This is a genomic window from Paenibacillus sp. JJ1722 (assembly GCF_048282685.1).
Classification (GTDB): domain Bacteria; phylum Bacillota; class Bacilli; order Paenibacillales; family Paenibacillaceae; genus Paenibacillus; species Paenibacillus polymyxa_B.
In genome coordinates this window covers 3,319,730-3,781,102 of sequence record NZ_CP182500.1, presented here as the reverse complement: position 1 = coordinate 3,781,102, position 461,373 = coordinate 3,319,730, and the positions used below count along the sequence as shown (strand labels likewise).

The 461,373-nt window shown below is 45.5% G+C and carries 467 protein-coding genes, 7 pseudogenes, 2 riboswitches and 1 other annotated feature (2 of these 477 only partly in view); of the genes and pseudogenes, 395 read left to right on the top strand and 79 right to left on the bottom strand.

The window, feature by feature from the left end:
* On the bottom strand, positions 1–644 hold the 5' portion of the coding sequence (ftsW, locus tag ACM1ND_RS16915) for a putative lipid II flippase FtsW (protein WP_023989322.1). Its footprint begins 616 nt before the window's first position; the window shows 644 of its 1,260 coding nt (coding positions 1–644); it begins with the start codon at positions 642–644; the stop codon falls past the left edge of the window.
* A 251-nt stretch (positions 645–895) separates the two neighbouring features.
* Here ftsW and ACM1ND_RS16910 point away from each other — a divergent pair, with 251 nt between their 5' ends.
* The 9 genes from ACM1ND_RS16910 (at position 896) to ACM1ND_RS16870 (ending at position 10,197) form a co-directional block, all read left to right on the top strand.
* Entirely contained in the window at positions 896–2,101 is a 1,206-nt protein-coding gene (locus ACM1ND_RS16910) for a M20 metallopeptidase family protein (protein ID WP_028540552.1), read from the top strand.
* 84 nt (positions 2,102–2,185) lie between these two features.
* Entirely contained in the window at positions 2,186–2,614 is a 429-nt protein-coding gene (locus ACM1ND_RS16905) for a CBS domain-containing protein (protein WP_023989320.1), read from the top strand.
* 176 nt (positions 2,615–2,790) lie between these two features.
* On the top strand, positions 2,791–4,614 hold the full coding sequence (locus ACM1ND_RS16900; protein WP_418026364.1) for a DNA repair helicase XPB: 1,824 nt from the start codon (positions 2,791–2,793) through the stop codon (positions 4,612–4,614).
* 6 nt (positions 4,615–4,620) lie between these two features.
* A complete protein-coding gene (locus tag ACM1ND_RS16895) occupies positions 4,621–6,645 on the top strand; it encodes a helicase-associated domain-containing protein (RefSeq protein WP_076264814.1) in 2,025 nt (674 codons plus the stop codon).
* A 108-nt stretch (positions 6,646–6,753) separates the two neighbouring features.
* Positions 6,754–7,194 carry a YlbF family regulator gene (locus ACM1ND_RS16890; RefSeq protein ID WP_013310906.1) on the top strand — a complete coding sequence of 147 codons (441 nt, stop codon included), beginning with the start codon at positions 6,754–6,756 and terminating at the stop codon, positions 7,192–7,194.
* 39 nt (positions 7,195–7,233) lie between these two features.
* On the top strand, positions 7,234–7,494 hold the full coding sequence (locus ACM1ND_RS16885; protein WP_023989316.1) for a YlbG family protein: 261 nt from the start codon (positions 7,234–7,236) through the stop codon (positions 7,492–7,494).
* A 230-nt stretch (positions 7,495–7,724) separates the two neighbouring features.
* Positions 7,725–8,162 (top strand): hypothetical protein, encoded by a 438-nt coding sequence (locus ACM1ND_RS16880; RefSeq protein WP_023989315.1) that lies wholly within the window; start codon positions 7,725–7,727, stop codon positions 8,160–8,162.
* A gap of 209 nt (positions 8,163–8,371) precedes the next feature.
* Positions 8,372–9,328, top strand: coding sequence for a selenium metabolism-associated LysR family transcriptional regulator (locus ACM1ND_RS16875; RefSeq protein WP_049828338.1), 957 nt, complete (start codon positions 8,372–8,374; stop codon positions 9,326–9,328).
* A complete protein-coding gene (locus ACM1ND_RS16870; protein WP_023989314.1) occupies positions 9,328–10,197 on the top strand; it encodes a PHP domain-containing protein in 870 nt (289 codons plus the stop codon). Before ACM1ND_RS16875 ends, ACM1ND_RS16870 begins: the two co-directional genes overlap by 1 nt.
* Positions 10,198–10,290: 93 nt before the next feature.
* Here the strand turns inward: ACM1ND_RS16870 and ACM1ND_RS16865 are convergent, their stop codons facing one another.
* Positions 10,291–12,036 carry an Rqc2 family fibronectin-binding protein gene (locus tag ACM1ND_RS16865; protein WP_418026363.1) on the bottom strand — a complete coding sequence of 582 codons (1,746 nt, stop codon included), beginning with the start codon at positions 12,034–12,036 and terminating at the stop codon, positions 10,291–10,293.
* Positions 12,037–12,265: 229 nt separating this feature from the next.
* Here ACM1ND_RS16865 and ACM1ND_RS16860 point away from each other — a divergent pair, with 229 nt between their 5' ends.
* The 19 genes from ACM1ND_RS16860 to spoVM all read left to right on the top strand — a co-directional run bounded on the left by ACM1ND_RS16860 (position 12,266) and on the right by spoVM (position 34,828).
* The gene (locus ACM1ND_RS16860) at positions 12,266–15,064 is read left to right on the top strand and encodes a calcium-translocating P-type ATPase, SERCA-type (RefSeq protein WP_418026362.1); all 2,799 of its coding nucleotides are present in this window, start codon (positions 12,266–12,268) and stop codon (positions 15,062–15,064) included.
* Positions 15,065–15,173: 109 nt separating this feature from the next.
* Positions 15,174–16,007 (top strand): diaminopimelate epimerase, encoded by an 834-nt coding sequence (gene dapF, locus ACM1ND_RS16855; RefSeq protein ID WP_028540558.1) that lies wholly within the window; start codon positions 15,174–15,176, stop codon positions 16,005–16,007.
* Between the two features lie 207 nt (positions 16,008–16,214).
* Positions 16,215–17,240 carry a hypothetical protein gene (locus ACM1ND_RS16850; RefSeq protein ID WP_023989310.1) on the top strand — a complete coding sequence of 342 codons (1,026 nt, stop codon included), beginning with the start codon at positions 16,215–16,217 and terminating at the stop codon, positions 17,238–17,240.
* A gap of 155 nt (positions 17,241–17,395) precedes the next feature.
* Entirely contained in the window at positions 17,396–19,282 is a 1,887-nt protein-coding gene (locus ACM1ND_RS16845) for a bifunctional homocysteine S-methyltransferase/methylenetetrahydrofolate reductase (protein ID WP_023989309.1), read from the top strand.
* A gap of 35 nt (positions 19,283–19,317) precedes the next feature.
* The gene (locus ACM1ND_RS16840) at positions 19,318–20,205 is read left to right on the top strand and encodes a YicC/YloC family endoribonuclease (protein ID WP_028540560.1); all 888 of its coding nucleotides are present in this window, start codon (positions 19,318–19,320) and stop codon (positions 20,203–20,205) included.
* A gap of 56 nt (positions 20,206–20,261) precedes the next feature.
* Complete coding sequence (gene remA / locus ACM1ND_RS16835) at positions 20,262–20,522, top strand: extracellular matrix/biofilm regulator RemA (protein WP_005548256.1); 261 nt, start codon at positions 20,262–20,264, stop codon at positions 20,520–20,522.
* Between the two features lie 14 nt (positions 20,523–20,536).
* Positions 20,537–21,109, top strand: coding sequence for a guanylate kinase (gmk, locus tag ACM1ND_RS16830; protein ID WP_013310894.1), 573 nt, complete (start codon positions 20,537–20,539; stop codon positions 21,107–21,109).
* 122 nt (positions 21,110–21,231) lie between these two features.
* The gene (rpoZ, locus tag ACM1ND_RS16825) at positions 21,232–21,435 is read left to right on the top strand and encodes a DNA-directed RNA polymerase subunit omega (protein WP_013310893.1); all 204 of its coding nucleotides are present in this window, start codon (positions 21,232–21,234) and stop codon (positions 21,433–21,435) included.
* 90 nt (positions 21,436–21,525) lie between these two features.
* Entirely contained in the window at positions 21,526–22,830 is a 1,305-nt protein-coding gene (gene coaBC, locus ACM1ND_RS16820; RefSeq protein ID WP_023989307.1) for a bifunctional phosphopantothenoylcysteine decarboxylase/phosphopantothenate--cysteine ligase CoaBC, read from the top strand.
* The gene (gene priA, locus ACM1ND_RS16815; RefSeq protein WP_028540561.1) at positions 22,830–25,406 is read left to right on the top strand and encodes a primosomal protein N'; all 2,577 of its coding nucleotides are present in this window, start codon (positions 22,830–22,832) and stop codon (positions 25,404–25,406) included. Before coaBC ends, priA begins: the two co-directional genes overlap by 1 nt.
* Positions 25,407–25,538: 132 nt before the next feature.
* Positions 25,539–26,036, top strand: coding sequence for a peptide deformylase (def, locus tag ACM1ND_RS16810; protein ID WP_013310890.1), 498 nt, complete (start codon positions 25,539–25,541; stop codon positions 26,034–26,036).
* A 6-nt stretch (positions 26,037–26,042) separates the two neighbouring features.
* A complete protein-coding gene (gene fmt / locus ACM1ND_RS16805; RefSeq protein ID WP_028540562.1) occupies positions 26,043–27,002 on the top strand; it encodes a methionyl-tRNA formyltransferase in 960 nt (319 codons plus the stop codon).
* Positions 26,999–28,414 carry a 16S rRNA (cytosine(967)-C(5))-methyltransferase RsmB gene (gene rsmB, locus ACM1ND_RS16800; protein WP_071558516.1) on the top strand — a complete coding sequence of 472 codons (1,416 nt, stop codon included), beginning with the start codon at positions 26,999–27,001 and terminating at the stop codon, positions 28,412–28,414. Before fmt ends, rsmB begins: the two co-directional genes overlap by 4 nt.
* 187 nt (positions 28,415–28,601) lie before the next feature.
* Positions 28,602–29,642, top strand: coding sequence for a 23S rRNA (adenine(2503)-C(2))-methyltransferase RlmN (gene rlmN / locus ACM1ND_RS16795; protein ID WP_013310887.1), 1,041 nt, complete (start codon positions 28,602–28,604; stop codon positions 29,640–29,642).
* 6 nt (positions 29,643–29,648) lie between these two features.
* Positions 29,649–30,425 (top strand): Stp1/IreP family PP2C-type Ser/Thr phosphatase, encoded by a 777-nt coding sequence (locus tag ACM1ND_RS16790; protein ID WP_025723490.1) that lies wholly within the window; start codon positions 29,649–29,651, stop codon positions 30,423–30,425.
* Positions 30,422–32,692, top strand: a complete 2,271-nt coding sequence (gene pknB / locus ACM1ND_RS16785; protein ID WP_418026359.1) for a Stk1 family PASTA domain-containing Ser/Thr kinase — start codon at positions 30,422–30,424, stop codon at positions 32,690–32,692. The genes ACM1ND_RS16790 and pknB overlap by 4 nt, the downstream gene beginning before the upstream one ends.
* A 73-nt stretch (positions 32,693–32,765) precedes the next feature.
* Positions 32,766–33,683 (top strand): ribosome small subunit-dependent GTPase A, encoded by a 918-nt coding sequence (gene rsgA / locus ACM1ND_RS16780; RefSeq protein WP_418026358.1) that lies wholly within the window; start codon positions 32,766–32,768, stop codon positions 33,681–33,683.
* Between the two features lie 4 nt (positions 33,684–33,687).
* The gene (gene rpe, locus ACM1ND_RS16775) at positions 33,688–34,356 is read left to right on the top strand and encodes a ribulose-phosphate 3-epimerase (RefSeq protein WP_028540565.1); all 669 of its coding nucleotides are present in this window, start codon (positions 33,688–33,690) and stop codon (positions 34,354–34,356) included.
* Positions 34,357–34,747: 391 nt separating this feature from the next.
* Positions 34,748–34,828, top strand: coding sequence for a stage V sporulation protein SpoVM (gene spoVM, locus ACM1ND_RS16770; RefSeq protein WP_010345573.1), 81 nt, complete (start codon positions 34,748–34,750; stop codon positions 34,826–34,828).
* A gap of 223 nt (positions 34,829–35,051) precedes the next feature.
* Here spoVM and rpmB read toward each other — a convergent pair whose 3' ends face one another.
* Positions 35,052–35,240, bottom strand: coding sequence for a 50S ribosomal protein L28 (gene rpmB / locus ACM1ND_RS16765; protein WP_013310881.1), 189 nt, complete (start codon positions 35,238–35,240; stop codon positions 35,052–35,054).
* A 509-nt stretch (positions 35,241–35,749) separates the two neighbouring features.
* On the opposite strand from rpmB, the gene ACM1ND_RS16760 reads away from it, so the two are divergent.
* From ACM1ND_RS16760 to ACM1ND_RS16745, 4 genes are all read left to right on the top strand, one after another.
* Positions 35,750–37,534 carry a DAK2 domain-containing protein gene (locus ACM1ND_RS16760; protein ID WP_418026356.1) on the top strand — a complete coding sequence of 595 codons (1,785 nt, stop codon included), beginning with the start codon at positions 35,750–35,752 and terminating at the stop codon, positions 37,532–37,534.
* Between the two features lie 49 nt (positions 37,535–37,583).
* Positions 37,584–38,453 (top strand): DegV family protein, encoded by an 870-nt coding sequence (locus ACM1ND_RS16755; RefSeq protein WP_023989297.1) that lies wholly within the window; start codon positions 37,584–37,586, stop codon positions 38,451–38,453.
* 1 nt (position 38,454) lies between these two features.
* On the top strand, positions 38,455–40,503 hold the full coding sequence (gene recG / locus ACM1ND_RS16750; protein ID WP_068941514.1) for an ATP-dependent DNA helicase RecG: 2,049 nt from the start codon (positions 38,455–38,457) through the stop codon (positions 40,501–40,503).
* A gap of 111 nt (positions 40,504–40,614) precedes the next feature.
* Complete coding sequence (locus tag ACM1ND_RS16745) at positions 40,615–40,902, top strand: stage VI sporulation protein F (protein WP_013310877.1); 288 nt, start codon at positions 40,615–40,617, stop codon at positions 40,900–40,902.
* A 148-nt stretch (positions 40,903–41,050) separates the two neighbouring features.
* Here the strand turns inward: ACM1ND_RS16745 and ACM1ND_RS16740 are convergent, their stop codons facing one another.
* Positions 41,051–42,319: a DNA polymerase IV gene (locus ACM1ND_RS16740; protein ID WP_068941516.1), complete on the bottom strand. Its 1,269-nt coding sequence runs from the start codon at positions 42,317–42,319 to the stop codon at positions 41,051–41,053.
* A 216-nt stretch (positions 42,320–42,535) separates the two neighbouring features.
* Here ACM1ND_RS16740 and ACM1ND_RS16735 point away from each other — a divergent pair, with 216 nt between their 5' ends.
* On the top strand, positions 42,536–45,061 hold the full coding sequence (locus tag ACM1ND_RS16735) for a transglycosylase domain-containing protein (RefSeq protein ID WP_418026354.1): 2,526 nt from the start codon (positions 42,536–42,538) through the stop codon (positions 45,059–45,061).
* 14 nt (positions 45,062–45,075) lie between these two features.
* On the opposite strand, the gene ACM1ND_RS16730 is transcribed toward ACM1ND_RS16735, so the two are convergent.
* From ACM1ND_RS16730 to ACM1ND_RS16710, 5 genes are all read right to left on the bottom strand, one after another.
* Positions 45,076–45,666 (bottom strand): Ger(x)C family spore germination C-terminal domain-containing protein, encoded by a 591-nt coding sequence (locus tag ACM1ND_RS16730; protein WP_256026456.1) that lies wholly within the window; start codon positions 45,664–45,666, stop codon positions 45,076–45,078.
* Complete coding sequence (locus ACM1ND_RS16725) at positions 45,659–46,198, bottom strand: Ger(x)C family spore germination protein (RefSeq protein ID WP_245240357.1); 540 nt, start codon at positions 46,196–46,198, stop codon at positions 45,659–45,661. Before ACM1ND_RS16725 ends, ACM1ND_RS16730 begins: the two co-directional genes overlap by 8 nt.
* The gene (locus ACM1ND_RS16720; protein WP_028540571.1) at positions 46,195–47,286 is read right to left on the bottom strand and encodes a GerAB/ArcD/ProY family transporter; all 1,092 of its coding nucleotides are present in this window, start codon (positions 47,284–47,286) and stop codon (positions 46,195–46,197) included. The genes ACM1ND_RS16725 and ACM1ND_RS16720 overlap by 4 nt, the downstream gene beginning before the upstream one ends.
* On the bottom strand, positions 47,279–48,742 hold the full coding sequence (locus ACM1ND_RS16715) for a spore germination protein (protein WP_069080000.1): 1,464 nt from the start codon (positions 48,740–48,742) through the stop codon (positions 47,279–47,281). The genes ACM1ND_RS16720 and ACM1ND_RS16715 overlap by 8 nt, the downstream gene beginning before the upstream one ends.
* Positions 48,743–48,965: 223 nt before the next feature.
* Entirely contained in the window at positions 48,966–49,367 is a 402-nt protein-coding gene (locus ACM1ND_RS16710) for a hypothetical protein (protein WP_028540573.1), read from the bottom strand.
* Between the two features lie 307 nt (positions 49,368–49,674).
* Between ACM1ND_RS16710 and ACM1ND_RS16705 the strand changes: the two genes are divergently transcribed.
* Together ACM1ND_RS16705 and ACM1ND_RS16700 are read left to right on the top strand one after the other, a co-directional pair.
* Positions 49,675–50,565, top strand: a complete 891-nt coding sequence (locus ACM1ND_RS16705) for a DMT family transporter (RefSeq protein WP_069079999.1) — start codon at positions 49,675–49,677, stop codon at positions 50,563–50,565.
* Positions 50,566–51,027: 462 nt separating this feature from the next.
* A complete protein-coding gene (locus ACM1ND_RS16700; RefSeq protein WP_013310869.1) occupies positions 51,028–51,732 on the top strand; it encodes a YitT family protein in 705 nt (234 codons plus the stop codon).
* Between the two features lie 66 nt (positions 51,733–51,798).
* Here the strand turns inward: ACM1ND_RS16700 and ACM1ND_RS16695 are convergent, their stop codons facing one another.
* Entirely contained in the window at positions 51,799–52,248 is a 450-nt protein-coding gene (locus ACM1ND_RS16695) for a DUF2188 domain-containing protein (protein ID WP_418026353.1), read from the bottom strand.
* A 151-nt stretch (positions 52,249–52,399) separates the two neighbouring features.
* On the opposite strand from ACM1ND_RS16695, the gene ACM1ND_RS16690 reads away from it, so the two are divergent.
* Positions 52,400–53,203, top strand: coding sequence for a lipid II flippase Amj family protein (locus ACM1ND_RS16690; RefSeq protein WP_076159483.1), 804 nt, complete (start codon positions 52,400–52,402; stop codon positions 53,201–53,203).
* Positions 53,204–53,308: 105 nt separating this feature from the next.
* On the opposite strand, the gene msrA is transcribed toward ACM1ND_RS16690, so the two are convergent.
* A complete protein-coding gene (gene msrA, locus ACM1ND_RS16685; RefSeq protein WP_028540577.1) occupies positions 53,309–54,280 on the bottom strand; it encodes a peptide-methionine (S)-S-oxide reductase MsrA in 972 nt (323 codons plus the stop codon).
* 170 nt (positions 54,281–54,450) lie between these two features.
* A complete protein-coding gene (locus ACM1ND_RS16680) occupies positions 54,451–55,068 on the bottom strand; it encodes a TVP38/TMEM64 family protein (RefSeq protein WP_023989286.1) in 618 nt (205 codons plus the stop codon).
* 351 nt (positions 55,069–55,419) lie between these two features.
* Between ACM1ND_RS16680 and ACM1ND_RS16675 the strand changes: the two genes are divergently transcribed.
* From ACM1ND_RS16675 to ACM1ND_RS16655, 5 genes are all read left to right on the top strand, one after another.
* The gene (locus ACM1ND_RS16675) at positions 55,420–56,109 is read left to right on the top strand and encodes a TerC family protein (protein ID WP_023989285.1); all 690 of its coding nucleotides are present in this window, start codon (positions 55,420–55,422) and stop codon (positions 56,107–56,109) included.
* A 163-nt stretch (positions 56,110–56,272) separates the two neighbouring features.
* Positions 56,273–57,217: a Gfo/Idh/MocA family protein gene (locus ACM1ND_RS16670; RefSeq protein ID WP_076159489.1), complete on the top strand. Its 945-nt coding sequence runs from the start codon at positions 56,273–56,275 to the stop codon at positions 57,215–57,217.
* Between the two features lie 72 nt (positions 57,218–57,289).
* Complete coding sequence (locus ACM1ND_RS16665; protein WP_023989283.1) at positions 57,290–57,610, top strand: hypothetical protein; 321 nt, start codon at positions 57,290–57,292, stop codon at positions 57,608–57,610.
* Positions 57,611–57,706: 96 nt separating this feature from the next.
* Positions 57,707–57,985 (top strand): hypothetical protein, encoded by a 279-nt coding sequence (locus ACM1ND_RS16660; RefSeq protein WP_023989282.1) that lies wholly within the window; start codon positions 57,707–57,709, stop codon positions 57,983–57,985.
* 320 nt (positions 57,986–58,305) lie between these two features.
* On the top strand, positions 58,306–59,790 hold the full coding sequence (locus ACM1ND_RS16655; protein ID WP_418026351.1) for an alpha-N-arabinofuranosidase: 1,485 nt from the start codon (positions 58,306–58,308) through the stop codon (positions 59,788–59,790).
* 85 nt (positions 59,791–59,875) lie between these two features.
* Here the strand turns inward: ACM1ND_RS16655 and ACM1ND_RS16650 are convergent, their stop codons facing one another.
* Positions 59,876–60,694, bottom strand: coding sequence for an AraC family transcriptional regulator (locus tag ACM1ND_RS16650; protein WP_023989280.1), 819 nt, complete (start codon positions 60,692–60,694; stop codon positions 59,876–59,878).
* 166 nt (positions 60,695–60,860) lie between these two features.
* Between ACM1ND_RS16650 and ACM1ND_RS16645 the strand changes: the two genes are divergently transcribed.
* From ACM1ND_RS16645 to ACM1ND_RS16620, 6 genes are all read left to right on the top strand, one after another.
* Positions 60,861–61,967, top strand: coding sequence for a Gfo/Idh/MocA family protein (locus ACM1ND_RS16645; protein WP_418026348.1), 1,107 nt, complete (start codon positions 60,861–60,863; stop codon positions 61,965–61,967).
* A gap of 18 nt (positions 61,968–61,985) precedes the next feature.
* Positions 61,986–62,753, top strand: a complete 768-nt coding sequence (locus tag ACM1ND_RS16640) for a sugar phosphate isomerase/epimerase family protein (RefSeq protein ID WP_418026346.1) — start codon at positions 61,986–61,988, stop codon at positions 62,751–62,753.
* Entirely contained in the window at positions 62,746–63,828 is a 1,083-nt protein-coding gene (locus ACM1ND_RS16635) for a Gfo/Idh/MocA family protein (protein WP_013310855.1), read from the top strand. Before ACM1ND_RS16640 ends, ACM1ND_RS16635 begins: the two co-directional genes overlap by 8 nt.
* Positions 63,829–63,905: 77 nt before the next feature.
* Positions 63,906–64,874: a sugar phosphate isomerase/epimerase family protein gene (locus ACM1ND_RS16630; protein WP_013310854.1), complete on the top strand. Its 969-nt coding sequence runs from the start codon at positions 63,906–63,908 to the stop codon at positions 64,872–64,874.
* A 20-nt stretch (positions 64,875–64,894) separates the two neighbouring features.
* On the top strand, positions 64,895–65,626 hold the full coding sequence (locus ACM1ND_RS16625) for a ThuA domain-containing protein (RefSeq protein ID WP_418026343.1): 732 nt from the start codon (positions 64,895–64,897) through the stop codon (positions 65,624–65,626).
* A 246-nt stretch (positions 65,627–65,872) separates the two neighbouring features.
* The gene (locus ACM1ND_RS16620; RefSeq protein ID WP_013371810.1) at positions 65,873–66,217 is read left to right on the top strand and encodes a winged helix-turn-helix transcriptional regulator; all 345 of its coding nucleotides are present in this window, start codon (positions 65,873–65,875) and stop codon (positions 66,215–66,217) included.
* Between the two features lie 125 nt (positions 66,218–66,342).
* On the opposite strand, the gene ACM1ND_RS16615 is transcribed toward ACM1ND_RS16620, so the two are convergent.
* On the bottom strand, positions 66,343–66,642 hold the full coding sequence (locus tag ACM1ND_RS16615; RefSeq protein WP_226887755.1) for a hypothetical protein: 300 nt from the start codon (positions 66,640–66,642) through the stop codon (positions 66,343–66,345).
* Positions 66,643–66,959: 317 nt separating this feature from the next.
* On the opposite strand from ACM1ND_RS16615, the gene ACM1ND_RS16610 reads away from it, so the two are divergent.
* Positions 66,960–67,727: a DODA-type extradiol aromatic ring-opening family dioxygenase gene (locus ACM1ND_RS16610; protein WP_418026340.1), complete on the top strand. Its 768-nt coding sequence runs from the start codon at positions 66,960–66,962 to the stop codon at positions 67,725–67,727.
* 139 nt (positions 67,728–67,866) lie between these two features.
* Here the strand turns inward: ACM1ND_RS16610 and ACM1ND_RS16605 are convergent, their stop codons facing one another.
* Positions 67,867–68,583: a Crp/Fnr family transcriptional regulator gene (locus tag ACM1ND_RS16605; RefSeq protein WP_013310849.1), complete on the bottom strand. Its 717-nt coding sequence runs from the start codon at positions 68,581–68,583 to the stop codon at positions 67,867–67,869.
* A 258-nt stretch (positions 68,584–68,841) separates the two neighbouring features.
* Between ACM1ND_RS16605 and adhE the strand changes: the two genes are divergently transcribed.
* From adhE to ACM1ND_RS16565, 8 genes are all read left to right on the top strand, one after another.
* Positions 68,842–71,454 (top strand): bifunctional acetaldehyde-CoA/alcohol dehydrogenase, encoded by a 2,613-nt coding sequence (adhE, locus tag ACM1ND_RS16600; protein WP_023989274.1) that lies wholly within the window; start codon positions 68,842–68,844, stop codon positions 71,452–71,454.
* A gap of 328 nt (positions 71,455–71,782) precedes the next feature.
* Positions 71,783–74,044, top strand: a complete 2,262-nt coding sequence (gene pflB, locus ACM1ND_RS16595; protein ID WP_025722256.1) for a formate C-acetyltransferase — start codon at positions 71,783–71,785, stop codon at positions 74,042–74,044.
* Positions 74,045–74,095: 51 nt separating this feature from the next.
* Entirely contained in the window at positions 74,096–74,854 is a 759-nt protein-coding gene (pflA, locus tag ACM1ND_RS16590) for a pyruvate formate-lyase-activating protein (protein WP_013310845.1), read from the top strand.
* 219 nt (positions 74,855–75,073) lie between these two features.
* Positions 75,074–77,296, top strand: coding sequence for a copper amine oxidase N-terminal domain-containing protein (locus ACM1ND_RS16585; RefSeq protein ID WP_028540587.1), 2,223 nt, complete (start codon positions 75,074–75,076; stop codon positions 77,294–77,296).
* A gap of 253 nt (positions 77,297–77,549) precedes the next feature.
* Positions 77,550–78,041 (top strand): Fur family transcriptional regulator, encoded by a 492-nt coding sequence (locus ACM1ND_RS16580; protein WP_013310843.1) that lies wholly within the window; start codon positions 77,550–77,552, stop codon positions 78,039–78,041.
* A 1-nt stretch (position 78,042) separates the two neighbouring features.
* Positions 78,043–78,333 carry a membrane protein insertion efficiency factor YidD gene (gene yidD / locus ACM1ND_RS16575; protein WP_023989271.1) on the top strand — a complete coding sequence of 97 codons (291 nt, stop codon included), beginning with the start codon at positions 78,043–78,045 and terminating at the stop codon, positions 78,331–78,333.
* Positions 78,334–78,745: 412 nt separating this feature from the next.
* A complete protein-coding gene (metG, locus tag ACM1ND_RS16570; RefSeq protein WP_279832583.1) occupies positions 78,746–80,764 on the top strand; it encodes a methionine--tRNA ligase in 2,019 nt (672 codons plus the stop codon).
* A gap of 166 nt (positions 80,765–80,930) precedes the next feature.
* Complete coding sequence (locus tag ACM1ND_RS16565) at positions 80,931–81,647, top strand: cytochrome c biogenesis CcdA family protein (RefSeq protein ID WP_418028036.1); 717 nt, start codon at positions 80,931–80,933, stop codon at positions 81,645–81,647.
* On the opposite strand, the gene splB is transcribed toward ACM1ND_RS16565, so the two are convergent.
* Positions 81,640–82,704 (bottom strand): spore photoproduct lyase, encoded by a 1,065-nt coding sequence (gene splB, locus ACM1ND_RS16560; RefSeq protein WP_264453621.1) that lies wholly within the window; start codon positions 82,702–82,704, stop codon positions 81,640–81,642. The two genes, ACM1ND_RS16565 and splB, sit on opposite strands and share 8 nt — an antisense overlap.
* Before the next feature lie 252 nt (positions 82,705–82,956).
* Here splB and mntR point away from each other — a divergent pair, with 252 nt between their 5' ends.
* The 3 genes from mntR to ACM1ND_RS16545 all read left to right on the top strand — a co-directional run bounded on the left by mntR (position 82,957) and on the right by ACM1ND_RS16545 (position 86,346).
* Positions 82,957–83,382, top strand: coding sequence for a transcriptional regulator MntR (mntR, locus tag ACM1ND_RS16555; RefSeq protein WP_007430946.1), 426 nt, complete (start codon positions 82,957–82,959; stop codon positions 83,380–83,382).
* Between the two features lie 136 nt (positions 83,383–83,518).
* Positions 83,519–85,261: a family 10 glycosylhydrolase gene (locus ACM1ND_RS16550; protein WP_418026333.1), complete on the top strand. Its 1,743-nt coding sequence runs from the start codon at positions 83,519–83,521 to the stop codon at positions 85,259–85,261.
* A gap of 95 nt (positions 85,262–85,356) precedes the next feature.
* Positions 85,357–86,346: a patatin-like phospholipase family protein gene (locus ACM1ND_RS16545; RefSeq protein ID WP_418026331.1), complete on the top strand. Its 990-nt coding sequence runs from the start codon at positions 85,357–85,359 to the stop codon at positions 86,344–86,346.
* A gap of 117 nt (positions 86,347–86,463) precedes the next feature.
* Here ACM1ND_RS16545 and ACM1ND_RS16540 read toward each other — a convergent pair whose 3' ends face one another.
* The 3 genes from ACM1ND_RS16540 to ACM1ND_RS16530 all read right to left on the bottom strand — a co-directional run bounded on the left by ACM1ND_RS16540 (position 86,464) and on the right by ACM1ND_RS16530 (position 89,036).
* Positions 86,464–86,784, bottom strand: a complete 321-nt coding sequence (locus ACM1ND_RS16540; RefSeq protein ID WP_023989265.1) for a hypothetical protein — start codon at positions 86,782–86,784, stop codon at positions 86,464–86,466.
* A gap of 7 nt (positions 86,785–86,791) precedes the next feature.
* Positions 86,792–87,784, bottom strand: a complete 993-nt coding sequence (locus tag ACM1ND_RS16535) for a DUF1385 domain-containing protein (RefSeq protein ID WP_028540591.1) — start codon at positions 87,782–87,784, stop codon at positions 86,792–86,794.
* 250 nt (positions 87,785–88,034) lie between these two features.
* Entirely contained in the window at positions 88,035–89,036 is a 1,002-nt protein-coding gene (locus tag ACM1ND_RS16530; RefSeq protein WP_264453622.1) for an ABC transporter substrate-binding protein, read from the bottom strand.
* Positions 89,037–89,320: 284 nt separating this feature from the next.
* Between ACM1ND_RS16530 and ACM1ND_RS16525 the strand changes: the two genes are divergently transcribed.
* From ACM1ND_RS16525 to ACM1ND_RS16365, 33 genes are all read left to right on the top strand, one after another.
* Positions 89,321–89,902, top strand: coding sequence for a YqhR family membrane protein (locus ACM1ND_RS16525; protein WP_023989261.1), 582 nt, complete (start codon positions 89,321–89,323; stop codon positions 89,900–89,902).
* 81 nt (positions 89,903–89,983) lie between these two features.
* Positions 89,984–91,057, top strand: a complete 1,074-nt coding sequence (locus ACM1ND_RS16520; protein ID WP_418026327.1) for a M24 family metallopeptidase — start codon at positions 89,984–89,986, stop codon at positions 91,055–91,057.
* Between the two features lie 33 nt (positions 91,058–91,090).
* On the top strand, positions 91,091–91,648 hold the full coding sequence (efp, locus tag ACM1ND_RS16515; protein ID WP_023989259.1) for an elongation factor P: 558 nt from the start codon (positions 91,091–91,093) through the stop codon (positions 91,646–91,648).
* A 197-nt stretch (positions 91,649–91,845) separates the two neighbouring features.
* A complete protein-coding gene (locus ACM1ND_RS16510; protein ID WP_071558530.1) occupies positions 91,846–93,099 on the top strand; it encodes an aspartate kinase in 1,254 nt (417 codons plus the stop codon).
* Between the two features lie 410 nt (positions 93,100–93,509).
* Positions 93,510–94,505 carry a stage III sporulation protein AA gene (spoIIIAA, locus tag ACM1ND_RS16505; RefSeq protein ID WP_023989257.1) on the top strand — a complete coding sequence of 332 codons (996 nt, stop codon included), beginning with the start codon at positions 93,510–93,512 and terminating at the stop codon, positions 94,503–94,505.
* Complete coding sequence (gene spoIIIAB / locus ACM1ND_RS16500; protein WP_023989256.1) at positions 94,498–95,016, top strand: stage III sporulation protein SpoIIIAB; 519 nt, start codon at positions 94,498–94,500, stop codon at positions 95,014–95,016. The genes spoIIIAA and spoIIIAB overlap by 8 nt, the downstream gene beginning before the upstream one ends.
* A gap of 12 nt (positions 95,017–95,028) precedes the next feature.
* The gene (gene spoIIIAC / locus ACM1ND_RS16495) at positions 95,029–95,232 is read left to right on the top strand and encodes a stage III sporulation protein AC (protein WP_010345636.1); all 204 of its coding nucleotides are present in this window, start codon (positions 95,029–95,031) and stop codon (positions 95,230–95,232) included.
* A gap of 8 nt (positions 95,233–95,240) precedes the next feature.
* Positions 95,241–95,630, top strand: a complete 390-nt coding sequence (spoIIIAD, locus tag ACM1ND_RS16490; RefSeq protein WP_013310826.1) for a stage III sporulation protein AD — start codon at positions 95,241–95,243, stop codon at positions 95,628–95,630.
* A gap of 12 nt (positions 95,631–95,642) precedes the next feature.
* The gene (spoIIIAE, locus tag ACM1ND_RS16485) at positions 95,643–96,833 is read left to right on the top strand and encodes a stage III sporulation protein AE (protein WP_023989255.1); all 1,191 of its coding nucleotides are present in this window, start codon (positions 95,643–95,645) and stop codon (positions 96,831–96,833) included.
* Between the two features lie 39 nt (positions 96,834–96,872).
* Positions 96,873–97,643, top strand: a complete 771-nt coding sequence (gene spoIIIAF, locus ACM1ND_RS16480; RefSeq protein ID WP_023989254.1) for a stage III sporulation protein AF — start codon at positions 96,873–96,875, stop codon at positions 97,641–97,643.
* Between the two features lie 16 nt (positions 97,644–97,659).
* Positions 97,660–98,301, top strand: a complete 642-nt coding sequence (gene spoIIIAG, locus ACM1ND_RS16475; protein WP_023989253.1) for a stage III sporulation protein AG — start codon at positions 97,660–97,662, stop codon at positions 98,299–98,301.
* Between the two features lie 62 nt (positions 98,302–98,363).
* A complete protein-coding gene (locus ACM1ND_RS16470) occupies positions 98,364–99,188 on the top strand; it encodes a SpoIIIAH-like family protein (protein WP_053325695.1) in 825 nt (274 codons plus the stop codon).
* Between the two features lie 138 nt (positions 99,189–99,326).
* Positions 99,327–99,812 carry an acetyl-CoA carboxylase biotin carboxyl carrier protein gene (gene accB / locus ACM1ND_RS16465; RefSeq protein ID WP_068941548.1) on the top strand — a complete coding sequence of 162 codons (486 nt, stop codon included), beginning with the start codon at positions 99,327–99,329 and terminating at the stop codon, positions 99,810–99,812.
* Positions 99,813–99,873: 61 nt separating this feature from the next.
* A complete protein-coding gene (accC, locus tag ACM1ND_RS16460; protein ID WP_023989250.1) occupies positions 99,874–101,217 on the top strand; it encodes an acetyl-CoA carboxylase biotin carboxylase subunit in 1,344 nt (447 codons plus the stop codon).
* Between the two features lie 125 nt (positions 101,218–101,342).
* Positions 101,343–101,756, top strand: coding sequence for an Asp23/Gls24 family envelope stress response protein (locus ACM1ND_RS16455; RefSeq protein WP_028540595.1), 414 nt, complete (start codon positions 101,343–101,345; stop codon positions 101,754–101,756).
* Between the two features lie 73 nt (positions 101,757–101,829).
* Positions 101,830–102,369, top strand: coding sequence for an alkaline shock response membrane anchor protein AmaP (gene amaP / locus ACM1ND_RS16450; RefSeq protein WP_013310819.1), 540 nt, complete (start codon positions 101,830–101,832; stop codon positions 102,367–102,369).
* A 15-nt stretch (positions 102,370–102,384) separates the two neighbouring features.
* The gene (locus tag ACM1ND_RS16445; protein WP_023989248.1) at positions 102,385–102,618 is read left to right on the top strand and encodes a DUF2273 domain-containing protein; all 234 of its coding nucleotides are present in this window, start codon (positions 102,385–102,387) and stop codon (positions 102,616–102,618) included.
* A gap of 135 nt (positions 102,619–102,753) precedes the next feature.
* Positions 102,754–103,203 (top strand): transcription antitermination factor NusB, encoded by a 450-nt coding sequence (gene nusB / locus ACM1ND_RS16440; RefSeq protein ID WP_013310817.1) that lies wholly within the window; start codon positions 102,754–102,756, stop codon positions 103,201–103,203.
* Positions 103,204–103,240: 37 nt separating this feature from the next.
* Positions 103,241–104,098, top strand: a complete 858-nt coding sequence (folD, locus tag ACM1ND_RS16435; protein ID WP_418026318.1) for a bifunctional methylenetetrahydrofolate dehydrogenase/methenyltetrahydrofolate cyclohydrolase FolD — start codon at positions 103,241–103,243, stop codon at positions 104,096–104,098.
* Between the two features lie 12 nt (positions 104,099–104,110).
* Positions 104,111–105,475: an exodeoxyribonuclease VII large subunit gene (gene xseA, locus ACM1ND_RS16430; protein WP_071558533.1), complete on the top strand. Its 1,365-nt coding sequence runs from the start codon at positions 104,111–104,113 to the stop codon at positions 105,473–105,475.
* The gene (xseB, locus tag ACM1ND_RS16425; protein ID WP_013310814.1) at positions 105,465–105,725 is read left to right on the top strand and encodes an exodeoxyribonuclease VII small subunit; all 261 of its coding nucleotides are present in this window, start codon (positions 105,465–105,467) and stop codon (positions 105,723–105,725) included. Before xseA ends, xseB begins: the two co-directional genes overlap by 11 nt.
* On the top strand, positions 105,697–106,620 hold the full coding sequence (locus ACM1ND_RS16420; protein ID WP_418028035.1) for a polyprenyl synthetase family protein: 924 nt from the start codon (positions 105,697–105,699) through the stop codon (positions 106,618–106,620). Before xseB ends, ACM1ND_RS16420 begins: the two co-directional genes overlap by 29 nt.
* A gap of 107 nt (positions 106,621–106,727) precedes the next feature.
* Positions 106,728–108,626, top strand: coding sequence for a 1-deoxy-D-xylulose-5-phosphate synthase (dxs, locus tag ACM1ND_RS16415; RefSeq protein WP_418026315.1), 1,899 nt, complete (start codon positions 106,728–106,730; stop codon positions 108,624–108,626).
* Positions 108,627–108,702: 76 nt separating this feature from the next.
* Positions 108,703–109,554, top strand: coding sequence for a TlyA family RNA methyltransferase (locus ACM1ND_RS16410; RefSeq protein ID WP_023989243.1), 852 nt, complete (start codon positions 108,703–108,705; stop codon positions 109,552–109,554).
* Between the two features lie 155 nt (positions 109,555–109,709).
* Positions 109,710–110,186, top strand: coding sequence for a hypothetical protein (locus ACM1ND_RS16405; protein ID WP_028540597.1), 477 nt, complete (start codon positions 109,710–109,712; stop codon positions 110,184–110,186).
* Between the two features lie 16 nt (positions 110,187–110,202).
* Positions 110,203–110,652: a transcriptional regulator AhrC/ArgR gene (gene ahrC, locus ACM1ND_RS16400; RefSeq protein ID WP_013310809.1), complete on the top strand. Its 450-nt coding sequence runs from the start codon at positions 110,203–110,205 to the stop codon at positions 110,650–110,652.
* Between the two features lie 58 nt (positions 110,653–110,710).
* A complete protein-coding gene (gene recN / locus ACM1ND_RS16395; protein ID WP_023989241.1) occupies positions 110,711–112,429 on the top strand; it encodes a DNA repair protein RecN in 1,719 nt (572 codons plus the stop codon).
* A gap of 123 nt (positions 112,430–112,552) precedes the next feature.
* Complete coding sequence (spoIVB, locus tag ACM1ND_RS16390; protein WP_023989240.1) at positions 112,553–113,713, top strand: SpoIVB peptidase; 1,161 nt, start codon at positions 112,553–112,555, stop codon at positions 113,711–113,713.
* Between the two features lie 216 nt (positions 113,714–113,929).
* Positions 113,930–114,733 (top strand): sporulation transcription factor Spo0A, encoded by an 804-nt coding sequence (gene spo0A, locus ACM1ND_RS16385; protein WP_023989239.1) that lies wholly within the window; start codon positions 113,930–113,932, stop codon positions 114,731–114,733.
* A gap of 526 nt (positions 114,734–115,259) precedes the next feature.
* The gene (locus tag ACM1ND_RS16380; protein WP_023989237.1) at positions 115,260–116,009 is read left to right on the top strand and encodes a class I SAM-dependent methyltransferase; all 750 of its coding nucleotides are present in this window, start codon (positions 115,260–115,262) and stop codon (positions 116,007–116,009) included.
* Positions 116,010–116,308: 299 nt separating this feature from the next.
* Entirely contained in the window at positions 116,309–118,009 is a 1,701-nt protein-coding gene (locus ACM1ND_RS16375; protein ID WP_023989236.1) for a methyl-accepting chemotaxis protein, read from the top strand.
* A 113-nt stretch (positions 118,010–118,122) separates the two neighbouring features.
* Positions 118,123–118,677, top strand: coding sequence for a hypothetical protein (locus ACM1ND_RS16370; protein WP_235322285.1), 555 nt, complete (start codon positions 118,123–118,125; stop codon positions 118,675–118,677).
* Positions 118,678–119,040: 363 nt separating this feature from the next.
* Complete coding sequence (locus ACM1ND_RS16365; RefSeq protein WP_418026312.1) at positions 119,041–119,445, top strand: hypothetical protein; 405 nt, start codon at positions 119,041–119,043, stop codon at positions 119,443–119,445.
* Positions 119,446–119,554: 109 nt separating this feature from the next.
* Here ACM1ND_RS16365 and ACM1ND_RS16360 read toward each other — a convergent pair whose 3' ends face one another.
* A complete protein-coding gene (locus ACM1ND_RS16360) occupies positions 119,555–120,331 on the bottom strand; it encodes a sporulation protein (RefSeq protein WP_068941560.1) in 777 nt (258 codons plus the stop codon).
* 171 nt (positions 120,332–120,502) lie between these two features.
* Entirely contained in the window at positions 120,503–121,099 is a 597-nt protein-coding gene (locus tag ACM1ND_RS16355; protein WP_023989232.1) for a thymidine kinase, read from the bottom strand.
* Positions 121,100–121,306: 207 nt separating this feature from the next.
* Here ACM1ND_RS16355 and ACM1ND_RS16350 point away from each other — a divergent pair, with 207 nt between their 5' ends.
* From ACM1ND_RS16350 to lipB, 6 genes are all read left to right on the top strand, one after another.
* Entirely contained in the window at positions 121,307–121,540 is a 234-nt protein-coding gene (locus ACM1ND_RS16350) for a hypothetical protein (RefSeq protein ID WP_418026311.1), read from the top strand.
* 126 nt (positions 121,541–121,666) lie between these two features.
* Positions 121,667–123,088: a dihydrolipoyl dehydrogenase gene (gene lpdA, locus ACM1ND_RS16345; protein WP_023989230.1), complete on the top strand. Its 1,422-nt coding sequence runs from the start codon at positions 121,667–121,669 to the stop codon at positions 123,086–123,088.
* A gap of 140 nt (positions 123,089–123,228) precedes the next feature.
* Positions 123,229–124,257, top strand: coding sequence for a thiamine pyrophosphate-dependent dehydrogenase E1 component subunit alpha (locus tag ACM1ND_RS16340; protein ID WP_418026309.1), 1,029 nt, complete (start codon positions 123,229–123,231; stop codon positions 124,255–124,257).
* 2 nt (positions 124,258–124,259) lie between these two features.
* The gene (locus tag ACM1ND_RS16335) at positions 124,260–125,246 is read left to right on the top strand and encodes an alpha-ketoacid dehydrogenase subunit beta (protein WP_068941564.1); all 987 of its coding nucleotides are present in this window, start codon (positions 124,260–124,262) and stop codon (positions 125,244–125,246) included.
* A gap of 89 nt (positions 125,247–125,335) precedes the next feature.
* Positions 125,336–126,727: a dihydrolipoamide acetyltransferase family protein gene (locus ACM1ND_RS16330; RefSeq protein WP_068941565.1), complete on the top strand. Its 1,392-nt coding sequence runs from the start codon at positions 125,336–125,338 to the stop codon at positions 126,725–126,727.
* A 45-nt stretch (positions 126,728–126,772) separates the two neighbouring features.
* Positions 126,773–127,471 carry a lipoyl(octanoyl) transferase LipB gene (gene lipB, locus ACM1ND_RS16325; RefSeq protein WP_068941567.1) on the top strand — a complete coding sequence of 233 codons (699 nt, stop codon included), beginning with the start codon at positions 126,773–126,775 and terminating at the stop codon, positions 127,469–127,471.
* Positions 127,472–127,592: 121 nt separating this feature from the next.
* On the opposite strand, the gene prli42 is transcribed toward lipB, so the two are convergent.
* Positions 127,593–127,697, bottom strand: a complete 105-nt coding sequence (gene prli42, locus ACM1ND_RS16320; protein ID WP_023989226.1) for a stressosome-associated protein Prli42 — start codon at positions 127,695–127,697, stop codon at positions 127,593–127,595.
* Positions 127,698–127,782: 85 nt separating this feature from the next.
* On the opposite strand from prli42, the gene ACM1ND_RS16315 reads away from it, so the two are divergent.
* Entirely contained in the window at positions 127,783–128,916 is a 1,134-nt protein-coding gene (locus tag ACM1ND_RS16315; RefSeq protein WP_279832650.1) for a tripeptidase T, read from the top strand.
* Between the two features lie 71 nt (positions 128,917–128,987).
* Here ACM1ND_RS16315 and mciZ read toward each other — a convergent pair whose 3' ends face one another.
* The gene (mciZ, locus tag ACM1ND_RS16310; RefSeq protein ID WP_076159536.1) at positions 128,988–129,131 is read right to left on the bottom strand and encodes a Z-ring formation inhibitor MciZ; all 144 of its coding nucleotides are present in this window, start codon (positions 129,129–129,131) and stop codon (positions 128,988–128,990) included.
* A 125-nt stretch (positions 129,132–129,256) separates the two neighbouring features.
* Between mciZ and ACM1ND_RS16305 the strand changes: the two genes are divergently transcribed.
* From ACM1ND_RS16305 to ACM1ND_RS16275, 7 genes are all read left to right on the top strand, one after another.
* Complete coding sequence (locus ACM1ND_RS16305) at positions 129,257–129,868, top strand: NUDIX domain-containing protein (RefSeq protein WP_076264831.1); 612 nt, start codon at positions 129,257–129,259, stop codon at positions 129,866–129,868.
* A 4-nt stretch (positions 129,869–129,872) separates the two neighbouring features.
* A complete protein-coding gene (locus tag ACM1ND_RS16300) occupies positions 129,873–131,069 on the top strand; it encodes an endonuclease Q family protein (RefSeq protein WP_075154400.1) in 1,197 nt (398 codons plus the stop codon).
* 188 nt (positions 131,070–131,257) lie between these two features.
* The gene (gene spoIIM, locus ACM1ND_RS16295; RefSeq protein ID WP_023989222.1) at positions 131,258–131,911 is read left to right on the top strand and encodes a stage II sporulation protein M; all 654 of its coding nucleotides are present in this window, start codon (positions 131,258–131,260) and stop codon (positions 131,909–131,911) included.
* A 99-nt stretch (positions 131,912–132,010) separates the two neighbouring features.
* Entirely contained in the window at positions 132,011–132,508 is a 498-nt protein-coding gene (locus ACM1ND_RS16290; protein WP_023989221.1) for a Fur family transcriptional regulator, read from the top strand.
* Between the two features lie 166 nt (positions 132,509–132,674).
* Complete coding sequence (locus ACM1ND_RS16285) at positions 132,675–132,917, top strand: YqzK family protein (RefSeq protein ID WP_023989220.1); 243 nt, start codon at positions 132,675–132,677, stop codon at positions 132,915–132,917.
* Between the two features lie 102 nt (positions 132,918–133,019).
* Entirely contained in the window at positions 133,020–133,964 is a 945-nt protein-coding gene (gene xerD / locus ACM1ND_RS16280; protein ID WP_418026304.1) for a site-specific tyrosine recombinase XerD, read from the top strand.
* A 72-nt stretch (positions 133,965–134,036) separates the two neighbouring features.
* Positions 134,037–134,861: a purine-nucleoside phosphorylase gene (locus tag ACM1ND_RS16275; protein ID WP_023989218.1), complete on the top strand. Its 825-nt coding sequence runs from the start codon at positions 134,037–134,039 to the stop codon at positions 134,859–134,861.
* A 123-nt stretch (positions 134,862–134,984) separates the two neighbouring features.
* Here ACM1ND_RS16275 and ACM1ND_RS16270 read toward each other — a convergent pair whose 3' ends face one another.
* Positions 134,985–136,196, bottom strand: coding sequence for an O-antigen ligase family protein (locus ACM1ND_RS16270; RefSeq protein WP_028540613.1), 1,212 nt, complete (start codon positions 136,194–136,196; stop codon positions 134,985–134,987).
* Positions 136,197–136,401: 205 nt separating this feature from the next.
* Here ACM1ND_RS16270 and ACM1ND_RS16265 point away from each other — a divergent pair, with 205 nt between their 5' ends.
* The 20 genes from ACM1ND_RS16265 (at position 136,402) to ytfJ (ending at position 155,983) form a co-directional block, all read left to right on the top strand.
* Positions 136,402–138,045, top strand: a complete 1,644-nt coding sequence (locus ACM1ND_RS16265; RefSeq protein ID WP_068941573.1) for a glycosyl hydrolase family 28-related protein — start codon at positions 136,402–136,404, stop codon at positions 138,043–138,045.
* Between the two features lie 213 nt (positions 138,046–138,258).
* Positions 138,259–139,452, top strand: coding sequence for a D-alanyl-D-alanine carboxypeptidase family protein (locus tag ACM1ND_RS16260; RefSeq protein ID WP_068941575.1), 1,194 nt, complete (start codon positions 138,259–138,261; stop codon positions 139,450–139,452).
* A gap of 96 nt (positions 139,453–139,548) precedes the next feature.
* The gene (gene spoIIAA, locus ACM1ND_RS16255; protein ID WP_013310782.1) at positions 139,549–139,902 is read left to right on the top strand and encodes an anti-sigma F factor antagonist; all 354 of its coding nucleotides are present in this window, start codon (positions 139,549–139,551) and stop codon (positions 139,900–139,902) included.
* On the top strand, positions 139,899–140,354 hold the full coding sequence (gene spoIIAB, locus ACM1ND_RS16250) for an anti-sigma F factor (protein ID WP_023989214.1): 456 nt from the start codon (positions 139,899–139,901) through the stop codon (positions 140,352–140,354). The genes spoIIAA and spoIIAB overlap by 4 nt, the downstream gene beginning before the upstream one ends.
* Positions 140,355–140,365: 11 nt before the next feature.
* A complete protein-coding gene (sigF, locus tag ACM1ND_RS16245; RefSeq protein ID WP_023989213.1) occupies positions 140,366–141,121 on the top strand; it encodes an RNA polymerase sporulation sigma factor SigF in 756 nt (251 codons plus the stop codon).
* Positions 141,122–141,297: 176 nt separating this feature from the next.
* The gene (locus ACM1ND_RS16240) at positions 141,298–141,951 is read left to right on the top strand and encodes a stage V sporulation protein AA (protein WP_023989212.1); all 654 of its coding nucleotides are present in this window, start codon (positions 141,298–141,300) and stop codon (positions 141,949–141,951) included.
* On the top strand, positions 141,948–142,370 hold the full coding sequence (locus ACM1ND_RS16235; protein WP_338532525.1) for a stage V sporulation protein AB: 423 nt from the start codon (positions 141,948–141,950) through the stop codon (positions 142,368–142,370). Before ACM1ND_RS16240 ends, ACM1ND_RS16235 begins: the two co-directional genes overlap by 4 nt.
* A 26-nt stretch (positions 142,371–142,396) precedes the next feature.
* Positions 142,397–144,091: a spore germination protein gene (locus ACM1ND_RS16230; protein ID WP_023989210.1), complete on the top strand. Its 1,695-nt coding sequence runs from the start codon at positions 142,397–142,399 to the stop codon at positions 144,089–144,091.
* Between the two features lie 110 nt (positions 144,092–144,201).
* On the top strand, positions 144,202–145,569 hold the full coding sequence (lysA, locus tag ACM1ND_RS16225; RefSeq protein WP_418026301.1) for a diaminopimelate decarboxylase: 1,368 nt from the start codon (positions 144,202–144,204) through the stop codon (positions 145,567–145,569).
* 164 nt (positions 145,570–145,733) lie between these two features.
* Complete coding sequence (locus ACM1ND_RS16220) at positions 145,734–146,168, top strand: peptidylprolyl isomerase (RefSeq protein WP_013310775.1); 435 nt, start codon at positions 145,734–145,736, stop codon at positions 146,166–146,168.
* Positions 146,169–146,419: 251 nt separating this feature from the next.
* Positions 146,420–147,433 (top strand): 2-oxoacid:acceptor oxidoreductase family protein, encoded by a 1,014-nt coding sequence (locus ACM1ND_RS16215; protein WP_338532523.1) that lies wholly within the window; start codon positions 146,420–146,422, stop codon positions 147,431–147,433.
* On the top strand, positions 147,433–149,721 hold the full coding sequence (locus tag ACM1ND_RS16210) for a thiamine pyrophosphate-dependent enzyme (protein WP_028540618.1): 2,289 nt from the start codon (positions 147,433–147,435) through the stop codon (positions 149,719–149,721). The genes ACM1ND_RS16215 and ACM1ND_RS16210 overlap by 1 nt, the downstream gene beginning before the upstream one ends.
* A 219-nt stretch (positions 149,722–149,940) precedes the next feature.
* Positions 149,941–150,408 carry an IDEAL domain-containing protein gene (locus ACM1ND_RS16205; RefSeq protein WP_013310772.1) on the top strand — a complete coding sequence of 156 codons (468 nt, stop codon included), beginning with the start codon at positions 149,941–149,943 and terminating at the stop codon, positions 150,406–150,408.
* 68 nt (positions 150,409–150,476) lie between these two features.
* Positions 150,477–150,650: riboswitch (FMN riboswitch) on the top strand.
* A 331-nt stretch (positions 150,651–150,981) separates the two neighbouring features.
* Entirely contained in the window at positions 150,982–151,647 is a 666-nt protein-coding gene (gene ribE, locus ACM1ND_RS16200; RefSeq protein ID WP_028540619.1) for a riboflavin synthase, read from the top strand.
* 60 nt (positions 151,648–151,707) lie between these two features.
* Positions 151,708–152,391, top strand: a complete 684-nt coding sequence (gene ribB, locus ACM1ND_RS16195; RefSeq protein ID WP_081819194.1) for a 3,4-dihydroxy-2-butanone-4-phosphate synthase — start codon at positions 151,708–151,710, stop codon at positions 152,389–152,391.
* Positions 152,392–152,470: 79 nt separating this feature from the next.
* On the top strand, positions 152,471–152,935 hold the full coding sequence (gene ribE / locus ACM1ND_RS16190) for a 6,7-dimethyl-8-ribityllumazine synthase (protein WP_023989205.1): 465 nt from the start codon (positions 152,471–152,473) through the stop codon (positions 152,933–152,935).
* A gap of 172 nt (positions 152,936–153,107) precedes the next feature.
* Positions 153,108–153,902: a segregation and condensation protein A gene (locus ACM1ND_RS16185; RefSeq protein WP_034095057.1), complete on the top strand. Its 795-nt coding sequence runs from the start codon at positions 153,108–153,110 to the stop codon at positions 153,900–153,902.
* Positions 153,871–154,482 carry an SMC-Scp complex subunit ScpB gene (gene scpB / locus ACM1ND_RS16180; RefSeq protein WP_013310766.1) on the top strand — a complete coding sequence of 204 codons (612 nt, stop codon included), beginning with the start codon at positions 153,871–153,873 and terminating at the stop codon, positions 154,480–154,482. The genes ACM1ND_RS16185 and scpB overlap by 32 nt, the downstream gene beginning before the upstream one ends.
* 166 nt (positions 154,483–154,648) lie before the next feature.
* On the top strand, positions 154,649–155,362 hold the full coding sequence (locus tag ACM1ND_RS16175; RefSeq protein WP_023989203.1) for a DUF2953 domain-containing protein: 714 nt from the start codon (positions 154,649–154,651) through the stop codon (positions 155,360–155,362).
* A 129-nt stretch (positions 155,363–155,491) separates the two neighbouring features.
* On the top strand, positions 155,492–155,983 hold the full coding sequence (gene ytfJ, locus ACM1ND_RS16170) for a GerW family sporulation protein (protein ID WP_023989202.1): 492 nt from the start codon (positions 155,492–155,494) through the stop codon (positions 155,981–155,983).
* A 91-nt stretch (positions 155,984–156,074) separates the two neighbouring features.
* Here the strand turns inward: ytfJ and ACM1ND_RS16165 are convergent, their stop codons facing one another.
* On the bottom strand, positions 156,075–156,797 hold the full coding sequence (locus tag ACM1ND_RS16165) for a protein-glutamine gamma-glutamyltransferase (protein WP_418026300.1): 723 nt from the start codon (positions 156,795–156,797) through the stop codon (positions 156,075–156,077).
* A 208-nt stretch (positions 156,798–157,005) separates the two neighbouring features.
* Between ACM1ND_RS16165 and ACM1ND_RS16160 the strand changes: the two genes are divergently transcribed.
* From ACM1ND_RS16160 to ACM1ND_RS16135, 6 genes are all read left to right on the top strand, one after another.
* Positions 157,006–158,268 (top strand): D-alanyl-D-alanine carboxypeptidase family protein, encoded by a 1,263-nt coding sequence (locus ACM1ND_RS16160; protein WP_418026299.1) that lies wholly within the window; start codon positions 157,006–157,008, stop codon positions 158,266–158,268.
* A 57-nt stretch (positions 158,269–158,325) separates the two neighbouring features.
* Positions 158,326–159,069 (top strand): nucleoside recognition domain-containing protein, encoded by a 744-nt coding sequence (locus tag ACM1ND_RS16155; protein WP_023989199.1) that lies wholly within the window; start codon positions 158,326–158,328, stop codon positions 159,067–159,069.
* Between the two features lie 7 nt (positions 159,070–159,076).
* Positions 159,077–159,607 (top strand): spore maturation protein, encoded by a 531-nt coding sequence (locus tag ACM1ND_RS16150; protein WP_023989198.1) that lies wholly within the window; start codon positions 159,077–159,079, stop codon positions 159,605–159,607.
* Between the two features lie 78 nt (positions 159,608–159,685).
* Complete coding sequence (locus tag ACM1ND_RS16145) at positions 159,686–160,444, top strand: pseudouridine synthase (protein ID WP_023989197.1); 759 nt, start codon at positions 159,686–159,688, stop codon at positions 160,442–160,444.
* Positions 160,445–160,553: 109 nt separating this feature from the next.
* The gene (locus ACM1ND_RS16140) at positions 160,554–161,270 is read left to right on the top strand and encodes a response regulator transcription factor (protein WP_013310758.1); all 717 of its coding nucleotides are present in this window, start codon (positions 160,554–160,556) and stop codon (positions 161,268–161,270) included.
* A gap of 1 nt (position 161,271) precedes the next feature.
* Positions 161,272–162,714, top strand: a complete 1,443-nt coding sequence (locus ACM1ND_RS16135; protein WP_418026298.1) for an ATP-binding protein — start codon at positions 161,272–161,274, stop codon at positions 162,712–162,714.
* A 215-nt stretch (positions 162,715–162,929) separates the two neighbouring features.
* Here the strand turns inward: ACM1ND_RS16135 and serA are convergent, their stop codons facing one another.
* Entirely contained in the window at positions 162,930–164,522 is a 1,593-nt protein-coding gene (gene serA / locus ACM1ND_RS16130; RefSeq protein WP_028540623.1) for a phosphoglycerate dehydrogenase, read from the bottom strand.
* Between the two features lie 261 nt (positions 164,523–164,783).
* Positions 164,784–165,033 (bottom strand) — a binding site (T-box leader).
* Positions 165,034–165,218: 185 nt separating this feature from the next.
* Between serA and ACM1ND_RS16125 the strand changes: the two genes are divergently transcribed.
* Both ACM1ND_RS16125 and ACM1ND_RS16120 read left to right on the top strand, forming a co-directional pair.
* Positions 165,219–165,806: a type II CAAX endopeptidase family protein gene (locus ACM1ND_RS16125; protein ID WP_025723057.1), complete on the top strand. Its 588-nt coding sequence runs from the start codon at positions 165,219–165,221 to the stop codon at positions 165,804–165,806.
* Positions 165,803–166,144 (top strand): hypothetical protein, encoded by a 342-nt coding sequence (locus ACM1ND_RS16120; RefSeq protein ID WP_025723058.1) that lies wholly within the window; start codon positions 165,803–165,805, stop codon positions 166,142–166,144. Before ACM1ND_RS16125 ends, ACM1ND_RS16120 begins: the two co-directional genes overlap by 4 nt.
* Positions 166,145–166,284: 140 nt before the next feature.
* Here ACM1ND_RS16120 and ACM1ND_RS16115 read toward each other — a convergent pair whose 3' ends face one another.
* On the bottom strand, positions 166,285–167,217 hold the full coding sequence (locus ACM1ND_RS16115) for a polysaccharide deacetylase family protein (protein ID WP_053325677.1): 933 nt from the start codon (positions 167,215–167,217) through the stop codon (positions 166,285–166,287).
* A 94-nt stretch (positions 167,218–167,311) separates the two neighbouring features.
* Here ACM1ND_RS16115 and ACM1ND_RS16110 point away from each other — a divergent pair, with 94 nt between their 5' ends.
* The 15 genes from ACM1ND_RS16110 (at position 167,312) to spoIVA (ending at position 181,213) form a co-directional block, all read left to right on the top strand.
* Positions 167,312–167,689 carry a hypothetical protein gene (locus ACM1ND_RS16110; RefSeq protein WP_023989191.1) on the top strand — a complete coding sequence of 126 codons (378 nt, stop codon included), beginning with the start codon at positions 167,312–167,314 and terminating at the stop codon, positions 167,687–167,689.
* Between the two features lie 197 nt (positions 167,690–167,886).
* Positions 167,887–168,501: a genetic competence negative regulator gene (locus ACM1ND_RS16105; protein WP_013310751.1), complete on the top strand. Its 615-nt coding sequence runs from the start codon at positions 167,887–167,889 to the stop codon at positions 168,499–168,501.
* An 86-nt stretch (positions 168,502–168,587) separates the two neighbouring features.
* Positions 168,588–169,283 (top strand): glutamic-type intramembrane protease PrsW, encoded by a 696-nt coding sequence (prsW, locus tag ACM1ND_RS16100; protein ID WP_023989190.1) that lies wholly within the window; start codon positions 168,588–168,590, stop codon positions 169,281–169,283.
* 264 nt (positions 169,284–169,547) lie between these two features.
* On the top strand, positions 169,548–170,933 hold the full coding sequence (ypeB, locus tag ACM1ND_RS16095; RefSeq protein ID WP_023989189.1) for a germination protein YpeB: 1,386 nt from the start codon (positions 169,548–169,550) through the stop codon (positions 170,931–170,933).
* 165 nt (positions 170,934–171,098) lie between these two features.
* Positions 171,099–171,758, top strand: coding sequence for a flagellar brake protein (locus ACM1ND_RS16090; RefSeq protein ID WP_023989188.1), 660 nt, complete (start codon positions 171,099–171,101; stop codon positions 171,756–171,758).
* Between the two features lie 128 nt (positions 171,759–171,886).
* Positions 171,887–172,594, top strand: a complete 708-nt coding sequence (cmk, locus tag ACM1ND_RS16085) for a (d)CMP kinase (RefSeq protein WP_023989187.1) — start codon at positions 171,887–171,889, stop codon at positions 172,592–172,594.
* Entirely contained in the window at positions 172,591–173,184 is a 594-nt protein-coding gene (locus ACM1ND_RS16080; RefSeq protein ID WP_069079974.1) for a lysophospholipid acyltransferase family protein, read from the top strand. The genes cmk and ACM1ND_RS16080 overlap by 4 nt, the downstream gene beginning before the upstream one ends.
* A gap of 120 nt (positions 173,185–173,304) precedes the next feature.
* Positions 173,305–174,531 (top strand): 30S ribosomal protein S1, encoded by a 1,227-nt coding sequence (gene rpsA / locus ACM1ND_RS16075; RefSeq protein ID WP_013371699.1) that lies wholly within the window; start codon positions 173,305–173,307, stop codon positions 174,529–174,531.
* Between the two features lie 147 nt (positions 174,532–174,678).
* On the top strand, positions 174,679–176,001 hold the full coding sequence (der, locus tag ACM1ND_RS16070) for a ribosome biogenesis GTPase Der (protein WP_013310744.1): 1,323 nt from the start codon (positions 174,679–174,681) through the stop codon (positions 175,999–176,001).
* A gap of 11 nt (positions 176,002–176,012) precedes the next feature.
* The gene (gene plsY, locus ACM1ND_RS16065) at positions 176,013–176,621 is read left to right on the top strand and encodes a glycerol-3-phosphate 1-O-acyltransferase PlsY (protein WP_025723065.1); all 609 of its coding nucleotides are present in this window, start codon (positions 176,013–176,015) and stop codon (positions 176,619–176,621) included.
* Complete coding sequence (locus ACM1ND_RS16060) at positions 176,614–177,654, top strand: NAD(P)H-dependent glycerol-3-phosphate dehydrogenase (RefSeq protein WP_023989185.1); 1,041 nt, start codon at positions 176,614–176,616, stop codon at positions 177,652–177,654. The genes plsY and ACM1ND_RS16060 overlap by 8 nt, the downstream gene beginning before the upstream one ends.
* A 165-nt stretch (positions 177,655–177,819) precedes the next feature.
* On the top strand, positions 177,820–178,095 hold the full coding sequence (locus ACM1ND_RS16055) for a stage VI sporulation protein F (RefSeq protein WP_013310741.1): 276 nt from the start codon (positions 177,820–177,822) through the stop codon (positions 178,093–178,095).
* 178 nt (positions 178,096–178,273) lie between these two features.
* Positions 178,274–178,924: a hypothetical protein gene (locus ACM1ND_RS16050; protein ID WP_068941592.1), complete on the top strand. Its 651-nt coding sequence runs from the start codon at positions 178,274–178,276 to the stop codon at positions 178,922–178,924.
* A gap of 39 nt (positions 178,925–178,963) precedes the next feature.
* Positions 178,964–179,314, top strand: coding sequence for a 2Fe-2S iron-sulfur cluster-binding protein (locus tag ACM1ND_RS16045; protein WP_028540631.1), 351 nt, complete (start codon positions 178,964–178,966; stop codon positions 179,312–179,314).
* 420 nt (positions 179,315–179,734) lie between these two features.
* Positions 179,735–181,213: a stage IV sporulation protein A gene (spoIVA, locus tag ACM1ND_RS16040; RefSeq protein WP_023989182.1), complete on the top strand. Its 1,479-nt coding sequence runs from the start codon at positions 179,735–179,737 to the stop codon at positions 181,211–181,213.
* A 331-nt stretch (positions 181,214–181,544) separates the two neighbouring features.
* On the opposite strand, the gene ACM1ND_RS16035 is transcribed toward spoIVA, so the two are convergent.
* Entirely contained in the window at positions 181,545–182,456 is a 912-nt protein-coding gene (locus tag ACM1ND_RS16035; RefSeq protein WP_023989180.1) for a hypothetical protein, read from the bottom strand.
* A 131-nt stretch (positions 182,457–182,587) separates the two neighbouring features.
* Here ACM1ND_RS16035 and ACM1ND_RS16030 point away from each other — a divergent pair, with 131 nt between their 5' ends.
* The 5 genes from ACM1ND_RS16030 to ACM1ND_RS16010 all read left to right on the top strand — a co-directional run bounded on the left by ACM1ND_RS16030 (position 182,588) and on the right by ACM1ND_RS16010 (position 188,056).
* A complete protein-coding gene (locus tag ACM1ND_RS16030; RefSeq protein WP_023989179.1) occupies positions 182,588–183,520 on the top strand; it encodes a zinc-binding dehydrogenase in 933 nt (310 codons plus the stop codon).
* A 333-nt stretch (positions 183,521–183,853) separates the two neighbouring features.
* Positions 183,854–184,969 (top strand): sugar ABC transporter substrate-binding protein, encoded by a 1,116-nt coding sequence (locus ACM1ND_RS16025; protein WP_013310735.1) that lies wholly within the window; start codon positions 183,854–183,856, stop codon positions 184,967–184,969.
* 66 nt (positions 184,970–185,035) lie between these two features.
* Positions 185,036–186,553, top strand: a complete 1,518-nt coding sequence (locus tag ACM1ND_RS16020; protein WP_418026297.1) for a sugar ABC transporter ATP-binding protein — start codon at positions 185,036–185,038, stop codon at positions 186,551–186,553.
* Complete coding sequence (locus tag ACM1ND_RS16015) at positions 186,550–187,536, top strand: ABC transporter permease (protein ID WP_013310733.1); 987 nt, start codon at positions 186,550–186,552, stop codon at positions 187,534–187,536. The genes ACM1ND_RS16020 and ACM1ND_RS16015 overlap by 4 nt, the downstream gene beginning before the upstream one ends.
* A gap of 247 nt (positions 187,537–187,783) precedes the next feature.
* A complete protein-coding gene (locus ACM1ND_RS16010) occupies positions 187,784–188,056 on the top strand; it encodes an HU family DNA-binding protein (protein WP_013310732.1) in 273 nt (90 codons plus the stop codon).
* 71 nt (positions 188,057–188,127) lie between these two features.
* On the opposite strand, the gene ACM1ND_RS16005 is transcribed toward ACM1ND_RS16010, so the two are convergent.
* Positions 188,128–188,421, bottom strand: a complete 294-nt coding sequence (locus ACM1ND_RS16005; protein ID WP_034095056.1) for a hypothetical protein — start codon at positions 188,419–188,421, stop codon at positions 188,128–188,130.
* Between the two features lie 37 nt (positions 188,422–188,458).
* Here ACM1ND_RS16005 and mtrB point away from each other — a divergent pair, with 37 nt between their 5' ends.
* The 30 genes from mtrB (at position 188,459) to ACM1ND_RS15855 (ending at position 214,759) form a co-directional block, all read left to right on the top strand.
* Positions 188,459–188,689 carry a trp RNA-binding attenuation protein MtrB gene (gene mtrB, locus ACM1ND_RS16000; RefSeq protein WP_013310730.1) on the top strand — a complete coding sequence of 77 codons (231 nt, stop codon included), beginning with the start codon at positions 188,459–188,461 and terminating at the stop codon, positions 188,687–188,689.
* A 98-nt stretch (positions 188,690–188,787) separates the two neighbouring features.
* On the top strand, positions 188,788–189,339 hold the full coding sequence (locus tag ACM1ND_RS15995) for a hypothetical protein (protein WP_023989175.1): 552 nt from the start codon (positions 188,788–188,790) through the stop codon (positions 189,337–189,339).
* Positions 189,340–189,455: 116 nt separating this feature from the next.
* Positions 189,456–190,325, top strand: a complete 870-nt coding sequence (locus ACM1ND_RS15990; protein WP_023989174.1) for a heptaprenyl diphosphate synthase component 1 — start codon at positions 189,456–189,458, stop codon at positions 190,323–190,325.
* A 9-nt stretch (positions 190,326–190,334) separates the two neighbouring features.
* Complete coding sequence (locus ACM1ND_RS15985) at positions 190,335–191,063, top strand: demethylmenaquinone methyltransferase (RefSeq protein WP_023989173.1); 729 nt, start codon at positions 190,335–190,337, stop codon at positions 191,061–191,063.
* Entirely contained in the window at positions 191,056–191,928 is an 873-nt protein-coding gene (locus ACM1ND_RS15980) for a UbiA-like polyprenyltransferase (RefSeq protein WP_028540635.1), read from the top strand. The genes ACM1ND_RS15985 and ACM1ND_RS15980 overlap by 8 nt, the downstream gene beginning before the upstream one ends.
* Positions 191,928–192,587 carry a UbiX family flavin prenyltransferase gene (locus ACM1ND_RS15975; RefSeq protein WP_013310725.1) on the top strand — a complete coding sequence of 220 codons (660 nt, stop codon included), beginning with the start codon at positions 191,928–191,930 and terminating at the stop codon, positions 192,585–192,587. Before ACM1ND_RS15980 ends, ACM1ND_RS15975 begins: the two co-directional genes overlap by 1 nt.
* Positions 192,544–193,410, top strand: a complete 867-nt coding sequence (locus tag ACM1ND_RS15970; protein WP_316243896.1) for a menaquinone biosynthesis protein — start codon at positions 192,544–192,546, stop codon at positions 193,408–193,410. Before ACM1ND_RS15975 ends, ACM1ND_RS15970 begins: the two co-directional genes overlap by 44 nt.
* Positions 193,407–194,381 carry a polyprenyl synthetase family protein gene (locus ACM1ND_RS15965; protein WP_013310723.1) on the top strand — a complete coding sequence of 325 codons (975 nt, stop codon included), beginning with the start codon at positions 193,407–193,409 and terminating at the stop codon, positions 194,379–194,381. The genes ACM1ND_RS15970 and ACM1ND_RS15965 overlap by 4 nt, the downstream gene beginning before the upstream one ends.
* A gap of 110 nt (positions 194,382–194,491) precedes the next feature.
* On the top strand, positions 194,492–194,935 hold the full coding sequence (gene ndk / locus ACM1ND_RS15960) for a nucleoside-diphosphate kinase (protein WP_028540637.1): 444 nt from the start codon (positions 194,492–194,494) through the stop codon (positions 194,933–194,935).
* Positions 194,936–194,965: 30 nt separating this feature from the next.
* Complete coding sequence (locus tag ACM1ND_RS15955; protein WP_023989169.1) at positions 194,966–195,766, top strand: CheR family methyltransferase; 801 nt, start codon at positions 194,966–194,968, stop codon at positions 195,764–195,766.
* A gap of 228 nt (positions 195,767–195,994) precedes the next feature.
* Positions 195,995–197,164 carry a chorismate synthase gene (gene aroC / locus ACM1ND_RS15950; protein WP_028540638.1) on the top strand — a complete coding sequence of 390 codons (1,170 nt, stop codon included), beginning with the start codon at positions 195,995–195,997 and terminating at the stop codon, positions 197,162–197,164.
* A 1-nt stretch (position 197,165) separates the two neighbouring features.
* On the top strand, positions 197,166–198,260 hold the full coding sequence (gene aroB / locus ACM1ND_RS15945) for a 3-dehydroquinate synthase (protein WP_023989167.1): 1,095 nt from the start codon (positions 197,166–197,168) through the stop codon (positions 198,258–198,260).
* Positions 198,261–198,262: 2 nt separating this feature from the next.
* The gene (gene aroH, locus ACM1ND_RS15940) at positions 198,263–198,637 is read left to right on the top strand and encodes a chorismate mutase (RefSeq protein ID WP_013310718.1); all 375 of its coding nucleotides are present in this window, start codon (positions 198,263–198,265) and stop codon (positions 198,635–198,637) included.
* A gap of 386 nt (positions 198,638–199,023) precedes the next feature.
* Positions 199,024–200,574 carry an anthranilate synthase component I gene (trpE, locus tag ACM1ND_RS15935; protein ID WP_053325671.1) on the top strand — a complete coding sequence of 517 codons (1,551 nt, stop codon included), beginning with the start codon at positions 199,024–199,026 and terminating at the stop codon, positions 200,572–200,574.
* Positions 200,575–200,608: 34 nt separating this feature from the next.
* Entirely contained in the window at positions 200,609–201,655 is a 1,047-nt protein-coding gene (gene trpD, locus ACM1ND_RS15930) for an anthranilate phosphoribosyltransferase (RefSeq protein ID WP_028540640.1), read from the top strand.
* Positions 201,645–202,439 (top strand): indole-3-glycerol phosphate synthase TrpC, encoded by a 795-nt coding sequence (gene trpC, locus ACM1ND_RS15925; RefSeq protein WP_028540641.1) that lies wholly within the window; start codon positions 201,645–201,647, stop codon positions 202,437–202,439. Before trpD ends, trpC begins: the two co-directional genes overlap by 11 nt.
* Positions 202,436–203,107 carry a phosphoribosylanthranilate isomerase gene (locus ACM1ND_RS15920; RefSeq protein WP_418026296.1) on the top strand — a complete coding sequence of 224 codons (672 nt, stop codon included), beginning with the start codon at positions 202,436–202,438 and terminating at the stop codon, positions 203,105–203,107. The genes trpC and ACM1ND_RS15920 overlap by 4 nt, the downstream gene beginning before the upstream one ends.
* Positions 203,104–204,300, top strand: a complete 1,197-nt coding sequence (gene trpB, locus ACM1ND_RS15915; protein WP_418026295.1) for a tryptophan synthase subunit beta — start codon at positions 203,104–203,106, stop codon at positions 204,298–204,300. The genes ACM1ND_RS15920 and trpB overlap by 4 nt, the downstream gene beginning before the upstream one ends.
* Positions 204,297–205,103: a tryptophan synthase subunit alpha gene (gene trpA / locus ACM1ND_RS15910; protein WP_023989161.1), complete on the top strand. Its 807-nt coding sequence runs from the start codon at positions 204,297–204,299 to the stop codon at positions 205,101–205,103. The genes trpB and trpA overlap by 4 nt, the downstream gene beginning before the upstream one ends.
* 57 nt (positions 205,104–205,160) lie before the next feature.
* Positions 205,161–206,264: a histidinol-phosphate transaminase gene (gene hisC / locus ACM1ND_RS15905; RefSeq protein ID WP_023989160.1), complete on the top strand. Its 1,104-nt coding sequence runs from the start codon at positions 205,161–205,163 to the stop codon at positions 206,262–206,264.
* A gap of 26 nt (positions 206,265–206,290) precedes the next feature.
* On the top strand, positions 206,291–207,379 hold the full coding sequence (locus ACM1ND_RS15900) for a prephenate dehydrogenase (RefSeq protein ID WP_418026294.1): 1,089 nt from the start codon (positions 206,291–206,293) through the stop codon (positions 207,377–207,379).
* An 810-nt stretch (positions 207,380–208,189) separates the two neighbouring features.
* Positions 208,190–208,786, top strand: a complete 597-nt coding sequence (locus ACM1ND_RS15895; RefSeq protein ID WP_179086207.1) for an RNA polymerase sigma factor — start codon at positions 208,190–208,192, stop codon at positions 208,784–208,786.
* Positions 208,783–209,409 (top strand): hypothetical protein, encoded by a 627-nt coding sequence (locus ACM1ND_RS15890; RefSeq protein WP_023989156.1) that lies wholly within the window; start codon positions 208,783–208,785, stop codon positions 209,407–209,409. The genes ACM1ND_RS15895 and ACM1ND_RS15890 overlap by 4 nt, the downstream gene beginning before the upstream one ends.
* Positions 209,410–209,477: 68 nt before the next feature.
* Positions 209,478–210,080, top strand: coding sequence for a histidine phosphatase family protein (locus tag ACM1ND_RS15885; protein WP_068941607.1), 603 nt, complete (start codon positions 209,478–209,480; stop codon positions 210,078–210,080).
* Between the two features lie 165 nt (positions 210,081–210,245).
* Positions 210,246–211,355, top strand: coding sequence for a hypothetical protein (locus tag ACM1ND_RS15880; RefSeq protein ID WP_068941609.1), 1,110 nt, complete (start codon positions 210,246–210,248; stop codon positions 211,353–211,355).
* A gap of 52 nt (positions 211,356–211,407) precedes the next feature.
* The gene (locus ACM1ND_RS15875) at positions 211,408–211,914 is read left to right on the top strand and encodes a gamma carbonic anhydrase family protein (RefSeq protein ID WP_023989153.1); all 507 of its coding nucleotides are present in this window, start codon (positions 211,408–211,410) and stop codon (positions 211,912–211,914) included.
* A gap of 22 nt (positions 211,915–211,936) precedes the next feature.
* Entirely contained in the window at positions 211,937–212,116 is a 180-nt protein-coding gene (locus ACM1ND_RS15870) for an IDEAL domain-containing protein (protein WP_013371655.1), read from the top strand.
* Between the two features lie 173 nt (positions 212,117–212,289).
* Entirely contained in the window at positions 212,290–212,934 is a 645-nt protein-coding gene (locus ACM1ND_RS15865) for a DUF1405 domain-containing protein (RefSeq protein ID WP_028540646.1), read from the top strand.
* 2 nt (positions 212,935–212,936) lie between these two features.
* On the top strand, positions 212,937–213,833 hold the full coding sequence (locus ACM1ND_RS15860) for a GNAT family N-acetyltransferase (protein ID WP_279832760.1): 897 nt from the start codon (positions 212,937–212,939) through the stop codon (positions 213,831–213,833).
* Between the two features lie 80 nt (positions 213,834–213,913).
* Positions 213,914–214,759, top strand: coding sequence for a sporulation protein YpjB (locus ACM1ND_RS15855; protein WP_023989150.1), 846 nt, complete (start codon positions 213,914–213,916; stop codon positions 214,757–214,759).
* Positions 214,760–214,836: 77 nt separating this feature from the next.
* Here the strand turns inward: ACM1ND_RS15855 and ACM1ND_RS15850 are convergent, their stop codons facing one another.
* Positions 214,837–215,706 (bottom strand): YitT family protein, encoded by an 870-nt coding sequence (locus ACM1ND_RS15850; protein ID WP_023989149.1) that lies wholly within the window; start codon positions 215,704–215,706, stop codon positions 214,837–214,839.
* A gap of 214 nt (positions 215,707–215,920) precedes the next feature.
* On the opposite strand from ACM1ND_RS15850, the gene ACM1ND_RS15845 reads away from it, so the two are divergent.
* The 27 genes from ACM1ND_RS15845 (at position 215,921) to ACM1ND_RS15715 (ending at position 242,525) form a co-directional block, all read left to right on the top strand.
* Complete coding sequence (locus tag ACM1ND_RS15845; protein ID WP_418026293.1) at positions 215,921–216,250, top strand: nucleotide pyrophosphohydrolase; 330 nt, start codon at positions 215,921–215,923, stop codon at positions 216,248–216,250.
* 50 nt (positions 216,251–216,300) lie between these two features.
* A complete protein-coding gene (locus ACM1ND_RS15840) occupies positions 216,301–216,819 on the top strand; it encodes a tetratricopeptide repeat protein (protein ID WP_013310696.1) in 519 nt (172 codons plus the stop codon).
* 31 nt (positions 216,820–216,850) lie between these two features.
* Entirely contained in the window at positions 216,851–217,654 is an 804-nt protein-coding gene (dapB, locus tag ACM1ND_RS15835; RefSeq protein ID WP_023989146.1) for a 4-hydroxy-tetrahydrodipicolinate reductase, read from the top strand.
* A 56-nt stretch (positions 217,655–217,710) separates the two neighbouring features.
* On the top strand, positions 217,711–218,148 hold the full coding sequence (gene mgsA / locus ACM1ND_RS15830) for a methylglyoxal synthase (protein ID WP_023989145.1): 438 nt from the start codon (positions 217,711–217,713) through the stop codon (positions 218,146–218,148).
* Positions 218,145–218,837: a bacillithiol biosynthesis deacetylase BshB1 gene (gene bshB1 / locus ACM1ND_RS15825; RefSeq protein WP_418026292.1), complete on the top strand. Its 693-nt coding sequence runs from the start codon at positions 218,145–218,147 to the stop codon at positions 218,835–218,837. The genes mgsA and bshB1 overlap by 4 nt, the downstream gene beginning before the upstream one ends.
* Before the next feature lie 206 nt (positions 218,838–219,043).
* Positions 219,044–220,207, top strand: coding sequence for an N-acetyl-alpha-D-glucosaminyl L-malate synthase BshA (gene bshA, locus ACM1ND_RS15820; protein WP_023989143.1), 1,164 nt, complete (start codon positions 219,044–219,046; stop codon positions 220,205–220,207).
* Positions 220,208–220,262: 55 nt separating this feature from the next.
* Positions 220,263–221,585, top strand: coding sequence for a CCA tRNA nucleotidyltransferase (locus ACM1ND_RS15815; protein ID WP_264453642.1), 1,323 nt, complete (start codon positions 220,263–220,265; stop codon positions 221,583–221,585).
* On the top strand, positions 221,578–222,552 hold the full coding sequence (locus tag ACM1ND_RS15810) for a biotin--[acetyl-CoA-carboxylase] ligase (RefSeq protein ID WP_028540649.1): 975 nt from the start codon (positions 221,578–221,580) through the stop codon (positions 222,550–222,552). Before ACM1ND_RS15815 ends, ACM1ND_RS15810 begins: the two co-directional genes overlap by 8 nt.
* A gap of 345 nt (positions 222,553–222,897) precedes the next feature.
* Complete coding sequence (gene panB, locus ACM1ND_RS15805) at positions 222,898–223,797, top strand: 3-methyl-2-oxobutanoate hydroxymethyltransferase (protein ID WP_023989139.1); 900 nt, start codon at positions 222,898–222,900, stop codon at positions 223,795–223,797.
* Positions 223,794–224,732, top strand: a complete 939-nt coding sequence (panC, locus tag ACM1ND_RS15800) for a pantoate--beta-alanine ligase (RefSeq protein ID WP_023989138.1) — start codon at positions 223,794–223,796, stop codon at positions 224,730–224,732. The genes panB and panC overlap by 4 nt, the downstream gene beginning before the upstream one ends.
* Positions 224,725–225,108, top strand: a complete 384-nt coding sequence (panD, locus tag ACM1ND_RS15795; protein ID WP_013371641.1) for an aspartate 1-decarboxylase — start codon at positions 224,725–224,727, stop codon at positions 225,106–225,108. The genes panC and panD overlap by 8 nt, the downstream gene beginning before the upstream one ends.
* An 82-nt stretch (positions 225,109–225,190) precedes the next feature.
* Entirely contained in the window at positions 225,191–225,823 is a 633-nt protein-coding gene (locus ACM1ND_RS15790; RefSeq protein WP_316243895.1) for a tetratricopeptide repeat protein, read from the top strand.
* Positions 225,824–225,980: 157 nt separating this feature from the next.
* Complete coding sequence (gene dinG / locus ACM1ND_RS15785) at positions 225,981–228,848, top strand: ATP-dependent DNA helicase DinG (protein WP_053325663.1); 2,868 nt, start codon at positions 225,981–225,983, stop codon at positions 228,846–228,848.
* Positions 228,849–228,892: 44 nt separating this feature from the next.
* A complete protein-coding gene (locus ACM1ND_RS15780; RefSeq protein ID WP_013310684.1) occupies positions 228,893–229,546 on the top strand; it encodes a redox-sensing transcriptional repressor Rex in 654 nt (217 codons plus the stop codon).
* Positions 229,533–230,834 (top strand): amidohydrolase, encoded by a 1,302-nt coding sequence (locus ACM1ND_RS15775; RefSeq protein WP_053325662.1) that lies wholly within the window; start codon positions 229,533–229,535, stop codon positions 230,832–230,834. Before ACM1ND_RS15780 ends, ACM1ND_RS15775 begins: the two co-directional genes overlap by 14 nt.
* A gap of 37 nt (positions 230,835–230,871) precedes the next feature.
* Complete coding sequence (locus ACM1ND_RS15770; protein ID WP_076159301.1) at positions 230,872–231,396, top strand: DUF5590 domain-containing protein; 525 nt, start codon at positions 230,872–230,874, stop codon at positions 231,394–231,396.
* A 542-nt stretch (positions 231,397–231,938) separates the two neighbouring features.
* Positions 231,939–232,472 carry a hypothetical protein gene (locus ACM1ND_RS15765; protein ID WP_023989132.1) on the top strand — a complete coding sequence of 178 codons (534 nt, stop codon included), beginning with the start codon at positions 231,939–231,941 and terminating at the stop codon, positions 232,470–232,472.
* The gene (locus ACM1ND_RS15760) at positions 232,465–233,967 is read left to right on the top strand and encodes an AAA family ATPase (protein WP_023989131.1); all 1,503 of its coding nucleotides are present in this window, start codon (positions 232,465–232,467) and stop codon (positions 233,965–233,967) included. The genes ACM1ND_RS15765 and ACM1ND_RS15760 overlap by 8 nt, the downstream gene beginning before the upstream one ends.
* Positions 233,968–234,103: 136 nt before the next feature.
* Positions 234,104–234,976 carry a 3-hydroxyacyl-CoA dehydrogenase family protein gene (locus ACM1ND_RS15755; RefSeq protein WP_023989130.1) on the top strand — a complete coding sequence of 291 codons (873 nt, stop codon included), beginning with the start codon at positions 234,104–234,106 and terminating at the stop codon, positions 234,974–234,976.
* A complete protein-coding gene (locus ACM1ND_RS15750; protein ID WP_023989129.1) occupies positions 234,973–236,169 on the top strand; it encodes an acetate/propionate family kinase in 1,197 nt (398 codons plus the stop codon). The genes ACM1ND_RS15755 and ACM1ND_RS15750 overlap by 4 nt, the downstream gene beginning before the upstream one ends.
* A gap of 132 nt (positions 236,170–236,301) precedes the next feature.
* Positions 236,302–237,597, top strand: a complete 1,296-nt coding sequence (asnS, locus tag ACM1ND_RS15745; RefSeq protein WP_013310674.1) for an asparagine--tRNA ligase — start codon at positions 236,302–236,304, stop codon at positions 237,595–237,597.
* A 3-nt stretch (positions 237,598–237,600) separates the two neighbouring features.
* The gene (locus ACM1ND_RS15740) at positions 237,601–238,329 is read left to right on the top strand and encodes a DnaD domain-containing protein (RefSeq protein WP_069079758.1); all 729 of its coding nucleotides are present in this window, start codon (positions 237,601–237,603) and stop codon (positions 238,327–238,329) included.
* 136 nt (positions 238,330–238,465) lie between these two features.
* Positions 238,466–239,140, top strand: coding sequence for an RNA polymerase sigma factor (locus ACM1ND_RS15735; protein ID WP_305954142.1), 675 nt, complete (start codon positions 238,466–238,468; stop codon positions 239,138–239,140).
* On the top strand, positions 239,137–239,607 hold the full coding sequence (locus ACM1ND_RS15730; protein ID WP_023989126.1) for a hypothetical protein: 471 nt from the start codon (positions 239,137–239,139) through the stop codon (positions 239,605–239,607). The genes ACM1ND_RS15735 and ACM1ND_RS15730 overlap by 4 nt, the downstream gene beginning before the upstream one ends.
* A gap of 92 nt (positions 239,608–239,699) precedes the next feature.
* Positions 239,700–240,965 (top strand): multi-tm2 domain protein, encoded by a 1,266-nt coding sequence (locus ACM1ND_RS15725; protein ID WP_254347444.1) that lies wholly within the window; start codon positions 239,700–239,702, stop codon positions 240,963–240,965.
* A 1-nt stretch (position 240,966) separates the two neighbouring features.
* The gene (locus ACM1ND_RS15720) at positions 240,967–241,749 is read left to right on the top strand and encodes a hypothetical protein (protein ID WP_069079756.1); all 783 of its coding nucleotides are present in this window, start codon (positions 240,967–240,969) and stop codon (positions 241,747–241,749) included.
* A gap of 164 nt (positions 241,750–241,913) precedes the next feature.
* Entirely contained in the window at positions 241,914–242,525 is a 612-nt protein-coding gene (locus tag ACM1ND_RS15715; RefSeq protein WP_028540656.1) for a flavin reductase family protein, read from the top strand.
* Between the two features lie 202 nt (positions 242,526–242,727).
* Here ACM1ND_RS15715 and ACM1ND_RS15710 read toward each other — a convergent pair whose 3' ends face one another.
* The 7 genes from ACM1ND_RS15710 to ACM1ND_RS15680 form a co-directional block, all read right to left on the bottom strand.
* Positions 242,728–243,384 carry a methylthioribulose 1-phosphate dehydratase gene (locus tag ACM1ND_RS15710; protein WP_023989122.1) on the bottom strand — a complete coding sequence of 219 codons (657 nt, stop codon included), beginning with the start codon at positions 243,382–243,384 and terminating at the stop codon, positions 242,728–242,730.
* Positions 243,385–244,062 carry a 2-hydroxy-3-keto-5-methylthiopentenyl-1-phosphate phosphatase gene (locus tag ACM1ND_RS15705; RefSeq protein WP_023989121.1) on the bottom strand — a complete coding sequence of 226 codons (678 nt, stop codon included), beginning with the start codon at positions 244,060–244,062 and terminating at the stop codon, positions 243,385–243,387. It abuts the gene before it with no gap.
* Positions 244,059–245,270: a 2,3-diketo-5-methylthiopentyl-1-phosphate enolase gene (locus ACM1ND_RS15700; RefSeq protein ID WP_023989120.1), complete on the bottom strand. Its 1,212-nt coding sequence runs from the start codon at positions 245,268–245,270 to the stop codon at positions 244,059–244,061. Before ACM1ND_RS15700 ends, ACM1ND_RS15705 begins: the two co-directional genes overlap by 4 nt.
* Positions 245,267–246,133: a pyrroline-5-carboxylate reductase gene (proC, locus tag ACM1ND_RS15695; protein WP_023989119.1), complete on the bottom strand. Its 867-nt coding sequence runs from the start codon at positions 246,131–246,133 to the stop codon at positions 245,267–245,269. Before proC ends, ACM1ND_RS15700 begins: the two co-directional genes overlap by 4 nt.
* A 39-nt stretch (positions 246,134–246,172) precedes the next feature.
* The gene (locus ACM1ND_RS15690; protein WP_418026289.1) at positions 246,173–247,465 is read right to left on the bottom strand and encodes a glutamate-5-semialdehyde dehydrogenase; all 1,293 of its coding nucleotides are present in this window, start codon (positions 247,463–247,465) and stop codon (positions 246,173–246,175) included.
* A gap of 12 nt (positions 247,466–247,477) precedes the next feature.
* Entirely contained in the window at positions 247,478–248,683 is a 1,206-nt protein-coding gene (gene proB, locus ACM1ND_RS15685) for a glutamate 5-kinase (RefSeq protein ID WP_028540662.1), read from the bottom strand.
* A 241-nt stretch (positions 248,684–248,924) separates the two neighbouring features.
* On the bottom strand, positions 248,925–250,106 hold the full coding sequence (locus ACM1ND_RS15680) for a pyridoxal phosphate-dependent aminotransferase (protein WP_264453645.1): 1,182 nt from the start codon (positions 250,104–250,106) through the stop codon (positions 248,925–248,927).
* 176 nt (positions 250,107–250,282) lie between these two features.
* On the opposite strand from ACM1ND_RS15680, the gene ACM1ND_RS15675 reads away from it, so the two are divergent.
* The 5 genes from ACM1ND_RS15675 (at position 250,283) to ACM1ND_RS15655 (ending at position 254,153) form a co-directional block, all read left to right on the top strand.
* On the top strand, positions 250,283–251,101 hold the full coding sequence (locus tag ACM1ND_RS15675; RefSeq protein WP_053325654.1) for a carbon-nitrogen family hydrolase: 819 nt from the start codon (positions 250,283–250,285) through the stop codon (positions 251,099–251,101).
* A 22-nt stretch (positions 251,102–251,123) separates the two neighbouring features.
* The gene (locus tag ACM1ND_RS15670; RefSeq protein ID WP_279832814.1) at positions 251,124–252,404 is read left to right on the top strand and encodes a helix-turn-helix domain-containing protein; all 1,281 of its coding nucleotides are present in this window, start codon (positions 251,124–251,126) and stop codon (positions 252,402–252,404) included.
* A gap of 235 nt (positions 252,405–252,639) precedes the next feature.
* A complete protein-coding gene (locus ACM1ND_RS15665) occupies positions 252,640–253,059 on the top strand; it encodes a hypothetical protein (RefSeq protein ID WP_418026288.1) in 420 nt (139 codons plus the stop codon).
* A 71-nt stretch (positions 253,060–253,130) separates the two neighbouring features.
* Positions 253,131–253,931 carry a hypothetical protein gene (locus ACM1ND_RS15660; protein ID WP_418026287.1) on the top strand — a complete coding sequence of 267 codons (801 nt, stop codon included), beginning with the start codon at positions 253,131–253,133 and terminating at the stop codon, positions 253,929–253,931.
* Positions 253,932–254,012: 81 nt separating this feature from the next.
* Entirely contained in the window at positions 254,013–254,153 is a 141-nt protein-coding gene (locus ACM1ND_RS15655; RefSeq protein ID WP_023989112.1) for a hypothetical protein, read from the top strand.
* A 339-nt stretch (positions 254,154–254,492) separates the two neighbouring features.
* Here the strand turns inward: ACM1ND_RS15655 and ACM1ND_RS15650 are convergent, their stop codons facing one another.
* Positions 254,493–255,410, bottom strand: coding sequence for a LysR family transcriptional regulator (locus ACM1ND_RS15650; RefSeq protein ID WP_025723122.1), 918 nt, complete (start codon positions 255,408–255,410; stop codon positions 254,493–254,495).
* Between the two features lie 274 nt (positions 255,411–255,684).
* Here ACM1ND_RS15650 and ACM1ND_RS15645 point away from each other — a divergent pair, with 274 nt between their 5' ends.
* The 10 genes from ACM1ND_RS15645 to hydG all read left to right on the top strand — a co-directional run bounded on the left by ACM1ND_RS15645 (position 255,685) and on the right by hydG (position 267,380).
* Complete coding sequence (locus ACM1ND_RS15645; RefSeq protein ID WP_418026286.1) at positions 255,685–257,286, top strand: ABC transporter substrate-binding protein; 1,602 nt, start codon at positions 255,685–255,687, stop codon at positions 257,284–257,286.
* 4 nt (positions 257,287–257,290) lie between these two features.
* Positions 257,291–258,289, top strand: coding sequence for an ABC transporter permease (locus tag ACM1ND_RS15640; protein WP_226887757.1), 999 nt, complete (start codon positions 257,291–257,293; stop codon positions 258,287–258,289).
* Entirely contained in the window at positions 258,286–259,152 is an 867-nt protein-coding gene (locus ACM1ND_RS15635) for an ABC transporter permease (protein WP_023989108.1), read from the top strand. Before ACM1ND_RS15640 ends, ACM1ND_RS15635 begins: the two co-directional genes overlap by 4 nt.
* Positions 259,137–259,910, top strand: coding sequence for an ABC transporter ATP-binding protein (locus ACM1ND_RS15630; RefSeq protein ID WP_048481509.1), 774 nt, complete (start codon positions 259,137–259,139; stop codon positions 259,908–259,910). Before ACM1ND_RS15635 ends, ACM1ND_RS15630 begins: the two co-directional genes overlap by 16 nt.
* Positions 259,907–260,689, top strand: coding sequence for an ABC transporter ATP-binding protein (locus tag ACM1ND_RS15625; RefSeq protein WP_418026285.1), 783 nt, complete (start codon positions 259,907–259,909; stop codon positions 260,687–260,689). Before ACM1ND_RS15630 ends, ACM1ND_RS15625 begins: the two co-directional genes overlap by 4 nt.
* Entirely contained in the window at positions 260,676–261,746 is a 1,071-nt protein-coding gene (locus tag ACM1ND_RS15620; protein ID WP_028540671.1) for a pyridoxal-phosphate-dependent aminotransferase family protein, read from the top strand. The genes ACM1ND_RS15625 and ACM1ND_RS15620 overlap by 14 nt, the downstream gene beginning before the upstream one ends.
* Positions 261,736–262,875: an amidohydrolase family protein gene (locus ACM1ND_RS15615; protein WP_418026284.1), complete on the top strand. Its 1,140-nt coding sequence runs from the start codon at positions 261,736–261,738 to the stop codon at positions 262,873–262,875. The genes ACM1ND_RS15620 and ACM1ND_RS15615 overlap by 11 nt, the downstream gene beginning before the upstream one ends.
* A 117-nt stretch (positions 262,876–262,992) precedes the next feature.
* Positions 262,993–264,609: an alkaline phosphatase gene (locus ACM1ND_RS15610; protein ID WP_028540673.1), complete on the top strand. Its 1,617-nt coding sequence runs from the start codon at positions 262,993–262,995 to the stop codon at positions 264,607–264,609.
* Between the two features lie 256 nt (positions 264,610–264,865).
* Positions 264,866–265,918 carry a [FeFe] hydrogenase H-cluster radical SAM maturase HydE gene (gene hydE, locus ACM1ND_RS15605; protein ID WP_226887778.1) on the top strand — a complete coding sequence of 351 codons (1,053 nt, stop codon included), beginning with the start codon at positions 264,866–264,868 and terminating at the stop codon, positions 265,916–265,918.
* A gap of 49 nt (positions 265,919–265,967) precedes the next feature.
* Positions 265,968–267,380 (top strand): [FeFe] hydrogenase H-cluster radical SAM maturase HydG, encoded by a 1,413-nt coding sequence (gene hydG / locus ACM1ND_RS15600; protein WP_013310651.1) that lies wholly within the window; start codon positions 265,968–265,970, stop codon positions 267,378–267,380.
* 147 nt (positions 267,381–267,527) lie between these two features.
* On the opposite strand, the gene hydF is transcribed toward hydG, so the two are convergent.
* The 8 genes from hydF to ACM1ND_RS15560 all read right to left on the bottom strand — a co-directional run bounded on the left by hydF (position 267,528) and on the right by ACM1ND_RS15560 (position 276,831).
* On the bottom strand, positions 267,528–268,781 hold the full coding sequence (gene hydF / locus ACM1ND_RS15595) for a [FeFe] hydrogenase H-cluster maturation GTPase HydF (RefSeq protein ID WP_053325645.1): 1,254 nt from the start codon (positions 268,779–268,781) through the stop codon (positions 267,528–267,530).
* Complete coding sequence (locus ACM1ND_RS15590) at positions 268,768–270,216, bottom strand: aspartate ammonia-lyase (protein ID WP_418026283.1); 1,449 nt, start codon at positions 270,214–270,216, stop codon at positions 268,768–268,770. Before ACM1ND_RS15590 ends, hydF begins: the two co-directional genes overlap by 14 nt.
* On the bottom strand, positions 270,213–270,803 hold the full coding sequence (locus ACM1ND_RS15585) for a 4Fe-4S dicluster domain-containing protein (RefSeq protein WP_028540676.1): 591 nt from the start codon (positions 270,801–270,803) through the stop codon (positions 270,213–270,215). Before ACM1ND_RS15585 ends, ACM1ND_RS15590 begins: the two co-directional genes overlap by 4 nt.
* A gap of 65 nt (positions 270,804–270,868) precedes the next feature.
* Positions 270,869–272,374: a [FeFe] hydrogenase, group A gene (locus ACM1ND_RS15580; RefSeq protein ID WP_226887758.1), complete on the bottom strand. Its 1,506-nt coding sequence runs from the start codon at positions 272,372–272,374 to the stop codon at positions 270,869–270,871.
* A 32-nt stretch (positions 272,375–272,406) separates the two neighbouring features.
* Positions 272,407–273,057, bottom strand: a complete 651-nt coding sequence (locus tag ACM1ND_RS15575) for a 4Fe-4S dicluster domain-containing protein (RefSeq protein WP_418026282.1) — start codon at positions 273,055–273,057, stop codon at positions 272,407–272,409.
* A complete protein-coding gene (gene fdhF, locus ACM1ND_RS15570; RefSeq protein WP_418026281.1) occupies positions 273,054–275,216 on the bottom strand; it encodes a formate dehydrogenase subunit alpha in 2,163 nt (720 codons plus the stop codon). The genes ACM1ND_RS15575 and fdhF overlap by 4 nt, the downstream gene beginning before the upstream one ends.
* 127 nt (positions 275,217–275,343) lie before the next feature.
* Entirely contained in the window at positions 275,344–275,709 is a 366-nt protein-coding gene (locus tag ACM1ND_RS15565; protein ID WP_013310644.1) for a hypothetical protein, read from the bottom strand.
* A gap of 696 nt (positions 275,710–276,405) precedes the next feature.
* A complete protein-coding gene (locus ACM1ND_RS15560; protein WP_028540679.1) occupies positions 276,406–276,831 on the bottom strand; it encodes a MaoC family dehydratase in 426 nt (141 codons plus the stop codon).
* Between the two features lie 345 nt (positions 276,832–277,176).
* On the opposite strand from ACM1ND_RS15560, the gene ACM1ND_RS15555 reads away from it, so the two are divergent.
* Together ACM1ND_RS15555 and ACM1ND_RS15550 are read left to right on the top strand one after the other, a co-directional pair.
* On the top strand, positions 277,177–278,595 hold the full coding sequence (locus ACM1ND_RS15555; protein ID WP_068941642.1) for a helix-turn-helix domain-containing protein: 1,419 nt from the start codon (positions 277,177–277,179) through the stop codon (positions 278,593–278,595).
* A gap of 453 nt (positions 278,596–279,048) precedes the next feature.
* Positions 279,049–279,221: riboswitch (M-box (ykoK) riboswitch) on the top strand.
* 311 nt (positions 279,222–279,532) lie between these two features.
* Entirely contained in the window at positions 279,533–280,087 is a 555-nt protein-coding gene (locus ACM1ND_RS15550; protein WP_049828342.1) for a DUF1003 domain-containing protein, read from the top strand.
* A gap of 153 nt (positions 280,088–280,240) precedes the next feature.
* Here the strand turns inward: ACM1ND_RS15550 and ACM1ND_RS15545 are convergent, their stop codons facing one another.
* Positions 280,241–281,098 carry a hypothetical protein gene (locus tag ACM1ND_RS15545; RefSeq protein ID WP_316243884.1) on the bottom strand — a complete coding sequence of 286 codons (858 nt, stop codon included), beginning with the start codon at positions 281,096–281,098 and terminating at the stop codon, positions 280,241–280,243.
* 234 nt (positions 281,099–281,332) lie between these two features.
* Here ACM1ND_RS15545 and ACM1ND_RS15540 point away from each other — a divergent pair.
* Positions 281,333–281,771: pseudogene (locus ACM1ND_RS15540) on the top strand (sporulation protein).
* A 234-nt stretch (positions 281,772–282,005) separates the two neighbouring features.
* A complete protein-coding gene (locus tag ACM1ND_RS15535; RefSeq protein WP_226887760.1) occupies positions 282,006–282,740 on the top strand; it encodes a fibronectin type III domain-containing protein in 735 nt (244 codons plus the stop codon).
* A 475-nt stretch (positions 282,741–283,215) separates the two neighbouring features.
* On the opposite strand, the gene ACM1ND_RS15530 is transcribed toward ACM1ND_RS15535, so the two are convergent.
* On the bottom strand, positions 283,216–284,694 hold the full coding sequence (locus ACM1ND_RS15530) for an FAD-binding protein (RefSeq protein WP_226887761.1): 1,479 nt from the start codon (positions 284,692–284,694) through the stop codon (positions 283,216–283,218).
* 605 nt (positions 284,695–285,299) lie between these two features.
* On the opposite strand from ACM1ND_RS15530, the gene leuC reads away from it, so the two are divergent.
* The 22 genes from leuC (at position 285,300) to ACM1ND_RS15420 (ending at position 315,247) form a co-directional block, all read left to right on the top strand.
* Positions 285,300–286,724, top strand: coding sequence for a 3-isopropylmalate dehydratase large subunit (gene leuC / locus ACM1ND_RS15525; protein WP_013310634.1), 1,425 nt, complete (start codon positions 285,300–285,302; stop codon positions 286,722–286,724).
* Positions 286,725–286,744: 20 nt separating this feature from the next.
* Positions 286,745–287,347 (top strand): 3-isopropylmalate dehydratase small subunit, encoded by a 603-nt coding sequence (gene leuD / locus ACM1ND_RS15520; RefSeq protein WP_013310633.1) that lies wholly within the window; start codon positions 286,745–286,747, stop codon positions 287,345–287,347.
* A 232-nt stretch (positions 287,348–287,579) separates the two neighbouring features.
* Positions 287,580–289,154 carry an N-acetylmuramoyl-L-alanine amidase family protein gene (locus tag ACM1ND_RS15515; protein WP_068942691.1) on the top strand — a complete coding sequence of 525 codons (1,575 nt, stop codon included), beginning with the start codon at positions 287,580–287,582 and terminating at the stop codon, positions 289,152–289,154.
* Between the two features lie 293 nt (positions 289,155–289,447).
* A complete protein-coding gene (locus ACM1ND_RS15510; RefSeq protein ID WP_023989083.1) occupies positions 289,448–290,947 on the top strand; it encodes an N-acetylmuramoyl-L-alanine amidase family protein in 1,500 nt (499 codons plus the stop codon).
* Between the two features lie 45 nt (positions 290,948–290,992).
* Positions 290,993–291,643: a GerMN domain-containing protein gene (locus tag ACM1ND_RS15505; RefSeq protein WP_023989082.1), complete on the top strand. Its 651-nt coding sequence runs from the start codon at positions 290,993–290,995 to the stop codon at positions 291,641–291,643.
* 213 nt (positions 291,644–291,856) lie between these two features.
* Positions 291,857–292,531, top strand: coding sequence for an endonuclease III (gene nth, locus ACM1ND_RS15500; protein ID WP_023989081.1), 675 nt, complete (start codon positions 291,857–291,859; stop codon positions 292,529–292,531).
* A gap of 56 nt (positions 292,532–292,587) precedes the next feature.
* Positions 292,588–292,860 (top strand): hypothetical protein, encoded by a 273-nt coding sequence (locus tag ACM1ND_RS15495; RefSeq protein ID WP_013310628.1) that lies wholly within the window; start codon positions 292,588–292,590, stop codon positions 292,858–292,860.
* Between the two features lie 481 nt (positions 292,861–293,341).
* Complete coding sequence (locus ACM1ND_RS15490) at positions 293,342–297,004, top strand: dynamin family protein (RefSeq protein WP_418026280.1); 3,663 nt, start codon at positions 293,342–293,344, stop codon at positions 297,002–297,004.
* Between the two features lie 263 nt (positions 297,005–297,267).
* Entirely contained in the window at positions 297,268–299,043 is a 1,776-nt protein-coding gene (locus ACM1ND_RS15485) for an ABC transporter ATP-binding protein (RefSeq protein ID WP_418026279.1), read from the top strand.
* On the top strand, positions 299,040–300,878 hold the full coding sequence (locus ACM1ND_RS15480; RefSeq protein ID WP_340982047.1) for an ABC transporter ATP-binding protein: 1,839 nt from the start codon (positions 299,040–299,042) through the stop codon (positions 300,876–300,878). The genes ACM1ND_RS15485 and ACM1ND_RS15480 overlap by 4 nt, the downstream gene beginning before the upstream one ends.
* Positions 300,879–301,007: 129 nt before the next feature.
* Positions 301,008–302,192, top strand: a complete 1,185-nt coding sequence (purT, locus tag ACM1ND_RS15475; RefSeq protein ID WP_071558575.1) for a formate-dependent phosphoribosylglycinamide formyltransferase — start codon at positions 301,008–301,010, stop codon at positions 302,190–302,192.
* Positions 302,185–302,646: a GNAT family N-acetyltransferase gene (locus ACM1ND_RS15470; protein ID WP_013310623.1), complete on the top strand. Its 462-nt coding sequence runs from the start codon at positions 302,185–302,187 to the stop codon at positions 302,644–302,646. The genes purT and ACM1ND_RS15470 overlap by 8 nt, the downstream gene beginning before the upstream one ends.
* Before the next feature lie 208 nt (positions 302,647–302,854).
* Positions 302,855–303,595 (top strand): CAP domain-containing protein, encoded by a 741-nt coding sequence (locus ACM1ND_RS15465; protein ID WP_418026278.1) that lies wholly within the window; start codon positions 302,855–302,857, stop codon positions 303,593–303,595.
* 227 nt (positions 303,596–303,822) lie between these two features.
* Positions 303,823–304,503: a TIGR00266 family protein gene (locus tag ACM1ND_RS15460; RefSeq protein ID WP_023989075.1), complete on the top strand. Its 681-nt coding sequence runs from the start codon at positions 303,823–303,825 to the stop codon at positions 304,501–304,503.
* A 175-nt stretch (positions 304,504–304,678) separates the two neighbouring features.
* Positions 304,679–305,626, top strand: a complete 948-nt coding sequence (locus ACM1ND_RS15455; RefSeq protein ID WP_053325635.1) for a GDSL-type esterase/lipase family protein — start codon at positions 304,679–304,681, stop codon at positions 305,624–305,626.
* Positions 305,626–306,702, top strand: coding sequence for an ABC transporter ATP-binding protein (locus ACM1ND_RS15450; RefSeq protein WP_028540691.1), 1,077 nt, complete (start codon positions 305,626–305,628; stop codon positions 306,700–306,702). Before ACM1ND_RS15455 ends, ACM1ND_RS15450 begins: the two co-directional genes overlap by 1 nt.
* The gene (locus ACM1ND_RS15445; protein ID WP_023989072.1) at positions 306,695–307,684 is read left to right on the top strand and encodes an ABC transporter permease; all 990 of its coding nucleotides are present in this window, start codon (positions 306,695–306,697) and stop codon (positions 307,682–307,684) included. Before ACM1ND_RS15450 ends, ACM1ND_RS15445 begins: the two co-directional genes overlap by 8 nt.
* A 98-nt stretch (positions 307,685–307,782) precedes the next feature.
* A complete protein-coding gene (gene parE / locus ACM1ND_RS15440; protein WP_028540692.1) occupies positions 307,783–309,762 on the top strand; it encodes a DNA topoisomerase IV subunit B in 1,980 nt (659 codons plus the stop codon).
* A 22-nt stretch (positions 309,763–309,784) separates the two neighbouring features.
* On the top strand, positions 309,785–312,247 hold the full coding sequence (gene gyrA, locus ACM1ND_RS15435; protein ID WP_013310616.1) for a DNA gyrase subunit A: 2,463 nt from the start codon (positions 309,785–309,787) through the stop codon (positions 312,245–312,247).
* A gap of 275 nt (positions 312,248–312,522) precedes the next feature.
* Entirely contained in the window at positions 312,523–312,993 is a 471-nt protein-coding gene (locus ACM1ND_RS15430) for a MarR family winged helix-turn-helix transcriptional regulator (protein WP_013310615.1), read from the top strand.
* 282 nt (positions 312,994–313,275) lie between these two features.
* Positions 313,276–313,761 carry a MarR family winged helix-turn-helix transcriptional regulator gene (locus ACM1ND_RS15425; protein ID WP_023989070.1) on the top strand — a complete coding sequence of 162 codons (486 nt, stop codon included), beginning with the start codon at positions 313,276–313,278 and terminating at the stop codon, positions 313,759–313,761.
* Entirely contained in the window at positions 313,745–315,247 is a 1,503-nt protein-coding gene (locus tag ACM1ND_RS15420) for a DHA2 family efflux MFS transporter permease subunit (protein ID WP_028540693.1), read from the top strand. The genes ACM1ND_RS15425 and ACM1ND_RS15420 overlap by 17 nt, the downstream gene beginning before the upstream one ends.
* Before the next feature lie 137 nt (positions 315,248–315,384).
* Here ACM1ND_RS15420 and ACM1ND_RS15415 read toward each other — a convergent pair whose 3' ends face one another.
* Together ACM1ND_RS15415 and ACM1ND_RS15410 are read right to left on the bottom strand one after the other, a co-directional pair.
* Positions 315,385–316,131, bottom strand: coding sequence for an RluA family pseudouridine synthase (locus ACM1ND_RS15415; protein ID WP_209942627.1), 747 nt, complete (start codon positions 316,129–316,131; stop codon positions 315,385–315,387).
* Positions 316,132–316,140: 9 nt separating this feature from the next.
* Positions 316,141–317,004 carry a class I SAM-dependent methyltransferase gene (locus ACM1ND_RS15410; protein WP_418026276.1) on the bottom strand — a complete coding sequence of 288 codons (864 nt, stop codon included), beginning with the start codon at positions 317,002–317,004 and terminating at the stop codon, positions 316,141–316,143.
* Between the two features lie 363 nt (positions 317,005–317,367).
* On the opposite strand from ACM1ND_RS15410, the pseudogene ACM1ND_RS15405 reads away from it, so the two are divergent.
* From ACM1ND_RS15405 to ACM1ND_RS15355, 11 genes and pseudogenes are all read left to right on the top strand, one after another.
* A pseudogene (locus ACM1ND_RS15405) lies at positions 317,368–317,511 on the top strand (hypothetical protein); the annotation flags it as partial.
* Positions 317,512–317,618: 107 nt separating this feature from the next.
* Positions 317,619–318,077, top strand: a complete 459-nt coding sequence (locus ACM1ND_RS15400; protein WP_034095047.1) for a flavodoxin — start codon at positions 317,619–317,621, stop codon at positions 318,075–318,077.
* A 20-nt stretch (positions 318,078–318,097) separates the two neighbouring features.
* Positions 318,098–318,910, top strand: a complete 813-nt coding sequence (locus ACM1ND_RS15395; protein WP_028540695.1) for a hypothetical protein — start codon at positions 318,098–318,100, stop codon at positions 318,908–318,910.
* 357 nt (positions 318,911–319,267) lie between these two features.
* Positions 319,268–319,921, top strand: coding sequence for an HlyD family secretion protein (locus tag ACM1ND_RS15390; protein ID WP_023989065.1), 654 nt, complete (start codon positions 319,268–319,270; stop codon positions 319,919–319,921).
* 15 nt (positions 319,922–319,936) lie between these two features.
* Positions 319,937–321,454: a DHA2 family efflux MFS transporter permease subunit gene (locus tag ACM1ND_RS15385; protein WP_023989064.1), complete on the top strand. Its 1,518-nt coding sequence runs from the start codon at positions 319,937–319,939 to the stop codon at positions 321,452–321,454.
* Between the two features lie 68 nt (positions 321,455–321,522).
* Complete coding sequence (locus ACM1ND_RS15380) at positions 321,523–322,989, top strand: efflux RND transporter periplasmic adaptor subunit (protein WP_023989063.1); 1,467 nt, start codon at positions 321,523–321,525, stop codon at positions 322,987–322,989.
* Between the two features lie 222 nt (positions 322,990–323,211).
* The gene (locus ACM1ND_RS15375; RefSeq protein WP_023989062.1) at positions 323,212–324,054 is read left to right on the top strand and encodes an STM4015 family protein; all 843 of its coding nucleotides are present in this window, start codon (positions 323,212–323,214) and stop codon (positions 324,052–324,054) included.
* 66 nt (positions 324,055–324,120) lie between these two features.
* On the top strand, positions 324,121–325,461 hold the full coding sequence (locus ACM1ND_RS15370) for an STM4014 family protein (RefSeq protein ID WP_076159241.1): 1,341 nt from the start codon (positions 324,121–324,123) through the stop codon (positions 325,459–325,461).
* Positions 325,454–326,236: an STM4013/SEN3800 family hydrolase gene (locus tag ACM1ND_RS15365; RefSeq protein ID WP_023989060.1), complete on the top strand. Its 783-nt coding sequence runs from the start codon at positions 325,454–325,456 to the stop codon at positions 326,234–326,236. Before ACM1ND_RS15370 ends, ACM1ND_RS15365 begins: the two co-directional genes overlap by 8 nt.
* A 69-nt stretch (positions 326,237–326,305) precedes the next feature.
* The gene (locus ACM1ND_RS15360; RefSeq protein WP_076159238.1) at positions 326,306–327,724 is read left to right on the top strand and encodes an STM4012 family radical SAM protein; all 1,419 of its coding nucleotides are present in this window, start codon (positions 326,306–326,308) and stop codon (positions 327,722–327,724) included.
* Positions 327,721–328,635, top strand: coding sequence for an STM4011 family radical SAM protein (locus ACM1ND_RS15355; RefSeq protein ID WP_418026274.1), 915 nt, complete (start codon positions 327,721–327,723; stop codon positions 328,633–328,635). The genes ACM1ND_RS15360 and ACM1ND_RS15355 overlap by 4 nt, the downstream gene beginning before the upstream one ends.
* Before the next feature lie 149 nt (positions 328,636–328,784).
* Here the strand turns inward: ACM1ND_RS15355 and ACM1ND_RS15350 are convergent, their stop codons facing one another.
* From ACM1ND_RS15350 to ACM1ND_RS15335, 4 genes are all read right to left on the bottom strand, one after another.
* The gene (locus ACM1ND_RS15350) at positions 328,785–329,063 is read right to left on the bottom strand and encodes a YxcD family protein (protein WP_069079734.1); all 279 of its coding nucleotides are present in this window, start codon (positions 329,061–329,063) and stop codon (positions 328,785–328,787) included.
* Between the two features lie 3 nt (positions 329,064–329,066).
* Complete coding sequence (locus ACM1ND_RS15345; RefSeq protein WP_023989057.1) at positions 329,067–329,522, bottom strand: hypothetical protein; 456 nt, start codon at positions 329,520–329,522, stop codon at positions 329,067–329,069.
* A 154-nt stretch (positions 329,523–329,676) separates the two neighbouring features.
* Positions 329,677–330,249, bottom strand: a complete 573-nt coding sequence (locus ACM1ND_RS15340; RefSeq protein WP_028540701.1) for a PadR family transcriptional regulator — start codon at positions 330,247–330,249, stop codon at positions 329,677–329,679.
* A 250-nt stretch (positions 330,250–330,499) separates the two neighbouring features.
* A complete protein-coding gene (locus tag ACM1ND_RS15335; protein ID WP_418026273.1) occupies positions 330,500–331,063 on the bottom strand; it encodes a beta-class carbonic anhydrase in 564 nt (187 codons plus the stop codon).
* A 173-nt stretch (positions 331,064–331,236) separates the two neighbouring features.
* Between ACM1ND_RS15335 and ACM1ND_RS15330 the strand changes: the two genes are divergently transcribed.
* From ACM1ND_RS15330 to ACM1ND_RS15310, 5 genes are all read left to right on the top strand, one after another.
* Positions 331,237–332,754, top strand: coding sequence for a carboxypeptidase M32 (locus tag ACM1ND_RS15330; protein WP_068942662.1), 1,518 nt, complete (start codon positions 331,237–331,239; stop codon positions 332,752–332,754).
* A 146-nt stretch (positions 332,755–332,900) separates the two neighbouring features.
* Positions 332,901–333,992, top strand: a complete 1,092-nt coding sequence (locus tag ACM1ND_RS15325; RefSeq protein WP_418026272.1) for an ABC transporter substrate-binding protein — start codon at positions 332,901–332,903, stop codon at positions 333,990–333,992.
* Positions 333,989–334,801: an ABC transporter ATP-binding protein gene (locus ACM1ND_RS15320; protein ID WP_418026270.1), complete on the top strand. Its 813-nt coding sequence runs from the start codon at positions 333,989–333,991 to the stop codon at positions 334,799–334,801. Before ACM1ND_RS15325 ends, ACM1ND_RS15320 begins: the two co-directional genes overlap by 4 nt.
* A gap of 8 nt (positions 334,802–334,809) precedes the next feature.
* Positions 334,810–335,643 (top strand): ABC transporter permease, encoded by an 834-nt coding sequence (locus tag ACM1ND_RS15315; RefSeq protein ID WP_023989051.1) that lies wholly within the window; start codon positions 334,810–334,812, stop codon positions 335,641–335,643.
* Positions 335,644–335,760: 117 nt separating this feature from the next.
* Complete coding sequence (locus tag ACM1ND_RS15310; RefSeq protein WP_023989050.1) at positions 335,761–336,717, top strand: aromatic acid exporter family protein; 957 nt, start codon at positions 335,761–335,763, stop codon at positions 336,715–336,717.
* Positions 336,718–336,738: 21 nt separating this feature from the next.
* Here the strand turns inward: ACM1ND_RS15310 and ACM1ND_RS15305 are convergent, their stop codons facing one another.
* On the bottom strand, positions 336,739–338,055 hold the full coding sequence (locus ACM1ND_RS15305) for an amino acid permease (RefSeq protein ID WP_418026269.1): 1,317 nt from the start codon (positions 338,053–338,055) through the stop codon (positions 336,739–336,741).
* Positions 338,056–338,170: 115 nt separating this feature from the next.
* On the opposite strand from ACM1ND_RS15305, the gene ACM1ND_RS15300 reads away from it, so the two are divergent.
* The 16 genes from ACM1ND_RS15300 to glnA all read left to right on the top strand — a co-directional run bounded on the left by ACM1ND_RS15300 (position 338,171) and on the right by glnA (position 358,452).
* Positions 338,171–339,067 carry a LysR family transcriptional regulator gene (locus ACM1ND_RS15300; protein ID WP_069080296.1) on the top strand — a complete coding sequence of 299 codons (897 nt, stop codon included), beginning with the start codon at positions 338,171–338,173 and terminating at the stop codon, positions 339,065–339,067.
* A 126-nt stretch (positions 339,068–339,193) separates the two neighbouring features.
* A complete protein-coding gene (locus ACM1ND_RS15295; protein WP_013310588.1) occupies positions 339,194–339,751 on the top strand; it encodes an outer spore coat protein CotE in 558 nt (185 codons plus the stop codon).
* 132 nt (positions 339,752–339,883) lie between these two features.
* Positions 339,884–341,119, top strand: a complete 1,236-nt coding sequence (locus ACM1ND_RS15290) for a putative amidoligase domain-containing protein (RefSeq protein WP_418026267.1) — start codon at positions 339,884–339,886, stop codon at positions 341,117–341,119.
* A gap of 110 nt (positions 341,120–341,229) precedes the next feature.
* Positions 341,230–344,049, top strand: coding sequence for a DNA mismatch repair protein MutS (mutS, locus tag ACM1ND_RS15285; RefSeq protein ID WP_028540707.1), 2,820 nt, complete (start codon positions 341,230–341,232; stop codon positions 344,047–344,049).
* 63 nt (positions 344,050–344,112) lie between these two features.
* Positions 344,113–346,287, top strand: coding sequence for a DNA mismatch repair endonuclease MutL (gene mutL / locus ACM1ND_RS15280; protein ID WP_418026266.1), 2,175 nt, complete (start codon positions 344,113–344,115; stop codon positions 346,285–346,287).
* Positions 346,288–346,299: 12 nt separating this feature from the next.
* Positions 346,300–347,151, top strand: coding sequence for a class I SAM-dependent methyltransferase (locus tag ACM1ND_RS15275; protein WP_028540709.1), 852 nt, complete (start codon positions 346,300–346,302; stop codon positions 347,149–347,151).
* Positions 347,135–348,115, top strand: a complete 981-nt coding sequence (gene miaA, locus ACM1ND_RS15270) for a tRNA (adenosine(37)-N6)-dimethylallyltransferase MiaA (protein ID WP_076264859.1) — start codon at positions 347,135–347,137, stop codon at positions 348,113–348,115. Before ACM1ND_RS15275 ends, miaA begins: the two co-directional genes overlap by 17 nt.
* Before the next feature lie 20 nt (positions 348,116–348,135).
* Positions 348,136–348,381, top strand: coding sequence for an RNA chaperone Hfq (hfq, locus tag ACM1ND_RS15265; protein ID WP_023989043.1), 246 nt, complete (start codon positions 348,136–348,138; stop codon positions 348,379–348,381).
* A gap of 190 nt (positions 348,382–348,571) precedes the next feature.
* The gene (locus ACM1ND_RS15260; RefSeq protein WP_076264860.1) at positions 348,572–351,232 is read left to right on the top strand and encodes a PBP1A family penicillin-binding protein; all 2,661 of its coding nucleotides are present in this window, start codon (positions 348,572–348,574) and stop codon (positions 351,230–351,232) included.
* Positions 351,233–351,395: 163 nt separating this feature from the next.
* Positions 351,396–351,953, top strand: a complete 558-nt coding sequence (locus ACM1ND_RS15255; protein WP_013310580.1) for a DUF402 domain-containing protein — start codon at positions 351,396–351,398, stop codon at positions 351,951–351,953.
* Positions 351,950–352,645, top strand: coding sequence for a YdcF family protein (locus ACM1ND_RS15250; protein WP_023989041.1), 696 nt, complete (start codon positions 351,950–351,952; stop codon positions 352,643–352,645). The genes ACM1ND_RS15255 and ACM1ND_RS15250 overlap by 4 nt, the downstream gene beginning before the upstream one ends.
* A gap of 115 nt (positions 352,646–352,760) precedes the next feature.
* A complete protein-coding gene (locus ACM1ND_RS15245; RefSeq protein WP_418026264.1) occupies positions 352,761–353,744 on the top strand; it encodes an AAA family ATPase in 984 nt (327 codons plus the stop codon).
* Between the two features lie 113 nt (positions 353,745–353,857).
* Positions 353,858–355,144 (top strand): GTPase HflX, encoded by a 1,287-nt coding sequence (hflX, locus tag ACM1ND_RS15240; protein WP_023989039.1) that lies wholly within the window; start codon positions 353,858–353,860, stop codon positions 355,142–355,144.
* 111 nt (positions 355,145–355,255) lie between these two features.
* Complete coding sequence (locus ACM1ND_RS15235) at positions 355,256–356,509, top strand: aminotransferase class I/II-fold pyridoxal phosphate-dependent enzyme (protein ID WP_023989038.1); 1,254 nt, start codon at positions 355,256–355,258, stop codon at positions 356,507–356,509.
* Between the two features lie 83 nt (positions 356,510–356,592).
* Positions 356,593–357,006 carry a MerR family transcriptional regulator gene (locus ACM1ND_RS15230; protein ID WP_007430683.1) on the top strand — a complete coding sequence of 138 codons (414 nt, stop codon included), beginning with the start codon at positions 356,593–356,595 and terminating at the stop codon, positions 357,004–357,006.
* A 117-nt stretch (positions 357,007–357,123) separates the two neighbouring features.
* Positions 357,124–358,452, top strand: a complete 1,329-nt coding sequence (glnA, locus tag ACM1ND_RS15225) for a type I glutamate--ammonia ligase (protein ID WP_013310575.1) — start codon at positions 357,124–357,126, stop codon at positions 358,450–358,452.
* 69 nt (positions 358,453–358,521) lie between these two features.
* Here glnA and ACM1ND_RS15220 read toward each other — a convergent pair whose 3' ends face one another.
* The 3 genes from ACM1ND_RS15220 to ACM1ND_RS15210 all read right to left on the bottom strand — a co-directional run bounded on the left by ACM1ND_RS15220 (position 358,522) and on the right by ACM1ND_RS15210 (position 360,612).
* Positions 358,522–359,709, bottom strand: a complete 1,188-nt coding sequence (locus ACM1ND_RS15220) for a tyrosine-type recombinase/integrase (protein ID WP_418026263.1) — start codon at positions 359,707–359,709, stop codon at positions 358,522–358,524.
* A gap of 72 nt (positions 359,710–359,781) precedes the next feature.
* Positions 359,782–360,192, bottom strand: coding sequence for an ImmA/IrrE family metallo-endopeptidase (locus ACM1ND_RS15215; RefSeq protein WP_418026262.1), 411 nt, complete (start codon positions 360,190–360,192; stop codon positions 359,782–359,784).
* A 3-nt stretch (positions 360,193–360,195) separates the two neighbouring features.
* Positions 360,196–360,612, bottom strand: a complete 417-nt coding sequence (locus ACM1ND_RS15210; protein ID WP_418026261.1) for a helix-turn-helix domain-containing protein — start codon at positions 360,610–360,612, stop codon at positions 360,196–360,198.
* A gap of 230 nt (positions 360,613–360,842) precedes the next feature.
* Between ACM1ND_RS15210 and ACM1ND_RS15205 the strand changes: the two genes are divergently transcribed.
* The 3 genes from ACM1ND_RS15205 (at position 360,843) to ACM1ND_RS15195 (ending at position 361,787) form a co-directional block, all read left to right on the top strand.
* Entirely contained in the window at positions 360,843–361,064 is a 222-nt protein-coding gene (locus ACM1ND_RS15205) for a helix-turn-helix domain-containing protein (protein ID WP_418026260.1), read from the top strand.
* A gap of 131 nt (positions 361,065–361,195) precedes the next feature.
* The gene (locus tag ACM1ND_RS15200; RefSeq protein WP_418026259.1) at positions 361,196–361,462 is read left to right on the top strand and encodes a group-specific protein; all 267 of its coding nucleotides are present in this window, start codon (positions 361,196–361,198) and stop codon (positions 361,460–361,462) included.
* The gene (locus tag ACM1ND_RS15195; protein WP_418026258.1) at positions 361,422–361,787 is read left to right on the top strand and encodes a hypothetical protein; all 366 of its coding nucleotides are present in this window, start codon (positions 361,422–361,424) and stop codon (positions 361,785–361,787) included. The genes ACM1ND_RS15200 and ACM1ND_RS15195 overlap by 41 nt, the downstream gene beginning before the upstream one ends.
* Before the next feature lie 228 nt (positions 361,788–362,015).
* On the opposite strand, the gene ACM1ND_RS15190 is transcribed toward ACM1ND_RS15195, so the two are convergent.
* Positions 362,016–362,402, bottom strand: a complete 387-nt coding sequence (locus ACM1ND_RS15190) for a DUF2513 domain-containing protein (RefSeq protein ID WP_068942303.1) — start codon at positions 362,400–362,402, stop codon at positions 362,016–362,018.
* Between the two features lie 83 nt (positions 362,403–362,485).
* Between ACM1ND_RS15190 and ACM1ND_RS15185 the strand changes: the two genes are divergently transcribed.
* The 12 genes from ACM1ND_RS15185 (at position 362,486) to ACM1ND_RS15130 (ending at position 370,820) form a co-directional block, all read left to right on the top strand.
* Entirely contained in the window at positions 362,486–363,625 is a 1,140-nt protein-coding gene (locus tag ACM1ND_RS15185) for a ParB N-terminal domain-containing protein (RefSeq protein ID WP_418026257.1), read from the top strand.
* The gene (locus ACM1ND_RS15180; protein ID WP_418026256.1) at positions 363,606–364,037 is read left to right on the top strand and encodes an ORF6C domain-containing protein; all 432 of its coding nucleotides are present in this window, start codon (positions 363,606–363,608) and stop codon (positions 364,035–364,037) included. Before ACM1ND_RS15185 ends, ACM1ND_RS15180 begins: the two co-directional genes overlap by 20 nt.
* 105 nt (positions 364,038–364,142) lie before the next feature.
* Complete coding sequence (locus tag ACM1ND_RS15175) at positions 364,143–364,502, top strand: hypothetical protein (protein ID WP_418026255.1); 360 nt, start codon at positions 364,143–364,145, stop codon at positions 364,500–364,502.
* Positions 364,503–364,507: 5 nt separating this feature from the next.
* A complete protein-coding gene (locus tag ACM1ND_RS15170) occupies positions 364,508–364,891 on the top strand; it encodes a hypothetical protein (protein ID WP_418026254.1) in 384 nt (127 codons plus the stop codon).
* A 60-nt stretch (positions 364,892–364,951) separates the two neighbouring features.
* Positions 364,952–366,112: a hypothetical protein gene (locus ACM1ND_RS15165; protein ID WP_418026253.1), complete on the top strand. Its 1,161-nt coding sequence runs from the start codon at positions 364,952–364,954 to the stop codon at positions 366,110–366,112.
* A gap of 8 nt (positions 366,113–366,120) precedes the next feature.
* The gene (locus ACM1ND_RS15160) at positions 366,121–366,528 is read left to right on the top strand and encodes a hypothetical protein (protein WP_310166041.1); all 408 of its coding nucleotides are present in this window, start codon (positions 366,121–366,123) and stop codon (positions 366,526–366,528) included.
* Positions 366,529–366,555: 27 nt separating this feature from the next.
* Positions 366,556–367,611, top strand: a complete 1,056-nt coding sequence (locus ACM1ND_RS15155; RefSeq protein WP_279834926.1) for a replication protein — start codon at positions 366,556–366,558, stop codon at positions 367,609–367,611.
* A 4-nt stretch (positions 367,612–367,615) separates the two neighbouring features.
* Positions 367,616–368,566 (top strand): primosomal protein DnaI, encoded by a 951-nt coding sequence (dnaI, locus tag ACM1ND_RS15150; RefSeq protein ID WP_418026252.1) that lies wholly within the window; start codon positions 367,616–367,618, stop codon positions 368,564–368,566.
* Positions 368,567–368,682: 116 nt separating this feature from the next.
* Complete coding sequence (gene dnaN / locus ACM1ND_RS15145) at positions 368,683–369,813, top strand: DNA polymerase III subunit beta (protein ID WP_418026251.1); 1,131 nt, start codon at positions 368,683–368,685, stop codon at positions 369,811–369,813.
* On the top strand, positions 369,813–370,331 hold the full coding sequence (locus ACM1ND_RS15140) for a DUF1064 domain-containing protein (protein WP_076158471.1): 519 nt from the start codon (positions 369,813–369,815) through the stop codon (positions 370,329–370,331). Before dnaN ends, ACM1ND_RS15140 begins: the two co-directional genes overlap by 1 nt.
* On the top strand, positions 370,282–370,596 hold the full coding sequence (locus ACM1ND_RS15135) for a hypothetical protein (protein ID WP_179085381.1): 315 nt from the start codon (positions 370,282–370,284) through the stop codon (positions 370,594–370,596). The genes ACM1ND_RS15140 and ACM1ND_RS15135 overlap by 50 nt, the downstream gene beginning before the upstream one ends.
* On the top strand, positions 370,593–370,820 hold the full coding sequence (locus ACM1ND_RS15130; protein ID WP_025685301.1) for a hypothetical protein: 228 nt from the start codon (positions 370,593–370,595) through the stop codon (positions 370,818–370,820). Before ACM1ND_RS15135 ends, ACM1ND_RS15130 begins: the two co-directional genes overlap by 4 nt.
* Before the next feature lie 28 nt (positions 370,821–370,848).
* Here ACM1ND_RS15130 and ACM1ND_RS15125 read toward each other — a convergent pair whose 3' ends face one another.
* Positions 370,849–371,058 (bottom strand): helix-turn-helix domain-containing protein, encoded by a 210-nt coding sequence (locus ACM1ND_RS15125; protein WP_061829347.1) that lies wholly within the window; start codon positions 371,056–371,058, stop codon positions 370,849–370,851.
* Between the two features lie 272 nt (positions 371,059–371,330).
* Here ACM1ND_RS15125 and ACM1ND_RS15120 point away from each other — a divergent pair, with 272 nt between their 5' ends.
* The 13 genes from ACM1ND_RS15120 (at position 371,331) to ACM1ND_RS15060 (ending at position 377,661) form a co-directional block, all read left to right on the top strand.
* The gene (locus ACM1ND_RS15120; protein ID WP_418026250.1) at positions 371,331–371,519 is read left to right on the top strand and encodes a hypothetical protein; all 189 of its coding nucleotides are present in this window, start codon (positions 371,331–371,333) and stop codon (positions 371,517–371,519) included.
* A complete protein-coding gene (locus ACM1ND_RS15115; protein WP_264453494.1) occupies positions 371,516–371,698 on the top strand; it encodes a hypothetical protein in 183 nt (60 codons plus the stop codon). Before ACM1ND_RS15120 ends, ACM1ND_RS15115 begins: the two co-directional genes overlap by 4 nt.
* Positions 371,699–371,770: 72 nt before the next feature.
* Positions 371,771–372,442 (top strand): HNH endonuclease, encoded by a 672-nt coding sequence (locus tag ACM1ND_RS15110; RefSeq protein WP_418026249.1) that lies wholly within the window; start codon positions 371,771–371,773, stop codon positions 372,440–372,442.
* A gap of 68 nt (positions 372,443–372,510) precedes the next feature.
* Positions 372,511–373,371, top strand: a complete 861-nt coding sequence (locus ACM1ND_RS15105; RefSeq protein WP_418026248.1) for a DNA cytosine methyltransferase — start codon at positions 372,511–372,513, stop codon at positions 373,369–373,371.
* Positions 373,372–373,408: 37 nt separating this feature from the next.
* On the top strand, positions 373,409–373,723 hold the full coding sequence (locus ACM1ND_RS15100) for a zinc-finger domain-containing protein (RefSeq protein ID WP_418026247.1): 315 nt from the start codon (positions 373,409–373,411) through the stop codon (positions 373,721–373,723).
* Positions 373,605–374,252 carry a hypothetical protein gene (locus tag ACM1ND_RS15095; protein WP_418026246.1) on the top strand — a complete coding sequence of 216 codons (648 nt, stop codon included), beginning with the start codon at positions 373,605–373,607 and terminating at the stop codon, positions 374,250–374,252. The genes ACM1ND_RS15100 and ACM1ND_RS15095 overlap by 119 nt, the downstream gene beginning before the upstream one ends.
* Before the next feature lie 42 nt (positions 374,253–374,294).
* Positions 374,295–374,504 carry a hypothetical protein gene (locus ACM1ND_RS15090; protein ID WP_418026244.1) on the top strand — a complete coding sequence of 70 codons (210 nt, stop codon included), beginning with the start codon at positions 374,295–374,297 and terminating at the stop codon, positions 374,502–374,504.
* Between the two features lie 34 nt (positions 374,505–374,538).
* Positions 374,539–375,216: a hypothetical protein gene (locus ACM1ND_RS15085; protein WP_418026243.1), complete on the top strand. Its 678-nt coding sequence runs from the start codon at positions 374,539–374,541 to the stop codon at positions 375,214–375,216.
* Positions 375,217–375,263: 47 nt separating this feature from the next.
* Positions 375,264–375,707, top strand: a complete 444-nt coding sequence (locus ACM1ND_RS15080) for a YopX family protein (protein ID WP_418026242.1) — start codon at positions 375,264–375,266, stop codon at positions 375,705–375,707.
* Positions 375,704–376,123 carry a hypothetical protein gene (locus ACM1ND_RS15075; RefSeq protein WP_418026241.1) on the top strand — a complete coding sequence of 140 codons (420 nt, stop codon included), beginning with the start codon at positions 375,704–375,706 and terminating at the stop codon, positions 376,121–376,123. The genes ACM1ND_RS15080 and ACM1ND_RS15075 overlap by 4 nt, the downstream gene beginning before the upstream one ends.
* A gap of 112 nt (positions 376,124–376,235) precedes the next feature.
* Positions 376,236–376,712 carry a hypothetical protein gene (locus tag ACM1ND_RS15070; protein WP_418026240.1) on the top strand — a complete coding sequence of 159 codons (477 nt, stop codon included), beginning with the start codon at positions 376,236–376,238 and terminating at the stop codon, positions 376,710–376,712.
* Positions 376,713–376,737: 25 nt separating this feature from the next.
* A complete protein-coding gene (locus ACM1ND_RS15065) occupies positions 376,738–377,124 on the top strand; it encodes a hypothetical protein (protein WP_418026239.1) in 387 nt (128 codons plus the stop codon).
* Positions 377,125–377,334: 210 nt separating this feature from the next.
* The gene (locus ACM1ND_RS15060) at positions 377,335–377,661 is read left to right on the top strand and encodes a Lar family restriction alleviation protein (protein WP_418026238.1); all 327 of its coding nucleotides are present in this window, start codon (positions 377,335–377,337) and stop codon (positions 377,659–377,661) included.
* Between the two features lie 243 nt (positions 377,662–377,904).
* On the opposite strand, the gene ACM1ND_RS15055 is transcribed toward ACM1ND_RS15060, so the two are convergent.
* Positions 377,905–378,249 (bottom strand): hypothetical protein, encoded by a 345-nt coding sequence (locus ACM1ND_RS15055; RefSeq protein ID WP_071558592.1) that lies wholly within the window; start codon positions 378,247–378,249, stop codon positions 377,905–377,907.
* 133 nt (positions 378,250–378,382) lie between these two features.
* On the opposite strand from ACM1ND_RS15055, the gene ACM1ND_RS15050 reads away from it, so the two are divergent.
* From ACM1ND_RS15050 to ACM1ND_RS14900, 31 genes are all read left to right on the top strand, one after another.
* Positions 378,383–379,024, top strand: coding sequence for a hypothetical protein (locus tag ACM1ND_RS15050; RefSeq protein ID WP_418026237.1), 642 nt, complete (start codon positions 378,383–378,385; stop codon positions 379,022–379,024).
* 131 nt (positions 379,025–379,155) lie between these two features.
* On the top strand, positions 379,156–379,410 hold the full coding sequence (locus ACM1ND_RS15045) for a hypothetical protein (RefSeq protein WP_418026236.1): 255 nt from the start codon (positions 379,156–379,158) through the stop codon (positions 379,408–379,410).
* Between the two features lie 355 nt (positions 379,411–379,765).
* Positions 379,766–380,083, top strand: coding sequence for a hypothetical protein (locus ACM1ND_RS15040; RefSeq protein ID WP_264453506.1), 318 nt, complete (start codon positions 379,766–379,768; stop codon positions 380,081–380,083).
* A 349-nt stretch (positions 380,084–380,432) separates the two neighbouring features.
* Positions 380,433–380,987, top strand: a complete 555-nt coding sequence (locus tag ACM1ND_RS15035) for a tyrosine-type recombinase/integrase (protein WP_264454820.1) — start codon at positions 380,433–380,435, stop codon at positions 380,985–380,987.
* 259 nt (positions 380,988–381,246) lie between these two features.
* Positions 381,247–382,086: a phage terminase small subunit gene (gene terS / locus ACM1ND_RS15030; RefSeq protein ID WP_418026235.1), complete on the top strand. Its 840-nt coding sequence runs from the start codon at positions 381,247–381,249 to the stop codon at positions 382,084–382,086.
* Complete coding sequence (locus ACM1ND_RS15025; protein ID WP_418028034.1) at positions 382,007–383,428, top strand: terminase B; 1,422 nt, start codon at positions 382,007–382,009, stop codon at positions 383,426–383,428. Before terS ends, ACM1ND_RS15025 begins: the two co-directional genes overlap by 80 nt.
* Positions 383,429–383,499: 71 nt before the next feature.
* Positions 383,500–384,429 carry an STM4504/CBY_0614 family protein gene (locus tag ACM1ND_RS15020; protein ID WP_418026234.1) on the top strand — a complete coding sequence of 310 codons (930 nt, stop codon included), beginning with the start codon at positions 383,500–383,502 and terminating at the stop codon, positions 384,427–384,429.
* 119 nt (positions 384,430–384,548) lie between these two features.
* Complete coding sequence (locus ACM1ND_RS15015; protein ID WP_418026233.1) at positions 384,549–384,755, top strand: hypothetical protein; 207 nt, start codon at positions 384,549–384,551, stop codon at positions 384,753–384,755.
* A gap of 52 nt (positions 384,756–384,807) precedes the next feature.
* Entirely contained in the window at positions 384,808–386,160 is a 1,353-nt protein-coding gene (locus ACM1ND_RS15010) for a phage portal protein (RefSeq protein ID WP_418026232.1), read from the top strand.
* Positions 386,161–386,313: 153 nt separating this feature from the next.
* Positions 386,314–387,369 carry a 3-oxoacyl-ACP reductase gene (locus tag ACM1ND_RS15005; RefSeq protein ID WP_418026231.1) on the top strand — a complete coding sequence of 352 codons (1,056 nt, stop codon included), beginning with the start codon at positions 386,314–386,316 and terminating at the stop codon, positions 387,367–387,369.
* Between the two features lie 3 nt (positions 387,370–387,372).
* A complete protein-coding gene (locus tag ACM1ND_RS15000) occupies positions 387,373–388,374 on the top strand; it encodes a hypothetical protein (RefSeq protein ID WP_418026230.1) in 1,002 nt (333 codons plus the stop codon).
* Between the two features lie 65 nt (positions 388,375–388,439).
* Positions 388,440–388,838 (top strand): hypothetical protein, encoded by a 399-nt coding sequence (locus tag ACM1ND_RS14995; RefSeq protein ID WP_418026229.1) that lies wholly within the window; start codon positions 388,440–388,442, stop codon positions 388,836–388,838.
* Complete coding sequence (locus ACM1ND_RS14990) at positions 388,835–389,401, top strand: hypothetical protein (protein WP_418026228.1); 567 nt, start codon at positions 388,835–388,837, stop codon at positions 389,399–389,401. The genes ACM1ND_RS14995 and ACM1ND_RS14990 overlap by 4 nt, the downstream gene beginning before the upstream one ends.
* A gap of 10 nt (positions 389,402–389,411) precedes the next feature.
* Complete coding sequence (locus tag ACM1ND_RS14985) at positions 389,412–389,987, top strand: hypothetical protein (RefSeq protein ID WP_418026227.1); 576 nt, start codon at positions 389,412–389,414, stop codon at positions 389,985–389,987.
* Positions 389,984–390,562, top strand: coding sequence for a hypothetical protein (locus ACM1ND_RS14980; protein ID WP_418026226.1), 579 nt, complete (start codon positions 389,984–389,986; stop codon positions 390,560–390,562). Before ACM1ND_RS14985 ends, ACM1ND_RS14980 begins: the two co-directional genes overlap by 4 nt.
* Positions 390,559–390,993, top strand: coding sequence for a hypothetical protein (locus ACM1ND_RS14975; RefSeq protein WP_076294656.1), 435 nt, complete (start codon positions 390,559–390,561; stop codon positions 390,991–390,993). The genes ACM1ND_RS14980 and ACM1ND_RS14975 overlap by 4 nt, the downstream gene beginning before the upstream one ends.
* Before the next feature lie 10 nt (positions 390,994–391,003).
* Positions 391,004–391,450, top strand: coding sequence for a hypothetical protein (locus tag ACM1ND_RS14970; protein WP_341057482.1), 447 nt, complete (start codon positions 391,004–391,006; stop codon positions 391,448–391,450).
* Between the two features lie 45 nt (positions 391,451–391,495).
* Positions 391,496–392,284, top strand: a complete 789-nt coding sequence (locus ACM1ND_RS14965) for a hypothetical protein (RefSeq protein ID WP_341057483.1) — start codon at positions 391,496–391,498, stop codon at positions 392,282–392,284.
* 64 nt (positions 392,285–392,348) lie between these two features.
* A complete protein-coding gene (locus ACM1ND_RS14960) occupies positions 392,349–392,687 on the top strand; it encodes a hypothetical protein (protein WP_071558615.1) in 339 nt (112 codons plus the stop codon).
* Positions 392,688–392,829: 142 nt separating this feature from the next.
* Entirely contained in the window at positions 392,830–392,973 is a 144-nt protein-coding gene (locus ACM1ND_RS14955; RefSeq protein ID WP_167518779.1) for a hypothetical protein, read from the top strand.
* Between the two features lie 89 nt (positions 392,974–393,062).
* Complete coding sequence (locus tag ACM1ND_RS14950) at positions 393,063–396,872, top strand: transglycosylase (protein WP_418026225.1); 3,810 nt, start codon at positions 393,063–393,065, stop codon at positions 396,870–396,872.
* Between the two features lie 21 nt (positions 396,873–396,893).
* Positions 396,894–398,474, top strand: a complete 1,581-nt coding sequence (locus ACM1ND_RS14945; RefSeq protein WP_418026224.1) for a hypothetical protein — start codon at positions 396,894–396,896, stop codon at positions 398,472–398,474.
* Complete coding sequence (locus ACM1ND_RS14940; protein ID WP_076295990.1) at positions 398,474–399,028, top strand: phage tail domain-containing protein; 555 nt, start codon at positions 398,474–398,476, stop codon at positions 399,026–399,028. Before ACM1ND_RS14945 ends, ACM1ND_RS14940 begins: the two co-directional genes overlap by 1 nt.
* Positions 399,029–399,039: 11 nt before the next feature.
* Positions 399,040–399,480: a phage tail fiber protein gene (locus ACM1ND_RS14935; protein ID WP_076295989.1), complete on the top strand. Its 441-nt coding sequence runs from the start codon at positions 399,040–399,042 to the stop codon at positions 399,478–399,480.
* Positions 399,481–399,489: 9 nt separating this feature from the next.
* Positions 399,490–401,742, top strand: coding sequence for a hypothetical protein (locus ACM1ND_RS14930; RefSeq protein ID WP_418026222.1), 2,253 nt, complete (start codon positions 399,490–399,492; stop codon positions 401,740–401,742).
* 11 nt (positions 401,743–401,753) lie between these two features.
* Positions 401,754–402,221 carry a hypothetical protein gene (locus ACM1ND_RS14925; RefSeq protein ID WP_418026221.1) on the top strand — a complete coding sequence of 156 codons (468 nt, stop codon included), beginning with the start codon at positions 401,754–401,756 and terminating at the stop codon, positions 402,219–402,221.
* Positions 402,218–402,358, top strand: coding sequence for an XkdX family protein (locus ACM1ND_RS14920; protein ID WP_418026220.1), 141 nt, complete (start codon positions 402,218–402,220; stop codon positions 402,356–402,358). Before ACM1ND_RS14925 ends, ACM1ND_RS14920 begins: the two co-directional genes overlap by 4 nt.
* 35 nt (positions 402,359–402,393) lie before the next feature.
* On the top strand, positions 402,394–403,023 hold the full coding sequence (locus ACM1ND_RS14915) for a phage distal tail protein (protein ID WP_418026219.1): 630 nt from the start codon (positions 402,394–402,396) through the stop codon (positions 403,021–403,023).
* Between the two features lie 8 nt (positions 403,024–403,031).
* The gene (locus ACM1ND_RS14910; protein ID WP_418026218.1) at positions 403,032–405,182 is read left to right on the top strand and encodes a phage tail spike protein; all 2,151 of its coding nucleotides are present in this window, start codon (positions 403,032–403,034) and stop codon (positions 405,180–405,182) included.
* A gap of 64 nt (positions 405,183–405,246) precedes the next feature.
* Complete coding sequence (locus ACM1ND_RS14905) at positions 405,247–405,834, top strand: 2,' 3'-cyclic nucleotide 2'-phosphodiesterase (protein WP_418026217.1); 588 nt, start codon at positions 405,247–405,249, stop codon at positions 405,832–405,834.
* Between the two features lie 104 nt (positions 405,835–405,938).
* The gene (locus ACM1ND_RS14900) at positions 405,939–406,133 is read left to right on the top strand and encodes a hypothetical protein (RefSeq protein WP_418026216.1); all 195 of its coding nucleotides are present in this window, start codon (positions 405,939–405,941) and stop codon (positions 406,131–406,133) included.
* On the opposite strand, the gene ACM1ND_RS14895 is transcribed toward ACM1ND_RS14900, so the two are convergent.
* Complete coding sequence (locus ACM1ND_RS14895) at positions 406,110–406,697, bottom strand: hypothetical protein (RefSeq protein WP_418026215.1); 588 nt, start codon at positions 406,695–406,697, stop codon at positions 406,110–406,112. The genes ACM1ND_RS14900 and ACM1ND_RS14895 overlap by 24 nt on opposite strands.
* Before the next feature lie 173 nt (positions 406,698–406,870).
* On the bottom strand, positions 406,871–408,379 hold the full coding sequence (locus ACM1ND_RS14890; RefSeq protein WP_418026214.1) for an RES family NAD+ phosphorylase: 1,509 nt from the start codon (positions 408,377–408,379) through the stop codon (positions 406,871–406,873).
* Between the two features lie 379 nt (positions 408,380–408,758).
* On the opposite strand from ACM1ND_RS14890, the gene ACM1ND_RS14885 reads away from it, so the two are divergent.
* From ACM1ND_RS14885 to ACM1ND_RS14870, 4 genes are read left to right on the top strand one after another with little or no spacing between them, the layout of a single operon-like run.
* Entirely contained in the window at positions 408,759–408,980 is a 222-nt protein-coding gene (locus tag ACM1ND_RS14885) for a hypothetical protein (protein ID WP_418026213.1), read from the top strand.
* Positions 408,955–409,458, top strand: coding sequence for a phage holin family protein (locus ACM1ND_RS14880; protein WP_061829384.1), 504 nt, complete (start codon positions 408,955–408,957; stop codon positions 409,456–409,458). Before ACM1ND_RS14885 ends, ACM1ND_RS14880 begins: the two co-directional genes overlap by 26 nt.
* Positions 409,436–410,431: a GH25 family lysozyme gene (locus ACM1ND_RS14875; RefSeq protein ID WP_418026212.1), complete on the top strand. Its 996-nt coding sequence runs from the start codon at positions 409,436–409,438 to the stop codon at positions 410,429–410,431. The genes ACM1ND_RS14880 and ACM1ND_RS14875 overlap by 23 nt, the downstream gene beginning before the upstream one ends.
* A gap of 2 nt (positions 410,432–410,433) precedes the next feature.
* Complete coding sequence (locus ACM1ND_RS14870) at positions 410,434–410,994, top strand: phage holin, LLH family (protein WP_418026211.1); 561 nt, start codon at positions 410,434–410,436, stop codon at positions 410,992–410,994.
* 453 nt (positions 410,995–411,447) lie between these two features.
* On the opposite strand, the gene ACM1ND_RS14865 is transcribed toward ACM1ND_RS14870, so the two are convergent.
* Positions 411,448–411,912 (bottom strand): hypothetical protein, encoded by a 465-nt coding sequence (locus ACM1ND_RS14865; RefSeq protein WP_418026210.1) that lies wholly within the window; start codon positions 411,910–411,912, stop codon positions 411,448–411,450.
* A 408-nt stretch (positions 411,913–412,320) separates the two neighbouring features.
* Here ACM1ND_RS14865 and ACM1ND_RS14860 point away from each other — a divergent pair, with 408 nt between their 5' ends.
* The 3 genes from ACM1ND_RS14860 (at position 412,321) to ACM1ND_RS14850 (ending at position 414,070) form a co-directional block, all read left to right on the top strand.
* A complete protein-coding gene (locus ACM1ND_RS14860; protein ID WP_418026209.1) occupies positions 412,321–412,767 on the top strand; it encodes a nuclease in 447 nt (148 codons plus the stop codon).
* A gap of 59 nt (positions 412,768–412,826) precedes the next feature.
* The gene (locus ACM1ND_RS14855) at positions 412,827–413,027 is read left to right on the top strand and encodes a hypothetical protein (protein ID WP_418026208.1); all 201 of its coding nucleotides are present in this window, start codon (positions 412,827–412,829) and stop codon (positions 413,025–413,027) included.
* A 143-nt stretch (positions 413,028–413,170) separates the two neighbouring features.
* Positions 413,171–414,070, top strand: coding sequence for a hypothetical protein (locus tag ACM1ND_RS14850; RefSeq protein WP_418026207.1), 900 nt, complete (start codon positions 413,171–413,173; stop codon positions 414,068–414,070).
* Positions 414,071–414,175: 105 nt separating this feature from the next.
* Here the strand turns inward: ACM1ND_RS14850 and ACM1ND_RS14845 are convergent, their stop codons facing one another.
* On the bottom strand, positions 414,176–414,523 hold the full coding sequence (locus ACM1ND_RS14845; protein ID WP_152381849.1) for a hypothetical protein: 348 nt from the start codon (positions 414,521–414,523) through the stop codon (positions 414,176–414,178).
* Positions 414,524–414,681: 158 nt separating this feature from the next.
* On the opposite strand from ACM1ND_RS14845, the gene ACM1ND_RS14840 reads away from it, so the two are divergent.
* From ACM1ND_RS14840 to ACM1ND_RS14820, 5 genes are all read left to right on the top strand, one after another.
* The gene (locus ACM1ND_RS14840; protein WP_418026206.1) at positions 414,682–415,014 is read left to right on the top strand and encodes a YolD-like family protein; all 333 of its coding nucleotides are present in this window, start codon (positions 414,682–414,684) and stop codon (positions 415,012–415,014) included.
* 124 nt (positions 415,015–415,138) lie between these two features.
* Positions 415,139–415,771: a hypothetical protein gene (locus tag ACM1ND_RS14835; protein ID WP_418026205.1), complete on the top strand. Its 633-nt coding sequence runs from the start codon at positions 415,139–415,141 to the stop codon at positions 415,769–415,771.
* The gene (locus tag ACM1ND_RS14830) at positions 415,749–416,303 is read left to right on the top strand and encodes an accessory gene regulator ArgB-like protein (protein ID WP_418026204.1); all 555 of its coding nucleotides are present in this window, start codon (positions 415,749–415,751) and stop codon (positions 416,301–416,303) included. Before ACM1ND_RS14835 ends, ACM1ND_RS14830 begins: the two co-directional genes overlap by 23 nt.
* Complete coding sequence (locus tag ACM1ND_RS14825; protein WP_153794850.1) at positions 416,281–416,427, top strand: cyclic lactone autoinducer peptide; 147 nt, start codon at positions 416,281–416,283, stop codon at positions 416,425–416,427. Before ACM1ND_RS14830 ends, ACM1ND_RS14825 begins: the two co-directional genes overlap by 23 nt.
* A gap of 14 nt (positions 416,428–416,441) precedes the next feature.
* On the top strand, positions 416,442–416,837 hold the full coding sequence (locus tag ACM1ND_RS14820; protein ID WP_418026203.1) for a LytTR family transcriptional regulator DNA-binding domain-containing protein: 396 nt from the start codon (positions 416,442–416,444) through the stop codon (positions 416,835–416,837).
* Between the two features lie 319 nt (positions 416,838–417,156).
* Here the strand turns inward: ACM1ND_RS14820 and ACM1ND_RS14815 are convergent, their stop codons facing one another.
* Positions 417,157–417,369 carry a helix-turn-helix domain-containing protein gene (locus ACM1ND_RS14815; RefSeq protein WP_418026202.1) on the bottom strand — a complete coding sequence of 71 codons (213 nt, stop codon included), beginning with the start codon at positions 417,367–417,369 and terminating at the stop codon, positions 417,157–417,159.
* Between the two features lie 722 nt (positions 417,370–418,091).
* Between ACM1ND_RS14815 and ACM1ND_RS14810 the strand changes: the two are divergent.
* Positions 418,092–418,226, top strand: a pseudogene (locus tag ACM1ND_RS14810) (DNA polymerase III subunit beta); the annotation flags it as partial.
* A 229-nt stretch (positions 418,227–418,455) separates the two neighbouring features.
* Here ACM1ND_RS14810 and ACM1ND_RS14805 read toward each other — a convergent pair.
* Both ACM1ND_RS14805 and ACM1ND_RS14800 read right to left on the bottom strand, forming a co-directional pair.
* A complete protein-coding gene (locus ACM1ND_RS14805) occupies positions 418,456–418,812 on the bottom strand; it encodes a DUF6199 family natural product biosynthesis protein (protein ID WP_254664506.1) in 357 nt (118 codons plus the stop codon).
* Positions 418,796–419,230 (bottom strand): hypothetical protein, encoded by a 435-nt coding sequence (locus tag ACM1ND_RS14800; protein WP_023989036.1) that lies wholly within the window; start codon positions 419,228–419,230, stop codon positions 418,796–418,798. The genes ACM1ND_RS14805 and ACM1ND_RS14800 overlap by 17 nt, the downstream gene beginning before the upstream one ends.
* 471 nt (positions 419,231–419,701) lie before the next feature.
* Here ACM1ND_RS14800 and ACM1ND_RS14795 point away from each other — a divergent pair, with 471 nt between their 5' ends.
* The 5 genes from ACM1ND_RS14795 (at position 419,702) to ACM1ND_RS14775 (ending at position 421,183) form a co-directional block, all read left to right on the top strand.
* Positions 419,702–419,899 carry a hypothetical protein gene (locus ACM1ND_RS14795; RefSeq protein ID WP_341057619.1) on the top strand — a complete coding sequence of 66 codons (198 nt, stop codon included), beginning with the start codon at positions 419,702–419,704 and terminating at the stop codon, positions 419,897–419,899.
* 123 nt (positions 419,900–420,022) lie between these two features.
* Entirely contained in the window at positions 420,023–420,298 is a 276-nt protein-coding gene (locus ACM1ND_RS14790; protein WP_341057621.1) for a hypothetical protein, read from the top strand.
* A 54-nt stretch (positions 420,299–420,352) separates the two neighbouring features.
* Complete coding sequence (locus ACM1ND_RS14785; protein ID WP_028540714.1) at positions 420,353–420,565, top strand: hypothetical protein; 213 nt, start codon at positions 420,353–420,355, stop codon at positions 420,563–420,565.
* A gap of 151 nt (positions 420,566–420,716) precedes the next feature.
* A complete protein-coding gene (locus ACM1ND_RS14780) occupies positions 420,717–420,887 on the top strand; it encodes a hypothetical protein (protein WP_155613684.1) in 171 nt (56 codons plus the stop codon).
* Between the two features lie 170 nt (positions 420,888–421,057).
* Positions 421,058–421,183 (top strand): hypothetical protein, encoded by a 126-nt coding sequence (locus tag ACM1ND_RS14775; protein WP_341057622.1) that lies wholly within the window; start codon positions 421,058–421,060, stop codon positions 421,181–421,183.
* A 61-nt stretch (positions 421,184–421,244) separates the two neighbouring features.
* Here the strand turns inward: ACM1ND_RS14775 and ACM1ND_RS14770 are convergent, their stop codons facing one another.
* Positions 421,245–421,571: a hypothetical protein gene (locus tag ACM1ND_RS14770; protein WP_023989029.1), complete on the bottom strand. Its 327-nt coding sequence runs from the start codon at positions 421,569–421,571 to the stop codon at positions 421,245–421,247.
* 135 nt (positions 421,572–421,706) lie between these two features.
* On the opposite strand from ACM1ND_RS14770, the pseudogene ACM1ND_RS14765 reads away from it, so the two are divergent.
* The 4 genes and pseudogenes from ACM1ND_RS14765 (at position 421,707) to ACM1ND_RS14750 (ending at position 424,234) form a co-directional block, all read left to right on the top strand.
* Positions 421,707–422,345 (top strand): annotated as a pseudogene (locus ACM1ND_RS14765) (hypothetical protein).
* A 282-nt stretch (positions 422,346–422,627) separates the two neighbouring features.
* Positions 422,628–422,885 (top strand): YdcF family protein, encoded by a 258-nt coding sequence (locus tag ACM1ND_RS14760; RefSeq protein WP_075154283.1) that lies wholly within the window; start codon positions 422,628–422,630, stop codon positions 422,883–422,885.
* A gap of 56 nt (positions 422,886–422,941) precedes the next feature.
* Positions 422,942–423,397 (top strand): DinB family protein, encoded by a 456-nt coding sequence (locus tag ACM1ND_RS14755; RefSeq protein WP_023989026.1) that lies wholly within the window; start codon positions 422,942–422,944, stop codon positions 423,395–423,397.
* A 666-nt stretch (positions 423,398–424,063) separates the two neighbouring features.
* On the top strand, positions 424,064–424,234 hold the full coding sequence (locus ACM1ND_RS14750) for a DNA methyltransferase (RefSeq protein ID WP_418028033.1): 171 nt from the start codon (positions 424,064–424,066) through the stop codon (positions 424,232–424,234).
* Between the two features lie 116 nt (positions 424,235–424,350).
* On the opposite strand, the pseudogene ACM1ND_RS14745 reads toward ACM1ND_RS14750, so the two are convergent.
* Positions 424,351–424,907, bottom strand: a pseudogene (locus ACM1ND_RS14745) (MepB family protein).
* 482 nt (positions 424,908–425,389) lie between these two features.
* On the opposite strand from ACM1ND_RS14745, the gene ACM1ND_RS14740 reads away from it, so the two are divergent.
* Positions 425,390–426,160 carry a collagen-like protein gene (locus ACM1ND_RS14740; protein WP_418026201.1) on the top strand — a complete coding sequence of 257 codons (771 nt, stop codon included), beginning with the start codon at positions 425,390–425,392 and terminating at the stop codon, positions 426,158–426,160.
* Between the two features lie 561 nt (positions 426,161–426,721).
* Here the strand turns inward: ACM1ND_RS14740 and ACM1ND_RS14735 are convergent.
* Both ACM1ND_RS14735 and ACM1ND_RS14730 read right to left on the bottom strand, forming a co-directional pair.
* Positions 426,722–426,964: an IS3 family transposase gene (locus ACM1ND_RS14735; RefSeq protein ID WP_081391287.1), complete on the bottom strand. Its 243-nt coding sequence runs from the start codon at positions 426,962–426,964 to the stop codon at positions 426,722–426,724.
* 982 nt (positions 426,965–427,946) lie between these two features.
* Complete coding sequence (locus tag ACM1ND_RS14730) at positions 427,947–428,852, bottom strand: DMT family transporter (RefSeq protein WP_340858472.1); 906 nt, start codon at positions 428,850–428,852, stop codon at positions 427,947–427,949.
* A gap of 667 nt (positions 428,853–429,519) precedes the next feature.
* Between ACM1ND_RS14730 and ACM1ND_RS14725 the strand changes: the two genes are divergently transcribed.
* The 6 genes and pseudogenes from ACM1ND_RS14725 (at position 429,520) to ACM1ND_RS14700 (ending at position 433,785) form a co-directional block, all read left to right on the top strand.
* Positions 429,520–429,666 carry a PTS transporter subunit EIIB gene (locus ACM1ND_RS14725; protein ID WP_143109556.1) on the top strand — a complete coding sequence of 49 codons (147 nt, stop codon included), beginning with the start codon at positions 429,520–429,522 and terminating at the stop codon, positions 429,664–429,666.
* A 70-nt stretch (positions 429,667–429,736) separates the two neighbouring features.
* Complete coding sequence (locus ACM1ND_RS14720) at positions 429,737–430,201, top strand: PTS glucose transporter subunit IIA (protein ID WP_341062412.1); 465 nt, start codon at positions 429,737–429,739, stop codon at positions 430,199–430,201.
* Between the two features lie 21 nt (positions 430,202–430,222).
* Positions 430,223–431,327 (top strand): annotated as a pseudogene (locus ACM1ND_RS14715) (family 1 glycosylhydrolase).
* A gap of 404 nt (positions 431,328–431,731) precedes the next feature.
* Positions 431,732–432,214: a hypothetical protein gene (locus ACM1ND_RS14710; protein WP_028541738.1), complete on the top strand. Its 483-nt coding sequence runs from the start codon at positions 431,732–431,734 to the stop codon at positions 432,212–432,214.
* 274 nt (positions 432,215–432,488) lie between these two features.
* Positions 432,489–432,956, top strand: a complete 468-nt coding sequence (locus tag ACM1ND_RS14705; protein WP_028541737.1) for a Kelch repeat-containing protein — start codon at positions 432,489–432,491, stop codon at positions 432,954–432,956.
* Positions 432,862–433,785 carry a Kelch repeat-containing protein gene (locus ACM1ND_RS14700; RefSeq protein WP_081376905.1) on the top strand — a complete coding sequence of 308 codons (924 nt, stop codon included), beginning with the start codon at positions 432,862–432,864 and terminating at the stop codon, positions 433,783–433,785. Before ACM1ND_RS14705 ends, ACM1ND_RS14700 begins: the two co-directional genes overlap by 95 nt.
* A 57-nt stretch (positions 433,786–433,842) precedes the next feature.
* On the opposite strand, the gene ACM1ND_RS14695 is transcribed toward ACM1ND_RS14700, so the two are convergent.
* A complete protein-coding gene (locus ACM1ND_RS14695; protein WP_023989013.1) occupies positions 433,843–434,175 on the bottom strand; it encodes a hypothetical protein in 333 nt (110 codons plus the stop codon).
* 929 nt (positions 434,176–435,104) lie between these two features.
* Here ACM1ND_RS14695 and ACM1ND_RS14690 point away from each other — a divergent pair.
* From ACM1ND_RS14690 to ACM1ND_RS14670, 5 genes and pseudogenes are all read left to right on the top strand, one after another.
* Positions 435,105–435,306 (top strand): annotated as a pseudogene (locus ACM1ND_RS14690) (YolD-like family protein).
* A gap of 154 nt (positions 435,307–435,460) precedes the next feature.
* The gene (locus tag ACM1ND_RS14685) at positions 435,461–436,603 is read left to right on the top strand and encodes a hypothetical protein (protein WP_418026200.1); all 1,143 of its coding nucleotides are present in this window, start codon (positions 435,461–435,463) and stop codon (positions 436,601–436,603) included.
* Positions 436,604–436,615: 12 nt separating this feature from the next.
* Positions 436,616–436,999: a hypothetical protein gene (locus ACM1ND_RS14680; protein WP_181016554.1), complete on the top strand. Its 384-nt coding sequence runs from the start codon at positions 436,616–436,618 to the stop codon at positions 436,997–436,999.
* Between the two features lie 498 nt (positions 437,000–437,497).
* The gene (locus tag ACM1ND_RS14675; RefSeq protein WP_023989009.1) at positions 437,498–437,767 is read left to right on the top strand and encodes a CPCC family cysteine-rich protein; all 270 of its coding nucleotides are present in this window, start codon (positions 437,498–437,500) and stop codon (positions 437,765–437,767) included.
* A gap of 950 nt (positions 437,768–438,717) precedes the next feature.
* The gene (locus tag ACM1ND_RS14670) at positions 438,718–438,825 is read left to right on the top strand and encodes a hypothetical protein (RefSeq protein WP_023989007.1); all 108 of its coding nucleotides are present in this window, start codon (positions 438,718–438,720) and stop codon (positions 438,823–438,825) included.
* Positions 438,826–439,681: 856 nt separating this feature from the next.
* Here the strand turns inward: ACM1ND_RS14670 and ACM1ND_RS14665 are convergent.
* The 5 genes from ACM1ND_RS14665 to lexA all read right to left on the bottom strand — a co-directional run bounded on the left by ACM1ND_RS14665 (position 439,682) and on the right by lexA (position 442,662).
* A complete protein-coding gene (locus ACM1ND_RS14665) occupies positions 439,682–440,173 on the bottom strand; it encodes a PLAT/LH2 domain-containing protein (protein WP_418026199.1) in 492 nt (163 codons plus the stop codon).
* Positions 440,174–440,868: 695 nt separating this feature from the next.
* The gene (locus ACM1ND_RS14660; protein ID WP_167348633.1) at positions 440,869–441,009 is read right to left on the bottom strand and encodes a hypothetical protein; all 141 of its coding nucleotides are present in this window, start codon (positions 441,007–441,009) and stop codon (positions 440,869–440,871) included.
* A 40-nt stretch (positions 441,010–441,049) separates the two neighbouring features.
* A complete protein-coding gene (locus ACM1ND_RS14655; RefSeq protein ID WP_013310546.1) occupies positions 441,050–441,214 on the bottom strand; it encodes a hypothetical protein in 165 nt (54 codons plus the stop codon).
* 236 nt (positions 441,215–441,450) lie between these two features.
* A complete protein-coding gene (locus ACM1ND_RS14650) occupies positions 441,451–441,753 on the bottom strand; it encodes a hypothetical protein (protein WP_028541732.1) in 303 nt (100 codons plus the stop codon).
* Between the two features lie 282 nt (positions 441,754–442,035).
* Positions 442,036–442,662: a transcriptional repressor LexA gene (gene lexA, locus ACM1ND_RS14645; protein ID WP_013310545.1), complete on the bottom strand. Its 627-nt coding sequence runs from the start codon at positions 442,660–442,662 to the stop codon at positions 442,036–442,038.
* A 188-nt stretch (positions 442,663–442,850) separates the two neighbouring features.
* Here lexA and ACM1ND_RS14640 point away from each other — a divergent pair, with 188 nt between their 5' ends.
* The 4 genes from ACM1ND_RS14640 to ACM1ND_RS14625 all read left to right on the top strand — a co-directional run bounded on the left by ACM1ND_RS14640 (position 442,851) and on the right by ACM1ND_RS14625 (position 445,114).
* Positions 442,851–443,219: a LysM peptidoglycan-binding domain-containing protein gene (locus ACM1ND_RS14640; protein ID WP_071559624.1), complete on the top strand. Its 369-nt coding sequence runs from the start codon at positions 442,851–442,853 to the stop codon at positions 443,217–443,219.
* A 108-nt stretch (positions 443,220–443,327) separates the two neighbouring features.
* Complete coding sequence (locus tag ACM1ND_RS14635; protein WP_013310543.1) at positions 443,328–443,534, top strand: DUF896 domain-containing protein; 207 nt, start codon at positions 443,328–443,330, stop codon at positions 443,532–443,534.
* Between the two features lie 120 nt (positions 443,535–443,654).
* Positions 443,655–444,164, top strand: a complete 510-nt coding sequence (locus tag ACM1ND_RS14630; RefSeq protein WP_023989003.1) for a hypothetical protein — start codon at positions 443,655–443,657, stop codon at positions 444,162–444,164.
* A gap of 155 nt (positions 444,165–444,319) precedes the next feature.
* Positions 444,320–445,114 (top strand): HAD family hydrolase, encoded by a 795-nt coding sequence (locus ACM1ND_RS14625; RefSeq protein WP_316244474.1) that lies wholly within the window; start codon positions 444,320–444,322, stop codon positions 445,112–445,114.
* 99 nt (positions 445,115–445,213) lie between these two features.
* On the opposite strand, the gene ACM1ND_RS14620 is transcribed toward ACM1ND_RS14625, so the two are convergent.
* Positions 445,214–445,756 carry a 1,2-dihydroxy-3-keto-5-methylthiopentene dioxygenase gene (locus ACM1ND_RS14620; RefSeq protein WP_264453688.1) on the bottom strand — a complete coding sequence of 181 codons (543 nt, stop codon included), beginning with the start codon at positions 445,754–445,756 and terminating at the stop codon, positions 445,214–445,216.
* A gap of 279 nt (positions 445,757–446,035) precedes the next feature.
* On the opposite strand from ACM1ND_RS14620, the gene metH reads away from it, so the two are divergent.
* From metH to ACM1ND_RS14550, 14 genes are all read left to right on the top strand, one after another.
* Positions 446,036–449,476: a methionine synthase gene (gene metH / locus ACM1ND_RS14615; RefSeq protein WP_028541730.1), complete on the top strand. Its 3,441-nt coding sequence runs from the start codon at positions 446,036–446,038 to the stop codon at positions 449,474–449,476.
* 79 nt (positions 449,477–449,555) lie between these two features.
* Positions 449,556–450,485 carry a ribonuclease Z gene (gene rnz / locus ACM1ND_RS14610; protein ID WP_028541729.1) on the top strand — a complete coding sequence of 310 codons (930 nt, stop codon included), beginning with the start codon at positions 449,556–449,558 and terminating at the stop codon, positions 450,483–450,485.
* Between the two features lie 464 nt (positions 450,486–450,949).
* Positions 450,950–451,798, top strand: a complete 849-nt coding sequence (locus ACM1ND_RS14605) for a TIGR01457 family HAD-type hydrolase (RefSeq protein ID WP_081326439.1) — start codon at positions 450,950–450,952, stop codon at positions 451,796–451,798.
* Between the two features lie 70 nt (positions 451,799–451,868).
* On the top strand, positions 451,869–452,687 hold the full coding sequence (locus ACM1ND_RS14600; protein WP_028541727.1) for an Fpg/Nei family DNA glycosylase: 819 nt from the start codon (positions 451,869–451,871) through the stop codon (positions 452,685–452,687).
* Positions 452,677–453,525: a deoxyribonuclease IV gene (locus ACM1ND_RS14595; RefSeq protein WP_175405310.1), complete on the top strand. Its 849-nt coding sequence runs from the start codon at positions 452,677–452,679 to the stop codon at positions 453,523–453,525. The genes ACM1ND_RS14600 and ACM1ND_RS14595 overlap by 11 nt, the downstream gene beginning before the upstream one ends.
* A gap of 72 nt (positions 453,526–453,597) precedes the next feature.
* Positions 453,598–453,936 (top strand): cyclic-phosphate processing receiver domain-containing protein, encoded by a 339-nt coding sequence (locus tag ACM1ND_RS14590; protein WP_025724126.1) that lies wholly within the window; start codon positions 453,598–453,600, stop codon positions 453,934–453,936.
* Entirely contained in the window at positions 453,933–454,247 is a 315-nt protein-coding gene (locus ACM1ND_RS14585) for a thioredoxin family protein (protein WP_023988994.1), read from the top strand. The genes ACM1ND_RS14590 and ACM1ND_RS14585 overlap by 4 nt, the downstream gene beginning before the upstream one ends.
* Positions 454,244–455,017: an ABC transporter ATP-binding protein gene (locus ACM1ND_RS14580; RefSeq protein WP_023988993.1), complete on the top strand. Its 774-nt coding sequence runs from the start codon at positions 454,244–454,246 to the stop codon at positions 455,015–455,017. The genes ACM1ND_RS14585 and ACM1ND_RS14580 overlap by 4 nt, the downstream gene beginning before the upstream one ends.
* Positions 455,018–455,039: 22 nt before the next feature.
* Positions 455,040–456,098, top strand: coding sequence for an SAM-dependent methyltransferase (locus ACM1ND_RS14575; protein WP_075155058.1), 1,059 nt, complete (start codon positions 455,040–455,042; stop codon positions 456,096–456,098).
* A gap of 181 nt (positions 456,099–456,279) precedes the next feature.
* Positions 456,280–457,773 carry a serine/threonine-protein kinase gene (locus ACM1ND_RS14570; protein ID WP_316244473.1) on the top strand — a complete coding sequence of 498 codons (1,494 nt, stop codon included), beginning with the start codon at positions 456,280–456,282 and terminating at the stop codon, positions 457,771–457,773.
* A gap of 39 nt (positions 457,774–457,812) precedes the next feature.
* The gene (locus tag ACM1ND_RS14565; RefSeq protein WP_023988990.1) at positions 457,813–458,799 is read left to right on the top strand and encodes an SAF domain-containing protein; all 987 of its coding nucleotides are present in this window, start codon (positions 457,813–457,815) and stop codon (positions 458,797–458,799) included.
* A 22-nt stretch (positions 458,800–458,821) separates the two neighbouring features.
* The gene (locus ACM1ND_RS14560) at positions 458,822–459,535 is read left to right on the top strand and encodes a hypothetical protein (RefSeq protein ID WP_418026198.1); all 714 of its coding nucleotides are present in this window, start codon (positions 458,822–458,824) and stop codon (positions 459,533–459,535) included.
* Positions 459,532–460,389, top strand: coding sequence for a hypothetical protein (locus ACM1ND_RS14555; protein ID WP_316243787.1), 858 nt, complete (start codon positions 459,532–459,534; stop codon positions 460,387–460,389). The genes ACM1ND_RS14560 and ACM1ND_RS14555 overlap by 4 nt, the downstream gene beginning before the upstream one ends.
* A protein-coding gene (locus ACM1ND_RS14550) for an ATPase, T2SS/T4P/T4SS family (RefSeq protein ID WP_418026197.1) crosses the window boundary here: on the top strand, positions 460,390–461,373 show its 5' portion. It continues 852 nt past the right edge of the window; the window shows 984 of its 1,836 coding nt (coding positions 1–984); the start codon lies at positions 460,390–460,392; the stop codon falls past the right edge of the window. It begins immediately after the preceding gene.

Below are 461,373 nucleotides of genomic sequence, written 5' to 3'. Positions count from 1 at the left end.
AACAACGACCCAATGCCAAATACGATGGAAGCGCCTAGCACGAGCAGAACAATTGATGCTGTAATATGCTTGACACTGGCTCCACCGGCATAAATAATCAGACCACTGGTAGCAACCAAAATGAAGCAGGAGCCTAAATCAGGTTGAAGCATGATGAGTCCTGCAACACAGCCTACAATGACTGTTACAGGTATGTAGCCAGTCCGCAGATCTCTAAAGCGATCTCCTTTTTTGACGATTAGTGCGGATAAGTAAAGAATGATGGAAATTTTTGCAAGCTCCGTTGGTTGGAAGCCAACACTACCAAACCTGAGCCAGCTTTTTGCGCCGTTAAGTGAGCCTGTAAAAAGAACGATGATTAGCAGTAATATAGTTATGAAAAATAAAGGTACAAAAAGCTTTTTATATTTTTCCATCTTAATATTCATAGCTACCAACATAATAAAAAGTCCAAGTACAGCAAAAGCAGATTGGCGCTTCACAAAATATAAAGAGTCAAAATTGTATTCTTTATTCAGCAGAGCTACGCTGGAGCTGGAGCTAAATACCATAATTACACCGAATCCAACCAATAACAAAGTGAGGATCAGCAATTGAAAATCCGGTGTGCCTCTTCTTCGAGTCTCCGGCTTCGTATTTCTCATATCAGCTTCCCCCGGTATTCGCCACAAGGTATATTCCTCGCAGACGGTTATCATTTTATCGTTTATCCATTTTATCATATTATGTTTGTTGGGCTTCTGCAACCTCCCTGAAGCAACAGATATCGCAACAATTCCATATCTGCTACAATAGGATGAAAATGAAGACTTGAGAGCAGCGGTGCATACGTGGTGACGCTGCATGATTAATTCGGGAACTTGCCCGGTGCTTTAAAAGGAGAGGTGGAGCAGAATTGACACAACATGCGATAGATAAGATCTGGTTTGATCGTTTGCAAGAAAACATGGTGGAGTGGCGTAGACATTTACATAAGAATCCCGAAATTTCCTTTCAAGAAAGCAAAACCGCAGCTTTTGTGGCGGATAAGTTGGAGAGTTGGGGAATCGAGATTCGCCGTCAGGTAGGGGGACACGGTGTTGTAGGCACCATTCGTGGTGCTAAACCTGGGCCTGTCGTCTTGCTGCGCGCCGATATGGATGCTCTTCCTATTCAGGATGAAAAGGAATGTGAATATCGCTCCAGCGTGGACGGAGCCATGCATGCTTGCGGCCATGACGGACATACATCCGCGTTGCTTGGAACGGCTTACTATTTCAGTCTGAATCGGGACGAGCTGCAAGGAGAAATTCGGTTGTTGTTCCAACCTGCGGAGGAATTGCTGCCTGGCGGAGCGGTCAGTGTAATAAAGGATGGTATATTGGAAGGTGTGGATGTCATTTATGGCATCCATTTATGGACACCTTTTCCGGTCGGGACGGCCGCGAGTTGCGCAGGGCCGTTGATGGCGGCGGCAGACGATTTTTATATTGAAATCACAGGTAAGGGTGGGCATGGTGGGATGCCCCAGTCCACTAATGATAGTGTCGTGGCGGGTTCAGCTCTTGTTATGCAACTGCAAAGTGTTGTAAGCCGTTCAGTCGACCCATTACGACCTGCCGTGCTGACGGTGGGAACCATCCAAGGGGGCTCTGCGCAAAATGTGATCGCAGAAACGTGTCGCTTGAGTGGAACGATTCGTACGTTTGATGAGGAGACACGAACGGTAATGAAGGAGCGACTGCATGAGGTGACGGAGCTTACAGCCGCAACATACGGTACAACAGCACAGGTTCGCTATATTATGGGATACCCACCAGTTGTCAATGACACACATGAAGCATCTCGTTTCTTTAATGAAGCAAAATCTGTTTTCGGCGAGGAGAATGTGCAGGAAGCGTCGAAGCTGATGCCTGCTGAAGATTTTGCGTATTATTTGGAACGTGTGCCAGGTTGCTTCATGTTCGTAGGAGCGGGTAACCCAGTTAAAGGAGCAGTTTATCCACACCATCATCCAAAATTTGATTTTGATGAGGATGCTATGATTAACGCGGTTCGTTTGTTTATTGCGATGTCTATGGGATACGCTGCGGAACGAAACGCAGGGGCAATTAAGGGCTAAAATGAGTTGAATTGGGAACGGTTCAATCTGGAGTATGAGGTTAATGAAATGGGGTACCCTACTGTTGAAAAGGAGGGAGTACCCATGAAAAAGGTTCAGGAAGTTATGACTAAAAAATGCGTAACGGTTACCCCGCAGGACAATATTTATGAAATTGCGGTCAAAATGAAGGACAATGATACTGGTTTTATTCCGGTTGTGGAAAGCGAAGGCAGTGATAAGTTGATCGGTGTAGTAACGGACCGTGATCTTGTCGTTCGCGGTTATGCGGCTAAAAATTCGGGTTCGGGTTCGGTCGATACCGTCATGACGACAGGTATTCGTACAGCCAGTGCGGACATGTCGGTGGACCAAGCAGCTGAACTGATGGCAGAACAGCAAATCCGTCGTTTGCCCGTAACGGAAGGAGACCGTCTGATCGGGATTGTCTCGATCGGGGATTTGGCTGTTCGTAATATTTTTGCAGACAACGCTGGAGAGGCGCTTAGTCATATTTCCGAGCAGGTCCACTAGAAGAATAATTAAGGTAGCATTAGTTTGGGGAGATCTTTACCCCGAGCTTCTAATCAGGAGTTCAACCCGAATATGGGTTGGGCTCCTTGCTATTCTGGTTGATATGCCAATAAACGGATAAGCTATTTATTATATAAGTTTAAAATGATGTATTGTTAGATTATCAGGAGGTAGTTATGAATCCAGATCATCCTTGTATTGTACAACGTGATTTTACCGTTCTGCTGGAGATGGGCTTGCCCGGTTCAGAATGGGCTCGTTCACAGTTGCAGATTTATGCGGAGCTGGTTAAAAGCCCGTCCGCTTTTCATACATACCACATCACTCCATTGTCTTTGTGGAACGCAGCTGCCCTCGGATGGAGTGCTGAGGACATTCAAAATAGTTTGCACTCCATGTCCCGTTGGGATATTCCACGTGATTTGTTGAAGGATATTGAACAGCTCGTTTCTCGTTATGGGACGTTGACGCTTTCACGGGAGGGTACGGAAGAAGAGCGAACTTATAGCACAGATATGATTGGCGCATACCGTGCTGAGCATGAGCCAGACGGAGGTATAAAGACAGGGAAAGCCAACAGCTATACAATGGGTGATCGCTTGATCTTGGCAGCAGAGACCCCCGCTTTACTGGGTAAGCTACTGACCAAGCAAGAGCTTAAACAGCTTGGTTTACTTCGACTTGATGAGGTAAGCGCGTCGGTCCCGTCCGAAAATCGGGGCTTGCTCAAGCAGGAATTAACGCGCTTGGGATATCCCGTTGTGGATACGGCAGGCTATCTTGAAGGGAATCAGCTTAGTTTTACCTTGGGAAAGGGAAAAACAAAGTTGCAGCTTCGTGATTATCAAGTAAAGGCCGCTGATGCGTTTGAAGGAGCGGACGGCTTAGGGGGTAGTGGTGTACTGGTGCTTCCATGCGGAGCCGGAAAAACAGTGATTGGTATGGCGGTAATGAATCGGTTTCAGTGCGAGGTGCTTATTCTAACATCTAATACTACTTCTGTACGGCAATGGGTAGAAGAGTTAAAACGAAAAACGGATATTCCTCCCGATTCCATTGGGGAATATAGTGGTCAGAAAAAAGAGGTGCGTCCGATTACGGTGGCGACCTACCAAATATTGACACACCGTCGCACCAAAGATGGGGATTTTGAGCATATGAAACTGCTGAGTGAGCGGAAGTGGGGACTCATTATATATGATGAGGTTCATTTGCTGCCCGCGCCAGTATTCCGGGCGACGGCTGACATTCAGGCTACCCGTCGTTTGGGGTTAACAGCCACGCTGGTTCGAGAGGATGGTTGTGAACGCGATGTGTTCTCTTTAATTGGACCCAAACGGTATGATATGCCGTGGAAGGAACTGGAGCGACAGGGCTGGATCGCTCAGGTCGATTGTGTGGAGCTACGGCTTCCAATGACAGCTGAACTTTTGGAGCGCAGTATGCGTGCCGAGGGTAGACAGCAGTACCGAATTGCAGCCGAAAATCCGGTCAAACTGGAGGCGGTACGTAGCCTGATGCAGCAGCACAGCGGCTTGCCCACGCTTATTATTGGTCAATATTTGGACCAATTGCGTATATTGGCTCAGGAGCTCGGTGTCCCACTGATTACGGGTTCAATGAGCCAGACGGAGCGGGTGCGTTGGTTTGATGCGTTCCGCAAGGGTACAATTCGGACCCTATTGGTATCCAAGGTTGCAAACTTTGCGGTGGATCTGCCGGATGCGGCAGTAGCCATAGAGGTATCGGGTAGCTTTGGCTCTCGTCAGGAAGAAGCGCAGCGACTGGGCCGCATTTTGCGACCAAAGTCGGGCGAGAATAAAGCTTATTTTTATGCGCTAGTGACGGAGAATAGCAAGGAGACGGATTTTGCAGCTCGTCGTCAGCTGTTTCTGATTGAGCAAGGCTATGAATATGCAGTTCGCAGATTTAGTGTGACAGAGGCTATCGTAGGCCGGGATGATAAGCCTGGAGATCGTGGAAAGAAAAAGGAGGCCTAATCAAGAATGGGCGTAACGAACACGCAAGACAGCTGGAATGAGCTTTCATCAGATGAGCTGCTGGTGCTTAGACAATGCTTTATCCGGTACGCGGGACAGCCCATGAAGGAAGAAGAACCTATACAGCTTACCCGGGGAGCGTTAAGCGGAGTCGAAACGAAACTGGCACTGCGTGGATTACGTGCCCGGGGCTGGCTGGAGGCTGTTACCAAATCGTGGGGCGAACGAATTTTATATATTCCGGTTCATCGGCTACCGGATCTGTACGATATGTTGTTAGAGCAAAATCCAATGAACATGATGCATTCGGATCATCCGATAATGGTACATGAATCAATGACAGGCCTGGAGTCGGATTTGCTGCATGCGTTGTCACGTATTGCGGTACAGGGCGTTCCTTTGACGGCCAAAGGAACCATACATAAGCGGTCATTGCAAAAATTGAATGAACTGACCCCCTTTCGCCCAGAGGACCTGATAGGTCTTGGGTTGCATTATGCGCATGCAGAGCTGTATCCAGTGCAAACGGTGGTAATGATGGATTTGCTACTCAGTTTGGGTCTGTTAGTGAAAGAAACTGTGTCTTTTCGCGTTCAGGAAACGGAACTGGAGACTTGGATTCGTTTGTCTGCTTGGCAAATGCGCAAGCATATTTTTGCTACACTCATGGAAAGATACGGCAAGGCCGAAGCGTCTATGCAGCATTTTCGCTATATGCTGTGTGCCGTCTCCCAGTATGTAGGATCAGAAGGGTGGATATCTATCAAGTGTTTGCTGCAATGGATGCTTCAGGTAGGTCTGATCCAGCAGGAGAGTACGAACGGAGCTGATCCCAAGAACGGTGCCCTTTTAGACCTTGTTCCTACAATCTCAAATACGGAAGGGTTTGCGGGAGAAACGGTATCTGATTTTAATTTCAATGGACCTTTCATGGAGGAATTGAAGGGTTGGCTGAAGGCACTGACTGCTTTTGGAATGGGCGATTGGGGCCAGACTGCATCGGGCGAACTGTGTTTTCGCTGGGATGTATCGGTGATAGATATGCTTCGTCCCAATAATTACGAGGATACACATCAAGAACAAGGTACTTTTTATGTACAACCTGATTTTGAAATATTGGTTCCACCAGATGTGGCATATGATGTGCGCTGGCGACTGGAATGCTGCTGTGAACGTGTGACAGGAGATCGGATGGTAGTATACCGGATCACCAGAGAAAGTGTTACAGAGGCAATCGAGTTAGGAATGAAGGCCAAAGCAATTCCTGCTCTTCTGCACAAGTTCAGCCGGACAGGTGTGCCTGATCATGTACGCATGACGGTAGAACAGTGGGCAGGCGATGTCGGACGGACGGCTTTTGCAACGGTAACACTTTTGCGATGTGGCACACAGGAGGATGCAGACATGGTTGCACGCCATCCCGCGCTGGAAGGATTGCTGGAACGGCTCGGTGACAGGGACTTTATTATTCCGGCGAGCTCTGCTGTCAAAATACGAAAAACGCTTGCTGCAATTGGATTAGGTCCACGTCGTGAACTGGAAGGTGTGGACGATCCGACTCATCATTATCCATTGATTTTGGAACCAGAGAACATAAGTTCAGGCAGCCCCAACAGTGAAATGGAGTCCGACCCTACTCAAGCCCGTTCTATATTTTCCCAAGAGGGAAGAGCAGGTTTTGTTTATACTGGGCGCACGCTGCATTTTTACGAACAAGAGCACACGCTGCCTGATCCGTCTGACTATTTTCCAGAAAGATCTACAGTCCCCTCCTCATGGACAAAAGAATGGAGGAGTTACCATACTTCCACTGCCCGGCAGTTGATCGAGCAAGCGATTCGTTGGCAGGCTGCTGTGGGACTGCGAATCGGTGGGAAAGAGGTTAAATGGATACCGGAGGCGGTGGTTCCCGGTGCACCATGGAGTGTCACAGGCTGGTACGCCTCAGGAATGGATGACGAAGCACCTTCTCCTGCGACTTTACAGCCAAGTGAATGGTCAGACATGCGGCTGCTGGTTCCTTTTACATAGTAGAGCCAGGAAGTGCATGAAACTCCTTCTTCTCAAAAGAAGGATGTGGTATGATAAATGAGTCTACTTATACAGGGTAGAACTTTATATAAAGTGAGATGAACATTCATGAGCGTAGCCGAATTGAATACGGTCAATATGGCAGAAGTGCTTATTAACGCCTATGAATTGGGCGATATGGTCAACCGATCCTTTGAGGTATCGGATTATTTATATTGGAAACAGCGTGTGGAATTGAACCCGTCTATTCAGGCGTGTGTACGCAAGCTGGATGCCAAAAAGGAGCTATTCGCGGAAACGGAGCGTTTTGGGCATTTTCATCCGAACTATCATGAAGCGAAGGATGCAGTGCAGGTCGTTGAGCTGGAACTGGAACAATTCGTGGATGTTAAGGAGTTCAAACGAGCCGAAAAGGCGCTGGATGATATGCTTCATGCCATGTCTGAAACGATTGCATATTCCGTGTCCGAGACCATTAAGGTGCCGAGCAATGATCCGAATGTGAAAAAGGGCGGATGTGGCAGCGGAGGGAAATGCTCCTGTGGATAGGTCATAGGAATGATACCGAGTGGAGGGGAGATGAAGCGAATGTTTGCCGAGCGGACAGGGTACATCATTTGGGTAAGCGATATCAAGGCTGCCCGCAATCTGGAGAAATACGGAAATGTCCACTTTATTTCAAAGCGTATGCATTATGTAGTTATATATATGAATGCGGATCGGGCAGAAGACACCGTTAAAAATATTCGCAGACTTTCCTATGTGCGTAAGGTCGAGCGCTCTTTTCGAAATGAGATTAGGACGGAGTACAACGACGATAAGGAAAAGATGAAAGAATATGAAATATAAGCTTCTAATGTATATAAATTGTAAAATATTCTTAAAAGGTCAGCCTACGGGCTGGCTTTTTTTTGTAAAGCCAGGACTTTTGCATAATGGTCTTAATGCTGTTAGACCTAAAAAATCTTTAAAAATCGCCCATAAACTTCAATTTTGTAACTTGTAGTCCCGGGTCTGTTGAGGTAACATATGAATATATTGGTAGATATAAAGACCTATCTGGTGGGGAGAGTGATCCCGTGCGTGACAAAGCAATGCAGCGATGGAGTACATACGAACCGTTCTACGTGGAGATGGGCGATAAAAAAGTCGCCGATATCGTGATTACAAATCATGCGAAAACTCGCTACTTAGATCGGATAGAGCAGAAACAGTCCGAGACGAATCATATCGCCGCCTGGCTTTGGGAATGCCTGAAGCAAAACAGGATGGAGTCCTACTATCATAACGAAGAGGATGTATATTTAATTGATGGTGATCTGGTCGTCGTGGCCGAATTTGGAGAGTTGCCCGGCGAGATGGATATTGCGGGGAATCCGCTGCACAAGATGATTGTCATTACCTTTTTGGGCCGGATGTCGGAGACCATTGAATTAAGGGATTTGAAGTCATACTATTCATGGCTACGCCATTCGCGGCGCATGACACTGATGAAAAGCACTCGTAAGCAAAAATAGACGGTGATTGGGCGGTCGGCCCTAGGCGAAAAAATCTCCGAACTTATGATTACCGTCAACTTTGAGTAGAAAGTATGCAGTTATTAGCTGCATGCTTTTTTTATTTCCGTCAATATAACTCTCCAATTCGGTAAGTTTACTTGGAAATACTTCGACAGATGTTTTTCTTATGTTAAAATAGGGAGATCAGAGGGGAGAGGGCTGTCAGTATGAACTTTCATCAGTTGCACATTTTTTATACCGTAGCGGAGCGCGGAAGCTTCTCGGCGGCGGCACAAGCGCTGCATATGACACAACCTGCGGTGACGATGCAAATTCAGTCTTTAGAAGATTATTTCGGCACGAAGCTGCTGCAACGTTCGACTAAAAAAATCGAGCTTTCAGAGGCGGGAGCGACACTATTGCCTTTTGCGAAAAAAAGCATGCAACTGATCAGGGAAGCTGACGAGGCGATGTCTGCTTTTACTCACATGCTGGAGGGAAGATTGCATATTGGCGCCAGCCTAACGATTGGTGAGTATATTGTACCAAGAATGTTGGGGCCGTTTGGCCAGGAATACCCTCATATACGTATGGCGATGAATGTGATGAATACGACTCAAATTATGGATGATATACTAAAACATCAGTTGAATTTAGGACTGATTGAGGCCCCAGTCCAGCATCCAGATATCGTGGTGGAACCTGTGATGCAGGACGAACTGAAACTGATTGTGCCTTCAGGACATGCGCTGGCCAAGGCTAAAAAAGTGGTTCTGGAAGATGTGTTTAAGCATCCTTTTGTAGCCAGAGAAAAGGGATCTGGTACACGTCAAGTGATAGAAGATGAGCTGAAAAGTCGTGGTGTGGATGCCTCCCGACTTGGTATTGTAATGGAGATGGGGAGCACTGGAGCGGTCAAATCGGCGGTAGAGGCTGGACTGGGTATTACCATGCTATCACCTTCTTCGGTGAAGCATGAAGTTGCGCTCGGATTGTTGAAAATTGTAAACATTTCAGATATCACGTTCAAACGAGAATTTTATGCAATTCATTTGAAGTCGGCGTTGTTGCCGATTCCGGTAGTAACCTTCCTGTCTTACTTGCGTCGTCATGATCAGGGAACGGACGTGCAGAGGGACTCGCAGGACGAGCTTGCAAAGCTGAAAGAGAAGGAGGATGCATAATGAAGGAGCAGATTAGCGTAAAACGATATGATTTACATACACACACCCTAGCATCTGACGGTATGCAGCCACCTGTAGATAATGTGCGCTGGGCCAAGGAAAAAGGACTGGCAGGTGTGGCCATTACAGATCATGATACGGTAGCTGGCTTGGAAGAAGCTCTGGAGGAGGGAAAACGCATAGGAATTACTGTGGTGCCAGGAGTGGAAATTAGTACTCGAGCTGGCGGTAAGGATATTCATATACTGGGTTATTTTATGGATTACCGCAATAAAGTGTTTTTGGAGCGGTTGGAAAAGCTTCGCCAGGCGCGGGATACCCGTAATGATTTGATTTTAAGTCAATTGCGTAGTCTGGGCGTGGAAATCACACTGGATGAAGTGGTGGCTACGATGGGCAGACCGCTGGCACCAGATGAAAGCATTGGACGTCCGCATATGGCGGATACGCTGGTTCAAAAGGGATATGCGAAGGATATGCGAGACGCGTTTGACCGTTACTTGGCGGAAGGAGCGCCCGGATATGTGTCTGTACCCCGTGTAGAGCCTACGGAGGCCATAAACTGGATTCGTGAAGCAGGAGGGGTACCTGTGGTGGCCCACCCTGGCTTGTACGGAAATGATGAGCTGGTTCGCTCAATTATAGAGGAGGCGAAGCCTGTGGGCTTGGAGGTGCGACATTCGGACCATGATGCTGAGGCTGAGAGCCGATATACTGCGATGGCGGCGCAGTATGGGCTTATTGCAACTGGCGGCTCGGATTTTCACGGTGCACGCCAAGGTGTTATTTTCCACGGTGATCTGGGTAGCCGTAGTGTGGAAGGTCAGGTTGTCGAGGAATTGAGGAAGGCTGCTGTTGGACAAAAGTAAATAAAAAGCCCCTTGCCTTATGCATGGAACACAAGAAGTGTACCGTGCAAAGAACAAAGGGCTTTTTTTGTGGATTCAATAGGCTAGTGAGACTTAGCCGTTTTTGATGCGATTCGGCATTTTTTTGATCAGCTCCTCGTCGGGTGTAATGAAGAGCGTACGCTGATGGTCGTAGATGACAAAGCCGGGTTTGGCTCCGCTGGGCTTACGTACATGCCGAATCAGGGTGGCGTCCACAGGTACACTGCTGGATTGCTTGGCCTGGCTAAAATAGGCAGCGAGTTGAGCTGCTTCCTCCAGCGTCGTATCCCCGAATTGCTCAGCACGTATAACGACGTGTGACCCCGGAATATCCTTTGTGTGCAACCATGTGTCATTTGGTCCGGCCAGTCGATTTGTCACATATTCATTTTGCAAGTTGTTTTTGCCGACCAGTAACTCGATACCTTCGGATGATGTATAGACGTGCAGGGTTGGACGGTCGCTTTTCTTCTTTTTCTTTCCTTTTTTGACCCGATCTCTGAGATAGCCCTGCTGAACCAGTTCTTCACGTATTTCCTCAATGTCATTCATAGAGGCATGGGCTAGCTGCTGAAGAAGATTGTCCATATAACGGATTTCTTCGTGAGTTTTCTCCAGTTGTTCATCAATGACAGCCAAGCTGTTTTTATATTTGTTGTATTTTTTAAAATACCGTTGTGCATTATCCGACGGGTTGAGTAGTGGGTCCAGTGGGATGGTCATTGGTCGCTGTTCCTCATCATAAAAGTTAGTGAGCGTCACTTCTTTGTCACCTTTTTTCACCTCATGCAGCGAAGCGAACAGCAACTCTCCATAAATGCGAAATTGATCGGCATCTTCCGCCTCGGCCAAATCCTGATGGAGATAGTCGAGTTTTTTTAGGTTTTTACTCCGCTCGTTTTGCAGAAACCGCAGTAGGTCACTGACCTTTTGCTTAACCGTATCCCTTTCTGCTTTTTCACCGAAGAAGTCCTCCATACACTCACTGATAGTAGCGTACTCCTTACGTCCTTCTTGGATCAACGTCAGTGGAATGGCTGAGAATATCACTTTATCTTGTGCGTTTAGTCCAGATACCGGCTGAAAACGATGATTCCGCACGTCATCCATGATGTGACTGAATGTCCTCCATAGTGAACGATCACTATCACCAGATACTTCATTAGTTACTCGAGCTAGTATCTCTTCAGCAATGAGGGGACTGAGTCCAGTAAAAGTGTTCACGATCCAGCGTTTGGGAGCTTCTTCGGCCTCGATCGCTGTTTGATACGAGGATATGAAGGCTGCCTCTTCCGTTTCTAGTGGATTCAGCTTGTTTTGTTCAGGAGGCTCCGTGTATTGAAAGCCAGGCATAATGACCCGATAGCTGCTGATAGACGGTGTGACATGATGAATGCCATCCAGCATCACGCCTGTTTCCGGGTCAAGCAAAATAATGTTGCTGTGTCTACCCATCAGTTCAATGATAATTCGTTTGAGTGAAATATCTCCCAGTTCATCACGTTGACGTATATCCATGTGAATAATACGCTCCATGCCCACCTGTGTGATTTTCTCAATAACGCCTCCTTCGCAATGCTTGCGAAGGAGCATACAAAACATAGGGGCTTCTGTCGGATTAAGAAAGCTTTGTTCTGTAAAATGTACACGCGGGAAGGTCGGATTAGCCGACAGCAGCAGCTTTACGCTTCCGCCTTGTGCCCGCAGATTCAGCACGATATCGCGATCATTTGGCTGATGTATTTTATTAATGCGCCCGCCCCGGATGCCTTGCAGTTCGTGTACGATAGCGCGGGTTACGATTCCGTCCAATGCCATAATTATGTTCTCCTTTGAAGCAAATGTATTTTCGCCTTCCTTCTATGATACATAACTTTGGGACAAAACTTAAGCGGCTTTGTGATATTTCAGGTTCTGTCCGAATAGATTGAATCTAGAAAGTCTGTCCAGCTTATCAGCAATCGCGGCACAAAAATATAATAACGGGCAGCCATCCTACGCACAACCGACGGAAACGGACTATCTGACCGGGAGGGAATTGGGGAGAATGGAACAAGCACACTGGCACCAATTAAGCAATGAACAGCTTTCAACAAGTCTGGAAGTCGACCCGAAGCAGGGTCTTTCGGAGGAACAGCTTGCGGAACGAAGAGAAAGGTCAGGATGGAATGAGCTGAGCGAGGGGAAGCGAGTTTCGGCAATCTTGCTGTTGCTCAACCAGTTCAAGGATTTTATGATGCTCGTATTGATGGGAGCGACCCTGATATCCGGCCTGCTTGGTGAATATTTGGACGCGATTACCATTATTGCTATTGTTGTACTGAATGGAATTCTCGGCTTTGTACAGGAATTCAGAGCTGAGCGTTCATTGCGAGCTTTGAGACAACTGTCGGCTCCAACCGCCAAAGTGTTGCGGGGCGGCAAACGAATTCAAGTTCAGGCCAGAGAGCTGGTTCCGGGTGATATTGTGCTGCTGGAAAGTGGTGATCGCATTCCTGCAGATGTAAGGTGGTTGAGTACGAACGGCTGTGATGTAGAGGAGTCTGCCCTGACGGGGGAATCAGTTCCGGTGAGTAAGCATTGCCGCCCTATTCATGCCGCCGAAGTACCACTCGGGGATCAAAAAAACATCGGTTTTATGGGCACGATGATGACCAGAGGAACCGCACAAGGAATGGTTATACGTACAGGTATGAGTACCGAAATGGGTAAGATCGCAGACTTGATTGAAAATACGGAGTCGCAGGAGACACCGTTGCAGCACAGATTGGAGCAATTGGGCAAAATTTTGATTATCGTAGCGTTGGCGCTAACGGTGCTCGTTGTCGTAGCAGGCATTTTACATGGACAGCCAGCCATGAGCATGTTTTTGGCCGGAGTGAGCTTGGCTGTGGCGGCCATACCGGAAGGGTTGCCGGCTATTGTGACAATTGCGCTCGCATTGGGTGTGCAGCGTATGATTAAACGAAAGGCGATTGTGCGTAAGCTGCCTTCTGTTGAAACGCTCGGCTGTGCATCTATCATTTGTTCCGATAAAACCGGCACCCTGACCCAAAATAAAATGACAGTCACCAAGCTATGGCTGGACGGTCGCTTCTGGGGAGTTACGGGAGAGGGCTACGACCCACACGGGCATATTATGGATAGAGACCTTCCTGCTGATCTTAAAAACGGACAATCTCTGCGTAGACTGCTACAAGCCAGTGTACTTTGCAACAATGCTGAAATTGTTCAAGCTGATACAGATGAGTTGCGTTCGAAAAAGAAGACCAAAGAGCCGACGCCGTCCGCCGTTTGGGAGCTGAAGGGTGACCCGACGGAAGGAGCACTGGTCACGTTAGCTGCCAAGGGCGGAGTCACGCGACAAGGGCTATATGAGCTGTACACAAGGGAGCGAGAATTCCCTTTTGACTCGGATCGGAAGCGAATGTCGGTACTCGTACGCCACCAGGGAGGACACATCGTCTTTGCCAAAGGTGCGCCGGATGTGCTGCTGGGTCAGTGCTCCTACATTTTATGGGAAGGAAATGTCGTTCCGTTAACGGGCACGCTGCGCCAAAAGGTACTGGCAGCTAACGAAGGAATGGCCTCAGAGGCGCTGCGTGTACTTGGTGTCGCTTACCGTGACATCCGCTCGCATGAGCGTGTCTCCACTGTTGAGGAGGCTGAAGCACAGCTGATCTTTATCGGGCTGACAGGCATGATTGATCCGCCACGTCGCGAGGTTCGCGAAGCCATTGGCAAGTGCCGTCGTGCTGGCATTCGCACTGTGATGATTACTGGAGATCACGGTACAACTGCAGAGGCCATTGCACAGCAGCTGGGCATTCTTCAGCGCGGCTCCCATGTGTTGACAGGACAGGAGTTGTCTGTGATGGATGATGCGGCGCTGGACAAAGCCGTTGATACCGTCTCTGTGTATGCACGGGTTTCGCCGGAGCACAAGCTACGGATCGTCAAGTCACTTCAAAGACGCGGACATGTCGTAGCCATGACCGGTGATGGCGTCAATGACGCTCCGGCGATAAAGGCGTCGGACATCGGTATTGCGATGGGCATTACCGGGACGGACGTGACCAAAGAAGCGGCTGCGCTTGTACTGAGTGATGATAATTTCTCAACGATTGTAGCCGCAATTGAGGAAGGACGGAATATTTACGAGAATATCCGTAAATTTATCCGTTATCTACTCGCCTCCAATGTTGGTGAGATTTTGACGATGTTCTTTGCCATGATGGCCGGGCTGCCATTACCTTTGTTACCGATCCAGATTTTATGGGTGAATCTGGTGACAGATGGCCTACCAGCGATGGCTCTGGGGGTGGACCAGCCAGAAAAGGATCTCATGGAGCACAAACCTCGTGGCGCAAAGGAAAATATTTTTGCTCGTCGACTGGGCTGGAAAATCATTAGTCGTGGCTTGTTGATTGGTTTATGTACGCTAGCGGCCTTCTGGCTGACATTACGTATTGCACCGGATGACGCAGGACAATTGATCAAAGCACAGTCCGTTGCCTTTGCTACGCTAGTTCTGGCACAGTTAATTCATGTATTTGATTGCCGTAGTTCCCGTTCTATTTTCCATCGTAATCCGTTTCAAAATAGTTATCTCGTGCTTGCGGTGCTTTCTTCCGTAGTGTTAATGCTGGTGGTTATGTACGTGCCTATGCTGCAACCTATTTTCAAAACGGTACCGCTCGGTTTGCGTGAGTGGGCGCTATCCATTGTGGCAGCCGGGATTCCCACGTTTCTGATGGGAGCGGGAAGTGTATGGGGCGGTCGACGCAACCGTCGTCGCGGCGGAAATACACACTTTTCAGCGGGACGTACGAAGTTTTCAGCCTAGAAATCAGGTCATGTATACCGCATCGCTTTCCCACTATTGCCCTGTATGATATCATGGGATCAAAGCTTCATGAGGAACATGATATCAGCAGCAACGGCGGAGGTAAGCTATGGAATTCACAAAAATGAACGGTCTAGGTAATGATTTTATCGTTTGGTTTGGGCATCAGGATTTGCCGTCTGACGCCTCGGAATTAGCTGTTCGGCTATGTGATCGACATTTTGGTATTGGTGCCGATGGGTTGGTATATATATTGCCGTCACAAAAAGCGGATTTCTGCATGCGTATCATTAACTCGGACGGCTCGGAGGCCGAGCAATGCGGTAATGCTATCCGTTGTGCTGCTAAATACGTATATGACCGTAAGCACATCAACCGTGAACAGATCACGATCGAGACACTGGGTGCAGGGGTACAGCAGGTCGAACTAACTGTAGAGAACGGACTTGTTCGTATGGTGAAGGTGGATATGGGAGAGCCGATTCTTGAGGGTTTGAAGATTCCAACTACACTGGATCTGTCTAGCGTAATTAATGAGCCCATTGAAGCTGGCGGAAGTGGTTTTCGTTTTACGGCTGTATCTATGGGGAATCCGCACTGTGTCATTTATGTGGAGGATGCGCCAAGCTTTGATCTGGAAGCCTGGGGGTCGAAGCTGGAATGCCATCCGCTGTTCCCTAAAAAGACAAATGTTGAGTTCGCCACGGTACGTAGCCGGAAGCATATAGATATGAGAGTATGGGAGAGGGGAGCCGGACCAACGCTAGCTTGTGGAACCGGAGCCTGTGCTACACTTGTTGCTTCTGTACTAAACGGGTACAGCGACCGCCACGCCATTGTAAGCCTGAAGGGCGGCGACCTGGATATCGAATGGAGCGAGGACGATAATCACATATATATGACGGGCCCGGCTGAGATCGTGTACGAAGGTCGTCTGTTCTAAATCATGTGAACTTTAAAAATAGCGTGCAACTGGCCTATGAATCGTATAGAAGTGAGTGAAAAGAAGACCTTAGTAGGTCTTCTTTTTTTGGACTTACATGCCGCTGTATACAAGGAATACGATGAACAAAGCAACATTCTGTCTTTTTTTGGCGCCTGAACGATGTATAATATAGAAAATGAGAAAACAATAAGGAGGCCGTTCATAGTGCGGAAATTTCGTTGGATTTCAGCAGTTGCAGTCCTCATATTTGTAGCCACCGCGCTTCCGGTTCAGGCGGCGACCATTCCTGCTGGCGCGGAAACGACGGACAAGCAGGTTGGCTCGCTAACTCCGACAGTGGTAAGCCGTTTAGAAAAAGCGGTGCAAGAACTCATCGGTTCAAAGACAGCATTTCAATTTGACGATGTGACAGATATGGGGAAAACTTGGATTGTAGAAGGCGAACTGGAAGATGGAACTGCTACGTTGCAGACAGAATATAATAAAGAAAAAAACAGAGTGGATTCTACAACCATACGATATAAAATAAGCAGCTTAGGAAAGGCGATGAACGCGCCACTCAAGACGAAAGTGCTAAACAGCGCCAAAGCGTTTGACAGCAAGCGTCCTTTGCAATTTGAAGCATTCTGGCGGGTCAAATCCCCTTATCAGTCCAACAAGCCTTCAAATTACTGGGTATTTTGGGGCGCAGGAGAACAAGCTTCCTCGTTGTATGTGGATGTGGATCGAGGTAACGCTATTACCATCAACGCGGACTATGCGCTGAAGCAGGTGGACCCTTTGTTACTGAACCGTGCAATGAACACATTTAAGCGTGTGAGTGGACAGCGAATCAAGGTACAGCACGCTTCACGGTACAAGGACGAGACGAAGGGACTTTCATATTGGTCGTTCGAGGATGCAAACGAGGCGAGTGAGGTCAAAATTAGCGCGGTAACCGGTAAAGTGCTGGCCGTATCCACCTATGGGGTGGACTGGAATGATGACGCAGATTTCAAAAAAACATTTGCAAGCCCGAAATATACTGCCTCAGAAGCTTTGAAGCTAGTCAAGCCCAAGGCTCAAATGTTGTTTAATATCAATTTGTCGGGCTATAAAGTGAAAGTTCAAGGGAATCAATATACGTTCTCGAAGCAGCAAAAGGGAACGGATTCTATTGTGGCTAAAGTGAATAAAAAAGGGACTTTTTACGCTTACTCTCTTCATTCTTCTGATGGGAAAATGCCATGAAAATGTAGTAGGAAATAGAAAAGATAAATCGAGTCGTTTCACTCCTGAGATCATTTTGTCGGGGAGTGGGGCGGCTTTTTTTGTTTTTGGCTTATGTTTATAGTCTCTTTATGTTACATTAGTATGAAAATAAAGAGCGGGGTGGAGCAGAGGACATGAAACCGGATTTGCGTACTGTGCTGAATCGTGAAATTATTGTCGGAGACGGCGCAATGGGGACTTTTTTATATCAGCTAGGATTTCCAGTCAATACGTCTTTCGAAGAACTGAACATCACTTCGCCTGACGTTATATCAGACGTGCATAGTCAATATTTAAGTGCAGGAGCTCGATTGCTGGAGACTAATACATTTTCTGCAAATGATTATAAGTTAGCCCGGTTTGGACTGGAATCTAAGGTAGAAGAGATCAATCGTGCCGGTGTGAGAATTGCCAGAGCTGCGGCCGGACCTGAACATTATGTGGTAGGTGCGGTGGGTTCCATATGTGGGGGCAAACGGCTTAACATATCCAAGCTGGAGCTGGCAAGAAACTATGAGCAGCAAATTGATGCCCTTCTCTCCGAAGGAGTCGACGGCATTCTGTGCGAAACGTTTTATTCACTGGATGAAATACGCATTGCGCTTCACAGTGTACGTAAATACAGTGACATTCCGGTAATTTGTCAGTTTGCAGTTGATCAGGTTGGTCGTACCCAGGATGGTTTTTTAGTTGCGGAAGCTTTTTCGGTGCTGCGTAATGAGGGGGCAGACATCCTTGGATTTAACTGTCACTCGGGTCCGCAGGGAATTATGAGTGTAATGGAGCAGCTGGATGGCCCTTTGTCTGTACCGCTGTCCGTATATCCGAATGCGGGACTAGCAGATTATGTGGACGGTCACTATGTATACGGTGCATCACCTGAGTATTTTGGGGAATGTGCCAAGTCCTTTGTAGACCTGGGGACGAGGCTGCTCGGTGGTTGCTGCGGAACTACACCGGACCATATTGCAGCTATCTCAAAAGCTTTGAACCGTTTGCAACCGCCTCCGCTGGCTTCAAAAGAAGCTCTGTCGAAAGAGTCCTTTCAAGTGGCGGAGCAGATTGCAGATGAAGGGGAACGAGGAAATGGCAGACATACCAGCGAGCCCAACATTGTGGATCTGGTTAAGGAACGACATACGGTCATTGTAGAACTGGATCCTCCGCGCGATCTGGACATTACGAGGTTTATGCAAGGTGCTCATGCGTTGAAGAAAGCCGGGGCCGACGCACTTACACTGGCTGACAACTCGCTTGCAGTTACTCGTATGAGCAACATGGCGCTTGGACATTTGGTCAGTATTGAAACAGGCTTGCGCCCATTAATTCATATAGCTTGTCGTGATCGCAATCTGATTGGTACTCAATCCCACATGATGGGTTTTGACGCGCTCGGTATTGACCATGTACTGGCGGTTACTGGCGATCCGGCGCGGTTTGGTGATTTGCCAGGCGCCAGTTCGGTGTATGATATGACCTCTTTTGAAATCATACGCATGATCAAGCAATTAAATGATGGTGTTGCATTTTCCGGTAAGCCACTGAAGCAGAAGGCTAATTTTGTGGTAGGTGCCGCATTTAATCCTAACGTCAAGCATTTGGGTAAAGCCGTGCAGCGATTAGAGAAGAAAATTGCCTCCGGAGCTGATTATGTTATGACTCAGCCCGTTTACGACCACGAGCTCATTGCAGCCATCGCGGAAGCGACACGACATTTGGAAGTACCGATTTTTATCGGTATTATGCCGCTGGCTAGTGGGCGCAATGCAGAATACTTGCACAATGAAGTGCCAGGCATTCAGTTATCCGATGAGGTACGTGCACGTATGTCTGGTCTTGAGGGTCCGGAAGGACGAGCAATGGGCGTGTCTATTGCCAAGGAGTTACTCGATACGGCAATGGAACATTTTAATGGTATCTATTTTATGACTCCATTTATGTTCTATGAAATGACAGCTGAATTGACTTCCTACGTATGGCAAAAATCAGGCCGCGTACAGGCCCCCTTGTTTCGACTATAATAATCAATTACAATAGTATAATGGATGTGATGCCGATGTCATTGAGTATGACCGGATACGGTCAAGCCATCCTTCATTATGAGGGCTATAAAGTGCGCTTGGAATTGAAATCGGTGAATCACCGCTATTGCGAAGTGATGATGAGAATTCCGCGCGAATGGACTCGTTACGAAGATGGCTTGAGAAGAACGGTTCAACAGCAGATTAAACGCGGTCGTATCGATGTCTTCATCCACAGAGAACGTGATGAAGAACAGATGCCCGCCGCGCGGTTGAATGACACTGTGGTGCAGGCTTACCTGCATGCAGCGGAGCAGCTGGCGGATCGTTATGGAGTGAAAGGAACGTTAGGGATAAGCGATATTCTTACTTTGCCTGACGTTCTGGGTGAGCCTGGAGAGGCTTGCCATGGAGACGAAGAGGACTGGGAAGAGCAACTACAGCGAGCTTTGAATGAAGCTTTGCAAGGTTTACTGGAGATGAGAAGGCGAGAAGGCGGGCATTTGGCGCAAGATGTGGAATCCCGTATTTTACGGCTGGAATCCCTGCATCATGAAATGACGGTGCTGGCTCCTCATGTTGTGAGCGACTACCGTAACAGGCTGAAACACAGGCTTAAAGAGCTTCAGGACGGTTCATTTACGCTTGATGAACATAAGTTCGGAATGGAGATTGCGTTATTCGCGGATCGCAGCAATATTGATGAGGAACTTACCCGGCTTCAAAGTCACTTTGGACAGTGCAAGGGATTGCTGCTGTCAGACGAGCCGGCCGGTCGCAAATTAGATTTTTTAATCCAGGAAATGAACAGGGAAGTCAACACGATCGGCTCCAAGGCTAATCATCTCACATTGGTTAATTTGGTCGTTGAGATGAAAGCAGAGCTCGAGAAAATTCGTGAGCAGGCTGCAAATATTGAGTAGCTACCTGGTAGCGGCACGGCTGCAAGAGTCACATGTATAGGGGGAAAGACCTGAATATGGCAATCAAATTGATCAATATTGGTTTCGGCAATATCGTGTCGGCCAACCGAATTATCTCCATCGTCAGTCCGGAGTCTGCTCCGATCAAGCGGATTATACAGGAAGCCAGGGACCGTCATATGCTAATTGATGCTACCTATGGCCGCCGGACGCGGGCTGTTATTATTACAGACAGTGATCATGTAATCCTGTCTGCGGTGCAGCCGGAGACGGTCGCTCATCGCCTATCCACTAAAGATGATGACAATGACGAATAAAAATGGAGTGTACTATGGCTAAGGGATTATTATTTGTAATATCCGGACCTTCGGGTGTCGGTAAAGGGACGGTAGGCAACGCATTGCGTGATAAGCTACCAGAGATAACATACTCCGTTTCTGCTACAACTCGAACACCTCGTTCAGGCGAACAGGATGGAGTGACCTATTTTTTTAAAACGCGTGAAGAATTTTTGGGTATGATTGAACGAGATGAAATGCTGGAGTATGCTGAGTATGTAGGGAACTATTATGGTACTCCACGTGATTTTGTAGATCAGACGCTTGCGCAGGGAAAAGATATTTTTCTGGAGATTGAAGTTCAGGGAGCGCTAAAGGTTAAAGAAAAATTTCCAGAAGGCATATTCATTTTTCTGCTTCCGCCTTCGCTAGACGAATTAAAGGATAGAATCCGGGGACGGGGCACAGAGACTCAAGCGACCATAGACCACCGTATGTCGGTAGCTGTGGATGAAATGAATTTGTTGCGTCACTATGATTATGCGGTCGTCAATGATGAGATTGATTTCGCTTGTAAACGAATAGAATCCATTATTATCGCCGAACATTGTAAGGTTCATCCTTAAACGAGGGCTTTACATATGCCAAGCGTACCTAAAGAGAAATAATACTGTATAAGCTGAGCTTGAAGGTGTACACTGGAGTTCAGCTTATACAGTCCCAAAACTACATGAAGAGGTGTCTATTCGTGCTGTATCCTTCCATTGATGAAATGATGAAAAAGGCAGATAGTAAGTATTCGTTGGTTGTAGCGGCTTCACGTCGTGCCAGACAGTTGCGCGAGGGTGAAAAGACGACTCTCAAGAATCCTAAATCCCACAAACAGGTTGGAGTGGCGTTGGAAGAGATTTACGCGGATCATCTGCGTCTTGAAAGCGGCGAAGACGAGTAAGAATTATACACAACTATTATAACCGGGCGCAATGCCAATTCCTTTGACAACCGCAAGGTTGTTATTTTTTTAGGTCAGGGGGAGTTAACGATGTTGAAGGGAAAAGTTATTATTCTTGGTATAACTGGCGGAATTGCTGCTTACAAAGGGGCTGCGCTGTGCAGTAGGTTGACGCAAAAGGGAGCCGAGGTTCATGTGATTATGACGGCCTCTGCCAAGGAGTTTATTACCGAACTTACGTTGCAGTCGCTCTCTCGTAATCCGGTGTACAGTGACACATTTGATGAAAGAGAGCCGTCAGTCGTATCCCATATTCATCTGGCGGATGCGGCTGATTTGGTGCTTGTTGCTCCTGCAACTGCGAATATTATCGGGAAAATGGCGCATGGTCTTGCTGATGATATGCTGTCTACAACGCTGCTGGCTACAACAGCGCCTATTATGGTGGCCCCTGCGATGAACGTACATATGTACACTCATCCGGCAGTCATGCAAAATATGGAGACGCTTGTATCACGTGGCGTGAAGATGATTGAGCCTGGTGAAGGATTACTGGCTTGCGGTTACGTTGGCAAAGGACGTTTGGAAGAGCCGGACACAATTGTGCAAACCATAGAGCGCTTTTTTGATCAGCAAGCTCAGGAACAAAAAACCAACATCAAGTCTGAACCACGATGGTTTGGTGGCGAATCTATGGAGGCTCAAGTGCCTGAGTCACTTGTGAATGAGAATGAATCGGTGCTTTCAGGCAAAAAAGTCATTGTAACGGCTGGAGGCACGATAGAGCGAATTGATCCAGTGCGTTATATCACAAATGATTCATCTGGCAAAATGGGCTTTGCCATTGCAAAAGTGGCTCAGGAGATGGGTGCAGAGGTGCACTTGATTGCTGCCAATACCAGCGCGGAACCGCCTGCTGGTATTATGCTTGAAAGAGTCCAGTCAGCTGAAGACATGTACGCCGCTGTATTAAAGCAATGGGAAACGAGCGATATGGTCGTTATGGCTGCTGCAGTTGCAGATTATCGACCACGTGAGATTGCACAGACCAAGATCAAGAAAAAAGATAGTGTATTTACGCTAGAGCTAGTGAAGAACGTCGATATTCTAGAATCACTCGGACAGAGTAAGAAACATCAATTTTTAATTGGCTTTGCAGCTGAAACCGAACATTTGGAGACGTATGCGATAGATAAATTAGAACGTAAAAATTGTGATTTGATCGCGGCAAACGATGTAACTGTGAATGGTGCTGGTTTTGGCGTCGATACGAATGCTGTTCAAATTTATGACCGAAGCGGGATCGTAGAGCGTATTCCTGTACAGTCAAAGGAAGAAGTTGCGCGTAAGTTGCTTACTATAGCCGCGGGACGCATGGGTGGGGTGCTGCATTAATGGAGACGGGCAATTTAGTTGCCAAGGTCATTGTCGATGTACCTGCCAAGGATACGGACCGCACCTTCGATTATCTGATACCAGACTCAATGAGACCTTGGATTGAGCCGGGTAGCCGGGTAGCTGTGCCATTTGGCAAACGGACGGTGCAGGCTTTTGTCATCTCGGTAGTCCCAGCTGATGATCCACCGAAATACAGGATGAGAGCGATCCAGGAGTTACTGGATTTGGTACCACCCTTATCTGCCGACCTAGTCGAACTGGGCAAATGGATGAGCGAACGTTATGCTTGTAATCAAATTATGGCACTGCAAGTGATGATTCCTACCGCGCTCAAGGGCAAAGCAGAACGTTATATCTCAATTGCCGAACAGCATGAGTTAACGCATCCACAGCGTACTATACAACCGAATCAGGGCGATGAACTCGAATGGGCACTTCTGACCGACGATGGTATGAGTGATCCGACGGAGCGTCGGATTGTTAGCTTCATTCAGGAGAAGGAGCAAGTCCCATTGCAGCAACTCAGTCGACGTTTCCCTGAGGAAGCAGAGGTTATTAAATCACTGTTACGCCGGGGTGTGCTTCAGGAAAGTCAAGTTATTAAAGACAAACTCGGCAAAAAGACCATGAAATCCGTTGATCTGGCTATCGGCATAGACGAGGCATCAACGGCGCTGGAGCAATTTTCTGCCAAAGCGCAGCGTCAGCGGGAGGTACTTGCTTTTTTGCTGGAACGTAGCGAGTTTCTGCCTCTGTCGCTGAAGGAGGTCATGACCTCACTGAGTGTATCGGCAGCAACGGTTAAGGCGCTGGAAGATAAGGGCTACGTGTTGCTGGAGGATGTCGAAGTGTTCCGCGACCCATACCGGGGCAGACACTTCAAGCCTACAGAGCCACTCCCTCTCACGGCAGAGCAGCAATCGGTATATGAACGGATTATTCGCCAGCTGGACACGCGTGAGCAGGGAGCTTATTTGTTGCATGGAGTCACAGGGAGCGGTAAGACGGAAATCTATCTACAGACGATTCAGCGTTGTATTGAGCAGAATCGTCAGGCCATTGTACTGGTACCTGAAATATCGTTAACCCCACAAATGGTAGAACGTTTTAAAGGCCGCTTTGGCGATCAGGTAGCAGTGATGCACAGTAGGTTGTCCGGGGGGGAACGGTACGATGAGTGGCGCAAAATACGCGAAGGCCGTGTGAAAGTGGCGATTGGTGCTCGCTCGGCAGTATTTGCGCCTTTTCGTGAGTTAGGTCTTATTATTATGGATGAGGAGCACGAAACGTCCTACAAGCAGGAAGAGACACCTAAATACCATGCGCGTGATGTTGCCATTCGCAGAGCCCATCAGCATGGGGCTGTCGTTATTCTCGGCTCGGCAACACCGTCGCTGGAAAGCTACTATGCGGCTCGCTCACAAAGCAACGACGAGTTTGCGCCGTTGCTGCTTGAAATGCCAACTCGCGCATTGGGGAACACGTTACCCGAAGTACATATCATGGATATGCGTGAGGAACTGCGTGCTGGCAACCGCTCTATGTTCAGCCGTGCGTTGCATAATGGAATTGCAGAGCGGTTAGAGCGTAAGGAGCAGACGGTACTACTGTTGAATCGGCGTGGGCACTCCACGTTCGTCATGTGCCGTAGCTGTGGCTATGTCGCGGGTTGTCCGCATTGTGATATTTCCCTTACGTATCATCAGCGGTCGAACAATTTACGTTGCCATTACTGTGGTTATTCCGAGCCCGTGCCTCAGACTTGCCCTGAGTGCGGTAGTGAGCATATTCGTTATTTCGGTACAGGTACCCAGCGAGTGGAAGAAGAGCTGGCGAAGCTATTCCCCGGTATACGTGTTGTTCGAATGGATGTTGATACAACGACAGAAAAAAATGCCCACGAAAAGCTTCTCAAGCAATTTCGTGATAAAAAAGCGGACGTGCTGCTCGGTACTCAAATGGTTGCCAAAGGCCTGGACTTTCCCGATGTGACACTGGTTGGTGTCATTACTGCGGATTCGGCTCTCAATTTACCGGATTTTCGGGCTGCGGAAAAGACATTTCAGCTGTTAACACAAGTAGCTGGACGGGCTGGGAGACATCAATTGCCGGGGGAAGTATTCGTACAATCCTATACTCCAGAGCATTATTCGGTGATTCACGCAAGTCGCCATGATTATGCTTCTTTTGTGAGGGAAGAATTGAAACACCGCCGCAATTTGCACTATCCACCATATTGTCGTCTTATTTTGGTGACCTTTTCTCATGAACAACTCCCGGTGCTGGTCCGATTGGCTGAGAATTATTCAGCAACACTACAGGGACGGGCCAGACAACGGGGCTGGTTCGGGAATATGGATCGTCTTACATCGGATGTACTCGACATTTTGGGGCCAGTAGCTTCACCCATTTCGAGAATCAAGAATAGATACCGATTTCAATGTATGATAAAATGGCGTGGAAATATCGATGCGATTAGTTTGGCTCAGCAAGTAGCTGATGAAATGGCCGAATCCGCACAGGCACAAAAGTTGCTGATTAGTCTGGATGTTGATCCGCAAATGCTTATGTAGAGTGTTGCCACAAAAGTTATTATCACAATTAATGCGGACAAGCCGTCCGTACATAGGATAATGTAGCAGTCGCGTGTGTGATGAATACAGTTAAGCCTAAATGAAACATAAAGAGGAAGGTGTTCTGTTGTCATGTCAATTAGAATTATAGTGTTGGAGCCGGATGACGTATTGCACAAAGTAGCAAAGGAAGTCACTAAAATTACGCCTAACGTGCAAAAGCTGCTCGACGATATGGCAGATACGATGTATGAAGCGGAGGGAGTAGGTCTTGCTGCTCCGCAAGTAGGTATTTTGAAGCGTCTCATTGTTGTAGATGCTGGAGATGAGCATGGATTGATTAAAATGATCAATCCAGAGATCGTGGCCGAAGAAGGGGAGGAATTGGGTCCTGAAGGCTGCCTGAGTATACCTGGGTTGAACGGGGATGTGCGTCGTGCCGAGAAGGTTACAGTCAAGGGACTGGACCGCGAGGGTAAGGCCATTACCGTTACAGCGACAGGATTGCTTTCTCGTGCTTTTCAGCATGAAATTGACCATTTAAATGGAATTTTATTCACGGATATTGCAGAAAAAGTATATGAGGTTGCGCTGGAACAGCCAGGACCGAACCGTCAGATAGGAGAGTGAGGTTCGATGAGTCAAGACATTCGTATTATCTTTATGGGTACGCCTGAGTTTGCAGTGCCATCGCTGAACATGTTACTGGACAACGGTTATAACGTGGTCGGTGTGATTACACAGCCCGATAAGCCACAGGGACGAAAAAAAATATTGACGCCTACACCAGTCAAGGAAGCGGCAGAAAAACGCGGATTACCTGTACTGCAACCGACCCGCCTGCGCCAGCCAGAAGCGGTGGCCCAGGTGGCAGAGCTGCGTCCTGATCTGATCGTAACCGCAGCCTATGGGCAAATTTTGCCTAAGTCCGTACTAGACTTGCCTCGGTTCGGCTGTCTGAATGTGCATGGTTCGTTACTTCCCCGTTATCGGGGAGGTGCACCGATCCAGCGTGCGATTATTAACGGTGAGACCGTAACGGGTGTGACGCTGATGTATATGGCGGAAGGACTGGATACTGGCGATATGATATCGCGAGTTGAGGTTGCTATAGAGCCGGAGGATACCTCCGGTACGATTTTTGAGAAGTTAAGCGTAGCTGGAGCAAAGCTTTTGCAGGACGAGCTGCCTAAGTTGCTGGCAGGCCAATCAGACCGTACGCCGCAAAATGAGGACGAGGCTACCTATGCCCCTAACCTGAACCGCGACGATGAGCGCATTTCGTGGAGTGACAATGCACAGCAGATATACAACCGGATTCGCGGCCTTGTTCCCTTTTCCGGCGCGTTTACGCTTTGGGAGGGAAATGTTTTTAAAATATGGGCTGCTGAGCAGCCTTTCATAAATAATGAAGTGAGTGTCTCAAATGCTCCAGCACCCGGGACGGTTCTTCAATTGACCGCTCGTGGCATTGAGGTGCAGACAGGCGAAGGAACTCTCTGGCTGACTCAGGTTCAACCGGCTGGCAAAAAAGTTATGGATGCTGGAACCTTTGCACGCGGCGGACAGATGAAGCCAGGCATGGTGCTCGGATGAGCGGGAGTCACTCCCGCCAGGGAGGCCAAGGCAAGGGAGTGGGTGCCAGAACCGGCAAGACTCGCAATCAGACGGCGCGGGAAGTTGCACTTGATGTGTTGACCAGTGTGGAGCAAGAGGGTGCGTATAGCAATCTTGAGCTAAATCGTCGGCTTCAGCAGGCAGGTTTGTCTGCAAGTGATGCTGGTTTGGCGACGGAACTTGTATACGGTACAGTCGCACGCCGAAATACACTAGATTATTTTTTGAATAAATTTGTTCAAAAAGGAACGGCCAAGCTTCAGGCTTGGGTACGTTCGTTGCTGCGGATGAGTGTGTATCAGGTGGTGTATCTGGATCGAGTTCCGGATCATGCAGTCGTTAGTGAAGCGGTGACCATTGCCAAGCGGCGTGGGCATCAGGGTATTTCCGGTATGGTCAACGGCGTGCTCCGCAGCATGCTGCGTGAGCCGGACAAGCTGCGTATTCCTGACGATTTGTCACCGGAGGAACGGATTTCATTAGAACATTCCCATCCACAGTGGCTGGTTAAGCGCTGGATTAAGCAGTACGGTGCAGATACTGCTGAGGCTATCTGTCAGGCTAATAATGAGCCCCCTGCGGTCAGCGTACGGGTGAATACGACAATGATCAGCCGTGATCAGCTGCTGGACGAGATGAACTCAAAAGGGCTTGATGCCGTTCCTTCGGCAGTTAGTCCCTATGGGATTGTTGTTCGTAGCGGTGGAAATATGGCGCTTACCTCGTGGTATACGGACGGCTTGCTGTCCGTACAGGATGAAAGCTCCATGCTCGTTGCCGAAGCAGTCGCTCCTGAGCCTGGCATGCTGGTACTGGATTGCTGTGCCGCTCCAGGTGGCAAAACAGCTCATATGGCTGAGCTGATGAAGGATCACGGACGGATAGTTGCGAATGATCTGCATGCCCATAAGCATCAATTAATTCGTGAACAGGCTAATCGACTTGGTCTGGATGCCGTGGAAACAGTCACTGGTGATGCGCTAGAACTGAAGGAACGATATGCTCCAGCTTCTTTTGACCGTATTTTGCTGGATGCGCCATGCTCTGGCTTTGGAGTGATTCGTCGTAAACCGGACCTGCGTTGGAGCAAAACTGCGCAGGATGTTCGCGACATTACACAGCTTCAGCATGAGCTGCTGGATAGTGTGGCGGGACTGTTGAAGCCAGGTGGTATTCTGGTATACAGCACATGCACGATTGAACCGGACGAAAATGAAGGACAATTGACTCAATTTTTAAGCGAACATCCAGAGTATGAATTGGCAGAGGGTCATTCCTTCCCGGACGTGAGCCGCGAAAAGGATAGTATACAGGGAGGCTCGGTACAGCTGTTACCGCAGCATTTCCACAGCGACGGATTTTATATCGCGCGCCTGCGTCGGGTGAAATAGCGCGGAAGAGAATTCCAGGCAGCTTTCCACCAGTATTTCCACATTCCGCCGGAACATTTCCGGCGGTTTTTTGCATGAAGACGAAAAATTTTTACCCCCTCAGGGATTTGTGCTAAAATAGGAAGAATGAAAAATACTATCTGCGATCAAACAGAACTTAATGAAGAAGGAACGGGTGCAAACATTGATGAAACCTTTTATATATGATTTAACTCTGGAGGAGCTTCAGGACTGGGCCAAGAACAATGGCGAGCCTGCTTTTCGTGGAGGACAAATTTTTGACTGGCTGTATGTGAAGCGAGTCAATGATTTCAGCGAGATGACGAATTTGTCCAAGGCGCTGAGAGAGAAGCTTGAGGAGCAATTTAGTTTTGTGACGCTTAGTGAAATTACAAAGTTGGAATCGAAGGACGGTACAGTAAAATTCCTGTTCGGTTTGCACGATGATCATGCCATTGAAACGGTCATTATGAGACACAATTACGGAAACAGCATTTGTGTAACGACTCAAGTGGGTTGCCGGATTGGTTGTACTTTCTGCGCTTCGACGCTCGGAGGCCTCAAACGGAACCTGACGGCTGGTGAAATTACTGCACAGGTGGTGCAGGCTCAGAAAATTTTGGATAAAACCAATGAACGAGTGAGTAGCATCGTGATTATGGGCTCGGGCGAGCCTTTTGAAAACTATGAAGCGACCATGACGTTTTTACGTACAATGGTTCATGAAAAAGGTCTGAACATTGGTCAACGTCATATCACAGTGTCGACCAGCGGTATTGTACCGAATATTTATAAATTTGCCGACGAGGATACCCAGATTAATCTGGCAATATCCATTCATGCGCCTAATGATGCGCTTCGTTCGAAGCTGATGCCTGTAAATCGGCGTTATCCCTTTAAGGATGTTATGGATTCTCTACGTTACTATCTTGCTAAGACGGGGCGGAGAATTTCGTTTGAATATGCCCTGATTGGTGGGGTAAACGATCAGGCAGAACATGCTGAAGAGCTAGCGGATGTGTTAAAGGACATGCTGTGTCACGTCAATTTGATTCCAGTCAATCATGTGCCTGAGCGCAAGTATGTACGCACATCACGCAGTGATATTTTTAATTTCCAACGTATTCTTGCCGAAAAAGGCGTCAATGTGACGATCCGGCGTGAACAGGGTCACGATATTGCCGCTGCTTGCGGTCAGTTGCGTGCAAAGCATATGGAGTTGGGGTGAAACCATTTGATCAAAACAGTTCATGTCAGCCATGTCGGACGTGTACGTTCGGTGAATGAGGATTCTGCCTGGATCAGGCACTTGGAGCAAGGCTATATCCTTGGGATTGTTGCCGATGGTATGGGGGGGCATTTGGCCGGTGATACGGCCAGCCGCCTTGCGGTAGAGACACTTGCCGCTGATTTGGCGACGCTGGAGAGCGGATTATCCGCACATTCTTTGACGGCGGCGCTCAGCGACGCTATTTTGCATGCCAATGAAGTCATCTTCCAGACGGCTGCACGCGATGAAAAGTATCATAATATGGGAACGACAGTTGTTGCGGTTTTATTAAACGACGCATCCGGAATTATCGGACATATCGGTGACAGTCGTGCCTATGTCATTTCTAAAGGAGCGGTACGTCAGCTTACAGAAGACCATACTTTGGTTAATGAGCTGTTCAAAAACGGTCAGATCAGTAAGGAAGAACGGGAGAACCATCCTCGTCGCAATGTACTGACACGGGCGCTGGGCACTGATTCCGAGGTGAAAGTGGATATTGACTCCATTGCGCTGGAAAAAGGCGATGTACTGTTACTGTGTAGCGACGGATTAAGCAATCTGGTAACGGAAGAACAAATCAGCAAAGTAGTAGGTGCCGCAGAGAATCCTTTGGAGGAGCGCGCGGATCGTCTGCTACATCTGGCGTTGCTTGCCGGAGGAGACGATAACATTACTGTAGCTTTGTTTGAATTGCCCGACGACACGGTTTCATTGAGTGAAAAGGGGTGTGACGCATGATCGGGCACCTGCTAGGGGGAAGATACGAAATTATTGAGCGTATCGGTGGCGGCGGTATGGCGCTGGTGTATAAGGCTCAAGACATTTTGCTGAATCGCAATGTCGCAGTTAAAGTGTTGCGCCAGCAATTTGTTCATGATGAGGAATTTATTCGCCGATTTCGGCGTGAGGCGCAGTCTGCGGCCTCGCTTTCGCATTCGAATGTGGTCAGTATTTATGATGTCGGCCAAGAGGATGAAATCCATTATATTGTAATGGAGTGCATCGAAGGTAAAAATTTGAATGAGATTATTAAAGAACGTGCACCATTGCAAGTGGATGAAGCAGTACGGATTGCTTCCCAGATTTGTGATGCGCTGGAGCATGCCCATCAAAATCAGATCATTCACCGAGACATTAAGCCTCATAATATATTAATTGGACGTAATGGACGGGTTAAGGTAACTGATTTTGGGATTGCTAGAGCTGTTACGTCAACGACCATTACCCAGACGGGTTCTGTTGTGGGTTCTGTTCATTATTTTTCACCTGAGCATGCAAAGGGTGTCGTCACCGGCGAAAAATCGGACTTATATTCTTTAGGTATTGTCTTATATCAAATGCTGACAGCGCAGCTCCCTTTCCTGGGAGAAAGTCCAATTAGTGTAGCGCTCAAGCATTTGCAAGAGGAATTTGAGGAACCACGTAAAATTAATCCGTTGATTCCGCAAAGTGTGGAAAATGTCATTCTAAAATCCATGCGCAAAAATCCAGAAGAGCGTTATCAATCGGCAGACGAAATGCTAAAAGATCTGGAAACCTGTTTGCTGCCGGGACGGCGTAATGAATCCAAGCTGGAGTTTACACATTTGGATGATGAGGATCAAACACGGGTTATTCCGGCTATTAAGCCTCAACAATTAGGGATGTCTTCTAGTGGCGATGATGTACCTGCTCAACCGCGTGAGTCTGAACAGCTTCCGAGCAAGCAATCGTCCAAAAATAATAGAAAAAAAGCGATCTTGTGGGTAACACTAGTGTTGGTGTTACTTCTGTGCATGGGCGGAGTGGTGTACTATGTGCAAAGTGTACTTGTCGTGCCTGAGGTAAAAGTACCAGGTGTATTGACACAAACAGAAGACCAAGCGAAGGTTAATCTCAGTAAAGCGGGATTACTCATTGAGGAGCCAATACAGCATGAATACAAAGAGGGAATCGCGCCAGGAGTTGTATTTTATCAAAGCTATCCTGCAGATTCTTTAGTCAAGGAAGGAACCAAGATTAGTCTGAAAGTCGGGATTGCCAAGCCGCTCACTCCGATGCCGGATGTCAAAGGCCAAAGCTACGAGAATGCTGTTAAGCTGCTGACCGCCCAGCAAATTAAGGAGACGCAGATTCAGCAAAATGAGCAGTTCAGTGATCAGGCCGCGGGGACCGTCCTTAGTCAGACACCCGCTGCAAATGAGCCATTTGATAAGGACTCAGTCCAGGTTGTGCTCACAGTCAGCAAGGGCGCTGATACTGTGAAAATGCCAAGCCTGGTAGGGAAGACGCAGAACCAAGCAGAAAATGAGGTTAAAAAGGCAGGGCTGAAGGTTGGCTCGATTAAAGAAGAATTTAGCTATGAGCAGGAAAAAGGAAGAGTAACCAAACAGTGGCCGTCAGAGGCAGGCAGTGAGTTGCCACCAAATACGGAAATTACGTTTTATGTAAGCACGGGTTACCCGCCAGAAGCTATTACACTACCATTTAATGTGCCTGTTGCGCCGAAGGAAGAGGGCAAAAACAGCAAAATTCGTATCACTTATACGGATGCGCGTGGAGAAAATCAGGAATGGGGAAGCCGTACGATTAATACGACACAGATGTTCACTATCAATCTGCTAATGGCTCCGAACAAAGACAGTGTTGTCTCAGTATTTAGAGATGGTGACTTTATTGATACGTATCCAGTCTCTTATATTGAGGCGAAAAATGGAACGGTGACGATGCCCCAAATTGCTCCGCCTGCTGGAACTTCACCAACGGATACACCTGATGGTACTTCCTCGCAGAATGGAAGTGGAAACGGCGAGGAAGGTGATAGCGGGGGATCTTCTAATGATACTGGCAATAGTGGAGGCGACTCGAACAATCAGGAGGGCACAGGAGGTAATGGTGACCCTTCCGCCTTTGTTCCTGGAACGAATTCCACGGAGAGTACGCGCAGTGAGTTGGCGGTTAGTCATAAAAACAACCCAGGCCACGCAAAGAAGGAAAAAGTGATTGAGGCTGTTCAGCATCAGTAAACTTGCAATAGGAAGATGCTCAACCTGTTATACGCAATGAAACTTGAACATTATGAAGGAGGACATCTTACACATGCCTGAAGGTCTGATCGTCAAGGCGCTTAGCGGATATTATTATGTCTCCAGCCTGGATCAGGATGGGCGTCCGGTATCTGGCGAAGCTACAGTACAATGCAGAGCACGCGGCATTTTTAAGAAAAAAGAGATTACGCCTCTTGTCGGTGATCGGGTCGTTTACGAACTGACTGAGAACGGGGAAGGTATGGTCGAGGAGATTAGAAAGCGTACGACAGAGCTAATTCGTCCTCCAGTAGCTAATACCACGCTAGCCGTGCTACTGTTTTCCTTGCGTGAGCCGGATTTAAACCTGCCTTTACTGGACAAATTTTTAGTCCATATTGAGCACGCCGGACTGGATACGATTATCTGTCTGACTAAGCGCGATTTGTATGAAGGCAGCCCTTCAGAGGATGACACCGTGCTGGCCGTTCAGGAAATGTACCGGAAGATCGGTTATGAGGTGCTGGTGACCAGTGCCCGTACCGGAGAAGGGACGGCTGAGCTTAAGAAGCTGTTGGCTGGTCAAATCAGCGTGTTTTCCGGGCAATCAGGTGTAGGAAAGTCTTCCATGCTTAATGCTCTGGAGCCTGGGTTAACGCTGGAGACGAGCGCCATAAGCAATAAGCTGGGCCGAGGAAAACATACAACTCGTCATGTGGAGCTGATTCCTCTAGACAACGGAGGGTTTGTAGCAGATACACCGGGGTTTAGCCAGCTGGATTTTCTGGAGCTAGGTGTGGATGAGTTATCTCCCTGTTTTCGTGAATTCCAGCAGTATGCGGAAGGATGTAAATTTCGGGGGTGTACCCATATTCACGAGCCTAGCTGTAAAGTAAGAGAGGCCCTGGAAGAAGGCCATATTTCACAGGGACGATATGGTAGCTATTTGCAGTTCTATCAGGAATTAAAAGAAAAAAAGCGGAGGTACTGAGTATATGTTAAAAATAGCACCGTCGATTTTATCCGCTGATTTTGCTCGCTTGGGCAGTGAAGTTGCGGAAGCTGAGGCAGGAGGGGCAGACTGGATTCATGTGGATGTAATGGATGGACATTTTGTATCCAATATTACACTGGGCCCACCTATCGTTCAGGCTATTCGTCCGCATACGACTCTTCCCTTAGATGTTCATCTGATGATTGAGCATCCTGAACGCTATATTGGCGATTTCGTAAAAGCAGGAGCCAACATCATCACTGTTCATGCTGAGGCCTGTGTTCATTTGCATGGTGTCCTTCACTTGATCAAGCAGCAAGGCGCTCTGGCTGGAGTGGCTCTCAATCCGGGTACTTCACCATACGCGATCAAGGAAGTGCTGCCAAATGTGGATATGATTCTGGTGATGACGGTCAATCCTGGCTTTGGAGGTCAGTCCTTCATTCCAGAGACGTTAAATAAAATCAGACAAATCCGTGCTTGGCTGAACGAACTGGGTCGTCCAGACGTACATATCGAGGTAGACGGAGGTATTGCGGAGGAGACGGCACCAGCCGTATTTGAAGCGGGGGCTGACGTGCTGGTGGCTGGGAGTGCGGTATTTGGCAGAACAGACCGCGCTGCGGCTATAGCTGCGATTCGGGACAGTGCAGCACGTTTGTCCAAGTGAAGCTGACCGAAGCATTGTGGATGACTGTAGCGAGCATGGCGACGGGGTTGACCCTTAGCTGTTTCTCGCTAGTGAAGGCTCCTTGGAATGCTGTTCTTTCACTTTTGGCTGTTCTAATTGTACTGTTTTATTTTCGGAAAAATGAACGGCGTGGTTTACGAATAGGTTTTGTAGTGTGCAGCGTACTTTATTATATCCTGTTTATTTTCATACTCTCAGCATATCTCTATATTCGCGGACTTGTCTGATGGTATAGCCTGGGATGGTTGTGCATAAATATGGTTACATGAGCGGGATTCTCATGTAGCCTTTTTTTTGTGGGGCAACAACCCTTGACAGGTTGCATAAACTACAGAGAACGGATGCAGGAGGATGATGGGGAGGGTGAGGCATGAAGTTTTACACAATCAAGCTGCCAAAATTTCTGGGTGGATTCGTTAAAGCCATTTTGAATACATTCCAGAAAAACTGAATTCAACGTAATGTAAACACAGGATGTAGGATGAAAGCTGGAGGTACACAGGGCATGCTTCCCGGGCACAACAGATAGGTAGCTCGGCAGTAAAAGATAGGAACGCACGGGAAGGTGCCTGACATTTTGTTCTCCTGAACCAGATGGATATTACTTTCGAATAACCAAAAAAGCACCCGTTTAAAACGAGGTGCCTTTTGTTTATAACGATATTTTTTTACGACTACACGCGAGTCACTTTACCGGCTTTCAATGCACGAGTGCTGACATAAACGCGTTTCGGTTTACCGTTAACGAGAATGCGAACTTTTTGTACGTTGACGCCCCAAGTACGGCGATTACGGTTGTTAGCGTGAGATACGTGGTTACCGCTGCCAGGCTTTTTGCCTGTTACAGAACATTTACGAGACATGATTCCACCTCCTATTCTGAAAATAACCAAATTCCATATGGAACGGGTCTCTCTTCAGGCCGACTGGGTCAGCCGGACTTTGTAAGTCACTAACCTGAACAAAACAATACTTAAATATAATATCATAGTCAAAAAAGCTCCGTCAACTGATTCAAAAACTTTATTTATTTCTCTTTCGCATTATAGTACAATATGGGATAGTTATTGCTGCGATTATTTTGTATTAAAATGGAATGTGAATTCTTATTCCAGTCATGCCGGCAGTTCAGAGGCGGGACTATAGTCATCATTCCAGCCGATGATTTATTGTTAGGCAGTTGACTGGTTTTTCATTTTATATGACCTGTAGAAGAACGACCAGACGTGAGTACAAAAGCTTACGAAAGTGTGATATTCGTATTCGTCGTCTGGCTTTAGTATAATTCAATTGAACCTGTACGCACAGTTGAATAAGGTGTTGTGAAGGTTGATAGTAAAACAAGTGTATTAAGCTAGGAAGGGGAATTCTCTTGAGTAATCGTTCTTTGAATGGAACAGATTTTACCGCAATGGTTTTAGCCGGGGCGGAACAATTACAGCAGCATGCGGAACATGTCAATTCACTAAATGTATTCCCAGTGCCAGACGGTGATACGGGAACCAACATGAATTTGACGATGAGCGCGGGCGTAACGGAATTAAAGAGGGGGGACTCTTCCTCCATCGGTGTCATGTCCGGCATATTATCCAAAGGTTTGCTGATGGGAGCCCGCGGCAATTCAGGGGTTATCCTGTCTCAGTTGTTTCGTGGCTTCAGCCGTTACGCTGCCCCATACGAGGAATTGAATACCCTTCAGTTCGCATCGGCATTGCAGAGCGGGGTGGATGCGGCCTACAAGGCGGTTGTTAAGCCGGTGGAGGGTACAATTCTTACCGTGGCGAAGGAAGCGGCCAGGCATGCTGTGTTTTTCTCGCGCCGGACGAACGACATCACGGAACTGATGGAAGAAGTGCTTGCCAAAGCGAAGGAAACGCTTGCCATGACGCAGGACATGCTCCCTGTATTGAAGCAAGTAGGAGTTGTAGATTCGGGTGGGCAAGGTCTTGTGTACATTTATGAAGGTTTTATGCAGTATCTTGGAAGCGGCTTGGTGACGTCTTCAACTGCAAAAAGTGATAATGTACGCACGGTTTTTGCTCCTCACGTATCGGAGAGACCTACTGCTACTGCAGTTGTTCCTTCCCCAGATGCGCCGATTTCTGCGCAAGCGAAGCTCGAAACGGATAATATTGAATTTTTGTATGATATGGAGTTTTTTATTAATCGACAATTGGGCGAAGCGCAAGGTACCGATTTTGATGAGGAAGCCTTCCGGAAAGCGTTAGCAGTAGATGGTGATTCTATTATCGTAATTTCAGACGATGATGTCATCAAGGTTCACGTGCATTCTAAGGCTCCTGGTGAAGTGCTGAATTTGGCACTGCGCTACGGAGAAATTACACAGATTCGTATTTTAAATATGCGCGAGCAGCATCGTGATTTGTTGTCTGCGGGTATGGATGTTGCTCCTGAGCCTGAGTGGTTTGCTGAAATACCAACAGAGCCTGCACGTGAGGAAGAGCCGTCTGAGCCCCCCGCTCATGAACTGGCATCCTTTGGTTTTATAGCTGTGGCTTCCGGTGAAGGAATTGCTGATATTTTCAGAAGTTTAGGCGTCGATGTTGTCCTTTCTGGCGGCCAGACAATGAATCCGAGCACAGAGGACTTCGTTAATGCGGCGCGCTCGATTGCGGCTCAACATATTTTTATTCTTCCGAATAATTCCAATATTATTTTGGCGGCAGAACAAGCACGTGAACTGCTAGAGATGGAACGTATGGTGTCGGTTATTCCGAGCAAAACAATTCCTCAGGGCATTGCGGCAGCATTTGCCTTCCAGGAGGAAGAGGCTTTTGAGGTGAATCAGGACAATATGCGTGACGCAGTCACCCGGGTGAAGTCTGGGCAAGTGACCTACGCGGTACGGGATACGACACTGGATGACCTGCATATTACAGCCGGGCATTACATCGGTATTCAGGATTCCAAAATTGTAGCGACCGAGGAACACTTAATGGCAACGTCCCGTCTTTTGCTAGCGAAAATGCTGGTGAATGGCGATGAAATTGTTACGATTCTCACAGGTTCAGACGCGAATCAAGAAGACACAGATCAGCTTGTTGCATGGCTTGAAGAAAATTATGCGGATGCTGAAGTGGAAGTTCATGAAGGTGGTCAGCCGATTTATCCTTATTTGTTCTCAGTGGAAACCTGATGTGCTTTAGCACGCCCATGGAAGTCCACAACAAAAGGAGGTCTGACTGATGAGCAGTACCATCATTTTGACGGATAGCACGGCTGATATTCCACCGGAATTAGCAGACCGTCTCGGTATAGTTGTTGTACCATTGACAGTGATGTTCGGCAGCACAGCTTACCTGGACGGCATTGAGATGTCAGCATCGCAGTTTTACAGCGAACTAGTACGGGCTGATGAGCTACCTACGACATCACAGCCTTCACCAGCCCGTTTTTTGGAGACATACACGACGCTGTTGGAGCAGTACCCCGAGAGCCAGGTTATCTCTATCCATTTATCCTCGGGTGTGAGCGGAACGTATCAGTCTGCTCTGCTGGGCAAATCCATGCTGGAGAAGCATGAACATAGAGTGACTGTGGTGGATTCCAAATCAGCTTCATACGGATACGGCATGCTAGTGGTTTATGCGGCAGAGCTGGCGGCTGCCGGGCACTCCCCGGCTGATATTGTTCGGGCTGTGGAACGTCGTGGGGAGCGCCGTCGTTTGTATTTCCTGGTGGATACCCTGGAATACTTACAAAAAGGCGGACGTATTGGCAAGGCAGCGGCAATGGTTGGTACGTTACTTAACATTAAACCGATTCTTTCGATTGACAAAGAAGGCACTATTTATTCGGTTGATAAGGCGAGAGGGCATAAAAAAGCGACAGCACGTATAATTGAACTATTGGAGCGGGATTTAAAAGGCCAAAAAATTAATATTGCTGTGGGTCATACGGCAGATCGCTCAGCGGCAGAAGCGTTCGTGGCTCAGCTGGCAGAGCATTTTGAGCTGGGAGATCGAATATATACTGAACTTGGCGCTGTGATTGGGACCCATGTAGGGCCAGGAACGATTGGCATTTTTGTATGGCCGGCCGGAGATGAGAGGTAATATGCTGCAATTGGATCAAATACCTTTAAAACAAATACATGGCGTGAGTGCTCTCAAAGAGGGAGAGCTTCACGCTTTTGGCATTTCTAACGTACAGGACATGCTGGAATATTATCCGTTTCGGTATGAAGATTACCGACTGCGCTCGCTAAGCGAAGTGAAGGATGGAGATAAGATTACAGTACAGGCCAAAATTATGGGCATTCCGGTGCTTCAGCGTTACGGGCGCAAATCAAGGTTGACTTGTAAATTGATGGCCGAGGATTGGATGTTTACCGCGACGTGGTTTAATCGGCATTTCATGAAGGAGCAGCTAACCTCAGGTCGTGAAATTGTGGTGACTGGTAAATGGGATCTCAAACGGATGCAGATGACTGTTGCAGATTCTGAGTTTCCTGATAAAGGAGTAGCCCGCTCGGGGACACTTCAACCGGTGTACTCTATAGGCGGCAAGATTACGCAAAGCTGGATGCGAAAAACAATGAGCCAGACACTCCAGCAGTTTGGTGAAATGATCCCCGAAATATTGCCTGAGTTGCTTGTGCGTAAATATAGTATGATGCCGCGCAAGCAGGCTATTGCAGGTATACACCAGCCTCAGGACAACCGCGAGGGGCAAGAGGCTCGTCGGCGGATGGTGTATGAGGAGCTATTTTTATTTCAGCTGAAAATGCAGGCATTCCGGGCGCTAAATCGTGGTCGAGCGGACGGGGTGGTACATACCGTGGATAACGCCACGATTCGTGAATTTGTAAGGGCTTTGCCTTTTGAATTAACGGATGCACAGAAGAAGGTAGAGCTTGAAATACTGCACGATCTACGCTCACCTTATTGTATGAACCGTCTGCTTCAGGGAGATGTTGGGTCAGGTAAAACAGTTGTTGCTGCCATCGGTTTATTTGCCACAGTACGTTCCGGTTTTCAGGGAGCGCTGATGGTGCCAACCGAAATATTGGCCGAGCAGCACATGCGATCGCTTCACAAGCTGTTTGAGCCCTTTGGAATCAGTGTGGGCCTACTGACTGGGAGTACAACCGGGAAGAAGCGTAAGGAGCTCCTAGCTGCTCTCCAAATGGGTCTGCTGGACATTGTAGTAGGCACCCATGCTCTCATTCAGGAGGATGTATATTTTCACCAGCTTGGGCTTGTTGTAACGGATGAGCAGCATAGATTCGGAGTGAATCAGCGTAGTGTACTGCGCCGCAAAGGCTATAATCCCGATGTGCTGACGATGACGGCCACACCGATCCCCCGTACGCTGGCCATCACTGCGTTTGGCGATATGGATGTTTCTACGTTGTCAGAGCGGCCGAAGGGGCGTATTCCAATTTCCACCTATTGGGTGAAGCACGAACTGATGGATCGGGTACTTGGTTTTATTTCCCGCGAGGTAGACCAGGGACGGCAGGCTTATCTGATTTGCCCGTTGATTGAAGAGTCGGAGAAGCTGGACGTACAGAATGCCATCGATTTGCATATTCAAATGCAACAGGCTTTTCCACATTACCGCGTTGGGCTATTACATGGACGAATGACTCCCGCAGAAAAGGAAGAAGTTATGCGTTCTTTCTATGCGAATGAGGTTCAGTTGCTCGTTTCAACGACGGTTGTGGAGGTGGGGGTAGACGTCCCAAATGCGACGCTAATGATCATTATGGATGCGGATCGTTTTGGGCTGTCCCAGTTACATCAATTACGTGGACGTGTCGGACGGGGAGCACATGCCTCGTATTGTGTACTGATCGCTGATCCTAAGTCGGAGGTTGGTCAGGAGCGGATGAAGGTTATGACCGATACGGACGATGGTTTTGAGGTGGCTAGACGCGATCTGGATTTGAGAGGGCCGGGTGACTTTTTTGGCACCAAGCAGAGTGGGCTACCCGAGTTTCGTTTAGCAGATATGGTAGCGGATTTTGAGGTGCTGGAAAAGGCGCGGGAGGATGCAACCGATCTGATTAAGGATTCGTCCTTTTGGACATCTCCGCAGTATGAAGGACTGCGCGGTTATTTGCAAAAAGAACAGATTTTCCAGGGGGACCTCATCGACTAATCCACCATGAATCATGAGGTTGTTCTAAACGTTTTAAACAGATAGGCACAATGGACAGGCTGGCCGTCATATATTTGGGAATGACCGAATGATATGGGAGGTGTGGCAACATTGAGCTATCAGCAATATGGAATCAGTCCGCAACTGGTGGAGCGGATTAAGTTGAAAATGAAGAATCGTGCGCTCAAGGAGCGGGTTAAGCAGCAGATTGAAGGTGTGACTAAAGCGGACCTGCAAAATAAAGCTAAGGTGCGTCATCTTGTGAAGTCCACTTCTGCTATTTTAAACGAGCGTTTGACGGCTGCGCAGGAGGAGCAATTGACCGCCTTCGTATTGGCACAAAAAATTGATCCGTCCAATACATTCCATCTAATCAAGCTGTGGGGAATGTTCCGTTGATTGCTTTTGAAGAGGTGCTTCAAAGCGCTCTCCATGTTTTTTTGTGAAGCACAGATGAAAAAAGGATTGCCTGATATCAGGCGATCCTTTTTGGTTTGTATTAGTTCATTCCCCGGGCAATAGCTAGTGTGTGCTTATCATGAGACTTTTATTTGTAATGACCGCCAATTTTGATAGACCGTTCCATGGCCTGTCCGGCATCTGTTAACGACGATGCGCGCATGATGATGGACTGACCGTACCGATCCTTTAAAGTGTCCGTCACCTTTTCCAAAGCACGGGATCGCTCCTGATCCTCAAAAAAATCCAGCTGATACAGTTGATCATCCACCAATCCGCTTAAAGTAACCCCTGCGCGCTTCACGGGCATATGATTCCAAAAAGTATAAAAGATTTTTTTAACGGTTTCATATACCTTTTGGGTATGGTTTGTAGGATCGGGTATCTTCATTTGTCGGGAGAATCCGGTTGGTGCCTCGTAGGGACTGCATATACAATGAACAGTCACAACCGAGCCCATATATCCTTTGCGGCGGGCGTCCCGACACACCTCCTCTGTTAGTTCAAGCAGGATGGTTTCCACTTCCGCAGGCTGGAGATAGTCGCGGGGAAGAGTCATCATATGACCGATGGATTTGGGAGGTGTATTAAATGTTTCCGGCTTGACCGGGCTGTGATCGATCCCGTTAGCAGTTCGCCATATCACCTCTGCCTGAATATCGGACTGCTTGCCGAAATGAGACCGGAATCTGTCCTGTAGCCGGGGTAAGGGAGTACGTGCAATATCTCCAATGGTGTGTAGTCCAAGCTTCTCCAAATGCCGTTCCATGCGCGAACCGATGCCGAACATAAGACGTACTGGCTGAGGCCACAGCAACGCTGCAATATCGGATGTAGGCAACAAGAAAATGCCACTGTCATTTTTTTTAGCCCATATATCTGTTGCGGTTTTAGCCAGCATTTTGTTGGAGCTGATGCCAATTCGAATCCATACTCCTGTTTGTGCCAGTACCTTTTGCTGAATTTCACTTGCAATACTCACCGGATCCCCGAACAGGGAGAGGCTTCCGCTCATATCCAGAAACTGTTCATCAATGCTGAAAACCTCAACCAAATCCGTATATTCATTATAGATTTCTGTTATTTTTAATGAGACATCGATATAATGCTGCATACGTGGGCGTACAATGATAAGGTCAGGACATTTTTTCACCGCTTCTCCCAGGCGTTCTGCTGTAGATATACCGTATTTTTTGGCCAGCGGACACGCAGCTAAAATAATGCCTGAACGAAGTGCAGGGTCACCGGCCACAACGAGTGGCTTATGTTGGTATTTGGGATCATCTGCTTTTTCGATGCTGGTATAAAAACTTTGGCAGTCCGATAAGAATATGGTTCTATTTCTGCTTTCCTTCAAAAATCCGACCTCCTCTCCTGATATGTGTGGGTCATCCTTCCAAAATATTCTTGAATGTATACTCTTATAGTAGTATTATATACAGAACAAGTGTTCCTAATACAAATGTATTTTTTGGAACGTTACAGTTTACGTAAAACCTAACATGGCGTATCATAATATCTTGAGCAAAAACAAGTGGAAATGAATGAATATTGAGGGGAGAAAACCATTTTTATGAACCCAAAACGTCGACCATCATCTCAAAAACGCAGTAGGTGGCGTATTTTTGGCAGAGTTTTGCTGATTAATATCAAGTGGTTCTCGTTTGCGGGTGTACTTGGAGTGCTGTTTGCTGGAGGTCTTATATCCGGTTATGTGGCGGCACTGGTTCATGATGAACCTGTACGATCACGTCAGTTGATATATGAAAAGGTAAATGAGAACGCTCTGACCAGCTTTGTATTTTTTAATGATCAGGTAACTCCGGTTGGAAGAATGCGCATGGAGGAGGATCGACAGCTCGTTGATCTGAAGGATGTTCCTCAGTCTATTGTGGACGCCCTCATTTCAACGGAAGACAGCCAATTTTATGAGCATCGTGGTGTGGATTTAAAGGGAACAGCTCGTGCCGTTAAGCAGAAGCTTTTGAATGAAAACCGCCAAACAGGCGGCAGCACACTGACGCAGCAGGTAGCCCGAAGGGTTTTTCTCAGTCTGGATAAGACGGACAGTCGCAAGGTGAAGGAAATGCTGCTGGCACTGCGTATGGAGCGGTTTATGGGCAAGGATAAAATATTAACGGCTTACTTAAACAAAATGCCTTTTGGTAATGGTTCCGCTGGTTACAATTTATATGGAATCAAGTCTGCTTCGTTAGGGATTTTCAATGTAAGTGATCTACATAAGCTTCATATTGCTCAGGCGGCTTATTTGGCAGGTCTCCCGCAACTGCCATCTGTTTATTCCGCTTTTGATGGTAAAGGGAACTTCGATGAAGAAGGCTTCAATAAAGCGATGGAGCGCCAACGTGTCGTGTTGGGAAGAATGCTGGCAACAGGTAAACTTACGCTATCCGAATATAACGAGGCGCTTCAATTTGATGTGAAAGCCACTCTTGCGCCACATCGCGAAAAAAGTTATAACACATTCCCTTATTTGATGCTGGAGACAGAGCGGGAAGCAGCCCAATTGTTAGCGCTCCAGCAAAATCCCGATATCACGGCAGCCGAGATTTCCAAGCCTGAGCATGCCGAGCTTCTTCAAAATACGCGAGAAGAGTTGCAACGGTCCGGCTATCGAATTTATACAACGATAAATAAGAAAATTTATAACAATATGCGGCAGATTGCAGCCAATCCACAAAATTTTTCTCCATACAGTAAGAAGAAGGGATTAGAGCAGATTGCAGCAATCATGATTGATCATAAAACAGGGGCTATACTCGGTATGATCGAGGGCAGGGATTTTAATACCGAGCAAATGAACTATGCAACTCAAATGACACGTCAGCCCGGTTCTGCCATGAAGCCTATTGCTGCTTATTTACCTGCTTTGGAAAAGGGCTACACTCAGCCAGCCGGTCTTATTGATGATTCACAAATCATATTGAAAGACGGGCGTAAAGGTTATCATATTCCTAAAAATTATAACAGACGGTACGAGGGGCTTATGACAGCCCGTGAAGCACTCAATCGGTCAATCAACATCCCTGCGCTGAGGCTGTTCTTATATGAAGTTAAAATTCCAAATGCTTGGAATTTTGTGCGTTCTCTTGGAATTACGACGATTCAGCCGCAGGATGAACATGCTCAGACAGGGGTTTTGGGTGGACTAAGCAAAGGGGTATCCGTCGAGGAACTGACCGCAGCATATGGAACGATTCCCAATATGGGTGTATATAATTCACCTCATCTGATCAGCAAAATTACGGATGCCAACGGGAAGATCGTATATGAATTTAAACCGCAGACGAAGCGTGTATATTCGCAGCAAACCGCATTTTTGATGACGGATATGCTCAAAACGGTTATATCAGATCCGAGGGGAACCGGCAAACGCCTGCAAAATGCTTTTAAAAGCTACGGTGCCATTGATATCGCCGGTAAAACCGGTACGACACAAAACTTTGGTGATGTGTGGTTTATGGGGTACACACCTGACGTTACACTAGGCGTCTGGGCTGGTTACCGCCAACAGGTTAATACATTATCTCAAGAAGGCCATTCCAGAGCACAGTCAGTGTGGGCACTGATCATGAATGAGGCGGTCAAGGACCAGCCTGAGCTTTTTAAGAATAAGCACTTTATACGGCCGGAAGGTGTTGTAAGAGTTACGGTTTCTAGCCTTACAGGTAAGCTGCCAGGGCGTTATTCCCGTCAATCGGGTCAACTCGTGACTGACTGGTTTAATCAAAAGTATGTGCCTACCGAAGTTGGAAGAGAACAGCTTCCGCGTTCTGCTAGACCAGTGGTCCCATCTAAACCAGATATCAAGGAAAAAGAAGTCCCAGAGGTTGAGGTACCTGCAATAGATCAAGAGAAAATTCCACCAGAGGAAACGGATCCTACTGTTCCTGACGCAGACACAGAGATAGATATGCCTGATGAGAATAAAGATTTGCCATCTACAGCTACTCCGCAACCTTCTGTTGAGAACGAGCAGGTGACTCCTTCTGAATCACAAAGCCAGAGTGAGACTCCAAAAACCAAATCTGACGAAGTTGTTTATCCTGAAATAATATCTGATCAACCCAAAAACTAAACGGCAGGAACGGCCTAGTTTAAAATGCCGTTCCCGACAATGTCTACAGTGACCTGCGGATGAAAACGGATATTGGGGTATTCTTTATTCCAATCCACACTTTTCCATACTGCTGGATAATGAGCGATCAACTGTCTGCCTACGCCAAAGGCATCACATCCATTTTCCTGAAGTGTACGGATAATTTGTTCCGCATCCTGGGTCATGATTTCGGAAAGTTGACGGTTCAGACGCTGTACGTTAGCTTTATCTTGAAGATGGTTTCGTGCATATTCAACAATATCGACAGGCAATTTTAGGTTAAGCTCCACATCAATTTGTCCATCGCGCTGAACGTTCACTTTAAGGCTACGTTTGACATTCTGGATTTTAGCCTGATACGTAATAAAGTTTTGCACATCACCGACAGGTCCGGGATGTATCCTTTTTACAAAGCGAGCTGTATTTTTCCACTTTCCAGTCATTAAGACATATAAAACACCTTGCTCACTACTTAGGCTTCCTGTGAATTTTTGTCCGTGAAATAAGGCAATTCCACGTGCTGTAATATCTTCTCCTTCTTTGGAAAGATAGGGGAGTACAAAATCTTGACCCGGATCAAGCATTGGGGGGGAGCAGTGTCTCCAGTGTCATTTCCGGGAACATACACATTTCCTCAAGGCTTCTGATTTTTTTGGTTATAAATTCGCCAATCAAGAGGTTACCTATGCTTTTTTGATCTATTATTTCTCCAGCTAATCCATCTACAATAGCTACCTTGACATGGGAAGTCGGATGGTCAGGCTCACGATACAGCACATCCAGATAGGGATATAAATCTTTTCGGGCCAAGCTTGTACCGTACAAAATAACTCCGTATTTGAAAAAGCGGATATCCCCGGTTACTTTGGCTCGGATTTTGTCTGTACTTTGCCGAACGGAGTGGCCGGTGCCTGAATGAATTTCATTGGTGCTTTTACCTTGATTGCTTTGAGAATCGTCTACAACCTCTAGCGTTTGCAACAACATGCCTTCAGGAGTGAGATCATAAGCCGATGCATTTGCCAATCGGGCATCCTTCAAATTGTCCTGATCCCAGCAGCCTGTTATAAAAATGAGTAGAGTTAGCATTCCAAGCGCTCTGCTCTTTTTTTTCATGTTTCAGGTCCCTCCTTTTTTTTGAAGAGATAGGATAGGATCAGCAGCAGAAAAGGGAACACAATTAGGAAAAAATAAGCAGAATTATTGGCTATGGAACCAATAAGCTCGAAATCTTCTCTTCGTTGAGGCAAATAGGCAATACAACATGAGGCGAGCACAACAAAGGGAACCGCCTTTTTGTGACTTTTTTGCTTGAATAGATAGCTTATTCCGTAAGACGCCGCATAATAATATCCACTTATAGCGCCAAAGATCGAAATGAGCCAAATCGGCAGAAAAATAAAATCGACCCGATCCATCGTCCCCAGTGGAATGGATCTGAGCAAATAAATGACTGGCTCCGGCATTAATTCAAGCTGTTGGGGACTGAATACGGTTGTACAGGTAAATACGGTAAAACAATACAATAGTACCACGATCGCGTTAGCTGCCAGAATTGACTTGAGCTTGCTTGTACTTTTGCCCTCAACCATGGGAAAGACGACAAGAATGAACTCAAAACCAAACATCGCTAGGAGCGTTTCTTTTGAACCGACAATAATACGGGGCCATCCCGCCTCAGTCAGAGGTAGCAGATAAAGCGGGTTGGACTGCTTTATACCATAGCTAATTAACAGCATCATGGGAAAAATCAGAAATGAAATTAAAACAAGTACTCGGGCAATCGTTCTTAAATTTTCGCGAACCAGATATATGCTACTGAACAAAAACAGGGCAAGTATAGCCCAACGGGGAGTATATTGCAGCATCCAGCGATTAATGACGTCATAAGCGTTCACAAGAACCGAGGTACCCATGAGCAGATAGTAAGCAATGTAAGCCACAGTCAATCCTTTTCCAATCCAGGAACCAGTAATCTGGGTTAATATTTGATAAATCGAAGAGGAGGGAAAACGTCTTAGCAGGAGCCAGCACATCAAAATAATGAGTTGAATCAAAAGGCCACCAATAATGACAGATATCCAACCCCCTCCTTTAGCTGAAAGGTGCATCTGATAGGGAAGTGACAAAATATCTACGCCAATCTCAAACTTAATGATGAGAAAAAACAGTTGACCCGATGCAATGGTACTTTCTTTATTCACGTCTTTTCCAGCTCCTAGAGTCGTTCTGCTGCTTCAATTTTTGGGCTTGGGAATCATATGGTCGCTGATGAAATGTCCAAATCGGAAAGCGGATAAAAACATCTTTCATATCACCGAGCCGGAATGGTGCAAGAGGAGCAAAGTAGGGCGTACCAAAGGTCTCAAGCTTGCAAAGGTGGATAGTAAGAAAAAGTAAACCGAAAGCAATGCCAATGTATCCAAACAAGGCTGCAGCAATCATCATCGGAAAACAAAGGATACGAACCGCTGAGCTCATTTCATGAGAAGGCACTAAAAAAGAAGAAATGGCTGTTAACGAGACGACGATGATCATCGTATACGACACGAGACCAGCCCGAACGATAGCATCTCCGATGACGAGACCGCCAACGATTCCAATAGTTTGACCAACCCGACTGGGTAGACGAACCCCGGCTTCTCGTAGCACCTCAAAGATCAATTCAAGCAGCATAGCCTCCACAATCGCTGGGAATGGAACATTTTCCAGTGATTTTTTGATGGTATGCGCCAGCTCTAATGGCAAAATAGCTGGATGAAAAGCAATCGTCGCAATGTAAATGGCAGGTAGCGTAAAAGCGATCAAAAAGCTCATCATTCGAATCGTTCTTAGAAATGAACTAATAATCCAACGACCGTGATAATCATCTGGGCTTTGGTAAAATGCAAAAAAAGAGACGGGAGCTATTAGAGCAGTTGGGCTACCTTCAGCCAAAATCGCTATGCGTCCCTCCATTAGATTGGCGGTCACACGATCCGGTCGTTCCGTGCTGAGTTGTTGAGGGAAGAGGGAAAAAGGGTTGTCCTCAATAAACTCTTGAATAAAACCGGGGGGGAGCACCATATCGGAGGAGATCGCTTTAATTCTCGTTTTCACTGCTTCCACTAGCTCAGGATTAGCCAAGTCTTGAACATAGACAATAGCGATTTTAGTCCGGGTTTTAGATCCCACATAAAAGTAGCGTACAACCAGTGACGGTGTGACAATTTGTTTGCGAATCAGATTCAGATTGATGGATAACTGCTCAATGAATCCATTGTGCGGTCCGCGAATAATCCCTTCGTTTTCTGGTTCGTCCGTACTGCGAGCATACGTTTTTTCGGAAGAAAGGATAAAAAATTCCTCCGCTCCATTTATCATAAAAATGCAATATCCCTGAATAAGCGAATCAGCAGCATTTTGAAGGTCGGTGTCTTTTTGACTGCTTAAGGTAGTGAACATTTGATGAGAGACTGCATCGGTTTTCTCATATAAGGCACTCAGGATATGAGTTTGAATCATCTCCTGATCTACGAGCGAATCAATATAGAGCAGCATACCGTCTTTGCCGTCAACGGAAATCGCCTGCTTTTTTAAATCATCCGTATAAAAAAGGGCTTGCTCAATAAAGGAAACATTCCTACTTAATTCAACGGAAGCTGCGTCATGTCCAGCCAAGAGAGCACCTCCTTTTTGGATGAGATAGGCATAATGTGAGTCAAATGGATTGAGTTTATCCATGATATGGTGACTTATCCATTCTCGAATCACCTTCACTTCACGTAACGCAATAGTTTTATACTAGAATTTAATTTAGGTTGATAAATGGGAGGTGGGTTGGTTATTTTGCAGGGAATGAAAATTAATCGTGCAAGAACTAGAGACGAGATTACAAGGGGGCTTAATCTTGGGTGGGGTCAATTCCCAGATAATGTCCCAGTTTCCGTCGGACCTCGCTGCGGGCAAAGGATGAAAGCATGAAAAAACGCCTTTGATAGCCGCGGCATACATACAAAACCTCTACGCCTTCATGATTTCGGATTTCGCTGTATATTTTAACCCCTAGTGTTTTCATTCGCGCCTTTGTCTCTGCTAATTGAACAGCTACGCGCTGTTGTACTCCAGTCAGGCTACGAACATACAAATCGGGCATTTTTAGAGGAGAGGTATTTATAATACGAATGTCTCGTTCCAGCACATCCAGCACAAGAGTTAGAAGTACACAGATCTTGATCAGCCCTGCGTCTTCTTCAGAAGGCAAAGGAGCTTTATTCTTGTGGTTTAGTGTCTTTTGGTTTGGCATAAAAATCTCCTTTACTCCGAGTAAGAATACAATATATAATCAGTATATAGAACGTATGTTCTGTTTATACCTCCCTCATCATAGGAATTTTTCCATTACTAAAGCAATCATCAATTATTGGAAAAGTGGTAGGGAGCGATATCCTATGTGCCATTGTGTAAAGAATTCATGCGTTTATCGCCAATGACAGTCAAACAGAGTTTATGTTAAGCTATTGGATAAAAACTTACATAAAAGGAGAGATCGTTCTGGCTGCGGTCAGCCTTTACTATTTAACTTAAGAAAGTGGAGAAAGAAGGTATACATATTGTCACGTTCGTTATATGCAGCTTTATTATTGTTGAGCCTCATTTGGGGCGGTTCGTTTATGTTTATCAAGGTGTTGTTGCTACATCAAGTAGGGCCGTGGACGATTGTATTTCTCAGATCCAGCTTTGGATTTATTTTTATCGTCTTATTAATGCTACTTATGCGCAGGCCGTTTGAAATCAAAAGCATTCCGTGGAAATCGGTTGTTCTGGTAGCTTTGGTCAACATGGTTTTGCCATGGACACTGATCGGTTTTAGCGAGACCAGAATAGCTAGCAGCATGGCTTCTGTATTGAATGCCACCACGCCAATATGGACCATGTTGGTGGGGCTTGTTTTTTTCGGGGCTATTTTTCATCGAATGCAGTGGTTAGGAATGGGTCTCGCTTTTGTAGGAATCATTATTTTATTGGGTATTAATCCTGCATCTATTATTTCTGTTGATCCTGTGGGTTTTGGATGTATGCTGCTTGCGACTCTCTGCTACGGATTTGGAACACAGCTCTCCAAACGTTTTCTCTCCAATCTTTCCATGTATCAGGCTACTTTTTCGACACTGTTTGGTGCTGCGGTAGGGGGTGGCATTATGATGGCAATTGTGGAGAGACCTGATTTGTCGATTGTTTCTGACCCAGGTGTATTGGGTTCTCTTATAGGACTGGGAGTTTTGGGATCAGGAGTAGCATATATTTTGTTCAACTACATGATTTTGCGGGGGAGTGCGGAATTTGCTTCTTCGGTGACGTATTTTGTACCAGTAAGTGCCATTGTATGGGGCTTTTTGCTCCTGAATGAACATATCGGCTGGAACGTTCTGACCGGGCTGGTCCTTATACTTGGAGGCGTGTTTATGGCCAACCAGCGTAGAACCGCCAAATTAAGTGAATAATAATCTAAACAGAAATAAAATACGCTTTGGTTATTATATTAAATGTGCATTCGCCAAACCTTCGGTATAATGCGTTAATTCGCACATACAATAAAGCATGCTCACACATAAAATAAAATATGGTGCAGCAAAAAAGCAAGCTGTTTAGCAGGTGACAAGGTGTGGTATAATAAATTATAGAATTATATGCACCACAGAAATGTCGGAGTTTTATTCCACAAAAGAAAGGATCAGGATACCATGTGTCCCCGAAGGATACTTCCCCAAAGGACGATTTGGAAACGATTTGATCTGTCTTATACTTAGCTTTTCCGCGGAGTAACGTCAAGTTGCGAAAACCAACTCTGCGGAAGAGGGGATTGTACATGCGAAGGACCAAGTCCTCCAGGCACATCTTACCCGGTAGCTTCCGTAAGAGTGGGTTCATCCACATCAAACTTACGAGAAACCGAGGGAGCCTGTATGAGGAAAACTTACGAATCTATCGTGAACAATGGAGCATTGAGACAGATTGCTGTCATGTTGCTCGGAACATGCATTTTAGCTTTTACGTACTATCACATTAATGCTCAAAATCATTTGTCAGAAGGCGGCTTTGCAGGCTTAGCCCTGCTGGGACATTACGCATTTGGCATATCTCCAGCATGGAGTATGTTGTTGCTTGATATTCCCGTCATATTGCTGGCATGGGTACTGAAGGGCAGAAGATTTATGCTGCTTGCGTTAATCGGAGCCGTCGCTTTTTCACTGTTTTATGCAGGATTTGAGAAGTATTCGACTCTGGTTATAGATCTACATGGAAATCTGCTGATAGCTGCTCTACTTTGTGGGGTGCTTACAGGTTTGGGAGCCGGAATCGTACTGCGATTCGGTGGAGCAACCGGGGGCGATGATATCTTATCTCTGCTGATCAGTGAGTGGCGCGGGTGGAAAATCGGCAACGTGTTTATTGTCAGTGACATCATCGTACTGGGATTATCATTGTTGTATCTGCCTATGAAGGAAACAATGTTTACAATACTGGCTGTGTGGCTTGCCGGAAAAATAATTACATGGACGACCACGTTCCAACTGCACCGACCTGTGAAAAAGGTACTGCCAGCGGCTATTCCCGCTAAAAAGGTGGTTGCCAAAACAGTGCCGGTCGTCCACAGCCTTCGTCAATAAGGAAAGGGTGTTACGTCAGGAGAGAAATCTTCTTACGTAACACCCTTTCGCTGTATTCAGCTTCTATCAGGAAGGCTTTAAAGTTGAATGAATGCGTCCATTCCGGTCATGAATAATTGCAGAAATCTGTTGGCGTTCTACAAAACTTTGAGCTTCGTCAATCGCCTCATTTTTGTGTTTAAAGGTTGAAATAGGCTGGTTGTGTCCCTCTTCTTTGATTGCCCAGTGATCCTCGTGCGGCACCACATGAATGGGTTCCTTTGCATCGGAAGAAGCGGAATGATGGTTGTGCAGATTTTCGCTCGAATGCTGTTTTTCATGTTTTGTCGGTTTCTCATCTTGCTCGGCTGGATGATTATCGTTCCATTCCTCGGCTTGGGAAGTGGCAATCGCAATCGAGCGCCCTTCTTCATAGCCGTCACGGAGTAGGGCGTTAGCAATATCGACGGCTTTTTCTCGCACACGAGGCTCCAGGTTTTTCATGGATGGAGGGTAATCATGTTTGTTCCAAGGCATAGTTGCACACTCCTTATAACAGATGATGTATTATGTATTACCCGTTGTCGGCTTAAACAAACGGAAATCAAAGAAATGAATATATTGTAAAATGTATCTTGAGAAAAAGCGTATAATGGTGTGCAGAATACCAGAAAAAGGAGTGAAGCATTTGCTTGCCTGGGGTTTTGTTTTTTTGCTGACTATCATCATTCATACTACAGATAGCTTGTCCTATGCTCTTCGACTTGGTGGTTTGCGAGCGCGTCGGATTGGATTGGCGTTAACCGTTGCGGGGATGCTGCTGTTGGTTTCACGCACCTCTAACATGGTGCAGGGGCCTTTACTTGGAGGGATGGTCGATCAGGCTAAAGCTGCAACACAAGTGGGCGGAACGGATATTAGACTGGAACTATATATGCATGGGGTACTGCTGGCAGCAACCGTTGGAACCATGCTTGCTATATTACTGTATCCAACAGTGGTACGCATGTCAGCCAGATGGATTGTGCATTTGGAGCATACCGGATCTATTCCGGCTTTGGTGCGTCATTTAATGCTGCGAAGTCGCTGGAAACATGCAGGCTACTACATAAAGCGCCCCACCTGGTCAATGCTTACTTCACTGATTAGTGGAGCGATACCTAAGCGTCTAATTATTCTGAATATAGCTGTCACTGCGATTTATACAACAGGAGTAGTATCTGCTTTATATGCATCATTCCTGTGGCCTGCTCAAGGTACAGCAATGTCAATGTCGTCAGGTCTAATCAATGGCGTCGCAACGGTATTATTAACCTTGTTAATTGATCCAAGATTGGCGGTTCTGTCGGAGAAAACGCTACGAGGGGAGCTACCCTTAACTCGGATGAACAGCATGTACGGCTGGATGATCATCTCGCGCTTGGCAGGTACTTTATTAGCCCAGCTATTGCTAGTACCGCTAGCCATTTGGCTTGGATGGGTAATGAGTTAAATGGCTAGCTTACGTAATGATGTGCTGCCACATCCCAAAAAAGGCTGGCCCATGATCATCTATTAAAGATAGATCGCGGGTCAGCCCCAATGATTCTATGGCTATTTACTGTTCAAATAATGACTTATATGCTCCGTATCCTTCACGTTCCAAGTCTTCTTGAGGCACAAAGCGGAGCGCGGCGGAATTTATGCAATAACGCAAACCATCTGGACCAGGACCATCATCGAATACGTGCCCTAAATGGGAGTCAGCTTCACGACTTCGCACCTCGGTACGGATCATAAAATGGCTGAGATCAGTTTTTTCTTTGACATTGTAGCTGCGCAATGGACGGGTAAAGCTGGGCCAACCGCAACCTGCGTCAAATTTGTCCAATGAACTGAACAAAGGCTCTCCTGATACGATATCCACGTAAATGCCTTCACCCTCATGATCCCAAAACTCATTTTGAAAAGGGCGCTCGGTCGCGTTTTTTTGTGTTACTTCGTATTGAATAGGCGTCAGCCGATCTTTAAGATCGGATTTATCAATCTTGCCGGACCAATTTTGCTCGATAAAATCTTCACGTCCCGAACCTTTGCGGTAGCGCTTGTAATGAGCGGGGTTCTTCTTATGATAGTCCTGATGATATTCTTCTGCTTCATAAAAAGTGGCCGCAGGCAGGATCGGTGTAGCAATGGGCTTGTCGAAGCGGCCACTTTGAGCCAAAGCTTCTTTAGACGCTTCTGCCTTGATTCGTTGCTCTTCATTATGATAGAAAATAGCCGTTTGGTAGGATGAACCCCTATCGTGGAACTGTCCACCTTCATCCGTCGGATCAATCTGCTGCCAGAATAGCTCCAACAGTTTTTCATACGGGAAAACTTGTGGGTCAAATGTAATCTGTACGGCTTCCACATGTCCCGTTGTTTCAGAACACACCTCTTCATAGGTAGGATTTTCGGTATGTCCCCCTGTGTATCCAGATCTAACCTTCAAAATACCGGGTAATTCCTCAAAAGGGGAAACCATGCACCAGAAGCAGCCACCTGCAAAAGTTGCTTTTTCTACTGTGTGTGGATTGTTGGTGCTCATATTTGTCACTCCAATCTGAGAATGTTTAATTAGTTGTTATTTAAATAGCTTACAATTAAATTATATACGAGATTTTTGCAAAATCCAACGAAACGTCAGAAACCAAACAGCAGTGTAACTGGCTCTGTCCTCAAAAATCGCAACGAAAGAGACGGTGGCAAACTATCGCATTATATTCTATTGGCGCGTTGAAGCCTTTTTCGGTAGAGTATAAAGCCGCCGCCCACCAGTGCAGTATATAGCACCAAAATGAGCAAACCGGTGATTGGATGTTCTGCAAAGGTGCCGCCTGCATAAGCATACACCGCAATTGCGGGAAGCTTGCCAATAGCTGTACCTAGGATAAAGCTCCAGAACGGAAACCCTGCTACTCCAGCGTATACATTTACCGCTGCCTGGGGGATGACCGGAATCAGGCGAGCCAGCAGCACAGCAGCAAAAGGCTCCCTCTCCATGACCCGATTGAAGCGCTCCAATGCGGGAACCCGCTCCAAATAGGCACGTCCTTTGTCACGGAACAGGGTACGTACGGCACTATAAACGACCAGCGCAGCCAAGGTAGTGCCCAGCCAGCAGATCAGAGCACCTTGCCAGGGGCCTGCGGCATAAGCAATAGAAGCGATAATCAGCTTGTACGGCACAAACGGTATTAACGCGAATAAAAATGCGAGCAGTAGCAGAACTGGAAAGGAGGTTTGCTTGTCCGCCCAGGCGAGCCAATCATATCTGTAGATAAACGCGATGCAAAGCAGCGAAACATAAGCCGCGACGAGTAGCCATTTTTTCATTTACATACCTCTTTCAATATCCCTGTTCGGCTTATCGCTTATACAGAAAAAAATAGGGTTCACATTCCCAATAATGTGTGCTATACTGCCACTAATAGAATAGTTCCCAAAGGGGAGTAGCTCAACGAGTAAAGTCGTCATTACGGGATTTTTAATCCCCGGCTTTATTGGCAACGTAATGTTGTAAGCGAGACCTTTGCCAGGATTTTAGGAATCCGGGTAAATGGTCTTTTTTTGATGCCAAATTTGGGTCAAGCGCCGTTTCCGGATTCCGTGAAATGGCGCTTTTTTAGTATAAAGCGCTGAACTATGTACAGTATAACAAATAAATAAAAAAGGTGGGAGAAACGTATGGATTTTTTGTCAATTGAGTTTTTAACCGCATTAGTATCCATCATTATCATTGATCTGGTGCTAGCTGGTGACAATGCCATCGTAATCGGTTTGGCGGCTCGCAATGTTGATAAGGCCAATCAAAAGAAGGTCATTATTTGGGGGACGGTCGGAGCGGTCATCATTCGTGTGATTGCTACAGTGCTGGTCACGTATTTATTGCAAATTTATGGATTGCGTTTGATTGGGGGACTCGCACTTATCTATATTGCCTATAAGCTGCTGGTCGAAGAGAAAAAACATGAAATTTCAGCTACGAATCAAATGTGGGCAGCGATCCGCACGATTATTATCGCGGATACGATGATGGGCCTCGACAATGTACTTGCTGTTGCGGGAGCAGCTCATGGAAACATGCTGCTTGTTATACTGGGTCTGGCAATCTCCGTTCCAATCATGGTGTGGGGAAGTACGATTATCTTGAAGCTGACTGAACGTTACCCAGTAGTTATTACGATTGGTGCTGCTGTACTGGCTTACACTGCCGCCAAAATGGTGGTGGCGGAACCGCTGATTGCACACTGGTTTATGAACGGGGTCATTAAATACGGCTTTGAGGTTCTGGTTGTGGTTCTGGTTGTAGCCATTGGGATGCGTGTTAAAAAAATTAAAAGTGAAAAAACAAGAAAGCAAGCGCAGCACGCCTAAGCTAACTTACATTAAGTAAACTTAGCTGAAGCTGAACATTCATGCCGTAGAGGCTGTTCTGTTAGGTCCAACTGGACCCGGAGCAGTCTCTTTTCTTTGCTTGTCAGCAGACTTCCATGTAAACTAGACAACAGATGAATGAGTGATTAAAGGTGGGAGCGAAATGGACAAGCAAACGAAGACAAGGGTAGCTATTGCAGGACTGGGTGGTATTGCTCGAAAAGTATACTTACCGTTACTGGCAGCACACCAAGGTGTAGACATTGTAGGTGTCATGAACCGTTCACAGGAGCCGGTGAGTTCCATTATGGAGCAATATAGGTTGCCAAGAGGAACGACTGATGTGAAGGAGATGCTAGCATGGGAACCGGAAGCTGTATTTATACATGCCGCGACCGAAGCTCATTTTGATCTAGTTATGGCGTGTATTGAAAAAGGGATTGCTGTGTATGTGGATAAACCGTTGTCCTATGATGTTCGTCAGAATCTGGAAATGACCGCTTTTGCGGAAGCGCAGGCCGTGCTGCTGGCGGTAGGCTTTAATCGACGTTTTGCCCCGCATTATGTAGCTGCTAAAGCATGGTTAGAGGAAGCAGGTGGATTCAGTCAATGTGCGGCCATTAAACACCGTACTGGATATGATCGAAGACCGGCGGCACAGACGGTTTATGATGATTTAATTCACATGCTTGATTTGCTTTTGTGGTTGGGTGGCGATGATTATGAGCTGCTGCATAGTAGTATGAATACGACGAGTGATGGATATATGGATGCTGCGTTCGGGACCGTACGTTTGGGGAATGCTACCGGAAGCTACAGTATGAGTAGACAGGCAGGGGCTGACATAGAGAAGCTGGAGCTTCACGGGGCAGGACGGTCTGTTGAAGTAATAAATATGGAACAGGCTGTTTTTATGCAAAAAAATCATTCACCACTAACGCAAACATTTGGAAGCTGGGATACGATTTTGGAAAGACGGGGATTCACCGGAGTCGTGAATCATTTTCTGGAGCATATTCATCGTCCGGAGGAGTGTGCTGTACGGGCTGGAAAAGTATTGGAAAGCCATATGCTGGCTGACGAACTGATCAGCCGTTTGAGTGTTTAATATGGAACGTCCGAACGTGATCTTAACAGTCCAGACAGACATCAAGAATTAGGTTGAAGGAGAAATGAATGAATGGAAGAAGATAACCGTGGTAAACAGCTAGAAGAAGCCATCATTGAAAATTATAAGCAAGAAGAAGATATGATGATCCTTGTATTTGCGCAATGGTGTATCAATCACGGGTTGGAGCCAGAGGAATTATATCGTGTAGCGTATCCGCATCAGGATAGTAACGAGCGTCTGCTACGAGTACGCAAGTTGACTGTATCGCGTGAAGAAGCGGGTGATATTCCGCTGGATACGGTATTAGGGGTACTGTCCATGTTCGGAAATGAGGACTTGGCGATGGTCGTATCTGAGGCGGCTGCCAGCCTTTCGTCGGAACGGAAATAGGGCTAGCCAGAATAAACAATATACTGTTATCATTTATGGCATCATGGACTCACTGTATTTACTTAAGACATTGTTGATGGGGAGGGTAAGCTTACGATGGAAGATATACCTATGCCAAGTACCTGTAAAGGCTGTGAAAGAGATATCTCGATATCGGAAGAGCAAATTACCAGAATTCTAACCAACATGAGACCCAAAATGGAATGTGTAAACGATGAAGTGTACGAAGCCAGACTGTTGGCCTGCTCACAATGTGAAGAGTTAATGTCCGGGCATACATGTGGCATCAGCGGAAGTATTGTTCGTGTACGTGCTTTGGCGGCAGCTCAAAATTGTCCCAGTTACCATGGTTCACGCTGGATAGGAACAGCCTAAAAGATACAATGCTCAGGCTCGGCTGAACTTGGATTACGGGTTAAAGTAGTCATACCTTGGTCTGCCCTAATGGCAGGCTTTTTGGTTTGATTGGACCTTTTCTTAACGATTGACAAAAAGTAGGCAATAAAATATATTAAACACGTGAAATGTTTTTATTTAATTATTAATATTTATATTAATGTTTTCTGGATGAGATGTTGCGTAAAAATTAAGATCGGAAGAAGATCGGTAATATGAGTGATATTTAGACCAAAAATGAAAGCGCAAACATTCGTAAGGGTGTTCCAACAATCTTAATATTTTGGGGAGGGTTTGTTGTGAAGGGTTCTATTGTTGTTAATACCGATTGGAAACAAGGCATTATTAATAAAAATATTTATGGACAATTTGCTGAGCATCTTGGACGTTGCATTTATGAAGGCATATGGGTTGGAGAGGACTCACCGATTCCAAACACAAACGGAATTCGAAATGATGTAGTGGAAGCCCTGAAAAAGCTGAACATTCCTGTATTGCGGTGGCCGGGAGGCTGTTTTGCCGATGAATATCATTGGAAAGATGGTATCGGACCAAAAGAAAACCGTAAGAGAATGGTAAATACGCATTGGGGCGGTGTGGTTGAAAATAATCATTTTGGCACACATGAGTTTTTTCAATTGTGCGAACTGTTAGATGCAGAGCCTTATATTTGTGGAAATGTCGGCAGTGGTACAGTTCAGGAAATGTCGGAGTGGGTAGAGTACATGACCTTCGATGGAGAGTCCCCTATGGCTGCATGGCGTCAGGAAAACGGTCGTGAGAAACCATGGAAGCTCAAATATTTTGGAGTGGGTAACGAAAACTGGGGTTGTGGCGGTAACATGCGCCCAGAATATTATGCCGACCTGTATCGCCGCTATCAGACATATGTCCGTAACTATGGCGAGAACCGCATTTATCGGATTGCAGGGGGGGCGAATGTGGATGATTATCGTTGGACCGAAGTGTTAATGCGTGAAGCTGGGAATCTTATGGACGGTTTGAGCCTGCATAACTATACGATCCCGGGAAACTGGGAAGGGAAACGGCAAGCACTCGGCTTTGATGAAGCGGAATGGTTCGAGACGATGAAAAAATCATTGCATATGGATGAATTGATTACTCGTCATTCAGCCATTATGGACCAATATGATCCTGACAAAAGGGTCGGACTGATCGTCGATGAATGGGGAACCTGGTTCCTGACTGAGCCGGGGACCAATCCGGGCTTCCTGTATCAGCAAAACACGATGCGCGATGCGCTGGTAGCTGGGCTGCACCTACACATTTTCCATAATCACCATGACCGAGTACAGATGACGAATATCGCTCAAATGGTCAATGTTTTACAGGCCATGATTCTGACCGAAGGCCCTGCTATGCTGTTGACGCCGACATACCATATATTTGAAATGTTTAAGGTGCATCAGGATGCACAAGCACTGGCTGTTCATGTAAAGGTGGGCGATTATGAATATGATGGGGATTCCATCCCACAAGTAAGCGTGTCCGCCTCCAAGGCGCAGGATGACAATATTCATATTAGCTTTTGCAACATCCATCCGGGCGAGTCGGCAAACTTGAATTTGGAGCTAAGAGGACTGGAAGAGGTTAAAAAGATCAGCGGTGTTGTTCTTGGCAGCGACGATATGCAGGCACATAATACGTTTGATCAGCCAGAGCGTGTGAAAAAGGAAGCTTTCACATCCTATCAGCTGCAAGGTCAGCATTTGGATGTTACACTGCCACCAATGTCGGTAGTGATGCTGACAATTGCTCCGTAAAAAAGCTGGGTTGTGGTATGTAAGCACAATTTCATTATTATTGGTTATGAACAAAGAGAGCGTTCAGGTGAACGCTCTCTTTTACCTACAATTGCTCGCGGTGAATCACCCTGAATTCTTTGGGCGACATACCGAAGCGGGAACGAAATACACGATGAAAATACGTGTAATTTGCAAATCCTGACGATTCGGCGGCTTGTTCCAGTGACATGGGACTGAAAATGATTCGTTCTCTCGCCATGTTAAGCCTGATGTCCAGCGTGTACTGCATAATGCTCGTATCGAATGTTTCCTTAAACAGATGTACTGCTCGGGATACGCTGATACCTACGTGTGAAGACACGTCATCCAGCTTGAAGTTAGAGGATGCATTTTCTTCAATATAATTTTTAATCTGATACGCAAGATAGTTATGATGAGTAGCGATAGGATGATCGGATAGCATACGGTCAAACTCCAAACATAAAATGCGCATGTAATAACTTGATATTTCCGGGTAAGGATTAGAAATACGTCGTTGCTCCATCACAAGCTGACGAAATAGGCCAAGCAGGGCTTCTGTGAGCTGAACCTTAATTCTGTTGGGTCGTTTATGATGGTTCCACCACTCATCTACCCAGGAACCACCGAAAAAAATGTGATAATCTCCACTTTCCACGACCAGATCTCCCATGGGATTCAACTCACTATGAATATCCAGTTCATAAGGCTCGGTAGGATTGAATAGCAGTAGATCACCCGCTTCAATCCGTGTCATTTCCCCGTTAATGCGGGCCTGGCAGCGTCCATCTGTTTGCAAACGGAATAAATAATTTTTAATCCCATCAGGCTGGTTCGAATAAAAGGGCTTTCGATGGAAGGAATAGCCTGCGGTAAGAACCTGACAAGGCTCGACGATAGACATGATGATGACTCCTTTGGGCATATGGCTGTTTCAAATATTGACCAGATTGTTCATGTTTTAATCATATTATTCATTTTAAACGAAACAGAAATAGAATACTATGTGAACTGTAAAGCTTACATGTTAGATGAGAAAGTACATGTTGGAGGCCAAGGAGTGTGACGACGTGGAACGAATGAAGGCCGGGATTATCGGATGCGGTACTATTAGCTCGGTATATCTTGAAAATCTCCAAAAGAGCCCACTTATTGAAGTAGTGGCCGTCGCTGATTTACTAGATGAGAGGGCCAAGGAGAGGGCCGATGAATTCAACATTGAAAACGTATACAAGGTGGATGAATTGCTTCGTCAGCCTGAGATTGAGCTTGTATTTAATCTGACCGTGCCTGGCAGCCATGCACTGACAGATGTGGCGATACTAGAGGCAGGCAAGCATGTGTACAGTGAAAAGCCTTTGGCGGTTTCTTTGGAGGACGGAAAACGCGTTCTGGATTTAGCCAAAGCAAGAAATCTGCGTGTCGGCTGTGCTCCTGATACTTTTCTTGGAGCGGCTATTCAGACCGCACGTCATGCCATACAGACTGGAATGATTGGTCAGCCAGTAGCCGCTACTGCCTTTTTAATGAGTAGAGGCCCTGAATGGTGGCATGAGAATCCGGAATTTTTCTATGCAGCTGGAGGAGGACCGATGTTTGACATGGGACCTTACTATTTGGCCTCGTTGATCCAAGTGCTGGGGCCGATCCGGCGAATTAGCGGCTCCGTAGGAATTCAGATTCCAGAACGTCATATACATTTCGGTCCCAAAAGCGGCACGCCATTACGAGTGCAAACACCAACGCACTTGGCCGGGACCATGGATTTTCATAACGGAGCCATCGCAACCTTGATTACCAGCTTTGATATTCAGGGAGCATCAGACCTGCCACGTATTGAAATTTACGGAACGGAAGGGACTTTGAACTTGCCGGACCCGAACTTTTTTAACGGAGATGTCAAAATTCGCCGACCTGGCGAGGAAAACGCAGAGCTGTTAAAGCCCCTTTTTGAATGTGGGAAAAACGAACGTGGAATAGGCGCGGGCGAGATGGTGAGAGCCATACGCAGTGAAAAGAACCATCGTGCTAATGCTGAGCTGGCCTACCATGTGTTAGAAGCCATGCATGCTTTTCAGCGCTCATCATTGGAAGGCAATCACATTACGATGGAAAGCACGTTCAAGCCGGACGAGGATTTGTATTATGGAACAGATATAATGGAAAATTCATCCTAATTAAAGAGGTGAAGGGTAATGGCTAAAGTAGGATTGCAATTGTACACAGTAAGGGAAGAGCTTGAACAGGATTTTGAAGGTACATTGCGCAAGGTAGCTGAGCTTGGCTATAAAGGGGTAGAATTTCATACCTTTTTCGGACGCAATGCCAAGGATGTCAGAGTGCTTTTGGATGAGTTGAATCTGGAAGTTGTCGGAACTCATATACAATATTCTCGTTTGTTGGATCATTTGGATGAGGAGATTGCATACCACAAAGAATTGGGCAATAAGTACCTAATCGTTCCTTATTTAACCGAAGAACAGCGACAGTGGGATGAAATTTTTGCTAATTTGAATCGTATTGGTGAAAAAGTGAAAGAACAGGGCTTGATACTGGCTTATCATAATCATGATTTTGAATTGACAGAAAAAATCAATGATCGCCCGGTATTCGATGCTTTATATGATGCGGTTTCCGATGATTTGTTACAGGTCGAAATGGATACTTGTTGGGTATACTATGGGGGCTATGATCCAGTGGAATACATCGGACGTTATAATGGACGCCTGCCTATCATTCACTTAAAGGATATGGCACGTGACGAGCAACAAAAAGCAGTGACTGTAGAGCTTGGCAAAGGCGAAGTGCAGCTTCAGGCCATTACAGACGCCGCTATTCAGGCAGGTGTGGATTGGGTCGTCGTGGAACAGGATTTCTGCTCAAACCCTCCAATCGAAAGCATTGAAACCAGCATTAAATGGCTCCAACAATACGTAGCTCAGGGAGGAAATATTCATGTCTAAAACACTCAAAATCGGGATTATTGGTTGTGGAGGCATTGCCAACGGCAAACACTTGCCGAGTCTTGCCAAGCAGAAGCGTGCAGAAATCGTTGCATTCTGTGACATCATTCAGGAGCGCGCTGAAGAGGCAGCAGAAAAGTTTGGAGTTGAAGGGTCGCAAGTTTATAGTGATTACCGTCAGTTGCTAGAAAATAAAGACATTGAAGTCGTACATGTGTGTACACCCAATGACTCGCACTCAGAAATTACCGTAGCGGCGCTTGAGGCAGGTAAGCATGTGCTGTGTGAAAAGCCGATGGCTAAAACTGCTGAGCAAGCACGGGAGATGCTCGATGCAGCCAACCGTACAGGTAAGAAGCTGTCTATTGCGTATCAAAACCGATATCGTGATGACAGTTTGTATCTGAAGCAATTGGTTGAGCAAGGAGAGCTTGGAGACATTTATCTGGGCAAAGCCATTGCTCTACGCCGTCGCGCGGTTCCGACTTGGGGAGTATTCTTGGATGAAGAGAAGCAGGGCGGTGGTCCTCTTATTGATATTGGCACGCATGCACTCGACCTGACACTCTGGCTGATGGATAATTACAAGCCTAAAAGTGTACTAGGTTCAACCTTCCATAAGCTAGGGGATCGTAAAGATGCGGCAAATGCCTTTGGGCCTTGGAATCCTGAGGAATTTAAGGTAGAGGACTCAGCTTTTGGTTTTATTACGATGCAAAATGGAGCTACGATTGTACTGGAATCCAGCTGGGCATTGAACGTTGTAGAGTTTGGCGAAGCGAAGACGCTGTTATGCGGAACCGAAGGCGGAGCTGATATGCAGGATGGATTGCGCATTAACGGGGAAAAGAACAGCCGCTTGTTTGATACGAAAATAGATCTGGATGCAGGTGGTGTTGCCTTTTACTCTGGAGAAACGGAAAATGAAGCAGACCGCGAAGCTCGTCTGTGGATCGAATCTATTCTGGACGACAAAGAACCTCTTGTGAAGCCGGAACAGGCACTGGTTGTTACTGAAATTTTGGAAGCTATCTATGAATCGGCCCGTACCGGGAAAGCTGTCTATTTTGACTAAGCCCGTAATTATCTCGAATAGACCATCATTATAATGAAAGCAGCTTTTTTCACATATGATACAGGGAGGGATTTCTTTTGAAACTTGGAGTATTTATGGTGTTGTTCGGCGGACGTTCGCTGGAGGAGGCGCTGGATTATGTGGCTTCTCAAGGATTAGATGCTGTAGAAATCGGTACAGGCGGCAACCCAGGAGATAAGCATTGTAAGCCGGATGAGTTGCTGGAGAATGATACAGCGCTCAAAAATTTTAAAAAGGCAGTGGAGTCCCGTGGACTAACGATTAGTGCGCTTAGCTGTCACGGCAATCCTCTTCATCCGCAAAAGCATTTAGCCCAAGCTGATCATGAAACGTTTCTTAAAACCGTTCGATTGGCAGAAAAGCTGGAAGTTCCAGTTGTGAACACTTTCTCTGGCTGTCCGGGTGATCATGAGGATGCGAAATATCCAAATTGGCCTGTGGCTCCGTGGCCTAATGATTTTCAGGAAGTGTTGAAGTGGCAATGGGAGAATAAAATTATTCCTTACTGGACTGAGACGGGAAAATTTGCAGCAGATCATCATGTTAAAATTGGGCTGGAGCTACACGGAGGCTTCTCCGTTCATACACCAGCGACCTTGCTTCGTTTGCGTGAAGCTGCGGGAGAGGTCATTGGTGCTAATCTGGATCCGAGCCACATGTGGTGGCAGGGAATTGACCCAGTGCAGGCGGTTCAAATTTTGGGCCGAGAGGGAGCCATTCACCATTTTCATGCCAAGGATACGACGATTGATCCGGTCAATGTAAATAAATATGGACTTACCGATATGCAGGAATATACCAAAATGCTAGATCGCGCTTGGCAGTTCCGTACTGTGGGTTATGGACATGATGTAAAAACCTGGGCAGATATTATCAGTGCTCTGCGTCTGGTGGGATACGATTATGTAGTGAGTATTGAGCATGAAGATGGTCTGATGTCCGTGGAGGAAGGCTTTACTAAGGCTGTCCACAATCTTCGCCAGGTATTAATTGAAGAACCGCTGAGCGAGATGTGGTGGGTCTAACCTAATAGGGGGAAATGTTGATGATTAACGTCACCATTTGGAATGAATTTTTGAACGAAAAGTTGAATGATGAAGCCAAACAGACATATCCTGACGGGATACACAAAGCGTTGGCTGACGGCCTGGCAGGAGAGGGATTTGCCATTCGAACAGCTACTCTTCGTGATGATGCCGAGCATGGTTTGGGAGAAGAGATCCTGAATTCCACAGATGTGCTGCTGTGGTGGGGGCATAAAGCCCACGATCAGGTGAGCGATGAAGTTACGGCGCGTGTTGTAAAGCGAGTGCAGGGAGGAATGGGCTTGATTGTGCTACACTCGGGCCATTTTTCAAAGCCATTCAAAGCCCTAATGGGCACTAGCTGTGATCTGAAATGGAGGGTGGCAGGTGAACAGGAGATTATTTGGTCGGTGAATCCGTCACATCCTATTGCAGAAGGCATAGACGCCAAAATTTTGTTGAAGCAGGAAGAGATGTATGGCGAGTTCTTTGATATTCCAGCGCCGGATGAATTGGTATTTGTTAGTAACTTTGAAGGCGGCGAAGTATTTAGAACCGGATGTACTTTCCGCCGAGGTAGCGGTAAGATATTCTATTTCCGCCCAGGTCATGAGACCTATCCGACTTATTACCAGCCTGATATTTTGAAAGTTATCGCCAACAGCATTCGTTGGACTTCTCCGACAAATATTAACAAACCAATATATGGAAGAAGTGAACCTGTAAGACCTCTCGGTGGAGTGTTGGTATAATAACAATCATCACATTTTGATGAGCTGTATAATGAACAGATTGATAGGCGGAACCTCTAGGGATTCCGCCTTTTTGTATTTAACGATTTAGACATATACCTGCTGTGTTGGTTTGTTGTATAATCAGTTTTGGTCATGGCAACTTTATCAGCGCAGGTATTTAATTTAAGAAGAAAGTGTTTTCTTTCGGGATAAAGTATGCTAAAATGATATATACTAACAAAAGGAAAGCTTTATCAAACCGAAATGCAAAAGAAGGTGAAAAATTTGGAGAGTCAACCGCAATTTACAAAAATGTGTCCGCGTTTTGAAACCGCCTTTTCATGTTTGGGTAAGCGTTGGAATGGATTAATTATTCAATCCATGATGAGCGGTCCTAAGCGGTTTAAGGATATTTCCAATCTGATTCCCACAATGAGTGACAAAATGTTATCAGAGCGGATGAAAGATTTGGAAAATGAAGGAATTCTTACACGTCATGTATATCCAGAAACTCCTGTCCGTATTGAATACGAGCTAACAACCAAAGGCCGTGCACTTCAGCCGGTTATGGAACAGATTCAATTTTGGGCTGAGGAATGGATTAGATGAGCACCAAACTAAATAAGCGTTTCTCATAGCAAAACAGCCTTTTCCTAGGAAAAAGGCTGTTTTTTTATTTTGTGTATAGGGCTACTTATCCATTTTACAGAAATGATCTACATAGGCAGCACGGCTTAATAGCCTTTGACGCGCCCTGCAACTGAGAATAATCCTGCTGTTGCACGGCGGGGCACACGGGTTTGAATATCCAGCGCGGCCGAACGGAATGTACCCAAGCAGGAATGGCAAAGTCTTCCTGCATAAATGGGGGAACGGCAGGATTCACAAGGATAATCAAGCTGACTGTATGTGGAGGGAAACTTGCCTGCTCTTACCCAATCTGTGAGCAATTCTATAGGTGTGCCGGTTACGTCACTGAGCTGGCGAGTATGAGTAGAAGGATGCTTCCATAGATAGTTAGAACAGCGGTCCAAGAATATATTTTCTTCCTGAATACAAGAACTACACAGGTTTCTAAGGTTTTGACGAAAAACGGAACCGCATTTTGGGCAATTAGAAGTATGTATTTCCATAGAAACCAGTCCTTTGTATCGAAATATAGTGAAATTTTAAATTTATTAGTTATATATTACTATGACCTTATACCTATATCAATCTTTATTTATGGAATCTCTGATCTTTAAGTGTATGTTGAAATCTGTGTTGATATTACTTTGTTACTTATGTATTATTACTTACATAAAGTTACTTAATGAATAAAATAAACTATTGATGATAAGGGGATCTTTATATGATGCCATCTTTATTTTTGGCCCACGGCTCACCGATGCTTGCTATTGAACAGACGGACTACACTTCATTTTTAGAGCAACTGGGGAAAAGCGTTCGCCCTAAAGCGGTTGTTATCTTTACTGCTCATTGGGAAGCGCAAACGTTGACGATCAGTTCGATGGATGACGTGTACGATACCATTTATGATTTTGGCGGTTTCCCACCGGAACTGTACATGGTGAAATATCCAGCACATGGTTCTGTGGAACTGGCCAATAAGCTGGAAAAATTATATGAACAAAAGGGCATTGACGTACAAACTGACCGGGTGAGGGGACTGGATCATGGATCCTGGACATTGTTGCATCGTATGTATCCTGAGGCAGACATTCCGGTAGTTCAGATCTCAGTAAATCCATATCTTTCGCCCAAAGCACAATATGCCATTGGTGAAGTGCTGCGTGGACTGGGAGAACAAGATATTCTGGTCATTGGCAGTGGAGTGACTGTTCATAATCTGCGTATCGTCAAATGGGGGGAAACGAAAACAGAACCTTGGGCTATAGATTTTGATGATTGGATTATTGAAAAAGTGCAAAGTAGAGATATAGAGGCTTTGGATCACTATGAAAGCGAAGCACCGTATGCTCGCCAGGCCGTACCAAGAGCAGAGCACTTTGTACCGTTGTTTATTGCAATGGGGAGTGGTAATCCTGCAAACAAAGCCAAGGTCATCCATAGAAGCTATGAGATGGGGAATTTAAGTTATCTATGCTTACAGTTTTAAAAAGTGTGTTGCCAGAAGAAGGACTATTGTTAAAATGCTTCGCAACTGCTTCTGTATAAGTAGAGGAGTGGAAATAAATTAGGGAGTGTTATAAGCTATAATGGCTTATAACACTCCCTTTTACGTAAAAAACGATTTATTATATGCGGCAAATCTCACGAGGGCACAATTCACAATGACATACGCCTTGCAGCATTTCCAAATCCTTGACAACAATCATGCCATTATCATATTCAACTGCATTTTTCTTACGTAGATCACTAAGCATCCGGTTTACGCTTTCCCGAGTCGCACCGATCATATTTGATAAGTCAGTATGAGTAATTTTTTTATGAATCAGGATATGTTCGCCGTGAGGCTCACCATAGGTATTGCATAGACGGATGAGTGTTGAACATAAAGCGCCAGGCTTGCCGTACATCATCAAATCGCGGAACTTAGTCTGAGTAATGCGATGATGCGAACCCATCCATTTCATAAAGTCAATCGCAAAATCACAATGCTGGCAAATAAGTAGCTCCAGATCTGTATGATCGATTACGCCAATATCACTGTCTTCCAGAACCTCAGCAGAAAAGGAATGCTTAGTACCGAAAAATGGATCGGCTTGACCAACAAGATCGCCGCTTTGATACATATATAGAATAAGTTCCTTACCCTCATCCGTTGTTTTGGTTACTTTCACGCGTCCGCGCTTAATATAAAACAGCTTATCCGCTGTATCTCCTTCCCAGAACAGATGCGAGCTTTCTGGCATAACTCGATCTTTCATCATCACTTGCAACCGGTTGAAGCTGGCCTCCGAGAAGCAACAGGTGTTGCCGCGGGCTTCCATTACATTTGTAGGGTTTCTCATCGTCCATTTCCCCTTTGTATCCTATGTTTTTTATCTGCAACTTGATCAATTCAAATTCATTATATACCTGCGCAATGCGTTTTTGGGGCAAGAAGAGGGGGTAAAAGTGGCAGAATTCCAAACTTTGTGATTTAATTCACTTCATAAAATAAAATTTTAAATAGATTGTGAAAAAAATCACAATATATCTTGAAAAGCTGTGTTACGATCAGTGCGTGAACAAGAGATAGTACACGAGATAACAGGAGGATGAGGGAAATGGCTGTTAAAAACGAGGTTATCCAAAAAGAGCAAAGCGCAGAGCAGTATATTCAAACGCTGATTGACCGGGGGAACCGGGCACAGCAAGCTTTCATGAGTATGAATCAGGAACAGATTGACGAAATCGTACAAGCTATGGCACTCGCAGGGATGGATAAACACATGTACCTGGCGAAGTTGGCTGTTGAAGAAACAGGACGCGGTGTGTACGAGGACAAAATCACCAAAAACATGTTTGCAACAGAATATGTCTATCATAGTATCAAAAATGAAAAAACCGTCGGTGTCATTGAAGACAATGATTTTGACAGTTTTCAAAAGATAGCAGAGCCAGTCGGCATTATCATGGGGATCACTCCAGTGACAAACCCGACTTCGACTACGATGTTCAAAGCGTTGATTGCCATTAAAACACGTAACCCAATCATTTTCGGTTTCCATCCATCTGCTCAATCGTGTAGTGCGGAAGCAGCCCGCGTCTTGCTCGAAGCAGCCGTCAAACATGGTGCTCCAGCTGATTGTATTCAATGGATTGAAGCTCCATCGATGGATAAGACAAATTCACTCATGAATCACCCGGATGTGGCTCTGATTCTGGCAACTGGTGGATCAGGCATGGTTAAGGCGGCATATAGCTGCGGTAAACCTGCTCTGGGTGTAGGCCCAGGTAACGTGCCTTGCTTTATTGAAAAAACAGCAGACATCAAGCAGGCCGTGAACGATCTTATCCTCTCTAAATCTTTTGACAACGGTATGATTTGTGCTTCCGAGCAAGCGGTTATTATCGAAGAGCCAATCTTCGAACAAGTGAAAAAATTGATGATCGCTAACGGCTGCTATTTTGTAAATAAAGAAGAAGCAGCTAAGCTCACTCAAGGAGCTATGAATGTCGAGAAATGTGCAGTGAACCCAGCAATCGTCGGGCAGTCTGCTGTGAAAATTGCTGAAATGAGTGGTATCACAGTACCAGCAGGAACTAAAATTTTGGTCGCTGAGATTGAAGGGGTAGGAACAAAATTCCCATTGTCTGCGGAGAAATTGAGTCCTGTATTGGCTTGCTATAAAGTAAAAAATGCGGAACAAGGTATTCAACGCGCTGCTGAAGTCGTGGAATTCGGGGGCATGGGCCACTCGTCCGCTATTCATTCGAACGATGAGGACGTTATCGCCCGCTTCGCAAACCGTCTGCAAACAGGACGTATCATTGTAAATGCACCTTCCACACATGGTGCGATTGGCGACATTTACAACACCAATCTTCCTTCGTTGACACTCGGTTGCGGTTCGTACGGTCGTAACTCGACTTCGTCGAACGTATCGGCAGTCAATTTGATTAATGTGAAAAGGGTGGCGAAACGGACGGTGAATATGCAATGGTTCAAAGTACCTTCCAAAATCTATTTTGAAAAAAATTCGACACAGTATCTTGCTAAAATGCCTGATATCACACGTGTAGCCATTATCACGGACCCTATGATGGTAAAACTGGGATATGTGGATCGTGTTATTCATTATCTGCATCAACGCCAAACACCGGTAGCTATCGAAGTGTTCTCTGAAGTAGAGCCAGATCCATCGACAGTTACGGTAGAACGTGGTACAGAAATGATGAGACGTTTCCAACCGGATTGCATCATCGCACTGGGCGGCGGTTCGCCAATGGATGCGGCTAAAGGCATGTGGATGTTCTATGAATATCCAGATACTGATTTCAATAACTTAAAACAAAAATTCATGGATATCCGTAAACGGATTTACAAGTACCCACGTCTGGGCCAAAAAGCACAATTTGTAGCTATCCCTACAACCTCGGGTACAGGTTCCGAAGTTACATCGTTTGCAGTAATTACGGACAAAAACCTGGGTAACACGAAGTACCCGCTGGCTGACTATGAGTTGACTCCTGATGTGGCAATTATTGACCCAGTGTTTGTATATTCGCTGCCTAAAACAGCTGTAGCGGACACAGGTATGGACGTTCTGACACATGCTATCGAGGCTTACGTGTCCGTAATGGCTAATGATTACACAGATGGTCTGGCAATTAAAGCCATTCAATTGGTATTCCAATACCTAGAACAATCGGCTCTGATCGGTGATAAGCTGGCTCGTGAAAAAATGCATAATGCTTCCACACTTGCTGGTATGGCGTTTGCTAATGCATTCTTGGGTATTAACCACAGTCTTGCACATAAATGGGGTGGACAATACCATACAGCGCATGGCCGCACGAATGCCATTTTGCTGCCGCACGTTATTCGCTATAATGCGAAAAAACCGACAAAATTTGCTTCGTTCCCTAAATATTCGCACTTTGTTGCGGATGAGCGTTATGCAGAAATCGCGCGCATACTGGGACTGCCTGCACGCACCACCGAAGAAGGGGTTAACAGCTTGATCGAAGCAATCCGTAAGATGAACAAAACACTCGGTATCGAGGAATCGTTCCAACAAATCGGTTTCGATGCGAAGGATTTCGAATCACGTGTAGACTATCTGGCTGACCGCGCATTTGAAGATCAATGTACAACTGCGAATCCGAAGTTGCCACTGGTTACGGAGTTGGCTGATGTCTATCGCAATGCCTTCTACGGACGTTTTGACCAATAATATAATAGGTACGAAGAGGCTTGTGAAAAAGCATTTTCTCGTTCAATACCGATGCAGGCTCTCTATATAGAGGGCCTGTTGGTTTGGGAAGGGAGGTGAACGGCAAGGCTAAGGATATAGGCGCGAAGCTAGGGAAAATAAAGTGATAAAAATCACTCATGTTGTGATTTTTATCACATACTACACTCTATCATTATTCTACAATAAGGGTGTAAGAAAGGTCCCGACACTGAGCGTAAGGCATCGGTGAACAGGCCGGGCTCAAGAAATAGCGTTATCGTGAAAAAAATCACAAGTCCGGAAGACCAAACAATTTGGAGGGATTTACATGTCGGTGATTGAGAGAGAATTACAAGAGCAACAATCTGGCTGGAGAGGTTTTAAAAAAGGCAAATGGACTAAAGAAGTCAACGTCAACGATTTTATTGAAACCAATATCTTACCTTATGTTGGCAATGAAGAATTTTTGGTTGGTCCTACCGCCAACACAACTGCACTGTGGGATATTGTATCCGATCTTACCAAAAAAGAGCTGGCAAACGGCGGCGTGCTTGATGTAGACGTGAATACGCCATCCACTATTATTTCACATAAGCCGGGTTATCTGGACCGGGATAAAGAGCAAATTGTCGGTGTACAAACAGATGCTCCATTCAAACGCTCTTTGCAGCCGTTTGGTGGAATTCGGATGATGATCGACGCTTGCAAAGCCTATGGTTTTGAAGTACCAGAAAGTATCATTGATATCTTCACTCATATTCGTAAAACTCACAACCAAGGTGTATTTGACGCTTATACAGATGAAATGAGAGCAGCTCGTAAAGCTGGTATCATTACTGGTCTGCCAGATGCATACGGTCGTGGTCGTATTATCGGTGACTATCGTCGTGTAGCTTTGTATGGTGCAGACTTCTTGATCCAAGATAAAAAACTGCAACTGAAAAGCCTTGAAGTTGATTCCATGGAAGAAGATGTAATTCGTCTGCGTGAGGAAATTTCCGAACAAATTCGTGCTTTGAATGAACTGAAACAAATGGCTGCTGAACACGGTTTTGATATCTCAAAACCTGCTAACAATGCGAAAGAAGCTTTCCAATGGGTATATTTTGGATATCTTGCAGCAATCAAAGAACAAAATGGTGCAGCAATGTCCTTAGGACGTGTATCTTCCTTCCTTGATATTTACTCTCAACGTGATATGGAAGAGGGTACAATGACAGAAGAACAAGCTCAAGAACTGGTCGATCATTTTGTTATGAAATTGCGTATTGTTAAGTTCTTGCGCACACCTGACTATAATGAACTGTTCAGTGGAGATCCAACTTGGGTTACTGAGTCCATTGGTGGTATGTCCGTAACTGGAGAAACTCGGGTAACTAAAAACAGCTTCCGTTTCCTGCACACCCTCTACAATCTGGGACCTGCACCGGAGCCGAATCTGACTGTACTGTGGTCGGAAAAATTGCCTGAAGGCTTCAAAAAATATTGTGCGAAAGTTTCTATTGAAACTAGCTCCATTCAGTACGAGAATGACGATCTGATGCGTCCGATTTATGGAGACGATTATGGTATTGCTTGTTGTGTATCGGCAATGAAAATCGGTAAACAAATGCAATTCTTTGGTGCTCGTGCCAACTTGGCTAAAGCTCTGCTGTATGCAATTAACGGTGGTAAAGATGAAAAATCTGGCGTCCAAGTAGGGCCTGAATTCCCAGCCATTACAGGCGAAGTTCTGGAATATGAAGAAGTGTTGAGCCGCTTCAAACCTATGATGGAATGGTTGGCAAAACTGTACATGAACACTTTGAATGTTATTCACTACATGCATGATAAATATAGCTACGAACGCATTGAAATGGCGTTGCATGATCGTGATATTCTCCGCACCATGGCTTGTGGTATTGCGGGTCTGTCAGTTGCTACCGACTCCTTGAGTGCCATTAAATTTGCAAAAGTTAAACCAATCCGTAACGAAAAAGGGATTGCTGTTGACTTTGAAATCGAAGGCGAATACCCTTGCTACGGTAACAACGATGACCGTGTAGATAACATCGCTGTGGAACTGGTAGAAAGCTTCATGAGCATGATTCGCAAGCATAAAGCTTATCGTAATGCGGTTCCTACTCAATCTGTACTGACTATTACTTCCAACGTAGTGTACGGTAAGAAAACAGGTACAACACCGGATGGACGTAAAGCAGGCGAACCGTTTGCACCAGGGGCAAACCCAATGCACGGCCGTGATAAAAAAGGTGCTTTGGCATCTCTGAGTTCCGTGGCTAAATTGCCTTATGAACACAGTCTAGATGGTATCTCGAACACCTTCTCCATCGTGCCTAAAGCACTGGGTAAAGAAGAAGAAACACGCAAAACAAACCTTGTTTCGATGATGGATGGCTACTTTGGAAGCCACGCACATCATCTGAATGTCAATGTGTTTGCTCGCGAACAACTGTTGGATGCAATGGAACACCCAGAAAACTATCCACAGCTGACGATTCGTGTTTCCGGCTATGCCGTTAACTTTATCAAGCTGACTCGTGAACAACAATTGGATGTTATTAACCGTACTTTCCACGGTACAATGTAAATAAGTATTACAATGACGCACGCATAGCGGATGCGGGAAGGATGATGCAACATGTTGAAAGGTCACATACACTCATTGGAAACCTTCGGGACCGTCGATGGTCCCGGCATCCGCTTCGTGCTCTTTATGCAAGGATGCTTGTTGAAATGTCAATATTGCCATAACCCGGACACTTGGGCCTTGAATGAAGGTAATCCGATGACGTTGGAGGAGGTATTGGCTGAGATTGAGCCGTATTTAGCCTATTACCGTTCTTCAGGAGGCGGATTGACCGTATCCGGTGGAGAACCGACGCTGCAAGCTCATTTTGTCGCAGAGCTGTTCAAAGAAGTGAAACGTCGGTGGAATTTGCACACGACACTGGACAGTAACGGCTTTAATGACGCGGGCCGTATCCATGAACTGCTGGACGTAACAGACTTGGTGCTACTGGATATTAAGCATATTGACAATGACAAGCATATTAAGCTTACAGGCAAGTCTAACGACCGTATGTTAAGTACGGCTCGCTGGTTGTCTGAGCAAGGGCGCAAAATGTGGATTAGACACGTATTTGTACCGGGTATTCATGATGACGAGCAAGATTTATTGAATTTGGGACGGTTTATCGGAACGTTGAACGGAGTCGAGAAATTCGAAATATTACCTTACCATCAAATGGGTGTTTACAAGTGGGAAATGCTTGGTAAGGAGTATCCGTTGGAGGGAGTTCCATCTCCTACAGATGAAGAAGTTCAACGTGCTTACCGACTCATTGAAGAGGGTCGTCTGGAGACTGCAGGAAAGAATGCTGTCTGTCGTCCATCATAATGTAAATGGTTCAAAAGCTATTTCCTAGTAATGAAGCCGCCGCCACATCAGGTCAGATGGGCGGCGGTTTTTTGTTGTTGAATTTTTTGCAGTCACAGGAGAAAGTTCCCTTTTTTTCATGATCAGCAAAATTTCCAGAAACTTTTTAACAACTGACGCGTCTAATAGTATGACTTTTTACGGGAATGATAATAATTTGGTGATAGAAGGAGACAGACAATGAATTTCAAGAAATGGACCATGCTCACCGCCCTTGCGGTGGCTCAGGTGGCCGCAGTAGCCCCTGTAGGAGCAGAAGCAGCATCAACAACCGTTCAATCCACCGATTCGGTTAGCGCACAGCAGGCTCAGGCCAATGTTGCTGATTCAGGCGTTCAGAATAGCATCGGAGATCAAGATGGAACTAGCACACAAAATGACACGGTTACACCTAATAACACAGGCGTTTCCAATGATCCATTGACTGGCCTGCCTACGGATACAACCAACGGATCGAACGTTTCCAATGATGTATACGGTGGAGACGGAACGATCACCAATCCTGGTGGAGCTCCAACATCCATGGGTGCTAATCAATTGATTTTGTACTTAAACAGCGCGAAAATGGAACAAAACGGACAGGTGTACACAGCAACTCAGCCGATGACTGTTAAGGACGGAGTTTCCTATGTAGCTATCCGTTCTCTTGTCAGCCGTGTCGGATTGCAGTTTAGTTATGACACTGCCACCAAAGAAACCGTAATCACACAAGGAACAAATGTCATGCGCTTCAAAACAGACAGCAAGGTTTATACGGTTAACGGTGAAGCCAGACAAATGAAGGGACCGGCTTTTCAGCAAAAGAACGTATTTATGGTGCCATTGACCTCGATTACACAGGCCTTAAATATTCCTTATACTGTGAATAATACGACTAAACAAGTTATCATGGATTTGAATCAGAAACCTAAAGCTTCCTTCACGGTTCAGCAAAAAGATATCTATGCGGGCGAAACCCAAGTTACGTATTTGACGAAGGAATCTTCTCCTACAGGTCTTCCGATTGTAAACCAACGTTGGGAAGGTAAGCAGGACGTATTTCAGGAGCCGGGTACATATGTAGTTACCTATTCTGTTCTTGACTCTGCTGGGAACTGGAGTGATCCTTACTCAGTTACAATTACAGTAAGACCACCAAATCAGCCGCCAGTGGCTCTGTTTACAACTGATAAAAAAGAGTACAAGATGGGCGAGAAAATCACCATTACCGACCTGAGTACAGATGATGAGAATGCTATCACTAAGCGTGATTGGGAGAATAAGAAACTTGCCTTCTTCCAACCAGGTGATGTAACAATTACGCTCACCGTAACTGATAAGCACGGCGCAACAGGTACCAAAAGTGAAACGATTAAAATTACAAATGAACTGCTGTACAACGAAGATGATTTCAATAAAATCTTCACACCATATGGTGATAAATATACAGTAGACGGCAGTCAGGTGCCTACCATGGCTACTATTCCAGTGACAAGTACTTCTTCACCGCGTCTTTTGATCCGTGCTAACAGCCCAGAACGTGTGTTCCAGGATGGTATCGTGTATCAAGAAACCGGATCAGGCAGCACGCGCATACTCGTCCATCATGTCAATGAAACGGGTAGAGATGTGAAGATGTACGTGATTGCGACCAACAACAATATCACTCCTGCCAATATAAATGTCGAAAATTCCGGTTTTGCTGGACCATCTGAATTTGCCACGGCTGCGGGTAAAGTCTCGATTCAACGATATTTTCAATCCATGCAGGATGGAAGCAAGCGTTCTAGCACAGTTCTAAATCCTGGCGAAAATCGCATTATTTTAGAGGATTTGAATGCACAAAAAATCAAGCAAAAACAGGTCATTTCTCTGTTATCCGATTTATATACGGATCAACCTATTCAATACACGGTTATTGTGTTAGATGCAAATGTAGATCCGTTGACCGTGATGCCTACTCTGGCAAAACTGCCTAAGGACGGTATTCACAACCGTGGAACGTACGCTAATGCTGATATCTCGCTCAATTATACCGAAGAGGTTGGTAAAACAGCTCAACGTATCGTTCTTGGTGATAATAAGGTAGACCCGAACCTGATTGGTACGGACGGTCTGGACGGCTCTTCTGCTTCCAATGCCGGTAATTTTGGTGTTGTATATAAAGTTAAATTGGATCATGTAGCGCCGTATTCACTGATTACGTTCAACCCGCGTGGGGGCGAATATTCCGGCTATGCGATGGTAAACAATCAGGTTGTGGGTATCCCGACGAACGGCGCGGTATGGGCTCCAAATGAGATGAGTGTGCTGTATCGCACAGGGCATATCGAGGAAAGTGTAGAGATGTATTTCACTGCTGCTGCAGGAAGTAACTTGCCAGTTTCCGTAGTAGTCATGCCTTTACCAGCTATTAAAAATTAATATGAATTAACCGGTGCTGTTTACCGGCTTAGACCTTGGGTCTCGTCATTCACCGTTTAAAAGTCGATGTCACTTGCAGAATATAGGCGTTCTCCTGCTGCGAATTTAATCGTAGCGCCGGAGAGCGTCTTTTTCTTATGTATAGATACGAATATCTCTTATAATATTGACTTTAATCGTGGTATAATAAATAGATGCAAGCCTAAGCCTGCATCAGAAAACCTGAAACTACAGACAGGGGAGGGTGAAACGCATGCTGACAAAGGATGAAATTATTGCAACAATGTCCGCTCAGGGGCTGCGTATTACAGATCAGCGCAAGACGTTGGCCACGTTATTTTCCGAGAATGAAGGGTATCTGTCCCCCAAAGACGTTTATGAATATATGGGTAAGAAGTACAGTGGACTTAGTTTTGATACGGTTTATCGTAATCTGCGTGTAATGCAGGAATTGGGTGTACTGGAACAGGTATCTTTTGAGGATGGAATGAAGTTCAAGGTGAGCTGTAATGAGCATCATCACCATCACCATATGATTTGCTTGAGCTGTCAGAAAACATTACCGATTTCTTTTTGCCCAATGCAAATGACGGATACAACGGATCAATTCCAAATCGTCGAGCACAAGTTTGAAATTTTTGGTTATTGCAAAGATTGTCAACAGAAGAATGGGCATACTGACAGTAATTCGGATGGGGGATTCAGACAGACGAGCAGTCACACTCACAGCCACGGGGGCTACTGAAATGAAAATCACCACACGCAGAGTGGTACAGGCTCCGATTAAGTTTTATCGTTCCTATATTTCACCGTTAAAGCCGGCTACCTGCCGATTCTATCCAACGTGTTCGGCGTACGCGTTGGAGGCGGTAGAGATGCATGGTGCGCTCAAAGGTTCATGGCTTGCTGCTAAGCGTATAGCCAAGTGCCATCCCTTTCATCCGGGCGGCGTAGATTTGGTCCCTCCTGCAAAAAAGGGAACAGATAGGTCTAGCGAAGATCGTTTGGCTACCCACTCTGAAAAGGGTCTGACTTGACAGCGCTATGCGGATTTGGTTATATTTTGGTTAATATTGTTTTCCTGCGAAGGGATGAGTAGGGTAAAACGCCCAGTACAGAGAGCCGGGGTTAGCTGCAAACCGGTCTGGAGCGAAGCCTGAATATGGTCCTGGAGGAACCTTTTTCGAGCGTATTTGCCACAATTATTAGTGCTTGGGAGGCAATCGTAAGGGGGAGGCGTGTTCCAGCGTTAATGGGCGGTCAGATGTGACCGGTGAAGCCTGTAGTCTGCGAGGATACAGGAAAATTGGGTGGTAACGCGTGAGGTGACTCTCGTCCCATAGGGGCGGGGGTCTTTTTTGTGCCCAATTTGTGCCAAATACATGAATTGGAGTACCATCATGTCAGCAGGTCTTATAGCTGCCGTGAACAAAACAGGAGGCAACACACATGTCCAATGAGAACACATTTTACATTACGACACCGATCTATTATCCGAGCGACAAGCTACATATAGGTCATGCTTACACGACGGTTGCGGGAGATGCAATGGCCCGTTACAAGCGGCTACGCGGTTATGAAGTGCGCTATTTGACAGGAACGGATGAGCATGGTCAGAAGATTGAGCAGAAAGCAAGTGCAGCAGGCAAAACGCCGCAACGTTTCGTAGATGATATTGTGGCAGGTATTCAAGAACTGTGGCGGAAGCTCGACATTTCCAATGACGATTTTATCCGTACTACGGAGGAACGCCATAAGGCTGTTGTACAAGAAATTTTTGATCGTTTGCTGAAGCAAGGCGATATTTACAAGGGAGAATACGAAGGCTGGTACAGCATCCCTGACGAGACGTACTACACAGAAACTCAGCTGGTTGACGTGGTGAAGGACGCCGATGGCAATGTGGCTGGAGGAAAAAGCCCGGATAGTGGACACCCTGTAGAACTGGTCAAGGAAGAGTGTTACTTTTTCCGTATGAGCAAGTATGCTGATCGGTTGCTGCAATTTTATGAAGAGAATCCGCAGTTTATCCAGCCGGAATCACGTAAAAAAGAGATGATCAATAACTTCATCAAGCCGGGTCTGGAGGATTTGGCTGTATCCCGTACTACCTTCGATTGGGGCATTAAGGTGAAGGGGGATCCGAAGCATGTCGTGTATGTGTGGATTGATGCACTTTCCAACTACATCACAGCCTTGGGTTATGGCTCTTCCAATACCGAGCTGTATGATAAATTCTGGCCTGCAAATGTGCATATCGTAGGTAAAGAGATTGTACGGTTCCACACGATATATTGGCCGATTATGCTGATGGCGCTGGATCTTCCGTTGCCTAAAAAAGTATTTGCACATGGTTGGCTGCTCATGAAAGACGGTAAAATGTCGAAATCTAAAGGCAATGTTGTAGACCCAGTGACGTTGATTGACCGTTATGGTCTGGACCAACTACGATACTACTTACTGCGCGAGGTGCCTTTTGGGGCAGACGGAACATTTACACCAGAAAGTTTTGTAGATCGAGTTAATTCGGATTTGGCAAATGATCTGGGCAACTTGTTGAATCGTACCGTGGCGATGGTAGATAAATATTTTGATGGTAAGGTTCCAGCTTATGAAGCTAATGTAACAGCATTCGACGGAGCTTTGGAAGACATGGCAACATCGACTTATAGTAAAGTAGAAGAAGCCATGGAAAACATGGAGTTTTCCGTGGCATTAACGGCGATTAGCCAATTTATTAGCCGTAGCAACAAGTATATTGACGAGACGCAACCATGGAATTTGGCTAAGGATGAGGCAAAACGTCGCGAATTGTCATCTGTTATGTTGCATTTGGTAGAAAGCTTGCGCATCGCTTCTATCTTACTCCAGCCATTCTTAACCCGTGCTCCTCATAAAATTTGGGAGCAGCTCGGTATTAGCCAAGGTGAGTTGACTACATGGGATAGCGGCAAACAGTTCGGTCGTATTCCGGAAGGAACGCAGCTGGTCAAAGGTAATCCGATCTTCCCGCGTCTGGATTCAGAGCAAGAGGTTGCTTTTATCGTGGAAGCGATGACTGGAGGTAAGAAGCCGGAGGAAGCTACGACACAAGCTCAACCGCAGAATGCATCTGAGACGAGTCAGGAAGCACCGGAGGCAAAGGAAGAGATTGGCATTGAGGATTTTGCCAAGGTGGAACTGCGCGTTGCTCAGGTCGTCGCCTGCGAGCCTGTGAAGAAGGCCGATAAACTATTGAAGCTTCAGCTTGACCTTGGTTATGAGCAGCGGCAAGTAGTATCAGGGATTGCGAAGTTTTATACACCTGAAGATATCATTGGGCGCAAGGTGATCTGTGTGACCAATCTGAAGCCAGTAAAACTTCGGGGAGAGTTGTCGCAAGGTATGATTTTGGCAGCATCACATGGAGATCAGCTTACGCTGGCCACCGTACCGGAAGGTATGCCGAATGGTGCGGTTGTAAAGTAGAACGCTATGTAAAAATAAAAGAGCGTAATGAGCGTATGTTCGGGAATTATTCTTCCTGGGCATGCGCTTTTTGGCTTGCATCATATTTTGCTCCCGCTATACGTATGTTTTAGTAGGCAGGGCTTGTTTGCTTGTGTTCACTTAAGACAGGTGGGAGGAAATAATGATGACAAATATCAACGCTGGGTTGGCGATCATAGCCGGACTGGTTTCTTTTTTTTCACCGTGTTGTTTACCGCTGTATCCATCTTATTTATCGTATATGACAGGGATGTCTGCGCGTGAACTGGCTGAAGGACGGCACAAGGCTGAGGTTCGTTATCGTACGATGGGACATACGCTTGCTTTTGTATTGGGCTTTTCGGTGGTTTTCTATTCACTGGGTGCAAGTGTCGGGTTGCTTGGAAAATGGTTTGCCAATTATGGGGATGCGCTAAGAGTGGTAGCGGGATCACTTATTTTACTAATGGGGCTGGTATCTCTTGGTGTGGTGCGTCCTTTGATTCTAATGAGGGAGCATAAGCTTCGCTGGACATGGAAGCCTGCCGGGTACGCCGGTTCCTTTGTAATCGGAATTGGATTTGCGGCAGGCTGGTCGCCCTGTATCGGTCCCATGCTAACAGCTATTATCGCTTTGGCGGCAGTAGAGCATCACATTTGGTTCAAACTGATTACAGGCTATGCGCTTGGCTTTGCGATTCCATTTTTTGTATTAGCTTTGCTGGTAGGCTCTGTTCGACTATCCTCTCGCTATACCTCCATCCTCATCAAGACAGGTGGCATACTACTAGTTATTACGGGCATTTTACTGGTAACGGATCATATGACCGATGTAACGCTATTTTTACAACGGATTACCCCAGATTGGATGCTAGTTATGTGAAATATTCAATACGACTTAAAGGGAAATGTTCAAAAATGCGCTCTGTGATAAACTCTCGCAGTGCATTTTGCTGTTCATCGGGATAAACATATTTGTTTTGTCCCCAGCGGCCCCATTTTTTCTTGCGTTTCTCTATGTCCATCTCCAGCTTGGTTTTCGGATAACGTTTCTCGATGACAGCTTTGGATGTTTTGGTGAAGCGATGCTGAATTAATTCGAACGTCAAATCTTTTGTAGCATGCTGTGGCAAGGTTTCTCCCAATTTTCGCAGCAACTCGCCGTAACCTTCTTCCCAGCCGTCATACCAGATGATGGGTGCGATGATGAACCCCAGTGGATAACCGGCTCGTGCGATTTTGCCAGCGGCTTCAATACGTTCCTCGAAGCGTGAAGTTGCAGGTTCAAACTGTTTAATAACATAATCGGAATTAATGCTAAAGCGGATGCGAGTATGACCATTATGTTTAATATCCAGCAATGGATCAACATGATGATATTTAGTAACAAAACGCAGACGACCAAATTCTTCATCTGCCATGAAACGAATCAAGTCTTCAAGCGTTCCGGTGATATGCTCCAAACCAACTGGATCGGAGGTGCAAGCTGCTTCAAAACGGGTAATTTCAGGCGCACGCTCCTCGATATAAGCTTTAGCTGCTGATAAGATATCGTCAGTGTTGACATATACACGAATATACGGCTTTGCTCCCAAGGTTGTTTGTAAATAACAGTAGTGACAGTGCCCCATACAACCAGTCGAAATGGGGATGGCGTATTCGGCAGAGGGCTTGGATTGGTCAAAAGTTAACGTTTTACGGATACCGACAACCAAAGTTTTTTTTGCCATTCGGTACTTTTCAACTTCAGTTTCACCTGGTAAATTGGTAATTCGGTTGTGAGAGGTAGTCATCCGATACGGAATATCCTTGGCTTTAACCCAATCCATAATACGCTGGCCCTTAGGATAATTCAGTGCGTCTGGCTCAAAAAACACCAGATCAGGCAAAAATGGCTTGGTTCCTCTGGTTTGGACAGGAGTACGCTCAAGCGTAGACATGACTAACGCTCCTTTCGAAATAAATCCACAGTGCTCTGGTGTCCAACTTTAACATATTGCCGCAGAAATAAACGATACAGGGACGACGATATTAGTGTGTCCCGCTTAAATTGAACAAATCGTGGCAATAGCTGTGAGTGGAGGGATGCGACTTGCCAATGGGCAATGATAACATGTATCATTACATAGTAGGTTTAACGCAGGAAATGAAGGCGGTAAGCGCCCGTTCAATAACAGAAAAGAGGGAAACAAGTGCCAACGCCAAGCATGGAAGATTATTTGGAACGCATTTACCAACTGATTGATGAGAAGGGTTATGCTCGTGTCTCGGATATCGCAGAGGGGTTAGAGGTGCATCCTTCGTCCGTCACCAAAATGATTCAGAAGTTGGATAAGGACGATTATCTTGTATATGAGAAATATCGGGGACTGATTTTGACACCGAAAGGGAAAAAGGTCGGCAAACGGTTGGTTGATCGCCATCAGTTATTAGAGCAATTTCTGGATATGATTGGGGTTGACAAGGACCTGATATATAAAGATGTGGAAGGTATTGAGCATCATTTGAGCTGGGATTCCATCACCCGTATCGAAACATTGGTTGAGTATTTTCGTCGGGATGAAGATCGCTTGCGCCAGCTTCATGACATACACAAGGAATTGAGTGGAGATTCCTAAAAGCATCTGTCCTTACGGACGATGCTTTTTTATTTGTCCCGACCGCAACAAATATCCGGTTATTAGCGTCTATCCATTATATAGCAGGACAAGATAGGGGTTAAAATTAACAGGGTTAGCGGAGGATTGTAATAATATGAATCGAAAGAAAATAGTGGCATTGGCTGCTGGCCTACTCTTAGCAGTGCAGACTGCCATCGTTCCTGGAGTTCAAGCAGCTCCAACTGGTAATATTGAAATTATATTGGACGGACAGTCCCTGCAAAGTGACGCGTCACCGTATATTGTACAGGGAGCCAATGTTACGATGGTTCCTTTGCGAGTGATTAGTGAGGGATTGGGCGCTCAGGTCAACTGGTCGGAATCGTCCGGTACGGTAACGATTACAGCACAGAACAAAAATATATCTATGGAGAACGGTGCACAAAGCGCTACAGTGAATGGCAAGTCAGTTCGACTGGATGCATCTGCCCGTATGACAAGCGGGAGAGTCATGGTGCCTCTGCGTTTTGTTGGGGAAGAGTTGGGATTAAAAGTGGATTGGCAAGCTTCAGAGCGAGTTATTACGTTAAGCAGTGGTAAGGAAGGTGTCTCTACTGGCGGGAACACTTCTGCAGGAAGCAGCGGCTCTATATCAGATACGCCTGCATCTGGCAATCAGGAGAGTGTAAGTACAGATCAGGGAGCCATCGATGATGAGCAGGCGGTTGTCACTTCACCGTCAACGTCTACTAGTGAGGACGGTTCAAGTTCTTCACAGGCAAATGTTGTTCAGGTAAAGGCTTCAACTTCCATGCGTGGAGCATGGATTTCTACCATTAACGGAGATTGGCCTTCTTCCGCTGCCCGAAGCAGCTCAGAGAAGCAAAAGCAGGAGTTTACTAAAATGCTCGATGATTTGCAGGGGATGGGCATCAATGCAGTATTTGTTCAGGTTCGTGCCAGCGGTGATGCGCTCTATCCATCGAGTCTTGTACCATGGAGCAAGTATTTGACCAACACCCAAGGTAAAAATCCAGGCTACGATCCCTTGAAATTTATGATTAGCGAATCGCATAAGCGAGGGATGGAATTCCATGCCTGGTTTAATCCGTTCCGTGCGAATTCTACAGGAACAACCAGCGGTTTGGCTGCAAACCATGTGGCTAATCAACATCCGGACTGGATTGTTAAGAATGGTAGCCAATTGTACATCAATCCAGGAATTCCGGCTGCACGTCAGCATGTCATTGCGGCGATTATGGAGGTCGTGAACGGATATGATATTGACGGCGTCCATTTGGACGATTATTTTTATCCTTACAGCGGGACTTTTGATGATGATGCGACCTTCAAAGCATATAATACCAACAAAATCTCTAGCAAGGGCGACTGGCGGAGAGATAATGTGAACAGTTTTGTTCGCGATTTGGGCAAAAGCATTCATGCCAGCAAGTCTAAAGTTCAATTCGGAATTAGTCCTTTTGGGGTATGGCGTAACAAATCTCAGGACTTAACGGGTTCAGACACGAAGGCAGGCGTTACAGCGTATGATACGACGTTTGCGGATGTAAGAACCTGGATTAACAAAGAATGGATTGATTATGTAGCTCCACAAATTTACTGGAGTATCGGTTTCCCAGCGGCGGGATATGACAAGCTTGTCGCATGGTGGTCCAATGAGGTCAAAAACTCAGATGTTAAGCTGTATATCGGTCATTCTCCTTATAAGATCGGCACCCCTGAAAAGGGCTGGCAAACGGCTCAAGAGCTAATTAAGCAGCTTGAACTGAACGAAGATTATAAACAGGTCAAAGGGGATATTTACTTTAGTGCACAGCATTTGCGTAAAAATCCATACGGACTCATTCAGCTTCTTCAAAATTATTATCAAATGTGATATAAATTGGATCATATAGGTTCTATTTGGGCCTCCGTTCTCATACATAAGCAGTAGAACTGCTTACTCCCAAGAGAACGGAGGTTTTTTGATCTATGCTGATCAATGCTGTGTTCCAGGGTGGAGGGGTTAAGGGAATTTCGCTGGCGGGTGCAGTTAAGGCTGCGGAGGAGCATGGAATTGTATTCAATCGTTTGGCAGGTACATCATCAGGTGCTATTGTAGCTGCTTTATTGGCTGCGGGATACTCTGCGGATGAAATGAAAGCCGTAATTGAGAAAACCCCCTTGGTCAAGTTGTTACGACGTTCTCCAGTGTTCAATATTAAGTGGGTTGGACCAGCAGCTCGTATCTTTCTTAAAAAAGGGCTCTACTCAGGGGAGGCACTGGAGCACTGGGTACGTGAGCTGTTACGAGCTAAGGGAGTGCGTACGTTCGTGGATTTACCTCCTGGCAAACTGCGCATTATTGCATCAGATATCACGAATGGACGCATTCTGGTGCTTCCTGAGGATATCAAACGTTTTGGTATCAATCCCTCTTCACTGGAGGTAGCTAAAGCCATTCGGATGAGCACAAGTATCCCTTATTTTTTTGATCCCGTTATGTTAAGGCTTGATTCTGCACTTGCCAAGGGAAAGACTTTTTCTCAGCAATTTGTATTTGTAGTTGATGGGGCTTTACTAAGCAATTTGCCGTTGTGGCTTTTTGATGAGCCTGTAAATGAACGTGAGGCCAAAACGATTCCAACGGTAGGGTTTCAAATGGTGGGCAAAACGGGGACGGAGACCAAAGTTTCTTATATACGGGGTCCATTGACCATGCTGCAGGCTATTTTTGATACCATGCTATCAGCACACGATGAACGATATATTGAGCAGGAGAATCGGTATCGGACGATTAAAATTCCAACATTGGGTATCCGCACTGCACAATTTAACATTTCTACAGAGCAAAGTGATTTGTTGTATGCTTCCGGTGTGCAGGCAGGGGATGCTTTTTTCCACAAATGGAGCATCACTTCTTACCAGCAGCAGTATAGCAAGTACCAATTGATGAAGGATACCATGTACGCTATGAAATAAACACTAACTCGCAGTTAAAGTTAATTTAAAAGGGTGTAAAAAAGGAGCCTCTTCCCGGTCATATTTGAATACGCGGGTGATGGCTCCTTTGTGCTACATTTTAAAGGATGATTATCATTAATGATATTTAGGTTGTTCTTCTTCATTTTTGCCCTTGGAACCTTCAATTACATGAAAAGGATACGCTTTGCGCTTGCCTGTAGTCTGCTGCTTACGTGCGTTGGCTGTTTTGGCCATGGTGCGCACAGAGGGTTTGATTTTGGGAGTACGATTGCGTTGCCCTGGCAGGTATTTGTATAGCAGAAATATAACTGCAAAAACAAGGACGGGAATTAGTAAACTCATGAGAAAGCCCCAGCTTCCTCTCCATAGCATATCCACAATCCCATATGCACCCAAAGCAAGGGTAAGCCAGAAAATAACGGCATGTCTGTTCATTATTCACTCATCCTTTCACAGGATCAAGGACCGGACTGTTGAAGGTCTCCTTTACAGGTACGTTTTCCAACTCAGCATCCAATTCAAGCATACGCTTAAATGAGGCAATGGATACCTCCACTTGATCATCAGTCGGTTCTTTGGTGGTAAGTAGTTGCAGCCACAGACCGGGGTAACCTAAATAACGAAGTACCGGAATTTCACGAAGAGCATTGGTCAGCTTGAGAAATTCAAAAGAAAGCCCCAGTACGATCGGAAGCAGTAGAAGCCGTTGCCCCATGCGCTCCCACAGATTATCGTAGGTAAATAGGGAATAGACAAGTACTCCGATGATCACGGTCAGCATAATAAAGCTACTACCGCAGCGGTAATGCAGACGGCTGTATTTTTGTACATTGGCCGGGGTTAGTTCTTCCCCTGCTTCGAATGCTGTAATTACTTTATGCTCTGCGCCGTGATATTGAAACAGTCGCTTAATTAACGGAGTTTGGGAAATACCCCACAAATAAGCCAGTAGCAGAATCAGCTTAATAGCTCCTTCTGCGAGGTTATGCAAAATTTGGCTGTGAAACAAGCTACCGAATAGGAAATCCTCTACAATAACCGGAACGAGAGTCAATACAATTTTGCCAAACAGGAATGACAAAATACCGACTGCCGCCACACCGATCATCATACTCAGACTCCAGCGAGATTCTTCTTTTTTCTTTTGCTCAGCGCGTTCTTCCGGATCTACTTCATCATCAGCATACGCATCGGCTGAATAGTTTAAATGCTTGGTACCCTTGGCGCTGGAGTCGATGATGCTTACAATCCCCCGCAATAAAGGAATTCTGCGGAATTTGGATACCCAGGATTGCTCCTTGCGTGGTACTTCCAAATATGTGATTTCGCCAGTTTTGCGGCGAACTGCCGTGACATTGACACGCTTGCCGCCGAACATGACACCTTCAATGACTGCCTGACCGCCGTAGCTCACAGGCTTGGATGCTTGTGACAACCGTCTCACCTCTCTTAATACATGCTTTTTTGTATATTGTATCGAATTTGGAAGGGAATATCTAGTTAGATGAAACTGAGTGTAGTAATTAGGCCACTCCAAGCTAAGATTCTGCTTTTAACGGAGAAGGTAGAAATTCTTATCGTGGAGAAAGCTCATGCCACAGGCTTATAAAAAAAGCATTTATGGAGCTCAGACTGCTCACATAAATGCTACTCATTATAAAACCGAATGAATATTTGGAGACAACTTATTGCGTAATTGCCCCGACAACCTGGTCAACCAGCCCTTTTGAAGAGAGGGGGCCGCCAAATGTCCATGTCGTACCGCTCAGTGAATAGGTACGTTTTTCTTTAACGAAATTCAGACCGTTCCAGACCGAATTATTTTTCATGGGTGCGCCGAAAACATTATCGTCCGGCTGAACAATATAGATAAAGTTGCTGTCCTGAACGGCAGACAGAGCTTCAATGCCTACGGTTGAAAAGCCATACTGTTCAACTTTGCTCGGTTTCCAATCGTTAATCATGCCGATCTTCGCCAGTGTTGCCACGACGACTGAGTTATCTGAAAACATACGAAGGCTGGCCGCATTTTGCGAAGTGAAAGCCTGTGTCAGTATATAATGATAATCCGACTTGCCAGCAGCGGTGAGCTTTTCTTTGGCTTCAGCATAATGCTGATCCAGTTCGGCAAGCACCTGCTTAGCTTTGTCTTCTTTTCCAAGAGCAACTGCGATGCTATTAAAAATTTCTACCATTTTATCATGATCGTAGCCGTTACCATCGTTCAGATTATATTCGATCGTCGGAGCGATGGCCTTGAGTTGCTCATAGATAGCCTCATTTCCATCAACATTGGAAATGATCAAATCCGGCTTCAATGCAGCAATCGCTTCCAGATTCGGCTCGTTACGCGTGCCGACATCGACCACGCTACTATCGAGAGCCGCCTCCGGTGTCACGTACACCTTGTAATTGGCATTGTCTGCATTACCAACCGGCTGAACGCCCAGCGCAATCAAATCCTCTGTAAATGTCCATTCCAGCACTACGACACGCTGTGCGGGCTTGTTGAGCGTGACCTCACCACGATTATGCTTTACCGTCACAGGACCAGTCGCTGTGTCAGTCGGTTTGCTACCCGACGTGGCTGCCTGATCTTTATCCGATGCTTTGTCGGCTGCTCCGCAACCTGCCAGAGTGAGCGTAAAAACCATTAACAATAAAATCCCGATTAATCCCTTTTTCATAGAAGCGTTCTCCCGTATATATGTTTTTAGAAAATGATAATGATTATCATTTTCATCATTATATTATGATAGAGGATTGAAATTTTGTCAATGTAAAAAACGAGTCCGTACCCTCAATTGGAAAGCTGCCATTATTCAGCATTCCTGTTCATTGTTAAACTATTCCCCCTTGGAGCATACTACCTAGCAAAATGGATGCAGAATCCGATGAACGTACATGCATTTCCGATTGCAATTGTCTTTACGATGGGAAAAGTTTGCATATTGAAAGGGGATTAAACAACATGAGTGAAACCTACTCTATACCCAAGATAGGACATGAACAGGAGCAGTCTCGCGGATCTCAGGATCAACGTCATCATAACGACAGTGGTAGAGGCAGGCAGCAGTCAGGCAAAATACATACGCCTCTCATTCCTTTTGCACTTGAGTTGGGTTTTTTTGCGGGTTTACTCTGGGGATTGCTGCGCTGGCTGTTTTATAAGTTGCATTTTACGGTAGTAGCGCCTGGCTTTCTCGCGGAGCCTTTTTTCAAGCATTCGTTTATGAACACCATGGCGGGACATCTGGTAGGGCTACTTTTTTTTATTGGATTATCCGTCGTAGCTTCACTGGTGTACACTCTGTTGCTGCGCAGATTTAAGGGTCCTATACCCGGAATTGTGTATGGTCTGATTTGGTGGGTTGTTTTATTTGTATTAACAGGTCCTAAGCTAGGAATGATGAATGCTCCTGATCGGTTAACATGGAATTCCTTATATACGGAAATTTGTGTGTTTATACTGTGGGGACTATTTATCGGATATACCGTTGCTGTCGAGTATACGGATGAAAGAAAGCGCGAGCCTGAGAAAGCTGAGGGCTGAACGTAACAAAAACTTCTCAAGCGCCTATCCCCTGTGTTAAAATAGCATTTGGTTATTTGACAGAGGGGAGCGGAATGAAAGATGAAGAATGACCGGGTGTTAAAGCTGCGGCAGGCGCTGGGCGAGCATAATCTGCGGGCTATGCTGATTACTAGCCCTGTCAATCGTCGATATTTGACAGGCTTCACAGGTTCGGCGGGTTATGTGCTGATTACGGAATCCCATAGCTATTTGCTGACTGACTTTCGCTATATGACACAAGCGACCGAACAAGCCGAAGGCTTCACGGTGGTGCAGCACGCTGCACAGGTCATGGAAACGGTGAAAGAATTACTGTCTTCCCATCAGATCAGCGAAACAGGCTTCGAGCAAGACGCTGTAACTGTTGCGACGCATAAAGCTTATAGCGAAGATTTGTCACCTATTTCACTGGTTCCGGTGTCGGGCATTGTGGAGAAGCTACGGGTGTACAAGGATGCAGAAGAGCTGGAAGTGATGCAGCGGGCAGCGGATTTGGCAGATGCTACTTTTGCACACATTTTACCTTACATCAAGCCAGGTGTCAGCGAGCGTGAGCTGGATCTGGAAATGGAATTCTTCATGCGCAAGCAGGGAGCTACATCCTCTTCATTTGACACCATTGTGGCTTCCGGGGTTCGTTCGGCATTGCCTCATGGCGTAGCCAGTGCTAAGTTAGTACAAGCAGGCGAGCTAATTACGTTTGATTTTGGTGCGTTGCTGGATGGCTACTGCTCCGATTTGACACGTACAGTGGCTACACAAGGGGATTTAGCGCCTCAGTTGCGTGAGATCTACGATATTGTGCTTAAGGCGCAACTTCACGCACTCGAACATATTAAGCCGGGCATGACAGGCCTTGAAGCGGATGCACTGACCCGGGATATTATTGCTGGCCATGGCTATGGAGACAATTTCGGTCACAGCACAGGTCATGGTCTGGGTCTGGAAGTACATGAATCTACACGCCTGTCTAAGGTAAGCGATGATATTCTGGAGCCGGGTATGGTTGTAACGGTCGAGCCAGGTATTTATGTGCCTGGATTGGGCGGTGTACGGATCGAGGATGATATCGTTATTACAGATAGCGGCATCAAGGTATTAACACATTCGAGCAAAGAATTTACAGTCGTTTAATAACGATAACAGTCCTGTAGGAGGGGTATTTTAGTGATTAACGTTAATGATTTTAAAACAGGATTGACCGTCGAGGTAGACGGAGATATTTTTACGGTGCTGGATTTCCAACACGTAAAACCGGGTAAAGGTGCGGCATTCGTGCGCTCTAAGCTTAAAAACCTGCGTAACGGCAACACTGTTGAACGTACATTCCGTGCGGGTGAAACGATCGGCCGCGCGCAAATTGAAAACCGTGGTGTGTCTTACCTCTATGCGAGCGCAGACGAGCATACATTCATGGATAATGAAACATATGATCAATTCACACTTTCCAGCGATCAACTGAAATGGGAACTTAACTTCCTGCAAGAAAACATGAATGTAAACATCATTAGCTATAATGGTGAAATTCTCGGGATTAACCTGCCTAACAGCGTAGAGCTGAAGGTTATTGACACTGAGCCGGGTATTAAAGGTAACACCGCTACAGGTGCTACTAAAAATGCAAAAGTTGAAACAGGACTGAACGTTCAGGTTCCATTGTTTATCAACCAGGACGACGTATTGCTGATTGATACACGCGATGGTAAATACATTTCCCGCGCATAAATTTTGCAGCTTTTAGATTTCCTCTGTCCTTGTTAAGGGCAGGGGATATTTTTATAAGCACTAATATTAAAAAACAATGGCTCCGTACAGCACTTTCGTATTATACTGTACTAAAGTTATGCCGCAGGATGTCACGTTCAAGTCGTTTGGTGCCATCTCAAGGTTACATACTGTTGAGTCTGAGGGAGTGAATATCGTTGTCATTGTATGTCATGAAATTCGGAGGCAGTTCCGTCGGTGACACGGAGCGCATGAAACGCGTGGCAAAACGCGTTGTGGAGAAACAGAGTGAAGGGCATCAATGTGTAGTGGTCGTTTCCGCAATGGGAGACACGACAGACGAACTGATTGACCAGGCCAAATTGTTGAATGAGGAGTTGCCTGCACGTGAGCTGGATATGTTGATGACGACAGGTGAACAAATTTCAATCGCCTTGTTGTCGATGGCTATTCAGCAGTTGGGTCATGAAGCGGTATCGTTTACGGGATGGCAGGCTGGTTTCCGTACTGAATCTGACTTTGGTCGAGCACGGATTACGGATATTCAACCTCAGCGTGTGCTGGATGCACTGAGCAGCAACAAGATCGTTGTTGTAGCTGGTTTCCAAGGGATGTCTGCAGAGGGAGACATTACGACGCTGGGACGTGGTGGATCTGATACGACGGCGGTTGCGCTGGCGGCGGCAATTCAAGCGGACGCCTGTGAAATTTACACGGATGTGGACGGCATATATTCAACAGATCCACGGATCGTGAAGGTTGCTCGTAAGCTAAAAGAAATTTCTTATGATGAAATGCTGGAATTAGCTAATCTGGGTGCAGCTGTATTGCATCCTCGTGCGGTAGAATATGCCAAACATAACCGGGTACCGCTGATTGTGCGGTCCAGTTTTAACCATAATGAAGGAACGGTCGTAAAGGAGGATGCAGTAATGGAACAAGGCGTTGTAGTCAGTGGGATTGCATATGATAAAAATGTAGCAAGAATCAGTATTTTGGGCGTCGCCGATATCCCCGGTGTACTGGCGAAAGTATTTGGAACACTGGCGGCAGCCAAAATTGATGTAGACATTATTGTACAAAGCGGGGTTGAAGCTGGTAAAGCGGATTTCTCCTTTACAGTAGCTCTGACGGATCGTGAAGCAGCACTGAAGACGCTGGAAGGTATTCGTGGAGAGCTTCCGTACCGTGAAGTAACGTCTGAGGAAAACCTGGTGAAGGTGTCCATTGTAGGTGCAGGAATGGTTAGTCATCCGGGTGTTGCTGCGCAAATGTTTGCCGTACTGGCAGAGCAAGGCGTTAGCATTAAAATGGTAAGCACATCTGAGATCAAAGTATCGTGTGTAATTGAAGCGGGTAAACTTCATGAGGTTATTCAGGCGTTGCATACAGCTTATAACCTGGACACCGAGGAGCAAGCGTTTGTGGGTGGACCGCAGGACCGTCGTTAATAACTGCAACGTGAGATCTAGACACTGAATATGTCTAATGTGAACGATGCTTATGATAGGTAAAGGTTGATACAGGCCCTCTATTTATAGTTTGATAAATCATAGAATACAGCAGTAGGTTAAGAGGTTGTTCCATCAGTGAGAGTTAGACTGAGGGGCAGCCTCTTTTTTTGCTGAATCTATCTTTTCTACCCAAGGGTATCCCTTAGCCGACAAGGCTTTGAGAGGCCCTTTTTTATTGTGCGAATTAGAGAATGGTGCTTAAACAAGCGGGAGAAAGGTCTGTTGAGTGTTGATAGGAGTTAGCAAAAGTTTGCCTAGGTTTTCAATATATTTTCGGCATAAAAAGCGAGAGTCAACCATAGACTTGTCTTAAAGAAAAAGGACAACTGTGAGGGGGCGGCATCGGTATGGAATGGCTGGAATTATTTCCCGAACCGTTGCACGGTATACTCGGAAGGCTTCCAGAAACGGTATTTAAGCAACTGGAAGAAATCCGGGTCAGGGAAGGAAGGCCGTTGGAAATTAATGCAAATGGTGATCATCATTTTGTAACGTCTGCTGGTCGGCTGACTTTGAACCATGTGGAAGCCTATAAGCCTGACCGTGAGGATGCCCACCGACTGCTGGATTTTATCAGCAATCATTCCCTGTATACCATGGAAGAGGAGCTTCGTAAAGGGTTTATTACGATCCCTGGCGGTCATCGTATTGGCTTGGCAGGGAGAACCGTGCTCAACCGAGGACGAGTGGAGCATTTGAGGGATATAAGCAGCTTTAATGTAAGAATTGCTCGTGCAATTCCCGGCATAGCTGATCGGATATTGCCTTATGTAGCAGATCGAATGTCCGGGAAAATCCGGCACACCCTCATTTTGTCCCCTCCTCAGCATGGCAAAACGACACTGCTTAGGGACTTGGCTCGGCAACTCAGTTACGGAGGGATGGAAAGCAACGGGGGGCGACGGAATGGACTCAAGGTAGGCATTATAGACGAACGCTCTGAGATCGCTGGTAGTCACAAAGGTATCCCCGGTTTTGATGTCGGGCCTCGCACCGATGTATTGGACGGATGTCCGAAAGCAGAAGGCATGATGATGATGATCCGCTCGATGTCACCGGATGTCCTCATTGTTGATGAAATCGGACGACCGGAAGATGCGGAGGCGGTGCGCGAAGCGCTTCATGCAGGCATTGCAGTCATTGCTTCCGCACATGGCCGCGATGTGGCTGAAATGGCGACCCGGTCTGCGTTTGCTGGATTAACTACAGGACAAGAGCTGTTTCAACTCTACGTCATGCTGGAGCGGACGAGCCGGGGCGTCTCATTCCGGCTGGCAGATGCCAAGCAGCGCAGGCTTACACTGCCTGGAGAAGGGCAGAATGGGGGCATCTCCTATGCTTAAGCTGCTGGGTGCAGCCTTGGTTATACTGGCCGCTACGCTGGCAGGCTGGCAGCGGGCAAGACAGTTTGCGATGAGGCCGCGGCAAATCAGGGAGTTGATTCTTGCGCTGCAAAGATTGACCACCGAGGTTTCCTACGGGGTGTCTCCGCTACCAGATGCTTTCGCCAAGACAGGAGAGCCCTTGCGAGAGCCGCTGCGCACTCTGTTTCAGCAAGCCTCACGCTGGATGCACCCCTCTTTTGGCCTGACTGCCAGAGAAAGCTTGCATAAAGCTATTGAAGACTCGTGGAACCGTTCCTCTATGAAGCAAGCCGAGAAGGAAGCGATGCGGCAGCTTGCTTACAGTCTTGGAACCAGCGACCGTGAAGACCAGATCAAGCACATTGCGCTGACCATCCAACAGTTATCCCATGAGGAAGCGCAGGCGCAGGCAGATCAGGTGAGGTACGAGCGTATGAGCAGGAGCCTGGGACTGCTGATCGGAGCATTGATCGTCATTTTGATCTATTAGCGGGGTGCTCGAATGAATTTAGAAGTGAACGCAATTTTCCAGATTGCCGGAATTGGCATTATTATCGCTATGATTCATACCGTATTAAAGCAAATGGGCAAAGAAGACATGGCCCACTGGGTAACGGTCATTGGTTTCGTCGTGGTCCTGTTCATGGTGGTGCGAATGCTGGATAACCTTCTGCAAGAGATCAAATCTATCTTTCTTTTTCAGTAGGTGGACACATGGAAATCATTCAGGTGGTGGGCTTCGCCCTCATTGCCACAGTCCTCATTTTAGTCATTAAGGAACAGAAGCCGATGTTTGCCTTTTTGATTGCAACAGCTGCGGGAATCGTCATTTTTTTGCTGCTGATTGGCAAGATCGGATCTGTGGTTGCTGTACTGGAGCGACTGGCCCGGTCTTCAGGCATGGATATGATCTATTTTAAAACCGTATTGAAAATAATCGGTATCGCTTATATTGCTGAATTTGGAGCGCAAATCGTTCGGGATGCAGGACAAGACGGGATTGCTTCCAAAATTGAGCTTACCGGAAAGGTACTCATTATGGTGCTCGCAATCCCGATTATCAGCATTATTATTGATACCATTCTGAAGCTGATGCCCGCCTGAGGGGGTGATGCCATGAAAAGGCTAGGGGGCATGCCGAATCTCAAAGTAATTGCAATGTTGCTGCTATGTCTCTGGTGTGCCTCAGCTGCGGTCCTCTTTGCAGATACACCGACAAACGAATGGATCAGACAGCAGGCGGAGCAAATGCCCAAAGATGAAGTAGAACATTATTGGGACGGGCTCATGCAGCAATACGGCGGATTTTTCCCTGATCAGAAAACGCCTTCCTTCATGGACATGCTGCTTCCAGGCGGTGAAGGGTTCAGCATAAAGGGTGTATTGAGCGCTATAGCTGATTTTTTCATCCATGAAATCCGGGTAAATGCCAAGTTGCTCGTCACCATCGTCATGCTCAGCATTATGAGTATGGTGCTGGAAACGCTGCAAAGTGCTTTTGAAAGCAAACAGGTCAGCAAAGTGGCCTACGCTATCGTATACATGGTCATTATCATTCTGGCGATTAATAGCTTTAGTGTAGCGATTGGTTATGCCAAAGAAGCGATTGATAGCATGATTCACTTCATGATGGCAATGTTGCCTTTGTTGTTTACCATGTTAGCCTCGATGGGTAACGTCGTAACAGTTTCGGTGACCCACCCGCTGATTGTATTTATGATCAACACAGTCGGAACAGTCATTCATACGCTGGTTTTCCCGCTACTGTTTTTCTCGGCTGTGCTCTACTTGGTCAACTCGCTGACAGGCAAATACAAACTGACCCAGCTAGCCGATCTGTTGCGGAACGCTGGAGTAGCAGTGCTGGGAGTGTTGCTGACCATATTTCTAGGAGTCATTTCGGTACAAGGCTTGACATCGTCAGTTACTGACGGATTAACGATCCGCACAGCCAAATATATTACAGGTAGCTTTGTTCCGGTGGTCGGCAAGGCGTTGGCAGATGCGACAGATACAGTCATTTCGGCTTCGCTGCTCGTTAAAAATGCCATTGGTCTGGTAGGAGTCATTATTATTTTGTTCCTGTGCGCATTTCCTGCTCTCAAGATTCTGACACTGGCTCTCATTTATAAAGTGACAGCAGCGATCATGCAGCCTTTGGGTGATACGCCTATTGTGGAATGTCTCGATGCGATCGGCAAGAGCATGATTTATGTTTTCGCGGCACTGGCGGCAGTGGGTTTAATGTCCTTCCTTGCGATTACAATCATGCTCGCAGCAGGAAATATGACGGTCATGATGAGGTGAACCAATGCACGTAAACCAACAAGGGGGGAGGGGAGTGACGTGACCTGGCTGGGAGGTTGGCTTAAGGAACTGGTGCTAATCGTGTTGCTGGCTTCTTTTGTCGATATGATCTTACCGAGCCGATCTATGGAAAGGTATGTCAAACTCGTTCTCAGCCTGCTTATTCTGCTGACGTTGCTGTCTCCGGTCGTGCGCTTACTGAGCAGCAGCCCCTCCGAGGTTTTAGGGCGAGCATTGGATCTTCAACGTCAGGCTGAGACAGGCAAGAGGGAACCGACATTGGAGGAGATTTTGGCAAAAGGCAGCCAGTTAAAGCAACAGCAAGAACAAAGCTCCATGCAATGGGCTGGCAAAGAGGTAGCTAAGGAAATGAAAGGACAATTGGAACAGTATACTGGGTTAGCAATTCAGTCGGTCCAGGTTACCCTTGCAAAGATTCAACAGAAGGAATCGGGGCTGGAGGCAGGAACGGGTGTCCAGTCGGTAGTGGTCAAATTGGCGGAGCAGCAGCCAGAAAAAGAAAAGAAAAACACAGACGTCTCGCCTGGTGCAGATGCTAAGCCGATTATGGTGGAGCCTGTGGCCGAAAAGACAGTGAATATTCGTGTGGAGCCGACACATACAAAAACTTCAGATTTTAATGAAGGAACGCGAGAAGATGATCGTAATCCTGATAAAACTGCTGAGGACGGAAAACCAACGGATACGAAAGCTTTTGACTTAATTACAGGACTTCTACGTGAAAAATGGGGGATAGACAGCAAAAATGTTCAGGTGGTTTCTTCGCAGGATGGAACACATGAATGGTAACAGGAGGTGAGCAGAAATGAGCAAATGGCTGAAAAAGCTCGAGCGATGGCTGGGTGGAGGGGCGGATGGGGCGAAAAGATTCAACTCATTTCGTTGGCTGCTTATACTTGGCCTTATCGGTGTAGCGATCATGCTTTTTAATTCATTCGTTAATGTGAAAAAGGTCGATCCAGAAAACGTAGGGCGTGAGCCGCCTGGCGTGATGAAAAATGAGCCTACATTAGAGACAACAACAGGTGAAGAAAGTTCCTTTGCCGGGATCGAGAAGGTTTTTGAGGACAATATGAAACAGATGCTGGAGCAGATTGTTGGCGTAGGAACCGTCGATGTCATGGTTACGGTAGATTCCACCGAAGAAGTTATCGTTCAACGCAATGTAAAAGATATGCAGGAAGAGAACAACGAGACGGACGCCAATGGTGGACAACGGCACACTACTCAATATACACGTGATGGCGAGATTGTCACCTATGAGTCATCAGGTGGTCAGCACACCCCGATTGTGACAAAAAAAGTAAAACCGCAGGTGAGGGGAGTGCTTGTTGTGGCTATGGGGGCAGAAAACCCTACAGTGAAGCAGCTAATTGTCGATGCTGTACAGAAGGGACTAAATGTACCTTCCTACAAAATTTCAGTCGTACCGCGCAAGCAGGGATAATATGGAATTGAGGAACAAAGAAGTTTATATTTTAAACCATTAATGAATATGGAGGACGGAACATGAATAATAAAAGACAAACCGTTTGGCTGGTGTCCATGCTGAGTTTAATGGTCGTGCTGTCTGCGTATTATTTGTTTACGGAGGACTCGAGCCCTGCAAATCCACCAGTAGCCGATAGTGAGCAAGTGAGCAAGGTTAAGCAGGATGCCGCACAGGAAGCAACGACGAAGGCAGAGGAACAATTGAACGAACTGAAGGTAAATGAAGTAGTGACGAATGGCGAAGTAACTGATGGAGCATCAGCAACTTCCACAAAATCGGATACGGCTTCCACAACTGACCCAGCAACGGAAAACTCAAAAGGCGATAAAGATACGGCAGCTGCCCCTACTACTGAACCGGCGACATCCGATCAAAACACAACTGCGACTAAAACGGACGCGACAGCACAAAGTGACGACAAAGCAACCTCTACAGCCAAAACCGACCAGCAGGTACTGGATCAAGTGGCAACCGATCAAGCTGCCCAACCTACAGCAGCAGCAGTGATTGACAACTATTTGCTGGAACGGGATGTGGAAAATCAGAAGAAAAATGATGAACTGACTACCGCAATGAACGACAGCACACCAAAGAAAGCTGCTGAGGCTCAAAAGGAATTACATGTACTTGAAGATAAGCAGGCTAAAATTACTGGAATTGAAGAAGAGCTTCAGCAGCAGTTCGCCAATGCGGTCGTCCGTGAGGAAGATGCTGATAAATACAAAGTAGTGGTTCTGAGTGAAAAATTGGATGCTAAGCAAGCGGTAACAATTGTCGATAAAGTCATGAAGGAACTGAATGTAACGCAGGATAAGATCAGTGTCCAGTATGTTACACAATAAGACAAAAAACGCGAAAAAGCCCGGATTTCTGCATTATTCCGGGCTCTTTCTATTTTTAATGATTGTGATATAATACATAAAGCTGTTTCAACAATGTTATCAGCAACCGGCAAAATGCTGAAGGAGTGATTAATAGAGATGTTTAAATTAAGCGAGATTAAGGAATTGATCAAGCTGGTGGATGAAACGTCTGTGCATGAGCTTGAAATTGAAAATGAAGGAACTCGCCTGTTGATCCGGAAACCGGGCAAAAGCGAGATCGTTACGGTACAGGCTCCTGTGGCAACACCTGCTTATGCAGTGGCACCACAAGCTGTTATTCCAAATCCACAAGTACAGTCCGATGTTGGACTTGCTGGGGAACCGAGGGAATATGCAAGCAATCTACATAAAATCGTATCTCCGATGGTAGGCACTTTCTATAGTTCTTCATCTCCGGATACGGCTCCGTATGTGAGTATCGGCAGCAAAGTGGGCGAAAAAACAACGGTATGTATCATTGAAGCGATGAAGCTGATGAACGAGCTGGAAGCTGAAGTGAAGGGCGAAATTGTGGAAATTTTGGCCGAAAACGGACAGTTGGTCGAGTATGGCCAGCCATTGTTCCTTGTGAAACCGGAGTAAAAAGCTTGTTTGAACCCTCTTTTGAGGGTTCGGCAAGACTACTCCCAGGGAGGATAAAGTCATGACATTTCAAAAAGTATTGATTGCGAATCGTGGAGAAATTGCGGTTCGTATCATTCGCGCTTGCCGCGAAATGAATATTTCGACAGTTGCCGTATATTCGGAAGCTGACAAGGATTCGTTACATGTGCGTCTCGCAGATGAGGCTTACTGTATCGGACCGACGCTATCTAAGGACAGCTACCTTAATTTTACGAATCTGATGAGCGTTGCTACATTGACTGAATGTGATGCCATTCATCCAGGTTACGGATTTTTGGCGGAAAACGCAGACTTCGCTGAAATTTGCGAATCGTGTAATATTACGTTTATTGGTCCTTCTCCTGAAGCCATTAACAAAATGGGAGATAAGGCCGTAGCCAAACAGACCATGAAGGATGCCGGAGTTCCGGTTATTCCGGGTTCAGACGGGCTGGTTGAGGATTTGCAGGATGCGATCAGCATCGCACGTGATATCGGATATCCGGTAATTATCAAGGCTACAGCAGGTGGCGGAGGTAAAGGTATTCGTATCGCCGAAGATGAGGATAACCTTATTCAGCAAATCACTACTGCTCAGCAGGAGGCGCAAAAAGCATTTGGCAATGCGGGTGTGTACCTGGAAAAATACTTGACCGGTATGAAACACGTGGAAATACAGATCATAGCGGACAAGCATGGTAATGTTGCCCATTTGGGCGAACGGGACTGCTCTGTGCAGCGTCGTCGTCAGAAGTTATTGGAGGAAGCACCATGTCCTGTACTATCGCAGGATGTTCGTGAAGAAATGGGTCAGGCAGCTGTTCGTGCAGCTTTGGCCGTTCAATACTCTGGTGCAGGTACTCTCGAATTTTTGCTTGGCCCGGACAATAATTTCTATTTCATGGAAATGAATACACGTATTCAGGTAGAACATCCAGTAACAGAAATGATTACTGGTGTAGACCTGATTAAGGAAATGATTTCTGTCGCTGAAGGACATCCGCTTTCCTTTACGCAGGAAGAAGTCACCATCAATGGCTGGGCGATAGAGTGTCGTATTAATGCTGAGGATCCGGATCGTAATTTTATGCCTGCACCGGGTAAAATCGGATTTTATCTGCCTCCAGGCGGTCCTGGAGTACGGGTAGACAGCGCAGCATATCCAGGTTATAGCATTCCTCCTTATTATGACTCTATGATCGCCAAGCTGATTGTGTGGGCACCTACACGGCAAGATGCAATTGCCAAAATGAAGCGGGCTTTGTCTGAGTTTGCTATTGAGGGCATACCCACAACGATTTCTTTTCATCAGCGCTTGCTAGAGCATCCTACCTTTATTAAAGGCGATTTTGATATTAAATTTTTGGAGGAAAACGAAGTTTAATCGGTATATTTCCTCAGTTTGTCATAATGAACGCCAAATGATATAGTATGGATAATAAGTGAGCATGTCTGCTTTGAAATCCAAAGCTGGAATGAAACTTATTTTGACCGAAAGGTGTTGAAGGTATGAGCACAGTGCCAACCGAATTCGAACGTACAGAAATTGGGGAGATTCAAATTGCCCCAGAAGTTATTGAAGTCATTGCCGGACTGGCTACCGTTGAGGTACCGGGCGTTGCGGGAATGAGTGGCGGATTTGCTGGTGGGTTTGCCGAATTGCTAGGCCGCAAAAATTTATCTAAAGGTGTAAAAGTGGAAGTCGGACAGCGTGAAGCTGCTGTAGACGTCTCCGTCATTATTGAGTACGGTAACCGTCTGCCTGAGGTGGCTGCTGCTATTCAGCATAATGTTAAGCGTTCGATTGAGAACATGACAGGTCTTAACGTTGTTGAAGTGAACGTGCAAATTCATGATGTTCAATTCAAAAGTGCCGAAAAAGTAGAAGAGCCGGAAGTGCTGGGCGCCGGACGGGTTAAATAGAGCGATACTTTGTACAAACCCCCGACCCTTATGGGTCGAGGGTTTACTCTAATTTAAGGAGGCTGTGTGTTTCGTGGCTAAAGTTATGGACAGACTTCTGCTGTTCTTGTACAGCTTAAGTATCGGAATTATTTCCATTCTCGCCATCCTCCTCCTGAGCGGGGCCATTCCGTATGTTTTAAGTATTGAGGATGAGCGAGTGGTGTGGTTTACCAGCCTGATTATTGCAGGGGTTCTGTTGTTATTGAGTCTTCGTTTTTTTTATATCTCTATTCGACGGAACCAAACCGTACAGCATTCTATTGATCAACGAACGGAATATGGCGACATTCAGATTTCTGTGGACACCATTGAAAATTTGTGCCTCAAAGCAGCTTCCCGATTTCGCGGGATGCAGGATTTGAAAGCACGCGTTCGCGTGTTAGAATCGGGACTTGATATTACGATTCGGGCGGTTGTAGACGGGGAAAGCTCCATTCCGGTGTTAACCTCCGAGGTACAGAAGGGGGTACACGATCATGTGGAAGAAATTACAGGAATTCCTGTGTCCAATGTGTCGGTGTACATCGCTAATGTTTCTCAGTCACCCAGCTTTAAGAGTCGTGTGGAATAGAGGTGATTTTCCCTGATGCCCTGGAAAGAAATATGGGGAAGTTACAAGGGCCGGATCATGGGGATCACGGCTGGTATTTTTTTCGGTTTTATTTATTTGTGGGCAGGCTTTTGGAATATGTTGTTCTTTGCATTGATGGTGTTCATCGGATATACGCTAGGAAGACGTAGCGATTCAGCGCTTGGTTCATTCCTCCCTTGGAAGGAATGGGGCGATTGGTTGTCGCAGCGTTGGCGTCCTTTTAAATGAACCCTGTGATACGTGTTCTCCAAAATAGAGCTGTAGCTTCTTTGCGCCCAACGTTTTGGAGGATGCGTTCACAGGTTTTTTTGTGGAAATTGGTTAGAATGAAAAATAGATATAGGCAAGCGTAGGAGGCAGGGCATGAAAAGACGTCTGGCGAGGGAATTAGCGGTACAGAGTATGTACCATATGGAAATGAATGAAGTGGATGCGGCAGCAGCCGTGGACATGTTGCTTCAGGAAGCCGCTGAGGAAAACGAAGCGGAAGTTGTCGTTAAAAACGCGGCAGTTTTAAGAGCGTATGTTTTGGAGCATGTGCGGGGTACGTGGGAGCACAAGGAAGCCATTGATGGGCTGTTGGTGGATTATCTTAAAGGCTGGCAGATCAGCAGACTTTCACGTGTAGATCGTCAAATTTTGAGACTTGCGGCATATGAGATGATTTTCCGTGAGGATGTTCCAGCTAAGGTAGCTGTTAATGAAGCGATTGAATTGTCGAAGCACTTTGGTACCGAGGAATCCGGTAAATTTGTTAATGGTGTACTGGGACGAGTGATTCAAGAACTGGAGCAATTGAAAGCACGTTTTTAAGTAGAGACTACTGAATCAGGTTGGAGAGTGGATAAACATGTCAGTACCGATCATTGATGGTAAACAAATCTCTCAGGATATTCGCGCAAGCATTCAGCAAGAGGTCATTCGTCTGAAAGAGCACCGGTTTCAGCCGGGACTGGCTGTTGTATTGGTAGGCGAAGATCCCGCTTCGCAGGTATATGTTAAAAACAAGGAAAAGGCATGCCATGATCTCGGCTATTACTCAGAGGTTCACCGGTTAACAGCAGATACTTCGCAGGAAGCATTGTTGGAACTGGTGGACAAGCTGAACCATCAAAGTACTATCCATGGAATTTTGGTACAACTGCCGTTGCCAAAGCATATTCATGAAAAAGCTGTCATTGACGCCATTGCAGTGGAGAAGGATGTAGATGGATTTCATCCGGTGAACGTAGGAAATTTGGTCATCGGTGACGATAGTCTATTGCCTTGTACTCCTGCTGGAGTTATTGAGTTAATCAAGCGTGCTGGAGTAGAGATAGCTGGTAAACATGCGGTAGTTATTGGTCGCAGTAATATCGTAGGCAAGCCAGTGTCTTTATTGTTGCAGCGTGAAAATGCTACGGTTACGATGTGCCACTCCCGTACAGCGAATATCGCGGATCTAAGTCGACAAGCGGATATCTTAGTCGTTGCGATCGGCAAAGCCAACTTTATTGATGCTTCGTTCGTGAAGCCCGGAGCGGTAGTGATAGATGTGGGGATGAACCGTCTGGAGAACGGAAAGTTGGCGGGGGACGTTGATTTTGAGAGCGTGAAGCAAGTGTCTGGTCCGATTACGCCTGTTCCCGGCGGAGTAGGCCCGATGACAATTACGATGCTGATGCAAAATACGCTTGTAGCGGCCAAGCGGTCGCACGGTTTGGCATAAGGGCAGCTGCCTGTGGCTGAACAACGTATTTACTCTATAAAGGACCTGAATCGTTATATCCGGATGAAACTGGAATCGGATCAGGTGCTGTCTGATGTATGGATACGCGGGGAAATTTCTAATTTTACGCATCATTCGAGTGGTCACATGTACTTTACGCTCAAGGATGAGGGGAGTCGCATACGTTCGATTATGTTTGCAACCCATAATCAGCGGCTCCCTTTCGTACCGAAAGAAGGTACGCGTGTTATTGCCCGGGGAAACGTATCCGTGTACGAACGAGATGGACAATATCAGTTTTATGCAACTCAAATGCAGCCTGACGGCATAGGAAGCCTTTATCTGGCTTACGAACAGCTCAAGCAAAAGCTGGATGCAGAGGGACTGTTTGATACTGCTCGTAAGCGTAATCTCCCTGCCCATCCGGCAACCATTGGCGTGATTACGTCACCGACCGGAGCGGCTGTGCGTGATATTATTACGACACTTCAACGGCGATACCCGCAGGCTGGAATTGTGTTGTATCCTGTGCTCGTACAAGGAAAAGGTGCCGCACCCTCGATAATCAAGGCAATTGAAGCTATGAATCATATGCAAGAGGTTCAGGTGATGATCGTCGGACGGGGAGGTGGCTCGTTGGAAGAACTGTGGGCTTTTAATGAGGAAGCGGTTGCGCGCGCCATTTACGCATCGGTCATTCCGGTTATTTCGGCAGTTGGACACGAAACGGATTTTACTATTGCCGATTTTGTGGCTGACTTGCGTGCGGCAACGCCAACCGCAGCAGCCGAGTTGGCTGTGCCTAATCAGGCAGAGCTACGGGATCAGCTACTCCAGCGTGAGCAACGGTTGCGCAACGCCCTCCGGCAGCGGCTGGAAACCAGCCGTGAACGCTTGGCGAGGCTTCAGCGTTCGCCAGTTCTGCTGCACCCACGCCGTTATATGCTACAGCATGCAGAGCGAATGGACATGCTGCATCAGCGGCTGATTCGCGCAGCGGGTAACCGTTCGCGTTTGAACGCAGAAAAGAACGCACGTATGCGTCAGGTACTAGAGCGGTTTAATCCGCGTGAACAAATTCGTTCGGCACGCAAGCAGACGGATATGGCGCAACGTCAGCTGGAGTCTGCGATGCGTGCTATTACGAAAACGGGACGGCAGCAGTTGCACACGGGAATTCGTCAGCTGGATGCGCTGAGCCCACTCAAAGTCATGGCCCGAGGCTATAGCTTGGTATACGATGAGCAGGAGAAACGGCTGATTAAGTCGCTCAAAGACGTACAGCCGGGAGATTCCATCAAGATTAAAGTAAGTGATGGGCAGTTGGACTGCCAAGTATGGGGAATGAAGGAGGACGCGAAGCACGGTGGCGAATGAAACGGAATTGAATTTTGAAGCGGCTATGGCCGCTCTTGAAGAAATTGTCGGACAACTGGAGCATGGAGACGTTCCTCTGGAGCAAGCCATTGATTTGTTCCAGCGGGGGATGAAGCTGTCTCAGCTTTGCAGTCAGAAGCTGGAGCAGGTTGAACGTAAAATTGAAATGATCGTGGAAGAGGATGGAGATTTGCGCAAGAAGCCTTTTGGCGGTGGATTGGATGAAAACGGCGGTGAAGGGCTTGAATAGACCGTCGTTCAAGGAATATTTGACCGGGACGACGGATGTAGTTTCATCCGCACTGATCGAGCAGTTCCCGGTCGATTGGAACATTCCCGCTGTTCTTCGAGAATCCATGAATTACTCACTTACCGCAGGCGGAAAACGGCTGCGGCCTCTGCTTGTGATCGCTGCTGCTGAAGCATTCGGTGGAAGTAGGGAAGCTGCGCTACCAGTGGCATGTGCGGTAGAAATGGTACATACGTACTCCCTCATTCATGACGACTTGCCAGCCATGGATGATGATGATTATCGGCGAGGTAAGCTGACGAATCATAAGGTATACGGCGAGGCGGTTGCTGTCCTTGCGGGTGATGCTTTGTTGACCCATGCCTTTTACAGCATTGTGCAAGCAGGACGGCGTCACGGTGTTTCATCCGATGCGCTATTGTCCATTGTCGAGGATTTGTCCGAAATGAGTGGCGCGCGGGGCATGGTAGGCGGACAGGTTGCCGATATGTCAGGCGAGCAAGGAATGACGGGGATCGAGGAACTGGAATATATCCATCTTCATAAAACTGCTGATTTGATTATTTTCTCGCTCTTGGCAGGTGGACGGATTGGTGGGGCGGACAAGAGTCAATTAGAGGCGCTTCGCCGTTTTGGACGAGACTTGGGGCTGGCTTTTCAGATACAGGACGATATACTGGACCTCATAGGCGATGAGAGCAAAATGGGTAAGAAAACGCAAAGTGATGTTGAACAGGAGAAGGTTACCTATCCGTATTTCATTGGTATGGACGCATCTTTGCAGCAGGTGGAGAAACTCACCGCATCTGCTAAAAAAGTGATAACAGAGAGCGGTATTCCCGATTCTTCTCGTTTGCTGGAGATAGCCGATTACCTGATGAAGCGTGATCGTTAGTTGCCTTAGAGCTGTTTTGACTTGTCTGCGTTTAAGCACAGTCAAAAAGTGTGATATAATACTTGTTAACTTTACACACAAACTTGAAGGAAAGCGGGGAGATATGCGTGCTGCTTCCACACATAAAGCAACCAGGCGATCTGAAATCACTGTCGGTTGAGGAGTTGGCTTCTCTGGCCGAGGAAATCAGGAGCTTTTTGATTGAGAAGCTGTCCGTGACTGGGGGGCATCTGGCATCGAATCTGGGAGTGGTTGAGCTCACGATCGCCCTGCATTATTGCTATAACAGTCCGAAGGACAAGATGATTTATGACGTTGGGCACCAAGCCTACGTACACAAAATATTGACAGGGCGAATGGATCGTTTTGATACACTTCGTCAGCGTGATGGACTTTGTGGTTTTGTAAAAAGAAGCGAGAGTGAGCATGATGTTTGGGAAGCCGGTCATAGCAGCACTTCTCTGTCGGCCGCAATGGGAATGGCTTTGGCTCGAGATTTGAAGGGCGAGGACAATAAAGTCATTGCAATGATCGGAGACGGCGCGTTGACTGGGGGGATGGCCTTCGAAGCGTTGAATCATATCGGACATGAGCGCAAAAATTTAATGGTCATTCTGAATGACAACGAAATGTCCATAGCACCTAATGTGGGGGCCATGCATAATTATTTGAGTAAAATCCGCTCGGACCGTCATTATTTGCGAGCAAAAGATGAGCTGGAAGTCTTGCTGAAAAAAATACCCGCGATCGGCGGTAAACTTGCCAAATCGGCTGGCCGTGTCAAGGACAGTCTTAAATATATGATGGTGCCTGGTGTACTGTTTGAGGAACTGGGACTTACGTATCTCGGTCCAGTGGACGGGCATGATTTGCCGAAGCTAATCGAAACCTTCCAGCAGGCTGATAATGTCACTGGCCCTGTATTGGTGCATGTCGTAACCACCAAGGGCAAGGGCTATAAACCTGCAGAGGCAGATTCACACAAATGGCACGGAATCAGCCCTTACAAGATTGAATCGGGTCAGGTACTCAAAGCTGTAGGTAATCCGATGTATACGGAAATTTTCGGCCGAACGCTGATTGAGCTGGCTGAGCAGGATGAGCGCATCGTTGCGGTCACGCCTGCTATGCCTGGTGGATCAGGACTGGTACCGTTTAGTAAAGAGTTTCCTAGCCGTATGATTGACGTCGGCATTGCTGAACAGCATGCAGCTACCATGTGTGCTGCGTTGGCAATGGAAGGGCTGAAACCGGTGTTTGCGGTGTATTCGACTTTTATGCAGCGTGCTTATGACCAGATTGTGCATGATATCTGTCGTCATAATGCGAACGTAATGTTCGCGATTGACCGTGCAGGTTTTGTTGGGGCTGACGGAGAAACTCATCATGGCGTGTTTGATGTGGCATTCTTACGTCATATCCCGAATCTTGTGCTTATGATGCCAAAGGATGAGAACGAGCTACGCCATATGATGAAAACAGCGCTCGATTATGAAGACGGTCCAATTGCTTATCGTTACCCGCGTGTTAATGTGGTTGGCGTGCCGTTGGATAAAGAATTACAGGCTATTTCCATCGGCAGTTGGGAGTTCCTGCGTAAGGGTGAGGGCTTTGCTGTAATTGCATCAGGACCGATGCTCCAGGTGGCGACAGAGGCTGCGGAGGCGATGAAACGTGAAGGGTTGCAAGTGGGCGTAGTGAATGCCCGTTTCCTGAAGCCTTTGGACGAGGATATGTTGCGTGAGCTGGCTCGTCAGCATACGAAGCTGATCGTATTGGAAGAAGCTTCTGAAGCAGGAAGCTTGGGTAGCGCTGTACTGGAATTTTACGCCAAAGCCGAAATACAAGAGGCGCAAGTGCGCCTAATGGGGATTCCCGATCTGTTCGTGGAGCATGGCTCCATTAAAGAGCAGCGTGCTGAAGTAGGGCTTACCATTGAAGATGTATGCTTAAAGCTGCGTAAATGGGCTGCTGAACCAGCATATGGCATGGGACAGTCCGTATAGGGTAACTTGAAGCGAAGACCATGACGTTTATAAAAAGTATGACAAGAGCAGCCTGGCTGCCTAAAGGGAGATTAACATGTCTGTTCCGAAGGAACGCATTGATGTATTACTTGTAGAACAAGGCTTTTTTGAAAGCCGTGAAAAAGCTAAAGCTGCGATTATGGCTGGTCTAGTGCTGGCGGACAGCGAACGGATAGAGAAAGCGGGTATGAAGGTACCACGCGCCAGCGAGCTTAAAGTTAAGGGCTCGGTGCATCCGTATGTAAGCCGTGGAGGATTAAAGCTAGAGAAGGCCATTCGTCAATTTGAGCTGGATATGAAGGGCAGGACAATGCTGGATATTGGTTCGTCCACTGGAGGTTTTACGGATTGTGCACTTCAGCATGGAGCGGAATACGTATACGCCATTGATGTGGGTTATAATCAGCTGGATTGGTCGCTTCGTAATGATGAACGAGTATGCGTAATGGAAAAAACGAATTTCAGATATATGACACCTGCGGATTTGAATGGTTCTGTCCCGAATTTCGCAAGTATTGACGTTTCGTTTATTTCATTACGTATTATTTTGCCCCCGTTGCTTGCCTTATTGCATCAACCTGCTGATATTGTAGCTCTAATCAAGCCGCAATTCGAAGCTGGACGCGAAAAGGTTGGAAAATCCGGTGTGGTCCGTGATCCTGCTACGCATAAAGAAGTGTTGCAGACCATTCTGATGTTTGCGCATGAGCTTGGACTTACGCTGCAAGGTTTGGCTTATTCGCCTATTACAGGTGGAGAAGGCAATATTGAATTTTTAGCGCATTGGCGTTTGGATGGGCTTCCTGCTGCAGAATCGCAGCTGGAGAAGATGGATTTCAGACCACTAATTGAACGTACTGTTCAGGAAGCAGGGCAGACTTTTAATAATGGTCCATCGCGTAAGTAACATTCAGGGGTTCTCCATGAGTTCTGTGAACTTAAGGGAACCTCTTTTTGGTGTGAGGGATTGATTATAGAACTCACGTTCGCCTATAATGAGATGTACAAAGGAAAAGGAATTTTACATCTTGTCCTAGAATATGTCCATGAGGTGATCGGTCCATGGACACAAGATATGATACGATTATCATCGCTGTAATCGGGGTGATATTAGGGATATGGGCTTTATATAGCCTGCGTGCCTGGTTGAAGGAGCCAGGGCCGCTTGTGCTAAAGACAATACCGATTAACGAGGATTTGGATGAAGGGCCTGCTATAGATATACTCGAAGAAGCAGGTTATGAAGTAGTGGGTGGGAAAATGAAAATACCGCTTGCTTTTAAAGTGAATGGACATACCGTGTATAGCCGTTTGTTTATAGACTACGTGGCTGTACGAAACGGTTCGACATATATGGTCAAAACGTCACGCCGCAAGAAACCAATGGAGTGGAGTGGTCCTGATTTACGGGACAGGCTCATGCCGTATTTGTTGCTCTATCCGGGTTGCGCGGGTGTATTGTACGTTGATACGGACGAGCGAAGTATTCGCCTTATTACATTAGTGGAAGACCTCGAAGAAGAGGAATATGAAGGTTAATCCATAGGAGGATTATATGAAGGGTCAACGACATATTAAAATTAGGGAAATTATTTCACAACATGAGATTGAGACGCAGGATGATCTGGTTGAAGCATTGCGTAAGGCTGGTTTTCAGGTCACACAGGCGACCGTATCGCGTGATATCAAGGAGCTGCTGCTGATCAAGGTTCCAATGGACGATGGCAGATATAAATATTCAATGCCTTCAGATCAGCGCTACAATCCGGCCCAGAAACTGAAACGTACGTTGGTCGATAACTTTTTGCATATTGACTACACAACCAATCTGATTGTGATGAAGTGTCTGCCGGGAACAGCCAACTCGATTGCTGCTTTATTGGACAATATTGAATGGTCCGAGATTATGGGTACGATTAGCGGAGATGACACCATTTTGATTATTTGCCGATCGGAAGAAAACAGCGAAGCTATCGTGAATCGTCTTATGGGCTACATTTCCTAATTATAATGGCTACGCATATTAGGCGTTTTAATTTGTACATCATAGAGGTGAAAGAACGATGCTGGTCACTTTGTCTATACGGAATTTGGCGGTCGTAGAGGCCGTCGATGTTCATTTTTATAAAGGGTTTCATGTCTTGAGCGGGGAAACAGGTGCTGGTAAATCCATTATTATCGATGCGCTTGGGCTGATTGCAGGCGGTAGGGGCTCTGCTGATCTAGTACGTTACGGTTGTGATAAAGCAGAGATGGAAGCCTTGTTTGAGCTGCCGGTAAAACATCCAGTTTGGAAAACACTTGAGGAACAAGGGATTAAGGCCAATGCGGAGGAGCATTTGCTGATTCGTCGCGAACTTACGGTTCAGGGGAAAAGCTCTTCTCGAATTAACGGCCAGATGGTTAATTTAACAATGCTGCGTGAGGTAGGTGAGCAGCTCGTCAATATCCACGGGCAACATGAGCATCAAAGCCTGCTACGTGCAGATCGCCATCTGGCGCTTCTGGATACGTTCGGTGATTCGGTGATCGGTCCAGTCAAAACGCTTTACCGTGAGCGTTACAATGCTTTTGTCAAAGCGGAAAAAGAAGTAAGAGAACTGCAAAGCTCCAGTCAAAAGGCTTATCAGCTTTTGGATATGTACCGATTTCAATTAGAAGAGATCGCTGCGGCGGAGTTGAAATTGGGAGAAGATGAATTATTGGCAGAGGAACGGGTCAAGCTATCCCATAGTGAGAAAATGATGGATGGGATATCAGGAGCATACGAACTGCTAAGCGGCAGAGGTGGGCTGGATACGATCAATAACGTATTGTCCAGATTGAACGATGTCCAAAGCTATGACAGCAAAAGCCTTCAGCCTATTGCGGAGCAGATTCAGTCTGCTTTTTACCAGTTAGAGGACGCAGCATTCCAATTACGTTCTTATCGTGAGGATATTGAATTTAATCCAGGCAAGCTGCATGAAGTGGAGCAACGTTTGAATCAAATTACCGGATTACAGCGAAAATATGGTGATAGTATAGAGCAGATTTTGGAATACTATAGCCGTATTGAGCAGGAAACCGATCTGCTGGAAAATAAAGATGAGCGGCTGGAGCAGCTCATTGCAAAACGGGATGAGTTGCTTTCCGATTTGCTGGAGATTTCGGAAGAGCTTACAGAAGCACGTGAAATTTGTGCTGAAGAGCTTGCAGAGCAAGTGGAGCAGGAGTTAAAAGACCTGCAGATGGAAAGAACGTCACTCAAGGTGCGTATTGATCCAATTGAAGATCCACGCGGATATGAGTATAAAGGTCTGAAGGTAAGACCTACCAAGCAAGGCATAGATAATGCGGAATTTCTTATTTCCCCCAATCCAGGTGAGCCACTACGTCCACTTGGTAAGATCGCTTCAGGCGGTGAGCTATCACGTATCATGTTGGCGATGAAAAGTATTTTTGCGCGTCATGATCAAATTCCAGTACTCATTTTTGACGAGGTGGATACCGGGGTGAGTGGTCGTGCAGCTCAATCCATTGCCGAGAAGCTATATCGTTTATCTTCCGTTTGTCAGGTGTTTTCCATTACTCATTTGCCACAGGTGGCATGTATGGCAGATCATCAGTACCTTATTGAGAAAAATGTTCATGATGGACGGACCATGACTCAAATTGAGGGACTTACGGAGGACGGGCGTGTCAAGGAATTGGCACGGATGCTGGGCGGCGTGGAAATTACCGAAAAAACATTGCATCACGCACAGGAAATGCTGAATTTGGCGGAAGGAAAGAAAGCCTGAAAAGAGCGGCTGGCGTAATGTTTAACAGTTATAAAAGCCTGGGGGCAAGGTTACCTTATAGGTACGCAATTGGCGACCACCTTTACTCGTCAAGCGAAAGAAGCAAAGGGAGCGTGACAGCCATTGAATTTTTACTCCAGGATCAAATTGCTCGGTCTTTTGCTTGTTTTTCTTATGTGTTCTATCGGTAACGCTCAGTATGTGCAAGCAGCGCTGCCTCCACAAGCTTCTTTGGATTTGTTCGGCTCTAAAAGCATGAGGACAACCCAAGAAAGTGTAGTCCCCGATTTAAAAGTATACCCGGGGGGGCAGACGATTGGGGTCAAAGTAAAATCTTCAGGAGTGCTTGTCGTCGGTCACCATATCATTCAGGAAAGTAATGATCGTAAGGTGTCACCTGGTGAAACAGCAGGGATTCGCCTAGGGGATCGAATTACACACATGAACGGCAAGCCACTCAATAGCCTGGCAAGGGTTGCTGAGGCAGTAGACGAAGCAGGTAAGAACAAAAAACCGCTCGACATCACGCTTTGTCGAGGGGAGCAGACCATTTCCACCAAGTTAACACCAGCATATGATCAAGATGATAAAGCGTGGCGGCTTGGGTTGTATATTAGGGACTCGGCTGCAGGTGTAGGTACATTAACGTTTTACGCACCGGACCAGGGTGTATACGGGGCCTTGGGTCACGTAATTACCGATATGAATACCCAAACCCCTATTGTCGTGGGGAGCGGAGAGATTGTGCAATCCAATGTGACGTCAATTGCGAAAAGCCAAAGTGGGGAACCAGGAGAAAAACGCGCTCATTTTCTCAAAGATCATCGGGTATTAGGAAATATTGAACGAAATACGAATTTCGGAATCTTTGGGAAAATGTCAGATGAGCCGCAATATGGATTGTATTCGACTCCTATTCCAGTGGCTCTTGCGAATGAAGTAAAAGAAGGACCGGCAGAAATTTTAACTGTGCTGGAAGGTCAACAAATTCAGCGGTTTCAGGCGGAAATTGTACACATCTCTCAGCAGGACAAACCAGCAACCAAAGGACTTGTGATACGCATTGTAGATCCAAAGCTACTGGATAAGACCGGGGGAATCGTGCAAGGAATGAGCGGTAGTCCGATTATCCAAAATGGTAAGCTTATCGGGGCTGTGACACATGTATTTGTGAATGATCCTAAATCAGGTTACGGTTGTTTTATCGAATGGATGCTGCGCGATGCAGGAATCATGCAGAATAACGTAAGCTTGAAATCATCTTCTAATCTTAAGGCGAGCTAGTGGCCTTAAGATTTTTTTGTCGAAAAGCAGGGGAATAACTCATAATTGCAAGATAAAGAATCAATTATAATAGAAACTCTAAAAAAAATAAATAAAAATAATTTTCGACAGAAGGAATTCATAATTCGATGTCGAAATCATATACTCCGACAAGAAATATTTATATACTGTAAACAGATATCACAATGGAATATCACTCAATGAGGAGGAAGTACATTGCAAAAAATTGAGGTATTGTTGGCTGATGACAACCGGGAATTTACGAATTTGCTTGCTGAATATATTTCCGATCAGGAGGATATGGAAGTTACAGGAATCGCCTATAACGGCGAAGAAGTGCTCCAACGCATCGCAGAATCCCGCAACATACCTGATGTACTTATTTTAGATATTATTATGCCTCACCTGGATGGTCTCGGTGTGTTGGAGCGTTTGAGAGAAATGAACCTGACTCCACAGCCGAAAATCATTATGCTGACTGCATTCGGTCAAGAAAATATTACACAAAGGGCCGTACAGCTCGGGGCATCTTATTATATTTTGAAGCCGTTTGACATGGAAGTGCTGGCTAACCGTGTTCGCCAATTGGTGGGACCGCAGTTAGTTAGCAGCAGTCCGGTGACCATTTCATCCATGCGGTCCAACGTAGTACCTATGGGTAAGACGAAAAACCTGGATGCCAGTATCACAGCCATCATACATGAAATTGGTGTACCAGCTCACATCAAGGGCTATCAATATTTACGTGAAGCCATTACGATGGTGTACAATAATATCGAAATTTTGGGAGCCATCACCAAAACATTATATCCGGCAATCGCCGAAAAGTTCAAAACGACGGCATCTCGCGTAGAACGCGCCATTCGTCATGCTATCGAGGTAGCATGGACCCGAGGAAATATCGACAGCATTTCACATCTGTTTGGTTACACCATTAATATCAGTAAGTCCAAACCAACCAATAGTGAATTCATAGCGATGGTGGCAGATAAGCTGCGGATTGAGAATAAGGTGTCCTGAAAGAGTCAGAATGATTTATGAAGCAAGGGATTTTTGTGGTTTGACGTTTATCAATGATAATTGCAGGGATGGCTTCTAATCTCCAAAACAGCCGCCCAGATTACCGATAAACTTCTGAATAGTAGAAAACTAATACCGCCTTTTTATTGGTTCTTCCAAGAACCAGTAAAGGAGCGGTATTTTTTGTGAACGATTTTCAATTTCAACTGGACAATTTAAAGTTTTCTTCAATTATCGTCATTTCATTGCTATCAGTCGTCGTTCTACCAAGGGAGAGAGTTGGAATTGTTATTGAACTATTGCTTGATCGACAAGCTCTATAAGAAATATAATTAAAACAATCTTTCAAATGAGGTGAATCGGATGTCATTCCGTATTGTTCGAGGTATTTAGTTTCCGGGCTGGAAAAAACGCGTACCAGCCGTCAAGGGAGAAGTCTATCCTTTTGGCTACAAAAACTAAAATTCTGAATGATATCGGTCTGCTAACTCGTAGTTTTTATCCTTAATTGGAAGGTGGAAGAAAAATGAATTCAATAGAATATAAAGAGTTTTATGATAAGGTTGGAAAAATCAACGGATGGGATTTCAGCAATGTGAAATGTATCTCCAAAGGAGTAAAATGGGACTTCTACAATGAAGTGGCGAAGACATGCAAGAAGTCGGATATATTGCTTGATATCGGTACTGGCGGTGGGGAAGCAATTTTATCAATAGCAGATTCTGCATTACTTCTAGTTGGGATTGACCATTCCACCGGAATGATTGAAACAGCAACCAAGAATTCTGCTGAATCAGACATAGCAAATGTTCGTTTTCTCCAGATGGATGCTGAAAATCTAAATTTTCCTGAGAACTTCTTTAATGTAATCTCTTCTCGACATTCATGTTTTTATGCAAAAGAAATAGCAAAGGTGTTAGTAAAGGGTGGCATGTTCCTGACACAGCAAGTAAGCGAAAACGACAAATTAAATATTAAAGAAGCGTTTGGAAGAGGACAGGCATGGGGTGCTAAGAAAGACTCGTTAAAAGCTAAATATATTACCGAATTAAGTGATGCGGGCTTTAACGATATACAGTCATTTGAATTCAATGCAAACGAATATTATCAGACTCCTGCTGACTTAATATTCCTCTTGAAACACACTCCGATTATTTCTAACTTCGGAGAAAAAGAAATTGATTTTCAAATACTCCAACAATTTATTATAGACAATCAAACCGAAATAGGAATAAGGACAAATTCAGAACGATTTATGGTGATTGCTAGGAAGTAAAACATAAAGGGATACCCGTTTCTGGGTATCCTTTTTTTAAAACTTATAAGTTTGATGGAATAAGTGAATAAAGATTTTCAGCATCTCCCTCCCTATATGACGGTACAATTGTTGGGGATTATAAAACATAATGCTCTCCACGAGGTTATAAAATAAACCTGAATCAGTTGCACCAACCATCACGAAGGGAAATTTTCCTTTTGTAAACAGTTCTGAAATTCTCTTTAATTTTGATATAAACAAAGTGTCGTTTCTTGTCGATATAGTATCTAATATAAAGAGAACTGAGGAGCGTATATATGAAATTTAACATTCGAACAAAATTGATATTGGGTTTTTTAGCGGTAATAATCCTTTTGATCGTGATTAGTACAGTATCTATCTCAAAAATGAAAAACCTAGGTGACACTTCGATGGCAATTGATAGCCATTGGATGCCAAGTGTGACCATACTGGGAACACTAAATGGTGATGTATCTGATGTAGAGCGGATTTCATTAAACATTATTGTAGAACGTGACCCAGAGGAAATGGAGAAGGTTCAGGCCGAATATGATAAGGTTTTAAAAAAGGTTGAGGACGGCCGCAAAACATACGAAAAATTAATTGCTACCCCTAAAGAACGCGAAATGTACGAAGAATTCTCTAAAAATTATACGGAGTATTTGGCTAAGTTGCCTGAAGTGATCGAAGCAGGTAAAGCCAATGATTATGCTCAATCAAGCATCCTTCATCAAGAGACCTATAAGTTGTGGTATAGTTCAAACGATATGATCAGTCAGCTCATTAAATTGAATGCAGATGGATCTAAACAGACTACGAAAGAAGCAGTTGACAATTTTATTTCAGGGAGACAATTGGTCATCGTTTTGAGTATAGTAGCCGTTATATTAGCATTGATCATGGCAATCATCATAGCCCAAATTATTTCTAAACCTATCTTGCGGATCAGTCGTGCTGCTGAAAGTATTGCATCGGGTGATCTTACAAGTGAAGCTATCATTGTGAAGGGCAAGGACGAGATCAGTACGTTGGCACATTCCTTCAATGTCATGGTTGAGAACCTTCGTCAACTGATTCAATCTGTGAGTAAGACGACTGAGTTGGTAACCACTTCCTCAGAAGAATTGACGGCCAGCGCAGAGCAAAATAGCCAAGCTTCTGCACAAATAACCGAAACGGTGCAAGAAGTAGCTACTGGAACAGGAGACCAGGTAGATATGGTGACGAAATCGTCCCAAGCTATTGAGGAAATGTCTATCGGTGTTGAGCAAATCGCCATCCGCGCGCAAAATGTATTCGCATCTGCGCAAGATGCGGCCCATAAATCGGCTGAAGGTAACCAGATGATTCAACAGGCAGTTACGCAGATGAATGCCGTGAATGATTCGATGAATGGATTGGCAGATCTCATGGCTGGATTGGGAGAGCGCTCAGACGAAATTGGCAAGATCATTGATGTTATCACCAATATTTCTAGTCAGACCAACCTTCTTGCCTTGAACGCTGCGATTGAAGCGGCCCGTGCAGGAGAACATGGTCGCGGATTTGCTGTAGTTGCAGGCGAAGTTCGCAAGTTGGCTGAACAATCGGCTCATTCAGCTCAACAAATTACGGAGCTAGTGGGATTGATTCAAAAGGATACTACCCATGCTATTGAGGCGGTAGCGTCTAACGGGAAGGATGTCATGACAGGTCGTGAAGTTGTACAAAATGCAGGCGCATCCTTTGAACTAATTCAGGAAACCGTAAATAAAGTGGCCAGTGAAATTGAAGAGGTTTCTGCCGGATCAGAACAAATGTCTGCAAGTACAGATGAGATTGTTGGTTTTGTCAGACAAATTTCAGCGATTGCTGAGGAAGCCGCAGCAGGGACACAACACGTATCTGCCGCAACTCAGGAACAGCTGGCGTCCATGGAGGAAATTGCTTCATCTGCAAGAAACCTGTCTACGATGGCAGAGGATCTGCAAGGGCAAATTGGTAAATTCAAAGTATAATTCGTATACTGCTTTTTATGTTTCAGAGGAACTAGCTGCTCTATTGTGAGCGGCTTTTTTCTTTTTTTATTAATATATTGTGATTAAAGGGTGGAGATATGAGGAATCTGTAATTGGAAAGATATGATATAATGGTGGGAAATTCTTTGGGTTGGAGTGACATCATGGACTATAAGACTGAACTTAAAGCAAGTGACCTACGTCAGTTAGCGATAGAAAAAATCATAGCTACACCATTTTTGAATGATTTTAAATATCTGAAAAGCAGAAAAGTTTTGAAAAAAGAAACCAAGGAATTTATATTTGGAATTTGTTTTGGTGCGACGAAATATGGTGCATTAAAAGTTTATATTATCGTGGAATCCAAAAGAATAAAAAAGAAGTATAGTACTGGGGCTTGTTTTCACAGTGAGCTGATTGCTCTCACCAAGAAATATACGGGAAACAGGGATTACCTTGTGTCCACAGAAGCAGAAAGAGAACGGGTGATCCAAGAGATTATTGAAGATATCTACACTTTCGCGTTGCCCTTTTTCAAGCGATTTGAACATGTAGAAACACTAGCAGAACAAGTACATAAGTCAGGCTTTTTACCGCATCGCAAACGCTTTGATAAGTTTAATCCTTTGACGAAAAGATTCATTGATTTTTATTATCAAGGGGAGTAATGTAGCCATCTGGGACATTTTTGTTCTCACCATTGGGCAGTAGGTAAGCATTTTGATAAGGAGAACGAATTCAATGGGGGGGATATTATCGTTTTTCAAAAGGATGATGTACAATTTGTAAAACGGGGCAATGTACTCCTTAGGAAAAGATGATTTACCTAATATGCTCAATTTCTTGCTTAGAGGCGAGTCGGATATTGCACTGGAGGGTACGTTTTTTATATGGGAGACAATCGGATGAACAGCACAGAGGCTGTATAACGGGTATAATTTCAATGAATAAAGCTATAGGCTAAGTCATCGCATTGAACGGGCTAGTGGTATTAACCCAATTGATTCTAAAGCAAAGGCGGGGATGAGAGCATGTGGAATAGTCTGATTTGGGTGTTCTTCGGCGTGTTGTTGGTGGCGTTGGGTTGGATTGTTAAAGCAAGGCGTAGTCGCAGCAGCAACAAACAAGTGCATGAACAGCGGGGCAGTAATGTCGTTGAATTTCGTCCTCGTAAGTCCGCTCGACAATCCCGCACCGGAAATGAATCTAAGTCTAAAGTGTCTTCCGGTTCACGCGCGAATGCAAAAGCAGCAGGTATTCAGGCGCAAACTGGGTTTGGACTGTCTGACTCTATCCAGGGCACAGGCAAGCAAAAATGCTCCTTTTGTAAAAAAGAAGACAAATTAACCTTCTATGCGGATGACAATGGATCGCTGTATGGGGTATGCAAAGAGTGTAAGCATAAGGCGGAAAGACAGGATATGTTGCCACTTTAGTTTATACAGACGATTGAGGACCATCATAAAAGAATTCTTATAATTGATAAAAACTCCCAACCGTATGTAAGTAAATTGGTTAGGAGTTTTTTGTTTGTGCTTTACATTGTTATCTAATTTGCCTGTCAATCAATTCCTCAAGCGCATCTGCTATGTGATCTGGTCCATAGGATAGCTCTTCCCGGCTTAAGCTCAACCAGGCATGACGCTCATCCATATCAAAGGCAGTCTCCAGCCAACCAGATAACCCTTTGCCCCTGCGGTCTACTTCTACAAGCACATGCACACCCTCGGGTTCCAACTGCATAATCAGCTCCAGCTCCTCGATATCACGTGCATACTCTGATCCGGGCGTAAATTCAAATTCCTGTACATACGGAACACCGCGTCCCAGCTTAGGGTGACGTTCGCAGGTGGAGGAGCGGAATCGGAAGCCCAACAGGTGAACCGCCTCAAACACTGTATTCATATAGGGATGTGGCTCGATTTTTAGTGAATCACGATCGGTCGGGTCCAAAGCCATGCCAATATCTAATGCTGTTTCCAGCCAGACGGGCTGTTTGACGTGAGTAACAGGAGTTTCCAACGGCAATCTGAAGGAAAAAGGAATTTCAAGCTCCTGTCCTTGCTGTAGATGAAAGCCATCAGATACCTTGATCCGTGCAATGCAGCAGGTGGTGGTAGTTTTTTTATCATCGTGCTCTACGATATATTCAGTCTTGAGCTCAATGTCAATTTTGCCGATTTCCTGATCAATCTTGCCGCCTTTGATGCGCATGATACCACTAAGTTCTTCCCCAGGCACATATACGGCTTGATCTACCAGTGTATCGACTTTAGCTGAACCGATTCCTGCGCTTGCTAAGATTTTGTTGAAAAAACTCATTATTCCGTCCCCCCAGATAACCTCATGGTCATGATATACAAACGAAAACTAAAAACTTGTACAGCTTAACCGGATATACGGGGCAATGGTTCGAATCGTTCCAAAAAAATGCAAGAAAAAAGTAACTGGTACTCACGTAGGCATATTGCAGCTTGTCGATCTATCTGTCTACTAATCGCAGTTCACTTTATGAGGAGGTATAAAGCAATTTCGACAGCGAGGCTCATAAGCCTCAGAGTCACCGATCATCACAATAGGTCCTACAGTGGAAGGTTTACCATTTACCATACGTTGCGTAAATACTGCTTCCGAGCTACCGCATACAGCGCAAAAGGAAGTCAGCTTCTCGATATCATCCGCCATGGCGAGTAGACCACCGACATAGCCGAACTCCTTGCCTCGATAATCCAGATTCAGCCCATCGGCAATTACATGCTTGCCGCAATAAGCTAGCTCTTGTACAAGCGACATAATATGACGACTGAAAAACTGGACTTCGTCAAAGGCAACCACGTCGGCATCTTTTGTTTCTTGTAAAATACGCTGAACGAGCTCATCTGTGAGTTTTCTGGGGATAGAGATAGCGGGCAGCCGATATCCGATCCGGCTTACTATTTCGTCCTCGGCATAGCGGTTATCTTCAGCGGGTTTGTAAGCGACCACTTTACGATGCCCGTATTGGATTAGTTTTTGACAGCGGCGAATCAATTCGCCGGATTTTTCACTGAACATGGGGCCTGTAATAATCGTAATTCGTCCTGTAGGCAAAGCGAATTCCCCTCTCTGTAACATGTACATAACACTGTAAATCTTCTTCTCCGAAAGAAAACGCCATTATAGATTACCATAACCAGCCGCATACAGACTAGAGAAAATATATTGTTTTTCGACATGTTGTGTATGTCTATTCCTAAAACGTAAATGTGGTCGTCATTGCTCTGCCGCCTCTGGCATGATATGGTGAAGCGTAGTGGAATGAAGGGAAGAGTGAAAGGCATGGACGAAAAAAATACGGATTATAGTGCCAAAAAAGGAGCATTACTGGAGCAAGGGCTGATCAGCCCGCAAGCTCTAGAACTCATCACTGAGCTGGAGACAGAGCTGAGCTTTCTGCGCAAGCAAAATGAATCATTTCGCAAGGCGCTGCGAGTCAAATCAGCACAAAGTCCAAGGATGTCTACTAAATTACGAGATGCGCTGTATGAATGATATGGAAAGATATCTGGATTAAAGGGTTATCTTTTTTGTAGCCTATGCCTAAATGCTATATTTTGTACAGTGAAATAAAGAGAGTACAATAAGCTATATATAATCAATTGTTAATGGAGGAGAAACATGACTATACATTGTGATGTCGCTATTTTGGGTGGAGGAACCGGGGGATATGTAGCAGCCATTCGTGCCGCCCAGCTAGGCAAGGAAGTGGTTATCATCGAAAAGGACAAGCTTGGCGGAACCTGTCTGCACCGTGGTTGCATTCCGAGTAAAGCCTTGCTGCGCAGTGCGGAAGTATATGCGACGATTAAGGAAAGTGCACAATACGGTATTGAGACATCGGGAGCACAGCTTGTATTTCCTAAGGTTCAGGAGCGTAAGGAAGCCGTTGTGGAGCAACTGCATCAAGGCGTTCAATTTTTGATGCGTAAAAATAAAATTACGGTGCTGAGTGGTAAGGGACGTGTGATTGGTCCGTCTATATTTTCTCCAAAAAGCGGGGCAGTTGCTGTGGAACTAGAAAATGGTGAGATGGAAACGATTGTTCCTACACATCTCATTATCGCAACGGGATCACGCCCGCGTGTGCTGTCCGGACTGGAGCCAGATGGCGAATTTATCCTGAGCAGTGACGAAGCGTTAACTATGGAGGAGCTACCAGCATCCCTGATTATCGTGGGCGGTGGTGTTATTGGCGTAGAGTGGGCTTCCATGCTAAATGATTTTGGCGTGGAGGTTACGGTGGTTGAAGCCGCGAATCGACTTATTCCCACGGAAGACGAAGACGTTTCGCGTGAAATGCAGCGCTTGTTAACCAAGCGTGGTGTCAAGGTGCTGACGGGTTCACAAGTGCTGGCTAAAACATACGGCAAAGATGAGGAAGGCGTACAGATTGACGTGCAAAAAGGGGAAGAAACCGAAACCCTCAGCGCTTCCAAATTGCTCATTTCTGTAGGGCGTCAGGCAAATGTGGAAAATATCGGGCTGGAAAATACGGATATCCGCGTAGAGCGTGGCTTTATCTCGGTTAATGAGCATTTGCAGACGAATGAACCACATATTTACGCCATTGGAGATTGCATCGGCGGCTTACAACTGGCGCATGCGGCGAGCCATGAAGGTTTGCAGGCGGTTCATCATATGGCGGGCGAAGAGTTTCACAGTGTACCTAACCATCTGATTCCGCGGTGTATTTATACACGTCCTGAAGCCGCGAGCGTCGGCTTAACGGAGCAAGAAGCCCGTGAGCGTGGACATCAGGTGAAGACAGGGAAGTTCCCTTTTCAAGCTATCGGAAAATCGCTAGTATACGGCAGTCGGGACGGCTTCGTCAAAGTAGTGGCCGACGAGAAGACCAATGATATTCTCGGTGTACATATGATCGGTACGCATGTGACGGATCTGATCAGCGAGGCCGCTCTTGCGCAACTGCTGGATGCTACGCCATGGGAAGTCGGACAACTTATTCATCCGCATCCGACGTTGTCGGAGATTTTGGGAGAAGCGATGTTGGCCGTTGATGGACAGGCGATTGGCATATAAACGTTTCAAATAAATCGGTGCTTTTCTTTTTGGGGAGAAAAGGATTATAATGGGGTTAGCCAGAGTTTAGTACCAGGTTTTAAGACAAGATGGTACTAGGTACTGGAAGTAGGATGTTTGACACTTAAGGAGGTGCCTCAATGAGTTCTAAAGGCGCTGTAGACGCTGGCTTCAGACATGAACAGCTGGGACTTACTCACGGACAAGTTATTGATATGTACAGATATATGTTGCTCGCAAGAAGATTTGACGAGCGCAACATGCTCCTGCAACGGGCAGGGAAAATTAATTTCCACGTTTCTGGCATTGGACAGGAGGCGGCACAAGTAGGTGCAGCTTTCGGCCTTGACCGGGAAAAGGACTATTTTCTTCCCTATTATCGGGATTATGGATTCGTGCTTGCGGTAGGAATGACGCCGCGCGAACTAATGCTGTCGGCATTTGCCAAGGCAGATGATCCCAATAGCGGCGGTCGCCAGATGCCAGGACATTTTGGTAGTAAACGGCTGCGTATTGTGACAGGCTCCAGCCCAGTAACGACACAGGTTCCGCATGCAGTAGGTGTAGCTTTGGCTGCCAAAATGCAGAAAAAGGATTTTGTTTCGTTTGTTACGTTTGGGGAAGGCTCCAGCAATCAGGGAGATTTTCACGAAGGCTGTAACTTTGCTGGTGTACAGAAGCTGCCAGTCATCATTATGTGCGAGAACAATCAATATGCGATATCGGTTCCGATTCATAAACAGTTGGCAGGCAAGGTAAGCGACCGTGCTTTGGGATATGGTTTTCCAGGGATTCGAGTCGATGGTAATGATGCGTTTGCGGTATATGCGGCGGTGAAGGAAGCACGGGAACGTGCTGTCCGCGGTGAAGGTCCTACGCTGATCGAAGCCATGATGTACCGTCTGTCTCCTCACTCCACCTCTGATAATGATCTGGCTTACCGGACCAAGGAGGAAGTGGATGAGAACTGGGCCAAGGATGGCGTAGCCCGTATGAAAAACTACTTGATTGAATGCGGCATTTGGGATGAGGCCAAGGATGCGGATCTGTCGGCTGAGCTGCTGCTCGAAGTCAAGGAAGCGATTGAATATGCAGATAATGCGCCTTTTCCAAAGCCCGAAGATACGCTGCTGCATGTGTATGCAGATAGCGATGGGGAGGGCCGGTAACGATGGCGATTATGGAATATATTGATGCGATTCGTCTTGCCATGAAAGAAGAGATGGAGCAGGATGAAACGGTTTTTGTATTAGGTGAGGATGTCGGGGTGAAGGGCGGCGTCTTTACAACGACAAAGGGGCTTATGGACCAATTCGGTGAGCAACGTGTCATGGATACGCCATTGGCTGAGTCGGCTATTGCCGGGGTTGCGATTGGTGCAGCCATGTACGGAATGAAGCCGATTGCCGAAATGCAATATTCGGACTTCATGCTTCCGGCTACGAATCAGATTATTAGTGAAGCAGCTAAAATCCGTTACCGCTCTAACAACGATTGGAACTGTCCTGTGGTAATCCGCGCGCCAATCGGTGGTGGTATCTTTGGTGGTTTGTATCACTCTCAGTGTCCAGAATCTATCTTTTTTGGTACGCCGGGTTTGAAAATTGTTGCTCCATTTACACCTTATGACGCAAAAGGATTGTTGAAAGCAGCTATTCGTGACCCTGATCCAGTGCTGTTTTTTGAAAATAAAAAATCCTACAAGCTGATCAAGGGTGAAGTGCCTGAGGATGATTATATCGTTCCGATTGGCAAGGCTAATCTATTACGTGAGGGTGACGATATTACGGTCATCGGATATAGCCAGCCTTTGCATTTTGTCATGCAGGCTGCTGAGGAATTGGAGAAGGAAGAGGACATTACCGCACATGTTGTGGATTTGCGCACACTCCAACCGCTGGACCGCGAAGCCATTATTGAGGCTGCACGACATACAGGTAAGGTATTAATCGTGCATGAGGACAACAAAACGGGCGGCATCGGTGCCGAGGTATCGGCAATTATTAATGAGGAGTGTCTGTTCGAGCTGGATGCGCCGATTGAGCGTCTATGTGCTCCTGATGTACCAGCCATGCCGATCAGTCCACCGATGGAGAAGTTTTATATGTTAAACAAGGATAAAGTTAAGGAAGCCATGCGCCGTCTTGCAATGTATTAATAAAAGCTAGATTGGACGAAAGCATTCCAAAAGTATAGCGGGGGCAGCGGTAAAACGCGCCCTCCTATGATGTTAAGGAGTTGAAAAAAATGTCAGACCAAACACAATGGAACGACGTGACCATGCCACAATTGGCAGAATCGCTCGTATCGGCGACAATTGCCAAATGGCTCAAACAACCTGGTGAAACGGTAGAGCAATTCGAGCCGATTTGCGAGGTTATTACAGATAAAGTGAATGCAGAAATCCCATCCACATTGGACGGCATTATGGGTGATCTGTTGGCAGAGGAAGGTCAGACAGTAGCGGTAGGCGAGTTAATTTGCCGTATCCAGACGAAGTCGGCTGCACCTGCGGCGGCATCAGGATCGACACCTGTTGCACCAGCATCTCAAAGTACCGTACAAACACAATCTCAGCAGAGTGCTGGATCGGACCAGTCCATGAGAGGACGTTTTTCCCCAGCGGTGCAAACCCTGGCTGCTGAGCATAATGTCGACTTAAGCCAAGTACCAGGCACGGGCATGGGGGGAAGAATTACCCGCAAAGACGTGCTGAATTATGTGCAGCAGGGCGGCTCTGCTCCCACTGGAGTATCTGGACAGCCGACTGCGACAACATCAGGACAAGGCTCTCCTTTTGCAGGAAGACAGCAGTCTGCCACTCAGCACAGCACACCGATTCAAAATATGGACCCTGCTATTCCGGTTCGTAACAGTGGGATTCATTTGACGGAGGCTCCAAAGGCTCCTGTGATCGAAGTTGAGGGTGGCAACAATAACAGATCCGAGTATTTTATTGATGTTACACCCATTCGCAGTGCAATTGCTCGCAATATGCGACAAAGCGTTTCCGAAATTCCACATGCATGGACGACGATTGAGGTGGATGTGACCAACCTGGTAATGCTCCGCAACAAGATCAAAAACGAGTTCAAGCAAAAAGAAGGCATCAATATTACGTATCTGGCTTTCCTCATGAAAGCAGTCGTGAATGCAATCAAAGAATATCCGATCATGAATTCGGTGTGGGCTGTGGACAAAATTATCGTTAAAAGAGATATCAATATTTCGCTAGCCGTGGGTACAGAGGACTCCGTTCTTACTCCTGTTATTAAAAAAGCGGACCAGAAAAATATTGCTGGATTAGCTCGTGAAATTGACGATTTGGCACGTAAAACCCGGGAAGGCACGCTCAAACTGGACGACATGCAAGGCGGAACGTTCACTGTAAACAACACAGGCTCCTTTGGTTCGATTTTATCTTATCCGGTAATTAACTATCCGCAGGCTGCAATTCTTACCTTTGAATCCATTGTCAAAAGACCAGTGGTTATTGATGATATGATTGCGGTTCGCTCGATGGCTAATCTGTGCTTGTCGCTGGATCATCGCATTTTGGACGGAGTGATTTGCGGACGATTCCTGCAACGGGTTAAAGAAAATCTAGAAGGCTACACTTTGGATACGAAGCTGTACTAATCATCCGAACAGTGGGGGAAATGTACGGAGAGGAAGTGACAGGCCGTGAACAGACGACCGCTTGATGTAACCTATACGAATAGGATGGAATATGCCCATGCATGGGATGTCCAGAAGGAGATTGTGGGAAAGCTGGATGCGGGAGAGGCAAGAGAAACGCTTATGCTTCTCCAGCATCCACCGACCTACACGATTGGTTCTCAGCGGCATCCTGAACATTTGCTCCTCACACCAGAGCAACTGAAGGAGCAGGGAATCAGCGTCTTTCAGATTGACCGTGGGGGAGACATTACATATCATGGGCCGGGGCAGCTTGTCGGATATCCTCTACTTATGCTCGGCAACCGGGAGGCGCTGAATCTGCACGGATACCTTCGAAGTCTGGAAGAAGTGATCATCCAGTTGTTGGCATCTTATGGGGTTGAGGGAAGCCGTAAGCCTGAATATACGGGGGTATGGATCGGGAATCTAAAAATTGCGGCCATTGGCGTCAAATTCAACAAGTGTAAGCACCGTCGGGGCTTCGTAACCAGCCATGGCTTTGCCTTTAACATCAAATCAGGGATACAGCATGAGGGCTTTGAGGGCATTGTCCCGTGCGGAATTCAGGAATACGGTGTGACATCATTGGAGGACTGCATACAGAAGCCTATGTCGGTGGAGCAGATTGCGAAGGAAATTGTACCGTTCTTTGAACAGCAATTTTCATTTGCTGCGCAATGGCAAACGCATTCTTTCCAATAAAGGTAAGGCGGGCTATTGTGTATGTACACGAAAGCCCGCCTGTTTGCTTTACGTAACAGCTCGTCCACTCAAGGCTTCAATAGTGCCTTAGAGCAGCCGGATACCTTGAGCGGTATAGTTATTATAGTGGCATAATAAACGGCTCAATTACCATGAACAGCGTAGAACCAATCATAGCTGCGAGCATGATGTAGACGAAAAAACGAACCCATTTTTTGTTCGACATGTGTAACTCCTTTAGGATAGGTTTAAGTCATAGATAAGAACATCTATCCGTATTGTAGCGTAATCGGGAAAGAGAGGAAAGTTTAATGACAGTAAAAGTAGTAAAAGACCGAATCGTACAGGAATTTATGGAACTCGTACAGGTGGATAGTGAAACGAAAAATGAGCAGGAAATATCACGTGTTCTAAAAGAAAAGTTTAATGCACTCGGGCTGGAAGTAATGGAAGACGATTCTCGTGAAAGAACCGGACATGGTTCAGGCAATCTGATCGTCACCTGGAAAGCGGAAGGTGTGGAGAAAGCACCCAAATTATTTTTCACCTGCCATATGGATACCGTTACTCCGGGTAAAGGCATTAAGCCACAGTTGGGTGAGGATGGCTGGATTCGTAGTGACGGTTCAACGATTCTGGGTTCTGACGACAAGGCGGGAATTGCTGCTTTGTTCGAGGCGATTCGTGTCGTGCGCGAGCAGAATATTCCCCATGGTCAAATCCAGTTCGTGATTACAGCTGGCGAGGAATCTGGTTTAATGGGTGCACGGGCGATGAAGCCGGAAGTGCTAGATTCTGATTTCGGATATGCTTTGGATTCGAATGGTGAAGTTGGCTCTATTTGTATAGCTGCCCCAACGCAGGCACGTATTGAAATGAAGATAACTGGGAAGTCCGCTCATGCGGGGGTAAATCCCGAAGATGGCATTAGTGCCATTCAGGTCGCTTCTAAAGCCATTTCTAAAATGAAACTAGGACGGATTGATAAGGAAACGACCGCTAACATCGGCAGTTTCGAGGGCGGCGGCGCGACGAATGTGGTATGCGATTTTGTATTGATCCGTGCAGAGGCACGTAGTATTGTGCAGGAAAAGGTTAATCATCAAATCCAGCATATGCGTGAAGCGCTGGAAACCACCACACGCGAATTTGGTGCACAGGGAGAGTTCCGCAGTGAAGTCATCTATCCAGCATTCAGCTTTACGGAGCATGACGAAGTTGTACAGGTTGCGCAGCGTGCAATTCAAGGACTGGGACTGGCAACGTCGACCTTCCATTCCGGTGGTGGCTCAGATGCTAATGTATTCAACGGGCTTGGAATTCCAACGGTGAATTTGGCTGTGGGCTACCAGAACATCCATACAACAGAGGAAAAAATCAAGGCTGATGACCTGGTGAAGGTTGCTGAAGTTGTCATAGCTCTGATTCAAGAAACCACAAAATAAACTTGTATCATACACTTGCAACATACTGAAAAAAGGTTCAGGTTAAAGACAGGAACAGCGTTCCTTCGTCTTTAGACCTGAACCTTTTTTGGAACAGCTAGCGAAGCGATGGTGGCGGTAGGTCCGTGTTCCTTTTGCCACTGACGCAAGAGTGCTTGAATCTGCCAGGCTTTACCAACGATATGGAGGGTGCTTTCAGTACGGTAGCTTTTCATTTCTGCATCTCCTCATGACAGGAAGTTTGTTATCCTACCACCAGCATATGTACAAAGTGGACAAGTTAGACTAACTTTGGTGATAATTAATAAAGAAAGATAGATATGAAGGAGGAAACTTACCGATGAACGAGCAAACGAACGGACAATTGAACAATCCAACAAACGATGCACATTGCAAGCCTTATTCCAATCCTGCGCTGGAGGAAAAGACCGTGTCCACACAGCCTATTTTTGAGGGAAAGGTCATTACATTACAGGTAGACACGGTAGAGCTTCCCGACGGCTCCACTGGAAAGCGTGAGATCGTAAAGCATCCAGGTGCGGTGGCTGTTTTGGCTCTACATGAAGGGAAAATGCTGGTCGTGGACCAGTACAGACAGGCGATGGGGCGCTGTGAGGTAGAAATTCCTGCAGGTAAGCTAGAGCGGGGTGAAGACCCGATGGAAGCAGCGGGGCGTGAGCTGAGAGAAGAGACAGGTTATACTGCCAAGTCGTTGAAGCTGCTACACTCCTTTTATACCTCTCCTGGCTTTGCGGATGAAATCATCCATCTGTATGTGGCCGAAGAACTGGAGTTAGGTGAGATGGAACCGGATGAGGATGAATTTCTGGAGCTGTTTGAGGTGACGCTGGAAGAAGCACAGACGCTCATTCGTGAAGGACGGATTAGTGATGCCAAAACGATTCTGGCCGTCTATGCGTGGCAACACCGCCAACATACAGGGAGCTTCTAAGCGGATGGATGAAAATATAGTAGAACTTAACGACTACTTTGCAGACTTGCATATTCATATTGGCAGAACAGAGAAGGGAAATCCGGTCAAAATTAGTGGCAGCCGCGATCTGACCTTTGCCAACATAGCTAAGGAAGCCTCCGGTCGTAAAGGAATTGGGCTGATCGGTATCATTGACTGCCATGCACCTAATGTACAGGAGGATATTCGTACCTATTTACATACGGGTGAAATGAAGGAAATCAGCGGCGGCGGTATCGCATACCGGGATACGGTTATTCTCCTTGGCACGGAGCTGGAAATACGTGCTGAAGGTCGTCCTGAGGCGCACGTACTGGCCTATTTTCCAGATCTGGCGGCGATGGAGGATTTTACCCAATGGCTGGCCCGGCATATGAAAAATGTTAATCTTAGCTCACAACGAATCTATGCGCCGCCACGCGAGTTGCAGCAGCAAATTTACGGACGTGGAGGCATTATGGTGCCTGCGCACGTGTTTACTCCTCATAAGGGCATATACGGCAGCTCAGCGGCCCGTATGGAGGAACTGCTGGATATGGAGCTCGTTAGCGGGGTGGAGCTGGGGCTGAGCGCAGATTCATCTATGGCCGGTTTGATTTCGGAACTGGATCGCTTCAGCTTTCTCACGAATTCAGATGCCCATTCACTTGGGAAAATCGGACGAGAATACAACAAATTATCACTGGCAAAGCCGTGTTTTGATGAATTCAGAATGGCTTTGGAGCGGCGGGAAGGACGACGGGTGCGTGCCAACTACGGATTAAATCCGAAACTGGGCAAATACCATCGTTCTTACTGTCAAAGCTGCGGTACGATTATTGACGAGCAACAGATGGCGGATGAACGTTGTCCTGACTGTGGTCATACCAAGCTGGTGCGAGGTGTGCTGGATCGAATATGGAGCATTGCCGACCGTGAACAGCCCATGATCCCCTCCCATCGTCCGCCGTACATTTACCAGATTCCACTGGAGTTTATTCCAGGTCTGGGTAAAGCCAAGCTGAACCAGCTATTGGCTGCATTTGGAACAGAAATGAATATTTTACATGAGGTTACACAGGAGGAGTTAGCAGCAGTCGTCGGAAAAGTGCTGGCAGAGCAAATTGTGCTTTCACGTGAGGGGAGACTGTCGCTTGTATCCGGTGGTGGTGGAACATACGGCAAAATAGCTAAGTCCTAGTAAAGTCTTGTCCCTCTAAAGGCATATCAGCGTCTGCTTGTTCATAACCATAAATTATCTATGCCGCTGGCTTGGCACATCATTCGTGATGCTTGATCTGCAGTGAAAGCTGCCCCATTTCTAGCCATCAGCCGTCGGATTACGGTTGTTTTTTGGACAAACAAGCAGATGAAAGGGGCAGGACGCCGATGCAATGGTTTCGTCATACGTTAAAAGATCAGACGCCGTATTATGTTTTCTTGGCTGTGCTGTTTCTGGTGGGAGTCGTCTTTGGCGCACTTATGGTAAACGCACTCTCGCTGGAGCAGTTACAGGATTTGTCCCGTTACCTGAAGGATTTTTTTGTAACAGTCAATCAAAACGAACAGGGCTTCGCTGATTCGCAGGCGGCTTCGACCTTTTGGGATAGCGTATCTTTACATCTGAAATGGGTCGGCCTAATTTGGGTGTGTGGCCTTTCGGTTATTGGTCTACCGGGCATTCTTGTATTGAATTTCCTCAAGGGTGTGCTAATCGGATTTTCAGTAGGTTATATGGTGGGGCAATATTCGTGGAAAGGACTGCTATTTTCTTTGGTTTCAGTTGCTCCCCATAACCTGCTCGTCATTCCGGTACTGCTCGTCTGCAGCGTGGCTGCGATGACTTTTTCCATCCATATGATCAAAACCAAAATACTCGCTACCCGGCCGTCAGACGGGATGCTGCGTCCGTTGCTGTCTTATGCAGGATTGACTGCTGTGATGATGGTGCTTCTTATCGGTAGCGCGTCCTTTGAAACTTGGATCACCCCGGTTATGATGCAATGGGTCACTCCTATGCTGACAGCTTCCGTATCATCTTGATCCGTTTCAAAATGTTTGACTTTATTTGTATAGACCCCCTATAATAATAGGAGTGAAAAAAGTGCAGTAGGCAGTAGCTTTGCAGGGGGAGGGAGACACATGGAAGCACGGATCGAAAAAATTAAGCAGCAGCTGCAATCCCAGGGCTACAAACTAACGCCTCAGCGGGAAGCCACCGTCAGAGTTTTACTTGAGAACGAAGATGATCATCTGAGTGCGGAAGATGTATTTATGCTCGTCAAAGAGAAAGCTCCCGAAATCGGTCTGGCAACCGTATACCGTACCCTAGAACTGCTAAGTGAACTGCATGTCGTGGAGAAAATTAATTTTGGTGATGGCGTTGCGCGTTATGATTTGCGCGGCGATACAACCAAACATCACCATCACCATTTGATATGTGTGCAGTGTGGCAGTGTAGATGAAATACTGGAAGATTGGCTTGGACCATTGGAGGAGCGTCTGGAACGGGAATATAATTTTACCGTAGTGGATCATCGTTTGGACTTCCACGGTATCTGTTATCGTTGTAAGGCGAAGAACGATACGACGGCTCAGAAATCTTTGGGCAAATCCAGAAAACACAAATCTCAGGACTAAAAGCTGACTACCCAAGCTCTCACCGACGAAGATGCGTTCGGGAGAGCTTTTTTGGTTAGGAATCTGTTGTTCGAGATTAAGTGGTATAAAAAGGAATAGCTTGTCATACCCTTCCATAGAGAGTCCTAATAGGGACTATATTCTGAGGAAAAGGCGGCTGATCCACATGGTACTATCGTTGCGGAGAGGACTAAAATGGCTGCGTTTAGTAATATTGTTCGGAGTGCTGGCATGTATGTTCTTTTATAGCCTCAGGCTGTTTACAGATTGGATAACACCTGTAGATCATTACCGAATACCGGAAGGACATGCAGTTAAGGTATTTGGCGGGCAAAAAGTAAATGAAGGGTCCGAGCATCGAATAGCAGTGTTGGAACGTTTACGTTTCTTTTACTGGTATGGTGAATAGTCTAAGTAATCGGTCTTGATGAGCTTATGATATGAACGCACACGAAGAAGCAGACGCTGAGACTGAACCGTTGTATGCAGAACAAGGAGACTTTTGGAACTCATGAAAATGTACATTCAACCTTTCGTTCAATATATGGAAGAGGAAAAAGGTTTGTCGCACAGCACATTGGAAGCGTATCAACGGGACGTACAGCAGTTTGCCGAGTTCGCAGAAAGCTGTGGTATTGAGCAGCCGGATAACGTCCAACGGTCATATCTGGTACTGTATTTGGGCCGTTTGAAGGAACAGGGAAAAGCTGCGGCGACGATATCACGTAGCGTCGCCTCCATTCGCTCCTTTTTTCATTTTCTTATTCGGGAGGGAATTACGATCCACGATCCGTCCGTTCTGCTGGAGCTGCCCAAAGCGACTAAAAAGAAGCCCTCGGTGCTAACGCAGGATGAGATAGAGCGTTTGCTGGACGCGCCGGATGTGACTGCCCCGCAAGGGGTGCGAGACAAGGCGATGCTGGAGTTGCTGTATGCGACGGGCATTCGTGTATCGGAGCTGATTGCCCTAAACGTGCGTGATGTCCGCACCGATCTGCGCTTTGTGCACTGTGGCGGCGAGGCAGGCAAGGAGCGTGTTGTACCGATCAGCCGTGAGGCATCACAGTGGGCACAAGCCTACATGGACGAGCAGCGTCTATTATTGCTGAGATCCGGGCAGGGTGAAGAAGCTCAGGTAGAGCAGGAAGCCATGTTCCTGAACGTATCTGGTCAGCGTCTCAGTAGACAGGGCTTCTGGAAAATGATTAAGAAGTACGGCCAGGAAGCAGGCATAAGCGAGGATATCACGCCCCACACGTTGCGGCATTCCTTTGCGGTACATATGCTGGAGGGCGGAGCGGACTTACGCTCTGTACAGGAAATGCTGGGTCATGCTGATCTGTCAACGACGCAGGTATATGCGCAGACGGCCAGACGGAATATGAAGGAAGTATATGAAAAGCATCACCCGCACGGCGGCAACCGCACTTCTCATGAAAGCAAAGATCGAACGTAACGATACTTTGCTTTCATAGAAAATGTGATAATGACTATAACTTTACGATTGTACAAGTCAGGAGAGATATTAATGTCAACAGCCAACCAATCTACAATTCAGGAAGCAGCAGATTATATCCGTGCCAAGAGCGGAATACGTCCAGAGATTGGTCTTATTCTGGGATCAGGTCTCGGTATTCTGGCCGATTTAATTCAGGATGGAATTAGTATTCCTTATCAGGATATTCCCCATTTTCCTGTATCGACGGTAGAAGGTCACGAGGGAGAATTACTGTTAGGCACGATTGAAGGTCGCGCTGTCGTCATGATGAAAGGGCGCTTTCATATGTATGAGGGATATGGCCCGCAGCTGACGGCTTTCCCAGTTCGGGTGATGAAGCAATTGGGGATTCAAAGTCTGCTGGTGACGAATGCAGCAGGTGGTGTAAACACTTCCTACGAAGCAGGCGATCTGATGGTCATCTCGGATCATCTTAATCTGACCGGACAAAATCCATTGATCGGACCGAACGATGCTGGTCTAGGCGTTCGTTTTCCAGACATGTCGGAGGCGTACAGCCGCCGCTTGCGTGAAATTGCCAAGCAAACGGCTAACCAACAGGGCTTCAGTCTGCAAGAAGGTGTATATGCTGGATTGCTGGGGCCTAACTATGAAACGCCTGCTGAAATCGTTATGCTGCGTACACTGGGTGCAGATGCGGTGGGTATGTCGACCGTATCTGAGGTTATTGTAGCCCGTCATGCAGGTATTGAGGTACTGGGCTTCTCCTGTATCACGAATATGGCCGCAGGCATTCTGGATCAGCCTTTGTCCCATGGTGAAGTGATGGAGACGGCAGAGAAAGTACGTGAGCAATTTTTAAAACTTGTGCTAGCGATTATTCCACAAATGTAGATTGGGGATCATGTTCAACCGAAGCGGTGGACATATATCCCAAGAACCCCATATCCGATCGCCTTTTGATGGCGTGGATATGGGGTTCTTTTTTACATCAACGGTTGAGCTGAGTATGATCTCCTAATGAAGAGGGGGTGTGCTCAATGCAGTTGAATTCGCTTTTTCTGCTACAGCCAGTTTATGTCGTTCTTGCACCTTGATCACAATAACCATAAAAATGATCCAGTAAATGGCTAGCGAGTTCAGGAAACGGCTGTCCGTTATATTGTTCAATACAATAAATAGGAAAAAAACCACTGCCGTCAGCCATGTATACATATCTGCTTTGCCAATTCTGAATTTAAATAAAGTTGTTATGGCGAGTGTAATTGTTGCCAGTAGTCCTGTAAGGCCCACATCGATCCACAGATCACGGAAACCGCTATGGCTGCTTGTCAGATCAAATCGGATGCCGTTCGCATAGATACTGGGTCGGGCTGCCCAGTAGGAGCCGTAACCATGTCCGAACCAGTAATGGCTCTGAATAGCACCACCAATCCCCTGCCAGATTTCCGTTCTTCCAGTTAAGGTCGTTGTTTTTCCGAATTCCGACGCAATCGCATCTCCATAAGTAAAGGTGAGTACCAAACCCAAAAGAACGAGCAAGCAGGAACAGCTAATGAAGAAACCGCGCAACGCAATGCTTCGGATTCTCTTGAATAGCAGTATAAACAATATAAATACAAAGAGCGAAGATGTCAGTACCAAAGAGGTGGTAGATTGGCACTCGATGAGCAATAGGGCATTGAGTAAGATAAAGCCAATATGCAAAACTTTACGTTTACCCCTGAAAAAATAAATGACATGTGAAACAAAACTTAACAGAGAGAGAGTTCCAAGTGTATTTTTATGACCAGAGATGCCCTTCCATAGCCCAGTATGTTCTACTCCACCATGAATGGCAAAGGAGGGAACGAGCAAAACGGCGAGTAGATTGAGTATGCTCAAAATACTTAACGTAACGACTAAGAGGCGAATGCAGCCCTGAGTTGTATAATGGGTGACCAAATAGAGCCCAAAGGTAGAGAAGGCAAGGAATTTGAGAACCATCAGCAAGGAAGAGGTCTGTTCTTGTTCAGCCCATAAGCAGGAGGCAGCGATGTACAGCGTGAGTAGAGTCAGTAACGGATTGTCGGCTAAGGTTGCGATCAATGACTTGAGTGAAGGTAGTAGCATGGTATAGCTGAACAACAGGATAAGCACGGAAATCGTGATAACTCTGGGGGACAAACCCTGACAAGCATAAGGAATCGAAAAAGCCAGTAAACCAGCTACTGTAAGTACATGTTTCACGATTTCACCACCTAGATACATTATGTATCTATAATATACAAAACGTATCTTCTTGTACAATAATAATAAAATATTTATTTTCATTTTTCTCAAGCCTAGAGCAAGCCCTCTTGTGCATATACTCAGTCCATGCTAAGAAAATGAAGAATTCTTCGGCTTGGTCAAAAAAGGAACTTTTTACGTTTTTAAACATGGGGGTGTTCGGGTGGCGGATCATTTTACAGACCGTTTGAAGTTGAATTTGAGTGGTACGGGCAAAGAGTTAACGCCGCAGCAATTAAATGAAAATTTTAAAACCATTGAAAAAGAATTCATTGAACGAAGTGTAAACGTAAGCTGGTTTGGAGCTGCTGGTGATGGTATTCAGGATGACACGGCAGCTTTACAGGAATTGATTAATAAGACCCCCGATTATTCCATTCTTCACATCCCCAGTGGACGATACAAAATAACCTCTACCTTACAGATTCGCAAGCAGGGTGTGCGCATTTTTGGCATTCATAAGGGCAGATACCGACAAGGCAAAGGTGTTACGTCGATTGAATATTATGGTACGGGTCCTTGTTTTCAAATTGGAGATGAAAGTCTACCATCGTTTAGCGGATATCAAAATGTGCAGTTTCATGACTTATCGATCCGGTACGAGGGGGCTGACATAGGCACATTAAATAATCCGTTTTCGCAGTCAGTGAAGCGTGGATATTATGGCAAAGGTACTTTGGGTATTCAGGATTGGAAGGGTGGCGGAGTTGTCCTGGATAACGTCCTAATTGAGCATTTTGAAACGGCTTTTTGGGGCTATGAAAGTGATGTGAATTTATTTAAATGCACGGAGATTAATTACAATAAAACAGGGATTCACTTGCAGAACAGAAGTTCACAGTTTACTAGCATAGCGCTTTTTACATTGGGGAACGATACGGCATTGGATCTGAATAGCTCCAATGGGGCCAGATTTTTGGCTAGCCAGCACATTAAGGATGGAAGCTCCAATGATATTCCCATTCTAATTAATGATTTTATGAACGCTGAATTTATAGGTTGCTGGTTTGAGGGACTAAGCAGAGAGCATAAGATGACAGTGCCTTCTTTTATTCAAATTGGGGCTACCAAAGAAACAAAAAATGTGGCCTTGCGTGACTCCATTTTAGCGATAGCGGACAAATTCGATGACACCCAATCCGTATGTAACTATTTTGTGGATGTGGTCATTGGCAAAAAAGTTTTGGTGGACGAGGTGGGAGGGTATCCCCGTAATCTAAAGCAGCTTATTTCTTTCTCTGGTAGCTCTTCCACACAGCAGGTGACACTTCGCTCACATTTGGATTTTAGCTATAGCAATAATCGTTATGGCGAGAATAATGGGACAGGGCAGGCTTTGCTGCTTGTCGAGAAATACTCAAACAACGGGATTGAGCATTTGGACGAAACCTTTGTTAAAGCCTACCTGGGAGCAAGGCAAAATCTTCCCGCAGGTAGCTGGCAGAAGGTGAAGTTTAATCAAATCAACCATGATGAGCTGATCGAATTCGATGCGGTGAATAGCCGATGGCGAGCCAAGCGAGCTGGGAAATACAGAATACAAGTCTACATTTCGACCGATCCCCAAGTGGATGGCAATCGCACACGGCTGGCACTTCACCTGAATGATGAGCAGCTTACCGGAAGTTCCGCCTATGCGTATCTCGATGATAGGGTAATTGGCGGACTGAACTATAGTGCATTGAGTGGAGCTATGGAACTTAGATTGGAAGCGAATTCTTTTATTGATATACGGGTGTTCAGTCAAAATACGATGGATATTCTACCCGGTGGAGGAATCACATATCTCACTATAAGCCGAATTTAAACAATTATTTCACAGACGATAGATGTTCTGTCATTTTATATATTGGAAAATGCGCACCATGCTGACTCAGCTTGGTGCTATTTGATGTTTTTATTCATATGGAATATTTTTCTTTCATTCTGACGACAATGGTTAGCAGCACGCGAATAGGCCGGAGGGGTAAGTAAATGGGCTCCGGTGCTTTACGCCAATATGTTGAGGAGGGAACCGATTGTGAAGAAAAAAGTGGTGGCGTTCATCCTGGCTTGTCTGGTAGCCTTGACTGCCGTCCCTGTCGGCGGTTGGGCCGAAGAAAGCAGACCTGAAAGCAAACCCAAAGAGGGATCAGCGGCTGAGCTGGCTCCCGAGGCTCTCTCGGCGATCCTGATGGATGCAGATACGGGCACAGTCATCTATGAAAAAAACAGTCGTGAAAAGCTTCCTCCAGCGAGCATCACCAAGATTATGACGATGTTGCTGACAATGGAGGCTATTCAAGATGGCAAGCTCAAGCTGACCGATAAAGTTCGGGCCAGCGAATATGCGTCTTCAATGGGAGGCTCGCAAATTTTCTTGGAGCCCGGTGAAGAAATGACGGTCGATGAGATGCTGAAGGGAATTGCAATGGCTTCCGGCAACGACGCCTCTGTGGCGATGGCTGAGAAAATTGCAGGATCTGAACAGGCTTTTGTCGAGATGATGAATGCGAAGGTGCAACAGCTCGGGCTCAAGGATACGCATTTTGCCAATTGCAACGGTTTACCCGTAGAGAATCACTATTCTTCTGCGCATGATATTGCGGTTATGAGCCGAGAGTTGTTGAAATACCCGCAAATTACGAAATATACGGGAGCCTATCAGGACTATTTGCGCAAATCCTCAGTCAAACCCTTTTGGCTGGTGAATACGAATAAGCTTGTCCGTTTCTATACTGGAGCAGACGGGCTGAAAACAGGCTATACGGCAGAAGCAAAGTTCTGTCTTTCCGCTACTGCGAAGCGTGATGGCTTGCGTGTCGTAGCTGTGGTGCTCGGGGAGCCAAATACGAAGATACGCAACAATGAAGTATCTTCCATGTTCGACTATGCATTTTCTCAATATACAATGAAATCCATATACAAGCCGGGTGAATTGCTGGGCAGCGTAAAAGTTGAAAAAGGCGTATTGCCAGAGCTGAAAATTCAGGCTGACCGTTCTTACAGTGTACTGGTGAAAAAAGGTGGCAACAAACAAACGTTGCGTCATGAATTGCAACTGGCCCCAAGCCTCAAAGCTCCTGTCCGGGCTGGTGACCCAATCGGTAAGCTGGTCGTCTATCAGGATGGACAACAGCTTAAGGAGTTTAATATCACTTCGCCTGTGGCTATCGAAAAGGCCGGATGGTGGAAATTGTTTAAACGTACCATGTCGAACCTATTTTCTTTGTAGATTTTACGGGGTTTTCTTCTAGTTTTGTCGGAGGGCAGGAATCGTCTGCGGCTACGTAGAAATCCTTGTCCAAGACCGGGAGGAGAGTGAGTAAGCATGAACCTGCAAATTGAAATGGAGCATCACCGGGGGGTACTGATTGTAAGGCTGTCTGGTGAGCTTGATCACCATACGTCGGACATGGTCCGTATGCAAATGGACGAGGCGATTCAGCGCCGGCAATGCGAGCATATTGTGCTCAGCCTGAAGAATCTTCAGTTTATGGATAGCTCCGGCCTTGGCGTTATCTTGGGACGGTACAAACTGATCAAGCAAAAGGGCGGAAAAATGGCAGTCTGTGATGTCAATCCGCCAGTACACCGACTGCTGGATATGTCAGGGCTGTTCAAAATCATGCCCATATATGACAACGAGGGAAATGCGCTCACGGAACTGGAGGTTGTGTCATGAGAGAAGGCACGGGAAACAATTTCATGAGCTTGCAGTTTGCTGCCAAATCGGAGAATGAAGCATTTGCTCGTGTGGCTGTCGCGGCCTTTATTTCCAGGCTTGATCCCACAATGGATGAGCTAAGCGATTTGAAAACCGTGGTGTCTGAAGCGGTGACAAACAGTATTATTCACGGTTATGACAGCGATCCGTCAGGTGTCGTAACGATCAAAGTCGGGATTGAAGCGGACGTGATCACGTTGGTTGTTGAGGACGCAGGGCGAGGAATTGAGGATATAGAGCTAGCCAAGCAACCTCTATATACGTCCAAACCTGAATTGGAACGCTCCGGCATGGGCTTTACGATTATGGAAAATTTCATGGATGAGTTTGAAGCAGTCAGTGAGCCGGGCGGAGGCACGTCGGTCCGGATGAAGAAAAGGATTGAATCCAAGAAAGCTTTATATAATTAGGAGTTGATCCTATGGAAGCAGGAGGAAAAAAAACTTCGCACAGCTATTTGGAGGATGCGGAAGTCAAGCGGCTTATTGCACTGAGTCAATCTGGTGATAATGAGGCTCGTGAGACACTGGTCAATAGTAATATCCGGCTCGTCTGGTCTGTCGTGCAGCGCTTTATGAACCGGGGGTATGAACCTGACGATCTTTTTCAAATTGGTTGCATCGGCTTGTTAAAATCGGTGGATAAATTCGATCTCAGCTACGAAGTCAAATTTTCAACATATGCAGTACCGATGATTATCGGTGAGATTCAACGGTTTCTGCGTGATGACGGTACACTCAAGGTTAGCCGTTCCTTGAAGGAAACGGCCAATAAGGTCCGCAAAATGAAGGACGAGCTATCCAAACGACTCAACCGCCTGCCTACAGTCAAGGAAGTTGCTGATGAGCTGGGAGTGACACCGGAGGATGTTGTTTTTGCGCAGGAGGCCAATAAGCCGCCTACTTCAATTCACGAAACGGTGTTCGAAAATGACGGTGATCCGATTACACTTATGGATCAGATTGCTGACGAATCACAGGAAAGATGGTTCGACAAGCTGGCACTCAATGAGGCCATTGGCGGACTATCTGAGCGGGAGCGGTTGATTGTGTACCTGCGCTACTACCGGGATCAGACTCAATCAGAGGTTGCAAGTCGGCTTGGTATTTCTCAGGTGCAGGTATCACGGCTGGAAAAAAAGATTTTACAACTGATCCGCGATCAGATTGCCCAATAATTACAGTCAGGATCTTAGTGAAATCCTTATGCTTACGTATTACTAAAGGGTATTCCAAAGCCATTTTAATGGCAAAGGGTACTCTTTTTTGCGTGGGATAAAAGACAATACACAGAATAGGTTTCCTTGCTTTGTTCCATACTAATCGATAATTACGAGGATAAGGAGGGGATCGGATGACTCATAGTCCGGCTCCTACAGTAGCTCCTATTGTCTACTTGCGGCTCCGCAGCCGTGTCCGCATGATACAAGGGCAGGATTTACATTTGGGTGATGTAGCCCAACTGCTGACTAATCCTGAATGGGAAAAGGATTTGCTTGAGCTTGTTCTCAAGCGGCCGCAGCACCAGGACGGTAATCTGATACTGATAGACATGCTGCAGATTATAGCAAAAATTAGAGATCATATTCCGGGGGTCGTAGTTGAATCTCTCGGGAAGCCACATGTACTTGTGGAACTCGTGGAGAAACCCCGTAAGCCGTCCAAAATACTGTTTGTTTTGGTATGGGTGCTTCTGTTTTTTGGCTCTGCGCTGACAATTATGAATTTTCATGCTGACGTTAGCATGATGGAGGTACAGGTTCGGATTGTAGAGATGATTACGGGACGTAAGGATGAGCATCCGTACCTGTTTCAAATTGCTTACTCGATCGGCATCGGCTTTGGCATGATCGTTTTTTTTAATCACTTGTTCAAGAAAAATTGGAACGAGGAGCCGACGCCGCTGGAGGTGGAGATGTATCTGTACCAGGAAAATGTGGATCAGTATGTTGTGGCAGAGGAATATGAAAAGATGGCCCGTCTGCAGACAAAGGATAAGAAACCATGATATTTGTACAGGCTGCACTTCAGATTATTTTAGGTATTGCTGGGGGCCTTGCGGTGGGTAGCGGTGTAATTGCTTTTTTTATTGTGCTGGATATCATGCCGCGATTAGCACAACTTACCCGTACGTATAAAAAATCACGTGCATACGAAAAGGCAATGATTGTAGGCTCAGTACTGGGAACTGTGGTCGATTTTTGGAACATTTGCTTGCCACTACCGGGCATAATTACATGGATACCTGGGTTATTTTGCGGAGTGTTTATTGGCTTGCTCGCCGCGGCTCTAACGGAGGTATTGAATCTCCTGCCTATACTCGCCAAGCGACTCCACATGACCGTGTATATGCTCGGTCTGTTAATGGCAATGGTGCTTGGGAAGGTGACGGGTTCCTTATTTGACTGGTTTGTATACAACCGTTAACAACGAAAGCGAAGGGGGCAAGGAGTATGGATCACAGAGCGGATCAAGAGCATCAGGAGCAGCATCAAGAAGACGGGGGAATTGGAAAGGAAAACCATACCGGCGAAGAAGAGTTAAGTCCATGGAAGAAAAAGCAGGCGCAGGAATCAGCACGTTTTAAACACAAGAAAGAGAGTGAGCGGTCTGATAACGTAGAGGAGTCCGTTCGCTACTGGCAGGCCGAAGATGATATATCGCCGAGGATGAAGGATAATAAGAATACACTTGAAACAGTATTAGGTTTGGGAGAAACCTTTGATGTCGTATTCAGGGAAATGACGCTGGGTGGGCGTCATACCGGATATCTGTTCCTAAATACCTTTGCGAAGGATCAGATCATGCTTGAAGTGCTAAAGCGGCTCACCTATCTGACGCCGGATAATCTCTCTTCGGATGGACTACAAGCGTATTTTGAAAATTTTATTCCACATATTCAGGTGGAGAAGACAGATAAGATGTCTGTCGTCATTAACAAGGTGCTGACGGGGATGAGTGCCTTTTTCATGGAAGGCGAGCGCTTTTCCCTTATTCTGGATACTCGTAATTACCCGGTGCGTAATCCGGAGGAACCTTCTTTGGAGCGGGTTGTGCGCGGTGCTCGCGACGGGTTTACTGAAACAATGCTTACAAATGTAGGTCTGGTGCGCCGGCGTTTGCGGGACCCAGGGCTTAAATTTGAGGCTATGCAGGTCGGACGTCGAACCCGAACAGACGTATGTTTGGGTTACATTGACGATATTGTGGATAAGGTGATGGTGGATACTGTACGAGACAAAATTAAAAATGTTAATTTGGATGGTATTCCGCTGGCCGACAAGCAATTAGAGGAGACGATTATCAATAAAGGTTGGAATCCATATCCATTAGTACGATATTCGGAGCGACCAGATGTCGTGGCATCGCATATCATGGAAGGAAGGCTCGTTATTTTCGTCGATACCTCACCCAGCGTGATGATTTTGCCTACCACTTTTTTTGACTTGTGTCAGCATGCAGAAGAGAATCGGCAAACCGCTTTTATGGGAAGTTATTTGCGGTGGGTACGTTTTATAGGTATATTCGCCTCGATGTTTCTGCTTCCGATGTGGCTGCTAATGGTCATCAATCCAGAATTAAAACCGGCGTTTCTTGATTTTATTGGTCCTCAAAAGGAAGCACATCTTCCGCTGATTGCCCAGTTTATCATTGTAGAACTAGGGGTCGATCTAATGCGAATGGCGGCTGTGCATACTCCGACACCACTGGCTTCCGCTATGGGCTTGATCGCAGCGATTCTGGTCGGTGATATAGCGGTTAAGACGGGACTTTTCGTGAATGAGGTCGTGCTGTATATGGCTGTCGCTGCCATAGGAATGTTCGCAACACCGAGCTATGAGCTGGGGTTAGCGAATAGACTGATTCGACTATTCCTGCTGGTTGCTGTTGCAATTTTTCACGTACCGGGCTTTGTCGTGGGTACGACACTGATCATTTTGATGCTGACGCTGCATCGGTCATATAATTCTTCGTATTTGTGGCCGTTCATTCCTTTTAATGCCAAAGCGTTAGCTTCCATCTTGTTCCGTATGCCTGTACTAGATGCGCCTAACCGCCCGTCATCTAACAAAACGAGGGACAATACGCGTATGCCCCATACGGATGCCGACACAGATTCGAACTCAGGCAATGGACAGGAGCATTAATATAAATGATCTGCATAAAAATCCATTGTTCTTGATGTTTTTTTTGCTATACTGGTGTAAACATTCGATGGAATATGACTAGCTTGTTCCAGAAAGAGAGGCGCCAGAACATGTATTTGCATGGAAGCAGTAAAATTAACAGCAATGGACATTTGGAGATCGGCGGTTGTGATACAACGCTTTTGAAAGAGCGTTTTGGCACGCCGCTATATATTGTTGACGAACAGTTAGTCCGCCGGCGCTGCCGGGAATTCATAGAAGCTTTTCGTGAAACCGGATTGAAGTTTCAAGTTGCTTATGCAAGCAAAGCCTTTTGTGTTATGGCGATGTGTGCTTTAGCTGCTGAAGAAGGGATGTCGCTTGACGTAGTTTCCAGTGGAGAATTGTTTACTGCGCTACAAGCAGGGTTCCCGGCAGAGCGAATCCATTTTCACGGCAATAACAAAACACCGGAAGAAATTGAAATGGCGTTAGATGCGCAAATTGGCTGCTTCGTCGTTGATAGCGAAATGGAGTTGCATTTGTTGCAGGCCCTTGCCTCCGAGAAAGAACAGCAGGTGAATATCTTACTGCGTGTTACACCAGGGGTTGAGGCGCATACGCATGAATATATGGCCACAGGTCAAGAAGATTCGAAATTTGGCTTTGACATTGGGAATGGTACAGCACGCCAAGCAGTGGAACAGGCTATCGAGCTGGACCATCTTAACCTGTTAGGGGTACATTCTCATATCGGTTCGCAAATTTTCGAAGTGAATGGCTTTCAAATGGCTGCTGAACGGGTTGCAGCTTTTTCCAGAGAAATTAAAGAACAGCTTCAGTTTTCTTTCAAAGTGATTAATCTGGGTGGGGGATTTGGCATTCGCTACACAGAGGAGGACACACCGCTGAAAGTATCCACCTATGTGCAGGCTATCGGCGAAGCGGTGAAAACCTATTTTTCAGGACTTTACGATGAACTTCCAGAAATTTGGATTGAGCCGGGACGCAGTATTGTAGGCGATTCAGGCACGACCTTATATACGGTAGGAAGCATCAAGGATATTCCGCAGGTACGTAAATATGTCTCGGTAGATGGCGGGATGACAGATAATCCACGTCCTGCACTGTATCAGGCCAAGTATGAAGCGATGCTGGCTAATCGAGCGCAGGATACGGACGAAGAGACGGTGTCCATTGCGGGCAAATGCTGCGAAAGCGGCGATATGCTTATTTGGGATGTAGAGCTGCCTCGTATAAATAGCGGCGACTTGCTCGCTGTTGCCTCAACCGGAGCCTACAATTACTCCATGGCGAGTAATTATAACCGAATACGTCGACCAGCAGTTGTATTTGTCAACAACGGTGAGGCCGAGTTGGTGGTGCGTCGGGAAACCTACGAGGATATCGTACGCAACGATGTTGTGCCACAGCGCTTGATTCGTGATCAAGCCAGTCCGGCGGTTCAGCCTAACGCCAAGATTACGGTTTCGTCCTGATTTTAGCATTGTAAGATCAAGCAGGCCATTGAGTCGGTAATAATACACCGAGGACAATGGCCCTTTTTTTTTTGGACAAGACTTTGCTAAGCGCGGCAATTCATAGTAAACTGGAACTTGATGTTATTTAGTTCTCAAAACAGGTTGAAAAGGAGATACAAACAATGAAAAAAGGTAGAATAGATCTTGAAAACGGCGGTATCGTCGAAATTGACTTTTTCCCAGAAGAAGCTCCAAACACCGTTGCTAACTTTGAAAAGCTGGCAAACAGCGGTTATTACAACGGTTTGAGCTTCCACCGTGTCATTCCGGGCTTTGTGGCTCAAGGTGGTTGTCCAATCGGTAACGGTACAGGCGGTCCTGGTTACACGATTGACTGTGAAACAGCTACGAATACAACAAAGCATGCCAAAGGCGTTCTGTCCATGGCTCATGCAGGTCGCAACACAGGTGGCAGCCAATTCTTTATCTGCTACGCTCCACAACCACATTTAGATGGAGTACATACTGTATTTGGTAAAGTAACCAAAGGTATGGAATTCATTGATGCTGTAAAACAAGGCGACAAAATGAAAGAGGTTAAAGTATTTGACGTGTAATTTTACCGTTAATTACATGATCTTTTTTAAATAGCGTTGCACCTAAGCCGTTCTGTCTTTGGACAGGGCGGCTTTTGTTGTCTTTTGTTTGACGGTTTATTGATTTTCGCAATCACGTAGGCATTACAGTGCGTAAGATCACATTCGAAAAGTAAGTGTTGTGATAGCCTTTTCATAAGAATGCATTTTCCATTTATTTTATATGAGTATTCAAACTCAGTAAGGATTGGAAAAGAAGGGGGCTTATCACATTGTCTATTTTAACGCGCACAAATCGACTCGGATTTTTTGAAATCCGGCTGGAATCCATTGGTGGACTCGGCGCTAATCTGGCTGGCAAAATGTTGGCCGAAACCGGGGTGCTTGGTCTGGGGCTGAATGCTTCAAATTTTTCGTCCTACGGTTCGGAAAAAAAGGGAACTCCGGTTAAAAGCTTCGTCCGCTTCTGTGAGCCAGAGGTCGATATTCGGGATCACAGTCCGATTGAGCAACCGCATGTGGTAGGCATTTTCCATGAAACGTTATACAAAACGGTAAATGTAATCAGCGGACTGCCAGCGGATGGGATTGTAGTGGTTAATTCCACACGTCCAGCAGAAGAAATACGGGCTGATTTGGGACTGGTATCCGGTACATTAGCGGTGGTGGATGCGATGGGCATCGCACTGGAAGAGCGAACCAAACTAAATACGTCCATGCTCGGTGCCTTGTTCCGTGTCTGTGATTTCCTGGACCCGGAAGCGATGAGATCGGTTATACGCAGTACCTTTGAAAAGAAAAATCCACTGTTAGTGGAACCTAATCTGCGTACGTTTAACCGTGGTTATGATGAAATGGAACTGCACGTATATCCGGTTACTGATGACGCAGAGGATCGGGTTTTTGAACGTCCGCAGCCATTGCTGGGATACGAAACCCAACTACTGGGGGGCGTTATTGCAACTCAGGGAAACAGCATGACGAGAGATGTTAGTGGTTCACGTCAGGGATATGTGCCTGAATATGAAGCTGATAAATGTACCCATTGTGCCAAGTGTGATTCGATTTGCCCGGATTACTGTTTTGTATGGGAAGAGCAAGCAGACAAACGCGGAAGAATGATGGCATTTTTGCAAGGAATTGATTACCAGTATTGCAAAGGATGTCTGAAATGTGTAGATATTTGCCCGTCGGGGGCATTAAGCTCGCGTCGCGAACAATGGGGATGGGCGGAACAGAATCGAGTTGCCCACCAATTTCCGGCATATGAAGGAGGGCGTGCGTAATGGCAAAACTGGAGGAAGAACTCAAACAGACAGGCGCCGCGCAAGTGACAACGTTCGAATCCGGTAATGAAATGGCAGCTACGGCGGCTGCGCAGATTAATTATCATATGATGGGATATTTCCCGATTACTCCATCTACCGAGGTAGCGCAGTATCTGGATCAGATGAGAACGAGAGGTCAGCATAATATTAAGCTGGTTGCAGCAGACGGAGAACACGGATCGGCAGGGATTTGTTATGGAGCTGCCGCAGCGGGAGCGAGGGTTGTGAACGCCACTAGTTCGCAAGGTTTCCTGTACATGCTGGAGCAGTTACCTGTTCAGTCAGGTACCCGTTTTCCAATGGTTATGAATCTGGTGACACGAGCTGTTAGTGGTCCCCTGGATATTCGCGGGGATCATTCGGACCTGTACTATGGTTTGAATACAGGCTGGGTCATTTTGACGGCAAGTACACCACAGGCTGTGTATGATATGAACATCATGGCACTAAAAATCGCAGAGCATAGCGATGTTCGGCTGCCTGTAATGGTCGCATATGACGGTTTTTATACGTCCCATCAAAAACGTAAAGTGCAATATTTTGCCGATGCTGAGACCGTGCGCGGTTTTGTAGGTCCTAACCCGAACTTGAATTATCCGAATATTACGGATTTTGATCATCCTGTTACCGTGGGTGCGCATATGAACGGTGATGACCTGACGAATAATCATGTTCAGCTATCCGAAGCACTGAAGCTGTCAGAAGGAGTATATGAGCAGGTAGCAGCAGAATATGCCGCTTTATCCGGTCGGGAATACCCGATTTTGGATCTGTATCATATGGAGGATGCTGAGGTCGCGGTATTCCTGTTGAATTCGGCGGCTGAATCGGCCAAGGATGTGGCGGATCAACTCCGCGCGCGCGGGATTAAAGCTGGTGTGATACGTCCGAATATCATCCGACCGTTCCCAGCCGCACAACTGCGGGAAGCATTACGCGATGTCAAGGCGCTGCTGGTAGGTGAACGTGCAGATTCGTATGGGGCAGACGGCGGTAATTTAACGCATGAAATTAAAGCGGCCTTGCAGGAGGACCCGCTGAACCGGACACTCGTGTTGAGTCGTATATTTGGCTTGGGCGGCAAGGATTTTTATGCGGAAGATGCAGAGGCGTTCTTCCAGCTTGCGATTGAGGCGGCAGAGGCCGGACGAGCCGAGAAGCCCTTTGATTATTACGGAATTAATCCGGGTTCACCGGACAAGGTGATGCCGCAAGTTATGCAACCGCCACGTGGCAATGCATACCGTACGGGTCTGATTCAGGTTACGCCGGACGAGGCGACCGGGAAGCTCAAAGTCAAGGTACCACCCCTGCGATCGTTGACGACCAAACCACGCCGTCTTACACCAGGTCACGGGGCTTGCCCAGGATGTGGGGCATTGTCTGCGCTGGAACTGTTTTTCAAAGGTATTGAAGGGGATATTGTCGTGCTGTTCCAGACAGGCTGCGTATATGTGACGACGACAGGGTATCCATATACATCACACAAACAACCGATGATCCACAATCTTTTTCAAAACGGGGCTGCTACACTTTCGGGAGCGCTGGAAGCTTATATGGAAATGAAGCGCCGCAATGAAATTGAGATGTCGGACGATCCGACCTTTATCATGATCAGTGGTGACGGTGGGATGGATATTGGTATGGGTTCTGCGATTGGTGCGGCTCTGCGTAATCATAAGCTGATCATGTTGGAATATGATAACGAAGGGTACATGAATACAGGTTCACAGCAATCGTACTCCACTCCGCTCGGTCACATGACCAGTACGTCGGGTGTAGGGAAAATGCAAAAAGGAAAGCAAGGGCATCACAAGGATACCGTGCAAATCATGGCTGCTTGTAACATTCCGTATGCTTTTACAGCAGCTGAAAGTCATCCGCAGGATATGCTGCGTAAAGCAGCCAAAGCTCAATGGTATGCGAACAACGTGGGTACGGCCTATGGTAAGATCCTGTGCGCCTGCCCGCTGAATTGGAAATCCGAAGACAGACTGGGCACCAGCATTGTGGGCGCCGCAGTCGAGTCCTGTTTCTTTCCTTTGTACGAAATAGAGCAAGGCAGTACGACGATTACGTATAATCCGGAAGACAAGGGAAAACGGATTCCAGCTGCAGAATGGTTGAAATTAATGGGTAAAACGAAGCATCTTCTCAAGGAAGAGGCTACGCTGGCTACCTTTGAGCAGGAGATTGAGCGTCGCTGGACTACCCTGAAAAAGAAACATGAAATTTCAGAGCTATAATTCTGTTTTTTGCATAATCATCGATTAGCATTGTTAGCCGCTGTTACTGTAGTGGTTCGATCAAGATTCTTTGCGCTTATTGCGCAAAGAATCTTTTTTGTCGTTTATGGGTTCAAGCATAAAAAAACAGGTAATGATTTCCGATATAGGAGTGGAGGCCTATAAGAGGCACGTTAAAAAGTTTTCTTCTGAATTTTAAGATGCAATGAGGTGCAGGTAATGATTAAGCTGAATACAGTTGAAATAATCGAAATTATAAAGAAGCAGATCCCTAAGGTTATGAACATCAAGCCAGTAGAACTAAAGTTTACGGACGATTTTGGACGGGCCTCGCTGGCAGCGACAGAACACAAATTCACACTGACGAACCAGCATTATTCTGCCAAGGTGATGGATTGCGTGTTAGAAACACAAGTACGCCCCATTTTAATGTGTGAAATTATTTATTTTCTGAAATGCGAGTTTATTGACGGACATGTTGATGTGCGACTGGATTATGAGGCATGTTCTGAGGAAGGGCGGGGACCTGTTGCTTCAGCCGTAATTACCTTTGATCATGCAACAGAGTTGGGAGTCGAGGAGCTGGCCGATCTGATTGACTTGGCGCTTCATATGAATGATAAAACCTGGTTTGAAGAACTCTCCAGCCAATATGTCAAAACCAAAGCAGGCGCTTCTATTAGATAACTTGCTTTTTTTAGAAGTCGGTGCTAATATACGTAACAAGTTTAATGTTAATTCAATTAAATAAGAGCAAGATCCTTCGGGGCGGGGCGAAATTCCCCACCGGCGGTGATGACATGTTTGTGGATCGTTTTTGTGAGAAACAGCATGGCTTAGTCCGTGACCCGGATGCTGAATGATCGGCAGAAGGTGGACCTGGTGCAAATCCGGGACCGACAGTATAGTCTGGATGGGAGAAGGATACGAAGCGCATGTGCATGACGTGACATGTGCCGATTTTTAGCATACCCAATTGTGCGTACGGCTTATTTCGTTGTAGGACAGCATCGGGCGATAGCTTGCTTAAGCTTTCTTTTTGATGGGTGTTCTGAGCGTATTTGGTTGTATCCTCAGTCATGCTTTCTATTGGCAAACCTATGATTTCATGTCGTCTTAAGATGCATATGAACTGCGCTTGTATACTACAAATGTGACTCTCATCACCCCCATGACGGATTGAATCCGAACTGGGGGTTTTTTGCGCTTATAGCTGATGAATTAGGGATAAACTGAAATGTAGTGGAAAGGAGTGAAGGCATGTTTACCGGATTAGTTGAGGAAGTGGGTCGCATTCAAACTATTTCCAAAAGCGGTGAAGCGATGGTGCTGGGGATTTCGGGTTCCGTAGTGTTGGGCGATTTGAAAATAGGAGACAGTGTCTCGGTGAATGGCGTTTGCCTGACCGCGATACGGATTGGTTCGAAAGACTTTAAGGTTGATGTGATGCCGGAAACCTTTCGCAGCACTAATCTGAAAGAGTTGAGATCCGACAGCCGAGTCAATCTGGAGCGAGCAATGGCGGCGAGTGGAAGGTTCGGAGGACACATCGTGCAAGGACATGTGGACGGGACGGGAACGATTCGCGGGGTGACATCAGACCAGAATGCAGTTGTGTTCGAAGTTGAGCCTAAAAATCAAACATTATTTAAATATATTCTACTCAAAGGGTCAATCACAATTGATGGTATCAGCCTCACAGTCGCACAGCGTACGGGAGATACCTTTGCCGTATCCATTATTCCCCACACTTTATCCGAAACGGCCTTACAAGCCAAACGTGAGGGGGATACCGTCAATATCGAATGTGATATTTTGGGCAAATATGTAGAACAGCTTTTAAATTACAGAGGTGCAGCGGAGGCGGAGAGAGTAGAAAAAGCTCCTCTCAGTTTGGACTATTTGGCGAAACACGGCTTTGCCTGATATTGAATGGTAAGCCTGTTTAGGACCATTCGTGGCACAAGACATAAGGAGGAAAGTGTTATGGATAGAGGTAGCCAAACAAGTGCAATGGCAAACGTCATGGAGCATGGCGAGTTGGAACATGACGAAGAGATTCGTTTGGATTCCATCGAAGAAGCGTTGGAGGATTTAAAAAACGGTAAAGTCGTTATTGTAGTGGATGATGAACAGCGCGAAAATGAAGGCGATTTTATCGCTTTGGCTGAAAAAGCGTCGCCTGAGGTCATTAATTTCATGATTACAGAAGGTCGTGGGTTGGTCTGTGTGCCAATCACACGACAAAGAGCCGAAGCTTTGGAATTGCATCCTATGGTAGAGCAAAATACAGATTTCCACGGTACTGCCTTTACGGTATCGGTAGATCATATGGAGACAACAACGGGTATTTCAGCGGCCGAGCGCTCCTTGACTGTACGCGCCTTGGCAGACGAAGCAGTCACAGGAAGTGATTTCCGCAAGCCTGGTCACATGTTCCCGCTGATTGCTCGCGATGGTGGTGTCTTGCAGCGTGCTGGTCACACTGAAGCGGCTGTTGATCTGGCCCGACTCAGTGGCTTCAAGCCTGCTGGGGTCATTTGCGAAATTATAAAGGAAGATGGCTCAATGGCCCGCCTGCCTGATCTGGCAGTGGTCGCCAAGCGACATCAATTGAAACTGATCAGTATTCAGCATTTGGTGGACTACCGTCGTCGTTTGTCATTGTAAAAATACATCTCGGTTCCAAGTAAATCTGAAGTATTATCCGAAGTCCCTAAATAATTAAACTATGAGAGGTTGATTAAACATGGCACGTTTTCTAGAAGGTAATCTCGTATCGAACGGTTTAAAATATGGTATTGTGGTGGGTAGATTTAATGAGTTTATTACGAGCAAGCTGTTAAGCGGCGCAATTGACGCCCTTCAACGACATGGTGCGCAGGAAGATGAAATTGATGTAGCCTGGGTTCCGGGTGCATTTGAAATTTCACTGATTGCACAAAAAATGGCTGCAAGCGGCAAATATGATGCCGTAATTACGCTGGGTACGGTCATCCGTGGTTCTACTTCACATTATGATATCGTCTGCAATGAAGTGGCCAAGGGTGTGGCAGCAAGCAGCCTGAAAACGGGAGTGCCTGTTATTTTTGGGGTAGTGACGACAGAAAACATTGAACAGGCTATTGAACGAGCAGGTACGAAGGCTGGTAATAAAGGTTGGGATTCTGCATTGGCTGCGATTGAAATGGCCAATCTCGGCAAGCAATTTTAATTATAGGAATAGCTGAATAGAACGGTATAAACTGCAAGGTGAAAAGGGATTGGATTGTTAAGCAAGGCGATGACGTATATACTACAGAAAGAGGGATTGATAACGTAGAGCATAAGTGCTATAGGGAAAGGTATTGTTGAATGATGATTGGAGTAAGGCAGGGGGAAGCACATTGACAGTCGTAAACTACAAGCTGGAAACATTCGAGGGTCCGCTGGATCTACTGTTGCATCTGATTGATAAAGCCGAGATCGACATTCAGGATATCCCGATTAGCGATATTACTGATCAGTATATGGCTTTTTTACACAGTATGCAGGAGCTGGAACTGGACATTACGAGCGAGTTTCTGGTGATGGCGGCGACGCTCTTATCTATTAAGAGTAAATTGTTGCTTCCCAAGCCACCTGTGATGGAATATGACGATTTGGATTTTTATGAGGAAGAGGATTATGATCCACGTGAGGAACTGGTCCGCAAGCTGGTGGAGTATCGTAAATATAAAGGGATTGCTCGCCATCTAAGTGAACGTGAGTGGGAGCGGAGTCTAATTTATGGCAAGGAGCCAGAAGATCTAAGCGCATTCCTGCCCACTGAACCCGCAAATCCGGTGCATGGGCTGCATGCAAGCGATTTGGTCGCGGCCTTTCAGCGTGCTTTGCGCAAAGCAGAACGACGTACGACGGTAACCCGTGTTCATCGAGACGAAATTTCAGTCAAGGACCGTATCCGGCAAGTTATCGGGGCGTTAGAGATGCTGGGGAACGGAGGACGGCTGCTGTTCTCCAAGCTGATGCATGAGGATATGTATCGGCATGAGGTGGTTGTGACCTTTTTGGCTATCCTTGAACTGATGAAAATGAAACAAATTTTCTGTTATCAGGAGAAGCTTTTCGATGATATTGTAATGGAGTGGAGAGGGGATTTACGGGTTAATGGATTATCTGAAGCTGAAATCAATTATTGAGGGACTGCTGTTTCTCGCAGGAGAGGAAGGGTTGTCCACCAAGCAGATCGCCGACATTGTAGAGCAGCAGCAAGAGCTGGTTGAACAGTGCTTGGAAGATATGAAGCAGGACATGGAGCAGGGGGGAAGGGGCTTGCAACTTGTCCGTATTGCCGGTCATTATCAGCTTGCAACTTTATCCGAACATGCACCTTACTTTGAAAAGCTCGCATACTCTCCGGCACGTGCCTCACTGTCTCAAGCTGCTTTGGAGACGCTGGCCATTGTTGCCTACCGCCAGCCCATTACAAGAGTTGAAATCGAAGAGATTCGGGGTGTCAAATCCGAGCGGGCCATACATACACTGGTCAACAAGGAGCTCATTGAAGAGAAAGGTCGAGCTGAAGCCATCGGACGGCCAATATTGTACGGAACGACGAAATCATTTTTGGATTATTTCGGTCTGGGCTCTTTGGCAGATCTACCGCAACCGGAGTTGTTCGAGGATTCGGACAATTTGGAGGAAGAGACTCAATTATTGTTCGAGCGTCTGGAGAGCAGCCAGCCTGCGGCCAACGATCTAGATCTTGAATCCCAATAAAGTTGCTCCGGATCTTGCGGCTCACTTATGTAAAGCTCAAACAGACAGCCAGTCCTCACGTAGTTGGGGGCTGGCTGTTGGTATTTTAAGATGCATGATTTTCCGGCGAACGGTCATACTATTTTTGCCATGATATCTATAGCAAAAAGGTAGGGAGGACTCGCCAGTGTGGAAATGGATCAGTATCGCCATCATCGTCGTTATATTACTTGTGCTGGCTATTCTGCTCTCTCGTATTCGATTGAAGCTGGATATTGCCAAACATGACAATGATGATCGGGCGCATCTAGAGATCAGATTTCTATACGGGATGATTAAAATGAATTACGATATTCCGGCCATTCTCGTAACAGGTTTAAAAAAAGGGCTTCTCTATCGGCTTGACCGCAATAAAAACATACATAAAACGGATGCTTCCGTAGATAGCGGAAATATTGATACAGAAAAAATCAAGCAATTTATACATGATATCCGGGTTTTGCTCAAGGGAACGAAATCCTTACAGCGATGGTTGCGACATACCTTGGCGCATGTGACGTTGTCCAAAATGGAATGGTCTACCAATATAAGTCTTGCTGATGCGGCTTATACAGCTACCTCAACCGGTATTTTATGGGGATTGAAAACGACCTTGATCGGTTTTGCTACCAGCTTTGTACGTGTGGACTGTATCCCGAAGCTGTTTGTCGTGCCCTATTGGGTGGATCGCTTGCGTTTTACTACCACCTTGACCTGTGAAGCAAATATGTCGCTTGGTTATTTGATTTTCTCTATGCTCATGTTAGCTTACCGCATATGGCGCGTTCCGGGTGGACCGGAGGCGTGGAAACGGGTTTTTTCCAAAAAAACTGAGGATCCTCAAGCTACCAGTGAAAGTTAAACAGTGGAGTGAGGTGAGACTCAATCCTTTCTGAACTATCGAATGACATACATATTTCCTTGAACCCCTGCGCACAATAGCGAAAGAAAAGGCAGTCTACGCTTGAGATAAGCAGAGGAGGAATAAATCATGTCAGATCACCCGATTCAAGGGCTCATGCAAACCGCAATGGAAAACATCAAAGCCATGGTAGATGTGAATACGATTGTAGGAGACGCAGTGGAAACACCCGATGGTTCCGTTATTTTGCCAATCAGTAAGGTAGGATTTGGTTTCGCTGCGGGAGGAAGTGATTTTAACGTAGACGAAGAGGCACTTCATACTTCCTCGGCGTCGGGTAATCATAGCGGGAAGGAAGGGCATCCTTTTGGAGGCGGTAGCGGTGGTGGTGTATCTATTCATCCCATTGCTTTTCTGGTTGTTGGCAAACAGGGGGCACAAATCGTTCCATTGGACAATCAAACGCATCTGATTGAGAAGCTCATTGACTCCACGCCATACCTGATTGATAAGGTTCAGTCTATCTTCCAGAACGCAGGCGGCAACTTGCAGACTCCACCCCCACAGGTACCTGTAGATGTTGCTACGGATCACAGTAATTCTGGCCCGGCTTACTTGTAAAAGTTATTGAAATTAAAAGCGTTCTCTCAGGAAGGTATCCCAAAGCCGAGTATAGGCTAAGGAATACCTTCTTTTCTGCTTGTACTTGGCCCTATCCCCGAATATACTGCCTTCCCCCAATGACAGCATGTATATGGTGACTGTATTCCTGTTGATACAAAGTATGCAGCGAGATTTCATTTTTTCGATTTCCTTCGGCAGCAAACTGGGATAGGTAGATGAAGTCCGGATAGATCACTTCATCCGTCAAATAAGCAGATACCGTGGCTTCCGGTCGACGATGTTGATTCAGGGAATCGATAATACCCTTCGCCGGCAAGATGCCAATCCCATGTCCATAAAACAAGTCTTCCTTCAGCTTAACGACATTTTCTCCTTTCCATTCCAATGTTTCAGACGACACATCCGGATTGTTGAAATACAGAATATCGCCGGGAGCCGCTTTATGACTTCCTTGCTGCTGTATGAGTCTGAGGTCGTTGTCATAGTGCCAGTCATACAGCAGCATATCTGCAAAAATCCGATTAAACTCACTTTCCAAAATGGAATCCAGCACTCCTTTGTACAGCACAATAACCATAGCTGTTGCACATTCAAAAGCGTATTGATGTCCGTTTAAAAAGATATCTCTGATCCCCTGTGCCGGTGTGACACCTGCTTTGATCTGAAAGCCACCTTTTTCCGTTAAATCCCAAAATTGCTGGTTGCAACGTGCGGTAGAAAATGTGGCAAAGGATACACCACTACGGTGTAATGCTTCTGCGGACTCTACAATCCGTGATCTTAAAATCATTTCAAACTGTAGTCGCTGCATGTTATAACCCCTCGATCCATATTTAACGTTTAGTAACTAATATATATGTATTCAGGGAGGGATGTTGCTTAGTTTGTGTAGAAAGAAAGCGAAAAAGGAACAGCTAATGGCTGTCCTGTAAAGGAATTTTCTGTTATAAAGGTGGACATACTTTGAACAGCTTGGACATAGAATGGTACAAGACTTGCTCAAAACCGGAGGAATCCAAATGTTTAAAAAAAAGCAACACATCCACGCGGACCACAGCCATTTCTTGAATAAGGCACGCGCATTTGTTTTGCCGCTGGTACTTCTGCTTATTTTGTCATTGCCGCTTACGTTGCTAAGTCCGCAGCCCGTTCGGGGAGCGATAAAAACAGAAGCAGCACCGCCCGCATTAGGAACCCATGCACAGGCTGCTTCTTTAATTGATGTCACATCAGGAAGAATCATTTATTCTACCGAGGGTGACCGGGAGCTACGTATTGCCAGCCTGACCAAAATTATGACAGCGATCGTGGCCATTGAACATGGACGCTTGCAGGACCGGGTGAAGGTGAGTCCAACGGCGTATGCCAAAGAAGGGTCCTCGCTTTTTCTGCAAATGGGTGAACAAATGTCGCTGGAAAATATGTTGTACGGCTTAATGCTCCGTTCTGGTAATGATGCCGCTTCTGCCATTGCTGAGCATGTGGGGGGGACAGAAGAGGGATTTGTCCATTTGATGAATGACAAGGCGGTTCAGCTTGGGCTAAGCCATACACATTTTGCTAATCCGCACGGGCTGGATGCCGAGGGACATTATTCCTCAGCCAATGATATGGCCCGGCTTACTGCTTATGCGCTGCATAATCCAACTTTTGCCCGTATCGTAAAAACAGAACTGAAAAAAGCACCGAATCCCAACGATTCTTGGGACTACTCATGGCACAACAAAAACAAAATGCTGCGGCTGTATGAGGGAGCTGACGGGGTGAAAACAGGCTTTACCAAAAAAGCATTTCGCTGTCTGGTCAGTTCAGCCACACGGGACGGTCGCCAGCTCGCTGCTGTTACCTTGAATGATGGGGACGATTGGAACGATCATGCCCGTATGCTTGATTACGGATTTCGATATTATCCGCTCATTCCGATTACAGACAAGCAGCAACCTATCGATGGTTACCCACTATTAACAGGTACAAGCTTTGCATATCCTTTACATGATAGTGAGAAGACCCAGTTGCTCAAAAGACTAGTGTTGTATAAAAATTCCGCCTCTGTAGACAGAGCGGACATATCTTTTGGCTTACGAGGACGGGTCGAATTCCTATTGGATGGTGAACTTATTGGTTCCGTTCCTGTGTATGAAAAAGGGAGTAAGCTGCCTGCTCAAAGTACCGTACGGCCACAGCAGGAGGCTCCAACTGCACAAGATCCTGCGAACAATACTCAGCAACGAGGTTGGACGAGCAGATGGAACGAAATTCTTAAAAATTTGTTTGGAGCCTAGGGCAAGCAGGAAATAGAGCTGCACGTGTCACATCATTGGGTAAAGGAGGAATCAGCCATGATTCATCTCATATGGGTGGCTTTGATTTGTATTGGATTTGTATTTGCTGCCGCGCAGGGAAATATTGAGGTGGTGACGAAAGCGGCTTTTGACGGGGCAACTACGGGGGTTACAGTGTGCTTTGGACTGATAAGTGTGCTGGTGTTTTGGATGGGCATGATGAGGCTGGCTGAAGATGGCGGGCTCTTACAGAAAATATCCAAGCTACTTTCTCCTTTGGTTGCCTTTCTCTTCCCTGATGTTCCGCGTAATCATCCCGCTATGGGTTACATTTTGTCCAATATGAGCGCCAATCTGCTGGGTCTGGGGAATGCAGCTACACCGATGGGAATCAAGGCGATGCAAGAGTTGCAGACGCTCAATCCAGATAAGCAAACCGCCACACCAGCCATGTGTACGCTGCTCGCCCTGAATACAGCCAGTATTACGCTTATTCCTACGACGTTGATCGCGATACGGCTTAATTTTCATTCCGCACATCCGGCAGAAATCGTTGGTACAACACTGGTAGCGACCGCAATAGCCACCTTTGCCGCAATTGCGGCGGACCGTTGGTACCGTAGTCGAGAATTGCGCCGCCGTCCTCCAGCGATTCCGCCGTCCCAGACATCCTTGGCGCCACTCACCTCACCAGCATCAACATCTGCTGCCTCTTCAACAACGTCGTCCGTATCTTCACCTGCCGTTCCGCGAACGGGAATCAAGGCTGCCAAGGGCAGGGACACCACTTGGAAAGGATGAGGGAGGCATGCTTTATTTTATTAACCTCGTATCAACTTGGGCTATCCCGGTTATTCTCGCTTTTATTCCTTTATATGCATATGCCAAAAAGGTGCCTGTCTACGATTCTTTTGTGGATGGAGCTAAAGACGGCTTTTCTACCGCCATCAGCATTATTCCTCATCTCGTAGGCATGATGGTGGCGATTAGCATTTTTCGAGCATCCGGCGCCCTGGACTATTTGATCTCCTGGGTAACGCCATGGATTAAACACTGGGGTGTACCGGGCGAGGTATTGCCTTTAGGCTTGCTTCGTCCATTAACGGGCACTGGTTCACTTGCGTTCACGACGGATCTAATTCGCACCTATGGCCCGGATTCCATGATCGGTCGGATCGCTTCAACGATTCAGGGCAGCACAGACACGACGCTGTATGTGCTAACTGTATATTTTGGTGCCGTAGGTATCCGCAATGGACGGTATGCTTTGAAGGTAGGACTATTTTCAGATGTGGTTGGTTTTGTGGCAGCTATTGCGATTTGCCTGCTTATATTTTAATTTCTGTATCGTTTTTTGAACGGGGGTTGTGATTTTGCTCATGGATGGGTATCATTAGCATGAGGTGAATTAGCGAACATGGAAAGATTGCAGAAAATATTGGCCCAAGCTGGTGTAGCTTCCAGACGTAAATGTGAGGAGCTTATTCAGGCGGGCAGCGTGGAAGTGAACGGGGTTGTCGTAACTGAACTGGGAACGAAGGCAGACCCTGATCAAGATATGATTACGGTAAAGGGACGCCCGATCAAAACCGAGAAAAAAATCTATCTGATGATGAACAAACCTAAAGGAGTTATTACGAGTGCTTCCGATCCGGAAGGCCGTAAAATTGTGTCAGACTATCTGAAAGGCGTTAAGGAACGCGTATATCCGGTAGGACGTCTCGATTACGACACCGAAGGACTGCTGTTGCTTACCAATGATGGCGAGTTCGCCAATCTGCTCACTCATCCCAAGCATCATGTGCCCAAGACATATGTGGCAACAGTCAAAGGCGTTCCGCATGGTACTGAGCTGGACAAGCTGAAAAAAGGAATCGTGCTGGAAGATGGCATTACTGCACCAGCCGAGGTAGAATATAAAGATGTAGATCCGAATGGTAAGGAGTCTGTGATCCAGATTACCATTTATGAAGGCAGAAATCGCCAGGTAAGACGGATGTTTGAGGCCATTTCACACCCAGTCATCAGACTCAAGCGGATTGCCTTCGGAGATCTTTTGCTACAAAACTTGAAGCGCGGTCTGACCAGACCCCTAACTAAGGACGAAATCAACCGTCTCATTCAACTTGCCAAATCAGACAACACGAAAAAGAAACGGACAGGACGGGGGTCATAACCCCGGCCTTTTTGGTGTAAAGAGACTGTTGGATGAGAGTAAAGTTTGACCAAGCACAGGAAAATAGTAAAATAGAGAGAATGCTTTTTTTAGCGAAGGGGCTGGGAATATGTCAGAACAAAGCAACCGCATATTAATTGTAGACGATGAAGAACGCATTCGCCGCCTTCTGCGGATGTATCTGGAAAAAGAAGGATATGTAATTGACGAAGCTGAGGATGGTGAGATTGCCCTCCAAAAAGCGACTGCAAGCGATTACAGCATTATTTTGCTCGATGTAATGCTTCCGGGGATGGATGGAATTGAGGTATGTACACGGCTGCGTCAGACCAAAGCTACACCTGTGATTATGCTGACTGCCAAAGGCGAGGAAGTGAACCGTGTACAAGGCTTTGAAGTCGGAGCCGATGATTATGTGGTTAAGCCCTTTAGCCCGCGAGAAGTCATTTACCGGGTGAAGGCAATTTTACGCCGTTCGTCGGAAACTGCCTTTTTAACGAAAGAGGCGGTACCAAGCAATAGTATTGTTTTTCCGAATCTTATCATTGAGCATGATGCGCACCGGGTAACTGCGGGTGGGATTGAAATCAGTCTCACGCCTAAAGAGTACGAGCTGTTGCATTATTTGGCGGTGTCACCAGATAAAGTCTTCTCGCGCGAAGAACTGCTGAAAGACGTTTGGAATTACGAATTTTTTGGTGATCTGCGCACTGTGGATACGCATGTGAAACGGCTTCGTGAGAAGCTGAATAAGGTATCGCCAGAGGCAGCGGCTATGATTACGACCGTGTGGGGCGTAGGTTATAAGCTGGAGGTTCCAAAATAACGTGAACTTCTGGAGATCGCTGGTAGGCAAGCTGTGGATCACCATCATTTGTCTTGTAGGCTCTGTGCTTATTTTTCTAGGGCTTTTTTTATTGCCGTACATCAACAGAAATTTTGCGGCGTATGAATCGACGGAAATCAAGCATTTGTTCACCTATACATGCATTGTCGGATTTTTATTGACGACCTTTTTTGCCCTATTCCTTTTTACTAAAATCACACAGCCTATGCAGCTGTTGATTCAGGCGGCGAATGCGATTCGTGAGGGAAGGTATGATACTCGGCTTTCGCTGGTGACCAGTGATGAAATTGGAGAACTGGCGAAAACTTTTAATCATATGTCTACGGAACTGGAAGCAATGATCCGCAGTCTGAATGAGGAAAAAAACCATTTATCCAGTGTACTGCGAAGCATGTCTGATGCAGTAATCACCTTCGACAGAAGCGGACAAATCATCTTGACGAATCCGCCGGCACAAAGTCTGTTGGATATCTGGAAAAAGCTGGAGTGGCAGGAGCGTGATCTGGAGGAGTTTGGAGCTTCTGTACCTGAGCCTTTGCAGTCTCTGTTCCATACCGTTATGGACAGGGGAGAGGATGTCGGAGACTATATCCATGTCAAGAAGGGCTCCTGGTCGGTGCAGATGGCGCCTCTGTATACGGATAATGCAATCCGCGGTGCAGTAGCTGTGCTTAGAGATATTACGGAAGAAGTGAAGCTTGAGAAGATGCGGAGTGATTTTGTGGCCAACGTCTCTCATGAAATCCGTACACCTTTATCTATGATGCAGGGCTACAGCGAGGCGTTGCTGGATGGTATGGCGGGTTCACCTGAAGAATCCGAGGAGCTGGTACAGGTCATCCATGATGAATCATTACGCATGGGAAGATTAGTCAAAGATCTGCTTGATCTGGCCCGAATGGAGGCTGGTCATACAGACATGCACCGACAGGAAGTGGATGTGAATGAGCTGATCGAGCGTGTTCATCGTAAATTTACGGTACGTTCGAAGGAACAGGGACTGACACTCGATTACCATGAGCAAGGCCAACGTTTGCTGCTGCCTGAGGCAGATGAAGACCGACTGGAGCAGGTATTGACCAATTTGCTGGATAATGCATTCAGACATACACCCGGCGGGAAAAAGGTTACTATTGCGGCGGATCGAATTTTGGGAGAACGGCATGAGTTAATCCGTATTCAAATTAAGGATGAAGGTGTAGGCATTGCCAGCGAGGATCTACCTTATATTTTCGACCGCTTCTACAAGGCAGATAAGGCCAGAGTACGTGGTGAGGATAAAGGGACTGGTTTGGGGCTTGCTATTGTCAAGAATATTGTAGAGGCTCACGGAGGCTCTGTCTCTGCTGCCAGCGCATTGGGGGAAGGGACGGAATTTACTATTTTGCTGCCGATCTCCAACAAAACAAAGCTGGGTCTGTAACAGGCTTATAAGCCCCAACTGATATACCCCGGTTTGCAGGCATCCTCGGAAGAGGGTGCTTTTTGTTGAAAAATCAACATTTATCTTGTTCAACGTGGAACATCCTGTTTCAAGATAATTGCTCTCATGATAGATAACGGTATAAGAAAAAGACGCCTGGGTAGCCAGGCGCCTCTCTTTATTATAAACCTTGGACTTCTCAATACTGTCTGGAACTAATCTAGCACTACTTCTTGGGCAGTATTTAGTTCTGGCAAACCAACGAGTTGAACCAGCACATCTTTAGGCACGGCTTTATCGACGGTCAAGATCATGATGGCTTCTCCGCCGACAATTTTACGCCCTACTTGCATGGAAGCGATATTGACGCCGTTCTCCCCAAGCAAGGTGCCGACACGACCGATAATGCCTGGTTTATCATTGTGGGAGATGAGCAGGAAATGAGCTTCCGGTGCCACATCTACTGGGAACTGGTTCAACCGAACAATACGTTCGCCATAGCCTGCCAGCAGGGTGCCAGATACACGTTGCTCTTCGCCGCTCTGGGTTTTGAGTGTAACGGTAATCAGGTTGGTAAATCCCTTGGTGGCGGGCGCCTGAGACACGACAAGATGGATGTCACGTGTTTTGGCCAGATGTACAGAGTTTACAATGTTCACATCGCTGCCCAGATGACGGCTAAGTACACCTTTCAAAATATAACGTGTCAGCGGCTGTGTATCCACAGAGGACAAATCACCAGCGTAATCTACCTGAATTTCACGTACAGCCTGATTCGTGATCTGAGCGGCAAAGCTGCCCAGCTTCTCTCCAAGCGAGAAATATGGCTGCAATTGCGTCATGACGTTGGATGGTACTGGAGGCATGTTGACCGCATTTTTAAAAGGCTCATCACGCAAAATATGCAGCACTTGCTCGGACACATCGATAGCTACATTCTCCTGAGCTTCGACAGTTGAGGCACCCAGATGTGGTGTGACGATAATTTTCGGATGACTCAGGAATGGGTGATCCTGTGCTGGCGGCTCTGACTCGAATACGTCAAAGGCTGCACCGGCAACGATACCTTCATCAATGGCTTCAACAAGAGCCATTTCATCGATAACTCCGCCCCGGGCACAGTTGATGATGCGCATTCCTTTTTTCATCACTTCAAACTGTGGACGAGCAATCATATGTTTCGTTTCCGGTGTTAATGGTGTGTGTACGGTCATAAAATCTGCGTTGCGGATAATTTCGTCCACGCTCGCCAGCTTAATGCCCAGCTTCTCAGCGCGTTCTTCCGTTAGAAATGGATCATAGCCGAGGATGCTCATGCCAAATGCTTTGGCACGTTTAGCCACCTCACTGCCGATACGTCCCATGCCGAGGACTCCAAGTGTTTTGTTACGCAGTTCGACACCGAGGAATGTTTTACGATCCCATGTACCGCCAATGGTTTTGGCATACGCCTGTGGAATATGACGTGCTAGAGCCATCATCATCGCAAAAGTGTGCTCACATGTCGTAATCGTGTTGCCGTCAGGAGCGTTAATAACGATAATCCCGCGCTGTGTTGCTGCTTCAAGGTCGATGTTGTCCACTCCGACCCCAGCTCGCCCTACAACCTTGAGGTTCTTACCTGCCGTCATGATGCGTTCGGTTACCCGAGTCTGGCTTCGAACGAGTAACGCGTCATAGTCACCAATAATTTGAACCAATTCATCCTCGCTGAGACCTGTGTTCTTGTCCACTGTGACATCGTCTGCATCCATCAGTTGCTGGATGCCCAGGTCACTGATCGGATCGGATACTAACACTTTAAACATTTGGTTTCCTCCTCAAAGTTAACTTCTTTTATGGACAGGATGTACTTCAAACTGAAATACATTCCATAAAGAACATGAAAAAACTTGAAATGCTTCTAAAAGTACAGGAGAGCGGTGTGAAATACTAGTGTGATAACGCATTGACGCAGAAAAGGGATGGAATAGCATTATGCACCAAACTAACGACCAAAAGTCTTATGCGGAGACACTTTGCGGTTTTCGGGCATCAAAAAAACTCCCGAATCACATACTATCTCCATAGTAAGGGACGAGAGTTATCGTGGTACCACCCTAATTCGCAGCCATTTCGCAATGGACTGCCTTCAGCGGTCATAAAATGACCGAAAGGATAACGGTTTTCTGCCGATTGCATCTAATGCCGGGAAATATTCCCCAGACCTCGGTGCAATAACTCAGGAGCGCTGAAAGTAGTTACTTCGTCACCGGCTTCCACCCAAGCACCGGTTCTCTGAGGACGAAATCAATACCTTTTCTCCATCATTGTTGTTGTCGCTAATAATTTTTTCATAATGTATCATGGCTTACATGGGCATGTCAATAGGACATGCGACATGTGTGGATAGCCGGCTAGATATATAGCTACAGAATGCGGAAAATTAAGATTTAAGTCTTCTTGAATCCGTCCGACTTTTTGGCTATGATGCTAAAGAAGACTATGCAGAGGACTAACTAACTATGAAAAAGCTTAAAGTGAAATGGAAAAGAGCGCAAATTCATGAATTGAATGACCGCTTGCTGCTTTACAATTTGTATCTAACTCAGGGGCTGACCCTGCTGATTGGCGCAATCTGGATTATTTTTCAGAAAAGAAATGTGTTAGAACTATTTGCATTGCCGAACACTCTGCACGTCTTATGGTGGGGATTGGGCTTGGCCGCCGCTATGTTACTTGTGGATCTGTTGCTATCCCGGATTATGCCTGAGGATGCTATGGATGACGGTGGTATTAACCAAATGCTGTTTCAAAATCGTCCGGTTTGGCATATTATTTGTATAGCAGCTATCGTCTCCATCTGTGAGGAACTCTTGTTCAGAGGTGCGATTCAGTACAGCTTTGGTCCTTATTGGACAAGCATTTTGTTTGCGGTGATTCATATCCGATATTTACGGCATTGGATTCCCACTGGCTGGGTTTTTCTTAGCAGTTATGGATTGGGCTACATATATGTGCAGACCGGTAGTCTGTGGGCACCGATCATTTGTCATTTTGTGATTGACCTTATATCTGGTTTAGCGTTACGTTTTCGGAGGTATGAAGAATGAATCAGGAACTTAGCAGAGTGCAGACCTATGGTAGCCGTCGAAATGGTCGCAAAGGCAAGGAGGAGGACAGGTCAAAATCTAAACCAGTTCGCTCCCGTGCTTCACGGCCCGTGCCAGAATTGGCTCACGTTGCCGCTGCACCAGAAGTTGCTGTGACGATGGAGGATGACACTCCTGCCAGTGAGTACCGAACGCGGGCGGAAATGTTTCCGTCCCGCCGTATTCGGGTAAGCAAGTGGTTTTTAAATTTTTTGAGCACTCTTTTTGTGCTGATTACTGCAGCGTTACTGTGGTGGGGCATCAAGGGTGCACCACCCATCAGTGAAATGCTTTGGTAATATAAAGTTATTATGGACGTCTGTGCTTAGGTCAAGGCGCGTAATGATACGGTAAAGGCCTCCATCTCCGCATGAATAGCGGAGAATGGAGGCCTTTATTGCATCATCTATAGTTAATCCGGAGTATACGCAAGTGTCTATTAGCTGGCAGGAACCTCAATGCCTTGCGGATCGACAAATTGGTAACCCTTTTGCTCAAGGCGTGTCAATATACTGTCCAGCGCCTCAGCTGTCCATGGCAGTTCATGCATCAAAATATTGCTGCCTGGATGAAGTTGTTCTGTTACGTTTTTGAGGAGTGCCTCCGTTTTATTGGGCTGATTCTTTTTCATTGTCCAGTCCAGAGAACCGACGGACCATGTCATGTATAGGAGACCGTTTTCCTTAGCGACCTTGCGACCTACGTCTCCGCCTGCACCATGAGGGGGACGGAAGAATACAGGGGCTTGCCCTGTAATGTCCTTAACAGCTTTTTGTACTGTTTCAATCTGTTTTTTGACCTCGGGCTCAGATTTATTCTTCAGCACGATGTGATCCCAGCTATGGTTGCCGATGGGCTGCCCACGGTCATGGATAAGCTTGAGCAACTCAGGATGCTCTTTTACACGGTAACCGTTTACGAAGAAAATTGCTTTCGCTTTGTGTTTGTCCAGTACATCTATGATTTTGTTAATCATGGCTGCTTCCTTAGGACCATCATCAAAGGTCAGTAACACGACTTTTTTTTCGGTACCTTGTTGGTTAGGGATTACATTGTAGGCTTTATCCAAGTGATACATTTTGTTATTGGTAGTTGCAGATGTTGCAGATGTCGCAGCTCCTGTTTCGTTGCTTTCGCTGGTTTTATCATTTTGTGCATTGGTTTTACCCGCTGAGTTATGATCATCACTGCCTGCTTGCTTACTGCTGCTTTTTGGGGAAGAGACGTTGCTCTGATCTTTAGCGCTGTTACTTGAGTCAGACGCTGCCGAATCCTGCTGGTTGCTTGTTGCCGCAGATTCCGGCTTGGTTGCAGTGCAAGCACTAAGCAGCAGACATGCGGTGAACAAAATGGCTGCTGTTTTTGTACCCATTATTTCATCTCACCTTCCTGTATTTTATACCGTATGAGTTTGTCACTACTGACGAACACTATGCTTGATTCTACCACAAAGGGAGGTTCTAATTGTGAAAACATCTTCATTTTTCCTGGGAATCGTCTTGGGCGCTGTCGCAAGCTCTTTGATCTCCCGCAACCGCAACATGTTGGGCTTATCTATGGACATGGGTGGAAAAAAAGGCGGCAATTTAGTGCAGAAAGCCCGTACTAAAATGATGGACGCGGCATTCCCCGGAATGGGCGAGATAACGCTCAATAAAGAAGACACCCATAAGGATCAAGACCATCATTTACAAACAGATAAAACCGCTCATAACGCCCATACTGCCAAGAACAAAGAAGAGAATATGAAGTTGATTAAAGACTTCATCAGCACAAGTCCCGATGTTAAACGTGAGGTCGAGCAAATTTTGAAAGAAACTCATACAGCCGTACCGGGATTGTAACCCAGAAACCTTTATTCCGAATCATTTTGCGGCTTTTTTGTAAAAGCCGTTCAAATGATTCTTTTTTTTATCTTTTTATTGCGTGCATTTACGATTATAAAATGATAACATGATTACATAGAACCATTTTCATCACAGGCATCATAATTGCATCATAATCTGTTAATAACACTCGGCTGCCAGGAGGAGGGTCCAGTATGAAAATAGAAAGATTAAGTCAGGACAAGATACGGATTTTCCTTACCTTTGACGATTTGAGCGAACGCGGTATTCAAAAAGACGATATGTGGCAAGAAATTCCAAGAGTTCATGAGCTGTTTACCGAAATGATGGATCAGGCATACAGTGAACTGGGCTTCGACGCCACGGGACCGTTAGCTGTCGAAGTCTTTGCGCTTCCTGCTCAAGGAATGGTTGTTATCGTCACCCGGGGAAAATATGACCATCAACAGTATGGTTCGGGTCCCGATGAGGAGCTTCCAGAAGAAGTCTACGAAATGGAAGTCACGCTGGAGCATAGCGATTCCATCGTTTACGCGTTTAGCGATTTCGAAGTTCTCATAGAAGCGGCTCATATGCTTCGTAGCAACACTACGGAAGCAGGTAAGCTGTATCATTATAGAGGAAAATGGATTCTGCATTTGGAACCAGAAGAAGTAGAGGAGTCCAAGCTTGCGGCTTTAATCGCGGTTCTTGCTGAATTTGGAGAAGGCTCATCCGTTACACCAGCTATGTTGGAAGAGTACGGCAAGCTGGTCATTCCTGAACAGGCAGTTGCTGTCATCTGCACTCATTTTGACAGCCGTTCTTGATTCGTTCTATTGAAAGTGATATCGAAGTGAATTTGTCGGCTCTGCGCTGAAAGCAGGGCCGACTCATTTTTATGGAGGGATGATCGGTGCTTCTGTTTTCGGTTTTAGCGGCAGCCACAGCGCCGGGTCTCGCCTTATTGATGTATTTTTACTTGAAGGACAGGTATGATTCGGAGCCACTGCACATGGTTATTAAAGTGTTTTTGCTCGGCTTTTTGGTGGTTCTTCCTGTCATGATTTTTCAACGCGGGCTGCTGCTTTGGCTAGGGGATCACACGTTAATCCAGGTATTCGGCATTTCAGCCGGAGTGGAAGAGTTTTTTAAATGGTTTCTGTTGTATCACATCATCTATAATCATACCGAGTTCGACGAGCCTTATGATGGTATTTTGTATGCAGCCGCAGTCTCACTCGGATTTGCAACGGTTGAAAATCTGTTATATGCCTGGGCGGGGCATGCTTCGATTAGCATGATGCTGATGCGATCATTGCTACCGGTATCCGGTCATGCGATGTTTGGCGTAATGATGGGCTACTACATGGGGAAGGCCAAGTTTTCAAAGGGCTTGAGGAGCAAATACATGTTGTTGCTGTCATTGGTGCTTCCATGGTTCTGGCACGGAGTATACGATTTGATTTTGACGAAATTTTCGCATGACTGGATCTGGTTTATCATTCCACTGATGGCATTTCTATGGTATGGGGGAATGGCGAAGATTAGTCGAGCCAATAACCGTTCTCCTTTTCGCTTGTTAAAGCGGGAAGAAAAGGTTAATATGTAATGAAATGGGACACACTGATCTGACAAACCTGTTAGAGAAAGAGGTGTCTTTTTTTGCGCATAAAAGTAAGAATTCATTGTAAAAGATGCGGGGAACGCTTTGTGCTAAGAGGACGCATAGAGCAAGGACAGATTCAGACCGGCTTTAAGCGCTGCATTTGCGATAACTGTGAGTTTATTGTTGAAGTCATGGAAAAGCATGCATAAGAGAGCTTTCTTCTTGTCACACTATCGGTAGTGTACTTGAAGAAAGGAGACTCCCAATATGTATAAGCGACTTAGTGCCGTATTGTTCCCGGTGGTTACCCTGATGATGATAGGAGCATTTGTGTGGGGTTATCAGCAAAGCCAGATGAGAAAAGAGGTGTCTCTTCAGGCAGATAACATGTCGATTAAAGCGGAAAATCAATACCAGCGTGCGTTTCACGATTTGTCGTTTCATATGGATCAGCTGCATTCTCAACTCGGTAACGCGGTTGCTGTCCATAACACTTCACACTCGATGCACCGCAAATGTTTGATGAACGTGTGGAGAATTGCAAGTGAGGCCCAAAATGAGGTTAATCAGTTGCCTCTCAATGTAATGCCTTTTAATCATGCCAAGGATTTGCTGTCACATCTATCTGCATTTTCGTATCAGACCGCTGTTCGTGATCTGGATCACGAGCCTTTAAATGAGAAAGAAATTTCGAACCTGAAAACGTTATATAACAATTCCAAAGAAATTTCGAAAAACATGCAGGAAGTGCAGCAAAAGGTCCTTAGCAAAAATTTGCGATGGATGGATGTAGATATGGCGGCAGGTTCTCAAACTGGGCCGAAGGACAATACCATTATTGATGGCTTTAAAACCGTGGACAAAAAGGTGGAAAACTACAAGGAGCTGGATTGGGGACCGTCTGTAGCCAGCATCTATGATAAACGCTCTGTGAAAAAATTGAGTCTCCCGGCAGTGAATGCAGAACAAATTAAACGAAATGCCGCTGAATTTACAGGAAAACCGGAAAGTCAGATTCGTGTGAACGAAAACGGTAAAGGAACGGAATGGGCATCTTATACAGCTACCCTGCTAAATAAGAAGCAACCCGTGGCCAGTATGGATTTCACGAAAAAAGGCGGCAAGCTTATTTCTTATCATGACATGAGGGCAGTAGGTCCTAAAAAAGCAACACGTAATGAAGCGATTCGCTATGCTAGTGAATACCTTGAACAAAAAGGTTACAAAGGAATGAAGCCAGTTGCATATGATGAAAGCGGGAATTTAGCTAACATTACATTTGCGAGCCAACAAGGGGACGTGATTATCTATCCAGAAAAAATCACAGTCAGATCAGGCCTTGATAACGGACAAGTGATCGGTTTTCAATCCAGTGATTATGTGTATGAGCATAGTCATCTCCGCCGCATTCCGCAAGCGAAATTGAATTTGAATGCAGCACGAGCAAAATTGAATCCTGAGTTTCGTGAAACTTACCACCGTAAAGCCTTAATTGAAAATGAACTTTCGAATGAAGTTCTGTGTTATGAATTTGGTGGTAAAATCAATGGTTCCGTTTACCGGATATACATTAACGCCAATACAGGGATGGAAGAAACGATTGAAGAGGTTAAAGATTCAGATGAACCTCAGGTTACTGCAAGTAATGCGTAGTTGATTACATGAAAATGAATCAATAGTCACTCTAAACCTCCTTCATGAAGGAGGTTTTTTGTGCTTTAGTCATAGCTCGAACAAATATAATGCTTAATATAGGCATAAAGTCGTGGTATTATATACCTTAATTAGAGCTTTTAATGGACAAGGATGGTGGATCATTTGTTTCCCAAAATTAATGATGTGTTATACATACAAGTGGCTGGTACTGACCATAAGGACGAGATTTTTGAATTTAAGTCTCGTATTGCGGAAGAGGAGTCACAGAACTTTCTAATTGAAATTCCTATGTCACAAACAAGTGGACACTTGAAAAAATTGTTTCTAGGGGAAGAGCTGTCTATATTTTTTATGAGCGAGGGAGGTATTAAAAATTATTTCAATACCCACGTTACGGGTTTTAAAGAGGATATCCTCCGGATGGTTCGCATCCACAAACCTGCTCCAGACAGCATCAGCAAAATTCAACGCCGAAACTTTCTTCGGGTTAAGGCCAACTTGGAAATTGCGGTAAAGCATGGTGAGAACGAGTCCAGATTTGTAGCAGAGACGCATGATGTGGGAGGCGGAGGCGTTTCTTTTCAGACCCAGGGAGCTCATCATCTTGAAGAAGGAGAATCATTATCTTGCTGGATTTTGGTCCCTTATAAAAACGGAACTCAAGAGCATGTTCCGTTCCAATCTGAAATTGTACGTATTCAGCAGATGGAAAACGGCCGCAGACTCATTATGCTGAAATATGAGAAAATTGCTGATCAGGAGCGCCAAAAACTGATTAAATATTGTTTTGAACGGCAGCTGGAATTCCGGGAAAAATCTTAATCATCCGAAATTTTTCTTTTTTAGTAACCTGTCGCTTATTTTGCATCGCCTATAAATGTGTGGTATAATTTTCACGTCGCAGGCAATGCCTGCTTTTTTCTTGAGGTTAGGTTAGGAGGAATTCCCTGTTGGCAAGGCAACATGTATCTTCAAGTAACAAAATAAATGTAGCCATTGATGGACCTGCTGGTGCAGGGAAAAGTACAGTGGCCCGCCTGGTGGCGAAAGCACTTTCTTATGTATATGTAGATACCGGCGCCATGTACCGAGCAGCAACGTGGTACATGATGTGTAAGGAAATTCCTGCAGAAAATGTACAAAAAGTGCTTCAGCATGTACCTGAGCTGGTGATTGAATTAGTACCGGACCCCACAGGCCAAAAGGTTTATTGTAACGGGGAAGATGTAACCACTGTGATCCGTTCGATGGAAGTGACTAGCAACGTGTCACAGTATTCAAGTATTGCTGGTTTACGTACACGTTTGACTGAAAACCAGCGTGAAATGGCTGCACGCAAGGGTGTCGTTATGGATGGTCGCGATATTGGAACAACTGTACTTCCCGATGCGGAAGTCAAGGTGTTCATGACCGCAAGTGTTCAGGAACGTGCCTCTCGCCGTTTTAAAGAACTGAGCGAAACTGATGATATCACTCTGGAGCAGCTAGAACGTGACATTGCGGCACGTGACAAGCTTGACGAGGAGAGGGAGGTATCCCCGCTTCGTTGCAGTGAGGACGCCATCGTGCTCGATACGACCCATATGGGCATTCAGGATGTCGTTGATACGATCGTATCTTATTGCTTAACGGAGAAGGATGGAGAGATCAGCCAATGATATATACTGTATGCGCCAGTATTTTGCGTCTCATTTACCGCGTTCTGTTTAGACTTGAGGCGGTAGGCAGGGAAAATGTTCCTGCCGAGGGCGGAGTACTGTTGTGTTCTAATCATATTAGTAATCTTGACCCTCCCACAGTCGGTATTTTGTTGAAGCGAAAGGTTCACTTTATGGCAAAAGCCGAGCTGTTTAATGTTCCTGTACTAGGTCCACTAATTGGGAAACTGGGAGCTTTTCCAGTCAAACGCGGTGGTGTAAGTAAGGAATCCATTAAGCTGGCATTGAACATTTTGCGTGACGGTAAGGTTATGGGGATCTTTCCCGAAGGCTCCAGAGGAGCTGGGGGAATCGGTAAAAAGGGTGCTGCAAGCTTTGCGCTACGCAGTGGAGCGGCTGCCGTTCCGGTCGCCATCATTGGTGATTACAAGCTTTTCCGTAAAACGAAAGTGTTATACGGTAAACCTGTCAATTTGGACGCTTACCAAAAGGGTGCCGATATCGCAGGAGATCCGCTTGAACTGGCAACAGAAGCAATTATGTCTCGTATTCGCACGATGAAGGAAACGGGTAAGCCTACGAATAACTGAAAGGCTTGCATGAATTGTGTCTAAGCTCGGAAAACTAGAACAAAAGTTTATTTATGTTTTGAACTCTGCCATGCGCAGGTTTAAATAAATGGTTTTTTTTGAATTGAGGAGGGTATTGACATGTCGGAAGAAATTAAAAATCAAGAAGCTGCTGAAGCGGCAAATCAAGACGAGCTCGATCAAATCGTCTCCCTGAAAAAAGGTGACACCGTTAAGGGTACAATCGTGAAATTGGAAGATAACCAAGCGGTAGTAAGCATTGGATATAAATACGATGGAGTTATTCCAATTCGCGAGTTGTCTTCTGGTCTGGATAACGCAGAAGAAGCAGTACAAGTAGGCCAAGAGGTTGAAGCTAGAATTATCAGCATCGACGATGGCAAAGAAAAACTTGTTCTGTCCAAACGTGCAATCGACAGTGAAAATGCTTGGGAAAAGTTGGAGCAACTGTTCGAAAGCAAAGAAGTATTTGAAGTCGTTGTAAATGATGTCGTTAAAGGTGGCATCGTGGTAGACGTAGGTCTGCGCGGATTCATCCCTGCATCCATGGTAGAACGTCACTTCGTTGAAGATTTCAGTGATTACAAAGGCCGCACATTGCGTGTTGTTGTAAAAGAACTGGATCGTGAAAATAACAAAGTGATCCTTTCTCAAAAAGACGTTCTGGAAGCAGAATTCGAAGCCAACAAGCTTAAAGTAATGGCTGAGCTGAAAGAAGGCCAAGAAATCGTAGGTACGGTTCAACGTCTTACTCAGTTCGGAGCTTTCGTAGATGTTGGCGGCGTGGACGGTCTGGTTCACGTATCTGAAATTGCTTGGACTCATGTCGATAAGCCTTCTGATGCAGTTTCTGAAGGAGATCAAGTGAAAGTAAAAGTCTTGAAAGTAGATCCTGAAAAAGGAAAAATCAGCCTGAGCATGAAAGCTGCACAGCCTGGTCCTTGGGAATCGGCTGCTGGACAATTCAACAACAATGACATCGTAACAGGTGTTGTAAAACGTCTGGTTAACTTCGGCGCATTCGTTGAAATCGCTCCTGGCGTGGAAGGTTTGGTTCATATTTCCCAAATTTCCCACAAACACATTGGAACTCCACAAGAAGTTCTGGAAGAAGGACAAGAAGTGAAAGTTAAAATTCTTGAAATGAATCCTTCCGAAAAACGTGTTAGCCTGAGCATTAAAGAAACTGAGGAAGCTCCTGAAGCTGCTCCTAAAGCAGAAAGAGCACCACGTGCATCTCGTGCACCTCGTGAGGAACTGAATAATCCTAACGTTTCCCTCAATAATTCCGGTCTGAGCATTACGCTCGGCGAGCGTTTTGGCGATAAGCTGAACAAATTTAAATGAGTTTAAATCAATACATTTTATAATAAGCATAACGTACACCATCGGCGGACCCAGAGGGTTCGCCGATTGTTGTTACGTGACCATATCGCCAATAGGTATGTTTTTTGCTATGATGATAGCGGAAGAATTGACAGGAGGAGTGAATTTATGGCAAGACCCGTTGTGGCTATCGTTGGTCGTCCGAATGTGGGTAAGTCCACTATTTTTAATCGGATTATCGGGGATCGTTTGTCCATCGTGGAAGATAAACCCGGAATCACTCGTGACCGTATATACGGTATATCGGAGTGGAATGGTAAATCCTTCAGTATTATTGACACCGGCGGCATTGAGATTGATGGTGAGGATGTCATTTTAAAATCCATCCGTATGCAGGCCGAACTCGCAATAGAAGAAGCAGATGTAATTGTATTCATGAGTGATGCGAAAGCAGGAATTACACAGTCAGATGAAGAGGTAGCTCAAATGCTATATCGTTCGGGTAAACCGATCATCGTAGCTGTCAACAAGGTGGACAACCTCAGTCGCGCCGATCTGATTTATGAGTTTTATTCTTATGGATTTGGTGATCCAATCGCTGTTTCTGGTAGTCATGGAACAGGGATAGGCGACTTGTTAGATGCCATTACGTCCAATTTGCCTGAGCTGGAAGAAGATCACTATGATGAAGACGTTATTCGTGTTGCCTTGATCGGCCGCCCAAATGTAGGTAAATCTTCACTGGTTAACGCCATTTTGGGAGAAGAACGGGTTATCGTTAGTGACATTGCAGGCACGACGCGTGATGCAATTGATACACCTTTTGAAAAAGACGGTCAAAAGTATGTGCTGATTGATACGGCAGGTATGCGTAAACGTGGTAAAGTTTATGAAACGACCGAAAAATATAGTGTAATGCGTGCCATGCGTGCCATTGAGCGTGCAGATGTTGTACTGGTCGTTATTAACGGCGAGGAAGGCATTATTGAGCAGGATAAGCACATTGCTGGCTATGCTTATGAAGCGGGTAAAGCATCGCTGTTTGTCGTTAACAAATGGGATGTCGTGGACAAGGACGATAAAACGATGCACCAGTTTGAAACGAAAATTCGCGATCACTTTCTGTTTATGACATATGCTCCGATTGTGTTCTTGTCTGCAAAAACGAAGCAACGCCTGCAAAAGCTGCTTCCTGTTGTACAGCATGTGGCGCAGCAGCATGTGTTGCGTATTCAGACACATTTGCTGAATGATGTAATTTCCGATGCGGTTGCCATCAATCCTCCACCAACAGACAAGGGACGTCGTCTGCGCATTAACTATGTGACCCAGGTTGCTGTTAAGCCGCCTACGATGGTTGTATTCGTAAACGATCCAGAAATAATGCACTTCTCATATGAGCGTTATCTGGAGAACAAAATTCGCGCCGCCTTCAATTTTGAAGGAACTCCAATTCGTATCTTTACACGGCGCAAGTCTGACGAAAGTTAGGAGCGAATAGGTTGATTTTACAAATCGTTGCCATCGTACTCAGTTACTTGCTTGGCTCTGTCAGCTTTAGTTTGCTGTATGGAAAATTAAAAGGAATCGACATTCGCCAGCATGGAAGCGGCAATGCCGGTGCGACGAATACGCTGCGTGTGCTTGGAAAAGGCCCAGCTATCCTGGTGCTGCTGCTGGACGTACTTAAAGGGGTTATTGCAGTGCTAATAGGGCACTGGTTAGGTGGACAATCATCCTGGGTACCGGGTTTGTGCGGCATTGCGGCGATTGCGGGCCATAACTGGCCGGTATATTTTCACTTCCGTGGAGGAAAAGGTATTGCGACTGCTATTGGTGTATTGGCATCGCTTGCCTTACTGCCCGCACTATATGCCGGAATCATTGCGATACTTGCAATCGTAATGACGCGTTACGTATCCTTGGGATCGCTCATTTTTGTCATTTTGACCCCCTGGATATTACTCGTGCTTGGTTATGCATGGCCGTTATTCTGGACGGCTCTAATCATTTGTCTGTTCGCTGTGTGGAGACACCGTACCAACATAGTCAAGCTGGTACGGGGGAATGAGAATAAGCTTGGCTCCAAAGGAGGAGATCGTCTTGTCTGAGAAAATAGCTGTGCTGGTCGCGGGGAGTTGGGGAACAGCCCTGGCTTCCGTTCTTGCGGCCAATAACAACAATGTCTCTGTCTGGACGAGAAACGAGCAGCAAGCAGCTGAAATCAATGAGAAGCATACGAATGAGCATTATTTACCAGGCTCCATTTTGTCTGATCGCATTTCAGCTACAACTGACATGCAGACTGCGGTATCTGGTGCTAGAGCAGTGATTATCGTATCTCCTTCGGCTGCTGCTCGTCAGGTAGCACGTAGTCTGAAAGCTCATTTTAGCAAGGATATGCTGGTAGTGCATGCCATTAAAGGTTTTGAAACTGAAACGCTTAAACGTATGTCCACGGTGATCTCGGAAGAACTGGAAGTCGCGGAGGGCGATATTGCCGTGCTGTCTGGTCCGAGTCATGCGGAAGAAGTGGTGAAGAAGTGTCCTACAACGGTCGTTGTAGCTTCCTCCAATGAGAAGGCTGCACAGGCCGCACAGGGGCTGTTCATGAACTCCTATTTCCGCGTCTATACAAACCGTGATTTGCTCGGCGTGGAACTGTCCGGGGCGCTAAAAAACATTATCGCATTGGGTGCGGGAATGTCAGACGGACTTGGTTTCGGTGATAATGCCAAAGCGGCTTTATTGACTCGTGGATTGGCTGAAATTACCCGTGCCGGAGTTGAGATGGGTGCTAATCCATTAACCTTTGCCGGCCTGGCTGGTATTGGCGATCTAGTGGTCACTGCAACGAGTCGTCACAGTCGCAACTGGCGTGCAGGGTCCCTATTGGGACAGGGCCAGCAGCTTGATGCTGTGCTAGAATCGATGGGCATGGTCGTAGAAGGTATTCGAACGACAAAAGCTGCATACGCCATCTCTCAAAAATTAGGTGTTCAGATGCCTATTACAGAGGTGCTGTATGGAGTACTGTTTGAAGGACGTGACGTCCGTAAGGCCGTTGAGGCGCTGATGGGTCGCGATCCTAAGACCGAGATGGAAGTCATGCCACTTCAAACTTGGGAGCAATGGCATTCTTAAGGGTCGGATGAGCTTTAATAATATAAAGGCTGTCTCATGGTAGATTTTTTCTATAATGAGATAGCCTTTTTTAGTTAGGCGTTTGGCATGTCTTATGTACGCTTAATCACCTTTTGTCTCCGCCACTCATAGACTGAGTTGAGCAATGGCGGAGGAGGGGAGATTGTGAATAAAAACTTTCCGAAAGATGCATTGAAGGCCATTAACAAAAAAGGTGGCAAAAACATATCCGAAAATGCAGTGAAAAAGCTGGCAGGCACGGTAAAGGCGGACACGCTTCAAAGCGAAGCGCAACTGCGTCAGCTTATCAAGCAGGTGTCTGCGATGGCCAACATTCCGGTGTCGGAAGATACAGTAAGGGATATCGTTGGTGCCGTCAAAAAGAGCGGAATGAATCCTTCCAATATGGAAGCGTTGATGAAAATGATGATGAAAAAATAGACCGCTGGCCGCACGCCGGTTAGTATTATTCACCGTGAACCGGGAAGGTTCGCGGTTTTTTTTATATTTTGGAGCAGCTAACCTCTTTTTCAGTACACAAAATATCGAACTGCCCTGTCGAACATGTTATAATGATGCCCATCAGGAAACGGAAGGAAAGACAGCAAAGGAGGAAACGATGTTGAAGGAGGCAATATCATCAGTGTTAGTAGACAGGCTTCCTCACAATCTGGCAGTTGCGCTGAGTAGCTTGGCTGAGAGCTGGTCAAAAGTGTCGGTTCCGTGGATGCTGGGGGGGAGCTGTTCACTACTTGTGCAAGAAGTTGAACTGGATCGCCTGCCTCGGGACATTGATATTTATGCGGATATTCATGCTGCAAAGCAGCTCCATGCGCACCCCCTGGGTATGAGTATAGATCGACAGCAGGTTGACCGTAGCGGCTCTTACGTTTCATTGCTGAGCCACTATGACTTGGAGGGTTTTCCAGTCGAGTTGGTGGGGGGATTTGAGGTATTATGTGGCGGAGCGTTATACCGCTTAGAGATCGAGCGACTACTTTGGTCGGCTGGGGTTCAGCTTGAGCTGGGGAGTGCTTCACTGCGTCTGATGCCGCTCAGTCATGAACTTTTATTCAATATATTGCGAAATCGACCCGACCGATATAAAGCGATTGCAGATGTTATGAAGCGCGACCCGCGACGTCATATCATTGTACTGAAGCAGCTACTAGTCAGTAATATTTGGAATGAGGAGCAATTGGACAAGCTTGCAGAACTTCTGCCTTGGCCCGAGTTGCATTCCGTCATCCTGATGGGCAATGAAGTATAAGCTGTGTGTGTTAGGAGAAAGACGAATGGAGGACCGTTCATGAATGTGCAGATTATGTTCAAGCCGTCAGGCAGGCGCGTACAGGTCGGTCAGGGTACGTCATTGCTTCAGGCTGCCCGTAAAGCGGGTGTATATATTCCCACTCGTTGTGACGGAAAAGCAGCCTGTCTGATGTGTAAGGTACAGATATCACCGGAATGGGCTGAATTCGCAGGCCAACCCAGCGATGCAGAGCAGCGTAAGCTGGGACCTTTACTGGATGAAGGAATACGCTTATCCTGCCAGGCGCGTGTCCAAGGCGATATGCAGGTAACCGTACCGGAGGATAGGCTTAAGGCGGCTATCAGGCGGCAACTGGAGCGTCAGGCGATGGATGATGAACTGTGGTAATGCCGATTATATCAGGAGAATAAAAAAGGATGGTTTCCGACGACTCTAAACGGTCAGGAGAAACATCCTTTTTTTATTTAGTCTAGCGACGAAGTCATGGGAGAGTCTTGCCCCGCATATATTAGGTGAGTGGACCCAAACGTAAAATATCGTTTCTGCAATGATCGCTGTGTCGTAATCTATTTTTTAAAAAACTAAACATATTTTACGGAGGGGATACATATGATGGTATCAGTCCAAATGCATGTACGAGTTTACGCCGTTTCGCCGATTCCATCAGTCTCCTGAATCTCGGCGGCGGACGACTTCCGGGCATTTTAAAGGCTGTTCTGCCGCATCTGGGATCAAGCAGTTGGTTGAACACGAAGCGGATGCTCTTTAAGCATTTTTCCTTCGGAGACTTTTGAGGAGGGGATTTCAATGGAGAAAGTGGACATTTTTAAAGACATTGCCGAACGCACCGGAGGAGACATTTATCTTGGGGTCGTCGGCGCAGTCCGAACAGGAAAATCAACGTTTATCAAGCGGTTTATGGAGACGATTGTTCTGCCGAACATTACAAGTGAGGCGGACCGTGCCCGCGCCGTAGACGAGTTGCCGCAAAGTGCGGCAGGCAAGACGATCATGACGACGGAGCCTAAATTTGTACCGAATAATGCCGTCCAGATCAAAGTAACGGAAGGACTGGACGTGAATGTACGTCTGGTTGACTGTGTAGGATATGCAGTAGAAGGAGCAAAAGGGTACGAGGATGAAAATGGTCCGAGGATGATCTCCACACCATGGTTCGAAGAACCCATTCCTTTTCAGGAAGCGGCGGAAATTGGTACACGCAAGGTTATTCAGGAGCATTCGACGCTCGGTGTGGTAGTCACTACAGACGGCACGATTGCGGAAATCCCGCGCAGCTCTTATGTAGAGTCGGAGGAACGCGTCATTGAGGAGTTGAAGGAAGTTGGCAAGCCATTTGTTTTGGTTATCAACTCCACGCATCCGCGCAGTGATGAAACACTCCAGCTTCGCAGTGAGCTGGCTGCCAAGTACGATATACCAGTTATGACACTCAGCGCGGCGACTATGACGGAAGATGATGTTACAGGCGTACTTCGTGAAGTATTGTATGAATTTCCGGTGCATGAGGTGAATGTAAACCTGCCGAGCTGGGTCATGGTACTGAACGAAGAGCACTGGCTGCGTAGCAATTATGAAAATTCCGTTCGCGATACGGTTAAAGATATTCGACGTCTGCGTGATGTAGATCGAGTGGTTGGCCAGTTTATGGAATATGAATTCATCGACAGGGCCGGATTGAGCGGGATGAATATGGGGCAGGGCGTAGCTGAAATTGATCTGTATGCTCCCGATGAGCTATATGACCAGATTTTGGTCGAAGTCGTCGGGGTAGAGATTCGCGGCAAGGATCATTTGCTGCAAATGATGCAGGATTTTGCCCATGCCAAACGGGAGTACGACCGCTTCGCCGAGGCGCTGGAAATGGTCAAGACAACGGGATATGGCATTGCAGCGCCGTCGTTGTCCGAAATGGCACTAGACGATCCGCAGTTGATTCGTCAGGGCACAAGGTTTGGTGTGCGGCTCAAGGCAACAGCACCTTCTATACACATGATCCGTGTGGATGTGGAATCGGAATTTGCTCCGATTATCGGAACAGAGAAGCAAAGTGAGGAGCTTATGCGCTATCTGATGCAGGATTTTGAGAATGACCCAATCAAAATTTGGGAGTCAGACATTTTCGGACGTTCGCTGCATTCCATTGTACGGGAAGGCATTCAGGGTAAAATCGCTATGATGCCGGACAATGCACGCTATAAGCTGCAGGAAACGCTGGGTCGTATCATTAATGAAGGCTCCGGCGGTCTCATTGCTATTATTCTTTAAGGCTAAGCCACACCCAAAAAAATGTATAAGAGAAATACCGTGGAGAGCAATTGGCTCTCTATGGTTCGCAAAAACAAAATATTAGACTGACCTCTAAAACCAGACAGGGGTAGCCATGGACGAGAAAATAAAGTCCTAGACTACCTCTGTTTTTATTGAGCTTTTCGTTTCTCCTAGCGGGATTTAGGTTCAAATGTAACAATCCGATTAATGAGTTTCACAACGTGATTACCCTGGTAGTCATTTTCATATTTGGTCTCTTTCAACGTAGCACCGAGGCTTATTTAATTTGCAATGAACGATTCTTATAATCGATATAGCAATTGACTGGCTATTTATTAAAAGCGTTGTTCTGGCATTCGGCAGGACACCCCAAATATTCAAATACTCTGCGTCCAGGTTCGTCAATCGGTAAGTACACTTCAATTCCAGGATACATGTGGCTGCTTACAGAAAGATGAATTTGCTTGTAGCGAATGGGGGCTAAATCGGCCATGGCTCCCATTCTGGCCAAAATGATTTTAGAGTGCTCAACTTCATTTGATGAGTCCTTTGGCTGCATACTCCAATATTTATTAAGATCGTCGTATTTTCGAAATCTGTCAATTAACTTTTTATACCAATGGTCGTATCGGGAAAACATGTTATATCTTTTGAAAGCTTGTATCCCGTAAATAGCATGAGACTCCCACTCTTCGAACGACTCAGCATCGAAGGTAGAACGGGGACGAATGGAAAAATCGGAGTTAAAATGAAAATCAACTTTATTCAGTTTTCCATTCATAAAAGAATCGGAGGGGATATCAAATAAATGGCGAAACGGCTCATTTAACCCCTTGATATCTAAGGTATGAGTAACGATCATTGCCGGAAATGGCAAATTACTCATGATCTGCTGCGCTTGCTCCAGAGCCAGCTCCAGAGACCGTCCCTCCAATTCGTAATGGATCGGAAGATAATCAGCGGCGAGAAGAAGATCATTGCGCTCATCTGAAGTGCACTCCAGATACTCAGCAATATGGATCATCGTTTGCCGATCCGGTATTCGACGAGACCGTCCAACCAATAGATTTTTATACGTAGGACATGCCTCATCATTAAGCTCCTGCTGAGTAAATCGTTTCAATAACGGGTGAGATAGCTCAGTATATTCCCGTTGACGTTTCATGCGAACAGCTTCAATCTCTCCCAATACGATTTTTAATGTTTTATATTGGAAGTCCTCGTCCTTGTGCATGGTCATCCTTTTTCAATCCTTTTCATAATGAGGTGTAGTTCTACACTTGGTGCAGATGATTCCCTACAGTATACTACATTGTGAAAAAGGTGAGCTATTTACAAGAGGTTCTCAATGATAATCATGGAGGAGATCGTATGGTTCGTGCAATTGTAACAGATCCGTTTGCTTCAGGATTTTTCGCGATAAAGGAAGTAGCCGCCCCACAGGCCCAGCCTTGGGAAGCGATCGTTCAAGTACAGGCCTTCTCTCTTAATCGGGGTGAAGTTGTAGATGCAAGGAATAATGGAAGACAGATCAGACCAGGCTGGGATTTTGCTGGGATCGTCATCGAGCAGGCCAAAGATGGCACGGGTCCGAAACAAGGAAGCCGTGTGGTAGGCCTTCTCCAAATGGGAGCATGGGCCGAACAAGTTGCTGCCCCTACTTCATTACTGGCTGAATTTCCCGATGATATTACCTTCGCCCAGGCTGCTACTTTACCGGTAGCCGGTCTGTCAGCGCTCTATACGCTTAGAAAAGGAGGAATGCTGCTCGGTAAGCGGATATTGGTAACTGGCTCGACTGGCGGAGTGGGGATTTTTGCACACCAGCTAGCAGCGCAATCAGGAGCTTTTACAGTAGGTGTAGCCAGAACCAAGGAAAAAGCTCTACTTGTTCAAGAGGCTGGTGCTAATGAGGTTATCGTTGGAGATACGGCGATTTCATCGGTTGATACATTTGGACCTTATCATCTAATTTTGGATTCAGTAGGTGGTGATACGCTAGCTGCATTACTACCTCAGCTTGTGCCAGAAGGGATTTGTGTATCCATGGGACATTCGTCCTCACCTTACGCAACGATTAATATCAGGGGCTTAGGGGGTAGGACCTTGTACAGCTTCTTTCTAGGAGAGGAGATAAATCGCTATTCGCCAGCGGAAGATCTGAAATTACTAGGTGAGCTTGTTTCAAAAGGCCAGTTAGTACCAAGGATCGAAGTGGAGGCATCGTGGAAGGAAATTGGAACTATTGCCCAACAACTGATAGATCGGAAGTTTTCTGGTAAAGCAGTGCTCCAAATAAGTTAGATGGGAGCGTCCTCATATTGAAAATGACAAGGAGATTGTATCTCCAGGCTAGTCTCCGCTCATGATGTTCACATTTTAAGCATAAGCAAAAATCGACCCTGTGGCGTACCCTGTCAAGTAGAGAACTAAAAAGACACCTCTATGCAGCAACCGTTCCCCGTTATTCAATCGGGGGCGGTTGTTTAATTTTTTTGCGGAATTGTCGTATTTTGTCATATGTAGTCGGAATTTTTTCTATATTTCATAAAACCTATTTACATACTTGGTTTAAAGCGATATATTAAGTATCAAATTTGAATTATTTTGTGGATTGAACGAGGGGGAAATGAAATCATGAATATCCAAAAAGAGCTCCAAAGAAACAAAAAGCTAGGGCTGGGGGCTATCATGCTACTGGTGCTGGTTTTGCTGGTCACTGCATGTGGCGTGCCGAAGACAGAGAGCGGCACTCAAGGGACAAGCACTGCAGGATCGAATACAACAAACGGAAAAACGGACAATTTAAATCTAAAGGGTAAACGGGTTGCGTTGATCATGGAGTTTAACACGGGCACATTTTCGCAACAGTATGTTCAAGGTGTGGAAGAGGAAGTTAAGAAATTTGGCGGTACGCTGACTAAGTTTGTGGCAGATAACGATAAGGCTAAAATGGCTTCTCTGCTTGATAGTGCGATTAACCAGCAATTTGATGTCATTTTGACTGATCACGGTGATGCATTGCTGGAGACAGGGCTGAAAAAGGCAATTTCCCGCAATATTCCGGTTATCGTGTTTGATGCTGCCGTCAATGTTCCGGGTGCGGTAGTGCTCTCACAGGATGACCAAAGCATGGCTGAGCTGACGCTGGAGCAAATGAAAAAGGATATCGGTGGCAAAGGCAACATTGTGAAAGTATGGGTTGCCGGATTTGCACCGATGGAACGTCGTCAGGTTGCTTATGGTGCATTTTTGAAATCCAATCCAGATATTAAAGAAATTGCGACTTTTGGTTCGGCTCAGAATCCTGCGTTGGATACGCAAGCCAAAATGGAAGCTGTATTAAAGCAATATCCTAAGGGCGAAATTACAGCCGTCTGGGCGGCGTGGGATGAGTTTGCCAAAGGTGCAGCCCGTGCCATCCAACAAGCGGGACGTACGGAAATTAAAGTCTACGGCATTGACATGAGCGACGAGGACTTGCAAATGATCCAGGACCCGAAAAATCCTTGGGTGGCCTCGGCAGCCGTAGATCCAACAGATATCGGGCGCGTACAAGTGCGCTATGCATATCAGAAGTTGCATGGGGATAATCCGGAGGAGAAAGTTGTACTGAAGGCTGTATATGTGCAACGCGAAGCGCTGCCAGATAAGCAAATTTCCACATCCGAGCTGTCCCAATATGTGAAGGGATGGGGCCAAAGCGAGCAGGGCTATAAGGATTGGATGAAGGAATATGAAACGTCCAAATAAAATGTTTGCATAACGCAAAGGCGCGCTTCGGCGCGCTTTTATCATAAGCAGGCGTGAGGGGGCACCATGAGTTCACAAGTATATACATTGGAAATGAAAAAAATCAGCAAACAGTTTGCTGGTGTAGATGCGCTGCGAGCCGTGGATTTTACGGTGCAGGGTGGCGAAATTCACGCTCTGCTGGGCGCCAACGGGGCAGGGAAAAGCACATTGATGAAGATTTTGTCCGGTGCGTATCGTTCCGATCAGGGAGCTATCGTAGTTGGTGGGAAGGAACTGAACATTAGTTCACCGTGGGAGGCCAAAAGAGCGGGAATTCACTGTGTGTATCAGGAGGTCGATTCAGCGCTTGTACCTCAGTTAACTGTCGCTGAAAATATTGTAATGGACGATTTATCTGCACCTGATGGTCGATGGTGGGCTGCACCGGGTTCTATGCGCAGACGAGCGCGTGAGGCATTAGCACGTCTGGAGGTAGATATTGACGTAAGACGATATGTGTCTGAATTGACGTTGGCAGAAAAACAGCTTGTGCTTATTGCACGCATTCTGACACAGCAAGCAAATACCATCATTTTTGATGAGCCTACGGCGCCGCTCAGCGAGGAAGAAACGCGACGTTTGTTCCGCACAATCCATACACTCAAGGATGAGGGAGTTGCATGTATCCTCATCACACACCGATTGCCGGAGGTTATCGAACACAGTGACCATGTTACGGTGATGCGTGATGGTGAGCGCGTGTTCACGGGGCCTGCCTCTGATTTAAGTGTAGGCGACATCGTTACGCATATGCTTGGGAAAACATTTGAAGAGGAGTTCCCAAAAGCAGAGGTACCGATTGGTGAAGCGGTATTGGAAGCGAAAGGGCTTTACAAAGGCTTACGAGTGCACGGCGTTGATTTACAGGTCCGACGTGGTGAAATTCTCTCTATTGTGGGTTTGGTTGGTGCAGGCAAGACAGAGCTGTCACGACTTCTTACAGGAGCAGACAAGCCGGATAAGGGAGAGCTGACCTTTAAAGGTCGCTCCATTCGATTGAGAGAGCCAGCGGACGCGGTAGCTCAAGGAATTGTGTCCATACCCGAGGAGCGGCGTAAGCAGGGGGTGTTAATTGAGGAGAGTGTGGAAAGAAACCTCAGCCTTCCGCTTTTGGGCAAGCTGAGTGTCCTTGGTTTCATTAGTCGGCATAAAGAACGAAATAACGGTAATGGGATTGTCGCCTCTCTCGGTATTAAGACGCCATCGCTCCGCCAGAATGTTAAATATTTAAGTGGTGGGAATCAGCAAAAAGTTGCGATTGGGAAATGGTTGCATTCTGGAGCGGATGTATTTGTTTTTGACGAGCCAACCAAGGGTGTAGATATAGGGGCAAAAAGTGATATTTTCCGTATCATTGGCGAGTTGGCGAAGCAAGGAAAAGCGATCATTTATCTAACCTGTGAATTTGCTGAAGGGATTGGTATTGGTGATCGGATTGCAGTGATGTATGATGGCAAAATTATAAAGGAATTTGCGCGGGGCGAAGTGGAACAGGAACAGCTTCTGTTGTATGCCAGCGGCGGTGAAGAGGTGCATTCATGAAGGAAAAATGGTTAAACGTCTCATTTCGTTACGGTGCCGTAGTTGTCATTATAGGTGTGTTAGCGTTTTTTTCATCTACATTACCTTATTTCTGGACGTATGATAATTTAATGGACATTCTTGGCTCAATTGCCATTGTAACTTTCGTTGCCATTGGTGTGACGTTGTCACTTATTGTGGACGGTTTTGACCTATCGGTGGGAGCTACAGTATCTTTGACAACGGTCGTTTCAGCTTCTTTGATGGTCTGGTATGAGCAGCCTGTTGCGGTGGTCATTATTGTGTCTCTGGTTGTCGGTGCTTTGGTAGGACTGTTGAATTCATTACTGATTATTAAACTGCGTATTCCTGATTTGCTCGCAACCCTTGCAATCATGTATATTGTAAGCGGGATTCACAAAACGTACGCCCAGGGCTATACCATATACAATCATATGCAGTTTCCCGATGGCAGCAAGGCGCCGGGGGAGATATCTCCTGCATTTCTTTTGCTGGGGCAAGGTAAATGGTTGGGTATCCCGATTTCAGTTATTTTACTGTTGCTGGCTGTGGCAGCGGTGCATGTTTTCTTGACCTATACAAAGCATGGGCGTCAAATGTATGTAACGGGTGGAAATGAGGAAGCTGCTCGTCTGTCGGGCATACGGGTAAAAAAAGTCCGTACTCTAGCCTATGTTGCTTCAGGCGTATTTGCGGCGATTGCCGGTATTTTGTATGCCTCGCGAGTAGGCTCAGGCCAAATTGACGCGGGGTCCCCCTTGCTCATGGAGGCGGTAGCTGCAGTATTCGTCGGTTTTTCGGTCTTTGGTGCTGGTAAACCCAATGTCATTGGTACATTTATTGGTGCAGTGTTGATCGGTGTGTTGGTTAATGGACTAACGATGATGAATGTGCAATATTTTGCCCATGATATTGTCAAAGGAGTAGTGCTGGTACTTGCGCTGGCCGTTACTTTTTACGTGTTAAACCGTCGTCGTACTTGAAATTGTCTGTGGACTGTATTACTATAAACCTTGTTCCACGCAAGAAGGGTGCCATAAAACGCCAGTTTCGGCCTATATTGCGGAGGTTAGGTATATTCTATGTATATTTAACGACGAAACGGAAACAGATGATAACATTATGGAAGGCAGTACGCCGCCCGGGTTATTTTATACAGGCGACCTCATATCGGTCATTAACACCGATAACCTTAATGCTGGACTACACTTGAATTGGGAGGTGAATATTATGAATAAAACGGATTTGATCAATCAGGTTTCTGAAAGCACTGAATTGTCCAAAAAGGACGTAACCAAAGCAATCGATGCAGTATTTGAGGCGATCTCTGGAGCGCTGCAAAGCGGAGATAAGGTGCAACTGGTAGGTTTCGGGAACTTTGAGGTTCGTGAACGTTCCGCACGTAAAGGACGTAACCCGCAAACAGGAGAAGAAATCGAAATCCCTGCGAGCAAAATTCCGGCATTTAAACCGGGTAAAGCGCTCAAAGACGGAATTAAATAAGATTTCTTACATATTCCCAATGCGCTGAAAAGACCGTGAATTTGATTCACGGCCTTTTCTTTTTGTCCTGTTTACTTCGTGGTAGAGGTGCTATGGACTGGAGAAGAGGAAGCTGTTCTGCCGTTTCGCGAGGCATAAGCGATCAGCACTAGGGGTTCACCTGTTAGCTCAGCAAATTCATGCTCCAGCTGTTGAAGTCGTTCGATTTGGGCAGGACTGAGATTGGCGGGAAGATAGTTTTTCATCAAATCCGTTCCTTTCTTTAATGGATGGGACTGCACGGATAGTATGGCTCGGGACACGCTAATTGTTGCAGGTAGCGAAGGAAGCATGTAGTTGACAAAACAAGCTTGAATCTCCATCATAAAAAGTATAGCTTCGGCTCTCAGGGAGGAAAAGGACATGGAAGATAACGTGACGGGTAGTAGTGAGTACGTCGTAATTAAAGCGAAAAGCAACGGATGTCAGGTTTTTGGTCTGACCAGAGGTCAGGATACACGCTTGCATCATTCAGAAAAATTGGACAAGGGCGAAGTACTGATCGTCCAATTTACGGATCATACTTCTGCTATTAAAATTCGCGGCAAAGCCGTTGTGATGACCAAGCACGGGGTAGTAGATACGGAGGATTAAAATGCAGGCATAGCCTGCTTTTTTTTGTTGTAGAATGAGAGTGAGGACCTTTACCGTAGCAAACCCACATTATGAGGTAGAGGTCAGGGGAGGCTCTGATGAAACCTTGGATTGTATTCGGTGGCTCCATTCTCATAACCATCGCAGCAGCTGTGTTGCTGCCGTCCTTACAGGTGCTGGACTCAGGAACCGCAGCAGTTCGCGAGACACAGGCGACGATTTCGCCTCAGCAACGGGTGCTGCTGTCGGATGACAATCTGGTGGATACGCTGAATGAGCTGCCGTTGACCACACCGATTGCAAGCGCAAGCTGGGAACATTCAGTCCTGACCCTGGATGTCAAGCTGTCCAAGGAAGAAACTGCCCCACTAGAGATTTATCAAAACATGGCGGAGCTTGCCGCTTTTAGCTTTTACGGAACGACGAATGTACGGCAATTGCTGCTTCGGGTGGTGACACAGGACGAATGGTCAGGAGAACGTCATCTGCTGCTTGCATCCGATATACGCCGGAACGAGTGGACGAACGAGGCATTGGAACAGCTGAGAAGCCGGGAAGGCGCGGAATTGCCAGAGGATTTGAAGTCCCGTTTCCGCATTACAGTAACGCCCATGTGGCAAAACAGGTTTAACGGTGTATATACAGATTAGATGTTTCTGCCGGTGGACCTACAGTACTTTAGTCGCGAATCATTTTAAATTGTGATATAATATAAGGCATTGCAATTATTTGAATATAGCAGAAAGTCATGTCTCGGAGGCTTAGGATGAAACCGTATCGCGTACCCCAATTAGCAAGGAAATATGTGGAATACGACATGATTCAACAACATACGGAAATGCCGGCTTTTCCTGACAGCCGTACCCGTTTGATGTTTGTGTTTTTGAACCGGAATGCGCAGGAGCTGCATGCCAGTGAGGACGAACTGTACGCATTGGTAACCTCACTTGTGCAGATGGGGCTGGATACGCATGATATGATTGATACTTTATCGGGTATACGGAGCCCGAAGGAGATGCGTTCCAGACAGCTGAAAGTGTTAGCTGGGGACTATTTTAGCAGTCGTTTCTATCAGCTACTTGCACTGGCAGGCCGCATCACGGCCATTTCGAAGCTGAGTGATGCTGTATGTGAAGTGAACGCAGGGAAAATGAGTCTGTACTGGGGGATGAAGCAATTCCGATTGGATGCAACTCAGTATTTAACTCAGATGGTTCGTTTCAAAAAGGAGCTTTTTTTATCATTCACTTCACTTGTAGCAGAACAGGATCAGGAAATTTGGAAGCAGCTTCTCAACAAATTTGCCCTCTGTGACACCTTGGTGGAGGAATGGGGCAAGCGGACAGAACCGGACAAGTCCCGTTTCGGATATATGTTCTGGCATATTTATGGTAACGGGGACCGGAACGAGCAGGCATTGCTTTCAGAGAGTGGTACTGACACTGAAGCATGGCGTAAGCTTGTTCTGAAATACAAAGCCGAGGATGCGATACTGGACAAGCTTCGCACGGCTGTTACACACATCCGGCAGATCCTGTCAGATGATCAAAATACGGGGATCGAGGAATTTGAACGCATGCTTGAGCCTTTCCTGAAGCTGCTAAATAGTCCGCACCCAGTTGTGAGGGAAGGTTAGGTGAACGTGATGGGATCAAGCGACACCAAGCCGAAAGAGCAATTCGTTCATGGCGTGTTTGAAAGCATAGCAGGTAAATACGATTTGATGAACGATATACTGAGCTTTCGCAGACATAAGGCTTGGCGGAAATTTACGATGAAAAAAATGAACATGCATCGCGGCGATACGGCAATTGATCTTTGCTGTGGTACATGTGACTGGACGCTTGCGATGGCACGAGCAAGTGAAAGTGGTCACATCGTAGGACTCGATTTTAGTCAGAACATGCTCAATGTTGGCGAGCGTAAGATTACATCAGAATCCCGTGAAAAGCAAATTAAGCTTGTTCAGGGCAACGCGATGGAACTACCTTTTGAAGATAATTCATTTGATTATGCGACGATTGGTTTCGGTCTGCGCAACGTGCCTGATCTGCGCCACGTGTTACAGGAGATGCAACGAGTCGTCAAACCTGGCGGGCAGGTCGTATGTTTGGAATTGTCCAAACCTACTTGGCAGCCGTTCAAGGGAATTTACTACACATATTTTCAACACATCTTGCCCATGCTCGGCAAATTGTTCGCCAAACGTTATGAGCAGTATAAATGGCTCCCTGATTCGTTGGCGCTTTTTCCAGGAAGGGATGAGTTGGCTGGCATCTTCCGTGAAGTCGGATTGAAGGATGTTCAGGCTCATTCTCTCACCGGAGGCATTGCGGCATTGCACATTGGAATCAAGGAGAGTCAGCATGTTTAAGAAAATTGCTATTTTTTTGGAAATGATTAAAATTGAACATACGTTATTTGCGCTCCCATTTGCATTCATGGGGGCTGTATTGGGGTCTGTTATCGTGACAGGCAACCTTCCCTCTTGGCCGCAGATCGGCTGGATTCTGCTAGCTATGGTTGGCGCACGTAGCGCGGCTTTTGGCTTCAATCGTATGATTGACCGGGTGATTGACGGGAAAAATCCGCGCACAGCAGGACGCGCTATCCCGGCGGGGTTGCTCAAATCGAGCGAAGTGGTGATTTTCATTATCGTCAGTTTGGTGTTGTTATTCTGGGCATCATTCAAGTTAAGTCCGCTGGCGTTCAAGCTGTTCCCGCTGGCCTTTTTTATGCTCGTTTTTTATTCTTACACCAAGCGTTTCACTTGGCTTTGCCATATTGTGCTTGGTCTGACCATTGGTTTGGCGCCACTCGGCGCGTGGGTTGCAGTAACGGGACAAATAGATTTGACTGCAATCGTACTATATCTCACGATTGCATTTTGGACGGCGGGATTTGATGTAATTTATGCTTGTCAGGATATAGATTTTGACCAAAACGAAGGAGTTTATTCTATTCCTGCCCGTTTTGGTGTAGCAGGTGCGTTGAACATCGCTCGGGCATTCCACGTCATTACGGCAATCGGATTTATTGTACTGTTCTTTATTGCAGATTTAAGCTGGTGGTATCTGGCGGGCATGATTATTTCGTACATTATTTTATTTTATGAACACTATATCGTATCTCCAAAAGATTTGAGTCGTTTGCAGACGGCATTCTTTACTATGAACGGTGTACTTAGCACTGTCGTGTTTGCCTTTACACTGATTGATTTGGTGGTGCGTCAATACTAATGAATAATCAGGTGAGCGGACATCAAGGCAAACGAATCGTTATTGGCATTACAGGCGCGAGCGGAAGCATTTATGGTGTGCGACTGGTAGAGACTTTGCTGGACTTGCAATACACAGTTCACCTGATCGTTTCCAATGCTGGCTGGCGGGTATTGAAAGAGGAGTTGGGCTGGAATGTGACTGACCGGGAAGGGGCTTTGAATGAACAATTCGGAGGCCGTCCCGGTTCTCTTGTATACCATCCGTTCACAGATATTGGAGCTTCGATTGCGAGCGGCTCTTATTTGGTGGATGCGATGATTATTATGCCATGCTCGATGGGGACGTTGTCAGCAGTAGCACACGGTTCGTCCGATAATCTCATGGCGAGAGCAGCGGACGTGATGATGAAGGAAGGTCGTCCGCTGATCCTTGTGCCTCGTGAAACGCCTCTACATGCCATTCATTTGGAAAACATGCTTAAGCTTGCGAGACTCGGCGTCAAAATGATTCCGGCTATGCCGGCTTTTTACTTTCATCCGAAGACGCTGGATGATATTGTGCTGTTCCTCGTAGGCAAAGTATTGGACAGCTTGCGTATAGAACATCAACTGTTTACGAGATGGGGGGATTCCGATGCCGACGCCGGACACCAAGACAATCACAATCGGAAAAATTAAATATACAAACGCTTGGCCTATTTTTCATTATTTTAATCCTTCTGAGCTTCTCCATTCGGCGGAGATGGTTTCTAAAGTTCCGGCTGAATTGAATCGAGGTATGCTGAATGGGAGTTTGGATATCAGTGCGATGTCCTCATTTGCGTATGCATCGGGTGCTGAGGAAATGCTATTGTTGCCGGATTTATCCGTCAGTGCAGATGGTCCTGTGCAATCCATTTTACTATTTTCACGCAAGCCGCTTGACGAAATCAAAAACGGAACCATTGCACTAACGAATACGTCTGCTACATCCGTGAATTTGTTGAAAATTTTGATGCAAAAGGCATGGGAAGGTCAGCCTTCCTATTTTGACTGTGAACCGGATCTTGACTTGATGCTGGAACAGGCAGATACAGGGCTACTGATTGGAGATCACGCGATTAAGGCATCTTGGCGAAGCGAAGGTCTGTATGTTACGGACCTCGGAGAAGAGTGGAAGCGCTGGACGGGCTATAGTATGACTTTTGCTGTATGGGCAGTACGACGTGCTGTTGCTGCTCAAAATCCCGCGGCGGTGGCTGAAATTGCAAGTGCGTTCCGCGTAAGCAAGCAGCGTAGTCTGTCGGACCTGACGCCTGTTATTTCTGAAGCATGCGAGGAAATTGGAGGTCTGCGAGATTATTGGGAGCGCTACTTTACTAATCTGTGTTATGATTTTGGAGAGAAGCAACAACAAGGTTTAGAGCTTTATTTTCAGTATGCGCATGAACTGGGGCTGCTTGACCGACGAGTGAAGCCGCTTCTCTGGAGTGACAATACGCTGACACGGGTGAAAGAATGAAACGATTGGATTTGTTCGGTTTATTAAAGAAGGATATGAACTTTATAGAAGAAGAGTTGTATCGCAGTATCGACAGTACGGAGCCGTTGATTAATGATACGTCGCTTCATCTGCTTAAAGCAGGGGGCAAGCGTTTGCGTCCCGTATTTGTATTACTGGGAGGCAAGTTTGGGGAATATGATCTGGACAAGCTCAAACGTATAGCGGTACCTCTGGAACTGATTCATTCTGCCTCTCTCGTTCACGACGATGTGATTGACGATGCGGAAATGAGACGCGGTCAACCCACCGTGAAGTCCAAATGGGACAATCGGGTGGCTATGTACACCGGAGACTACATATATGCACGTGCGCTGTCTATTGCTGCTGGACTGCCGAATCCCGACATTCACCGGGTACTGTCTAAAGCGCTGGTGCAGATGTCCATTGGTGAAATGGAACAAATTCGTGATTTTTTTAATGTGGATCAGAGTGTGCGGAATTATTTGCTTCGCATACGGCGAAAAACGGCATTGTTGATTGCGGTTAGTTGCCAGCTGGGAGCTATGGCTGCAGGGGCACGAGAAAGTGTCAATTCCCTGCTGTACAGCTACGGCTATAACGTAGGTATGGCTTTTCAAATTCAGGATGATCTGCTTGATCTGTGTGGCACGGAAAAAAAGATTGGCAAGCCGCCGGGCAGCGATATGAGACAGGGGAATATTACGCTTCCGGTGATTTATGCGCTTGAACAGCCTGAGTTGCGTGCCGATCTACTGGCTGAAATCCGCCGCATTCAGGATGGAGATGGGCAAGGAGACGCACGCAAAGCGGTGGATATGATCAAAAAAAGTGAAGGAATCGCTAAAGCTGAAATTCTCGCCGACCGATATATTAATAAAGCGCTAAACGCGCTGGACTTACTACCAGATGTCAAAACAAAAAAGACGCTACGCGATATTGCTCATTTTGTAACACGCCGCTCCTACTAAAGTTGTGTTTTGGGTTTGCTGTGACAAAATGCTTTAACCGGTTCCAAGCTTTCTGTTACAATACAGTTTAGTACTGTATAAATACATTAGATTGGATTGGGAGTGAGCCGATGGATCGTACTTTTTTGATGGTTAAACCGGATGGTGTACAACGTGGATTGATTGGACGTATCATCAGTCGACTGGAAGACAAAGGCTTCAAAATGACGGCTGGCAAGCTTGTGCAAGTATCTAGAGAACAGGCAGAACGGCATTATGCGGAGCATGTGGGCAAGCCTTTTTTTGAAGAGCTTGTAGGTTTTATCACATCAAGCCCTGTGTTTGCTATGGTATGGGAAGGGGATAACATCGTTACGCTTTCCCGCTTGTTGATTGGTAAAACACAAGTAACTGAAGCTCTTCCGGGCACAATTCGTGGAGACTTTGCAGCACATACACCGTTTAACCTCATTCATGGTTCAGATTCACCGGAGAGCGCAGAGCGCGAGATTGCAAATTTTTTCATGCCGGAAGAATCCATTCGGTATGAAAAAAGTGTGGCGACCTGGATGTAAGTTAAATTACGTATGAAGAAGGATGGTAGCATGACGGATATGGAACTGGGTCAGACGGACCCCGATTACACAGCGTTTATCCGCAAAATCAAGGACAGCACAGGTATTGATCTTGCACAATACAAAGAAGCACAGATGAAAAGGCGGTTAACTACGCTTCGCAACAAAAACGGGTTTCCCAGTTTTGTTTCTTTTTATGATGCCATGATGAAGGAAAAACCTCTATTCTATGAATTTCTGGATCGAATGACGATCAATGTTTCGGAATTTTGGCGAAATCCCAATCGGTGGGAAGTGCTGCGAGATACAATCTTGCCACAGCTGCTTGTGGGGAAGCAGAAGCTTAAGCTGTGGAGTGCTGCCTGCTCGACTGGTGAAGAGCCTTATAGCCTGGCTATGGTTCTCGACGGTAAAGGGATTTTGGGGAATTGTTCCATTACAGCTTCCGACATTGATGACGGTGCATTGGCAAAAGCCAAGGAAGGCAAATATTTGGAGCGTTCGCTCAAGGATGTACCTGAGCAGGTGGCTAGCAAATATTTTAAGCCGGATGGTGCGATGTATCGAATTGATGACCGTTTGAAACAAGCCGTGAAATTTCAAAAGCAAAACTTGCTGCTGGATCGGTTTGAGGATGGTTATGATCTCATTATCTGTCGAAATGTAATGATTTATTTTACAGAAGAGGCCAAACATACGTTGTATCAAAAGTTTGCAGCCAGTCTTCGTCCCGGCGGTGTGTTATTTGTCGGTAGTACAGAGCAAATCTTTTCTCCTAACCAATATGGTCTGGAATCGACGGAAACCTTTTTTTATCGCAAAAAAGCATAAGCCTGCATGTATCATCCAAAGTTTGTAGGAACTTATTTATATCCTTGAGTAATTGATGGTTGGCTTATCAGCAAAGCACGTCCTTTAGCCCCTTTGGCTAAGAGGCGTGTTTTTGTTTATCTGCATACACGTGGCTTTTCTTGTCAAAGAAAGGTGCGTATACTATAATGAAGCACAGTTAAAGATTTTAGCGATGCACAGTTTAACAGTTTAAAGGGGGAACGCGTCATGAGTTTACGTTATTTAACCGCGGGGGAAACGCATGGTCCCCAGCTAACTGCCATTGTAGAGGGTATGCCGAGCAATTTAAAATTGGATTTTGAGGAATTGAATTTTCAGCTGCACCGTCGTCAGAAAGGGTATGGACGGGGTCGGCGTATGCAGATTGAAAAAGATACGGCGAAGATTGCCGGAGGCGTACGTCACGGCTATACCACAGGTGCACCGATTGCGCTGGTTGTGGAAAATAACGATTGGAAGCACTGGCAGAACATTATGAATATTGAGCCTATTGAAGGCAGTGATGAAGACAAGCGTCGGGTTCACCGGCCACGTCCGGGTCATGCGGATTTGAATGGCGGAATGAAATACAACCTGAAGGACCTTCGTAACGTGCTGGAGCGCTCCAGTGCACGTGAAACAGCAATTCGTGTGGCATGCGGCGGTTTGGCCCGTCAATTGCTGGCTGAGTTCGGAATCAAGGTGGCAGGTCAGGTCATCCGTATTGGGGAAATCGAAGCTCCTTACCGTGATTTGCCGATTGATGAGCTGATTGCCGTGACAGAAGCCTCCTCGGTGAGAGTAACCGATCCAGAAACCGAAAAGAAAATGGAAGCATACATTGATCTGATCAAGCAAGAAGGTGATTCAGTCGGTGGGGTAGTGGAGTGTATTGTAGAAGGTGTTCCGATTGGTCTGGGCAGTCATGTACAGTATGATCGGAAACTGGATGCACGTATCGCACAAGGCGTCATGTCGATTAATGCATTTAAAGGCGTGGAAATTGGCATCGGCTTTGAAGCAGGGGAATTGCGCGGTTCACAGGTGCATGACGAGATTCTATATGATGAGGAACGTGGATATCACCGTCGTACCAATCGTTTGGGTGGTTTTGAGGGTGGTATGACGAATGGAATGCCAGTTGTGGTTCGTGGCGTAATGAAGCCGATTCCCACACTCTACAAGCCGTTGCAAAGCGTCGACATTGATACAAAGGAAGCGTTCACCGCACAGGTTGAGCGTTCGGATGCATGTGCAGTGCCAGCGGCAAGCGTAGTCATGGAGCATGTCGTAGCTTGGGAGATTGCGAAAGCTTTGCTAGAAAAATTCGGTGGGGATTCGATTGAAGAGATTCGCGCGAATATTGCATCCTACGAAGAACAACTGGGGCGGTACTAAGATGAGTACGCTGACGGTACAACTTGGCGAACGTTCTTATCCTATTCATATCGGACGAGGGCTGTTACATCGAGCCGGAGAGTTGTTGAAGGAACGAGGAATTGCGCAAAAAAGCCCGTTGTTGATTGTTTCTGACGAAAATGTAGCGGGATTCTACTTGGCAACATTGGAGAGCAATCTTCAGGCATCTGGCTACAAGACAGTGTCCTTTGTCGTTAAGCCAGGTGAAACCTCCAAGTCGCTTGCTGTATTTGAGCAGGTCATAACAGCAGCCATTGAGGGCGGTTTGGATCGTAATTCAGCCGTTATTGCACTTGGTGGTGGTGTGGTGGGTGATTTGGCTGGATTTGTGGCAGCTTCTTATATGAGAGGTGTCAAGTTTGTACAGATCCCCACTACGATCCTTGCCCATGATAGTAGCGTGGGCGGTAAGGTCGGCATCAACCATCCTTTGGCGAAGAATATGATAGGAGCCTTCCATCAACCGGAACTTGTGTTATATGACGTAGATACGTTGTCTACCTTACCTCCTCGTGAGGTATCTGCCGGGCTTGCTGAAATGATCAAGCATGGTTTGATCTGGGATGCTGATTTCGCCCAGTGGTGCCGTGACCATGCGACTGATTTGCTTGCGCTGGATGCGACAGCTCTGGAGTACGGTCTGGAAAAGGGATGTTCCGTAAAAGCCGAAGTGGTGTCGCGCGATGAACGAGAAAATGATTTACGCGCTATTCTAAACCTAGGTCATACGATTGGTCATGCGATTGAAGCCATTGCGGGATATGGTGAGTTTTTACACGGAGAAGCCATTTCTATTGGTATGGTCGGCTCCGCACTTTTGGGCGTGAAGCTGGGGGCAGATCCTTCTTTGGTAGATGAAACGAAGGATATGTTGTCTTCGCTACGGCTACCGACCTCCCTTCCGTCACATCTCGATACAGATCGGCTGCTGGACGCGATGATGCATGACAAAAAGTTCAAAGAAGGCAGCATTACTTTTGTCGTCCCACGTAGCATCGGGCACGTGGAGGTTGTGAAGGATATTTCCGTCTCTTACATCCGACGAGTTATTGAACAGTTAAAAGAGGGGGCGTAACGATGTACAATCGGGGAATTCGTGGCGCGACGACCGTAGTGAATAATGAAGAAAACGAAATTTTGGAAGCAACATGCCAACTACTGGAGGAAATTGTATCCTACAATGAAATTCAGCCGGAGGATATTAGTAACGTATGGATTACGGTGACCCATGACCTGGATACTGCCTTTCCAGCCAAGGCCATTCGTCAGCTTGATGGCTGGGATATGGTTCCGCTCATGTGTGCATTAGAAATTCCTGTGGCAGGCAGTTTACCCAAGTGCATTCGTTTGATGGTACAGGTAAACACCGATAAATCCCAGCGTGAAATTAAACATGTATATTTGAACGGAGCACAGGCGTTAAGACCGGATCTGGCTTCCCAAGGGAAATAAGTGCCCGTTTTTAAAGTTGATGGTTGCCAAAGTAACATCCCATGAGATATAGTGTGTGTAGCAGAGTTAAGTAGAGTAGAGTTAGCCAGAGACAGAGTTGAGATGAGAAGAGTGCAGCCTTAGCCAATTCCATATGAGATTACAGAGATCGGCGGTAGCGGGTAAGCTTTTGTCTATGAAGAGATATTCTTCTACAGAGAAGCTTATTTGAGGCAACCTGTGCGGTTATACAAAAGGGATGAGTGTATACTTATCTATTTGCTGTAGTCATTTTACATATGGAGCATTCTTATAATTTCGATAACTGACAGCCTCTACCTTATCGGTAGAGGCTTTTTTATATTCTCTCCTTTGGTTCTGCGCCAATTTGGAAAGGAAGTGATCTCATGTTAACGCCGCATGTGGAGCAAGTGATAACGATGGCGAGTGAATTTAACCTGATTCCTGTGTACAAAAAAGTGCTGGCTGATATGGAGACGCCGATTCGGATTTTCCGTCGGTATGCCGAGCGGGACCGTGCCTTTCTGCTAGAGAGTGTAGAGGGAGGCGAACAGTGGGCGCGACATTCATTCATCGGTACAGACCCGTTCCTAATGGTCTCGGGTAAAAAAGGACGTTTGATATTGGAGCAACACGGTAAACGGCAAATATTAAACGACAAGCCGATTGAAGCGCTCAAAGCATTGCTTCGTAAATACCGTAGTCCGAAACTGAAAGAAATGCCTCCATTTACAGGGGGGGCTATCGGATTTTTTGGATATGACTTGCTTCAATACTATGAAAAGCTGCCAGAGCATTCGGTAGATGATTTGAATATGGATGATATTCGTTTTATGTTCTGCGATCAAGTAATTGTCTTTGATCATGTGAAACAGCAAATTTTGCTGGTCGGCAATGTTCATATAGGCGAAGGGTTTCGCGATGAGGACATTCGTGCTGCTTATGCTGATGTGGAACGCAGGTTGGAGGAAACGGCGCAGTATCTGCGCAAGCAGACCCCGCCTGAGCGATTAGGATCGGCTTCCATTCCTGATGATGTGGAACTAGGTGAGATCCAATCCAATATGACGAAGGAACAATTTATATCAAACGTAGAGCAGGCAAAGGAGTATATCCGCTCCGGTGATATTTTTCAGGTTGTACTATCCCAGCGTTTTCACATTGATACAGAGGCCTCTCCTTTACAGGTATACCGTGTGCTGCGCACGATGAACCCGTCGCCATATATGTATTATTTGAAAATGGATGACGAGATCATCGTAGGTACCTCGCCTGAGGCACTCGTCAAGGTAGAAAACGGCCAGGTAGAAACCCGTCCTATTGCAGGAACGAGACCGCGTGGGGTAACGGAGACAGAAGATGCGGCACTTGCTGAAGAACTGTTAAACGATGAAAAAGAGCGTGCAGAACATCTGATGCTGGTCGATTTGGGAAGAAATGATTTGGGCCGTGTATCACAGTTTGGCACAGTCAAATGCGATACGTTTATGGAAATTGAACGCTATTCCCATGTCATGCACATTGTTTCCAATGTGTCGGGTGAGCTACGTGAGGACAAAGATTTCTTCGATGCCTTCCTGTCTTGTCTGCCAGCTGGCACTGTATCGGGGGCTCCGAAGCTACGGGCCATGGAGATTATTGCTGAGTTGGAGCGGGAAGCACGCGGACCCTATGCAGGGGCGATTGGATATTTGGGCTTCTCGGGCAATATGGACGCTTGCATTACGATTCGCACGATTGTGTTTAAAAAGAACCGGGCCTATGTCCAGGCAGGCGCTGGAATTGTGTGGGACTCGGTTCCGGAAAGCGAGTATCAGGAGACGGTGAACAAGGCAAAGGCATTGCTGAAGGCAATCCGCACGGCAGAAGTGATGTTTCCGGCAACAACACAGCCCTATAACAGCGTCATCAACCAGGATTATTTGTACACTCCGTAACACACAAAAATCTGATTTTGAGGAGGAGACGACAATGGAACGACATGACATGATGCAAGTGGGGTTAAGCCGGATCATTGAGGGACAGCATCTTTCGCGTACGGAGGCCCGTAGCGTAATGGAACAGATTATGAGTGGAAGTGCTACACAGGCGCAAATTGGCGGGCTGCTGACGGCTCTTCGCCTCAAAGGGGAAACGGTAGATGAAATCACTGGTTTTGCCGAGGCTATGCGTAGCTACGCTAGTCCAGTGCAAGCTGAAGAAGGTAGTGGTCGTTTGCTGGACACATGTGGCACTGGAGGTTCGGGTATTCACAAGTTTAATATTTCCACGATATCCGCGATCATCGCAGCTTCGGTGTCAGTGCGGGTAGCAAAGCATGGCAATCGTTCTGCAAGTGGCCGTGCTGGGAGCGCTGATGTCCTGGAGGCATTGGGAGTCAACATTCATTTGACGAGTGATCAGGCTAGGTCTTGTCTGGACCGAATCGGCATCTGCTTTTTATTCGCGCAGCTGTATCATCCGTCTATGAAGCATGCCGCCGCGCCGCGTCGCGAGCTGGGTGTACGGACGGTATTTAATATGCTTGGTCCATTGACGAATCCGGCTGGTGCGGATCGGCAGCTGTTGGGCATTTATGACGCCAACAAAACGGAAGTCATTGCCGAGGTATTGAACCAGCTCGGCTCCAAACGGGCCATGGTTGTCAGTAGTCTGGATGGGCTAGATGAAATTAGTATTTCAGCTGCGACACGAGTATCCGAGTTGAAGGACGGCAAGGTTCACACGTTCGAGCTTCATCCGTCGGATCTGGGCTTGCAGACGCATTCTCTCGATCAGGTGCTGGGTGGCGACGCACAGGTTAACGCAGATATCATACGACGAATTTTGAACGGAGAGCATGGAGCTTATCGGGATGTTGTGCTAGCGAATGCAGGAGCGTGCATTTATGTATCAGGGGCAGCAGACACCTTGACGGACGGAGTAGCACGAGCGGCAGAAGCCATTGACTCGGGACTGGCACTCTCCAAGCTGGATCAATTAATACAGGCAACGGGGGAATATCAATATGTATCTTGATAAAATTGTGGTGACGAAGCGACAAGAAGTGGAGCAGCTTAAGAAGCATTTTCAAATAAGTGAAGCTGAACGATTAATTGCTGATTTACCTGCGACGAGAGGATTCGAAAATGCGATCGCGAGCGGACGCAACCGTCCGCTCGGACTGATTGCTGAGGTGAAGAAGGCTTCCCCATCCAAAGGGTTGATTCGACCGGATTTCCATCCTGTGGACATTGCACGTGCATATGAGGGAGCAGGAGCGGATTGCATTTCTGTACTGACAGATGTGACGTATTTTCAGGGGAGCCCTAAATATTTACAGCAAATTCGCGATCAGGTGAAGATTCCGCTGCTGCGAAAGGATTTTATCATTGATGAACGGCAAATATATGAAGCTCGTCTGCTGGGAGCGGATGCGGTGCTGTTGATTGCCGCTATCCTGGAACCGCGTGTATTAGGGTCCTTTTTACAGATCGCCAAGGACCTCGGGCTGGACGCATTGGTAGAGGTGCATGACAGCGAGGAGCTTAAAGCGGTGCTGGAGCTGGGGACAGCAACCTTGATTGGTGTAAATAACCGAAATCTGCGGACATTCGAGACTCGTCTCCAGACGACAGAGGAGCTGATCTCACTAATTCCTAAAGGGATTACGTTCATCAGTGAGAGCGGAATTGCGGGACCGGAAGATGTTAAGTATCTGTATTCGGTAGGTGCACACGGTATCCTGGTCGGGGAGCATCTGATGCGCAAGGAAGATGTAGGACAGGCTGTAGCCGAATTGATGGACGGGGTTAAAGCATGAACAAAACGGGCATAAAAATTTGTGGACTTCAAAGCGTTGAAGTGCTAAAATCTATGGTAAACTTACCGGTCGATTATATAGGTTTTGTGTTTGCCGACAGCAAGCGCCGGATTGACGGCGTACAGGCTGGAGAGCTGCTTCGCGTATTGGATGAATGGACCTCAGGCAGCAGACCGCGCAGCGTGGGTGTATTTGTGAACCCTGGTGATGCACTGTTAAATGATGTGATGGAGAAAGCACCCTTGGATGTCATACAGCTGCATGGGCAGGAAAGTCCGCAGCGCTGTCGGGAGATCAGGGAGCGTTTTGGTATACAGGTATTCAAGGCATGGTCTGCGGACAGTCAAGGACAGCTAGAACGCTCGGCGGACGAATTGGATGCCTATGTCGGGGCAATTGACGCTTTACTGCTGGATACATACGATCCCCTGTATGGTGGCGGCTCCGGAAAAACGTTTGCGTGGGATCGAATTCCTGCCTATCAGGCTTGGACTCATCAACATGGAATTCCTTTGTTTGTAGCCGGCGGGCTGACTGCCGATAATGCGGAAAAGCTAGTTCATGAGTATCATCCCGATGGGCTGGATATATCCAGCGGTGTAGAGACGAACGGAGTCAAGGACATTGCAAAAATCACAGCATTCGTAGAAAGGGTGAAGCAGGCATGACACAATTACCTGATAACAACGGACGTTTTGGAACATTTGGAGGACGTTTTGTACCGGAAACGTTGATGAACGCACTGATTGAATTGGAGGAATCCTACCGTAAGTACGCGGATGATCCCGAGTTTAAAGCAGAGTTGAACGGGCTCCTAAAGGACTATTCTGGTCGGGAAACGCCACTTTATCATGCGGAGCGTCTGAGTCAGCATTTGGGCGGGGCTAAAATTTACTTGAAGCGCGAAGATTTAAATCATACCGGTGCCCACAAAATCAATAATGCATTAGCTCAGGGTTTGTTGGCGAAGCGTATGGGTAAACAGAAGGTCATTGCTGAGACAGGCGCAGGACAGCATGGTGTCGCGACAGCGACTGTGGCTGCGTTGCTCGGATTGGAATGCAAGGTGTTTATGGGCGAAGAGGATACTGTGCGCCAGCAGCTGAACGTCTTTCGGATGCAGCTTTTGGGTGCAGAGGTCATTCCGGTGACATCGGGTACACGTACACTTAAGGATGCTGGGAATGAAGCTTTGCGTTACTGGGTCAGCCATGTCCATGATACGTTCTATATTTTGGGTTCAGCTGTCGGTCCGCATCCGTATCCGATGATGGTGCGGGACTTCCAACGTGTGATTGGTGATGAAACACGTCGCCAGATCCTAGAGAAGGAAGGCAGACTTCCGGATGTCATCGTGGCAGCGATCGGTGGCGGAAGCAATGCCATTGGCATGTTTTATCCTTTTATTGAGGATCAGGGTGTCGCTTTGATTGGCGTGGAGGCCGCTGGAAAAGGTGTCGAAACGGAATTCCATGCAGCTACGATGACCAAGGGAACACAAGGGGTCTTCCAAGGCTCTATGAGTTATCTGCTTCAGGATGAGTACGGACAAGTGCAGCCTGCGCATTCCATCTCGGCTGGACTGGATTATCCAGGTGTTGGACCGGAGCATTCATACCTGAAAGATATTGAGCGGGCCAAGTATGTTCCGATTACCGATCAGGAAGCGCTGGATGCGCTTCAGCTTCTCTGCCGTACCGAAGGAATACTTCCTGCATTAGAGTCGGCACATGCAGTTGCACAGGTCGTCAAGCTGGCACCTACGTTGACGGCAGATGATATTATCGTCATTTGTTTGTCTGGACGCGGGGATAAAGATGTGGACTCCATTATCAAGTATTTGGGAGGAAATCCGTTATGAATTTAATTGATCAGGCGTTTGGTCGCCTTAAAAATGAAGGCAAAACGGCATTAATTCCTTTTCTGACGGTAGGTGACCCGGATGTGGATACTACAATAGAGATCATTCGGCAGTTAGAGTCGGCCGGAGCTGACATATTGGAACTGGGTGTACCCTATTCCGACCCGCTGGCTGACGGTCCTGTAATTCAGCGCGCGTCTGAGCGTGCACTGAAACGGCAAATTTCCATCCGCACGTGCATGGAGACAGCTTCTCTGGCTAGGGCGGCAGGTTCAAGCCTGCCTTTTATTCTGTTCACGTATTATAACCCTGTATTACAGATGGGTATGGATGCTTTCTTCGCAGGCTTGCAGGAGCACGGTATCAGTGGTCTGATTATTCCGGACCTTCCGCTTGAGGAAGCGGAGGAGCTGGGAGGACGGGCAGCAGAGGTGGGTGTGCATCTGATTCCTCTGGTGGCTCCAACTTCTGAACAGCGGATCGAGCGAATTGTCCGTCAGGCCCGAGGATTTGTATACTGTGTATCCTCGCTGGGTGTAACCGGGGAAAGAGCTTCCTTTTTTGAAGGTATAGAGGGCTTTATCGCGCAGGTCAAACGGCATACGGATATTCCGGTAGCGGTCGGCTTTGGGATCTCTACTCAAGAGCAGGTAGCCCGGTTTTCAAACATTTGCGATGGAGTTGTGGTCGGCAGTGCTATTGTACGTCAGGTGGAAGAAGCCATTCCATTGCTGAATGATTCTGCGCGCAGGCAAGAAGGTCTTTTGCAAATTCATAATTTTGTGGCACAATTAAAGCAGTAATGGCTGTCAAAATAGAAAGTAATAAATATGTTCTGATTGGATAGAGGAGGTAGGGGCATGCAACCTAAACCGCATATTGTACATTTGCCAGTATATCAGCCCGGTAAACCGATTGAAGACGTAAAACGTGAGCTGGGACTCGATGAAGTCATCAAGCTCGCCTCGAACGAGAATCCGTATGGTAGCTCTCCCAAAGTGTTGCAGGCCATTCAGCAGGAGTTTGCTAACATTAGTGTATATCCTGACGGAAGTGCCGTAGCTTTGACACAGGCACTAGCTAAACGGACGGGTTTAAAAGAGGAACAGTTTATCTATGGCTGCGGATCTGACGAAATAATTGCGTTGATTACGCGTGCTTTTCTCCTTCCCGGGGAAGAAAGCATTATGGCCGATCAGACATTTTCCGTATACAAAAGTAACGTAGAAATTGAGGGAGCGGTTGCAGTTGAGGTGCCTTTGCGTGACGGTGTACATGATCTGGATGCTATGCTGTCCCACATCAATGACCGTACGAAAATTATTTGGATCTGTAATCCAAATAACCCGACGGGCACGATTGTACCCGAAGCAGAGCTGATTGCGTTTTTGGACCAAGTACCAAAGCATATCATGGTTGTACTGGATGAAGCCTACGCCGAGTTTGTGACGGATCGCTCGTATCCCGACGGCATTCGTTTGTTGCCAGCGTATGAAAACCTGGTTGTACTACGCACCTTCTCCAAAATCTATGGGCTTGCTTCGCTGCGCATTGGTTATGGTATGGGAGCTGAGTCAATCATTCGCTTGATAAATCAGGTTCGTGAACCGTTTAATACATCACGGGTAGCACAGGCTGCGGCCATTGCTGCCTTGGAAGATCAGGAATTTGTTCAAGAATGCCGGGATCGTAATGCAGAGGGCAGAGCTTATTTGCAAAATGAGCTGAAGCGTCTGGGACTGGAGTCTTTCCCGGCACATGGTAATTTTATTATGCTGGATGTACGTCGTCCATCCGGTGAAGTATTCCAGGAGTTGCTTCGTAAAGGTGTGATTATTCGCGCAGGTCATCACAAATATCCGACATATATTAGGGTGTCGGTTGGATCACAGCCGCAAAATGAGTTGTTTATTCGTGCGCTGGAACAGGTCCTGGGGGCGGAAGCGGCGAAAGTACGCCTATAATTTCCGCAGATGGGATTTGATAATTGATGAAGATTGCCATTTTCGGCGTGGGACTGATTGGTGGGTCCCTCGCACTTTGTTTTAAAGGGAAGCCAGATATTACTGTTGTCGGCCATGCTCATCTCCCAGAACTGATGGAACCGATGTTAAGCCGTGGTGTCGTGGACACCGCGACTCTCTCGGTTGAAGAAGCGGCAGCGGATGCCGATTTTATTTTTTTATGCGTACCTGTGGGCTTACTGGAGCATTATCTCGAACTGTTAAGCAAGTTACCGCTTAAAGCGGGTTGTATTATCACTGATGTAGGCAGCACGAAATCGGCAATTGCCAAGAAAGCATCAGAAATTTCTTTGCGCAACGCTTACTTTATCGGTGGTCATCCAATGGCCGGTTCAGAGCGTTCCGGTGTAAAGGCTGCTTCCGCGTTGCTGTTTGAAAACGCATATTATGTGCTTTCCCCGGCAGAGGGTGTGCCAGAGGAAGCATACAGTTCACTGGAACGTTTGTTAAAATATACTAGTGCTCATGTTGTGCGTGTCCAACCTGATATGCACGATGACATTGTCGGCGCGATTAGCCATCTTCCGCACATTATTGCAGCGGCGCTGGTGAATCAGGTGCGAAAGCACAATGATGAAAATCCGTTGTACCGTACATTGGCTGCCGGTGGGTTCCGTGATATTACACGGATAGCCTCTAGTGATCCGGTTGTGTGGCGGGACATCTTACTGAGCAATCGTGAAGTTTTACTAGGTCTGTTGGAAGAATGGAACGGACAGATTGAGCGTTTTACCCATTTACTGAGAATACAAGACGGTGAGGGAATAGCTGACGAGTTTTTGACAGCTGGGCACTTCCGCAGTGAACTGCCAGAGCGTCGCAAAGGAGTCATCGTCTCCACGTTTGATCTGTATATTGATGTACCGGATACCCCAGGGATTATCGGGCGAATTGCTATGGAACTCGGTAATCACAGCATTAATCTGAGCAATATGCAAATCATTGAAAGCCGGGAGGATGTCCCAGGCATCATGCGGCTTTCCTTCCGTCAAGAGCAGGATTGGGAGCGTGCTAAGACTCTGCTGGATTCGATGGGCTATAAAGTGGTGGTATAGGAAGGAAAGTGAGATGTTCGTTAAGGAGGCCGCTTCGCGATTCATTTAATCTTACGATCGCTGTTGCCGCCGGATTTTTTTCGATCAGATTCTTTAATGGGAAAATCCGGTGGCAAAGGCGAACGCTCCGCTTCTCCAGATTCAAATGAACCTCTGCGCTACTGACCGCCTTAAAAGCAACACGCACTTTCTGGGAGTGAAGTAGTAGAAAAGATTTAGAGCGGACGAAGGTTTCTTCGTCCGCTTTTTTTTAAAGCTCCTTTTTTTGAATAAAAAAAAGACCACCCGGGTAAAGCCCCGGGTGGTAGCTACTTTTAGTGAAGTAGCTGAGTAGGATAGGAGTGGAGAGAAACCATACTGTACTTTTATTATATGTATACGTTTTCATTTTGTCAATAATTTTTTAAAGCGTTTTCTTTTTGTGTATTTATCCTTATTGGTGCATTTGAATAGAACACTTTCAATCGGTTAGTCATTTAATCTTGAAAAAATTTAAAATCCATTGAAAAGCTGTATAAATGAATTAGTTGCCAGCGTTAGGGAGGCATTGATGGAAATCGTGGGGATTTTGGACTTTTTTACTGGCGGTCATTTTGTGGTACAATGGGTAAGTCCATTTTGGATGTTGAATATTGTTGGGGATAGCACCGTTAATGTTGGCACTACATAGGGTAAGAAAATAACAAATGTTCCATGATGCTGTTTCATCCATTTGCGCAGAGTGCGCAACTTTTTTTGACCTGTTCGGTATATATAGAAAGAATCGAACGGGAAAACAGCACATGTATGGGCGAGGAGGGTCTCACTCGGATGATGACAGATTCCCAGATGATTCAGGAAATCAAACAAGGTAATGTTGAGGTTTATTCAGAATTAATGAGGCGGCACCAACGTAAAATTTTAGCTTTTGTTTATCATATGCTGAAAAGTTCGAACCTGGAAATGATTGCTGAGGACTTATGCTCAGAGACGTTTTATAAAGCGTATCGGAGCCTGCACTCTTTTCGCGAGGTAGACGCATCGTTCTCCACTTGGTTATATACAATTGCACGCAATACGGTGCTAAGTGAGCTTCGCAAGCACCGTAGCGGTCAGGTTCCATTGGAGGAGAGCGGTTATGTACCGGTAGCTCCATCGGATGTAATTCCGGAGCAGGCCGTCCTTCGCGGTGAGAAGGTAGAGATGGTTCGTGAAGCGATCAATAAATTGCCTGAGAAGCAGCGATCTGCGCTGATTTTGCGTGAATATGAGCAATTAGATTATCAGGAGATTGCGACTATTTTAGGACAGACGGTCAGTGCGGTGAAGTCATTGCTTTTCCGGGCAAGAACCAGTGTGAAGACGCAGTTGGAGCCTTATTTTTTTGAGCCTCTCTATGAGGAAAACGAAGGGATGAGCAGCCAATGAAATCCAGGGACACTGAGGATTTGTTCGCTACAGGCAAAAATGTATCGAAACAAGACTCGGAGCGCAGACGGGCCAAAAGCTCGTCTGCTGGGTGGGAGCATGGTTCGGAAGAAAAAGAGTTGGATTTGTCAAAAGAAAATCGATCCGCCATTCGTGATATTTCCTTTGAAATAACAGATGATAAGCTAGAGGCAATGAATCGCAGGGTCATGGATCGAATTTATGAAGAATCACCGTGGCTTGTTCCGGGCGAGCATCGACGTGCGCGTGTGAACCCAGCAGCCCGTAAGTATATGTCTGTATGGATCGCCGGCTTCTTGGCCGTATTTTTATGCAGCTTTTTGTTTTTGAACTGGAATGGAAGCTCCTCTCAGGAAAATCCCCCTCAAGCAGCTCCTGTCATGGACACTGGTATTTTACCGACAGGCCTGTTGGAAACTACAAGTACATCTCCACAATATCAATACCACATTAAAGATGTGAATAGTGGCATTATGGACCCGCTGGTTGCTAGCATTGTTCCTACTTATCCGCAATACTGGATGCTGTTGTCTGTATTGGCACTTGCGCTTGCTTTATTTTCTCTGGGCTGGATCCATCGGGCGAGAAGGGTCAGAAATTAGCAGGACAGCTGGTCCAATATGAATTCATAATAATGACTGAATAACAAAACAGCGGAGGAAACGACACGATGCTTATTGGCTTGATCAGACATGGATTGACGGATTGGAACGCGGTAGGGAAAATCCAGGGCCACAGTGATATTCCGTTGAATGAGGAAGGGCGCAGACAGGCACGCCTGCTAGCAGAACGATTAAAGGAAGAGCCTTATCATTGGGACGGGCTTATTACAAGTAGTCTCTCCAGAGCGAAAGAGACTGGGGAGATTATTGCTTCTGCTCTGCATCTCCCGTTGTTAGAGCCTGATGATCGACTAAGAGAACGTGCTTATGGTCAGGTCGAGGGCATGACACAGGCCGAGCGTGAAGAGAAGTGGGGAGTCGACTGGCATCTGCTGGATCTAGGGCAGGAAAGCGATGCGGATCTTCAGCTTCGTGGGCTAGCTTTTATGGAGGCCATTTGGACGGAAAATCGGGACAAGAATCTGCTGGTCGTTTCCCACGGCGGTTTTTTGGCTAATTTGTATAAGGCACTGTATCAGGAAAAATTCACGGAACGAATCGGCAATTTGTCACTTAGCGTACTCCAGCGTGAGGATATGGATTGGGCACCACTTTTGTATAATTGCACGAAGCATTTGCAAGAGAAAAGTGACTGTAACTCAAAAAGTTAGTAAAAGACCAAGGCTTCTACTTATCGTAGAAGTCGTGGTCTTTTTTGTTTTTTAATTATACCTTTGCAAAAAAGAGGTTTAGAGTCTGAACAATCCGTCAAAGCTGTGGGTACAACAGGTAAGAATCAATTCCGGATGACAGTCCAGTGACGAGGCGATGGAACAATGAATCTGGCGGATATGCTGACATTTGCGGATATTGTGCATTTGAACAGAATCGCGGTGTATTACGATTGTGACTGTAAACCTAATTCCAAGCATGAGTTGATCCAGGGGATTTTGACGAAGCTCGGCAGCAGTAGTTTTTTTGAGACGCAGGTCAAGGAGCTGAGGTTGTCAGAGGTAAGGTTTTTGAACGCGCTGCTGTTCGATGACCGACCGTATTTCAGCATGGAGGAATTGGTTGCAATAGCCAAACAGTCTGTTGAGGAGGACGAAAGTCCTGGTGAGCGGCCAAGGGATATTGTGACCCGTCTGCGTTCTAGTGGCTGGTTGTTCAATGGTTCGACGCACAATACGAGGTATTTGTTCCAAATTCCGTTGGATATGAAGGAGCGCTTTCGACGTGTTATGGTACATGACTTCCAAAGCGGAATGACCCGGGTGAGCGAACCGTCGTCGTACCGGGATGAAGGGCATCTGCTGGCAGAGGATTTACGGCTTTTCCTTCAATACATGGGGCAGCATGAGGTTCCGCTAAATCCCGAGGGAGCTTGGTATCGTCGCAATCAGCAGCAGCTGATGGAGCATTTGCACATTGCGGAGCCGCTTTTGGGTAAGGGAGGATGGCGTTTCGGGTATGGCTCCTCTTTTAAGTTTTATCCAGACCGAATGGCACTACTGTATGATTATGCCCGTCACTCCAAGTACATTGAGGAGAAAGGGGACCAAGTTGTGCTGACGACAAAGGGAGAAGCGCATCAGGAGCATACAATTGAGCAGGAAATGATACAGCTATTCAGGTTTTGGTTAAGATTGTATAAAGGAGCCGTTCCTAATTTGCTCTCTCTAGTCTACTGGATTGGAGAATGTGCCAGGCCTTGGACGTCCTCAGAGTCGCTTTTTGTACATATCGGCCCACTGATTCGACCGTTTTACTATGATACGCCCCGTTCGGTCTTTGATCAGAGGATTATACGAATGATGCTTCACTTGGGTATGCTTCGTCAGGGTGATCATTCGACAGGACCATCTGTACAGATGACGGCCTGGGGGCTGAAGTTGGCGGGAGAGTGCCGCATTGGGCGGAACGACTCGGGTATACGGCTCCATTGACAAGCAGCACACATGTTGATAGAATTTCACCCAAAATGAGAGGGTGAAGTTGATGCTGATTCACTATAACGGAAACATGCCACAGCTCCATTCATCTGTCTATATGGCAGAAGGAGCAAAAATTGTCGGAAAAGTAACGATCGGTCAAGATTCCTCTGTATGGTTTAATGCCGTACTGCGCGGAGATATGGCGCCTATCATCATCGGTGAACGCTGCAATATTCAGGACGGTGTCGTGGGACATGTGAACACGGATCAGCCCCTGTTGCTGGCGGATGACATTTCGGTAGGTCATGCTGCAATAATCCACGGTTGTACGGTAGGCAAAGGCACTTTAATCGGTATGGGGGCCATTGTACTCAACGGAGCGGAGCTTGGTGAATATGCTTTAATAGGAGCAGGGTCGGTCGTTACGGAAAATACCAAAATACCACCCTATACTCTTTCTCTCGGTACACCTGCCAAAGTGGTGCGCGAATTGACAGATGCAGATTTGCAGCGGATGTCACGAACGGCACTCAGCTATGTGGCGAAAGGAAAAGAATATAGGATCTCTTAAACTCATGTTGGAGGTGCATCCTATGGATAAAATGAAGGTTACTTATGAAGTAATGTTGGGCCTGTCTGCTGAGATGGTTTTGGACGAGGCATTACGTAAACACCGGAGTGAAAAACTCTACAAGGATATTGATGAGGCGCTAGCCTCCGGAGATGAAGTAGCTTTTCGTCATCTTACGGATGAGCTGAAAGCAATGAGTTAGAACAATTTTAGGAACCCTAAGTTGGATTTCAGACAAATCGTTAGTTCGAGATTATAATCATCAAACCTGACTGTAGCGGCGGTCAGGTTTTTTTGATACGCTTGGATATGATATAGTCTTTGTAGGATGGAACCTGTACAAGGTAACTGTCGTATGAACGGAGGATGAAGGACGTGTCGTTATCTTATTTGTGGAGCCGGTCGTTCTTGACGAGCCGGCCTTTTTTGTGGCTGCTGTTCTGGTGTAATTTTGTGGGAACAGTGTATGGGTACATATGGTATGGGGGGCAGTTGGAATATACACTAAATTATCACCCGTTGTGGCAGATTGTATTTGTGCCTGATAGTCCGACGGCGAGTCTGTTTTTTACGATCTCTATAGCATTTTTGCTCTATTCTCCGCATCTCAAGAGCTTAAAGGTCATTCGGCAGATCATGGAGGCGTTGGCTGTTGTCACGAGTGTAAAATATGGCATCTGGGCTTCGGCTATTATTTTTTGGGGAGTCGCGCAGGGGGGACACATGATATGGCAGGATTGGATGCTGGTGGCATCTCACACGGCAATGGCGGTCGAAGTGTTACTGTTCGTGCGTTTTTTCACCTGCAAATGGACTGCTTTATGCCTAGCTGCACTCTGGACATTGTTAAATGATACGATGGATTATACATTTGGCATATATCCGTATCTTCCGAAGACGCTAACGGATGATGTACCGCAAGTGCGTGCTTTTACCTATATGCTGACCCTTGTCAGTATCATAGCGACATGGCTTGCCATGTTTGGGCGCAATCGAATGGGAGTAGAAGTGGAGAAATAGAGATGAATATTGTTATAAGCCAAAAAGAATATATATTTAAAAAAGGAATCCGTGATGATCTTAAAATAAGAAAGAGCTTTAATCAATTAGCCAAACAAAGCTTTGGTTTTGATTTTGAGGCTTGGTATCAATTGGGCTTTTGGAATGATAAATATATCCCTTACGTACTTTTAGATGGGGAGGCTGTTGTGGCTAATGTATCTATAAGTCTGATGGATTTTTGTTTGTCGGGTGAAATAAGAAAGTATATCCAAATCGGAACTGTAATGACGGATACCAACTATAGAAATCAAGGGTTGAGCCGGTTTTTAATAGAACGTGTATTAGAAGATTGGCAGGGCAACTGTGATGCTATGTATTTGTTCGCAAATGATAGTGTGAAGAATTTTTACCCTAAATTCGGGTTTGTTTCGGTACAAGAATATCAATTAAACCGGAAAGTAGCCGCAAACAACGTAGACATTAAAGTTGAGAAATTGAACATGGAAGAGCAGTCGGATTTAAATTTACTGAAAAATAAAAGTGCTAGATTAAATCCGTATTCACTTTTTGCTGCGAAAAGTAGTGAATGGCTGGTCTTATTCTATGCCATCTCGTTTTTTAATGATAAATTTTGGTATATACCTCAATACGATACGATTGTGGTTGCAGATTTTGAAGGGGATACGATGAATTGTTACGATATTTATGGAACGGGCGAAATTCCTATGGATATCATACTGTCAGCGGTAACGAAACAAGAAACGAAGAAGGTTGTTTTTGGCTTTACACCAAGAGAACAGGAAGGCTGCAATATTTCTCTGTTGAAACAGGAAGATACGACGCTATTTTATAAAACTAAAGATCAAAACACATGTAAAGAAAACCAACGAATGTTTCCTATTTTGTCCCGGGCATAACCCGGCTTCAAACGATTCGTCCTAAAGCAAGTTCTAGTCCCGGTAACCTTGCCATACAGTAAGGTGAGGAGGGATGTCCCATGTTTAGGGGTCAGGCGTTTCAAATTATGATACGTATTGTTTCGAGTGTTGTTTTATCTATGGTCCTGCTGCTGTCTGTCTGCGTCCCTCCAGGTGTGGCAGAAGCGCGTGATCAGTCAAAACCCATAGGAAATACAAAAGAAATTGAGGAACTAGATCATGCAGCTGCGATACTGTACCGGGATGTCATGGACGGGAACATTGAAAAAGCGCGCGCGGATGTAGCCGAGGTGAGTAGATGGTTTGGCACCGGACAGGTGCAGGCAGCGTTATCTGTAGAGGCCATTCATGCTTTGTCCGGCAGCATCCTTGAGGTGCAGCAAGCTACTCAGTCCGTCCAAGCATCACCGGATGAGTGGGTGAAGGCTGCGGCCAATTTACGACTTGCGACCGATGCGCTTGCACATCCGCGTCAGCCTTTATGGCAGCAGTATTATAAGATTTTAAAAGAAGATGTTAGTGGCTTGAACAGCCAGTTTGCTAAAGGTAACATGAAGGGTTTCAAAGCTGGAGCCGCAGTGCTGGAGGACCACTATGAGACGATCCGTACAGCAGCATTGATTCATGGCAGAACAAGTGAAGTTGTCCGGGCTGATTCATGGATTTCCTACGTCAAAGGTTTGGGGGATCAGCAAAATGCAGATGCCTCAGCGATTAGAGGGGCGTTGGATCAGGGGAATCCGACGTTTAATGCCTTGTTTGGACGTGAAAAAGACGCCACTGCCCTGGCGCCATTTATCCCGCGTGAAAGTGAGCGCCGGGCAGAATTGGCAATCGGCATGATTGTTCTGCTGGCGCTGGTCTATGCAGGTTATCGTAAATATCGAGCTGGTCTCTCTGGATAACGATGCAAAATTCAAACATTCGCGTCGTTGGCTGCTGAGCCATCCATATAGGTTAGCCCATCGCCCGGATTTCCGGGCTATTCCTCTTTGAACCCCTCTCCATGTACATCATGCACATCCTGTATGATAATAAACGCCCGTGGATCAACCGATTTAACAATTTGGTGCAAACGTCGTATTTCCTGACGAGGCACGACACAATAGGCAACATGCTTGGCCTGCTTGGAAAATGCACCTACAGCCGGAATAATAGTAACTCCGCGATCCATGTCCCTAATAATAATATCCGCAATGTCCATCGTGTGGTCGCTGATAATCATAAAGGCTCTGGCGGAATAGGCCCCTTCTTGTATAAAATCAATAATCTTGGACGCGATGAACACGGCGACTAATGTATATAGAATTTTTTCTTTTGGTATGTAAAGTAGTGAAGCACCGATAATGACAATATCAATGACCAGCAGAATCCTTCCCATACTCCAGCCAAACTTCCGGTTTAGAATACGAGCGATAATATCCGAGCCGCCCGTGGTGCCGCCAAAGCGGAACACAATACCTAACCCGGCCCCAAGCGTAACCCCTGCATATAATGAAGAAAGTATAAAATCGTGTTCAGTCTGAAACGTTCCCATCCATCCGAAATGAATCATTTTTTCAAATAACCACAGAAAAAAAGTGAGCGACCCGATACCTACCCCTGTATATAGAATTTGCTTGCCCCCAAGCATTTTCCAACCAATTAAAAATAAAGGAATGTTCAGAAGTAATGTGGAGAGAGAGGGTGAAATCGAAAAAGCATAATTAAGCAGCAGGGTGATCCCTGTAATACCACCTTCCATCAGTTTACTGGGTATAATAAAATAAAGCAGACCGAATGCATAAATGGCGGTCCCGAGCACAATGGATAAAATCATTTTAAGCTGTTCCATGGACTTGGATATCTTCATATAATCCCTCGCAGTAGCAGTTTAAGGAAGAACGACTTCATGCTGATTTTGCTAAATCGCAGCTCCTTATATGTAGTATACCTTTTTACGGTAGCTTTAAAAGACTGATGACTGTAAGTTGGGATCATAAGTACACAATTAAAAAAAATTTGTTTTAAAATGTGCTTTACGATAACATATGAATAAACCTGCACATGGGGGGATTGCGTGTTTCATGGAAAAATCATTAGATGAAATTCAACGTGAGATAGACCAGTATATATCTCAATTTAAGGAAGGGTATTTTAGCCCTTTGGCGATGTTGGCCCGGATGTCTGAGGAAGTCGGGGAACTGGCGAGGGAAGTTAATCACTCCTTTGGCGAGAAACCGAAAAAAACGGATGAGGCGGACAATTCCATTGAGCTGGAGCTGGGGGACATTTTGTTCATCACAGTTTGCTTTGCGAACTCACTAGGTATAAATTTGACCGAGGCTCATGATAAGGTCATGCAAAAATTTAACACGCGTGACGCGAATCGCTGGACTAAAAAGGACACCGATTAGGCGTTTTGTACATATGCTGTACCAAACCGGTTACCCGGAGGTGCAGTGTCATGAAGGCGGAGGAATACGTTCAGAAAGCTTATCAGTGCATTTTGCAGAACGATTTTGAGCAGGCCGTGGAATGGTTTGAAAAAGCAATTTCAGCCCAGCCTGATCATGCGGAGCATTATTTCCGGTGCTCGGTTACCTATGCTCGCAGTGGTCGTTTGGAGCAGGCTCTCGCATATGCAGAGCATGCGGTTCGTCTTGCTCCACAGCAGGATGAATATGTTCTCCATCTGCATGCGCAGGAAGCCAGGCAGCATACGGAGAAGGCCAGAAAAATGCTGGATGTTGACAGAGCTACGCCACAGGTGCGTCAGGATGCGATTTTACTACTGGAAAGAGCAATAGCCCTCGATCCGTTATGTGGGGATGCTTTTTTGCTGCTTGCATTGATTTATGACGAATTGAATGAGTATAAGCTGGCTGTGCAGGCTGCTCGTGAGGCGGCTGCACTGTTTCCTCACAATGTGCAGCTTGCCAACCTCATGAAGAAGTTATGCCAGCAGATGAATGAACAGATCTAACACAAATGGATGCATAAGGAGTTGTAGGGATATGTCAGAACCAATAAAAGTGGCTGTTGTAGGAGCAGCAGGGCGTATGGGCCGTGAAGTTATCAAATTGGTTCTTCAGGATGAGGAACTACAGCTTGTGGCCGCAGTGAACAGAACACATGCCGGCAGTGATGCCGGCCTTCTCGTCGGACTACCGGAAGCGGGTATCGCTATTGTGGAGGATGTGGAGCAGGCTTTACTGGAGAGTCGTGCGGATGTCATGGTCGATTTTACGGGGCCGCGTTTTGCGTACGCACATACAGCGCTTGCTATCAAGCATGGAGTTCGTCCGGTTATCGGAACGACAGGGTTTACCCCCGAACAGATTGATGAACTGGACAAGCAGTGTCGTGAGCAGCAAATTGGTGGTCTGATCGCGCCAAACTTTTCGATTGGGGTCATTTTGATGATGCGTTTTGCGGCTCAGGCAGCGAAATACTTCCCACATCTGGAAATCATCGAATATCATGGTGACCAAAAATTGGACGCGCCATCGGGCACAGCCATTAAGACCGCAGAGCTGATCGCCGAACAGCGTGAAGAGCTACGACAGGGTAACCCGGAAGAGGAAGAAACGTTAGAAGGATCACGGGGGGGTTACTATCAAGGGTTCCGTGTCCACAGTGTCCGTCTTCCCGGTGTGTTCGCACAGCAAGAAGTTATATTCGGAGGATTTGGACAATCTCTGAAAATTCGTCAGGATTCTTATGAACGGGCGGGCTATATGCCTGGTGTTAAAATCGGTATTCAGAAGGTCATGGAGCAGCCAGGGCTTGTATATGGATTTGAGCATTACATCGATTAAGAATACGCGAATGATTTGACGAATGAAATTATAGAATGAGGCAGGAGGAACTTTGAATGTTAAAGATTGCATTTATAGCGCATGACCGAAAAAAGGATGAAATGGTGAATTTCATAACGGCCTATGAGCATGTTTTTACAGATCACCAATTATTTTCAACAGGTACAACAGGTCTGCGCATTATGGAGCAAACCAAGCTTCAAATTCACCGTTTCATGTCCGGGCCGCTTGGAGGAGATCAGCAAATCGGGGCTATGGTTGCGCAAAATGACATGGACTTGATTATATTCTTGCGTGATCCGCTCATGGCACAACCGCATGAGCCGGACATTAGCGCCTTGTTACGTTTGTGTGACGTGCAGGGGATCCCTTTGGCAACTAACGTTGCAACTGCTGAAATACTGGTCAAAGCACTAGACCGTGGCGATTTTGCTTGGCGTGAGCTGGTACATAAATATAAACCGGGCATTGACCAGCAGGGTGATGTAAAATGACGCTGGACATCCTGATTTTCGGAGCCCATGCCGACGATGCAGAAATAGGAATGGGTGGCACGATTGCCAAGCATACAGCCGCTGGTTTAAAGGTGGGCGTGTGCGATTTGACGCGGGCTGAAATGTCATCCAATGGTGATGTGGATACTCGTATGTCAGAAGCTGAACATGCTTCGAAAGTGCTCGGGCTTGCTGTGCGTACGAATTTGGGTCTGCCTGATCGTGGATTAAATGTGACTCCTGAACATGTAGCTGCAGTTACAGCAGAAATTCGACGCCATGCACCGAAAGTTGTATTCGCTCCTTATTGGGAGGATCGGCATCCAGACCATGTCATGTGCAGCAAGTTGGTGGAGGAAGCGGTATTTAACGCCAAGTTGCGACGTTTTATGCCAGGAAATCCTGCGGTACAGGTAGAGCAATTATATTTTTATTTTATTAATGATATTGGCAGAACGGATTTGATTGTGGATATTACCGAGCATTATGAAGCCAAGGAACAGTCGTTGTTGAGTTATGCTTCGCAATTTCAGGCAACGCCTGGAAAGGATACAGTATCCACACCATTAAATCAGGGATATGTAGAACGCGTAAAAGCTCGTGACTCGTTGTTGGGTCAGCGCAAACTGATTTCGTATGCAGAAGGCTTTGCGTCCAAAACGCCATACCTGGTTAAGCTATACACATAAGGAATTTGAAAAAATCCAATAAGCGACTTCCAATGATAAGATATAGATCGAAAGGGTTTAGTTTGTCTATATCTTGTACTTCGGAGCGATTGGAATCGAATTTTGTAAAATCCTGACATAAGAATTCTATACTTGAGCATTTTGCAGAATGTTAAAATAAATCGGCAGAAAAGTTATCACTGATGGGCGGAAGGAGGCAGCTTAGCTTGAATGACAAACTGAAAATTGGAATTACCTGTTATCCGTCGCTGGGTGGCTCCGGCGTAGTGGCTACTGAGCTGGGCAAGTTGCTGGCAGAAAAAGGGCACGAGGTTCATTTTATTGCCAATAGCATTCCGTTCAGATTAGGCGGGGCGTTTCAGAAAAATATTTTTTATCATGAGGTTGAAGTTAACGATTATTACGTGTTTAGATATCCGCCATATGATTTGTCACTAGCGACCAAAATGGCCCAAGTCGCACAAATGAAGAATTTGGACGTACTCCATGTTCATTATGCGGTACCACATGCAGTATGCGCTTACTTGGCGAAGGAAATGGTGGGTGATCATCTGAAGGTGGTAACCACCTTGCACGGTACGGACATTACCGTGTTGGCACAGGATGAGTCGTTGAAGGACCTGATTCGGCTGGCTATTAACAAAAGTGACGCTGTGACAGCGGTTTCCAAGGATTTGATTCGGGAGACGATAGATGCGTTGGAAATTACACGACCTATTGATTTAACCTACAATTTTGTAGATAAACGGGTATATTATCCACGAGATGCCGCTGCGCTTAGAAGTGATTTTGCCCAACCGCATGAAAAAATAATGATGCATATTTCCAATTTCCGTCCTGTCAAAAGGGTGGGAGATGTGTTGGATATATTTGAAAGAGTGCAACGTAAAGTACCTGCGAAGCTTCTGTTGGTGGGGGAAGGACCGGATCTTCCAAAAATCCGTTGCAAAATCGAGACTTTAGGTCTGCAAGATAAGGTCTTCTTTTTAGGTAAGCAGGATCAGATCGCAGAAGTGATTTCTATGGCGGATGTACTGCTGCTTCCCTCGGAAAAAGAAAGTTTTGGTCTGGTTGCGCTGGAAGCAATGGCCTGTGGAGTGCCGACAATCGGTTCTCAGGCAGGGGGAGTACCTGAACTCGTTGTGCATGGAACTACAGGGTATCTTGCTGAAATCGGTAATACGGAGGCAATGGCTGATTATGCAGTAGAGCTGTTGTCCGATGAAGCGATGGCGGAACGTTTCCGTGAAGCGTGTCTGACACGCGCCCGTACCGTTTTCTGTGATAAGCTGATTACCCGTCAATATGAAGAGATATATTACCGTGTGTTGGGACGCGAGGTGCCGGATCTTAAACCGATCAGCGTTTAAGGGGGCGGACTCGCGTCCGTTTTTTATATTGAATACTTGCAAAGGGGGAAACCCTGTGAATACAAATACTTGGCAATATGCTGACCAAGAGATGGCTCTTCATGGTAGAGAGGTCATACATACACTAACAGCAGCAGGACACGAAGCTTACTGGGTCGGTGGTTGTGTGCGGGATGAGCTATTAGGACGAGCTATTCATGATATGGATTTGACCACTTCGGCTGAGCCTGAACAGGTCATAGCGCTATTCCCTCACGTCATTCCGACAGGGATTCAGCATGGGACGGTTACGGTCATGCAGGGTGGTCATGCGTTCGAGGTGACCACTTTTCGTACGGAAAGCGGTTATGCCGATCACCGCCGTCCAACGGAAGTTGCCTTCGTGAAGGATATCCGTGAGGATCTGATGCGACGGGATTTTACTATGAATGCGATTGCGATGGCAGAACACGGAGAGCGGGTGGACCCGTTTGGGGGAGAAGCCGATTTACGAGCTGCTCTCGTTCGTTGTGTAGGCCGAGCCGAGGAACGCTTTGAGGAGGACGGGTTGCGGATGCTGCGTTGCATCCGTTTTGCCTCTGTCTTTCGGTTCCGCGTTGCATTCAACACCTGGAAAGGTATGATTCGGCGCAGAGAGGGACTTCGTTACATAGCCATGGAACGTGTGCGGGTCGAGCTGGAAAAGATGCTGGCGGGCCCTGACCCTTTACGTGGGTTGGAGATGCTGGGGCGTAGCGGATTGCTCGGCTGTACGAAGGTTCCGGTTCCCTGGGAGCAATGTGAAGCACAAGCGCTCAAGGGGATCGTTCAACTGCAAGAAGAACTGCGGTGGGGCCTGCTCTTAATGTCTTGTAGACTTACCTCAGAGGTAGCGGACGAGCTACTAAGAGCTTGGACCTTCTCCAATGCGGTACGGCTTCGGCTGGTTCATTTGCTGGAATGGGAGACCGAATTAATCTACAGTACTGGTGTCATAGCTGGCGACTCCGTTACGGAGGAGTCTGACATCATCAACGATGAGGCACTGCGTCGTAGCTGGATTCGACTGCTAATTAGACTGGGAAAGAATACAGCTTCAGACTGGCTTGATCTTTACAAGACACTGCCTGCTTCATTCCGCGGATTACCGCCATGGGTAGAAAAGCATGTGGCGAAAACAGCCAAACTGGCAAGCTTGTGGACAAAGCAGGCTGTAGTCGTTCGTATCAAAGATTTAAATATTACAGGAAATGAACTGGTTCAGGCGATGAATCGACCAGGCGGACCTTGGCTGGGTCAGATGATGGAACAGCTTTTACAAGCTGTTGCCTGTGGAGATATTCCGAATGAAACAGAAACATTGCTTCAGGAAGCGAAACGGGTGATGAGTAGTGAATAATCATGAAAGATTGTTAGGCATACTGGAGGAAGGTACATCCGATTACGTATCAGGGGAGGAAATCAGCCGACGGCTCTCGGTTAGCCGAACAGCAGTATGGAAGCAGATCAACAAACTGCGTGAGTTGGGCTACAATATTGATGCCTCCTCGCGTCGGGGCTATCGGTTGATATCCCGACCGGATCGGCTAGAAGTCTCCAAATTGGCCGATATATTAAATACCCAATCGTTTGGCCAGCGTATCGTTGTACTGGATTCGACGGTATCCACTCAGCAGGATGCCATGCGTTTGGCAGAAGAGGGCGCGCCAGAGGGGACAGTAGTGCTTGCAGAGGAACAAACGGCAGGTCGGGGACGTCTGGGGCGGAAGTGGTATTCACCTCGTGGCAAAGGAGTCTGGTTGAGCATTGTGTTGCGCCCTACCCAGCCTTTGGCTTTTACCCCCCAGCTAACGCTACTTACAGGTGTAGCAGTGTGTAGAGCCATTCGTCGGCTGACGGGTGTGGAGGCTGGTATCAAATGGCCAAACGATCTGCTGATTCATGGTCGCAAAGTATCCGGTATTCTGTTGGAATCTGCAACAGAGGATCAACGGGTTCGCTATTGTATTGCAGGGATCGGCATTGACGTAAATTTGAATAAAGAAGATTACCCGGAAGAGTTATCGCAGGTGGGAACGTCATTGAAAATAGAAGCAGGGCGTGAAATTGACCGTACTGTGCTGATTGCCTCAGTGCTGGAAGAGATGGAACAGCTAAGTAAGTTGTATGCCGAGCAGGGGTTCCAGCCTATAGCCATGCTGTGGGAGGCTTTGTCCGTGACTATGAACCGTAGTGTACGGGCACATACCGGACAAGGGATAACTGTAGAAGGTACAGCTGTTGGCTTGGACCCTTCCGGGGCACTCGTGATAGAAACGGATCAGGGAGAGCGAATTCAGGTCATTTCAGGGGATATACAATTATAGAAGCGACCTTAGCTATGAAAACGACCGAAATCGTTCTATTCTCTGTGCAAAACTTCACGTGAAAAAGCTGATGTTTTTTGTTATACTGTGCAGGAGGCGGCATCGGACGGTCCGAGCTGCACTCCAGGGGCACATGCTCTACTTTAGCAAGTTTGTAAGACCATCATAACTTCATTTGAAGGTTACGTTGGATTCTGCTCTGAGCCGAACAGGACCGAGACAGAAGGGACGATCTCAAAATGAGTGTCTTTTTTGGCTGTTCGGACCTTTTGATGACGCAGATGTACAGGCGTTCATAAAAGGTTATTTTTTGTGCCAAAAAAAGATGGAAGGGAGCCATTCGCAATGGCAGGAAAACAAGCACTGAATATTGTGAAAATGAAAAAAATGAAGCAAGAGGGCATTCCGCTCAGTATGCTGACCGCCTATGATTATCCATCAGCTAAAATAGCCGAGGAGGCGGGAATTGACATGATTCTCGTAGGTGACTCGCTGGGTAACGTAGTTCTTGGTTACGATTCAACCATCCCTGTAACCTTGGATGATATCGTGTACCATTCCCGGGCAGTCGCAAGAGGCGCGGAACATACATTTATCGTAGCGGACATGCCTTTTATGACATATCACAGCAGCGTATCAGAAAGTCTTCAGGGCATCCGCCGTCTGATGCAGGAAGGACATGTGCATGCTGTTAAATTGGAGGGCGGAGCTGAAATTGCCGATGTCGTAAAAGCAACTGTTCAGGCAGGTGTGCCTGTATTGGGACATATCGGGCTTACTCCGCAATCGGTTAATCAAATTGGCGGCTATCGCATTCAAGGCAAGGACGAAGCGGACGCACGCCGGTTGATGGCTGACGCCAAGGCGCTGGAGCAGGCGGGTGCTTTTGGCGTTGTACTGGAATTGGTAACTGAGGAAGTGGCAACAGCGATTTCTAAAGAGCTTTCCATTCCAACCATTGGAATTGGTGCTGGACGTGGATGTGACGGTCAGGTACTTGTTTATCACGATCTGATTCAGTACGCATCGCCTTATTTCAGCAAACGCTTTGTTAAAACCTATGCCGATGTAGGCGGCTTGATCCGCAGCAGCATTGAGCAGTATGTGAGTGATGTGAAAGGGCGGGCATTTCCGGCCGCAGAGCATGTGTTCAGCGCGGATGACCGCGTTGTGGAATCCCTATACGGTAAGGCAAAAGGACAGACACAGGAACAAGCTAAGGAAAAGGTGGAATCTCGGTCATGATCATCGTAAGAGAAGTGGCTCAGCTGCGCAAGATTATTGCTGAACGTCGGCAGCTTGGGACAAACGGAGCAAAAACAATAAACGATTCTGCTTCTTTACAGCAACATAAAGTCGGCTTTGTACCAACAATGGGATACCTGCATGAAGGACATGCGAGCTTGATGCACAAGGCGCGTGAAATGGCAGATACGGTGGTGCTTAGCATTTTCGTAAATCCGATTCAATTTGGACCGAATGAAGATCTGGAAAGCTACCCCCGCGATGAAGCTCGTGATTTGGAGGTAGCACGGCGCGAGGGCGTGGATATTGTATTTTTGCCAACTGTAGCAGAAATGTATCCACAACCAACCCAAACCAAAATTCGTGTATCCGCTTTGACAGATCGCTTGTGCGGTGCCTCCCGTCCCGGCCATTTTGATGGTGTGACTACGGTGGTAGCCAAGCTTTTTAACATGATAGGTCCTGATTTGGCCTTTTTTGGAATGAAGGACGCGCAGCAGGTTGCTGTGCTCCAGCAGATGGTGACTGATCTCAATATGAACGTGACTATCGTACCTTGTCCCATCGTCAGAGAGGCGGATGGTTTGGCCCTCAGCTCCCGTAATGTGTATTTAAGTGCAGAACAGCGCGAGCAGGCGTTGGTGCTGTCCCAGTCACTGCGTAAGGTGCAAGAAGTGAGCGAAGATATTGTAACAAACACAATTACGATTCGTCAGCTACATCAAATGGTGGAGTCCACCATTACTTCCTCTCCTTTAGCAGACATTGATTACATTGAAATATTAACTTTTCCCGGTCTGGAGCCCCTTCTTCCCGAGCAACGGCTATGTGATGTTCAGGAAGACGTCATCGTAGCGCTGGCTGTGAAATTTGGCAATACCCGACTGATTGACAATATAAGAATACAGAAGGCGGAGGTGCTTTCCCATGTTTAGAACCATGATGAAATCCAAAATTCACCGCGCTACCGTTACGGAAGCTAACCTGAACTATGTGGGGAGTATCACTATAGATGAAGATCTCATGGAGACATCGGATCTGTTGGAGAATGAAAAGGTTCAAATTGTAAACAATAACAATGGAGCTCGACTGGAAACCTATGTTATCCCCGGACCGCGTGGGAGCGGAGTGATCTGTCTCAACGGTGCGGCAGCCCGTTTGGTGCAGCCTGGTGATACAGTCATTATTATTTCCTATGCTTCCATGTCGAATGAAGAGGCCAAAACATACAAACCAACAGTGGTATTTGTTGATGAACATAATAAACCAGCCCAAACGATGAACAAAGAAGTACACGCGACGATCATGTAATGAATGGGAGTGCGGATGAAACCCGTCTTTTAAGCGAAAAATGTGAGTGTATTAATCCATCTTTCATAAGGGCGGGATGCACATGTTCCAGCATGTATTCGCAGAAATGAACAGCATGTTAGATGATATCGTGAAGCATTACCCATCAGCCCAGGGCTCCCGCAGGCAGGAGCTGCTACAGCACTGGAGTCTGCTGCGGAGAATGAGTGACGGAATTATGGATGAGTGGCTGGCCTTTGAGGAAAAAATGGTTTGCTTGCGTGCGGCCGGATTTTCCGCAGAGACCGATATGTCTGACACTGAGCTGCCTGAAAAAGAGCTGCCAGCTTTTAATCGGGGGCAAGGGTATTATCGATTACTTATGTACCCTGAGGCGATCCAACAATTTGAGCAGGTACTACAGCATTTTCCGAACAGCTGGCAGAGTCGCATGTATATGGGAATGGCCTATTTTCAACTGGATGATCCAGCAGAGGCTGTATTCCATTTTCAGAAGGTGCTGGACCTGACTGAGCAGGCAGGACTAAAGGCGGTCATCTATAATGCGCTAGGCTGTCTGTTGGCAAAGCAGGCTGACGTAGAGGAGGCGCAAAAATGTTTTGCTCTCGCACATCAGTTCGATCCTGCGTTACCCGAGCCGCTGCACAATATGGAAGCCTGTTTGTCCGGTACCGAAATGCTTCGATACGACAGCTCCATGATGACCTGGATGTAGTTGTCAGACACCGAGTAAGACGATGCATGCCCACCTCCTCAGGCGGCGTGTGCATCGTCTTTTTTGGCTGTCTTAATTTCCAAACAGGCGATCTTCTGCTATGCTAATATATAGAGTTATTATTTTTGTAAGTGTCATAAGAAAGGATTAAGCCCGAATGAAATTTGCGGTATTGGATTTTGAAACGACAGGCACCCAGTCCGCGGATGACATCATTCAAGTCGGACTTGCAATTATAGATCATGATAACAGCATTTCCCGTGTTTACGGCTCTTATGTGAACCCTGGCAGATCTATTCCACCTTTTATCACTGGATTGACCGGAATTACAGACGATGACGTCAAGGATGCTCCTGCACTTGAAGAAATGATGATGGAGCTCGTGCCTATGCTGGACGATGTTGTGCTGGTCGGTCATAATGTGGCGTTTGATTTTAATTTTTTGCAAAACGCTCTGGATCGGTGCGGATATTTACCGTTTAGCGGAAGAATCTTGGATACAATGGATTTTCTGAAAATTATGTTTCCATCGCTATCTTCGTATCAGTTGGGTTTTGTGTCTTCTGAGTTCGGGCTGGCGCATGATCGCCCTCACCAAGCAGACAGCGACGCGTTGGCTACGGCTGAGGTGTTTTTAAAGTGTCTGGGTGAGCTTCAAGCATTACCTCTGATAACGATACAGCGGCTTAGTGATTTGTTTGCAGAGGAAGACAGTGACCTTGGATGGTTTCTTGATGGGGTGCGTGAAGAGAAAGAGCTTGATCCTATTCAGGATTTGGAGGGACATCAGTTTTTTCGTCAGCTTGCGCTAAAAGTGGAAGATTGGACGGAGCTAGCTGCACCGCGTAGAGAAGATGACCCGAATCCACTTTCAGGTGTTTCCTTTGAGGAGTACATGGATGATGTGCGGGACAATTTGCGTTCATCCTTGAGCCAATATGAGGAGCGCGAGGCGCAGATACAGATGATTGAGGGTGTAAATCAGGCACTGAGTGAAGACAAGCATCTGCTGATCGAAGCAGGTACAGGAACAGGAAAGTCTCTCGGTTATTTGCTCCCATCGCTGTATCACAGTGTAAAAAAAGGACAGCGCGTTATGGTAAGTACACATACGATCAACCTGCAGGAGCAATTACGCGAGCGCGACATTCCTATGCTGACCAAGGTGATTCCGTTTCCGTTCCGGGCTGCTATTTTCAAGGGTCGGGGACATTATTTGTGTCTGCGTAAGTTTGAACATAAAATAAACAGAAGAGACTTCGCGACACCGAAGGAAGACTTAATTACAGCGGCTCAGATGATCGTCTGGTTGACGCTAACAGAAACCGGTGATGATGAAGAACTGAATCTGAGCAACCGTGGAGGGGATTTCTGGGAAACGGTGGCGAGTGATTCAGAGTCCTGTCTTGGTCGTTCTTGTCCATGGTTCCGCAAATGTTATTATCATCGTGCACGCCATGAAGCAGGGATAGCGGATGTCGTTATTACGAATCACTCTAAGTTGTTCACAGACGTCAAAGCCAGTCACCAGTTGTTGCCGAGCTATGAACATCTGGTGATTGATGAAGCCCATCACCTGGAGGAAGTAGCTGGTAAGCACCTAGGTATGCATATGAAATATTTCACACTCGTGCATACACTGACGCGACTGTTCAAAGACAGCAAGAATGGACAACTGCCTTCACTTCGTCAACAGTTGGCAAAATCGGGGCACGAGAAGTCGGCGGATTGGGCTTCAACCATCGACCAGATGTATCCGCTCGTGTTAGAGGTTAAGGAAACTTGGGACCTGCTAAGCGACAAGCTGTTTGGCATGTTGCCAGAGCGAAGCGATGCGACACCGGGTGAAACAGGACAGTTTTCTTCCCGTCTCAAACCTTCGGCCAAGCCTGCAAAGTGGGATCAGGCGGGTGCTTTGGAAAATCAGCTATATGTAACGATGAGCGAAATTTTGCGCAAGGGCGACAAGCTGATGCTGGACGTCAAGGAAGAACATGACGATTATGCGGCAGATAGCCTTATTACAGATATCACGGGTCTGCTCAAGGATTTGGCGGGAATCCGAGAAAATTTGCGCTTTTTTATCCGACTCGATGATGAAACAACCGTATACTGGCTCGAAGCGAGTGGGCAATTCCGTAGTAAATCATTGCAATTTTATGCGGTGCCCGTCGATGTGAGCCGCCAGTTGAAAGAAATGTTTTTTGACAAAAAAAGAAGCATTATTCTGACGTCTGCTACCTTATCGGTAGATAAGTCGTTTCAGTACATGATCGATCAGCTCGGCTTGCAGGAGGCCGCAGATCAAGAGCGGCTGATGACTTCGCAGCTCCCGTCACCCTTTAATTACAGGGATCAGGTGTTGCTGGTCATTCCACGGGATTTCCCAAGCGTGAAGGGCAGTGTAGGAGATGCACACTTTGTAGATATGCTCGTTAGCTCTCTAGGAGCGACTGCTCAGGCGACGCGGGGGAGAATGCTCGTTCTGTTTACTTCCTATCGGATGCTCCGGCAAGTGTATGAGCCGCTCAAAGAGGCCTTAGCATCCAGCGAAATTACTGTGCTGGGACAAGGTGTGGACAGTGGGAGTCGCAGCAAGCTAACCCGCCGTTTTCAGGAAGCCAAAGCTTCTGTATTGCTGGGAACCAGCAGCTTCTGGGAAGGCGTCGATATTCCAGGAAAGGCTCTGACTTGTCTGGCCATTGTTCGCTTGCCGTTTCAACCGCCGAATCACCCGTTGCTGGAGGCAAAAAGCGAGCTGCTTCAGCAGCAGAAGAAGAATCCATTTATGAAGCTGTCTGTACCACAAGCGGTCATTCGCTTCAAACAGGGATTTGGTCGGTTAGTACGTACAGCGAGCGACCACGGGGTCGTTATCGTTTACGATACGCGTGTGATCGAATCCTATTACGGAAAGCACTTTTTGTACTCGTTACCGGGACCAAAAATGGAGCATATGCCATCGGAGCAAATGGTGCCCCGCATCGCCGAATGGCTCCAATCCGCCCCGGAGACAGAGGCATAACGGACGGACACTAAGTATGTTCGTTACAATTAGGGGGAGCAAGTATGAAATCAGATAAAATTTCAGAGGCTGTCGTACGGAGGTTACCCGTATATTTACGTTATCTGAATGCACTTCACAAACGGGAGGTGGCTACGGTCTCTTCTCAAGAGTTGGGACAGAGGCTAGATTTGAACCCGGCCCAAATCCGTAAAGATCTCGCCTATTTTGGAGATTTTGGTCGGAAGGGTATCGGTTATGATGTTTCTTATCTAATTGAGAAAATACGCCATATCCTGAAAATCGACCAGCAAATTAATGTCGTATTGGTCGGTGCGGGTAATCTGGGGCAAGCCCTTTCGAATTATAACGCTTATTTAAAAGACAATATGAAGATTGTCGCAGTATTTGATGCGTTTCCGGATAAGGTAGGGACCAAGATCAATACATTGGTCGTTCAACCGATGGATGAACTGGAAGCGACTGTGAAAGAAAAAAACATTCGAATCGGGATTATTACCGTACCTGATTTTGAAGCACAGCACGTGGCTGACAGGCTTATTGAGAGCGGAATTGGAGCGATCCTGAACTTTGCACCGACTACTCTCAAGGCACCGGCCAACATTCGGATTCATGCCACAGACTTTACAACTGATTTGCTTAGCCTCGCTTATTATTTGGAGGACGGAAAGGAAGAAACACAATATGACAGTGAATAAATGGATGATTAAAAACGGCTCTTTTGCCGTAAATGGATCAGAAGCTGGGGTAGTCCATGGTTTTATGATTGTGGAGGATAGCCGTATTACTTATATTGGCGAAACTTTGCCTGCGGGTGAGGAAGAGACGGAAGCGATCGATGGTAAGGGGCTATTGTTTTTACCTGGTCTGATTAATACTCATGGTCATGCGGCGATGTCTCTGCTGCGTGGGCATGGAGATGACTTGGCACTTCAAGTATGGCTTCAGGAGAAAATGTGGCCTATGGAAGCCAAGTTTACATCTACGGACGTGTACTGGGGTACGTCCTTGTCTGTGCTGGAAATGCTGAAAGGTGGAACAACGACCTTCCTGGACATGTACGATCATATGGATGAGGTGGCTCGTGTAGCTGAAGAGTCAGGTATTCGTGCAAGTCTGATGCGTGGAGCAATTGGACTATGCTCGGAAGAAGAACAGCGAATCAAGCTGGCTGAGGCCGTGACTTTTGCGCGTAACTGGCATGGTAAAGCAGACGGGCGTATTACAACGATGATGTCTCCGCACGCGCCATACACATGTCCACCTGCGTTTATTGAAAAATTCGTACAAGCAGCGCATGATCTGGACTTGCCACTGCATACGCACATGTCTGAGACGATCGCCGAAGTGGAGCAAAACGTACGCGACTACGGTTTGCGTCCAGTTGCACATTTGGATAAGCTTGGCTTTTTCTCCCGTCCTTCGCTTATTGCCCATGGCGTTCATTTGAACGACGAAGAAATAGCTTTACTGGCTGAACGTGGTGTAGCGGTTTCGCACAATCCGGGTAGCAACTTGAAGCTGGCAAGTGGTGTGGCAAGAGTGCCTGAATTGCTGCGTGCAGGGGTTACTGTTTCTCTCGGAACGGATGGTCCTGCCAGCAATAATAACCTGGATATGTTCGAGGAAATGCGTCTGGCGGCACTTATTCACAAGGGTGTATCCGGTGACCCTACGGCAGTTCCTGCAAGTGAAGCGCTGCGTCTGGCAACAGAATACGGTGCAAAGTCGATTGGTTTAAAAGAAGTAGGAGCGTTGGCAGCGGGCAACAAGGCTGACTTTATCGCGTTGGATCTGAATCAGGCACATTTCTTGCCGCGTACAGATCTTATTTCCCATGCGGTATACTCTGCAAGCGCCAAGGACGTGGCTCATGTGTGGGTAGACGGTCGCCAGGTTGTGAAAAACGGCGAATGCCTGACTATGGACGAGGAACGTATCAAACATGAGGCACAAGCCGCCTTTGAAGGGCTGCTGTCGCGCTAATTTAGGTGTCACATCCCCTTAGAGAGGAAGCACAGGTTTGAAAAATAAGAAAAAATGGATAGCGGTCGCCATTTTGGCCGTGATACTGATCCTGGTCAGCATTTTCTGGTATTATTCCTATGTTACTCAAGACCAGGTGGCTGAGAAAAATGCCGCTATCATTAAGGCCAAGCAATCAGCTGGTCTGGTTAGCACGACTCAAACATGGAAGTCTGTGTGGGATCAGGTATATTGGGTGGTTCAGGGGAAAAATGCACAGAATGAAAATATAATGGTGTGGGTTCCTTTTCAAAAAGTGGAAGGACAACCTAACGTACCTGCCGCAGATAATAGCGGTGTTCACACCGAGTTGCTGAAGAACGGAGTCGATGAGCAAAAAATGACGGCAATAATTCAGCAGCAGCTTCCAGGTGCAAAAATTGTAAGGCTTCAGCCGAGTGTGTTCAATGGCGAATATGTGTGGCAGTTGTTTTACGATGATGGAAGTCATCATTACTACACCTTTTATCGTTTCTCAGATGGGGTAGCGACGGGTGTGAAATATACTTTGCCCAATAACTGAGCTGGTGTGAGGATTGGCAAATGTGGAATGAATGACTAGTAAATGATTAAAAGCTCAAGAAAAAGACGTAAATACGACAAAATTCGTATTTACGTCTTTTAGTTTTGCTATGCCGTAAAGCTGGCTGAAAGCCAGTGAAGCATCTTTACCTATCCATCTTCTCTCCTAGGTCAAATTCATCTTTGTGGCGGGCAATAGCGGAGTGGAGGATTTGAATCTGGAGAAGCGGAGCGTTCGCCTTTGCCGCCGGATTTTCCCCATAAGAATCTAATCGAAAAAATCCGGTGGCAACAGCGATCGTAAGATCAAATCCTACACGCAGCGTCTCGCCTCCACCATAACCAAAGATTTTGCCTCATCACAACTCCTCCACACATTGCCTTCGATATTAGATATACGTTATGATATACTATATTTTATAAGTGATAGACAAAAATGATAGAAAAAAGAATTGCTGATCACTATAAGATCATGCAATTTGGTTGTTTGTTGACATTCGTCCCGTTTCTTCTGGGTTTTACATTTTGAGAGGAGGATGTTGTTTGAAATTGCGTGCAGTTCCTATCGTTGTGGCGGCAGTTTTGGCAGCTTTGCTGCTATTTGGGGGATGGTTCATTTACCGTCAGGTTACAATGCAAAGTCCTCTGGAAAAACTGGTATCTCAATATCCAGGCGTGACAAGCGCTCAAATAGATATTAAACAGGATCAGGTTGTATTGAAACTAGATCTCAAACCGCAGGCGGATGTGGCCAGATTGGTCGATGTGGTTAAGCAAAAAGGACAATCCATCATTGGCAGCCGCACCATTAAGTTGGATATCGCAGATCGTTCCAATTCAGCACTGAATCAATGGTGGTCTGAGGCTATGTTTCCTGTGGCCGAAGCGATGGAAAATAAAAAGTATACTCAAATTTCATCTACAGTTGAGCAGATGAAAAAGAAAAAGACGGGTATCAAAGCTGATACCGACATGGATTCGAACAATGTCTATATCCGACTCAGCGAAGGTAAAGCGACCAAGTTTATCGTTTTGCCACGTCAATCTCAGCAAATGGGGGTATGGCCTAATGCCTAGATGGATTAAGGAAATATTAATCGGCATTGTGCCGGTAACCATTATATTTCTCGTTTTTATTGGGGTAAATATTATCCCTCTTCTGGTTGCTGGCGTGATGCTCAGCGGCTTGTTAATGCTTATGCATGCGCGTGGCGGTTTGGCCGTAGGTGCTGGGCAAGAGCGTAAACGTAAAAAAAATGGTCCGGACAAGCTGACTTTTGAGGAAATCGGTGGGCAAGAAAGCGCTAAGCAGGAACTGCGCGAGGCCCTGGATTTTTTGAATCGACATGATGAAATTTCCAAGTTTGGTATCCGTCCATTAAAAGGCGTTTTGCTCACTGGTCCTCCGGGAACAGGAAAAACGCTGATGGCGAAGGCAGCGGCACACTACACTAATTCTGTATTTGTTGCAGCCTCAGGTAGTGAATTTGTTGAAATGTACGTTGGTGTTGGAGCGGGTCGTGTCCGTGAGTTGTTTCGGGAGGCGCGTACTCGTGCAGCCAAGGAAAAGAAGGAAAATGCAATTATTTTTATTGACGAAATCGATGTAATTGGTGGTAAACGTGAGGGTGGACAGCAACGAGAATATGATCAGACTTTGAATCAGTTACTGACAGAAATGGATGGTATTTATTCCGCAGATACACCGCGGATTTTGATCATTGCGGCAACAAACCGTAAAGAAATGCTGGACAGCGCCTTAACGCGTCCAGGGCGTTTTGATCGTCATATTCAAGTGGATCTGCCTGACAAGAAGGGCCGTCTTCATATTCTAAAAATTCATGCCAAAAACAAACCGATTCAGGAAGATGCAAATCTGGACAAAATTGCTGAGGAATCTTACGGGTTTTCCGGCGCACAGCTGGAGAGCGTGATGAATGAAGCGGCAATCTATGCGATGAGACAGGATCAGAAAATGATTGCGCAGAAGCATCTGTCGATGGCGATTGACAAAGTGATGATGGGTGAAAAGACAGACCGAGAATCGACCTTGGAAGAGAAAAAACGTGTAGCGATTCATGAACTAGGACATGCTATTATGGCCGAAATTGTTCGTCCCGGTAGCGTAAGCCAGGTAGCACTTAGCCCTCGTGGGAAAGCGCTTGGCTATGTGCGCCACAATCCACAGCAAGAGCATTATTTATACACCAAGCAGTTCCTGGAGGAGCAAATTATGATCTCGCTCGCAGGGGCTACGGCGGAAGAAATGTACTATGGCGGTCGCAGTACCGGCTCAAGTAATGATTTTGAGCAGGCGCTGAACATCGTCCATACGATGATGACTTCCGGTTTGACTTCACTTGGCATTATTAACATGGAAATGGTAACCAAAGAAGAACTCATGCGGGAAAATGGCGAGATAATGGCTGACCTGCATACCCGAACTTCGGAGCTGCTGGAAAAGCATCGTCCTGTGTTCGACAACTCACTTGACATCCTGATGAAGGAAGAAACTCTGTCTGGAGACCAATTTAGATGTCAATTTAGTGAAAATGCTTTATTACCAGCATAATTTTTTATGCTGGTTATTTTTTTTTACTTTTAGTCCGTGCTAAGATATTATTATCTATTGGGACATAAACATGTATTTTTCGACAAAGAAGGATACAATATATGAGAGTGACCAGGAAAGGGTGGAGTAAAGAATCATGCAATTTAAAAAAATCGGCGTCATCGGCGGCGGCACCATGGGACAGGGGATTTCTGAAATGCTCGCGTCCAAAGGAATCGATGTGCTGCTGGTAGAGCAGACACCAGAGAAACTAGACTACGCCTACAATATGATTGAAACGAGTCTGGACAAACAACTGGAAAAGTGGGCAATTACTCAAGCTGAGAAAAAATTGATCTTATCCCGTATTCAAAAAGTAATTCATTTGGCGGAGCTCGGCAGCTGTGATATGGTCATTGAGACTATTACAGAGAATCTGGACGAGAAGAAAGCAGTGTTCCAAGAGCTAGACCATGTGTGTCCAAGCAATATTATTCTTGCAAGTAATACATCCACGCTGAGCCTGACCGAGCTTGCTAGCTCGACCAAGTATCCTGAGCGTGTTATTGGTATGCACTTTATTTATCCAGTATCCCGTATTGATCTTGTAGAAATTATTCGTGGTTTGAAAACTTCGGACGATACATTTGAAAACACTAAAATGTTCGTGGAAGAGATAGTGGAGAAAAAAGGAGTCATGATTTATGAATCTCCTGGATTCGTAACAAGCCGGATTATCTGTCTGCTGATTAACGAAGCGGCCCATGTACTTCAAGAAGGCGTGGCTTCCGCTGATGATATCGATGACGCTATGCGAATCGGATATAACTTCCAAAGCGGCCCTTTGGAAATGGCTGACCGCTTTGGTCTGGATTCCGTTTTGGCTGCTCTGGAGCGTATGTTCCGTGAATTCGGCGAATTGAAATATCGTCCGTCCATCGTACTGAAGAAAATGGTGCGTGCAGGTAATCTGGGCGTGAAATCGGGCGAAGGCTTCTTTAAGTACGACAAGGATGGTGACCGGATATGAAAATTCTCGTAATCAATGCAGGGAGTTCTTCCCTGAAATACCAATTGTATGATATGACGGACGAGTCCGTTCTGGCAAAAGGATTGGTAGAGCGCATCGGTATGGATTCCTCCATTCTGACGCATAAGCCAACCAATAAAGAAGAATACACTGAAGTTAGCGAGATTTTGGAACATACTACAGCCATCCGTAAAGTGCTGAACGTACTCACAGATGCTGAACATGGTGTAATCTCCAGTACTAGTGAAATTCAGGCTGTGGGCCATCGTGTGGTTCATGGAGGCGAAATCTTCAAACAGTCAGCAGTTGTAACGCCTGAAGCGAAGAGTGAAATCCGTCGCTTGTTTGACCTGGCGCCACTGCATAACCCTGCTTCCATGATGGGGATTAAAGCGGCTGAATTGAATATGCCAGATGTACCACAGGTTGTGGTATTTGATACCTCGTTCCATCAAACTATGCCTGAAAAAGCTTATATGTACGCCATTCCAAGAGTGTTGTACAATAAGTATAAGGTTCGTCGTTACGGTGCCCACGGCACTTCCCATGATTTTGTAAGTAAGGAAGCCGCCAAATTCCTTGGTCGTCCTTTGGAAGACCTGAAGATTATCACTTGTCATATCGGTAATGGTGGTAGTGTAACAGCAGTTCAAGGCGGTTTGTCTGTTGATACTTCCATGGGTATGACTCCATTGGAAGGTCTTATGATGGGTACTCGTAGTGGTGATTTGGACCCAGCAATCGTACCTTATGTCATGAACAAAGAAGAATTGACTGTCAATGAAGTCAATTCCATGTTGAACAAGCATAGTGGACTTTTAGCTATCTCCGGTATCAGCAGTGACATGCGTGAAATCACAGAAGGTATGGAAAAAGGCGAAGCTAATTCTACATTGGCATTCGAAATGTATGAATACCGTCTGCGCAAATACATTGGATCGTATGCTGCCGCAATGAACGGAGTAGACGTAATTGCATTTACAGCAGGTGTAGGCGAGAACTCCATCGTTCTGCGTAAGAGAGTGTTGGAGCAATTGACATTCCTCGGTATCGAGCTGGATGAATCGTTGAATGCTATTCGTTCTGGCGAGCCTCGTCGGATTACAACTGCAAATTCAAAGGTAGAAGTACTGATCATTCCAACGAACGAAGAACTGGTTATTGCCCGCGACACGTTCCGTTTGGTTCAGTAGTTCGGTTCGAAAGTGTAAACTTTATGCATGCGGACTATTGTTTGAGTTCCGCATGCACCAAACAGCGAGAGCAAACAGCCTGACCCAGGGGGAAGGGCTGTTTGATTTTCGGTTAAGAGGAGAGAGACGGTCATGACGAATAAAAGTACGATTGCCCAAGTGGGCCGCCATGTAGGGGAAACGGTTACAATCGGCGCTTGGGTAAACAATAAACGATCTAGTGGTAAAATTCAGTTCCTGCAACTGCGCGATGGTAGCGGGTATATTCAAGGGGTTATCGTGAAAAGCGAAGTGTCCGAGGATATTTGGAATGACGCCAAATCCTTGACTCAAGAGAGCTCCCTTTACGTTACTGGAGTGGTGCGTGAAGAACCGCGTAGCCAATCGGGCTTTGAATTAACGGTTACAGGCATTGAAATTATTCATTTGACCGAAAACTACCCGATTACACCCAAAGAGCATGGTGTAGATTTCCTGATGGATCATCGTCACTTGTGGCTGCGTTCCGCCAAGCAACGTGCTGTTCTGATCGTACGGGCGGAAATTATCCGTGCTGTACAGGAATTCTTTAACGGCAACGGCTTTACGAAGGTGGACCCACCTATTTTGACTCCTTCCTCTGCAGAAGGTACAACAGAGTTGTTCCACATTAAATATTTTGATGAAGATGCGTATTTGACACAAAGCGGACAGTTGTATATGGAAGCCGCGGCAATGGCGCTGGGCAAAGTGTATTCCTTTGGTCCAACTTTCCGTGCGGAAAAGTCCAAAACACGTCGTCACCTGATTGAGTTCTGGATGATCGAGCCTGAGATGGCTTTTGTGGATCATGAAGAATCCTTGCGCGTTCAGGAGCAGTTTGTAAGCCATATCGTGCAATCTGTTCTGAAAAACTGTGCGAAGGAGCTTGAAACAATCGGACGCGATGTTTCGAAGCTGGAGCAAATTCAAGGAGAATTTCCACGTATTACGTATGATGAGGCGATTGCCTTCCTTCAAGGTGAAGGTTTCGATATCCCATGGGGCGAAGACTTTGGTGCTCCTCATGAAACGGCGATTGCTGAAAGATATAACAAACCTGTGTTCATTACACATTGGCCAACTCACATTAAGGCATTCTATATGAAACCAGACCCAACCCGTCCAGAGGTTGTTCTGTGTGCCGATATGATCGCTCCTGAAGGCTATGGTGAAATTATCGGGGGTTCCCAACGGATTGATGATCCAGCATTGATGGAAGAACGTTTTAACGAGCATAACTTGGCTCGTGAAGCCTACCAATGGTATATGGATCTGCGCACCTATGGTACCGTTCCGCATTCCGGCTTTGGACTGGGCCTGGAGCGTACAGTAGCATGGATTTGTGGACTCGATCATGTACGTGAAACGATTCCGTTCCCACGCATGCTGTATCGTTTGTATCCGTAACCGATGACCGGATCATTCGACAAGACATCAGCGGCAGAATGGGCGGAGGGAGTAGCCTTTGCTATGGAAGCCGGAATGGTCCAGATTCCCTATGCCCTGCTCAAGCATTATCGGACACTTCGGCTGACAGATGGTGAAATGCTGCTACTGATGCAGTTGCTTGCCTTTAAACAAGCGGAACGTAATGAATTTCCGACATGGGAACAATTGCAGACCCGCATCGGATGTACTGCGAACGAAATCGCACTCTATTTCAGTAAGCTCATGAAAGAAGGATTTTTGAGAATCGATTCCGTAGAAGACCGCAGCTCATCCGTACAATTCGAACGTTACAATTTGACGGGGCTGTATCGTAAGTTGGCAGAATGTATGATCGCTGAGCGTAACGAGCAGCACGATGAAGATGACATTTTGTTTGCCGGAAAGCCGGATTTACTGAATGGAATAGCAGAATCCCCGCTTACAGAAGAACGGAATTTGTTTACGATTTTTGAGAAAGAATTCGGGCGACCATTGTCACCGATGGAATACGAGACGATCACCAGCTGGGTGGATCAGGATCGGTATCCCGAGGAGCTGATTTTGCTGGCTTTGAAGGAAGCGGTATTTGCAGGGAAGGTACATTTCCGGTATATAGACCGTATTTTGCTGGAGTGGAGCCGAAACCGTGTTCGTAATGCACAGGATGCCAAAGAATACGCCCAGCGATTCCGTGGTGGCGGACGCAATTGATATATCGGTCTAAGCCTTTTAGGCTAAGCAGTAGACTTATGTATCGAGGTTGTCACTACAAATTGGCTAATGTGCAATGAGAACAATCTGGAATATCGCCTGTGCGCGTGAACTAAGCCGAAATGAAAGCGAGTAAATAGGCTTTAATGATAGAGGACACACCATTCCGTCAGGAGGGTGTGTCCTTTTTAAATATTTTTTTGAAATATGCAGGGGAAGGAAATTTCCTGGCGTCTATAGTATTGGGAAGGGGGAGAGCGTCATTGATATAGAGAGAATCATTGAACGAATACGGTCCGGTGACCGGCAGGCGTTCCGTGAGATCGTAGAGCTGTACAGCAAGCATGTATTTCATGTCGCCTATTCGGTACTGCATGACAGCAAGGAAGCAGAAGATGCCGCGCAGGAGGCATTCGTTCAGGTGTACAAGTCTCTCCCCCAGTACCGGAACGAAGGATTTAAAACGTGGTTGAGCCGAATTGCGCTCCACAAAGCGCTGGATATTAAGCGCAAACAGGACAGACGACCCGCAGAGCTTATAGACGTCGCACAATCCCTTGTACAGCTCCCTTCCCGGGATGAGGATGTGCTGGCTCGTCTCATTCGCGAGGAGCAAATTGAAGAACTATCGCAAAAAATCGCCCAGTTGCCCCAGCAACATCGGGATATTATTCAAGCCTATTATATGCAGGGCAAAACCTACGACCAAATTGCAGAAGAGACGCAGGTAGCTTTAAAAACAGTAGAGTCGAGGCTCTATCGGGCGCGGCTATGGATTCGAAACCACTGGAAGGAGGAGGAATGGCAATGACTGACCAACAGGATAAACCGTGGATTGAAGGGAAATCGAATGACTGGCATGCTTACATTGCAGGAACTTGCACGATAGAGGAGTCTGCCCGGCTGGAAAAGCTCCTGCTGGAAGACGAACAGGCGCTGATGCTATATCTTGTCGCACTGGAGCAACTGGAGTCAACTATGAAAGATTATTCTGCCTGGATGGATACGGAGCGCTTCACAGATCAGGTAATGGCCGTTCTTCCCGAGATAGAAGCTGAACCGAATCAAGTTCTGTTTAAAAAACGCCGCTGGTTTGAAAAACCTGTGTTTCACTACGTTGTCGCCGCAAGCCTAACGTTGATCTTGTTGTCCAGTGGAGCCTTTGACAAAATGATGCCGCAAACAGATGGAAAGCCGATTCCTCCAAAAGAACGCGTTTCTTACAGTGAAGAGGTCATGCGAGCTACAACAACCTGGCTCGATAAATTAAAGCCCTAAATCATCGGATAAAGGCTGAGATGAAAAAACTCAAACAACAACCTTCAAATGGGGACTTTATTAAATCCCATAAATAGAAAGGAAGTGTAGCGATGCCTTATGCGGAAAGAAGCAAGCTCTTGGCATTTCTATTGAACATCATTCCCGGTGTGGGACACTACTACTGGACCAGAAAAGCCAATGCGTTTGTATACACCATTTTGTTTTTCGGATGTCTGGCGGGAGGATTATTTTTTTCAGTGGTTTCAAGAGACGAATTACCTTTATTGGCCAGTATGTTTGTTGCCGCTCTTTTTTGGGGGCTGAGTATGCTGCATATCATTATTAGCTTATTACGTTATGATCCTCGTGCAGCTGCTGTTCCATATCCCCCACATGCAGGACCCAATCCATATGGTTATTACTCGCAAAGTGGGCCTTATGGACATGCTGGTTCAACGGGAGAGGTACCGGAGGGGGCAACAGACGCGGATGTGGATGCACCGGGAGCAGGAATGGGATATGGCCCGGGCTATAACCATTATCAACAAGGACACTATGGTATGGCAGGATCACCTGCTTTTCAAAAAGGATCGGAGAATGAACGCTTTTTTACGATTTTGCTGTCGTTCATTCCTGGATTGGGACACCTTCATTTGGGGCTGATGCAGCGTGGTTTGTCTTTTCTGCTATCTTTCTTTGGCTTTGGAGCGATCCTCGTTTTTATTACCAGCATTACAAACGAATCCGGATTTTTGGCGTTTGCGGGCGTGCTGCCGATCATTTGGCTGTATTGCATGTTTGATGCGGTGCAGCATGTACATCGCAAACAAGCGGGAGAAATGCTTCAGGACCGGACTTTGTTTGAGGAACTGGAGCATGGAAGAGTCGAGGGACGGCGGAGTAAAATGCTGGCTACCATTTTATCGGTATTTCCCGGTGCTGGACATATGTATATCGGTTTGCAAAAGCGTGGACTCCAGCTTATGCTTCTGTTTTTAGGAGGCATCTATGTACTGGACGTGCTATATCTTTCACTCTTTTTGTTCCTGATTCCGGTGGTTTGGTTTTACAGCTTTTTTGATGCGTTGCAGCAAGTAAGCCGTTATGGACGGGAGCCGCTGATCGACAAGCCTGTGATCGGTATGTTTGCACAATATCACCGCTGGGTAGGCTTGGGGTTGCTATTGCTGGGCGCCTATTACATCTTAATCAACGTACTAGTTCCTACTCTGGATCGTCTGTTTCCGAATGGAGAGATTTATAATTTGGTTGACATGTATCTACGGACGATTATCGTATCCTTATTGTTGATTGGCGGTGGTATTTGGATGATGATTGGGAATTCCAAATCTAAACGAGTAAAGGAGAAGCAATAGAATGGATACTGAGTTTTCAAAGAGTGAGGCTCCCTTTAAGGGAGCCCATCATCCTCATAGCGATGGAGGAGGCTCCACAGGTATATTTGGTACATCGTCTAACAAAAATAGTTCCTCTAAAGCGTCAAACGCTCCGGCAGGGGTGTGGAAAGTCGGAAGGCTGTCAATGGGACTTTTCCTCGTCCTGCTGGGGGGCATAACGTTTGCCTCCAAGTTTTGGGGAGCGGGCATACTGGACCAGGCTTTGACCTGGTGGCCTGTCGTTTTTGTTTTGCTGGGGTTGGAAATTTTAATGTATACTGCTTGGAAAGGGACGCGTGAGCGCATTCGTTATGATTTATTCAGTATGTTTATTACGGCGGTATTGGTTTTTTGCTGTATCGGATTTGCCTTGGTCAGTTCATTGGGGATCACTCCGCAAGTCAGAGAAATAATGAGTTCGGTTCAGGAAACAAGGCTTCTCCCAGACTGGCATGAAAAACTGCCTGCCGGAGTGACCAAGGTGATTGTACAGGGAGAAGATCCTTATGCGGTCAAAATTGATGCAACCACCTCACCGGAGGTGCATGTGTTCGGGAGTTATGTATACACAGGCAAAGAGGACGAAATAAAGGGGCAAGATTTATATCAGACCAAGCAAATCGGCGATACCTTGTATGTATTACTGGGTCAAATTCCGACACGGTTTATGCAGACTCAGCAGCAGCTTGATGTTACGATTGCTGTACCTGAGGGAATTACGGTTACTGTGCGCGATAGCCGAGGAAATATAATTGAAAAATAGGGAGATCTTCCGGCTCCAACTTTACATTTCGTATCATTCACGCGATACTGAAAGGGAAGCCTGAGATGTCATCCATGTCGCTAACTAATGGTGCATTTGCTTATCAGGCGAAACTTGATGATGTGCAGTCGAATAGCGATTGTAATCGGAAATGAGGGAGAAAAATGATTTCGTTGAATCCTGACACGCTTACAGGGCGTGAAAATTATAAGCTGTTGACCGGAAGTATCATCCCAAGGCCGGTAGCCTTTGTAACGACTTTGAGCAGCGAAGGGGTGCTGAATGGTGCGCCGTTCAGTTATTTTTCCATCGTAGCTTCTGAACCGCCACTGCTGTCTGTATCCGTACAACGTGTTGATGGAGTACCCAAAGATACAGCACGTAATGCGATGGAGCATAAGGCTTTTGTCGTACATATCACAGACGAGGACAATGTGGGAGCGGTGAATGTGACGGCTTCCCGTCTGTTGCCGCAGGAGAGTGAGGTTACACTGGCAGGCCTTACCCCGGTCAAAAGTACAAAAATCGAAGTTCCCGGTGTGGCAGAAGCGAAAATACGTATGGAATGTATTCTGGAACAGGTTATACCGTTGGGAGGTCAGGAGGACACACCTGCCTGTGATCTGTTAATCGGACGCGTAGTGCAGTATCATTTGTCCGAGGAAGCGTATCAAAATACGTATGTGATTGCTAAGGAGTTGCGTCCAGTAAGTCGTTTGGCTGGGAACAACTATGCGAAGCTAGGAGAGCAATTCACGCTGGAGCGTCCCCAATAGGGGGCGTTTTTTTACAGCATATCCAAAATTATATCAGGAGGATTCTTATTCATCATATTTCCTTTTATGTCGCTAGTAGAATAGAAATACCCTTATTATAAAAAAAGAGAACGTTCCTGTGCTATCGCTTAGGCTCCGTTCTCGATATTCAATGACTACTTTTACAAATAAGGATACGCATCTTTGATATTTATGAGTTTATTTACTTCAAAGTTTTCAGCAGCAGGGAGCGATAGGTCGTTTCAAACAAAAATTCAAACGCCTCCAAATGCTTTTTAGCCTCAAATACATCACGGCCCCACGCATAAATGCCGTGGTTACGCAATAAAATTCCAGGCACCTGATCATTCAGCACACCAGGTACGAGCTTGGCAATCGAGGCAATATCCGCGTAATTAGGCAGCACAGGAATATCAATGGCAGCATTTTCTTTCCAAATGTTAAAAGCCTTGATCAGCTCAATACCTTGGATAGGTACAGCGCCTTGCTCACCGTAATATTCGGAAATCAGATTGTTAAACACGGTATGCACATGAAAAACGGCTCCGCAGCCTGTTAGGCGGTAAATTTCACAATGTATAAGCGTCTCTGCGCTTGGCTTGAGGTTTGTCGCTTCTGCCGCTTTTCCGTACTGGTCTACGAATAGAAAATCTTCCGGAGTACGCTTGGTTTTATCCTTGCCGCTGGCGGTGACTGCAAAATAAAATTGTTCGGGATGAAAGTCACCAATTCGGATCGACAAATTGCCGCTCGTGCCTGGGAACCAGTTGCGAGATGCGAATAGTTCTTTGACATCAGCGAGTTCTTCAAGTGCGCGGCGTTTTTCTTCCAATGAAATGTCTGCCAAGTTAAAACTCATTTACAGCACCCCTTGCTCCTGTTTTTGCTTTAAATCCTCGATAATGTCATCAAATGTTTCAAAGGGTACATGTGGTACGCCAAGCTCTTGACACTTTAAAGTCAGATGCGAACGGGAGTACACAAGATCGGCAATTTTAGCTCCTTCAAAATCGGTCAGGCTGTCGCCGATCAAAATCCGTTCGTATTGTTCGGAAGGGTATTGACGAATCACAGTCGTTTTACACATGCCACAATCATTTGTACACGGTTCCTCACATGGATGCGGCCAAGTAATCTGGATGCGATCCCCGGAAAAATCCGCTCCGTTGCAATAGACGTGGTCGTGTGGAATATCGAAGGGTTTTAGCAATGGATCAATAAAAAAATCAATGCCGCCACTGGTGACGAAAAATTGAATCTGCTGCTCTCGTACATAGTCCAAAAAGCGTGCAAAGCCCTCGCGTATACCAGCTTGTCCAAGTACATATGAGATAATTTCGTCCTTTTGCTCCGATGGCATGAGGGCAAACATCGCACCAACGCCTTCACGAATGGATGTATGCCCATTTACGATCTGATGCATGATGGGCTCACAGCCTGTAGGTTGAAAATGCTTCATAATGGCGACAATATTGTCGCTGTTCGTAATTGTCCCGTCAAAATCGCAAAAAATGACGGGCTTCTTCGCTGTGCTCATCGTTCACCTCCCCATGTGTCGAGCGCAGATTGCAGCTCGGGGTGAGTACGGGCGTATTCTGCCAGAGGGACATTTTGCTGTACCGCTTCAATCGCCTGCACAAAGGCGCGCCCACCAGCTTCTGTACCCAGCGGATGACCGTGAATCCCGCCCCCAGCGTTGACAACAACGTCAGTACCAAAGTCACGTACAATTAACGGCACGAGGCCCGGGTGAATCCCTGCGGAAGGGACCGGCATACTGGCCTTCAGCGGTAGATCAGGGGTGATCAGCTCATCGCGGATCGCCATGTTTTCCTCACGCGGCATCGTCACTGAGCCGTAGGGAGAAGGGAAGAGGACGAGGTCAGCGCCAGCCAGCCGCATAAGCTGACCGAGTAGGACGGACGCCGAAATACCATAATGCGGCGATGGATAAGCAGCTCCCGCCAGCGAAGGATGGGCTGCAATCGGCACCGAGACGGCAGGATCGCTACTAAGTTCATGTAGCACATCGTAACCGTAGGCCAACACGTTAAACAGTAACGCGTTGGCACCCGCATCAATGGCCTTGAGAGCTTGCGTCTTAAGCTGCGAGGTCGGCCCCGTTAAATTAGCGGCATACAGCAGCTTTTTACCGGTTTCACGCTCAGCCGCTTCGGCGGCTTTGATGCAGGCTTCGACACGTTTTTCAATCGGCGTCAGCGCGTTTTCAAACAAGATCTCGTCGTCCTTGATCAGATCAACGCCACCGAGAGCCTGCCGGGTAAACTGTTCACGAAGTTCGTCCAAATTGAGGCCAATTACAGATTTGAAAATGCTCATGAGCAGGGGACGATCATACACGCCAAGCTGTTCGCGCAAGCCGCTGATACCGAATTTCGGTCCTGGAAAAGCAGAGCGGAATGCTTCCGAGAAACCCAGCTTCGTTAGCTTAATTCGGCCGTCCATCGAAATTTTGCCGAAGACTGTGACCAGCAGAGCAGGAATGTCTCGGCTGAAGTTGACATCCGGGTAAGCGATGGTCAGGTCCGCGTACCGTTCACCGGGACCTCCATCGTAAATATCCACAGAATGAACCGAGCCAAGATGCTTTTGCATCGCGTCCCGTTTGGCTTGCGGGAGCTCAGTCCAGCTGCCCACCGTCATGCCGATGGCAATAGATTGGGCCTTTTGGTTAAAATCGGCTTTGTCATCGTATACCCGGTAGGTCGCCAAGCAATAGCTCATTCAATTCCCTCCTTGAGTACAGCTCCCATCTCGCGGGATCGTTCAGCGCACCGCTGCACCGCCGCAATCACCGTTTCGTAGAAGTCACCTTTGTCCAGCATTTCCAATGCAGCTACCGTAGAGCCATTAGGAGACATGATTTTGTGGCGAAGGGCAGAAGGCTCCTCTCCGGTTTGCTGCACCATGCGTGCCGCTCCAAGCGCGGTTTGCACCGTTAGTTCGTGCGCTTGCTCAGGGGTCAAGCCACCACGGATTCCCCCGGCAATCATGGCTTCCATCAGGTAGTAGACATAAGCAGGGCCGCTTCCAGATATCCCGGTCAAAACATCCATTTTCTCTTCTTCTATAACCGTTACCGTACCTACAGATTCGAACATCGTAAGCACGTTTTTACGCTGGTTTTCGCTGATTTCCTTGGAAAAGCTAATGCCTGTGGCTCCCAGCCCAATTGAGCTGGATGTATTGGGCATCGTCCGTGCGATCGGCTGCTTGCGACCCAGCAACGTTTGCATCGTACGAATGGACAATCCTGCGATTACCGAAATAATCAGCTGCTCATCAGACAGAAGTGGGCCGAGTTGCCCAAGTGCTTGTGCAGCATCCTTGGGCTTCATGGCAAGCACAATGACCGGAGAACGACGCAGAAGCTCGGTTTTGGCGGCATCCTCGGTTTGGAACAAGACTCCATATTGCTTTTGAAGTTCCTCAAGGCGAGCCTGATTACTGCGGTTGATGACGGTAATACCACTACGTTTGACGACAGAACGAGCCGTCATTCCGCGAATAATAGCCTCTGCCATTGATCCTGCCCCGAAAAATGTAATTTGCTCATTAATTAAAACCTTTGTTTGTGATTCACACATAGATTCATAACCTCCAAGGATACAGATTGATTTATGTTATTATTCCCTGATTTGTCCAGTACCGTACACGCGATATTTGGTTGAAGTCAAGGCAGGCAATCCCATTGGGCCGCGGGCATGTAATTTTTGTGTGCTGATTCCGATCTCGGCACCAAACCCAAACTCGAAGCCATCCGTGAAGCGAGTGGATGCATTGTGATACACGGCTGCCGCGTCCACTTCTTGCAGAAAACGCTCGACATGGGCTTTGTCCTCGGTGACAATACACTCAGAATGCATCGTACCGTAACGGGCAATATGCTCCAGTACTTCGTCCAAATTGTTTACGACCTTGATGTTCATAATGTAATCATTATACTCGGTGCCGTAATCCTCTTCTGTAACAGGAATAGCCCAAGGGGCCAATTCTCGTGTGCGTGCACAGCCGCGTAGCTCAACCCCCGCATCACGAAAGCGTTCTGCCAATCCTGTTAAGTGTGCTTTTGCATAATCCGAGTGTACGAGCAATGTTTCCATCGAGTTACACACGGACGGTCTTTGCACCTTGGCATTCAGCGTAATCGCTTCGGCCATTGCTGCATCCGCTGTAGCGTCCAAAAAGGTATGGCATACACCAGCTCCGGTTTCGATGACAGGTACGGTAGCGTTCTGAACAACATTTTGAATGAGTGAACGCCCGCCGCGTGGAATAATTACATCCAGCAAGCCGTTCAAGGTGAGCATTTCGTTGACCGAGGCACGGTCTGAATCTTCAATAAGTTGAAGCGCCTCGCGTGGCACAGCTGTTGCGTCTAGTGCCTGCTGGAGTACTTCGATAATCTTGCGGTTGGAGAAGAGGGCGGCTGAACCACCGCGTAGCACAACCGGATTGCCTGTTTTCAAGCACAGGCCCGCGGCATCCACGGTTACATTTGGACGCGCTTCGTATATGATGCCGATGACACCCAGCGGCACACGTATCTTCTCAATTCTCAGACCGTTTGGACGTTCAATTTGCTCAAGGATGTCGCCGACCGGGTCAGGCAGTGCCACAATTTGGCGTAATCCTTCGGCAATAGCTCCGATTCGGTCCTCGGTCAGCTTGAGGCGGTCGAGCAGCGACTCGGATGTTCCCTGTTCCCGTCCATGTTTCAGGTCATTATGGTTTGCTGCAATCAGCTCTTCAGTATGATTTACTAGAGCTTCAGCCATAGCAAGCAATGCTTCGTTTTTCTGTGCTGTAGTCAGGCGGTTCATGACCCCGGCACTTTTTTTGGCAAGATTGGCTTTGGTTCGTACTTCGCTAAACTGATTCTCCTCGGTTGTAGCTGTGTTAGTCGTTAAATCACTCATGTTACGGCCTCCCTACATACATAATGTAATCCATTCATCCCTGTGGATCACCTCAAGCCGGTGAATGGGACCGATTTTGCCCACAACCTCGCCGCTGGATAATCCTTGTACAATTCGTAGCTGTTCATCGTCATAATTGACGATGCCGCGTCCTAAAACTTTATTTTCCGGTCCGAGCACCTCAACGACATCTCCGGCATGAAAGCTGCCTTCGACACGTCGTACGCCAACCGGAAGTAGACTGTGTCCTCCGTGAACCAACGCTTCCTCGGCCCCTTCGTCTACATGCACCGCGCCCAGAGGGGTGGACATAAATCCAAGCCACTGTTTTTTCATCGGAAGTGAAGAGAGGTGAGTGTCAAAATAAGTTCCCGGTCCGTGTCCTTCGACGGCTGCGTTTAGATCGCCATTCGCGCTTACACGTCCCACATATACAGGCACACCGCCGCGTGTAGCGACTTTGGCAGCTTCGATCTTGGATCGCATGCCGCCAGTACCTACAGACGATCCAGAACCTCCAGCTAATGCATAAATCTCCTCTGTAATTTCTTCGATACGTTCAAAACGTACGGCATTCGGATGCTTGCGCGGATCTGCCGTATATACGCCATCGGTGTCCGTAATGATAATCAGATGCTGAGCTTTGACCAGATTGGCAACCAGCGCGGACAGCATATCATTATCGCCGAATTTCAATTCGTCAATCGATACAGTATCATTTTCGTTAAAGATCGGGATAACCTGCTGGCGCAGCAATTCTTCTACGGTCATTCCGGCATTATTCATCCGTTTGCGGCTCAAAAAGTCACTACGGGTCAGTAGAACCTGCGCGATCACTAGGTCAAAATCTTTAAAAGCCTGCTCATAGGCCTGCATGAGAAGAGCTTGGCCAACAGCCGCTGCCGCTTGCTTTTCATGCAGTAGCTTAGGGCGAAACGGGTACCCAATCTCTCTGAATCCGGCGGCTACTGCACCTGATGTAACCAGCAGCACTTCATGACCTTTTGCACGAAGCAAGCTGATTTCCCGGGCAAAATAAGCGATGGCTTCCCGATTCAAGCCACCTTCCACTCCAGTTAGAGAGCTGCTTCCGATTTTAATGACGATTCGTGTTGACAAGACGTCCACTTCCTTAATTTTACTCTTTTTAATGCAAAAAAACTTCCATCCTTTGTATGCAAAGGACGAAAGTTTGTGCTTCCGCGGTACCACCTTCATTGATGATTCATGATCATCCCACTTGAAACCTGTTAACGGCAGGGACCGCCTGATTGCGCAGGGCGCTCGGGGATAGGAGTTGGGAGAGAGTCCAGGTAAATTCTTGCAGCCTATCGGAATTTACTCTCTGAACAGGACCGAGTCTCTCTTAATAGTCCCTTCAACGCGCTAAATGATATTGGATACAGAATACCACGAAAAGACCAGGTTTGGCAAAGAAGTTGTAGCTGGAAAATACGGCTTAACCAAACAGGTTTAGCTTGCCAATTCGATCAGCTGCCTCGGTCAGTCGAGCTTCTGAGCTGAGCAGTCCCGCTCGCACATATCTTTCGCCGCCATTCCCGAAGCCGATCCCTGGAGCAACAGCCACCTTGGCTTCCCGCAACAACAGATCGGCAAAAGAAGTGGAAGTATAGCCCTGCGGCACAGGCAACCAACTGAAAAAGGAGCCGCTTGGGCGCGTCGCCTTCCAGCCTATTTGCCCAAGTGCATCATAAAAAGCGTTACGGCGTGATTCATAGCGGGCTACCAGCTCGCCTACGCAGTTCTGCGAGGCCGTCAAGGCTGTCGCCGCCGCTGCCTGAATGCCGCCAAACAAGCTTACATAAATATGATCCTGTAGGAGATTAATCATCGAGATGATTTCGGCATTACCGAGCGCGAAACCAACACGCCAGCCCGCCATATTGTACGTTTTGGACAAGGTATAGAACTCAATCCCCACCTCTTTAGCACCCTCAGCCTGTAGGAAGCTTACCGGACGTTCGCCATCAAATCCAATAGCGCCATAGGCGAAATCACTGGCAACTACAATACCGTTACGTTGCGCGAATTCAACTGTATCCTCGTAAAAGGAAAGTGGAGCCGTTGCCGAGGTTGGATTATTCGGATAGTTAAGGAACATTAACTTGGCGCGGCGGCGGTCTTCCTCGGAAATGGCTTCATAATCGGGCAGAAAACGGTTCTCTTCTTTTAATGGGAGAAAAGACATTTCCGCTTTAGCCAAGGCTACACCAGACCAGTAGTCCGGGTAGCCGGGATCAGGGACGAGACACACATCCCCGGGATTGAGTAAGACTTGCGGCAGCTGAACCAAACCCGTTTTTCCGCCAAACAGGATGGCGACCTCGGTTTCAGGGTTGAGCGTCACACCGTAATCCTCCTGATAGCGCTGGGCAACGGCTTCCTTAAGAAAGCTGTAACCGCGAAATGGCGAATATTTATGATACAGCGGGTTATCCGCTGATTCCTGCAAAGCTTTTACAATATGAGAAGGAGTGGGCGTGTCGGGGTTCCCCTGTCCGAGATTAATGACATCATGCCCCGCCGCGATTTCACGGTTTACATTTTGTACAAGTGTGGCAAAAAATTGAGTGGGTAACTGTTTCATGACGTCAGCGGAGGGAATAGAAAAATGAGTCATCAATTCACACGACCTTTTGGAATAGTTTAAGAAATAATCTATCACGATTTTACCGAGTTGTATAGGGGGAATTAAGCTTGCATGGTTGCGTAATCCAGACTGATCGGGCTATGATGGGGGAAAATACCGGACAATGGGTCGCGGGAAGCTCTGGCTCACAAGGAGGATGAAGGATTTTGACGTATCAGGAAGCTCAGCCGTTCAGTGTTGCACTCATACAAGCTCACATAGAGATAGGAAATCCCCCGGAAAACCGCAGTCATATCCGAGCTTTAATGGAACAAGCGATGAAAGTCGAACTGAAGCCGGATCTGATTGTCCTGCCGGAAATGTGGAACACAGGCTATGCCTTAGATCGCATTCATGAGCTGGCGGACAAGGAAGGGACGGAGACTCGGGCATGGATAGCAGCATTCGCTGCCACCCATGAAGTGAACGTAGTAGCTGGGTCGATCGCAGAGAAAAAAAGCGACGGTCATGTGTATAATACGATGCTCGTTTTTGACCGAACAGGCAGAGAGGTTGCTTCGTATTCCAAGATTCATCTATTCCGACTTATGGATGAAGAAAAATATTTGCAGCCTGGCGAAGAAAAGGTTTTATTCGCACTGGATGGCGGGATTCGGGCAGGTGCGTCGATCTGCTATGATATTCGTTTTCCTGAACTAGCCCGTAGTTTGGCCCTGTCGGGCGCAAATTTGCTGATCGTACCCGCAGAATGGCCTCATCCCCGGCTTCATCACTGGCGTACCTTGCTAACCGCACGTGCTATAGAAAATCAAATGTATGTTATTGCTTGTAACCGGGTAGGTCGCAGTGGAGATACTGATTTCTTCGGGCATTCGCTTATTATTGATCCATGGGGAGAAATCATTGCTGAGGGCGGAGAGCAGGAGGGGATCATCACAGGAACGATTGAGTCTGCCTTAGTGCAGGACGTACGTGGTCGTATTCCGGTGTTTGAAGATCGGCGTCCCTCACTGTATGACCGATAATCAGTGTAGAAAGGAATACTCCATGCTTAAGGAACGCATTGAATTTTTGTGTAAAAAGAAAAATCTGTCCCGTAAAGAGCTGGTAGACGGGCTGGTGACACCAGCACATTTCGCAAATATACTGGCTGACCGTTACCCGTTGGCAGAGGATTTGGCCGAGCAAATTGCTGGGCGTTTAGGTGTAAATCCCTCCTACCTCTTGCGTGCAGCGGCAGAGGATGAAGAGACGCTGACTACAGCGGATAAGATTTTCACAGAGCTGTCCAAGCTGGCTAATCCTGCCACGGAAAGCTATGTGGATCTACTGGAGGATCGCAACGATTCGCTTGTGGTGGAAATGACGACTTATTTGATGAAGGCCGTTTATTATCAGCAATTAAATGACCCAACGGCCTATGAATATTTACATCAAACCTATTTGAATTTTTATTTGGAGAAGTTTGGTCGCTCGGATGAGGTGGAGCTGCCCGCACCGCTAAAAAAAGCAATATTATTTTATAAAATCCAGTATTTCCGCTCGAAAAACCATTATTATGATGTGCTGAATAACGTTAAGCAGCTAAGCCGTCTGGTGGAAGAGGGGACGGAAAACTGGCTGAATGCGCAAAACATTATGATGGAGGCCTGTATTCAGGTCAAGCAATTTGATCAGGCGAAGCAGGTATTCGAGCAGACGATGCGCAGGGTGTATGATGATCGGCTTTTTCACCGTTTGACGGGTCTGTATGTGGCTTACAGCGGATATTGTTTTGCCATGGGTTCTGTGCAGGAAGCACTGTTAACGCTCTCTATGGCTGAGGCCAATTTGGTCTATTTAGAAAATGCGGCAGATATGCTCACGACCATTCTGAACAACCGGATTATTATGCTGACATCGATTGGCGAGCTGGATAAGGCTTTGGAGGAAGTAGCGCGTTTTGAAGCGCTGGTGAGCCGGGAGCGGGAGGAAATGCAGCAGATGATGCTGCCCGTTACGCTAATTTATCGCTGTGAGATTGCGTTTGCGCGAAAAAATTGGGGGCTTCTCTCACAGCATTTGGATCAACTGCGTAAAACAAATCTGACAACAGATCAGCAAATGGGGCTTGATTTTTATGAAAGCCAGCTTGCGCTTGCTCAGGGAAATCAGGACGCCTTTTGGATGCATGCCTTGCAATGCTTGCCTTATTTTGAAGCTCTCCAGCATCCAGCGCGGCTTGAACAGTTATATGAAACGCTGGCAGTTGTGTCCGAGGACAGTCGTCGTTATAAAGAATCATCGGCGTATTATCGCAAATTGGTCTATCTTTTGCGTAAAAAATAGCCTGAATTCACTCGTTTTTCACAAAACTATCGGATAGATCGTGCGAAAGAATACTCCAAAGTGCGCAAAATTTTTTGTAAACCGTCCCAGAGTTCAAAATAAACCGGAAAAGTACAGGTTAAAGCTCCTGTTTTTTCGGTTTTTTTGTATGCGCCAAAACGTATTGTGATGCCATATACCCTCTTTTATACTGAATTCATAGGGAACGACAATACAAAATACGAGGTGCAACCACATGATGAACTTATTCGGGAAAAAGAAAAAACAGCAGGATGCGATAGAACAAGCAGATCAACTGATGAATAAAGGCCTGTCAGGATTATTTATGAAAGGTTTGGTACCCAAAGAGCATCGGGAACAGATTAACCAAAGCCTAAACTCGGCAAGACAAGCTCAAACGGCGGCTAACTGTGGTTTGTCGATGGCAGCGACTGCGGTTGTTATTTCGGTAACAGATACCGGGAAGCTCGTGAATTTTGATCCGATTGTGGTGCTAGTGCTAGATGTGACGGAAGTAAACGGTAATCGATACCCAAAAACGTTGGAAACGCTCGTATCCAAGCTGCAAATTCCGCGGCCTGGAGATACGGTGGGTCTGGGGAGCAATCCGGTAAATTCATCGGAGCTGATTTATATGGGTCTGGTGACAGCATAAATGAGTAGGTCGTCTCACCTTTCTTGCTGACATATAATTTGAACAGATGATTGAAAAAGGGGTTTTGGAGGATGAAAGGATTTTTAAGTATGATCGGGGTACTTTTGGTGTTTGGTGTAGGCTTCTCACCATTTTTGGCTAACTATTTATGGGATGATCCATTTGTGATTATGGATGCCCCGTGGTATAGGCCGTTAATTTATATAGGCTTTGCGCTTATTTTTCTACCTGGCATTTTAGGTGTGTTTTTTGGAGGCGGTAAGGTCAAGAAGGGTGTTCCTGGAGTAGGGATTATTACAAGTGTTCAGCTAACAGGGACTTATGTGAACAATCAGCCGCAGGTAAAGCTCGGGTTGACCGTAACCAAACATGGAGAAGACAAATATGATACTGCTTTGACGACGATTATTCCTTTGACTTCCATGGCTCAATTTCAGCCAGGCTCGATCATTCCGTTGGTCGTATCGGAGAAAGATAAACTGAAAGTAGGACTTGACCTGAAAGGGCAGGTGTCGCAGACGGATTTACAAGCGTTAATGAATGAGCAAATGGTCAAGCAGGGCGTATCGCCTGAGCTGATGGAAATTGCCAAAACCGGTGAGCAGGCATATGCGAAGGTGCTGGATGTCACACCCATGGGGAAAGCAGGACCTAATAAAATTAAGCTTCAATTTACGCTGAGTGTTACGAAAAGCAACGGCGATACATTTAATGTAACCACGCAAAAGGATGTTTTTTCTTCCCAACTATCCAAGCTGCAGCAGGGAAGTATTATAGAGGTCATTTATTCACCACAAGACCCTTCGAAATTGGTCTTTAAAACACAAGTGAGTGAAGCCGAGGTACAGCAAGCATTTGGTTCTTCTCGATAATAAAAAAAATTTCGATACCTGTTTCAGTTACAGCCCATAGGTGTATTATAATAGTATCCCGACACCAGGAGGTCGATAACGATGGATAACCAAAGTAGATCCGAACTGGCGAATAGGGATGGCCTGTCACGGCCGAGAGGCTTAAATAGACAGGTTGTCGGAAACAATTATGAAATGGGCTATGATCAGGATAAAAGTCCACCAGATTTAGGGAGACCCTGATCACAAAAAGGCGAGGACAGGCACTTTGGGATCACACAGCACATTGGAACTGAGGTAGGACATTCTTGGGAGACCAAGGCTAGAGACCTTAAGGAAAGAAGTGATGCGGGATGGATAAAGTGGAGTTTCCGAGCAAGCGTAAAGTAATCAGGCGAGGCTGACATGAAATTCAAATGAACATGAAATGTGGTTCGTTAAAGACAGATGGAAGCAACATCGCAACAGTGTAATCGAACCCGTAAAGTAAATGAAGTATTGAAAGCATAGGGGCGAAGCCCCGGGACCGTCTTCTTCTCTGGCTTTGGCTGAGGAGGAAGACGGTCCTTTTCACATTTGAAGCTACTTTTGAGAAAGTTGCTCGACCGTTTCTCGGAAGGTATCAATAAAGGCTTCGGCAGCTTTAGACAAATAACGTCCGTTTCGGTAGGCAATGGCTAGGGTACGGCTAGGGGTAGGTTCGGCGAGTGGCAATAATGCTGGAACAAACTCGCTGCTGGCGGCCCGGGCGATAAAACGGGGGACGAGTGTCACTCCCATACCTGTCGCTACAAGCGATTGGAGCGTCTCCATATTAGTGCTCTCAAACACCACATTGGGTTCAAAGCCAGCTTGATGACACAAATCCATCGTCAGCTTGCGAAAGCCTTGCCCTTTTTTCAGAACGACAAAAGGCTCATCTTTCAGTTCTTCCATATGCACAGGCTGCGGATGGTCTCCGTTTTTACGCAGGGCTAGGGGGTGACCTGGAGGAACGGCAAGATCAATCCACTCTTCACCGATCGGCACATAGGAAAGTGTAGGTTCTACTAATGGAAGAGATAGCAGGCTGAGATCTGTATCCCCACTGGCAGTTTTTTTCTCCAAATTCATGGATGAATCCTCGACCAACACGATTTCAATGTCCGGATGAGCTTTCTTGAATACAGGCAGCACATGCGGCAGCAAATGAGAACCTGTGATGGGCATACTGCCAACCACAACCTTCCCTTTTCGCAGTTGAGAAATGTCGTCCATTTCCTGCCGGAGCTGCTCAACTGCATCGACTATTTTTTTTGCCTTTTCCACAAAGCTTGCTCCTGCATGTGTTAATTCCACCGTGCTGGTGTTGCGTTGAAATAGAAGTACCCCAAGTTCTTTTTCCAGTTTGGACAATTGTTGGCTCAAAGAGGGCTGAGCAATATGCAGTTTTTCTGCTGCGCGTGAGAAGTTTTTTTCCGCTGCAATTTGCAGGGTGTATTGAAGTTGTCTGAATTCCATCGAGTTTTAAACCCCTTTTATATACGCTTTTATAATGGTTGTCGTCTTATAAGCTTTACCTATTACTTCATAGACTGATTATACAATAATATAATGAAATTCCCAATCCCATATGAACTCCATGTGTTCACAAGCTGGAAAATCCCTATGTTTACTTTTATCTTTGATTTTATAAATTATGGTATTTAATTCTGTTTGACATGGCAAATGGGTTCATCCATAATATTATTCATATTAAAACAATATGTTTTATTGGAGAAAAGGGGAAAATGGGATGTCCAAACTTATTGTATCTTTTAGGAAACCGTTTTTGGTTGGATCTTTAGCATTTCTTTTATTGGTTCTCGTGGCAGGATGCTCCGGCTCCAAAAATGATGCAGATAAAAATACAAACGCAACTAACCCAAGCACAAGCGCTGATCAACCCGCGGAAGGGGGAACCTTTACATATGGCCGCCCGGCTTCCGTAACCTCGTTTGATTTGCATAATCAGATTACATCAAATAATGCTTTTGCTATCGACAAAGTATTTGAGCCACTAGTCGCCTTTAACAGTGATGGGAAAATTGTGGATTGGCTTGCAGCGTCGCACAATATTAGCGCGAATGGATTAACCTATACTTTTGTTTTACGTGATGGCTTGAAATTTTCAGACGGTAAAGGAGTTACTGCCGAGGACGCGGTTTTTTCAATTCAGCGTCATTTGAATGTAGGAGGTCCTCTTGCAATAGCGGCACAGGTGGCTTCGCTTTCGGCTCAAGATGAAAAAACACTTGTAATTAAGCTTAAAGCGCCGTATACGCCGTTTATTTCTGAACTCTCAAATTTCTCCAATGGCATCCTTCCAAAGGATTTTGGCGGTGTCTCGGAAAAAGAATTCTTTAAGAATCCGGTCGGTACCGGTCCCTTCGTCGTTAAGAAATGGGATTCTGCCGGTGATCTTACTTTCAGCAAAAATAAATACTATTGGCAGAAAGGCAAGCCATATATCGATGAACTTGTCTACAAGCTCATTGAAGATGACAGCCAAGCGATTAACCAGCTGAAGGCTGGCGCGATAGACGCTATTGAGTCTGTAGCTCTTGAAAATGTAAATGAATTAAAACAAGGAACTGATACCAAAGTGGCGACCAATGGAAGCTGGGTGACAGAGCAATTGTTCTTCAATACCCTGGACGAGCATTTTTCGGATGTGCACGTTCGCCGTGCGTTGGCGTTGGCACTTGACCGTAATGGATTGACCAATGCGGTTACCTTTGGTTTCGCAAAGCCAGCCAATTCGCTTTTGCCGCCAGCCATTCCCTACAACACGAACGATACGATTAAAGCGCTCAGCTTTGATACGAACGCTGCCAAAGCAGAGCTTGCAAAATCAAAGTTCCCTAATGGGTTTTCTACAAAATTGCTCATTGCCTCTGGTAACAACTCAAGAACTCAGGAGGCACAGATTATTCAGGCGGCCGCCAAAACGATCGGCATAGACATTCAAATCGAATCTGTTGAGTTGGCCTCATTTCGCGAGCGTTTCTTTGCCTATGATTTTTCGGCAATGATCAACAGCGGACAGGCGGATTCTCCAGAAGCCAACTCGATCCTCGCTTTCCAGACAGATCCGGAAGGCTTTAGCAAGTCGTACTGGACTCATTACACGAACAATGAAGTTACCAAGCTCCTGCACGAGGGGCAAAAAACACCTGATGGGGAAGAACGTGCGGGAATTTACGCCAAGCTTCAACAAATCCTTGCAGACGAGGTACCTTACATCCCGCTTTATTATCCGGATATTCTGAAAGGTGTTCGTTCTTCCATTGATGGCCTGGTCGTGCTTCCCAATAACAGCGCTCGTTTTGAAGATGTACGTGTGAAAGGTAATTAGATCCTTGACGGCCCACAATTTATTTAAAAAGTCTGCCGGATTGTCTGCAAATCTAACTTCCCCACACAAATGGCTTGTGCGCGCTATGATAAGAGCGGCATCAGTAGTCATCTGTGTGGTGGTGGCAGTCTTCTTCATCATAAGGCTGGTGCCGGGAGACCCCGCCAAAATGATTCTGGGGGAATACGCCACAGCTGAGGCTATTGAGAGTATGCGCCATAGGTTGGGGCTGGATCGTTCTCTTTGGGAGCAGTTTATAGGCTTTGTGCACAATTTCTTTACACACGGTGATACCGGCGTTTCGATTGTTTTTGAGACTTCTTCAAGAGAGTTGATTGCAGAGCGGGCCCCTGTGACGCTGCTGCTCATTGCAATGACCTGTCTTTTTTCCATCATTGTTTCGCTGGTGCTGGCCACCCTTGCGGCAACACATAAAGACGGACTGCTTGACCACATTATACGCATCTTGCCTGCTGTAACGCTCGGTATGCCGATTTTTTGGGTTGGACTACTACTGATTCTGGTATTTAGCGTTCGGCTTCGCTGGTTCCCCGTTGGGGGAGTCGGCGAGGGCTGGCTTGGAATCTTGTACAGTCTCGCCCTTCCTGCGATCACTGTCGGATTGTCGCAAATTCCCTCGCTTGTTCGTTCTTTAAGAGCGCAGATGCTGGAAGTGCTGGAATCTGATTTTGTTGTAACCTTGAAGGCAGCGGGAATCCCCGGCCGGGTTATATTGGTAAAGCATGTCCTGCGCAATTCCGCTCTTCCCGCTCTTATGCTGCTTGGCGTAAACATTGCCTACCTGATGGGCGGCACGTTGGTAATTGAACAGGTTTTTGGCCTCAAGGGTATCGGAAGCCTGTTATTTTCAGCCATTTCAAACCGGGATTTTCCTGTTATACAGGGGATTGCTCTTTATTGTGCGATATCTGTGGTCATCATCGGCTTCGTGATTGAGGTTGCTTCTGGGTATCTTGATCCCAGGACGAAAGGAGAACAATGAAACGCACGCAATTAGATCTTCAGATTCAGAAGGCGGGTCATAGCAACCGCTCTTGGGGAAAAATACTAAATACTCCATCTCTTTTATGGGGCAGTATTATGTTTGCGTTACTCATAGGTATTGCAGTGTTCGCACCGGTTATTAGCCCCTACCAGCCTTCTGATCAAAATATTTCGGCAACTTTACAACCCCCGTCCTTCGAACACTGGCTGGGAACCGATCAACTGGGGCGTGATTTGTTTACACGGCTGATCTATGCCGCACGGACTGATTTGAAGATTATGGTGCTGGCGGAGATCATCCCTTTTTGTATGGGGGTGTTTCTGGGAATGCTTGCCGGGTATTATGGTAAATGGGTAGACACGGTTATCACGCTTTTGACCGATACGTTTATTGCGTTCCCTTTTTATTTGATTGTAATTATAGTGGCGTTTGCAAGCGGTACGGGTGAACAGGGGATATACATTACATTTGTCCTGGTTGGCTGGATTGTATACGCGCGCGTGGTCAAGGGTCTTAGCGCATCGTTTCGCAAGCAGGAATGGATAGCCGCTGCAAAAACTCTGGGAATCCCGGATATTAAAATCATACTGCGCCATCTTCTGCCGAATGTGTTACCGCAAGCAGTGGTAGTGCTTATGACGGACATGGCTGTTCTGCTTGTAGCCATTGTTACGCTAGGCTATCTAGGTATCGGCATTGCGCCGCCAACTCCGGATTGGGGAACTATGATTTCTGATGGGCAGCCCTTTATATCTACTAAGTGGTGGCTTTCAGCAATCCCGGGCTTTGCGGTAGTATATACAGGGATAGCCTTATCCCTTGTGGGCGATGGGCTAGCAGATATATGGAGAAGAAAATGAATGCTATGAATCCAATTTTAGAAGTGGAAAATTTGTCGCTCGCGACGCAATCGAATCATAAATTGGTCACCAATGTGAGTCTCAAAGTTGAAGCGGGCGAAAGTATAGGACTTGTGGGGGAATCCGGATCTGGAAAATCGCTCACGCTTCGCTCCATCATAGGGTTGCTTCCCTCCGGTATTGAACAAGTTGGCGGGCATATTAGGAGCAATGGCAGATGCGCAATGATTTTTCAAGACCCGATAAGGGCACTTGACCCTCTCTGCCCGGTGGCCCGGCAGCTTGCCGAGGTTGTGTACTACAGGCAGAAGGTGAGTCGGAAGGTCGCGCGCACAATAGCTTTGGAACTGCTTGAAATGCTCGGTCTTCCCGATTCCTTAAAGCATACTGACCGTTACCCCCGCCAGCTTTCAGGCGGCCAGTGTCAACGTATTGTTATTGCGATGGCTTTGGCGTGCAAGCCGGGCATCCTTCTTTGTGATGAGCCAACAACTGCGCTTGACGTAACGGTTCAACGGCAAATACTTGACGTTATTTCACGTCTTCAAAAGGAGTTGGGTTTTGCCATGGTGTTTGTTACGCACAATCTTGCTGTAGCTGCTTCGATGTGCTCAAAGCTTTGCGTTATGAAAGAGGGAAGAATCATAGAGCGGGGAGACACTTTGCCCCTTTTACAAAACCCGCAAAATCCGTATACACAGTTGCTGATAAGCTCAGTGCTTCCTCTCCCGGATCTTGAAAGGAGCGCGGATTTATGAAAACAGCCTTGCAGATAGAAAATATAACGGTTGCTTATGGTAAGTTCACCGCGCTTGATCAAATAAGCCTGGAGCTGCAGGAGCGTACCACGCTTGGTCTTGTAGGAGAATCGGGTTCAGGAAAGTCTACCCTCGCGCGGGTAATAGCCGGGCTGATCGCCCCGGATGAGGGCCGGATCATGCTGGGTTCTCAGGTTCTGGGCAAGCGACGGAGCCGGGAGCAGCATAAAAGAATACAAATGGTTTTTCAAAACCCGGATTCCTCGCTAAATCCAAAGCATACGATCAGGCAAATCCTTGCCGAAGCCTTACTTTTTCACAAGATTGTTGACCGAGCTCAAGTGGACAAGAAATGTAGGGAACTGCTTACACGTGTTCACATCGATGAAAGCGCCCTTGGCAGATTCCCTCACGAATTTTCCGGCGGTCAGCGTCAGCGAATAGCAATTGCCCGCGCATTAAGCGTTGAGCCAAGCATACTTATCGCAGATGAACCAACGAGCGCACTGGATGTTTCGGTACAACGGAGTATGCTTGAACTGTTGAGCACACTCAAATCGGAGCTTAATCTTACGATGCTTTTTATCTCTCATGACTTGGGAGTTATAAATGCCATAAGCGATATTGTTGCTGTAATGCGGCAGGGGAAGCTGGTTGAGATCAACCCCAAGGAGAAATTCTTTTCTCGTCCTGAAACGCCTTATAGCCGTGAGCTTTTGTCCGCTGTTCCTAAAATGCCAATATCCCATTCTGCAGGAGGTATTTATGAGTCAAAATAATAAAGGATTTGTACCTCTTACAATATCGGAGTTTGATACGCTAACTAACTTGCTCTCCAAACTCCTGTCCACCCAAGAATCCCCGGTAATCATACCGGGCGAGGCGATCCTGGGAATTGAAGCCATAGCAGCAGGCATATCTGCGCCCGACCGTAAAATTCTAAACATTGTGACAGGTCCATATGGAACGATTTTTGGTAACTGGCTTGCGCGTGGCGGAGCAGAAGTCATCGAACTCAAAACATCTTTTGATGATGTGGTAACTGTAGATGAAGTCGCCGCAGCGATTGAGCGATATAACCCATGTGCGCTTTCTTTTGTGCAGGCGGAAGTGGTCACAGGAGGCTCTAATCCAACAAGGGAAATCATGGAGCTTGCGCGTAGATCAAACATTATAACCGTGATAGATTCAGTTTCTGCAATCGGGGGCGAACCGGTGCTCATGGACGAGTGGGGAATTGATTTTGTAGCTGTAGGGGCGCAAAAAGCACTATCCGGGCCTAACGGGATCAGCGCTGTGGGGATTTCTCCCCGTGGCTGGGAGTTTCTGGCCTCCAACAAAAATGCGCCGCGCAATTCCATACTGTCTTTGCTTGACTTAAAGCGTTCCCCTAATCATGTGACGCCCGTGCGAGTTCCTGCCAACATCCCTGTTTTGGAAGCCCGTGCGCTTATAGAGTCATTAAAGCTTATTGAAGAAGAAGGTCTGGAAGCAGTCAACCGCCGCCATCGCTTAACTACATCTGCTGCAATTGCTGGCATTAAAGCCTTGGGCCTTGAACCGTGGCAGCGGAATAAAGATAGCTACTCAACGTTGACTACAACGGTTCGGATTCCTCAAGGCGGTAATTTCAATATCGAACAGCCCATAGGCATTGTCGCACCCGGAGATGGAGAATTGCATAATAAACTCTTACGTATTAACCATTTTGGGGCGAAGGCAAATCAACAAAGCGTTGAAGAAGCTATCCAAACGCTTGCTGAGCTTGTACATCAAGACCCTTATCATGCGCTTGCCGCCCAAAGGTTAATTTGGGGGAATGAAGATGGAAAATAAAATTCAAAAAGAGTTAACCTATAAAAATATATTTGTGGCGGGGATTGATGGGAAACGATTTGATATAACAATCACCAATGGTCGTTTTTCGTCCATTGCAGAGTCCTTATCCTCGCATACTCAACAAAATGATCCAGATGGCGACTTATGGATTAGCCCCAGCGTAATTGATCTTCATACGCATTTGGCATGGACTGATTTTAATCATACTGATCAGGAGAAGCGCGATGAATTGGAGATCGAAGTGATGCAGGCGCAAGCCTTTAAGGCTACTTTCCAGGCTGGAGTGACTTCAGTGCGTGATGCAGGTGGGCTTTTGCCAAGTACGGTGAAGCATATAGGTCAGCATTATAGCCAGCCTTTAAGAGTTTATACCAGTGGTGATATGCTTGGAGCCGGAGACGCACGAGGTTTTAAGCATTTGGAACGGCGGGTAACAGGAATTATTGATTCCGGGGCAAGCTGGATTAAAATTCTTGCAACGGGGGGACTAGGCTCGTCGCCAGATACAGTGCTGGACCCGATTTTTTCTGAGGAAGAATTCTCTTTAATTGTGCATAGCGCTCATGCACGCAACATAAAAGTCATGGTTCATACCTGGGGCGGACCTACTGTGGATTGGTCTATTGACGCTGGAGTGGAATCTATAGAGCATGGAATGTATTTGACCGAGGATCAAGCCAACCGGCTTGCGCAATCCAGGACAGCCTTTGTGCCTACTGCTTCCATCTATCGTATTGCTGCAGACCCGTCTGGAGTTCTTTTACTCGACAGGGAAATTTGTGACCGCGCCGCCCGCGCCGCCGAAGCCCACCCTAAAGCCGTTAGCTATGCCAAAAGAGCAGGCGTACGAATTGCGTTCGGTACAGATTTTGCCACACCTTCGTTACATGGACGTAACCTTGAGGAATTAGACACACTCATAGACTGTGGATTAACTCGAAAAGAGGCTTGGCAGGCTGCCACGGAGTTCGCCGCTGAAATTTTGGGATATGGGGACAGATTGGGACGTATAAAAGAAAACTACACAGCAGATACAATCCTTTTTAATGCTGATCCGTATAAGTCACAAAACGCCAAAGCACTCCGTGAAAGTATCGTATCGGTAATTCAGGGACAATTTGAGTGAGACCAATACTCCAGAGAGCATCTTTAATATAGTTAGACAATCCCCTTAACATTCTCCTGACAAAGTATGATTAGACTTAGTTCTGATTGTACAATAAAGTGTCTGGGAGGAAATTGAATGCTAAAATGTTGGGGGATACATACGAAAAAATCGGTGGCAGCACTCGTAGCGACTATGATGCTAGCAGTAAGCGGTGGGACGGCGATGGCAGTCGAAAAGGACACGTCGATTAAAAACGTAATTATTTTGATTCCAGACGGTATGGCTAATGACGCCACTGCACTGGCTAGATGGTACAAAGGATCTTCCTTAACGTTAGACAGCATGGCAAGCGGCATGGTGCGTACGCATTCTGCGGATGCTCCAATTGCCGATTCTGCTCCAGCGGGTACTGCTTTTGCCACAGGACATAAATCTCATACTGGGTATGTAGGTGTCCTTCCTGATGAAGCGACAATGCCCGGACAACAACCCATTGCAGCGGGTGACGCCAAAAAGCCTGTAGCTTCCATTCTTGAGGCTTCCAAGCTGGCAGGGAAATCGACTGGAATTATTGCGACTTCGGAGATTATGCATGCGACACCAGCTGATTTTACCGCACATTATCCTGATCGTAAAAATTATGATGCACTCAGCATGCAGCAAGCCTACAACGGGGTTGATGTAGTGTTAGGTGGAGGCGGCAAGTTTTTGGAGGCAGCAGGGCGTAAAGATGGCCAAGATTTGGTAGCCCAAATTAAAGACCAGGGTTATGACTTTGTCACGACACCTGAAGGGTTGAAAAATTCGACCTCCAGCAAGCTCTGGGGCAGCTTTTCTCCTGAAGCCCTTGCGTATAACCTGGATCGCGATGCATCCAAGGAACCTAGTCTGGCAGAAATGACATCGAAAGCCATTGATGTGTTGTCCAAAAACGATAAAGGCTTCTTCTTAATGGTAGAAGGCAGTAAGGTGGATTGGGCCGCCCATGCAAATGATCCAACCGGAATTATTAGTGACGTGCTTTCGTTTGACGATGCAGTGAAAGTTGCTGTGGATTACGCCAAACAAAACCAAAATACAGTCGTCGTAGCAGTGACAGACCACGGAAACGGTGGATTGACGATTGGTAGCAGCGATACAACTAGCAATTATGACAAAACACCTTTAGCTTCTTTTATAGACCCGCTGAAAAAAGCGAAGCTGACGGGTGAGGGCTTGGAAGCCAAGCTGAATGCAGATCGCAGCAATATTAAAGAGGTGCTTTCCACATATTTTGGCATCACCGATTTGACAGACGAAGAAGTAAAAACCATTAAGGATGCCAAAGAAGGCAGCATGAACTATGCTGTTGGACCGATCATTAGCAAACGTGCGAATATTGGCTGGACTACAGGCGGACATACAGGAGGCGATGTCGTGCTGTACACGTATGCGCCGAACGGAGACCGTCCAACCGGTGTAATCGACAATACAGATGTTAATAAATATATGACACGTGTACTTGGACTGGATTTGGGTACGGTCAGCAAGCAACTTTTTGTTCCTGCAAAAGCCGCTTTTGAAGCTAAAGGAGCCAAGTTTACTGCGGACACGAAAGTCATTACGGTGACCAAAGGCAGTAACAAGCTGGAGCTTCCGGTATACAAAAATGTCGCTACGCTGAATGGTAAAAATACCACGCTCAACGGTGTAGTTGTATTTAACGGCGTTGATTATTTTGTACCCCAGCAGGCGATTGATTTGATTCAGTAATAAGCAGAACCATCGACAAGGGCTGTTTCTTCCATTAGAGGAAGAGACAGCTTTTTTGTGTGTTGATATAAATGTGTATTTTTTGGGGCAGAAGTTGGAGGAGGTTTTTATAAAATGGGATTTTTTGTGAAACTAATCACGTTACATCCTCTCCGATATTGCTAGAATAATACATGTACGGTACAAGCCGCTGATGATGTGAAGTCCGGATGGACGAGGGAAGAAGGGATGAGTCACGGACGAATTATTACTGCGTTTGGCTGACGGCAAGGAATGGACGCATATGGAAATGATGGAGCTGCTGACACGTCTGGATGATGAGCCAACGCTTCGGGCTCAACTGCGCCACCTGGCAGCTCGCACTAAATTGGAGCGCTATGGCAAAGGTGTTTTTTTACGGGGATTAATTGAATTCTCCAGTATATGTCGTCAGGACTGCATGTACTGTGGGCTGCGCGCTTCGAATAAACAGGCAGATCGTTACCGTTTGCAGCCAGAAGAAATTCTGGCCTGTTGTGCGGAGGGGTATGAACTCGGTTATCGGACCTTTGTGCTGCAAAGTGGGGAAGATTACTGGTTTACAGCGGCACGGCTGACGAAATTGATTCGCGAAATTAAAAGCCGTTTTGCGGATGTGGCGGTTACACTGTCCATCGGTGAACGGGATGATGAAACTTATGAGCAATTATACGAGGCGGGCGCGGACCGTTTTTTGCTGCGGCATGAGACAGCTTCCCCCCGTTTGTACGCCAAGCTGCATCCGACGATGACGATGGAAAGCAGGCGCAGCCGTCTGCTGGCTTTGCAACGAATCGGCTTTCAGATCGGGGCCGGATGTATGGTGGGATTACCAGGACAAACGAATAGTGAATTAGCAGACGATTTGGTCTATCTGCACAGCCTATCACCAGATATGATCGGGATTGGCCCCTTTTTACCGCATAGCAACACGCCGCTTCGGGATGCCAGTCAGGGGAGCATGGAAAAGGCACTTGATATTATTTCGTTATCCCGATTGGTCGTTCCAGATGCACTTATTCCGGCGTCCACGGCAATGGGAACGATTCATCCCCAAGGCAGGGAGAAGGCGCTTCAGGCAGGGGCAAATGTGGTGATGCCCAATTTGTCGCCACTAGCGGTGAGACCTAAGTATGCGATTTATGAGAATAAAATATGTTTGGGCGATGAGTCTGCCCAATGTCGACATTGCTTGGAGCTGCGAATCCGTGGAGCGGGATTTGAAGTCGATATGGGGCGTGGCGATAGTTTGAGGGTGCAACGACAGCTTATGAGACAGGAAACTTTGTGAGGCCATAACGGAAACATTGCAGTAACCATAAATAAGGAGATGGGTATACGTGAGTGGAGTACGGGAGAAAGTGTCGGCGGATTTTATTAATGAAGCAGAGATTATGGCAGCAGTGGAGCAGGGGAAACAAGAGGCAACAGATCGACACCGTATTTTAGAAATTTTAGAAAAGGGGAGAGCCTGCCGGGGACTGAGTGCGAGTGAAGCGGCGGCTCTTTTGCATGTGGATGATCCTGAATTATTGGAAGAGATGTTCAAATCTTCGAGGGCAGTCAAAGAACAAATTTATGGCAACCGAATTGTACTGTTCGCCCCTTTATATGTAAGCAACCACTGCGTGAATAACTGCGAATATTGTGGTTATAAACATACCAATGACAGCTTTACTCGTAGCCGTCTGACACCGGAGGAATTGGTGGAGGAGGTTAGAGTGCTTCAAGAACTGGGACACAAGCGGCTCGTGCTGGAAGCGGGGGAAGACCCAGTCCATTGTCCCATTGACTATATCGTCGATTGTCTGCGCCAGATCTATGAGGTCAAGGTAGATAACGGCAGCATTCGACGGATCAATGTGAATATTGCATCCACAACCGAGGAGGACTATCGGAAGCTGGCAGAGGTAGGCATTGGTACGTATATTTTATTTCAGGAAACGTATCATCGGGAAAGCTATCGTAAATTTCACTTACAGGGACCAAAGCGGGACTTTGATTGGCACACCACCGCAATGGACAGAGCCATGCGTGCGGGTATAGATGATGTGGGGATCGGTGTGTTGTACGGTCTGTATGATTTCCGTTATGAAACCGTAGCGATGCTGAAACATGCCGAGCACTTGGAAGAAGCCTTTGGGTGTGGCCCTCATACGGTTTCAGTTCCACGATTGCGTCCGGCTGAAAATGTAGACCTGGAGCGATATCCGTACCTGGTCAACGATGAGGATTTTATGAAAATTGTATCCGTTCTTCGACTGGCTGTCCCTTATGCTGGTATGATCCTGTCCACACGCGAGGAGCCGGAATATAGGGACCGCGTCATTGGTCTAGGCGTGTCGCAGATTAGTGCAGGTTCAGCTACAGGCGTAGGGGCATATGCAAAACAGGAAACTGATGATAAGCCTCAATTTGAGGTAGGGGATCATCGCTCACCATCGGAAATTATTAAAAGTTTGTGCCGTGGTGGATATATGCCGAGCTACTGCACAGCTTGCTACCGTGAGGGGCGAACTGGAGATCGTTTCATGGAGCTTGCCAAATCAGGACAAATTCATAATGTGTGCCAGCCGAATTCGCTGCTAACCTTCCAAGAATATCTGCTGGATTATGGGGATGAGGAGGCGCGTGAACTGGGAGCTGCCGCTCTGCGAGAGAATTTGGAGCGTATACCACGTGAATCGACGCGCCGTTTGACGCTTGACAGACTGGAGCGACTGGAAGCAGGCGAACGTGATTTGTATTTTTAGCAATTTATATTATTCGTAGTATCATTTCACACTATGAAAATTCTCATGATTTATAATAGAACTTGAAAATAAAAAGCAGTCGCGTTGGAATCAGCGCGACTGCTTTTGTGCGTCTGGAAAAAAATATTAATGATGAGATGAGGTCTTTTAGGAATAACTGCCGGCTTCTACAGCTTGCTCCCATGCCAGCATAGCAGATGGGAAGCATTCAATAGCACGGGGAAAGACCCCCTGTACATAAGCGATGAAAATACCATAGTTCACAATCGGCACTCCGGCAGCTTTCGTTTCCGACATTCGATGAAGCATCGTACGCCGATTGAGCATGCATGCACCGCAATGAATAACCAGTGCATATTCGCTCAGATCATCAGGGAAGCTGGAGCCGGATGCATGCTCGATGATGAGACGTTTGCCTATCGTTTGGCGGAGCCAGCGGGGAATTTTCACTCGACCAATATCGTCAGATTGGCATTGGTGAGTGCAGGCTTCGGCAATGAGTACACGGTCTCCATCCTTGAGGCGATCAATGGCTCTTGCACCTCGTACCAGTTCGTCCAGATCGCCTTTATGACGGGCAAACAGGATGGAAAAAGAGGTGAGAGGCACATCCTTGGGCGTGTCGGCCGCTACTTTCATAAAAACCTGTGAATCGGTAATGACCAAGCGAGGCTTACGTCCCAATCTCTCCAGCGTCAATCGTAGTTCATGTTCTTTGGTCACTACGGCGATGGCATCGCTCTCTAGTGTATCGCGGATTGTTTGCTGCTGTGGCAGGATCAATCGGCCTTTTGGTGCAGCTTTGTCGATTGGGACGACCAGCACAACAACATCGCCGGGTGACAACAGGTCACCGACGATACGGAAACGATCCTCGTTTTGGGGGAGAGTATTCGTGATAGCCTTTTTCAGTTCCGTGTCTCCCCGGAGCAAAGATGCACTGAAAGGAATTAGGGTGAGATCCAATTCAGTTGCCAGCTTTGTAGCCGTTTTATCTGATTCAGTAAGGGTATCTACCTTATTCAATACCCCAATAACAGGAATCTTTTTGTTGCGGAGCTTTTCGAGTAGCTCATGCTCGAATGGTCCGACTCCAACGGTGGCGTCGATAACGAGCAAGGCCAAGTCTGTACTATTAAGTATTTCTAGCGTTTTGTTGCGGCGCAGCTCCCCGACCTCACCCTCATCGTCCAGTCCGGCGGTATCCACCAGAACAATGGGACCCGCTGGGAGCAGCTCCATCGGTTTGAAAACTGGGTCCGTGGTCGTTCCTCCTACAGGAGATACCACAGCGACGGGCTGACCCGTCAGGGTGTTCAGAATGCTGGATTTGCCTGCGTTGCGGCGACCGAGCAGGACAATATGTGGTCGGTTGCTACGAGGGGTATCATTCATTCCCATGGTGAGTTCCTTCTTCCTGCCCCGGAATTCCGGGTTTGGTTACTGTATAGGGATGGCATAATTGGTCAATCCTCGAACGGGTCAGTAGGCCGCGATCTTCTGCAATATCCTCTGGTGTGCGACCTTGCACAATGGCTGCAGATGCAATGGAGGCAGCTTCATCATAGCCAAGCTCCGCGACCAGCGCAGAAGCCATCACGGCTGAGTTACGCAGATTTGTAGTGCAGCGTTCCTCACGCACGATCAGGCCGCGTACGCATCTTTCCTCGAATAGTCGAACCGCGCTGTTCAGAATATGTAGCGATTCCAGCAGCGATTCGGTAATCAGCGGCAGGAATGCGTTTAGTTCCAACTGACCGGAGGCAGCGGCCATAGTGATAGCCGCATCTTCGGCTATCACACGCATGGCTGTTAGTCCTGCCATTTCAGCTATTACCGGATTGACCTTGCCAGGCATAATAGAGGATCCGGCCTGAACTGGAGGCAGCGTGTATTCGCCAATACCACCGAAAGGACCAGAGGCCAGTAGGCGAAAATCGCCAGATATTTTGTACAGATTCACGGCGGCTGATTTGAGTAGACCGGACACCTCCACAAAGACATCCATATTTTGAATCGGGTCCATCGGGTGGTCGCTGCGACTCAGTCCAAAACCAGTCTCATCCGCCAGCTTTTCGACCATTCGATAGCTGTAAGCGCGGGGCGCGTTCATACCTGTGCCAATCGCCGTGCCTCCAATAGGGATTTCCCGCAGCCGCTCTTCAGCTTTATAGAGACGCCAGCGGTCGCGCGCTATAGCCTTTGCGTAGGCACCAAAGCCTTGCCCGGCCATCATGGGTAGGGCATCCATTAGCTGAGTGCGGCCTAGCTTGAGCAGGTCGGCATATTCTGTTTCTTTATGCTGTAAAGCATCTTGTAACGAAGACATCGTGTTACATAAAGGCCGAAGCAGCCGTATTGCTGCAATTCGTAGCGCTGTGGGATAGACATCATTCGTAGACTGGCAGCAGTTCACATCATCCAGAGGATGTATAATCTCATACTGCCCTGGTCTGCCTCCTAGCTGTACGATGGCCAAATTAGCAATGACCTCATTTACATTCATATGGGTACTGGTGCCTGCACCGCCTTGTATGGCATCCACGGTAAACATATGTTGGTGCCTCCCGGCGAGTAATTCGTCGCAGGCATTTACAATGGCGGAGGCCCGTTGGGCAGGAAGCCGTTTCTGCTCACCATTCACTTGAGCGGCTACTTTTTTTACCAACACAAGAGCGTGGATCAGGTTTGGGTTCACGGTCCTGCCACTGACCGCAAAATTGTTCATCGCGCGTGCGGTGTGAATACCGTAAAAGGCATCTGCGGGAATTTCCATCTCTCCTAGCGCATCCCGCTCGGTTCGCGTATTTGTAGGCAGAGGGAAACCTTCGGTCATAGACCCGTTGCCGGAATGCGTGTCATATGCAGTAGCTGACGTGCACTTGCAGCGCGTTTTTCTTCAACCCGGGCATGAACCAGATCTGGCTCGACCAGTTTGAGGGCTTGTGTTGGACATTTACCAATACAGGCCGGACCGCCGTCCACGCCTTCGCATAAATCACATTTGCTGGCAATCATGCGCTCTTTGGGTTGCAAGCGTCCTGACATATTTGTATACAATCCATCCTGCACGACAGGCTGCCCGTTTCGATACTCGGGTACCATGTTAATCGCGCCGTAAGGGCAGGCGATCATGCAGGTTTTACAGCCAATGCAGCTTTCGCTATTAATGAGAATGCAGCCATCTGCGTTCGTAATAGAGCCGTTCGGACAAGCGTTGGCGCATGGAGCATCCTCACAGTGACGACACTGAACGGGTGCAGTGACCCCAAATGATTTGATAACCTTCAGACGAGGGTGAAAATGAAACTCATCATCCGGCGAGATAAAAGGGTTCTCCGCTGAATGTGCGATGACACATGCGATTTCACAGGTACGACAGCCGATACATTGATCGGGATCAGCTAAAACAAAACGGTTCATACAATTCGACTCCTCTCTAACTAACGACAAAAATAATGTATACAGCATAAAAATAACTTAATGTATTAATGAATGGAGTAATCCGCATCCCCTTTGGTGGAAATAGTGTTGCTGTGGCTTTGCTTGCCGGTCCCCCGTTGTTGGAAGGTGGTGTGCAGCAGATGATGCGACACATGACCCAGCGGCTCACCTAGAAATTCATCATAAAGTTTGATGATGTGAGGGTTCTCATGCGATTTTCGTACCTGGTGTGCAGCATCATGTCCATAGATGGAGGATTTACGTGCCCGATAAGCTTCAATTCGTTGCTTTTCTAACATGAGCTTGGGTTGTCCCCCTCCGCTGATACATCCAGCAGGGCAGCCCATCACCTCAATAAAATGATAATCACATTCGCCCGCCTGGACACGATCCAGTAGCTGATAGGCATGTTGTAGCCCGGCGACGACCGCTACCTTGAGCTGCAGCTTGCCTACCTGAACCTCAGCTACTCGAATGCCTTCCTCACCACGTACAAAATCGAGCTGGAGCTTCGGCAGTTTTTCATTTGTCAGCAGCTCGTAACCTGTACGGATGGCAGCTTCCATGACTCCTCCAGTGACTCCAAAAATGGAGCCTGCACCTGAATATTGTCCTAACGGTGAATCGAATTCTTCATCAGGCAGGTTCGCAAAATCAATTCCGCGCTGCTTGATCCAGTATGCAAGTTCACGCGTGGTCAGTACCTCATCCACATCACGGTAACCGTCAGATTCCATTTCGGGACGATCGCATTCAAATTGTTTACAAGTACAGGGCATGATGGCAACGCTGTATATATTCGCAGGTTCCACCTCGTCCAGTTGTGCGCCATAAGATTTGATTAGCGCTCCTAACATTTGCATCGGAGATTTGCAGCTGGATAGATGGTCTAGCAGATCGGGATATTCAATCTCTGCAAATCGGACCCATGCTGGACAGCAGGATGTGAACATGGGTAAGGGACCGCCTTCGGTCACGCGACGAATCAATTCAGTGCCTTCCTCCATGATGGTCACGTCAGCTCCAAAGTTGGTGTCGTATACCCGGTCGAAGCCAAGGCGGCGTAAAGCAGCAGCCATTTTCCCAGGCGTCAAGGTGCCGAACGGCATTCCGAATTCCTCCGCGAGTGAAACACGAATGGCTGGAGCACATTGGACGATCCGAAACTGTCCAGGTTTGGTCATCATATCGGCTACCTTATTCAAGTTGTAGCTATAATAGGCAGCGAATAGTGGCTCTCTGATGTCGGCAGGCATATCGCGTTCTTGGATACGTTCCAGCCGTCTAGCGGCGCCTTCCTGTGAAGATGAACCTGCCCAGTCAGATGCGTATACGCTGCATATTTGTACACATTGACCGCAAATAACACATCGGTCTGCATTAACGGTTTGCGGTTCTCCGGGCAATCCCTCTATGGCATCAACTGGACAAACCCCAGCACAACGTCTGCATCCTGTGCAGAGCGTAGGGTCAATATGAATGACAGGGTCTGTGCAATCAGTCGTCTTCATACAAGGAGGCGAGGAGATCTTGTCTATTGTGGTTGACATGGTTTTCTACCTTTCTGCGGCTGATTTTGGCCTTATAGGCGTGGGAAAAAGACTTCCCGCCGAGGCTCTGGAGGTGAGTCGGATATACCTTTGGCCAGCCGTAGGACATGATTCGGGCAGGCCTCTACACATGCAGGCTGTCCGTTCTCTGTTTCCGCGCACAGATCGCATTTGCTTGCTGCGGTGCGGGGAAGGGCGACTCGATTTGCACGGTGAGTCAGGCCGGACTGCGTTACAACGTGTCCTGCCCGGTAGACCGGAGACACCTCAATTGCCCCGAAGGGGCAGGCCAAAACACAGGAGGTACAGCCGATACATCGTTCCTCATCAATCATGACGACGCCGTCCTCCTGACGAATGGCCTGTACCGGACAAGCATGTGCGCAGGGGGCATTTTCGCAATGCCGGCATTGAACCGGCACATACATTTCCCCTGTACGTACAACATACACCTTGGGTACAACAGGTACGCTGACGGTTCCGACCGAAGCTCCTATGCCGTTAGCCTGACTGTGAACGGCGAAGCACGCCAGTTCACAGGCTTTGCAACCGATGCACTGTCCGGCGTCTGCGACTACAAAAGAAGAAGCAACAGCGCTTGTTCTACTGGCTGCTCCCATTCTACTCGTCGAAGTTGACCGGTTATCTGTCAGACGGTGCATCATATTCCCTGTGCCGCTCATCTCGTCACCTTATCAGCCAAAACAGCTTCCTGGACGTTCATCTGTCTGCGAATCCGTTGGTACGATTCATGTACATCACGTTCGGCCTGCGCTTGGTCGGCGATCCGTTCCAGACGGATGGCACAGTATTTTAATTCCGGGGTTTTGGATACCGGATCGAGAAAATCAGCGGTCAGCTCGTTGCATGCTCCAACCCACCAGTGATAGGTCATGTAGGTCGCACCTTGTTGCACACGGTCACTGATTTGTGCCCGTGCCATGATGCGTCCCCGGCGAGAGGATATAGCAACAATTTCGCCATCCAGAATATTCAGATCTGCTCCGTCTTCTGGGCTAATCTGAATAAAGCCAGGCTCATCAGACAACTGGCGCAGCGCGCGGCAATTGCCAGTCATGGTACGAACGGAATAGTGACCTACCTCACGGACTGTGGACAAGACAAGCGGGTATTTTGCATCCGGTTGTTCTTGTGGTGGACGCCATTCGCAGGCGAATAATCTGCCTTTGCCACTAGGTGTCGAAAATTGATTTCCTTTATATAAATACGGTGTACCTGGATGATCCTCAGTAGGGCAGGGCCATTGCACGCCGCCTTGCTGCTCCATTTTTTGGTAGCTGGCACCGGAGAATAATGGGCTGAGACTGCGCATTTCATCCCAAATTTCTTCTGTGTTTGCATAGGACATAGGATAGCCCATGGCGGTAGCAACCTCGCTAATAATAGCCCAGTCTGGCTTTACATCACCCTGTGGCTCAACGGCCTTACGGATGCGCTGAAAGCCCCGATCTGCCGAAGAATATACGCCGTCATGCTCACCCCAGGCAGTAGAAGGGAGGATGACATCGGCGTGCAGCGCTGTTTTGTTCATGAAAATATCCTGAACCACGACAAATTCCAATTGGTCTAGGGCTTCACGCAACTCGGCGGCGTTCGGATCACTTTGTACAGGGTCCTCGCCAAAAATGTAATAAGCTTTCAGCTTGTTCTCCTTCAGAATGAGGTGTGGTACCTCCGTAAGTGGATAGCCTTTTTTACGTGGCAGCTCAACACCCCATGCTTTTTCAAACTTTTTGCGAGCTGTGTTATCTGTTACATCCTGATAGCCAGGATACACATTCGGCAAAGCACCCATGTCGCAGGAACCCTGTACATTGTTTTGTCCCCGTACTGGTCCGATACCCACATTCGGCTTGCCCAAATTTCCAGTCAACAGTGCAAGGGAAGCGAGCCCCTTTACCACATCAACGGCCTGTGAAAATTGACATACGCCCATTCCGTACAAAATTGTAGCGGTAGGGGCCTTTGCATATTCCCTCATAGCCGCCCGGATATCGCCCGCCTTGACCCCCGTAATGCCTTCCGCATATTCGGGAGTATATTTTTTAATGCTGTCTACGTATTCGGCAAAGCCTTCTGTGTTTGCTTCCACATATCGTTTGTCGTACAGTCCTTCATGCACAAGTACATGACCAAAAGCGTTCACCAAAGCCATGTTCGAACCGCCCTTTAAGGGTAGCCACATATTCGAAATACGAGCTGTTTCGGTCATGCGCGGATCGCATACAATAATTTTGGCGCCCCTTTGCTTGGCAGCTACAATGCGTCTTGCGACGATCGGATGTGTTTCGGGTGCATTATATCCAAACACGAAAATGAGATCAGAGTGTTCAATTTCAGGAATAGAGTTGGACATAGCTCCATCTCCGAGCGAGTAAGTCAAACCTGCCACAGAAGGGCCGTGGCATACACGAGCGCAATGATCAATATTGTTCGTGCCAATGACCGCCCGCATGAACTTTTGCATGACATAATTGGCTTCATTTCCCGGACCGCGTGCGGAGCCCGTTCCCATGATAGAGTCGGGTCCGTATTTTTCCTTAATTGCTGACAGCCGTTCGGCAGTATATTGAATGGCTTCTTTCCACTCCACTTCCTCCATTACTCCATTTTTGCGAATCATGGGTTTGCGCAAGCGTGCAGTCAGAATTTGCGGGTCATTCAAAAAATCCCATCCATAGTGTCCTTTCAGACACAGCGTTCCTTCATTCGTACGACCACCAGCCGGCTCTGCGCCAATTACCTGTCCTTTTTCCACCAGCAAATGAAGCTGACAACCGCTCCCGCAGTAGGGACATACGGTCAATACCTTGTCTGCCATAAGTGCAGCACCTCTTTTATATGAAATAGATGAAACTCGTAACATAAAAAAAGCCAATACAAAAATGCCGCTTTACGCTGCATCCTGTACTGGCTTATCCGCGAGCGAGGAGACAAGCTCCTTCCCGCTAATCCAACCGGTGTATGTGTTGTAGTTCTAGAGTAATGATAATGTGTCCGTCTCCATGGACGGAGGGGCAGACCTCCCAAGTATAAGTGAAGGGACTGCCGAGTGTTTTTTCGGCTTCGTTCATAAACTCCTTTTCTAGATAGGGACGAAGGACGTCCCAATATTCCCTGACCTTGTCCTCAGCCCCTTCATGAACGAGAATTTCGGACAAATTAGACAATGTACCTCGAATTTCTACCGTAATCCGGAGCGGCGAATCCAGTGAAACCTTGACGTTGTCCGGTCCTTTTCCCCGGTAGTGCTTGACAATACACACGGCCAACTTCCTGATGCGCTCACGGTATTCCAATTCGGTATTCAACATCTGGACACTCCGCTTCGAATCAAAATAAAGGCGTACTTGCCGCGCATGCCAGACAGCCTGTGTAGCTGGTTTAGAACAAGACGTAACCGTCCCGATCAAATTGGTCTGCCCAGCACGGCGTATCACTCTTCTATGGTAGAACAGGTTGACCCGGAAAGATGTGAAATTCATTACACTGAACCAAAATTTTACATAGATTAGACCACTCTTGAAGCAGCTATACCTCTATGGTTTGTATGATGCTTCTCGTTCCATCGTGTTGTTTGTACAGATCCAATACAAAAGCAGTTGAATGACAAGCTATGGGCTGAGATTAGTAAATGGCATTCTCAAAGCCCTCTATACTAAAATAGCACAGTGCGAATCTCAGAGATTTATAGTAAATTATTCATTTATATGATTTGCAATATCAATTTATTATTATTACATTGGACGGAAATGCTAGTCGAACTCCAGAAGGCATAGATATGTTATCCAAAATGGTGGAAAAGTACGGGTTCAAGATGTAGAATCTATGCGATATTCAGTTTGTAGAAGGGCACGTCAAGGTCGTCAAATGAAGACTTAGTAGGAATTACTGCAACGTGTGGCTGAACATGAAGCCGCAAGTCAAGCCACGTTAGAATAAAGAGAAGAGGTTCGTGCTAAAATGCATGGACCTCTTCAAACTTGTAATAATTGATTTTTTATGAAACTTTACTGTTTAACCAGAACGGATAAATCGCCTTCAAAAACTTGCTCCTCTTTGTTGTTGAAAGTCGACAGCAATACAGTAACGAGTCCTGTTCCATTCCTCATCTCTTTTACTCCAATCACTTCAACAATGGTGTACAATTCGTCGCCTGGATATACTGGTTTAATAAATTTAATATTATTCATAGCAGTTCCAGCAATAACCTCATCACCGTAACTGCCTGTTTCAACCCAAAGCTTAAAAGAAACAGCTAATGTTTGAATTCCTGAAGCGATAATTCCATTAAATCTACCTTGTAATGCTTTCTCTTCATCTAAATGCATATATTGCGGGTCAAACTCCCTTGCAAATCTGGTAATATCCTCTTTAGTTAATTTTAAAGACTTGGTTTTAAATACTTGTCCGATATAAAATTCATGAAACCGCATTATTACACCTCTTGATTAAATTATTTGCTTATTTATAGAGTAGCATAATATCACCAATCATTTGTAGTCCCACTCAGCAAGTAACCCTCCGTACTTTTGTACAGTCAGATCAATGTAAGTGTCTGCTTTTTGAAGGATTATATTTCCATTAACATAAGTCTCACCGGTAACAGTGGCAGGGTTATTTGACTTCAATGCAGAGTGACTCTTTGGAACTGCTTATTTTATATACTTCGACATTCGATGCAAATAAATAAAAATTATTGACAACTGTTAAATTATGGACAACAATAGAATGCAATAATATATAAATATTGGTACTTCTGTATGGAGGGTGGTTTATCTATGAAAGTTACACCCACGATTAGAGCAGAATTGGAACAATATCTAAAACAAGAAGGTTTGAGCATGATGGAGTTTGGGCATATAGCGGGCATGAATAGGGGGATAGTAAGTAGCATAGTGTCAGGCAATAAATCTATGTCTGTTAACCAGATAGATCGCATTACCGAGGCTATGGGGTTACCGGAAGGTCACTTTTATGTCTTGTTCATAGAAAACTACATCATCGACCATCCTCCGAATATGAGACGAATCGAGCCATTTTTGTTTCGCTGTGCGGAGTTGGACAAGTTGGATGCAATCCGTCGAGTGGTGGGAGCCATCATGGACAATCTACTGTATTCACCCAAGCTATTTGAAATTGCAGAAGAATTGTTGGCGCAGGGAAGACATGCGGCTGCATTGCTGCTCTATGAGGGGGTAGCTGAAGCGGAGAAATATCAACATTCAGAACGATTGGCAGTCTGTCAATATCGTATATTCACGATTCAGATTGGTGACGACCAAAGCCGCAACCACAAGGCAGCTATACTATTTGAGCCTTATGTCGAGCGCCTAGATGATTTAGAACAACTTGATGCGTTAAAGGATTTGGCTAATGTGTACAGGTCTTTGCGTAAGTGGGACAAGGTTGAGGAAATGGCAAGGCAAATGAGAGGGAAAGCTGAAGTACAATATTCCATAAAGCATCAGCAGAAGAATCGAAAGAACAGGGAGCATGAAAAGGAAACCAGAAATCCGTTATTTGGATACATTGCTTACGCCGATTTGTTGTGTGCTAGTGTTTGTGAAGCCCAAGGCGATTATCAACAAGCTCTACAATATACATACGCCTATGCGGATTTAGACTGGGTTAAAGAGGATGACGAGGATACAAAACACTGGGTAAACCTGTTCAGTCAGTGGGCGGTAGGAAATACTTACGTATATAAGCTGTTGTCAGGAGAAATAAGCCTGCTGAACGATTATGTTGAATATATTGCTACAACATCAGCCGCTAACGAGAATGAAAAGCTTTCAAAACTGCTGAATGTTATAATCGCAGCAAACCAGTTTAGCATAGATGTAGACAATATACTCAAACGATTTGAAACGCTAATTGCGACTTTTTCACAGCAACCATCATCAGATGATATGTATACCCGACAAGTGATACCGGATTATATCGCGTGGTTTGGTTACGAATTAGGTTTTTATTATTTATACCGAGGGAAGTACATTGATGGCTTTAAATATTTGATGAATGCAATGGTAAAGTCACATATAATAAATAATGAAACTTACTTTATAAACTGTATGGGGTTGTTTGTTCGTTTTCAAGCCCATGCAGTTCCTGAAACTAAAGCTGAGTATTTCAATTTTATTGAAAGGGTGTGGGAAAACAATGTTCAAAAAAATGGTATTTTTAGTCATCGCGGCTAGCTTTTTGTTTATTGTTACTATGCCGGACCAAGCCTTTAACCACCACCATAGTATTCAGCCTAACGTTACCATTGGAGGATTTTAAAGAAAAAGCTCTGCTAACCTGATGGTCGGCAGAGCTTTCTTTAGTGCAGGAATTACCACACACGGCAGAATAACTATCTGAGGTGATCAGCTTGAACCATACATATAAAGTGTTAAAGTCGGATATAGAACTATTTGCTGCTGCATTAAGCCAGGTAAGAGTATATGTAGTAAAACCGTTGGGTGATGATATGATGTAAGTTTTAGACCATCTGTTTGCCGCAACTGCGGCCCCACGACTTATTATTTTTGCGTTATAAGGGGGAGTGCCAGCGTCGCTGTCACCAGGCACAAACACATGTGGAATATAGCAAATATATTTGGGTTTGACAGCACATTTAGACAGCAGTATGCTTGCTAAGGAAATATTGATGTCCTCGTTAGGTGAGGCTCCTATATGAACATAAGCCACTGCCCGGAAACATCGAAAGATGCCAATGGGTATAACAGGAATTGCCGGATTAAGGCTCTTCTTAATGTGGCTAAAGAACTTTGGTTCTTTTACGTCGTATAGTGCTAAAGCTCGACTTGGGGGAATCGGATATTTGTATGCTTTATCCTGCATGCAGAACGACGCCCTTCAGTTAGCTGAGGGGCGTTTTTATTTCAATGTTGTAGTATTGGCAATGATTTGGTTCCAGTGTGATCAGTAAAATATGGAGCCCACAACATGTTAAGGGGAGAGGGGTTGAACCATTCAATGAGTAGTCGAAGTTCGTCTGAACCGGATCCAGAACCAGGGAGTCTATTGGCAGTCGGGTTAAAACTAGATACCATAATTGAGTATGGTTGCTATTCCTCCCCTACGGGTTAGTATTGGGCCCGACTGCCTTAAAACAAGGAGGCAGTTGACATGTCAAAAATGAATTTTTTTCAAAAAAAACAGCAAAATAAAAGTGCTGCTCATATTCAAGGCTTTGATATTGAATTGAATCAGGAAAATACCCGTCGTATTGATCGGCTAGTCGATAGTTACGAGAATAGCATTCTTTCTCATTTAGATGAAGCGTACCAAAGAACGACAAGCTGGCAAGATCGTCTTGCAGATCGGATTGCATCATTCGGCGGTAGCTGGAGATTTATTACTTATTTCGCTATCTTTCTGACCCTCTGGATACTCTTGAACAGCTTGCCGTTTACTCGCTTTCATTTCGATGAACCTCCATTTATCTTGTTGAACTTGTGTTTGTCCTTTATTGCAGCATTTCAGGCTCCGGTCATTATGATGAGTCAGAACCGCCAAGCTGCAAGGGATAAGCATGAATCGATCATTGACTTCGCGATCAACTACAAAGCCGAACAAGAGATTGACGATATGCAGAGCCACCTTCATCGGATCGAAGGCGAACTGATTGAGATTAAAAAACTCTTACTTGTTCTAAAACAACCGAATGAAGAACATAAATGACACTTTAGATTATATAGAGGCCCCGTAGAGAAGTTTTTACCTGAATCGATTCCGATTAACGAATCTTATTTCTTCCGAATCAATTTGAATTTAGAGTAGATGTGAAAAAGGACTCCGCTGGTATGTAACCAGTATGAAGTCCTTTGTTGTTTATTATTTTGTTGAATACTCGCTTACTTCAAATGTGAGTATTTTATTGAATATTACATAGTCCTTACGGTTGCTGAATGGACCTTTGTTGTTATTGTGTTTATCGATAGCAAAGAATGAAGGGCCTCTACCAGCATCTTTAGCGTCATACCAAGCAATGAATGCACTGAGTTCTTTTTTACTTAGATCGAATTCCTTATCAAATCCATTGTCCATTGTTACAGTCAGAATAGCTCGGTCGCCAGTTGGTTGTGCTGGTTCGGTCGGCTCAGTAGGTTCAGACGGATTAGGCTCAGGACTTGGTGTTGGATTTGGCGTCGGTGTTGGTTCAGGTGTCGGTTTAGGATCTGGTGTTGGAGAAGGTTCCGGTGCTGGTACTGTATCTTTACTGTTGAAAAAGTCAAGTTCGCTTATATTTATGTCTTCACCACTAAGTGAATAAAGAGTGACGAATCTAACGCGTTCTACTTTTTTTTCATTTGGAAGCTTCTTCAGTTCTCCATTTCCTACGTTGGTTTCAAATATGCCTATATAACCTGTGTCTCGGTCGTAGAAACTAATTCTTAAATTTTTAGAATCACTTTTAAGCTTGTAAGAATCAATAGTTCTATCTGTACCTAAATCAATCATAACCATCTTATCTTTAGGAAGTAAATAGTTTGTTTCTTCATTGTTATCTGTTATAAGTGTTGTACTTGCTTTGCTTGCATGGGGTCTTCCTATAAAATATATGTCAGGTATCATTGCATCAACACTTTTTCCGTTGGCATAACCTCCCGTATAGGCACTCACTGATGACAATGGGAGGAAAATAGTAATAAGTAAAGTGAAGCATAAAATTAAATTGAGCTTTCTTTTCATGTATAAATCCCCTTTTTGTTTATTTGCTCAGTAATCATACAAAATTGAAAAAGGGAGTCTAAACATTAATGTCTATATATTCAAAAATAAGTTTAAATGTGGTTTTTAATTTCTGGAGTAATGAGCTCTGCCCGAAAACTGGTATGAGTCCTTTTTATTATGTGACAATATACGCGATACTTCGACATGTCTCCCAATATAGTATTGAGAAGATTAAATACTATGGAGGGTCGTATGATAAAAGGAATCGCAAAAGGATTAATCGTATTGTTACTGGCAGCTATCTTTTCCGTACAGGGTGTTTATGCTGAACCGGCAGCAATCAACCAACAAGCAGCAGTTGGGTATACGCTGGAGTTCCCAAGCTCACGTTATCCAGAAACAGGGGATGCAATAGCAGCCGGACATTCTGCGGTGTGTACAATTGATCGGGATGGAGCCGAAGAAAACAGGAAGGAATCGCTCAAGGGCTATCCGACGAAAAAGGGATATGATCGCGATGAATCGCCAATGGCAATGTGTGCAGAAGGTGGCGCAGGTGCTGATATCAGATACATAAAGCCTAGTGATAACCGGGGAGCAGGATCATGGGTAAGTCATCAGTTAGATGAGTATGAAGATCGGGACTAAAGTGAGGTTTATTGTAAAAAAAACAAGGACTCAACCAGTATAGAAGCTGGCATGAGTCCTTTTTAATACCCAATAAAAAATAAATATGCAAATATATTGATTATATTTATAGATTAGCAAGTTTATGTTTAGACACATTCTAAAGAATGTATTACCGTAGTATCTGTTATACAGCACTTCAAAATATACGACCCAATCGGGAGCGCAGATTAAGTTCTCATTCTATGGAACAAAACTGAGACTGATTGGTACAAGATACCTAGATAGACCAACTAATGTGCAAATTACAATAGATAATATTGATGAAGTATTTTCTCAAAATGGAACGCTTTTAAGACAAAATCTATCATATGAAAAAACAGGACTACCAGAAGGAAGACATAATGTAACAATTACTGTACCACAGCTTACCGGGGGTCACTATGATTTGGATGCAATTGATATTGATAAAAATGGTAAATTAGTAGATGTTAATACTGCCGCTAATCTTACAGCAAAAGCTGGAGACGGCAAGGTTACTTTAAAATGGGATCAAATAGAGAATGCAGAAAGCTATACAGTTAAATACGGAACGGAGTCAGGTAAATACACTGAAACTGCTACAGCAACAAAAGATGCCTATGGAAACTTCATCATTCCAAGTCTGACCAATGGAACGAAATACTACTTTGTTGTGAGTGCTAAAGTAAATGGTGTGGATTCAGAATACTCCAATGAAGCTTCAGCAACTCCACTAGGAGGAGGAGGCAGTCAACCTGATCCAGAGCCAACTACTGGAGATCGTGCAATATTGGTGGTCACTATGACAACAGGCTTGGAAAAAGAGTTTGACCTAAGCATGAAAGAGGTTAATGACTTTATCTCGTGGTACGAAAACAAACAGGCTGGTTCTGGATCAGCTTCATACGCAATCAATAAGCACGATAACAATAAAGGCCCATTCAGCAGCCGCAAGGACTACATGCTGTTTGATCGTATCCTTACGTTCGATGTAAGTGAATACTCTAAATAAATCAAAAAGCTCAGCTGACCTTAATTGGTCGGCGGAGCTTTTTTTTGTTAAGAAGCCCTTCCTTTAACCAAGACCTCGCATAGCCTATGGAGTATAGTACCCTAAAGTAAAGGAGGCGTTACGTGTGGGGGAAATGAAAAGAGACTACGAGGGAATCACCGGAAGAGTTTGGACATCGATAGCTGCTGTATTGGCATTGTTCATTTTGCTGGTAATCATCTTAAAATTAATTCATTTATAAAGATTCTTAAGCTCCACCGGCATTTTTTCGAATTGCTGTTTAGCCCTGTGCTTTTTATCCTTTTGGTCATAATGACTAAAGCGTGTTGAATTTAATTTCTTGAGCATAGCCACATTAGTTCCCGAGGAATCTATAAGGTTCGCCGTTCGGCCCTAGGCTAATCCATGAGGGTCGCCTCTTTTTGGAATGGTTGGGTGGTACTTTCCATTAGCCAAAAAGGCGACTCTTTTTATCCTATTTTTGGATACTCAACAAGCCTGACTTTGCTTCAAGATCTTCTATAATTTCCATTGCAACAAAATATCCAAAAGACAATGTTAAAATATCCTCGTATCGTTTTCCTGATCCTCTTGCTCTACTTAATATGATGTTTTGACTTTCTTGTATTTTTTTTCTAAGGAATGATAGAGAAACCACAGGTGGATTGGAAGCGATCAAATCCATCATTAGAGTTGACAACTTTTTCTGAAACTCTTCAATCGGAAAGTCATTATTTTCTTTTGAATACAGATGCATCGTTTCAGGTGGATCTTTAAATGAAGTTTGATATTGAGTATTGAAAACACCTTCATTAGCTATTTTGTCCGCAATTAATTTACCAAAAACGATCCCCGATGCGAATGCTTGCCCAGGGATTCTTCCTATACCAAGATCACCATTAAATTGAGCTTCTCCAGTAGCAAAAACACGATTCAAGTTTATAGCCTCAGCATTAGCGTTGATTTCGATTCCTCCTGAAGAATAGTGCATCGTTGGTGTAATTTTAATTCTTTTATTTTTAACTACCTTAGGACTAAATCCATATTTTTTGAATTTTTCATTTAAAACATTTTCATCAGCATGGCTCATATCCAAGTACATGTCTTTTTTTTGTTTGATACATTCAAGTTGGAATTTTAAAATCTCATCAATCATTTCGTGGTAATCATCTCGAGCAATTGCATCACAAATATACTTATCTTTTAATAATTGAACTCCATCCTCATCTATTATTTTCCCTTGACTCAAAGATACAACCCCGCCCAATAAAATTTGCCTTCCGTTATATATAGACCAAGGATGACACATTACTGTAGACATTCCCTTTAATCTTGCACCTATTTTTTTAGCTAAGATAAGCGTTTCACCAGTTGAACCCGGCGAATTATCATTGAAACAGAATTGTCCTGCATATCCTCCCGTAGCTAATACCAAATAATTTGTAAATATTCTGATAAATTGATCTGATTGTGTGTCATAAAATATTGCGATAATTCCTTGATCGTACTTTTCCAAATGAATCAAAATTTTATTACACATCGGTTGTTCAATATGTTGTAACAAACAATTGATTAATTTCTTTCCCCCATGTGATTTAATCAAACATTCAGGCATGATACCAAAGGATGTTTTCTCATAAGGAATTCCTAATTCTTTGAAGAAATTTATAATTATGTTGGAATTCCTATATAGCGCTTCAATTACTGATCGATCTGCTCCACATTTATCAATAGTAAGATTAATAATATTGTTAACTTCATTCTCTGATGGAACCCGAGTATTTGCGGCTGAAAGAAAGGAGTTGCTTTGTTTGGGTGCATTCTTTTTTGTTACAATCGTGTACTTAATATTATTTTTCGACAAATAATAAGCAGCAGTAAGCCCTGAGATCCCCGTACCGACAATCAAAATTGGAGTGTAGTTTTCAACGGATATTCCATTTTGTTTCATCATTCCAACTCCCTTTTAGGATGTGAATGTTATCTTCGGCTGAATCTCGTAGTCAGTTTTCTATTTGTTGCAACAAAACGCATCATGATGATATTCATAAAATTCTTGCTCCGTTGTTAATTGCCTGTAATTTATATCAAATTATATAACTATATTTCGTTTTATACTTTATATAGTTATTAAGAGCTAACAAAATCAAATACGAACAGTTTTGCAAAAGTAGAGGAAAAAAAGAACCATTATAGCAATCGCTAAGATGATTCTTATTACGATTTCCAATATCCTTGTTACCAACGAAGAATGGAATCCAAAAAAAATATTTTCCTAATTGTACAAGTTTATTCCTTATATTGTCAACATTATCTGAGAATATATAATTGACTCAGCTTTCGCAGTATGAATATTCAAACAAATCCTTAATGTAATAACTGGCAGTACCTTAGAAAAGGCGACAGAGTTCATAGTATCCATCCTTATAGCCTTAACCTATCACTTCTATAGATATCATATCTTAGACCAATCAAACATCCCGTGGTATATTGTTGACATTCAAGAGAGAGCCGTTAGCTTCTCTCCAATAGGTTCGAAAAACACAGGGGTGAATAATGATGAGTAAAAAGACCATGTTCGAGAAAATTTGGGATAACCATGTCATCTATCAGGAAGCGGGAAAGCCGAGTATTTTGTACATTGATCTTCACCTCGTACATGAGGTAACATCGCCGCAGGCGTTTGAGGGATTACGTCTTAGCGGACGTCAGGTACGTCGTCCAGAGCTTACGTTTGCAACGATGGATCATAACGTGCCGACTAAGGACCGTTACAATATTACGGACCCGATTTCCAAGCAGCAGATTGATACATTAACTCAAAATTGCCGTGATTTCGGTGTTACACTGTATGATCTGGATACGGTGGATCAAGGTGTCGTTCACGTTATGGGGCCTGAACTTGGTCTGACTCATCCGGGCAAAACGATTGTTTGTGGTGATAGCCATACCTCCACACACGGGGCGTTCGGAGCACTCGCTTTTGGTATCGGAACCAGTGAGGTAGAGCACGTAATGGCAACACAATGTCTCCAGCAAGCTAAAGCCAAAACGATGGAAGTTCGCTTTGTAGGCCGCCGCAAACCTGGTGTGACAGCAAAGGACATGATTTTGGGTGTCATTGCCAAATACGGTACAGATTTCGCCACAGGTTATGTTATTGAGTACACAGGTGAATCTATCCGCGAATTGAGCATGGAAGAGCGCATGACTGTGTGTAACATGTCCATTGAAGGCGGAGCCAGAGCAGGAATGATTGCACCGGACGAAACCACCTTCAATTACTTGCGTGGACGTCAACATGTAGCACAAGGAGCTGCTTTCGAGCAAGCGGTTGCTGAGTGGAAAGAGCTTGTCACAGATGAAGGCGCTGAGTTTGATGTCGTGCTGGAGTTTGACGTAGATGCTTTGATTCCGCAAGTAACCTGGGGCACCAGCCCGGGGATGGGTACAGATATTTCCTCAACCGTACCGATTCCGGCAGAACTGCCAACCGAAAACGAACGTAAAGCAGCTGAAAAAGCGCTTGAATATATGGATTTGAAGCCAGGTACTCCGATCACGGATATTGCGATTGATTATGTGTTTATCGGCTCCTGCACCAATGGGCGGATTGAAGATTTGCGTGCAGCCGCTGAGGTTGCCAAAGGTTACAAGGTTTCTGACAAAGTAACGGCCATCGTCGTACCAGGTTCGGGGCGTGTGAAAATTCAGGCTGAAGAAGAAGGGCTGGACGTCATTTTTACAGAAGCAGGATTTGAGTGGCGTGAAGCGGGATGCAGTATGTGTCTTGCGATGAATCCAGACGTACTGCAACCGGGACAGCGTTGTGCATCGACTTCTAATCGTAACTTTGAAGGTCGTCAGGGACGCGGAGGACGGACTCATCTGGTATCTCCAGCAATGGCAGCCGCTGCGGCGATTCATGGACATTTTGTTGATGTACGGGATTGGAAATTCAAGCAGGAAGAAGTAGTCCGCTAGGATACAGAGGAGGAATTACGATGGAAGCTTTCACAACATTAAAAGGAATTGTAGCACCTGTGGATCGGGTGAATGTGGATACAGATGCTATTATTCCTAAGCAGTTTTTGAAACGAATTGAACGTACGGGCTTTGGACAGTTTCTGTTCTACGAGTGGCGGTTTGATGAAGCGGGCAATATCAATCCTGAATTTGAACCGAACAAGCCTCGTTATGCAGGGGCGTCTGTGCTGATCTCTCGCGCTAACTTTGGCTGTGGCTCCTCACGTGAGCATGCGCCGTGGGCGATTATGGACTATGGGTTTCGTTGCGTAATTGCTCCGTCTTATGCGGATATCTTCTATAATAACTGTTTTAAAAACGGTATATTGCCGATCAAGCTGTCTGAAGAGCAAGTAGAGGAATTGTTTCAGCGCACGGCGCAGCATGATAACTACCAATTAAACATCGACCTGAATGATAAAACGATCACTGACGATTATGGTCTGAAAATTGAATTCGATTTGGATGAACATCGCCGCCAGTTCCTGCTGCAAGGCTTGGACGATATTGGCCTGACACTCCAGCATGAATCTGAAATTCTGGCTTATGAACAAAAACGTGCTGCGAAACAAGGCGCATAGGGTTAATTCCCAGTTCAGTTTCAATACGTAGTCATATAGCTAGCTCATTTGTTAGACAGAAAGCCCGTACTGGCATTACTTTTGCCTGCGGGCTTTTATCATGCTCAAAAAATAAATTGGAAAATAAGGGGTTGACGGTTCGACTCAGCATGGTATTGTAAATGTAAAATGATTGAAGGACTGTGTCTGTGAGAAATACCAAAAAATACATATATAAGTTAGGGGAATGAGAATGAAGAAATATGGTTGGGTGATACTAGCGGCTATCCTGATTTGGTTGTGGCCGTCCTCCCCTCATGCGAATGCGGCTGGAGCAGATTTGTTTTTAGATGGCAAAAGGGTGGAAGCGCCTGCAGATGCCAAGCCTGAAATGGTCAATGGAAAAATCATGGTACCGCTAAGGGTGGTTGGGGAGCAGCTTGGATATCAATTCAAGTGGGAACCACAATCCTATAAAATCTCAATTCAAAAAAATAGTACCGATATGTCCATGTATGTAGGCCGTACATCGGCTGATGTGAATGGAAAAACAGTTAGTCTGGATGCACCTCCTGTGCTTCGGGGAAGCTCGACCATGGTCCCATTGCGTTTTGTTGGGGAGCAAATGGGGCTAAAAGTAGATTGGAATAATAAAAGTAAATCCGTTAATCTCAGTCAAAAGGCTGTAACTCAACAAGTGAGTAAACAGTCTCAATCCCAACCATCGTCGCAAACGTCAACACAGAGTACAACAAGCACCAATAAAACGTCTTCAGCAACAGCGACGACAATAAATCCAGTTGAAGCAGACAAGCATACTGAAGCCGCATCTTCACCAGCCAAGCAGCAAAATACAGAACAGACCACAGCAAATGCGTTGCTTGTACAAAATATTACTTTTGAGGGTGAAACGTTAAAGATTTCTCTGAACAAAGATGTTACCCCTAAAGTATCCAAAATGACGGGGAATGATCGTATTGTTGTAGATTTACCCGGGGCTTCACTGGCGACTGATTTTCTTCAGCCGTTCCCGATTCGCACCGATGGCACGCGGGCGTTGACGAATAGTGACAGTGAGGATGTGCAGGAAATTAGATTTGCTCCCACAGATGGACAAAATGGGGGCGTACGCATTGTCATTGCTTTAAATCAAGCACGTGATTACGACCTTTTAACCAATGGCCTAGGCGATATCACCCTTCAATTGCGTGAGCGTAGTGTGAATCCGGTAGTGGTAACACCAACGAATGTCGAAGGACGGCGAATCGTTGTCATTGATCCCGGACATGGTGGCAAGGACCCTGGGGCAGGTAGTGTGACTGGGCGACATGAGAAGGAATTTACATTGGCGGTAGCGTTAAAGGTCGAGCAGCTTCTACAAAATGATCCTGACATTCAAATCGTATTGACTCGCAATGGAGATACGTATCCCACGCTGGATGAACGACCACAACTGGCTAATAGTCAACAGGCAAGCGTGTTTGTATCCATTCATGGTAATAGTATGCTAGCTTCAGATAAAGGAAAAACCAATGGCTCTGAAACCTATTATGCACGCCAGGACAGTTTGGCACTGGCAAAGGCGATGCATAAATATCTTGTAGCGGCTACCGGATTTAAGGATAATGGCATCAGGGTGGCAAACCATGTGGTGACGAGAAAATCACAAATGCCCGCTGTATTGCTGGAATGTGGCTACCTTAGTAATTTATCAAATGAAGCAGCCATGTTCACAGAAGAAACACAGGAAAAGATCGCCGAAGGTATTGTCGATGGGTTGAAGGAGTATCTTGGAACAGGCACAGGAGCAACTGAATCACTTAACTAAGGATGTTTACAATAAAAGCTACTTTCCACCTTTTAATGAAAATTCATGGGGTGAAAAGTAGCTTTTTTAGTTTTTTTGGCTGTGACTTTTGACGGAAAGCGAATGATCTATATTTTTAGTCAAAATTCGACAAAAATAGTTCTTTGGCACGTATATTTCTGTTATGATGGAATATATTCGCAACTTTTGGTGTGAGATAACGTCTATAAGGTTGTCTGATATTACATAAGCGCGTATATCAGGTCGCCGCACCGGAGCATGTGGCAAAAAAATTATGAATGGAAGGGTGACGAATGAAGAAATTTGGTTTTTTGTTGTTATTATTTGTCTTCATGTGGGCGGTTCCGGGTTATGGACATGCGGCTTCGAGTGGAACACAAATCTATCTCGACGATCAACAGTTAAGTGTCCCTAGTGGTGCTAAGGCACAAGTAATTGGCGGAAGTACAATGGTCCCGCTACGCGTAATTTCTGAAAATTTGGGATATGACGTGACGTGGAAGCAGCAGGCGCGAACCATAACGATTGAGAAAGACAGTACCTCGATCCGAATGATAATCGGAAGTAAGACGGCGACTGTCAATGGAAGCGACATTAGTCTGGATGCTTCGCCTCTGCTGCGTTCCAATTATGCCCTTGTACCGCTTCGTTTTATCGGCGAGCAAATGGGACTGGACGTAAAATGGGACAGCAGCTCCAAGTCCGTAAAATTATATACCCGCAGTAGCGGGTCTGGAAACGGGGAATTTACACCTCCCAAGTCCGGAAATAACAGTACAGGTACTGGTAGTGTTACTGCACCAACGAATAATGCGAACTCAGGTGTTACACAGGTGCAGGGAGTTAGTTTCAGCCAAAACCGTTTAACCATCACAACAGCCAGTGCCGTCAAGCCGAAAGCGTTTACGATGGCAGGCCCTGATCGGGTAGTGGTGGATTTGCCAGCGACTGCGTTTGCTGACAATTTCGGAGAGCAGCAAAAGCTGGATAGCAACTTAAATGGTTCGCTGGACATTGAGAATGAAGCGGATGTGTCCGGTATCCGTTATGCTTTATTCCAAAAGGAACCTTCAACGGTGCGCGTTGTTATTGATTTGAAACATGCCATGAATTATACCGCATATAATGATGGTTCGAATCGTGTTATCGTCGATCTGGCTTCCAAAGATTCTGTGAATACCACGCCAGACGCAACGTTACCAGATGGCTCACAGCCGGATGACACGCAGACATCACCAACTAACAGCAATGGTAAAAAGGTCGTTGTTATTGATGCTGGCCATGGAGCAAAAGATTCTGGAGCAGTTGGTGTTTCAAGAAAAAATTATGAAAAGACCTTCAACTTAGCTATGGCTCTGAAAGTAGAAAGCATATTAAAGCAGAACCCCAAGCTTGAGGTTGTGCTGACACGCAGTGATGATACATTCTTGGAGCTTAAACAGCGCGTAAAAGTAGCTGAAAACCTTAATGCTAACGTGTTCGTGTCCATTCATGCTAACAGCAGCGGTAGCTCAGCCTCCAACGGTACAGAGACGTATTACCAGCGTAGTGCAAGCAAAGCGTTCGCTAACGTTATGCATAAGTACTTTGCTCCTGCGACGGGTCTGACAGACCGAGGCATTCGTTATGGCAATTTCCATGTAATTCGGGAAACGACTATGCCAGCCGTATTGCTTGAAGTAGGATATCTGAGTAATGCAAAAGAGGAAGCCACACTGTTTGATGAAGATTTTCAAAACCGGGTAGCTCAAGGGATTGCAGATGGAATCACAGAGTATCTCGACGTAAAATAGATCTTCAACAAATCGCTTGTCAACGTCAAGCAAGGAGGGGGACATATGAACAAGAAAATCGTAATTGCAGGTCTGCTGGCACTGTTTGCCATTGCAGGTGCAGGGTGTGCCTCTAAGCAAACAACGGCTCCTGCGACTCCATCTCAGGAAACACAAACTTCGAATGCACAAAATAGTACACCTGAACAGACGACTCCTGAACCTTCGGCTCAATCTGCTGAAAATAATGGGGCGAGTCAAACACCTGCATCTCCGTCAACAGAGCCTACAAAGACCAAGACGGACACGGAAAATTCAGGAGATCGACAAACACAGCAGATTACGGTGTACTATACGGATACACAAGAGAACGGCTTGAAAGAACAGAAAAAGGAAATTACCTATCCAAGCGAGCTGGAAAAATTGCAAAAAGCGTTTGAAGCTCTGCAAAAGAGTGGGGATTCTGCTCTTATCCCGTTGTGGTCCGAGAAAATTTCCGTGCATAAGATCAAATTAGATAACGGTGCATTGACTTTTGATATTTCTCTGCCGGACGAGGCTCGATTGGGAGCTGGTGGCGAGGAATTAGCTATCGATGCCTTGAAGAAAACGATGTTCCAATTCAAGGAAGTCAAAACGCTGGATTTGCTCGTAGATGGTCAATCTTTAGAGTCCTTAATGGGACATGTAGATTTGGATCATCCCATGAGCCGCTAACCGATCAGACAGTATGAAAATTTCTTGGAGATTTACACACTTTTCACGTGCAATCTGTGACAGATAATGATAATATAGGAGTGTATTTCTCGCCTATGCAGGCAGTCATGCACAAATAGTATTCGTTTCTTTCCGGATGATTATTTAGAGTGACCGTCTTGATGCGGGCTATCCCGTATCAAGACGTTTTTTTTGGTAGGAGGTAGGATTTCCGTGAATGCAGCAACCGCACGTCATATATTGGACACCATCGGTACGATGTTTCCGGATGCCCATTGTGAGTTGAACCATGACAATGCTTTTGAATTAACGATCGCCGTGTTATTGTCTGCTCAATGCTCCGATCAGATGGTCAATAAAGTAACGGCAGACCTGTTTCAAAAATACAAGTCACCTGAGGATTATTTGGCTGTTCCTCTTGAGGAACTGGAGCAGGATATTCGCAGAATCGGCTTGTACCGAAACAAGGCCAAGCATATTCATAACCTCTGTCGTATTTTAATAGACCAGTACGGGGGAGAGATACCTTCGGAGCACGATCAACTGGTTAAGCTACCCGGTGTTGGCCGTAAGACGGCTAACGTCGTAGTATCTACTGCTTTTAATGTACCGGCTATTGCGGTAGATACGCATGTAGAGCGTATTTCCAAACGGCTCGGTTTTGCAGGGTGGGATGATTCAGTGCTTGAGGTGGAAAAAAAGCTGATGAAGAGGGTACCTAGGGATGAATGGTCTTTGACCCACCACAGGCTTATTTTTTTCGGACGCTACCATTGTAAAGCTCAAAATCCTCAATGTCAGGTATGTCCGTTACTTGATGTGTGCAGGGAAGGCAAGAAACGTATGAAAACGTCTCTTATCAGAAAAGATAAGGAACGTAGAGCTTAAAGACCCACAGAGTAACAGAGGGTTTAACCATTTATGTGTAGAAAAGGATGAAGAGTATGAAGTGCATTTCGGTATATACAGACAATTTTGAAGCGTTCTCTGATATTTTTGAGCAAATTGTAACAACAGAATTTGCTGAAAACGAAGAGCGCGAGCTTGAGGGAATCACAGTTAGTCATTCCGGTGATGTACCTGAACATTATCTGGAGCGTATGTCACAAAAGCCAGAAGTGGTCGTAATGAAGGACAAATCCCGTGGGATTACGATTTTACAGCATGGTCAAGTATTTGAAATTTTGCTGCCAGTGCTTGAGACTGCAGCCAATTAAGTTCAATTCGCGGACGACATGCGTTGCATGTTCCGGTGTAGGCGGCTCGGCTGGTTTAACCAGCCCGAAGGCGCATATATACACGAACCTTGCAGACCATCCTGATATGGATAGAGCCTCGTTCCAATGAAGTGTGCATACATTTTGACCCTGAATTATGGTGTCGCGTTCCCCATGTTCTAAAAGGTGAATGTACGTGATGAGCAGGCTCACCCGTTGTATACATATCTTGCTTCGTCGGTGCTCTTTGAGGGCTTTGATGAATTGCATTCGGTTGCCTAAATATTTATTTTTAATGATCCGTTTGGACAGTATAAAATGAACTTATTATTATCATGTACGAAAACAGCGTTCCCTAATGCCAAGTACTGGCGGGGAGCGCTGTTTAGTTTTTTTGATGTGATGATTCTCACAACGGCTTAGGAATGCTACAATATAACTATTTGGTGCAGACAAGTGATAAGGAGTGGAACCGTAGCTTATGATGCAAACGATTACAGGAGATGCGGGAAAGTGGTTGGTTACGATAGAACAGATACAGAATACATTGCGTAAAGCCGGGGATGAAGCGGGAGCGAAGGCGATGGGTAATCTGCTGGAAAAAGCATATGCGCAGGAGCTGACCATTGCCTTTTGTGGACATTTTTCAGCGGGTAAATCGAGCTTGATTAACAGCCTGTGTGGTAAAACTGTACTGCCGTCTGGACCGGTGCCTACGAGCGCTAATGTAGTGTCCATCCGTTATGGACGTCCGAGAGCGCTCATTCATCCAGCCAAATCAGCGGAAAACCCAGAGCCGGAAAGCATGGAAGCGTCCCTGTCCGAGCTTGCTGAGTATTGTAAAAATGGTGGAGCCTATGAATCGGTTCAAGTGTGGGAGGATGTTCCGATATTATCTAGCGGAGGAGTGCTGCTGGATACACCAGGCGTAGATTCCACAGACCACGGACATGCGCTGGCGACACATTCTGCTTTACATTGGGCAGATATTGTTTTTTATGTGATGGATTACAATCATGTCCAATCTGAAAATAATTTGTCCTTTGCCAAAAGTTTGTCGGATTGGGGCAAGCCATTATATTTGATCATCAATCAAATCGATAAACACCGGGAGCGAGAGCTTTCATTTACACGTTATCGTAATGAGGTGGAGACCAGCTTTCATGCCTGGCAGGTACATTATACGGATATCCTTTTTACTTCCTTGAAAGAGCAGAATCATCCATGGAACCAGTGGAAACAGTTGACGCATCTGATTCCGAAATTGCTGGAGCGAAAAACAGAGCTTTTGGCATACAGTTTAGTGTCCTCTATGCATCATTTGGTAGAGCAACATGTGGAGACTGTGCAGGCAGCTGAAGAAGAGGAACTGAACACACTGTTAAAAGAAGCAGGTGGAGAAGAAGCTATTTTGCGCCTGGATATAGAGCAGAAAACCTTGCAGCAAGAAGATGAACACTGGAAGGTGCTTCCGGAGCAGGAGCGTAAACGACTGCGTCAAGAGCTGGATCATTTACTGGAACACGCACATTTGACGCCAGCGGAGCTACGTGAAGCCGCAGGCGAATACTTAGAGAGCCGCAAGCCGGGCTTCAAAACAGGAATATGGTTTGCAGGAGGAAAGACTGAGCGAGAAAAGGAAAGCCGTTTGGAACGGCTGACAGGAATGCTGACTGATCAGGTGGAGGGACAATTGCTTCCCCATGTACGGGAGCTACTGAGGTCTTGGGGTGACAGTCAGGGTTTGTGGTCCGCTGCGATGGAGCAGGAGCTGGATGACATCCGCCCTGTGACGGACCGGCAACTGGTAGAGCAGACGGTGAAGGAAAATGCGTTGTCGCCGGAGTATACGTTGAACTATTGCAAGGATCTACGCGCTGCTGTGACCGCCGAATGTCGCCGTAAGGCGCTAACGCTGGTAGACCAGCTGCTGGCCCAGCTTGCAGTGCGAGCCGAAGCCCGCCGCGCGGCTCTCGCGGATGCACGCACTGCGCTGCTGGCGCAGACGGACGCGGCGAGCCGCTACAGCACCCGCGTGCAGGCCTCGGCTTCGCACGCCAGCCTGCTGCGCAGCTTGCTGCCGCAGGCGTCCGCGCCAGGCGGCTTGCCCCGTGCGGACGCGCCTGCACCGGCGTCCAATACCGCCGCTGCTGCCCCGCCAGCTGCGGCACCAACGGGCGTTGCGCGTTCTGACATCGCTGGCCCGCGCAACGCATCGGCGCAGCCGCTAGCAGGAACGGCGTCAGCACAGCCTGCCGCCGGAGGCCGCCGCACGCGGCTGGATGCAGCAGCGGCCCGATTGAAGGCTGCCGCTGCCCTGGTAAGCCCGTACCCTGCCATGCAAGCGGCGGTACGGGATTTACATGCCCGCGCCGCTGCGCTGGAGGGCGGGCAGTTTACGCTGGCGCTGTTTGGAGCGTTCAGCGCTGGGAAATCCAGCTTCGCCAACGCTTTGCTGGGTGAAGCTGTGTTGCCCGTATCGCCGCATCCAACGACAGCGGCGATTAACCGCATAATGGCGCCTGCAAGTGCTGAGCGCCATGCCACGGCTGACGTCCATATGAAACCAGTGGACGCGTTGCGGGAAGATCTTAAATACTCATTTCGGTTATTAGGATTGGGGGAACCAGCGGCAGCGGGCTGGCAAGAAGCCGTTCATGCTTTATCTCCGGAAGGCATCCATCCTGCGGGTAGGCCTCATTATAGTTTTTTGAAGGCTGCCGCAGCCGGATGGGAAGAAGCTGAAAGCTTGCTGGGACAACAGCTTCAGGTGGATTTAGAGCAGTATCGGGATTTTGTTGCGTCTGAGCACAAATCATGCTTTGTGGAGCATATCGACCTTTATTATGATTGCGCTCTGACCCGTCAGGGCATCGTGCTAGTGGATACGCCAGGAGCGGATTCTGTGAATGCACGACACACAGGCGTGACTTTCAACTATATGAAGCATGCGGACGCTCTTGTATTTGTCACCTATTATAACCATGCGTTTACGCAAGGTGATCGCCAGTTCCTGAACCAACTAGGTCGAGTTAAAGAGACCTTGGCGCTGGATCAGACGTTTTTTATAGTTAATGCATCAGATCTGGCTTCTTCTGAAGAAGAACTGCATTCTGTTACCCGGCATGTACAGGAACAACTACAGGCGAATGGAATCCGAAAACCACGTATTTATCCGCTTTCCAGTATGCTGGCGTTGGAAGCTGCCGAACAGGGAGAGGCTTCGCTGCGTTCAGCTTCACGTTTTGATGCATTTGAAGATGATTTTTCAGCATTTGCAGCCGAAGAGCTGGCAGGTTTGTCCATTGCTTCTGCTATGCAGGAACTGGGTCGGCTGCGGAACCGCATAGAGCAACATGCAACCGATGCCCGGTATAGCAAGGAAGAACGTGAGATTCGATTAGAGCGATTAACTCGCATCCGTGGAGAATTGGAGCATACGCTCCTAGGCCTGACTGACAGCAACGGTGCATCTGTGTTATCGGGTGAAACCGATGAATTGCTGTATCATGTACGTCAAAGGCTGTCCTATCGGACTGGAGAATTTATGGCAGAGGCTTTTCATCCATCTGTTCTGCGTGAAGGAGTAGGTGATCTTCGTTCGGCTTTTGCATCTTGTGGTCGTGAGCTGATGCGTTTAATCGAACTGGAGCTGTCTCAGGAATTGCTGGCAACCACACTCCGGCTGGAAAAAACGGGCCAAATTTTGGTACACAAGACTATACAACAGTGCGTAGAACACATGAACCACCAGTTGCAAGGACTAGATTGTACGATTCCTGAATCCAGAAACTGGGCTGTTCCCGAGCTGAATGAAATTTCCCTGCAGGAGTCTATTCATTGGAAGGACTATTGGAATAGCTTTAAAAATCCAAAGCTATTTTTTGAAGGAACTGGGCGAGCGAATCTACAAACCAAACTGGAGCCGATATTACGCCAGCGAATCGGGGAAGCTGTGGATCAGCAACGAGAACGAATGTCTTCTTTTTACGTTACGCTGATGCAGGAGGAACAAATGTGGCAGAAAGCTCAGCTTCGAGAGCAAATGCTGGAGACGACTCGTGGCATGGAGCATGCCCTTATGGGCGGTGAGCAGCCACAGGTTTGGGAAGAGCTTGCTGGCAAGATTGCGGCTTTGGAGTAAAGATAAATAAGTACACCATTTATTTAAGTTCAGGACACCGGGTTGTGGGACAACCCGGTGTTTTATGCATGCTCCAAAAAGAAAGCAATACTGAGTAAATAGCCATATTCAATAATAAGAAAGCGATTTAATTTGTCTAATCACCCACCAATTGATAACCTGCCTGAATACGGCTTGTTATCCTCTTTGCCCCCTTGGAAAGCGAATGGTAAACTTCACTAAGCCATATAACAACGTCGTGCAACTAATGGAGGGACATTGACATGGAAGTGCTCAGGCAACTGCAAGTTTTTTTTCGCGAGAGGAGACACTATCTGTTTCTTTCTATTTTATGCCTTGCGATAGCGACGGCCCTGGGACTGGTGTATCCGAACCTGCTCCAAAGGCTAATTGATAACGCTATCATCCCCGGTGACTTCGGGAAAGTCCCGGCGCTGGCTCTGACTGTGCTGGGAGTAGTCATCATCAAAGGGTTCATGCAATTTTTACATGGTTTTTTTGGTGGACGGCTAGGTAACTACTTGGCGTACCGACTCCGCAATGCTTGTTACGAAAAGCTGCAATTTCTGTCCTTCAGATATTATGACACTGCCAAAACGGGGGATCTCATGTCCCGACTGACTGGTGATTTGGAGGCAATTCGTAACTTTATCGGGTTTGGTTTTGCCCAACTCCTCAATGTGCTACTGATGGTCGTATTCGGCTCTATGATGATGCTGTATATTAACTGGCAGCTCACCCTCATTACGATGATCAGCATGCCATTGCTACTCTTCGTCACATTCAAGTTTGAATCCCGGATTCATCCCACCTTTCAGGAAATGCGGATTGCCCTTAGCGCCTTGACGACAGCGGTCCAAGAAAATATAACAGGTGTGCGAACCGTCAAATCTTTTGCCCGCGAATCATATGAAGTTGAGAAATTTTCAGTACGTAATGAGCAATACAAAAGTAATCAAATTCAGGCTGCTTCCTTATGGAGTCGGTTTTTCCCCGCAATGGAACTGATAGCTTCTGTCAGTGTGGTCCTGCTGTTGGGCATGGGGGGGTATCTGGTCATTCAGAAGTCAATGACCTTGGGGCAGCTCGTCGCTTTCTTTAGCTTAATTTGGTATATTATCGGCCCCATCTGGAGCATTGGCTTTCATATCAATAACTATACGCAGTCCAAAGCTTCTGGTGAAAGGGTCTTGGAACTGCTAAATCAGTCCATAGATGTAACCGATGAAGCCGGAGCACTTAAACTCGATGCCGATCAGGTGGAAGGACATGTTACGTTTGAACATGTTACCTTTGCTTACGGAAATAAGCTCCCTGCTGTTGTTGACATCAATTTAGACGCACCGCCGGGATCAGTCATTGGAATTTTAGGCGGAACGGGGTCAGGGAAGTCTACCATTATTCAATTACTCATGCGCGCTTATAATGTGAATGCAGGAAGTATCAAGTTGGATGGCAAGGATATACGTCACTTGAAGATTCGCGATTTACGTGCTCAAATTTCTTCCGTGTTTCAGGAGACGTTTTTGTTTTCGTCCTCTATACGCAACAATATTTCATATGGATTAAGTCATGTCAGTATGGATGACATCATACGCGTTTCCAAACTGGCTCAGGCACATGAATTCATAACTGAACTACCGCTGGGATATGACACTGTCGTCGGAGAACGTGGATTGGGACTGTCCGGAGGGCAGAAACAACGGATCGCCATCGCGCGCGCACTACTCAAAAATCCGAAAATTCTGGTACTGGATGATGCTACCAGTGCGGTTGATATGGAGACAGAGCATGAAATACAGACCGGTTTTCAAGAGGTTATGCGTGGTCGAACAACATTTATAATTGCTCATCGAATCTCTTCACTTCGTCATGCCAATGAGATTGTGGTGCTTGAGGAAGGACGAATCGTCCAGCGTGGAACACATGAACAGCTCATTGCTACTCCAGGTCCATATCAGGATGTGTATCATATTCAATACGCCGATTACATAGCTCAGGCTCCAGACGGTGTATCCGAAGGGCAGATGAGACCATGAATATACCCGCAGAAAAAGTCAAACCGTTAAAAAAGCCAACGAATGAACGCTTTGTCTATCAAGATGATGATGTCATTGACAAACCGTTTAACTGGTCAGAATTCAAACGTTTGCTGGCATACATGAAGCCTTATGCCCGTCAGATTCTGCCGATCCTTCTGGTCATGATGATTCTCGGCACCATTACCAAGCTGACCGTTCCTTATTTGATCAGTCTGGCCATTGATAAGGCAATTGCTCCCGCATGGCCTGCACTGCCCAGCGTAAAGTTACTGCTGCTCATCACGGGTGCCGTGCTCTTGTTATATTTAATTCAATGGGCAGCCAGCACGTACCGCATTAAATTCACCAATATTATCGGTCAACGGGTTATTTACGATTTGCGTGAAGATTTATTCAAGCATATTCAAAAGCTATCCTTTAACTTTTTTGATAAGAGACCAGCAGGTTCTGTATTAGTGCGCGTGACGAATGACATTAACTCGCTACAGGATCTTTTTACGAACGGTGCAGTGAATGTCCTGATTGACTGCGTACAGCTTATCGGAATTATTGTCATTTTGCTGCTTATTAACTGGAAGCTCGGTTTGGCGGTAATTGTGACCGTTCCGATCATGTTTTTGATCTCGACCAAGCTGCGCGTACGTATCCGCCGCGCTTGGCAAGAAGTCCGTATGAAGAACTCGCGTATCAACTCTCATTTGAATGAGTCCATTCAGGGGATTCGTGTGACACAAGCGTATACGCAGGAGCAGGAAAACATGGCTTATTTCGACGACATGAACAGCTCTAGCAAAAAATCGTGGGATAAGGCTTCTGCCATGAATCAGGTCTTTGGCCCACTTATTGATATTACCGGAGGATTTGGTACGCTTGTGCTGTTCTGGTTTGGAGCGCATTTAATTCAGACAGATCAGCTTACGGTGGGATTACTGGTTGCGTTTGCTAACTATGTTGGGAACTTTTGGGAACCGATTAATCGACTGGGCCAAATGTATAATCAGTTACTGGTTGCGATGGCTTCGTCAGAACGAATTTTTGAGTTTATGGATGAACAGCCGAATATTGCAAACAAACCGGGAGCAAAAGCCTTGCCGTCCATTCGGGGCGATATCCAATTTGAAAAGGTCATTTTTGAATATGAAAAGGGACGTCAGGCGCTTAAAGGTATTAATCTTTCTGTCGAGGCGGGCCAATCTATAGCGCTTGTGGGTCATACCGGATCAGGTAAAAGTACAATTATTAATCTGCTAAGCCGTTTTTATGACATTACGTCAGGGCGGCTTACGATTGATGGTCATGATGTGCGTGATGTCACGGTAGAGAGCTTGCGTAGGCAGATTAGCATCGTACTTCAGGATACATTTATTTTTTCGGGGACGATTCGCGATAATATTCGATTTGGCCGTTTGGATGCAACGGATGAGGAAATTGAAGCGGCTGCGAAGGCGGTCAATGCTCATGAATTCATTGTTCACTTGCCAGCTGGCTATGAAACAGAGGTAGAGGAGCGGGGGGGAATGTTGTCCATGGGCCAGCGACAGCTCTTATCCTTTGCTCGTGCCTTGCTGGCAAATCCGAGAATTCTTATCCTGGATGAAGCAACAGCCAGTATTGATACGGAAACGGAGTTGAAAATTCAGGAGGCTCTTCAGGTTTTACTGGAAGGCAGAACTTCGTTTATGGTCGCTCACCGTTTGTCCACCATCCGGAATGCTGATCATATCGTTGTACTGGATCATGGGGAAATCCAAGAAAGTGGTAATCATGAACAATTGATGAAAAAACATGGAATATATCGGGGGCTGGTGGAAGCACAGTTCAGATTTTTGTAAAAAAAAGATCAAAAAATCGCGTTTTTTGTAAATTTAAATGCCGAGCACTATTGCATTCTTGGAGCTAAACCCTGAAAATAAAGATGAAAAGAGATCAGAGCAATTTCGTCAGAGGGGGAAGAGTTCAAGATGTGGGGTGCTCCTTTTTCTGCCAAAGCTAAGAAGATGCTGCTGCTGGGTAGCGGCGAATTGGGAAAAGAAGTCATTATTGAAGCTCAGCGGCTTGGCGTGGAATGTATTGCTGTTGATCGCTATGAACTGGCTCCAGCAATGCAGGTGGCCCATCGCTCTCACTGTCTGGATATGCAGGATGCTGAGGCGTTGAAGGCACTAATTCGTGAGGAAAAGCCCGACATAATTGTACCTGAAATCGAAGCTATTGCTACGGGTGCTTTGGAAGAATTAGAGCAAGAAGGATTTTACGTAGTACCAACGGCCCGTGCCGCCCGTCTTACGATGGACCGGGAAGGTATCCGCAGGCTGGCTGCCGAGAAATTACAGCTTCCGACTGCTGCCTATCGTTTTGCAGATAATTTTGACCAGTTGCGGTCGGCGGTTCATGAGCTGGGCACGCCATGTGTGGTCAAGCCTTTGATGAGTTCGTCGGGTAAAGGGCAGTCTGTATGCCGGGCACTCGAAGATGCAGAATCCTGCTGGAATACGGCGCTGGAAGGCGCGCGTGCCAAAACAACACGTGTCATTGTTGAAGCTTTTGTCCCGTTTGAGAGCGAAATTACCTTATTGACCGTCAGATCGGTTTCGGGTACGACTTTTTGCCCACCGATTGGCCACATTCAGAAAGATGGGGATTATGTCGAATCCTGGCAGCCTCATGGCATGACGGACAAGCAGCTTTCGGAGGCGGAGAACATTGCCCGTACGATTACGGATGAACTGGGTGGTTACGGATTGTTTGGCGTAGAGCTGTTTTTAACAGCTGATGGCGTCATATTCAGTGAAGTATCCCCTCGTCCGCATGATACAGGAATGGTGACCATGATCACGCAGGATTTGTCGGAATTTGCGCTTCATGTGCGGGCCATTCTCGGATTCCCGGTGCCATCCGTCACGCTGCTTACACCAGGAGCTTCAGCTACTTTGAAGGCAGAAGTGGCTACGCGGGATTTTGTAATAAGCGGTCTGCATGATGCATTATTGCTACCCCGGACACAGGTGCGAGTGTTCGGGAAGCCTGAAACCAAGCCGGGACGCCGGATGGCTGTAGCGCTTAGCGCTGCAGAAGATGTGGAAACAGCACGGAAGACGGCCAAAGAAGCTGCTAATATGCTGAAAGTGGAGGTAAATCATGTCTAACAATGTGATGATTCCAGTACTGACAATTCGTTCCGTAGAGCTTGGCGATTGCGAAGCCGTAACTGGACTACTAAGAGAAGTCGGGTACCCGATGACTTGTGGTGTAATGAAAGAAGTTATGGGAACAACGCGGGAGGACAGTCAAGCGAATATGATGGTTGCAGAAATGGATGGTCGTGTTGTCGGAGTAATCGGCATGCATACGGCTCAAAGCTTGGCTTATCCTGATCCTGCCGTACAAATCACCATGCTGGTCGTGAGCGGGGAGTATCGCGGCGAGGGCATTGGCAAGCGCCTGGTGGCTTGTGGTGAGGAGTGGGGACGTGCGCAAGGATGCTATCATTTATTCATTACCGGAGCGAATAACCGCATCAAACAAGTAGAGGCCCGAGCATTCTACAATCGAATCGGCTTTGAAAAGCAAGGCTACCGTTTCAGCAAAAAGCTTAGATAATCAGCCTATAACAAGACAATCTAATACTTAAAGCCTCACTACTTTTAACTTAGTTCCGCATGGGTCAATTCCGAGCGGGGCTATTTTTTTTCCAACTTTTATACCATTGATCCTTCTATAAAACATGATATACTGCTAGAGTAAAGATTACAAAGTTGTAACCAGACGCGTTCACACCAAGGCATTTATACAACAAGGAGATGACGAAATGAAGAATATGTTGAAAAAAACACTGGTGATGGGAAGTCTAAGCGCCATTTTATCCGCAGGATTCATCGTTCCGGCATCAGCTTCACCAGCTGACGATTTGACTGCCCAACTGCAACAATGGTTTCAAAATAACGGACATACCGTCAATATGTCCAACGGGACGACTACAATAACAAAGACCGTAATTAAGGATGGTTCTGAAAAGGACAAGGCTAAAAACAAAACAGCAAATCCTTCATCCGGTAAACAAGCAACAACCAAACAGGGTAGCCAAAAGGCTTCGCAGTCTAGTAACAAGCAACAGACCCAAAAACAAAGCACAAACTCAGGCGCGGGCCAGTCAGCAGGATCGGATGCACAACTGAGCAAGTCCCAATTTGCAGCTGAGGTTGTAAAGCTTGTAAATAACGAGCGCAGCCAAAAAGGTCTGAAGCCCCTCGCATCGAATGCGAAGCTTACAGAAGTAGCCTTAGTCAAGGCGAAGGATATGAGTACGAACAATTACTTTTCCCATACATCTCCGACCTATGGTTCACCATTTGATATGATGAAAAAATTCGGTGTAACTTATACGTATGCGGGTGAGAATATTGCCATGGGACAACAAACACCACAAGAAGTGATGAAAGCCTGGATGAACAGCCAGGGACACCGTGAGAATATTTTGAAGGCAGAATATACACAAATTGGTGTGGCTTACTACAATGGATATTGGGTACAAGAGTTCACACGTAACTAAGATGATCGTAAATACGTTCATAACGTCATGTCGCTGCTACGAAAAGATAGTGACGTGACGTTAATCTGGAGACCCGCTGACACGTTCAGCGGGTCTTTTGGTGTCTCTTATTCCTCCAGTGGCATAACCATTGCTTTATACCAGAAAAGACATAAGGGACGTATTTATAGTATGATATCAGCAAGTTGAATGGATTGCAGACTACTTATGGAAAGCCAGGTGAACAAATGAGCTACGAAATCGTGCATGAAGGTGCCTTTGCTATGCTCAAGGTGCAGTTGAACCCCGGAGAAATGATTAAAGCGGAAATGGGAGCGATGGTTTCCATGTCTTCCAGTGTAGATATAAAGGGGACGGTAGACGGTGGACTGTTACGTGGTTTAGGCAGAATGCTGAGCGGAGAAAAATTCTTTTTTCAAGAACTGAGGGCAGCCCGGGGATCGGCTGAGGTGTTATTAGCCCCTGCCAGTATAGGTGATGTACAAGCGGTGGAACTGGATGGCACGTATAGACTGTTGGTCCAAAAGGACGGTTTTCTGGCTTGCACGGAAGGTATTGAGGTAAGCACCAAAATGCAAAACCTGATGAAAGGTTTATTCTCCGGTGAAGGTTTTTTTATCGTAGAAATCAGTGGTCGAGGTACGGTATTCCTGTCCTCTTATGGAGCCATTCATCCCATTTACATCGCGCCAGGAGAGGAGCGTATTATTGATAATGCTCATCTGGTGGCATGGCCGGATTATATGGATTATAAAATTGAAAAAGCATCTAAAGGCTGGTTGTCCAGCGTAACGAGTGGAGAAGCGCTTGTATGCCGCTTTCGCGGTGAAGGGACGGTACTGATTCAAAGTCGAAATCCAGGCAGTTTTGGACAATGGATCAAAAGTTTCATCCCTGATAGTAAATAGTTTGGTTCGTCTGATTAGAGTTGAGAGGATAAACTATTCGCACAAGAAAGTATAATATAAGGGTGGCCATTTGCCATCCTTTTTTTGCATGTTCATGGGAAATTATGTGTGACTCTAAGCATTTATTGCGCTTTTATTCCGAACGGTTTATTTGCAAAATGATATGAGAAGCCTTATGTTTATTTCACTAAGCTATCAGGAGGGAACACGAGTGAATTCATCAAAATGGATTTGGCGGTCTGTCGGTTCCGTTTCCATTGCCGCCACATTGCTATTATTGTACGGATTTATTACAGCAGTACAAAGTATCACGGCTCCAGAGCCAATGGTTAGCACTCAACCTGTGCATTCCGGTTCATCGCAGACACAAACTGCGCCATCCGCTACAAATCAGACGGGAGAGTTTCGGGTAGCTGCCATTGGAGATTCGCTGGCCAAAGGCACGGGGGATGACTCCGGAAGTGGTTTTGTGCGTCGGTCGGTGAGCTTGTTAAATAATCAGGAAGGCCATAAGGCTCAGCTCATAAATAATCTGGGGATTAATGGACTGACGACTCAAGGACTATTGACCAAGCTGGATGAGCCTGGTGTTTCTTATGTGTTGAAAAAGGCTAACGTCATTATTGTCTCGATTGGCGGAAATGATTTATTTCAGGGGGCTCAGGCTGCCCAAACTGGCAAAGAGCCACCTACACTCAGTGGTTTGCGTAAAGCTGTGCCTGATGCCGCCAAACGTCTGCAAAAAGTGCTGACAAAGGTAGGGAAAATCAATCCGAATGCTAAAATTATCTATGTCGGATTATATAATCCATTCAGTGATCTGCAGGAAATGAAAATTCCCGGTAATCTTGTGGTCACAGAATGGAATCTGGCTGCCATGGCAATTACCAACCAAAACAGCAATATGACGCTGGTTCCAACTTTCGATTTGTTCCAGCAAAATTTGCCCGTCTATTTATCTTCCGATCATTTTCATCCAAACGGACAGGGCTATCAGGCAATCGCTGAACGTATCGCGCAAGGGTTTGCAGTTGCAACCACGAAGGATGCCGATAAAGTGGATAATGAACAACAGTCTACAAGTAGCCAACCCGCTGAAGTGAAAAAGGGAGGGAACAAGTAATGAGCATCCAATCTGCTGACAAGACCGGGGCTGGAATAACCCAAAATCCGACATCAAGGGATGCAGTGTCCAGTTTCCATTCCGCCAATCAGGTTGGCAGCGCAGGCAGAGACAGAAGCAATAACGAAACAGTTCTCTCTGTTCAGCGCGTTAAGAAACGTATCAAACGCAAAATGATCATTCATGATGTAACATTCGACGTTCGTGCGGGTGAAATTTTCGGATTTCTCGGTCCTAATGGGGCTGGAAAAACGACGACTATTCGTATGCTGGTCGATTTAATTAAGCCTACGGAAGGGACGATTACTGTCTGTGGACATAATGTAAATCGTGACCCTGAGCAGGCTTTGCGGCATATTGGTTCTATTGTGGAAAATCCAGAGGTGTACAGCTACCTGACAGGGTGGGAGAATTTAGAGCATTTTGCCCGTATGCAGCCTGGTGTAGACGAGCCGCGTATCCGCGAAGTCGTTGAGCTTGTTCGGCTCGATCGCCGTATCCATGATAAAGTAAGTACGTATTCTCTCGGAATGCGCCAGCGTCTTGGTATAGCCCAAGCCTTGCTTGGTAGACCGAAATTGCTCATTTTGGATGAACCGACGAACGGGTTAGACCCCAAGGGGATCAAGGAAATGAGAGCTTTTATCCGTTTGCTAGCGGCAGAAGGCATGGCTGTATTTGTTTCCAGCCATTTGCTCAGCGAAATCCAGCTGCTATGTGATCGGGTGGCAATTATAAGTCGGGGAAAGGTGCTAGCTGTAGGTGGTGTGCGGGAATTGGTTGATACGCACTCGCACATGGCCGTATGGCAACTGGAGCCTCGTGATCAGGGTCTTGCCATATTGCAAAATTCTCCGCATGTGCAAATAATTACGAACGCCGATGAATTAATTGATGACAGCATTGTGGCAGGCAGCGGAGCCGATGCAATTTTTACAGAAATGGATGAAGAGCATATTGCGGAGCTGGTGACACAAATGACGGCTTCCGGTATTTCCGTTAAAGGTGTAACCAAAATCAATCCTACACTGGAGCAGCTATTCCTGAAAATGACGGAAGGTGAGATACTTGAATAACATTTTACCGCTCGTACAAAATGAAACGCTCAAAATTATCAAGAAGAAACGATTTTATGTCATTTTACTTGTTTTACTTGTGCTTGTGCCGATTTTTACGTACGCTCAGATGAAAGTGGCAGAAAACAATCGCGAAAAATTCGGCAATGATTGGCGACTCGAACTGCGTCAGGCGATTACCGATAATCAAAACTCGCTGGGAAGTGACCGGGTTCCCGAGGAATGGAAGACCTACCGTCGGGTCTTTGTGCAGCAGATGCAATATTATTTGGAAAATGATGTGAATCCTAATGAGCCGAGTGGTGTCACCTTTACCAGAGAGTTTATGGATAATTCCATTAATCTGTTCGTTCCGCTGTTGATTATGGCCATTGCCTCCGACTTGGTTTCTGGAGAACGGACGACAGGCACGATAAAAATGTTGCTGACTCGCCCAGTCAGGCGGTGGAAAATACTGCTGAGCAAACTGCTGACATTGTATATGTTCGTCTCGCTCATCATTTTAGCTGTATTTGTAATTAGCTATCTGATATCAGGCTTGTTTTTTGGTTTTCGCGGTTTTAATGTTCCGGTATTTACCGGATTTCAAATTGTTGGATCGACGGTGGATTTGTCTGCTGTACACGCGATTCCACAATGGCATTATCTGATGCTGCAAGCCGGATTGATCTGGTTCGTCAGTCTTGTGGTAGCTTCGTTAGCCTTCATGGTATCTGTACTGGTACGAAGTACGGCGGCAAGTATCGTGGTCATGATGGCTGCACTTATTTCGGGCACTATTTTGACAAACATGGCTTCATCTTGGCAGAGTGCTAAATATTTATTTATGGTTAACCTCGAATTAACCGATTATTTATCTGGAAGCCCCGCCCCCATTGAGGGAATGACCTTACCCTTTTCTTTAGCTGTACTGGGCATTTGGGGGGCTGCGGCATTGATTGTTTCATTCGCCGTCTTTACGAAACGGGATATATTGAATTAAAATGGACAAGGTAAAAGAAAACATCTGTTTGCATTTTTGGTGAAAATCATCAAGAATAAGGCAAAACACGGTTACGATTAGACAAAGGGGGAGCATGAATGGTCGACAAAATCGACTTGTCTGCGGGAGTGTCCGGCACACAAAGCGGAGCTTCGGAATATGGCGCGGACGACATTCAAGTGCTCGAAGGGCTTGTGGCAGTTCGCAAACGGCCGGGCATGTACATCGGGAGCACCAGTTCTTCGGGGCTGCATCATTTGGTATGGGAAATTGTAGACAACGCGGTGGATGAACATCTCGCCAAGTTTTGCTCTCGCATTGATATTACAATGCATAAGGACGGTTCCGTTACAGTATCAGACAACGGGCGCGGTATTCCTACGGGAATGCACAAAACGGGAATTCCTACGCCTCAGGTTGTATTCACCATTTTGCACGCCGGAGGTAAGTTTGGCGGTTCGGGATATAAAAAATCCGGGGGTCTGCACGGTGTAGGTGCGTCTGTAACGAACGCTCTTTCGGAATGGCTTGAAGTAGAAATTTACCGGGACGGCAAGATTCACCGTCAGCGGTTTGAATATTGGCAGGACAAGAAGGGCGTGGAGCATGTCGGGGAACCGACCACAGGCCTTGAAGTGCTGGGCAATACTAACAAGACGGGCTCGAAAATTACATTTAAACCGGATATTCGTGTTTTTCAGGCAGGCATTCATTTTAACTACGATACGTTGGCTGAGCGCCTTCAGGAAATTGCTTTTCTAAATTCGGGCCTTCGTATTCAACTTAAAGACGAACGCAGCGGAAAGTCAGATGAGTATTTTTATGAGGGTGGCGCAAGTCAGTTTGTTGCTTTTCTGAATGAGGGCAAGGATGTGCTGCATGACGTTATTCACTTTAATGCCGAGAAAGAAGACATTGAAGTAGAGATTGCCATCCAGTACAATGCTGGTTATACAGAGACGATTGCTTCGTTCGTTAACTCCATTCCGACACGTGGAGGAGGTACGCATGAAACGGGATTCAAAACCGCTTACACTCGTGTCATGAACGACTATGCCCGGAAAACGGTGATGTTGAAAGAAAAGGATAAAAACTTGGAGGGCAACGATCTACGTGAGGGCATGATGGCTGTAATCAGTGTCAAGATGGCTGAGGTTGAATTTGTCGGCCAGACAAAGGATCAGCTGGGAAGCGCTTCGGCACGGAGTACAGTGGATGCCATCGTATCTGAGCAGATGCAGCGTTTTTTGGAAGAAAATCCGCAGATAGCACAAACTTTGATCAAGAAGGCAGTTCAAGCATCCAGAGCACGTGAAGCTGCACGTAAAGCTCGGGATGAAATGCGTTCCGGTAAAAAGCGCAGTGAAAGTTCCAATTTGAATGGTAAACTATCGCCTGCGCAGTCCAAGGATTTTACACGTAATGAGTTGTTTATTGTGGAAGGCGATTCGGCTGGAGGATCAGCCAAGCAGGGACGGGATTCCAAAATTCAGGCCATATTGCCGCTAAAGGGCAAGCCGATGAATCCGGAAAAATCCAAACTGGCGGATATTATGAAGAATGATGAGTACCGTGCTATTACAGCAGCTATCGGTGCGGGAGTAGGAACAGAGTTTTCGCTGGAAGACAGCAATTATTCCAAAATCATCATTATGACCGATGCAGATACAGATGGTGCGCACATTCAAGTGCTGTTGTTGACGTTCTTTTATCGGTACATGAAAGAGCTTATTGATGCAGGACGCATATTTATTGCTCAACCGCCATTGTATAAAATAACTCGAAAGTCGGGTAAGCTCGAAACGGTGCGTTATGCTTGGACTGACGAGCAACTTGATAATTATTTAAAAGAATTTGGACGAAATTTTGAGCTTCAGCGCTATAAAGGACTTGGGGAAATGAACCCTGATCAGTTATGGGAAACAACGATGAATCCCGATTCACGCACCTTGCTACGCGTTCAGATAGAGGATGCAGCCAAGGCTGAACGCAGGGTGTCCACTTTGATGGGTGATAAGGTGGATCCGCGCAAGCGCTGGATCGTGGAAAACGTAGATTTTACGGAATACGTAGAGTAGTGCTATCAAAAGAGGTGTATACATGAGCTTATCGGAGCAGTTTTTGCCAGCTTTTCTGGAGGAAGTGGTCGGTGACCGCTTTGGCCGATATTCCAAATATATTATTCAGGATCGGGCGATACCCGACGTACGGGACGGATTAAAACCCGTACAACGTCGTATTCTTTATGCAATGTACGATTCGGGCAATACGCCGGATAAAGCATATCGTAAATCGGCCAAAACCGTTGGGGACGTTATGGGTAATTACCACCCCCACGGTGACTCGTCGATATACGATGGCATGGTACGGATGGCGCAGCCTTGGAAAATGAGTCACGTGCTGGTGGACGGTCACGGTAACTGGGGCTCCCAGGATGATGATCCGGCGGCAGCTATGCGTTATACGGAGGCTCGCTTGTCTCCGATCGCAATGGAAATGCTGCGCGATATTGAAAAGCGTACGGTTTTGTTCAAGGACAATTTTGATAACTCGGCCAAAGAGCCCGTTGTGTTGCCGTCTCGTTATCCAAATTTGTTGGTGAACGGTTCCAGTGGGATCTCGGCGGGATTTGCGACAGAGATCCCTACACATAGTTTACGCGAAGTTATTGATGCCAGCATTGCGGTGATGGAAAAGCCAGAGATTGAGCTGGAAGAGATTATGACCTTTATCAAAGGTCCTGATTTCCCGACTGGCGGACTCATTATGGGTGGCGAAGGCATCAAGGACGCTTACCGCACGGGAAAAGGACGTATTTATATTCGTTCCAAAACGGAAATTCAGTCCTTGCGCGGAGGTAAGCAGCAGCTAGTCATTACCGAAATCCCATACCAGATCGTCAAATCAAGGCTCGTAACCGCCATGGAGAATATCCGTCTGGAGAAAAAGGTGGAAGGGATTGCCGAGGTTCGTGACGAAAGCGGACGAAATGGTTTGCGCATTGTTGTGGAGCTGAAGAAGGAAGCCGATGCGGAAGGGATTTTAGCTTATTTGCTGAAAAAAACCGACCTACAGGTGGCATATAACTTCAACATGGTAGCTATTGTGAACAAAGCGCCACATCAGCTTGGGCTAAAGTCCATTTTGGAAGCGTATATCGCCCATCAACGCGAAGTTGTCACTCACCGTATCCAGTATGAACTGGAAAAGGCAGAGGATCGTGCCCATGTGCTGGAAGGTTTGGTCAAGGCGCTGAACATTCTGGATGAGGTCATCGCAGCCATTAAAGCTTCCAAAAATCGCCAGGACGCGCAAAATAATTTGCAATGGATGTTTGGTTTTAGCGAACGTCAGGCAGATTCTATTTTGACTTTGCAGTTGTATCGTCTCACCAATCTGGAAATCACCACGCTTGAAAAAGAACTGGGTGACATCCAGAAAAAAATCGCACAATATCGTTCTATTCTGGAAAGTGATCGCAAGCTGATCAGCCTGATTCGCAAGGAACTGTTGGAAATTCGTGAAAAGTACGGCATTGACCGTCGTTCAGATATCCAGGGCGAGGTAGAAGAGATTAAGGTGAACCTGGAAGTCATGGTGGGAGCAGAGGATGTGCTGCTGACACTCTCAAAAGATGGCTATGTGAAACGTACAAGTATGTTGTCATTCACTCGTTCAGGCGGGGAACGTTCAAGTTCTGGTGTTAAAGAAGGGGATTACGTTACCCAATTGCTTGATGTGAATACGCTGGACATATTGCTCGTCTTCACCCAGCGCGGACAATACTTTTTATTACCTGTACATCAGGTGCCAGAGTATAAGTGGAAAGAGCCGGGCACTCCAATTGTCAACGTCATTCCGTTATCGAAGGAAGATCGTATCGTAAGTGTCATCCCGCTCAAAAACATCGAGGAAATTGGCAAAAGCCTGGTATTTGTAACAAAGAAGGGCCAAGTAAAGCGTACAGAATTGAAAGAATATGCTACAAAACGTTCCAGTGCCGTAGCCGCCTGCAAAGTAGCAGGGGACGATGAGGTGTTATCGGTAACGTTAAGCGAGGGTACCCGGGATATTATGCTGATTACCCGCGCGGGTATGAGTATACGCTTCAAGGAGCAAGAGGTTAATGCGATGGGGCGCGTCTCGGCTGGTGTCAAAGGTATACAGCTAGCCGAAGGCGATGAAATTATCGCGGCGTTGTGGGTAGAAGAGGATGAAGGAGAAGTGTTGGTGCTGACCGAGTCCGGTTATGGTAAGCGTACGCTTCTGCTGGATTATCCTACACAGGGAAGAGGCGGCAAAGGTATCACCACCTTTGAGTTCAAGGAAGGCAAACGAGTACGTTCGAATGGAACTCGAATCGTGGCTGCCTTCTATTGCCGTGAAGCTGTTCAATTATTTGCAATCACAGCAGAAGGACAAACGATGTCCTTCCTTTCGGAAAAGGCTCCTTTGACCGACCGAAAGGATACAGGCAAGCTGCTAGCTCCAGTGGAGAAGAAGGACGAAATTGTGAATGTGCTGCTGCGTAGTGAGCCGCAAGCTTCTCAGTCCATAGAATAATAGGAAAGTCAAGCGCTTTTTAGCTCGAAAAAGAGAGGTCCTCTCGTGCCATTCCGGCACGAATGAGGACCTTTTTGCCGTCATGCTGTCGAACCCTGACCAGCCTTCAAAACCGAAGTGAGACTTCCTTCCCCTTTTCATTTCGTGCTCCAAAAACGGCAGGAAACCGGGGCTGAATGGCGAAAATTTAATGTGATGAAATACAATCCGGACGGTGGCCCATACGGTAACTTTGATGCTTTTACTGACCCTGTTATTTAAAGGAGTGAGGCAAAATGCAAACGACCGAATTTGCGAAAATCTGGTCCAGAATGGCTAAGGATTATAAGGTTCATATGGAGCAGCAGCTGGCTCCATCACTAACGGAAGCTCAACTTACGGTGCTGGAGGTTTTGAACGAATACGGCCGTATGAAACCGTCTCAACTAATCCCATATCTCGCCACCACACCAGCCGCGGTTACGATGCTGCTGGATCGGATGGAGCGGAATCGACTGGTCACCCGTTTCAGAGACGTAAAGGACCGTAGAATTGTATGGATTGTTATCTCGGATCAAGGGAGAGAAGAAGTAGAGCGTGGATTGCGAATCCGGGATGATTTTCTGGGTTCTGCACTAAACCGAATTTCTCAGCACAATCAAAATTTGCTGGTTTATTTGTTGGGGAAAATTACAACGAAGGCGAAAACTTCAGTAATGACAAGTGAGGCTGAGGGAGTAAAGGAACCAATAGAGCGAGCAGAATAACTAGAATGGCGGCTACATGAAAAGTAGCTGTACGCAGCAGATTATCATTTTAAGGTAAGTAGGAGTGCGCGGATGTAAATACCTATCGTGGTATTCATACCGCGCTTTTTTGTGTTGAAGTATAGGTGATATTTGGGTGAATGTTGACATTTACATAAGAGATGATAAAATAATAGTTATGAATAAATAACATTTCGTATGCAAATAGTTTCTAGTATATGTATATGTATATGTATATGTATATGGATTGTCAATTGGATATTAGAAAGAAGGATGGTTCCAGTGAGTGATAGAGAGGAAGACAGACTTGAGGTGTACCGGATTATTCAATCGGTAAGGGAGGTTAACAAAACGATATTTTATTCCTTCTGGAATGAGGAGCAGCATTTGGATCTGACGGCCATTCAGCATATGGCTTTGGCAATTCTGAATAAACGCCCCAACATCGGATTATCCGAGCTGGCAGACATAGCGCATGTGGGAAGCAGCTCTATGAGTGGGGTAGTTGACCGCTTGACCAAGGCGGGATATATTGCTCGCGGACGGCATGAGCATGACCGTAGATCCTTAGTGCTGACGCTTACGCCAGAAGGAAAAGATATCATGCAAAAAGTAGACGCCATGTGGATGGAGCGCGTCTTGCCCATTCTGGACATCCCGAAGGAGCAGCTAGAGATGGTCCTGGATATCCATAAACAAATGATCATGAAATTAACACCGAAGGGAATGAATCAACTTGAGCAGTCCTCAAATGACACTACCAGGTAATGTACGCAGAGCACCCATTGTGGCCGCTCTGTTGATTGGCGCGATTGTAGCGATATTAAATCAGACGTTGATCAGTGTGGCTTTACCGAAAATGATGAGTGATTTGAATATAGATGCCAATATAGCTCAGTGGCTTAGTACGGGCTTTATGCTCGTGAATGGGGTATTGATCCCGGTGACCGCGTTCTTGATTGCCCGTTTCTCCACTCGTAAATTGTTTATTAGCGCGATGACTATTTTTTCAATAGGCACGCTGTTATGTGCTGTAGCTCCAAGCTTCAGCATATTGCTGATCGGTCGGCTTATTCAGGCCGCGGGAGCAGGTATCATGATGCCCTTAATGATGGTGGTTATCTTGAACATCTACCCAATAGAGCGTCGTGGCCGGGCGATGGGAACCTTGGGGATTGCGATGGGTTTTGCTCCAGCCATTGGGCCAACCTTATCCGGTTATATAGTACAGCATTATGACTGGCGGGTTTTGTTCTGGATCATCCTGCCGATTTCAGTGATTTCGATTGTGATCGGATTTATTTTTCTGAAAAATGTAACGGAGCAGTCCAAGCCAAAGCTGGACATTCCCGGCATCATTTTGTCTACGCTCGGTTTCGGTGGAATATTATACGGCTTTAGTGATGCAGGAACATCGGGTTGGGGAAGTATTCCGGTCCTGTCTACGCTTATCGTTGGGACTATTGCGCTTATTTTGTTTATTGTTCGCCAACTGAAGGCAGATGAGCCTATGCTGGAGTTCCGTATCTTTAAATACGATGTGTACAGCTTGACGACAATCATTAACGTGATTGTGACGATGGCTTTGTACGCCGGTATGATATTGCTTCCGATTTATTTGCAAAATATTCGGGGGTTTACACCGCTCCAGTCCGGTATGCTAATGTTACCGGGAGCGATTCTGATGGGGCTCATGTCTCCTGTAACGGGGGCTATTTTTGACCGAATCGGAGCACGCTGGTTGTCTGTAATTGGCTTGCTGATCATGGCTATAACGACTTGGGAATTTACACGGTTGACCGAAACAACCACCTATATGACACTGTTAATTAATTATACGGTGCGGATGTTCGGGATGTCGTTGCTGATGATGCCGATCCAAACAGCCGGGTTGAATCAGCTTCCGCAACGATTGAATGCACATGGTACGGCGATGAGTAACACGCTGCGTATGATTTCTGGCTCGATTGGGACGGCAATTCTGGTGACAGTGATGTCAACACAGAGCAGCAACCGTTTGACATCGATTGTTACATCTGAGGGACTGACCGTGACAGATAAAGCGGGGATGCTGGCTGCAGGCAACCAAGCTACAATTTATGGGATTAACTCGGCTTTTATCATTGCAACAGTGTTGAGTGTGGCCGCTCTGATTTTAGCGTTTTTCATCAAAAATACGAATGCACAAAACGCCCATCCCCGTCAACAGCTGGTAAACAGCAAGAAGGGACAGTCCGTGGCTTCCTCGTCATAAAAGGATGGGATGACGCATTAATTTAATTTTCTGCAAAAAAAAGAACCTGCAATGCATGTTTGTTTACATGCGTTGCAGGTTCTTTGTGCAAATGGGGTTGAAGATGTTGATATCCAGATAGGGCAGGGCTTTCCGGTTCAAATTTCAGACGTAATCATGTTCTCATAAAGCGACCGGGGCCATTCATTCCATGGAAATTGGACTGGAGGTAACGAGTGAAATCTCATATCGTCCTTGCTAACCGGATGCGGTGCTCCAGCGAGTAAGGACCAGAGCGCGAGCTGTTGACCGGGCCGGCTCAGATTACCGCCATATTTTTGGTCACCGTAGAGGGGACAGCCAATCGCCTGCATTTGCACACGGATTTGGTGCGAGCGTCCGGTGTGCAACTTAATCTGCACGAGACTGAGTCCATCTGCTTGTCCGATCACGCGGTACTCCAAAATGGCTTCCTTCGCACCAGCCGTTCCAGGCCGAACCGCTTGAACCGTGTTGGTACGGCTATCCTTTAGCAGATAATGGGTTAGACGGCCCTGTGAGGCCGTAGGAACGCCATTCAGAACTGCTGTATACAGTTTGTGAAAATGACGACTTCGAACCGACTCTGACAGGCGAGAAGCAGCTTTGGACGTCTTAGCAAAAATCATGGCTCCACCTACAGGCCGATCCAGTCTGTGAACTAAGCCCAAAAAAACGTTACCAGGCTTATTGTGTCTGATTTTTAGATCTTCCTTGAGTAAAGACAACAGATCAGGATCACCACTGGCATCCTCTTGCGTTGGAACATTGACAGGCTTTACAACTGCCAAAACATGATTGTCCTCATATAGGACAGGAATGTTGGGTTGTGCATGCTCATGCCGGGTAAGTTCATTTTGAGTCATAAGAGGAATTTAAGCCTCCCAGCGTCCGAGAATACCACAAGGCAAATTCAATCCCGAGCGTGTGATCGGCAATCCGATTTCACCAGCGCTAATTTGTCCGCCGTACTTTTGTTGCATGGTCATGCTCAGCATGTTGCGCAATACAGTAGGCGAAATACCTGTAGTATAGGAGTTAATCAGCATGAACAGCGGTTGATCCGAAATGATGCTCATGCAGGATTCGAGAAACGGGTATAAGCTTTCTTCAAGCTTCCAAGTTTCTCCGTTCGGTCCGCGTCCGTAAGAAGGGGGGTCCATGATAATGGCATCATAACGGTTGCCCCGACGTTGTTCCCGTTGCACGAACTTGAATACGTCATCCGTAATGAAGCGTACCGGACGGTCAGCCAGACCAGACAATTGAACGTTTTCCTTTGCCCACTGTACCATGCCTTTGGCGGCATCCACGTGAACTACACTGGCTCCAGCATACGCAGCAGCAGTAGTGGCTCCTCCCGTGTATGCAAACAGGTTCAGTACGGAAATCGGTCTGCCTGCGCCTTTGATTTTATCCATCATCCAGCTCCAGTTCGCTGCTTGCTCCGGAAAAAGACCGGTATGCTTGAAGCTGGTCGGTTTAATGTGGAATTTAAGCGGTCCATAGCTAATTGTCCAGCGCTCGGGGATAGTTTTTTTCATATCCCAGTTGCCGCCTCCGGAGGAACTACGGTGGTAATGTCCATGAACATTACGCCATTCGGCTGTTTCCTGGGCCAAAGGCCATATGATTTGCGGATCGGGACGACGCAGGACAATATCACCCCAACGTTCCAGTTTTTCACCACCGCCTGTATCCATTACTTCATAGTCTTTCCATTCTTGTGCTACATACATGTACAATCCATCCTTCAGCAGTCAATTCAGGATCCAGGCAGCAAGCTGCACAGAAATCCCCATATGGAGTCTATTGTACAACAAACCTCAGCAACAATCGAATGATTACATAAATAAGTAAGTAGTCAAATGGTCCAAAATATTTTTTCTAGGATGCACTTGTAATTATAGCGCTTCCATATTAAAATGAAATCAATCCCACTTGTACGTACAACCATCCGTTTTTTATCATAATAATGAAAGACGGAATGGATTGTACGTACATAATATTTTTTATCAACACAGCTGAAGTTCCACTTAATTAAACACAAACTGCCTAAACTGCCTGTAGCCAGCGTTTTGTGGTAGACGAAGCCTTCGTTCGAAGCTTCTGCCGAAGCGTGGATTCATGTTGGCGGAGCGCATTATAAGGTAATGACCTATGTTGTAACTAATAATTTGTTTATCCATAGAGTTTATCTGCCAACAGCCGCATGTAATGCGGCTGTTTTGCGTATATTTCCATAAGATTAAACCTAGTTTTTGAAATTAACATTTGACAATGAGAATCATTATCAAATATTATTTGAGTAACAGGGAGTGAAAGCATCCCATATTTCAAATAAAGGTGAGGGATGAACTTGGGTAAAATCATGATTGCTTATGCCAGTTTGACAGGTAATACAGAGGAAATCGCGGAATTGATCGCCGAGGGCGTCCGTCAGGCAGGGCACGAGGCGGAGTTGAAGGCTTCGTATGATTGCAGCGCGCAAGAACTGCTCGCATATGACGGGTTCCTACTGGGTGTATATACATGGGGAGATGGTGAGCTTCCTGATGAATTTTTGGATTTTTACGAGGAACTAGACGAACTTGATTTGTCTGGTAAAAAGACCGCAGTATTTGGCAGTGGAGATACATCTTATACGCAATTCTGTGGCGCAGTGGACTTGGTAGAGGAAAAAGTCAAAGAACGCGGCGCATCTGTCATTCAAGAGAGTCTGAAGATTGAATTCAATCCCTTGGATGATGACAAGGAGAATTGCCGAGCTTACGGAAGACAATTTGCACAGGCGGGTATTGGGGTGTCCTGAGAAGAGAGTGAGGGATAGGTATGCGCAATAGCGATGGCTTAAGCGCCTTTCCTCTTCTGCACGACTATCAGCTTGAGGAGATGTGGAGAACTCCACAGCCAATTCGTCAATCACAGAGGAAAAGAGGGCGTGAGGGTTGGAATTGGCGGCAACGGGTTCAATATGCAATAGGGCATGCGCTGAACGAATACTTTGGAATGGAAGTAGAGGTGCGGCGGGAAGTCCCTGTCCAGTATGTGCTGGAGAAATGGTGGCCCAAGCAGTCAGACAGCTTTGAATCTTTGTTCCATTATTGGGATGTCAAAAATAAAGTGTCAGGTGAGTTGTCAAAAATTTGTGGCTTAAATAATGACTTGCTGGTACCTGTAATGCTGTATGAACAATTTTGTACGTCTGTGCCTGAGTTAGAGGTCAATATTTCGCTTATTGTTCAGGCTGCTTGGCAACTATCAGCAGAAGCAGATTCCCTGCTCATTCAAAAGTACATCGTTGACTATAACCCTAACGTTATTAGTACGTTCCAACATATGACAAATGTATTTTGTTATTATGCATTTGGAGCTCTTCCTCAGCTTATTGAGGTATATTGTCTGCTAGAAGGCAAGAAGGTCCGTTTCATTCCGGGACCTTCTTCTTTACAGCAATCTCTGGATTACGTGCTGCTATTACGGGATTCCAAAGAGGATGTACATGGGACAACAGAACGCTGCCGTTGCGGGGGTTGCATGGAAAAGCAAGCTTCTCAAGGGAATAGAATGAATAGGAACACGAAGGAAGGGCAGGGGGCGAAAAACTGCAAACAACGGTCAGCTGTACCTACGCCTTTCTCATAACGTTACTGTGTAACCCTTTAATTGTAAACTATCCCTTTTCGTGAAAGAGCCTTGGAAACAAGGCTCTTTTTTATGAAAAAAAATTATGAAAAAACTGAAAATTTATGTTGCCTGAATAGATAAATATATCTATAATATTTCAATGTACAATAGTTATATGAAAATATTTAAATATAAAAAGACGGTTTGTGGATCATGGATCAGATTGTCCTATGTACATAAAGTTAGTCCTGTCTTTTGCATGGAATGTTGCCATGTGTTTATTTACGTTCTCTATTTGGTTTAATGGCCTAATATTTCAATTTTAAAATATTAGCGTTGAATAATAAAATTTTTTGGACAACAGGGGTGGAAGAAGTGAGTAAGAAAACTGTATTGCCAATCCTCATTGTACTGCTCATTCTGAGCGGTGGAGCTATTGGCTACTATTATTGGTATCAAGCAACACACTTTGTTAAAAGTGACGATGCGCGCATTCAAGCCGATCAATATAAGGTAATGCCGCAAATCTCCGGAGAAATTAGCCACATTGATGTGGAAGAAGGAGATGTTGTTCAGCGTAATGAACCGATTGCCGAGCAGGATGTATCGGGGCTGGATGCGAGTATGATCAGCAAGTCCGTACTGCGCGCGCCGATCAACGGAACCGTTATTAAGATTTATTCGAAAGAGCATGAAATCGGATCGCCGGGTAGTGCTGTTGCAACTATGGTGGATATGAACAGCTTGTACGTATCCACGAACATTGAAGAAACCGATATTAACCGTATTAAACCAGGACAGCTTGTTGATATTACGCTTGATGCAGCAGGTGACCAGGTGATTCAGGGTAAAGTTCGTAAAGTGGGCGAAGCCTCCAACGCCGTGTTCTCACTCGTTCCTGCAGTGAACACAAGTGGTAACTTTAACAAGGTGACTCAGCGTGTGCCTGTAGAGATTGCTGTGAACAAGCCGAAGGATATGAAGCTTATCCCTGGAACGAACGTGGAAGTAAAAATTCATACACCTTAAAAAGGAGGGGTCCATGTGGCTGCCAATGATATTGCTGCTGCTCCTTCGACAGATTCTTCCAAAGAACGCTGGCTTGCCTTTTTCGCTATCGTTTTAGGCGCCTTTGTCGCCATTCTGAACAACAGTCTGATCAATGTCGCCATTCCTAGATTGACGACGGATTTAGGATCTACGACGACACGTATTCAGTGGGTTATTACAGGTTACACGCTTGCATCTGGTGTAATTGTACCGATTACCGGATATATGGAGCAGCGCCTCGGATACAAAAAGTTTTTGATTCTTGCGCTCAGCGTGTTTTCGCTGGGAACGGGAATATGTATTTTTGCATGGAGTGATTCTTCCCTGATCGCAGCACGGGTGCTGGCTGGTCTGGGCGGTGGTGTTATTATGCCGCTGAGTATGACGATTATTTACAAAATTATGCCGCGTGAACAAATCGGTATGTCCCTTGGTATATGGGGGATCGCCGCAATGGCAGCGCCGGCTGTAGGGCCTACGCTCAGCGGATATTTAATTGAGTGGTTTAACTGGCGGTTCTTGTTTATTGTCAGTGTGCCAGTTGCTTTATTTGCAATTTTAATGGTTATTCTTCTAATCAAAGAACCGCCTAAAGTAGAGCCGAAGCCGTTTGATCTACCGGGCTTTTTGCTGGCCGCAACTTGTGCCGGAACACTTTTGTACGCACTGACAAACGGACAGCGTGATGGCTGGACTTCTTTTGGAATTGTATCCTTGCTGTTTGTTGCTTTCTGGGCACTTGTTTTTCTGATCTATGTAGAAAGCGGGAAGGATAATGCGGTAATTGAAATCTCATTATTCAAGAATTCAAAATATACGATTAGTGTTATTGCTTCCAGTCTGGTCATGATGGGGATGTACGGAGGAACGTTCCTAACACCGTTGTTTTTGCAAAATATCCAGCGTGTGTCACCGATTGATACCGGTATTATCCTCATTCCACAGGCCATTGCCATGGCGGCTATGATGCCTATTGCCGGGAAGCTGTTCGATAAGTTCGGCATTGTGCCTTTGGGACTTGTGGGCCTGACGCTAACCAGCTTTATGACCTATCATCTTCACCAGCTTACGCCAGATACTTCGCATGCCTGGTTGGAAACCGTAATGGCATTACGGGGTCTGGGAATTGGTATTTGCATGATGCCATTGTCCACGGTCGGCATGAATGCCGTTCATCCTAGCAAGGTAGCCAATGCGTCTACAGCGTCCAATCTGGTACGTACTGTGGCTGCATCTATGGCGATTGCGGTGCTAACCGCCATTATGCAAAGCCGTTCGGCTGCTCATGCCCAGCAAATTTCGGAGTCCATTACACCAGACTCGGCTCATACGCTACAAGCGACATTGGGCAGCTCATGGATGTCATCCATAAGTAGTTTAATCACACTGGATGCTACATCAAGAGGAATTGGGGATACGTTCCTCATTTCATCCATACCGCTGTTTTGCACGATTCCACTAATCTTTTTGTTTATTCAGAGGAAGAAAGCAAAGACACAGCCGGAAGCATAACCAAAGAACTATAAAATACGACTGGATGGCTTACATTATTTCCACGGACAGAAAGAAAGGGAATTATCATGAAAATATTGAGAGTAGAAAGTACATTAGCGGCTTTAGTGCTCGGCGGCGCAGTGCTGGCAGGCTGCTCCAGTAATAGCGGGGCGGCTCAGGATATGGTCGTTCCGGTTAAAATCAGCCAAGCACAGCAGGGAATTATCGGACAGGGAAATATTTATACAGGAACCGTAACACCTTCGGAGACGGTGAACATCGTGCCTAAAGTGGGCGGCAAAGTGGTTGAACTGCCTGTGGATATTGGCACCGAGGTTAAAAAGGGTCAAGTACTGTTCAAGCTTGATGATAAGGACATGCGGAATAATGTTGCGAAAGCCCGCGCCGCAGCAGCTGCGGCAGCAGCCGGAGTAAGCACCGCTCAAGCATCCCACGAATCTACGATGGTTCAAGCAAACTCGGGCTTAGTGCAGTCCAAGAGCGGCGTGATTCAATCCCAAAGCGCAATCAATCAGGCACAGGGGGCTATTAATCAAGCCACTACAGCCGTAGAACAAGCAACACATGGTGTCTCCTCAGCAGCCAATACGGTGAAACAAACGCAGCAAGCTTTGGCAGATGCACAGAAAAATGTAACACGTACACAAAGTCTATTTGATGCAGGTGCGAGTACCCAAGCACAATTAGAACAAGCCAAAACAGCAGTTGTGAATGCGGAAGCGGCTTACAATAATGCACAAAATGCTCAGGCTAATGCGCAAGATCAGTTGGTAGCTGCGCAGAAGGCCCTAACTACAGCTCGCAACAGCTATGATTCAGCAAAAAATAGCTATAGTAATGCCAATAGCGGTTACAGTAATGCGCAAAATCAGCTCAAAGTATCTCAAAATACTGCGGTTATCGAGTCCAGCCAACAATCTTTTAAGCAGGCTCAGCTAAATGTGAACATTGCTCAGGATGCATTGGATGACACCGTTGTTACATCACCGATCAATGGTATTGTGGGTACGAAAAATGCAGAAGTGGGCGAAATGGTATCCGCTCAGTCTCCTGCACTGGTCATCGCTAATCTGAGTACAGTCAATACTTTGATCTATGTTCCAGCGGAACAGATCAACAATGTAAAAGCAGGTGACAAGGTACAGGTTCGTGTTGCAGCTTCCAACATTGTAACAACAGGTACAGTTAAAAATGTAAGCCCGTTGGATGCAAGTGGAAAAGGATATCCTGTAAAAATCTCAGTAGCGAATCCAGACACGAAACTGAAATCCGGTATGTTGGCTGATATCAGCTTTGTCGCTGCCAATGCACAAGAAGGCATTGTGGTTCCTACTGCGGCAGTTCAAAAGGATCAAGGTAAAGAATATGTATATGTTGTAAACGGAGACCATGCGAAACGTAAGGAAGTGAAGACTGTTCAGACGGCAGGTTCCCAAACACTCGTTACCAGTGGTTTGAGCAATGAGGAGAATGTGATCGTGAATAATCTGGCATTGCTGTCCGATAACTCACCGATTACAATTAGCCAATAATTTGGCTCTAAACTCACGTACTATATAATAGTAGAAGTTTATTGTGAATATGCAAGACAGCCTGCTTAGCGGGCTGTCTTGTTTTTATTTCATTGAGCACATTTTACATAGGATTGATGTCGAAGCGGGACTATTTTTGACGAACATTGGTAGAATAGGATAGACTAAATTGGAAATAGATAGTTTACGAGATCTCAGACAAGCGATCGGAGGAATTGTAAGATGGAAGTGAAATTGGTAGTGGATTATGAAGCTTATGAGAATGGCCAAACGATGGCTAAATCTATTGAGGAACTGGCAGCCAAGCCGGAGAGCGCGCAAATTACTGATCTCATCATTGGAGATTGGGGCGGCGCCTATGAAAGTTCACCAGAGGATTTTATCCCAGTGTTAGTGAAGCTCAAAGATCAATTCCCTAAGATACGCAAACTGTTTATTGGTGATATGGAATATGATGAGTGTGAGGTTTCATGGATTAACCAGACGAATCTGTCCCCGTTGTTAGAAGCGTTTCCAGCATTGGAGTCCTTTCATATCAAAGGAAGCCAGGACCTGAGCTTGGAGCCGCTTCGTCATAGCCATCTTCAGGAATTGGTTATTATCTGTGGTGGCCTGCCTGCGAGGGTTCTTCAGCAAATACGTAATGCCGAACTGCCTGAACTGCGCAAGCTGGAACTGTATTTGGGTGTCGAGGACTATGGTTTTGACGGTAACCTCAATGATATTTTGCCGTTCTTGGACAGCAATCCTTTTCCCAAACTTACATACTTGGGACTCAAAGATAGTGAAATACAGGATGAAATTGCAATTGCAGCAGCTAATGCCCCTGTGATTGGACAGCTGGAAGTGCTGGATCTCTCACAAGGTACGTTGTCTGATAAAGGTGCAGAAGCGCTGCTGGCTAGTGAAAGTATAAAAGGGCTGAAGCATCTGGATTTGAGCTATCATTATATGTCTAGTGAAATGATGCAACGTTGGAAAAGCTCGGGTCTATCTGTGAACGTGGAAGATCAACAAGAAGCGGATGAGGAAGATGATTGGCGCTATCCATCACTGACTGAGTAATTTGTTAAATGGATTTCTAAAACGGACTGTTTTCAAAATTAAAATGATCTAAAGTGAGGCGGCTCTATGGTTAGGATGTCAGACTGTAATGTCAGCGAGCCGTTTATCTTGTTCGGTAATCCGGGGAATCGTCGAACTACCGGGCTGCAGGAGGCGCGAAGCAGATTAAAGCTTCCGCCCGCTCTGGAGGTTTCCTATAAGAATGTGCTGGAAGCTATTCGGCAGAAACAAGGTCTGAGCGAGCTGATGTTGCGAATAGCTGCACGAGCTACGCAGGATAGCGTGAATGGCAGTTCTTTTGTGCAAGAGAGCATTGATCAGTTACTGGCGGGGCAGATGGACAGTGGTCCGCTGCTTCGTCTGGATGCACCGGGCGAAAACTTTGAGGTAGAGCGTGAGTTGATTGCTCTGGGCGCCTCGGATGTTGAGGGAGACGATTCTCTGTTGCCATGGCCCGAATGGACACAAGGCACAGGTATAGCGGCGGCAGAAGCGCGACGTCTGCAGGAGCAGCACGGTCGTATTTGGCACCCGGCACAATGGTTCCGGGGCTATTGCCGTCTGCTGGCCTGGCTGCGGGATGAAGTGGCTCTGCTCTGGCCCTCGTCACACTGGATGAATGATCCGGCGGAAGTGGCCGTAATGTTCGACAAACGGCGTTGTAGCGCCGATTTAGGTAAGGCAGACATAAGGGTCCCGCCAGTACTTGCATCTTCAGGTGGTGCATTTCGTGATGTTGATGATCTGCACACGGCAATGAAGGAGAGCGGGTTTCACCGCGTATTTGTGAAAATATTTTGTGGGTCCGGTGCTTCTGGTGTCATGGCCTATCAGGTACATCCCCATACACACGCGGAACTGGCGGTGACCACGATTGGAACGGAAATCATACACGGACAGCGCGTGTATTATAATGCCGGACGATTGCGTCGTTATACGAATAAGCAGGACATTCATGCTATCCTTAACTGGCTATGCCTGGAAGGGGTACATGTGGAGCGCTGGATTCCCAAAGCGACCCTGAACGGGCGTGTTTATGATGTGCGTCAACTCGTGTGCGGATCAGAAGCTTGCCATGCGGTTTTGCGTTTGAGCCACAGCCCCATTACCAATTTGCATTTGCGTAATGAGCGGCTCTCGCTGAAGGAAGCCGGATTACCACAGAGTACGGTGGAATCGGTCCAGCTTACTGCGAAAGCTGCTATGAGTGTTTTTCCGGCGTCCATGGTTGCTGGACTGGATGTGCTGGTTCCGGCTCATGGGGGGCGTCCCTATGTGTTGGATGTTAATCCGTTCGGTGATTTGCTGTACCGGGTTGAACATCAGGGTTGGAATCCGTATGAATGGGAAATGCAGCACCTCGCTAATAGGAGCGTGGTTAGGGAAAGGAAAGACAGATATGACTGATATGAACCAAATTGTCGGCTCTCATGATATTGTCATGATTACGCTGGATACCCTGCGTTATGATGTAGCAAAGCTGGAGGAAGAGAATTGTCCGAATTTGTGCGGCTCCGGCTCGTGGGAAAAACGCCATACACCGGGTAGCTTTACCTATGCTGCACATCATGCTTTTTTTGGCGGATTTTTGCCGACTCCAGCGAATACGGATAAGACTTCACATATCCGTCTGTTTCACACAAAGGATACGGGGCTGCGTACGCATCCACATACCTGGCTGTTCGATGCCCCGGATATTGTGTCCGGGCTAGAGGGTGAAGGTTATCGGACCATCTGTATCGGCGGCGTTATTTTTTTCACGAAGAAAAATAAGCTTGCCAAGGTGCTGCCTGGATATTTTCAAGAAAGCTACTGGCGTATGAACTTTGGCGTTACCAACCCCCGTTCGACGGAGAATCAGGTGAATCATGCTCTGAAACTGTTGGGGAATACAGACCCGTCGCAGCGCTTGTTTTTGTTTCTGAATGTATCAGCGATTCATGGGCCAAATCATTATTTTGTGAAGGGCTCTGCTAAAGATTCAGTGGAGTCTCAACGGGCAGCCTTGCGGTATGTGGATGGTGAACTTGGACGTTTGTTTGATGCCTTACGAAATCGGGGCAAAACGTTTTGTATGGTTTTTTCCGATCATGGTACAGCTTATGGGGAAGACGGCTATGAAGGACATCGTCTGGCGCATGAGGTAGTCTGGAATGTGCCTTACCGCGAATTTATATTATAGAGCAAATAGAAATATAGATTGCACTGGTAAAATATCAAGAAATCAATCCAGCGCGAGGAAGGAGCAGAAATGAAAGCCATGAATTTGAATCACTCGCATCCAACGGGTGCGGCAGCCCCGGAGATAGATACAAACTTAACACCGTCTAGGTTTCAGTGGCCTGAAACTCCTGTTGAATGGGCACGCACGATCCGTGAAGCTCCCTATCGCTCCTATCTGTACTCCTACCCACATAAAACGGCCTATCGTCCGTTTGATACACCGCTCTCGTTGCAGGAATTGTGGGAGAAGGAGGAGTTAGAAAGCTATTTTTTGTATATGCATATTCCATTTTGCGCGGCTCGCTGTGGATTTTGTAACCTCTTCACTTTGCCGGACAAGCGTCTGGATGTACATAAGGAGTATGTGGATGCGCTAGAAAGACAAGCCAAGCAATGGGCACCAATTATGGGCCGTCGGCCTTTTTCGCGTTTTGCGATTGGCGGCGGTACACCGACCTTACTGGAGGCTCCTTTGGTGGAGCGCTTGTTTGACATTGCGGAAAATATAATGGGACTGGACCCTAAACGAGCTTCTATTTCGGTGGAAACCTCTCCCGATACTGTGACTGAGGATAGGTTGGAGGTGCTCAAGCGCCGCGGGACAGATCGTGTCAGCATGGGAATTCAGAGCTTTGTGGAATCAGAAAGTGCCGCCATATACCGACCTCAGAAGCCAAAACTTGTTAGAGAAGCACTTGAGCGGCTGGTGGAATACAACTTTCCTTTGCTGAACGTGGATCTGATCTATGGCCTGCCTGGTCAAACGGTGGAAACCTGGCTGTATTCTTTAGAGGAAGCACTGTCTTACTCGCCAGGAGAGATTTTTCTTTACCCGTTATATATTCGAGAAAATACGATTTTAAAGCCAGGCTATACCGGGCTGGATCATGATATTCGCCTTACTTTGTATGAAGTGGCGCGTGAACAGCTCAAACAGGCAGGATATGTACAATATTCCATGCGCCGTTTTGCTAAAAATGATGGTATATCCAGCAAAGAGCTTTTGCCCTACAGTTGTCAGGAGGAAGGTATGGCCGGTCTGGGGTGTGGTGCACGCTCCTATACACGCAATGTCCACTATGCTAGCCGTTATGGTGTTAGTGCAGCAGCTACGCGTAGTATTATCGCAGATTATGTTGCTGCGGAACGTCATGATCTGGCTGACTACGGCTTTATTTTAAATGTGGATGAGAGGAAGCGACGCTTTATCTTAAAGGCGCTTCTTCATCGTGAAGGTTTGGAGCTATCGGCCTATGCAGAGCGCTTCGGTGTATCCCTGTCGGACGATTTTACAGGAATGTCGTTGCTGCTGGAATCCGGTATGGCTGTCGTCGAGGAGGGTACGCTGCGACTTACAGAGGAAGGAATGGCCTATTCCGATGCGATTGGGGACTGGATGATCTCCACGTCAGTACGTGAGCGCATGGAAGGATATGTAGGCGCATGAGAGCGACCTTATATTATCGTGGTTCGTTGACCTCTTGCAACTATGCTTGCCCTTACTGCCCGTTCAGTAAAAACGTTGATAGTCGGGAAACGTTGAACAATGATCGGGCCCAGTTGGAACGTTTTGCTGATTGGGTACGGGAACAGGGCGCTTTGGGGCATCGTCTCTCTATTTTTTTTAATCCGTATGGAGAAGCCTTAATTCATTCCTGGTATCGCAAGACCATGATTGAGTTTTCCCACATGGCGCATGTGGAAAAAGTGGCGGTACAGACGAATCTATCGACTAAGCTGGATTGGACGCAAGAACTGAACCCGGAGACTGCTGCGCTGTGGGCTACATATCACCCTGGAGAGACGAAAGAGCAAGTTTTTATATCGCAGGCTATAAAGCTATATGAACTTGGTATTTCCTATAGTGTCGGTACCGTCGGGTTAAGACAGGCATTTCCGGCTATTCGTTCCTTGCGATCGCAACTTCCAAGGGATGTTTATTTGTGGATCAACGCCTACAAGGATCGTCCACATTATTATACAGATGCTGAGGTTGCTGAATTAACTGCGATAGACCCCTATTTTCAATGGAATTTAAAGGATTATAGCAGCCAGGGGCGGGGATGTCGCGCCGGTGAAGATGTATTTTATGTCCAGGGTGACGGAAGAGTAAAACACTGCTATCAGGATCGACGGGTGCTTGGACACTTATACAGGGATGGTCTTGAGGGTCTGAGTGGCAAACGTCCGTGCCGAATGAAAGAATGCGGCTGCTATATAGGCTATATTCATATGGAAGAGCAGCCGTTTCGGGAAATGTACGGTAGTGGCTTACTCGAAAGGGTGCCGCGGGTACAGGTAGCTCCGGTTCCATCATTTGGCAGACAGGCTATTCATAGAGCAAATGAATCCATATAGCAAGGGACGTCCACGTCTATATGTAATACTATAGCACCTTGATCTACTAGAGAAACGAGCAACAAAAAAAAGAGCCGACCTTTGCCCTCAAGCAAAGGTCGGTTCTTCTGTTTTATAATAAGTTTGTGTGACGATCTTATGCGAAATAATCAAGTTTGGACAACAGCAGTAATTTCTTCATCCAGATCCAATCTGATTTGTTCGCGATAGGCACGAATATTGTATTCGGAATATAGGTATCTCAGAATTGCTTCAATCATATTGGCTTCCACCAGATATTGACTGCGGCCCTGTACATGGACTTCTGCTGAATAACCTGTATCCTCTTCCCAGCTTAATTCTACTGTCACATCAGTGGGCTGGACACCTTTGCGTTCAGCCATATGCAAGCAAATAGCGTTGACAATCTCATCCATACTCAAAATCATAGCTTAGTAACGTCCTCCGCGGGAATCATCTGGTCTGCGACGATTTTTAATAGCACGGTAGATACCTACTCCGGCCATGATCAGGACGTAAATGGCGAGAACGTTAACGGCAAGGCCAAGCAAGCTGCCCAATGCGCCCATGTTGCCGAACAATCCACCGAAGAGCATACCTGCCAATCCGCCCAGCATCATACCTTTCAGGAAACCGCCGCCACCGCCAAGGAATCCACCAGTTCTGCTTGTATTACCGGCAGTTGCCCCTGACTTGGTTCCGCTATCTGACTTATTGATGCCATTGCTGTCATTCGCCTTGCTTGGTGTAGATTGGTACGATTTAGGCCCGGATTTAAACCCGCCGCCTCGCCTTGCGTCAGCAGTAGATGGTGCGATCATAGCAATGAATAGGGTAAAAGCCATCATCAGCATCATCATATTTTTCAAAGTGAATGTTTTTTTCATGTAAATATAATCCCCCTTAGTAAATTGTTTTATAGGTCAAACAACCGCTTACTAGTAATACGAATGGCATGGAAAAGGGTTTCGAAGAATTTTAATTTTTAAAAAATTAAATAATAACGTTCCTTAAATCCTATGCATGGATTAGCAAAAGCATTCAGCTTTGCGGCTTAAGTGCAAACGGATTAGTGTCCACACTGACATCACCGGCAAGCAGCATGTGCAGAACCATTTGGCACCATTCCAGACCTGCTTTAGCATTCAAAAGCCCTTTTTGTACTAAAATATAGTCACCAAAGTTTTTACTGCCAAAATGTAAATTCTCTGCGGGAATGTTGTTCAGAATATCCTCTAGATGCTGGATTTTCTGAATAAAATGACGTTTGCGTTCCTCCAGCATACGATTGGCACTACTTTTGTCTGTCAACCAAAGACAGAACAGTCGAAGACTTAATTCATCCCGTGTAACCGGAGCAGCTAACGCTTCCTGGGACCATTGCTGAAGCATATGGATTCCCTTGTCGGTAATGGTATACATTTTCTTATCAGGCTTGTCGGACTGCTGAATCCAACGGGAGGCTAGTAGTTCCTTGCCCTCCATACGGGCCAGTAGCGGATAGATCTGACTGTGCTTGGCCTGCCAAAAAGGCTGGATACGCAACATCAGATCATAGCCGGAGGATTCCTCTCTTGCGAGAAGCCCCAACAGACCATACGATAGTAAATTCATAGATCTTATCTCCTTCATCCATCATAGTAACGGTTGTAAAAGCACTGCGGCAGGTATTCTGCAGCTTCATGAAAAGTGTACACTGAAACTGTATGGTTTGACAACTTTCAGACAGGTCGTTCACAGGTTAGCCAAAATTGGCTCCTGTCATTCTCCACGTATATGCGTTTTTTTTCATAAAAAAGGGTAGTTTAAGCTCGTATGTACGAGCTTAAACTACCTGGTAACTTTCTGCCGAAGCGTATCCTATTTACTGTTCATTCCCGTCAACGACAAGCGTTAACGCTCCTGTATCTGGATGAATAACCATGCCGTGAACGGGAGCATTAGGGGGGAGAAGCGGGTGATTTTTAATAAGCTTCACGGTAGTTCTTACCCCTTCTTCAATGTTGTCAAAACCTTTCAACCATTTATTTAGCTTAATTCCTGAATTTTCTAATGTATTCAGCACTTCCTGAGAAATTCCGCGATCGAGCATTTCATTGACCATGTGGTCTGCATTTAATGCAGCCATGCCGCATTCATAATGGCCCACGACCACTACTTCGTCTGCTCCCAGCTCATACAGGGCGACTAGTACACTGCGCATTACGCTTCCAAAGGGCTGTGAAATAATCGCACCCGCATTTTTGATGATTTTCACATCACCATTACGCAGGTTCATGGCTTTAGGGAGTAACTCTGTTAGCCGTGTATCCATACAGGTGATAATGACCATTTTTTTATTGGGGAACTTGCCCGTTCTATAGGCCTCGTATTCTTTGTTTTCTACGAAAACACGATTGTACTCGAAAATGTCTTTGATGTGATCCACGATTGTTCCCTCCAGGTTCTTATAAAGTTTGATATGTACAGCCCAACGTTTATTTCAGGTCTTAGGAGCTGGTCGTACATGTTGTGTGTTGATTATACTTTTTAATATAAGTATCATCAAGTATAGGTATTGTAAAGTTTTAACCATTTTAAGTTAAAGAGGTGACCTCAAATATGGCGCAACAGACGTTGGATCAATTGACGGCTTTAAAGGAGCTTGCACACAAAATTAGTAGTTATGGCGAAGCAGTAGGTCTGCTGCACTGGGATTTACGGACTGGTGCCCCGCGAAAGGGCGTTGACATTCGGTCGGAGACGTTAGGTATGCTGTCCACTGAAATGTTCAAGCTGATGATCTCGGATGAAATGGGACAATTGCTGCAATTTTTTGCCCCAGAAGACAAGCTGAAGCAACTGGAGGATAATGATCGCAGATTGGTGGAGGAATGCCGTAAAAATTATGAACTGAATCGTTCGGTTCCGGCAGACCGATATCGGGAGTATAGCATTCTTGCAGCACAGGCAGAGAGCAAGTGGGAGGACGCAAAGGAACATAGCGATTTTGCCGGATTTGAACCGTACTTGTCTAAAATCGTCGACATGAAGCGTGAGTTTATCGGCTACTGGGGTGTTAAGGATACAGAGTATGACACGCTTTTGGATCAATATGAGCCGGGGATGACGGTTGAAAAGCTGGATGCTGTGTTTGATCGTCTCAAAAAGCGCCTTGTGCCCCTATTGTCTAAAATTCAGGCTTCATCGAACCAGCCGGATAAGAGCTTTTTAGATGGTGTGTTTGATGTGAAGCAGCAGGAGAAGTTCAGCCTGTTCATTTTAGGACAGATGGGGTATGACTTTGACGCAGGTCGTTTGGATGAGAGTGTACATCCTTTCGCAACAGGATTAAATCCAGGTGATGTGCGTATAACAACTCATTATCTGCAAGATGATGTAACCAGCGCTATTTTCAGTTCGTTGCATGAAGGAGGCCATGCGCTGTACGAACAAAATATTGCTCCAGAGCTGGCAGGATCACTACTGTCTGGAGGAACCTCTATGGGGATTCATGAATCCCAGTCGCGCTTGTGGGAAAATAAAATCGGACGCAGTCGTGCTTTTTGGGATCGGTATTACGATGATTTGCAACAGCATTTTCCTGATCGTTTGGCGAAGGTTACGGCAGAGCAATTCTACCGGGCAGTCAACCGTGTGGAAAATTCACTGATTCGTATTGAAGCGGATGAGCTAACATATAATTTACATATCATTATCCGTTATGAAATTGAAAAAATGCTGTTTAATGAAAAGCTGGATGTGAAGCGTCTCCCCGAGGTGTGGAATGCGAAATATAAGGACTACCTGGGGCTTCTACCACCGAATGACGGACTGGGCGTACTTCAAGACGTTCACTGGTCCGGTGGTGATTTTGGTTATTTTGCTTCCTACTCGCTTGGCAATATGTATGCAGCGCAAATTTTGGCGACATTACGCAAAGAGTTGCCCAATCTGGATGAATTAATTGCTGCTGGGGAACTTGAGCCGATCAAGCAATGGCTGACCGAACGTATTTACCGTTACGGCAAGAGTCGGACGCCATCCGAGTTGATTGTAGCCATTACAGGTGAGGAGCTGAACCCGGATTATCTCGCCGACTATCTGGAAGAGAAATATACCTCCATATACAAGCTGTAATTTAGAAACTATAAAATAATCATATATGCATCTACCCCGCGTTCCTAGGCGAACGCGGGTTTTTTTTGTGCGATTAACCATTATAACGACAGTCGCATAACAATATATGAAGTCAACCGATGTAAAAAGGTGGGGAGGGAACAAGGATGAAAAACGGCGCTCGTTTCAAAGCTGTGGTGGCTGCGGCACTACTCGGATTACTGTTGCTCAGTGGGTGCACCCCTAAAGGAGGGGAGCAGACGATTGAGATCAGACTGGGCGAGGTAGCCCGTACGGTCTTTTATGCGCCGCAGTATGTAGCCTTGAGCCAGGGGATGTTTGCTCAGGAGGGACTGGATGTCCAACTCGCAACGATTCCCGGGGGTGACAAGGCGATGACGGCGTTATTGTCCAATCAGGCAGATATCGCGCTGATCGGCGCGGAAACATCTATTTATGTGTATCAGCAAGGAGCAGAGGACCCTATCATTAATTTTGCCCAACTGACACAGAAGGATGGTACCTTTTTATTTGCCCGTCAAACGCAGGATAGCTTTGAATGGGAAAAGCTGAGAGGACAAAACTTTTTGGGGCAACGCAAGGGCGGAATGCCGCAAATGTCACTTGAATTTACGCTTCGCAAACACGGCATTGATCCTCATAAGGATCTGAAGCTGATTCAAAATATTGATTTTGCTAATGTTGCCTCTGCTTTCGGCTCCGGTACAGGGGATTATGTGCAGCTGTTTGAGCCACAGGCATCTATTTTTGAAAAGGAAGGCCGTGGACGGGTAGTTGCCTCTATCGGTGTGGAGAGCGGCGAGTTGCCGTATACGGTATATATGGCTAAGCAAAGCTACCTGAACACAAATAGCGAGGTTGCACAGAAATTTACAAATGCTGTATATCGGGCACAACAGTGGATTGCTACGCATTCACCTGAACAGATTGCTGAAGCAATCACGCCCTATTTTAAAGATACAGATTTAGCTGTTTTGACGAGTAGTATCAAACGATATAAGGAACAGAGTACCTATGCTTTGAACCCGATGATTGAGGAAAAGGAATGGAAGAACTTACAGGATGTCATGACCTCGGCAGGGGAGCTTAAAAGTCCGGTTGTACTAGATAAGCTAGTGAACCCAAGCTTTGCACAACAAGCGATTTCATCAAACTCTACCGGGAATACTGAACCGCCTGTGAAAAAGAACACAACTGAATCTACGGATGCAGGTGTCGATGCTGGAGGTTCGTCATGATGGAGGAACGGAGTGGTCTCACTTCGGACGCGACCATCCCGATGGTGAGAATGGAGAAAGTGACGCATGTCTATGTAACGGATCGTGAAGCTTCGCTGGCGGTTGAGAATATTGATTTTTCTGTAGAGACAGGGGAGTTTGTCAGTTTGGTTGGTCCAAGCGGCTGCGGCAAAACGACGATCCTGTCCATGATCGCGGGGCTACTGCGTCCAGCGGCAGGCCAAGTCATGTTGCAAGGTCAGCCGGTAAGTGGTCCGAGTCCAGAGGTCGGTTACATGCTGCAGCAGGATTATCTGTTCCCGTGGCGGACGATAATGGATAACGCATTGTTGGGTCTGGAACTTGGTAACAGAGTGGATGAAGCTACGCGTGAGCGGACACGGCTGTTGCTGGAAGGCATGGGTCTAGGAGGGAAGGAGCATCTGCATCCGTCCCAGCTGTCTGGGGGAATGCGTCAGCGCGTGGCGCTGGTACGGACGCTGGCGACCAATCCGGGGCTGCTGCTGCTGGATGAGCCTTTCTCCGCGCTGGATTATCAAACCAAGCTACAGCTGGAAGATCTGATTGCGGAAACCTTGCGCGAGCGGAGAAAGACGGCTATTTTAGTCACACATGATTTGGCCGAGGCCATTGCGGTCAGTGACCGGATTATAGTGATGGGTCGAAATCCTGGTCATGTCCGACGTACCTTCGAGATTCCGGATTGCATCCGAAAAGCTCAGCCTTTTTATGCACGCGAGCAGCCGGGTTTTAATGAGCTTTTTCATGAAATATGGGGTGAACTGGAGGCTTCGGGAGCAAAGGAGTGAGTTAACGTATGAAGGACGAAGCGGATCAGCTTGAGCAACGTTGGATTCAAGGACTACATCAGGCGTATTTACGCAGCAGGCGTTCGCAGCGATGGTTAGTGACAGGTGTACAGACAGCTATTTTACTGCTTTTGTTTGTGCTATGGGAAATTGCAGGCCGTTTGAAGTGGATTGATGTACTGTTGTTCAGCTATCCGAGCAAAATTTTCACCCAGATCGGTAAGGATGCGGTCAGTGGTGAATTATGGGGACATGTAGGTGTCACCGTGGGAGAAACGATGGCGGGGTTTTTACTCGGTACACTGTTAGGTACGTTGCTGGCTGTACTTATTTGGTGGTCACCGTTTTTGTCGAGGGTGCTTGATCCCTATATGGTCGTGTTCAACAGTATGCCTAAGGTGGCGCTAGGTCCAATTTTTATCGTCATGTTTGGGGCGGGATTTACTGCTATCCTAATGACAACCCTCTCCATTACGGTCATTATTACGACACTAGTCGTATACAACAGCTTTCAGGAAGTTGATTCGAATCTGATCAAAGTGGTTCGTACGTTTGGCGGATCACGCCGGGATACGTTTAAAAAGGTGATTTTACCTGCATCCTTTCCTGCAATCGTCTCTACGCTGAAAGTGAATGTCGGTATGGCATGGGTTGGCGTGATAGTTGGTGAATTTCTGGTGGCCAAAAACGGCTTAGGCTATTTGATTATCTATGGTTTTCAGGTGTTCAATTTCACGCTGGTTATGTCCAGTTTGTTGATCATTGCTGTCGTAGCTACACTGATGTATCAGGCGGTCGTGTATGTGGAGCATCGTCTGCTTTCCGGTCGTCCTCATCGGTAATAATAAAATTTCTGAACATTTGTGTAAAACGTGAAAATAAAGTACCATGAAAATGAAATACTTAATATTTATGAAAATGTGGAAACAGATTTCATCTAGAGAGGACAGAATTTTTTCATGGGCTTTCGTACGATTAAAACGGCTATTGCCGCATTAATGGCCGTACTTATTGCGGAGGGTTTTGGCATTCATGGAGCCACCTCAGCAGGGCTTTTAGCGATTTTGGGGGTGGATGTCACACGCAAGAGAAGTCTCCGTACCATTTCGGCGAGATTTTTTGCATCCGTCGTGGGGCTTCTTTTTGCTTGTGTTTTGTTTGTGGTATTCGGATTTCATGATTGGGTACTAGCATTATATATTTTAACGGCGTTTCCAGTCATTGTACGGGTGGGCTTTAAAGAAGGGATCGTCACCGGCTCGGTCGTGGTTTTTCGCGTATTCAGCGGCGGCGTGATTGATATGGAAGTACTGCTGACCCAGCTAGCTCTGCTAGTGATTGGGCTGGGTTCCGCGATGATTGTCAACTTAGCCTATATGCCGGGTTCTGATAATACAATGCAACAAATTCGGCAGGAGGTGGATCGGACTTTTTCTGTTATATTCAGAAATATGGCCAATACGCTGCGTAGTCCAGCATACATATGGGATGGCAAGGAAGTTATTGAAGCGAACAGCGTGATAGCCAAAGGGGTCACTGAGGCGGGGCGTTCCTTGGAAAATCAGATGCTTCGTCCCCAAGAGGGCTGGAATGTGTATTTTTATATGCGAAAAGAGCAGCTGGATTCGATCCAAAACATGATGCAGTTGATCGCACAAATGTATCAGCATATGCCGCAGGCCAAGCTGCTGGCCGAGCTGTTCGACCAGCTTAGCAATGACGTTTTGGCTGGACATTATACGGGACAGACTGAGAAGCTGCTGGAGCAGGTTCGTGAAGAATTTAAAGCAATGGAGCTTCCCGCAACCCGGGAGGAATTTGAGATTCGTTCGGCATTATTGCAGCTTACACATGAGCTTCATCAGTATTTGAAAATTGCGAAAAAGGACAAGGCCCCTACTCCAGTGAAAAATTAGAGTAAAGGCCTTAAGCGGCTACTATCCATGACGGACAGTAGCCTTTTCTTGTTCAGTGATGGTAGAAGTCGGATGACTCAAAGTCCGTTTGTGCCGAATTCGGTCTGTGATCCATAAGACAGCGGTGATCAGGCAAGGGTACAGCATAGCCCATCCGACAAAGGGGAAAACGATCGCCGTAGAGATGAACGATATCCAACTAATGGCAACGCCCCAGCGACTACCACGCAGAAGCTTAATTCCTGCTGCACAACCGCCTAGATAGGTCAGAATAAAGGTGGCGTTCGGGAACTGGATCAGGTTAGTGAGTGAAACAGTACCACTACCGTACAACACCATAATGATCACGAAGCAGACGCTAAGAAAAGCAATGCCACCGATAGGGGTATGGAATCGTTGGGATAACATGCCCATCCAGCGAAAGGCCTGTCCTTGCCGGGATAAAGCATAAGCGACACGTGAAGCGGCACCAACATAAGCAATAATAGTAGCGGTACAAATAAAGATACCCGTCAAGCCTGCAATTATCGCGCCCCATGGCCCGATAGCCCGACTAATCACCCATACGAGCGAAGCATCCGAATCCCCTGCAAGGTAACTTTGTGTGCCCACAGTAGCCAGCGCAGTTAAGAAATAAAGCAAACCAACAATGACGGCTGCAATGGTCACGCCTTTAACGGCTGCTCTCTGGGGATTGGTGAATTCCTCTGACATATGGGACACAGCCTCCCAACCGATGAAGCACCAGAACAGAATCGCGGCCGCTTGACCGACAGGGAACCAGCCATGTGGAACAAACGGGGTGAAATGGACTGTTTCCATCTGAGGAAGTGCTGCGGCAATGGCGAATATGAGGACGGCAACGATAGCTATGACGACAGCGATCTGAATACGTCCCGCGACCTTCATGCCGATCCAATTGATGATCAGGCCCACCGCCAACATAGCAGCGGCTAACATCATGCGGCTTTCCTCTCCCCAGCCCATGGCTGCGGTCATATAGCCAGCTCCAGTGAGTGCGGCAACAGGTGCCCCAATCGGAACCGACATGAGAAAAAACCACCCGATATAAGCACCAGCACGTGGTGAAAAGGCCAACGTGACAAAATGCGATACCCCTCCCGCATTCGGAAATTTGGCGGATAGAAGACCCATGGAAAGTGCCATTGGCAGGATGAGCAGGGTCATAAAGCCCCATGCCAGCAGCGATGCCGGTCCCGCCATTTGGGCGGCAAGTCCAGGCACAATCAATATCCCCGAACCCAGTACAGCTCCGATATAGAGTGCAATGGCCTGTGGAAGACCAATGGTGGATTGAAGTTTACTTTCATTTGTCATGCAGAAAAGCCTTCTTTCTCTTGTTATTTTCTCCAGCTTATCAGATAATCAATCTATCGGAAAAACGGAATATAACGATTGCTTGCATCGGAAAAACCGATTGAAGGAGCGGATTATGGAATCGCGGCATTTGTTTACCTTTTTAAATGTAGTTGAGGCAGGCAGTTTTACGCGAGCAGCGCGTATACTGGATTATGCACAGTCGAGTATCACTGCTCAAATTCAAACGCTGGAGGCAGAGTTGGGTACGCCGCTTTTTGATCGCATTGGCAAAAAAATCATGCTGACGGATGCTGGACGACGTTTGCTGCCCTATGCGCAGGAAATTTCCAAGATGCATGCTATGGCCAAGGATGCGCTTCGTTCAGAAACGGAATTGGCAGGCACGCTGAAAATAGGAGCACCAGAGTCTCTGGCCGCTTTTCGTCTACCGAGTCTGATCCGTGAGTACAGAGAACGGTATCCGAAGGTTAAAATTGTCCTTAAACCCGGCGAATGCTGGGAATTACGCGATTTGATCCGCTCCGGTGAGCTGGATTTGGCTTTTTTGCTTCAGCCTGAGACGGAGGATAGAGAACTGAATGTCACCACGCTTATTCATGAGCCGATGGCCTTGGTTGCTCCACTTAAGCATTCGCTGGTTACCTATACCCGGGTAGAGCCTGCTGACTTGAAAGACGAAACCATTTTGCATACGGAGGCAGGATGTACGTACCGTATCCTTTTTGAGCAGTATTTGAATAAACACGGTATTTTTTCAGACCCTAGCCTGGAATTTTGGAGTATTGAAGCCATCAAGCAGTGTGTCATGGCTGGATTGGGTATCGCGCTGCTTCCGCTGGTAACGGTACAAAACGAGCTGCGAGAAGGTAAAATGGCGCGTTTAGCCTGGGATGACAGTGAACAGCAGGTGGCTACTCAGGTCGCCTATCACACGAAAAAGTGGAAATCCCCGGCTCTTAGTGAATTTTTACAGATCGTTGAGCAGCATGTAACACATTGGCGTGCATGAGTTCAAGCCATCGCGGCATATGCTTATACAAATAATATTTTTTCCTTTTCGCCTATTCACTCAACATTCGCCCACAACCTGCATACATATGTATGGAATGATTGATTGTATGGAGGAGGTTCAAGAATGGCATTAAGTCATAAAAATCGTAGAGAGATTATTACCAAAGCGATCTGTGGTAAAGGTCGCAGATTCTCTACCGTAACCCATACCGTAACTCCGCCGAATAATCCGACGAGCATTTTAGGGGCATGGATTATTAACCACCAGTATGAAGCTGTGGCGGCGGGGGACGGCATTGAGGTCGTCGGGACGTATGATATCAATATTTGGTACTCATACGATAAAAACTCGCAGACCGATGTGGCCAAGGAAACGGTGTCGTACGTGGAAAATGTGCCGCTCTCGTATCTTGATCCGAAGCACCGGGCGTCTACAGTGGAAGTATCCGCCGAAGCTACACAGGAGCCGAGTTGCGTCGAGGCCAGTGTGTCTTCTGGAGGTGGCAGCGTAATGATCCGGGTCGAGCGGGAATTTGCGGTGGAGCTGGTGGCGGAAACGAAGATTGTTGTAGAAGTATTCCCGAATGGTAGCAGCGATGATTTTGACAAAGACTTTGATTTTGGAGCGGAAGAGGGGGACTATGAGGAGCTCGACCCCGACCTCATTGACGACGAGCTCTGACAGAAGTAACCAAAAAGAGGGCCGCTTTACTCTTTGCGCCGGCTGATTCTGCGCAGGGGGCAAAGGCCCTCCTTTTTTGTTATTGTGGGTTGAAATTGGGTTGAAATCCGTACGTAGTCCGTAGGGGGGAATATGATGCAGCAGCCGGGACAGGCGCTCATACGCTTCAGACAGATGCCAAATGATGAAAAAAAGCGTAGACTGGAGCGTTCAGGCATAGCGGTGCAGTGGATGGATAGTAGTATAGCAGATTTTGCGATAGGCTACGCGGTGCAAATCCATCTACTGCGAGTGTTGGAAATTCGTAGACGTGCCATCGAAGGCCCTTCCAAAGTCCGCGCATACGATCTGTCTGAACTGGATCAACATTCACCGCTCTATGTCCGGATGGAGCGGCTGGCTGTACGAGCGTTGTACACACTGGGTTTGGACAGTGGTGAGGTGGTACTGACGCCGCTGGGGGAGCGCAGCTGTCAGGTGCGCGAAATCTCGGCACAGCCATGGCTGAACGATAGACGTTTGGCCACGTTATATGAAATTGCTGCGCGCGAAGGGGATGTTGAGAGTGAGAATCTTTCAGCGCAACGAGGAAGAGATCGACTGCTCATCGGAATGGACCCTGAATTTGTGCTGGTTCGTATGCCCGAGGGACGGGTCGTTCCGGCCTCAAGATATTTGGGTCGTCTCGGCATAGCCGGCTGCGATGCTGTTACTCGTCGAGGACGAACACTGTATCCAGTCGCTGAGCTTCGCCCTGCGCCGAGTGGAGATCCGGCCCATCTGCTGAAGCACCTGCGTCAAGCTTTTGCAACAGCAGCCCGGCGCATTGCCGACCGCACACTCATCTGGCAGGCAGGGGGGATGCCGCAACCGGGTTTTCCGCTGGGCGGACATCTGCATTTCAGCGGGGTTTCGCTAAACGGTGCCATGCTTCGGGCACTAGATAACTATTTGGCACTGCCTTTGGCGCTACTGGAAGACAAGCGTGCGGCTCGACGCAGACCGCATTATGGCAATTTAGGTGATTTTCGCCGTCAGTCGTATGGAGGCTTTGAATATCGTACACTGCCCAGTTTTCTTATCTCGCCACAGCTGGCGAAAGGTGTGATTGGAATGGCGTTTCTCATTGCCTCTCAATATCCGCGTTTGCAACGTAGGCCGCTGGGTGAGGAGGAGGCTCACAGAGCCTTTTATGAAGGAAATCAACTTGTCCTTAAGGAGTATATGGAACCTCTTATTTTGGACATGGTTTCACTGGAAATATACTCGCAATATGAAGCTTATGTAGCGCCATTGCTGGACAGCCTCCGCAAGGGGAAACAGTGGGATGAATCACGGGATTTGCGCCCGTATTGGAAGCTTACGTAAAATCAAGTGTCGACACCAGGAATGGTTTCATGTTATCGACTGTCATTTTTGATATAATGAGAGATAATTATAAGTTTAAACGGAACAAAGTGTGGGGGTTAGTAAACGGTATGTCCAAATATACACCGATGATTGAGCAGTATTTATCCATAAAAGAGCAGGCTAAAGATGCATTTTTGTTTTTCCGCCTGGGAGATTTTTACGAGATGTTTTTCGATGATGCAATTCTTGCATCCAAGGAGCTGGAAATTACACTTACGGGTCGTGAGGGTGGCGCCACGGAAAAAATTCCGATGTGCGGCGTGCCTTATCATTCAGCGGAAAATTACATACAGCGCCTCATTGAGAAGGGTTATAAAGTGGCCATCTGTGAGCAAATGGAGGAAGCCTCAGCTACGAAGGGGATGGTGCGGCGGGATATTGTCCGCGTTGTGACCCCGGGTACGGTAATGGAAGGCAAGGTGCTGGGTGACAAATCCAACAACTATATGGTATGTGTCACAGAGACGGACGGGATGCTGGCACTTGCGGCGTGCGACTTGTCAACAGGTGAATTGTATGTGACCTCTGTGCCTGATTCGAAAGAATGGCTACTAGATGAAATTAACATTTATGAGCCTTCCGAAATGTTGGGGGATGGTCATCTGCTCGATTTTGTGACATCCCGTATGTCCCCCGTTGGACGGCGCGTTGTGTATACGGCTTGGGACAAATCCAAGGATGATCTGGTTCGGGATCAATTTGGCGAAGCCACATGGGCAAGGCTTACGGAGGAACGTAGACGGTGCGTATCGCGCCTGATTTCCTATTTGAATGAAACGCAAAAAAGATCGTTAGGCCAATTGACCCAAATCTCGGTATATGAGCCAAACCATTTTATGATTCTGGATCCATTTACCCGCAGGAATCTGGAACTGGTGGAGACGGTACGTGAACGCTCAAAGAAAGGCTCGCTGCTGTGGCTGTTGGATCGCACAGAGACTTCCATGGGAGCGCGTCTGTTGCGTCGTTGGATTGACAAGCCGCTGTTGAGCAGCAATCTTATTGAGGAGCGCTTGGAGGCGGTGGACAAGCTATACCACCAATTTATTTTCCGAGAGGATGTACGTGCTCAGCTTAAAGAGATTTACGATCTGGAGCGTCTAGTTGGGCGGATCGCCTTTGGTAGTGCTAATGCACGTGATCTGATCGCTCTCAAGCTGTCGCTGGCCCGAATTCCGTCTTTACGCGAATTGTGCGCTGAATCTCCTTCGAAGACGCTGAGACGAATTGCACAAACGCTGGATAGCTGTACAGACCTGTGTGCGTTGATTGAGGAAGCGGTGGCGGATGAACCGCCGATTTCCGTAAGGGATGGAGGTCTTATTAAGGAAGGCTACCATCAGCGTCTGGACGAACTGCGCGAGGCGAGTGTGAACGGTAAGCGTTGGATCGCTGAGCTAGAGGCCAAGGAACGTGCAGCAACCGGCATTCGGTCACTTAAGATTGGATACAACAAAGTATTTGGTTATTATATCGAGGTGACCAAATCCAATTTGGCTTCATTACCAGAAGGTCGATATGAACGCAAACAGACGTTGGCGAATGCGGAACGGTATATTACACCGGAGTTGAAGGAAAAGGAATCTCTAATTCTGGAAGCCGAGGATAAAATGGTTGATCTGGAGTACACGCTTTTCTCCGAGCTTCGCAGTAAACTGAACGCTGAAATTCCACGTTTGCAAAAGCTGGCAGAACAAGTGGCTGAAATTGACGTGTATCAGTCGCTGGCTTCGGTTAGCTCGGAACGGGGATTCGTGAAACCTGAGCTGACTACAGGATATGATTTCGTAGTGGAGCAGGGTCGCCATCCCGTGGTGGAAGCTGTAATGAAAGATGGCGGTTTTATCGCAAACAGCACGGTGTTGGAGGAAGCCGATGCGCATATTCTACTTATCACTGGGCCGAACATGGCTGGGAAAAGTACGTATATGCGTCAGGTTGCGCTTATTGCGATTATGGCTCAAATTGGCTGCTTTGTCCCTGCTGCACGTGCCAAGGTGCCAATGCTGGATCGCATTTTCACACGGATCGGCGCGGCGGATGATCTCATCGGCGGGCAGAGTACGTTTATGGTCGAAATGGCAGATATCCAAGTAATGACGGACAAGGCAACTCCGCGAAGCTTGATCATTATTGATGAACTGGGACGAGGTACGTCCACCAGTGAAGGAATGGCAATTGCACAGGCAGTCATCGAATTTGTCCATGACACGATTGGCTGTAAGGCGCTGGTATCCACGCATTTCCATGAGCTGGCACATTTGGAGCAAGGCCTGTCTTCGCTGCGAAATTACTCTATGGCCGTGCAGGAAAGCGGCGACAAGGTGAATTTCTTGCGCAAGCTCATACCGGGAGCGGCTAGCAGTAGCTATGGTATTTATTGTGCTCGGCTTGCAGGTTTGCCCAATAACATTATTGAGCGAGCGAATGGACTGCTGAATGGTTTTGAACAGGCAGCGGCTCAAGTAACGGCAGGTACCGAGACAGTAGTAGGAGGGAAGGAAGGGACTGATCTTCGTACAGTTTCAGGGACAGAAGATATTTCTTCTTTGACCGAATATAATTCAGGCCAGACATTGCGAGAAAGCGGAGAAACTGCATCATCAGCTCAGTCTTTATCACAGCAGGCCACCCTGGTAAAAGAAGATACTCTGCAGACGGTGGAAACTTCCAGCACGTTGGAGCAAGGAGCAACCGAAGTGGTACAGCTGTCCATTTTCGGAGAGCAGGAGCTTGCCGCCTCCAAGCCACACGCAGAGACAGTAGAGGCTAATCCGATTGTGCGCCAAATTTTGCGCAAGGTGAAAAATGCTGATGTCATGAATATGACTCCTTTACAGGCAATGCAGCTATTAAATGATCTTAAAAACAAGGCCAATGGCCTGTAGTTAAAATAAGTGACATTATTCTTATTTTTCATCACACTTTGAAGTCAGGAGGAGGTTAAAAGGATGTCTAAAATTCGGGTACTGGATGAACATATTGCGAACCAGATTGCTGCCGGTGAGGTCGTGGAACGTCCAGCCTCCGTCGTGAAGGAGCTGGTGGAAAATGCGATTGATGCAGGCGGTACGCGGGTGGACGTATGGGTAGAAGAGGGCGGCCTGCAAAGTATCCGGGTGACGGATAATGGAAGTGGCATTGAGCCTGAAGATGTGGAGACGGCATTCTATCGGCACGCGACAAGCAAAATTGGACATGGTCGCGACCTGTTTCAGATCACAAGTCTCGGCTTCCGAGGAGAGGCGTTGCCAAGTATTGCGGCTGTATCGAAAGTAGAGTTGCTTACAGCAGCCGGAGATGACGGACGTGCCCGTAAATTAGTGATTGAGGGCGGTAAGCTGTTGCTTCACGAGGATGCTGCTAGTAGACAAGGGACGGATTTTACCGTACGGGAGCTGTTTTATAATACACCTGCACGGCTGAAATATATGAAAACAATCCAGACCGAGCTGGGACACATTTCGGATGTATTGTATCGAATGGCGCTTTCGCATCCAGAAGTAGCCTTCACATTGCGGCATAATGGCAATACATTGCTGCAAACGCTGGGTAATGGTGATTTGCTGCAGGTGATTGCCGCTATTTACGGAACTTCTGCGGCGAAATCCATGCTGCTGCTGGAAGGAGAGAGCCTCGATTACCGAATTAGCGGCTATGTCAGCCGTCCAGAGTGGACGAGATCAAATCGAAATGCGATCTCTACGGTAGTGAATGGACGTTTTGTGCGAAGCTACGGGCTTAATCAGGCGTTACTCAAGGCGTATCATACCTTGTTGCCGATCAATCGTTTTCCGCTGGCTGTGATCCAACTGGAAATGCATCCTTCTTTGGTGGATGTTAACGTTCATCCTGCCAAGCTGGAGGTAAGGTTCAGCAAAGAAGCTGAACTGTTTCAGCTGGTTGAAGATTCGGTAAAAGCTGTTTTAGGGCAGCAAGTGCTGATTCCGAAGGCAGTCAAGCGCGAGATCGGTGGCAAGGACAGTGGCTCGTTTGTGCAGGAGCAGTTTCACTTCTCGAAGGGAAATGGTGCGGAAGGGGATACTCCTTCCCGCAAAGACCGGGGGGGAGCACTGCCACTTTCCGTGACTTCGCCGGAGAGCCAGGAACCGCGCCAATCCAATTACTTGAACAGGAACGAAGAGAATAACAAAGGTAGCCAGGAGCGTGAGCAACGTCCGAGCAGGGATAGCCTCTCAGCCATTGGACGGGCAAACAACCTTTCAGGTAAAAGTATTAGTGATGATGAACTGGATGCAGATTTTGTAGAAGAAAACAGCGGGAGTGAAGTTAGAGGGGACGTGCCGCTCCCTGATGGGGCGACTGTACAGTCGTCCGAAGGAGATAATGCCGCAATAGGCATATCTTCCTTATACAGTGGAGGGATACAGGAAACGGCTGCTTCTGCTGCTTACCCATCTTCTATGCCGCCGATTGCAGGACACACTACGGATTCCCGTCATTTCGCAGATCAGAAGCCGCGCCAGCAACGTCTAGATGCCGAGCAATTGGCAGCGGTATCGGGAGAAGTTCCAGAGTTGCCCACTTTTCCTGAACTGAATTTAATCGGTCAGCACCATGGGACATATCTGATTGCGCAGAACGACCAGGGCTTGTATTTAATTGATCAACATGCCGCGCATGAACGGGTGAATTATGAATTTTATTATGAAAAATTCGGCAATCCTGCGTCAGTATCGCAGGAACTGCTATTGCCAATTACACTGGATTTTACGCCTTCCGAGACGGAAAAGTTGAAATCAAGGCTGCACTGGTTTGAACAGGCAGGGGTGTATTTGGAGCATTTTGGCGGTCAAACCTTCCGTGTCAGCTCTTACCCGTACTGGCTTCCCCAAGGGGAAGAAGCGGATGTCATTGAGGAAATGGCCGGATGGGTGCTGGAGGAAAGAGCCATTGATCTTGCTAAGCTGCGGGAAGCAGCCTCAATCATGTGCTCCTGCCGGGCTTCGATTAAAGCAAACCAGAAGCTGACTGACCGACAGGCTATCGTGCTGCTAGAGCGTTTGGCAGCGTGCAAACAACCATATACTTGCCCTCATGGGCGACCTATTGTGGTTTCCTTTTCCACATATGATTTAGAGAAGCTGTTCAAAAGAGTAATGTAAGGGAGTATATATATGTTGCAGGATCGGGAAAACCGTGAAGAAGAAGAGCGGTCGAGGCTACGGGAGAAGCAAGTCGAATTACTGGTCACGACAGGGGATTCCCCCTCGGCAGAGGTTATGGAGCGAGCGAAGCTGCTTGCAGCCGAGTTAGGGGTGCTGTATGCCCCTCGTCGTGGCATATCGGTAGCTAAGCTAATTGCGGCTCACAGAGTCCGTCAAGCGTTGGTTCTGGTGCAGGGCGGAGTGAGGCTGATTAGTCCAGAACAATCACCGATGGTTTTTCACCCGAGTATGGGCTTCATTCGCGCCAAACGAGTATTAAAGGGTGAACCTGACCCGATGTTGACGGCTGCCCGGATCGTCCCGGGTGATATTGTGCTGGATTGCACCGCAGGACTTGGTACGGATTCTCTTCTATTTTCAATTGGAACTGGAAGCTCTGGACAAGTCACGGCTGTGGAGAGTTCTTTCCCCGTCTATGCTTTAATCAAGGATGGAATGAGGCATTACCGTTCCGGCAACGCTGAAGTAGATCAGGCCTTTTCCAACATTGACGTTCGTTTTGGTCATCATTTGGACTATTTGCGTAGTTTGCCGGATCGCAGTATAGATATTATTTACTTTGACCCTATGTTCCGTGATCCGTTGCTCGATTCCAGCGCAATCGGTCCATTGAGAGGGTTGGCTAACCCAGACGCGTTGAGTGAGGAAAGTATTATTCATGCGAAACGGATTGCACGAAAAACAATTGTATTAAAAGAAAAACGGGGTAGCGGGGAATTTGCCCGCCTCGGCTTCCGTGTGGAGCAGCGGGGCACAACGAAAACAGTGTACGGAGTGATTGATATTGACAGTGGCACCTAAGCCTAAACTACTTGTTCTTGTTGGCCCGACTGCGGTTGGCAAGACGAAACTAAGCATCGAGATGGCTCGACAATTTGACGCAGAAATTATTTCCGGGGATTCCATGCAGGTATACCGTCGTATGGACGTTGGAACCGCCAAAATTTCCGAACAGGAAATGGAAGGAATCAAGCACCATTTAATTGATATTCATGAGCCTGAATACCCATATTCAGTAGCCCAATTTCAGGAAGACTGTCGTCGTCTCATACCTGATATTCAATCTAGAGGAAAGCTACCGTTTATCGTAGGCGGAACAGGTTTATATGTAGAATCAGTCTGCTATGAATACCAGTTTTCCGAGGTAGAGGCTGACGAAGCTTTTCGTCAGGAACAGCTTGACTATGCCGAACAGTTTGGAGCTGAGGCGCTTCATGCGCGACTACAGGCGGTTGATCCCGAAAGTGCACTTCGTTTGCATCCTAATGATCGTCGTCGTGTCGTTCGGGCACTCGAAATTTACCATGTTAGCGGAACGACACTTAGCTCTCAACTTGCCAGTCAAAAAAAGGAATCTCCCTACCAACTCTGCATTGTAGGTTTGACAATGGATAGGCAAATGCTATATAAACGTATTGAAGACCGAATTGACGGGATGCTCGATCAAGGGCTTGTTGCTGAGGTAACCTCCTTAATGGAACGGGGAGTGCGAAGCGATGCCATCTCCATGCAAGGTCTAGGCTATAAAGAGATATCCTCCTACCTGCGGGGAGAAGTGTCTTTGGAAGAGGCGGTGACTTGGCTAAAACGGGATACGCGTCATTTTGCGAAGCGACAGCTCTCGTGGTTTCGCCATATGAAGGATATCCAGTGGGTAGATGTCACTGATTTCGGAAATTTTTCTGCTCATGCAGCCCGAATACACGAAATTATAGCAGGAAAGTTCCGGACAGACCTTGAATATACTTCAAAACAATCCAAATGATTATTGGGGGTACGGCTAAAATGAACAAGTCCATTAATATCCAAGATACGTTTCTGAATCAATTGCGCAAGGATTCTATACCTGTAACGGTATACCTCATCAATGGATTTCAGGTGCGAGGGACGATTAAAGCATTTGACAATTTTACGATTGTTATCGACTCGGATGGAAAGCAACAGCTGATTTACAAGCATGCCATCTCCACCTTTACACCGCAACGCAATGTATCGCTTGTACAGCAACAGGATAACGCTAGCGATAACTGATTACGGCTTGACGGTCGCCCGGGTTCATGAAACTTTTCAGGCGCCCGTCTCGTCTAACTGTATAGGAATGTGACCGGGAGCAACCTGATCAGGGTTGTTCTTTTCATTCCGTTTACTTTCATGCTGCCGACAGCAAGCTTTAAGCTTATGTTAGGTATCATATGATTATTCGCGAAAGGGAGTCAGGGGAATGCCAAACGATTCATTGTCCAGATCCGGCAATCGCAATAGAAACACATCTAAAGAGAAGCCGAAGGGCAAGAAAAAGAAAATAACAGGTAAGCGAGTGGGGTGGACGCTATTTATTACAGCGGCGTTAGCCATATTTTGCGCACTTGGTGGATACTTATTTGTCATGGTTAATGGCGAAAAAATTTACAAAGCCAACAAGGACAAAATTACAGTGAACGAGACATCGAAGGTTTATGACCGCAACGGTGTGCTCATGGGTGAGTTGTCTGTGCAAAAAAGCGATCCTGTCAAAAGTGAAGAAATTCCACCGCTGCTCAAAAAAGCATTTATCGCAACCGAGGATAAGCGTTTTATGGAGCATCAAGGGGTTGATATTTGGTCTATCGGCCGGGCAGCCGTTAAGGATATCGTGGCCCGTTCGGCAGTGGAGGGCGGCAGTACGCTGACTCAGCAGCTGGCCAAAAACTTGTTTTTGACACGTGACAAAACCTTTTTCCGTAAAGCGACAGAGGTATCCATCGCAATGGCGCTGGAGCGGAATTTGACTAAAGATGAAATTATTACACTTTACCTGAACCGGATTTGGTTTGGACGCTCGTATTCTGGAATTAAGGCAGCGTCGGAAGGCTATTTTGGGCAAACGGATTTGAATAAATTAAAATTGTGGCAGGTCGCTACACTGGCAGCTATTCCAAAAGGGCCATCCAAGTATAATCCGATTAGTAACCCAGAAAACTCAAAGGCCCGGCGTGCTGTGGTTCTCCAGCTGATGTTTGAGCAAGGGATGATTGGGAAGCAAGAGATGGAAGAGGCCAAAGCTGTAAATTACGATTACAAACAGCCGGAAAAAGTTCAAAAGTATCAAAATTTTATGGAATATGTCATGGATGAGGCAGAGGATGCGTTGCCAGGAGTTAGCGGTAATGATCTGATTATTGGTGGTTATAAAATTCATACCACAATGGATGCCCAGGCTCAAAATGCGCTGGATCAGGCGATGGCAGATGATGACATGTTCGAAAAAAGTCCGGACGATCAGCCTGTTCAAGCCTCGATGGTCATTATTAACAACCAGACAGGTGGAATTGCCGCGATGGCACCCGGACGGGATTACAAAAAGGGAACCTTCAATCGTGCGACACAGAGCCGCAGACAGCCAGGATCGGCCTTTAAGCCGATTGTAGCCTATGCGCCAGCTCTTGAATCCGGTAAGTTTACGATGGATACCCCTTTGAGTAACGAACGCCAGAGTTTTAACGGATACAGTCCGAAAAACTTGCATGGTTACTCGTCGACCATCAGCATGCTCGACGCCATTACGAAATCTGAAAATATTCCGCCTGTATGGTTGCTGAACCAAATCGGTGTGGAAAAAGGGGTTCAATTTGCCGAGAGCGTAGGAATTCCGATGGACAAAAATGATCACTCACTTGCTATCGCATTGGGTGGATTAAGCAAAGGAACGAATACCCTTGAAATGGCGCAGGCGTACAGCGCTTTTGCCAATAAAGGACAATTCCAAAAAGCTTATTCTATTAAGCAAATTAACAATAGTGATGATCAAGTTGTTTATACTCATGAAGAGGAAACTAAATCTGTAATGAGTGAAAAAACGGCTTATGAAATGACACAAATGATGCAAAATGTAGTCAATAGCGGTACAGGTCGCAAAGCACGTATTGACTGGCCTGTAGCTGGTAAAACGGGTACGACCCAAAGTGGGATTAGCGGTAACAGTGGTAACCGGGACATCTGGTTTGTCGGTTATACACCGGAATATACCGGAGCGGTATGGATGGGTTATGACAAGCCGGACAGCAAGCATATGCTGAGAAACTACAGTGGGCAGTCGGCAGCCTTTTTCGGAAGGGTCATGGGTGAAGCTCTCAAGGGACACCCGGTTACGCAATTCAGCGAGCCGAAGGGATATGAACCACCAGTTGAGCAGAAGCCAGAAGAGCCGGTTCAGGCTACCGCTCCGAGCGGACTGAGCGGGTCTTATAGTCAGGACACCCAAATTGTATCGTTATCCTGGACTGCGGCTACGGGGGATAATGTACAATACCGCGTGTATCGCAAGGGGACTTCCGATACAGGCTTTACGGCAATCATGGAGGCCATGAAGGGCACGAGTGGTGAAGACACGTCTCCTATAGCTGGAAACACGTATGAATATTATGTAGTAGCTTATGGGGCGGATGGTAAAGAATCCGAGGCTTCTAATACGATCCGTGTGGAAATTCCGGCAGAGACTACTCCGGTTGATCCACAGCCAGGGACTGATCCAAACGAGAATGGAACCTTACCGGATAATGGCGGGGCTACAGACGGACAAAACGGTACAGATCAGGGAAATACAACTCCTGGCGGTATCAATAACAATAATGGCTCAGGTCAGCTTCCGGCATCTCCTGGGGATACTAATGGGAATGGTGCTGGCGGCACAGGTAACAATAGTGGCAATTCCGGCAATGGAAACGATACTAATCAGGGAAATGGTCAGACTACTACACCGGATGCAGGTATTTCTGATGAAGATACTATGGTAAATCCAGAAAACACGGATGCATCTACGACTGAAGTCACAACGGATGGGACTCAAGAAGGCAATTCCAACGGTCATTCGAATTCCAATCGTGGACGTCATAATCGGAATTAGCAAGTATTACTTTAGTAAGTTGAATATGCTTCAAATCAAAGGTATTCTCAGTCCGTGAACTGGTCTGAGAATACCTTTTTTGCTGTTTTAAAGGGGTTCTTTTTGAGTGTACAGTTTAAATATGGTAAGCTGGTTTTACCAATGTTGGAGAGGAACATCATTTATGAAGCGCAAATTCGGAGACCGGGCCAACTGGCGCAGAATCACCAATCGCAAGTTTGCTTGCCGGTATGTAGAAAGTGACGCGTTTACAGGATATGTGACCCTGTATACAATTTTGAGTCTCAAGGAGCCGTTATGGAAAAGTTACGGTGGTCATACGTTTTGCATAGCCGATAAAGGATATTCCTGGCTGCAATATTATCCAAAAGGTGAGCACTACGTGGTGACTGCTATGTTTGACAATCGGGAGCAGATCGTTGAATGGTACATTGACACCTGCCGTAATCAGGGTGTGACCGATCAAGGAGTCCCATGGTTTGACGATTTGTATTTGGATGTTGTGGTGCTTAAAAACGGTGAAATCTTCCTAGTGGATGAGGATGAATTGGAGGAGGCGTTACAACGGGGGCATATCTCAACGCAAGAGGCAGAATTGGCTAACCGTACAGCGGCTGATGTGTTACATCAGATAGATGCCCACGTGTTCCCCTATTTTAAAATGTCACTGAAACACCGGGCAGAATGGTTTCACAACGGTGATTTCAAGAGAGAACGGTGAAAGTTTTGCAGTGGATTAAAGACACTGGGCCCAAACGTCCTGAGTTGAAAAGCAGGCAGAGTCGCCTTAAGAAAATATCTATGGTATCCAAGCGTCTTGTACTTTGTTTGATGATTTTCATTTTGGTCGGATTGGTATGGGCAGGTATCCGAGTGTGGAACATGAATACGGCTGCCTCTACCACTCCGCTCCAGCAAGTGCAAATTGGTATCGTACTAGGTGCTTCTATGTGGGGAGCTGAGCCCAGCCCTGGATTGAAGGAAAGGCTGGAAGAAGCCTTGCACTTATACCGCAACGGGACGGTACAGCGTCTAATTGTAAGTGGGGGACTGGATAAACCAGATTTTCCGTATACGGAGGCTGAGGGCATGCAACGCTATTTGGTAGATAAAGGGGTCCCTGTACAGCATATTGTGTTGGAAAACCATGCGACCAGTACTTACGAAAATCTGCTCTATAGCCAGCGCATTATGAAGGAATATGGATGGACCTCCACCGTGATCATTACACATAGCTATCATGGCCCTCGGGCGATGGAGATTGCTCAATTCTTGAATTTTGATCATCCTCAGATGGCTCTGACGGAATCCAAAGTGCTCAATATGCCAATTCATCAATCAAGAGAAGTATTGGCATACGCTAAATGGACGCTGCAACGGTGGTGGATCAGCGCTCAAACTTGGGTTGCCTGAATTTAAGAAAAGGCTTTGTGCACGTTCCCGTTGCTTTTATGCTAATAAGGACATGCCAGACCGAATACATTAATAGGGTAAGCTGTGCCTGAAGAAATGTTGAGGTGATGGATGCATGAACGGACGGGGAATCGCCGCGGGCAAGCGGTCGGAGGAGAGACCTTCCAGACAAATTAATGTCGTGCTGCGTAGCCCGGAGCCGATAGCTTCGGTGACTGTGGACGAGACGGAAGCAGTGGCTTCAACCAACTCACAGGCGCTACCGCAGTATCTCAGTCTTTATCAGGAAATTCAGAAAGAACTCGATCATCTCGTCGGCTTGGATAACATCAAAGACCTGGTATTTGAGGTATATGCCTTTTTGCAAATCGCCCATATGCGCACGGATGCGGGATTGTTGAGCAATGCACACGTATATCACATGATTTTCAAAGGAAATCCAGGTACGGGGAAAACGACAGTAGCCCGCATTATCGCTAAAATGCTGCAAAAAATGGGGGTACTGAGCAAAGGTCATCTGATTGAGGTGGAGAGGGCTGATCTGGTCGGTGAGTATATTGGGCACACTGCACAGAAAACGCGAGATCTGGTAAAGAAATCTCTTGGCGGCGTGTTGTTCATTGATGAGGCTTACAGTTTGGCACGCGGAGGGGAAAAGGATTTTGGAAAAGAAGCGATTGATACCTTGGTAAAGTCCATGGAAGACCAAAAAAATCAATTTATTTTGATTCTCGCTGGATACTCGGGAGAAATGGACTTTTTTTTACGAACGAATCCTGGTCTTCCTTCTCGCTTTCCAATCCAGTTGGATTTTCCTGATTATACTGTAGATCAGCTTATCCAAATTTCCGAGATGATGGCCAAGGAGCGGGATTATATTCTCATGCCTCAGTCCATAATTAAAATGAAGGAGCATTTGCTAAACGAGCGTAATGACAGTCTTCATGCATTTAGTAATGCACGCTATGTTCGTAACGTGATTGAAAAAGCGATTCGGCACCAAGCTGTCAGGTTGCTCAATCAGTACCGGAACGGGCAACCCGGCAAGCAGGAATTGATGACGCTGCGTCCAGAGGATTTGAAAATGGACAAAAGATAGGCGATAATAGGAATCTGAATCACATCGAATGGTATGACATCGAACGGGGGCCGGCCTGAACATCAGGTCGGTCTCTGTTCGAGAGTTGACATGAAAATAAAGGAGCAAACAATATGGCGAACTCCACTCATGATACACAAACTGAAATGCAGGACAAGGCGGTACTGGTCAGTCTGATTACGGATGAAGTCAAACGATCTGGCATCAATACGGAATATTCGTTGGATGAGCTGGTGAAATTGGCTGAGACAGCGGGAGTTGAAGTACTGAGCGTCCTGACACAGAATAAGGAAGCCAAGGATTCAAAATGGTTTATTGGCAAAGGAAAAGTAGAGGAATTGCGTGCAGTTGCTGAAGAATTGGGAGCGAATACAGCTATTTTTGATCAGGAGCTCTCGGGGGCCCAAGTACGGAATCTGGAAGAAAGTCTGGATCTCAAAATTATTGACCGGACACAGTTGATTCTGGACATTTTTGCTCAACGTGCAAAAACACGGGAAGGTATTATTCAGGTTGAACTGGCGCAGTTGTCATATTTACTCCCCCGTTTGTCTGGACATGGCAAAAATCTCTCGCGTCTCGGTGGCGGAATCGGAACACGTGGTCCTGGTGAAAGCAAGCTGGAGACAGACCGTCGTCATATTCGTGACCGAATCAGTGATCTGAAACGCCAACTGGAGGAAGTGACTCGTCACCGGTATTTGCACAGGGAGCGCAGACAAAAGAGCGGTATTGTTCAGGTTGCACTTGTTGGCTATACCAATGCGGGCAAATCGACGCTGTTGAAGCAACTGACAGCAGCCGATGTATATATTGAGAACCAACTGTTTGCGACGCTGGATCCTACCTCCAGAACAATGGAGCTACCGAGTGGAAAAGAAATTATTCTTACGGATACAGTCGGTTTTATCCAAAATCTTCCTCATGATTTGGTTGCTTCCTTCCGGGCTACTTTGGAGGAGGCGAATGAGGCTCATCTCATTTTGCATGTCGTGGACGCTTCCTCGGATATGCGAGACGAACAGATGAAAGTTGTAGAGACGATCTTGCAGCAGCTAGGGGCTGCGGACAAGCCTCAGATCGTATTATTTAACAAAAAAGATGCCTGTACCCCTGAGCAACTGGAAATGCTTCCTTCTGGGGAGGGCTATTTGAAAATTAGTGCTTTTGATGAAGGGGATTTGTTGCACATTCGTGAACTGATTCAAGAGCATCTGAGCGGTGATACGCTGAGATTCCGCATTCCTGCGGAACGTGGGGATTTAACCTCGGTGCTTTATCGAATCGGAGATGTACTGCTGACAGAGTATGATGGCAATGATGTTATTTATGAGGTTGAAATTCAAAGAGGCGAGTACGAAAAGTACGGTCATGCACTCAGCGAGTTCACAGAAGGTTAACATCTAATGATGTTTTTGGGTCAATAAAATGAAAATGCTCATCGTTCAAAGTGAACAATAATATAACATGAATAGCCTAAGGCTGCGTAAGAGAGAGGGTCAAGAAGGTAAATGGTAGTTTTTAGTCCAGAAATTCAGAAAATTCAGGAAACTGCAGAACATAAAATACAAGAACGTATACAGCACATAGATCATATTGTAGATTCAAATCAGTGGAAGGTAATTCAGGCATTCCAGCGGAAGCAAGTGAGCGATTTTCACTTTGCGGGTTCTACGGGATATGCTTACAATGATCGGGGACGTGAGGTGCTGGAAGAAGTCTATGCGGATGTGTTCGGTGCGGAGGCAGCGTTGGTGCGTCCGCATTTTGCCTCGGGTACTCATACAATTGCCACTGCTTTATTTGGTGTGCTGCGTCCAGGGGATGAACTGTTGTACATTACTGGGAGACCTTATGATACCCTCCACAAAGTGATTGGTAAGCCCGGCGACGGAACAGGATCATTGCAGGATTTTGGTGTTACTTATGGAGAAACCGCACTGACAGCGGAAGGTAAAGTGGACTGGGAAGCGGTGGAGGCTGCGATCTATGCCAATACCAAAGTGATCGGTATTCAGCGTTCACGCGGTTATGATTGGAGAGCTTCGTTTAGTGTAGCAGATATTGAAGAAATGACAGCACGTGTGAAGGAAATAAAACCTGACGTCGTTGTCTTTGTTGACAATTGCTACGGTGAATTTACCGAGAAGTTGGAACCTACTCAGGTAGGTGTCGATTTGATGGCAGGTTCGTTGATTAAAAATCCCGGTGGTGGCATTGCAGAAACGGGTGGATATATCTGCGGCAAACAAAAGTATGTAGAGCTAGCATCCTACCGATTAACTGCACCTGGAATCGGTGGAGAAGTAGGTGCCATGCTAGGTACTACACGAGGCATATTTCAGGGACTATTCCTTGCTCCAACACTGGTTGGGCAAGCGGTTAAAGGGAGCGTATTCGCAGCTGCGGTCTTTGAGGAGATGGGATTTGAGACCAAACCTGCCTGGCATGAAGAGCGTACGGATTTGATTCAGGCTATTTCTTTTAGTGGACCAGAGCATCTAATTGCTTTTGTACAGGGCATTCAGCGTGCAGCTGCCGTGGATAGCCATGTGGTGCCGGAGCCGTGGGATATGCCGGGTTATGAGCATCCAGTTATCATGGCTGCAGGTACGTTCATACAAGGGGGAAGTTTGGAACTATCTGCGGATGCTCCGATTCGTGAGCCTTATATTGGTTACATGCAAGGGGGCTTAACCTACTCTCATGTTAAATTTGGAGTGCTTATGGCTCTGCAAACGATGAAAGAACGTAAATTATTGTGAGTTTTTCTAACATGTCATTGACACTTTGCATCAGCTAAATGTACAATAAGGTGAATAATAGATCACTGGAAGGTTGATGACAAATGGGCGACGAAATTCGCAGAAATATGGCCTTATTTCCAATAGGTATTGTCATGAAGCTAACGGACTTGTCAGCACGTCAGATTCGTTATTATGAACAGCATAACTTGATAGTTCCTGCCCGTACATCGGGAAACCAACGTCTTTTTTCTTTTAATGACGTAGAGCGTCTGCTTGAAATTAAGGCGTTGATCGAGAAGGGTGTTAACATTGCGGGAATTAAACAAGTCATGAATCCGGTTACCAAGGAATCGGAGGAAGCTACGGTTATTACAGCAGATACGGAAGTCAAACGCCGTGAAATGTCCGATACTCAGCTTCACCGCTTACTGAAACAACAACTTGTTGCAGGCAAAAGACCAGGACAGGTATCCCTGATCCAAGGCGAATTATCACGGTTCTTCAATAAGAGATAATGCTTTGACTTACCTCCTGGTATAAGGTCGCTTTACTTTAAAACCCGGTCTCATCATTTAAGTAATTTATAGAACAGCCGATTCGTATATAGTCGTTACAGAAAGGGAGAGGTTAGAGTGAGTTATAGCAGAGAAGATATCCTTCGGATTGCGAAAGAAGAAAATGTTCGTTTTATTCGTTTGCAATTTACAGATTTGCTGGGCACTATTAAGAACGTTGAAATTCCGGTTAGTCAACTGGAAAAAGCATTGGATAATAAAATGATGTTTGACGGATCTTCCATAGAAGGTTATGTGCGTATTGAAGAATCTGATATGTATTTATATCCGGATTTGGACACTTGGGTTGTATTCCCTTGGGTAACCTCGGATCGTGTAGCTCGTTTGATCTGCGATATTTATAAGCCGGACGGAGTTCCGTTTGCAGGCGACCCGCGGGGTATCTTGAAACGTGTACTTAAGGAAGCAGAAGAGTTGGGATACACTTCGATGAATGTCGGACCAGAGCCTGAATTCTTCTTGTTCAAAACGGATGAAAAAGGCGAGCCGACTACAGAACTGAATGACCAAGGCGGGTATTTTGACCTGGCTCCGATGGATCTGGGTGAAAACTGCCGTCGTGAAATTGTACTTAAGCTTGAAGAGATGGGCTTCGAAATTGAAGCATCTCATCATGAAGTTGCACCTGGTCAGCATGAGATTGACTTTAAATATGCAGATGCAATTAAAGCTGCCGACCAGATTCAAACGTTCAAGCTCGTTGTTAAGACGATTGCTCGTCAGCATGGTTTGCATGCTACCTTTATGCCAAAACCTTTGTTTGGTGTAAATGGCTCCGGTATGCACTGCAATCAATCCTTGTTTAAGGATAATGAAAATGTATTTTATGATGAAACGGATGAACTCGGATTAAGCCAGACGGCCCGCCACTATATGGCTGGTATTCTTAAACATGCACGTGCAATGGCAGCGATCACGAATCCAACGGTAAATTCCTACAAACGTCTCGTACCAGGTTATGAAGCGCCTTGTTATGTGGCTTGGTCTGCAAGCAATCGCAGTCCAATGATTCGGATTCCCGCATCTCGTGGTCTGAGCACTCGCGTCGAAGTTCGTAACCCTGACCCGGCGGCGAATCCTTATTTGGCCTTGGCAGTGATGCTGAGAGCCGGTTTGGATGGTATCAAACGTCAGTTGGCTCTGCCAGCTCCGATTGATCGTAACATTTACGTGATGTCTGAGGAAGAGCGGATTGAAGAAGGCATTCCAAGTCTGCCTGCAGACTTGAAAGAAGCTTTGTCTGAGCTTATTCGGAGCGAAGTTATCTCTGACGCACTGGGCGACCATGCTCTGGCCTACTTCTATGAGCTTAAGGAAATTGAATGGGATATGTATCGCACCCAAGTGCATCAATGGGAACGTGATCAATATCTGACTCTTTACTAAAATGTGAAATGCCTGTAATGTCGCGGTTATTTTAGGGATTGTAGTGGGGGGACATTTTAAAGGAGATTATTATTTCTTCTGAGGCGTCCCCCAAACGTCCCCCGATTTTAAATTAGTTGAACTAAGTATATTGGCAGTATACTGTTCGTATTTATCTATGTTGCGCTTTTCTAGCTTTTTAGAAATATGAGCATAGACATCATACGTAATTTTCGCACTTTCGTGACCGAGTTGTTCCTGGATAAATGTAATATCGGCACCAGCTTCCAACATGAGCACCGCATATGAATGTCGAAGAGAATGGATATGGAAGTCCTCGCTTAAACCTGCGCGTTTAAGAATGCGCTTAGAGGCATTGAATAGAGTAGATTTAGGCATTGGGTTTCCATCATTCTTGCATAAGACCAAATTCAGATCGTGTCTATACATAGATTCACCCAAAGTATTCTTATTTTGGTTTTGCCACGTTTCATGGTATATCAAATCATTTATCAACCCCGTGCTGACAATAATTGTGCGAGTGGATTTTTGGGTTTTTGTATCTCCGAAAAGTTCATCCTCATGTTCTGGTTGAAAATCAAGAGTTTCATCAATATATATTTTTTTCTGCTCGAAGTTAATGTCAGACCATTTTAAAGCTGCTGCTTCACCTTTTCGCATACCAGTTTCGAGTAATACTTTGAAGAAAATCCAGTAAATATATCCATAGCTTCTAGCAGCATGAAGAAAATTAGGGATATCTTCAGAATCTATGAACTCAACAGATTCCTTTTTTCTTTCTCCTTTAATGACTGATCCTTTACATGGATTGCGTTCCAGTTTTCCTTGAATTATTGCGTGTTCTATTGCCCCATAAACTGTTGAGCTAATGATCTCAACAGTTCTCCGACTTAACCCCTTCCCTAAACACGAATCTAAGAATTTCTGGTACATATCTGGTTTTAAATCTTTCAACATCAACTGCTTGAAATAAGGCTTGATGTGAGTGTTCAGGCTGTTCATATGTTGTTTGATAGTATTTTTCCTTACGACTCCCTTCTTGTAATTGTCAATCCAGTTCTGTATATACTCAACCAAAGCTACATCACTTTGCTCATAACCTTGCTTAACATTTTTTAGAAATTCAGCTGCAGCTAACTCAGCCTCCGGTTTTGTGCGAAATCCCCGCTCCGATTTTTCTCTCGACTGTTGCGTAAAAGGGTCAGTGTACTTTAATCGGTATCTCCAGCCGCTCTTTAACTTTTTAAAATTTGCCATATTTAACCCTCCAAAAGAACATATGTTCTATTTTTGTGTATATAAAACCGCCTTGGGCGGTGGAAGCGCAAGTTAGGTTAGAAATTTATATAATTCAGGCGGGATAGAGCACCGGCGCAAAAATTGTTCTCTGTCCTCTCCGGGTTGGGGAGAGGCTGAAGCGGTCAGAAGCTTAACAGCAAACTGATTTGCTTGTCTTTCGTATTTGCCTGCATTATAAAATGATTGTTCGTCCAAAAAGAATCTGCTGATCCCTGGATGGAGCCGATCATGGGCGAGTTCATGCGCGCATATGAATTTTTGCCAAGGGTCACTTAACCCTAGATGTATCGCAATGAAGCGGCGACGAAGTTTACGATAGTACATTCCACGGGTGCTCTCCCCTAAATCACAATGCCAAACCTGAATATTCAACTGAGAGGCTATTTCAAATGGGCAGTTGGTCTTGTATCTCCTTATGAGCACATGAATTATTTTATCCATATCTCAGTCCTCTGTCTTTTTACGACCGTAGGTGTCTTTATTCTTCTTTTTAGCATCCCAGAACATGGCTTCCATGACTCGTTTTATTTTTTCCTTGTCTTCGTCTGCAATCGGGACTCCATCAAACATTACCGGCTCATCTTCCTCAAGCATGGTTTTAAAGTCTCGGATATCTTTAGAAGCAGCCCATTCTGGGTATTGTCGATCATCTTTATCGTTTTCTGTGCGACAAAGCAGGTAATCAACACTTACATCAAAATACTCAGCTAATTTTGAAGCAACCTCAGCGCTTAAAGTGCGACTCCCTTTTTCGATATTGTATAGAAATTGAGGGGTAATCCCCAAAAAGTCAGCTACCTGAACTCCTGATTTCTTTTGTGATTTTCTGAGCTCTCTTATCCGGTTAGGATAACTAGACATGTCCTATGAACGCCCCTTTTAAACTAATTGATGAATTAATCATATCAACAAATAGATTAAACTTCAAACAACAAATAGATTAAAATGGAGCAAATAGGCGAAAAAATGAGCATTTTAACTAATCTATATGGTTAATTCTAAGAATTGCTCTTATTTGAATCTATTTGATTAATTTATCGTTTGATTTAATTAATCAAATAGATTAATATGTATCCATCGGAGGTGATGATATGAAGGTTTCTGAACAAATGAGACCACTTATAAACGAAAAAGGATTAAATCCCTCTGAGCTGGCTCATTTAGTCGGATGCTCCCCGCAATACATGCACAATTTGCTGAATGGGAACCGACGATGGAACGAAACCACGCTCAGCAAAGCCTGTAACGTATTGGGCTTAGAGATTAAGCTGGTTCCAGCAAAGCAGAAGAAAGAGGGAGAGCCCATTGGATAAAACGTTAATCGCCGATGATCTGTTACCCATCTATCAGACATCGGCTATGTGCCTCATGTAAGGCAAAAGGCACACTGGAAAGCAAGTAAAACGTCGATGTTAGCTCAGGGGTGGCGGGGAAGGAGGAAATTATGTTATCGGTTACCGTTGACGAAAAAGAAGCCCGTCTACTTTTTAAAGCTAAAATTGCTGAAATATTAAAAGAGGTTGATGCTGAGTATGTATTCTGGGATGCGGCAGAATTGAAACGCCGCACATGCATGAGTTGGAACTTTATACAAGAACAATTTTTCTATCATCCAGGATTTCCAAAACGGAAAGTAGGGAGCAAGTGGTATTTTCCTGCGAGAGAAACTCGTGAATTCTTGGAAAATTGGTTATCAGAACAATCTTATTAAAGAAAGGAGAGCAAAACTAAATACACCCAATATTGAACAACTGAATAACCGACTGCCTGATTTAAAGCATGTAAGCACGAATGATTTGATCAATGAACTGGCAACTAGACCAGGGATTGAAAAGATATCCGTTGGATCATACCAACACTTTGAACTTAAAAGAAAATATCATAAAGAACATTTGTCTGATGAGGATATCTATGTAGAAGCAAAGGAGGTTCTTGTTGTACTACCAAATCTGAAAACAGAAGATTCATTAGGAACTGTGGAGAGATTTTGGCAAGAGCGATCTGATCTTATCGAAAGGTCCCAAAGACAGAGCTAAAGGAGGGTAAACCTTGTCTTTTTATCATCATCCCATTAAAAGAGATAACGCAATGACTCACGTTATCGTTTCGGGATATTCTATCAATCAACCAACCGAGTCGGATATTCCATCAAAAATGGTCCAAAGTAAATTAACTATTGAATTGATGTTTACTAGCAATGATTGCAGCCCAGCTAAATATGAGGCGTTCTTGAACAAGTTTCAGCATTTCTTGAATGACAACTATCAATAGCCTATCTGCTTCTTGATAATTTGAGCAATAACATTTGAAGCAATGCTAGAAAGCATGGAGATTGAAACGCTGGAGAACCTGCTAGCAATGTCCTTGGATTTTATCCAAACACCATTGTCTCGGATGTTATCTAAGAATTGGTGTCCTTCCCAAGTCAGGCTTGAGATATAAAAATTATGCACCTCATCGCCAGCATACTGAACTTGGGCGTTAATGTAATTTGCTTCAATTAATCTTTGAGTTGTATAAATTATTTCTTCAAACGAATATGGCTCAGTAAAAGGATTGCTATTGAATGTGTGTTTAGTTACTTCGTTACCGAATGGTTCAGATTCTACGGCTAAAAGTAAATCTCTTATGCAGTCTTTGTTTAACTTCATAATCACATGTCCTCTCATTGTAATTTATCATTACTTTGAAATTCGGTATAGGGGCAGAAAAACCTTTAGAAAGGAGATTTAACTTGCAAATTGACATTAACAAAATAAAAGTCAGTGACCGCATTCGCAAAGATTTCGGCGGTATTGAAGAACTGGCCCAGGATATAGAACAAAACGGACTCATTAACCCTATTGTAGTAACACCGGATTATCAGCTTATTGCCGGAGAGCGGCGTTTGAGAGCGCATCAGTTCCTTGGACGCTCAGAAGTGACAGTAAGAATTATGGAAATCAAAGATTTTGAACATCAGCTTCAGCTTGAGATTTCTGAAAATGAACATCGTAAAGAGTTCACTTTTTCTGAACGAGTAGAATGGGCGCGGCGACTTGAAGAGGCCGAACGTTTGAAAGCCAAAGAGCGCATGGCTGGAGGTACGGAAAATTTTCCTGACCAACCTACCGGGCAAGTACGAGACATTGTAGCGGATCAAGCAGGGTTCGGCTCTGGCAGACAGTACGATAAGGCGAAATTCATCGCTGAAAATGCCACTCCTGAGATTATTCAGCAGCTTGATGAGGGATTAATCAGTACCCATAAAGCTTTTGTTGAAACCAAAGCCCGCCTAGAAGCTGCTGTCCGCGAAGCCGAAGAGAGGGCCGAACAAGCAGAACAAGAGAAACTTGCTCTGCAACGCCGGTACAAAGACACAGTTCCTGTTGACCAGGTTGACGAGGCTGTAGCTGCTGCGGTAGAGCGCCATGAAGAAGAAACGAACGTGTTTATCCGGCAGAAGGAAAAAGAGGCTGAGGCTCAACTTAAACAACGAGATGAATACTGGAAGAATAAGCTCAATGAAGATTTAGAACTGGAGCGTTTAAAAGTTGAGCAGTTGAAATCTGGCTACCAACAGAAAAAAGAAGAGTTGGAAGCGATGAAATTGCAGAAGACAGATGATTTTGATGAGCAGCAAGCGGAATTGAAAATGAGGAAGCTTCGTTCTGAGTCCAATATCAACGCCTTACAACTGAATACCCATGTAAAAAGATTTCTTGAAACGGTTGGAATCACTTCATTCATGCTAGGTGCAATTGGGGCTGCAAACATGGGGGAGAAAAAGCGCTTGGGGGAAAGCCTTGATATGTTGCAACGTTTTATAGACCAAGTTAGACCAGCCGTAAACGGCAGAAAGGTGGTAGAAGTATATGACATTGATAAACAATAATCAACAACCGGATTATATGATGCTGGTGGAAAAGCAACTCCAACTTACAGAATCTCAAGGAGTTGCCATTCGAGGCCTGTGGGACGGAATGAAGAAGATGCAGGAGGATGTTACTGGAAAAGTTGAGGAAGTCCAGATGATGGTTCAGGAGGTTCGAGACAGTGTTACGCTCACAGATGCCGAATGCTATCAGCTACAAAATGCTGTCCGAGTTCGATCTGTTTCTCTCACGAAAGATCGTTACAAGGAAACCGACGGCAAGTTTAATGAGACGGTTGGCAAATACCGACGCATGATTTGGAGTAAGCTGAAAGTTTTGTTCTCAGTTGCAAAGTACAGTCACATCCGGCGCATAGATTTTGATGATTCCATTTACTTCGTTAAAGAGTTTCGTCCAGAAGACTATATCTAAGAGGTGAAGGATTATGACTCTACCGGAATTGGCTCGTATATGGTTCGAAAATGAATTACAGCATGCCATTATCGTTCGTAACATCCGGCGTAAGGACAAGTCAAAATGAGCAGCAAGATTTACTCTATTCCAATCGTGGATGATGAAGGATTCAAATTTACATTAGATCAACCAGCAGACTCACTTATAGCCGCTGTATTACTCATGCATCGCTGGCTGAATTGTCAACATGCGGTAGATACCGAAATGCTGGGGTTAACTGAACAGGATAAGAAAAAACTTGCTCTACAAAAGGAAAAGGAGCTTAGTGAGCAAAAACTTCAAGGCATTTATAAAACTCAATATGCAATTACGGATAGTCCATGGCCTAACCACGTTTGTATCCAGAAGATGAAACCTTTGAAGGAACAAGAAAAACAGTTGAAGGCTAAAATATCCGAACTTGAAGCGGAGATATGGAGCTGAGAGAGTTGGACGAGCAAAAAAAATCTAGGGTGCTTAGAGCACAATTAAGGGAGCTATACGATGACAGTATTGATGCTGTCAAATTCGGATTACCGACTGACGAAATTCATGCTCAAATAGGCTTGCTTACTGCCGAACTAAGTGAACTTGAGGAATTTAAAAACGAAGAATATGAAGGGCTAGAGGCTCCTAAGGAATCAGGATACAAGATATCTGGTAAAGGAATAGGTTGCTGCGATCATTGTGGTAAAGAGATATTCGAAGGTCAGAAACACCCCATTCCAAATGAAGAAGGACTTTTCTGTAATTACTATTGCCGTAAGTTATACCGCAAAAGAAAAGACAGAGAAGCCCAGACAAACAATCGTGCTACCAACACGATCATTTAATAAACAATTCAACGGAAGTATAACACAAGATTTTGAAAATGAAAATAGGAGGCCTGTCTTGTGAGAGGAGACAAAGATTTTAGCATCTGGAATACAAGCATAGCTATAAGAGGCGATAAAGAAATTTCTCATCCTACCTTTTTACGAATGTTAGACATGATGAGAAATAGAGGTTTTGTCGTTGGATCAGATCCACAAATAGACCGTGACTATCCTATTCTTTCGGAGGATCGTTTTGCTGGCAACAAGGGAGAGCTTCTGTTTGTTGGTGAAAAATATAATTGTGGTGCAAAACTCGAATTCTATCAAGAAATTAATGTAGAGAACCCAAACGGCGGTAGATATGACTTTAATAAATTTGAAAAGATGCCTTATCTACTCCAAAAGCGGTTTCTACTTGAGGTCAGATATATGGAACAATTTTTACTGGAGGAAGGATTCACTTGTGACTCTGAACCAGTACTAAAAACGTCATACGAAAAGGTATTCCATGAGCTTAATTCACCAAGCAGACACTGGATTTCAGAAAATCTTCCTGATTATAACGCTCTTGATAAAGATGGGATACGGATTAATAACGGAGAAGTGAAGTATTTCAGGGATAGAAAAGGAACGCTGATGCGCGGGACTGTCTACCACAACATTAATAACATGTGGTGGGTGATTGTAAACAAAGATCATTACACCAATTTGGCTGCTTTTGAACTGTTTGACCTAGACACTGTTCCTGAAAATGCAATCAAGAAGCTGATTCGGAGATCAGGGCATAACAACCCTAAATCAAGGTTTGTTCCTACAGAAGGACAATTGAAAGATTGGAAACGAAGAGCAAAACAGGCTGGCAGGGAAGGCAGAATCCAATTCGCTAACGCTATACTTGGATACCTCTATGAAATCGGATGGGTATCACGAAAATTCCAATTGTTCATCAAGGAAACGAAGCGGCTCGGTCTTGTTGAGACAGAAGGAAATCCTTATTTTCTCGGCATGAGGATGGGAGAGAAGAAATACGATCCGCCTAAATCTATTCCTTTGTATCCTATGCCTCAACAGATGTCTGGTACAGAGTCTGGTTGGGTAGAAAACTTGCGAGATTATGTCACGTATGGTAAGCCAACAGTCTCCCGGTGGTTTTGCAAAGATCGAAACGGCGAAGGTGGACAAGCATACCTTTGGCCTGAGGTTAGAGAACGATTACTCCATATAGGAGCGCATGTATAAAAAAAGGAGTGGCTGCATTGTCTCTACAAAAACAATATACGCTCGGAGAGCTTTATAGTCTTGCGGATCAATGCAGCCATGATTACCCGGCAACGCTGGCTCGAAAGATAGAATTGCTTACCGAGGTTCAAATTCTGCTGGGTCGTAAGGCCGCTGAAGCTGTGAGGGATTACAAAAAGATCTATGCCAATAGGAAGCGCGTTTATGCTGAAGCGTATATCGCGGCAGAGAATCTTAGGGAGCAGCGAGCGGAATTGGCGGTTATTGATCTTCGTATCCAAGAAGCAAATGCAGAAGCTGATAAGGTCCGCTGGAGTAATGCTGTAGAAAGTAATGACCAGGTAATAAACTCTTTAAAATACAGCCTAAAGGTTCTGCTAGCGGAGTTTGGAAACAACGCCAGCGGGATTAGATAGTATTCAGAAAGTACCGGGGTGAGGTGAGTGGTAAGTCCCCAATTAAAAGACGGTTTCATAGGAATAGCCAACAGCATTTGGGATGAAATCATAAGCCGAAAGTTTACTGAGAGACAGCAAAAGATATTAAAACTCATTTTGCGGCTTTCCTACGGATGCCAGAAGAAAAGTGCAACAATCCCTCTACTAACTAATTTTGAGCTGTGTGGTGTACGTATACAGGACGCTAAGAAGGAAATTACCTATCTGAAGCAGTGCAAAGTAATAGAGTGGGACGGTAAGCAAATTTATTCTTTAAATAAAAATTATGATGAATGGCGTGTAAGTCTCGTTAAAGAATGGAACGAGGAAAAATTCAAAGAACTTATTTCAATAAATCTTGCAGTATATAAAGTTACGAAAAGTGTAAGTAAACAGGCGGGTGATAAAGTGGGAAGTTACGAAAAGTGTAACTCAGTAGTTACGAAAAGTGTAAGTGGAGACTTACGAAAAGTGGAAGTCAAAGAGGATGAAAACCCTTGTGGGAGTAAGGACGAAGGCACTCCTAAAGACATGTTTAAAGACAATATTAAAGACAGTAGTTGTTGTTTAACGCCTGATATTGAAATCAACTCTAAAGATGAGGGGATACCGTCTTCCCGGCAAGGTACCGTTCCTGCCACTTCTGAAACAGATACTGACTCTGAACAGAATGAAATATCATCTTCAGATATTGATTATCGGCAGGCTGTAGCTGATAAATATCTTCGTCGTCGTGGGAAGGGCCTAGAAATAACGATTGCTGATGATCAAGCGATAGACGAGCTAATCAAGGAAGGTGTACCACTTCAAACTGTTTTAGATGGCATTGACCAGGCTTTTGACAATTTCAAACCGAAGCACAAGCGTGATGAGATTAGAAGTGTAAGCTACTGTGCAACGGTCATTTATTCACTGCATGCATCTCGCCAAACTGCTGATCAAAATGCTGTTACAGTGGAGCGTGAACAGGAAAGTGATTCTGTGCTTCAATCGGACGAGCAATACAACACGGATAATTTACAAAAAATGCTGGCTGAGTTAAGAGCAAAGCAGGGAGGCTGATAACGTGGGGAGCTTCCAAGAAGAATTAAAGGCTTTAGTGCCTTCACAATTTTACGAACGCCAGGCTGCTGCCATTCAGCGCATAGAGAACCACCCTGAGATCCAACGACTAAAACAGAAATACCCTGATCGGACAGCAGATTTAACAAGTCCAAGGCACTACAGGGATGTATCACAGCATCTTTCATACTGCGATGCATGCGACGCTTGTCCCGGATTAAAAGCATGTCAAAACGAACAGAAGGGGCACATGAGCGTTGAGGAACCGAGTCCAACCCAATCGGACGAGTTGGTATTCCGGTTTCGGAAATGTAATTTGCTGAAGCAGTATGAGAAGCAGCAGGGCATCAGCCAGAGGATCAAGAGCCACTATATACCATCACACATACTGGAAGCTACCTTTGATGACATAGAGCCAGATCCGCAGAGGCTGGCTGCGATCACAGCAGCAGTAATATTCTGTAGCACGTTCGTTCCAGGTGAAACGGTTGAAGGATTATATCTTTATGGGCCAATGGGTGTGGGTAAGAGTAGGGTCGCCGGAGCAATTGCTCAAGAGCTTGCAAAATGTGATGTAGATGTACTCATGGTCTATGTGCCCGACTTTTTGTTGGAGGTCAAAGACGCTATCGGTTCCAAGACGGAAACGGTGGAGAGCAAACTGGATGCTCTCAGAACAGCGCCTGTACTCATACTTGACGACATTGGAGCTGAAACGCTTACCATATGGACGAGGGATGAAGTGTTGGGGCCTATACTCCAGCGACGCATGGAGAGGTTACCGACGATCTATACGTCAAACCTAACCATGATTGAGTTAAAACAGCACTTGGCGAATGTGAAAGACAGCAAGCCGAGTGAACAGAATGACAAAAAGGCGGCTCGGATCATTGAGCGTATCGAACCATTTGTAAAAATACTGCCGGTGGGTGGTAGAAATAGACGGAGGGATTAAGGGTATGTGTAGAACTTGCAGTGGCAGTAAGGTGGCATATAAGTTCAATGGCTCCATCGTAATGTTGGGACCTTGCCCGGAGTGCAATCCTAATGCGAAAAAGGAGGTCAAACCTTATGAATATAGTAGTGGACAGCGCTCTATTAGCTGAGGCTTTGGAAGATGCCAGTAAGGCTATTTCAGCCAAAAACATCATGCCAATACTTGGTTGCTTCTTAATTGAAGCCAACAACGAGGGCCTAACAGTAACAGGAACTGATGATAGAGCTACGATACAATCGTATATTTTCGACGAGCATGTTCAAATTGAACGGAGTGGAAAGGTAGTTCTGCCTGAATTGTTTTTGAAAATGCTCAAGAAATTAAGTGGTGACGTTCGGATTGAGTCTAAAGATGGTATGAATGTGATTATCACGTCCCGGAATAAAGAAATCGAAATGGCAGGATTGGACCCCGAGGAATTTCCTCTGCCTCCTTCAATAAATGACAATGAATACATTGAAATTACTGGGAAAGATCTAAAGGGATTATTCAAAAAGGCTATCTTTGCGGCAGACATTGATGGTAAAGACATGCCCATACTAACTGGAGCAAATGTCTACCTAAAGACCGGGAAAATAGGAATGGAAGCAACCAATAGGCATCGCCTTTCAAAAACGGAAAAGGAAATTGAATCGGGGGATTTTGGTAGTGCTGTGATCGAAGCAAGAGGTCTGGTCGAACTACAGAAGATCATTACAGATAAGGACGATGTTCAATTTGGCTTTTCAAAGGGGAAGGATGATCGGGTAGTTTATGCCTTTGCTCGCACAGAGAGATTCACTTTTTACTCTCGTGTTTTGGAGGGCGAGTATCCAGACATACACCAGATGGTTATTGTTCCTGATAGTGGTACGAGGATAGAGATAAATAAACAAGAATTTTTGGAATCTGTTGAACTTATCTACACTCTGGCAAAAGAAGAGAAAAATAATATGGTTAGGCTTAATTTAACTGAGAAAGAAATAAATATTCGCGGAAAAGGAAAGCAAACGGGTAAGGCGAGCGAAAGTATTGTTCCTATTAAGTTTACGGGACAGGAGCTAACCGTTTCCTTGAATTCTAAGTATGCTATGGATGCTTTGAAAGCTTTAGATGGGGAAAAAGTCACCTTGGTTTTTGCAGGCAAAATGAAGTCTATTTTCATTCTTAGCAATGAAGATAATCAAAGCGTCCATATTGTACAACCTTACAGGACGGTAGATTAATGAGTAAATACAATGCAAAAAAAGTGATTGTTACAGCTGATGGAACACTATTTGAGGAATGGCTGATAAAGAAATATAACCTTGATGTAACTGGTATTCGCTTCGACAGCAAAATGGAAGGTGAGTATTATCAAGAATTGCTCATGCTGAAGCAGCTGGGAGAAATAAAGGATTTTGTCTGTCAGCCCAAATACATCTTACAGGAAAGCCCGAAGGTGACCTACATTGCAGATTTCCTTGTTACTGACCTTGATGGAAGCCAGCGAGTAATTGACATAAAGGGAGTTGAAACGGCTACCTTTAGAGTGAAGCTGAAGCTTTTCCTACTAAAATACCCGACTTTACCAATTGAAATACTTGTAAAGCGGCGTGGAGAATTTATCCCTACACAGCAGGCCAAGAAAGAACGAGCAGATCGAAAGCGAGCAATCAATAAATTAGTAAAACGAGCCGAAGGAGAGATTAAAAATGTCAGAACTGGCCGGAATAAAAGTCAGATTTACCGTAATCAAAAATGAGGATGCTGAAAATTACCTTGATGATCGGGATAAAAGTGAGTTGTCCCGCATTCTTTGGAAAATCCAAGAGTTGCGACATCTAAATGGAAAGCCGGCTTTAAATACCTATCTGGTAGTTAACACCGACGAAACATATGCGGCTGATATAGTCCGCATCATGCAGGCTAATAACCATTGGGGACCAGTGATTGACCCTAATCAGGCGGAGTTGAAGTATGACGGAGATATGCTTATTCTACCGGAGACGGAGGAGGCGATTAAATGAAGCACTCTCAAAATGAAATTGAACGTCCAGAAGTAACACAACGGATCATAGAATTGCTGGACAAACAAAACGAGAAAGGTCTAAAAAAGTATGGAACCACCATAGACCAGGTATCAGATATGGCCTATGACTGGAAGCTCATGGCGCTGGAAGAAGCAGCTGATTTGATTCAGTACCTTCAGAAAGAAGTCATTCGACTCGAAAGGTTGCTAAACCCGATCTAAGAGGAAAACAAAAGGAGCATAGAGGTCCTTAATCCTCTTGCTCCTCAGTAATAAACAAATCCTCAATCGTAACATCTAGCGCTTTAGCGATAGCAAATAAATGCCAGGCTTCATGGCGACTATTTTTATCAAATCTACTAATTGAACCCTGTGGAATTCCAGTCATTTCAGACAATTCCATTTGAATGATACCTTTCTTTTTTAACAAAGGCGTCAAATTCGGTTTCACTTTAAGCAATGCAATTCACCTCTCAGTCGAATTATACGATACCGAATATTTATTAGCAACATGCATTGACTCTATATTCGATATCGTATATTATTAGGTCAAGAACTACAATTCGATATACGATATGGAATAACGTATTCAAGTCTACAGCATTGCGGAGATTCTCAGGTGAGATTGATACAAGCCAAATGATCAACTCAGGAAACTTTTCCTACGCTCTACATTGTATCCGAACGAGCAACATTGTACTGGAACCAAAAAAACATATAGGAGGGGTGGATATGACGGAGCAAGAAGCGGATGAATTCACCACAGCATTATCCGAGCGTTATGTGGAGATACAAAAATATAATTCTCATAACAACGAATTATTGAACACTTGGAATGGTGTCATTGATACCTTACCACCTGACATAAAGCATAATTTTGTAGAAAAATATAATCGCCTTACAAGGGAGAGTAGTTCGTGAAAAAGCTCGACTTGAACACGCTTGATGAAGAGCCTATCGAAGTACAACAAGCTGTGGCCTTTTACGCATCACTAACGATTAATGAAATTCGTGTGACAACGAAAGAAAGATATCGACATTATTCAGTTTTAGAGGAAGCCGGATTATTGGAGCCTTTAAAATCCGTAGTGGAACCATAGCGGTTTAGGCTCAAAATATAAGCATAAGCACAGGAAATACGAATCAATCTGTTGGAAAGGTGGCGAGGGAGAATGTCTCATCAAACATTCTGGAAACCGGAGAAAAAAGTTAAAGAGAAGAAGTCGTACAGCAGCCTTGGACAGCGTAAAAAAAGCAAAAAGCCGATTCCGGAATGGAAGAAGGATATTCTTGCTCACCACCAGTCACGTCCTTCTCGGGCTGACCGAGCTGAATTTCCGCCAGAAGTAATTACTGAATTAATAGAAGAGACACAAGGCATCTGTCAATGTGGGTGTGGTCGTAAATCCACTCAAACCCATCACGTAATGCCAAGAGGCAGAAGCGGACGCGGTGTAAAGACAAATGCCATGCGTGTCTGCGATACCTGTCATGATCGTATCCAGACAAACGAGGAAGAACTTCAAGGATGGATAACGACATATTCATTAACTTATGGACCTAGATTTTGGTTTGACGAACAAGATTGGGAAGAGTACAACCGCAAGCAGGCGGCGCGTGAACGGATGGAAGCTGAGAAGAGAGAGCATCTAGATTACATGAAGCCAGTAATGGAACTGATTACTTCAGCGGCAGGCCGAACTTTGAAGGCTAAAGAGATACGGCTGTTGGAAGCTATGGATGATAAGCAAATGCTCGTTTTTACAAACATGATATCTGATGCTTTGAAAAATTTCAGCGTACCAGCACCTTCTTATGGTTATGGTGAGCGGTTCGAGGATTGATCTATAGCCCCCAAGGGCAGAGAGGACAAACACACCTTTGGGGATAAGAAGGAGGGAACAGCAACAGAGTGATTACAGCAAAGAGTTACTTTAGCGGAGCTGGAGGCCTTGACCTTGGGATGATCGAGGCTGGGATAAATGTCATAGAGTCCTATGAGATAGACAAAATTGCTTGCGAGACATTGAGACAGAACTTTGAGCACCAAGTAAATGAGGCGGACATAACCAAAATCACTGTACTGGACCAGCAAGATGCAGATGTATACATTGGGACATTCCCATGTACCAGATACAGCACAATCGCGGATATTCACGGCACAAGGACCGGAGACGACCTATTTCTTCACTTCTTCCGGCACGTAGCACTGGCGCAACCAGAGGCATATGTCGTTGAGAATGTACCAGGCATGAAGAAGTTCCAAGTTGTCATGGAATGCTTAACCAGACTGCCAAACTATTATGTCAGGGTTGAATGTCCGGTGAATGCAAACATGTGGCTACCGCAGGAGCGAAAACGGTTGATTGTAATAGGCACTAAGAAACCTCTTAGCCACTTGCCTTATCCAGACGATAACCCAATAGCCATGAAGGACATCATAGATGTCGGGGCTGAGGTATACACGCCTGAGTACGTGCAGAAGCGTTTAAACGGCGGATACAGGGATCTGCCCATTGTCACCGACTTGGAAGGCAGAGCGCCTACATGTGTTGCTCATTATGCCAAGGATAGATCAACACGACTGGTGAATGATGGAGTATCAATACGGCCCTATACTGTTCGCGAATATGCGAGATTACAAGGCTTCCCCGATTGGTTCCAGTTCGCCGGGACAGACAATGATGCTTACCGTCAGATAGGCAACGCCGTTGCTGTACCAATGGGCAGATGGGTTGGCGAGGCAATTAAAAAGTATTTTCAAACGGCTTAATTTAGGAGGCTTAGCCCTCCATAAGGGGGTTACAAGCATGAACCGGATAGACGCAATTATAGCGATTGGTGATCTACTAGAACAAAAATGTTCCGGTTGCCCAACACGGGACGAATTTAATCGTAAGTACGGCAGTGTTACATCCAAGTTGGATAAGCACTGCAAAATGAATTGCCCTGTGGGGAAGCAGCTCCAAGACTACGGAAGGCAACTAAGTCGGAAGGGTGACGGGAATGGAGCGAATAATTTATGTAGCAGGAGTCAACCGGAAGCACCTTGCAGAGCAGGCCAGCGCTGTTCCGTATTGGCTCCTGAGCGCGACCCTGCTGCGAAAGTACCCCAGTTGGCTTGAGCCATACATGCGTAATCGGGCGGTGATATGGGACCCTGGGACGTTTACCGAGGATTGCATATCGTATCAGGGTTACAGGGCCTACATTGATCGGAACGTTAAATCTCGCCATCAACACATGCAGTATGACGAGATTGGCAACCCGGAAGCTACAGCATGGTATTTACAGGATATGCGGCGGCGCGGATACAATCCGGTTCCTATCTTACAGCCTGGCGGAGATACGGGGCTGCTTCAAACGGAACAACTGGTATTCATCGGAGGGACCGTGCGAATGTCTGAGGAAGAGCGAATTCGTTACCTTGATGGCTTGCTGTGCGGCCCTGTCAGAGCTCGCGTGCATCTGTTAGGCATGATGCTACCTAAATGGTTTGCCCCGTACAATGCCGCTGTGCAGGGAGATAACACAAGCTGGATACCACGTTCGGAATGGAACCGCCGTAAGACTGTAGCGGAGTGGATGCGAGAATACGGCAAGCAGTGGATACCACCTGAGCCAAGACGTTCGGTGCAACTGACACTATTTTAAGGGGATACACCCCCTACTACCTATACCAAAGGAGAACGCTATATGTATTGCAATTCACCCAACATTTACCGCCTACAAGAGTGGCACGAAAGTACGGATGAGATAGGAATGCAGGCGGATTTTAGTAATGAAGTCGGTGCAGAGTTGTTTATTTACATTGCAGACTGCCAACGAAAACGTAAATCAGTAACGTTATGCGGTTTTATCAAACATTTACAAAAGACGGCGGATAGCTTCGGTGTTCTGAAGTAGTTCCAGCCTACTACCTATAAAGGAGAGATAAGAAATGGATATGAACTTAATCATTAATAACCAATTGGCAGCATTAAACGAAGAAGGTTATGTAGAGAAGATCATTAGGAAGCAACTGGAAGAAACAATTAAGGATGTTGTCGAAGATTCCTTGCGTAGTTGGAGTGACTTCGGAAAAGGGTTGAAAGAAACTGTAAAAGGGCAGCTGCAAATCAATCTCGATAAATTGGATATCCCTTCGTACAACCAAGTTATTCTGAACGTTATTAAAGGTGAGATAGAGCGTTCGATTCATGAAGAAGGCGCAGCGAGAATACAAGAGCAGTTACAAGAGTTGCTAGGAACAGGGAAGAATGAATATAGATTGTCAGAATTAGTAAAAGAAATGGTTGAGGATGAACTTAAACTTGAAGAACTGTCTTATGAAGAGGTTGAGCAAATCACGGTTATTGTAGAGGAAAAATACGGAACCAAGTACGTATATATGGACCCGAAAGAAGATGTTGAGTGGTACCAATGCAAATACATGATATCGCTTGAAAAAGATATGACCGTATCAAGAGCCGAGGTTTCAGATAAAAAATTCGATAACCGTGTGATTATGGGTGGAATGTACGGATTGGATGCGACCTTGTTCAAGATGTGGTCTCAAAAAGCAACACTGGTCATTGATGATTACGAAACGGAGTTTGGAAACCCAGAATTTGAATGAGGCATAACAGCCTCTTACCCTATACCCTTATAAGGAGATGAACGGATATGAGAGAGATTAAATATCGTGTTTGGAGCAAGCGGATGGGCATTATGATGCAAAACGAAGTAATGGTAGAAGCAGGCAGGCAAGTTGTTGAATTTGCTAAACGTATGCGTCCTGATATGCCTGATATGAGCAACGCGAAAGGTGGACTTCTGCTTCCGACTGATGATGACGACCTCATTTTCATGCAATATACCGGAATCCCAGACAAGCAAGGTGAGGAAATTTATGAAGACGATATATGTACTGCGGAAGAAATGATATTCCCGCTATCAGGCACACGGACAGGCGTTGTGAAATATATAGACGGTTCATACGTGCTTGAAGACTTGGACGGAAAAGACGGTATTTATTTGTTCAGCGAATCGGCAGAGATTACGGTAATAGGCAACATACACGATAACCCGGAGCTGCTACAGCCCCTAGGGGAGGAAGAACAGTCATGAGCAAGATAGATTTTGAACTTGTCTCTTTGAAGTTGAAAGAAGCCAACATTTCAGGGCTGACATACGATCAAGATAATAACGATATCTACCAGTTGGATAGCGATTGGATTGTGTGTGAATTGTCAGCTGCTGCTGATGGAGTAGTAGGCGAGGTTTTGGCAGGAGCACCAGCGTGGGCTGAACTATTACTTGAACAAAATAAGATTCTCCGCGAACAGCTTGCAGAGAGGGACCGGACAATAGCAAGGCTCCGCAAGGCACTGGAAGAAGCCCGAGAACGTTGTGCTGGTCGAGGTGTGAAGACTACCATGCTGAACAGGCAAAACCGGAAAATGCGAATCCTTTTACGAGATATTCGTTCTGAGGGAGTAGGGGATAAATTCGCTTCAAAAATTGACATAGCATTAGGGGAGTAATCACCAATACAATACGCTCCTATATCTTTCACTTGAAATAGGTGTTCTTTTTCAAAAAAGTATATGATAATATTTGAATTAGACAACCTAAATCAAAATAGGAGTGACATTTATGGAAGCTAATTCTCGAGAAGAACTAATTAAACGACTTAGAGATACTCGAATGGAAGGAGAAAGACTGCTTTTTAGCATTAAACAGAATTCAACGGTCGGTCGCGATTATTTTGTAGAAGCAGGGGATCAGCTTGCTGATAAGTTATTCGACCTACACACAAATAAAGATGTAAAGATTAATTCACTTCGTTCACAATCTACTAACTTAATAAGCCAAAAAGATAAGTTTTTTAAAGACTACGCTGCTTTTTGTGCTGATCCAATAGGATTCAACAAAAGGCGTGAGGCAGATGCGGCAAAGGTTGAAAAAAGAGGGGGGGCCCGAAAAGGAGCAGGACGTAAATCTCTTGGCACAAAGAAATCCGTAACAATAACCTTGCCGCAAGAGCGTTGGGATGAGATTGACACTTTGATAAAGAACGGGAAATTCAAAAGCTACCCTGATTATTTCAGGCACTTGGATAGTAAGGATTAAACCAATACAGGGAAGGATGATAGATATGTCGGTAAAGGAAATGACAGAGCAGCACTTTAACGAAGAATTAGCTAAGTGGCTTGGGTACACCATGGTATTCGTTGGTGGCGAACCTAAGTATGCAAGAGTCATATCGCCGGAGGGCAAGTTAGTCGGTAAGACTAACACCGATACAACAAAAGCATGGGCTGGAGCCATCCCAAACTATTGCAACGATCCTGCCGCCTCTCTGGAGGTACAGGCAGCAGCATGTGAAGTTGATCCAAACGAATATATCCGAAACTTGGAAAAGGTTAAATGGGGGCAATCGACCGGATGGAAGGTGAGCAACCGCGTGGTAGCGCAATTGTGCAATGCTAGCCCACGAGAACGCGCAGAGGCTGCTTATATGACATTATCAAGCAGGGTGTAGGTAACACCTGCACCCACTAAGGGAGGATATATACATGAAAGGTCATCCAGATGAGGTTAAGCAAAAATGTCAACGCGATAAATGTAGTCGTGAAAGATATGAATTAATACAGTCTCCAATAACAGGTGATAAGAGATTTGTGTGTAGCAATTGTTGGAACTATCTTTATAAGAAAAGCAAGACGACAAAATGAACTGGGAGGAAATATTGATGAAAGCATGCCCATTTTGTGGAGGAACACCATACATCAACCGATGGCATAGCGAAAAAGGTACAAGCATTAAATGCAAGAACTGCGGATGCACAACACAAGTCGAATACGGGGAAAATGGAGCTCTTGCGGTGTGGAATAAGCGCACAGCAGAAACCGCAAGACCGCTTGACGAGTGGGGAGAGGATTATGGAGACGTCCTCTGGTGGAAATTCCCGATTGTGGAACCTCCATATTGCGGTACCCCCTTGGATGCTGACTGGCCGGATTATCACACGCATTGGACACCAATAACCATACCCATTTTAAGGGAGGAACAACAATGACAGATAAACCACACACGCATGTGCAGCCTGAACACGCGTATCTCCCGCAAGATGAAGGAGACACCCCATGATAAGAGCCTATACCTCTATATTATGCGCATTACTGTTATATGTGGGTGTAGTCAGTATAGATAGGTATGTGATTATAGAAAGGATAGATCCAAGCGAGGTGAACTTAAAAGTTAAATATAAAAACAAAAAAAAGTAAGCACCTATGACAAAAGTGCTTACTTTAGGTGGATTTTATTTTTTCGGAATAATACTGTAAAGGTAGCCACGAAATAGTGGGTATACTTTATTTCCAGAGGTTTTCCATTCATATAAGTAAATAGTTCCCATATAACTCCCTTGTATGTAAAACATGCTTTGAGGAATGTAATCTTTCATTGCCTCTGAAAACTCTGACTTTTTAAACGAAGAACCTTTGATGCCAGTTACCCATTTTTTGTCCTCTTGTGTCGGAGTGTATGATCTCTCAGAAGAAATATTTGCTGAAGTTTGGGCTTGTTCTGCAAAACCTAAAGATGGTACAGACAATGCCCCAAGAAGAACTGTGCCAGCAGCCAAAGCGATAATAGATTTTTTCAAAAGTAAAGCCTCCTTAGTTTGTTTATCTTCATGTGCAAACTATGGTGTAAGGTTATTATAGTGTTTCTATTTCCATTTAACTACCAGAAATAACGATTTCACCAAATTATCACATTATATAAAGGAATGATAAATGATGAATGATAATCAAATGTGTATAGTAAATAGTCTTGAAGAAGAGTCTTCTGATACGCAAAAGATAATCCAGGTAAACTTTTTTTCAGACATTGAGCAGGAAGATATTCGAAAAACAAAGTGGCTTCTCAGTAAGTATGTCGATATGATTGACGTGATCAAAAACTATGAGTTTGCTCTCCAGCAGATTGAAAACGGAATGTCTGCGTATGAGTTGCTTTCCGCCGAGGGGGCAATTGCAAAACGGGAGTCAGGTCAGGAGTTAACGGCAGATGTAACAGCGAATGCTGCGATCCTAAAGGACAAACGGCATTTGAATTACAAATTCTATCAATTCATCACAAACAATGTCCGCTTCGCCGTGAACAACATGAGGGACCCACACGAGGGACTTGCTGCCAAGCTGCTGTTCATAGATGGAAAAAAATATCTCAAGGCCCAGCAGTATATGGAGAAGGGATACAGAAAAGATGTGCCTGGTATCTCAGCTACGACATTTGCAGATAAACGACGACGAGCGATTGTAAATATAGCAAACAGCCTTAAAATTAATCGGACTTTGGATTTTGTGGTTATCGACTACGGGAGAGGGCGGAATAAGGAAGGAGAAATTGGACTCAGGATGCCAGAAATAAATTAGACCGTAAGGGCTTAAGCCTTTGCGGTCTTTATTTGTTATGTAGGGTAAGACAAATCCGTAGTAGGTGCGGAGTAGAGAGGACTTACACTTTATTCAGGAACAAATTAAATCTATTCTAGGAGGCAATAAACATGGCACATAGATACGCTTACTTGGACAACACAGGTATTTTACATCTTCATCCGTTGGAAAGCGAAGCAGCCAAGCATGGCAAGTATGTAGGCACAAATCTGGATTACGACGATAGTGGCTTCCCAATTATTGGCGGTGAGGGTGTAGTTTACTATGTAGACAAAGACACAGCTTATGTAAACGGAAATGAAGATAATGGCAAACAAATTGCTGTACCAAGTGGCCTTAAAGCGCTGGCTGGCCAACTTCTGTAATTTTTCCAAAACTAAAACTAAATCGGAGACAGGACTCAGAGGGTAATATAAACCCGGAGCAAGAAGGATGTCCATTGAAGGCCCATTCCGGGCATGGCGGATTAGCGGTAGCCGCATGTTATAAATTACCGCAATTTTATACATACAACTGTACTTGGAGGACAAAGGCATGTCTAAGAAAAAGGTAGCGGATTTTGGAATTTTAGTAGTGGCCTGTGCTATTGGTGAATTATTGGGGAACCTTGTGATTTGGTTAGCGTGGAGCTAATCAGAGCGTAAGAAAAATACAGGGTTATAGCGGTTCGATTCCGCAGTGTGGTAAACTTGATCAAAACGAGAATAGGGGTGCTGTGTAATGTCTCTAATACCTATAAATAACATTATTTTAGACGGTACGGAGATTGAATTAGAAAACGGGTTTCTAGATTGGAATGATTATGGGTCTGAAATAACTGCAAATGGATTTTCTCATCCAGATTGGTTTCAACTCAGACGGACGCATTCTTTTATAATTCACCTATCCGACACAAACGCTATTGAAGGTCGTGTGGAGTTGGAGATACAAGACGTAAATTCAATTGTTAAAATATATAATAACAGTTCATTCGGACCAATAAGTAAGCCGATTTTAAAAATGGTTATATTGTATCATGAAGTAAAGACGAAAATTTAATAAAGTCGCGAGTCGCCAATAGGCGGCTTTTTTTATTTGTTCAGGAAACTTTTCCTTAGTTTCAGATACATACAGAACAGAGATAAAACCGCAGTAATAACGAATTAGAAAAATGATATATTGTATCCATAAAATAACGTAAATTTGAGGTCGCTGAGAAGCGGCCTTTTTGCATTGGAGGAATGTGATGTGGCAACCAAATCAACAAGGCGACCTCCGCCAATTCCAGTTAGATCCTCACGTCAACCTAAAAAGTGTTGCGGATGTGTTTGGGGAAACTGGACTGGTACTAAACAAGCTTGCATGCTGCCGTCCTGTGTTCGAACAAATCCGAAAGGAGACAAACATCATGAACTTCGTTCAGCCGATCCGCGATCCTAAAAAGTTGGAGGCCATAAAGCAACACTTGAAAGAGAAGAATGAACGAGACTACATCCTGTTTCTGGTTGGCATTAATACAGGCTTGCGAATATCGGACATTCTCCCCCTTAAGGTCGGTTCAGTAAAAGGGACTCACATCGTTATACAGGAAAAGAAAACAAAGAAGAAAAAGATTATCCCCATTCGCAAAACCCTCCGCAAAGAATTGGATGCATATATATCCGGGAAATTGGATAGCGATTATTTATTTCCGAGCAGGAACAAAAAGAGGAGATCGGAAGTCGTGCCGATCAGCAGCAGTATGGCCTACAAGATGTTGAACGGCGTAGCACGGAAGTTTGGTTTAAAAGAAATCGGCACCCACTCCATGAGAAAGACATTCGGGTACTATTTTTACAACACAACCAAGGATATAGCGTTACTAATGGATCTGTTCAATCACACCGAACAGAAGGTGACTTTACGCTATGTGGGCATCCTTCAAGACACTTTAGACGATGTTTTGAAGGATTTTGAACTGTAGCAATTCCCTTCAATCGGGTAACCGTGAATTCAAAATAGGGAAAGAACAACAAAACAAATAGCATCAAGCAATCTCAGCGTTTTACGAGTTACCGAGAATATATATTATAGTGAATTAGTTTTACAGTATCTAGTTGAATAAGTGCTAGATTTCTAATCGTTAGAACAACATGAGAAATAAATGCAAGTGGAGCGCTAAATTTATTTTAGACATCCGCGTTAAAACCAACTCGAATACTTTGGTGGTGGTGAAAAATGAAGTGAGTAGAGAACGAAGCCCAAATAGGGAAAAGGCACTAAAAATGTGGATTGACAGCGGGCGCGATATGAAATTAAAGGATATTGCGATGAAGCTTGGTGTCAGTGCCTCCAGTATTCGCAAATGGAAGGCATTGGACAAATGGGATGAGATACCGGAGAAAAGAAAGCGCGGCGGACAAACTGGCAATAAGAATGCAAAAGGAAATAAAGGAGGAGCTGGAGGCCCATACGGAAACGACAAAGCTGTTACACACGGATTTTTTCGTAAGTTCATGCCACAGAACCCAGAATTCGTTGAAATAATGGATGCTGTCCAAGAAATGGACCCAGTAGACATGATCTGGTACAACATTACCACTCAATTTCAGGCGATAATTTGGGCGCAGCGGATCATGTTTGTTGAAAATAAACAGGAAATGATTAAAGAACTTAAAAAAGTCGAGTATGAAATACACAATACAGGTACTGCCAAGAAGAAAAAGCTTGAGCAAGTGCCAATCAAGGAAGAATATGAATTTCAATTTTCTTGGGATCGTTACGCTACCTACTTGAAAGCTCAATCCACAGCCATGTCTGAATTGCGTGGTGCTATCAAGCAATTTCTGGCGATTGCGGATGAGGAAGATGAACGCCGTCTGAAACTTGACCAAATGCAAGCACAAGTTGAAAAGACGCAGCTCCAGATTGAGGAAATGAAGAACGGGAAAGGCGATTCGGAAGAAGACCTTATAAATGATTGGGTAGAGGCGGTAATGAATGATGGCGAAGAAAGTGGAGAGCTTGACCAAACGGATGGCGGCATTCAAGAAGAGGATGCCAGTGTACCGAAAGAGTCCTAAAACATTTTTCAAAGAGATTTTGAACTTCAGCCCTGATAAGTGGCAAGAGAGCGTATCGGCTGATATTGCAAAGCATCGTTTTGTTTCCGTGAGATCCGGTCAGGGTGTGGGCAAGACGGCGCTTGAAGCGGCAATCTCACTATGGTTTTTATGCTGTTTCCCGTTTCCGCGCGTTGTTTGTACAGCTCCAACGAGGCAACAGCTCAATGATGTACTGTGGGCGGAAATCAGTAAATGGCAGTCCCAAAGCCCAATTCTAAAACGAATCCTCAAGTGGACTAAAACTAAGATATATATGAAAAATTATGAGGAACGCTGGTTTGCAACAGCACGTACAGCCACCAAACCCGAGAACATGCAGGGGTTTCACGAAGATTACATGTTGTTCATAGTGGATGAAGCTTCCGGGGTAGATGACAGGATTATGGCTGCTATATTTGGTACGCTATCAGGAGATTACAATAAACTTTTCATGTGTGGGAACCCGACCAAAACGAGCGGGTTCTTTTTTGATTCTCATAATAGAGATCGAGCGATATACAGGACACACCGTGTATCTTGCTTGGACAGCCCGAGAACCAGTAAAGAGAACATCGAAATGCTCAAGACGAAATATGGTGAGGGTAGTGATGTTTGGCGCGTTCGGGTATTGGGTGAATTCCCACGGGGGGAATCAGATACATTTATCGCACTTGAAGCTGCTGAATTTGCTAAAGATGAAGTTAAAATGGAACCTTATGGAACAAAGCTATTTGTCGGCGTTGATGTTGCTCGTTTTGGGGACGATGAGACAACCATGTACGCACGTATGGGCGGAAAGGTGATAAAGACTCATTTCCACCACAAGCAGGATACTATGACAACCACAGGCTGGGTATTGCGTCTGGTTGATGATGTAAAGGCCGAACGATCAGAAGTGGATGAAGTTGAGATTCGTATAGATGATAGTGGAATAGGTGGAGCTGTAACAGATAGATTGAATGAGATTAATGAGGAGAAGGGATTGGGTTACACCATCATTCCAGTTAACAACGGATCAGCAGCGAAAGATGCTCATTACGGAAATCTCGGGGCTGAGCAGTGGGGGCATATTAAGGAAATGCTTGAGTCTAACATGAGTAATTATGTTCTTGGCAAGTCAGGAGACTTGCAGTTACCAGATGATGAGAAACTTATAACGCAGCTCACTACCCGAAAATGGCGGATGGGTAGTAATGGTAAGATATTCTTGGAACGTAAAGAGGATATGAAAAAGCGCGGACTACAATCACCAGATAGAGCAGATGGATTTGTACTTGCATTTGCAAACATTGAAAAAGATAATGGTTTTTCTTTTGGTTAAGTTATTAGTTATTGTAAATTTAAAACTCTTATTATATGGTAGTGTTATTAAAATGAATTGATGGTGATTATATGGCAATTTTCGAATTGTTCTCAAAGCGAGAGAAAAAAAGAAATCAAATTACTAATGATCCTTATCAATACACAGAACTACCTAGGTCATTAAGAGTGCAGATTGTTCATATATGGAAAGACGTAGCGGGTGAAGGGTCGGCTTATTATAATTTTTCTAGTACATTTTGGGAAGTTGTTCATAATACTATGATTAGAGAACTTGGGCTGTTTACACTTTCCGATAAAACGGATGATGATTATAGAAAATGTGTAGATTTTTTACTCTCTTCAAGCAATGAAAATGCCTTAGACATAATTGATTGTACTTTCTATTTGTTTAAAGGTTACCTAACTCAATTAGATTCTTATTTTAGGGAGTCTTCAAGGGGAGGATTTTTAAGTCCCCAAAAAGCTATCAAGGAATTGAATTATAGATTTAGAGAGAGTGGAGTCGGTTATCAATTCGAAGCTGGTGAGCTTATTCGGGTAGATTCGAGTTTAATCCATGAGGAATTGACCAAACCAGTGATATCTTTGCTTTATAATCTTGAATTTCAGGGAGCGGAAGATGAATATTTAAAGGCGCATAAACATTATAGGGAAGGAAGATATAAAGAAGCTATTGCAGAAGCTCTGAAATCTTTTGAGAGTACAATGAAAACTATTTGCGTACGTATGAATTGGGAGTTTAAACCAAGTGACACTTCTAATAAATTAATTGATTTGTTGGTGAAAAAAGAATTAATTCCTCTTTATATGCAACAGCATTTCAACTCTTTAAGATCTACTTTGGAGTCGGGCGTACCTGTGTTACGCAATAAAACAAGTGGGCATGGGCAGGGTGAAGAGACAGTGGAAATTCCTGAACATTATGCTTCTTATGCTCTACACTTGTCTGCTAGTAATATTTTATTTTTGGCGAAATGTTATCTTGATAAAAAGAAGTAAAATCCGCAGTAACACCGTAATAACTCAATGATATTATTTAGACATAGAAATATGAACGAATGCAGAAGGTCAGGAAAATTTTCCTGCCTTCTATTTTTATATCTGGAGGGTTGAATGACATGGATGAAGTTTCTGAATTTGTTGACCTTGCATTAGAAAAATGGAGAGAAAAAAGAGATCAATCATTTATTGCGTACAATCTTAATCGTGACGAAGTTTATGCGACTGGAGGCTTTGAAGGTCTTCCTGCTGAATGCCTGATTGCCGTATGCTATGTAGATGCTTACGCATGCGTACAAGCAAAAATCCGAAGCAAGGACGAATAAATCAGATGTTATTCTTGTTTCATAGAAGTCTACGAGGAAAGGAGGTACAGACTTGGGTGTAAGACAGTGGCTAATTAACTGGCTAGCGGCGGGAAGGCCGAAAAACGAACCTGAACGACAGACGGAAAGCTACCCATTCCCGTTTGGTATCATGATGAGTAAGGGAAGTAACCAGCCAGCGCCGAAGAGAACACCGACCAACTTACGAACGTTATCGGAATCCCCGATTCCACGCAGAGCAATTAATGTTATCAAGAATGGAATCACAAAGCTGAACTGGTCCGTAGCTGCCATCGACGAAAATGATACTGAGAAGTACCGGGAGATATGCAAGATTATCGAACGGTCATTACTAAAGCCGAATCCTGGTGACTCGTTCCGTTCATGGATTGAGCAAATAGTCGAAGATATGCTTGTATGTAGCGCGGGTTCATCGGAAGTGTTGAAAGCTGGCGATACTCTCAGGCCGTTTAGAATGTATCCAGTGGATTCTTTCTCAATTGACTTATATCCTGAATGGGATGGAAAGGATAACTCTTACCGCTACGCACAGCGGGTTCGTGGACAATATGTACATTTAAAGTCTTCCGACCTAATGTATATACGAATGAATCCGAGAACCAATACACCATTCGGACTTTCACCGTTAGAAACGGTTTGGGAATCAGTTGAAAGCTTTATATCAGCGCACCGATCAGCTGGGAAACAAGCTTCGAATACTGTGATCAGGAAGCTGATTAACCTTGGTAGAAATACTGATAGTAAGGCTGTAGCTGCTTTCCGTGCGTATTGGGAAAATGAAGTGCTGGGCCGTGGTCTTAACCCTATCATAGGTGGCGAGAATCCAAGTGTACTGGATTTGGGGGCTACGGATGATAAGGCGTTATTTCTTGAGTGGCAACGGTTCTTAATTGAGATTGTTGCTATCGCCTTTGACATATCACCGAAGAAGCTGGGGCAAACAAAGGATGTGAACCGTTCAACGGCGGACAGTGAGGACGACGATACGAATGAAACGGTCAAGTCTATTGCGGAAAACATCGTGGAGCATATCAACAATCACATAATTGATGGCATTTTTAAGCTGGGCGGCGTAATTGAGTTTAAGTTCCACTATGCTGCGTCACTTAAGGATCAGAAGCTTAGGGCTGACATTGACGCGATTTACCTTGACCGAAGAACTGTGACACCAGATGAAGTACGCGATGGTCTGGCGCGTAAAGCATTGCCTAATAAACATGGTGAAGTAATATTACAGTCAGGCAGCACGTCGGCTATTGATCTGAATAAAACTCAGGAAGAAATACAAGGGGAGAAGGACAAGCTGTTAAGTAAGCTTCCCGAAGATGATCCGCCAAACAAAGACAAAACAGAAGACGATGAAACTGACACCGCTGAAGAGTAGGTGTTTTTATTTTGCCCTGAAAGGCGGTGAGGACGTGTTGACGAAGTTCGTCGGCAGGATTGTGAAGCTGACTTATTTGAGGTCTGTCCCTGTGCCAAGGAACAGGGCGGAGCGCAGGCAGCAAATGTTTAGCGGAGGGAGGTGAGAATCTAAATGCTTAAAACGTTGAAAATGAGCAACCAGCGGATGCGCGTTCAGGACTTCAAGTTGTCCGATGAAGGAGGCCATCCAAACAAAGTTCCTTTCAAATGCGCTCTTTTCGCTGTTGACCAACCTAGTGACGGCTCACCTCATGGGGCTGGTGGGAAACGTATTCGTATTTCATCAAGTGTTTGTGATCAATATCTGCAAACCTTTGTAGGCATGGCCTTGAATATTGACTACGCCAACGGTATGGCGGACCATGATCCGCGCTTTAAAGTCGCTGTGATTGATAAAGCTTACCGTTCACTTGATGGGTATGCATGGATTGATGGATACATTTATGCAAAGGATTTTCCTGATGTGGTTGCGACTATTCGTTACTACAATGGGCTGGCAGCTGAGTATAGCTGGAGCGAATACCAATTTGGAGCATCATTGGAGATGGAAGCCGCTGTACAGGATGCAACGGATATAGAAGATGTGTTGGATGTAATTGAGTTTTGCGGTACGGGAGCAGCCATCCTGTTTGCTGATGCCGCTGCCTATAAAACAACGAGCTTTGCTGCTCGTAACATGAAAAAGGACAAGGAGGATGTCGATATGACACCGGAACAAATTAAAGCGATGGAAGACTCCATGAAGGCACTGCAAGACGGTATGACCGCTATCACTGCGAGTGTGCAAAGCGTGGTCACAGAGGTGGGGGCAATTAAAACAGATATCACCACTATTAAGGCTGCAAGCGAAGAAGCCGAACAAAAGACTGCTGAAGAACAAGCTGCTGCTGACCTAAAGGCAGCTCAAGATAAAGCGGACGCTTTAGAAAAGGAATTGAAAGAGTTAAAAGCAGCGGGTGCGCCTCCAGCAGAGCCGGAACGCAAAACATTCAGCGCGTCTGCATTATTGTCCAAGTATGGCAGTAATGCCAATCTTGCAGCCGGAGCGGAAGTGAATGATTACAAAACCTTCTGCGCTTCTGTCGATGCTCTGAATCTTCCGTCCTCTGAATCTTTCAAACTAAAAATGCAGGCAAAAGCACAATTTGCTGAGAAGGAGAGTGTGTAATATATGAATAACCGCGTAGGAACAGCTGAATTCGTGACAATGGCAGCAGCAACGCAATTTCAAGGACCAGGGGCAATTATTACAGACGATTTCCAAAAAGAAATTACAGATGTATTGCGCCGAACATCTGTATTGGATGGACGACTAAATTACGTACCTGCTACAGGAGATATTTCAACTTACTATGAACAAAACACTGTTAAAGGCGGGGAATTCGTCGATCCGCGTAATCCATCGGCTGCTTCCACTAGCAATCAGCGCACACCTCATGGGGTGAAGATTAAGGCCTTGACCAACCAAGTTAATTTTGGGCATTATGATATCACTTTAGGACAACAACAAAACAACTTCCCTGAGCTTAAGGCGAAGGATTTGAACGATATGATTAACGGCATTGGTCTAGCCCACGGCAAGGCTCTTTGGAGAGGTACAGATACAGGATTGACAATCCCTACAACTCTTCAATATGTGGGCCTTGCCAATCAAATCACAAACACTTTCACTGTTGGACCAACTGCATCTATTGTATCGGGTATTCGGGCGAAAGTTGCTGCAATGGTAGCAAGTGAGTTGTACGAGCTTATGCCAACCGCTATCTATATTCATCCTATTGCTCATCACTACTTGGAAGAAGAAGAGAGAACCGTAGCCAACAATGAAACGCAAATCAGCAACATGAAGAAGACAACTGTCGCTGGTTTGGAAGTACTTGCTATTATGACTGCTGCTGGACTCTTGCCGATTATTCCAGAACCGTTTATTACTTCGTCTGTAAATGCGACGACAGCGTCGAATACTGACTATGGCATTGCAATTGTAACCGAACCAATGATTGAATATCACTACGTTGGAGAAAAGGGAATCTACTTGTTCCAATTGGGCACAACATCAAGCTTGCAAGAGCAGTATGTAGGCATCAAATACGGCGCTCCAGTAGCTAAAGGACCAAGTTACGCTCATGCGTATGGGACAATTGAACGTCCAACTATCACAGCCGTATCATAATAAAGTTTAAGTCAGGAGACGGTTAATGTGACCGTCTCTTTTCATTTTGAGAGGAGATGATTCAGTTGGCCAAATCAAATCTGGACAAGTTGAAAGATACGATTACTGAAAGTGTAGCCTTGTTAGCGCAGGCTGAGATTGGTGGAAACGGAGGACAATATCCTCAACAATCAGCAGATACTTTCAAGGAAGCGATTGAGGTAGCGGAAACATTGGCCGGTACTGAAGGGGTAGAGCCAAGCCAGTTCGATGCTCAAACAACAGTGCTGAATGATGCACGTAGTTCTTTTTTGTCTACAAGGATTCCGGCAGTCCGAAAGGTTACGCTTCGCGGTACACCGAGCCAGCGCAAGGGCGCTCACACGATTCATTTTAAAAATGGGGTCGTCAACTTCGTGGATGGCGAAGCGCAGTTACCAGATGAACTAGCGGACGAGCTTACTGATGCTGGATATGTGGAATGAGTCAATATCTTGATATAACGGATAATGACTTTGTTCCGGCTGGTATCAAATTAACTGTTCCGCTTATTCTCAGGGCATCGGCAGTAATAGACGGAAGGTGCAGACGTGAGATTGGAGTTACAACCTATACCGAACGTATACCGCTTACCGATCAGCAGCGAGGGCATTTGTCCTATTACCCGGTTGTAGAGGTGAAGGAGGTAAAGGGCAGGCCGAAGCAGGGATTGATGGGTAATTTCTTTGGTCCGCCAGGATTCGAAACAATCGCTGATATCGGCACAGTTGATATAGACAAGGATATTGGTACAGTCTGGTGTGGTTACTCTCCTTTTGGTTCAACTTTTGCAGAGCTGGAAGTTACGTATACCAGCGGTTGGGAGACGATACCTGATAAGGTCAAGGTGGCATGTGGCCTGATCATAGGACAATTAGCTGGGAATCCGAACACCAATGTCAAATCGAAGAAGGACTTCGACTATAGCATTGAATACTTTGGCAACAGCATGGTTACACCTGAGATAGCCGATCTGCTTTCAGAGTTTGAACATAGGTCATTTAGGTAGGTGAAGAAAGATGTTTTTTGAGTTTTCACACCGCCATACGCCATGTGTAGTGGATGGCAACGAAGATACAGTGATACTGTCACGGGAAACTAAAGCGACGACTGTAATGGGCAAAGAATACGTCTATAACGGTGTATTCTCGCCTGAATCACTCATTAATCGTGGTTCTTTGGTGCAGACAGAGGACACGTTTCTGGTTCTTACCTTAAGAAAAACAGTGGATCAGGACAACTACTGTTCTTTGGTTAAAACGAATGCTGTGGTAGAGGTGCAAAGATACCAGCAGACTTATGACGCAAACGATAATCCGGTGGGCGATGCTGAATTTACATCGGTCGCTGCTGATGTTGTTTGCTTTGCGCAGTATGTCACTGCACAATTGCGACAACAGGAGCCGGGCTTGCTGCCGAGTACCGTGTTTACCTTGCAGTTACAGACGACAGTCGATGTAAAAGACCCTCAAGACTCAAGTCTATCCGCGCCTGAACGGATTGTAATGGGCGGGAAGACATACCAGGTAGATGTGGTAGATAGGATAAAGTATCCTAATCTGCTGCATGTCCAGCTTTCAGAGGACCGCCGATGATTACAGGGTATGATTCAGCGAAAGCGGCGAAGGATCTGGAGAATAAGCTCGCTGTTGAAATTACCGGGCTAACGAAACTGGTCATGCTGACAGCCAAAAGCGGCATACGGTACTATCCGGCAGTTCGGGACCATTTGGAAATGCACATGTTTGTACTTGCTAATCAAATGATTTCAGGAGATATAATCGCGGACTATTGGCAGGCATGGCTTGAACAGTTTGGCAAAGGGTCCAAGATGGCAGACAGCAGTCAAAACCCCGGATTGGTGACCTATATGAACAGTGAAGCATGGAACCGACTGAGGTCCAAAGGTGATCGTATTATTGTAGGTCGTTCCCGTGGAAAGTACCTGGCAATTGACGGGACCATGAAGGAATCAGGTGGGGGCTATGCTGGAGTAAACTTGGAGGAGCTTGCGGAGCGCGGTGATATTGATCCTTCATTCAGGGCCACACCGCCAACCTACTTTTTGCGTATTGCAATTCAGTCTAACCGGAAACGTATTCTGGATGGCATTAGCCGTGTAATAACTGAGTTTCCATATCACAGATACTTCAGGGAGGTTAAGGAGTGAGTTTGCAACTTATTGATGCCGTTCAGAGTGCCTTGAAAGCAGATACAGAGCTTATGTACATGCTGAAGCTCACTTCTTCATCATCTCCTGACGAAGTCGTAAAACGATTCACCAAAGGCATGGAGCCTGAAATAACGGTTAGCAAGGATACAATTCCTCATATCTGCCAGTACGTCATGCCGGGACGATATGCAGTTAATCCGTTAGTCTTTGAGGGCAAGTTCTGTATCGACTTCTACGGGAAGACAGCACGTGAAGCGAAATTACTGTTTGAACGTTCATTCAAGATTTTGCACGACAGACGACTGACAGCTCAGGGCTTTGCTTCATATCTGTGTGTTCTAACCTATGACGCAGACTTTGCTACTGGTATACAAGGGGCCAAGGGATACAAAGCAATTTTCGATGTTGATTACTTGAGAATGAATTGAGGTGAACAGAATGGCAGAAGCAGCAATATGGAAAGTAACGGGAAGATCCGGTGAACACAATGGCGTTAACCACGTTGAATATGAGTTGCTTGATTCAGCGCAAAAGCGAGTTTCCTTGGCTAAAACAAATGTGTCCAGCATTGAAAAAGATGGGGTTAAAATTGAACCGGATGACCAAGAAACTCTATGGTTTAGCGAAGCAAATACAACCAAAAAGTACAAATTTAATGTAGTTACTCTTGCTGGTATAACTTATGAAGCCGAATTGAATTGGACTCAACCTAATCCTCCTAAACCAGAACCTACCGAGTGGGATACGCTGATTGCTGAAAAAATCACGCTTGCTAAAGGATTGGGTATTATGGGTGTTTGGAATCCAAAACAGGGCTATAAGCTAACCAACGAGTACAGCCGTATTGCAGAAATTGATAAGCGTTTATGGGAACTGGTCAAATAAGCTGACCAGTTTTTTTGTGTTCACACATAAGGAGGATGAAATTATATGCAACCTTTAGTATTTGATGGTGTGGGGTCGGCGCAGGTTTATGAAGAAGGCGGAAGGCTCAAGTTTCTTGATGATAAAATCACTAAAGTAACTTTGCAATTGCAGTTTGATTGGGACAAAGTAATGGGCGGCGATAGTGGATATGCATTCCACTATACTGCTAAGGATTTAGGGGATAAGGCCTCTATGGAGGTTCCTCGTTATTCTGACATCCTCGCTGAATTGTCTCAAGGGGCCGAATCAGAAAAAGGTACGGTTCAATTTGACGAAGTAGAGCAAGGATTCTTGACTGCTACGGATGGTTACCAGCTAAAAGCTCCTTCAAAGTATAGTGGAACTTTTGTCGCTAAGAGTGACCGTGTTTATTTAAAAGACACAGCAACAGGAGAACTCACTGAACTGACTCGAGTAGCATCTGCTCCAACAGCAGAACAGTACGTAATTACAGCTGATGGAAAAATTACATCTGATGTTGCAAACGAAGGGAAGTTAATCACTGTTACGTTCAAATGGTCAAAGGAGAATGCTACAAGAAGTAGTTTAAGCGGTAAACGCCGTCCGAAACCATTTAAACTGGTACACCGTTTTTCCTTAACCGATGATCGGAACGGTAAAGAAGTCCCTTGCCAGCTCACTATTTGGAAGGCTCTCGGGGGTGGAACTTTGGACGTGTCCCAAGAACGCAAAAAGCCAACCACTAACACATTGGCACTGGAGATTATGGAACCGGATATCACGCCAGAGAACCCAAACAGATATGCAGTAGAAATCATTTTCGGTATCTAATCAATTACTAACCCAACCCCCTATCGCTCAGGTAGGGGGTTACATACATTGAGGAGGAAATTTAATGAGTACAGACAAACAGTTAGATAAAACACTTAATATCGGGACGGAAATCCCTCTTGGTGAGGGAATTGTAAAACACGTTAAAATCGGAACTATTGCTCTGATCCGTCAGGTGCGGCAACTTATGAGTGGAAATGAGTATAAGTTCTCTTTTTCAATTGGACGTGAAAAATGGGATGCCACAGAAGATCGAGCCGAGGTCGATTGGCCTAAAGTTGAGGCATTGCATAAGGAAGCCTTTAATCTTGTGCTGGTAGAAGGACTGACGGAGGAAGAATACGAGAATGTAGACGAAGAGGGCATTAAGGAGTTGGACGGCCTCTTAGAACGATTTCTATAAGGAGTCGTTTCCACCTGATGAAGATTATGAGCCTGACGACGAAGACGACCAAGAGGTTACTGAGGATGATCGGGAAACGGACTGGATAGAACTTTGGGCTTTATGCGTGAGTAATGGTATTTCTGATTCAGAGTGGCCTAATATGACCATTCCAAAGATTAGAGCGCTCATGAAAGCCAAGAACAGAAACCGGGAATTTGAAATCATTCTTCACGGTGGCAATGTGGAAAACAAAAAGCCGAAGAAGGTCAAGACGTTATCTGATCTTGGTTTCTTCGCCAAGTAAATTAAGAGGCATCCGCAATCATGCAGGATGCCTCTTTTTCTGTATTTAGGTCAGGAAACTTTTCCTGAACCATTTGTGAGGTGAGTTAAGTGGCAGACTTAAATAAGGACGTAGTAGGCGCACGAATAAACCTGGATACCAGCAAGATATTACCTGCATTCAAGGTTATCGACAATGGAGCAAGAGCCAATGCTGAATCGTTTAAACTTCTAAATGCTGAATTAGGAATCAGCGAGAAAAATTTCAAATCCTTAGCCAGTAGTGCGGATAAGTTTGCTTTGAGTGCAGAAGACAGACGGAAGAAGATTCTCGCTGAATCCGAAGCTCTTGTAAAGCAGCGTACTGCACAGGCAGAATTAAATAATGCTCGGAAGAATCAACTGGACCAGGCGAATAAGATAACCGACGATAAACTCAGAGCACAGCAGGCCATTGTAAAAAAGCGTGAGGATGCAATTGAGCAGCAGGAACGAGAGCATCTAAAACGGATGGAGGCCCTTCAAAATAAGGCGACATCAACCGGACAGAAAGCCGCTAAAGTTTCAGGGGTAGGAACGGATGATAAGACGCGTGAACGTGTCCTCATGCAAGAACAGGCTATCCGTATGAAGTTGCAACAAATGGCGGATAAGGAAGCACAACAAGCAAGGAAGAACGCTCAGGATTATGAGAAGTTCTGGATAAACGCTCTGCGTGCTAGAGAACAGAAAGAAGCACAGGTTCGCGAAAAGGTGCTTCAAGAAGAACAGAAGATCCGTCGTTCACTGAGCCAAACCGAAGCACAGATGAAACAGACCTTCACTACAACGCCTAATTGGATGAGCCGAGTAGGAGACATGGCTACGCATGCGCTTGTATTCAACACAATGTATGCAGCCATGCACAAAGTGCAGGAAGCACTTAAAGAAGGATTGGTTGGGATAGAATCCAACATGGCGGGTTATATCCAAACAAATGAACATTACTTTTTAGAATATAACGAAGGCACTAAAGAAATGGTTATGAACACCGAAAAATTACATGACCAAACGACCAAATTCATTCGCACGGCCCATGACTTGGGAAGTGAGATTATGGATGTTACCGAATCTGCGCGTTTGTGGGGCCGGATGTATAAGGACGCAGGCGTAGTTCAGGAAATGGTGCGTAAGTCTACGATGCTCTCGACTGTCGATTTGGTTTCTCTTGAAGGCGCGACTAAATCAATGGAGTCCACATTTGCTCAATATGGCGTGCAGATTAAAGACAGCAACGACGCCATGGTGCTTGGCGGTCGCGTGCTGGATTCCTGGTCCAAGGTTGCCCATGACACGATGGCACCAGCGAGGGACTTGGGAGCTGCCTTCGAACGGACAGGTAAGATAGCGGCAGAAACAGGCGTTTCATTTGATTTTATGAACGGCTTGATTTCAGCAGGTGTTCGTAACACGGCTCTCAGCGGGGAAAACCTGGGTAACATGTGGAAGACAGTCCTGGGTACAATTCGGACAGACAAGGCTGTTGGAGAAATTGAGCGTTTAGGCGTTGCTACCAAGGAAGTCGTCAACGGACAGGAACAATGGAGACGAGCAGAAGATATCTTACTGGATTTGTCTACCAAAGTAATTGACAAAAACTATGACCTTACGAAATCCTACGCTGATATTTCACGCGGCGTATATCAATATGCAAAACTGGCCGCTTCACTTAATGCCGGAGACATTTTGTTGGGTACAGCGGCTTCTATTGGATCTACTGGCTCCACGATGGAGTACCTTAAAGTGCAGATGGATACTATTCAACGTAAAGCAGCTCAAACTAAGGCTTCATTACTGGAAATATTCAATAATGCTGGTGATGATGGATTGCGGCGCACTATCAAGGACGTATTGGATGCAATTGACCAACTACTTATCGGGCTTACAAAAGTTCCTTCCGGCGTGTTTGAGGGAACGGCAGCAATCGGTGGTCTACTGCTTGCCTATAAAGCTCTGAGCGGCCCAATCATGAATGTAATTGCTGCTGTGAAAGTGTTAACCACAGCGAAGGTAGCGGAAACCGCTGCTATTGGCGCTAATACGGTAGCTAATAACGTTAATATTGTTTCCTCACAAGGAGCAACTCTTTCAACAGTTCAGAGAGTCGCCGCTACCGAAGGGGCTACAGTAGCACAAGGAGCGCTAATAGTGGCTACTGAAGGAGCTACAGTAGCTACAAAATCATTGTCTGTTGCTCAAGCCACAGCAACCGTGACGACAGCAGCAGCAACGGCAGGATTGAGCTTACTTATTGGTGCAATTGCTCTAGTTGCAATGAATAGCGGTAAAGAAGAAAAGGCTGCTCGTGATCGAATCCAGAACTTAAAAGATGAAGATTCGGCATCTCAACAAATGGTTAGCCAATATCAAAGACAGATTGAATTAGTACCTAAATTGGCTAATGCGCATCGTTCTCTTGAACAGTCACTTAAACTAAGCACTGGCTCGGCAGAAAAGGAAACCCAAGTAAAAAAACAACTTGAAGAGGTTTCAAAAGCGTTGGTCATCACTCTTGGAAAAGAAGGGGCTAAGCAACTTGAAGCAGCTGGTTATACCGATGAGGCTGTACAGGTGCAAGTTGCTGCTTTGAACAAACTCATCGAGAAGCAGAATGAAGCCCGAAAAAACGTATTGAAAGATCAGCAATCGCAATTACTCGACCAACAAAAGCAAAAAATAAATGAAATCACAGAAGCCACCAAAGAATTGGAACGAGTAAAGAAGATCATTGCTAATCCGATTGGAGATTTTTTAGGGACAGGGGAATTCAAAGAAGACGCTGCCAAATTAGAAGAGAAAATCAAATCTTTAGAACAAGAAAATAATAAGCTTACTTTATCTGTAACAGAAGTAGGAGTAGCTTTAAGCCAAGCGACTATTGAAACTGACCAATTTGCTGGGAAAGCTGGAACAGCAACCGAAAGTGTTAAATCACAGGAGGAAGCTCTTGCCGATTTAAGAGAGCAGATTCAGGGGAATGGCAAGGCGATTTCTGAGATGAACACTGTTTTAAATGATCTTGCCAATAAACAGTCCATGAACGCAGAAGCTGCGGCTGAATTAATTCTCAAATACCCTCAATTAGCTTCGGAGATTTACAAAACATCTGAGGGATGGGCTTTCGAAAAGAATGCTCTCGAAGTTGTCCGTAAAGCTAAAATACAAAAGGCTATAGATGATCTAAAGTCAGAAAAAGCTTCCAGTTTAAGCACAAAACTTGAGTCTGACGATCGTATTGCAGTTTACATTAAAGAGGCTGGAGCGATTAAAAGTCTTGCTGAGTTAAAAGCTAGATTGAATGGAGTTATGGCTCAAAGTTCACTAGATGTTTTTAATAAACAAAAAGAATTAAACAACATGACTGGAGTGAAATCTTTCCTAAGTGCTCCTTTTCAGAACCAGTTAAACCAAGATAAGAAAAACATGGAGAACAGCAAAAAAGATATAGGCGAAATATATAGTGGATACGAAAAAGATATGAAGCAGTATGACACTCAGATTAATGCTTTAAGCAAGCTATATAATGATCCTAAATTTGGCGTGAGTTCTTCTGGTTCAAAAAAATCGAAGGGGAGCGGGGGCAAAAAAGGCAAGAGCGATGCAGAACGTGCAGCTGAAAAAGCAGCTAAGGACGCATCTGCGGCACGAAAAGATAGTTATGATAACGAACTTGATAACTTTAAGTATATCGCTGAACGAAATGAATGGTCTGTAGACCAGCAAATAGCTGGATACAAACGATTGACTCAGCGGCATAAGCAGTACCTATCGGAAGATAAGGATGCAATGAAGCAATGGAGCCGAGATGTTCAAAAACTGAATGATTCCAGATTTCAGGAAGATGTCGAGAACCTTGAACGAAGAACCGAGCGCATGCGGTAGGCCAATAAACAAGAAATTGAGATGGTTAAAACCAGCCTGGATTTTTACAAGAAGGAACAATCTAAATCTTACTTGCTACCAGCAAATAGGCGTGAAATACAAAAGCAAATTTATGATCTGACCGTGAAGTATAACGAGCTTCGATACCAAAACTCGGAGAAATGGATTGATAAAGAGACTTCCAAAATGGAAATGGCAGGCCAAAGCCAGATTGCTATCCTCAAAATGGAATATGACGCTTATATGCGTATGAGTAAGGCAAAGGATCGTACCGCCGAACAAAGTTTTGAGTTGCAGCAGAAGATTTACGAGAAACGTAAAGCTCTGGAAGATGAGTTTCTGTCCGACTTCCAAAAAAGAATCAATTACCAAAAGAGTATGGAAGCTGTATCTGTTTCCGATCAACTCAATTTATGGACAAAAATGCAGGCTCTTTATAAAGAAGGATCAGAACAACGGATGGAAATTGATGTACAGGTTCATGACCTTAAAAAACAGCTTCTTGAAGATCAGAAGAAGGTTGCTGCCGAAGCAGCTAAAAAGGAGAAGGAGGCGCTTGAAAAGACTCGGGACGAGGAAGTAAAGCGTATCGAGGCGGAACGTGATGCTTTTATCGAAGCTCAGGACGCTAAAATCAAGGCCATAGACGACTTGCTTGCCAAGATGCAAACCGCGAATGAAGACGAGGACTATGATCGTGCTATGGCGGAGAAACAAGCACGTCTTGCCTTGCTCCAATCCGCCGTTGGTCCCGAGGGTATCGCTGAGCGCAAACAAACCGAGAAAGACATTGAGGATATGCAACGGGAACATAACCGGACGCTGGCAAAGCGTGGCTTGGAGGACCAAAAGAAAAAGATTCAAGATGAGAAGACTGAGCGAGAAAAGGATTACAATGACCAGATTGAAGCAGCAAAACAGCACTATGATGAACTCACCAGTAAGTTCGATGAGTATTCAGATGGCGTTGAATCCAAATTCGAAGATCTGAAAAATACGCAGATTTCAAAGGAATCTGAGAAGAACGCAGAAATCTTGCGCCAGTTGGATCAATTCATCTTAGACTATCAGATGAAAATGGCTGAAATCAATGCTACTTCAATATCTGCTTCCTTGGATACCGGATCTTCATTTTCACAAAAGGATAGCGACCTGGAGCGATACAATTCCAATATTGATAAATGGTACTCGGCAGGCACCGCCGAGAAAGCCAAGCTGCATGAGGAGAATGCTGCTCTACGGAATAAATATGGCATCAAGAAGGACACAGGCAAGCTTCAAAAATTCCATTCTGGTGGGATCGTCCAAGGGGACCGGGGCGCAGAGGTTCCAGTAATCGCAAGAGCCGGTGAAATGTATCTGAACGATCAACAGCAAAGTAACCTGTTTAACCTCATAAGTTTCAAAATGCCAAGGCTTGATTTCTCTATGCCGAGTTTCTCTATGGCTTCGGGGGATGGGACAAATCCGCAGTATAACAACAATTACTACACAGTAACTTCAGGAGATACTTATATTGAAGACGAGTCCGCAGCAAAGGTGTTTTGGACCGAACGAGATAACCTGGTACGGAGGTTACAAGCGAGGGGAGGTAAGTCTTAATGATCGACGCTACGGCAGATGGCAAGTCTTTTAAATCCATTGGTTTGGGGTTGAAAAAGCACAATATACCCGTGCTACCTCCTACGAAAGATCATTCTCTAGAAATAGCTGAGCGTGATGGGGAATTGGATTTTGGCAGCACTTACGGAGCTAGGACAATTGACCTTGAATGTGTCGTAATGGCAGATGATACAACCCTTGATTACCATAGGAGAGTCGCCCAAGTGGCGGCTCTTTTTAATGCCAAAAAAGGGGATATCGTATTCACGTTTTCAGACTTGCCCGGAAGACGGTATATAGGCCGGTACGCTGGAACCTTGGACATCGAAAAAATACTTTGGGATGGGGAACTGACTATACCAATCAAAATGGGTGAGCATCCGTTCCCAGAGTCGGAGGAGAACATAAAAGAAGTCATTATCACACAGTCTCCACAAACAGTGTCAGTTATTTCTACAGGGGATGAACGGGCGAGTCCTGTAATAGTGCTTACCAACACAGGAAACAACGACATACGGAATTTTCGTATAGCAAATGAGTATCAAGTAGAATAGGAGGTCTTTATATGGTAGACACATTGCTCAGTAAATCGACTGAAGAAGAAATAGTGCTTAGTAAAAGTAATTGGTGGAAAACAGCCTGTATCAATGCTGCTTTAAGGGGGACGAATTTCACAGCTCCACAGACCGTGTATATTGCTCTGTACATTAGCAACCCGACAGACGCAGATACTGGACAAGAGGTAAGCGGAGGCGGCTATGCGCGGCGTGCTGTTACGTTTGGCGCTCCGGTTATTGCTGATCGTAGGGCAGCCGCAGCCAGTGCAGTAGATGTATATTTCCCAATTGCAACGGCTGATTGGGGATTGGTTACACATATCGGCATCCGTACGGCAGCGACCGGAGGCAATTTAATGTATCACGGGGCAGTTACAAACCCACGGACGGTGCAGACAAATGACTCACTGCGTTTTATGGCTGGTCGAATAAACATTGATGAAGGGTAGGTGTTAAACATGGAAAAAATGTATCCACCAGTGGTGAACTCTCCTAAAACAGAGTTGACCGAATTGATTACGGACACACAAACGGAAATTACGGTTGCTAATGCGTCCGTGCTGCTTCAAGGAGAAGGTATTGCCGTTTTGGGCAATGGAGATGCAGCAGAGACTATTATTTATACTTCTGTTCAAGATGATGTTTTAAAAGGTTGTGTGCGCGGTTTTGAAGGCTTAGCGAGGGCGTGGCCTGTTGGTACACGAATCGCCCGCAACTTCACAGCTGCTGACTGGAGGGCGGCAACAAATAATATTAAGGCTCTTTACGATCAATCTAGTGTCGAATTACGTAAATCCGTCACATTGCAGCCAGGAGTACAGATCGTCAAAGCAGATCGTCAGGCAGTATTTAGTTTAACAGGATTGACAGGTAAAACGGTGATCGACTATGACGGTCAAAAAGGCTTATTCGGTGTCCGTAACCCTTATGTAATTCGGTACGGAGAGAATTTGTTACCATCGTTTTATGAATGGACTGTGCATAGTAATGCTAAAGTAACAAGTCCAAATGCACTAAGTCTTGTAACTGCACAAAGCACTCAGGAGCTTTCGTATTATGACTTTAGGGCTGTAATTGTCGGACAAAAATATACAGTTTCTTTTCAGGGGGCAGGTAAGGCAATTATATCTTTTGTGGATGCGACGAATTCAGCACCTACAAGGGTTATCGTTTCAGCCACAACTCCTATCACATTTACCGTTCCATTAGGAACTGTATATATCCGTGTGTATGTAGGTAATCTCATAAGTTACACCGATGAAAACAATCCTTCAACATACGCATATGGCGCGGGAACATATACGTTTAGGGATATGATGTTCAGCATTGGAGATACAGCCAAACCATTCAAGCCACGCGAAGATTCCATGCTTGCACTACAAACAGACTTGTACGCCGATCCTGTATCCGGCGCGAATGCTGATACAGTGTTCGAGCGCGATGGGCAGTATTTTAAGTCCAAGAAGTGGCAGGGCCTGACGCTTGACGGTAATAGAACTTGGGTGAATGGCGAGGCTGGGCTTACTGCTGGGCTAAAACAGGTAAAGGTGGCAGGACTGGCGGCTGGCGCAGTAGCTGGAAGCGGCATCGGTGTGAAATTCGATGGTAAGCTGTTACCACAGGGCGCTACAGGTAGCACACCCGATACAAACGCAGTCACCGCAGCAGGAGATATATACGCATCTATCCCGATTGCAGACAGTGGATGGCGAGACAGCTACACACCGACAGCCGACGAAATTAAGGCGTATTTCAACGGCTGGAAGATGTACGATACCAGCGTAGGGAGTACAGTAGCACCGTATAATCGTACAGATGGACAGTCCAAGGGATGGGTCCGACGTAGATTATCGGACGGCGCATTTGTTGATGGATCTGGAACATTGCCGACAACGCAGGCACCAGAGTATACACCTTACAAGCTTGTATATCAACTTGCTACGCCTACTGTCGAGCCAATCGTATTCGAGGGTCAGCTTTCGTTCACTGAGGGAGATAATCAGGTTGAAGTGGGTACGGGTATTGTATTGCGGGAGAAAGCTACGCCTTTCGGTAATTACATCAATGCAATAAATGAAGTGAGTGGAATAAGCAGACTTAAAAACAAGACAACTCGTATATTGGCTGTATATAAGTCGAATATGCGAGACGGTTCTTGGTCGCTGCGTTCGCATGTATTTAACGGGGAAGACTATATGTATGCAGTAAGTTCATATGTGGATAACAGTTTTCCTTATACTGTTTCCTACATTGCACGTGACCGTTCACCTATTGTTACTTTCACCGGGAACTATGCCGCAAATGAAAAAACACTGCTGCTGGACTTGGTGGAGAGTGTACAGCAATATGCATCGCGGGTATCAGTAATAGAGAATAAAAAGGTAGAAAAGGATGCTCCTGCTTGGATTGCGCCAACGTTGTTTAATGGATGGGGTGTGTCTTTGCCCGTGGGTTTTCGCATCGAGGGTAACCGCGTAATTTTGAAAGGGTCTATAGGTGGGGGTTCCCCTGGTTACGGGACTACATTATTTCAACTGCCTGCGGGCTACAGACCCAAATACCCCCTGACAATCGGAAGCGTATCATACAGCGCGGCGGACGGATCGGCAATAGGTTTGGCTATAGATATCTTTTTGGACGGAACGGTTAAACTCGCTTTGGCAGCCAAACAGATTGTAGTCTTAGAAGGATTATCATTTCCGATAGATTAAGGAGGGCTAACATGAAAGCAGTACCTAAAGTAAATACAGAAGGTTTTTATATTGATGTCGAAAGTGTGGACGATGCCTTTAGTGGTGTCGTCCCTTTTTATACCGGATTGGACAGCATTGGACAAGGTTCAGAGGAAGTTAATCAGCCAGAGTCTAATGGTTCGCAGGAACCGATCATAGCCGGATATATTGTCGGCGTTCCCTTTCCTGAAGAATTCGGCGCATACATGACAGAGGATAAGGCGTTTCGCTTTAACTTGGAAACTTTGCTATGGGAAGAAGGTCTTACAGATGAAGAGATAGCGGAGCTGACCAAACCTACGGATCAAGTTCAGGATGCATCAGAGGTTGTGGGCCAGCAACTTGCGGAGCTGAAGATTCAGGCCATGCAGCAGACACAGTTTATTGCCAGCATGGGGGCAGAACTGGCAGCTACAAAATTGGAACTAATCAATTTGAAGGGAGCTAATCAATCATGAATTTCTGGAGTCTTGCTTTTAAATTGAACTGGGTAACGGCGGAGAAATTGAAGGGTGCTGTAATCACAGAGACAAACCGTTTCGGGGAAATCACACCAGAAGAGTACAAGACCATTACAGGCGTAGACTTTGCATAATCCCAAGCGCTTGGGATTATAGAGGGGAGGGCGCTATGTTTAATGGTGGATTTAATAGCCTTGGTTTTAATACAGGAGATGTAGAGGGGAACATTATTGACCTTTCTGCATCTCTTTCTGGTTCCGGGCAAATGTATTCGCGGAAGCTGGAGACGGATGGGTCTGAGAGCGACAATGCGTTCAATCTTATGTCGTTTAATGTGGATGAACCCGGTACAGTAACGGAATACATTTTGGAATTTGCACTTGATATGACTGCGGCTGCGGAATTGTCCGGTGAAGGTCGGGCGCAGGCTGATTTTATCCGTGAGTATGCCTTGGAAGCTATCCCAATGTCGGGCGAGGGACATATGACAGATGCCGTGTATATCCGTGAAATATTAGCGCAGGCCATGCCTATGTCTGGCGAGGGTCGCATAACGGCGGAGCTATCCAAATTTCATACGGACTATATCGAGTTTACAGATGTATTCCGTCCGGGTGAAGTGATCGTCATTGATTCGGGTAAATTCAAAATCACGAGAAATGGTCAGAATGTTTCCCACCTGTACAATGGTGATTTTTTCGATCTTAACCTTGGTAGTAACAACCTGACTTGGACTGACCCGGAGACAGGTAGGACGGTCTTGTTCCGTATTACTCACCGGGATAAATACTTATATTGAGGTGACTTATGGCTACTCCAACTATGCAAGTGTTCGACAAAACTATGCGGCGCGTTGGGACGCTGGTGGATTCTTACGACATTCAGCGGCGGCGCAGGATAAACAGTGATTATGAATTAACCTTTATGGTCCCAATGACCAGCGAAGACTACAGGGAGAAGATAGCAATCAAAGGCCACGTTCGAGATGAGCGTGGTCAATTTTATGTTATCCAATCCCGAAGCCGGTCACGCGAAGGCCGAAAGCTGACTGCAAATATCTATTGCAATCATGTTATGTTCAAACTCAATGATTACAAATTTCCGTACGCTTCATACATTGCCGAAGCCTATGGTATCCATATCAATCAACTCACAGACCTGATTACAGCTGCTACAGGTGGACGATTCAAGTTTGTTATCCATGACACATTTGATTTACATGATGTTAAGGACTTTGGGCGAGGCACTTGTCTTGAAGCGCTTAACAAGATCGTGCAAATGTATGAATGTGAAGTCGAACCGGATAACTTTGTAATCAATCTGAGAAAAAAGATTGGGGCCGATAATGGACTACAATACAGACTTAAGAAGAATATCGTTTCTAGCTCCTTCAAAGATAAAGGGGAATCCCTTGTAACCCGCATGTTTTCGCAGATGAAGGATGGACGTACCTTTATTGGAATGGATGCATCCAAGCTGACCGACGAGGAGCGAAGTTTGCTATCTGGCGTGCCGGGAACCATTGTAAACGGAAAGCTGGCAGTGAACTATTTGATATCCCCCTATGCTCAGTATTGGGCCAGCGAGTCAGTTCCTTTTTACGATGGTGAAATTATAGAGCAGGACATTGAGGAACCGGAGGACTTGTTGAAGGCTACTCGTAAGGCTCTCAGAGAGCAAGAGAACGTAACACTAGAAGTTACCGTATCTACGGCCGACCTATTTAAAATTGACAATACAGAACCAGAACCGCATTTAGGTGACACGGTAATGTGTATTGACCCAGCAATGGATATGAACAAACTCAAAGCCCGAATCACAGAGCTTACAGAGTATCCATATAGCCGCGATAAACACAGTGAACCTACGATATCCAATGTCAATTTACGGGACTATGCGGATATCATTTCTGACCTTGAGCGGAACAAGAATATTATCAATAATTTGTTTTCCAATGGTAAGATTCGGACGGAGGTTTTTGAGTCTTTTGCTAAGCAGGCTGTGATAGATATTGATAATTCCAAAACGGAAATCAAGTACGATCAACGCGGCATCGTCTTGCAGGACCAAACGAACGCACTGAATCAGGTTATTATGACTTCGAACGGAGTTGTCTTAACCACCGATGGAGGCAAAACAGCAAGAACGGCTATTACAGCGCGTGGGGTGGTAGCTGAGCAGATTGTCGGGCAACTTGGTAACTTTGTATCCTTAGTAATTGGTAGTGGTAATAACGTAACTAAAATCAATACCAACGGGATAAGTGCCGGTAACGACGACTACACTATTGCACCGTTCAGGGTAGACATGCAGGGGAATGTTGTTGCCAGGTCAATCAAGCTTACAGGACAAATTGATAACTCAGAAATGAATGCTTCAGATATTAGAGCCAGTACAGTTAATGCAAGTACAATACGTGGTAGTAAACTGATCGGTAATGAAATAGAGGGTGGTATTATTACAGGGGCCTTGTTTCGTACAGCCAAAGAGGGAAGACGCATAGAAATAAACTCTATTGGTCTTACTGCTTATAATTCGCGCGGTGGAGAAGCTGTTTCATTAGGGCAGTACAATGACGGAGGCGGCTTATTGTTTATGGATGATGGCTCACCAAGAGGAAGTGTCTACGGAGATAGAGAAGGATTTCATTTAGGGAACATGGGACCTATTATTATCCGGTCTATAGATGATGCCACATATTTAAAAGGTCCTGTAGATTTTTCAGAAGCTACAATAAGTGGACTGGCTTTAGGAGTAGAGAGCATTAAAGGGCTTGATAACACTCTCAGAGATTTCCGTAATGATATTGCTGAAATACGTGGTGATTTGTTTAATGGTTTGATCGTTAATGCAACATTCGACCCCGGTTCCAGGAATCTAAAATTGTTCAGCCAAGGAAAAACTGTGGCTACAGTTAACATCCCCGCTGGCGGAAGTTCTAGTAGCTCGTCAACATAATGTTTACTGTACCTCCTACCGATGGTAATATTAGGACATATATACTATGTAGGGGGTACGGTTCATGAGAAAATGGTCTTATTTACTTAGTGGTGTGTTGATCGGAGCAGTTGTCGCTACGGCTGGTAGCTCATTTGCAGATCAAGTTAAATCTTTAGTCGGAGAAAAGGTAGCAGGGGAATATGCAGTCAAGGTTAATGGTAATTCGCTTGTCGAAAATGCCATCGTGGTTGACGGAAAGGCGCATGTACCTTTGAGAGCTGTAACCGACTCCTTAGGAGCGAACTTAAAAGTGGACGGGAAAACAATTCAAATCGAATCGTCGAATACTTCTTCTTCAAAACAAACAAATACTGAAGTGAAAACTTCTTCAGGTAAATACCAGGGATGGCCTGCTTCCAAACTGGAAGAGAGAAAATCCGAACTCGAAAAATTTGTAAATGATACTGAAAAAGATAAAGAGAACCTACAAAAATCTCTTGAAAAATACAACAAACTTAGAGAAGAATACTCAGGGAATAAGAAAATGTTGGACAATCTGGATTCCGAGACAAAAGGTACGGAAGAAGTATTACAAGAAGCTGAAACAAATATAGCTAAATATAAGACTGAACTAGAAGAAATAAATAAGGCTATAGCTTCCCTTAAATAAAATCCGTAGTGTCACAGTATTATTCATAAAATAAAATAGAGATATAGAAAAGCCTGTCCTAACTTTAGGATAGGCTTTTACTCTTTTGTGAAGGTGGAATTGCTATGAATAATCAAGATAAAACTACTAACTGGTCTTACGAAAAGGAAATTGTATTCGAAGGTGGAGCGGCTATTAGCATTTCAATTGGATACAGTAACATGAAGCCTGGTGACGTAATAAATGTAATTTCCGGTCTGGGCATTTTGGCAGAACAAGTAACAAAGAAGGTTATACTACTTAAAGAAGTGAGCGAGTAACTTGGTGGTCACTGCTCCTAGTAACCAACCATGTTTTGAAGCTGCTTCTGAGAAACGAGCAAATGTTCCTTTTTGAACAGGTATGTTACTCTCTATGATGGCGTTTACCATATTTAGCATCTCGTTCATTAGCTCTTTGTCAGCGCCGCAATTCTTGTCAATATAATCTTTTATTTGCTGATCGGAAAAATTATTGGTAAGAGTCGCGTTTTGTTGGGTTCCTATTATTGAATTTTGGACATCGTTAATATGAAATGTTACAGGTGACGGTCGACTAGTTTGTTTCTTGTGCTGAGATTCGGTAGAATAATAAGCTTCTTTTGAAAATGGTTCATTTCCAAACCCCATTGATACCGTTACATCATCAACATAGAATCTTTCATTTGTTGATTCAGCCCAGATCCAATCTTCTGGTTGTATATCTGCATCAGGGAAAAATTGAATAAATCGTTTACCTTTATTTGAATTGCGAAGTCCTTCAAGGGTTCCAATTGGCAATTCATCACGGATTATCTTGAATGTTTCGCTTCCCCCGAAATCATTCATAACACTACGTAAGTTCACAATCATGTCTCCTTTTATTGGTTATGTTTACTTTGCATGAATTCTATAAGTAAGTTCGAATTCCTTCTTTTTCCTGTTTGTTTGTAGCAACAATACAGCAACTAAATAATATATCAAACAAACAAAAGCCCTCCGTTTAAGAGGGCTTTTGTTTGTTTGATGTTATCCGATGTTCATATTGTAACGGATTTTTGATTTACACTATTGAACCATCTTTTCCTGTAGTCAAAGAATACATAATTGCTCACAGTAGGAGTAAGGACACTTTTATATTTACAAGCATCAATATGTTCGATCTGGCAACATTGACTAAGAAAATTGGATACTAAATATTCTTTTTTGATTTTGGATTGGCCAGATGCTTTAAACATACAAGATCGAAATAAAGGAAGGTCTTTGTTGGTTACATCTATCATTGTGATTTCTTCGTCAAAGCCCCATTCAATTACATCATAAATGGTACCCGCTGGTTGTTTCATTTCAAGAATAGCAGTTTCTTCTTTTCGGGAAACATATAGGTAGCCTTTTCCAGTAGAATTAAAACGTCCTTGCGAACTAAAACCATCTGGAGCTGCGAACATTTCATAGCGTGTAAAGGGCATTGTTCCTTCTTCTCTAGTTCTACAACGATAGAATGAACCTGCTACATGAACCTTTTTAGCTAAGCCCTTAATTGTATTCCGTATAAGTTTCCCAACTTTATGCTCCAATGCCAGCATAGGGTATTCGAGCAAATGCCCAACAAAGTCAGTCATTTGCGCCTCTGTTACACCTTTCAGCAAGTCCAGCAGTCCAAATCCCTCTTTTAATTCTTCCACAGGTACGGGGACTGCGTTTTTAGAAACCAAGTATAACGGTTTCTCTTTATCGTCCTGATCCTCAACTGAGACAAAAGAGTAGTCATAGTTGCTATGAAGCTTGTCGAGGCGGTTTGTGAAATCCAAATTAGCTCTCAAGTGGTCATCGGACAGAGGCATGCTGATTAAAGAGTGGAGAGTATTTCTAGTGTGCACACTGTCCACTATATCCCATGCTTTAGAGGTGCCAGGCTTAATAAAATCCCATTCAAATCCAGATTTACTTTTCCAAGGCATACCACGCATTAAACCTGGTGATATAAAGGTGACAGGTTTTATGTGTTCCATTGCATTAATAGCAGAAATACTCATGTGGTCTAAACCAAGACCGATTATGTTTTCCCAGGGCACACCACGCGATATTCCCACAGGCAGAAAGGTGTCGAGTTTCATGTGACCTGATTCTAAATGGGGGAAACGAGGCACTAAATCACTTGCCTTAGTAGCTGAAGTTGTTATACGGTCTAAACCAAGACCAGTAATATTCTTCCAAGGTAGTTCGCCCATTCTTGCTACAGATTTATAGGCTCGATCAAAACCAGATGTGCCTTTCGTAGCCATGCTAATCATGTTTTGTGCTTTAATAGCAGCAGGTGTCCTTTGACAAACATCCAGATTGGTAGTTGTTTTAAGGGAATCCAGAGCCGCAAACTGTTTAGTCGTACCCATACCCACAGCATTCATCATGTCAATTGCTTTCTGCCCTAAAGATGGAATTTCGGAGTTTTTTCCGCCTCCCCGTGTGGATTGTATTTTTTCTTTATCTGATTTCGGGATCACGGTATCACTCATTTGAATACTGGAGTCAGTTTTTTCATTATCCAAGGAAGAATTCTCCTTTCACACCGTTTAAACTCAAGTAAAAATATCTTATGGAAATCTGTTACTATACATATCCTAACATACAAAAAGGAGATGATATAGGAAAATACAAGTATGAAGTATGGAAGGAGGGGAGAGGGGGTTGTTCGGATTGATGCATAATCTGAGAACAACCTGTATACCTATATTTATCCAGGAATCTGCCCTATCATAATAAAGAGCAAATGTACGCTCACGGTTAACTATCCTGCCTGCTAGCCTAATAACGTATGAGTTTTTAAAATCCGTAGCATTATAGCAGCAGAACCAATTTAATATATAAGTATGAAAGCCTCTGATAACTCAGGGGCTTATTTTGCGTCTTGAGGGGGTGACGAAACCCATGGTAAAGATAAAATCCACATTGGATATACAACTAGATCTAACCAGACCTGTTGAGGATTTGACTGAGGTCATTTCTGCTGTAATTGCTTCACAGCCAGCACGACGGAAAGAAATACTTATAGGTTTGGATATGGCAGTAGGAAATGCATTAGCAGAGATACAGGCCCAGGAAGAAAAGGAACAGAAAGTAGACGATGATAGCTCAGGAAAAGTTTCCTGAACGGAGAGACGGGGGAAGCAAGGTGGATAAGTGGGAGGTTTTTAAGTTCAGCACTGCTTTAGGAAGTAGCGCTGTGACGTATTTTTACGGTGGGTGGTCGGGAGTATTGGGGGTGTTACTTGCTCTGGTCATTATTGATTATGTGACCGGACTATTTGCCGCTGGCGCAGAAGGTAAGAAGGGTACCGGACCCGGGTTAAAAAGCAAGATTGGTCTCATTGGTATCGCTCGAAAGGTATTTATTTTTGCAATGGTAGCAGTATCCCATCTGATTGATGGAGTCTTAGGCGATTCGCACCTATTCCGGGATGCGGTCGCCTATTTTTATATGGCAAATGAGCTGCTTTCGATTCTTGAGAATGGAGGCAGGCTTGGAGCGCCAATTCCACCAGTGATCCGGCAGGCAGTGGAAGTTCTAAAAAGTAAAAGTGGTAATCAGGAAGGAGAGAAAGAGGATGCAACGACGAAACAGCCGTAATGCCCAAGGAATAGACGTATCCCGTTATCAAGGAAAGATCGACTGGAATGCTGTGAAGAATGATGGAATATCGTTTGCCTTCATCAAGGCTAGTCAAGGGAAGTCATACCGCGACAAAACATTCATCGGTAATGCACAGGCTGCACGAGCTGTCGGAGTCCTAGTAGGAGCTTATCACTATGTAGACGACTCTGCGAAAACGCCGGAGGATGCCCGAAAGGAAGCTGCAAACTTTGTGAGCACCATTGATTCAGCCGGAGGCATCACGGCTTTCGATCTGCCACCAGTAATGGATTATGAGTCCAATAAGTCTGGCTTAGGCAAAGCGGCTCTTACAGCCGTAGCCAAGACATTTCTGGCGGAAGTTGAGCGGCTTACTGGAGTACGACCAATCGTGTACACATATCCTTCGTTCATCGGTAATTTCAGCGGCTTATCAGATTACCCATTGTGGATTGCCCGGTACAGCGCCACACAGGTTCCGCCTGGCGCATCTGGTTGGTCACGCTGGGATTTCTGGCAGTATAGCGATGGCTCGGCTGGTGGCGCATTGCCGTCCGGCACACGTAAGGTGGCTGGCATAGCGGGTCCAGTCGATTTGAATGAATTTGACGGTACGGCAGATGAGCTTCGGACACGGTTTAGGAAGAAGACATCCGTACCCAAAGAAGAGCCTGCCACTGTTGCGGATGGATCATTCCAGATCAACGGAGAGAATGTGGGTAAAGCTCTGCTGTTTGATGGAAAGACTCACGTTCCGTTGCGCGTGCTGGCGAATGCTCTCGGTATCCCTTTACGCTGGGATAATGCCAAAAAGGTCGCATATTTGAACAATCGCAAATTGCAATCTGTGCAGCTTGTGGAGGGTGTCGCTTATGTACAACTTCGGCCAATTGCAGAATCTTATGGAGCCGAAGTTTCATGGGATTCTAAAAATAGAATTGCTGGTCTGAAAACGAAAGGAGAAAAGTAATCATGCAAACAATTATCGAAACTGTGCAACCTTACGTAAATACCATCGCCACAGCCGCTGCGGGTGTGCTTACAGCATTTGTTTTAGGAGGTCTGAACAAACTAAAAACTAAGGTTAACGTGTGGCTAGAAGCGCGCACCACGGCAGCACAGAGGGAAGTAATCCATAAAATTGCTGGTGAGGGCTTTGCGTTTGCTCAAACATCATTTAAAGAAGCTGGAGGAGAACGTAAGCTTCAGGAGGCTTTACAGTATGCTTCACTTACTCTTTCCAGTCAAGGTATCGTAGTGTCCCAAGTAGAGCTAAGGTCTGCAATTGAGAAGGCATATCTGGAGTATAAGGCTAAGACAAAGACAGTACTGACTACCGAAGCACAGCCAAGTGAAGAGGTAACACAGGCCGCAGCTAAAGAAGCTGTATCTGGTCTAGCTGCAAAGCTTAATGATTTCTTGGCTCAGGCTACAGCAGAGGCGGGAACCGTTGCTTCTGCGCAGGTTCAACCTACATTCGAGCCTATTTCAGCACCGGCAGAAGTTGTTAAAGCACCTACATCCACTGAATAGAGCAATAGAACTGTTGTATAATCTGAAACGTGAAGCGCTACTGTGCTCATTATTTTTAGAGCGGATAGCAATATGGTTATTAAGTAACTGGTGTAAATGATGTATCTTAGGCGGTGATTGGGTACATCTTGGCCGAGGCTTGTGTGGATGGCAGTCGGCTGGAGTTACGGGGACTGACGAGCTTAATAATCGTAACCATTAGTAGGGTCAGTAATTTGCTGAATTAGTTGGCAGTTTTCTTGAGAATAAGGCGCCTCTTGATCATTTACAATGAATTTAAAGAGGCGCTTTATATTTTTTATAATTATACAGTACAACCACCTGTTATTTTTACTTTTCTCTAATGTTGTTGACTAGCCCACTCAGACATGTTTAAAGTTGCCCAGCAACCGTTTTTAATAGTGTACTGAAACACTGAACGCTACTTTTCGTCATCAGACAATTAAACATGTACTAGTTAGCTACAGATCTGTCCACTACTTCTAAGCGAATGTTTTTGATAGACACCTGCCATGAGTCAGCTTCTATCTTAACGTACCGGATATGGCTCACTTCTGGGTGTTTACTCTTGTATATTGTCCAAGGAATAGTGTAAACACCATCATATCTATCATAATACAACGGTGTCGAATCCTCTAAGTACCATTTTACTCCATCCTGAGAATAGTACAGGGAAACCCACTCAGGACGATCTCCAGTATTTTCTGTTTTCGCATTGTAAACACTCTTTATGCTATACATGTCTCGCGGAACTCCAGGATCTCCTAGGTCAAAGGTGTAAGACGTACCTCCATCTTTAACTTCCCACGTTTGGCCTACATGGTAGGTATCTGCCGAAACTGTTTCAGGATAACTAGGAAGAATGGTGACTAAAGTAATCATTGCCATTAATAAAATTGAAAACCATTTATTTCTCATTTAATTTCATCCTCTCAAGTTGTTCCCGCATTAGATATCTAGTTGTTTTTTTATCCTGTTTTTAAAAGGCAGGTCTATTTATCAACCGGGTTATTATTTACTCTAAAATCATCGTAACTGAACAGATACGTAGTGTAGTAAGCCACGTCACTGTCTGAAGCGGCAAAGCAGTGTCTCAATTCTTACTGATTATGTTACTAAATCTAATTAATTCCTCATTAGAGAGCCAACCCCCTGTCATATCTTAACTATATTTGCAATTATGAAGAATAAAATGTAAATTTCATATAGGAGTAAATGCCTATTTAGCATTTTGTTATGTGCATTTTTAGAAAGAACGATATTATATAGAAGCATCAGTGACACCCTGCTGGGGTATTTTTCTGTTTTATAGGGGGAGGAACACATATGTTTAGATGGATATTTACCGTGTTGATAACAGTCCTATTAGCTGGATGCAGTGTACAACAAGACGTTGTAAAGACCACTAAGAGCGACCCTGTAGCCGTTCCAGTAACACAGGTATCGGCAGACACGATTAAGCTGGAGTTTCCGTCAGATCGCTATCCCGAGACAGCCCGGCACATAAAAGAGGCTATAGCATCCGGGAAGTCACCAGTATGCACCATAGACCGCGAAGGAGCCGACCATAACCGTGACCTGTCCCTAAAGGGTGTACCCACAAAGAAGGGCAAGGATCGCGACGAGTGGCCTATGGCTATGTGCTCAGAAGGTGGAGAGGGTGCAAATATAAAGTACATAAGCCCGAAGGATAACCGTGGAGCTGGATCGTGGGTAGGGCACAAGCTGGATGAATATGCAGACGGAACAAAAGTTGAATTTATCGTTAAGTAGTAAAAAGCTGTGCTAACCTTAATTGGTCGGCAGAGCTTTTTTATTTAGGCAATTTTCCGATGGGTTTAAAGAGAGACATTAACAAGGTTAGCCCATGGGCAGCGGACGTATGGGAGGAAATGACCAAGAATGGTTACTTTGATGGAACTCGTCCAGGCGCGGCAATAACCCGAGAAGAGGTGGCGGCAGTAATCAACCAGCTTCGTGGAAACATACTAAAATTAATCTTAGAAAATACCGACCGGATTACAGACCTTTAGGGCCATTTAAAACAATTAGATCCACTGTTGAATAGAAGTATAAAAAGTGAATAAGTGTAATAAATAGGTAATAATAAAAAAGCGTGGAATGATAATAATAAATCACGTTATTACATTATGATTCCAAGAGGAGGAAAAGAAGTATGTTGTTTGAGGAAATATGGCAAGCTGACATGGATGGTAATGGTGTTCTCCCATTAATTAAGGGTGTCAGCGATTCGGAGCGAAACGATGAAAAAGGCTATGTAATTGTGGATATGAATCCTCTCTCAGGCAGAGGAGGAAGGGGCGAACGGGATAGAGAAGTGAATGTACTCACAAATGTCACTATTCCAGAAGAAAAAATGGCATCGTACAATATATTCCAGAAATTTCACAATAATTATGATTGGCATGAAAGAGAAAATGATCCTGTTACTGAGGAGGAAGAAAATGAAATTCGTGAGTTGCTTGAATTTAGTATTAAAACCCCACCGATGAAGATTGTGCGTGATTATGCTCTGGAAAAAGGAATTATAAGTAACCGCACTTCAGATGAAGAGTGGTTGGAACAACTAAAAGGCATTTGGTTTGGACAGTATCGACGAAATAGTACATCAGCTTTTGAACATATCTTTATGGGCGAACAAAAAGCAAATGATCTAAATGGTCATCACTTTTGGTACCATTACTATATTAATGATGGTCCTTTTGAGGTGACTCATGTTAAGGATGCAATTCGTTACTTAAAAACAGTTGAAGTTGTTCGCGTTGAACAGTCACACCTGGCTGAGGTTATAACCATTAAATACAATTATGAAGAGGTTGATTCTGCTGGTAATAAAACGGTTCTACACAAAAAGAAAGGTGGTTTTTTTGTTGGAACCAGCACTGAAGGGCTACTTGCACTTGGTACGGCTGCATTTTTCGACGGTCGGGAAAGTATTCCCATGGAATTAAACAAAGAGAAATATGATTTGGCTGTTTTTAGAGCAGATGAAGATCAAACTAAGTTTCGGACTTTCTTCCCTAAAATTAAACAGCCTGCTCGGGTAGGGCGTTAACTAAATCTGCACCATCGGTAGACGGGTGTTTTTAGCCTCTGGTTACTTCAAACACCAGGAAAAAGCTCTGCTAACCTTAACTGGTCGGCAGAGCTTTTTGGTTTTTCAGAAGCATTTTTTGATTAACGTTTTATATATTTTTTCATCAACTTCAATAAGGCTGCGTTTTCCATCTTTAAACTGTAGGGCAATCGTATGGACCCCTATTTGTTTAGCAGAAAGACCGGCAAGCAATCCTACTGGGCCAAGTAAGAAACCTCCAACTAAGCCTCTACCTACTGCGCTGGCTGCACTCTTTGTATGCGTTTCGTCCATAACTTCATATTTTTCAATCGTTTCCTTATCCAAATTAAAAGACGAAAAAAGGCCTGTAGATAACATTACCATTCCGAAATTCTGCGAAATCATTTTACCGTTGTAATCTCCCGCGATCACACGATTTTTAGCCCCCATCTCGCTCCCACCCCTACATAAGTAAATATTTGTATTTAGTCTATCAGACCTAGGAATATTTTTCTAGTACAAAAGTTTTATAGGGAAGGATAAAAAAACTTGTTAGGAACAAATGTTCGTAATATAATCGTTACATAATACATCAGGAGGCTACATACATGGGAAAGAAACTTGAGGGTAATGGTTTATGGGAAAGTTCGCGGATCATCATACCAGAACATAAAGAGGCTTATTTAAAGCTCATGCAGGATCGCCAGCGCCGTGGGAAACCGGAATTGGACGATCAGGAAGTGCAACTCATTGAGCAGGCGCTAATAGAGTCCTACAACTCACGCCAGCCTGTCAGCGTGACTGTATTTAGCCCGTTTGACGATGAGGTCATGACTGGTGTGATAACAGTAATCAACACGGCTAGACGCGAAGTAAAGCTATCTCGTGGGGAAGATGATTTTAGTTGGATTAAGCTAGAGGATATTGTTTCGACAAGCTAAAAATAATTACCTCACATAATACATAAATACTTCCATTTAACATGGTAATTGGATTGCCTCTAACAAGTAACAAATATAGAATTAAAGCATATTTGTTACCAATTATGTGAAGGGGTTATGTGTTATGTGGGAGCCTATGAGGTTCTTGCTTTTTTCGACTGTAGAAACATTTGCAGCGTTTGTTTTAATGTTAACTATTTTCAGGGTTAGGGCTTTAGACTATGTATGGCCTGCGTTGTTTATTGGATTAATAATGAACTTACAAAGTTTCATTTTAAGGGAAGAAACATCCTTAGCTTTTTTTGCTCCTACCATTAACATTATATTGTTCACTTTGTTGATTACTACTGTTGTAAGGATGCCTATTATTTGGGCAGCTATTATCTCCATTACAGGCACGTTTCTGTATACGTTATTCCAAGCAGTAATTATATTGATACTCTTTGGAACCTTGACAACAGAAATGCAGACCTCAGCAGAGGGATCGTTGGCTCAAGCGGTAACCAGTGCATGGGTATTAGCCATTTCGTGGTTTTTGTATAAGTTTAAGATAGGCTTTACAGCAGATTATGAAAACCTTCGTTTTAGGTGGGAACACGTACTTGTTGTTATCTTGATAGTCGGGGTACTAGCATCTTGTACATTTATGTTTTACTTCAACAATTTCTTTCTGAGTATTTTATTTATAGCTTTGGCTTCTGCCATGTTTTTATATTATGCGCTAAGAACGGAACGTGAATATTATAAAAAACCTTGACTCCATCGCCCTTGATATTGCAAAGCACATCAAAACTGTTGTCCCCGATCATCCGGCATCTGTGAATGTTTTAAAACATGGTATAGCCGTTGTGATCAACACAGTTTCCATCATTTTATTAACTATTGGAATTTCGTTTTTCACGGGTAAGGTCCTAGAAGCTATAGTGGCAATGATTTCTTTTTCTTTACTCCGCCAGGTTGTAGGGGGGATGCATTTAAAGAGTAATCTAACATGCATAGTTGTATCAACGGTTTTGCTTACCGCTTTATCTTTTGCAAATTTTAACTACAATTGGGTCATAATTACGTCGATATTAAGTATGATACTGGTCTTAATCTATGCCCCATCACGGATAGAAGGAAGGACTCGTATACCAAGACGATATTACCCATTGCTAAAGTGTATAGGAGTTGCAATTGTTACCCTTAATTTGTGGTTGGCTAGTCCGGTAGTAGCCGCTAGTTTTTTTGTTCAGAGTTTAACACTAATAGAAGGAGGTGTGAAAAATGAAGAAAACCAAACTGAGTAAAGTGAAAGCTGGTATGTATTACAATGTTGCAGCAGTCCTCACAACTCTTGCAGTTGCATCTGTAAGCACAGCAAGCCTGTCGTGGATTCATAGTCCAGAGCCACCGAAAGAATTGTTAAAATAAAGTGGGGAATTGAAATGCTAAATTTAACTGCATCAGCAGACCCTGAAGGTTTTATCGATGGCGAAAACGTACCAGTGGATAAGGTTCTTTTTATATCTAAAGGGCGTAAAAGGAATCAGATTTTAGTACACACATTTGAAAAAACCTATTACATGATTGGAACTCTAAGACATTGGGAAAATTACCTGAATAGCAACGGATTCAAATTTTTGAATGTAGATAGAAGTAACACGCTGAATGTGGAAAATGTAAAAATCGTTAATGGCATTTTCAAAGACGCTTACTTTGAGTGCGATGTAACTAAAACATCAAAAAGGTGCCCAATTTCACATCATCGGTTTGATGAAGTAGTTGAAGAAATGGGCTTCGTGAATTCGAGAATAATTATCACTGGAGCTGCTACTAAATAGCGGCTCTTTTTGTCGAAAACTATTGTCTTTAAATGTCGAAACTTGTAACACATTCAGCGGCTGAATTTTTGTTGCCAAAACACCTAATATTGGGATTTAATAGTAGTATGGTTATGGCAAAATAATATTTGTAGGATTATTGGTATAATCATCTTGTGGTCTTTAAATATAAGTAAACAGGAGGGGATAGAGAAGTGCTTGTCCGATAATACATGCTACATAAAAAAAGAGCGAAAGGGCATGGGGCGCAGCAACTTAAGGAAGAGGCGGAACTATGGATTAGCCATAGTTTTTCCCGAGGGAGAGCCGACAGGCAGGCTCACTCATAGATCAGTTCGTATAGCTCCTCGACCTGACAGTCAAGAGCAAACGCAATATTGAACATTACATCAGCTGACATTTTATCTCTATTGTTCGCCCAATTTGAGATCAATTGTTCGCTGTACCCTGTTCGTTTAGCAAGATCGACTTGCTTCATACGACGTTCTTTGAGTAAGATTTTTAGTCGGCATCTCCCACGGGAGATTTTCAATCAGAGATCCTCCAGTAGGCATCTATTCGTGCAAATTATATCACTGAGAGGCACTCCAGTAAATACGACAAAGGACGTGCATCAATGCAGACACACAGATTAAAGATTAAATGGGACGTAAAAAAGGAGAACGCTGAAATTTATACCCAATCCGTAATTCAGGTATTAGAGATTAAGCCGCCTGTTGTAATCTATGTAGAGGCTCCAACATGGAAGCACACATTTACTTTTACAACTGTTAGAGCGATATCAAAAGGAGCATAGAGGCGTACAGTAAGATCTCTATGCTCCTTTTGATATTTTAATAGTTCTGTATTCCGTCCCCCAATTTGTCCCCCAAACGCCCCCCGATTTGTGATAAGCTATGATATAATAAGAACACATGTTTTTATAAATTCTTCCGAAGTTCGTTATAGCACTGGATGATAAAATAATATGATGCTGCCGCACATATATCGCACCCAAGTGCATCAATGGGAACGTGATCAATATCTGACTCTTTACTAAAATGGGAATCCCTTGGCGCTCTAAGCGTTGAGGGATTTTTTTTTGTGTGTGTAATCCATCCGTCATTTGAGACTAATTAGTTCTCCCCCATAATCTCCCCACAAAAAATATTATTGAAATAGACCCTCGGTAAAAGACTCATATTTCTCCATGCTATTCATCTCTATTTTTGGAAATGTGTGCATAAACGTAGGCTGTGAAAAAATTTCAAACTAACGTTGAATGCAAAATATGTGTTGGATGCCTTGAAAGTCTTAGAAAACGAAGTCATTACACTCGGGTATACTGGCTCTTCTAAGCTACTCACACTCCAAAGTGATGAGTCGAGTTTCTACATTGTTCTTCTTTAAAGGGGGCTGGTTAGATGAGTAAATACTATGCGAGAAAAATGATTTTTACTACTTACTACAGCGGCAGACTGATCTTTGAAGATTAAGGAAGTTCGATTGCTGAAAGCTATGGATAGGAGACAGATTTCTGTTTTTGAAAACGTGAGCAGTGACATTTTGGGAGTCGCCGCCAAACAGCAAGTGCCTTATGGATGTGGGTAATTTGAGGATTGAAAACAGATAGTAGAACTTACAGGAATATAACCAAAAGTCCACATGTTAAAAAGAAGAACCCAAAGAGAATCGATACAGAGCCTCTAAATTTCATGTCATCAATGTAAGCATCACTTGGTTCTGAGTCACCTTTGATCTTCCAGGCTTCGTTTGCACGCCATCCCCAGGTGGGATTTCGTTTACTTAAAATACCAAGCGAGAAAAAAATAATCGCAATAAGAATAAGCATGAATCCCATTGGATCAGCCCCTTTAAGTAAACTATACCAAAAAAGAACGACAGATGGAAAGTATCGTCCCTCAAGGACGGATAGAAGAAAAATAAGAGGGCTTTGCCCTCCATCTGAAGGTGTAATTTTAATCTGAATAGGCAACCGCGTTAAAACTTTCTATTCCTATTCGGGTGGCATCCGCTGTGCAAAATAGATATAAGGTATACACCAATTCATTTGATGGTGGTAGAGGGACATTGTAATCGGAAGCATTAATGGTGACGACCTGCACAGCGTTGGGATTTGCCTCGGAGACACTAACAGAGTAAAGGGCATAAGCAACAGGAGAGTCGAGAGTGCCTCTAACAATAGAAATAGCAATAACGGAGTCAAATGGTGGAGTAGTGGGAAATGAAAGCTCAGCAATCCCAGATAATTGTACACGCATATTTTCCCCAGCGCCCGTCACGTCTAAGCCAAGCTCTGCAATGGCTACAGGAGTATTGGCTGGCAAGGGAATTGAGATTGTATTACCATAGCTTGCATTTTGAGATGTTCGAGCATCTAACAATCTAGTCATTATCTCATCTCCTTTTTGATAGTTTATGCAGAAGATATTCAGTGTTGAGGGCTTGGTGGATATGCCTCTAAGCTAATGCGGTGTATTGCGTCATTATCGGCCCCGAAGGGTAGAGAGGAAGGATACAAGATGGAACTTAGCGAGAAACAGTTGGAGAGTGTGAGCACGCTTTGTGCTTAACTACAACATGAAGCCGACAAAAACAATTTTTACTGTGACACGGTCGATCGGTTTGGAATGATCTTGTTGCTAAAGGGTTAGCTACGAAACGAGGCGGATGGGATGAGAAAAGTGCATATTTTCGCCTGACATATGAAGATGCGAAGACCGTTTATACAAAGCCAATGCCATGAAAGTATTTTGGAGTATTGCATTAAAAAGTTTTGAACCCATAGGGGACAAGAAGGAGGAGCAACTTTCCATAAAGGAGAGAGACACAATGCATCCCCTATACCAAAGGAGAGATAACCCGTGAGTAAATACAAAGTGTATGAAACAGTAGCGGTGAGACAGTTGGTATATCTAGGAGAATACGAAGGGAATAGAATGCGTGAGATCGGAGCGCAGATTCGGTCTGAAAAGCCCAATATGATCATAACCCCACAAGAAATAGAAGAATTAGGGGGATTAGAACTGATTGACATAGATATTAGACAAATATACCTATAATGAGCGATAAGCACAGTGGGGTAATACACCTCAAACGCTACATAGAGCGGTTTTACGTGGATGGGGTAGGGAGTAACCACCAATACAATACGCTCACCCAGGAACGTTGGAAGGATGATAGATATGAATCTGTGGCCGATATCGGCTATTAAACAAGATGGTAAGTCCAGATGTGCCAACTGCGGAAAGCCGATAAGCGAAGCTAGAGAAAAACTTACAGGCAGGTTATACGATGGGGAGTTTGCTTGCTGTCGGGAATGTGATGATGAACATGAAGAATTAGGCAGCAGCCCCATTGAACATGGGATAAGATATCGTGATTTGAATATTAAGCCTATACAGGGTGTCGGTCACACGGCACCAAAGGGAGAATATATAGATGAAAATCGTAGTGAATAATGAGCAGGAAGCGGACTGCGTCGCTTCTTCCAAGACGGACACGAATATTCGATCATGGACTTGATCAAATCAGAAAAGGAAAAACAAGAAGACACAGAAGACTTGCAAGGAGAAGATTTTCGCATTTTGGCAGAAGGATTATTTTGGTCAGAACTGCATATAGAGATTGATCGAAAAGAAGAAGAACTGAAATTTCGAAGACGACGATTGGGTGACAGGAGAATGCATACACTGTGGTACTCATACGACGGGAAACAATCGCGATGAAGATTAACCTATAGTGAGTGGAAAGCGATGGATTCTCCTGAATCGCGGGCTACTTGGCGATGCGAGGATTGTTACAATCGTCTATGTCCGTGCTGCTCAGAACATCTTATAGGAGACGATGAAGACGACGAATGCTGGGGGAGGAACAACAATGACAGATAAACCAGACTGGGAAAAGCGAATGGATTACTGGATACTGGAAGCCGAAAAAGAAAAAAGTTGGGTAGATGATATAGAAAAACGGTTGTATTTTTCGAACACCGAAAATGAAATTATTGAAAGGAAACATAAAGGTACTCGTCGATACTCAAAAGGAATCTGAATCCCTAATACAACAAAGGATGCAGAGATAGCCAGACTAAACGGGTCACTCATGAAAGCCTTCCAGCTGTGGACTGATTATTTTAATGCACCGAACGCAGAGGGCAAAGCGTGTATTAATATCGAGTTATCTAAAGTGTTTGCGAATGCGGCGGTCAAGGAGGATGCCACATGATACGCGCATATACCACTATATTAGCTGCTGTACTGTTGTTTATAGGTGTATTACAAGTAGATAGGTATATGTTGATTGAGACTGTGCCGGCAAGCGAGGTGAGGATTAAATATGGCAAATAATAACGATGAAAAAAGTAAGCACCTTTGAAAAAAAGTGCTTACTTTAAAGTTAGTTTTATTATTAAGGGAATATTTTGTAAATGTAGCCTTGATATAATGGGCATACTTTGTTGTTGCCTTTTTGTTGCCATTTATATAAATTAATATTTCCTCCAAATCCTCCTGTCATGTAAAATTTTTGAGTTGGAACTGTCGATTTCATATCCTCTTTAACTGTTGCACCTCTGATGCCACTTACCCATTTTTTGTTCCCTTGAGGCGGATCATATGGTGACTGAGAAGAAATATTTGCTGAAGTTGGGGCTTGTTCTGCAAAACCTAAAGACGGTACAGACAATGCCCCAAGAAGAACTGTGCCAGCAGCCAAAGCAATAATAGATTTTCTCAAAAGTAAAGCCTCCTTAGTTTGTTTTCTTCGTATGCAAACTATGGTGTAAGGTAATTATAGTGTTTTGATTTACATATATCTACCAAAAATAACGATTTCACCAAATTATCACATTATATAAAGGAATGATAAACGATGAATGACGATCAAATGTGTATAGTTAATAGTCTTGAAGATGAGTCTTCTGATACACAAAAGATAATCCAGGTAAACTTTTTTTCGGACATTGAGCAGGAAGATATTCGAAAAACAAAGTGGCTTCTTAGTAAGTATGTTGATATGATCGAGGTGATCAAAAACTATGAGTTTGCTCTCCAGTAGATTGAAAACGGAATGTATGCGTATGAGTTACTTTCCGCCGAGGGGGCAATTGCAAAACGAGAGTCAGGTCAGGAGTTAACGGCAGGTGTAACAGCAAACGCTGTAATCCTAAAGGACAAACGGCATATGAATTACAAATTCTATCAATTCATCACAAACAATGTCCGCTTCGCCGTAAACAACATGAGGGATCCACACGAGGGACTTGCTGCTAAGCTGCTGTTCATAGACGGTAAAAAATACCTCAAGGCCCAGCAGTATATGGAGAAGGGATACAGAAAAGATGTGCCTAGTATCTCAGCCACGACATTTGCAGTTAAACGACGACGAGCGATTGTAAATATAGCAAACAGTCTTAAAATTAATCGGACTTTGGATTTTGTGGTTATTGACTATGGTCGGGGCCGCAACAAGGAAGGTGAAATCGGACTTAGGATGCCAGAATTAAATTAGACCGTAAGGGCTTAAGCCTTTGCGGTCTTTATTGAGGTGTCAGAAGAAAATAAAGTAATAGTCTTACGATGTTTCATTAAGCTAACGGTCAGGAAAATTTAACCAAAAAGAGAATAGATAGTCTTTGAATACTTCGAAAATACCGGATTCCAGAGGCGTTAATACTGAGGAGTTCTTCATATGTCATTCCCCTTTGAATGTATTAGTAATTTTATGTTTTTCTAAACGGAGTTGGAACAGTCAGACATTATATTAATTCCAGAAGCAAGTCATCCACAATTAATGGAAAGAGTCGCAACATTGTACCATAGCGGTATCGCTCAATTTATTCTACCTTCTGGTGGTACGACCCTTCATGTAGAAACAACCGAATGGGAGTTTCTAAAAAATGTCGGGGTAGCGTTAGGAGTACCTTCAGAATCATTACTTAAAGAAGATAAAGCAACTAATACCTTTGAAAATGTACGTTTCTCCTTGGAAGTGTTACAGCAACAAGGAATTCATCCAAAAAAGGTTGTTTTAGTTCATTCAAATGATTAAACTAACGAATAACAGTAGGTTCAAGTAATCGATGAAACGAAGAGGGGGGAACCGAAATGAAGACGATCAAGTGCATGATGGACCACCTGTACTGGGCGGACGAACGCATCTTGGACGTGCTTGAGAAGAGTGAGGTGAAGAACAAGGACCTTCTGAAGCTGGTTCGGCATGTCGCGGTCGCGGAACGAGTCTGGCTGTCCCGATTGCAGGGCAAGGGCAGCGCGCAATATTCGTTGTGGGAGGAAGCGGAAGACCTGACGGCGATCCGGACGATGTTCGAAGAAAACGCCGAGCAATATCGCGTCTATATCGAAGGGTTCGAGGAATCCGAGTTGGACGAGATGATCGACTATGCGAACCAGAGCGGGGTTCCGTTCCGAACGTCCGTCCGGGACATCCTGTCGCAGGTCCTCTTACATGGGCAATATCACCGGGGGCAGATCAACCGGGCACTTCGGATCGAATCGGCAGAGCCTGCCCAAGTCGATTACATCACGTTCGCGAGGCTCTAACAGGGCTAATAATCACCATTACTCGGAATGGGATTGGTATTGAACTAACGGGACACGTTAGTTTAATGGAACAGCGACAGTCTAGGACCTTTATTTTTTCATCCTTGGTTGTCGCTGTTCTAATTTCTAAGGTCAGTCTAAAACTTATTTTATGGAGTTTTCTTCGAACAATAAAGTTGTGTACTAGCGAGTCAACTACAATTATTTTCCCCTGTGCGATATACAATAAAGTTGTGTACCAAAATCCAATATTTGCGATTTATATTTTTTTTAATATTCTAAAAATATGTACGTTAAACCCTTATAAATATGTTCTCCTGTCTTTAACTTTTCAAATATTTCTTTACCATAATACCGCTCTCTATTTAAACCAAAGCAGCCGTCCTGATTTTAGCAAAGCCTGATGACACTTGTTCATCAGGCTTTTGTTTCTACTAAGAAACTTACGCTGTAATCATGCAACTTACAGCAGCAATCTATGTATTTCATCCATCTTCATACCAACGTGATTTTGAGGATGCGAATGCCGGTTCCTTTGGTTGGGCACAGTAGCATTTTAAGCATGAGGCGGTCTTTTACGCTCATCTGAAAAGCAAGGCTCCAACCTGATACGGTGATCGGACACAGACAACGGTATGGAAGGCTGGTCTTCCTGTTGAGGAACCGCTGCCTAGGACAGTATGGGAAGTTTCACGGGGCAATGTAAATAAGTATGTTCACCCCACTCAGATGCCCCTTGATCTACTAGCTATTCCCATTATGAATAGTAGCCAGCTTAGTGGCGTAGTTGTCAATTTCTTTGGCGGCAGCGGCTCTACCCTTATGGCCTGTGATTAGCTTGACCGCTGTTGCAGGACCATGGAACTGGACCCGGTATTTTGTGATGTGATTAAAATGCGATATCAGCAGGCAACCGGCATGGAGCCGGTACGTCTTTCTAATGTTGCAACACATTATTCTAAATCGTAAAGTACGTTTGCACGAGAAATGTCTATTGGTTCGTTTACAGGTATGTTAAGAAAATACTTTAACTGCCATGTCTGAGTTTTTTGAGCCTGAAGGCTTGTAGGCGTGTCCCATGGTGGATAAATACGTATTGCTCTTTTACCACCTTCACCTTTGTTAGATAATATTTTATGTTTAATCAGAATGGATTTTGGGAATACAATTGCCCCAAGCTACTGTCTTTACGTGCACTAATAACCAAAAAGTCGATTGGATCTGATACGTCATAGGGTTGTATTGGTCCATCCCCAATTCTCTTATATATAGTCACAAATTGCCCGATCTTTTTTGGAGTTGTCTTTGCAATACGGAATCGTATAGAGTGGGCATTTAAATTAAAGAAGTAGGCCCCATAGTCAGAGTTTTGTTTTTCTGGAATTGGTCCAGTACATTTAAAATTGCGTGGATTATAAACTGAAACTTTAGCGGCAAGCAGGTCGGTATGAATCTTATCAGATGCTGTCCATGAATTTTGGTCACCAGAAGATATTTCTTTGTTAACCATTGTTATTTATTCTCCCCCATATATAAAACCGTTGTTTAACGTAGCATTCACTATATTAATGTAACCGCAGATGGTTCACAAGTTTGTGTATATTCTGCCTAGTATAAATAAAAAGGGAGACGTGTGAACGTCTCCCCAATGACAATGGGACAGACAACGAATAGCAAGAGACACTACTACAGCGCGAAATAGAGTTCGTCGAGGGTATCCTTGATCAATGGTATAGTACCGAAAGATTGTTAAGGCTGGTATAGCTCAGTGGGTCAAAGACCTACAGGCTAGAAATATAAAAATGCAGATAGTGCAGAATCTGGATCGGTTGATTGAACTGGATATAAGCTTCAGAAGGATGAGCTGTAATAATGCTAACACGATAGAGTCAGACCTATGCCTATTTTCCCAAGATGAAGTCAACAGCCCAATCTTTTTGGTTAATTGCACAATAAACTACTTTGACTAGACTTTGGAGGTGATCATTAAATATGTTTCGACATTATTATTGGCAAAAGAAAATGCATCGGAGAAAATTTAGAAGATGTGTAGTTAAAAAAGTCAAAGTTTTACCGAAAGTTATTGTTAAAGGGATCCGAGGACCTCAAGGACCTCAAGGACCTCAAGGACCTCAGGGACCACAGGGACTGCCGGGTCCACAGGGAGTTCCAGGCGCTCAAGGCCAGCAAGGGCTACAAGGTTTTCAAGGAATTCCTGGACCAACAGGACCAGCAGGAGCAGTAGGTCCAGCAGGACCAGTGGGACCGGCAGGAGCGATAGGACCAGCAGGACCAGCGGGAACGGTAGGGGCGGTAGGACCAGCAGGAGCAACGGGGGCAGCAGGGCCTGCTGGCGCCGGGATATCAGACTTCTTAAGTGTTTTCCGAGCAGATCCTGGTACGGGAACCGACACAGTTCCGGGTAACTCACCAATTACCTTTACTGGAGTTTTGGCTAATGTTGGTGGTGCATTTACTTTCACTCCTCCATCTCCAACGATAACAATCAACGAAACGGGGAGCTATCTAATAGATTTTACAATTCATAACCAAGGCAATGCTGACTTTAACCTTACCGTAAATGGATTCCCTGTTACCCCAGTACCTTTCACGGGTAACGGTGGCGGACCAACTTCGGCAGAAGTCATTATTACTGTAGGGGTCGTTCCTACAACTATTCAATTAGTAAATGCAAATGCAACCCCAGCCCAACTTCATAACTTTACCAATACTACTCTTACTATATTAAAGTTGACTATTTAAGCCATTCTTAATGATATATAGAACATTATATGTAGCCGCTTTAGAAAAGACTGTACGATTTCATATCGTCAGTTTGTCTAATTACACTCATAGTAAGCAGACGTATTTATGGGGGGGATTGTGTAGCATGGCAAGAGAACGTAGTGGTAGTAATAAGATCCATTAAACATTACCACTACTCCAAAGCCTATCTTTAAAGTTAAAATGGAAAATCCGTAGTAACATGGTAAAAAGCAATGATATTATTCAGACATAGAAATATGGATGCTAAGAAGGTCAGGAAACTTTTCCTACCTTCTTTTTTTGTTGTGACAAAATAGGAACTATTGCTTTGATCCGTCAGAAACGACAACTCATGAGCGGCAATCAATATAAATTTTCTTTTTCGATTGGTCGCGAAAAATGGGAAGCTACAGAAGAACGGGCCGAGGTCGATTGGCCTAAAGTTTAGGCATTGCATCAAGTCGCTATCTGATCTTGGTTTCTTCGCAAAGTAAATTAAGAAGCATCCGCAATCATGAAGTGACCCCTGTCAAGCAGACAGCTATCAAAAAGCAATAATTAAGCAGCCTGAGTCCTGTACTCATAAGGAGTCAGGTTGTTTAGTTTCTCTTGAAAGCGTTCATGGTTGTAGAAATGGATATACTTCTGGATGGCATGCTCCACCTGTTGAGCTGAGGCGAGAGGTATATTGAAATCCTTGGTCGCTATGCAGTAAGACCTCGCGCGTCCTGTCGCTTCCTTGCCTTTTTCACCGTATCTAACACCAGGCTCAAATCTTTCTGCGGCTGATCTGGTAGGCAACCATTACGTTGTTAAGAAGATCCTGAATCGCGGAAAGGAGAGTCTCTGTTCATTGAACATGAGGTAAGTGATGTCCGTTACCCACTTTTGATTCGGCTGGTCAGCCTTAAACTCCCGGTTCAGATGATTGCCAGAAACAACGTAGGCTACTTTCTTACCATAGTAGCACGATGCTATGTCCCTTACTAAGCAATTCTTGGATCACCGCAAACTTTTTACTCTTGGGTACAGCATCCATTCCTCCTTTCACATTTGCAAGAGCCTTTTTAGCATTTCATTTTCCGCTTCGAGGCGTTTCAGCTTGACCTCCGGATATTCGGGTCGTGTTCGAGGTCTGCCGATGCCTGGCCCTTTTGCTTTGCCTCGTTTTTCCTCTAGACCATTAACTTACTTATCTTCTCTTAGAAAAGGAAACCGGGATCGGCAAGAATACATGGATCTGGCGTATACCTGAAGCAATCCATGATTTAAACAAGCGAATCCCAAGGACTATCGAATTAACAGAAAATGATGATGTATACTTTCCAAATATTGAACAAATCTTTGAAGTTTACAAAAATGACAAGAACAGAATATTTAACGAGCTTCACTTCATCGAAGCAACTTTCATTTAGCATTATAATGAGGCTAAGAGTCTAAAAGAGGGGCTTAACCAGCCTAAAGATAATTTGATTATGCTTGATAATAAAAACAGAAAACATACGAGTTTGGAAAATTTGGGGAGCTATATTTGAAACTGAGGAATCTAATCCTGCGAAAAAAAATTTAACCTTTCAAACATGAAAAACAGGTTAGCCATATATTCAAAAAGGACCGATAGGTCCTTTTTTGTTTGAACAGAGCGGGTGAATCTTCTAAGACTATGATTTTGAAATCTGGGATGAGCGTTATAAGCCCCCGCATTTTACACAGCGTTGTAAATGCTTCAAATCTTATTCTGAAATCATTGTCCATCTAACCCATTAAAATTATAGATATCTTGTTATGCTGTGTTCTTCTTCACTAAAGTCTGTGGTTTTGATCCTCTGTGTCTTATGTTGCTAAATGCGATGCCACATAAAATGATGATAACACCGATCCATTGAGACCAGCCTACAAATTCTCCTAATACAAGAGAAGACATAATAACGGCCATGGGTAATTCAGATGCAGTCATAATTGTACCCATTCCTGACCCAATATGTGGCATACCTATGGAGTACAAAAGCGGAGGCAGCACAACTCCGAACACCCCGAGGACTAATCCAAAAGGACTCAATCCTGCCAGCACATCGAGGTTAAATAAGAAGGTTGGCGGAAATACCACAAAAACAGTAATAACAGCTCCGGTTGAAAGAAGGGCGCTTTTCAGTGTGGGCGAAGTTTCTTTCGCAACAGCACCACTGAGGAAAACAAATAAAGCGAATGTTGAAGCAGCCAATAGCCCCCAAATCGTTCCTTGCCACGAGAGTGAGAGATCACCTTGAGAAAAAATGTTTGCCGCCAAAACCGAGCCGATGAGCAGTATTCCAATCGAGATAAGTTTACCCCTGGTTGGTTTTTTCTTCTGGAGAACCCATTCGTATAGTGTCCCAATCCAAACAAACTGAAATAAAAGGACGATAGCTAGGGAAGCATTTATGGTCTGTAGCGATTGATAATAAAACATACCTGTCAGTCCAAATGGAATTCCGGATAGAAGGAGTTTTGTAACCTGCTTGTACGTAAGGTTTTTCTTTTTTACAAAAATTACAAACATCCAACTCAAAACTGCACCAAAGAAATACTGCACACCAGTTACCTCTGGTGTTGAAAAACCAGCGCTATATGCCAGTTTAACAAATGTGGAAAGTATGCCGTAACAACAACCTCCCAAGAAAACAATAACTGCATAATGCCACAACTTCATGAACAATCCTCCTTTTTTGAATACAAAAAAGCCACACAAATGCGTAAAGGCATTCGTGTGGCGAAAATAGAGATGACTCTCTAGAAAAATCCACATCCATCGGGTTTTAGTATTTCGTTCATTTCGGTATCAGTATAAAAGCAAAGGTTTGTTCTTGTCAATAATCTGATTCGGAGAGAATCAGGATGAAATCTAAAGTAGGTCAAAGCGACAGTAACAGTTAAATACAAAGTAATGTGATTAAATAGCAATCAAGCCCAAATTATTTTTTAAATATTTGGGCCAAAATTACTTCATATATGAAATGTAAGAATGTTCATGTGAATTCCTCTCTACAAGTTAAATTCCAGAGAAAAAAACCTTGCATTTTCAAAAAAGAGTGTTTTATTATTGTCCGCAAAGGGAGCTTGTACATCAACTGGATTGTGACTGTTCAATCAGGCAATACCATTTCTGGCCAGAAAAGACGTACTTTCAGCTAACTTTCACAAAATTTGAGGCCTGTGACAAATCGGAAATCGCTAACACAGCCTTACAGGATTTAACCGTCGCAGGGCAAAACCTGGATCGCTAAACTTCCAGCATGGTGATGTTGCCTAAGATCTATGCACGGGGCAGCTATTCAGTTATTTTGATGCAAAGTCACAGCCAGAGAGGAAGAGTATTCATGAACTATGACCAGTTGGCCAAGGAGATTTTGTCTCGAGTTGGCGGTATTGAAAGCGTTACCAGCATTGTTCATTGTGTAACACGATTGCGCTTTCAATTGAAGGACGAAGGATTGTCCAAAACGGAATGGCTGCGACAGGAATGATTAAAGGATTCAATGAACTGTTTTTGTCTTTCGGTTGGATTACTGAAACATCTGGGACGTATCAATTGTCTTGATCTACTTCATTGGTTTTAAAGATCCAACAGAAACAATGTCAACAAATATGGGCGACAAACAAGAACCCATTCCCAACATAAGTCAATTGAATGACCAACCATTTGAAATTGTTAGTCCGATGACCGGTACTGTTGTTAGACTCCAAGATATTAAAGACGAGACTTTTGCAGGGGAACATATGGGTAAAGGAATAGCCATCCGCCCCACGAATGAACGTGTCGTTTCCCCAGTGAACGGCATTGTACAAACGATTTACCGTACTAAACATGCCATTGGTCTCATTAGTGATGACGGGGTAGAAATACTCATTCATATCGGACAAGATACGGTTCAGTTAAAAGGTCAGCATTTCAATGCATTTGTTAAGGATGGTGATCGTGTTCAGGTCGGTGATGTCATTGTAGGGACCAAAAATGACATGGTTAATGAAAAAGAACATTTAATCAAAGTATATGTATAAAAAATAGGGAGGTACGTGGAAATGTTTAATGAAATCACTAAATTCCCGGATAATTTTCTGTGGGGTGGAGCTACAGCTGCGAATCAAATTGAGGGAGCTTACCTGGCTGATGGTAAGGGACTGACGACCATTGATTTGATGCCGACGGGGCCCAAACGTAATCAGGTTTCGACTGGCAACTTAAATTCATTTGTACCCGAGGAAGGCGAGTTTTATCCTTCACATGAAGCTATCGATTTTTATCATCGTTATAAAGAGGATATCGCGCTTTTTGCTGAAATGGGTTTCAAATCATTTCGAATGTCGATCTCCTGGGCCCGTATCTTTCCCAATGGTGACGATATAACTCCAAATGAAGCAGGATTGCAATTTTACGATGACGTGTTTGATGAACTTCTGAAGTACAATATTGAGCCTGTCGTTACGATTTGTCACTTTGATTTACCCGTGAACTTGGCGAAAACGTATGGCGGCTGGAAAAACCGAATCATGATTAAACTATTTGAAAAATACTCTAAAACACTGTTTGAACGCTATAAAAATAAAGTGAAATACTGGATGACATTCAATGAAATTAATATGTTATTGCATCTTCCTTATACAGGAGCGGGCATTATTTTTGAAGAAGGCGAGGACAAACAACAAGTTCTGTATCAAGCAGCGCATCATGAACTGGTTGCAAGTGCACTAGCAGTCAAGGCTTGTCATGAAATTATTCCTAACGCCATGATGGGATGTATGTTGGCGGCTGGAAATGTGTATCCATACAGTAGCAATCCGGAAGATTACTGGGAAGTAATGAATCGTTGAGAACGGACTTGGTGCGCAAGATACTCTTATGGACAACGATACCATTGAAGACGATTACCGCATCTCGTATTTGGATCTTCACTTTGCAGAGATTGCTGAAGCAATAAAAGATGGGGTTGATATTATAGGGTACACAAGTTGGGGGCCGATTGATCTTGTGAGTAACGGTACCGGCGAAATGAAGAAGCGGTATGGTTACATCTATGTGGACAAAAACAATGACGGTTCTGGCACGCTTAGAAGAATTAGAAAGAAAAGTTTTCATTGGTACAAAGACGTCATTGCGAGTAATGGAACAAAGTACTTTCAGAAATAATCACTTTATCTGTAATGGACCGCATAATCTTAAATTTTTGAAACTGCTGCAAATTGAAAGGGCATCAGACACTGATGCCCTTTTCTTTAGTTAGGGTGAAAAATATTGTTTATTGAATTTTTTTGTATATATCACCAAGTTTAGTGGCTTTGGTGTAATACAACCGTTGGGTGAGGATTTGATAGATATTGTGGACTACGGGCGCAGTTGGAGAAGATTACACCGGAGTTAATTAAGATTAACGGATCTTATTTCTTTCGTGAGCAGTTTGAATTTAGAGTGGACGCGAAAAAGGAGACTTAATCAAATGTGTATTTTTCATGTCAGACAAAGCTCCCCTTACTTTGACAGTCATTAAGCTGTATGTTTATTAATGAGTATTAAAAGAAGGAGAGGACAAAAAAATGAGAATGAAATTAGGAAGGAAAGCTACTTTATGTTTTTCCACAATCGCTCTCTTGTTTTCAGTTATTGCTCCGTTGTCAGCTTCTGCAGATGCAGCAACTGTAACGCTTGACACTTACAAAAATTTCACAAATCAAGAAATAGTTTTATCACAATCAGTAATATTTAAAGATGACACGGCATATACAGATGTATCAGTTACAGGGAAAAGAGTGAAATTTTCAATTAATGGTTTGGAAAATCCTTTTAATGCTAATTATTATAATCGTTTGGTCTGGACAAGTGATGAAAATACACCGAGTATAGAAAATACGTTATCAGTAAAAATTGCACCAAAAACAGGGAGTCTTTACGGTTCCAGTAGCTATGAGAACCTTTCTCTGATAAAACAAAAGATCAACTCTGATTCAAAAGTATATGGATGGATTCAATTAGAATCAAAAGAGTGGGCTAAAGCAGGATCAGCTATAATTAAATATTAAAAAATCCTTAACGTTTGAGGTAAGTGAATGCTCAAATAAAACAGAAATCTCTGCTAACCACAACTGGTCGGCAGAGATTTTTCGTTGACCAGTTTGAATTAGAGTAGATGTGAAAGGCTCAACCAGGTACTGGCTGAGTCTTTTTTATACCCAATAAAAAATAAATATGAAAATATTTAGATTATATTTAAAGATCAGCAAGTTTATGTTTAGACAGGTTTTTAAGAATGATTTATATTGGTAATAGTTCAATATATTGCTAGGAAGAGATCGAGTGATAAGTAAAATTAAAGCATTATGGAGCATTTTAATTGTAGTGATAGTGTTCTTGAATATGTCAGCTTTAGAGGTAAAAGCAGAAGCTGTAAGCGATGAATGGTCGATTAAAACGACTATAGAAAATCCTAAGGCGGTAAGTGCTGTTTCTGAATTGAATGGCAAGATATATATTTTCGGTGGTTCTTCAGGATCAAACCCATATAAGGATGTTCAAATTTATGAGCCGAAAAATAATATATGGGCCTCAGGAAGTAGCATGCCTACGGCTCGTTCTACAGCAACTTCCGTTGTTTATGGAAATGATATTTATGTTATTGGTGGCTATACAGGTAATGCCTTTAGCTGGACAGGAGGCTCCTCAGTAAATAATGTTGAAGTTTACAATACCCAGACAGATACATGGAGTGTTAGGAAAGCTATGCCGCAGGCTGGCTTTAGGTTCGTTGACAAGTGTTTTGTATAAGGGAAAGATTTATGTGTTTGGTGGGATGACAACAAATACGCGTTCAGTTGCTACTGTCCAAGTATATGATCCGGCTTCCGACAGCTGGTCAACGAAGAAACCTATGCCGAATACACTTCATGGTTCCTCTGCAGTTGTACATAAGGACAAAATCTATCTTGTAGCAGGTAGACATATTGATAATAATTCAAATGTCTCACTAAACACATTTCTTGAATGTGATCCCGATAACGATAACTGGTCAACTAAACCCAATCTTTTGACAGCACGTGGAGGGGCCCAAGCTGTCATTTATTCCAATAAAATATTTGCTATTGCTGGAAAAACTGAAGCAGGTGGACGTAGTTATGAACTTAATACAGTAGAATCCTTTGATTTTGAACAGAATAACTGGTCTCCTGAGGCTAGCTTAAAGCAAGCCAGAAGTGGGGCAGGGGCTATAACATTAGGTGGACAAATTTACGTTATTGGAGGAAGTCAGAGTACATTGGCAAATTCTCCGGTTAATACTATAGAGATATTCGGGAAGATTGACGGTTCCACACCTGAGCCGGCACCAACTCCCGAACCAACTGATCCATCTCTACCAACTGGGGACCGTGCAATTCTGGTGGTTACTATGATAACTGGTTTGGAAAAGGAGTTTGACCTAAGCATGAAAGAGGTCAATGACTTTATCTCATGGTATGAGGGCAAGCAGGCTGGTTCTGGATCGGCTTCATACGCCATTAATAAACACGATAATAATAAAGGTCCATTCAGCAGCCGAAAGGATTACATGCTATATGATCGTATCCTAACATTTGAAGTAAGTGAATATTCTAAATAAATTTAAAAGCTCTGCTAACCTTAATTGGTCGGTAGAGCTTTTAACTGTTCACGCCTCTTATAATGTATCAAGGTATTCTTTCTGGGATTTGATATAATCTTCCACACCATCATGATAGGTAAATCTACCGCCATTTTTATCAATAATCCAGTTGATCTTCTCGTCATTTAACAAGACTCCATACATGCAGTGATGAAGCAGTTCAATTTGTTTTTCATCCCTAATTCGGATCAAGTGTTTTTCTTGTTCGTCAATGAGGTACCATTTCGTTTCTGTTTCATCTACATCTAGATCTACATCCGCATCCACATACAGAATTGATACCGACAAGGGGAATGGCCAGTCAAACCAATGTTCTCGCTTGTCTTCTCTATAACCTTCAAATGCCATGGTTATTTCCTCCTACTTGGATAATTTCCTGATTAGTTAAATGTAACTAACGTGCTGCGATTGTACGCTTTATTGAACACTGTTTTTTTGGAACTCGCAGCTATCCTCAGCCTTTGGCATCTTGGCACCAATGGGGTGAATGACTTGCCGTTTGAGGTTGGCACGAACTGCGATACGTCTGTTTAGGCTGGGTTAATGGGGGGGAGGTCCGAACTTTATTGTAAATCCCTCATTTGCTCAATTTGTAAAGGCAATGCTGGTTCAAGGGAGAATTTTCGGCAGTAGCCCCTTTTGACATTGGACGAGTAGGCTTTTAGGAATACACACATTAAATTTACTGCTGTTCTTGTCTTATCCTATTGGCTCAGGAATATCGCCCCCATATTCTTTCCATGGCTTTACGTGCGCCATCGTAAACTTCTGCAAAAGTTTAGTGTAACTTTGGCAACCGTCTATTCCGCTATTGTTGCATAATAGTTGTGTCCGCTTTCGTCGTTCATTGTTCTGATCTGTATAGTATACGGAAACGCTGGGTAACAAAGAAGTTGAACGCTTTGTTACCTGATATCGAACGCTACTCCAATACTCTACAATAATTCTGCTGAGCGAAGACGGGTGCCCAACATGATGGAACTGGAGATAAAGACAGGTAGCAGTGTAGTGGACATAAAGGCGCGCGGTTGCTGGCTTTGGGAAGAAGGGGACAACAAGAGCGATATGCGCTCTATATTGTAATCATAGAGGGCTGGGATGGTGACCAAAAGATCATTACATTTTCCTCGTCTGGAAATAGGCATTATACGGTATTAAACCTCCAATGATCGGGAGTTTATTTTTTGTACTCAGAATATAATTTGTGCATAACACATCAGGAGGCTACATACATGTCAAAAAGACTCGAAGGTAATGGATTATGGGAAAGCAGCTGAATCTTCATACTGGAACATAAGGAAGCGTATCTAAAGCTCATGAAAGGCCGTCAACGGCGCGGCAAGCCAGAGTTGGATGATCAGGAAGTGCAGCTAATCGAGCAAGCGCTAATAGATTCCTACAACTCACGTACGGCTGTCACGCGGTGAGGATGATTTTAGCTGGATTAAGTTGGAGGATATTATTTCTGCAAGTACATAAAAGGCCCTAGGTAACCGGGTCTTTTTTACGTCTTTTACCAAGTTAAAAATATGTTTACTATTTATTTTTTTTTCGTATATATTAATATTTGGAAATTATTTTTCATAAATTTTTCCTGCAAAAATAGATTAAATTAATAGAGGAGATTATCTCAATGAGCATTTCATTAAGAATAGAACGCAAATCCGGTGGTGAACCAATCGAGTTTATAAAAGGTGAGATCACTGGCTTTACTTATAAGAATAATAGTTCCATAAACCTTTCAGCTAAGTCTACAAACTTGGCTCATTCGCTACATATTCGAAGCAAAATTCCGCTTCATTCGCTTCCTTCAGTTATATACAATGCGGATAATTCCAACATGCTGTACACATGGGCAAACGCAGAATATAAACCTGATAGTGAGGACGACTATCGAAAATGTAACATCCAAGTCGTGAGAAATGAAAACGCGATCCGTGATATTACGTTTACACACGCTTATGTAGATAAGTATCAAGAACAGATTGATACCAGCAAAGAGATTCTTGAGTTTGAACTTGTTTTAAAACAAAAAGAAGATCAATTGGGAAAAATTCAGTACACTCCTCAGTTAGAACCTAAGGAAACAAGAGAACAGGATCAGCCTGATGTCTCGCAAAAAGTACTGGAAGACGCATACAGTAAGAATATGTTAGTGTATGCAGGAAATAATACTTTTCCGTTTGAAAATCCTCTGGTAGAACTAGAAAAGACTTGGGTGCGAGGCGTAGAGAAGGTAAAAGATTCGACAGACACTGTAATACATTATCCTGATCGTAAAGCATTTACATTAGTAGCTGTTCCTATAGCTCGAAAGAAGTACGGAGACATCACAGCCAATTTACTTCAGCATTCACTTGATTACAAACCAGGACATTTACACTTTAACGAGTGGTCATATGAGGCGCAGCAAGTTAAAAAATCTAAAGAGCACATCGCAATAGTTAATGCCGCAGTCAAAAAAGCTAATGCTAATAAAGTTAAAAGTTTTTCATATAATGGATCTGAGGGATTAGAAAGTGATAGAGATTTATATAATGCTTTTCACAACATGTATTATAAAATAAATGGAAATTACGTTAACGGGCAATGGAAAATTACTACAATATATTATGATATATATAATTTCGAGTATAATTTTAAACAAATGTTTACTGGGCACAACAAACTCGGTTGGGCTGCGGCCAATCTAACAAATTTAATGGAATCATGGGAAACGCTCAAAGAGTATACATCTTATGTTACAGTAACTGATACAAGAAAAGCTTGGAAGTGAGGTGTGAATTGGATGAAGCACAGATACATCTTTATCTTGATAGCTATACTAGTTACAACTACTACTCTAATTTTCCTGGTGAATTCTGGGGATAATACGAAGTATAAATACCCATCAGGCAAAGATACCGTAGAATATTTTGGTGACGGGACTTTTCAAATTTTCAGAGGGGGGCCACACGACCCTTTAATACTTTATAATCATCTTGCTGATCCACTGGAAAATGCTGTTGATAATATTGTGTCATATAAGATGAAAAAAAATATTGTGTATTTGATTGGTGAAAAAGGCTTCATTAAATTGGATTCAAGTACCAACACGTACGAGCAAAAGAAACGGATTTCCGACTTTACTTCCAAAGATAGAGAGATATTTAATAAATTAATGGAAAAATAGAAGTTATCATAAGCAAATGTGGTAGAAAGGGAGCTTTAATTTGTTCACTAAGGTTAAGTTAACATGCGCTTTAGTTGAGTAATTGTTATGTAAGTATTCTAAATTTATAAAGAATGGTTAACCACCAGTGGTGATTTTATGATTATTAAAATTGAAGGTTACTTTTTTCAAAATTTGATTACTGGTCACCAATGCACACAAGAAGAACTATATCAAAAGTATATACAAGCAAAAATGATAACTCTTAATATTAGAGATTTACCTGATATATTTTGTCGACTTCATAATTTTAATCGATTGCGTTTTGAAGATGACACAGAGGTTGGTTATGTGATTGATACAGATACAGACAGGATATACAGACCGATATATTGATGTTTAAAGCGATTTATCCGAAAGAGATCTTCCTATCTCCTTAAATTACAAGTAATGAAGGACTCACTTAACTGGCTAACGGAACAAAAAAATAGATACATAATAAGGAGAGGTCTTATAGCGGTGGGAAAATATACTTGTCCTTGCTGTGGTTACAAAACCTTAAACGATGAACCGCCTGGAACCTATGATATTTGTGAAATTTGTTTTTGGGAAGATGATGGTATTCAGTTTGCAGATCCTGATTATGATGGTGGGGCAAACATAGTATCTTTAAGACAGGGCCAGCAAAATTATAAAGTATTTGGCGCTTGCGAAGAAAAATGCATAGAGTTTGTGAGAAAAGCCTCAGATAAAGATATACGCGATACGAACTGGGAACCCTATAACTAACTGGAACGTTAGTTCAAAATTGAATTTCTATTAATTAAATAAGTCTCGGCACCTAGCTGGGACTTTTTTTTTTTACTTTATACTTGCCATCTAATGTTAAGAGGAATTTTCTTGAAGTTTTTGAAGGAGCAAATATAGATATGTGGGGTGGCACTGGAACGCGCCGAAGGGTTTAATCGATTAGCCAGGCAAAGAGTGGTACAAGGGCTTCTTCGGGGATTCCACCACAAATACGGCCTTTTTTATCGTTGGGGATAAGATCAAAGTAACAAGCCAAGGTACTTGGAACTGGACAGTACGTTTAATATCGTAAGGCGAGCAGCCTGACCTTACATAAATTCTTTTGAAATATCACCAAACCGTTGCATAATCCGAAAGAATGGGTGATACCCTACTGGCATGCGCTGACGGGATGTTTATTGTTTTGGAATATAGTAGAATTCATTAATTGAGTCTTGAGGAGTGAAAAATATATACTCGAAGCCATAACTCAATGCAATTAAATTGAATTAAGGCAGATATAAAGAAGGACTCTATCAGCTAAATGCTGTAGGAGTCCTTCTTGTTGTTCTTTAGTTGTGGCAATAGTAAAAGTTCTTCATCAGTGGCACCTTGCTGGATACGCTGGTAAAGTGTTTTTATTTTCCTAGAAGTCCATCCCATAAACAAGACCTCGCATAGCCTGTGGAGTAAACAAAGGAGGCGTTACGTGTGAGAGGAATAGAAAGAGGCTACGAAGAGACGGCCGGGAAGATTTGGACATCGATAGCTGCTGTCTTGGCACTCTTCATTTTGTTGGTAATCATCTTGAAATTAATTCTTTTATAAAGACTATTAGGCTCTACCGGTTTATCTGGGTGTGAGCCTTTGTTTTGTTTACCTGCATGCCCTATCACTGAACGTATTTATACATATATTAAGGTGAACGACAAATAAAGGAGGTTTAAGACATGGGTGCATATGAAGGTGCAGGTGGCGGCGGTGTATGGACTTCTACAGCGGCAATTTTAGTGCTCTTTATTCTCTTAGTTATCATCACTAAATCACTTTGGGTTTAATTCGTGAAAAGAACTGTTGGATAATACCACTTCACTCATGGATGGCAAATAGTTGAACTCAATGAGCGCATAAGCTATTTGGCAATAGCTACAGTATTCGCTTCTCTTTTGGCGAATACTTGGTGGATTTCCTGCCATAATAGATTTGCGCTTATTGTATTTTGTAAGAAGGGGAATGTTTCATTGAATGGGTACAATCCTTCCTAATACCTAAATTTAATCTCAGATAGGGCCTTATTAGTTTGCAACAATAACTGGTATGAGTCTTTTATTTGCGATAATACGCACGATACTTTGACACATCTTTCAGTATAGTATTTAGAAGATTTATTATACTTTGGAGGTATCCTATGATAAGAGAATTGGCTTGAGGGTTAATTGCTTTCACTGGCGGCTATTGGGGATGAGATTATTGTGAAAATACAAGAGAGTAATGTAACTGTTGATCATAAGTACAAAGTGGTAAAGTAGAATACCGAACTGTTCGCAGCTACGCTAAGTCAGGTAGATGGAAATAATAATCCAATATTCGAAAATGTACATGATCAACTTAAAAGTATTGAGACTAAAAGAGACATGCTAAATCGAAAAAATTAGGTGTTGTGATTTGATGCTTGAATTCTTTTTAAAGCTATAATTTTCTTAGTAGATTCAATATATTTTTCCAGCGGCCATTTCTTAGCTTTTGTTTATATAGCAAAATTACATAACATTTTTCCCATTAGTGAGTTTATTCTTAAAATTGATTCTTGAGATGGGATTATAATTACGGCGATACAATTTTAGTAGGATTATTCATCCAAAACTAAAAGACTCTATCCAAATATCGACAGAGTCTTTTGTATGAATATTTGTTTTAGGATGGAAAAAGTGTTTCGGAATCTGCGGAACCGCCGTCACCAAGCCAACGGTTAGGACCTGCAAATGAGAAAGTTTTCCCGTTTCCAGATATTTTGACATTAGCGATTTTCCAACCTGGTTTATACCCAGATCCATCAGTTCTAATAGTAATTTTTCTGATGTCACCTAGGTTACTAGTGCTGATTCTTGTTGTATCGGAATCTCCTTGTTCAAAGCTACCATTGAGTGTAGCGGTAGCATAATCTCCATTAGAACCATACAGAGTTATAGAGATGTTCGAGTCTGTTCCGGCATCTTTGAGATTGGCCGTATTTACAGTAACGACATATTCAACATTAGCAAAAGGCGTAACAGACTCTATACTTCTATTTGAGTCTTGTAATGAACTATAAGTGTCACTTGTGACCTGATCTGCAAAAGAAGGTGCAGCAAAAGCTACAGATGAGATAAGCATTGCTACTGATACTAGTAAAGATACTTTTTTCATTAAATTGTTACCACCTTTCTAGTATTTGTATTTAATGTTATACATGTGTAATGTATTTGTACATAGTTCATTGGTTGTGAAGAGAAATTTTTTTCTTGTCTTTGTTTGTTGTATTTTATCTTTATGTGTCGGATATTAGCTTTCTAAATAATCATGTAAGGGTATGATTATTTAGAGAAGGATTTTTAGCGCTTATCCAGAATGAATTGTCGAGTTGATCAACATGAATCATACATATGAAGTGTTGATCCAATATCGAATTGTTTTCAGCTGCATTAAGTCAGATAAGAGCATCTGTAGTCCAGCCGTTGAGTAGGATATGATGGAGTTTGTGGAATACGGTGGTGGGGAAGTGGGGCCTTATAAAGTTTTAAAATAAAAAATTGAGCAAACAATGCAGCAACGTACAAACCATGGACGGATATACAGCCGGAATACTTAAGTGAAAAAAGCTGAAGCAAGTTTGAGGGCTATAGGTGTGGTCAGTTGTACACAAAGTATTTGAGTCAAGAATGCTGCTGCTTTTGACTGGGTACCATTTCGCTTCTGTTTTAACCAGTGGAAGCATAGTTGAATATGTATGTTAAAAGGAAGGCAACTGAATTTAGCAGTTCTATGGGATTTAGGAGTTGGGTGTATCGTTTAACACAAAAAAAGCAGGAAGAATCCTTCCCGCTTTTGCTTGAAAACGATTATTAACGTCTGCGTTGTCTATCATTTACGCTAAACAGATTAACAGCCAGTGCGTTACCTCTTGCACGCGCAATGGCTCTTTGAGTGGAACGGATGTTTAATCTTCTTCTTCTTAAATCACGTTTGCAATGTCTTCTGCTCATAATATCACCTCCCTTCAAGAAATGAAGGTACGGTTAAATCTTAGTGGCGTTTATGCTTACGCTTGGAAATTTTGATATTCAAGGCATTGGTTGCTAGTGCATTTCCGCTTCCTGTTTTAGCAGCTGCGGCTTGAAAGACTTTAACGACCAGATATCTGTTTTTCCCGATGCGATGCTTATACGTTTTAACTCTATTTCTGATCATCTGCATATCTCCTTTGCTTAGTTCTGCTATATACATATGTCAATTGTGATAGTAATGTATCAGCATAAATCTATTAAAAGCAAAAAGAAGCTAGTACCTATATTCCTAATGGATAATAAAAAAACTCATGCGAACCTGTCTTCGCCTTTTCAACTTTACGTTGCAGGAGAATGTTACAGGCAGGTCGGCATGAGTCTAATAGTGTAGATAAAGATAATAGGCAGTTAGTATGAAAATTATTTACTATTAAGAGTGTTAAGTTTTTTCTCGTAGTACGCCTCTTGAGCAAGAATATGATTCAGTTGTTCAGAGAGCTGTTTATATTCTTGGCTGTCTTCTGGATAATTATTTCTTTCGAAAATTACAGCTTCGAGTTGCTTTTCTAAATACCTGAAATGGATAAGTATTTGTATATACTTAATACGGTCATAGGTTGTTATGTGGGAGTTCTCTTTTGCATACAAATGATCCATTGTTGGAACTACACAGCTTATGGCGATAAATATCACAACAAACGCTGAAATTATAATTTTTTTCATTTAATTCCTCCTACAGAGCTATAAGTAATTAATATACCATATTTATCTAAAACAAAGAAAGATCTATTAGTTTTGCCCATGACAGTATAGCTGCTCAAGGTCAGTGGGGGATTATTTGAGATGAGGAGGCTGATTTTTAGTAGAAAAAATAGGGATAGGTTGCTGAAATGAAAAAATAGTTGTGAGATACATAATAAACATAATAGCAATACAAAACCGGCTTGCCCTAGGCAGCCGGTTTTGTATTAGTGGATAGAATAACGGGGAAGAAAGAACGAGAAATCAGTGGAAGTCCCGGAAGAGTCCTACAACCTTGCCCAAAATGCTGACGTGTGTCAGGCGAAGCGGTTCAAAGGCTGGATTTTCAGGTTGAAGCCGAATATGATCCTTTTCTTTGTAGAAGGTTTTAACTGTAGCTTCGTCTTCATCTGTCATAGCTACAACAATATCACCATTATCAGCGGTCTGCTGCTGACGTACGATTACATAGTCTCCGTTAGCAATACCAGCTTCAATCATGCTTTCGCCTACAACAGATAACATGAATATTTTATCCTCACCAACAAAGTGTTGGGGAAGAGGAAAGTAATCTTCAATATTTTCTGTCGCCGTAATAGGAAGGCCAGCAGTTACTTTGCCGACGACGGGGACACGACTAATGGAGTAATTAATCAAGTTGCTGTTATCCGATTCGTCTTGACCGAGTAACTCAATAGCCCGTGGTTTTGTAGGATCGCGGCGAATGAGTCCTTTTTTCTCTAAACGATCCAAATGACCATGAACCGTAGAACTGGAGGCTAATCCGACAGCCTCGCCTATTTCGCGTACAGAAGGGGGGTATCCCTTTAGACGCACTTCATTGCGGATAAATTCAAGAATGGCCTGCTGGCGGCTCGAAATCTTAGACATACCGTATCAACCCCATTTAGTAACGTTTGGGAAAATTATAGCATAGAACCTCCGTTCGTACAAACATAAGTTCTAAATAATCCCTGAAAATAATTGCGAACTTTTGTTCTCTTTTCTATTGAACAAAACAAATGTTCGTGTTATATTGTGAAAACATAAGAACAAACGTTTGGAGGACACAGCCAATGATGAAATATAGCACTTATCAAAGTATTTTTCCGATGAATTTAGAAAATTTACAGGAGACTCGAAAAGAGGGTAGGGCACGTTTTATGCAGATTATTACCAATACTCTTTTACTTAAGCTTCTTATTATAGTGATTGTTGCTTGGATTGCAGGGGCAGGTGTACTTACAGTTTTCGCGGCACCTTCAGCTTCCAAGGAAGAAGTGACTAAACTGACCGTACAACCTGGGGATACGTTGTGGGAGATTGCCGCAAATCATAAACCGGAACGAATGGATACACGGGTATATATAGAAGGAATTGTGCGGATTAACGGTTTGGAGGATCGGGGAGTGCAAGTAGGTCAGGTACTCAAGCTTCCTAACTTCTGATCTATAGACTATTAGAGCTTGTCAGGGAGCGTAATACGGGAGCCTTGACAAGCTCTTTTCTACATGTCAAAGTGTATTATATCTTTGCTTTTATGGAGGGGACACAATTTGGATATAGACAGCTTGGTACAGCGCATTAATGAATTAGCGCGCAAAGCAAAATCCGAGGGTTTGACGGAAGAGGAAGCCACAGAGCGCGCCAATCTTCGGGAAATTTATTTAGGTAACATTCGCCGTAATTTTCGGCAGCAGCTTGAGACGATTGAATTTGTGGACGATGATACATCGAAAGGAAATGACGGGCTGAAGCATTAATGTTGTTAAAGTGCCCAAGCCTGCAATTTGCCTTTTGTTTTAGGTACCTTTTATGGTATCTATATAGATCAGCTTTGAGGCAATTGTTTTAATGTAATATATCTGGGAAGGAATTGAGAGATGGCCCGATCATTTGAAAGAAAAGTACGCAAAAACACAGCGCATTTAAATAAATCGCGCAAAAAGCAAGGCATTCAAACCATTAGCGGCGCAGGTTCTACAATGGATATTTTCCGTGGCCGTAACATTACTGTGCCAATTATGCTGGCTGGTCTTTCTGTATTGTACATGCTTATGAGTTACTTTTTGACTAAGACCGGTATGCGAGGGATGGATTGGCTTGTATTCGGCCTGTACTTGATGCTGGCTGTTATCTTTTTCATCCGTCGTCCTTATTTGAAAGTGGGAAAGGATACTCTCTATATGCTGAAAGGTGGTAGAGAACGTCCAATGACGGCAGGGGACATGAAAGCCATCAAGATTGAAAAGGGTTACGTAACCGTTGAAAGAAAAGGTAAGGGTGGTAATTTTATTTTCACAAAATCATTAGGTCGCTATGACACGGATGCCATTGCAGAGCGACTTGAGAAGTTTGCGCTATCCAATCAGATACAGGTAGACAAGAAATAACTGATTTAGCCTGTAGCTCTGTAACAAAGGCCGTATGATGTTATTTCATATAACATGCTGCGGCCGCTTGCTTAATATGGGCACACATAACGATTCAAATGCTTAATCAAGCAAATAGGCGTACATATACTGTGGAAAGAGAGTGGATAATTCAGATGACGATTCAGGCGGTAATGTTTGATCTTGATGATACCCTTTTGTGGGATGAACGTAGTGTAGAAGAGGCATTTGATGCAGCGTGTCAAACAGGCTCCCGTGAAGCAGGCGTTGATCCAAAAACTCTGGAGGAAGCCGTACGTAAGGAAGCACGCGCTTTGTATGAATCCTATGAAACCTTTAGTTTTACTCAAATGATCGGCATTAATCCGTTTGAAGGATTGTGGGCGAATTTTACAGCAGGTGAGCAACCTGAATTCCGCCAATTGGAACAGTTGGCCCCTGTTTATCGAAAGGAATCATGGCGCAGAGGACTCCAGCAACTAGGGATAGATAATGAGAAGTTGGCGGAAAAGCTGGCTACCCAATTTGCTTCGGAAAGACGCGCGCGTCCACATGTATATGAAGAAACGTTCGAGATTCTAGAACAATTGAAGGGACGTTACAAGCTGTTATTGCTGACAAATGGCTCCCCTGATCTACAACAGGAGAAACTGGATGGAGTTCCTCAATTAGCTCCTTTCTTTGATCATGTTGTCATTTCAGGTTCATTTGGTCGAGGCAAGCCTGATCCGTCTATATTCCAGCATGCTTTGGGGCTTCTTGGTATTGAGCCTGAACATGCTTTAATGGTAGGAGATAAACTGACGACTGATATTCAAGGAGCGTTGGCAGCAGGTGTACACTCGGTCTGGGTGAACCGAAACACTAAAACCAATACCACAGAGATCAAGCCGAAGTTCCAAATCAAGCATCTGTCTGAATTGGACGGAATTATTCAATCGTTAAAGTAAGAAATCAATAGTCTTTAGAAACGAGTATTAAGAAAACTCCCTTCGCTATTGTTACAGAGCAGAGGGAGTTTTTTTATTCACACAAGGATAAATTCGTAATTATGCTTTAATGAAGGTTGGATCTTCATACGGTTCGGCAATCCAGCCATTTTCTTCGATGAACAAGCGGATTGCGACGATCTTTTGATTCTCCATTAAAGTGAAGAAGTGAGGTATATTTTCAGGTACAGAGATAACGTCCCCCGGTGAAAGCTCTACGTTAAAATAGCCGATCTCTTCAGGGCCTTTAATGATGAAGATGCCTTTACCAGCGACAATGGCACGGATTTCATCCTCGGTGTGGGTGTGAATTTGCTCAAACTTGGCCAGCAGCTCGTCCAAATTCGGCGTTGCTTCAGATAAAGTGATAACGTCCCATATTTTATATCCGCGACGTGCGGCTAAATCCTTGATTTCAGGTTCAAATGTTTTGAGAACAGCGGCCTTTTGATTATCTGTTAAGGTAAAGTTTTCTTGCAACTCCCCAGACAATTTGGAAGCATCCCAATGTTCATACAATATCTCGTGACTCTCCAGAAATTCACGTACTTGTTCTTCACCGCTAATTCGTTCATTCGTATTACGTATTAAGATTTCGGCCATATATATTCCCTCTTTTCCACTTGGATTAATGTTGTATAAAGAATACCATGTCTTGAAACGTTGTACAATACAGGATTTCAACATTTTATAATGCAAATGACCATAGCTAAAGGATGCAGGGTTAAGTACGCTCTATAATGCTACAAACTATAAAAATGGATAAGAGAAGTCATTTTTACAAAGAACAACCTGTATAAAACGTATGTTTTTACTTCAATCTATCTAAATGATACGGTTTCTGCTAAACTAGGATTTAACGTTTTGCGGGGGTGAAGAAATTTGGATAAAGTTAGCTTGCAGGATGCATTACAACGAAGAATACTCCTTCTTGATGGGGCCATGGGCACCATGATTCAACAGGAAGACCTTTCCCCCGATGATTTTGGTGGGGAAGAGCTGGAGGGCTGTAATGAAATGCTGGTCTTAACGAGACCGGATGTCATTCAAGGGATTCATGAAGCATACTTGAAGGCCGGAGCAGATCTAATTGAAACGAATACATTTGGAGCAACATCCGTCGTTTTGGCGGATTACGATATACCAGAACGTGCCCGTGAAATTAATCTGGTGGCGGCCAAACTGGCGCGTAACGCGGTGGATAAATACAGCACTGCGGACAAGCCTCGTTTTGTAGTAGGAGCTATGGGCCCAACCACGAAAACCTTGTCTGTCACAGGTGGGGTTACATTTGCTGAGCTGATTGAAAGCTATCAAGAGCAGGCCTTGGCGCTTATTGAAGGCGGCGTGGATGTACTCCTTTTGGAGACCTCACAGGATACGCTTAACGTCAAAGCTGGAAGCATCGGAATTCGGCAAGCTTTTGAGCAGACAGGTATCGAGCTTCCGCTAATGATTTCAGGCACGATTGAGCCTATGGGAACGACGTTGGCCGGACAAAATATCGAATCCTTTTGCATATCACTGGAACACTTGCACCCAATTTCGATTGGATTGAATTGTGCTACAGGTCCAGAGTTTATGCGTGATCATATTCGCTCTCTGTCTGAAATGTCCTCTGCAGCTATTAGCTGTTATCCAAATGCGGGCTTGCCCGATGAAAATGGCCAATACCATGAATCGCCTGATTCATTAGCACGTAAAATGGCTGCTTTTGCTGAAAAAGGCTGGTTGAATATTGCTGGGGGTTGTTGTGGTACCACGCCTGAGCATATTCGAGTTATGAGTGAAAGTATGGCGCAGTTTGAGCCGCGTCCGCTGGTAGGTCATCATCCTCCTGCCGTATCGGGCATTGAGCCTGTATATATTGAACAGGACAATCGTCCGTATATGGTTGGTGAGCGAACGAATGTTCTGGGCTCCCGCAAATTCAAGCGTTTGATCGTGGAAGGCAAATATGAAGAGGCATCTGAAATTGCCCGTGCTCAGGTAAAAAGCGGAGCGCATGTCATTGATATTTGTGTGCAGGACCCGGATCGCGATGAAATGACGGATATGGAAGCATTTTTGAAACTGGTTGTAAACAAGGTAAAGGTACCTTTGGTGATTGATACCACGGATATTAAAGTCATTGATACAGCACTTCAATATTCGCAAGGCAAGGCAATAATTAACTCCATTAATTTGGAGGATGGTGAAGAGAAATTTGAGAAAATGGCTCCTCTTATTCATAAGTACGGCGCCGCTGTTGTTGTTGGAACAATTGATGAACGCGGACAGGCTATTTCACGTGAGGATAAGCTTGAGGTAGCTAAACGTTCTTATGATCTGTTGGTGAACCGTTACGGTTTGGCAGCGGAGGATCTAATTTTTGATACGCTCGTATTCCCAGTAGGAACAGGTGATGAGCAATATATCGGTTCAGCTAAGGAAACCATTGAGGGCATTCGCATTATTAAAGAAGCGCTTCCCGGGGTGCATACCATCCTGGGCATCAGTAACGTATCTTTTGGTTTGCCGGAAGCGGGTCGTGAAGTGCTCAATTCCGTCTATTTATATGAATGCACCAAAGCAGGTCTGGACTATGCGATTGTAAACACTGAGAAGCTTGAACGTTATGCATCCATTCCAGAGCATGAGCGGAAACTTGCGGAAGACTTGATCTATAAAACAAATGACGATACTTTATCCGCTTTTGTAGCAGCTTTCCGTAACAAGAAAGTGGAGAAAAAAGAAAAGATATCAAACCTTTCGCTCGAAGAACGACTGGCTTCCTATGTAGTCGAGGGAAGTAAGGAGGGACTCATTCCGGATCTGGAGCAAGCGCTCGTGAAATATTCTTCGCTGGAGATTATTAACGGCCCGCTGATGAAGGGGATGGAGGAAGTAGGACGACTGTTTAACAATAACGAACTGATTGTTGCGGAGGTGCTGCAAAGCGCTGAAGTGATGAAGGCGTCCGTAGCCTATTTAGAGCCGTTCATGGAGAAGAATGAATCCTCAGTAAAAGGTAAGATTTTGTTGGCTACAGTCAAAGGTGATGTGCATGACATTGGTAAGAATCTGGTGGAGATTATTCTATCCAACAATGGTTACCATATCGTGAATCTGGGTATAAAAGTACCACCAGAACGCATTATTGAGGCTTACCGTGAAGAAAAGGCCGATATGATTGGCTTATCCGGACTGCTTGTTAAATCGGCACAACAAATGGTGCTGACCGCACAGGATTTGAAAAATGCGAATATTGATATTCCAATAATGGTTGGTGGAGCTGCTTTAACACGTAAGTTCACTAAAAATCGTATCCGTCCTGAGTATGATGGTCTGGTTGCCTATGCAAAGGATGCTATGGATGGGCTGGATATTGCCAACAAGCTTATGAATCCTGAGTCCCGCAAAAAAATGGCTGAGGACATGGAGGCTGAGCGGGAGGCTGAAGCGGCAATAGTCGTGGAAGCTAAGCCGCTCCCTAAGCTCACTCGAGCTGTGCGCTCTAACATTGCTCAGGATCTGCCCGTCTATATTCCACCAGATACGGATCGTCATGTACTGCGTAATTATCCACTGAATTATATTTTGCCTTACGTGAATATGCAAATGCTAATGGGGCATCATCTTGGTTTAAAAGGCAATGTTGAGCAGCTGCTGGCTTCGGAAGATCCGAAAGCGATTCAGTTGAAGGAAACCGTGGACAGCATCATGTTTGAAGCTGTGACGGACGGAATCATCCAGGCACATGCTATGTATCGTTTCTTTCCAGCGCAGTCCCAAGGAAATCAAATTCTGATCTATGATCCGTCGGATGTGAGCAAGGTACTGCACACATTTACATTCCCGCGCCAGCAGGTAGAGCCTTATCTATGTCTGGCTGATTTCTTGAAATCAGTGGAATCCGGGGTTATGGACTATGTAGGTTTCATGGTCGTTACAGCTGGTCATGGGATTCAGCAGATATCTACCCGGTGGAAAGATAAAGGGGATTATCTGCGCTCGCATGCACTTCAAGCGGTAGCACTCGAAGTAGCAGAAGGGTTAGCGGAACGGCTTCACCATATTATCAGGGATAGCTGGGGGTTCCCAGACCCTGCCGATATGACAATGAAACAGCGACACGGTGCCAGATATCAAGGCATACGGGTATCCTTTGGCTATCCGGCATGTCCAGATCTGGAGGATCAGGGGCCGTTGTTCCAGTTGTTAAAACCTGAGGATATTGGCGTTGAGCTGACGGAAGGGTTTATGATGGAACCGGAGGCTTCTGTATCAGCCATGGTGTTCAGCCACCCTCAGGCGCAGTATTTTAACGTCGAAAAGGTTTAACACCTTTATCAGATAGGATAGCAAATACCCTCCGAGCTTCGGAGGTTTTTTGCTGGTCAGCAGGAAGAAGGTTAATGTTATGGAATTTTATTTTCTCGGTACAAATGCAGGGGTGCCTACGATTCAGCGAAATGTAACGTCCATCGCTCTTCGTTTGCTGGAAGAACGAAGAAGCATGTGGCTGTTCGACTGTGGCGAAGGCACTCAACAAGAGGTATTGCGTTCGCCGCTCAAACTAAGCAGACTTGAAAAAATATTTATCACCCATTTGCATGGGGATCATCTTTTCGGTCTGCCGGGACTGCTGTCGAGCAGGGCGTATCAGGGGGGAACGACACCACTGACGGTATATGGACCGCCTGGAATCCAGCAATATATCGAGCTATCTTTAGGGATCAGCCAATCGCGTATCAATTACCAACTACATATTGTGGAGCATACGGGCGGGGTTCTGTTTGATGACGGTCAATTCCGGGTGGAGTCAGCTTTACTGGATCATCGGATCGACAGCTATGGCTACCGAGTTGTAGAGATGGATAAGCCCGGTAAGCTTAACCAAGAGCTGTTGGAGCGATATGGTATTAAGCCCGGCCCGGTGTACGGTAAGTTAAAGCGTGGGGAAAGCGTGGAGGTAGAAGGTGGAGTTATTTTGCATCCTCAGGATGTACTGGGTTCGCCGAAAAAAGGGCGTATCATCACGATTTTAGGGGATACGAGACCTTGTCCGAATACGGTAGTGCTGGCTCAAGATGCAACTGTCGTCGTTCATGAAGCCACTTTTCTGCATGAACTGTCAGATACAGCATACGAGTATCATCATAGTACGGCGCTTCAAGCAGCGGAAGCTGCAAAAGCCGCAGGTGCGGGTCAGCTAATCATGACGCATTTTAGTTCTAGGTATAAAGATCAGGAGCAGCTTCAGCCATTGCTGGAGGAAGCGCGAAGCATATTTCCCAATTCATTGCTTGCGGAGCAGCATGTGTTGTTATCGGTACCTGATATCGGTTAATAAACGATTGGAGAAGATATGTGCATGGGTGCCGGGGCAAGCCCCGGTGCCTTTGTTTTTCACCCAAATTATTTTCCGGGAAAGCGCAGGATGCGACAAGAGATGAGAACCCGTACACGGTGGTAGGGGATGAATTTGTTCTACCACATATAGAGGCGTGTCATATTCGAGTTTCTATATATCGAATTTAAAGGATTCTATTTCTTGAGTATGACCAGGAAATACAGGAGATTTCCTTTGAGGAAATAGCTCCTTCGATGGATTTCGACGAAGAAGTGAACTTATGTCATGTGAAAGCGACGGCTTTTAGCGAGGAATGGCGCCATTTTGGAGGGTTTACCAGCAATTCATGGACTTCATAAGCATTTTTGACTTAAGATAGATGAGATGAATGGAGACGGCCGATTATTTAATGACCTGAATAATTAAGGTGGTTAAATAAGAAGGAGAACATCGTTCATAGGATGAATTATAATTTTCAATGCTATGATGTGAATGGATTTGAAGTGGGGGAGGGGATTGCGATAAAATCGTTACTAATTGATCTGGATGGAACACTTTATCATGGAAATCGGATGATCAAGGGTGCGGATCTGTTCATATCCCGATTGCGTACAGACCAGATACCTTATGCTTATGTTACCAACAATGCTTCACGTACACCCGAATTGGTGGCTGAGCATTTGGTTGGTATGGGAATTGAAGCGGCCAGCCATGAAGTATATACTTCGGCGTTAGCAGCTGCACAATATGTTGCACAGCAAAGTCCTGGAGCTCGTGTCTATTGTATTGGTGAAACAGGATTACGCGATGCACTCACAGGAGCCGGTTTGCAGCTTGTTGAGAACCATCCTGATTATGTGGTGCAGGGGATAGATCGTCAATTTACATATGATGCGCTGGCCGCTGCCATGCGTTGGATTCGGGAAGGAGCAACTTTTATTTTGACAAACCCGGATCTCCAATTGCCTTCACATGATGGGCTAACGCCAGGTGCAGGTACGATTGGAGCTGCAATTGAAGCTGCTTCACAGGTAAAGCCTATTGTCATCGGCAAGCCTTCAAGCGTATTGATGAACTATGCGCTGAACCGCTTAAACATTAGGGCGGATGAAGCTCTGGTTGTGGGCGATAATATGCTTACAGATATTGCGGCAGGTGCAGCAGCAGGTTGTAAAACAGCTCTGATCCTGTCGGGCGTGACGACCCGCGCTAATATGGATGAACATGTGCGTACCGTTGGAGTGAAACCTGACCTGATGTTTGAAAATCTCGCTGAACTGCAGGACTGGATGAAAGAAGAGCTGAAATAATAGAAAGTATATGTCTTACAAAACTTGCGAGAATTAAAAGCTATGTAGCTACGAAAGGAAAGATGTTGATATGCCGGAACTTCCTGAAATGGAAAACTACAGAATCTTATTATCAAAACAAATTTTGGACATTCCGATTACTGGAGTGACGGTTAGCCGTGAAAAGTCCATTAATACTGAAGTGGAAACGTTTGAGAAGCAATTGCTGGGAACGACCGTTGTATATTTAGAGCGTCGAGGCAAGCATTTGATTTTTCATTTAAACACGGGCGGGCGGCTCGTACTTCATCTGATGTTGGGAGGACTGTTATATCTGGGAACGGAGGAGCAGCGTCCAGATCGTACAGTTCAGATCGAATTAGATTTTAGTGGATTAAAGCTTTATTTTATCGGACTGCGCTTAGGTTATCTGCACTTGCTAACGGCTAAAGAAACAGAAGAAGCTTTGTCAGACCTGGGACCTGATCCGTTAGACCGTCGCATGACTTTGGAAAAGTTTACAGCACGTCTGAAGGGACGCCGGGGGATTTTGAAAACAACGCTGGTGAATCAGCAGATTTTTTCGGGTATTGGCAATTGTTATTCAGACGAAATTGCTTATATCGCCGGATTTACACCGGGTTCCAAAGTACAAAACATTGTGCAGTCCCCAGAAAAAGTGGAAAAACTATATCATGCCACTCAATCCGTACTACGTGAAGCTACTGCGGAAGGCGGGTACATGGAAATGCCTCTAATGGAGGGGGACACGCTAACAGGTGGATTTGATCATCAGTGTCGAGTATATGACCGCGAAGGAGAAGAATCTCCAAGTGGCGGAAAAATTGTAAGGGTTGAACTGGCGGGGAAAAAAGCATTTTATTGCCCGGTACAGCAGCATGATGCCTAAATTGCTTATCGGCTCCCATGTGAGTACGCGTGGTGGCTTTTCCAAAGCCGCTATGCGTGCGCGAGAGCAGGGGGGACGTTCATTTCAATATTTCCCAAAAAATCCTCGTATTCTGAGACTGAAGGAATGGAGTGCTACTGATGCTGCTGCTTGCAACGCTTACTGTGTAGAGCACCAGCTTCAATCCATTGCTCATTCGCCATATCCCGTTAATCCGGCTCATGGGTCCGAGCGTGGTCAGGAACTTTATGAGCTGACGATTGCTTCATTACGCAATGATCTGGATATTGCTGAAGCCTGTGGGTCAAAAGGGATTGTCGTTCATTTTGGTCACATGCATTCGTTAGACCCTCTAGAGGGCTATCGTAACATCATTAACTGTTTTAATGATGTGCTGGAAGGCTGGCAGGGAAATGCTAAAATATTGATTGAAAATCAGGCGGGGGATCATGGACCTATGGGAACCACGCTTGAGGAAATGGTGCAAATCCGTCAGTTGTGCCGGTATCCTGACAGTATCGGCTTTTGCTTGGACACTTGTCATGCGTATGCAGCAGGATTGTGGAACGGTGGAATGGACGAGGCTTTGATCGATAAAGGAAACCGTCTCGGCTATTGGTCAGCTCTATGCGGAGTTCACTTGAACGATTCTAAATACCCGTATGGCTCTAAAAAAGACAGACACGCTCGTGTGGGGCAAGGCTACATTGGTACTGAGGGCATGCGCTGGATGACAGATCAGGAGGCTGTAAGAGGCATTCCTATCGTTTTGGAGAGTGAGACGGGACCTGATGGGACACATCAGGAGGATATTCAAATGATTCTAAGCTGGGAGTAAATCAGTCTGATTGGTAATAACTATCTTTGAGGCTTGTGAGCTTGCATTTATGGGAAAAAGGAGGAGAAGTTGATGTATTTGTTTATGGACGATTATCGGCCTTGTCCTCCGGGCTTTAAGCTGGCAAGAGATGCGGATGAGTGTCTACTGCTACTTCATGAATACCCTATTTCAATACTATCGCTAGATTATGATTTGGGTCCAGGTCAGCCTACGGGAAAGGATGTGGCTGCTGCTATCGCAGGGAAACGGTTATATCCACGTGAAATTTACTTGCATTCCTCCAGTCCAGAGGGGCGGCGAGCCATGTACGAGCTACTCTATGCGAATAAGCCAGAGGGAGTCACCGTGCATAACGGGCCCATACCCGAGGAGCGTATGCGAGAGATCAGAAAAGGGTCTGAACGATGAAAGAGATCGGACAAAAAGAGGTGCGCCGTGCCATATGGGAGGGATGCAAGCTGGCTTTGTTTGTGTACACTCCCATGTGTGGAACATGCGCGGCTGCCCGTAAAATGCTGGAGGTAGCAGAGTATTTGCTCCCTGAAGAAGCAGTGGTACAGAGCAACATTAACTATATTCCTGAACTGGTACAGGAGTACCGGATATCCAGTGTTCCCGCGCTTCTTATATATAATGGTGAAAACAAAAATCCTGAAATCATCTACAAAATGGAATCTGTAGAACACTTGCTGAGCAAAATAAGGAGCGTGATGGAATGATATCCATGAAGAGCATTACGTTGCAGCGGGAAGAAAGACGGATTTTGGACGATGTAAGCCTGGACATACGAGAAGGTGAACATTGGGCTATTCTGGGTCGCAATGGCTCCGGTAAAACAACATTGCTGGAAATGATGACAGGGTATATGTTTCCAAGTCGTGGTACGGTTGAAGTGCTTGGGCAAATGTATGGTCAATGTGATGTGCGGGAAGTTCGCAAACAAATCGGATATATCAGCCAGACTTTGTTGGAAAAGCTGGCGCTAAAAGATCCCGTTTGGGAAGTCGTTGCTACAGGTGCATATGCTTTTTTGCGCTTTTATCAGGAAATTCCGACAGAGGCAAAAGAAAAGGCCATATCTTTGCTGGAGGGTATGAATTTAGGCGACTTGATTCATCACCCGCTGGGGACGTTATCTCAAGGAGAACGTAAAAAGGTGATGCTGGCCCGCTCACTGATGGCAGAACCTCGTCTGCTAATTATGGACGAGCCTTGTGCCGGGTTGGATCTATTTGAGCGGGAAAAAATGCTGGTCGAGATTGATCGGCTCCGCAAGCGGGAGTTATCAGTGGTCTATGTGACTCATCACATTGAGGAGATTGTCCCCCTCTTTACGCATGTTGCATTGATTCGTGATGGTAAGGTCGCAGCAGCTGGCCCGAAAAAGGAAGTTTTAACGAAAGAATTGATTATGCACACATATGAAGTTCCGGTTGAGCTGGATTGGGATGGAGAACGCCCCTGGATTCGGGTGTGCACTGGAGGGTAATGTTATTTTGGAGGAACTATATATCAGTACAGATGAACAAAGTGAATCTACTTTGTCATCATCAAGATTTGTTTGTACAGCCAATCACGGTTTTGCACCCTATGCTCAAGAGGAGCTTAGAAGAATATTTGGCTCTGTTAAAAGCACGATGCTTTTACCTGGTGAAATTTTTCTGGCTACATTACCTGCGGAAGAAATTGAGGCAGTGAGGACAATTACAGGTCAGCCGCCGATGTTTTTACGTCACTTATTTCCTGTTCATTTTCAGGAAGAAGGAACGGACCTGGTTCAGGTACAGGAGCGCCTGGTTGCATTCATCCGTAACCGCAAGGAACTGATTGATCAACGTGTTTCTTTACAAGTGCGCAAAGGATCTAATAGCAGTTGGATTGAAAGCGCAGGTGCGCTCAAGCAGGCTTTGAGTGAACAATTAAGTGATCTACCTATGGAGCAGACAGTACAAGGCGCCGATGTTATTGTGTCCGTTTTTGCAGATACAGATACGTGGTATGCAGGTGTATCGCGTCCTGAGGACAATCTATCGGATTGGAGCGGAGGCGCGGTTCGTTTTCAAAAAGAAGATGGACAAATTTCTCGTGCCAAATTCAAGCTATTGGAAGCAGAAGCAACGTTCGGCATAGATTTTGCCGCTTTCCATCAGGGACTGGATATTGGGGCAGCACCGGGTGGATGGACTTCCTTCTTACTGGAACGGGGACTGAAAGTTACAGCGGTTGATCCGGCAAAGATGGAGCCATCACTGATGAAGTACGCCAATCTGACTTTTTTGCGTAAAAATGCAAGTGAAGTCAAATTTAAAGAGAATTCGTTCGATCTGCTGGTTTGTGATATGAGCTGGAGTCCTAAGCAAATGGCAAGGCTCGTTACTGATTTACTATATAGTTTGCGAAGTGGTGGTACTGCTATCGTTACGGTCAAGCTAATGCATAAAAAGCCCTTGGCGCTCATTCATGATGTAATTGCTTCATTTGAAGAGTCCGGCATGCAGATTCAGCGAGCTAAGCAGCTATTCCATAACCGAGATGAGATCACCCTGTACATGATCAAGTATGGAAAATAATACTTTACAATGGATACAGGTGTGCTATATAATAAATCCAAATTGTTCCTTAAAAAATAATAATCACGTTTAAATCAAGGGAAAGCATCCCGCGAAAACGGTTTTCATGACGACATGGAAATTTGATTTTGCGGCAGCTTTCCCTTTTTTACGTTGTCTGCTTGAGAAAGGAGGTAGGAGAATAATGAAGCAACCATCACAGTTGGAATTCGGATCAATTATCGGTGAGCGGTACCGTATTGTTCGCACATTGGGTTCGGGAGGAATGAGCCGTGTGTTCATGGCAGAGGATTTAAAACTGCCAGGCAAGCAATGGGCGGTGAAGGAGTCGGTTGCCGGGCCACAAGTGATGAAGCTTGTACGCACGGAGGCAGAGATGCTGATTTCGCTAAGCCATCCACGTTTACCGAGAATTGTTGATTTTTTTGAGCATCCTCCATCTGGTGCGGTATATCTGGTCATGGATTACATCGAAGGAATTACGCTGGAAGCATACATGAAGGGCTACCAAGGCTATATTCCACAGGAGCAAATCGTCCCATTCGCTTTGCAGGTACTGGATGTATTGGACTATTTGCATACCCGTCAACCGCCAGTCATTTACCGGGATCTGAAACCAACGAATATTATGCTGACACCGGAAATGGAATTTATACTGATTGATTTTGGAATAGCGAGGAGCTATAAGGCTGAACTGGATCAAGATACGGTAAAGCTGGGCACAGTGGGCTTCGCTGCTCCGGAGCAATATGGAGCTGGTCAGACGGATGCTCGTTCAGACTTATACAGTTTGGGAGCGCTGCTATTGTATCTTTGTACAGGAGGCCAATATAGCGAGTGGACTGCGGGAGTAGAAGGGTATATTCGCGGAGAATTGCCCCGCCATTTGATCCCAGTGATTCGAAAACTGCTGCGTCAGCATCCTGAGGAACGATTTCAATCTGCCGGGGAGGTCATTGGAGAACTGCGGCGCAGTGCTGATTTTCAGCCTGCTCAACAAGGAATATCCGTTAATGATGCCTCAATGGATTATGCAGGTACAAGAGTAGTGGCTGTACTGGGTGTATCTGCCGGCTCCGGTGCTACGCATACAGCAATTGCGGTGAGCCACTATCTGGCTCGAAGGTCCCGCTCCGTAGCTTTGGTTGAGCTGCACAGCACAGCCAAAGCATTTGCCCGACTTCAAGAAGTCGTAGAAGGCACATCTGCTGGACAATCGAGTTCAAGTCGGCGTTTTGAAGTCGATGGAGTACATTACTGGCGACAAACATCTCGTGCGGATGTCATTTCTTTGTTGGGTGGTTCCTATAGATTTATCGTACTGGACCTGGGGAGTGGGCAGGACAATGAACGACTGGAAGAATTCTTGAGAGCCGATTATCCGCTCGTCGTTGGCTCAGGGGCCGAATGGAGAGTTCAGGATATAGCAGGGTTAGCCCGATCTCTTCAGCGCCATCCACAGCACAAATGGAATTACTGCTTGCCATTGGCAACCTCGGAGGCGGCCCGCAGGCTTCGTAAGGAGCTGGATCACGATAAAGTATTTGCTCTACCGTTCCACTCAGACCCCTTCGAACCGGATGATGAGATGGATCAGGTGTTGGACGAACTGTTTCGCGGAGTCATTCCAGATACCCGGAGAAGACGCTTCGTATTCCTTAAGCGACGGCGCTAGATAGAAGGTATATATCAAAAGAGGCAGGGGAGAAGTTGTGTGTCTAAGCTAAGAAAAAGCAGTAAACAAAAACTATACGCCGGTTGCATTGGCGCTGGGATTGTTGGCATTATCTTTGCCGGCTACCTTATGGTTAATATCCATCAAATGAATGAGGTCAGGAAACAGGCTGAGGTAGAGGCAGAACTGAAATGGAAAGTGTATGAACAGGAGCAACGAACCGCGAAAAAAGGCTGGGTGGTTGTCCGTGACATTTCTCCAGGTGAACAGATTGCATCTAATGATTTGAAGGGAATTAAAGTTCCCGGTTCTCAGGCTCCATCAAATTTGCTGGCAGATAAAAGTGAAGTTTCCGGAACCACAGCCAAGATTGAGCTTAAAAAAGGATCTGTGCTTACATCGGCTATGATAACTGCTGATGAACCCACACCTAAAGATTTACGCAACCGTGAGCTAAAGGTGGTGGTACTACCCAACAGCCTGAAGTCGGGGGACGAAGTGGATATTCGCATTCAATTTCCAACAGGTCAGGATTACATTCTATTATCTAAAAAGAAGATTTCCCGACTGGAAGGTCCAATTGTCTGGGTCACTTTGAATGAGCAGGAAATATTATCGCTTTCGAGCGCGATTGTTGATGCCTATCTGCATAAAGCATCCATTTATGCTCTGACATATGTCGATCCCCAATTTCAGCCCAAAGCAATCCCGACCTATCCGCCTAATGCGCAGGTGTTAGCGTTAATGAATAGTGATCCAAATTTGATACACATTGCTGAACAAAAGCTGTCCAAGCAGCTGCGGGATTCCCTTGAAAATGCAATTAATTCATCAAACAGTGTGATTTCAACACCTGTGGAAAGGAGTCTGAGTGAGGAAATTGCAGCTCAGCATGCGGGTGCTACTATAGAAAACCCAGCAAGCGGAATTGATGATACAAGAAATGAATATGAGAACGAGCAGGATCATCAAGAACAAACAAAGATTCTGACGCAGGACGGAAGCTCTGATCCGTATGCCAAATAAATGAGAGAAAAGGAACGGAAGTATGAAAACATGGATATTTGCCGGGCTTTGTGACAAAAGCGATGCCTTGTTATACATCAGCAGCATATTAGCAGCTTCCGGCCAACAGGTACTGCTTGTGGATGCTACGCTGCGGGGACGGTATCGGTATAGCATAGGGATGCTTGACAAACCACTTCCCATTACGCAGTTTAGTGGTTTTGATGTAGCAATTGGATTTACAGCATGGGAAGACCTGCATATAGGTATGACGGCTGATCAGAAGGCAGAGCAGGCTTATGACATTGTTATTTTGGATGTAGAGTTACCTAATTTTTGCCCCATTTCTGTTTGGAAAAGGGCAGAACTCCGAGTTTGGGTCAGTGATTATAGCCGCATGCTAATGCATAACGGACAGAATTGGCTTGAGCATTTATTCAGTCAACCTGAATTTCCTAAAGATCTTGTATTTCACAAGCTTTTTTTACAGGCTGTGGATTGTGGTGTGGAGGAGCCGTACCTGTGGGAATACATGAACCATTTCCCAGCTTTTTGGCAGCAAGAGCCATATGTACTGCCATGGGATGAGGGGCTGCTTGCTCTGAAACTGGAAAATGAGCATAAAAAACAGCTACTACTAAAACCGCTATCCAGAACGTATAAGAAACAATTATGCCGTTGTATTGGGGAATGGATGAGTTGGGAATTAAAAGTGAGTCGTCGTGCGCTAAAGCGTGCGGAAAGGAGTAGAGCATGAGTACCATTTTGTTTTGGAGCCCCATTAAGGGGGCTAGTGGAAGTAGCTCTTTGGCGGCAGCAATAGCAATTACCATAGGCAATCTATATCGAGGAAGACTATTATTGACTCATTTGGGTCGTAAATATACCGGTATTGAATCAGGATTACCTATACAAGAGTATGGTATGGACGATCCAACCCTACAGCTTCAGGAAGGGGGCTGGGATGCTGCCGCACGTTTAGTTCTGCGAGGGACACTGTCTAAAGAAAATATTCGTAATTATACGACGCCTGTACTCGAACATACTTTGGATGTACTTGAGGGAACCTCCAGCTTTGGAGCTGCACCGCCGTTACTATCTCCAGGGCTTGTACGGGCAGTAATAGATACAGCGAATCAATATTATGATTTAACGCTGATTGATGCAGGAAGTGGAGCAGGGTGGGGGGCTGTACAGCATGAAGCATGTGCACGAGCCAAACTGGCCGTTCTTTCACTCACTCAGAATATGCGAGAGTTAGACGCTTATTTTGAATCTGTGTCTCCGTTATCTACCTATTCATCGTTACCCTTATTGATTGTACTTGGGAAATATGATGTGCATTCTCAAGTGAATGAAACGAATATTCGCAGGAGATATGGCTACAAAGGTGCTTTGTATACAGTCCCTTATAGCACCGGATTTATGGACGCATGGAACCGCAGGGATGTGATCGGCCATGTGCAGCGTGAGGTGCGAAGTGGAAAAGAGCAGCACCGCAAGCTTTTTATGCCCGTGGGATGGGCGCAGAGTATACGGCATATCAGCAAAGCTATCCTGGAGGCGGCAGAGTCCGATCTTCGGCTCAAGGCTTTGGAGAGGGGCGCTTAAATGCTGTCCGCTCAAATGATCAACGGATTGATTCTTACCTGTATAATACTGATGTGCATCGTACTGATTATTGTTAAATACCGAGGAAATCTTCACTCGCGACATTCAACCCTTCGGGTAGAAAAAAAGAACGAAGATGCCACATTCGAAACATTAATAGAGTATATCAAAAATGCACTTCATGAACTAAGTCATAGCCAGATGGCGGATGCCGGATTGCATGAAGAGGAATATAGACGGCGTATCCATCAAAGGGCGGAACTACGCAGGGCGTTAAAGGACTGTGCCAATGGCAGCATGGGTGATAAACGTTTTGTTAAAAATCTGATGGCTGAGCTTCTGATTAACGGTTACGGCTTAAACGAGAAAATTGTCGATATTGTTATGCCATTCTCCCGACCTGAGTTGTTTAGCATACAGGATCAATTCGAAATTATATTTTACCAATACCAGCAGAAGTTTGGCGCTGATGCACTATCACGTTTACTGGATACTTATGACTTGGCCGAAATGAGGTATTCACAGCAAGGTGAAGAAGATGGAAGTTATCTCGTTACCGCAGAGGATATTCGTTATATCTATGACTGTGAGTACCGCCCTCTTTCCTTTTTGGAGAAAGTGGATATTATTGTCCAGCGGATTTATCAGCATTACAAAGGCTTTTCCGTCATTGATGATATTCGTGACCAGCGGATCGACGGTGTAAGTGGGGGCGTCAGTGGTATGCCGGAAGGTGGGATTCCTGCATCATCAGACTGGCCTTCGGATGGGTATGTATTTGAACAAACATCTGCGCCTACTGCCAATGGTTATGAGAGCGTATGGATCTTTTATAAAGGTAAAACTATCCATCTTTCGTTCCTTTCCTTCGGATCTGAGCGTGAACTTAAAAGGGTGTGCCAAAATATTTATAAATACAATTACCCGGGACAGCTTTCCGAAGCGAATGGTTATAAGGTCAACGAAATGAAGGATGGGTCGCGG

What these genes read in the sequence shown, in the direction of transcription:
- ACM1ND_RS16905 (WP_023989320.1), top strand. Translation starts at nt 2,186, where the DNA reads ATGAAAAAGGTTCAGGAAGTTATGACTAAAAAATGCGTAACGGTTACC.
- ACM1ND_RS16900 (WP_418026364.1), top strand. Translation starts at nt 2,791, where the DNA reads ATGAATCCAGATCATCCTTGTATTGTACAACGTGATTTTACCGTTCTG.
- ACM1ND_RS16895 (WP_076264814.1), top strand. Translation starts at nt 4,621, where the DNA reads ATGGGCGTAACGAACACGCAAGACAGCTGGAATGAGCTTTCATCAGAT.
- ACM1ND_RS16890 (WP_013310906.1), top strand. Translation starts at nt 6,754, where the DNA reads ATGAGCGTAGCCGAATTGAATACGGTCAATATGGCAGAAGTGCTTATT.
- ACM1ND_RS16885 (WP_023989316.1), top strand. Translation starts at nt 7,234, where the DNA reads ATGTTTGCCGAGCGGACAGGGTACATCATTTGGGTAAGCGATATCAAG.
- ACM1ND_RS16875 (WP_049828338.1), top strand. Translation starts at nt 8,372, where the DNA reads ATGAACTTTCATCAGTTGCACATTTTTTATACCGTAGCGGAGCGCGGA.
- ACM1ND_RS16870 (WP_023989314.1), top strand. Translation starts at nt 9,328, where the DNA reads ATGAAGGAGCAGATTAGCGTAAAACGATATGATTTACATACACACACC.
- ACM1ND_RS16865 (WP_418026363.1), bottom strand. Translation starts at nt 12,036, where the DNA reads ATGGCATTGGACGGAATCGTAACCCGCGCTATCGTACACGAACTGCAA.
- ACM1ND_RS16860 (WP_418026362.1), top strand. Translation starts at nt 12,266, where the DNA reads ATGGAACAAGCACACTGGCACCAATTAAGCAATGAACAGCTTTCAACA.
- dapF (WP_028540558.1), top strand. Translation starts at nt 15,174, where the DNA reads ATGGAATTCACAAAAATGAACGGTCTAGGTAATGATTTTATCGTTTGG.
- ACM1ND_RS16845 (WP_023989309.1), top strand. Translation starts at nt 17,396, where the DNA reads ATGAAACCGGATTTGCGTACTGTGCTGAATCGTGAAATTATTGTCGGA.
- ACM1ND_RS16840 (WP_028540560.1), top strand. Translation starts at nt 19,318, where the DNA reads ATGTCATTGAGTATGACCGGATACGGTCAAGCCATCCTTCATTATGAG.
- remA (WP_005548256.1), top strand. Translation starts at nt 20,262, where the DNA reads ATGGCAATCAAATTGATCAATATTGGTTTCGGCAATATCGTGTCGGCC.
- gmk (WP_013310894.1), top strand. Translation starts at nt 20,537, where the DNA reads ATGGCTAAGGGATTATTATTTGTAATATCCGGACCTTCGGGTGTCGGT.
- coaBC (WP_023989307.1), top strand. Translation starts at nt 21,526, where the DNA reads ATGTTGAAGGGAAAAGTTATTATTCTTGGTATAACTGGCGGAATTGCT.
- priA (WP_028540561.1), top strand. Translation starts at nt 22,830, where the DNA reads ATGGAGACGGGCAATTTAGTTGCCAAGGTCATTGTCGATGTACCTGCC.
- def (WP_013310890.1), top strand. Translation starts at nt 25,539, where the DNA reads ATGTCAATTAGAATTATAGTGTTGGAGCCGGATGACGTATTGCACAAA.
- fmt (WP_028540562.1), top strand. Translation starts at nt 26,043, where the DNA reads ATGAGTCAAGACATTCGTATTATCTTTATGGGTACGCCTGAGTTTGCA.
- rsmB (WP_071558516.1), top strand. Translation starts at nt 26,999, where the DNA reads ATGAGCGGGAGTCACTCCCGCCAGGGAGGCCAAGGCAAGGGAGTGGGT.
- rlmN (WP_013310887.1), top strand. Translation starts at nt 28,602, where the DNA reads ATGAAACCTTTTATATATGATTTAACTCTGGAGGAGCTTCAGGACTGG.
- pknB (WP_418026359.1), top strand. Translation starts at nt 30,422, where the DNA reads ATGATCGGGCACCTGCTAGGGGGAAGATACGAAATTATTGAGCGTATC.
- rsgA (WP_418026358.1), top strand. Translation starts at nt 32,766, where the DNA reads ATGCCTGAAGGTCTGATCGTCAAGGCGCTTAGCGGATATTATTATGTC.
- rpe (WP_028540565.1), top strand. Translation starts at nt 33,688, where the DNA reads ATGTTAAAAATAGCACCGTCGATTTTATCCGCTGATTTTGCTCGCTTG.
- spoVM (WP_010345573.1), top strand. Translation starts at nt 34,748, where the DNA reads ATGAAGTTTTACACAATCAAGCTGCCAAAATTTCTGGGTGGATTCGTT.
- rpmB (WP_013310881.1), bottom strand. Translation starts at nt 35,240, where the DNA reads ATGTCTCGTAAATGTTCTGTAACAGGCAAAAAGCCTGGCAGCGGTAAC.
- ACM1ND_RS16755 (WP_023989297.1), top strand. Translation starts at nt 37,584, where the DNA reads ATGAGCAGTACCATCATTTTGACGGATAGCACGGCTGATATTCCACCG.
- recG (WP_068941514.1), top strand. Translation starts at nt 38,455, where the DNA reads ATGCTGCAATTGGATCAAATACCTTTAAAACAAATACATGGCGTGAGT.
- ACM1ND_RS16735 (WP_418026354.1), top strand. Translation starts at nt 42,536, where the DNA reads ATGAACCCAAAACGTCGACCATCATCTCAAAAACGCAGTAGGTGGCGT.
- ACM1ND_RS16730 (WP_256026456.1), bottom strand. Translation starts at nt 45,666, where the DNA reads ATGCTTGATCCGGGTCAAGATTTTGTACTCCCCTATCTTTCCAAAGAA.
- ACM1ND_RS16725 (WP_245240357.1), bottom strand. Translation starts at nt 46,198, where the DNA reads ATGAAAAAAAAGAGCAGAGCGCTTGGAATGCTAACTCTACTCATTTTT.
- ACM1ND_RS16710 (WP_028540573.1), bottom strand. Translation starts at nt 49,367, where the DNA reads ATGCCAAACCAAAAGACACTAAACCACAAGAATAAAGCTCCTTTGCCT.
- ACM1ND_RS16700 (WP_013310869.1), top strand. Translation starts at nt 51,028, where the DNA reads ATGAGGAAAACTTACGAATCTATCGTGAACAATGGAGCATTGAGACAG.
- ACM1ND_RS16695 (WP_418026353.1), bottom strand. Translation starts at nt 52,248, where the DNA reads ATGCCTTGGAACAAACATGATTACCCTCCATCCATGAAAAACCTGGAG.
- msrA (WP_028540577.1), bottom strand. Translation starts at nt 54,280, where the DNA reads ATGAGCACCAACAATCCACACACAGTAGAAAAAGCAACTTTTGCAGGT.
- ACM1ND_RS16680 (WP_023989286.1), bottom strand. Translation starts at nt 55,068, where the DNA reads ATGAAAAAATGGCTACTCGTCGCGGCTTATGTTTCGCTGCTTTGCATC.
- ACM1ND_RS16675 (WP_023989285.1), top strand. Translation starts at nt 55,420, where the DNA reads ATGGATTTTTTGTCAATTGAGTTTTTAACCGCATTAGTATCCATCATT.
- ACM1ND_RS16670 (WP_076159489.1), top strand. Translation starts at nt 56,273, where the DNA reads ATGGACAAGCAAACGAAGACAAGGGTAGCTATTGCAGGACTGGGTGGT.
- ACM1ND_RS16665 (WP_023989283.1), top strand. Translation starts at nt 57,290, where the DNA reads ATGGAAGAAGATAACCGTGGTAAACAGCTAGAAGAAGCCATCATTGAA.
- ACM1ND_RS16660 (WP_023989282.1), top strand. Translation starts at nt 57,707, where the DNA reads ATGGAAGATATACCTATGCCAAGTACCTGTAAAGGCTGTGAAAGAGAT.
- ACM1ND_RS16650 (WP_023989280.1), bottom strand. Translation starts at nt 60,694, where the DNA reads ATGTCTATCGTCGAGCCTTGTCAGGTTCTTACCGCAGGCTATTCCTTC.
- ACM1ND_RS16640 (WP_418026346.1), top strand. Translation starts at nt 61,986, where the DNA reads ATGGCTAAAGTAGGATTGCAATTGTACACAGTAAGGGAAGAGCTTGAA.
- ACM1ND_RS16635 (WP_013310855.1), top strand. Translation starts at nt 62,746, where the DNA reads ATGTCTAAAACACTCAAAATCGGGATTATTGGTTGTGGAGGCATTGCC.
- ACM1ND_RS16625 (WP_418026343.1), top strand. Translation starts at nt 64,895, where the DNA reads ATGATTAACGTCACCATTTGGAATGAATTTTTGAACGAAAAGTTGAAT.
- ACM1ND_RS16620 (WP_013371810.1), top strand. Translation starts at nt 65,873, where the DNA reads ATGCAAAAGAAGGTGAAAAATTTGGAGAGTCAACCGCAATTTACAAAA.
- ACM1ND_RS16610 (WP_418026340.1), top strand. Translation starts at nt 66,960, where the DNA reads ATGATGCCATCTTTATTTTTGGCCCACGGCTCACCGATGCTTGCTATT.
- ACM1ND_RS16605 (WP_013310849.1), bottom strand. Translation starts at nt 68,583, where the DNA reads ATGAGAAACCCTACAAATGTAATGGAAGCCCGCGGCAACACCTGTTGC.
- adhE (WP_023989274.1), top strand. Translation starts at nt 68,842, where the DNA reads ATGGCTGTTAAAAACGAGGTTATCCAAAAAGAGCAAAGCGCAGAGCAG.
- pflB (WP_025722256.1), top strand. Translation starts at nt 71,783, where the DNA reads ATGTCGGTGATTGAGAGAGAATTACAAGAGCAACAATCTGGCTGGAGA.
- pflA (WP_013310845.1), top strand. Translation starts at nt 74,096, where the DNA reads ATGTTGAAAGGTCACATACACTCATTGGAAACCTTCGGGACCGTCGAT.
- ACM1ND_RS16585 (WP_028540587.1), top strand. Translation starts at nt 75,074, where the DNA reads ATGAATTTCAAGAAATGGACCATGCTCACCGCCCTTGCGGTGGCTCAG.
- ACM1ND_RS16580 (WP_013310843.1), top strand. Translation starts at nt 77,550, where the DNA reads ATGCTGACAAAGGATGAAATTATTGCAACAATGTCCGCTCAGGGGCTG.
- yidD (WP_023989271.1), top strand. Translation starts at nt 78,043, where the DNA reads ATGAAAATCACCACACGCAGAGTGGTACAGGCTCCGATTAAGTTTTAT.
- metG (WP_279832583.1), top strand. Translation starts at nt 78,746, where the DNA reads ATGTCCAATGAGAACACATTTTACATTACGACACCGATCTATTATCCG.
- ACM1ND_RS16565 (WP_418028036.1), top strand. Translation starts at nt 80,931, where the DNA reads ATGACAAATATCAACGCTGGGTTGGCGATCATAGCCGGACTGGTTTCT.
- splB (WP_264453621.1), bottom strand. Translation starts at nt 82,704, where the DNA reads ATGTCTACGCTTGAGCGTACTCCTGTCCAAACCAGAGGAACCAAGCCA.
- ACM1ND_RS16550 (WP_418026333.1), top strand. Translation starts at nt 83,519, where the DNA reads ATGAATCGAAAGAAAATAGTGGCATTGGCTGCTGGCCTACTCTTAGCA.
- ACM1ND_RS16545 (WP_418026331.1), top strand. Translation starts at nt 85,357, where the DNA reads ATGCTGATCAATGCTGTGTTCCAGGGTGGAGGGGTTAAGGGAATTTCG.
- ACM1ND_RS16540 (WP_023989265.1), bottom strand. Translation starts at nt 86,784, where the DNA reads ATGAACAGACATGCCGTTATTTTCTGGCTTACCCTTGCTTTGGGTGCA.
- ACM1ND_RS16530 (WP_264453622.1), bottom strand. Translation starts at nt 89,036, where the DNA reads ATGAAAAAGGGATTAATCGGGATTTTATTGTTAATGGTTTTTACGCTC.
- ACM1ND_RS16525 (WP_023989261.1), top strand. Translation starts at nt 89,321, where the DNA reads ATGAGTGAAACCTACTCTATACCCAAGATAGGACATGAACAGGAGCAG.
- ACM1ND_RS16520 (WP_418026327.1), top strand. Translation starts at nt 89,984, where the DNA reads ATGAAGAATGACCGGGTGTTAAAGCTGCGGCAGGCGCTGGGCGAGCAT.
- spoIIIAA (WP_023989257.1), top strand. Translation starts at nt 93,510, where the DNA reads ATGGAATGGCTGGAATTATTTCCCGAACCGTTGCACGGTATACTCGGA.
- spoIIIAB (WP_023989256.1), top strand. Translation starts at nt 94,498, where the DNA reads ATGCTTAAGCTGCTGGGTGCAGCCTTGGTTATACTGGCCGCTACGCTG.
- spoIIIAC (WP_010345636.1), top strand. Translation starts at nt 95,029, where the DNA reads ATGAATTTAGAAGTGAACGCAATTTTCCAGATTGCCGGAATTGGCATT.
- spoIIIAD (WP_013310826.1), top strand. Translation starts at nt 95,241, where the DNA reads ATGGAAATCATTCAGGTGGTGGGCTTCGCCCTCATTGCCACAGTCCTC.
- spoIIIAE (WP_023989255.1), top strand. Translation starts at nt 95,643, where the DNA reads ATGAAAAGGCTAGGGGGCATGCCGAATCTCAAAGTAATTGCAATGTTG.
- spoIIIAG (WP_023989253.1), top strand. Translation starts at nt 97,660, where the DNA reads ATGAGCAAATGGCTGAAAAAGCTCGAGCGATGGCTGGGTGGAGGGGCG.
- ACM1ND_RS16470 (WP_053325695.1), top strand. Translation starts at nt 98,364, where the DNA reads ATGAATAATAAAAGACAAACCGTTTGGCTGGTGTCCATGCTGAGTTTA.
- accB (WP_068941548.1), top strand. Translation starts at nt 99,327, where the DNA reads ATGTTTAAATTAAGCGAGATTAAGGAATTGATCAAGCTGGTGGATGAA.
- accC (WP_023989250.1), top strand. Translation starts at nt 99,874, where the DNA reads ATGACATTTCAAAAAGTATTGATTGCGAATCGTGGAGAAATTGCGGTT.
- ACM1ND_RS16455 (WP_028540595.1), top strand. Translation starts at nt 101,343, where the DNA reads ATGAGCACAGTGCCAACCGAATTCGAACGTACAGAAATTGGGGAGATT.
- ACM1ND_RS16445 (WP_023989248.1), top strand. Translation starts at nt 102,385, where the DNA reads ATGCCCTGGAAAGAAATATGGGGAAGTTACAAGGGCCGGATCATGGGG.
- nusB (WP_013310817.1), top strand. Translation starts at nt 102,754, where the DNA reads ATGAAAAGACGTCTGGCGAGGGAATTAGCGGTACAGAGTATGTACCAT.
- folD (WP_418026318.1), top strand. Translation starts at nt 103,241, where the DNA reads ATGTCAGTACCGATCATTGATGGTAAACAAATCTCTCAGGATATTCGC.
- ACM1ND_RS16420 (WP_418028035.1), top strand. Translation starts at nt 105,697, where the DNA reads ATGAAAACGGCGGTGAAGGGCTTGAATAGACCGTCGTTCAAGGAATAT.
- ACM1ND_RS16410 (WP_023989243.1), top strand. Translation starts at nt 108,703, where the DNA reads ATGTCTGTTCCGAAGGAACGCATTGATGTATTACTTGTAGAACAAGGC.
- ACM1ND_RS16405 (WP_028540597.1), top strand. Translation starts at nt 109,710, where the DNA reads ATGGACACAAGATATGATACGATTATCATCGCTGTAATCGGGGTGATA.
- ahrC (WP_013310809.1), top strand. Translation starts at nt 110,203, where the DNA reads ATGAAGGGTCAACGACATATTAAAATTAGGGAAATTATTTCACAACAT.
- recN (WP_023989241.1), top strand. Translation starts at nt 110,711, where the DNA reads ATGCTGGTCACTTTGTCTATACGGAATTTGGCGGTCGTAGAGGCCGTC.
- ACM1ND_RS16380 (WP_023989237.1), top strand. Translation starts at nt 115,260, where the DNA reads ATGAATTCAATAGAATATAAAGAGTTTTATGATAAGGTTGGAAAAATC.
- ACM1ND_RS16375 (WP_023989236.1), top strand. Translation starts at nt 116,309, where the DNA reads ATGAAATTTAACATTCGAACAAAATTGATATTGGGTTTTTTAGCGGTA.
- ACM1ND_RS16365 (WP_418026312.1), top strand. Translation starts at nt 119,041, where the DNA reads ATGTGGAATAGTCTGATTTGGGTGTTCTTCGGCGTGTTGTTGGTGGCG.
- ACM1ND_RS16360 (WP_068941560.1), bottom strand. Translation starts at nt 120,331, where the DNA reads ATGAGTTTTTTCAACAAAATCTTAGCAAGCGCAGGAATCGGTTCAGCT.
- ACM1ND_RS16350 (WP_418026311.1), top strand. Translation starts at nt 121,307, where the DNA reads ATGAAGGGAAGAGTGAAAGGCATGGACGAAAAAAATACGGATTATAGT.
- lpdA (WP_023989230.1), top strand. Translation starts at nt 121,667, where the DNA reads ATGACTATACATTGTGATGTCGCTATTTTGGGTGGAGGAACCGGGGGA.
- ACM1ND_RS16340 (WP_418026309.1), top strand. Translation starts at nt 123,229, where the DNA reads ATGAGTTCTAAAGGCGCTGTAGACGCTGGCTTCAGACATGAACAGCTG.
- ACM1ND_RS16335 (WP_068941564.1), top strand. Translation starts at nt 124,260, where the DNA reads ATGGCGATTATGGAATATATTGATGCGATTCGTCTTGCCATGAAAGAA.
- ACM1ND_RS16330 (WP_068941565.1), top strand. Translation starts at nt 125,336, where the DNA reads ATGTCAGACCAAACACAATGGAACGACGTGACCATGCCACAATTGGCA.
- prli42 (WP_023989226.1), bottom strand. Translation starts at nt 127,697, where the DNA reads ATGTCGAACAAAAAATGGGTTCGTTTTTTCGTCTACATCATGCTCGCA.
- ACM1ND_RS16315 (WP_279832650.1), top strand. Translation starts at nt 127,783, where the DNA reads ATGACAGTAAAAGTAGTAAAAGACCGAATCGTACAGGAATTTATGGAA.
- mciZ (WP_076159536.1), bottom strand. Translation starts at nt 129,131, where the DNA reads ATGAAAAGCTACCGTACTGAAAGCACCCTCCATATCGTTGGTAAAGCC.
- ACM1ND_RS16305 (WP_076264831.1), top strand. Translation starts at nt 129,257, where the DNA reads ATGAACGAGCAAACGAACGGACAATTGAACAATCCAACAAACGATGCA.
- ACM1ND_RS16300 (WP_075154400.1), top strand. Translation starts at nt 129,873, where the DNA reads ATGGATGAAAATATAGTAGAACTTAACGACTACTTTGCAGACTTGCAT.
- spoIIM (WP_023989222.1), top strand. Translation starts at nt 131,258, where the DNA reads ATGCAATGGTTTCGTCATACGTTAAAAGATCAGACGCCGTATTATGTT.
- ACM1ND_RS16290 (WP_023989221.1), top strand. Translation starts at nt 132,011, where the DNA reads ATGGAAGCACGGATCGAAAAAATTAAGCAGCAGCTGCAATCCCAGGGC.
- ACM1ND_RS16285 (WP_023989220.1), top strand. Translation starts at nt 132,675, where the DNA reads ATGGTACTATCGTTGCGGAGAGGACTAAAATGGCTGCGTTTAGTAATA.
- xerD (WP_418026304.1), top strand. Translation starts at nt 133,020, where the DNA reads ATGAAAATGTACATTCAACCTTTCGTTCAATATATGGAAGAGGAAAAA.
- ACM1ND_RS16275 (WP_023989218.1), top strand. Translation starts at nt 134,037, where the DNA reads ATGTCAACAGCCAACCAATCTACAATTCAGGAAGCAGCAGATTATATC.
- spoIIAA (WP_013310782.1), top strand. Translation starts at nt 139,549, where the DNA reads ATGAACCTGCAAATTGAAATGGAGCATCACCGGGGGGTACTGATTGTA.
- spoIIAB (WP_023989214.1), top strand. Translation starts at nt 139,899, where the DNA reads ATGAGAGAAGGCACGGGAAACAATTTCATGAGCTTGCAGTTTGCTGCC.
- sigF (WP_023989213.1), top strand. Translation starts at nt 140,366, where the DNA reads ATGGAAGCAGGAGGAAAAAAAACTTCGCACAGCTATTTGGAGGATGCG.
- ACM1ND_RS16240 (WP_023989212.1), top strand. Translation starts at nt 141,298, where the DNA reads ATGACTCATAGTCCGGCTCCTACAGTAGCTCCTATTGTCTACTTGCGG.
- ACM1ND_RS16235 (WP_338532525.1), top strand. Translation starts at nt 141,948, where the DNA reads ATGATATTTGTACAGGCTGCACTTCAGATTATTTTAGGTATTGCTGGG.
- ACM1ND_RS16230 (WP_023989210.1), top strand. Translation starts at nt 142,397, where the DNA reads ATGGATCACAGAGCGGATCAAGAGCATCAGGAGCAGCATCAAGAAGAC.
- lysA (WP_418026301.1), top strand. Translation starts at nt 144,202, where the DNA reads ATGTATTTGCATGGAAGCAGTAAAATTAACAGCAATGGACATTTGGAG.
- ACM1ND_RS16220 (WP_013310775.1), top strand. Translation starts at nt 145,734, where the DNA reads ATGAAAAAAGGTAGAATAGATCTTGAAAACGGCGGTATCGTCGAAATT.
- ACM1ND_RS16210 (WP_028540618.1), top strand. Translation starts at nt 147,433, where the DNA reads ATGGCAAAACTGGAGGAAGAACTCAAACAGACAGGCGCCGCGCAAGTG.
- ACM1ND_RS16205 (WP_013310772.1), top strand. Translation starts at nt 149,941, where the DNA reads ATGATTAAGCTGAATACAGTTGAAATAATCGAAATTATAAAGAAGCAG.
- ribE (WP_028540619.1), top strand. Translation starts at nt 150,982, where the DNA reads ATGTTTACCGGATTAGTTGAGGAAGTGGGTCGCATTCAAACTATTTCC.
- ribB (WP_081819194.1), top strand. Translation starts at nt 151,708, where the DNA reads ATGGATAGAGGTAGCCAAACAAGTGCAATGGCAAACGTCATGGAGCAT.
- ribE (WP_023989205.1), top strand. Translation starts at nt 152,471, where the DNA reads ATGGCACGTTTTCTAGAAGGTAATCTCGTATCGAACGGTTTAAAATAT.
- scpB (WP_013310766.1), top strand. Translation starts at nt 153,871, where the DNA reads ATGGATTATCTGAAGCTGAAATCAATTATTGAGGGACTGCTGTTTCTC.
- ytfJ (WP_023989202.1), top strand. Translation starts at nt 155,492, where the DNA reads ATGTCAGATCACCCGATTCAAGGGCTCATGCAAACCGCAATGGAAAAC.
- ACM1ND_RS16165 (WP_418026300.1), bottom strand. Translation starts at nt 156,797, where the DNA reads ATGCAGCGACTACAGTTTGAAATGATTTTAAGATCACGGATTGTAGAG.
- ACM1ND_RS16160 (WP_418026299.1), top strand. Translation starts at nt 157,006, where the DNA reads ATGTTTAAAAAAAAGCAACACATCCACGCGGACCACAGCCATTTCTTG.
- ACM1ND_RS16155 (WP_023989199.1), top strand. Translation starts at nt 158,326, where the DNA reads ATGATTCATCTCATATGGGTGGCTTTGATTTGTATTGGATTTGTATTT.
- ACM1ND_RS16150 (WP_023989198.1), top strand. Translation starts at nt 159,077, where the DNA reads ATGCTTTATTTTATTAACCTCGTATCAACTTGGGCTATCCCGGTTATT.
- ACM1ND_RS16145 (WP_023989197.1), top strand. Translation starts at nt 159,686, where the DNA reads ATGGAAAGATTGCAGAAAATATTGGCCCAAGCTGGTGTAGCTTCCAGA.
- ACM1ND_RS16140 (WP_013310758.1), top strand. Translation starts at nt 160,554, where the DNA reads ATGTCAGAACAAAGCAACCGCATATTAATTGTAGACGATGAAGAACGC.
- serA (WP_028540623.1), bottom strand. Translation starts at nt 164,522, where the DNA reads ATGTTTAAAGTGTTAGTATCCGATCCGATCAGTGACCTGGGCATCCAG.
- ACM1ND_RS16125 (WP_025723057.1), top strand. Translation starts at nt 165,219, where the DNA reads ATGAAAAAGCTTAAAGTGAAATGGAAAAGAGCGCAAATTCATGAATTG.
- ACM1ND_RS16120 (WP_025723058.1), top strand. Translation starts at nt 165,803, where the DNA reads ATGAATCAGGAACTTAGCAGAGTGCAGACCTATGGTAGCCGTCGAAAT.
- ACM1ND_RS16115 (WP_053325677.1), bottom strand. Translation starts at nt 167,217, where the DNA reads ATGGGTACAAAAACAGCAGCCATTTTGTTCACCGCATGTCTGCTGCTT.
- ACM1ND_RS16105 (WP_013310751.1), top strand. Translation starts at nt 167,887, where the DNA reads ATGAAAATAGAAAGATTAAGTCAGGACAAGATACGGATTTTCCTTACC.
- ypeB (WP_023989189.1), top strand. Translation starts at nt 169,548, where the DNA reads ATGTATAAGCGACTTAGTGCCGTATTGTTCCCGGTGGTTACCCTGATG.
- ACM1ND_RS16080 (WP_069079974.1), top strand. Translation starts at nt 172,591, where the DNA reads ATGATATATACTGTATGCGCCAGTATTTTGCGTCTCATTTACCGCGTT.
- rpsA (WP_013371699.1), top strand. Translation starts at nt 173,305, where the DNA reads ATGTCGGAAGAAATTAAAAATCAAGAAGCTGCTGAAGCGGCAAATCAA.
- der (WP_013310744.1), top strand. Translation starts at nt 174,679, where the DNA reads ATGGCAAGACCCGTTGTGGCTATCGTTGGTCGTCCGAATGTGGGTAAG.
- ACM1ND_RS16050 (WP_068941592.1), top strand. Translation starts at nt 178,274, where the DNA reads ATGTTGAAGGAGGCAATATCATCAGTGTTAGTAGACAGGCTTCCTCAC.
- ACM1ND_RS16045 (WP_028540631.1), top strand. Translation starts at nt 178,964, where the DNA reads ATGAATGTGCAGATTATGTTCAAGCCGTCAGGCAGGCGCGTACAGGTC.
- spoIVA (WP_023989182.1), top strand. Translation starts at nt 179,735, where the DNA reads ATGGAGAAAGTGGACATTTTTAAAGACATTGCCGAACGCACCGGAGGA.
- ACM1ND_RS16035 (WP_023989180.1), bottom strand. Translation starts at nt 182,456, where the DNA reads ATGACCATGCACAAGGACGAGGACTTCCAATATAAAACATTAAAAATC.
- ACM1ND_RS16030 (WP_023989179.1), top strand. Translation starts at nt 182,588, where the DNA reads ATGGTTCGTGCAATTGTAACAGATCCGTTTGCTTCAGGATTTTTCGCG.
- ACM1ND_RS16025 (WP_013310735.1), top strand. Translation starts at nt 183,854, where the DNA reads ATGAATATCCAAAAAGAGCTCCAAAGAAACAAAAAGCTAGGGCTGGGG.
- ACM1ND_RS16020 (WP_418026297.1), top strand. Translation starts at nt 185,036, where the DNA reads ATGAGTTCACAAGTATATACATTGGAAATGAAAAAAATCAGCAAACAG.
- ACM1ND_RS16015 (WP_013310733.1), top strand. Translation starts at nt 186,550, where the DNA reads ATGAAGGAAAAATGGTTAAACGTCTCATTTCGTTACGGTGCCGTAGTT.
- ACM1ND_RS16010 (WP_013310732.1), top strand. Translation starts at nt 187,784, where the DNA reads ATGAATAAAACGGATTTGATCAATCAGGTTTCTGAAAGCACTGAATTG.
- ACM1ND_RS16005 (WP_034095056.1), bottom strand. Translation starts at nt 188,421, where the DNA reads ATGATGGAGATTCAAGCTTGTTTTGTCAACTACATGCTTCCTTCGCTA.
- mtrB (WP_013310730.1), top strand. Translation starts at nt 188,459, where the DNA reads ATGGAAGATAACGTGACGGGTAGTAGTGAGTACGTCGTAATTAAAGCG.
- ACM1ND_RS15995 (WP_023989175.1), top strand. Translation starts at nt 188,788, where the DNA reads ATGAAACCTTGGATTGTATTCGGTGGCTCCATTCTCATAACCATCGCA.
- ACM1ND_RS15990 (WP_023989174.1), top strand. Translation starts at nt 189,456, where the DNA reads ATGAAACCGTATCGCGTACCCCAATTAGCAAGGAAATATGTGGAATAC.
- ACM1ND_RS15985 (WP_023989173.1), top strand. Translation starts at nt 190,335, where the DNA reads ATGGGATCAAGCGACACCAAGCCGAAAGAGCAATTCGTTCATGGCGTG.
- ACM1ND_RS15980 (WP_028540635.1), top strand. Translation starts at nt 191,056, where the DNA reads ATGTTTAAGAAAATTGCTATTTTTTTGGAAATGATTAAAATTGAACAT.
- ACM1ND_RS15975 (WP_013310725.1), top strand. Translation starts at nt 191,928, where the DNA reads ATGAATAATCAGGTGAGCGGACATCAAGGCAAACGAATCGTTATTGGC.
- ACM1ND_RS15970 (WP_316243896.1), top strand. Translation starts at nt 192,544, where the DNA reads ATGCCGACGCCGGACACCAAGACAATCACAATCGGAAAAATTAAATAT.
- ACM1ND_RS15965 (WP_013310723.1), top strand. Translation starts at nt 193,407, where the DNA reads ATGAAACGATTGGATTTGTTCGGTTTATTAAAGAAGGATATGAACTTT.
- ndk (WP_028540637.1), top strand. Translation starts at nt 194,492, where the DNA reads ATGGATCGTACTTTTTTGATGGTTAAACCGGATGGTGTACAACGTGGA.
- ACM1ND_RS15955 (WP_023989169.1), top strand. Translation starts at nt 194,966, where the DNA reads ATGACGGATATGGAACTGGGTCAGACGGACCCCGATTACACAGCGTTT.
- aroC (WP_028540638.1), top strand. Translation starts at nt 195,995, where the DNA reads ATGAGTTTACGTTATTTAACCGCGGGGGAAACGCATGGTCCCCAGCTA.
- aroB (WP_023989167.1), top strand. Translation starts at nt 197,166, where the DNA reads ATGAGTACGCTGACGGTACAACTTGGCGAACGTTCTTATCCTATTCAT.
- aroH (WP_013310718.1), top strand. Translation starts at nt 198,263, where the DNA reads ATGTACAATCGGGGAATTCGTGGCGCGACGACCGTAGTGAATAATGAA.
- trpE (WP_053325671.1), top strand. Translation starts at nt 199,024, where the DNA reads ATGTTAACGCCGCATGTGGAGCAAGTGATAACGATGGCGAGTGAATTT.
- trpD (WP_028540640.1), top strand. Translation starts at nt 200,609, where the DNA reads ATGGAACGACATGACATGATGCAAGTGGGGTTAAGCCGGATCATTGAG.
- trpC (WP_028540641.1), top strand. Translation starts at nt 201,645, where the DNA reads ATGTATCTTGATAAAATTGTGGTGACGAAGCGACAAGAAGTGGAGCAG.
- ACM1ND_RS15920 (WP_418026296.1), top strand. Translation starts at nt 202,436, where the DNA reads ATGAACAAAACGGGCATAAAAATTTGTGGACTTCAAAGCGTTGAAGTG.
- trpB (WP_418026295.1), top strand. Translation starts at nt 203,104, where the DNA reads ATGACACAATTACCTGATAACAACGGACGTTTTGGAACATTTGGAGGA.
- trpA (WP_023989161.1), top strand. Translation starts at nt 204,297, where the DNA reads ATGAATTTAATTGATCAGGCGTTTGGTCGCCTTAAAAATGAAGGCAAA.
- hisC (WP_023989160.1), top strand. Translation starts at nt 205,161, where the DNA reads ATGCAACCTAAACCGCATATTGTACATTTGCCAGTATATCAGCCCGGT.
- ACM1ND_RS15900 (WP_418026294.1), top strand. Translation starts at nt 206,291, where the DNA reads ATGAAGATTGCCATTTTCGGCGTGGGACTGATTGGTGGGTCCCTCGCA.
- ACM1ND_RS15895 (WP_179086207.1), top strand. Translation starts at nt 208,190, where the DNA reads ATGATGACAGATTCCCAGATGATTCAGGAAATCAAACAAGGTAATGTT.
- ACM1ND_RS15890 (WP_023989156.1), top strand. Translation starts at nt 208,783, where the DNA reads ATGAAATCCAGGGACACTGAGGATTTGTTCGCTACAGGCAAAAATGTA.
- ACM1ND_RS15885 (WP_068941607.1), top strand. Translation starts at nt 209,478, where the DNA reads ATGCTTATTGGCTTGATCAGACATGGATTGACGGATTGGAACGCGGTA.
- ACM1ND_RS15880 (WP_068941609.1), top strand. Translation starts at nt 210,246, where the DNA reads ATGAATCTGGCGGATATGCTGACATTTGCGGATATTGTGCATTTGAAC.
- ACM1ND_RS15875 (WP_023989153.1), top strand. Translation starts at nt 211,408, where the DNA reads ATGCTGATTCACTATAACGGAAACATGCCACAGCTCCATTCATCTGTC.
- ACM1ND_RS15870 (WP_013371655.1), top strand. Translation starts at nt 211,937, where the DNA reads ATGGATAAAATGAAGGTTACTTATGAAGTAATGTTGGGCCTGTCTGCT.
- ACM1ND_RS15860 (WP_279832760.1), top strand. Translation starts at nt 212,937, where the DNA reads ATGAATATTGTTATAAGCCAAAAAGAATATATATTTAAAAAAGGAATC.
- ACM1ND_RS15855 (WP_023989150.1), top strand. Translation starts at nt 213,914, where the DNA reads ATGTTTAGGGGTCAGGCGTTTCAAATTATGATACGTATTGTTTCGAGT.
- ACM1ND_RS15850 (WP_023989149.1), bottom strand. Translation starts at nt 215,706, where the DNA reads ATGAAGATATCCAAGTCCATGGAACAGCTTAAAATGATTTTATCCATT.
- ACM1ND_RS15845 (WP_418026293.1), top strand. Translation starts at nt 215,921, where the DNA reads ATGGAAAAATCATTAGATGAAATTCAACGTGAGATAGACCAGTATATA.
- ACM1ND_RS15840 (WP_013310696.1), top strand. Translation starts at nt 216,301, where the DNA reads ATGAAGGCGGAGGAATACGTTCAGAAAGCTTATCAGTGCATTTTGCAG.
- dapB (WP_023989146.1), top strand. Translation starts at nt 216,851, where the DNA reads ATGTCAGAACCAATAAAAGTGGCTGTTGTAGGAGCAGCAGGGCGTATG.
- mgsA (WP_023989145.1), top strand. Translation starts at nt 217,711, where the DNA reads ATGTTAAAGATTGCATTTATAGCGCATGACCGAAAAAAGGATGAAATG.
- bshB1 (WP_418026292.1), top strand. Translation starts at nt 218,145, where the DNA reads ATGACGCTGGACATCCTGATTTTCGGAGCCCATGCCGACGATGCAGAA.
- panB (WP_023989139.1), top strand. Translation starts at nt 222,898, where the DNA reads ATGGCAGGAAAACAAGCACTGAATATTGTGAAAATGAAAAAAATGAAG.
- panC (WP_023989138.1), top strand. Translation starts at nt 223,794, where the DNA reads ATGATCATCGTAAGAGAAGTGGCTCAGCTGCGCAAGATTATTGCTGAA.
- panD (WP_013371641.1), top strand. Translation starts at nt 224,725, where the DNA reads ATGTTTAGAACCATGATGAAATCCAAAATTCACCGCGCTACCGTTACG.
- ACM1ND_RS15790 (WP_316243895.1), top strand. Translation starts at nt 225,191, where the DNA reads ATGTTCCAGCATGTATTCGCAGAAATGAACAGCATGTTAGATGATATC.
- dinG (WP_053325663.1), top strand. Translation starts at nt 225,981, where the DNA reads ATGAAATTTGCGGTATTGGATTTTGAAACGACAGGCACCCAGTCCGCG.
- ACM1ND_RS15780 (WP_013310684.1), top strand. Translation starts at nt 228,893, where the DNA reads ATGAAATCAGATAAAATTTCAGAGGCTGTCGTACGGAGGTTACCCGTA.
- ACM1ND_RS15775 (WP_053325662.1), top strand. Translation starts at nt 229,533, where the DNA reads ATGACAGTGAATAAATGGATGATTAAAAACGGCTCTTTTGCCGTAAAT.
- ACM1ND_RS15760 (WP_023989131.1), top strand. Translation starts at nt 232,465, where the DNA reads ATGCCTAGATGGATTAAGGAAATATTAATCGGCATTGTGCCGGTAACC.
- ACM1ND_RS15755 (WP_023989130.1), top strand. Translation starts at nt 234,104, where the DNA reads ATGCAATTTAAAAAAATCGGCGTCATCGGCGGCGGCACCATGGGACAG.
- ACM1ND_RS15750 (WP_023989129.1), top strand. Translation starts at nt 234,973, where the DNA reads ATGAAAATTCTCGTAATCAATGCAGGGAGTTCTTCCCTGAAATACCAA.
- asnS (WP_013310674.1), top strand. Translation starts at nt 236,302, where the DNA reads ATGACGAATAAAAGTACGATTGCCCAAGTGGGCCGCCATGTAGGGGAA.
- ACM1ND_RS15740 (WP_069079758.1), top strand. Translation starts at nt 237,601, where the DNA reads ATGACCGGATCATTCGACAAGACATCAGCGGCAGAATGGGCGGAGGGA.
- ACM1ND_RS15730 (WP_023989126.1), top strand. Translation starts at nt 239,137, where the DNA reads ATGACTGACCAACAGGATAAACCGTGGATTGAAGGGAAATCGAATGAC.
- ACM1ND_RS15725 (WP_254347444.1), top strand. Translation starts at nt 239,700, where the DNA reads ATGCCTTATGCGGAAAGAAGCAAGCTCTTGGCATTTCTATTGAACATC.
- ACM1ND_RS15720 (WP_069079756.1), top strand. Translation starts at nt 240,967, where the DNA reads ATGGATACTGAGTTTTCAAAGAGTGAGGCTCCCTTTAAGGGAGCCCAT.
- ACM1ND_RS15715 (WP_028540656.1), top strand. Translation starts at nt 241,914, where the DNA reads ATGATTTCGTTGAATCCTGACACGCTTACAGGGCGTGAAAATTATAAG.
- ACM1ND_RS15710 (WP_023989122.1), bottom strand. Translation starts at nt 243,384, where the DNA reads ATGAGTTTTAACTTGGCAGACATTTCATTGGAAGAAAAACGCCGCGCA.
- ACM1ND_RS15705 (WP_023989121.1), bottom strand. Translation starts at nt 244,062, where the DNA reads ATGAGCACAGCGAAGAAGCCCGTCATTTTTTGCGATTTTGACGGGACA.
- ACM1ND_RS15700 (WP_023989120.1), bottom strand. Translation starts at nt 245,270, where the DNA reads ATGAGCTATTGCTTGGCGACCTACCGGGTATACGATGACAAAGCCGAT.
- proC (WP_023989119.1), bottom strand. Translation starts at nt 246,133, where the DNA reads ATGTGTGAATCACAAACAAAGGTTTTAATTAATGAGCAAATTACATTT.
- ACM1ND_RS15690 (WP_418026289.1), bottom strand. Translation starts at nt 247,465, where the DNA reads ATGAGTGATTTAACGACTAACACAGCTACAACCGAGGAGAATCAGTTT.
- proB (WP_028540662.1), bottom strand. Translation starts at nt 248,683, where the DNA reads ATGAAGGTGGTACCGCGGAAGCACAAACTTTCGTCCTTTGCATACAAA.
- ACM1ND_RS15680 (WP_264453645.1), bottom strand. Translation starts at nt 250,106, where the DNA reads ATGACTCATTTTTCTATTCCCTCCGCTGACGTCATGAAACAGTTACCC.
- ACM1ND_RS15670 (WP_279832814.1), top strand. Translation starts at nt 251,124, where the DNA reads ATGCTTAAGGAACGCATTGAATTTTTGTGTAAAAAGAAAAATCTGTCC.
- ACM1ND_RS15665 (WP_418026288.1), top strand. Translation starts at nt 252,640, where the DNA reads ATGATGAACTTATTCGGGAAAAAGAAAAAACAGCAGGATGCGATAGAA.
- ACM1ND_RS15660 (WP_418026287.1), top strand. Translation starts at nt 253,131, where the DNA reads ATGAAAGGATTTTTAAGTATGATCGGGGTACTTTTGGTGTTTGGTGTA.
- ACM1ND_RS15655 (WP_023989112.1), top strand. Translation starts at nt 254,013, where the DNA reads ATGGATAACCAAAGTAGATCCGAACTGGCGAATAGGGATGGCCTGTCA.
- ACM1ND_RS15650 (WP_025723122.1), bottom strand. Translation starts at nt 255,410, where the DNA reads ATGGAATTCAGACAACTTCAATACACCCTGCAAATTGCAGCGGAAAAA.
- ACM1ND_RS15645 (WP_418026286.1), top strand. Translation starts at nt 255,685, where the DNA reads ATGTCCAAACTTATTGTATCTTTTAGGAAACCGTTTTTGGTTGGATCT.
- ACM1ND_RS15635 (WP_023989108.1), top strand. Translation starts at nt 258,286, where the DNA reads ATGAAACGCACGCAATTAGATCTTCAGATTCAGAAGGCGGGTCATAGC.
- ACM1ND_RS15630 (WP_048481509.1), top strand. Translation starts at nt 259,137, where the DNA reads ATGGAGAAGAAAATGAATGCTATGAATCCAATTTTAGAAGTGGAAAAT.
- ACM1ND_RS15625 (WP_418026285.1), top strand. Translation starts at nt 259,907, where the DNA reads ATGAAAACAGCCTTGCAGATAGAAAATATAACGGTTGCTTATGGTAAG.
- ACM1ND_RS15620 (WP_028540671.1), top strand. Translation starts at nt 260,676, where the DNA reads ATGAGTCAAAATAATAAAGGATTTGTACCTCTTACAATATCGGAGTTT.
- ACM1ND_RS15615 (WP_418026284.1), top strand. Translation starts at nt 261,736, where the DNA reads ATGGAAAATAAAATTCAAAAAGAGTTAACCTATAAAAATATATTTGTG.
- ACM1ND_RS15610 (WP_028540673.1), top strand. Translation starts at nt 262,993, where the DNA reads ATGCTAAAATGTTGGGGGATACATACGAAAAAATCGGTGGCAGCACTC.
- hydF (WP_053325645.1), bottom strand. Translation starts at nt 268,781, where the DNA reads ATGGGAATGAATGATACCCCTCGTAGCAACCGACCACATATTGTCCTG.
- ACM1ND_RS15590 (WP_418026283.1), bottom strand. Translation starts at nt 270,216, where the DNA reads ATGACCGAAGGTTTCCCTCTGCCTACAAATACGCGAACCGAGCGGGAT.
- ACM1ND_RS15585 (WP_028540676.1), bottom strand. Translation starts at nt 270,803, where the DNA reads ATGAACCGTTTTGTTTTAGCTGATCCCGATCAATGTATCGGCTGTCGT.
- ACM1ND_RS15580 (WP_226887758.1), bottom strand. Translation starts at nt 272,374, where the DNA reads ATGTCAACCACAATAGACAAGATCTCCTCGCCTCCTTGTATGAAGACG.
- ACM1ND_RS15575 (WP_418026282.1), bottom strand. Translation starts at nt 273,057, where the DNA reads ATGAGCGGCACAGGGAATATGATGCACCGTCTGACAGATAACCGGTCA.
- fdhF (WP_418026281.1), bottom strand. Translation starts at nt 275,216, where the DNA reads ATGGCAGACAAGGTATTGACCGTATGTCCCTACTGCGGGAGCGGTTGT.
- ACM1ND_RS15565 (WP_013310644.1), bottom strand. Translation starts at nt 275,709, where the DNA reads ATGTTGAATACCGAATTGGAATACCGTGAGCGCATCAGGAAGTTGGCC.
- ACM1ND_RS15560 (WP_028540679.1), bottom strand. Translation starts at nt 276,831, where the DNA reads ATGCGGTTTCATGAATTTTATATCGGACAAGTATTTAAAACCAAGTCT.
- ACM1ND_RS15555 (WP_068941642.1), top strand. Translation starts at nt 277,177, where the DNA reads ATGAAAGTTACACCCACGATTAGAGCAGAATTGGAACAATATCTAAAA.
- ACM1ND_RS15550 (WP_049828342.1), top strand. Translation starts at nt 279,533, where the DNA reads ATGTCAAAAATGAATTTTTTTCAAAAAAAACAGCAAAATAAAAGTGCT.
- ACM1ND_RS15545 (WP_316243884.1), bottom strand. Translation starts at nt 281,098, where the DNA reads ATGAAAAGAAAGCTCAATTTAATTTTATGCTTCACTTTACTTATTACT.
- ACM1ND_RS15530 (WP_226887761.1), bottom strand. Translation starts at nt 284,694, where the DNA reads ATGATGAAACAAAATGGAATATCCGTTGAAAACTACACTCCAATTTTG.
- leuC (WP_013310634.1), top strand. Translation starts at nt 285,300, where the DNA reads ATGAGTAAAAAGACCATGTTCGAGAAAATTTGGGATAACCATGTCATC.
- leuD (WP_013310633.1), top strand. Translation starts at nt 286,745, where the DNA reads ATGGAAGCTTTCACAACATTAAAAGGAATTGTAGCACCTGTGGATCGG.
- ACM1ND_RS15515 (WP_068942691.1), top strand. Translation starts at nt 287,580, where the DNA reads ATGAAGAAATATGGTTGGGTGATACTAGCGGCTATCCTGATTTGGTTG.
- ACM1ND_RS15510 (WP_023989083.1), top strand. Translation starts at nt 289,448, where the DNA reads ATGAAGAAATTTGGTTTTTTGTTGTTATTATTTGTCTTCATGTGGGCG.
- ACM1ND_RS15505 (WP_023989082.1), top strand. Translation starts at nt 290,993, where the DNA reads ATGAACAAGAAAATCGTAATTGCAGGTCTGCTGGCACTGTTTGCCATT.
- ACM1ND_RS15495 (WP_013310628.1), top strand. Translation starts at nt 292,588, where the DNA reads ATGAAGTGCATTTCGGTATATACAGACAATTTTGAAGCGTTCTCTGAT.
- ACM1ND_RS15490 (WP_418026280.1), top strand. Translation starts at nt 293,342, where the DNA reads ATGATGCAAACGATTACAGGAGATGCGGGAAAGTGGTTGGTTACGATA.
- ACM1ND_RS15485 (WP_418026279.1), top strand. Translation starts at nt 297,268, where the DNA reads ATGGAAGTGCTCAGGCAACTGCAAGTTTTTTTTCGCGAGAGGAGACAC.
- ACM1ND_RS15480 (WP_340982047.1), top strand. Translation starts at nt 299,040, where the DNA reads ATGAATATACCCGCAGAAAAAGTCAAACCGTTAAAAAAGCCAACGAAT.
- purT (WP_071558575.1), top strand. Translation starts at nt 301,008, where the DNA reads ATGTGGGGTGCTCCTTTTTCTGCCAAAGCTAAGAAGATGCTGCTGCTG.
- ACM1ND_RS15470 (WP_013310623.1), top strand. Translation starts at nt 302,185, where the DNA reads ATGTCTAACAATGTGATGATTCCAGTACTGACAATTCGTTCCGTAGAG.
- ACM1ND_RS15465 (WP_418026278.1), top strand. Translation starts at nt 302,855, where the DNA reads ATGAAGAATATGTTGAAAAAAACACTGGTGATGGGAAGTCTAAGCGCC.
- ACM1ND_RS15460 (WP_023989075.1), top strand. Translation starts at nt 303,823, where the DNA reads ATGAGCTACGAAATCGTGCATGAAGGTGCCTTTGCTATGCTCAAGGTG.
- ACM1ND_RS15455 (WP_053325635.1), top strand. Translation starts at nt 304,679, where the DNA reads ATGTTTATTTCACTAAGCTATCAGGAGGGAACACGAGTGAATTCATCA.
- ACM1ND_RS15450 (WP_028540691.1), top strand. Translation starts at nt 305,626, where the DNA reads ATGAGCATCCAATCTGCTGACAAGACCGGGGCTGGAATAACCCAAAAT.
- parE (WP_028540692.1), top strand. Translation starts at nt 307,783, where the DNA reads ATGGTCGACAAAATCGACTTGTCTGCGGGAGTGTCCGGCACACAAAGC.
- gyrA (WP_013310616.1), top strand. Translation starts at nt 309,785, where the DNA reads ATGAGCTTATCGGAGCAGTTTTTGCCAGCTTTTCTGGAGGAAGTGGTC.
- ACM1ND_RS15430 (WP_013310615.1), top strand. Translation starts at nt 312,523, where the DNA reads ATGCAAACGACCGAATTTGCGAAAATCTGGTCCAGAATGGCTAAGGAT.
- ACM1ND_RS15420 (WP_028540693.1), top strand. Translation starts at nt 313,745, where the DNA reads ATGACACTACCAGGTAATGTACGCAGAGCACCCATTGTGGCCGCTCTG.
- ACM1ND_RS15415 (WP_209942627.1), bottom strand. Translation starts at nt 316,131, where the DNA reads ATGACTCAAAATGAACTTACCCGGCATGAGCATGCACAACCCAACATT.
- ACM1ND_RS15410 (WP_418026276.1), bottom strand. Translation starts at nt 317,004, where the DNA reads ATGTATGTAGCACAAGAATGGAAAGACTATGAAGTAATGGATACAGGC.
- ACM1ND_RS15400 (WP_034095047.1), top strand. Translation starts at nt 317,619, where the DNA reads ATGAACTTGGGTAAAATCATGATTGCTTATGCCAGTTTGACAGGTAAT.
- ACM1ND_RS15395 (WP_028540695.1), top strand. Translation starts at nt 318,098, where the DNA reads ATGCGCAATAGCGATGGCTTAAGCGCCTTTCCTCTTCTGCACGACTAT.
- ACM1ND_RS15380 (WP_023989063.1), top strand. Translation starts at nt 321,523, where the DNA reads ATGAAAATATTGAGAGTAGAAAGTACATTAGCGGCTTTAGTGCTCGGC.
- ACM1ND_RS15375 (WP_023989062.1), top strand. Translation starts at nt 323,212, where the DNA reads ATGGAAGTGAAATTGGTAGTGGATTATGAAGCTTATGAGAATGGCCAA.
- ACM1ND_RS15370 (WP_076159241.1), top strand. Translation starts at nt 324,121, where the DNA reads ATGGTTAGGATGTCAGACTGTAATGTCAGCGAGCCGTTTATCTTGTTC.
- ACM1ND_RS15365 (WP_023989060.1), top strand. Translation starts at nt 325,454, where the DNA reads ATGACTGATATGAACCAAATTGTCGGCTCTCATGATATTGTCATGATT.
- ACM1ND_RS15360 (WP_076159238.1), top strand. Translation starts at nt 326,306, where the DNA reads ATGAAAGCCATGAATTTGAATCACTCGCATCCAACGGGTGCGGCAGCC.
- ACM1ND_RS15355 (WP_418026274.1), top strand. Translation starts at nt 327,721, where the DNA reads ATGAGAGCGACCTTATATTATCGTGGTTCGTTGACCTCTTGCAACTAT.
- ACM1ND_RS15350 (WP_069079734.1), bottom strand. Translation starts at nt 329,063, where the DNA reads ATGATTTTGAGTATGGATGAGATTGTCAACGCTATTTGCTTGCATATG.
- ACM1ND_RS15345 (WP_023989057.1), bottom strand. Translation starts at nt 329,522, where the DNA reads ATGAAAAAAACATTCACTTTGAAAAATATGATGATGCTGATGATGGCT.
- ACM1ND_RS15340 (WP_028540701.1), bottom strand. Translation starts at nt 330,249, where the DNA reads ATGAATTTACTATCGTATGGTCTGTTGGGGCTTCTCGCAAGAGAGGAA.
- ACM1ND_RS15330 (WP_068942662.1), top strand. Translation starts at nt 331,237, where the DNA reads ATGGCGCAACAGACGTTGGATCAATTGACGGCTTTAAAGGAGCTTGCA.
- ACM1ND_RS15325 (WP_418026272.1), top strand. Translation starts at nt 332,901, where the DNA reads ATGAAAAACGGCGCTCGTTTCAAAGCTGTGGTGGCTGCGGCACTACTC.
- ACM1ND_RS15320 (WP_418026270.1), top strand. Translation starts at nt 333,989, where the DNA reads ATGATGGAGGAACGGAGTGGTCTCACTTCGGACGCGACCATCCCGATG.
- ACM1ND_RS15315 (WP_023989051.1), top strand. Translation starts at nt 334,810, where the DNA reads ATGAAGGACGAAGCGGATCAGCTTGAGCAACGTTGGATTCAAGGACTA.
- ACM1ND_RS15310 (WP_023989050.1), top strand. Translation starts at nt 335,761, where the DNA reads ATGGGCTTTCGTACGATTAAAACGGCTATTGCCGCATTAATGGCCGTA.
- ACM1ND_RS15305 (WP_418026269.1), bottom strand. Translation starts at nt 338,055, where the DNA reads ATGACAAATGAAAGTAAACTTCAATCCACCATTGGTCTTCCACAGGCC.
- ACM1ND_RS15300 (WP_069080296.1), top strand. Translation starts at nt 338,171, where the DNA reads ATGGAATCGCGGCATTTGTTTACCTTTTTAAATGTAGTTGAGGCAGGC.
- ACM1ND_RS15295 (WP_013310588.1), top strand. Translation starts at nt 339,194, where the DNA reads ATGGCATTAAGTCATAAAAATCGTAGAGAGATTATTACCAAAGCGATC.
- ACM1ND_RS15290 (WP_418026267.1), top strand. Translation starts at nt 339,884, where the DNA reads ATGATGCAGCAGCCGGGACAGGCGCTCATACGCTTCAGACAGATGCCA.
- mutS (WP_028540707.1), top strand. Translation starts at nt 341,230, where the DNA reads ATGTCCAAATATACACCGATGATTGAGCAGTATTTATCCATAAAAGAG.
- mutL (WP_418026266.1), top strand. Translation starts at nt 344,113, where the DNA reads ATGTCTAAAATTCGGGTACTGGATGAACATATTGCGAACCAGATTGCT.
- ACM1ND_RS15275 (WP_028540709.1), top strand. Translation starts at nt 346,300, where the DNA reads ATGTTGCAGGATCGGGAAAACCGTGAAGAAGAAGAGCGGTCGAGGCTA.
- hfq (WP_023989043.1), top strand. Translation starts at nt 348,136, where the DNA reads ATGAACAAGTCCATTAATATCCAAGATACGTTTCTGAATCAATTGCGC.
- ACM1ND_RS15260 (WP_076264860.1), top strand. Translation starts at nt 348,572, where the DNA reads ATGCCAAACGATTCATTGTCCAGATCCGGCAATCGCAATAGAAACACA.
- ACM1ND_RS15255 (WP_013310580.1), top strand. Translation starts at nt 351,396, where the DNA reads ATGAAGCGCAAATTCGGAGACCGGGCCAACTGGCGCAGAATCACCAAT.
- ACM1ND_RS15245 (WP_418026264.1), top strand. Translation starts at nt 352,761, where the DNA reads ATGAACGGACGGGGAATCGCCGCGGGCAAGCGGTCGGAGGAGAGACCT.
- hflX (WP_023989039.1), top strand. Translation starts at nt 353,858, where the DNA reads ATGGCGAACTCCACTCATGATACACAAACTGAAATGCAGGACAAGGCG.
- ACM1ND_RS15235 (WP_023989038.1), top strand. Translation starts at nt 355,256, where the DNA reads ATGGTAGTTTTTAGTCCAGAAATTCAGAAAATTCAGGAAACTGCAGAA.
- ACM1ND_RS15230 (WP_007430683.1), top strand. Translation starts at nt 356,593, where the DNA reads ATGGGCGACGAAATTCGCAGAAATATGGCCTTATTTCCAATAGGTATT.
- ACM1ND_RS15220 (WP_418026263.1), bottom strand. Translation starts at nt 359,709, where the DNA reads ATGGCAAATTTTAAAAAGTTAAAGAGCGGCTGGAGATACCGATTAAAG.
- ACM1ND_RS15215 (WP_418026262.1), bottom strand. Translation starts at nt 360,192, where the DNA reads ATGGATAAAATAATTCATGTGCTCATAAGGAGATACAAGACCAACTGC.
- ACM1ND_RS15210 (WP_418026261.1), bottom strand. Translation starts at nt 360,612, where the DNA reads ATGTCTAGTTATCCTAACCGGATAAGAGAGCTCAGAAAATCACAAAAG.
- ACM1ND_RS15205 (WP_418026260.1), top strand. Translation starts at nt 360,843, where the DNA reads ATGAAGGTTTCTGAACAAATGAGACCACTTATAAACGAAAAAGGATTA.
- ACM1ND_RS15200 (WP_418026259.1), top strand. Translation starts at nt 361,196, where the DNA reads ATGTTATCGGTTACCGTTGACGAAAAAGAAGCCCGTCTACTTTTTAAA.
- ACM1ND_RS15190 (WP_068942303.1), bottom strand. Translation starts at nt 362,402, where the DNA reads ATGAAGTTAAACAAAGACTGCATAAGAGATTTACTTTTAGCCGTAGAA.
- ACM1ND_RS15180 (WP_418026256.1), top strand. Translation starts at nt 363,606, where the DNA reads ATGACATTGATAAACAATAATCAACAACCGGATTATATGATGCTGGTG.
- ACM1ND_RS15175 (WP_418026255.1), top strand. Translation starts at nt 364,143, where the DNA reads ATGAGCAGCAAGATTTACTCTATTCCAATCGTGGATGATGAAGGATTC.
- dnaN (WP_418026251.1), top strand. Translation starts at nt 368,683, where the DNA reads ATGAATATAGTAGTGGACAGCGCTCTATTAGCTGAGGCTTTGGAAGAT.
- ACM1ND_RS15140 (WP_076158471.1), top strand. Translation starts at nt 369,813, where the DNA reads ATGAGTAAATACAATGCAAAAAAAGTGATTGTTACAGCTGATGGAACA.
- ACM1ND_RS15135 (WP_179085381.1), top strand. Translation starts at nt 370,282, where the DNA reads ATGTCAGAACTGGCCGGAATAAAAGTCAGATTTACCGTAATCAAAAAT.
- ACM1ND_RS15130 (WP_025685301.1), top strand. Translation starts at nt 370,593, where the DNA reads ATGAAGCACTCTCAAAATGAAATTGAACGTCCAGAAGTAACACAACGG.
- ACM1ND_RS15120 (WP_418026250.1), top strand. Translation starts at nt 371,331, where the DNA reads ATGACGGAGCAAGAAGCGGATGAATTCACCACAGCATTATCCGAGCGT.
- ACM1ND_RS15110 (WP_418026249.1), top strand. Translation starts at nt 371,771, where the DNA reads ATGTCTCATCAAACATTCTGGAAACCGGAGAAAAAAGTTAAAGAGAAG.
- ACM1ND_RS15100 (WP_418026247.1), top strand. Translation starts at nt 373,409, where the DNA reads ATGAACCGGATAGACGCAATTATAGCGATTGGTGATCTACTAGAACAA.
- ACM1ND_RS15095 (WP_418026246.1), top strand. Translation starts at nt 373,605, where the DNA reads ATGGAGCGAATAATTTATGTAGCAGGAGTCAACCGGAAGCACCTTGCA.
- ACM1ND_RS15090 (WP_418026244.1), top strand. Translation starts at nt 374,295, where the DNA reads ATGTATTGCAATTCACCCAACATTTACCGCCTACAAGAGTGGCACGAA.
- ACM1ND_RS15085 (WP_418026243.1), top strand. Translation starts at nt 374,539, where the DNA reads ATGGATATGAACTTAATCATTAATAACCAATTGGCAGCATTAAACGAA.
- ACM1ND_RS15080 (WP_418026242.1), top strand. Translation starts at nt 375,264, where the DNA reads ATGAGAGAGATTAAATATCGTGTTTGGAGCAAGCGGATGGGCATTATG.
- ACM1ND_RS15075 (WP_418026241.1), top strand. Translation starts at nt 375,704, where the DNA reads ATGAGCAAGATAGATTTTGAACTTGTCTCTTTGAAGTTGAAAGAAGCC.
- ACM1ND_RS15070 (WP_418026240.1), top strand. Translation starts at nt 376,236, where the DNA reads ATGGAAGCTAATTCTCGAGAAGAACTAATTAAACGACTTAGAGATACT.
- ACM1ND_RS15065 (WP_418026239.1), top strand. Translation starts at nt 376,738, where the DNA reads ATGTCGGTAAAGGAAATGACAGAGCAGCACTTTAACGAAGAATTAGCT.
- ACM1ND_RS15060 (WP_418026238.1), top strand. Translation starts at nt 377,335, where the DNA reads ATGAAAGCATGCCCATTTTGTGGAGGAACACCATACATCAACCGATGG.
- ACM1ND_RS15050 (WP_418026237.1), top strand. Translation starts at nt 378,383, where the DNA reads ATGATGAATGATAATCAAATGTGTATAGTAAATAGTCTTGAAGAAGAG.
- ACM1ND_RS15045 (WP_418026236.1), top strand. Translation starts at nt 379,156, where the DNA reads ATGGCACATAGATACGCTTACTTGGACAACACAGGTATTTTACATCTT.
- ACM1ND_RS15040 (WP_264453506.1), top strand. Translation starts at nt 379,766, where the DNA reads ATGTCTCTAATACCTATAAATAACATTATTTTAGACGGTACGGAGATT.
- ACM1ND_RS15035 (WP_264454820.1), top strand. Translation starts at nt 380,433, where the DNA reads ATGAACTTCGTTCAGCCGATCCGCGATCCTAAAAAGTTGGAGGCCATA.
- ACM1ND_RS15025 (WP_418028034.1), top strand. Translation starts at nt 382,007, where the DNA reads ATGGCGAAGAAAGTGGAGAGCTTGACCAAACGGATGGCGGCATTCAAG.
- ACM1ND_RS15020 (WP_418026234.1), top strand. Translation starts at nt 383,500, where the DNA reads ATGGCAATTTTCGAATTGTTCTCAAAGCGAGAGAAAAAAAGAAATCAA.
- ACM1ND_RS15015 (WP_418026233.1), top strand. Translation starts at nt 384,549, where the DNA reads ATGGATGAAGTTTCTGAATTTGTTGACCTTGCATTAGAAAAATGGAGA.
- ACM1ND_RS15005 (WP_418026231.1), top strand. Translation starts at nt 386,314, where the DNA reads ATGCTTAAAACGTTGAAAATGAGCAACCAGCGGATGCGCGTTCAGGAC.
- ACM1ND_RS15000 (WP_418026230.1), top strand. Translation starts at nt 387,373, where the DNA reads ATGAATAACCGCGTAGGAACAGCTGAATTCGTGACAATGGCAGCAGCA.
- ACM1ND_RS14990 (WP_418026228.1), top strand. Translation starts at nt 388,835, where the DNA reads ATGAGTCAATATCTTGATATAACGGATAATGACTTTGTTCCGGCTGGT.
- ACM1ND_RS14985 (WP_418026227.1), top strand. Translation starts at nt 389,412, where the DNA reads ATGTTTTTTGAGTTTTCACACCGCCATACGCCATGTGTAGTGGATGGC.
- ACM1ND_RS14980 (WP_418026226.1), top strand. Translation starts at nt 389,984, where the DNA reads ATGATTACAGGGTATGATTCAGCGAAAGCGGCGAAGGATCTGGAGAAT.
- ACM1ND_RS14970 (WP_341057482.1), top strand. Translation starts at nt 391,004, where the DNA reads ATGGCAGAAGCAGCAATATGGAAAGTAACGGGAAGATCCGGTGAACAC.
- ACM1ND_RS14965 (WP_341057483.1), top strand. Translation starts at nt 391,496, where the DNA reads ATGCAACCTTTAGTATTTGATGGTGTGGGGTCGGCGCAGGTTTATGAA.
- ACM1ND_RS14960 (WP_071558615.1), top strand. Translation starts at nt 392,349, where the DNA reads ATGAGTACAGACAAACAGTTAGATAAAACACTTAATATCGGGACGGAA.
- ACM1ND_RS14955 (WP_167518779.1), top strand. Translation starts at nt 392,830, where the DNA reads ATGACCATTCCAAAGATTAGAGCGCTCATGAAAGCCAAGAACAGAAAC.
- ACM1ND_RS14945 (WP_418026224.1), top strand. Translation starts at nt 396,894, where the DNA reads ATGGTTAAAACCAGCCTGGATTTTTACAAGAAGGAACAATCTAAATCT.
- ACM1ND_RS14940 (WP_076295990.1), top strand. Translation starts at nt 398,474, where the DNA reads ATGATCGACGCTACGGCAGATGGCAAGTCTTTTAAATCCATTGGTTTG.
- ACM1ND_RS14935 (WP_076295989.1), top strand. Translation starts at nt 399,040, where the DNA reads ATGGTAGACACATTGCTCAGTAAATCGACTGAAGAAGAAATAGTGCTT.
- ACM1ND_RS14930 (WP_418026222.1), top strand. Translation starts at nt 399,490, where the DNA reads ATGGAAAAAATGTATCCACCAGTGGTGAACTCTCCTAAAACAGAGTTG.
- ACM1ND_RS14925 (WP_418026221.1), top strand. Translation starts at nt 401,754, where the DNA reads ATGAAAGCAGTACCTAAAGTAAATACAGAAGGTTTTTATATTGATGTC.
- ACM1ND_RS14920 (WP_418026220.1), top strand. Translation starts at nt 402,218, where the DNA reads ATGAATTTCTGGAGTCTTGCTTTTAAATTGAACTGGGTAACGGCGGAG.
- ACM1ND_RS14915 (WP_418026219.1), top strand. Translation starts at nt 402,394, where the DNA reads ATGTTTAATGGTGGATTTAATAGCCTTGGTTTTAATACAGGAGATGTA.
- ACM1ND_RS14910 (WP_418026218.1), top strand. Translation starts at nt 403,032, where the DNA reads ATGGCTACTCCAACTATGCAAGTGTTCGACAAAACTATGCGGCGCGTT.
- ACM1ND_RS14905 (WP_418026217.1), top strand. Translation starts at nt 405,247, where the DNA reads ATGAGAAAATGGTCTTATTTACTTAGTGGTGTGTTGATCGGAGCAGTT.
- ACM1ND_RS14900 (WP_418026216.1), top strand. Translation starts at nt 405,939, where the DNA reads ATGAATAATCAAGATAAAACTACTAACTGGTCTTACGAAAAGGAAATT.
- ACM1ND_RS14885 (WP_418026213.1), top strand. Translation starts at nt 408,759, where the DNA reads ATGGTAAAGATAAAATCCACATTGGATATACAACTAGATCTAACCAGA.
- ACM1ND_RS14880 (WP_061829384.1), top strand. Translation starts at nt 408,955, where the DNA reads ATGATAGCTCAGGAAAAGTTTCCTGAACGGAGAGACGGGGGAAGCAAG.
- ACM1ND_RS14875 (WP_418026212.1), top strand. Translation starts at nt 409,436, where the DNA reads ATGCAACGACGAAACAGCCGTAATGCCCAAGGAATAGACGTATCCCGT.
- ACM1ND_RS14870 (WP_418026211.1), top strand. Translation starts at nt 410,434, where the DNA reads ATGCAAACAATTATCGAAACTGTGCAACCTTACGTAAATACCATCGCC.
- ACM1ND_RS14865 (WP_418026210.1), bottom strand. Translation starts at nt 411,912, where the DNA reads ATGAGAAATAAATGGTTTTCAATTTTATTAATGGCAATGATTACTTTA.
- ACM1ND_RS14860 (WP_418026209.1), top strand. Translation starts at nt 412,321, where the DNA reads ATGTTTAGATGGATATTTACCGTGTTGATAACAGTCCTATTAGCTGGA.
- ACM1ND_RS14855 (WP_418026208.1), top strand. Translation starts at nt 412,827, where the DNA reads ATGGGTTTAAAGAGAGACATTAACAAGGTTAGCCCATGGGCAGCGGAC.
- ACM1ND_RS14850 (WP_418026207.1), top strand. Translation starts at nt 413,171, where the DNA reads ATGTTGTTTGAGGAAATATGGCAAGCTGACATGGATGGTAATGGTGTT.
- ACM1ND_RS14845 (WP_152381849.1), bottom strand. Translation starts at nt 414,523, where the DNA reads ATGGGGGCTAAAAATCGTGTGATCGCGGGAGATTACAACGGTAAAATG.
- ACM1ND_RS14840 (WP_418026206.1), top strand. Translation starts at nt 414,682, where the DNA reads ATGGGAAAGAAACTTGAGGGTAATGGTTTATGGGAAAGTTCGCGGATC.
- ACM1ND_RS14835 (WP_418026205.1), top strand. Translation starts at nt 415,139, where the DNA reads ATGTGGGAGCCTATGAGGTTCTTGCTTTTTTCGACTGTAGAAACATTT.
- ACM1ND_RS14825 (WP_153794850.1), top strand. Translation starts at nt 416,281, where the DNA reads ATGAAGAAAACCAAACTGAGTAAAGTGAAAGCTGGTATGTATTACAAT.
- ACM1ND_RS14820 (WP_418026203.1), top strand. Translation starts at nt 416,442, where the DNA reads ATGCTAAATTTAACTGCATCAGCAGACCCTGAAGGTTTTATCGATGGC.
- ACM1ND_RS14800 (WP_023989036.1), bottom strand. Translation starts at nt 419,230, where the DNA reads ATGACTAGATTGTTAGATGCTCGAACATCTCAAAATGCAAGCTATGGT.
- ACM1ND_RS14790 (WP_341057621.1), top strand. Translation starts at nt 420,023, where the DNA reads ATGAATCTGTGGCCGATATCGGCTATTAAACAAGATGGTAAGTCCAGA.
- ACM1ND_RS14785 (WP_028540714.1), top strand. Translation starts at nt 420,353, where the DNA reads ATGGACTTGATCAAATCAGAAAAGGAAAAACAAGAAGACACAGAAGAC.
- ACM1ND_RS14780 (WP_155613684.1), top strand. Translation starts at nt 420,717, where the DNA reads ATGACAGATAAACCAGACTGGGAAAAGCGAATGGATTACTGGATACTG.
- ACM1ND_RS14775 (WP_341057622.1), top strand. Translation starts at nt 421,058, where the DNA reads ATGATACGCGCATATACCACTATATTAGCTGCTGTACTGTTGTTTATA.
- ACM1ND_RS14760 (WP_075154283.1), top strand. Translation starts at nt 422,628, where the DNA reads ATGGAAAGAGTCGCAACATTGTACCATAGCGGTATCGCTCAATTTATT.
- ACM1ND_RS14755 (WP_023989026.1), top strand. Translation starts at nt 422,942, where the DNA reads ATGAAGACGATCAAGTGCATGATGGACCACCTGTACTGGGCGGACGAA.
- ACM1ND_RS14740 (WP_418026201.1), top strand. Translation starts at nt 425,390, where the DNA reads ATGTTTCGACATTATTATTGGCAAAAGAAAATGCATCGGAGAAAATTT.
- ACM1ND_RS14730 (WP_340858472.1), bottom strand. Translation starts at nt 428,852, where the DNA reads ATGAAGTTGTGGCATTATGCAGTTATTGTTTTCTTGGGAGGTTGTTGT.
- ACM1ND_RS14725 (WP_143109556.1), top strand. Translation starts at nt 429,520, where the DNA reads ATGAACTATGACCAGTTGGCCAAGGAGATTTTGTCTCGAGTTGGCGGT.
- ACM1ND_RS14710 (WP_028541738.1), top strand. Translation starts at nt 431,732, where the DNA reads ATGAGAATGAAATTAGGAAGGAAAGCTACTTTATGTTTTTCCACAATC.
- ACM1ND_RS14700 (WP_081376905.1), top strand. Translation starts at nt 432,862, where the DNA reads ATGTTGAAGTTTACAATACCCAGACAGATACATGGAGTGTTAGGAAAG.
- ACM1ND_RS14695 (WP_023989013.1), bottom strand. Translation starts at nt 434,175, where the DNA reads ATGGCATTTGAAGGTTATAGAGAAGACAAGCGAGAACATTGGTTTGAC.
- ACM1ND_RS14685 (WP_418026200.1), top strand. Translation starts at nt 435,461, where the DNA reads ATGAGCATTTCATTAAGAATAGAACGCAAATCCGGTGGTGAACCAATC.
- ACM1ND_RS14680 (WP_181016554.1), top strand. Translation starts at nt 436,616, where the DNA reads ATGAAGCACAGATACATCTTTATCTTGATAGCTATACTAGTTACAACT.
- ACM1ND_RS14670 (WP_023989007.1), top strand. Translation starts at nt 438,718, where the DNA reads ATGGGTGCATATGAAGGTGCAGGTGGCGGCGGTGTATGGACTTCTACA.
- ACM1ND_RS14665 (WP_418026199.1), bottom strand. Translation starts at nt 440,173, where the DNA reads ATGAAAAAAGTATCTTTACTAGTATCAGTAGCAATGCTTATCTCATCT.
- ACM1ND_RS14660 (WP_167348633.1), bottom strand. Translation starts at nt 441,009, where the DNA reads ATGAGCAGAAGACATTGCAAACGTGATTTAAGAAGAAGAAGATTAAAC.
- ACM1ND_RS14655 (WP_013310546.1), bottom strand. Translation starts at nt 441,214, where the DNA reads ATGATCAGAAATAGAGTTAAAACGTATAAGCATCGCATCGGGAAAAAC.
- ACM1ND_RS14650 (WP_028541732.1), bottom strand. Translation starts at nt 441,753, where the DNA reads ATGAAAAAAATTATAATTTCAGCGTTTGTTGTGATATTTATCGCCATA.
- lexA (WP_013310545.1), bottom strand. Translation starts at nt 442,662, where the DNA reads ATGTCTAAGATTTCGAGCCGCCAGCAGGCCATTCTTGAATTTATCCGC.
- ACM1ND_RS14640 (WP_071559624.1), top strand. Translation starts at nt 442,851, where the DNA reads ATGAAATATAGCACTTATCAAAGTATTTTTCCGATGAATTTAGAAAAT.
- ACM1ND_RS14630 (WP_023989003.1), top strand. Translation starts at nt 443,655, where the DNA reads ATGGCCCGATCATTTGAAAGAAAAGTACGCAAAAACACAGCGCATTTA.
- ACM1ND_RS14625 (WP_316244474.1), top strand. Translation starts at nt 444,320, where the DNA reads ATGACGATTCAGGCGGTAATGTTTGATCTTGATGATACCCTTTTGTGG.
- ACM1ND_RS14620 (WP_264453688.1), bottom strand. Translation starts at nt 445,756, where the DNA reads ATGGCCGAAATCTTAATACGTAATACGAATGAACGAATTAGCGGTGAA.
- rnz (WP_028541729.1), top strand. Translation starts at nt 449,556, where the DNA reads ATGGAATTTTATTTTCTCGGTACAAATGCAGGGGTGCCTACGATTCAG.
- ACM1ND_RS14605 (WP_081326439.1), top strand. Translation starts at nt 450,950, where the DNA reads ATGAATTATAATTTTCAATGCTATGATGTGAATGGATTTGAAGTGGGG.
- ACM1ND_RS14600 (WP_028541727.1), top strand. Translation starts at nt 451,869, where the DNA reads ATGCCGGAACTTCCTGAAATGGAAAACTACAGAATCTTATTATCAAAA.
- ACM1ND_RS14595 (WP_175405310.1), top strand. Translation starts at nt 452,677, where the DNA reads ATGATGCCTAAATTGCTTATCGGCTCCCATGTGAGTACGCGTGGTGGC.
- ACM1ND_RS14590 (WP_025724126.1), top strand. Translation starts at nt 453,598, where the DNA reads ATGTATTTGTTTATGGACGATTATCGGCCTTGTCCTCCGGGCTTTAAG.
- ACM1ND_RS14585 (WP_023988994.1), top strand. Translation starts at nt 453,933, where the DNA reads ATGAAAGAGATCGGACAAAAAGAGGTGCGCCGTGCCATATGGGAGGGA.
- ACM1ND_RS14580 (WP_023988993.1), top strand. Translation starts at nt 454,244, where the DNA reads ATGATATCCATGAAGAGCATTACGTTGCAGCGGGAAGAAAGACGGATT.
- ACM1ND_RS14560 (WP_418026198.1), top strand. Translation starts at nt 458,822, where the DNA reads ATGAAAACATGGATATTTGCCGGGCTTTGTGACAAAAGCGATGCCTTG.
- ACM1ND_RS14555 (WP_316243787.1), top strand. Translation starts at nt 459,532, where the DNA reads ATGAGTACCATTTTGTTTTGGAGCCCCATTAAGGGGGCTAGTGGAAGT.